This is a genomic window from Nocardioides faecalis (genome assembly GCF_018388425.1).
GTDB classification, from domain to species: Bacteria; Actinomycetota; Actinomycetes; order Propionibacteriales; family Nocardioidaceae; genus Nocardioides; species Nocardioides faecalis.
Genome location: NZ_CP074406.1, coordinates 1479114 through 1940486, shown reverse-complemented (window position 1 = coordinate 1940486; position 461373 = coordinate 1479114). Strand labels below are relative to the sequence as shown.

414 protein-coding genes, 4 tRNA genes and 4 pseudogenes (2 of these 422 running past the window's edge) are annotated in these 461373 nt (G+C 71.4%); 172 read left to right on the top strand and 250 right to left on the bottom strand.

Annotated features, from left to right (window positions below):
- Window positions 1–1397, bottom strand: the 5' portion of a protein-coding gene (locus KG111_RS08915; protein ID WP_205290287.1) for a glycerol-3-phosphate dehydrogenase/oxidase. The gene continues 400 nt to the left of window position 1, outside the view; the window shows 1397 of its 1797 coding nt (coding positions 1–1397); the start codon lies at window positions 1395–1397; its stop codon lies off the left edge, out of view.
- Window positions 1397–2914, bottom strand: coding sequence for a glycerol kinase GlpK (gene glpK / locus KG111_RS08910; protein WP_205290286.1), 1518 nt, complete (start codon window positions 2912–2914; stop codon window positions 1397–1399). Before glpK ends, KG111_RS08915 begins: the two co-directional genes overlap by 1 nt.
- A gap of 106 nt (window positions 2915–3020) precedes the next feature.
- On the opposite strand from glpK, the gene KG111_RS08905 reads away from it, so the two are divergent.
- The 5 genes from KG111_RS08905 to KG111_RS08885 all read left to right on the top strand — a co-directional run bounded on the left by KG111_RS08905 (window position 3021) and on the right by KG111_RS08885 (window position 9350).
- On the top strand, window positions 3021–3836 hold the full coding sequence (locus KG111_RS08905; protein ID WP_205290285.1) for an ABC transporter ATP-binding protein: 816 nt from the start codon (window positions 3021–3023) through the stop codon (window positions 3834–3836).
- Between the two features lies 1 nt (window position 3837).
- Window positions 3838–6381 carry an ABC transporter permease gene (locus KG111_RS08900; protein ID WP_205290284.1) on the top strand — a complete coding sequence of 848 codons (2544 nt, stop codon included), beginning with the start codon at window positions 3838–3840 and terminating at the stop codon, window positions 6379–6381.
- A 104-nt stretch (window positions 6382–6485) separates the two neighbouring features.
- The gene (locus KG111_RS08895; RefSeq protein ID WP_205290283.1) at window positions 6486–6923 is read left to right on the top strand and encodes an FMN-binding protein; all 438 of its coding nucleotides are present in this window, start codon (window positions 6486–6488) and stop codon (window positions 6921–6923) included.
- A gap of 10 nt (window positions 6924–6933) precedes the next feature.
- A complete protein-coding gene (locus KG111_RS08890; RefSeq protein ID WP_205290282.1) occupies window positions 6934–7803 on the top strand; it encodes an FAD:protein FMN transferase in 870 nt (289 codons plus the stop codon).
- A complete protein-coding gene (locus tag KG111_RS08885) occupies window positions 7800–9350 on the top strand; it encodes a ferredoxin--NADP reductase (RefSeq protein ID WP_205290281.1) in 1551 nt (516 codons plus the stop codon). The genes KG111_RS08890 and KG111_RS08885 overlap by 4 nt, the downstream gene beginning before the upstream one ends.
- A 71-nt stretch (window positions 9351–9421) precedes the next feature.
- Here the strand turns inward: KG111_RS08885 and KG111_RS08880 are convergent, their stop codons facing one another.
- The 4 genes from KG111_RS08880 to KG111_RS08865 are packed head-to-tail and all read right to left on the bottom strand — an operon-like array spanning window position 9422 to window position 14448.
- A complete protein-coding gene (locus KG111_RS08880; protein ID WP_205290280.1) occupies window positions 9422–11020 on the bottom strand; it encodes an ABC-F family ATP-binding cassette domain-containing protein in 1599 nt (532 codons plus the stop codon).
- Between the two features lie 60 nt (window positions 11021–11080).
- A complete protein-coding gene (locus KG111_RS08875; protein WP_205290279.1) occupies window positions 11081–11986 on the bottom strand; it encodes a phosphotransferase in 906 nt (301 codons plus the stop codon).
- Window positions 11987–11995: 9 nt separating this feature from the next.
- Window positions 11996–13552 (bottom strand): ABC transporter permease, encoded by a 1557-nt coding sequence (locus KG111_RS08870; protein ID WP_205290278.1) that lies wholly within the window; start codon window positions 13550–13552, stop codon window positions 11996–11998.
- The gene (locus tag KG111_RS08865) at window positions 13549–14448 is read right to left on the bottom strand and encodes an ABC transporter ATP-binding protein (RefSeq protein ID WP_249666378.1); all 900 of its coding nucleotides are present in this window, start codon (window positions 14446–14448) and stop codon (window positions 13549–13551) included. The genes KG111_RS08870 and KG111_RS08865 overlap by 4 nt, the downstream gene beginning before the upstream one ends.
- A 52-nt stretch (window positions 14449–14500) precedes the next feature.
- Here KG111_RS08865 and KG111_RS08860 point away from each other — a divergent pair, with 52 nt between their 5' ends.
- Window positions 14501–14974 (top strand): GNAT family N-acetyltransferase, encoded by a 474-nt coding sequence (locus KG111_RS08860; RefSeq protein ID WP_249666367.1) that lies wholly within the window; start codon window positions 14501–14503, stop codon window positions 14972–14974.
- A 29-nt stretch (window positions 14975–15003) separates the two neighbouring features.
- On the opposite strand, the gene KG111_RS08855 is transcribed toward KG111_RS08860, so the two are convergent.
- Window positions 15004–15612, bottom strand: a complete 609-nt coding sequence (locus KG111_RS08855) for an acVLRF1 family peptidyl-tRNA hydrolase (protein ID WP_205290276.1) — start codon at window positions 15610–15612, stop codon at window positions 15004–15006.
- A gap of 43 nt (window positions 15613–15655) precedes the next feature.
- Here KG111_RS08855 and KG111_RS08850 point away from each other — a divergent pair, with 43 nt between their 5' ends.
- Window positions 15656–16165: an SRPBCC family protein gene (locus KG111_RS08850; RefSeq protein ID WP_205290275.1), complete on the top strand. Its 510-nt coding sequence runs from the start codon at window positions 15656–15658 to the stop codon at window positions 16163–16165.
- Between the two features lie 19 nt (window positions 16166–16184).
- Here the strand turns inward: KG111_RS08850 and KG111_RS08845 are convergent, their stop codons facing one another.
- The 11 genes from KG111_RS08845 to KG111_RS08795 form a co-directional block, all read right to left on the bottom strand.
- Window positions 16185–16559: an ASCH domain-containing protein gene (locus KG111_RS08845; protein ID WP_205290274.1), complete on the bottom strand. Its 375-nt coding sequence runs from the start codon at window positions 16557–16559 to the stop codon at window positions 16185–16187.
- An 8-nt stretch (window positions 16560–16567) separates the two neighbouring features.
- Window positions 16568–16939 (bottom strand): metal-sulfur cluster assembly factor, encoded by a 372-nt coding sequence (locus KG111_RS08840; protein ID WP_205290273.1) that lies wholly within the window; start codon window positions 16937–16939, stop codon window positions 16568–16570.
- On the bottom strand, window positions 16936–17433 hold the full coding sequence (gene sufU / locus KG111_RS08835) for a Fe-S cluster assembly sulfur transfer protein SufU (RefSeq protein ID WP_205290272.1): 498 nt from the start codon (window positions 17431–17433) through the stop codon (window positions 16936–16938). Before sufU ends, KG111_RS08840 begins: the two co-directional genes overlap by 4 nt.
- Window positions 17434–17436: 3 nt before the next feature.
- Window positions 17437–18708, bottom strand: a complete 1272-nt coding sequence (locus KG111_RS08830; protein ID WP_205290271.1) for a cysteine desulfurase — start codon at window positions 18706–18708, stop codon at window positions 17437–17439.
- Window position 18709: 1 nt separating this feature from the next.
- Entirely contained in the window at window positions 18710–19468 is a 759-nt protein-coding gene (gene sufC, locus KG111_RS08825) for a Fe-S cluster assembly ATPase SufC (RefSeq protein ID WP_205290270.1), read from the bottom strand.
- Window positions 19465–19830, bottom strand: coding sequence for a non-heme iron oxygenase ferredoxin subunit (locus KG111_RS08820; RefSeq protein ID WP_205290269.1), 366 nt, complete (start codon window positions 19828–19830; stop codon window positions 19465–19467). Before KG111_RS08820 ends, sufC begins: the two co-directional genes overlap by 4 nt.
- On the bottom strand, window positions 19827–20990 hold the full coding sequence (sufD, locus tag KG111_RS08815) for a Fe-S cluster assembly protein SufD (RefSeq protein WP_249666366.1): 1164 nt from the start codon (window positions 20988–20990) through the stop codon (window positions 19827–19829). Before sufD ends, KG111_RS08820 begins: the two co-directional genes overlap by 4 nt.
- 97 nt (window positions 20991–21087) lie before the next feature.
- A complete protein-coding gene (gene sufB, locus KG111_RS08810) occupies window positions 21088–22506 on the bottom strand; it encodes a Fe-S cluster assembly protein SufB (RefSeq protein WP_205290267.1) in 1419 nt (472 codons plus the stop codon).
- Window positions 22503–23222 carry a helix-turn-helix transcriptional regulator gene (locus KG111_RS08805; RefSeq protein WP_283770611.1) on the bottom strand — a complete coding sequence of 240 codons (720 nt, stop codon included), beginning with the start codon at window positions 23220–23222 and terminating at the stop codon, window positions 22503–22505. Before KG111_RS08805 ends, sufB begins: the two co-directional genes overlap by 4 nt.
- 76 nt (window positions 23223–23298) lie before the next feature.
- The gene (locus KG111_RS08800) at window positions 23299–23733 is read right to left on the bottom strand and encodes a hypothetical protein (RefSeq protein ID WP_205290266.1); all 435 of its coding nucleotides are present in this window, start codon (window positions 23731–23733) and stop codon (window positions 23299–23301) included.
- Window positions 23726–24088: a hypothetical protein gene (locus tag KG111_RS08795; RefSeq protein WP_205290265.1), complete on the bottom strand. Its 363-nt coding sequence runs from the start codon at window positions 24086–24088 to the stop codon at window positions 23726–23728. Before KG111_RS08795 ends, KG111_RS08800 begins: the two co-directional genes overlap by 8 nt.
- An 82-nt stretch (window positions 24089–24170) precedes the next feature.
- Between KG111_RS08795 and KG111_RS08790 the strand changes: the two genes are divergently transcribed.
- From KG111_RS08790 to KG111_RS08775, 4 genes are all read left to right on the top strand, one after another.
- Complete coding sequence (locus tag KG111_RS08790) at window positions 24171–25067, top strand: ABC transporter ATP-binding protein (RefSeq protein ID WP_205290264.1); 897 nt, start codon at window positions 24171–24173, stop codon at window positions 25065–25067.
- On the top strand, window positions 25064–25834 hold the full coding sequence (locus tag KG111_RS08785; RefSeq protein ID WP_205290263.1) for an ABC transporter permease: 771 nt from the start codon (window positions 25064–25066) through the stop codon (window positions 25832–25834). The genes KG111_RS08790 and KG111_RS08785 overlap by 4 nt, the downstream gene beginning before the upstream one ends.
- A 2-nt stretch (window positions 25835–25836) precedes the next feature.
- Window positions 25837–26784, top strand: a complete 948-nt coding sequence (locus KG111_RS08780; RefSeq protein ID WP_249666365.1) for a COX15/CtaA family protein — start codon at window positions 25837–25839, stop codon at window positions 26782–26784.
- A 95-nt stretch (window positions 26785–26879) separates the two neighbouring features.
- Entirely contained in the window at window positions 26880–27113 is a 234-nt protein-coding gene (locus KG111_RS08775) for a hypothetical protein (RefSeq protein WP_205290262.1), read from the top strand.
- 48 nt (window positions 27114–27161) lie between these two features.
- Here the strand turns inward: KG111_RS08775 and KG111_RS08770 are convergent, their stop codons facing one another.
- Window positions 27162–28088, bottom strand: a complete 927-nt coding sequence (locus KG111_RS08770; protein ID WP_240195390.1) for a heme o synthase — start codon at window positions 28086–28088, stop codon at window positions 27162–27164.
- A 143-nt stretch (window positions 28089–28231) separates the two neighbouring features.
- Between KG111_RS08770 and tkt the strand changes: the two genes are divergently transcribed.
- The 6 genes from tkt to KG111_RS08740 are packed head-to-tail and all read left to right on the top strand — an operon-like array spanning window position 28232 to window position 35716.
- Complete coding sequence (tkt, locus tag KG111_RS08765) at window positions 28232–30343, top strand: transketolase (RefSeq protein WP_205290260.1); 2112 nt, start codon at window positions 28232–28234, stop codon at window positions 30341–30343.
- A 33-nt stretch (window positions 30344–30376) separates the two neighbouring features.
- Complete coding sequence (gene tal / locus KG111_RS08760; protein ID WP_205290259.1) at window positions 30377–31483, top strand: transaldolase; 1107 nt, start codon at window positions 30377–30379, stop codon at window positions 31481–31483.
- Window positions 31484–31485: 2 nt separating this feature from the next.
- Entirely contained in the window at window positions 31486–33213 is a 1728-nt protein-coding gene (gene pgi / locus KG111_RS08755; RefSeq protein WP_205290258.1) for a glucose-6-phosphate isomerase, read from the top strand.
- Complete coding sequence (gene pgl, locus KG111_RS08750) at window positions 33210–33977, top strand: 6-phosphogluconolactonase (protein WP_205290257.1); 768 nt, start codon at window positions 33210–33212, stop codon at window positions 33975–33977. The genes pgi and pgl overlap by 4 nt, the downstream gene beginning before the upstream one ends.
- A 48-nt stretch (window positions 33978–34025) precedes the next feature.
- Window positions 34026–35588, top strand: coding sequence for a sodium-dependent transporter (locus KG111_RS08745; RefSeq protein WP_205290256.1), 1563 nt, complete (start codon window positions 34026–34028; stop codon window positions 35586–35588).
- A complete protein-coding gene (locus tag KG111_RS08740) occupies window positions 35585–35716 on the top strand; it encodes a methionine/alanine import family NSS transporter small subunit (protein WP_205290255.1) in 132 nt (43 codons plus the stop codon). The genes KG111_RS08745 and KG111_RS08740 overlap by 4 nt, the downstream gene beginning before the upstream one ends.
- A 21-nt stretch (window positions 35717–35737) precedes the next feature.
- On the opposite strand, the gene KG111_RS08735 is transcribed toward KG111_RS08740, so the two are convergent.
- The 10 genes from KG111_RS08735 to uvrC all read right to left on the bottom strand — a co-directional run bounded on the left by KG111_RS08735 (window position 35738) and on the right by uvrC (window position 47177).
- A complete protein-coding gene (locus KG111_RS08735; RefSeq protein WP_205290254.1) occupies window positions 35738–38044 on the bottom strand; it encodes a PKD domain-containing protein in 2307 nt (768 codons plus the stop codon).
- A 240-nt stretch (window positions 38045–38284) separates the two neighbouring features.
- Window positions 38285–38644, bottom strand: a complete 360-nt coding sequence (locus tag KG111_RS08730; protein WP_205290253.1) for an RNA polymerase-binding protein RbpA — start codon at window positions 38642–38644, stop codon at window positions 38285–38287.
- A gap of 67 nt (window positions 38645–38711) precedes the next feature.
- Window positions 38712–38948 (bottom strand): preprotein translocase subunit SecG, encoded by a 237-nt coding sequence (gene secG / locus KG111_RS08725; RefSeq protein WP_205290446.1) that lies wholly within the window; start codon window positions 38946–38948, stop codon window positions 38712–38714.
- Window positions 38949–38978: 30 nt separating this feature from the next.
- The gene (gene tpiA / locus KG111_RS08720; protein ID WP_240195342.1) at window positions 38979–39797 is read right to left on the bottom strand and encodes a triose-phosphate isomerase; all 819 of its coding nucleotides are present in this window, start codon (window positions 39795–39797) and stop codon (window positions 38979–38981) included.
- Between the two features lies 1 nt (window position 39798).
- Window positions 39799–41022: a phosphoglycerate kinase gene (locus KG111_RS08715; RefSeq protein WP_249666364.1), complete on the bottom strand. Its 1224-nt coding sequence runs from the start codon at window positions 41020–41022 to the stop codon at window positions 39799–39801.
- Between the two features lie 5 nt (window positions 41023–41027).
- Window positions 41028–42023 carry a type I glyceraldehyde-3-phosphate dehydrogenase gene (gap, locus tag KG111_RS08710; RefSeq protein ID WP_205290252.1) on the bottom strand — a complete coding sequence of 332 codons (996 nt, stop codon included), beginning with the start codon at window positions 42021–42023 and terminating at the stop codon, window positions 41028–41030.
- A 139-nt stretch (window positions 42024–42162) separates the two neighbouring features.
- Window positions 42163–43149 (bottom strand): DNA-binding protein WhiA, encoded by a 987-nt coding sequence (gene whiA, locus KG111_RS08705; RefSeq protein WP_205290251.1) that lies wholly within the window; start codon window positions 43147–43149, stop codon window positions 42163–42165.
- A gap of 109 nt (window positions 43150–43258) precedes the next feature.
- Window positions 43259–44266, bottom strand: coding sequence for a gluconeogenesis factor YvcK family protein (locus tag KG111_RS08700; RefSeq protein WP_249666363.1), 1008 nt, complete (start codon window positions 44264–44266; stop codon window positions 43259–43261).
- 3 nt (window positions 44267–44269) lie between these two features.
- Entirely contained in the window at window positions 44270–45148 is an 879-nt protein-coding gene (rapZ, locus tag KG111_RS08695; RefSeq protein WP_205290250.1) for an RNase adapter RapZ, read from the bottom strand.
- On the bottom strand, window positions 45141–47177 hold the full coding sequence (gene uvrC / locus KG111_RS08690; RefSeq protein ID WP_372440123.1) for an excinuclease ABC subunit UvrC: 2037 nt from the start codon (window positions 47175–47177) through the stop codon (window positions 45141–45143). Before uvrC ends, rapZ begins: the two co-directional genes overlap by 8 nt.
- 58 nt (window positions 47178–47235) lie before the next feature.
- Between uvrC and KG111_RS08685 the strand changes: the two genes are divergently transcribed.
- Window positions 47236–48501 (top strand): tetratricopeptide repeat protein, encoded by a 1266-nt coding sequence (locus tag KG111_RS08685; protein ID WP_249666362.1) that lies wholly within the window; start codon window positions 47236–47238, stop codon window positions 48499–48501.
- A 16-nt stretch (window positions 48502–48517) separates the two neighbouring features.
- On the opposite strand, the gene KG111_RS08680 is transcribed toward KG111_RS08685, so the two are convergent.
- Together KG111_RS08680 and uvrA are read right to left on the bottom strand one after the other, a co-directional pair.
- Window positions 48518–49003 carry a Rieske (2Fe-2S) protein gene (locus tag KG111_RS08680; protein ID WP_205290247.1) on the bottom strand — a complete coding sequence of 162 codons (486 nt, stop codon included), beginning with the start codon at window positions 49001–49003 and terminating at the stop codon, window positions 48518–48520.
- A gap of 47 nt (window positions 49004–49050) precedes the next feature.
- Window positions 49051–52023 carry an excinuclease ABC subunit UvrA gene (gene uvrA, locus KG111_RS08675; protein WP_205290246.1) on the bottom strand — a complete coding sequence of 991 codons (2973 nt, stop codon included), beginning with the start codon at window positions 52021–52023 and terminating at the stop codon, window positions 49051–49053.
- A gap of 142 nt (window positions 52024–52165) precedes the next feature.
- Between uvrA and KG111_RS08670 the strand changes: the two genes are divergently transcribed.
- Window positions 52166–52912 (top strand): maleylpyruvate isomerase family mycothiol-dependent enzyme, encoded by a 747-nt coding sequence (locus KG111_RS08670; RefSeq protein WP_205290245.1) that lies wholly within the window; start codon window positions 52166–52168, stop codon window positions 52910–52912.
- 51 nt (window positions 52913–52963) lie between these two features.
- Entirely contained in the window at window positions 52964–53635 is a 672-nt protein-coding gene (locus KG111_RS08665) for an MBL fold metallo-hydrolase (RefSeq protein WP_205290244.1), read from the top strand.
- Window positions 53636–53656: 21 nt separating this feature from the next.
- On the opposite strand, the gene KG111_RS08660 is transcribed toward KG111_RS08665, so the two are convergent.
- The 4 genes from KG111_RS08660 to KG111_RS08645 all read right to left on the bottom strand — a co-directional run bounded on the left by KG111_RS08660 (window position 53657) and on the right by KG111_RS08645 (window position 56964).
- Entirely contained in the window at window positions 53657–54265 is a 609-nt protein-coding gene (locus tag KG111_RS08660) for a DNA-3-methyladenine glycosylase I (RefSeq protein WP_205290243.1), read from the bottom strand.
- A gap of 46 nt (window positions 54266–54311) precedes the next feature.
- Window positions 54312–55409 carry a ferredoxin--NADP reductase gene (locus tag KG111_RS08655; protein ID WP_205290242.1) on the bottom strand — a complete coding sequence of 366 codons (1098 nt, stop codon included), beginning with the start codon at window positions 55407–55409 and terminating at the stop codon, window positions 54312–54314.
- 78 nt (window positions 55410–55487) lie between these two features.
- A complete protein-coding gene (locus KG111_RS08650; protein WP_205290241.1) occupies window positions 55488–55790 on the bottom strand; it encodes a hypothetical protein in 303 nt (100 codons plus the stop codon).
- Between the two features lies 1 nt (window position 55791).
- The gene (locus KG111_RS08645; protein WP_205290240.1) at window positions 55792–56964 is read right to left on the bottom strand and encodes a 3-ketosteroid-9-alpha-monooxygenase, oxygenase component; all 1173 of its coding nucleotides are present in this window, start codon (window positions 56962–56964) and stop codon (window positions 55792–55794) included.
- Between the two features lie 62 nt (window positions 56965–57026).
- Between KG111_RS08645 and KG111_RS18475 the strand changes: the two genes are divergently transcribed.
- From KG111_RS18475 to KG111_RS08630, 3 genes are read left to right on the top strand one after another with little or no spacing between them, the layout of a single operon-like run.
- Window positions 57027–58238 carry an acyl-CoA dehydrogenase family protein gene (locus KG111_RS18475; RefSeq protein ID WP_205290239.1) on the top strand — a complete coding sequence of 404 codons (1212 nt, stop codon included), beginning with the start codon at window positions 57027–57029 and terminating at the stop codon, window positions 58236–58238.
- Between the two features lie 14 nt (window positions 58239–58252).
- Window positions 58253–59344 carry an acyl-CoA dehydrogenase family protein gene (locus tag KG111_RS08635; protein ID WP_205290238.1) on the top strand — a complete coding sequence of 364 codons (1092 nt, stop codon included), beginning with the start codon at window positions 58253–58255 and terminating at the stop codon, window positions 59342–59344.
- Window positions 59345–59357: 13 nt separating this feature from the next.
- Window positions 59358–60995, top strand: a complete 1638-nt coding sequence (locus KG111_RS08630) for an AMP-binding protein (RefSeq protein ID WP_205290237.1) — start codon at window positions 59358–59360, stop codon at window positions 60993–60995.
- On the opposite strand, the gene KG111_RS08625 is transcribed toward KG111_RS08630, so the two are convergent.
- Window positions 60973–62079, bottom strand: coding sequence for an NAD(P)H-dependent flavin oxidoreductase (locus KG111_RS08625; RefSeq protein ID WP_205290236.1), 1107 nt, complete (start codon window positions 62077–62079; stop codon window positions 60973–60975). The genes KG111_RS08630 and KG111_RS08625 overlap by 23 nt on opposite strands.
- Window positions 62079–63722: an acyl-CoA synthetase gene (locus KG111_RS08620; RefSeq protein WP_205290235.1), complete on the bottom strand. Its 1644-nt coding sequence runs from the start codon at window positions 63720–63722 to the stop codon at window positions 62079–62081. The genes KG111_RS08625 and KG111_RS08620 overlap by 1 nt, the downstream gene beginning before the upstream one ends.
- A gap of 47 nt (window positions 63723–63769) precedes the next feature.
- On the opposite strand from KG111_RS08620, the gene KG111_RS08615 reads away from it, so the two are divergent.
- The 6 genes from KG111_RS08615 (at window position 63770) to KG111_RS08590 (ending at window position 68838) form a co-directional block, all read left to right on the top strand.
- A complete protein-coding gene (locus KG111_RS08615; protein WP_205290234.1) occupies window positions 63770–64600 on the top strand; it encodes a crotonase/enoyl-CoA hydratase family protein in 831 nt (276 codons plus the stop codon).
- 183 nt (window positions 64601–64783) lie between these two features.
- Window positions 64784–65677 (top strand): phytoene/squalene synthase family protein, encoded by an 894-nt coding sequence (locus KG111_RS08610; protein ID WP_205290233.1) that lies wholly within the window; start codon window positions 64784–64786, stop codon window positions 65675–65677.
- Window positions 65674–67266, top strand: coding sequence for a phytoene desaturase family protein (gene crtI, locus KG111_RS08605; protein ID WP_205290232.1), 1593 nt, complete (start codon window positions 65674–65676; stop codon window positions 67264–67266). The genes KG111_RS08610 and crtI overlap by 4 nt, the downstream gene beginning before the upstream one ends.
- Entirely contained in the window at window positions 67263–67598 is a 336-nt protein-coding gene (locus KG111_RS08600; protein WP_205290231.1) for a lycopene cyclase domain-containing protein, read from the top strand. Before crtI ends, KG111_RS08600 begins: the two co-directional genes overlap by 4 nt.
- Window positions 67595–67948 carry a lycopene cyclase domain-containing protein gene (locus KG111_RS08595; protein WP_205290230.1) on the top strand — a complete coding sequence of 118 codons (354 nt, stop codon included), beginning with the start codon at window positions 67595–67597 and terminating at the stop codon, window positions 67946–67948. The genes KG111_RS08600 and KG111_RS08595 overlap by 4 nt, the downstream gene beginning before the upstream one ends.
- 5 nt (window positions 67949–67953) lie before the next feature.
- The gene (locus KG111_RS08590) at window positions 67954–68838 is read left to right on the top strand and encodes a prenyltransferase (RefSeq protein WP_205290229.1); all 885 of its coding nucleotides are present in this window, start codon (window positions 67954–67956) and stop codon (window positions 68836–68838) included.
- On the opposite strand, the gene KG111_RS08585 is transcribed toward KG111_RS08590, so the two are convergent.
- The 5 genes from KG111_RS08585 to KG111_RS08565 all read right to left on the bottom strand — a co-directional run bounded on the left by KG111_RS08585 (window position 68781) and on the right by KG111_RS08565 (window position 73892).
- A complete protein-coding gene (locus tag KG111_RS08585; protein ID WP_205290228.1) occupies window positions 68781–70109 on the bottom strand; it encodes a glycosyltransferase family 2 protein in 1329 nt (442 codons plus the stop codon). The genes KG111_RS08590 and KG111_RS08585 overlap by 58 nt on opposite strands.
- Window positions 70106–70687: an isopentenyl-diphosphate Delta-isomerase gene (gene idi / locus KG111_RS08580; protein ID WP_205290227.1), complete on the bottom strand. Its 582-nt coding sequence runs from the start codon at window positions 70685–70687 to the stop codon at window positions 70106–70108. The genes KG111_RS08585 and idi overlap by 4 nt, the downstream gene beginning before the upstream one ends.
- Before the next feature lie 71 nt (window positions 70688–70758).
- Complete coding sequence (gene fadD8 / locus KG111_RS08575) at window positions 70759–72357, bottom strand: fatty-acid--CoA ligase FadD8 (RefSeq protein ID WP_205290226.1); 1599 nt, start codon at window positions 72355–72357, stop codon at window positions 70759–70761.
- Between the two features lie 38 nt (window positions 72358–72395).
- A complete protein-coding gene (locus KG111_RS08570) occupies window positions 72396–72785 on the bottom strand; it encodes a hypothetical protein (RefSeq protein WP_205290225.1) in 390 nt (129 codons plus the stop codon).
- 63 nt (window positions 72786–72848) lie between these two features.
- Window positions 72849–73892, bottom strand: a complete 1044-nt coding sequence (locus tag KG111_RS08565) for an LLM class F420-dependent oxidoreductase (RefSeq protein WP_205290224.1) — start codon at window positions 73890–73892, stop codon at window positions 72849–72851.
- A gap of 80 nt (window positions 73893–73972) precedes the next feature.
- On the opposite strand from KG111_RS08565, the gene KG111_RS08560 reads away from it, so the two are divergent.
- The 8 genes from KG111_RS08560 (at window position 73973) to map (ending at window position 82952) form a co-directional block, all read left to right on the top strand.
- On the top strand, window positions 73973–74944 hold the full coding sequence (locus KG111_RS08560; protein ID WP_205290223.1) for a Zn-ribbon domain-containing OB-fold protein: 972 nt from the start codon (window positions 73973–73975) through the stop codon (window positions 74942–74944).
- Window positions 74945–74962: 18 nt separating this feature from the next.
- Entirely contained in the window at window positions 74963–76018 is a 1056-nt protein-coding gene (locus KG111_RS08555; RefSeq protein ID WP_205290222.1) for a thiolase family protein, read from the top strand.
- Entirely contained in the window at window positions 76018–77178 is a 1161-nt protein-coding gene (locus KG111_RS08550) for a thiolase family protein (RefSeq protein WP_205290221.1), read from the top strand. Before KG111_RS08555 ends, KG111_RS08550 begins: the two co-directional genes overlap by 1 nt.
- Window positions 77179–77249: 71 nt before the next feature.
- Entirely contained in the window at window positions 77250–78077 is an 828-nt protein-coding gene (locus tag KG111_RS08545; protein WP_205290220.1) for a hypothetical protein, read from the top strand.
- Window positions 78078–78287: 210 nt separating this feature from the next.
- On the top strand, window positions 78288–79247 hold the full coding sequence (locus tag KG111_RS08540; RefSeq protein WP_205290219.1) for a cyclase family protein: 960 nt from the start codon (window positions 78288–78290) through the stop codon (window positions 79245–79247).
- A gap of 10 nt (window positions 79248–79257) precedes the next feature.
- Complete coding sequence (locus tag KG111_RS08535) at window positions 79258–80916, top strand: AMP-binding protein (RefSeq protein WP_205290218.1); 1659 nt, start codon at window positions 79258–79260, stop codon at window positions 80914–80916.
- Complete coding sequence (locus KG111_RS08530) at window positions 80913–82175, top strand: acyl-CoA dehydrogenase family protein (RefSeq protein WP_249666361.1); 1263 nt, start codon at window positions 80913–80915, stop codon at window positions 82173–82175. Before KG111_RS08535 ends, KG111_RS08530 begins: the two co-directional genes overlap by 4 nt.
- A 9-nt stretch (window positions 82176–82184) precedes the next feature.
- Window positions 82185–82952, top strand: coding sequence for a type I methionyl aminopeptidase (map, locus tag KG111_RS08525; RefSeq protein WP_205290217.1), 768 nt, complete (start codon window positions 82185–82187; stop codon window positions 82950–82952).
- Between the two features lie 3 nt (window positions 82953–82955).
- On the opposite strand, the gene KG111_RS08520 is transcribed toward map, so the two are convergent.
- Genes KG111_RS08520 through KG111_RS08510 form a run of 3 tightly spaced genes read right to left on the bottom strand, consistent with a single transcriptional unit; the run spans window position 82956 to window position 85670 of the window.
- Window positions 82956–83315: a hypothetical protein gene (locus KG111_RS08520; RefSeq protein ID WP_205290216.1), complete on the bottom strand. Its 360-nt coding sequence runs from the start codon at window positions 83313–83315 to the stop codon at window positions 82956–82958.
- Complete coding sequence (locus tag KG111_RS08515; RefSeq protein ID WP_205290215.1) at window positions 83312–84529, bottom strand: fatty acid desaturase family protein; 1218 nt, start codon at window positions 84527–84529, stop codon at window positions 83312–83314. Before KG111_RS08515 ends, KG111_RS08520 begins: the two co-directional genes overlap by 4 nt.
- A gap of 58 nt (window positions 84530–84587) precedes the next feature.
- Window positions 84588–85670 (bottom strand): ferredoxin reductase, encoded by a 1083-nt coding sequence (locus KG111_RS08510; protein WP_240195339.1) that lies wholly within the window; start codon window positions 85668–85670, stop codon window positions 84588–84590.
- Window positions 85671–85760: 90 nt separating this feature from the next.
- On the opposite strand from KG111_RS08510, the gene KG111_RS08505 reads away from it, so the two are divergent.
- On the top strand, window positions 85761–86768 hold the full coding sequence (locus KG111_RS08505) for a phosphatase PAP2 family protein (protein ID WP_205290214.1): 1008 nt from the start codon (window positions 85761–85763) through the stop codon (window positions 86766–86768).
- Between the two features lie 7 nt (window positions 86769–86775).
- Here the strand turns inward: KG111_RS08505 and KG111_RS08500 are convergent, their stop codons facing one another.
- Together KG111_RS08500 and KG111_RS08495 are read right to left on the bottom strand one after the other, a co-directional pair.
- A complete protein-coding gene (locus tag KG111_RS08500) occupies window positions 86776–87558 on the bottom strand; it encodes a class I SAM-dependent methyltransferase (RefSeq protein ID WP_205290213.1) in 783 nt (260 codons plus the stop codon).
- Window positions 87555–88571 (bottom strand): methylenetetrahydrofolate reductase, encoded by a 1017-nt coding sequence (locus KG111_RS08495; RefSeq protein ID WP_205290212.1) that lies wholly within the window; start codon window positions 88569–88571, stop codon window positions 87555–87557. The genes KG111_RS08500 and KG111_RS08495 overlap by 4 nt, the downstream gene beginning before the upstream one ends.
- Window positions 88572–88632: 61 nt before the next feature.
- Here KG111_RS08495 and KG111_RS08490 point away from each other — a divergent pair, with 61 nt between their 5' ends.
- Together KG111_RS08490 and KG111_RS08485 are read left to right on the top strand one after the other, a co-directional pair.
- Window positions 88633–90276 carry an ABC-F family ATP-binding cassette domain-containing protein gene (locus KG111_RS08490; RefSeq protein ID WP_205290211.1) on the top strand — a complete coding sequence of 548 codons (1644 nt, stop codon included), beginning with the start codon at window positions 88633–88635 and terminating at the stop codon, window positions 90274–90276.
- Between the two features lie 90 nt (window positions 90277–90366).
- Window positions 90367–91503 carry a carboxylate-amine ligase gene (locus KG111_RS08485; RefSeq protein ID WP_205290210.1) on the top strand — a complete coding sequence of 379 codons (1137 nt, stop codon included), beginning with the start codon at window positions 90367–90369 and terminating at the stop codon, window positions 91501–91503.
- Window positions 91504–91537: 34 nt separating this feature from the next.
- On the opposite strand, the gene KG111_RS08480 is transcribed toward KG111_RS08485, so the two are convergent.
- The 6 genes from KG111_RS08480 to KG111_RS08455 all read right to left on the bottom strand — a co-directional run bounded on the left by KG111_RS08480 (window position 91538) and on the right by KG111_RS08455 (window position 97661).
- Window positions 91538–91783 (bottom strand): DivIVA domain-containing protein, encoded by a 246-nt coding sequence (locus KG111_RS08480; RefSeq protein ID WP_240195338.1) that lies wholly within the window; start codon window positions 91781–91783, stop codon window positions 91538–91540.
- A gap of 35 nt (window positions 91784–91818) precedes the next feature.
- Window positions 91819–93570: a DUF429 domain-containing protein gene (locus tag KG111_RS08475; protein ID WP_205290208.1), complete on the bottom strand. Its 1752-nt coding sequence runs from the start codon at window positions 93568–93570 to the stop codon at window positions 91819–91821.
- A 30-nt stretch (window positions 93571–93600) separates the two neighbouring features.
- On the bottom strand, window positions 93601–94185 hold the full coding sequence (locus KG111_RS08470; RefSeq protein WP_205290207.1) for a PepSY domain-containing protein: 585 nt from the start codon (window positions 94183–94185) through the stop codon (window positions 93601–93603).
- A gap of 87 nt (window positions 94186–94272) precedes the next feature.
- Window positions 94273–95103 (bottom strand): sensor histidine kinase, encoded by an 831-nt coding sequence (locus KG111_RS18565; RefSeq protein WP_432806879.1) that lies wholly within the window; start codon window positions 95101–95103, stop codon window positions 94273–94275.
- Window positions 95104–95647: 544 nt separating this feature from the next.
- A complete protein-coding gene (locus tag KG111_RS08460; protein ID WP_205290205.1) occupies window positions 95648–96325 on the bottom strand; it encodes a response regulator transcription factor in 678 nt (225 codons plus the stop codon).
- A 100-nt stretch (window positions 96326–96425) separates the two neighbouring features.
- Window positions 96426–97661 (bottom strand): cytochrome P450, encoded by a 1236-nt coding sequence (locus KG111_RS08455; protein ID WP_249666360.1) that lies wholly within the window; start codon window positions 97659–97661, stop codon window positions 96426–96428.
- A 145-nt stretch (window positions 97662–97806) separates the two neighbouring features.
- Between KG111_RS08455 and KG111_RS08450 the strand changes: the two genes are divergently transcribed.
- Window positions 97807–98970 carry a steroid 3-ketoacyl-CoA thiolase gene (locus KG111_RS08450; RefSeq protein WP_205290203.1) on the top strand — a complete coding sequence of 388 codons (1164 nt, stop codon included), beginning with the start codon at window positions 97807–97809 and terminating at the stop codon, window positions 98968–98970.
- Between the two features lie 73 nt (window positions 98971–99043).
- Here the strand turns inward: KG111_RS08450 and KG111_RS08445 are convergent, their stop codons facing one another.
- The 3 genes from KG111_RS08445 to KG111_RS08435 form a co-directional block, all read right to left on the bottom strand.
- Complete coding sequence (locus KG111_RS08445) at window positions 99044–100282, bottom strand: cytochrome P450 (protein ID WP_205290202.1); 1239 nt, start codon at window positions 100280–100282, stop codon at window positions 99044–99046.
- Between the two features lie 111 nt (window positions 100283–100393).
- Complete coding sequence (locus KG111_RS08440; RefSeq protein ID WP_205290201.1) at window positions 100394–101278, bottom strand: SDR family oxidoreductase; 885 nt, start codon at window positions 101276–101278, stop codon at window positions 100394–100396.
- Window positions 101275–102057 carry an SDR family oxidoreductase gene (locus KG111_RS08435; protein ID WP_205290200.1) on the bottom strand — a complete coding sequence of 261 codons (783 nt, stop codon included), beginning with the start codon at window positions 102055–102057 and terminating at the stop codon, window positions 101275–101277. The genes KG111_RS08440 and KG111_RS08435 overlap by 4 nt, the downstream gene beginning before the upstream one ends.
- Window positions 102058–102098: 41 nt before the next feature.
- Between KG111_RS08435 and KG111_RS08430 the strand changes: the two genes are divergently transcribed.
- From KG111_RS08430 to KG111_RS08410, 5 genes are all read left to right on the top strand, one after another.
- Window positions 102099–102860, top strand: coding sequence for an enoyl-CoA hydratase family protein (locus tag KG111_RS08430; RefSeq protein ID WP_205290199.1), 762 nt, complete (start codon window positions 102099–102101; stop codon window positions 102858–102860).
- A complete protein-coding gene (locus KG111_RS08425) occupies window positions 102857–103750 on the top strand; it encodes a CoA transferase subunit A (protein WP_213450035.1) in 894 nt (297 codons plus the stop codon). The genes KG111_RS08430 and KG111_RS08425 overlap by 4 nt, the downstream gene beginning before the upstream one ends.
- A complete protein-coding gene (locus tag KG111_RS08420) occupies window positions 103747–104547 on the top strand; it encodes a CoA-transferase subunit beta (protein WP_249666359.1) in 801 nt (266 codons plus the stop codon). Before KG111_RS08425 ends, KG111_RS08420 begins: the two co-directional genes overlap by 4 nt.
- Complete coding sequence (locus tag KG111_RS08415; protein WP_205290198.1) at window positions 104544–105611, top strand: NAD(P)H-dependent flavin oxidoreductase; 1068 nt, start codon at window positions 104544–104546, stop codon at window positions 105609–105611. Before KG111_RS08420 ends, KG111_RS08415 begins: the two co-directional genes overlap by 4 nt.
- A 61-nt stretch (window positions 105612–105672) precedes the next feature.
- Window positions 105673–106065, top strand: a complete 393-nt coding sequence (locus KG111_RS08410) for a hypothetical protein (RefSeq protein WP_205290197.1) — start codon at window positions 105673–105675, stop codon at window positions 106063–106065.
- A 35-nt stretch (window positions 106066–106100) separates the two neighbouring features.
- Here KG111_RS08410 and KG111_RS08405 read toward each other — a convergent pair whose 3' ends face one another.
- Window positions 106101–106412 carry a hypothetical protein gene (locus KG111_RS08405; protein WP_205290196.1) on the bottom strand — a complete coding sequence of 104 codons (312 nt, stop codon included), beginning with the start codon at window positions 106410–106412 and terminating at the stop codon, window positions 106101–106103.
- A gap of 121 nt (window positions 106413–106533) precedes the next feature.
- Between KG111_RS08405 and KG111_RS08400 the strand changes: the two genes are divergently transcribed.
- From KG111_RS08400 to KG111_RS08375, 6 genes are all read left to right on the top strand, one after another.
- On the top strand, window positions 106534–106842 hold the full coding sequence (locus tag KG111_RS08400; RefSeq protein ID WP_205290195.1) for a hypothetical protein: 309 nt from the start codon (window positions 106534–106536) through the stop codon (window positions 106840–106842).
- Between the two features lie 15 nt (window positions 106843–106857).
- Window positions 106858–107235: a hypothetical protein gene (locus tag KG111_RS08395; RefSeq protein WP_205290194.1), complete on the top strand. Its 378-nt coding sequence runs from the start codon at window positions 106858–106860 to the stop codon at window positions 107233–107235.
- A gap of 107 nt (window positions 107236–107342) precedes the next feature.
- On the top strand, window positions 107343–108314 hold the full coding sequence (locus KG111_RS08390; RefSeq protein WP_205290193.1) for an ABC transporter ATP-binding protein: 972 nt from the start codon (window positions 107343–107345) through the stop codon (window positions 108312–108314).
- Complete coding sequence (locus KG111_RS08385) at window positions 108311–109114, top strand: ABC transporter permease (RefSeq protein ID WP_205290192.1); 804 nt, start codon at window positions 108311–108313, stop codon at window positions 109112–109114. The genes KG111_RS08390 and KG111_RS08385 overlap by 4 nt, the downstream gene beginning before the upstream one ends.
- A gap of 32 nt (window positions 109115–109146) precedes the next feature.
- On the top strand, window positions 109147–110370 hold the full coding sequence (locus tag KG111_RS08380; RefSeq protein WP_205290191.1) for a sensor histidine kinase: 1224 nt from the start codon (window positions 109147–109149) through the stop codon (window positions 110368–110370).
- A complete protein-coding gene (locus KG111_RS08375; protein WP_205290190.1) occupies window positions 110367–110975 on the top strand; it encodes a response regulator transcription factor in 609 nt (202 codons plus the stop codon). The genes KG111_RS08380 and KG111_RS08375 overlap by 4 nt, the downstream gene beginning before the upstream one ends.
- Before the next feature lie 9 nt (window positions 110976–110984).
- On the opposite strand, the gene KG111_RS08370 is transcribed toward KG111_RS08375, so the two are convergent.
- The 4 genes from KG111_RS08370 to KG111_RS08355 are packed head-to-tail and all read right to left on the bottom strand — an operon-like array spanning window position 110985 to window position 114805.
- Complete coding sequence (locus tag KG111_RS08370; RefSeq protein ID WP_205290189.1) at window positions 110985–112148, bottom strand: acetyl-CoA C-acetyltransferase; 1164 nt, start codon at window positions 112146–112148, stop codon at window positions 110985–110987.
- 35 nt (window positions 112149–112183) lie between these two features.
- The gene (locus KG111_RS08365) at window positions 112184–112819 is read right to left on the bottom strand and encodes a TetR/AcrR family transcriptional regulator (RefSeq protein WP_205290188.1); all 636 of its coding nucleotides are present in this window, start codon (window positions 112817–112819) and stop codon (window positions 112184–112186) included.
- On the bottom strand, window positions 112797–113600 hold the full coding sequence (locus tag KG111_RS08360) for an SDR family oxidoreductase (protein WP_205290187.1): 804 nt from the start codon (window positions 113598–113600) through the stop codon (window positions 112797–112799). The genes KG111_RS08365 and KG111_RS08360 overlap by 23 nt, the downstream gene beginning before the upstream one ends.
- The gene (locus KG111_RS08355; protein WP_205290186.1) at window positions 113600–114805 is read right to left on the bottom strand and encodes an acyl-CoA dehydrogenase family protein; all 1206 of its coding nucleotides are present in this window, start codon (window positions 114803–114805) and stop codon (window positions 113600–113602) included. The genes KG111_RS08360 and KG111_RS08355 overlap by 1 nt, the downstream gene beginning before the upstream one ends.
- A 41-nt stretch (window positions 114806–114846) precedes the next feature.
- Between KG111_RS08355 and KG111_RS08350 the strand changes: the two genes are divergently transcribed.
- From KG111_RS08350 to KG111_RS08335, 4 genes are read left to right on the top strand one after another with little or no spacing between them, the layout of a single operon-like run.
- A complete protein-coding gene (locus KG111_RS08350) occupies window positions 114847–116379 on the top strand; it encodes a FadD3 family acyl-CoA ligase (protein WP_205290185.1) in 1533 nt (510 codons plus the stop codon).
- Between the two features lies 1 nt (window position 116380).
- Window positions 116381–117529 (top strand): acyl-CoA dehydrogenase family protein, encoded by a 1149-nt coding sequence (locus KG111_RS08345; RefSeq protein WP_205290184.1) that lies wholly within the window; start codon window positions 116381–116383, stop codon window positions 117527–117529.
- The gene (locus KG111_RS08340) at window positions 117526–118467 is read left to right on the top strand and encodes an acyl-CoA dehydrogenase family protein (protein ID WP_205290183.1); all 942 of its coding nucleotides are present in this window, start codon (window positions 117526–117528) and stop codon (window positions 118465–118467) included. Before KG111_RS08345 ends, KG111_RS08340 begins: the two co-directional genes overlap by 4 nt.
- Window positions 118467–119459 carry an acyl-CoA dehydrogenase family protein gene (locus KG111_RS08335; RefSeq protein ID WP_205290182.1) on the top strand — a complete coding sequence of 331 codons (993 nt, stop codon included), beginning with the start codon at window positions 118467–118469 and terminating at the stop codon, window positions 119457–119459. Before KG111_RS08340 ends, KG111_RS08335 begins: the two co-directional genes overlap by 1 nt.
- A 10-nt stretch (window positions 119460–119469) precedes the next feature.
- Here KG111_RS08335 and KG111_RS08330 read toward each other — a convergent pair whose 3' ends face one another.
- Genes KG111_RS08330 through hsaA form a run of 4 tightly spaced genes read right to left on the bottom strand, consistent with a single transcriptional unit; the run spans window position 119470 to window position 123146 of the window.
- On the bottom strand, window positions 119470–120114 hold the full coding sequence (locus tag KG111_RS08330; protein ID WP_249666358.1) for a flavin reductase family protein: 645 nt from the start codon (window positions 120112–120114) through the stop codon (window positions 119470–119472).
- Window positions 120115–120146: 32 nt separating this feature from the next.
- The gene (gene hsaC / locus KG111_RS08325; protein WP_240195337.1) at window positions 120147–121046 is read right to left on the bottom strand and encodes an iron-dependent extradiol dioxygenase HsaC; all 900 of its coding nucleotides are present in this window, start codon (window positions 121044–121046) and stop codon (window positions 120147–120149) included.
- Window positions 121046–121957, bottom strand: a complete 912-nt coding sequence (gene hsaD, locus KG111_RS08320; RefSeq protein WP_205290181.1) for a 4,5:9,10-diseco-3-hydroxy-5,9,17-trioxoandrosta-1(10),2-diene-4-oate hydrolase — start codon at window positions 121955–121957, stop codon at window positions 121046–121048. The genes hsaC and hsaD overlap by 1 nt, the downstream gene beginning before the upstream one ends.
- Before the next feature lies 1 nt (window position 121958).
- Complete coding sequence (hsaA, locus tag KG111_RS08315) at window positions 121959–123146, bottom strand: 3-hydroxy-9,10-secoandrosta-1,3,5(10)-triene-9,17-dione monooxygenase oxygenase subunit (RefSeq protein ID WP_205290180.1); 1188 nt, start codon at window positions 123144–123146, stop codon at window positions 121959–121961.
- A 165-nt stretch (window positions 123147–123311) separates the two neighbouring features.
- Between hsaA and KG111_RS08310 the strand changes: the two genes are divergently transcribed.
- A complete protein-coding gene (locus KG111_RS08310) occupies window positions 123312–124631 on the top strand; it encodes an HNH endonuclease signature motif containing protein (RefSeq protein ID WP_205290179.1) in 1320 nt (439 codons plus the stop codon).
- A gap of 807 nt (window positions 124632–125438) precedes the next feature.
- Here KG111_RS08310 and KG111_RS08305 read toward each other — a convergent pair.
- Window positions 125439–125924, bottom strand: coding sequence for an SHOCT domain-containing protein (locus KG111_RS08305; protein WP_205290178.1), 486 nt, complete (start codon window positions 125922–125924; stop codon window positions 125439–125441).
- Between the two features lie 233 nt (window positions 125925–126157).
- Between KG111_RS08305 and KG111_RS08300 the strand changes: the two genes are divergently transcribed.
- A complete protein-coding gene (locus KG111_RS08300; protein ID WP_205290177.1) occupies window positions 126158–126619 on the top strand; it encodes a hypothetical protein in 462 nt (153 codons plus the stop codon).
- A 127-nt stretch (window positions 126620–126746) separates the two neighbouring features.
- On the opposite strand, the gene KG111_RS08295 is transcribed toward KG111_RS08300, so the two are convergent.
- From KG111_RS08295 to KG111_RS08275, 5 genes are all read right to left on the bottom strand, one after another.
- Entirely contained in the window at window positions 126747–127850 is a 1104-nt protein-coding gene (locus KG111_RS08295; RefSeq protein WP_205290176.1) for a hypothetical protein, read from the bottom strand.
- 485 nt (window positions 127851–128335) lie between these two features.
- Window positions 128336–128659: a hypothetical protein gene (locus tag KG111_RS08290; protein ID WP_205290175.1), complete on the bottom strand. Its 324-nt coding sequence runs from the start codon at window positions 128657–128659 to the stop codon at window positions 128336–128338.
- Between the two features lie 77 nt (window positions 128660–128736).
- Window positions 128737–129825, bottom strand: coding sequence for a 4-hydroxy-2-oxovalerate aldolase (gene dmpG / locus KG111_RS08285; RefSeq protein ID WP_205290174.1), 1089 nt, complete (start codon window positions 129823–129825; stop codon window positions 128737–128739).
- Window positions 129826–129840: 15 nt separating this feature from the next.
- Window positions 129841–130743, bottom strand: a complete 903-nt coding sequence (locus KG111_RS08280; protein ID WP_205290173.1) for an acetaldehyde dehydrogenase (acetylating) — start codon at window positions 130741–130743, stop codon at window positions 129841–129843.
- The gene (locus KG111_RS08275; RefSeq protein WP_205290172.1) at window positions 130740–131555 is read right to left on the bottom strand and encodes a 2-keto-4-pentenoate hydratase; all 816 of its coding nucleotides are present in this window, start codon (window positions 131553–131555) and stop codon (window positions 130740–130742) included. Before KG111_RS08275 ends, KG111_RS08280 begins: the two co-directional genes overlap by 4 nt.
- 33 nt (window positions 131556–131588) lie before the next feature.
- Between KG111_RS08275 and kstD the strand changes: the two genes are divergently transcribed.
- From kstD to KG111_RS08260, 3 genes are all read left to right on the top strand, one after another.
- Entirely contained in the window at window positions 131589–133265 is a 1677-nt protein-coding gene (gene kstD, locus KG111_RS08270) for a 3-oxosteroid 1-dehydrogenase (protein WP_205290171.1), read from the top strand.
- A complete protein-coding gene (locus tag KG111_RS08265) occupies window positions 133265–134146 on the top strand; it encodes a MaoC/PaaZ C-terminal domain-containing protein (RefSeq protein ID WP_205290170.1) in 882 nt (293 codons plus the stop codon). Before kstD ends, KG111_RS08265 begins: the two co-directional genes overlap by 1 nt.
- A gap of 64 nt (window positions 134147–134210) precedes the next feature.
- Entirely contained in the window at window positions 134211–134654 is a 444-nt protein-coding gene (locus KG111_RS08260; RefSeq protein ID WP_205290169.1) for an OsmC family peroxiredoxin, read from the top strand.
- An 11-nt stretch (window positions 134655–134665) separates the two neighbouring features.
- Here KG111_RS08260 and KG111_RS08255 read toward each other — a convergent pair whose 3' ends face one another.
- From KG111_RS08255 to KG111_RS08245, 3 genes are all read right to left on the bottom strand, one after another.
- A complete protein-coding gene (locus tag KG111_RS08255) occupies window positions 134666–135115 on the bottom strand; it encodes an MOSC domain-containing protein (RefSeq protein WP_205290168.1) in 450 nt (149 codons plus the stop codon).
- 20 nt (window positions 135116–135135) lie between these two features.
- The gene (rpe, locus tag KG111_RS08250) at window positions 135136–135801 is read right to left on the bottom strand and encodes a ribulose-phosphate 3-epimerase (RefSeq protein WP_205290167.1); all 666 of its coding nucleotides are present in this window, start codon (window positions 135799–135801) and stop codon (window positions 135136–135138) included.
- An 85-nt stretch (window positions 135802–135886) separates the two neighbouring features.
- Window positions 135887–137086, bottom strand: coding sequence for a kynureninase (locus KG111_RS08245; protein WP_205290166.1), 1200 nt, complete (start codon window positions 137084–137086; stop codon window positions 135887–135889).
- A 60-nt stretch (window positions 137087–137146) separates the two neighbouring features.
- Between KG111_RS08245 and KG111_RS08240 the strand changes: the two genes are divergently transcribed.
- Together KG111_RS08240 and KG111_RS08235 are read left to right on the top strand one after the other, a co-directional pair.
- On the top strand, window positions 137147–138154 hold the full coding sequence (locus tag KG111_RS08240; protein ID WP_205290165.1) for a hypothetical protein: 1008 nt from the start codon (window positions 137147–137149) through the stop codon (window positions 138152–138154).
- A complete protein-coding gene (locus KG111_RS08235) occupies window positions 138147–139817 on the top strand; it encodes an SMP-30/gluconolactonase/LRE family protein (protein ID WP_205290164.1) in 1671 nt (556 codons plus the stop codon). The genes KG111_RS08240 and KG111_RS08235 overlap by 8 nt, the downstream gene beginning before the upstream one ends.
- On the opposite strand, the gene ligD (KG111_RS08230) is transcribed toward KG111_RS08235, so the two are convergent.
- From ligD (KG111_RS08230) to ligD (KG111_RS08220), 3 genes are read right to left on the bottom strand one after another with little or no spacing between them, the layout of a single operon-like run.
- Window positions 139814–140053, bottom strand: a complete 240-nt coding sequence (gene ligD / locus KG111_RS08230) for a non-homologous end-joining DNA ligase LigD (protein ID WP_240195336.1) — start codon at window positions 140051–140053, stop codon at window positions 139814–139816. The two genes, KG111_RS08235 and ligD (KG111_RS08230), sit on opposite strands and share 4 nt — an antisense overlap.
- A gap of 14 nt (window positions 140054–140067) precedes the next feature.
- Window positions 140068–140928 carry a DUF6414 family protein gene (locus KG111_RS08225; protein WP_205290163.1) on the bottom strand — a complete coding sequence of 287 codons (861 nt, stop codon included), beginning with the start codon at window positions 140926–140928 and terminating at the stop codon, window positions 140068–140070.
- A gap of 16 nt (window positions 140929–140944) precedes the next feature.
- Window positions 140945–141883, bottom strand: coding sequence for a non-homologous end-joining DNA ligase (ligD, locus tag KG111_RS08220; protein ID WP_205290162.1), 939 nt, complete (start codon window positions 141881–141883; stop codon window positions 140945–140947).
- 97 nt (window positions 141884–141980) lie between these two features.
- Between ligD (KG111_RS08220) and KG111_RS08215 the strand changes: the two genes are divergently transcribed.
- Both KG111_RS08215 and KG111_RS08210 read left to right on the top strand, forming a co-directional pair.
- Window positions 141981–142475, top strand: a complete 495-nt coding sequence (locus tag KG111_RS08215; protein WP_205290161.1) for a SigE family RNA polymerase sigma factor — start codon at window positions 141981–141983, stop codon at window positions 142473–142475.
- Entirely contained in the window at window positions 142475–143350 is an 876-nt protein-coding gene (locus KG111_RS08210) for a hypothetical protein (protein WP_205290160.1), read from the top strand. The genes KG111_RS08215 and KG111_RS08210 overlap by 1 nt, the downstream gene beginning before the upstream one ends.
- Before the next feature lie 4 nt (window positions 143351–143354).
- Here KG111_RS08210 and KG111_RS08205 read toward each other — a convergent pair whose 3' ends face one another.
- The 44 genes from KG111_RS08205 to KG111_RS07990 all read right to left on the bottom strand — a co-directional run bounded on the left by KG111_RS08205 (window position 143355) and on the right by KG111_RS07990 (window position 190636).
- Window positions 143355–144374 carry an LLM class flavin-dependent oxidoreductase gene (locus KG111_RS08205; protein ID WP_205290159.1) on the bottom strand — a complete coding sequence of 340 codons (1020 nt, stop codon included), beginning with the start codon at window positions 144372–144374 and terminating at the stop codon, window positions 143355–143357.
- Window positions 144375–144421: 47 nt separating this feature from the next.
- On the bottom strand, window positions 144422–145876 hold the full coding sequence (locus tag KG111_RS08200; RefSeq protein ID WP_205290158.1) for an RsmB/NOP family class I SAM-dependent RNA methyltransferase: 1455 nt from the start codon (window positions 145874–145876) through the stop codon (window positions 144422–144424).
- Entirely contained in the window at window positions 145873–146799 is a 927-nt protein-coding gene (fmt, locus tag KG111_RS08195; RefSeq protein WP_205290157.1) for a methionyl-tRNA formyltransferase, read from the bottom strand. The genes KG111_RS08200 and fmt overlap by 4 nt, the downstream gene beginning before the upstream one ends.
- The gene (def, locus tag KG111_RS08190) at window positions 146796–147341 is read right to left on the bottom strand and encodes a peptide deformylase (protein ID WP_205290156.1); all 546 of its coding nucleotides are present in this window, start codon (window positions 147339–147341) and stop codon (window positions 146796–146798) included. Before def ends, fmt begins: the two co-directional genes overlap by 4 nt.
- Before the next feature lie 4 nt (window positions 147342–147345).
- Complete coding sequence (locus KG111_RS08185) at window positions 147346–149400, bottom strand: primosomal protein N' (protein WP_205290155.1); 2055 nt, start codon at window positions 149398–149400, stop codon at window positions 147346–147348.
- 103 nt (window positions 149401–149503) lie between these two features.
- Window positions 149504–150703 (bottom strand): methionine adenosyltransferase, encoded by a 1200-nt coding sequence (gene metK / locus KG111_RS08180; protein WP_205290154.1) that lies wholly within the window; start codon window positions 150701–150703, stop codon window positions 149504–149506.
- Between the two features lie 157 nt (window positions 150704–150860).
- A complete protein-coding gene (locus KG111_RS08175) occupies window positions 150861–152135 on the bottom strand; it encodes a bifunctional phosphopantothenoylcysteine decarboxylase/phosphopantothenate synthase (RefSeq protein ID WP_205290153.1) in 1275 nt (424 codons plus the stop codon).
- Window positions 152136–152145: 10 nt separating this feature from the next.
- Window positions 152146–152478 (bottom strand): DNA-directed RNA polymerase subunit omega, encoded by a 333-nt coding sequence (rpoZ, locus tag KG111_RS08170; protein ID WP_205290152.1) that lies wholly within the window; start codon window positions 152476–152478, stop codon window positions 152146–152148.
- 68 nt (window positions 152479–152546) lie between these two features.
- Complete coding sequence (gene gmk / locus KG111_RS08165; protein ID WP_205290151.1) at window positions 152547–153113, bottom strand: guanylate kinase; 567 nt, start codon at window positions 153111–153113, stop codon at window positions 152547–152549.
- A gap of 1 nt (window position 153114) precedes the next feature.
- Window positions 153115–153438: an integration host factor, actinobacterial type gene (gene mihF / locus KG111_RS08160; protein WP_205290150.1), complete on the bottom strand. Its 324-nt coding sequence runs from the start codon at window positions 153436–153438 to the stop codon at window positions 153115–153117.
- Window positions 153439–153548: 110 nt separating this feature from the next.
- Window positions 153549–154046 carry a hypothetical protein gene (locus KG111_RS08155; RefSeq protein ID WP_205290149.1) on the bottom strand — a complete coding sequence of 166 codons (498 nt, stop codon included), beginning with the start codon at window positions 154044–154046 and terminating at the stop codon, window positions 153549–153551.
- Complete coding sequence (pyrF, locus tag KG111_RS08150) at window positions 154043–154912, bottom strand: orotidine-5'-phosphate decarboxylase (protein WP_205290148.1); 870 nt, start codon at window positions 154910–154912, stop codon at window positions 154043–154045. Before pyrF ends, KG111_RS08155 begins: the two co-directional genes overlap by 4 nt.
- Window positions 154909–155976 (bottom strand): quinone-dependent dihydroorotate dehydrogenase, encoded by a 1068-nt coding sequence (locus tag KG111_RS08145; RefSeq protein WP_249666356.1) that lies wholly within the window; start codon window positions 155974–155976, stop codon window positions 154909–154911. The genes pyrF and KG111_RS08145 overlap by 4 nt, the downstream gene beginning before the upstream one ends.
- The gene (gene carB / locus KG111_RS08140; RefSeq protein WP_205290147.1) at window positions 155952–159257 is read right to left on the bottom strand and encodes a carbamoyl-phosphate synthase large subunit; all 3306 of its coding nucleotides are present in this window, start codon (window positions 159255–159257) and stop codon (window positions 155952–155954) included. The genes KG111_RS08145 and carB overlap by 25 nt, the downstream gene beginning before the upstream one ends.
- Window position 159258: 1 nt before the next feature.
- Window positions 159259–160413 (bottom strand): glutamine-hydrolyzing carbamoyl-phosphate synthase small subunit, encoded by a 1155-nt coding sequence (gene carA, locus KG111_RS08135; protein WP_205290146.1) that lies wholly within the window; start codon window positions 160411–160413, stop codon window positions 159259–159261.
- On the bottom strand, window positions 160410–161729 hold the full coding sequence (locus KG111_RS08130; RefSeq protein ID WP_205290145.1) for a dihydroorotase: 1320 nt from the start codon (window positions 161727–161729) through the stop codon (window positions 160410–160412). The genes carA and KG111_RS08130 overlap by 4 nt, the downstream gene beginning before the upstream one ends.
- A complete protein-coding gene (locus KG111_RS08125; RefSeq protein ID WP_205290144.1) occupies window positions 161729–162676 on the bottom strand; it encodes an aspartate carbamoyltransferase catalytic subunit in 948 nt (315 codons plus the stop codon). The genes KG111_RS08130 and KG111_RS08125 overlap by 1 nt, the downstream gene beginning before the upstream one ends.
- Entirely contained in the window at window positions 162673–163260 is a 588-nt protein-coding gene (pyrR, locus tag KG111_RS08120; RefSeq protein WP_205290143.1) for a bifunctional pyr operon transcriptional regulator/uracil phosphoribosyltransferase PyrR, read from the bottom strand. Before pyrR ends, KG111_RS08125 begins: the two co-directional genes overlap by 4 nt.
- A gap of 127 nt (window positions 163261–163387) precedes the next feature.
- Window positions 163388–164374: a TIGR03557 family F420-dependent LLM class oxidoreductase gene (locus KG111_RS08115; protein WP_205290142.1), complete on the bottom strand. Its 987-nt coding sequence runs from the start codon at window positions 164372–164374 to the stop codon at window positions 163388–163390.
- A 93-nt stretch (window positions 164375–164467) separates the two neighbouring features.
- Window positions 164468–164638 carry a CsbD family protein gene (locus KG111_RS08110; RefSeq protein ID WP_205290141.1) on the bottom strand — a complete coding sequence of 57 codons (171 nt, stop codon included), beginning with the start codon at window positions 164636–164638 and terminating at the stop codon, window positions 164468–164470.
- A 112-nt stretch (window positions 164639–164750) separates the two neighbouring features.
- Window positions 164751–166157 carry a MinD/ParA family ATP-binding protein gene (locus KG111_RS08105; protein WP_205290140.1) on the bottom strand — a complete coding sequence of 469 codons (1407 nt, stop codon included), beginning with the start codon at window positions 166155–166157 and terminating at the stop codon, window positions 164751–164753.
- A gap of 42 nt (window positions 166158–166199) precedes the next feature.
- The gene (locus tag KG111_RS08100; RefSeq protein WP_205290139.1) at window positions 166200–167573 is read right to left on the bottom strand and encodes a dihydrolipoyl dehydrogenase family protein; all 1374 of its coding nucleotides are present in this window, start codon (window positions 167571–167573) and stop codon (window positions 166200–166202) included.
- Between the two features lie 67 nt (window positions 167574–167640).
- Complete coding sequence (nusB, locus tag KG111_RS08095) at window positions 167641–168057, bottom strand: transcription antitermination factor NusB (RefSeq protein ID WP_307820506.1); 417 nt, start codon at window positions 168055–168057, stop codon at window positions 167641–167643.
- An 8-nt stretch (window positions 168058–168065) separates the two neighbouring features.
- A complete protein-coding gene (efp, locus tag KG111_RS08090) occupies window positions 168066–168632 on the bottom strand; it encodes an elongation factor P (RefSeq protein WP_205290138.1) in 567 nt (188 codons plus the stop codon).
- 90 nt (window positions 168633–168722) lie between these two features.
- Complete coding sequence (locus KG111_RS08085) at window positions 168723–169190, bottom strand: type II 3-dehydroquinate dehydratase (protein WP_205290137.1); 468 nt, start codon at window positions 169188–169190, stop codon at window positions 168723–168725.
- Entirely contained in the window at window positions 169187–170299 is a 1113-nt protein-coding gene (gene aroB / locus KG111_RS08080) for a 3-dehydroquinate synthase (RefSeq protein ID WP_205290136.1), read from the bottom strand. The genes KG111_RS08085 and aroB overlap by 4 nt, the downstream gene beginning before the upstream one ends.
- A gap of 9 nt (window positions 170300–170308) precedes the next feature.
- Window positions 170309–170836: a shikimate kinase gene (locus KG111_RS08075; RefSeq protein ID WP_240195334.1), complete on the bottom strand. Its 528-nt coding sequence runs from the start codon at window positions 170834–170836 to the stop codon at window positions 170309–170311.
- A gap of 13 nt (window positions 170837–170849) precedes the next feature.
- Entirely contained in the window at window positions 170850–172028 is a 1179-nt protein-coding gene (gene aroC / locus KG111_RS08070; RefSeq protein ID WP_205290135.1) for a chorismate synthase, read from the bottom strand.
- A 61-nt stretch (window positions 172029–172089) separates the two neighbouring features.
- The gene (locus KG111_RS08065; RefSeq protein ID WP_205290134.1) at window positions 172090–172788 is read right to left on the bottom strand and encodes an A24 family peptidase; all 699 of its coding nucleotides are present in this window, start codon (window positions 172786–172788) and stop codon (window positions 172090–172092) included.
- A 9-nt stretch (window positions 172789–172797) separates the two neighbouring features.
- Complete coding sequence (locus tag KG111_RS08060; RefSeq protein WP_249666355.1) at window positions 172798–173631, bottom strand: shikimate dehydrogenase; 834 nt, start codon at window positions 173629–173631, stop codon at window positions 172798–172800.
- Entirely contained in the window at window positions 173625–174848 is a 1224-nt protein-coding gene (gene mltG / locus KG111_RS08055) for an endolytic transglycosylase MltG (protein ID WP_205290133.1), read from the bottom strand. Before mltG ends, KG111_RS08060 begins: the two co-directional genes overlap by 7 nt.
- Window positions 174845–175348: a Holliday junction resolvase RuvX gene (gene ruvX / locus KG111_RS08050; RefSeq protein WP_205290132.1), complete on the bottom strand. Its 504-nt coding sequence runs from the start codon at window positions 175346–175348 to the stop codon at window positions 174845–174847. The genes mltG and ruvX overlap by 4 nt, the downstream gene beginning before the upstream one ends.
- Window positions 175349–175357: 9 nt before the next feature.
- Window positions 175358–178063 carry an alanine--tRNA ligase gene (alaS, locus tag KG111_RS08045; protein WP_240195333.1) on the bottom strand — a complete coding sequence of 902 codons (2706 nt, stop codon included), beginning with the start codon at window positions 178061–178063 and terminating at the stop codon, window positions 175358–175360.
- Complete coding sequence (locus KG111_RS08040; RefSeq protein ID WP_249666354.1) at window positions 178060–178392, bottom strand: DUF6167 family protein; 333 nt, start codon at window positions 178390–178392, stop codon at window positions 178060–178062. Before KG111_RS08040 ends, alaS begins: the two co-directional genes overlap by 4 nt.
- Window positions 178389–178976 (bottom strand): hypothetical protein, encoded by a 588-nt coding sequence (locus tag KG111_RS08035; RefSeq protein WP_205290131.1) that lies wholly within the window; start codon window positions 178974–178976, stop codon window positions 178389–178391. The genes KG111_RS08040 and KG111_RS08035 overlap by 4 nt, the downstream gene beginning before the upstream one ends.
- 62 nt (window positions 178977–179038) lie before the next feature.
- Window positions 179039–180397 (bottom strand): replication-associated recombination protein A, encoded by a 1359-nt coding sequence (locus KG111_RS08030; protein WP_249666353.1) that lies wholly within the window; start codon window positions 180395–180397, stop codon window positions 179039–179041.
- A 44-nt stretch (window positions 180398–180441) separates the two neighbouring features.
- Window positions 180442–181620, bottom strand: a complete 1179-nt coding sequence (locus KG111_RS08025) for an ABC transporter ATP-binding protein (RefSeq protein WP_205290429.1) — start codon at window positions 181618–181620, stop codon at window positions 180442–180444.
- Window positions 181621–181652: 32 nt separating this feature from the next.
- Window positions 181653–182744: an ABC transporter ATP-binding protein gene (locus KG111_RS08020; RefSeq protein WP_205290130.1), complete on the bottom strand. Its 1092-nt coding sequence runs from the start codon at window positions 182742–182744 to the stop codon at window positions 181653–181655.
- 9 nt (window positions 182745–182753) lie between these two features.
- A complete protein-coding gene (locus KG111_RS08015) occupies window positions 182754–183770 on the bottom strand; it encodes an ABC transporter permease (RefSeq protein WP_205290129.1) in 1017 nt (338 codons plus the stop codon).
- A gap of 89 nt (window positions 183771–183859) precedes the next feature.
- On the bottom strand, window positions 183860–185593 hold the full coding sequence (locus KG111_RS08010) for an ABC transporter substrate-binding protein (protein WP_205290123.1): 1734 nt from the start codon (window positions 185591–185593) through the stop codon (window positions 183860–183862).
- Window positions 185594–185683: 90 nt separating this feature from the next.
- Window positions 185684–186709 (bottom strand): ABC transporter permease, encoded by a 1026-nt coding sequence (locus KG111_RS08005; RefSeq protein ID WP_205290122.1) that lies wholly within the window; start codon window positions 186707–186709, stop codon window positions 185684–185686.
- A gap of 153 nt (window positions 186710–186862) precedes the next feature.
- On the bottom strand, window positions 186863–188638 hold the full coding sequence (aspS, locus tag KG111_RS08000; RefSeq protein WP_205290121.1) for an aspartate--tRNA ligase: 1776 nt from the start codon (window positions 188636–188638) through the stop codon (window positions 186863–186865).
- Window positions 188635–189894 (bottom strand): histidine--tRNA ligase, encoded by a 1260-nt coding sequence (hisS, locus tag KG111_RS07995; RefSeq protein WP_205290120.1) that lies wholly within the window; start codon window positions 189892–189894, stop codon window positions 188635–188637. Before hisS ends, aspS begins: the two co-directional genes overlap by 4 nt.
- A 4-nt stretch (window positions 189895–189898) precedes the next feature.
- Complete coding sequence (locus KG111_RS07990; RefSeq protein ID WP_205290119.1) at window positions 189899–190636, bottom strand: MBL fold metallo-hydrolase; 738 nt, start codon at window positions 190634–190636, stop codon at window positions 189899–189901.
- A gap of 46 nt (window positions 190637–190682) precedes the next feature.
- Here KG111_RS07990 and KG111_RS07985 point away from each other — a divergent pair, with 46 nt between their 5' ends.
- Window positions 190683–191924 (top strand): DUF349 domain-containing protein, encoded by a 1242-nt coding sequence (locus KG111_RS07985; protein WP_249666352.1) that lies wholly within the window; start codon window positions 190683–190685, stop codon window positions 191922–191924.
- Window positions 191925–192037: 113 nt separating this feature from the next.
- Here the strand turns inward: KG111_RS07985 and KG111_RS07980 are convergent, their stop codons facing one another.
- From KG111_RS07980 to KG111_RS07900, 17 genes are all read right to left on the bottom strand, one after another.
- A complete protein-coding gene (locus tag KG111_RS07980) occupies window positions 192038–193009 on the bottom strand; it encodes a hypothetical protein (protein WP_205290118.1) in 972 nt (323 codons plus the stop codon).
- Between the two features lie 176 nt (window positions 193010–193185).
- Window positions 193186–195417 (bottom strand): RelA/SpoT family protein, encoded by a 2232-nt coding sequence (locus KG111_RS07975; RefSeq protein ID WP_205290127.1) that lies wholly within the window; start codon window positions 195415–195417, stop codon window positions 193186–193188.
- A 94-nt stretch (window positions 195418–195511) separates the two neighbouring features.
- Window positions 195512–196051 carry an adenine phosphoribosyltransferase gene (locus KG111_RS07970; RefSeq protein ID WP_372440119.1) on the bottom strand — a complete coding sequence of 180 codons (540 nt, stop codon included), beginning with the start codon at window positions 196049–196051 and terminating at the stop codon, window positions 195512–195514.
- Between the two features lie 26 nt (window positions 196052–196077).
- Complete coding sequence (gene secF / locus KG111_RS07965; protein WP_205290116.1) at window positions 196078–197343, bottom strand: protein translocase subunit SecF; 1266 nt, start codon at window positions 197341–197343, stop codon at window positions 196078–196080.
- Window positions 197343–199103, bottom strand: a complete 1761-nt coding sequence (gene secD / locus KG111_RS07960; RefSeq protein WP_205290115.1) for a protein translocase subunit SecD — start codon at window positions 199101–199103, stop codon at window positions 197343–197345. Before secD ends, secF begins: the two co-directional genes overlap by 1 nt.
- 2 nt (window positions 199104–199105) lie before the next feature.
- Entirely contained in the window at window positions 199106–199462 is a 357-nt protein-coding gene (gene yajC, locus KG111_RS07955; protein WP_205290114.1) for a preprotein translocase subunit YajC, read from the bottom strand.
- 132 nt (window positions 199463–199594) lie between these two features.
- Window positions 199595–200674: a Holliday junction branch migration DNA helicase RuvB gene (ruvB, locus tag KG111_RS07950; RefSeq protein ID WP_205290113.1), complete on the bottom strand. Its 1080-nt coding sequence runs from the start codon at window positions 200672–200674 to the stop codon at window positions 199595–199597.
- 8 nt (window positions 200675–200682) lie between these two features.
- Window positions 200683–201285 (bottom strand): Holliday junction branch migration protein RuvA, encoded by a 603-nt coding sequence (gene ruvA, locus KG111_RS07945; RefSeq protein ID WP_205290112.1) that lies wholly within the window; start codon window positions 201283–201285, stop codon window positions 200683–200685.
- Window positions 201282–201863 (bottom strand): crossover junction endodeoxyribonuclease RuvC, encoded by a 582-nt coding sequence (gene ruvC, locus KG111_RS07940; protein ID WP_205290126.1) that lies wholly within the window; start codon window positions 201861–201863, stop codon window positions 201282–201284. Before ruvC ends, ruvA begins: the two co-directional genes overlap by 4 nt.
- A gap of 88 nt (window positions 201864–201951) precedes the next feature.
- On the bottom strand, window positions 201952–202728 hold the full coding sequence (locus tag KG111_RS07935) for a YebC/PmpR family DNA-binding transcriptional regulator (protein ID WP_205290111.1): 777 nt from the start codon (window positions 202726–202728) through the stop codon (window positions 201952–201954).
- Window positions 202729–202795: 67 nt separating this feature from the next.
- A complete protein-coding gene (pdxT, locus tag KG111_RS07930) occupies window positions 202796–203383 on the bottom strand; it encodes a pyridoxal 5'-phosphate synthase glutaminase subunit PdxT (protein ID WP_205290110.1) in 588 nt (195 codons plus the stop codon).
- On the bottom strand, window positions 203373–204263 hold the full coding sequence (pdxS, locus tag KG111_RS07925; protein WP_205290109.1) for a pyridoxal 5'-phosphate synthase lyase subunit PdxS: 891 nt from the start codon (window positions 204261–204263) through the stop codon (window positions 203373–203375). Before pdxS ends, pdxT begins: the two co-directional genes overlap by 11 nt.
- A gap of 29 nt (window positions 204264–204292) precedes the next feature.
- Window positions 204293–204967 (bottom strand): phosphatidylinositol phosphate synthase, encoded by a 675-nt coding sequence (gene pgsA / locus KG111_RS07920; protein WP_205290108.1) that lies wholly within the window; start codon window positions 204965–204967, stop codon window positions 204293–204295.
- Between the two features lie 45 nt (window positions 204968–205012).
- Window positions 205013–205525: an HIT family protein gene (locus tag KG111_RS07915; protein ID WP_205290125.1), complete on the bottom strand. Its 513-nt coding sequence runs from the start codon at window positions 205523–205525 to the stop codon at window positions 205013–205015.
- 129 nt (window positions 205526–205654) lie between these two features.
- On the bottom strand, window positions 205655–206641 hold the full coding sequence (locus KG111_RS07910) for a glycoside hydrolase family 25 domain-containing protein (protein ID WP_205290107.1): 987 nt from the start codon (window positions 206639–206641) through the stop codon (window positions 205655–205657).
- A gap of 6 nt (window positions 206642–206647) precedes the next feature.
- The gene (gene thrS / locus KG111_RS07905; protein WP_205290106.1) at window positions 206648–208633 is read right to left on the bottom strand and encodes a threonine--tRNA ligase; all 1986 of its coding nucleotides are present in this window, start codon (window positions 208631–208633) and stop codon (window positions 206648–206650) included.
- Between the two features lie 89 nt (window positions 208634–208722).
- The gene (locus tag KG111_RS07900; RefSeq protein ID WP_205290105.1) at window positions 208723–209187 is read right to left on the bottom strand and encodes a MarR family winged helix-turn-helix transcriptional regulator; all 465 of its coding nucleotides are present in this window, start codon (window positions 209185–209187) and stop codon (window positions 208723–208725) included.
- 97 nt (window positions 209188–209284) lie between these two features.
- On the opposite strand from KG111_RS07900, the gene KG111_RS07895 reads away from it, so the two are divergent.
- From KG111_RS07895 to KG111_RS07880, 5 genes are all read left to right on the top strand, one after another.
- Window positions 209285–211372, top strand: a complete 2088-nt coding sequence (locus KG111_RS07895) for an MMPL family transporter (protein WP_205290104.1) — start codon at window positions 209285–209287, stop codon at window positions 211370–211372.
- 61 nt (window positions 211373–211433) lie between these two features.
- The gene (gene dps / locus KG111_RS07890; RefSeq protein WP_205290103.1) at window positions 211434–212051 is read left to right on the top strand and encodes a DNA starvation/stationary phase protection protein Dps; all 618 of its coding nucleotides are present in this window, start codon (window positions 211434–211436) and stop codon (window positions 212049–212051) included.
- A gap of 299 nt (window positions 212052–212350) precedes the next feature.
- Window positions 212351–213373, top strand: coding sequence for an alcohol dehydrogenase catalytic domain-containing protein (locus KG111_RS07885; RefSeq protein ID WP_205290102.1), 1023 nt, complete (start codon window positions 212351–212353; stop codon window positions 213371–213373).
- 27 nt (window positions 213374–213400) lie between these two features.
- On the top strand, window positions 213401–213763 hold the full coding sequence (locus KG111_RS18615) for a hypothetical protein (RefSeq protein ID WP_490707488.1): 363 nt from the start codon (window positions 213401–213403) through the stop codon (window positions 213761–213763).
- The gene (locus tag KG111_RS07880; protein WP_205290101.1) at window positions 213691–214521 is read left to right on the top strand and encodes a tyrosine-type recombinase/integrase; all 831 of its coding nucleotides are present in this window, start codon (window positions 213691–213693) and stop codon (window positions 214519–214521) included. The genes KG111_RS18615 and KG111_RS07880 overlap by 73 nt, the downstream gene beginning before the upstream one ends.
- A gap of 557 nt (window positions 214522–215078) precedes the next feature.
- Here the strand turns inward: KG111_RS07880 and KG111_RS07875 are convergent.
- The 7 genes from KG111_RS07875 to KG111_RS07845 all read right to left on the bottom strand — a co-directional run bounded on the left by KG111_RS07875 (window position 215079) and on the right by KG111_RS07845 (window position 224863).
- A complete protein-coding gene (locus tag KG111_RS07875; protein WP_205290100.1) occupies window positions 215079–216413 on the bottom strand; it encodes a hypothetical protein in 1335 nt (444 codons plus the stop codon).
- Between the two features lies 1 nt (window position 216414).
- Complete coding sequence (locus tag KG111_RS07870) at window positions 216415–218190, bottom strand: Hsp70 family protein (protein ID WP_205290099.1); 1776 nt, start codon at window positions 218188–218190, stop codon at window positions 216415–216417.
- On the bottom strand, window positions 218187–219413 hold the full coding sequence (locus tag KG111_RS07865; protein ID WP_205290098.1) for a hypothetical protein: 1227 nt from the start codon (window positions 219411–219413) through the stop codon (window positions 218187–218189). Before KG111_RS07865 ends, KG111_RS07870 begins: the two co-directional genes overlap by 4 nt.
- Window positions 219410–220534, bottom strand: coding sequence for a hypothetical protein (locus tag KG111_RS07860; RefSeq protein ID WP_205290097.1), 1125 nt, complete (start codon window positions 220532–220534; stop codon window positions 219410–219412). Before KG111_RS07860 ends, KG111_RS07865 begins: the two co-directional genes overlap by 4 nt.
- 110 nt (window positions 220535–220644) lie before the next feature.
- Window positions 220645–222021 carry an AAA domain-containing protein gene (locus tag KG111_RS07855; RefSeq protein WP_205290096.1) on the bottom strand — a complete coding sequence of 459 codons (1377 nt, stop codon included), beginning with the start codon at window positions 222019–222021 and terminating at the stop codon, window positions 220645–220647.
- On the bottom strand, window positions 222018–223571 hold the full coding sequence (locus KG111_RS07850) for a hypothetical protein (RefSeq protein WP_205290095.1): 1554 nt from the start codon (window positions 223569–223571) through the stop codon (window positions 222018–222020). The genes KG111_RS07855 and KG111_RS07850 overlap by 4 nt, the downstream gene beginning before the upstream one ends.
- Window positions 223568–224863, bottom strand: coding sequence for a hypothetical protein (locus KG111_RS07845; RefSeq protein ID WP_205290094.1), 1296 nt, complete (start codon window positions 224861–224863; stop codon window positions 223568–223570). The genes KG111_RS07850 and KG111_RS07845 overlap by 4 nt, the downstream gene beginning before the upstream one ends.
- Before the next feature lie 47 nt (window positions 224864–224910).
- Here KG111_RS07845 and KG111_RS07840 point away from each other — a divergent pair, with 47 nt between their 5' ends.
- The 3 genes from KG111_RS07840 to KG111_RS07830 are packed head-to-tail and all read left to right on the top strand — an operon-like array spanning window position 224911 to window position 232188.
- Window positions 224911–227046, top strand: coding sequence for a site-specific DNA-methyltransferase (locus KG111_RS07840; RefSeq protein ID WP_205290093.1), 2136 nt, complete (start codon window positions 224911–224913; stop codon window positions 227044–227046).
- Complete coding sequence (locus KG111_RS07835; protein ID WP_205290092.1) at window positions 227043–229640, top strand: DEAD/DEAH box helicase; 2598 nt, start codon at window positions 227043–227045, stop codon at window positions 229638–229640. The genes KG111_RS07840 and KG111_RS07835 overlap by 4 nt, the downstream gene beginning before the upstream one ends.
- 40 nt (window positions 229641–229680) lie before the next feature.
- Window positions 229681–232188, top strand: a complete 2508-nt coding sequence (locus tag KG111_RS07830; protein ID WP_205290091.1) for a UvrD-helicase domain-containing protein — start codon at window positions 229681–229683, stop codon at window positions 232186–232188.
- Between the two features lie 33 nt (window positions 232189–232221).
- Here the strand turns inward: KG111_RS07830 and KG111_RS07825 are convergent, their stop codons facing one another.
- The 3 genes from KG111_RS07825 to KG111_RS07815 all read right to left on the bottom strand — a co-directional run bounded on the left by KG111_RS07825 (window position 232222) and on the right by KG111_RS07815 (window position 234951).
- Complete coding sequence (locus KG111_RS07825) at window positions 232222–232539, bottom strand: hypothetical protein (protein WP_205290090.1); 318 nt, start codon at window positions 232537–232539, stop codon at window positions 232222–232224.
- Window positions 232540–232549: 10 nt separating this feature from the next.
- Window positions 232550–232900 (bottom strand): hypothetical protein, encoded by a 351-nt coding sequence (locus KG111_RS07820; RefSeq protein ID WP_205290089.1) that lies wholly within the window; start codon window positions 232898–232900, stop codon window positions 232550–232552.
- Window positions 232901–232998: 98 nt separating this feature from the next.
- On the bottom strand, window positions 232999–234951 hold the full coding sequence (locus KG111_RS07815; RefSeq protein ID WP_283770614.1) for an AAA family ATPase: 1953 nt from the start codon (window positions 234949–234951) through the stop codon (window positions 232999–233001).
- A 127-nt stretch (window positions 234952–235078) separates the two neighbouring features.
- On the opposite strand from KG111_RS07815, the gene KG111_RS07810 reads away from it, so the two are divergent.
- On the top strand, window positions 235079–235399 hold the full coding sequence (locus tag KG111_RS07810) for a hypothetical protein (RefSeq protein WP_205290087.1): 321 nt from the start codon (window positions 235079–235081) through the stop codon (window positions 235397–235399).
- A gap of 17 nt (window positions 235400–235416) precedes the next feature.
- Here the strand turns inward: KG111_RS07810 and KG111_RS07805 are convergent, their stop codons facing one another.
- A complete protein-coding gene (locus tag KG111_RS07805; RefSeq protein ID WP_205290086.1) occupies window positions 235417–236751 on the bottom strand; it encodes a hypothetical protein in 1335 nt (444 codons plus the stop codon).
- 330 nt (window positions 236752–237081) lie between these two features.
- Between KG111_RS07805 and KG111_RS07800 the strand changes: the two genes are divergently transcribed.
- Window positions 237082–237990 (top strand): bifunctional DNA primase/polymerase, encoded by a 909-nt coding sequence (locus KG111_RS07800; protein WP_205290085.1) that lies wholly within the window; start codon window positions 237082–237084, stop codon window positions 237988–237990.
- A 128-nt stretch (window positions 237991–238118) separates the two neighbouring features.
- Here KG111_RS07800 and KG111_RS07795 read toward each other — a convergent pair whose 3' ends face one another.
- The 4 genes from KG111_RS07795 to KG111_RS07780 form a co-directional block, all read right to left on the bottom strand.
- Window positions 238119–238703, bottom strand: coding sequence for a hypothetical protein (locus tag KG111_RS07795; protein ID WP_205290084.1), 585 nt, complete (start codon window positions 238701–238703; stop codon window positions 238119–238121).
- A 247-nt stretch (window positions 238704–238950) separates the two neighbouring features.
- Complete coding sequence (locus KG111_RS07790) at window positions 238951–240033, bottom strand: ADP-ribosylglycohydrolase family protein (protein ID WP_205290083.1); 1083 nt, start codon at window positions 240031–240033, stop codon at window positions 238951–238953.
- Between the two features lie 8 nt (window positions 240034–240041).
- Complete coding sequence (locus KG111_RS07785) at window positions 240042–241499, bottom strand: ADP-ribosylglycohydrolase family protein (RefSeq protein ID WP_205290082.1); 1458 nt, start codon at window positions 241497–241499, stop codon at window positions 240042–240044.
- The gene (locus KG111_RS07780) at window positions 241496–242047 is read right to left on the bottom strand and encodes a hypothetical protein (RefSeq protein WP_205290081.1); all 552 of its coding nucleotides are present in this window, start codon (window positions 242045–242047) and stop codon (window positions 241496–241498) included. The genes KG111_RS07785 and KG111_RS07780 overlap by 4 nt, the downstream gene beginning before the upstream one ends.
- Window positions 242048–242218: 171 nt before the next feature.
- Between KG111_RS07780 and KG111_RS07775 the strand changes: the two genes are divergently transcribed.
- From KG111_RS07775 to KG111_RS07750, 7 genes are all read left to right on the top strand, one after another.
- Complete coding sequence (locus KG111_RS07775; protein WP_213450034.1) at window positions 242219–242632, top strand: helix-turn-helix domain-containing protein; 414 nt, start codon at window positions 242219–242221, stop codon at window positions 242630–242632.
- A complete protein-coding gene (locus KG111_RS07770; protein ID WP_205290079.1) occupies window positions 242629–243582 on the top strand; it encodes an HNH endonuclease in 954 nt (317 codons plus the stop codon). The genes KG111_RS07775 and KG111_RS07770 overlap by 4 nt, the downstream gene beginning before the upstream one ends.
- Before the next feature lie 108 nt (window positions 243583–243690).
- Window positions 243691–243978, top strand: coding sequence for a DUF6112 family protein (locus KG111_RS07765; protein WP_205290078.1), 288 nt, complete (start codon window positions 243691–243693; stop codon window positions 243976–243978).
- A 154-nt stretch (window positions 243979–244132) separates the two neighbouring features.
- Window positions 244133–244324, top strand: coding sequence for a DUF6112 family protein (locus tag KG111_RS18560; protein ID WP_249666350.1), 192 nt, complete (start codon window positions 244133–244135; stop codon window positions 244322–244324).
- Between the two features lie 10 nt (window positions 244325–244334).
- Window positions 244335–244844 (top strand): hypothetical protein, encoded by a 510-nt coding sequence (locus tag KG111_RS18275; RefSeq protein ID WP_240195318.1) that lies wholly within the window; start codon window positions 244335–244337, stop codon window positions 244842–244844.
- A 282-nt stretch (window positions 244845–245126) separates the two neighbouring features.
- Window positions 245127–245639 (top strand): hypothetical protein, encoded by a 513-nt coding sequence (locus KG111_RS18265; protein ID WP_240195331.1) that lies wholly within the window; start codon window positions 245127–245129, stop codon window positions 245637–245639.
- A gap of 6 nt (window positions 245640–245645) precedes the next feature.
- Complete coding sequence (locus tag KG111_RS07750) at window positions 245646–247169, top strand: SCO6880 family protein (protein ID WP_240195317.1); 1524 nt, start codon at window positions 245646–245648, stop codon at window positions 247167–247169.
- Here KG111_RS07750 and KG111_RS07745 read toward each other — a convergent pair.
- Entirely contained in the window at window positions 247139–248719 is a 1581-nt protein-coding gene (locus tag KG111_RS07745) for a hypothetical protein (protein WP_205290077.1), read from the bottom strand. The genes KG111_RS07750 and KG111_RS07745 overlap by 31 nt on opposite strands.
- Window positions 248720–249252: 533 nt before the next feature.
- Here KG111_RS07745 and KG111_RS07740 point away from each other — a divergent pair.
- Genes KG111_RS07740 through KG111_RS07730 form a run of 3 tightly spaced genes read left to right on the top strand, consistent with a single transcriptional unit; the run spans window position 249253 to window position 252352 of the window.
- Entirely contained in the window at window positions 249253–249663 is a 411-nt protein-coding gene (locus KG111_RS07740; protein ID WP_205290076.1) for a hypothetical protein, read from the top strand.
- Window positions 249660–251156, top strand: coding sequence for an ATP-binding protein (locus tag KG111_RS07735; protein ID WP_205290075.1), 1497 nt, complete (start codon window positions 249660–249662; stop codon window positions 251154–251156). The genes KG111_RS07740 and KG111_RS07735 overlap by 4 nt, the downstream gene beginning before the upstream one ends.
- A complete protein-coding gene (locus tag KG111_RS07730; RefSeq protein WP_205290074.1) occupies window positions 251153–252352 on the top strand; it encodes an ArdC-like ssDNA-binding domain-containing protein in 1200 nt (399 codons plus the stop codon). Before KG111_RS07735 ends, KG111_RS07730 begins: the two co-directional genes overlap by 4 nt.
- A 271-nt stretch (window positions 252353–252623) precedes the next feature.
- Here the strand turns inward: KG111_RS07730 and KG111_RS07725 are convergent, their stop codons facing one another.
- Window positions 252624–253280: an IS110 family transposase gene (locus tag KG111_RS07725; protein ID WP_205290073.1), complete on the bottom strand. Its 657-nt coding sequence runs from the start codon at window positions 253278–253280 to the stop codon at window positions 252624–252626.
- 349 nt (window positions 253281–253629) lie between these two features.
- Here KG111_RS07725 and istA point away from each other — a divergent pair, with 349 nt between their 5' ends.
- The 3 genes from istA (at window position 253630) to KG111_RS07710 (ending at window position 256747) form a co-directional block, all read left to right on the top strand.
- Window positions 253630–254895: an IS21 family transposase gene (gene istA / locus KG111_RS07720; protein ID WP_205290072.1), complete on the top strand. Its 1266-nt coding sequence runs from the start codon at window positions 253630–253632 to the stop codon at window positions 254893–254895.
- Window positions 254895–255701, top strand: a complete 807-nt coding sequence (gene istB / locus KG111_RS07715; protein WP_205290071.1) for an IS21-like element helper ATPase IstB — start codon at window positions 254895–254897, stop codon at window positions 255699–255701. The genes istA and istB overlap by 1 nt, the downstream gene beginning before the upstream one ends.
- Window positions 255702–256483: 782 nt before the next feature.
- Entirely contained in the window at window positions 256484–256747 is a 264-nt protein-coding gene (locus tag KG111_RS07710) for a hypothetical protein (protein ID WP_205290070.1), read from the top strand.
- Window positions 256748–257083: 336 nt separating this feature from the next.
- Here KG111_RS07710 and KG111_RS07705 read toward each other — a convergent pair whose 3' ends face one another.
- From KG111_RS07705 to KG111_RS07695, 3 genes are all read right to left on the bottom strand, one after another.
- Complete coding sequence (locus KG111_RS07705) at window positions 257084–257173, bottom strand: Lsr2 family DNA-binding protein (protein WP_249666375.1); 90 nt, start codon at window positions 257171–257173, stop codon at window positions 257084–257086.
- A 187-nt stretch (window positions 257174–257360) separates the two neighbouring features.
- On the bottom strand, window positions 257361–258515 hold the full coding sequence (locus tag KG111_RS07700; protein WP_205290069.1) for a hypothetical protein: 1155 nt from the start codon (window positions 258513–258515) through the stop codon (window positions 257361–257363).
- Window positions 258516–258969: 454 nt separating this feature from the next.
- Complete coding sequence (locus KG111_RS07695) at window positions 258970–260217, bottom strand: IS256 family transposase (protein WP_205293124.1); 1248 nt, start codon at window positions 260215–260217, stop codon at window positions 258970–258972.
- A gap of 291 nt (window positions 260218–260508) precedes the next feature.
- Here KG111_RS07695 and KG111_RS07690 point away from each other — a divergent pair, with 291 nt between their 5' ends.
- From KG111_RS07690 to KG111_RS07655, 8 genes are all read left to right on the top strand, one after another.
- A complete protein-coding gene (locus KG111_RS07690; protein WP_205293106.1) occupies window positions 260509–260904 on the top strand; it encodes a helix-turn-helix domain-containing protein in 396 nt (131 codons plus the stop codon).
- A gap of 799 nt (window positions 260905–261703) precedes the next feature.
- Entirely contained in the window at window positions 261704–262165 is a 462-nt protein-coding gene (locus tag KG111_RS07685; protein WP_205293107.1) for a hypothetical protein, read from the top strand.
- A 656-nt stretch (window positions 262166–262821) separates the two neighbouring features.
- The gene (locus tag KG111_RS07680) at window positions 262822–263223 is read left to right on the top strand and encodes a single-stranded DNA-binding protein (protein ID WP_240196204.1); all 402 of its coding nucleotides are present in this window, start codon (window positions 262822–262824) and stop codon (window positions 263221–263223) included.
- Between the two features lie 13 nt (window positions 263224–263236).
- Window positions 263237–263761: a hypothetical protein gene (locus tag KG111_RS07675; protein ID WP_205293109.1), complete on the top strand. Its 525-nt coding sequence runs from the start codon at window positions 263237–263239 to the stop codon at window positions 263759–263761.
- A 117-nt stretch (window positions 263762–263878) separates the two neighbouring features.
- Complete coding sequence (locus KG111_RS07670) at window positions 263879–264178, top strand: hypothetical protein (RefSeq protein WP_205293110.1); 300 nt, start codon at window positions 263879–263881, stop codon at window positions 264176–264178.
- Window positions 264178–265494 (top strand): hypothetical protein, encoded by a 1317-nt coding sequence (locus tag KG111_RS07665; protein ID WP_205293111.1) that lies wholly within the window; start codon window positions 264178–264180, stop codon window positions 265492–265494. The genes KG111_RS07670 and KG111_RS07665 overlap by 1 nt, the downstream gene beginning before the upstream one ends.
- A 68-nt stretch (window positions 265495–265562) precedes the next feature.
- Complete coding sequence (locus tag KG111_RS07660; protein WP_205293112.1) at window positions 265563–265967, top strand: hypothetical protein; 405 nt, start codon at window positions 265563–265565, stop codon at window positions 265965–265967.
- The gene (locus KG111_RS07655) at window positions 265960–266157 is read left to right on the top strand and encodes a helix-turn-helix transcriptional regulator (protein ID WP_283770605.1); all 198 of its coding nucleotides are present in this window, start codon (window positions 265960–265962) and stop codon (window positions 266155–266157) included. Before KG111_RS07660 ends, KG111_RS07655 begins: the two co-directional genes overlap by 8 nt.
- A gap of 330 nt (window positions 266158–266487) precedes the next feature.
- On the opposite strand, the gene KG111_RS07650 is transcribed toward KG111_RS07655, so the two are convergent.
- The gene (locus KG111_RS07650; protein ID WP_205293126.1) at window positions 266488–267096 is read right to left on the bottom strand and encodes a class I SAM-dependent methyltransferase; all 609 of its coding nucleotides are present in this window, start codon (window positions 267094–267096) and stop codon (window positions 266488–266490) included.
- Between the two features lie 127 nt (window positions 267097–267223).
- Between KG111_RS07650 and KG111_RS07645 the strand changes: the two genes are divergently transcribed.
- Entirely contained in the window at window positions 267224–267760 is a 537-nt protein-coding gene (locus tag KG111_RS07645) for a putative immunity protein (protein WP_205293028.1), read from the top strand.
- Window positions 267761–268054: 294 nt separating this feature from the next.
- Here KG111_RS07645 and KG111_RS07640 read toward each other — a convergent pair.
- Window positions 268055–268126 (bottom strand) — tRNA-Val (locus KG111_RS07640).
- Window positions 268127–268369: 243 nt separating this feature from the next.
- Between KG111_RS07640 and KG111_RS18465 the strand changes: the two genes are divergently transcribed.
- On the top strand, window positions 268370–269902 hold the full coding sequence (locus KG111_RS18465) for a M28 family metallopeptidase (RefSeq protein ID WP_283770604.1): 1533 nt from the start codon (window positions 268370–268372) through the stop codon (window positions 269900–269902).
- 77 nt (window positions 269903–269979) lie between these two features.
- Here the strand turns inward: KG111_RS18465 and KG111_RS07630 are convergent, their stop codons facing one another.
- Window positions 269980–270807, bottom strand: coding sequence for an aminotransferase class IV (locus KG111_RS07630; protein ID WP_205293029.1), 828 nt, complete (start codon window positions 270805–270807; stop codon window positions 269980–269982).
- 182 nt (window positions 270808–270989) lie between these two features.
- Between KG111_RS07630 and KG111_RS07625 the strand changes: the two genes are divergently transcribed.
- The 3 genes from KG111_RS07625 (at window position 270990) to KG111_RS07615 (ending at window position 271287) form a co-directional block, all read left to right on the top strand.
- Window positions 270990–271062 (top strand) — tRNA-Gly (locus KG111_RS07625).
- A gap of 48 nt (window positions 271063–271110) precedes the next feature.
- Window positions 271111–271184 (top strand) — tRNA-Cys (locus tag KG111_RS07620).
- A 28-nt stretch (window positions 271185–271212) separates the two neighbouring features.
- Window positions 271213–271287, top strand: a tRNA-Val gene (locus KG111_RS07615).
- Between the two features lie 13 nt (window positions 271288–271300).
- Here the strand turns inward: KG111_RS07615 and KG111_RS07610 are convergent.
- The 14 genes and pseudogenes from KG111_RS07610 to KG111_RS07545 all read right to left on the bottom strand — a co-directional run.
- Window positions 271301–271591, bottom strand: a pseudogene (locus tag KG111_RS07610) (excisionase family DNA-binding protein); the annotation flags it as partial.
- 1111 nt (window positions 271592–272702) lie between these two features.
- Window positions 272703–273071, bottom strand: coding sequence for a cupin domain-containing protein (locus tag KG111_RS07605; RefSeq protein ID WP_205293030.1), 369 nt, complete (start codon window positions 273069–273071; stop codon window positions 272703–272705).
- Window positions 273072–273264: 193 nt separating this feature from the next.
- A complete protein-coding gene (locus KG111_RS07600; RefSeq protein WP_205293031.1) occupies window positions 273265–273747 on the bottom strand; it encodes a site-specific integrase in 483 nt (160 codons plus the stop codon).
- A gap of 211 nt (window positions 273748–273958) precedes the next feature.
- On the bottom strand, window positions 273959–274360 hold the full coding sequence (locus tag KG111_RS07595; RefSeq protein WP_205293032.1) for a hypothetical protein: 402 nt from the start codon (window positions 274358–274360) through the stop codon (window positions 273959–273961).
- 246 nt (window positions 274361–274606) lie between these two features.
- Window positions 274607–274819, bottom strand: coding sequence for a hypothetical protein (locus KG111_RS07590; protein WP_205293033.1), 213 nt, complete (start codon window positions 274817–274819; stop codon window positions 274607–274609).
- Between the two features lie 136 nt (window positions 274820–274955).
- Complete coding sequence (locus tag KG111_RS07585) at window positions 274956–277337, bottom strand: transglutaminase-like domain-containing protein (RefSeq protein ID WP_205293034.1); 2382 nt, start codon at window positions 277335–277337, stop codon at window positions 274956–274958.
- Window positions 277334–278641 (bottom strand): DUF58 domain-containing protein, encoded by a 1308-nt coding sequence (locus KG111_RS07580; protein WP_205293035.1) that lies wholly within the window; start codon window positions 278639–278641, stop codon window positions 277334–277336. The genes KG111_RS07585 and KG111_RS07580 overlap by 4 nt, the downstream gene beginning before the upstream one ends.
- On the bottom strand, window positions 278638–279609 hold the full coding sequence (locus KG111_RS07575; protein ID WP_205293036.1) for an AAA family ATPase: 972 nt from the start codon (window positions 279607–279609) through the stop codon (window positions 278638–278640). The genes KG111_RS07580 and KG111_RS07575 overlap by 4 nt, the downstream gene beginning before the upstream one ends.
- 68 nt (window positions 279610–279677) lie before the next feature.
- Window positions 279678–285974 (bottom strand): fibronectin type III domain-containing protein, encoded by a 6297-nt coding sequence (locus KG111_RS07570; protein WP_205293037.1) that lies wholly within the window; start codon window positions 285972–285974, stop codon window positions 279678–279680.
- 138 nt (window positions 285975–286112) lie between these two features.
- Window positions 286113–287744, bottom strand: a complete 1632-nt coding sequence (locus tag KG111_RS07565) for a serine/threonine-protein kinase (RefSeq protein ID WP_205293038.1) — start codon at window positions 287742–287744, stop codon at window positions 286113–286115.
- Entirely contained in the window at window positions 287741–288814 is a 1074-nt protein-coding gene (locus tag KG111_RS07560) for an FHA domain-containing protein (protein WP_213450033.1), read from the bottom strand. The genes KG111_RS07565 and KG111_RS07560 overlap by 4 nt, the downstream gene beginning before the upstream one ends.
- A 9-nt stretch (window positions 288815–288823) precedes the next feature.
- Window positions 288824–289930, bottom strand: coding sequence for a potassium channel family protein (locus tag KG111_RS07555; protein WP_205291565.1), 1107 nt, complete (start codon window positions 289928–289930; stop codon window positions 288824–288826).
- Between the two features lie 19 nt (window positions 289931–289949).
- Window positions 289950–290933, bottom strand: coding sequence for a YihY/virulence factor BrkB family protein (locus tag KG111_RS07550; RefSeq protein WP_205291374.1), 984 nt, complete (start codon window positions 290931–290933; stop codon window positions 289950–289952).
- 56 nt (window positions 290934–290989) lie between these two features.
- Complete coding sequence (locus tag KG111_RS07545) at window positions 290990–292450, bottom strand: glycine hydroxymethyltransferase (protein WP_205291375.1); 1461 nt, start codon at window positions 292448–292450, stop codon at window positions 290990–290992.
- A 425-nt stretch (window positions 292451–292875) separates the two neighbouring features.
- Between KG111_RS07545 and KG111_RS07540 the strand changes: the two genes are divergently transcribed.
- From KG111_RS07540 to KG111_RS07530, 3 genes are all read left to right on the top strand, one after another.
- Entirely contained in the window at window positions 292876–294609 is a 1734-nt protein-coding gene (locus tag KG111_RS07540; protein WP_205291376.1) for a nitrite/sulfite reductase, read from the top strand.
- A gap of 181 nt (window positions 294610–294790) precedes the next feature.
- The gene (locus KG111_RS07535; protein ID WP_205291377.1) at window positions 294791–295537 is read left to right on the top strand and encodes a phosphoadenylyl-sulfate reductase; all 747 of its coding nucleotides are present in this window, start codon (window positions 294791–294793) and stop codon (window positions 295535–295537) included.
- A gap of 19 nt (window positions 295538–295556) precedes the next feature.
- A complete protein-coding gene (locus tag KG111_RS07530; protein WP_205291378.1) occupies window positions 295557–296300 on the top strand; it encodes a sirohydrochlorin chelatase in 744 nt (247 codons plus the stop codon).
- Window positions 296301–296327: 27 nt separating this feature from the next.
- Here KG111_RS07530 and KG111_RS07525 read toward each other — a convergent pair whose 3' ends face one another.
- From KG111_RS07525 to KG111_RS07470, 12 genes are all read right to left on the bottom strand, one after another.
- Window positions 296328–296738, bottom strand: coding sequence for a DUF3037 domain-containing protein (locus tag KG111_RS07525; protein ID WP_205291379.1), 411 nt, complete (start codon window positions 296736–296738; stop codon window positions 296328–296330).
- The gene (locus tag KG111_RS07520; protein WP_249666349.1) at window positions 296735–297535 is read right to left on the bottom strand and encodes a HipA family kinase; all 801 of its coding nucleotides are present in this window, start codon (window positions 297533–297535) and stop codon (window positions 296735–296737) included. Before KG111_RS07520 ends, KG111_RS07525 begins: the two co-directional genes overlap by 4 nt.
- The gene (locus tag KG111_RS07515) at window positions 297532–298395 is read right to left on the bottom strand and encodes a PPK2 family polyphosphate kinase (RefSeq protein WP_205291380.1); all 864 of its coding nucleotides are present in this window, start codon (window positions 298393–298395) and stop codon (window positions 297532–297534) included. The genes KG111_RS07520 and KG111_RS07515 overlap by 4 nt, the downstream gene beginning before the upstream one ends.
- Before the next feature lie 2 nt (window positions 298396–298397).
- Window positions 298398–298904, bottom strand: a complete 507-nt coding sequence (locus KG111_RS07510) for a phosphoribosyltransferase (RefSeq protein ID WP_205291381.1) — start codon at window positions 298902–298904, stop codon at window positions 298398–298400.
- The gene (locus KG111_RS07505; protein ID WP_249666348.1) at window positions 298894–299424 is read right to left on the bottom strand and encodes a regulatory protein RecX; all 531 of its coding nucleotides are present in this window, start codon (window positions 299422–299424) and stop codon (window positions 298894–298896) included. The genes KG111_RS07510 and KG111_RS07505 overlap by 11 nt, the downstream gene beginning before the upstream one ends.
- 5 nt (window positions 299425–299429) lie before the next feature.
- Window positions 299430–300473 carry a recombinase RecA gene (recA, locus tag KG111_RS07500; RefSeq protein WP_205291382.1) on the bottom strand — a complete coding sequence of 348 codons (1044 nt, stop codon included), beginning with the start codon at window positions 300471–300473 and terminating at the stop codon, window positions 299430–299432.
- Between the two features lie 179 nt (window positions 300474–300652).
- Window positions 300653–302014: an MFS transporter gene (locus KG111_RS07495; RefSeq protein WP_249666347.1), complete on the bottom strand. Its 1362-nt coding sequence runs from the start codon at window positions 302012–302014 to the stop codon at window positions 300653–300655.
- The gene (locus tag KG111_RS07490; RefSeq protein ID WP_205291383.1) at window positions 302011–302205 is read right to left on the bottom strand and encodes a DUF3046 domain-containing protein; all 195 of its coding nucleotides are present in this window, start codon (window positions 302203–302205) and stop codon (window positions 302011–302013) included. Before KG111_RS07490 ends, KG111_RS07495 begins: the two co-directional genes overlap by 4 nt.
- Entirely contained in the window at window positions 302202–302432 is a 231-nt protein-coding gene (locus tag KG111_RS07485) for a hypothetical protein (RefSeq protein WP_205291384.1), read from the bottom strand. The genes KG111_RS07490 and KG111_RS07485 overlap by 4 nt, the downstream gene beginning before the upstream one ends.
- A 72-nt stretch (window positions 302433–302504) precedes the next feature.
- Window positions 302505–303809 carry a formimidoylglutamate deiminase gene (locus tag KG111_RS07480; RefSeq protein WP_205291385.1) on the bottom strand — a complete coding sequence of 435 codons (1305 nt, stop codon included), beginning with the start codon at window positions 303807–303809 and terminating at the stop codon, window positions 302505–302507.
- Entirely contained in the window at window positions 303806–305089 is a 1284-nt protein-coding gene (locus tag KG111_RS07475) for an allantoate amidohydrolase (RefSeq protein ID WP_205291386.1), read from the bottom strand. Before KG111_RS07475 ends, KG111_RS07480 begins: the two co-directional genes overlap by 4 nt.
- A gap of 89 nt (window positions 305090–305178) precedes the next feature.
- Entirely contained in the window at window positions 305179–306684 is a 1506-nt protein-coding gene (locus KG111_RS07470; RefSeq protein ID WP_205291387.1) for an N-6 DNA methylase, read from the bottom strand.
- Between the two features lie 68 nt (window positions 306685–306752).
- Here KG111_RS07470 and KG111_RS07465 point away from each other — a divergent pair.
- The 7 genes and pseudogenes from KG111_RS07465 to htpX form a co-directional block, all read left to right on the top strand.
- Window positions 306753–308054, top strand: a pseudogene (locus KG111_RS07465) (nicotinate phosphoribosyltransferase); the annotation flags it as partial.
- Entirely contained in the window at window positions 308046–308717 is a 672-nt protein-coding gene (locus KG111_RS07460; protein WP_205291569.1) for an isochorismatase family protein, read from the top strand. The pseudogene KG111_RS07465 and the gene KG111_RS07460, both read left to right, overlap by 9 nt.
- Window positions 308714–309415, top strand: coding sequence for an NUDIX hydrolase (locus tag KG111_RS07455; RefSeq protein ID WP_205291388.1), 702 nt, complete (start codon window positions 308714–308716; stop codon window positions 309413–309415). Before KG111_RS07460 ends, KG111_RS07455 begins: the two co-directional genes overlap by 4 nt.
- 243 nt (window positions 309416–309658) lie before the next feature.
- Window positions 309659–310918 (top strand): MFS transporter, encoded by a 1260-nt coding sequence (locus KG111_RS07450; RefSeq protein WP_240195702.1) that lies wholly within the window; start codon window positions 309659–309661, stop codon window positions 310916–310918.
- A gap of 72 nt (window positions 310919–310990) precedes the next feature.
- Complete coding sequence (locus tag KG111_RS07445) at window positions 310991–315685, top strand: ATP-dependent helicase (protein WP_249666346.1); 4695 nt, start codon at window positions 310991–310993, stop codon at window positions 315683–315685.
- A gap of 5 nt (window positions 315686–315690) precedes the next feature.
- Window positions 315691–316524 carry a DNA-formamidopyrimidine glycosylase family protein gene (locus tag KG111_RS07440; protein WP_205291390.1) on the top strand — a complete coding sequence of 278 codons (834 nt, stop codon included), beginning with the start codon at window positions 315691–315693 and terminating at the stop codon, window positions 316522–316524.
- A 55-nt stretch (window positions 316525–316579) separates the two neighbouring features.
- Window positions 316580–317449, top strand: a complete 870-nt coding sequence (htpX, locus tag KG111_RS07435; RefSeq protein ID WP_205291391.1) for a zinc metalloprotease HtpX — start codon at window positions 316580–316582, stop codon at window positions 317447–317449.
- 70 nt (window positions 317450–317519) lie between these two features.
- Here the strand turns inward: htpX and KG111_RS07430 are convergent, their stop codons facing one another.
- The 11 genes from KG111_RS07430 to KG111_RS07380 form a co-directional block, all read right to left on the bottom strand.
- Window positions 317520–318686 carry an alginate O-acetyltransferase AlgX-related protein gene (locus tag KG111_RS07430; protein ID WP_205291392.1) on the bottom strand — a complete coding sequence of 389 codons (1167 nt, stop codon included), beginning with the start codon at window positions 318684–318686 and terminating at the stop codon, window positions 317520–317522.
- Between the two features lie 10 nt (window positions 318687–318696).
- Window positions 318697–320148 carry an MBOAT family O-acyltransferase gene (locus KG111_RS07425; protein WP_205291393.1) on the bottom strand — a complete coding sequence of 484 codons (1452 nt, stop codon included), beginning with the start codon at window positions 320146–320148 and terminating at the stop codon, window positions 318697–318699.
- 139 nt (window positions 320149–320287) lie between these two features.
- A complete protein-coding gene (locus tag KG111_RS07420; protein WP_205291394.1) occupies window positions 320288–320596 on the bottom strand; it encodes a helix-turn-helix domain-containing protein in 309 nt (102 codons plus the stop codon).
- A 57-nt stretch (window positions 320597–320653) separates the two neighbouring features.
- Window positions 320654–321157: a CinA family protein gene (locus KG111_RS07415; protein WP_249666345.1), complete on the bottom strand. Its 504-nt coding sequence runs from the start codon at window positions 321155–321157 to the stop codon at window positions 320654–320656.
- Between the two features lie 111 nt (window positions 321158–321268).
- Entirely contained in the window at window positions 321269–326602 is a 5334-nt protein-coding gene (locus tag KG111_RS07410; RefSeq protein WP_205291395.1) for an ExeM/NucH family extracellular endonuclease, read from the bottom strand.
- 185 nt (window positions 326603–326787) lie between these two features.
- Window positions 326788–327498, bottom strand: a complete 711-nt coding sequence (gene pgsA, locus KG111_RS07405; protein WP_205291396.1) for a CDP-diacylglycerol--glycerol-3-phosphate 3-phosphatidyltransferase — start codon at window positions 327496–327498, stop codon at window positions 326788–326790.
- On the bottom strand, window positions 327495–328916 hold the full coding sequence (gene rimO / locus KG111_RS07400) for a 30S ribosomal protein S12 methylthiotransferase RimO (RefSeq protein ID WP_205291397.1): 1422 nt from the start codon (window positions 328914–328916) through the stop codon (window positions 327495–327497). Before rimO ends, pgsA (KG111_RS07405) begins: the two co-directional genes overlap by 4 nt.
- A gap of 93 nt (window positions 328917–329009) precedes the next feature.
- Window positions 329010–331058, bottom strand: coding sequence for a helix-turn-helix domain-containing protein (locus KG111_RS07395; RefSeq protein WP_205291398.1), 2049 nt, complete (start codon window positions 331056–331058; stop codon window positions 329010–329012).
- Window positions 331059–331063: 5 nt separating this feature from the next.
- Window positions 331064–333697, bottom strand: coding sequence for an FtsK/SpoIIIE family DNA translocase (locus tag KG111_RS07390; protein ID WP_205291399.1), 2634 nt, complete (start codon window positions 333695–333697; stop codon window positions 331064–331066).
- 114 nt (window positions 333698–333811) lie between these two features.
- The gene (locus KG111_RS07385; protein ID WP_205291400.1) at window positions 333812–334687 is read right to left on the bottom strand and encodes a M56 family metallopeptidase; all 876 of its coding nucleotides are present in this window, start codon (window positions 334685–334687) and stop codon (window positions 333812–333814) included.
- Window positions 334688–334697: 10 nt separating this feature from the next.
- Entirely contained in the window at window positions 334698–335081 is a 384-nt protein-coding gene (locus KG111_RS07380; protein WP_205291401.1) for a BlaI/MecI/CopY family transcriptional regulator, read from the bottom strand.
- A 107-nt stretch (window positions 335082–335188) separates the two neighbouring features.
- On the opposite strand from KG111_RS07380, the gene KG111_RS18460 reads away from it, so the two are divergent.
- Genes KG111_RS18460 through cydD form a run of 3 tightly spaced genes read left to right on the top strand, consistent with a single transcriptional unit; the run spans window position 335189 to window position 341479 of the window.
- On the top strand, window positions 335189–336802 hold the full coding sequence (locus KG111_RS18460; RefSeq protein WP_205291402.1) for a cytochrome ubiquinol oxidase subunit I: 1614 nt from the start codon (window positions 335189–335191) through the stop codon (window positions 336800–336802).
- 31 nt (window positions 336803–336833) lie between these two features.
- Window positions 336834–337859: a cytochrome d ubiquinol oxidase subunit II gene (gene cydB, locus KG111_RS07370; protein ID WP_205291403.1), complete on the top strand. Its 1026-nt coding sequence runs from the start codon at window positions 336834–336836 to the stop codon at window positions 337857–337859.
- Window positions 337856–341479: a thiol reductant ABC exporter subunit CydD gene (gene cydD / locus KG111_RS07365; RefSeq protein WP_240195688.1), complete on the top strand. Its 3624-nt coding sequence runs from the start codon at window positions 337856–337858 to the stop codon at window positions 341477–341479. The genes cydB and cydD overlap by 4 nt, the downstream gene beginning before the upstream one ends.
- Before the next feature lie 216 nt (window positions 341480–341695).
- Here the strand turns inward: cydD and KG111_RS07360 are convergent, their stop codons facing one another.
- The 8 genes from KG111_RS07360 to KG111_RS07325 all read right to left on the bottom strand — a co-directional run bounded on the left by KG111_RS07360 (window position 341696) and on the right by KG111_RS07325 (window position 349228).
- Window positions 341696–343381 (bottom strand): ribonuclease J, encoded by a 1686-nt coding sequence (locus KG111_RS07360; RefSeq protein WP_205291404.1) that lies wholly within the window; start codon window positions 343379–343381, stop codon window positions 341696–341698.
- A complete protein-coding gene (gene dapA / locus KG111_RS07355; protein WP_205291405.1) occupies window positions 343381–344268 on the bottom strand; it encodes a 4-hydroxy-tetrahydrodipicolinate synthase in 888 nt (295 codons plus the stop codon). Before dapA ends, KG111_RS07360 begins: the two co-directional genes overlap by 1 nt.
- Window positions 344269–344372: 104 nt before the next feature.
- Window positions 344373–345311 carry an LLM class F420-dependent oxidoreductase gene (locus tag KG111_RS07350; RefSeq protein ID WP_205291406.1) on the bottom strand — a complete coding sequence of 313 codons (939 nt, stop codon included), beginning with the start codon at window positions 345309–345311 and terminating at the stop codon, window positions 344373–344375.
- Between the two features lie 125 nt (window positions 345312–345436).
- Complete coding sequence (locus KG111_RS07345; RefSeq protein ID WP_205291407.1) at window positions 345437–345961, bottom strand: dihydrofolate reductase; 525 nt, start codon at window positions 345959–345961, stop codon at window positions 345437–345439.
- A gap of 20 nt (window positions 345962–345981) precedes the next feature.
- Window positions 345982–346794 (bottom strand): thymidylate synthase, encoded by an 813-nt coding sequence (locus KG111_RS07340; RefSeq protein WP_205291408.1) that lies wholly within the window; start codon window positions 346792–346794, stop codon window positions 345982–345984.
- A gap of 75 nt (window positions 346795–346869) precedes the next feature.
- Complete coding sequence (locus tag KG111_RS07335) at window positions 346870–347724, bottom strand: PhzF family phenazine biosynthesis protein (RefSeq protein ID WP_249666344.1); 855 nt, start codon at window positions 347722–347724, stop codon at window positions 346870–346872.
- Between the two features lie 2 nt (window positions 347725–347726).
- Complete coding sequence (locus tag KG111_RS07330) at window positions 347727–347996, bottom strand: hypothetical protein (protein WP_240195689.1); 270 nt, start codon at window positions 347994–347996, stop codon at window positions 347727–347729.
- On the bottom strand, window positions 347993–349228 hold the full coding sequence (locus tag KG111_RS07325; RefSeq protein ID WP_205291409.1) for a glycine cleavage system aminomethyltransferase GcvT: 1236 nt from the start codon (window positions 349226–349228) through the stop codon (window positions 347993–347995). Before KG111_RS07325 ends, KG111_RS07330 begins: the two co-directional genes overlap by 4 nt.
- Window positions 349229–349293: 65 nt before the next feature.
- Between KG111_RS07325 and KG111_RS07320 the strand changes: the two genes are divergently transcribed.
- Entirely contained in the window at window positions 349294–350844 is a 1551-nt protein-coding gene (locus KG111_RS07320) for a leucyl aminopeptidase (protein ID WP_205291410.1), read from the top strand.
- Here KG111_RS07320 and KG111_RS07315 read toward each other — a convergent pair.
- Window positions 350804–351148, bottom strand: a complete 345-nt coding sequence (locus tag KG111_RS07315; RefSeq protein WP_205291411.1) for a hypothetical protein — start codon at window positions 351146–351148, stop codon at window positions 350804–350806. The genes KG111_RS07320 and KG111_RS07315 overlap by 41 nt on opposite strands.
- Window positions 351149–351260: 112 nt before the next feature.
- Between KG111_RS07315 and sucB the strand changes: the two genes are divergently transcribed.
- The gene (sucB, locus tag KG111_RS07310) at window positions 351261–353021 is read left to right on the top strand and encodes a 2-oxoglutarate dehydrogenase, E2 component, dihydrolipoamide succinyltransferase (RefSeq protein WP_205291412.1); all 1761 of its coding nucleotides are present in this window, start codon (window positions 351261–351263) and stop codon (window positions 353019–353021) included.
- A gap of 93 nt (window positions 353022–353114) precedes the next feature.
- Here the strand turns inward: sucB and KG111_RS07305 are convergent, their stop codons facing one another.
- Entirely contained in the window at window positions 353115–354101 is a 987-nt protein-coding gene (locus tag KG111_RS07305) for a DUF6263 family protein (protein WP_205291413.1), read from the bottom strand.
- Between the two features lie 113 nt (window positions 354102–354214).
- Between KG111_RS07305 and KG111_RS07300 the strand changes: the two genes are divergently transcribed.
- Window positions 354215–355135 carry a TIGR01777 family oxidoreductase gene (locus KG111_RS07300; protein ID WP_205291414.1) on the top strand — a complete coding sequence of 307 codons (921 nt, stop codon included), beginning with the start codon at window positions 354215–354217 and terminating at the stop codon, window positions 355133–355135.
- A 6-nt stretch (window positions 355136–355141) separates the two neighbouring features.
- Here KG111_RS07300 and KG111_RS07295 read toward each other — a convergent pair whose 3' ends face one another.
- On the bottom strand, window positions 355142–355834 hold the full coding sequence (locus KG111_RS07295; protein ID WP_205291415.1) for a collagen-like triple helix repeat-containing protein: 693 nt from the start codon (window positions 355832–355834) through the stop codon (window positions 355142–355144).
- A 69-nt stretch (window positions 355835–355903) separates the two neighbouring features.
- Here KG111_RS07295 and lipB point away from each other — a divergent pair, with 69 nt between their 5' ends.
- The 5 genes from lipB (at window position 355904) to KG111_RS07270 (ending at window position 360475) form a co-directional block, all read left to right on the top strand.
- Window positions 355904–356665, top strand: a complete 762-nt coding sequence (gene lipB, locus KG111_RS07290) for a lipoyl(octanoyl) transferase LipB (protein ID WP_205291416.1) — start codon at window positions 355904–355906, stop codon at window positions 356663–356665.
- 57 nt (window positions 356666–356722) lie between these two features.
- The gene (locus KG111_RS07285) at window positions 356723–357724 is read left to right on the top strand and encodes an ABC transporter ATP-binding protein (RefSeq protein ID WP_205291417.1); all 1002 of its coding nucleotides are present in this window, start codon (window positions 356723–356725) and stop codon (window positions 357722–357724) included.
- Window positions 357721–358728, top strand: a complete 1008-nt coding sequence (locus tag KG111_RS07280; protein WP_205291418.1) for a hypothetical protein — start codon at window positions 357721–357723, stop codon at window positions 358726–358728. Before KG111_RS07285 ends, KG111_RS07280 begins: the two co-directional genes overlap by 4 nt.
- Before the next feature lie 74 nt (window positions 358729–358802).
- Window positions 358803–359744 (top strand): lipoyl synthase, encoded by a 942-nt coding sequence (gene lipA, locus KG111_RS07275; protein WP_205291419.1) that lies wholly within the window; start codon window positions 358803–358805, stop codon window positions 359742–359744.
- Window positions 359745–359761: 17 nt separating this feature from the next.
- The gene (locus tag KG111_RS07270) at window positions 359762–360475 is read left to right on the top strand and encodes a DUF4191 domain-containing protein (protein ID WP_205291420.1); all 714 of its coding nucleotides are present in this window, start codon (window positions 359762–359764) and stop codon (window positions 360473–360475) included.
- Window positions 360476–360570: 95 nt separating this feature from the next.
- On the opposite strand, the gene KG111_RS07265 is transcribed toward KG111_RS07270, so the two are convergent.
- Window positions 360571–360966: an RDD family protein gene (locus KG111_RS07265; RefSeq protein WP_205291421.1), complete on the bottom strand. Its 396-nt coding sequence runs from the start codon at window positions 360964–360966 to the stop codon at window positions 360571–360573.
- Window positions 360967–361120: 154 nt separating this feature from the next.
- Here KG111_RS07265 and KG111_RS07260 point away from each other — a divergent pair, with 154 nt between their 5' ends.
- Together KG111_RS07260 and glnA are read left to right on the top strand one after the other, a co-directional pair.
- Window positions 361121–363298, top strand: a complete 2178-nt coding sequence (locus KG111_RS07260) for a glutamine synthetase III family protein (protein ID WP_205291422.1) — start codon at window positions 361121–361123, stop codon at window positions 363296–363298.
- 229 nt (window positions 363299–363527) lie between these two features.
- Entirely contained in the window at window positions 363528–364949 is a 1422-nt protein-coding gene (gene glnA, locus KG111_RS07255; protein ID WP_205291423.1) for a type I glutamate--ammonia ligase, read from the top strand.
- A 240-nt stretch (window positions 364950–365189) separates the two neighbouring features.
- Here the strand turns inward: glnA and KG111_RS07250 are convergent, their stop codons facing one another.
- Window positions 365190–366245, bottom strand: coding sequence for a zinc-dependent alcohol dehydrogenase family protein (locus KG111_RS07250; protein WP_205291424.1), 1056 nt, complete (start codon window positions 366243–366245; stop codon window positions 365190–365192).
- A 403-nt stretch (window positions 366246–366648) separates the two neighbouring features.
- Window positions 366649–367410, bottom strand: coding sequence for a GNAT family N-acetyltransferase (locus KG111_RS07245; RefSeq protein ID WP_205291425.1), 762 nt, complete (start codon window positions 367408–367410; stop codon window positions 366649–366651).
- Between the two features lie 198 nt (window positions 367411–367608).
- Between KG111_RS07245 and KG111_RS07240 the strand changes: the two genes are divergently transcribed.
- Window positions 367609–369207 carry an ABC transporter substrate-binding protein gene (locus tag KG111_RS07240; RefSeq protein WP_205291426.1) on the top strand — a complete coding sequence of 533 codons (1599 nt, stop codon included), beginning with the start codon at window positions 367609–367611 and terminating at the stop codon, window positions 369205–369207.
- 75 nt (window positions 369208–369282) lie between these two features.
- Here KG111_RS07240 and KG111_RS07235 read toward each other — a convergent pair whose 3' ends face one another.
- From KG111_RS07235 to KG111_RS07190, 9 genes are all read right to left on the bottom strand, one after another.
- On the bottom strand, window positions 369283–370692 hold the full coding sequence (locus tag KG111_RS07235; RefSeq protein WP_205291427.1) for an amidase: 1410 nt from the start codon (window positions 370690–370692) through the stop codon (window positions 369283–369285).
- Window positions 370689–371675, bottom strand: coding sequence for an oligopeptide/dipeptide ABC transporter ATP-binding protein (locus KG111_RS07230; RefSeq protein ID WP_205291428.1), 987 nt, complete (start codon window positions 371673–371675; stop codon window positions 370689–370691). Before KG111_RS07230 ends, KG111_RS07235 begins: the two co-directional genes overlap by 4 nt.
- On the bottom strand, window positions 371665–372684 hold the full coding sequence (locus KG111_RS07225) for an ABC transporter ATP-binding protein (RefSeq protein WP_205291429.1): 1020 nt from the start codon (window positions 372682–372684) through the stop codon (window positions 371665–371667). The genes KG111_RS07230 and KG111_RS07225 overlap by 11 nt, the downstream gene beginning before the upstream one ends.
- Window positions 372681–373748 carry an ABC transporter permease gene (locus KG111_RS07220; protein ID WP_205291430.1) on the bottom strand — a complete coding sequence of 356 codons (1068 nt, stop codon included), beginning with the start codon at window positions 373746–373748 and terminating at the stop codon, window positions 372681–372683. The genes KG111_RS07225 and KG111_RS07220 overlap by 4 nt, the downstream gene beginning before the upstream one ends.
- Complete coding sequence (locus KG111_RS07215) at window positions 373735–374688, bottom strand: ABC transporter permease (RefSeq protein WP_205291431.1); 954 nt, start codon at window positions 374686–374688, stop codon at window positions 373735–373737. The genes KG111_RS07220 and KG111_RS07215 overlap by 14 nt, the downstream gene beginning before the upstream one ends.
- Window positions 374689–374708: 20 nt before the next feature.
- Entirely contained in the window at window positions 374709–375947 is a 1239-nt protein-coding gene (locus tag KG111_RS07210) for an NADH:flavin oxidoreductase (protein ID WP_249666343.1), read from the bottom strand.
- An 11-nt stretch (window positions 375948–375958) separates the two neighbouring features.
- Window positions 375959–377554 carry a steroid-24-oyl-CoA synthetase gene (gene casG, locus KG111_RS07205; protein WP_205291433.1) on the bottom strand — a complete coding sequence of 532 codons (1596 nt, stop codon included), beginning with the start codon at window positions 377552–377554 and terminating at the stop codon, window positions 375959–375961.
- 94 nt (window positions 377555–377648) lie between these two features.
- Entirely contained in the window at window positions 377649–378110 is a 462-nt protein-coding gene (locus KG111_RS07200; protein ID WP_249666342.1) for an SDR family oxidoreductase, read from the bottom strand.
- 307 nt (window positions 378111–378417) lie between these two features.
- Entirely contained in the window at window positions 378418–379047 is a 630-nt protein-coding gene (locus KG111_RS07190) for a TetR/AcrR family transcriptional regulator (RefSeq protein ID WP_205291434.1), read from the bottom strand.
- 144 nt (window positions 379048–379191) lie between these two features.
- Here KG111_RS07190 and KG111_RS07185 point away from each other — a divergent pair, with 144 nt between their 5' ends.
- Genes KG111_RS07185 through KG111_RS07175 form a run of 3 tightly spaced genes read left to right on the top strand, consistent with a single transcriptional unit; the run spans window position 379192 to window position 381434 of the window.
- Window positions 379192–380331: a 3-ketosteroid-9-alpha-monooxygenase, oxygenase component gene (locus tag KG111_RS07185; protein ID WP_205291435.1), complete on the top strand. Its 1140-nt coding sequence runs from the start codon at window positions 379192–379194 to the stop codon at window positions 380329–380331.
- Between the two features lie 38 nt (window positions 380332–380369).
- Window positions 380370–380639 carry a hypothetical protein gene (locus KG111_RS07180; RefSeq protein ID WP_205291436.1) on the top strand — a complete coding sequence of 90 codons (270 nt, stop codon included), beginning with the start codon at window positions 380370–380372 and terminating at the stop codon, window positions 380637–380639.
- A 3-nt stretch (window positions 380640–380642) separates the two neighbouring features.
- The gene (locus KG111_RS07175; RefSeq protein ID WP_205291437.1) at window positions 380643–381434 is read left to right on the top strand and encodes an SDR family NAD(P)-dependent oxidoreductase; all 792 of its coding nucleotides are present in this window, start codon (window positions 380643–380645) and stop codon (window positions 381432–381434) included.
- Between the two features lie 25 nt (window positions 381435–381459).
- Here KG111_RS07175 and KG111_RS07170 read toward each other — a convergent pair whose 3' ends face one another.
- Window positions 381460–382293, bottom strand: coding sequence for an IclR family transcriptional regulator (locus KG111_RS07170; protein WP_205291438.1), 834 nt, complete (start codon window positions 382291–382293; stop codon window positions 381460–381462).
- Between the two features lie 181 nt (window positions 382294–382474).
- Here KG111_RS07170 and KG111_RS07165 point away from each other — a divergent pair, with 181 nt between their 5' ends.
- Complete coding sequence (locus KG111_RS07165) at window positions 382475–383362, top strand: LLM class F420-dependent oxidoreductase (RefSeq protein WP_205291439.1); 888 nt, start codon at window positions 382475–382477, stop codon at window positions 383360–383362.
- Window positions 383359–383817 carry a nuclear transport factor 2 family protein gene (locus KG111_RS07160; protein ID WP_205291440.1) on the top strand — a complete coding sequence of 153 codons (459 nt, stop codon included), beginning with the start codon at window positions 383359–383361 and terminating at the stop codon, window positions 383815–383817. The genes KG111_RS07165 and KG111_RS07160 overlap by 4 nt, the downstream gene beginning before the upstream one ends.
- Before the next feature lie 4 nt (window positions 383818–383821).
- Here the strand turns inward: KG111_RS07160 and KG111_RS07155 are convergent, their stop codons facing one another.
- Window positions 383822–384289: a nuclear transport factor 2 family protein gene (locus KG111_RS07155; RefSeq protein WP_205291441.1), complete on the bottom strand. Its 468-nt coding sequence runs from the start codon at window positions 384287–384289 to the stop codon at window positions 383822–383824.
- 131 nt (window positions 384290–384420) lie between these two features.
- On the bottom strand, window positions 384421–387351 hold the full coding sequence (locus KG111_RS07150; RefSeq protein WP_205291442.1) for a DUF7507 domain-containing protein: 2931 nt from the start codon (window positions 387349–387351) through the stop codon (window positions 384421–384423).
- Between the two features lie 266 nt (window positions 387352–387617).
- On the opposite strand from KG111_RS07150, the gene KG111_RS07145 reads away from it, so the two are divergent.
- The 3 genes and pseudogenes from KG111_RS07145 to KG111_RS18550 all read left to right on the top strand — a co-directional run bounded on the left by KG111_RS07145 (window position 387618) and on the right by KG111_RS18550 (window position 388403).
- Complete coding sequence (locus tag KG111_RS07145; protein WP_205291443.1) at window positions 387618–387947, top strand: ATP-binding protein; 330 nt, start codon at window positions 387618–387620, stop codon at window positions 387945–387947.
- Window positions 387847–388164: pseudogene (locus tag KG111_RS18555) on the top strand (DUF2071 domain-containing protein); the annotation flags it as partial. The gene KG111_RS07145 and the pseudogene KG111_RS18555, both read left to right, overlap by 101 nt.
- 17 nt (window positions 388165–388181) lie before the next feature.
- Complete coding sequence (locus tag KG111_RS18550) at window positions 388182–388403, top strand: DUF2071 domain-containing protein (protein ID WP_213450030.1); 222 nt, start codon at window positions 388182–388184, stop codon at window positions 388401–388403.
- Window positions 388404–388471: 68 nt separating this feature from the next.
- On the opposite strand, the gene KG111_RS07130 is transcribed toward KG111_RS18550, so the two are convergent.
- Window positions 388472–389014, bottom strand: coding sequence for a TetR/AcrR family transcriptional regulator (locus tag KG111_RS07130; protein ID WP_205291445.1), 543 nt, complete (start codon window positions 389012–389014; stop codon window positions 388472–388474).
- A gap of 96 nt (window positions 389015–389110) precedes the next feature.
- On the opposite strand from KG111_RS07130, the gene KG111_RS07125 reads away from it, so the two are divergent.
- Window positions 389111–390049, top strand: coding sequence for an alpha/beta hydrolase (locus KG111_RS07125; protein ID WP_205291446.1), 939 nt, complete (start codon window positions 389111–389113; stop codon window positions 390047–390049).
- 108 nt (window positions 390050–390157) lie between these two features.
- Here KG111_RS07125 and KG111_RS07120 read toward each other — a convergent pair whose 3' ends face one another.
- Together KG111_RS07120 and KG111_RS07115 are read right to left on the bottom strand one after the other, a co-directional pair.
- Window positions 390158–390430: a hypothetical protein gene (locus KG111_RS07120; RefSeq protein ID WP_205291447.1), complete on the bottom strand. Its 273-nt coding sequence runs from the start codon at window positions 390428–390430 to the stop codon at window positions 390158–390160.
- A gap of 347 nt (window positions 390431–390777) precedes the next feature.
- Window positions 390778–391533 (bottom strand): hypothetical protein, encoded by a 756-nt coding sequence (locus tag KG111_RS07115; protein ID WP_205291448.1) that lies wholly within the window; start codon window positions 391531–391533, stop codon window positions 390778–390780.
- A 248-nt stretch (window positions 391534–391781) separates the two neighbouring features.
- Here KG111_RS07115 and KG111_RS07110 point away from each other — a divergent pair, with 248 nt between their 5' ends.
- The 4 genes from KG111_RS07110 (at window position 391782) to KG111_RS07095 (ending at window position 396956) form a co-directional block, all read left to right on the top strand.
- Window positions 391782–392381 carry a hypothetical protein gene (locus KG111_RS07110; RefSeq protein WP_205291449.1) on the top strand — a complete coding sequence of 200 codons (600 nt, stop codon included), beginning with the start codon at window positions 391782–391784 and terminating at the stop codon, window positions 392379–392381.
- Between the two features lie 66 nt (window positions 392382–392447).
- Window positions 392448–392996: a hypothetical protein gene (locus KG111_RS07105; protein ID WP_205291450.1), complete on the top strand. Its 549-nt coding sequence runs from the start codon at window positions 392448–392450 to the stop codon at window positions 392994–392996.
- Window positions 392993–396316 carry a PD-(D/E)XK nuclease family protein gene (locus KG111_RS07100; protein ID WP_205291451.1) on the top strand — a complete coding sequence of 1108 codons (3324 nt, stop codon included), beginning with the start codon at window positions 392993–392995 and terminating at the stop codon, window positions 396314–396316. The genes KG111_RS07105 and KG111_RS07100 overlap by 4 nt, the downstream gene beginning before the upstream one ends.
- Window positions 396317–396377: 61 nt before the next feature.
- Window positions 396378–396956, top strand: a complete 579-nt coding sequence (locus KG111_RS07095; RefSeq protein ID WP_205291452.1) for a GrpB family protein — start codon at window positions 396378–396380, stop codon at window positions 396954–396956.
- A gap of 39 nt (window positions 396957–396995) precedes the next feature.
- Here KG111_RS07095 and KG111_RS07090 read toward each other — a convergent pair whose 3' ends face one another.
- The 5 genes from KG111_RS07090 to KG111_RS07070 form a co-directional block, all read right to left on the bottom strand.
- A complete protein-coding gene (locus KG111_RS07090) occupies window positions 396996–398888 on the bottom strand; it encodes a heavy metal translocating P-type ATPase (RefSeq protein WP_205291453.1) in 1893 nt (630 codons plus the stop codon).
- 76 nt (window positions 398889–398964) lie between these two features.
- Window positions 398965–399342: a fluoride efflux transporter FluC gene (locus tag KG111_RS07085; protein ID WP_205291454.1), complete on the bottom strand. Its 378-nt coding sequence runs from the start codon at window positions 399340–399342 to the stop codon at window positions 398965–398967.
- The gene (locus KG111_RS07080) at window positions 399339–399761 is read right to left on the bottom strand and encodes a fluoride efflux transporter FluC (protein WP_205291455.1); all 423 of its coding nucleotides are present in this window, start codon (window positions 399759–399761) and stop codon (window positions 399339–399341) included. Before KG111_RS07080 ends, KG111_RS07085 begins: the two co-directional genes overlap by 4 nt.
- Window positions 399758–400003, bottom strand: coding sequence for a hypothetical protein (locus KG111_RS07075; RefSeq protein WP_205291456.1), 246 nt, complete (start codon window positions 400001–400003; stop codon window positions 399758–399760). Before KG111_RS07075 ends, KG111_RS07080 begins: the two co-directional genes overlap by 4 nt.
- A 225-nt stretch (window positions 400004–400228) precedes the next feature.
- Window positions 400229–401215, bottom strand: a complete 987-nt coding sequence (locus KG111_RS07070; RefSeq protein WP_205291457.1) for a helix-turn-helix transcriptional regulator — start codon at window positions 401213–401215, stop codon at window positions 400229–400231.
- Window positions 401216–401305: 90 nt separating this feature from the next.
- Between KG111_RS07070 and KG111_RS07065 the strand changes: the two genes are divergently transcribed.
- On the top strand, window positions 401306–402058 hold the full coding sequence (locus KG111_RS07065) for an alpha/beta fold hydrolase (protein ID WP_205291458.1): 753 nt from the start codon (window positions 401306–401308) through the stop codon (window positions 402056–402058).
- Between the two features lie 9 nt (window positions 402059–402067).
- Here the strand turns inward: KG111_RS07065 and KG111_RS07060 are convergent, their stop codons facing one another.
- Window positions 402068–403042, bottom strand: a complete 975-nt coding sequence (locus tag KG111_RS07060) for a patatin-like phospholipase family protein (RefSeq protein WP_249666341.1) — start codon at window positions 403040–403042, stop codon at window positions 402068–402070.
- A 306-nt stretch (window positions 403043–403348) separates the two neighbouring features.
- On the opposite strand from KG111_RS07060, the gene KG111_RS07055 reads away from it, so the two are divergent.
- Together KG111_RS07055 and KG111_RS07050 are read left to right on the top strand one after the other, a co-directional pair.
- Window positions 403349–404842, top strand: a complete 1494-nt coding sequence (locus KG111_RS07055; RefSeq protein ID WP_249666340.1) for a malate:quinone oxidoreductase — start codon at window positions 403349–403351, stop codon at window positions 404840–404842.
- A gap of 151 nt (window positions 404843–404993) precedes the next feature.
- A complete protein-coding gene (locus KG111_RS07050) occupies window positions 404994–407042 on the top strand; it encodes an alpha/beta hydrolase family protein (protein WP_213450029.1) in 2049 nt (682 codons plus the stop codon).
- Window positions 407043–407098: 56 nt separating this feature from the next.
- Here the strand turns inward: KG111_RS07050 and KG111_RS07045 are convergent, their stop codons facing one another.
- Complete coding sequence (locus KG111_RS07045; protein ID WP_205291462.1) at window positions 407099–408142, bottom strand: phosphotransferase family protein; 1044 nt, start codon at window positions 408140–408142, stop codon at window positions 407099–407101.
- Window positions 408139–409236 carry a TIGR03857 family LLM class F420-dependent oxidoreductase gene (locus KG111_RS07040; RefSeq protein ID WP_205291463.1) on the bottom strand — a complete coding sequence of 366 codons (1098 nt, stop codon included), beginning with the start codon at window positions 409234–409236 and terminating at the stop codon, window positions 408139–408141. Before KG111_RS07040 ends, KG111_RS07045 begins: the two co-directional genes overlap by 4 nt.
- A gap of 170 nt (window positions 409237–409406) precedes the next feature.
- Here KG111_RS07040 and KG111_RS07035 point away from each other — a divergent pair, with 170 nt between their 5' ends.
- Both KG111_RS07035 and bsh read left to right on the top strand, forming a co-directional pair.
- Window positions 409407–410069, top strand: a complete 663-nt coding sequence (locus tag KG111_RS07035; protein ID WP_205291464.1) for an enoyl-CoA hydratase/isomerase family protein — start codon at window positions 409407–409409, stop codon at window positions 410067–410069.
- A 139-nt stretch (window positions 410070–410208) separates the two neighbouring features.
- Complete coding sequence (gene bsh, locus KG111_RS07030; RefSeq protein ID WP_205291465.1) at window positions 410209–411186, top strand: choloylglycine hydrolase; 978 nt, start codon at window positions 410209–410211, stop codon at window positions 411184–411186.
- A gap of 22 nt (window positions 411187–411208) precedes the next feature.
- Here the strand turns inward: bsh and KG111_RS07025 are convergent, their stop codons facing one another.
- The 5 genes from KG111_RS07025 to KG111_RS07005 form a co-directional block, all read right to left on the bottom strand.
- Window positions 411209–412021 carry a class I SAM-dependent methyltransferase gene (locus KG111_RS07025; RefSeq protein WP_205291466.1) on the bottom strand — a complete coding sequence of 271 codons (813 nt, stop codon included), beginning with the start codon at window positions 412019–412021 and terminating at the stop codon, window positions 411209–411211.
- 92 nt (window positions 412022–412113) lie between these two features.
- Window positions 412114–412887, bottom strand: a complete 774-nt coding sequence (locus KG111_RS07020; protein ID WP_205291467.1) for an ABC transporter ATP-binding protein — start codon at window positions 412885–412887, stop codon at window positions 412114–412116.
- Entirely contained in the window at window positions 412881–414674 is a 1794-nt protein-coding gene (locus tag KG111_RS07015; protein ID WP_205291468.1) for a dipeptide/oligopeptide/nickel ABC transporter permease/ATP-binding protein, read from the bottom strand. Before KG111_RS07015 ends, KG111_RS07020 begins: the two co-directional genes overlap by 7 nt.
- Window positions 414671–415612, bottom strand: a complete 942-nt coding sequence (locus KG111_RS07010; protein ID WP_205291469.1) for an ABC transporter permease — start codon at window positions 415610–415612, stop codon at window positions 414671–414673. The genes KG111_RS07015 and KG111_RS07010 overlap by 4 nt, the downstream gene beginning before the upstream one ends.
- 73 nt (window positions 415613–415685) lie before the next feature.
- The gene (locus KG111_RS07005; protein ID WP_205291470.1) at window positions 415686–417299 is read right to left on the bottom strand and encodes an ABC transporter substrate-binding protein; all 1614 of its coding nucleotides are present in this window, start codon (window positions 417297–417299) and stop codon (window positions 415686–415688) included.
- A gap of 138 nt (window positions 417300–417437) precedes the next feature.
- Here KG111_RS07005 and KG111_RS07000 point away from each other — a divergent pair, with 138 nt between their 5' ends.
- From KG111_RS07000 to KG111_RS18455, 14 genes and pseudogenes are all read left to right on the top strand, one after another.
- A complete protein-coding gene (locus tag KG111_RS07000) occupies window positions 417438–418001 on the top strand; it encodes a TetR family transcriptional regulator (RefSeq protein WP_205291471.1) in 564 nt (187 codons plus the stop codon).
- Between the two features lie 9 nt (window positions 418002–418010).
- On the top strand, window positions 418011–418964 hold the full coding sequence (gene glsA / locus KG111_RS06995; RefSeq protein WP_205291472.1) for a glutaminase A: 954 nt from the start codon (window positions 418011–418013) through the stop codon (window positions 418962–418964).
- A gap of 208 nt (window positions 418965–419172) precedes the next feature.
- Window positions 419173–422082 carry a Na+/H+ antiporter subunit A gene (locus KG111_RS06990; RefSeq protein ID WP_205291473.1) on the top strand — a complete coding sequence of 970 codons (2910 nt, stop codon included), beginning with the start codon at window positions 419173–419175 and terminating at the stop codon, window positions 422080–422082.
- Window positions 422079–422516, top strand: coding sequence for a Na(+)/H(+) antiporter subunit C (locus tag KG111_RS06985; RefSeq protein WP_205291474.1), 438 nt, complete (start codon window positions 422079–422081; stop codon window positions 422514–422516). The genes KG111_RS06990 and KG111_RS06985 overlap by 4 nt, the downstream gene beginning before the upstream one ends.
- Window positions 422516–424219: a Na+/H+ antiporter subunit D gene (locus KG111_RS06980; protein ID WP_205291475.1), complete on the top strand. Its 1704-nt coding sequence runs from the start codon at window positions 422516–422518 to the stop codon at window positions 424217–424219. Before KG111_RS06985 ends, KG111_RS06980 begins: the two co-directional genes overlap by 1 nt.
- Window positions 424216–424863 carry a Na+/H+ antiporter subunit E gene (locus KG111_RS06975; RefSeq protein ID WP_205291476.1) on the top strand — a complete coding sequence of 216 codons (648 nt, stop codon included), beginning with the start codon at window positions 424216–424218 and terminating at the stop codon, window positions 424861–424863. Before KG111_RS06980 ends, KG111_RS06975 begins: the two co-directional genes overlap by 4 nt.
- Window positions 424860–425138: an MrpF/PhaF family protein gene (locus KG111_RS06970; RefSeq protein ID WP_205291477.1), complete on the top strand. Its 279-nt coding sequence runs from the start codon at window positions 424860–424862 to the stop codon at window positions 425136–425138. The genes KG111_RS06975 and KG111_RS06970 overlap by 4 nt, the downstream gene beginning before the upstream one ends.
- Window positions 425135–425503 (top strand): monovalent cation/H(+) antiporter subunit G, encoded by a 369-nt coding sequence (mnhG, locus tag KG111_RS06965; protein WP_205291478.1) that lies wholly within the window; start codon window positions 425135–425137, stop codon window positions 425501–425503. The genes KG111_RS06970 and mnhG overlap by 4 nt, the downstream gene beginning before the upstream one ends.
- A 72-nt stretch (window positions 425504–425575) precedes the next feature.
- Complete coding sequence (locus tag KG111_RS06960) at window positions 425576–426763, top strand: alcohol dehydrogenase catalytic domain-containing protein (protein ID WP_205291479.1); 1188 nt, start codon at window positions 425576–425578, stop codon at window positions 426761–426763.
- Window positions 426764–426813: 50 nt separating this feature from the next.
- Complete coding sequence (locus KG111_RS06955; RefSeq protein WP_205291480.1) at window positions 426814–427569, top strand: hypothetical protein; 756 nt, start codon at window positions 426814–426816, stop codon at window positions 427567–427569.
- Between the two features lie 78 nt (window positions 427570–427647).
- On the top strand, window positions 427648–429486 hold the full coding sequence (locus KG111_RS06950; protein ID WP_205291481.1) for a thiamine pyrophosphate-requiring protein: 1839 nt from the start codon (window positions 427648–427650) through the stop codon (window positions 429484–429486).
- A gap of 71 nt (window positions 429487–429557) precedes the next feature.
- Entirely contained in the window at window positions 429558–430904 is a 1347-nt protein-coding gene (locus KG111_RS06945; protein ID WP_205291482.1) for an HNH endonuclease signature motif containing protein, read from the top strand.
- An 8-nt stretch (window positions 430905–430912) separates the two neighbouring features.
- Window positions 430913–431092 (top strand): annotated as a pseudogene (locus KG111_RS18240) (NADPH-dependent oxidoreductase); the annotation flags it as partial.
- An 88-nt stretch (window positions 431093–431180) separates the two neighbouring features.
- Window positions 431181–431309: a hypothetical protein gene (locus KG111_RS18455; protein ID WP_275890146.1), complete on the top strand. Its 129-nt coding sequence runs from the start codon at window positions 431181–431183 to the stop codon at window positions 431307–431309.
- A gap of 47 nt (window positions 431310–431356) precedes the next feature.
- Here the strand turns inward: KG111_RS18455 and KG111_RS06935 are convergent, their stop codons facing one another.
- The gene (locus KG111_RS06935; protein ID WP_205291483.1) at window positions 431357–433063 is read right to left on the bottom strand and encodes an AMP-binding protein; all 1707 of its coding nucleotides are present in this window, start codon (window positions 433061–433063) and stop codon (window positions 431357–431359) included.
- 169 nt (window positions 433064–433232) lie between these two features.
- Between KG111_RS06935 and KG111_RS06930 the strand changes: the two genes are divergently transcribed.
- Window positions 433233–434918, top strand: coding sequence for a ribonuclease J (locus tag KG111_RS06930; protein WP_205291484.1), 1686 nt, complete (start codon window positions 433233–433235; stop codon window positions 434916–434918).
- Between the two features lie 97 nt (window positions 434919–435015).
- Here KG111_RS06930 and KG111_RS06925 read toward each other — a convergent pair whose 3' ends face one another.
- On the bottom strand, window positions 435016–437007 hold the full coding sequence (locus KG111_RS06925) for a fibronectin type III domain-containing protein (protein ID WP_240195730.1): 1992 nt from the start codon (window positions 437005–437007) through the stop codon (window positions 435016–435018).
- A 339-nt stretch (window positions 437008–437346) separates the two neighbouring features.
- On the opposite strand from KG111_RS06925, the gene KG111_RS06920 reads away from it, so the two are divergent.
- The 9 genes from KG111_RS06920 (at window position 437347) to KG111_RS06880 (ending at window position 445379) form a co-directional block, all read left to right on the top strand.
- Window positions 437347–437604 carry a hypothetical protein gene (locus KG111_RS06920; protein ID WP_205291486.1) on the top strand — a complete coding sequence of 86 codons (258 nt, stop codon included), beginning with the start codon at window positions 437347–437349 and terminating at the stop codon, window positions 437602–437604.
- A 94-nt stretch (window positions 437605–437698) separates the two neighbouring features.
- Complete coding sequence (locus KG111_RS06915) at window positions 437699–437962, top strand: hypothetical protein (RefSeq protein ID WP_205291487.1); 264 nt, start codon at window positions 437699–437701, stop codon at window positions 437960–437962.
- Window positions 437963–438019: 57 nt separating this feature from the next.
- Window positions 438020–438550, top strand: a complete 531-nt coding sequence (locus tag KG111_RS06910) for a 2Fe-2S iron-sulfur cluster-binding protein (protein WP_205291488.1) — start codon at window positions 438020–438022, stop codon at window positions 438548–438550.
- The gene (locus tag KG111_RS06905; RefSeq protein WP_205291489.1) at window positions 438547–439575 is read left to right on the top strand and encodes an FAD binding domain-containing protein; all 1029 of its coding nucleotides are present in this window, start codon (window positions 438547–438549) and stop codon (window positions 439573–439575) included. Before KG111_RS06910 ends, KG111_RS06905 begins: the two co-directional genes overlap by 4 nt.
- On the top strand, window positions 439572–441722 hold the full coding sequence (locus KG111_RS06900) for a xanthine dehydrogenase family protein molybdopterin-binding subunit (protein ID WP_205291490.1): 2151 nt from the start codon (window positions 439572–439574) through the stop codon (window positions 441720–441722). Before KG111_RS06905 ends, KG111_RS06900 begins: the two co-directional genes overlap by 4 nt.
- 12 nt (window positions 441723–441734) lie before the next feature.
- A complete protein-coding gene (locus tag KG111_RS06895) occupies window positions 441735–442220 on the top strand; it encodes a PPOX class F420-dependent oxidoreductase (RefSeq protein WP_205291491.1) in 486 nt (161 codons plus the stop codon).
- Between the two features lie 105 nt (window positions 442221–442325).
- Window positions 442326–442793, top strand: a complete 468-nt coding sequence (locus tag KG111_RS06890; protein WP_349772015.1) for a pyridoxamine 5'-phosphate oxidase family protein — start codon at window positions 442326–442328, stop codon at window positions 442791–442793.
- A 528-nt stretch (window positions 442794–443321) separates the two neighbouring features.
- On the top strand, window positions 443322–444503 hold the full coding sequence (locus KG111_RS06885; RefSeq protein ID WP_205291493.1) for an HNH endonuclease signature motif containing protein: 1182 nt from the start codon (window positions 443322–443324) through the stop codon (window positions 444501–444503).
- A 195-nt stretch (window positions 444504–444698) separates the two neighbouring features.
- Window positions 444699–445379, top strand: a complete 681-nt coding sequence (locus KG111_RS06880; protein ID WP_205291494.1) for a hypothetical protein — start codon at window positions 444699–444701, stop codon at window positions 445377–445379.
- Window positions 445380–445471: 92 nt separating this feature from the next.
- Here KG111_RS06880 and KG111_RS06875 read toward each other — a convergent pair whose 3' ends face one another.
- From KG111_RS06875 to KG111_RS06845, 7 genes are all read right to left on the bottom strand, one after another.
- Window positions 445472–446092 (bottom strand): fasciclin domain-containing protein, encoded by a 621-nt coding sequence (locus KG111_RS06875; RefSeq protein ID WP_205291495.1) that lies wholly within the window; start codon window positions 446090–446092, stop codon window positions 445472–445474.
- A gap of 158 nt (window positions 446093–446250) precedes the next feature.
- Complete coding sequence (gene treZ, locus KG111_RS06870) at window positions 446251–448029, bottom strand: malto-oligosyltrehalose trehalohydrolase (RefSeq protein WP_205291496.1); 1779 nt, start codon at window positions 448027–448029, stop codon at window positions 446251–446253.
- Window positions 448026–450347, bottom strand: coding sequence for a malto-oligosyltrehalose synthase (treY, locus tag KG111_RS06865; RefSeq protein WP_249666339.1), 2322 nt, complete (start codon window positions 450345–450347; stop codon window positions 448026–448028). Before treY ends, treZ begins: the two co-directional genes overlap by 4 nt.
- A gap of 47 nt (window positions 450348–450394) precedes the next feature.
- Complete coding sequence (gene glgX / locus KG111_RS06860; protein ID WP_205291497.1) at window positions 450395–452611, bottom strand: glycogen debranching protein GlgX; 2217 nt, start codon at window positions 452609–452611, stop codon at window positions 450395–450397.
- 69 nt (window positions 452612–452680) lie between these two features.
- On the bottom strand, window positions 452681–453982 hold the full coding sequence (locus KG111_RS06855; RefSeq protein WP_205291498.1) for a sensor histidine kinase: 1302 nt from the start codon (window positions 453980–453982) through the stop codon (window positions 452681–452683).
- Window positions 453958–455244 carry a sensor histidine kinase gene (locus KG111_RS06850; protein WP_205291499.1) on the bottom strand — a complete coding sequence of 429 codons (1287 nt, stop codon included), beginning with the start codon at window positions 455242–455244 and terminating at the stop codon, window positions 453958–453960. The genes KG111_RS06855 and KG111_RS06850 overlap by 25 nt, the downstream gene beginning before the upstream one ends.
- Window positions 455245–455413: 169 nt before the next feature.
- On the bottom strand, window positions 455414–455884 hold the full coding sequence (locus KG111_RS06845) for an Lrp/AsnC family transcriptional regulator (RefSeq protein ID WP_213450028.1): 471 nt from the start codon (window positions 455882–455884) through the stop codon (window positions 455414–455416).
- Window positions 455885–456047: 163 nt separating this feature from the next.
- On the opposite strand from KG111_RS06845, the gene KG111_RS06840 reads away from it, so the two are divergent.
- The 4 genes from KG111_RS06840 to KG111_RS06825 all read left to right on the top strand — a co-directional run bounded on the left by KG111_RS06840 (window position 456048) and on the right by KG111_RS06825 (window position 460042).
- Window positions 456048–457184 carry a polyamine ABC transporter substrate-binding protein gene (locus tag KG111_RS06840; RefSeq protein ID WP_249666337.1) on the top strand — a complete coding sequence of 379 codons (1137 nt, stop codon included), beginning with the start codon at window positions 456048–456050 and terminating at the stop codon, window positions 457182–457184.
- Window positions 457168–458304 (top strand): ABC transporter ATP-binding protein, encoded by a 1137-nt coding sequence (locus KG111_RS06835; RefSeq protein ID WP_205291502.1) that lies wholly within the window; start codon window positions 457168–457170, stop codon window positions 458302–458304. Before KG111_RS06840 ends, KG111_RS06835 begins: the two co-directional genes overlap by 17 nt.
- 77 nt (window positions 458305–458381) lie before the next feature.
- On the top strand, window positions 458382–459230 hold the full coding sequence (locus KG111_RS06830; RefSeq protein ID WP_249666336.1) for an ABC transporter permease: 849 nt from the start codon (window positions 458382–458384) through the stop codon (window positions 459228–459230).
- Window positions 459227–460042, top strand: coding sequence for an ABC transporter permease (locus tag KG111_RS06825; protein WP_249666335.1), 816 nt, complete (start codon window positions 459227–459229; stop codon window positions 460040–460042). The genes KG111_RS06830 and KG111_RS06825 overlap by 4 nt, the downstream gene beginning before the upstream one ends.
- A gap of 29 nt (window positions 460043–460071) precedes the next feature.
- On the opposite strand, the gene KG111_RS06820 is transcribed toward KG111_RS06825, so the two are convergent.
- Window positions 460072–461373, bottom strand: partial view of an aspartate aminotransferase family protein gene (locus KG111_RS06820; protein WP_205291504.1) — the 3' portion only. It continues 96 nt past the right edge of the window; only the last 1302 of its 1398 coding nucleotides appear in the window; its start codon lies beyond the right edge, outside the window; the stop codon is at window positions 460072–460074.

Sequence of the window (461373 nt, the reverse complement as noted above, 5' to 3'; positions counted from 1 at the left end):
AGCTCGGGCTCGGCCGCGACGAGGTCGAGCACCTCCAGCACCAGCGAGCCGTAGCGCTGCAAAAGGTGCTCGACACGGTTGACGGCCAGCCCGGACCGCGCGGCCAGCGTGCGGCGCTGGTTCCACAGCGCCTGGTAGCCGTCGGCGCCGACCAGCGGCACGGTCTCGGTCACGCAGGCGCCGACACGGCGCCCGAGCACGGTCTCCAGGCCGTGCACCGCCTCGTCGACGGCGTCGGCCGCCATCACCCGGTAGGTCGTGTACTTGCCGCCGGCGACCACGACCAGGCCGGGCACGCTGTGGGCCACCGCGTGCTCGCGGGAGAGCTTGGAGGTGGCCGCGTCCTCACCGGCCAGCAGGGGGCGCAGCCCGGCGAAGACGCCCTCGACGTCGTCGCGGGTCAGCGGCACCTCGAGGACCTCGTTCACCTCGCCGAGCACGTAGTCGATGTCGCGCGAGCTGGCGGCAGGGTGGTCCTTGGACAGCGCCCAGTCGGTGTCGGTGGTGCCGATGATCCAGTGCCGCTTCCACGGGATCACGAACAGCACCGACTTCTCGGTGCGCAGGATGAGCCCGGTCTCGCCGCGGATCCGGTCGCGGGGCACGACCAGGTGGATGCCCTTGCTGGCGCGGACGCGGAACTGGCCGCGCTCCCGGGCCATCGCCTGGGTCTCGTCGGTCCACACCCCGGTGGCGTTGATGACCTGCGCGGCGCGGATCGTGAACCGTCGGCCCGTCTCCAGGTCGACGACCTCGGCACCCACCACGCGCTCGCTCTCCTTGACCAGGCCGAGCACCCGGGTGCGGGAGGCGACCGCGGCGCCGTAGGTGGCGGCGGTGCGGGCCAGGAACATGGTGTGCCGGGCGTCGTCGACCTGCGCGTCGTAGTAGCGGATCGCACCGACGAGGGCGTCCTTGCGCAGCGAGGGGAACGCCCGCCGGGCCCCGCGGCGGGTCAGGTGCCGGTGGCGCGGCATGCCGTCGCCGTACCCGCTGGCCTTGGCCATGGCGTCGTACATCGCGACCCCGGTGCCGGCGTAGAACCGCTCCCAGGCCCGCCCGGTGAGCGGGTAGAGGAAGGGCACGGGCCGGACCAGGTGCGGGGCGAGGCGCTGCATGAGCAGCCCGCGCTCCTTAAGCGCCTCGGCGACGAGCCGGAAGTCCATCATCTCCAGGTAGCGCAGCCCGCCGTGGATCAGCTTCGAGCTGCGGCTGGAGGTGCCGGAGGCGAAGTCGCGGGCCTCGACCAGTCCCACGCTCAGGCCGCGGGTGGCGGCGTCCAGGGCGGCACCGCAGCCGACGACCCCGCCGCCGATGACCAGCACGTCGAGCTGCTGGGTCTCCATCCGGCGCAGCGCGGCCGAGCGGGCGCGGGGTGCGAGCGGCGCGGGGTTCATCAGGGCACCTCCACCCAGTCCAGGGTCCGTTGCACGGCCTTGTGCCACTGCGCATAGCCCTCGGCTCGCTGGTCCTCGCTCCACTGGGGCTCCCAGCGGGTGTCCTCGCGCCAGTTCTGCCGGAGCTCGTCGGTGCTGGACCAGTAGCCGGTGGACAGGCCCGCGGCGTAGGCCGCGCCCAGCGCGGTGGTCTCGGGCACCACCGGCCGGCTCACCGGTACGCCGAGGACGTCGGCCTGGATCTGCATGCACAGGCTGTTGGCGGTGACCCCGCCGTCCACGCGCAGCACCTCGAGGTGGACCCCGGAGTCGGCGGTCATCGCCTCCATCACGTCGCGGGACTGGTAGCAGATCGCCTCCAGCGTCGCCCGCGCCACGTGCGCGTTGGTGTTGTAGCGGGAGAGCCCGACGATCGCGCCGCGGGCGTCCGAGCGCCAGTGCGGGGCGAACAGCCCCGAGAAGGCCGGCACGAAGTAGACGCCGCCGTTGTCGGGCACCTGGGCGGCCAGCACTTCCGACTGCGAGGCCCCGCTGATGATGCCGAGCTGGTCGCGCAGCCACTGCACCGCGGAGCCGGTCACCGCGATCGAGCCCTCCAGCGCGTAGACGCACGGCTCGTCACCGAAGCGGTAGGCCGGGGTCGTGATCAGCCCGGAACCGGAGCGGACGATCTCGGTGCCGGTGTTGAGCAGCATGAAGTTGCCCGTGCCGTAGGTGTTCTTCGCCTCGCCGGGCGCGAAGCAGACCTGGCCGACGGTCGCGGCCTGCTGGTCGCCGAGCACCCCGGTGATCGGCACCTCGCCCGCGAACGGGCCGTGCCGGCGGGTCACGCCGTACGGCTCGAGCGCGGAGGACTCCCGGATCGTGGGCAGCATCTGGCGCGGCACCCCGAAGAAGCCCAGCAGCTCCTCGTCCCAGTCGAGGGTCTCCAGGTCCATCAGCATGGTGCGGGAGGCGTTGGTGACGTCGGTGAGGTGCACTCCCCCGTCGGTGCCGCCGGTGAGGTTCCACAGCAGCCAGGTGTCGGCGGTGCCGAAGAGCAGGTCGCCGCGCTCGGCGGCCTCCCGCGCGCCGGGCACCTGCTCGAGGATCCACTGCAGCTTGCCGCCGGAGAAGTACGTCGCCGGGGGCAGCCCGGCGCGGTGCCGGATCACGTCCCCGCGGCCGTCGCGGTCCAGCGCCGCCGCGATGTGGTCGGTGCGGGTGTCCTGCCACACGATCGCGTTGTGCACGGGACGCCCGGTGCGTCGGTCCCACACGAAGGTGGTCTCGCGCTGGTTGGTGATCCCCACGGCGCTCAGGTCGCCCGCGCACAGCCCGGCCTTGCCCAGGGCGGTCTGCACCACCGCCGAGGTCCGCTCCCAGATCTCGACCGGGTTGTGCTCCACCCAGCCGGCGCGGGGCAGGACCTGCTCGTGCTCGAGCTGGTGGCTGGCCACCGGCAGCCCGTCGCGGTCGAAGACCATGAACCGGGTGCTGGTGGTGCCTTGGTCGATCGCACCGACGTATCGCGCCATGCGGGCAACTCTTCCACGACCCCAGCGTGGGACCTGGGAGGTCTCAGGGTCCCGCTCAGGGCGATACCGGATGACCACCGACCGCCGGGTGGGGCAGGCTGGGACCATGAGCACCGACACCTCTCCGGACAGTCCTGCCTCGAAGCCCGCTGCCGGCCCGGGTCCGGGAACCGCCGGCGTCGCCGCGCGCACCGTCGACCTGCACAAGACCTACGGCCTGGGCAGCGCCGAGGTCCGTGCCCTCGACGGCGTGACCCTGGAGCTCGCCACCGGCCAGTTCACCGCGATCATGGGCCCCTCGGGATCCGGCAAGTCGACGCTGATGCACTGCCTGGCCGCCCTGGACACCCCCACCTCCGGCGAGGTGATGATCGGTGACACTGCTCTCTCGCACCTCAAGGACAAGGCGCTGACGACGCTACGCCGCGAGCAGGTCGGCTTCGTCTTCCAGGCCTTCAACCTGATCCCCACCCTGACGGCGAAGGAGAACATCCTCCTGCCGGTGAACCTCGCCGGTCGCAAGCCCGACCAGGACTGGTTCGACGCCGTCGTCGACGCCGTCGGCCTGCGCGACCGGCTCGGCCACCGTCCCGCGGAGATGTCCGGCGGCCAGCAGCAGCGCGTGGCCTGCGCCCGCGCCCTGGTCAGCAAGCCCTCGATCGTCTTCGCCGACGAGCCGACGGGCAACCTGGACAGCACCTCCGGCGCCGAGGTCCTCTCGTTCCTGCGGCGCAGCGTCGACGAGTTCGGCCAGACGGTCGTGATGGTCACCCACGACGCCGTCGCGGCGTCGTACTGCGACCGGGTGGTGTTCCTGGCCGACGGCCGGGTGGTCGACGAGATCACCGCGCCGGACCGGGAGACGATCCTGACCCACATGACCGCGCTGCAGGCGGCCGCGGCGAAGCCCGGGCAGGCGTGACGTGCTGCGACTGACCCTGCGCAACCTCCTCGCCCGCAAGGTGCGGCTGGTGATGAGCGGCCTGGCCATCGTCATCGGCGTGGCGTTCCTCTCCGGCGTGCTGGTCTTCAGCACCGGCCTGTCCACCACCTTCGACTCGATCATCAAGGGCTCCACCCCCGACGGCGTCGTGCGCGCCACCGGCAGCGAGGAGTTCGAGGGCGGCTACAGCGGCCAGACCCAGCAGTCACTGAGCCCCGAGGTCGTCGACGAGCTCGCCGCGCTCCCCGAGGTCGACCGGGCCGACGGCGACGTCAACGGGTTCGGGATGAGCCTGCTCGGCAAGGACGGCACACTGGTCGGCGGGACCGGTGCCCCCACACTGGCGTTCAACTACCACGACGGCCCGAACATGGCCGGCGACGAGATGCTGCTCCTCACCGGCGGCAGCTGGCCCCAGGGCACCGACGAGATCGTCGTCGACGACGCCGCCGCCGAGGCCGGCGACTACGAGATCGGCGACGAGGTCACCCTGCTGGCGCCCTTCGGCACGCTGGAGCGCACCGCGACGCTGGTCGGCACGGCCGAGTTCAACGGCGGCGGCACCGCCGGCGCCTCCCTGCTGATCTTCTCCACCGAGGGCGCCCAGGAGCTCTTCCTCGGCGGCAAGGACGCGTTCAACCGGGTGAGCCTCACGGCAGCCGACGGCGTCAGCCAGGAGGACCTGGCCAACGCGGCCTCCGCCGTGGTGCCCGAGGGGTACGAGGCGGTGACCGGTGACAAGGTGGCCAAGGAGTCCCAGGACGCGGTCGGGTCGTTCCTCGACGTGATCAACACGTTCCTGCTCGTGTTCGCGATCATCGCCGTCATCGTCGGCGGGTTCATCATCGTCAACACCTTCTCGATCCTCGTCGCCCAGCGCACCCGCGAGCTCGCGCTGCTGCGAGCCCTGGGCGCCAGCCGCGGCCAGGTCACCCGCTCGGTGCTGCTCGAGGCGTTCGTGCTCGCGCTGGTGACCTCGACCATCGGCATCGGGCTCGGCCTGATGCTGGCCCGCGGCCTCGCCGGGATCTTCCGGCTCGTCGGGCTCGACATCGCCGGCGAGACGCTCGACCTGGGCACCGGCAGCGTGCTCACCAGTTACGTCGTCGGGATCGGCGTGACGATGGTCGCCGCCTACCTGCCCGCCCGGCGCGGCGGCAAGGTCGCGCCGGTGGCGGCGATGCGCGCCGACCTCACCCCCGAGCGCGGCTCCCTGCGTCGTCGTACGGCGATCGGGGCGGTGGTGCTGGTCCTCGGCGCCGGTTGCGCCGTGGCCGGGCTGCAGGGTGCCCCGGGCGCCGACGCGGCCTGGATCGGTGTCGGTGCCGTGCTGTGGATCCTCACGATCGCCGCGCTGAGCCCGGTGGTGGGTCGGCCCGTGCTGGTGGCGTGCCGCACGCTGTTCGGCCGGGTGTTCGGCACCCCGGGCCAGCTGGCCGGGGAGAACGCGCTGCGCGACCCTCGGCGCACCGGAGCCACCGCCTCCGCGCTGATGATCGGCCTCGCGCTGGTCTCGACCATCGGGGTGCTGGCCGCCTCGATGAACTCCTCCGTCGACGACGTCGTCGACGAGCAGTTCACCGCCGACCTGCTGGTGCAGAACACGACGTTCATGCCGTTCTCCACCGAGGTCGGCGACGAGATCGCGGAGGTCGACGGCGTCGAGGTGCTCAGTCGTCAGCAGTGGGTCTCGGGCCTGCTCGACGACGAGCGGGTGAGCGTGGCCGGCAACGACGAGGCGTTCTCCCGGATCTACGACCTGAAGGCGCTGGAGGGCCGCGCCGTGCCGCAGGGCAAGGAGGCCGTCGTGTCCACCTCCGCCGCCAAGGACCTCGACCTGGCGGTGGGCGACGAGGTGGACCTGGAGTTCGCCGGCGGCGCCGAGCTGGCGGTGAAGGTGGCCGGGATCGTGGAGGACTCCGAGACCAGCGCGGGGATCGCCGTGCCGCTCTCCGAGCTCGCCTCGGCGGGCCTGCTGCGCCAGGACTCGACGTTGAGCATCCTGCTTTCGCCGGGCGCCGACGCGAAGCAGGTGCAGGACGCGGTGGAGGATGCCGCCGCGCAGGCACCCATCGTCGGGGTCTACGACAAGGAGGGCTTCGCCGAGCAGATCCGCGACCAGGTGAACCAGCTGCTCTTCATGATCTACGGCCTGCTCGCGCTGGCGATCGTGATCGCGGTGATCGGCATCGTGAACACCCTCGGCCTCAGCGTCATCGAGCGCACCCGCGAGATCGGCCTGCTCCGCGCGGTCGGCATGGCACGCCCGAAGCTGCGCCGCATGATCACCCTGGAGTCGGTCACGATCGCAGTCCTGGGCGCGGTGCTCGGGCTCGCGCTCGGGGTGCTGATCGGGTCCCTGCTGCGCTACTCCCTGCGTGAGGACCTGACCAGCCTCGCCCTGCCCTGGGGTCAGCTCGTGGCCTTCCTGGTGGTCGCCGTGGTCGTCGGCGTGCTGGCCGCGGTGGTGCCGGCGATCCGCGCTGCGCGGCTCAACGTGTTGCAGGCCATCGCCAGCGGCTGAGCGCCCCGGTCCGGGCCGAACCGGGTGGGAAGGTGCCACTAACCTCGGTCGTACCTTCCCACCCCGCGGCGCGCCCGCGGCCAGCCCACCTGGAGCAGAGAAGAATGAAGCACCCCTCCCTGCGCACGCTGAGCGCTCTCACCGCGACGTCCGCGGTGGCCCTGGTCGGCGCCGCCTGCACGAAGGCGGACGAGTCGGGAGAGGGATCAGCAGAGCCCACCCAGCGGGTCACCGACGGCGCCACGCTGAAGGCGGGCGACTACTCCGCCGAGGGCAGCTACACCACCCCCGGTGGTGAGGAGCGCCTCCGGGTGGACCTCAGCCTGGACTCCGACGGCACCGTCTCCGCCGTCAAGGTCACGCCCGAGGGGGTGCACCCGAACTCGAAGCGATTCCAGGCGAAGTTCGCCGGCGGCATCGCCGACGTCGTGGTCGGCAAGCCCATCGCCAGCCTGAACGTCGACAAGGTCGCCGGCTCCTCGCTGTCCTCGGGCGGGTTCAACGCCGCGCTCGACGACATCGTGGCGCAGGCGCAGGGCTGACCGGACGCCCATGGCGGGGTCCTGGACGTTCGAGGCGCTCGGCACCGGCTGGGAGGTCGACGCCGACCTCACCCCGGCCGAGCAGGCCACGGTCCGGGCGGCGCTCGAGGACTTCGACCGGACCTGGTCACGGTTCCGACCCGACTCGTGTGTCGCCGAGCTGGCCCGCGGCGGCGGCAGCATCCCGCTCACCGAGGACACCGAGCGGCTGCTCGACCTGTACGACGTCCTCGCGGAGCTGACCGGAGGCGCGGTCAGCCCGCTGGTCGGGGACAGCCTCGCCGCACTCGGGTACGACGCCGGCTACTCGCTGGTCGGCGGGAACCCGCGCCCCGCTCCCCCGGTCTCGGCGCTGCAGCGCTCGCCGGGGTCGCTGGCGTTGCGCGAGCCCGGCATGCTCGACATCGGCGCGGCCGGCAAGGGCCTGGCCGTCGACCTCGTCGCGCGGCTGCTGGACACCATGCTCGCCCACACCCCGGGCGCCGCCCGCAGCGTCGACGCCAGCGGGGACCTGTGGAACTGCGCCGGGCACCGGCCGCTACGGGTCGCGCTCGAGCACCCCGACGACCCGCGGCTGGCGGTGGGCACCGTCGAGCTGGCGCCCGGCACCGCGCTGTGCGCCTCCGCGGTCAACCGGCGCGCCTGGGGCACCGACCTGCACCACGTGCTCGACGCGCGCACCGGGCTGCCGGTGCGCGACGTGGTGGCCTCCTGGGCCATCGGGGACTCCGCGATGGTCGCCGACGGTGCGGCGACCGCCCTGTTCTTCGCCCCGCCCGGCGCCGTCGTCGAGGCGCTGGGGCTGACCGCGGCCGTCTGCATCACCGGCGAGCGCCGGGTGCTGGTGGCGGGCCGCCTGCCCGGAGAGGTCTTCGCATGATCGCGCGCCTGGACGCGGCCCTGCTGCGGCTGTCCATCTACCGCGTGGTGAGCATCGTGCTCGCCGCGCTGGCCGTGGTGGCGGTGGTGCTCACCGCCACCGGAACGCTGGGCGACGGAGTCTTCGGCCCGGACGCCATGCTGGTCTCGGCCGTGGTGCTCGTCGGCGGCACGGTCGCCGTGTCCACCGTGCTCGCCCGGCTCTTCGGCACCCGCGCGCAGTGGGAGTCCGGCGTGATCACGGGTCTGCTGCTGTGGTTCCTCTACTGGCCGACCACCGACGCCGCCGAGCTCGGTTGGCTGGCCGGCGCAGCCGTGCTCGCCGCCGCGTCGAAGTTCCTGCTCGCCCGGCACGGCCGGCACGTGTTCAACCCGGCCGCCGCGGGCGTGGTCCTGCTCGCCCTGATCGCCTGGGCGCTGGGCCAGCCGGCGTCCGCGCCGTACACGACCTGGTGGGTGGCCAGCGAGCCGCTCGTCGGCTGGGTGCTGGTGGGCGCTCTCGTGGTGCTGTGGCGGCTGCGCCGGTGGGCGCACTCGGTGGTCTTCGTGGTGCTGGGCGGCGCGCTCACCGTGCTCACCCAGCTCGACGCCGGGCTCAGTGGCGGCGAGGCGCTGCGCTTCGCGCTGATCTCCACTCCCCTGGTCTTCTTCGCCGGCTTCATGCTCACCGAGCCGCTGACCCTGGCACCGCGCCGGCGTCAGCAGGTGCTGGCGGCCGTGGTCGCCGCCGTGGTGTTCACGCTCCCGCTGACCGTGGCAGCGACCGGCTACGTGCTGCACCTGACCCCGGTGGGCGGGCCGTACGAGATCGCGCTGCTCGCCGCGAACCTGGTCGCCTTCCTCAGCGGTCAGCGTGGCTCCCGGCTCACCCTGGTGCAGCGCCGCGAGCTGGGCGACGACACCGTGGAGCTCGCCTTCCGTCCCGCGCGGGGGCTGCGGTTCACGCCGGGCCAGTACCTCGAGCTCGACCTCGCGCCCAGCGGCGCGCTCACCGACTCCCGCGGCCTGCGCCGGATGCTGAGCATCAGCAGCCCGCCGGGCGAGCTGGTCACGGTCGCGGTGCGGGTGCCCGCGCGCCCGAGCCGGTTCAAGCAGGTGCTGCAGGCGCTCGAGCCCGGCGCCGTGGTCCGCGCCTGCGCGGTGGGCGGCGACTTCGTGCTGCCGCACAGCACCGACCCGGTGGCGCTGGTGGCGGGCGGCATCGGCGTGACGCCGTACCTGAGCCAGCTGCGCACCCCCGGCGCGCTGGAGGACCGCGACGTGGTGCTGGTCTACGGCACCCGGGTGGGTGCGGTGGCCGAGCTGCCGTACGGCGCCGAGCTGATCGACCTCGGCGTGCCGGTCGTCGTGGTGAGCCCGCAGCGGCCCACGGACCTGCCGGCGCACTGGCGCCACGTGGCCAGCGAGCTGCTGGATGCCGCGGCACTGCACGCCGCCGTGCCCGACCTGGACGCACGGCGGGTGCACCTCAGCGGCCCACCGGCCATGGTCGACGCGCTGCGCGCCCGGCTGTCGCGGGCCCGTACGGACCACTTCGCCGGCTACTGAGCCCCGGCTGCTGACGGCTGCTGACGGCTGACGGCGGGTGACGGCGGGTGACGGCGGCTGACGGCCCAGCGTCAGGCGAGCTCGATCAGGTCGAGGTAGTCGGCGCTCCACAGGTCCTCGACGCCGTCGGGCAGGATCAGCACCTTGTCCGGCTCCAGGGCGTGCACCGCGCCCACGTCGTGGGTGACCAGCACGACCGCGCCCTCGTAGCGGCGGATCGCGTTGAGCACCTCCTCGCGGGAGGCGGGGTCGAGGTTGTTGGTGGGCTCATCGAGCATCAGCACGTTGGCGGCGGAGACCACCAGCGAGGCGAGCGCCAGCCGGGTCTTCTCGCCGCCGGAGAGCACGCCGGCGGGCTTGTGCACGTCGTCGCCGGTGAACAGGAACGAGCCCAGCACCGAGCGGGCCTCGGTGTCGGTGAGCTGCGGCGCGGCGGACTGCATGTTCTCCAGCACGGTGCGGCTCACGTCGAGCGTCTCGTGCTCCTGGGCGTAGTAGCCGACCTTGAGGCCGTGCCCGGCGATGACCTCGCCGGTGTCGGGCTTGTCGACGCCGGCCAGGATGCGCAGCATCGTGGTCTTGCCGGCGCCGTTGAGCCCGAGGATGACCACCCGGGTGCCGCGGTCGATGGCCAGGTCGACGGCGGTGAAGACCTCGAGCGCGCCGTAGGACTTGGACAGGTCCTTGGCGGTGAGCGGCGTCTTGCCGCACGGGGCCGGGGTCGGGAACTTGATCGCGGCGACCTTGTCGGACTGCCGCTCGCCCTCGACGCCGGCCATCAGCTTCTCGGCGCGCTTGAGCATCTGCTGCGCGGCGGAGGCCTTGGTCGCCTTGGCGCGCATCTTGTTGGCCTGGTCGGTGAGCGTCTTGGCCTTGTTCTGCGCGTTCATCATCTCGCGCTTGCGGCGGGCCTCGTCGGTCTCGCGCTGGATCAGGTAGTTCTTCCAGCCCATGTTGTAGATGTCGATGACGCCGCGGTTGGCGTCGAGGTGGAAGACCTTGTTGACCGTCTCTTCGAGCAGGTCGTTGTCGTGGGAGATGACGATGAAGCCGCCCTTGTAGGTCTTCATCCACTCGCGCAGCCAGTTGATCGAGTCCGCGTCGAGGTGGTTCGTCGGCTCGTCGAGGATCAGCACCTCGGCGCTGGAGAACAGGATCCGGGCCAGCTCGACACGGCGGCGCTGACCACCCGAGAGCGTGCCCAGCGGCTGCTCCATGAGCCGGTCCGCGATGCCGAGGCTCTGCGCGATCTGCAGCGCCTCGGTCTCCGCGGCGTAGCCGCCGCCGGCGTCCAGGTCGTCCTGCGCCCGCTGGAAGCGGCGCATCCCCTTGTCGCGGACCTTCGGGTCGTCGGAGCCCATGTCGTCCTCGGCGGCGCGCAGCCGTCGTACGGCGTCGTCGAGACCGCGCGCGGACAGGATCCGGTCGCGGACCATCACCTCGGGATCGCCGACCCGGGGGTCCTGCGGCAGGTAGCCGAGCTCGCCGCGGTTCGTGACGGTGCCGGAGGCCGGCAGCACGTCGCCGGCGAGGACCTTCGTGAGGGTCGTCTTTCCTGCGCCGTTGCGGCCGACGAGACCGATCTTGTCGCCGGGGCCGACGCGGAAGCTGACGTTCTCCATGAGGAGCCGGGCACCGACGCGGACCTCGACCTGGTGCACCGTGATCATGACCGGCCAAGTCTCCCATGCGCGCGACCCGCCACTGAAAACGCGGCCGGAGCCCGGCGCTCACCGGGCCAGCAGTGCCTCCATGTGCACGAAGGTGCGCTGCAGCGCGCGCAGGTACGGGGCCACGGCGGGGTGGCGGTACTTGCCGGCCAGCGCGCCCTCGCCGCCGGCGACCCGCGCCAGCGCCCACTCCGCCCGGCTCAGCGCGGTGTAGACCGCGACCACCCGGGCCCCCAGCAGCACCTGCTCGGTGTCGGCGAGGCCGTCGGGCAGGCCGAGGAGGTAGGCGTCCAGGAGTGGCTCGAACTCCTCGCGCGAGGACAGCGACAGGTAGCCGAGGTCGCCGCCGACCGGCCCGCGCCCGAGCGTCCCCCAGTCGATCGCGACCACGTCGTCACCGTCGCGGCCCGGCAGGTTCGCCGCCGTGGGGTCGCCGTGCTGCGGCACCTGCGGCAGGGTGTCGATCAGGCCGAGCAGCACCACGCGTCGCGACCACAGGTGGTCCGCGACGTCGGCGACGGCGGTGCGGGCCAGGGTCGGCCAGCCGCCGCGGCGGGCGGTCCGGGCGAGCCGGTCGGCCAGCAGGTGGTCGGCCAGGAACGGCGCACCGGGCAGGTCGGCCCCGGCGAACCGGCCGAGGGAGAGCGCGAGGAACAGCCCGCTGGAGGCCGACTCCTCCACCCAGTCGCGCACGATGGTGACGCCCTCGGCGTCCTCCTCGACCGCGGCCGTGGTGGCGCGCAACCCGGGGGTGGTGGCCGTCAGGCCGGCGAGCAGCACGTCCGCCTCGCGGCGCCAGTAGCCCACGTGGCCCGGGTCGGCCAGCCCTGGCGGGTCGTCCGGCTCCGGCGCGCGCAGCCGTTTGACCACGACCGGGCGTCCTCCCAGGGCGGTGCGCCACAGGCCTACGGTCACCGTCCCGGTGCCGCCGGGGAGAGCCACCCAGTCGGGCTCGGGCTGCCACATGGCGTGAAACTAGCCGATGTCGCGGGCGCGCAAGCGCCACCACGCCAGGGCCAGCACCGCCACCGCGCCCGCGGTGAGCGTGCCGCTGACGGTCCAGCTCCAGGGCTCGGCAGGCACGGACGGCACGTGGGCGTACGGCGACAGGTCCCCCACCCAGCCCGGCAGGCGCAGCGTGTCGGCGAGGACCGACACCGTCACGAACCCCGCGGGCCAGACCCAGGCCAGCCCCGCGACGCGCCTGCCGAGTGCCAGCGAGAGCACAGCCAGGGCCGTGACGAGCCACGTCGCCGGCAGCCAGGCGAGCGCGGCCACCACCAGGTTGCCGATCTCGGGACCGCCGGCGACGTCGTACCCGAGCCACATGCCGCAGCCCGTGACCAGCAGCAGCCAGGCGGTGCCGCCGAGCGCCAGCCCGGCCACGGACAGGAACCACCGGCCCCGGCTCACCCCGGTGGCCAGCACCAGCTCGGTGCGACCCTCGGCCTCGTCGTGCGCAGCGTGCACGACGACCACCACGGCGAAGTAGGTCAGCACCACCGAGAGCACCGAGAGCACGGCCGCCACCAGGGCACCACCCAGCGACTCCAGCACGCTGCGCGCCGCCTCGGAGTCCAGCAGGTCGCCCACGCCCGGAGTGATCATGCCGAAGAGCACGCCGAGGGCTCCCGCGGCAGCGGTCCACAGCGCCAGCGTCGTGGCGTGCAACCGCAGCGCGAGCCCGCCGGCACCAGCGAGCCGCGGCGAGGCCACCGGCGGGCCGGGACGTGCCGGCAGCACCCCCGAGCCGAGGTCGCGTCGCGAGCGCAGCGCGGCGGCGAGCACGCCCAGCAGCACCGCCAGCGCGGGATAGGCCGCCAGCAGCCACCACCGGGTCTCGCCGTAGGCCTGCACCTGGGTGTTCCAGCCGAACGGGGAGAGCCAGCTCAGCCACCTCGGGCCGGTGTCGCCGACCGCGCGCAGGACGAACGCGGCCCCCAGGGACCCCGCGGCCCAGCCGGCGCAGGTCCGGGCGCTGGCGGAGAGCTGGGCGGCCACCGCTGCCACGCCCGCCGCCCACAGCCCGGTGCCGGCCCACACCGCGCCGAACGCCACCGATCCGGTCGCGTCCAGGCCCGCCAGCGTGTTGCCGAGCGCGGTCGCCGCGCCCAGGAGCAGCGCGACGCCGAGGACCTGGACCACGAGCGCGAGCGTCGGCGCATACCGGCCGACGGCGCTGGCGCCGACCAGCTCGGCCCGCCCGGTCTCCTCCTCCACCCGGGTGTGCCGGCGCACGAGGGCGACGGCCAGGGCCGCGACCAGCACCGCGTACAGCACGGTCATCTTCGTCATCGCCAGCTCCCCGATGCTGTCGGTCTGGAGCACGGGTCCGTAGAGCGCGACGATCGCGGGGCTGGCGTTGAGGGCCTCGGCAGCGCGCACCGCCGCAGCGCGGTCCGGGTACAGGTTCGGGGTCGCGGCGGCGGAGGCCAGGCTCAGCAACGTCAGGAAGCCGACCCCGAGCAGCATCGGGAGCCGGTCGCGGTGCACGGCGAGGCGCAGCAGCAGCGGCCAGCCGCGCGTGCTCACCGCTTCTCGCCGGAGCGGTAGGCGTCGAGGAACAGCTCTTCGAGGGTCGGCGGGGAGCTGGTCAACGCGACCACGCCGGCCGCGGTGAGCGCCTCGAGCACCGCCGGCAGCGCCGTGGCCTGGGCGGTGCAGGACACCCGATCGCCGTCGGTGTGCAGGTCGTGCACGCCGGGCAGCCGGGACAGGTCCGGTGCCGGGCCGGTGAGGGTGGCGCTGATCCGGCTGCGGCTCAGGTGCCGCAGGTCGCTGATCCGCCCCGACTGCACCGTGCGACCGTCGCGGATGATCGTGACCCGGTCGGCGAGACGGTCGACCTCGCTGAGGATGTGGCTGGAGAGCAGCACCGTCGCGCCGCGGGCGACGTGCTCGGCCACGCAGTCGTTGAACACCTGCTCCATCAGCGGGTCGAGGCCGGAGGTGGGCTCGTCGAGCAACAGCAGCTCGGGCTCCGTGGCGAGCGCGGCGACCAGGGCGACCTTCTGCCGGTTGCCCTTGGAGTAGGCACGGGCCCGCTTGGTGACGTCGAGGCCGAAGCGCTCCACGAGCTCGTCGCGGCGCGAGCGCGCGGGGTCCGCGCCGCGCATCCGGATCAGCAGGTCCACGATCTGTCCGCCGCTGAGGTTGGGCCAGAGGTTCACGTCGCCGGGCACGTAGGCGAGCCGGCGGTGCAGCCCGGGACCGTCGCGCCAGGGGTCGCCGCCGAGCAGCCGGACCTCGCCGGCGTCCTTGTGGAGCAGGCCGAGCAGGATCCGCAGCGCGGTGGACTTGCCGGCGCCGTTCGGGCCCAGGAAGCCGTGCACCTCACCGGCGGCGACCTCGAGGTCGAGCCCGTCCAACGCCCGGGCCCGGCCGAAGGTCTTCACCAGGCCGCGCACCTCGACCACCGGTGTCTGGATCGTCACACCGGTCAAACTAGTGCGGCTGCGCGCGAGGCGGGAGACTTCGCCCGTGCAGATCCAGCCCCTGCAGATCCAGATCGACGATCCCCGCCGCGACGACGTGCTCGCGCTGCTCACCGAGCACCTCGCGGACATGTACGCCACCTCCCCGGCCGAGAGCGTGCACGCGCTCGACCCCGAGGCTCTGGCCGCGCCGGGCATCACGTTCTGGACCGCGCGCAGTGACGAGGAGACGCTGCTCGGTTGCGTCGCGCTCAAGCGGCTGGCCGCGGACCACGCGGAGCTGAAGTCGATGCGCACCGCCACCGCGGCCCGTCGCCGCGGCGTGGGCGCCGCGCTGCTGGACCACGTGCTCGCCCGCGCCCGGGAACGCGGGCACGTCCGGGTGAGCCTGGAGACCGGGGTCGAGGACTACTTCGCCCCGGCTCGCACGCTCTACCTCAGCCGCGGCTTCACCGAGTGCCCGCCGTTCGAGGGCTACGGGCTCGACCCGAACAGCGTGTTCCTGACCCTGGAGCTCTGAGCAGCGGAGCTCTGGGCAGCGCCGGCGGCTCACCCGGCGTTGACGACGTCGACCACCAGCGACTGGGCGTCGGCGATCGTCTGGTCGAGCTGGGCACGACGCGGGTCCGGCACCGCGAAGAACCGGCCGCACACCGACAGCCCGCGCAGCCGGGGGTCGTCGAGCACCTCCGCCACCGCGCTCCGGTCTCCCCCGGTCACCACCAGCGGCACCCCCTCCAGCAGCCGGGCCGCGTGCTCGGCCGCCGCCTCGTAGGCCTGGCGCGCCTGGTTCGCGCGGCGCCGGGCGAAGCGCTGCTGCGACTGCCCGCCCGCCTTGGTCCGGCCCTGCACGTGGCGCTGCCCGACCTTGGAGGCCGTCACCTCCGTGCCCGCGAGCCGCGCGATCGCGAACCCTCCCTTGCGCACGAGCAGCACGCCCCACTCCGGCGGCGGAGTCAGGTCGGCCAGCAGCGCGTCGGCGCGTGCCGGGCCGTCGTACGACGCGGAGAAGGGCAGGCGCGCCGCGAACCGGGAGCCGTCCGGCGCAGTGCCCACCAGGGCGCCGTCGACGACGGCCAGCGCCGCCGGGCCGTGCGCGGCCTCGAAGTTCTCCACCCAGCGCGGCCAGCGGGCGGCGGGGACGAGGACCTCGGGCACGAAGGCCACGCTAGCGAAGGAGAACGTGTCCTATGTTGGGCGCATGGGCTCCCTCTACCCGGCCGATCGCGTGGAGATCGACTTCTGCGACACCGCGCCGTTCCGCTACGCCAACAGCGTCGACCTCGCGATCACCCCCGAGGAGCTGTTCGAGGTGCTCGCCGACGCCGACGCGTGGCCGCGGTGGGCGAAGGTGATCACGCACGTCGAGTGGACCACGCCGGAGCCGCACGGCGTCGGCACCCGGCGCACCGTGACGATGCGGGGCGGGCTGGTCGGTGAGGAGGAGTTCCTGGCCTGGGACCCGCCGCGGATGATGTCGTTCCGCTTCAACGCCTGCTCTACGCGCACGGTGCGCGCGTTCGCCGAGCGCTACGACGTCGAGGCGACCCCGGGCGGGTGCCGGATGACCTGGACGCTGGCGCTGGACGTGCGCGGACCCTCGCGGCTGGGGATGCCGCTGGGCCGGCCGGTGATGGACGCGGTGTTCCGCGGCTTCCTGCACCGGCTGCGCCGCTACACCGACGCCCGGTTCGCCGGCGTCACGGACTGAGAAGTCGGCCGGTCGGACCTCAGGCCCGGTACACCACGCGCAGCGTCTCGCTGACGGTCTCGCCCGCCGCGGCGGTCGACACCTGCACCTCGTCGGTGACCACCAGCGCCACCGGGGCGCCGGCGCCGTCGAGCAGGATGCCCAGCGTCCCCGTCTCGGGCAGCGCCTCGTCCGCGTCGGTGTAGTCCGACAGCGGCACCTCGCTGGTCAGGCTCCCCGAGGCCAGCAGCTCGGTCAGCAGCGCCTCGCCGTCGGCGCTGTCACCGAACGACCACGCCGGCGGCGCCAGGGACTCCAGAGCGCTGGGGCCGAAGTAGCCGGGCAGCGACGACAGGCGGGCACGCCGCTTGGCGACCTCCCAGAACGCCGCGACGAGGGACTCGGTGTCGGACACCGGCGCGCTCAGACGTTGAACCCGAGGGCGCGCAGCTGCTCGCGGCCGTCGGGGGTGATCTTGTCGGGACCCCACGGCGGCATCCAGACCCAGTTGATCGCGACGTCGTTGGCCAGGCCCTCGAGCGCACCCTCGGTCTGGTCGGTGATCACGTCGGTGAGCGGGCAGGCTGCCGAGGTCAGCGTCATGTCGAGCACGACGTTGCTGCCCTCGTCGACGTGGATGCCGTAGACCAGGCCGAGGTCGACGACGTTGATGCCGAGCTCGGGGTCGACGACGTCCTTCATCGCCTCCTCGATGTCGGCGACGGCGACCGACGCCGAGGTGCTTCCGCTCACGGTCGCCTCCGGGACGTCGGGAAGGTCGGTGTGGTCACTCATGCGTTGTCTCCCTCTGTTGCCGCGACGACCTGCGTCGTCGCGTCCTTCCACGCCATCCAGGACAGCAGTGCACACTTGACTCGCGCCGGGAACTTTGCCACGCCGGCGAAGGCGATGCCGTCCTCCAGCACCTCCTCGTCGGGCTCCACGGTGCCCTTGCCCTGCATCAGGGCGAGGAACTCACCGTGGATCGTCATCGCCTCCTCGACGCTCTTGCCGACCACCAGGTCGTAGAGCACCGAGGCGGAGGCCTGCGAGATCGAGCAGCCGAGGGCGTCGTACGAGACGTCCTCGACGACCTGCCCGCCGGCGCCGTCGGCACCGTCGGCCAGGTGGACCCGCAGGGTCACCTCGTCGCCGCAGGTCGGGTTGACGTGGTGCACCTCGGCGGCCGAGGCGTCGCCGGCGTCGCCGCGCAACCCCTTGCCGTGCGGGTTCTTGTAGTGGTCGAGGATGATCTCCTGATAGAGGGCATCCAGGTCTTGCGCAGTCATCGCTCAGCCCAACTTGAAGTACGAACGGGTGTATTCCAGGCCCTCGACGAGCGCGTCGATCTCCGCCGGCGTCGTGTAGAGGTACGACGACATCCGCGTCGAGCTCTGCACCCCGAAGCGGGCGTGCGCCGGCTTCGCGCAGTGGTGCCCGGCCCGTACGGCGATGCCGCGGCTGTCGAGCACCTGCGCGATGTCGTGCGGGTGCACGCCCTCGAGCTCGAAGGAGATCGCGCCACCACGGGCTGCGGCCTCCAGCGGGCCGAGCACGGTGAGGCCGGGGATCGTCTGCAGTCCGCGCAGCGCGTAGTCGGTGAGCGCCTGCTCGTGGGCGTGCAGGGCCTCCATGCCCACGTGGCCGAGGTATTCCACCGCGGCGCCGAGACCGACGGCCTCGACGATCGGCGGGGTGCCGGCCTCGAACTTGTGCGGAAGGCCGGCGTAGGTCGAGCCCTCCATCCGCACGGTCTCGATCATCTCGCCGCCACCGAGGAACGGCGGCAGCGCCTCGAGCACGGCCCGGGCGCCCCAGAGGACGCCGATGCCGGTGGGGCCGACGACCTTGTGCCCGGTGAAGGCGAGCAGGTCGGGGCGCTCCTCGGTGGGCATCGCGGCCAGGTCGATCGGCAGCTGCGGGGCGGCCTGCGAGGCGTCGACGACGACGATCGCGCCGACGGCGTGCGCCTTGCGGGTGATCTCGGCGATCGGGTTGATCGTGCCGAGCATGTTCGAGACCCAGGTCAGGGACACGACCTTCGTGCGCTCGGTGATCAGCTCGTCGATGCGGGAGAGGTCGAGGCGGCCGTCGTCGGTGAGCCCGAACCAGCGCAGCGTGGCGCCGGTGCGCTGGGTGAGCAGCTGCCAGGGCACGATGTTCGAGTGGTGCTCCATCTCGGTGATCACCACCTCGTCGCCGGGACCGACCTGCAGGTCGGAGCCCCACACCAGGGTGTTGGCCACCAGGTTGAGCGCCTCGGAGGCGTTCTTGGTGAAGATCACCTCGTCGCGCTCCGGGGCGCCGATGAAGGCCGCCACCTTGTCGCGCGCCGACTCGAACGCCTCGGTGGACTCCGCCCCGAGCTGGTGCATCGCGCGGGCGATGTTCGCGTTGTGCCGCTCGAGGTGGTCGACCATCGTGTCGATCACCACCTGCGGCTTCTGCGAGGTGTTGGCGCTGTCGAGGTACACCAGCGGCATCCCGCCCGCGAGCGTGCGCTCGAGGATCGGGAAGTCCTTGCGGATGACCTCCAGCTCGGGGAGGAGTCCGTGCAGGGTCATCTCAGACCGACGCCTTGAGGAAGCGGTCGTAGCCGTTGGCCTCGAGCTCCTCGGCCAGCTCCGGGCCGCCGGACTCGGCGACGCGGCCGGCCACGAACACGTGCACCCGGTCGGGGCGGATGTAGCGCAGGATCCGGGTGTAGTGGGTGATCAGCAGGACGCCCTTGGCGTCGCGCTCGCGGAACCGGTTGACGCCGTCGGAGACGACCTTGAGGGCGTCGATGTCGAGACCGGAGTCGGTCTCGTCGAGGACCGCGACCTTCGGGTCGAGCAGGTCGAGCTGGGCGATCTCGTGGCGCTTCTTCTCACCGCCGGAGAAGCCCTCGTTGACCGAGCGCTGGGAGAACGTCGGGTCGAGGTTCATCTTCTCCAGGGCGCCGTTGACCTCCTTGATCCAGGTGCGCAGCTTCGGCGCCTCGCCGTCGACGGCGGTCTTGGCGGTGCGCAGGAAGTTCGCCACCGAGACGCCGGGCACCTCGACCGGGTACTGCATCGCGAGGAACAGGCCGGCGCGGGCCCGCTCGTCGACCGACATCTCCAGCACGTCCTCGCCGTCGAGGGTCACGGTGCCGCTGGTGACCTCGTAGCGCGGGTGGCCGGCGATCGAGTAGGCCAGCGTCGACTTGCCCGAGCCGTTGGGGCCCATGATCGCGTGCGTCTCACCGCCGTTGATGGTGAGCGTGACGCCCTTCAGGATCTCCTTGGGGCCGTCCTCGGTGCTGACCTGGACGTGCAGGTCCTTGATCTCCAGCTTGGTCATGCGGGGGTCACTCCGTTCAGGGTGGTCTGTACGTCGACGTACACGTCGATGGCGCCCGAGGGGTCGGGGCGCAGCTCGACAGGGAAGGTGGCAACCGGCTCGGTGGCCGGGAAGTTGGCGGGCTTGCCGGTGCGCAGGTCGAAGCAGGAGCCGTGCAGCCAGCACTCGACGGTGCCGTCGACGACCTCGCCCTCGCTGAGCGGCACGGCCGCGTGCGAGCAGAGGTCCTGCAGCGCGAAGACCTCGGCGCCGCCGTCGGCCTGCTCGACCTTGGCCAGGGCGAGCTCGACGCCGCCGACGGTGACCGCGCGGGCCTCGTCGGTGTCGATCTCGCTCAGCGCGCAGGCGCGTTCGAAGCTCACGCCTCCTCCTTGAGGACGTTGCGGGCGAGCTCGGCCTCGACGGTCTCCAGCAGCTTGACCTCGATCGAGGGGATCCCGACCTTGCGGATCAGGTCGTTGAAGAAGCCGTGCACCACCAGGCGCTGCGCCTCCTTCTCCGAGACCCCGCGCGAGCGCAGGTAGAACAGCTGCTCGTCGTCGAAGCGGGCGGTGGCCGAGGCGTGGCCCGCACCCGCGATCTCACCGGTCTCGATCTCCAGGTTGGGGACCGAGTCGCACTGGGTGCCGTCGGTGAGGATCAGGTTGCGGTTCTCCTCGTAGGTCTCGATGCCCTCGGCGACCTTGCGGATCAGCACGTTGCCGATCCACACGGTGTGCGCCTTCTGGCCCTGCAGCGCGCCCTTGTAGATCACGTTGCTCTTGGTCTTCGGGGCGTTGTGGTCGGCGAAGAGCCGGTGCTCGAGGTGCTGGCCGGCGTCGGCGAAGTAGAGGCCGAGCAGCTCGGCCTCGCCGCCGGGGCCGTCGTACTCGACGTTGGCGTGCATCCGCACGACGTCGCCGCCGAACGAGATCGAGGTGTGCTTGACGTAGGCGTCGCGGCCCACGCGGATCGCGTCGCGGCCCAGGTGCACCGCGTCGTCGGCCCAGTCCTGCAGCGTGAGGACGTTGACCTTCGCGCCGTCGCCGACCACGAAGGTCTGGATAGCGGAGTAGCGCGCCGACCCGGTGTGCACGAGCACGATGGTCACCTCGGCGTGGGCGCCGACCCGGACCACGAGGCGGCCCCAGAGCAGGTCCTCGACGCTCTTGCCGTCCAGGCGCAGGACGACCGGCTCGGCCACGACGGCCTCGGCCGGCACGTCGAGCAGCAGCGCCGTCTCGGCGCGGGCCGCGGCCAGGGCTGCGGGCCGCTCGTTGGGCGCGAGCTCACCGAGCGCGACGGCCTGCTCGGCCGGGATCTCGCTCAGCGTCACGCCGGCGGGCAGCTCGGTGCTCCACTGGGGAGCACTCGTGCCGGCCTCGCCGTCGAGGATGCCGCGCAACCGCTTGAGCGGGGTGAAGCGCCACACCTCCTCACGGCCGGTGGGCACGGGGTGGTCGGCCAGGTCGTAGGAGGCAGGCGGGTTCAGGTGGCTGTCCACCCGGTCCTGCTCCAGCGCCGCCTGGACGCTCTCAGTCACTGTCACTACGTGGTTCGCTTTCTGGTTGAGACCTGGCGGGGCCCGGCGTGCCTGCTCGAGGCACGCCGGTCCCCGGAACTCCGGTGGCGGGGGCCGGTCAGCCGACCGCGCCCTCCATCTGCAGCTCGATCAGGCGGTTGAGCTCGAGGGCGTACTCCATCGGCAGCTCCTTGGCGATCGGCTCGACGAAGCCGCGCACGATCATCGCCATCGCCTCGTCCTCCGCCATGCCGCGCGACATGAGGTAGAAGAGCTGGTCGTCGGAGACCTTCGAGACGCTCGCCTCGTGGCCCATGGACACGTCGTCCTCGCGGATGTCGACGTAGGGGTAGGTGTCCGAGCGGCTGATCTGGTCGACCAGCAGCGCGTCGCACAGCACGTTCGACTTCGAGCCGTGCGCGCCCTCGTTGATCTGGATCAGGCCGCGGTACGACGTACGACCGCCGCCGCGCGCGACCGACTTGCTCAGGATCGAGCTGGAGGTGTTCGGGGCGGCGTGCACCATCTTGGCGCCGGCGTCCTGGTGCTGGCCCTCGCCGGCGAACGCGATGGACAGCGTCTCGCCCTTGGCGTGCTCGCCCATCAGGTAGACGGCCGGGTACTTCATGGTGACCTTGGAGCCGATGTTGCCGTCGACCCACTCCATGGTGGCGCCGGCCTCGCAGACCGCGCGCTTGGTCACCAGGTTGTAGACGTTGTTCGACCAGTTCTGGATGGTCGTGTAGCGGCAGCGGCCGCCCTTCTTGACGATGATCTCCACGACCGCGGAGTGCAGCGAGTCCGAGGAGTAGATCGGCGCGGTGCAGCCCTCGACGTAGTGCACGTAGGCGTCCTCGTCGACGATGATCAGGGTCCGCTCGAACTGGCCCATGTTCTCGGTGTTGATCCGGAAGTAGGCCTGCAGCGGGATGTCGACGTGCACGCCCTTGGGGACGTAGATGAACGACCCGCCGGACCACACGGACGTGTTCAGCGCGGCGAACTTGTTGTCCCCGACCGGGATGACGGTGCCGAAGTACTCCCGGAACAGCTCCGGCTGCTCCTTGAGCGCGGTGTCGGTGTCCAGGAACAGCACACCCTGGGCCTCGAGGTCCTCACGGATGGAGTGGTAGACGACCTCGGACTCGTACTGCGCGGCGACGCCGGAGACCAGGCGCTGCTTCTCCGCCTCCGGGATGCCGAGCTTGTCGTAGGTGTTCTTGATGTCCTCGGGCAGGTCGTCCCAGGTGGCGGCCTGCTTCTCCGAGGAGCGCACGAAGTACTTGATGTTGTCGAAGTCGATGGCCGACAGGTCCGAGCCCCAGGTGGGCATCGGCTTGCGGTCGAAGAGCTTCAGGCCCTTCAGCCGGAGGTCGAGCATCCAGTCGGGCTCGGACTTCTTCGAGGAGATGTCGCGCACGACCTCCTCGCTGAGCCCGCGCTTGGCGTCGGCGCCGACATCGTTCTTGTCGGCCCAGCCGAACTCGTAGCGTCCGATGCCCTTGAGCTCGGGGTTCAGCTCCTCGATCGAAGTCATGAGCTGACCTCCTCCTTGTTCTTGATGTGCTGGTTGACGTCCGGGATGCAGGTGGTGCACACCCCGTCGCCGTGGGCGATGGTGGCCAGACGCTGCACGTGGGTGCCGAGCACGCGGCCGATGGCCTCGGTCTCGGCCTCGCACAGCTGGGGGAACTCGTGGGCGACGTGGGAGACGGGGCAGTGCTGCTGGCACAGCTGCTCCCCCTTCGCGGCACCGTTGATCGGCGCCAGCTGCCGCACGGTGGCGGCGTAGCCCTCGGCGGTGAAGACCTGGGCCAGCACCTCGGCGGGCGAGGCGTCCGGATGTGCCGCCTGCACCTCCGGGAAGCGGCGCTCGATGAAGCTCGCGCGCTGCTCCGCGAACGCCCGTACGGCGTCTGCGCCGGCCGTCTCGGAGAGGAAGCGCAGCGCCTCGGTGGCCAGGTCGTCGTACTGCTGGTCGAAGCCGTCGCGACCGCGCTCGGTGAGCGCGAACACCTTGGCCGGCCGGCCGCGTCCCCGCGAGCCCACCGGTCGGGCGTCGCGCGCCTCGACGGCGCCGTCCGCGAGCAGTGCCTCCAGGTGGCGCCGTACGGCCGCCGCCGTCAGCTCGAGGCGCTCGGCGAGCGCCGCGGCCGTGGACGGACCGTTGTCGAGGATCGACCGCATGACGCGCTGACGCGTCGGTTGGTCGCTCTGCTCGACGGCAGAATCGGGCTTGCCCACGATTTCCACAACGCAAGTGTGCCGTTATTGATTCCGGCGGTTCAAGGAAGGTCAGGCTTACTGAGGTCACCCTCAGCGACGCCCGTCACACCTGCGGCGGTCGCACCCGCTCGGGCCGGGTGTGCCGCAGCCAGGCGAGTCCCAGGATGGGCAGCGCCAGCGGGACGAAGCCGTAGCCCTGACCGAAGTGCGACCACACCGTCTTGTCGGGGAACAGGTCCGTGGCGAGGTAGCTCAGGACGCCGACGCCCAGCACGCCGGCGAGCTCGACCACCACGGCGACCGCGGCGATCCACCAGCCCCGCACGCCGCCGGCGAGCAGGCAGCCGGTCGCGACGAGGTAGAGCAGCGCCGCGAGCAGCGACAGCGAGTAGGCCAGCGGCGCTCGCCCGAAGTCCGTCCCGAGCTGGACGGCGGAGCGGCCCGTGGCCGCCACGGCGAAGAGGCCGTAGCCGAAGACCAGGGCGCGGCCCCAGCCCTCCGAGAGCGGGTGGCGCGGGGCGGGGGCGGACTCAGGCACGGGCGTTCCACAGGTCCCAGACCCGCACCTCGAGGCCGGCCACGGTCGCCACGCCGAGCAGCAGGATCGTGGTGCCCACGCGCGAGCGCTCGGAGAGGGCGAAGAAGGCCGCCACCACCGGCGCCAGCACGACGGTGACCAGGTAGCTGATCAGCACCGCGCCCTCGATCTCGCGGTCGGTGCGGGCCACGGCGATCGACCCGCCGACGAGCTGGGCGATCATCACCACCTCGAGCACGGCGAGCGCGATGAAGTGCGAGTCCTGCGCGGCGCGGTCGCGCACCAGGTCCACCACGAGCAGCACCGCGACGGCCGCGGCGAGGACGAGCACGAGGGTGAGCAGCCAGACGGTCACGGCCGCCAGCGTAGGCCCGGAGGGCGGCATCTAGACTCCCCGGGTGCCCGCCGGACCTGCTGTTCTCGTTGACGGGCTGGTGATGCGTTACGACGATCGCACGGCCGTCGACGGCCTCTCCTTCGAGGTCGAGTCCCACACCATCACCGCCGTCCTCGGCCCCAACGGGGCCGGCAAGACCACGACGCTGGAGACCTGCGAGGGCTACCGCCGTGCGCAGGCCGGCACGGTGCGGGTCCTCGGCCTCGACCCGGTGCGCGAGCGCCGCGAGCTGCTGCCCCGGATCGGCGTGATGCTGCAGTCCGGCGGCGCCTGGAGCGGGGCGCGAGCCGAGGAGATGCTCCGGCACTTCGCCCGGCTCTACGCCCACCCCCTCGAGGTGGGCCTGCTCATGGAGCGCCTCGCGCTGCACGAGTGCGGGCGCACGCCGTACCGCCGGCTCTCGGGCGGGCAGCAGCAGCGGCTCGGGCTGGCGCTGGCCCTGATCGGGCGCCCGGAGCTGGTCTTCGTCGACGAGCCGACGGCCGGGCTGGACCCGCAGATCCGCCGTGCGGTCTGGGAGCTGCTGGAGGAGCTGCGCGCCGACGGCGTGACCGTGGTGCTGACCACGCACTACCTGGAGGAGGCCGAGCGCCTCGCCGACAAGGTGCACATCCTCGACCACGGCCGTCTGGTGGCCAGCGGCACGCCGCTGGAGCTGACCCGTGGCGGCACGGTGGCGACCATCCGGCTGGTGGTCACCCAGCCGTTCCCTCCGGGCGCGCCGGAGGCGCTGGCGACCGCGCTGGGCCCGGCCACCGAGCTGGTGGTGCTGGACCCGCTGAGCCTGCAGGTCTCCGGCCCGGCCGACGGCACCACCCTGGCCACCGTCGCCGCCTGGTGCGCCGAGCACGACGTGCTGCCGGAGTCGCTGTCGCTGGGCCAGCGCAACCTCGAGGACGTCTTCCTAGAGCTGACCGGTCGGGAGGACTTCGCATGAACGGCACCTTCGCCCCCGCGCCCGGCGCCGCCCCGGCGCTGCGCCAGGTGGCGGCCCAGGCCGCGATGGAGGCTCGGCTGCTCCTGCGCAACGGCGAGCAGCTGCTCGTCGCCGTCGTGATCCCCGTCATCGTGCTCGTCGGCGCGGTCCAGGGCGCCGACCGGATCGGCATCGAGCTGGACGGTCGGCCGGTCGACGTGTTCACGCCCGGCGTGCTGGCGCTGGCGGTGATGTCGACCGCCTTCACCTCACTGGCGATCGCCACCGGCTTCGAGCGCCGCTACGGCCTGCTCAAGCGGCTCGGCACGGCGCCGCTGTCGCGCACCGCGCTGCTGGGCGGCAAGGTACTCGCACTGCTGGTGGTCGAGGTCGTGCAGCTCGTCGTGATCGGCGGGGTCGGCCTCGCGCTGGGCTGGTCCGGGCCCGAGGGCCCGGTGGGCTGGCTGGCGCTGGTGCTCGCCGCCCTGGGTGGCACCGCGGCCTTCGCGTCCCTGGGCATGCTGGTCGCCGGCGCGCTGCGCGCCGAGGCGACGCTGGCGGTGGCGAACCTCGTCTACCTGCTGCTGCTCGCCGGCGGTGCGGTGGTCCTGCCGATCGAGGCGTACGGTGGGCTCGGCGACGCGGTGCGGTGGCTGCCCTCCGGGGCGCTCGGCGAGGCCATGCGGGCCGCCTGCGACGGCAACGTGTCGCTACGCGACCTCGCGGTCCTGCTCGCCTGGGCGGGCCTGGGGTCGGTGCTGACCGCCCGGACCTTCAAGTGGGAGTGAACGTGAAGACCCGACTCGAGGCGCTGGCCGAGACGCTCGGCCGGCTGCTGGTGCCGCTGACGTGGGCGAACCTCGTGGCCAACATCGGCATCGTGGTGACCGGCGGCGCCGTCCGCCTGACCGACTCCGGCCTCGGCTGTCCCGACTGGCCCACGTGTGACGCCGACCGCTGGACCAACCACCCCGAGCTGGGCCTGCACGGCTACATCGAGTTCGGCAACCGGCTGCTCACCTACGTGCTGGCCGTGATCGCCATCGCCTGCTGGGTGGCCGCGCGCCGGCGCCGTGCCGAGCACCCGCACGCGGTGTGGCTCGCCACGGTGGTGGCGCTCGGCGTCCCCTTCCAGGCGGTCATCGGCGGCATCACCGTGCTCACCGACCTCAACCCGTGGGTCGTCTCGCTGCACCTGCTGCTGTCGATGGCGATGATCGCGGTCTGCGTGGCGCTGGTCGACCACGTCTCCGGCCCGCAGCGCCCCGCCGCAGGCCGTACGGCGTCCCGCACGACCCTGGCCGCGTTCGTGGTGGGCTGGGTGGTGCTCTACCTCGGCACCGTCGTCACCGGCTCCGGCCCGCACGCGGGTGACGCGGAGGCGCCGCGCAACGGGCTCGACTCCCAGTTCCTCTCCCACGTGCACGCCTGGTCGGTCTACGTCCTCATCGGGCTCACCGTGCTGCTGTGCTGGCTGGCCCGGCGCACCGCGCACGCCGTGCTGCTGCGCGCGGCACTGCTGCTGCTCGCGGTCGAGGCCGCCCAGGGCGTCATCGGCTTCTGGCAGTACTTCACCGACCTGCCCGAGCTCCTCGTCGGCGTGCACATGCTGGGCGCGGCCCTCACGTCCGCGGCCCTCGCCTGGGCCGTCGTAGCGGCGCGCGGCCGCGCCGCCTCCGCGCCCGAGGATGCCGCCGCCGGCCCGTCCGCCGAGCCGCTGGGGATGCTCAGCCGCTGAGCGGGTAAAGACCCTCCGGTCGTCCTGGGCCTACCCCGGACGGCTGCTGCCGGCTGCGTGTCGCCGGCAGCGCGACGAGAGGAACGAGGCAGGGCGTGACGATCTCCATCCCGCAGCAGCACGTGCACACGGTCGACGTGACCGAGGAGGCACTGACCTACGAGGCGGTCAAGGCCGTCCTCGGCGCCGACCCGGAGACCCTGCCCGTGCGCACCCACGCCGAGCACATGGCCCGCGTGGGCCAGGACGCCTGGCTCGCCGAGCGGCTCCGCGAGCTCACCACCCGGCACGACTCCCCCGTGGTCCCGGCCACGCCGGCCGCCAGCTGAGCCCGTCCCGGCGCAGCCCGGAGTGGGCGCGACCGGGCGGCGCCGGCCTCAGAACAGCAGCGGGTCGATCGCGACGGCGACGAACAGCAGGCTGAGGTACAGGTTCGAGGCGTGGAAGAGCTTCATCGGCTGCAGCACGCTGAGCTCCTCGGAGCTGCGGGCGCGCCGGTGCAGCGCGTGGGCCTGGACCAGGAAGACCGCACCGAGGACGGCGGCGACGACCGGGTAGACCGGGCCGGTGCCGGCGACCGGCCACAGCAGCAGCGAGGTCGCGACCATCACCCAGCTGTAGATGACGATCTGCAGCGCCACGGAGCGGGCGGGCTTGACCACCGGCAGCATCGGCACGTCGACCTGGGCGTAGTCCTCGCGGTAGCGCAGCGCCAGCGCCCAGGTGTGCGGCGGCGTCCAGAAGAAGACGACCGCGAACAGCACGACGGGCACCCAGGACAGCTCGCCGGTCACGGCGGTCCAACCGATCAGGGCCGGGAAGCAGCCCGCGATGCCGCCCCACACGATGTTCTGGGTGGTGCGCCGCTTGAGCAGCATCGTGTAGACGAAGACGTAGAAGGCGTTCGCGGTCACCGAGAGCACCGCGGACAGCGGGTTCACCCACGCCCACAGCACCACGGTGGACAGCACGCCCAGCACGACGCCGAAGACCAGCGCCGCGGCCGGAGAGACGATGTGACGCGGCAGCGCCCGGCGCCGGGTGCGGCGCATCTGCTCGTCGATGTCACGGTCGTAGACGCAGTTGAACACCGAGGCGGAGCCGGCGGACAGCGTCCCGCCGATCACGGTGGCCACCACCAGGCCCAGCGGAGGCACGCCGCGGGCGGCGAAGAACATCACCGGCACGGTGGTCAGCAGCAGGAGCTCGATGACCCGTGGCTTGGTGAGGCCGACGTAGGCCATCACGACGTCGGCCAGCGTCGCCCGCTGGTCGTCGTCGCGTCGCCCGTCGTCAGCGAGCAGCTCGGGGCTGGTCGGGTCGACGTACGTCACGGAAGTCCTCGCGGGCAGGGGTAGAAGCGCTCACACTCTAGCCCTTGGGTGCCGCGGTCCCGGCACCCAGCCGACTGTAGGCCACACCACGCGCACTGAGTAGGCTCGATCCCATGATCCCGGAGCTTGACTGGACCGATCTCGACCGCAAGGCCGTCGACACTGCGCGCGTGCTGGCCATGGACGCCGTGCAGCGCGTCGGCAATGGCCACCCCGGGACTGCGATGAGTCTCGCACCCGCCGCCTACCTGCTGTTCCAGAAGGTGATGCGGCACGACCCGGCCAACCCGGACTGGATGGCGCGCGACCGCTTCGTGCTCTCCTGCGGGCACTCCTCCATCACGCTCTACACCCAGCTGTTCCTCGGCGGCTTCGGCCTCGAGCTGGCCGACCTCGAGTCGCTGCGCACCTGGGACAGCAAGACCCCCGGCCACCCCGAGTTCGGCCACACCGCCGGCGTCGAGGTGACCACCGGCCCGCTGGGCCAGGGCATCGCGAACGCGGTCGGCATGGCGATGGCCGCCCGCCGCGAGCGCGGCCTCCTCGACCCGAACGCCGGCGACGGCCCCTCCCTGTTCGACCACCACATCTACGTGCTCGCCTCCGACGGCGACCTCGAGGAGGGCGTGAGCAGCGAGGCGTCCTCGATCGCCGGCACCCAGGAGCTCGGCAACCTCACCGTCGTCTACGACGCCAACCGGATCTCGATCGAGGGCGACACCCACATCGCGTTCAACGAGGACGTCGCCAAGCGCTACGAGGCCTACGGCTGGCACGTGCAGACCGTCGACTGGACCGGCAGTGACCACAACGACCTCAGCGGCTACGCCGAGGACGTGCCGGCGCTGCACGCGGCGCTGAAGGACGCCGAGACGGTCACCGACCGTCCCTCGCTGATCGTCCTCAAGACCGTCATCGCCTGGCCCGCCCCCAACGCCCAGCACACCGAGGCCGCGCACGGCTCGGCCCTGGGCGCGGACGAGGTCGCGGCGACCAAGAAGGTCCTCGGGTTCGACCCGGAGAAGAACTTCGAGGTCCCCGAGGAGGTCCTGGCCCACACCCGCGGGCTGGTCGCGCGCGGCAAGGCGCTGGCCGCCAAGTGGGACGAGGAGTTCTCCGCCTGGGCGGAGGCCAACCCCGAGGGCGCCGCGACGCTGGCCCGGATGCGCTCGCGGGCCCTGCCCGAGGGCATCGAGAAGGTCCTGCCCGTCTTCGACGCCGACGCCAAGGGGGTGGCCACCCGCGCCGCCTCCGGCAAGGTGATCAACGCCATCGCCGAGATCATGCCCGAGCTGTGGGGCGGCTCCGCCGACCTCGCCGGCTCCAACAACACCACGATCAAGGGCGCCCCGTCGTTCCTGCCCAAGGACCGCTCGGTCGAGGAGTGGCAGGGCGACCCCTACCAGGGGCGCGTGCTGCACTTCGGCATCCGTGAGCACGCCATGGGCGCGATCATGAACGGCATCGCCGTGCACGGCGGCACCCGCGTCTTCGGCGGCACGTTCCTCACGTTCTCCGACTACATGCGCGGCGCCGTCCGCGTCGGCGCCCTGATGAAGGCGCCGGTGGTCCACGTGTGGACGCACGACTCCATCGGCCTCGGCGAGGACGGCCCCACGCACCAGCCGATCGAGCACGTCGCCGCGCTGCGGGCGATGCCCGGCCTGGACGTCGTACGACCGGCGGACGCGAACGAGACCGCCGCCGCCTGGCTGCAGGTGCTGCGCAACAGCGACCGGCCCGCCGGCCTGATCCTCAGCCGGCAGGCCGTGCCCACCTTCCCCCGCGGCGTGGACGGCTTCGCCACCACCGACGACGTGGCCAAGGGCGGCTACGTGCTGCTCGACGCCGAGGGCGGCGAGCCGGACGTGGTGCTCATCGCGACCGGCTCCGAGGTCCAGCTGGCCGTCGCCGCCCGCGAGCAGCTGGCCGCCGAGGGCATCGCCGCCCGCGTCGTCTCGCTGCCCTGCCAGGAGTGGTTCGAGGCGCAGACCCAGGCCTACCGCGACATCGTCATCCCGCCCACCGTCAAGGCGCGGGTCTCGGTCGAGGCGGGCGTCAAGCAGGGCTGGCGGGAGTACGTCGGCGACGCCGGCCGCATCGTCAGCATCGACCACTACGGCGCCAGCGCCGACGCCGCCACGTTGTTCCGCGAGTTCGGCTTCACGCCCGAGGCCGTGGTGCACGCGGCCCACGAGTCGATCGCCGCCGCCGCTCGGGACTGACCTGATCCATCCCGCACGACGAGGAGGAGAACCATGAGTGACCGACTGAAGGCCCTTGCGGACGCAGGGGTGTCCATCTGGCTCGACGACCTCTCCCGGGAGCGGATCGAGACCGGGAACCTGGCCCAGCTCGTCGAGGAGAGCTCCGTGGTCGGTGTGACCACCAACCCGACGATCTTCGCCGGCGCCATCGCCGACGGCGAGCGGTACGACGCCCAGGTGCGCTCGCTGGTCGCCGACGGCGCCGACGTCGAGCGGGTGATCTTCGCCCTCACCACCGACGATGTGCGCAACGCCTGCGACGTGCTCGCGGAGGTGGCCAGCGCCCATCCCGCCGACGGCCGGGTCTCGATCGAGGTCGAGCCGCTCCTGGCCAACGACACCGAGGGCACCGTGGCCTCGGCGAAGGCGCTGTGGAAGTCGGTGGACCGGCCGAACGCGCTGATCAAGATCCCGGCGACGCTCGAGGGGCTGCCGGCGATCACCGAGGTGATCGCGGAGGGGATCAGCGTCAACGTCACGCTGATCTTCTCCACCGAGCGCTACCGCGCGGTGATGGACGCCTACATGAGCGGGCTCGAGCGGGCGAAGGAGGCCGGCATCGACCTCGGCACCATCGCGTCCGTCGCCTCGTTCTTCGTCTCCCGGGTGGACACCGAGATCGACGCCCGGCTCGACGCGATCGGCAGCGACGCAGCGCTCGCGCTGCGGGGCAAGGCCGCGGTGGCCAACGCCCGCCTGGCCTACGCCGCCTATCAGGAGGTCGTCGCCTCGGAGCGCTGGCAGGCGCTCGCCGCTGCCGGCGCCAAGGCGCAGCGGCCGCTGTGGGCCTCGACCGGCGTGAAGAACCCGGACTACCCCGACACGCTCTACGTCGCCGACCTCGTCGTCGCCGACACCGTCAACACGATGCCGGAGAAGACGCTGCGCGCCTTCGCCGACCACGGCGAGGTCACCGGAGACCAGGTCACGGGCAGAGGTGAGGAGGCTCAGGCCCTCTTCGACGAGCTGGCTGCCCTCGGCGTGGACCTGGACGACGTCTTCCTCACCCTGGAGAGCGAGGGCGTGGACAAGTTCAAGGCCTCGTGGACCGAGCTCGTCGAGACCGTGCAGGCACAGATGTCCCAGGTCGGAGCCTGACCGTGGGCCAGCCCCGCGCCGACGTCCCCGCACCGATCGATCCCACGACGACGGCAGCATGGGCCCGGCTCGGCGAGCTGGCCGCCCGCTACCGCTCCGACGACGGCACGTGGACGACCACGCTGACCGGGCTGTTCACCGAGCCCGACCGGGTCGAGGCGCACACCCACCCGGCCGGCGACCTGCACGTCGACCTGTCGAAGAACCTCGTCGACGCCGGCGTGCTGGCCGAGCTCGTGGCGCTGGCACGCGAGGTCGGCCTGGAGGGGCACCGCGACGCGATGTTCGCCGGCGAGCGGATCAATGTCACCGAGGACCGTGCGGTGCTGCACACGGCGCTGCGGCTGCCGCGCGACGCCGAGCTGCACGTCGACGGCCAGGACGTCGTCGCCGACGTGCACGAGGTCCTCGACCGGGTCTACGCGTTCGCCACCCAGGTGCGAACCGGGGCGTGGCGCGGCTTCTCCGGCGAGCGGATCCGCACCGTGGTCAACATCGGCATCGGTGGCTCGGACCTCGGGCCGGTGATGGCCTACGAGGCGCTCACGCCGTACGTCGACGACGCCCTGACGTGCCGGTTCATCTCGAACGTCGACCCGACCGACGCCGCGCAGACGCTGGCCGGTCTCGACCCGGCGAGCACGCTCTTCATCGTCTCCAGCAAGACCTTCACCACGCTGGAGACGCTGACGAACGCCCGGCTGAGCCGGACCTGGCTGCTCGACGGGCTGCGTGAGGCCGGCGTGCTCGGAGCAGACGACGGGGACGACTCCCCCGCCGCCCGCGAGGCCGTCGCCCGGCACTTCGTCGCCGTCTCCACCGCGCTGGACAAGGTCGCCGACTTCGGCATCGACCCGGCCAACGCCTTCGGGTTCTGGGACTGGGTCGGCGGGCGCTACTCGCTCGACTCCGCGATCGGCACGTCCCTGGCGATCGCAGTCGGACCCGAGCGGTTCGCCGAGCTCCTCGACGGCTTCCACACCATGGACGAGCACTTCCGCACCGCCCCGCTCCCCCAGAACGTGCCGGCCCTGATGGGGCTGCTCAACGTCTGGTACGTCAACTTCCTCGGCGCGCACACCCACGCCGTGCTGCCCTACGCCCAGTCCCTGCACCGGTTCCCCGCCTACCTGCAGCAGCTCACCATGGAGTCCAACGGCAAGGGCGTGCGATGGGACGGCGCGAGCGTGCGGACCGACACCGGTGAGGTGTTCTGGGGCGAGCCGGGCACCAACGGCCAGCACGCCTTCTACCAGCTGCTGCACCAGGGCACCCGGATCGTGCCCGCCGACTTCATCGCCTTCGTCAACCCTGCGCACCCGCTGCGCGACGGCGAGACCGACGTGCACGAGCTGCTGCTGGCCAACTTCCTGGCCCAGACCCGCGCGCTGGCGTTCGGCAAGAGCGCCGAGGAGGTCCGCGCCGAGGGCACCGCGGAGGCAGTCGTCGCGGCCCGGGTGTTCCCCGGCAACCGGCCGACCACGTCGATCCTCGCTCCGGCCCTGACGCCTGCCGTGCTGGGCCAGCTGATCGCGCTCTACGAGCACATCACCTTCACCCAGGGCGTGGTGTGGGGCATCGACAGCTTCGACCAGTGGGGGGTCGAGCTCGGCAAGCAGCTCGCCAAGCAGATCGCCCCTGCGCTCAGCGGCGACGACTCCGTGCTCGATGCCCAGGACCCCTCCACCCAGTCCCTCGTCCGCTACTACCGGGAGCACCGCGAACGATGACCCACCCGAACCCACCCGTCCCCACCGGCTCCGGCGACGAGCGCCCGGCCCCGCTCGTGGAGGTCCACGACGGGCCCGACGAGCTCGCCACCGCGATCGCCGGTGAGCTGCTCAACCGGATCAGCGACTCCCAGGCGGCCGGCAACATCCCCGACATCGGGCTCACCGGCGGCAGCATCGCCCGCGCCGTGCACCGCGAGGTGGCACGGCTGGCCGACGACTCCGGGGTCGACTGGGGCGCGGTCCGGTTCTTCTTCGGCGACGAGCGGTTCGTGCCGGCCGCGGACCCCGAGCGCAACGTCGGCCAGGCCCGCGACGACCTGCTCGACGTCGTCGGCGCCCGCCAGGTGTTCACCGCCCCCGCCTCCGACGAGGTCGCGGACCTCGAGGAGTCGGCGTCGCAGTACGCCGCCACGGTGCAGGAGCAGATCTCGGGTGAGCTGGAGGTGCTCATGCTGGGCATCGGCCCGGACGGGCACGTGGCCTCCCTGTTCCCCGACCACCCGGCGCTGGCGGTCATCGGCACGGAGGCGACCGGCGTGAGCGACTCCCCCAAGCCTCCGCCCGAGCGCGTCACGCTCACCTTCGACACACTGAACCGGGCACAGTGCGTGTGGTTCCTGGTCAGCGGCGAGGGCAAGGCGGAAGCCGTCGCCCGGGCCCTCGCCGAGACCGGCAGCATCGAGGAGACCCCGGCGCGCGGAGTGCACGGCCGTCTCGAGACCGTGTGGTTCCTCGACCGTGAGGCTGCCTCCCGACTCTGAGCCGGCACTCCTCCTGGCCCGCCGACCCCGATCCGAGAGCATGGAGCGATGAGCACCGCCGAACCCACGACCCGACGACGCCGCGGAGCGTTCAGCAGCCGCAAGGTCTTCATCTTCGCCGCCATCGGCTCGGCCGTGGGGCTGGGCAACATCTGGCGCTTCCCGTACGTCGCCTACGAGAACGGCGGCGGGGCGTTCATGATCCCGTACCTGGTGGCGCTGCTCGGCGCTGGCCTGCCGTTCCTGCTGCTCGACTACGCGCTCGGGCACAAGTACCGGGGGTCGGCGCCGCTGTCCTTCGCCCGGCTCCGTCGCGGTGCCGAGTCACTGGGTTGGTGGCAGGTCGGGATCTGCTTCCTGATCGCGATCTACTACGCCGCGATCATCGCCTGGGCCCTGCGCTACATGATCTTCTCGGTGGACGAGGCCTGGGGCGCCAAGCCTGAGGAGTTCCTGTTCGAGACCTTCCTGCAGGCCGGCGACCCCGGGATCGACACCACGATCGTCGTGGGGGTGCTGGTGCCGCTGGCGATCGTGTGGGGCGTCGTGGTCCTGGTGATGGCGCTCGGGGTGGAGAAGGGCATCGGGAAGCTCTCCTTGTACTTCATCCCGGTGCTGGTGGTGGCGTTCGCCGCGCTCGTCGTCCGGGCGCTGACCCTGGACGGAGCGGCGACCGGCCTGGACGCGCTCTTCACCCCCCACTGGGCGGCGCTGACCGAACCGGGCGTCTGGGGCGCCGCGTTCGGCCAGATCTTCTTCTCCCTGTCCATCGGCTTCGGCGTCATGATCACCTACGCCTCCTACGTCGACGAGGACAGCGACATGTCCGGGGCGGGCATGGTCGTCGGCTTCGCCAACTCCGGCTTCGAGCTCCTCGCCGGCATCGGGGTGTTCGCCGCGCTGGGCTTCATGGCCCAGGCGCAGGGCATGGCCGTCGACGAGGTCGCCGCCGACGGGCTCGGCCTCGCCTTCGTGGTCTTCCCGACCCTGATCAGCGAGGCGCCCGCCGGCGCGCTGATCGGCGTGCTGTTCTTCGGGTCCCTGGTGATCGCGGGCCTGACGTCGCTGGTCAGCGTGCTCGAGGTCGTCGTCTCCGCGGTGCGCGACAAGCTCGAGCTCGGCCGGGTCACGGCGGCGTTGGCCGTCAGCGTCCCCGCGGCCGTGGTGAGCCTGGTGCTGTTCAGCACGACCAGCGGCGTGCACGTCCTCGACATCATCGACCACTTCATCAACCAGTACGGCATCCTGCTGGTCGCCGTGGTCAGCATGCTGGTCGTCGCGTGGTCGCTCCGGGCGCTGCCCGACCTCGCCGACCACCTGAACCGGACCGGTTCCCTGAAGCTCGGCCGGACCTGGTTCCTCCTGGTCGGGATCCTGGTCCCGGCCGCGCTGACCTACATCCTCGTCGACGCGCTGGTCGCCGACATCAAGGAGCCCTACGCCGGCTACCCCGGCTGGATGCTGGGCTGGCTCGGGTGGGGCGCGGCCGGCGGCGTGATCGTCCTCGGCGTGGTCCTCTCCCGGCTGCCGTGGCGGCCGGAGACCCCCCTGACCGCGCCGTACGACCGCCCCGATGCCGACCAGGCCGTGAAGAAGGAGGAGATCCGATGAGTCCGGAGGCCGTGGTGCTGATGCTGGTCTCGATGGTGATCCTGTGGGGCGGGCTGGTGGTCGCTGTGATCCGGTTGAGCCGGCACGAGCCGCCCTCGTCGCTGGACGAGCTGCACCGGGACCTCTGAGCCGACGTCGCCCGAGGTCCCCTACGCCGTGGACGTGGGCGTGATCGAGCTCGCGACGAACCACTTCACCAGCAGGTCGCCGGCACGGACCGGCGCGGGGAGGGTGAGGTTGTGCGCGAGCAGGTCGCCGGTGGCGGACGCCACCAGGCTCCCCGGCCTCGCCGCCGCTGGCTGCACGACGCGGGTCGTGCTGCTGCTGGCCCCACGGTCGTCGGTGACGGTCAGCGTGACGGTGCGCTCGCCACCGCGGGGGTAGACGTGGCTGAGCGTGCTCGACGTCCCCGCAACGCTGGTCCGGCGGGCGACCTTCCACGCGTAGCGGGTGACGGTGCCGTCGGGGTCGCTGGAGGCACGGGCGTCCATCGTGCAGCTGAGCTGCGCGCACTGCGCGGTGAACGACGCGGTCGGCGCCCGGTTCGCCGGGACCGCGGCCGTGCCCTGGAAGGGGAACATCACCCGTGAGGTCCAGCCGCCGCCCGCGCCACTGATCACCGTCGAGGTGCCGGCGACCGGCCCCGCGCTCGGTCCCCACCCGCTCCACGTCGCGACGTTCAGCGTGCCGGAGCTGGTCGCGTAGTAGAGCCGGCCGCCGGCGACGAAGGCGCCCCGCATGGAGGAGAACCTCACGCCGCTGACGGCGCGGGTGGTGAACAGGTGCTGGCCGACCACGTCGGAGTCGCGCTCGAAGGCGCGACGGAACAGCTGGTTGGACCCGGACTTGGTGAAGTACATCCAACCCTGGTCGTAGAACAGGCTCGTGATCGCCGGGACGTCGCCGCGGTGCCAGTCGTCCTGGTACACGATCCGGTCCGCGGTCTGCACCGTCACCGCCGGGCCGTAGCTCTGCCCGTCGAAGGTGCGCCGCGTCAGCGAGCCGTCGCTGTAGGCGGTGTACAGCACGCCGTCCAGCATGAACGCACCGACGGCGCTGCCCCAGCCGGTGCCGATCGCCGTCCGCTGAGAGGTGCTGACACTCAGGGCGAGCGCGTTGGGCACGTCCTGCGCCGCCCCGGCGCTGGAGCCGGTGAAGGCGCGGCGCTGGAGCTGGCTCTGGCCGCGGGGCACGCGGTAGACGGTCGTCGGGAGGCCGTTGGCCCGCAGCGGCACCAGCCGGGTGCCGCCCGCCAGCGGCAGGAACGCGATCCGGCGCCGGGTCTGGTCGGCGAAGACCTCGGTGTCGGAGCCCACGAACAGCCCGTCGGGGGTGGCGATCATGTCCTTCACGCCCTCCCCCAGGCTGCGGGTCGGGTTCCAGGACAGCGGCAGTCCGTTCACCGCGCTCAGCGCCGCGATGCCGGGCCGGGAGACGGCGCCCTGCCCGGCGGCGTCGCCGCGCGTGGGGTTGTTCTGCCAGCGTGCGTGCCCGCCGACGTACACGACGTCTTGGGTCACCTCGACCGACCACGTGGTGTCGCCGCCGGTGTAGGCCGTCCAGGTCGGCCGGACGTCGGTGCCCGACGCCGAGGACTCGAAGCGGGCGACCACGTCACAGCCGCTGGTGCCGGCCATGGTCGCCGCGGCGCCCCCGTAGGCCCCGGTCGTGGAGACGGCGAAGAAGCGGCCGTCGGGTGAGTACTCGACGTCGGTGACGTAGCTGTAGAACTTCGCGCTGCACCGCGACTCGAACTGGCGGGTGGAGTAGCCGGCGAGCGCGTACGTCGGCCCGCCGATGTCGAACACCGCGAACTGGTGCCGGTCCGCTCCGTTCACCTGTGCGAAGTTGCCGACCACGACCAGCCGACTGTTGGCAGGGTTGATCGCGATCTGCAGCACGTAGGTCCCCGTGTCCGGCTGGTGGGAGCCGGTGAAGGTGCCGCTGAAGTACGGGTCGCGCACCCCGGTGGTCGCGTTCACGGTGACCAGCGCCCGCTGGGCGGTGCCCTGCACGTGGGTGAACTTGCCGGCCACCCAGAGCCGGTCGCCGGTCACCGCGATGTCGCGGACGTCGCCGTTGAAGGTGCCCGGCGAGAACGCGGCGACGCGGTTGCCGGTGGCGACCGCCACCCGGTAGAGCCGGCCCACCGCGGTCGCGACGCCGCCCGAGGTGACGCTGGTGAACGCGCCGCCCACGTACGCGGTGGCGCCGTCCGGCGAGGCCTGCACCTTCTGGACGGTGCCGTTGGGGTTCGGCGCGAACGTCGCGCTCACCTGGCCGGTGCGGACGTGGAACGCGAACAGGTTCCGTCGCGGGATGTCGGTGCTGCTGCCCGCTTGCCGGACGCGCGTGAACCGTCCCCCGACGAGGATCAGGTCGCCGACCCGGGTCATCGTGAGGACCTCGCCGTCCATCACGTGCGGCGTGAACGACGCCGGGGCGGCGCTGACCACCTGCCCCGGCTGCGGGGCCGCATGCCCGGTGTCCGAGGCGCTCGCCGATGGCGCAGCGAACAACCCCGACGCGAGAACCGTCGCCCCGAGCACTGCCACCCACACACGACGCATCGCCGTCACACCCCCTGAGCGACCCGCGTCGCCAGGTCCTGTTTCTACCGGCGAACCCAGGCGGGGGAATGCCCTGAATCGGGGATCCCGAAGGGCGTCTCGGGCGCCGTCCGGCGCCCGGAGGTGCTAGAAGATGACCTCGCCCGACTTGCGGCGCGAGCGCAGCAGCTTGATCGCCTCGTCGAGGATGACCTCGGCCTCCTTGTCGGAGCGGCGCTCCTTCACGTAGGCGAGGTGGGTCTTGTAGGGCTCGTTCTTCGGCGCCGGCGGCGCGTTCTCCGAGTCCAGCCCGGCGGGCAGCCCGCACTTGGGGCAGTCCCACGACTCCGGCGCGGTCGCCTCGACGGCGAACGTGATCACCGAGCGGTGCAGGTTCGCACAGAAGTAGGTGACCACCTGGCGCGGCGCGGCCTCGCCGCGCTCCGCCTCGCCCATCGGTCCTGCGCCGACGCGACTCCCGCGGATCGCGTTCCCACCACCAGCCAACGGTCTCTCCTCAAGCCTCAGGTCGGTCCGCGCCTGCGGCGGACCGGTCGTCGATCAGTACGGGTGGTCAGCTCTGGTAGGCCAGGAGGAGACCGAGCGCGATGACGCACGCGAACCAGATCACGCCCATGCCGACCGTGAACCGGTCGAGGTTGCGCTCCGCGATCGACGAACCCCCGAGCGAGCTCGAGACGCCACCGCCGAACATGTCGGACAGACCGCCGCCCCGACCCTTGTGCAGCAGCACGAGCAGGATCAGGATCAGGCTGGTCAGGACGAGCAGCACGGTGAGAGCGGTAGTCAACACGCGCGGAATCCTACGGCAGGGCCAGGGTCAGGACAGCACCGGCATGTCGTAGAACCGGCAGATTCCGCCGAACTCGTCCACGTCGAGGCTCGCGCCACCGACCAGGGCGCCGTCCACGTCCTCCTTGGCCATGATCCCAGCGACGTTGCCGGCCTTCACCGAACCGCCGTAGAGGACCCGGACGCCGGCCGCCGCCTCCGCCCCGAAGGACTCGGCGACGTGGGCACGGATCGCCGCGCAGACCTCCTGCGCGTCGTCCGGCGTGGCGACCTCGCCGGTGCCGATCGCCCAGACCGGCTCGTAGGCGATGACCAGCCCAGCGACCTGGTCGGCGTCGAGACCGGCCAGCGACCCCGCGACCTGGGCCGTGGTGTGGGCGACGTGCTCGCCGGACTGGCGGACCTCCAACCCCTCGCCGACGCACACGATCGGCGTCATGCCGGCGCCGAGCGCGGCCTTCGCCTTGGCGTTGACCACCGCGTCGGTCTCGCCGTGGTACTGCCGGCGCTCGGAGTGCCCGACCACCACGTAGCTGCAGCCCAGCTTGGTCAACATCGCGGCGGAGATCTCGCCGGTGTAGGCGCCGGACGCGTGCTGGGAGACGTCCTGGGCGCCGTACCGGATGGAGAGGCGGTCGCCGTCGACGAGCGTCTGCACCGAGCGGATGTCGGTGAACGGCGGGATAACCGCCACCTCGACCTTGCCGTAGTCGTGCCGCTTGTCCGAGAGCGTCCAGGCCAGCTTCTGCACCAGGACCACGGCCTCCGCGTGGTTCAGGTTCATCTTCCAGTTGCCCGCCATCAGCGGGGTCCGGCCGCTGCCGGACGCAGTGCGCTTGGCCGCCATCTCAGGCCTTCCCTTCCAGCACGGTGATCCCCGGGAGCTCCTTGCCCTCCAGGTACTCCAGGCTGGCGCCGCCGCCGGTGGAGATGTGGCCGAAGGCGGCCTCGTCGAAGCCGAGCGCGCGGACCGCGGCGGCGGAGTCGCCGCCACCGACCACCGAGAGGCCGTCGACCTCGGTCAGCGCCTGCGCGACCGCCCGGGTGCCCTCGGCGAAGGCCGGCTTCTCGAAGACGCCCATCGGGCCGTTCCAGAAGACGGTGCGGGCGTCGGCCAGAGCCGCGGCGAAGGCCGCGCCGGAGTCGGGCCCGATGTCGAGGCCCATCGTCTCGGCCGGGATGGCGTCGGCAGGCACGACCCGCGCGGAGGCCTCGTCGCCGAAGCTGTCTGCCACCACGATGTCGGTGGGCAGCACGATCTCGACGCCCAGCTCGGCGGCGCGCTGCTGGTAGGCCCGCACGGTGTCGAGCTGGTCGGCCTCGAGGAGGCTGTTGCCCACCTCGTGGCCGGCTGCCTTGAGGAAGGTGAAGACCATGCCGCCGCCGATCAGCAGCCGGTCGGCCTTGCCGAGCAGGTTGTCGATGACCCCCAGCTTGTCGGAGACCTTGGAGCCGCCCAGGACCACCACGTACGGACGCTCAGGGTCGACGGTCAGCCGGCGGAGCACGTCGATCTCGGTGGCCACGAGACCACCCATCGCGGACGGCAGTCGCTTCGCGACGTCGTACACGCTGGCCTGCTTGCGGTGGACCACGCCGAAGCCGTCGGAGACGAAGAAGTCGGCGAGGGAGGCGAGCTGGTCGGCGAAGGCGCCGCGCTCGTCGTCGTCCTTGCTGGTCTCGCCCGGGTTGAACCGCACGTTCTCCAGCAGCGCGACCTGGCCGTCGGCGAGGCCGGCGACGACCTCGTGGGCCGACTCGCCGACGGTGTCGGTGGCGAAGGCGACGTCGGAACCGAGCAGCTCGCCGAGCCGGACGGCGACCGGGGCCAGGGAGTAGGCCGGGTCGGGTGCGCCCTTGGGGCGGCCGAGGTGGGCCGTCACGATGACCTTCGCGCCGGCCCCCGCGAGGGCCTGGATCGTGGGCAGGCTGGCCCGGATCCGGCCGTCGTCGGTGATCCGCTTCTGCCCGTCCACCTCCTCCAGCGGGACGTTGAGGTCGGAGCGGACGAGGACCCGCTTGCCGCTGACGCCGTTCAGGAAGTCCGGGGAGAGCCCGTTGTCGGTGGTCACAATCGTCAGAGCGTAGCGCCGACGTGGACGATCAGGTCCGCGAGGCGGTTGGAGTAGCCCCACTCGTTGTCGTACCAGCCGGCCACCTTCACCTGGTTGCCCAGCACCTTGGTCAGGGGTGCGTCGAAGATGCAGGAGGCGGGGTCGGTGGTGATGTCGGTGGAGACGAGGGGTGCCGTCGAGTACCGCAGGATCCGGCCGTCGGCGGCGGCGCGGACGATCTCGTTGACCTCCTCCACGCTGGTCTCCCGCGACGCCTCGAAGCTGAGGTCGACCAGGGAGCCGGTGGGCACGGGCACCCGCAGCGCGTAGCCGTCGAGCCGGCCCTTGAGCTCGGGCAGCACCAGGCCGATGGCCTTCGCCGCACCGGTGGAGGTGGGCACGATGTTCAGCGCGGCGGCACGCGCGCGCCGCAGGTCGCGGTGGATGTTGTCCTGCAGGTTCTGGTCGGCGGTGTAGGCGTGCACGGTGGTCATCAGGCCGCGCTCGATCCCGAGGCCGTCGTTGAGCACCTTGGCCATCGGCGCCAGGCAGTTGGTCGTGCACGAGGCGTTGGAGATGACGGTGTGCTCGGCGGGGTCGTACGCGTCCTCGTTGACGCCCATCACGACGGTGAGCGCCTCGCCCTTGGCGGGTGCGGAGATGATCACCTTCTTCGCGCCGCCGTCGACGTGGGCGCGCGCCTTCGTCGGGTCGGTGAAGCGCCCGGTGGCCTCGAGCACGACGTCGACGCCCAGGTCCCCCCAGCCGATCGCAGCGGGGTCGCGCTCGGCGAAGGCGCGGATCTCCTTGCCGCCGACGATGATCGCGTCGTCGCTCGAGCCGACCTCGGCGTCGAGGATGCCGAGGATGGAGTCGTAGGCGAGCAGGTGCGCCAGCGTGGCACGGTCGGTGAGGTCGTTGACGGCCACGATCTCGATGTCCGCGCCGCTGGCGCGCACCGCCCGGAAGAAGTTGCGGCCGATCCGGCCGAATCCGTTGATTCCTACGCGAACAGTCACTGCGAGCCTCCTGGGAGTTCGGGACGGTGCCGGGCTTCCGACACTAGCCCGCAGACCTGCGAGGCGGGAGACTCGAAGTGACCTGGATCACGATTCCCGGGAGCGACCCGGGGCTCGCGGCGACGCGAGAGGCGGTGGCTCAGCCTTCCTCGGCGAGCATCTCCGGGGTCAGCGACGCCTCGGTGTCGGGGATGCCCAGCTCCTCGGCACGCTTGTCGGCCATGGCCAGCAGCCGGCGGATCCGACCGGCGATGGCGTCCTTGGTCAGGACGGGCTCGTGCAGCTGGCCGAGCTCCTCGAGCGAGGCCTGCTTGTGCTCGAGCCGGAGCTCGCCGGCCATCCGGAGGTGGTCGGGGACCTCCTCGCCGAGGATCTCCATGGCCCGTTCCACCCGCGCGCCGGCGGTCACCGCGGCGCGAGCGGAGCGTCGGAGGTTGGCGTCGTCGAAGTTGGCCAGCCGGTTGGCGGTCGCCCGGACCTCGCGCCGCATCCGGCGCTCCTCCCAGGCCATCAGGGTCTCGTGGGCGCCGAGCCGGGTGAGCAGCTGGCCGATGGCGTCGCCGTCGCGGATGACCACGCGGTCCACGCCGCGCACCTCGCGGGCCTTGGCGTGGATGCCGAGCCGGCGGGCGACACCGACCAGGGCGAGCGCCGCCTCCGAGCCGGGGCAGGTCACCTCGAGCGAGGAGGAGCGACCCGGCTCGGTCAGCGAGCCGTGGGCGAGGAAGGCGCCGCGCCAGGCCGCGACGGCGTCACAGGCACCACCGGAGACGACGGCAGGCGGCAGGCCGCGCACCGGGCGCCCGCGCTGGTCGAGCAGGCCGGTCTGTCGCGCCAGCGCCTCGCCGTCACGGGCGACCCGGACGATGTAGCGGCTGCCCTTGCGCAGCCCGGTGCCCTGCACCATGACCACGTCGGAGCTCTGGCCGTAGATCTCGGCGATGTCCTTGCGCAGCCGGCGGGCGGCCGCGCCGGTGTCGAGCTCGGCCTCCACGACGATCCGGCCGCTGACGATGTGCAGGCCGCCCGCGAAGCGCAGCGTCGAGGCGACCTCGGCCTTGCGGCAACAGGCCTTCGTGACCGAGGTATTGGCCAGCTCCGCCTTCACCTGTGCCGTCATCGCCATGGCGATGATCCTCCCACGGAGGTCAACAGCCCTCGCCAAGTGCCCGGACAGCCCAGGCGCAGGGTGTCTGACGGCTCACGCCGCGCCCCGGCAGGGCGCCCAGGAGGGCTCAGCCCGCGCGGAAGATCCGCTCGTAGGCGGCCGCCAGCTTCTCCGGGTCGTGCCGGGCAGTGCCGTCCTCGGCGGCCACCTCGTCGAGGACCAGGCGCGCACCGAGGGCGGCGACCATCTCCTCCAGCTCGGACAGGTCCGCACCCACCGACGCGCGGTCGGCGAGCACGGTGTCGATGGCCAGGGCGGGCGCGTGCTCGGCCAGCACCGCGAGGTGGTCGGCCGGCCCGAAGCCACCCGTCTCCCCCTCCTGCTCGGCGAGGTTGAGCACGACCACCACGCGCCCGCGGGTGCTCGCCAGCGCGGCGCTCAGGTCCGGCACGAGCAGGTGCGGCAGGACGGAGGTGAACCAGGAGCCCGGGCCCAGGACGACCCAGTCGGCCTCGTCGATGGCCGACACGACCGCGGGGCTCACCGGCGGGGAGTGCGGCTCCAGCGCGATGGAGCTGATCACGCCCTCAGTGGTGGCGATCTCGACCTGGCCCCGCACGCTGGTCAGCGCGTCAGGGTCGCCCGGCACCAGGCCGCGGACCTCGGCGGTGATGTCCATCGGCGTCAGTGCCATCGGCAGCACGCGCCCGCGGGCGCCCAGCAGACGACCGACCCAGTCGAGCGCGTCGACGTGGTCGCCGAGGAGGTCCCAGAGCCCGACGATGAGGAGGTTGCCGACCACGTGGCCGCGCATCTCGCCGTCGCCGGTGAAGCGGTGCTGCAGCACCCGAGCCCAGGTGTCTCCCCACTCGTCGTCACCGCACAGCGCGGCCAGCGCCATCCGCAGGTCGCCCGGCGGGAGGACGCCGAACTCTCCCCGCAACCGCCCGGACGAACCGCCGTTGTCGGCGACCGTCACGACCGCCGTGAGCTCGTCGACGGTGAGGTCGTCGAGCAGCCGGCGCAGCGCGCTCAGGGAGGCGTGCAGGCCGTGCCCGCCACCGAGCGCCACGATCGACTGTGCACGCGCGGTCGAGCTGGTGACAGGGGCGGTCGGGAGGGAGTCCTCACCCACCGCTCACTCCCGCCCCAGGTCGCGGTGGAAGACCCGTGCGGAGTAGCCCGCGTCCTGCAGCCGGCGGCAGATCTCCTCGCTCATGGCGACACTGCGGTGCTTGCCGCCGGTGCAGCCGATGGCGACGCGCATGAATCGCTTGCCCTCGCGCACGTAGCCCGCGGCGACGCCCTCGAGGAGCGGGACGTAGGCGTCGAGGAACTGTGCCGCGCCATCGCGGTGCAGCACGTAGTCGGCGACCTCGGGGTCCTGACCGGTGCGCGGGCGCAGCTCGGGGACCCAGTGCGGGTTGGGCAGGAAGCGCATGTCGGCCAGGTAGTCGGCGTCGACCGGGATGCCGTGCTTGAACCCGAAGCTGATCACGCTCACCCGCAGCCGGGTGCTCTCGGTGGAGCCGAACGCGTCCGCGATCCGGTCGGTCAGCTGGTGCACGTTGAGGTTGCTGGTGTCGATCACCAGGTCCGCATCGGCGCGCAGGTCCGCCAGCACGACCCGCTCCCGCTCCAACCCGTCGAGCAGCCGGCCGCCCCCTTGCAGCGGGTGCGGTCGCCGGGCCGCCTCCTGCCGTCGCACGAGCACCTGGTCGTCGGCGTCGAGGAAGACGAGCGTCACCTCGCGCCCGCCCACGCCGTGCGCCAGGGCGCTGCGCAGGCCCTGGAAGAAGGAGCCGGAGCGCACGTCGACGACGACGGCGATCGCCTGGGCGGGACCGTGGCTGTCGTCGACGAGCCGGACCACGTCGGCGAGCAGTCCTGGCGGCAGGTTGTCCACCACGTAGAAGCCGAGGTCCTCCAGCTCCTTCGCCGCCGTGCTGCGCCCGGCACCGGTCATCCCCGTGATCACGACCAGCGGGCCGGAGATGGGGTCGGCGTGCTTAGCCATCGGCGGCCACGTCCTGGTTCATGGTGCCCATTGTGGCCGAGGATGGCTTCGCGTGGGCGGCGTCCTCCCCGGCAAGGGCCTGCTTGATGGCCTCGGCCGTGCGCGGACCGATGCCCGGTGCCGCCGCGATCTCCTCCACGGACGCGGCGCGGAGCTTGCGCAGGGAGCCGAAGTGGCGCAGCAGCGTCTTGCGTCGTACCTCGCCGAGGCCCGGGACGCCGTCGAGCACGCTCTCCACCATCGACTTGGAGCGGCGGTTGCGGTGGTGGGCGATCGCGAAGCGGTGGGCCTCGTCGCGCACCCGCTGCAGCAGGTAGAGGCCCTCGGAGGTGCGCGGCAGGATGACCGGGTCCTCCTGCCCGGGCAGCCACACCTCCTCCAGGCGCTTGGCGAGGCCGCACACGGGGATGTCGTCGATGCCGAGCTCGTCCAGGGCGCGCTGCGCCGCGGCCACCTGCGGCGGGCCGCCGTCGACGACGACCAGGCCCGGCGCGTAGGCGAACTTCCGGGGTCGGCCGGTGTCCGGGTCGACGAGCATCGGGCCGCTGCCCTCGCCGTCGCCGGGACGCAGCTCGGACCGCGCCTGCTCGTCGAGGAGGCGGCGGAAGCGCCGGGTGATCACCTCGTGCATCGCCGCGACGTCGTCGGAGCCCTCCTGGTCGCGGATCACGAACCGGCGGTACTCCCCCTTGCGGGACAGGCCGTCCTCGAAGACCACCATCGAGGCGACGATCTCGGTGCCCTGGATGTGGGAGACGTCGTAGCACTCGATGCGCAGCGGGGCCTCGTCGAGCTCCAGCGCCTCGGCGATCTCGGCCAGCGCGCGGTTGCGGGTGGTGAGGTCGCTGGCCCGCTTGGTCTTGTGCAGCGCGAGCGACTCCGCGGCGTTGCGCTGGACCGTCTCCTGCAGGGTGCGCTTGTCGCCGCGCTGCGGCACCCGGATCTCGACGCGGGAGCCGCGCAGGTCGCTGAGCAGCCGCTCGAAGGTCTCCACCTCCGGCGGCAGCTCGGGCACGAGGATCTCCCGGGGGACGGCGTCGCGGGCGTCCTCGGCGGAGACCCCGGCGTAGAGCTGGAGCAGGAAGTCCTCGACCAGGGCCGAGGTGTCGCCCTCGTCGGTGCGGTCGGCGACCCAGCCGCGCTGACCGCGGATCCGCCCGCCGCGGACGTAGAAGACCTGTACGGCGACCTCGAGCGGGTCCTCGGCGAGCGCGATGACGTCGGCGTCGGAGCCGTCGCCGAGCACGACCGCCTGCTTCTCCAGCGCCTTCTTCATGGCGCCGAGGTCGTCGCGCAGACGGGCGGCCCGCTCGAAGTCGAGCTCCTCGGAGGCGGCGTACATCTGCGCCTCGATCCGCTTCATGAACGGCCGGGTGCGCCCCGCCATGAACTCGCAGAAGTCGTCGACGATCTCGCGGTGCTGCTCGGCGGAGACGTTGCCGACGCAGGGCGCGGCGCACTTGTCGATGTAGCCGAGCAGGCAGGGACGGCCGATCTGCGCGGAGCGCTTGAACACGCCGTTGCTGCACGAGCGCATCGGGAAGACCCGCAGCAGGATGTCGACGGTCTCGCGGATCGCCCACGCGTGGCTGTACGGGCCGAAGTAGCGGGTGCCCTTCCGCTTCGCGCCGCGGCCCACCATCACGCGCGGGAACTCCTCGGAGACCGTGACGGCGAGCCAGGGGTAGGACTTGTCGTCGCGGTACTTGACGTTGAAGCGAGGGTCGTACTCCTTGATCCAGGAGTACTCCAGCTGCAGCGCCTCGACCTCGGTGCCCACCACGGTCCACTCCACCGACGTCGCGGTGGTGACCATCGTGGCCGTGCGAGGGTGCAGCGTGGCGATGTCGGCGAAGTACGACGACAGGCGCGCGCGGAGGTTCTTCGCCTTGCCCACGTAGATCACCCGGTGGTTGCGGTCCCGGAACCGGTAGACCCCTGGCTGGGTGGGGATCGAGCCGGGCTTCGGCCGATAGCTCAGGGCGGGTGACACGCCTCCAACCCTACGGATCGGGACCGACAGAGCCATCCGAGACTAACCATAGTGGTTTACTGGACTTATGCGCTGTCGGGATCGGTACGGGTACGTGTTGACCACGAGCGTGGAGGCGGCCGAGGCCTACACCGCCGGGGTGCACGACCTGGTGCGCCTGCGGGCAGGTGCGGCGGAGCAGATCGCGATGGCGCTGGTCCTCGACCCGACCTTCGCCCTCGGGCATGCGGCACTCGCGCTCGTCGGGCACGAGATGTGCGTGCAGGTCGACACCCAGGGCCGGCTCGCCGACGCCCGGCTGCACGCCGCCCGCGCCAGCGAGCGCGAGCGCAGCCACGTGCACGCCGTGGACCGGCACCTGCAGGGCGACTCCACGGCGCTGCTCGCCCACCTGGCGGCGTACCCGCGTGACGCACTGCTGCTCACGGTGGCGATGCCGACCATCGCGTTCGCCGGCCTGGCCGACGCGCCCGACCGCGGCTGCGGCATCGTCGAGGCCGCCGCCCCCGCCTACGGCGACGACCCGTGGCTGGCCGGCCTGCTCGCCTTCGTCCGCTCCGAGCAGCGACGCTTCGGCGAGGCGATGGAGCTGTCGTGCCGCTCGCTGCAGGCCGACCCCGGCGGCGGCCACGCCGCGCACGCCCGGGCGCACGCCCACTACGAGACCGGTGACCACGAGAGCGGCCTGTCCTGGCTGGACGGCTGGATCAACGACGCCGGTGCGGGCGTGGACAGCCTGACCCACTTCTCCTGGCACGCCGCGTTGCACGAGCTCACGCTCGGCGACCTCGCTGCGGTCCGCGCACGCTACCTGCGCGAACTGCAGCCACACGACGCCGTCGGCTGTCGCGCGCTGGTGGACACCGGCTCCCTGCTGCTGCGCTGGTCGCTCACCCCTGGCGCCACCGACGTCCCGGGCCTCGACGAGGTGCTGGTGGCGGTCGGGGAACGGGTCGTCGAGCGACCCAGCACCGCCTTCCTCGCGATGCACGTCGCGGTCGCGCTGCTCGCCACCGGCGACCGCACCGGGCTGGAGCGCCTGGCCCGGTGGTGCACTACGCAGGCGTCCCCCGCACACCGGGAGGTCGCCGGCCCGCTGGCGCGCGCCCTCGCCCGGATGGTCGATGGTGACTGCGGCGGCACGGCGGACGCGCTGGCCGCGCTGGCGCCGCAGACCTGGCGCCTGGGCGGGTCGGACGCCCAGCGGGAGCTGGTCGAGGAGATCCGGATCGCGGCGCTGCTGCGGGCCGAGCGGCCGGTCGAGGCGGGCGCCCTGCTCGACGCCCGGTTGGCGCGGCGCCGTTCGCCGCGCGACGAGGCGTGGCGCGCCGCGGCCGGGCACGGCCTCCGGGTGTCCTAGCCCGCAGGCCATCCGCTCACCCGCGCACCACCTGGTCGCCGTCGACCTCGACGGCGACCTGGGGCAGCGGGCCGGCTGCCGGGCCACCGGTGTGCGCACCGTCGGCCACGGCGAACGTGCTGCGGTGGCAGGGGCACACGATCTCGCCGTCCTCCACCGAGCTCACCAGGCAGCGATTGTGGGTGCAGATCGCGGAGAACGCCTTGAACTCCCCCGGCCTCGGCTGCGTGACCACGATCTCGGCGTCCTTCAGCACGACGCCGCCGCCCACGGGCACGTCCGCGGCCGCGACCAGGGCATCCCCGGCGCCGGGCGAGGCGGGAACTGTCGTCGCCGGAGCGCTGGACGTCGGCTGCGGCGGGCTCGGTGGGGCCGGTGTGCGGCGCGGCGCGGGGTCGGTCGCGGTGGTGCTGCCCTCGGCGCAGGCGCTCAGCACGGGCAGCCCCAGGGCGACCGTGGTCACCCCCGCCAGGGTCTGCCTCCTGCTCAACCGTGCGCTCATGACACCCAGGCTAGGACCCGGGCCACCGGCCACACCGAGGCGAGGCCCTAGGAGGACTTCGCGACCCGGCGGGCCGCGGCGCTCTTGCGCGTCGCCGTCTTCTTCGCCGGCTTCCCGGTGTCCTCCGCGGGCGCCTTGCGCGGCTTGCCGGGCTGAGCCGCGGCACGTCCCTCCAGCAGCGGACGGAGGTAGTGGCCGGTGTGGCTCTCCTCGTGCGCCGCGACCTCCTCCGGCGTGCCCTCGACCACGACCATGCCGCCGCGGGAACCACCTTCGGGACCCATGTCGATGATCCAGTCGGCGGTCTTGATGACGTCGAGGTTGTGCTCGATCACCAGCACGGTGTTGCCCTTGTCGACCAGGCTCGACAGCACGCCCAGCAGCTTGCGGATGTCCTCGAAGTGCAGCCCGGTCGTGGGCTCGTCGAGGACGTAGACGGTGCGGCCGGTGGACCGCTTCTGCAGCTCCGCGGCGAGCTTGACCCGCTGCGCCTCGCCGCCGGACAGCGTGGTCGCGGGCTGGCCGAGGCGCACGTAGCCGAGCCCGACCTCGACCAGGGTCTGCATGTGCCGGGCGATCGCGGGGACCGCGGCGAAGAAGTCCAGCGCCTCCTCGATGGGCATGTCGAGGACCTCGGCGATGGTCTTGCCCTTGTAGTGCACCTCGAGCGTCTCGCGGTTGTAGCGGGCGCCGTGGCAGACCTCGCACGGCACGTAGACGTCGGGCAGGAAGTTCATCTCGATCTTGATCGTGCCGTCGCCGGCGCACGCCTCGCACCGGCCGCCCTTGACGTTGAACGAGAACCGCCCCTGCTGGTAGCCGCGCATCTTCGCCTCGGGCGTCTGCGCGAACAGCTTGCGCACGTGGTCGAAGACCCCGGTGTACGTCGCCGGGTTGGAGCGCGGCGTGCGGCCGATCGGGGACTGGTCGACGTGGATCACCTTGTCCACGTGCTCGAGTCCGGTGATCTTGCGGTGCCGCCCGGGGATGGTGCGGGCGTTGTAGATCTGCTTGGCCAGCGAGGTGTAGAGGATGTCGTTGACCAGCGTCGACTTCCCCGAGCCGGAGACACCGGTGACCGCGCAGAACACCCCCAGCGGGAAGTCGACGGTGACGTCCTTGAGGTTGTTCTCGTGGGCGCCGTGCACCGTGAGCGCACGCCCGACGGTGCGGGGGCGCCGGACGGCGGGTACCGGGATCTCCCGGCGACCGGACAGGTACTGCCCGGTCAGCGAGTCCGGGTGCTCCAGCAGGCCCTTGACGCTGCCGGAGTGCACCACCTGACCGCCGTGCTCGCCGGCTCCGGGACCGATGTCGACGATCCAGTCGGCGACCCTGATGGTGTCCTCGTCGTGCTCGACGACGATCAGGGTGTTGCCGAGGTCCTTGAGCCGGACCAGGGTCTCGATCAGCTTCTGGTTGTCGCGCTGGTGCAGGCCGATGGACGGCTCGTCCAGCACGTAGAGCACGCCGACGAGGCCGGCACCGATCTGGGTGGCGAGCCGGATCCGCTGCGCCTCACCACCGGAGAGCGAGCCGGAGGGGCGATCCAGGGACAGGTAGTCCAGGCCCACGTCGAGCAGGAACGCGAGCCGCTCCTGGATCTCCTTGAGCACGCGCTCACCGATCTGGCGCTCGCGCGGGCTCAGGTCGAGGTCGGCCAGGTAGGCGGCCGCCTCGTTGATCGGCAGCGCGCAGACCTCGGCGATGTTGAGCCCGCCGGTGCCGTTCGGGGAGTCCTTCGCGCCGAGGGTGACGGCCATGGACACCGGCTTGAGCCGGCTGCCGTGACAGACCGGGCAGGGCACCTCGCGCATGAAGCCCTCGAACCGCTCGCGGCTCGTGTCGCTCTCCGCCTCGCGGTGGCGGCGCTCGACGTACTTCTTCACGCCCTCGAACTCGGCGTAGTAGGAGCGCTGGCGGCCGTAGCGGTTCCGGGTGACGACGTGGACCTTCGTCGAGTGGCCCTCGAGCACCGCCTTGCGGGCCTTGGCGGGCAGCTGCTCCCACGGGGTGTCGACGTCGAAGCCGAGCTCCTCGCCCAGCGCGACGAGCAGCCGGCCGAAGTAGTCGGCGACGTGGGCGTGGCTCCACGGCTGCAGCGCGCCCTCGGCCAGGGTGGCGGTCGGGTCGGGCACCACGAGCTCGGGGTCGACCTCCATCCGGGTGCCCAGGCCGACACAGGCCGGGCACGCGCCGAACGGCGAGTTGAACGAGAACGAGCGGGGCTCCAGGTCGTCGGTCTCGATCGGGTGGTCGTTGGGGCACGCCATCCGCTCGGAGAACTTCAGCTCCTTGCCGGCGTCGACGAGGTCGAAGACGACGAGGCCCGAGGCCAGGCCGAGGGCGGTCTCCACCGAGTCCGTCAGCCGCCGCTTGGCGGTCTCCTTGACGGCGAGACGGTCGACGACGACCTCGATGTTGTGCTTGTACTTCTTGTCGAGCTTCGGCGGGTCGGCGAGCTGGTGCAGCTCACCGTCGACCCGGGCCCGGGAGAAGCCCTGGGCCTGCAGCTCGGCGAACAGGTCGACGAACTCGCCCTTGCGCCCGCGCACGACGGGGGCGAGCACCTGGAACCGGGTGCCCTCCTCCATCGCCATCACGCGGTCGACGATCTGCTGGGGGCTCTGCTGCTCGATCGGCGCACCGCAGGTCGGGCAGTGCGCGCGGCCGGCGCGCGCGTAGAGCAGTCGGAGGTAGTCGTAGACCTCGGTGATCGTGCCGACGGTCGAGCGCGGGTTCTTCGAGGTCGACTTCTGGTCGATCGAGACCGCGGGCGAGAGGCCCTCGATGAAGTCGACGTCGGGTTTGTCCATCTGCCCGAGGAACTGCCGGGCGTACGCCGAGAGCGACTCGACGTAGCGGCGCTGCCCCTCCGCGAAGATGGTGTCGAAGGCCAGGCTGGACTTGCCGGAGCCGGAGAGACCGGTGAAGACGATGAGCGAGTCTCGCGGCAGGTCGATCGAGACGTCCTTGAGATTGTGCTCGCGCGCGCCACGAATGATCAGCTGGTCGGTCACTTCCGGTCCTCGGTTCCTCTCGGGTGATCGACGTCTTCGAACAAGCGTTCGCCATTCTAGGGCGGGGGAACAAGCCACCGCGACCGTCTCCAAGCCTCTCACCCACCGCCGACAACGACGCGATCCCGGGCATGATGGGTGGGTGACGTCACACCACGAGGCACAGGGCGCCGGCGACTGCCTCGGCTCCGGGCGGCACGCGGAGCTGCACGCCGACCTGCGGGCCGCCACGCGGCGCCTGCTGCAGGCAGCCGACGTGCTGCGCGATGCCGACTGGGCAGCGCCGAGCGTCTGCGCCGGCTGGAGCCGGGCACACGTGCTGGCGCACCTCGCGCTGAACGCCGAGGGGCTCACCGGCGTGCTGCGCGGCCTCGTCGCCGGCGTCCCGGCCAACACCTACGCCTCCGTCGAGGCCCGGGACCGCGACATCGTCGACCTCGCCGCCGCTGCGCCGGACGTCGTACGACGACGGCTGCACGACTCCGCCGCCGAGCTCGACGCTGCGCTGGTGGCCGCCGGCGAGGTGCCGGTGGACGCGACGTTCGAGCGCACCCCCGGCGGGCCGGTGCTGCGCGCCGGCGTGATCCCCGGGATGCGGCTGCGCGAGGTGGAGATCCACCACGCCGACCTGCTCGTGGGCTACTCCCCCGCCGACTGGCCGGCGCGCACCGCCGAGCGGTTCCTGCGTCGCGACGCCCGGGTGCACGCCTCGGCGGGGCTGCGGGTCGAGGCCACCGACACCGGCGGCAGCTGGGCGTTCGGCGAGGTCGGCCCCGAGGCTCCCGTGGTCAGCGGTCCGCTGGCCGCCCTCGCGTGGTGGTCCAGCGGCCGCGACGCGGGCGGGGCGGTGACCTGCTCGGCCGGTGTGCTGCCCGCGTTGCCGGGCTGAGGCGGGCTGAGCCGACACGCCGCCCGGTGGGAGCGGTGCGAGGATGTGCCCATGACCTACCTCGGAGACGTCACCGTCGGCGGCGAGCCCCAGACCCGCGAGCTGCCCGGCCTGACCATCACCAAGGTCGCGGTCGACGAGAAGATGTCGAACAACTGCTACCTGCTGCGCTGCACGGCCACGGGCGAGCAGGCCCTGGTCGATGCCGCCGCCGACGCGCCCCTGCTGCTCGACCTCGTCGGCGAGGCGGGCCTGGGCACCGTGGTCACCACCCACCGACACTGGGACCACCACCGGGCGCTGGCCGAGGTCGTGGCCGCGACCGACGCGAGCGTGGTCGCCGGCGAGCCGGACGCCGACGCCATCACCGAGCAGACCGGCGTCGCCGTGGACCGGCGGGTCTCGGACGGTGACACGGTGCAGGTCGGCGACACGCGGCTCGAGGTCATCGCGATCGCCGGTCACACGCCGGGCTCGATCTGCCTGCTCTATCGCGACCCGCAGGGACCCGCGCACCTGTTCACCGGGGACTCGCTGTTCCCCGGCGGCGTGGGCAACACGTTCGGCGACGCCGCCGCGTTCGCCACGCTCATCGACCAGGTCGAGACGAAGATCTTCGCCCCACTGCCCGACGACACGTGGTTCTACCCCGGGCACGGCGACGACTCCACCCTCGGCGCGGAGCGGCCGCACCTGGCCGAGTGGCGCGAGCGCGGCTGGTAGTCCGCTCGCCGATGGTGGGGCTCAGGCCGGCCGCGGCAGCCGGGCGCGCGCCTGGGCGACCTGCTCCCGCGTCACGCAGCCCAGCGCGTGGTCGTTGACCAAGCCCATCGCCTGCATCAGCGCGAACATCGTGGTCGGCCCGACGAACTTCCACCCACGCCGCTTGAGGTCCTTCGACAGCGCGACGGAGGCCGGCGAGGTGGTCAACGACTGCGGCTCACCGAGCTCGGCCGCCGAGGGCTCGAACCCCCACAGGTACGACGCCAACGACCCCTGCTCCGCGACGAGCTCGAGCGCCCGGCCGGCGTTGTTGATGGCCGCCTCGATCTTGCCGCGGTGCCGGATGATCCGGGTGTCGGCGAGCAGCCGGTCGACGTCGCTGGCGTCGAACCGGGCCACGACCTCCATGTCGAAGTCGGCGAAGGCCTCGCGGAAGGCGGGGCGCTTGCGCAGGATGGTGAGCCAGCTCAGCCCGGACTGGAAGCCCTCCAGGCAGACCTTCTCGAAGAGCCGGCGGTCGTCGTGGACCGGGAAGCCCCACTCGTCGTCGTGGTAGGCGAGCATCTCCTCGCTGCCCAGCGCCCAGGCGCAGCGCGGCAGTCCGTCGGGTCCCGGCACGGCGGTGGTCATGGCCCTACCGTGACACGGCGACCCGACACCTGCCGGCGAAGACTCCTCAGCTGTAGCTGACCTTCACCCGGTCGGTCAGCGGCACGGCCTGGCAGCCGAGCCGGATGCCGTCGGCGAGGTCGTCGTCGTCGAGGACGTCGTTGTGCAGCATCCGCACGTCCCCCTCGACCATCCGGATCGCGCACGCCGAGCACTCGCCCTCGCGACACGAGTAGGGCGCCTTGACGCCCTTGGACTCCAAGAAGTCGAGCAGCTTGGTGCGCGGGTCCCAGTCGTCGAAGGTGTGCTCCTCCCCGTCGAGCTCGACCTCGAGCTTGACCGGCCCGACAGGGGCGTCGGCGAACACGTCGGCGGCCGCGGCGTCGTCGTCGGCCTCGGCCGCAGCGACCTCCTCCTCCGCTGCGCGCACCTCCGCGACGTCGCCGAACGGGTTGCCGCCCAGGGAGACGAACTTCTCCTGGTGGCGGCGCTCGCGGGGCACCCCGAGCTCCTTGAGCACGCCGGTGACCATCTTCATGAAGGGGGCCGGTCCACACACGAAAGTGTCGTGGTCGGGGTGCTGGGCGGCGAAGGCGCGCATCTGCTCCGCCGTCGGCAGGCCCTGGACGGACTCCAGCCAGTGGATGACCTGCAGGCGCTCCGGATGCTCGGCGGCGAGCCGGGACAGCTCGCCGGCGAAGATGACCGACTTCTCGTCCCGGTTGGCGTAGAGCACGACGATGCGTCCGGTGCCGTGGGCGAGCGCGGTGCGCACGATCGACATGATCGGGGTGACGCCGGAGCCGCCGGCGAAGAGCAGCAGGTCGGCGTCGAGGGAGGCCGGGGTGAAGATGCCTGAGGGCGGCAGCACCCGCAGGGTGTCGCCCACCGTGACGTTGTCGCACAGCCAGTTCGAGGCGTAGCCGTCGGCGGTGCGCTTGACGGTCACCGTCAACGGACCGTCGTCGTGGGGGCTGCTGGACAGCGAGTAGCAGCGCGCGGCGAGGCCGTCGCGGTCACTGGGCACCGCCACGGTCAGGAACTGACCGGGCTTGTAGGCGAACTTCTCCTCGGCGCCCGCGGGCACGGCGAAGCTGATCGACGTGGCGTCGGCGGTCTCGGCGACCACGTCGACGACGTCCAGAACGAAGGACTCGATGTCCACGGAACTTCCCACGACCTTCTCTGCACTCGGATGACGGGCGGCGGGCCGGTGGCCCGCTGCCGGAGGGGGACGAGCTGCTCAGTACCCGTCGAGCGCGCCGATGGGCACGTCCCCCGCGCGCACAGCATCCTCGATGCTGGCCGTCATGCGTGGGCAGGGGCGGTGCACGTCTCGCCTTGCGGACGAGCGGTCCCGCCGCGACAGATCGGGACAGGCGGCGAGCGCCTCGGTGCTCCACTGCACGGAGGTGTGGTGCTCGGAGTTCTTCTTCACCCGCACCCGGGCCAGGCAGTCCAGGCAGGCCACCTCGACCAGCCTCGCCTCCGTGTAGAGCCGCTGGTCCTCCAGCGTCTCCGGGTTGGTGGGGACGAAGGAGGCCACGTCAGGTCCCCGACATGATCGGCGGCTCGCCGCCGGCGCCGGCCTCGGCAGCCGCCTTCTCGTCGGCGGCCATCCGCGCGAGGTTCTCGGCGACCTCCTCCTGCCAGAACTCGTTGGCCTTGGTGGTGTCGACCTCGAACTCGAAGCGCTCCACCATCTCGGGGGCGATGTCGGCGACGTCGACGTAGAACTGCTCGTACCAGCGGCGCAGCTGGTAGACGGGCCCGTCCTCCTCGCACAGCAGCGGGTTCTGCACGGGCACCTTGTTCTTCCAGATGTGCACGTCCTGCAGGAACCCGGAGCCGAACATCTCGGCGTACTTGCGCGCGATGTAGTTCGCGGTGTCGTCGTCCATGCCCTCGGGCTTCTTCACCGTGATCCCGTACTGCAGCAGGAACGAGTCCGCGCCGGTCGGGATGTGGGTGTTGATCAGGATGACCTCGGTCTCGAAGCCCTTGTAGTCGACCTCGAGCCAGTTGATCATGTACGAGGGCCCGTAGTAGGTGGCCTCGGACTTGAGGAACAGCTCCGCCGAGCCGTAGCCGCCCGCCTTGTCGGGGCGGCCCTTGGACTCCATGAACTGGGTCGCGGTGTGGCCCTCGAAGACGTTGCGGAAGCTCGTCGGGAACGAGAAGTGCACGTAGTAGAAGTGCGCCATGTCCACGACGTTGTCGATCAGCTCACGGCAGTGCGAGCCCTCGATGTGCTCGGCGTTCCACACCCAGTCGGTGTAGAGACCCTCCTCCAGCCCCGGCAGCTGCGGGGGCAGGATGTCGTGGTCGGCCTTGGCGCCCTCGGGGTCGTGCCAGATGAAGAGCTGGTCGTTGCGCAGCGCGGTCTCGTAGCGCTGGGTGCGCGCGCGCAGCGGGACGCGGCGGGCGTAGGGGATCTGCTTGCACTTGCCGTCGCCGCCCCAGCGCCAGTCGTGGAACGGGCACGCGATCTCGTCCCCCTTGACCTCGCCCTGGGTCAGGTCGCCGCCCATGTGCCGGCAGTAGCCGTCGAGCACGTTGAGCTCGCCCTTGCCGTCCACCCAGACCACGAGCTTGGTGCCGAAACCCTCGACCGCGTGCGGCTTGCCGTCGCGGAAGTCCGAGGCGAGTCCGAGGCAGTGCCAACCGCGGGCATAGCGCAGCGGCGTGGCTCCCTGGTCGAGAAGGCGGGTGTCGGTCATGTAGAACACGTTATAGTTTTCCGGCCGGAACGGCAAACGAATCGCCCTCACAGGAGCCCGCATTGCACATCGATCTTGAGCCGCAGCAGGTCGCCCTGCGCGAGGAGCTTCGTGAGTACTTCGCGCAGCTGGTGACCCCCGAGATCCGCGCCGGTCTGGCGTCGGCCACCGGCGAGTTCGGCGAGGCGGGGGTCTACCGCGACGTCATCCGCCAGATCGGCAGCGACGGCTGGCTCGGGATCGGCTGGCCCAAGGAGTACGGCGGCCAGGCCCGGTCCATGATCGAGCAGCTGATCTTCACCGACGCCGCTGCCGTCGCCGGGGTGCCGATCCCCTACCTGACCCTCAACACCGTGGGTCCGACGATCATGCGGTTCGGCTCGGCGGCGCAGAAGGAGTACTTCCTGCCCCGCATCCTGGCCGGCGACCTGCACTTCTCCATCGGCTACTCCGAGCCGGGATCGGGCACCGACCTGGCCTCGTTGCAGACCAAGGCCGTGCTCGAGGCCGCCGAGTCCGGGGAGGCCGAGTCCGGGGAGTGGGTGATCAACGGGCAGAAGATGTGGACCTCGCTCATCCAGTACGCCGACTGGATCTGGCTGGCCTGCCGCACCGAGCCGGACGCGCCGCGGCACAAGGGGCTCTCGATGATCCTGGTCCCCGCCGACGCCGAGGGCTTCTCCTACACCCCGGTGCACACGGTCGCCGGCGTGCACACCTCCGCCACCTACTACTCCGACGTCCGGGTGCCGGCGGAGAACCTGGTCGGCGAGCGCGGCGGTGGCTGGTCGCTGATGACCAACCAGCTCAACCACGAGCGGGTCGCGCTGACCTCCGCGGCGCCGCTGACGCTGTCGCTGAAGCTGGTGCGGGAGTGGGCCACCGAGACCCGCAACCCCGACGGCCGCCGCGTCATCGACGCCGAGTGGGTGCAGATCGCCCTGGGCCGAGCCCACGCCCGGATCGAGGCGCTGAGCCTGATCAACTGGAAGCTCGCCGCGGACGCCGACCACGGCGTGGAGCTCTCCCCCGCCGAGGCGTCGGCGACCAAGATCTACGGCTCCGAGCTGGCCACCGAGATCTACCGGGTGCTGATGGAGGTCGTCGGCCCGCACGCCCACGTCACCGCCGAGTCGCCGGGCGCCGTGCTCGCCGGCCGGCTGGAGCGCTATTTCCGCTCCTCGCTGGTGATGACCTTCGGCGGCGGCACCAACGAGATCCAGCGCGACATCATCGGCTACGTCGGCCTCGGCCTGCCCGCCGCCAAGCGATAGGACGGACCCACGACATGGACTTCCTCTTCACCCCCGAGCAGGACGAGGCGGCCGACCTTGCCGCGAACATCCTCGGCGACCGCACCGGCAACGACCGGCTCAAGGCCGTCGAGGCCGCCGGCGACCGGTTCGACGCCGAGCTGTGGACCGAGCTGGGCGGCGCCGGGCTGCTGTCGCTGCACCTGCCCGAGACGTACGGCGGTGCCGGTCTCGGCCTGATCGAGCTGGCCCGCGTGCTGGTGGAGGTCGGGCGCCGGGTGGCGCCGGTCCCGCTGGCCGTGCACGGCCCCGCCGCGCTGCTGCTGGCCGAGCACGGCACGCCCGAGCAGCAGCAGGCGTGGCTGCCCGGCGCCGCGGACGGCTCCGTGCTGCTGGCGGCCGCCGTCGCCGAGGAGCGCGCGCACCTGCCGGCCGAGCCGACCGTCCGGGCCTCGGCCGACGGCACGCTGAGCGGCACCAAGACCCTGGTCCGGGCCGGCATGCGCGCGGACGCGTTCGTCGTCACCGCGACCGGCGCCGACGGTGCCGGGGTCTACCTCGTGCCCGCCGACGCCGACGGCCTGGAGCGGGTCGCGCAGCACACCAGCGACGGCGACGTCGCCGCGCTCGTCACGTTCGCCGACACCCCGGCCACCCGGATCGGCACGGCGGGCGAGAATGCCGAGACGGCGGAGCGGCTGGGCCAGCTGCTGGTCACCGCGGCCGCCGCCGAGCAGCTCGGCGTGAGTGAGGGCGCGCTGCGCCTCACCGCGGGCTACGCGCGCACCCGGGAGCAGTTCGGGCGCCCGATCGGCACCTTCCAGGCGGTCTCCCAGCGCCTGGCCGACGGATTCATCGACGTCCTCGGGCAGCGGCTGACCCTGTGGCAGGCCGTGTGGCGCCTCGCGGAGGGCCTGCCGGCCGCGACCGAGGTCGCCACCGCGAAGCTGTGGGCCGCGGACGCCGGGCACCGGATCGCGCACACCACCGTGCACGTGCACGGTGGTGTGGGCATCGACCTGGACGGCGAGGCGCACCGCTACTTCACCAGCGGCAAGCGGTTCGAGCAGCTCTTCGGTGGAGCCACGGAGCAGGCGCTCGCCATCGGACGCTCGTTCGCCTCCTGATGACGGCGCCCCGATGACGGATGCGGCGGCGCCGGTGCCCACGGTCCGCGACCTGCTGCTCGCCCGGTCCGCCGACGACCGGCCCGGCCTGCTCTGGGGGCCGCCGGGCGAGGAGCGGTCGTTGTCCTGGGCCGAGGTCGTCGCCGAGGCGTCCGTGCGCGCCGCCGCGCTGGACGACCTGCTCGCCCCGGCGCTCGCGGCCGGCGGCGAGCCGCATGTGGGCGTGCTGCTGGCCAACGACCCGGAGTTCCTGCTCACCCTGTCCGGCGCCGCGCTCGGCGGGCAGGTCGTCGTCGGCCTGAACAGCACCCGGCGGGGTGCGGCGCTGGCCGGGGACGTCGTACGCACGGACACCTCGGTGGTGCTGACCGACGCCGAGCACGCGGGCCTGCTGCCGGCCGACCTGGCCGCGTCGGGCGTGCAGGTGCTGGACGTGGCCGGGCCACGGTGGCAGCGGCTGCTGGCCGAGCACGCCGGGGCCGCGGTGCCCCACGTGGCGCTCGACCCGGACGACCTGCTGATGCTGATCTTCACCTCGGGCACCTCCGGGGACCCCAAGGCGGTCCGGGTGACGCACCGCAAGGTCGCGGGCCCGGGCGTCATGCTGGGCGAGCGGTTCGGACTCAGCGTCGAGGGCCAGGACGTCGCGTACGTCGCGATGCCGCTGTTCCACTCCAACGCCGTGATGGCGGGCTGGGCGCCGGCCTTGGCCACCGGCACCGCCGTGGCGCTGGCGCCACGGTTCAGCGCCTCCGGCTTCCTGCCCGACGTACGACGCTTCGGCGCCACCTACGCCAACTACGTCGGCAAGCCGCTGACCTACGTGCTGGCCACCCCCGAGCGGGCCGACGACGCGGAGAACCCGCTGCGGCTGGTGTTCGGCAACGAGGCGAACGAGGGCGACATCGCCGCCTTCGCCGACCGGTTCGGCTGCCAGGTCGTCGACTCCTACTCCTCCACCGAGAACGCCGTGGTCGTGCAGCGCCGCGAGGGCATGCCGGCGGGCAGCCTCGGCTGGCCGCGGGACGGAGTGAAGGTGCTCAACCCCGAGACCGGGCAGCCGACGCCGGACGCGGTGTTCGACGCCGAGGGCCGCCTCGTCAACGCCAGCGAGGCGATCGGCGAGCTCGCCAACACCGCCGGCGCGGGTGCGTTCGCGGGCTACTACAAGGACCCGGACGCGGAGGCGGAGCGGATGCGGGACGGCATCTACTGGTCCGGCGACCTGGCCTACCGCGACGCCGACGGCTGGATCTACTTCGCCGGCCGCACCGGCGACTGGCTGCGGGTGGACGGGGAGAACCTCGCCGCAGCACCGATCGAGCGGATCCTGCTGCGCCACCCCGCCGTCGCCGAGGCCGCCGTCTACGCGGTCCCCGACGCCAAGGTCGGCGACCAGGTCGCCGCGGCGCTGGTGCTGCGCGGCGAGCTCGACCCGGCCGGCCTGGAGGCCTTCCTCGCCGCGCAGGCCGACCTCTCCCCCAAGGCGTGGCCGCGCTACGTGCACCCGGCCGACTCGCTGCCCCGCACCGCCACCAACAAGGTGCTCAAGCGCGAGCTGTCCGCCGCCGGCGTGCCCACCGGCCCCGTCGTCTGGATGCGCGACGAGCGGGGCCGGACCTACCGGCTCAGAGGCCGGCCACCTGGTTGAGCTTCTTGACCGTCTCCTCGAACTCCGCGACCAGGTCGGCCATGACCTCGGCGACGGGACGGACCTCGTTCATCCGGCCGACGATCTGACCGATCGGCATCGAGATCACGTCGGGGTCGCCGGAGGCGTTGATCCGGTTGTGCGCGTCGGCCACGAGCAGGTTCTGCAGCGGCATCGGCAGCGGCGCCGGGGCACCGTCCTCGGCCCAGGCCTCGGTCCACTTCGTCTTGAGCAGCCGGGCCGGCTTGCCGGTGTAGATCCGGGTGCGGACGGTGTCGGAGGACGTCGCCCGCAGGAACGCGGTCTCCCAGCCCTGGTTCGAGGCGAGGTTGCGGTACTCCTCGGTACCGAGCCAGATCGACCCGGTCCACACGCCCTGCGCACCCAGCCCCAGCGAGGCGGCGATCTGCCGGCCCGAGCCGATGCCGCCGGCGCCGAGCACCGGGACGTTCGGGCCCACGGCGTCCACGATGTCCGGGGTGAGCACCATGGAGGCGATCTCTCCGGTGTGGCCGCCGGCCTCGTAGCCCTGCGCGATGATGATGTCGACGCCGTTGGAGACGTGGCTCTGGGCGTGCTTGGGGGCACCGGCCAGCGCGGCGACCTTGAGGCCGGCGGCGTGGCACTCCTCGATCACGTCGTTCGGCGGGGTGCCGAGCGCGTTCGCGATCAGCACCGGCCGGTGCTGCAGGGCGACGTCCACGTGGGAGCGCGCCATCGAGTGCAGCCAGCCCAGCACGCCCTCGCGGCCCTCGCCCTCGGGCAGCGGCGGCACGCCGAGCTTGAGCAGCGTCTCGTCGACGAACTTCTTGTGCTCCTCAGGGATGTACGTCGACAGGTCGGTCGAGGTGCCCTCGGTGGGGATCTTCATCGGCATCACCACGTCGACGCCGTACGGCTTGCCGTCGGTGTTCTCGTCCATCCAGGTGAGGACCCGGTCGAGCTCCTCGGCGTCGTTGAACCGCACGCAGCCCAGCACGCCGAGCCCGCCGGCGCGCGAGACCGCGGCCGCGACGTGCTCGGAGGGGGTGAAGGCGAAGATCGGGTACTCGATGCCGAAGGCATCGCACAGCGGGGTGCGCATCAGGCGTTCGCTCCTGCGTCGGTGGGGAGGGTGACGTGCTCGGCCAGGGCGAGCTCCTTGGCCTTGGGGTACTGCGCCTTGCCGGTGGCGTTGCGCGGGATCTCCGGGACGATGGTGAGCGCCCGGGGCAGCTTGTAGCCGGAGAGGTGGGCGCGCAGGAAGGTGCGCAGCTCCTCGAGCTCGACCTGCTCGCCGGGACGCGGCTCGACGACGGCGGTCACCGCCTGGCCGTACTTGGGGTCGGGCAGCCCGACCACGAGGACGTCGTACACGCCGGGGTGTGCCTTGATCGCCTGCTCGACCTCCTCGGGGTAGACCTTCTCCCCGCCGGTGTTGATGCAGTTCGAGCCGCGGCCGAGCAGCGTGATCCGGTTGCCCTCCTCGATCCGGGCGTTGTCGCCCGGGATGGAGTAGCGCACGCCGTCGACCTCGATGAACGTCTTGGCCGACTTCGCGGGGTCCTTGTAGTAGCCGATCGGCACGTGGCCGGCGCGTGCGGTGCGGCCGATCCTGCCGACGTCCTTGACCAGGTCCAGCGGCCGGTTGTCGTCGCCCAGGACCACGGTGGTGGCCGGGATCGACACGACGGGGCCGTCGGTGGACAGCGCGCTGGCGTCCTGCAGCCCGGTGCCCTGGAAGCCGGTCTCCGAGGAGCCGATCGAGTCGGTGAACACGGCGTTGGGGAACGCCTTCATCCAGCGCTCCTTGACCGACTTGGAGAAGATCGCGGCGCTGGAGGCGATGGCGAACAGGGTCTGGCCGTCGAAGCCGCCGGCCTCGTAGGCGTCGATGAGCGGGATGGCCATGGCGTCGCCGGTCATGAAGAGCATCTGCACGCCGTGCTTGTCCACCAGCTCCCAGGTGCGCACCGGGTCGAACTTGGGCTCGAGGATGGTGACCTGGCCGGCGAAGAGGTGCATGAGCAGCGACGCCTGCGCCCCGCCGTGCATGAGGGGGCTCAGCGGCAGCGTGACGAGGCTGCCGTCCTTGGCCTTCTTGGACTGGTCGTACTCCTCCAGCGGCTCGCCGGTCATGAAGTCGATGCCGCCACCGAGCACCCGCCAGAAGTCCTCGTGGCGCCACATCACGCCCTTGGGGAAGCCGGTGGTGCCGCCGGTGTAGATGATGTGGACGTCGTCGGGGCTGCGCTCGCCGAAGTCGCGGGCGTCCGACTGACCCTCCACCGCCTCCTCGAGGGTGACGCCGCCGAACGAGGACAGGTCGCTGGCGTCCTCGGGCTCGAGCGGGTTGGGCACCGCGACGAAGGTCTTCAGGCCGGGCACCTTCGGCGCGACCTCGGCGACCAGCGGCGCGTAGACCCGGTCGTGCACGAGGCCGACGAGGTCGGCGTTGTCGAAGAGGTACTCCAGCTCACCGGCGACGTAGCGGAAGTTCACGTTGATCGACACCGCACGCACCTTGAGGATCGCGATCAGGGCGATCACGTGCTCGATGCTGTTCTTGGCGTAGAGCCCGACGTGGTCCCCCTTCCCGATGCCTTGGGACTGCAGGTGGTGGGCGAGCTTGTTGGCCTCGGCCTCCAGCTCGGCGAAGGTGATGACGCGGTCCCCCACCTGCACGGCAGGCTTCTCGGGTACGGCGTCGACGGCGTGCTCGAAGAGATCGGCGATGTTGAGGGCCACGGCGCCGACAGTAGAACACGTTTCACTTTTTCGCTAGCGTTGTTCACATGTCCGCCACCGATGCCGCCACCTCCCCCTCCGCCGACACCACCGAGGCACCCGACTGCCTCGTGGAGCAGGACGGCCACAAGCTGATCGTCACCATGAACCGCCCGCACCGGCGCAACGCGCTGTCGAGCGAGATGCTGCGGATCATGGAGTCGGCCTGGGACCGGGTCAACTCCGACCCCGAGATCCGGGTCTGCATCCTGACCGGCGCCGGCGGCTACTTCTGCGCCGGCATGGACCTCAAGACCGCGGACGCCAAGCCGCCGTCGGAGAGCTTCGAGTCCGGGGAGTACGACCCCACCGTGATCAAGGGGCTGCTCAAGGGCTTCCGGCTGACCAAGCCGCTGATCGCCGCGGTGGAGGGGCCCGCCATCGCCGGCGGCACCGAGATCCTGCAGGGCACCGACATCCGGGTCGCCGGTGAGTCCGCCAAGTTCGGGGTCGCCGAGGCCCGGTGGTCGCTGTACCCGATGGGCGGCTCCGCCGTCCGGCTCCCCCGCCAGATCCCCTACACCGTGGCGGCCGAGCTGCTGCTCACCGGGCGCACCCTGCTCGCACCGGAGGCCAAGGAGCTGGGCCTGATCGGCCACGTCGTCCCCGACGGCGAGGCCCTGGCCAAGGCGCACGACATCGCCGACAAGATCGCCGCGAACGGACCGCTGGCGGTGCAGGCGATCCTCCAGACGATGCGGGACTCCGAGGGCAAGCACGAGGACGAGTGCTGGGCCGACGACGCCCGCGTCGGGGCCGCGGTCTTCTCCTCCGAGGACGCCAAGGAGGGCCCGCGCGCGTTCCTGGAGAAGCGCGCGCCGCAGTTCCAGGGACGCTGATCCACGCGGGCCCTGCCCACCATGTGAGATTCGGAGCGGATGACCAATCCGCTCCGCGCACGGCGACGAATGCTCACTGCCTGGAGCGGTAACGTCCGGGCTTCGTCGTCGGCAGGAGTCAAGCGTGTCCCTGGTCCACCCCCTGCTCGTGCTGCGAGCCGTCCCTTCCCGGGCCGCCGTCCGGTGAGCCTGCTGATGCGCGGCGGCGCCGCGCCGCTGGCCGGGGCCGCGGCGTACGACGCCCTGGCCGCGGAGAGCGCCGCGCTGGTGCTGCGCCGCTACTCCACGTCCTTCGGGCTCGCCTCCCGGCTGCTCCCGGAGCCCGTGCGGGGGCGGATCCAGGCGTTCTACGCGCTGGTCCGGGTCGCCGACGAGATCGTGGACGCGCCCCGGGCCGGCGCAGGCACCGACGCGCGCCGGGCGGTCCTCGACGCGCTCGAGGACGAGGTCACCGCGGCGCTGCGCCGCGGGCACAGCGCGAACCTGGTCGTGCACGCCTTCGTCCTGGCCGCCCGTGAGTGCGGCGTCGGCGCCGACCTGCTCACGCCGTTCTTCACCTCGATGCGGATGGACCTCGAGCGCACCGAGCACGACGAGGAGAGCTTCGCGGCCTACGTGCACGGCTCCGCGGAGGTCGTCGGGCTGATGTGCCTGCGGGCGTTCCTGGCCGACGAGCCCGGCACCGAGGAGCGCTACACCGAGCTGGCGCCGGGGGCGGCCCGGTTGGGGGCGGCGTTCCAGAAGGTCAACTTCCTGCGCGACCTGGGCGACGACCACGACCTGCTCGGACGCAGCTACTTCCCCGGCGTCGACCTCGCCCGTCTCGACGACGCCACCCGGGACCGGCTGCTCGCCGACGTCACCGAGGACCTGCGGGTCGCGGCTCTCGCCGTCGCCGGCCTGCCTCCGGGCTCCCGGCGTGCGGTGCGGGTCGCCCACACGCTGTACGGCGACCTGGTCCGCCGCATCGGCGAGACGCCGGCCGCCGAGCTGCGCCGTCGCCGGGTCCGGGTGCCGGGGCCCGCGAAGGCCCGGATCGTCGCCCGCTGCCTGGCTGCAGAGCGGGCCGCGCGGTGAGCGCTGCGACGTCCGGTGGGCGCCGGGTGGTGGTCGTCGGCGGCGGCGTCGCCGGCCTGGCGACCGCCGCGCTGCTCGGCCACGACGGCTGGCAGGTGACCCTGCTGGAGAAGCACGCGGACGTCGGCGGCCGCGCCGGGCTGTGGAGCCGCGACGGGTTCCGCTTCGACACCGGCCCCTCGTGGTACCTGATGCCGGAGGTCTTCGACCACTTCTTCGCGATGCTCGGCACCTCCAGCGCCGAGCAGCTCGACCTGGTCCGCCTCGACCCGGCCTACCGGGTCTTCTACGAGTCACACCCCGAGCCGCTGACCGTCCCCGGCGACGCCGAGCAGACGGTGGCGCTGTTCGAGTCGGTCGAGCCGGGAGCCGGGGCGGCACTGCGCCGCTACCTGGACTCCGGGCGACGCACCTACGAGCTCTCGGTGTCGCGGTTCCTGTACAGCAACTTCGAGACGCCGCGAGCCCTGCTCGGCGGCGAAGTGCTGCGCCGTACGCCCGAGCTGATGCGGCTGCTGTTCCGCTCCCTGCACGACCACATCGCCGCGCACGTCACCGACCCGCGGCTGCAGCAGGTGCTCGGCTACCCCGCGGTGTTCCTCGGCACCGCGCCACGGCGCGCCCCGAGCCTCTACCACCTGATGAGCTGGCTCGACCTGGTCGACGGCGTGCGCTACCCCCAGGGCGGGTTCACCACCTTCGTCGAGGCGCTGCACCGGCTGGCGAGAAAGGCCGGCGTCGAGGTCCGCACCGAGGCGGACGTGACCCGCATCCTCACCACGCCCGGTGGCCGGGGCCGACGCCGCGCCCAGGCGCGTGGGGTGGCGCTCACCCGTGCCGACGGCACCCAGGAGACCGTCGAGGCCGACCTCGTGGTCGCCGCCGCGGACCTGCACCACGTGGAGACCACGATGCTGCCGCGCGAGCTGCAGACCTTCCCCGAGTCGTGGTGGCGCTCGCGCGACCCCGGCCCGGGCGCGGTGCTGGTCTACCTCGGCGTGCGCGGCGAGCTGCCGCAGCTGCCGCACCACTCGCTGTTCTTCACCGAGGACTGGGACCGCAACTTCGGCGCGATCTTCGACTCCCCCAGCCAGGTGCCCGACCCGGCGTCGTCGTACGTGTGCCGGCCCTCGGCCACCGACCCCTCGGTGGCACCGGCGGGCCACGAGAACATCTTCATCCTGGTCCCGATTCCGGCCGACCCCGGCCTGGGCCGCGGCGGCGAGGACGGCGCCGGGGACCCGGTGGTGGAGAAGGTCGCCGACGCCGCCATCGCCCAGGTCGCGGCCTGGGCGGGCGTGCCGGACCTCGCTGGGCGGGTCGTCGTACGACGCACGGTGGGCCCGGGCGACTTCGCGACCGACCTCAACGCCTGGTCCGGCGGCGTGCTCGGCCCCGGCCACGTGCTGCGCCAGAGCGCGTTCTTCCGGGCCGGCAACGTCTCGCGCAAGGTGGCCGGCCTGCACTACGCCGGCTCCAGCACCGTGCCCGGGATCGGCCTGCCGATGTGCCTGATCAGCGCCGAGCTCGTGCTCAAGCGTCTGCGTGGGGACCGGTCGTCCGGACCCTCGCCGGAGGCGCCGCGGTGAGCTGGCTCTACCTGCTCTCGATCCTCGGCTCGACGCTCGGCGTCGGCCTGCTGGACCGGCGCTGGCGGCTGGCGGCGTTCGCCGACGGCGTGCTGGTGGCGAAGGTGATGCTGGCCGGGCTCGGCTTCTTCCTGTGCTGGGACCTGGTGGCGATCGCGCTCGGCATCTACGAGCGCGGTGACTCCCCCGGCATGACGGGCCTCGAGGTGCTGCCCGAGCTGCCGATCGAGGAGATCTTCTTCATCCTCTTCCTCTGCTACCTGACCCTGGTGCTGCACGGCGGGTGGCTGCGGCTGCTGGGTGCGGTGGCCCGCAAGGAGTCCGACGGATGACCTATCCGCTGCTCGCCCTGCCGTTCCTGGCCCTCGCCGCGACGGTCCTCGCCGTCGCCGCGCTGCGGCACCGTCCCGGTGTGCGGTGGTGGCGGGCCACGGGCCTGACCATGCTCTCCCTGCTGGTGCTGACGGTCGTGTTCGACAACGTGATGATCGCCGCCGACCTGTTCCGCTACTCGGAGGAGCACCTGCTCGGCCTGCACGTCGGGCTGGCCCCGATCGAGGACCTCGCCTGGCCGCTGGCGGCAGGTCTCGGCCTGCCCGCCGTGCAGCTGCTGCTCACCGGCGGCCGCGAGGACCGCCCCGTCGCGTCGCGCACGTCGCGGCCCACGGGTGCGCAAGGATGAGCGCCGTGGCGACCACGACGGACCGACCCCGGCTGCTCAGCCAGCTGATCGGGACCACCCGGCCGTTGAGCTGGGTCAACACCGCCTACCCGTTCGGCGCGGCCTACCTGCTCGCCGGTGGTGGCGTGGACCTGCGGTTCGTGCTGGGCACGCTGTTCTTCCTCGTGCCCTACAACCTGCTGATGTACGGCGTGAACGACGTCTTCGACTACGAGTCGGACCTGCGCAACCCGCGCAAGGGCGGTGTCGAGGGTGTCGTGCTGGACCGGTCCTTCCACCGGCTCGTGCTGTGGCTCTCCGGGGTGCTGACGGTGCCGTTCGTGGTGGCGCTGGTGCTGCTCGGCGACACGGCGTCGACGCTCGTGCTGGCGATCAGCATCGCTGCGGTGGTGGCCTACTCCGCCCCGGTGCTGCGGTTCAAGGAGCGTCCCGTCCTGGACTCGTTGACCTCGAGCACCCACTTCGTCAGCCCGGCGGTGTTCGGCCTGGTGCTGACCGGGGCGGAGGTCGACCGCACGGCGCTGGCGGCGCTGGCCGGGTTCTTCCTGTGGGGCGTCGCCTCGCACGCCTTCGGCGCCGTGCAGGACGTGCGCGCGGACCGGGAGGCGGGCCTCGGTTCGGTGGCCACCGTGCTCGGTGCGGCCGGCACCACCCGGATCGCGTTCGGCTGCTACCTCGTCGCCGGGGCGCTGCTGCTGCTCCTGGACGGTCCCGCGCGGCTCTCGGCGCTGCTGGTGGTGCCGTACCTGGTCAACGTGGCGCCGTACCTGTCGGTGAGCGACGCGGACTGCGAGCGCGCCCACGCGGGCTGGCAGCGGTTCTTGTGGTTGAACTACCTGACGGGCTTCCTGCTCACCCAGCTGCTGATCTGGATCGTCCTCGACCGGTAGTGGTCGCGCCAGCGCAGCCACGGCGGGCTGACCTGCCAGTTCAGCGTCAGGGTGCGCCGCGCCCGGTCGAGCCGGCGCTTGCGCTGGGCACGGCCGTGCAGCGCGCGGGCGGACACGCCGACCCAGACCCCGACCAGCCGGATCCGGCTGCGCGGACCGAGCGCGAACGCCAGGTCCATGTCGTCGTGGACCTCGGGGTCCTCGCGGTGCACCTGGTCGCGGACGGCGAGCCAGCTGCGGCGGCGCAGCGCCATGTTGGAGCCCCAGATCGCGGTGTGGCCGAGCGCGAGGTGGGTCAGCACGTAGTAGGCGCCCAGGTAGCCGACCGCGAGCGGTGCCCGCAGTCCGCGCGGCACGTCGTGGAAGTAGCCCAGGCCGGTGACCACGTCCAGGTCGGCGTCGTCGAGCTCGCGCACCAGCAGCTCCACCCAGCGCGGACCGGGCAGGGTGTCGGCGTCGCAGCGCAGGATGATGTCGCCGGTGGCTGCGTCGTACCCGGCCGCGGCGGCCGCACCGATGCCGACCACCGGCTCGGTGACCACCCGTGCCCCGTGGCGGCGCGCCACACCGGCGGAGTCGTCGCTGCTGGCGTTGTCGACGACCACGACCTCGGTGGGAGCCAGGCTCTGCTGCGAGAGCCGCTGCAGGCACACATCCAGGGCGGCGGCGTCGTCACGGACCGGGATCACCACCGAGACCGACGGTGCCCCTTGCCCACTGACCGCGTGCGCGCCGACGGTGTGCGCGGCCCGCACAGCCTGGCGGGCGAGCAGCATGCCGGCGACGAGGGAGCCGAGCACGCCGAGGAGCAGGTCGGACATCGTGTCGTCGTAGCCGACCTGGATCCGCTCGTCGACCACCGCGTGCCCGAACCACTCGCCGGCCTCCCACAGCACCGCTCCCAGCGCGCCGAGCCCGGTCACCACGAGCGCCAGCGGCCAGCCGGCGCCGGACCGGGCCGGGTCGGGCAGGGATCCGGAGCGGCCCAGCAGCTGTGCGGCGAGGACGGCGACCAGGGGGGTGGCGAGCCCGTGGGCGACCAGGTCGAGCCACGGCACGGCGACGTACCAGTCCAGCTGGGCGGCCCAGGCGGCGGCGAGCAGCACGCTGCAGGTCGCCAGGTCGACCCAGCGGCCGACGCCGAGGACCCGCGAGAGCACGCAGCCGCCGAGGACGAGGAAGAAGAGCGCGAAGCCCAGCGCGCCATGGGCGTACGACGCGATCGCGACGCTCAGCGCCGCGCCGACCCGGACCAGGTCGGCCGACCTCACCGGGGCGCCGCAGCGGGGACGACGGCGTCCGGGCGCGGGTCCGCGGGCAGCGCCTCGACCTGGAGCCGGCACCAGGGGCTCACGTCCCGGCTCCCGGCGAGCACGTCGGCGCGGAACGACGGCCAGTCCACCCACGCGTGCTCGGCGACCTCGGCCGGGTCGGGTGCGAGCGTGGCGGGGTCCGCGAGGACCGCGACGTGCACCGGGCAGACCTCGTGCTCGACCGTGCCGTCCTCCATCACCGCGCGGTAGCGGAAGTCCGGCAGCACCACGCTGAGGCGCTCCAGCTCGATGCCGAGCTCCTGGCGGGTGCGGCGGACCACCGCCTCCAGCGGCGACTCGCCGGGAGCCGGGTGTCCGCAGCAGCTGTTGGTCCACACCCCGGGCCAGGTCCGCTTGTCGTGGGCGCGGCGGGTGAGCAGCAGCCGGCCGGCGCGGTCGAAGACGTAGCAGGAGAACGCGAGGTGCAGCGGGGTGTCGCGGTGGTGCACGGCGGCCTTGTCGGCGGTCCCGATCGCTCGTCCCTCGTCGTCGAGCAGGACCACCTGCTCGACCGGTGCCGCGTTCGTCTCCTCCACGGTCCCGACCTTAGTCGGCCCGCGCCAACGCCTCCCGGTCAGGACGCGCGGTCGCCCGGCTGCAGGCGACGTCAGCCGACCGAGCGCTCGCCGGACCAGAACTGCGCGCGCAGCGCCTTCTTGTCGGGCTTGCCCAGCGCGGTCAGCGGCAGCGTGTCGGCGGCGATCACGTCCTTGGGGGTGTGCACCGAGCCCTTGCGCTCCTTCACGGCGGCCTTGATCTCCTCGACGACCTCGTCGGTGAGCTCGCGGCCCTCGCGCAGCACGACGACGGCGGTGACCGCCTCGCCGAACTTCTCGTGCGGGGTGCCGATGACGCCCACCTGGGCCACCGCCGGGTGCTCGGCGATGACGTCCTCGACCTCGCGCGGGAAGACGTTGAAGCCGCCGGTGACGATCATGTCCTTGGTGCGGTCGACGATGTACCAGAAGCCGTGCTCGTCCTCGCGGGCCACGTCGCCGGTGTGCATCCAGCCGTCGCGGAAGGTCTCCGCGGTGGCCTCGGGCAGCTCCCAGTAGCCGGCGGACAGCAGCGGGCCCGCCACGCAGATCTCCCCCGGCTCGCCTTGGGGGACCGGGTTGCCGTCCTCGTCGAGCAGCGCGGCGCGCAGGTACGCCGAGGGGCGACCGCAGGATGTGAGTCGGTGCTCGAGCGGCCGGCCGTCGGCGTCGACGTGCTCGCCCTTGGGGAAGTAGGTGATCACCATGGGCGCCTCGGACTGGCCGTAGTACTGCGCGAAGATCGGCCCGAAGCGCTCGATCGCCTCCTTCAGGCGCACCGGGTTGATCGCGGACGCGCCGTAGTAGACGGTCTCCAGGCTGGACAGGTCGCGGGTGCGGGAGTCGGGGTGGTCCAGCAGCGCGTAGAGCATGGTCGGCACCAGCATCAGCGAGTTGATCCGCTGCTCCTCGATGGTGCGCAGCACGTCGGCAGGGTCGAAGCGGGCCGAGACGAACAGGGTGCCACCGCGCAGCACGACGGGCACGAAGAACGCGGCGCCGGCGTGCGAGAGCGGCGTGCACATCAGGAACCGCGGCTCGGCGGGCCACTCCCACTCGGCCATCTGGATCTGCGCCATGGTGGCGAAGGCCCGGGCCGTGCCGATGACGCCCTTGGGCTTGCCGGTGGTGCCGCCGGTGTAGGTGATCGAGGTGATGTGGTCGGGTTCGAGCAGCGCGGCGCTCAGCGGCTGCGGCGCGAACGAGGCGGCGACCTCGGTGAGGTCGGTGCCCACGTCGGCGAGCTCGGGCGGGACGGGGCCGATGGTGAGCACCTGCTTGAGGCCGGGGCACTTGCCCAGCAGCTCCACCGCGCGGGCGGCGAAGTAGGGGTCGATCACCAGCGTGGTGATGCCGGCGTCGTTGATCACGTACGCGTGGTCGTCGGCGGAGCCGAGCGGGTGCAGCGAGGTCCGCTGGAACCCCTGGGTCTGGCCGGCGCCCAGGATGAACAGCACCTCGGGGCGGTTCAGCGCCAGCAGCGCCCCCGCCGTGCCGCGGCCCGCGCCGAGCGACTCAAAGGCCTGGACGTACTGCGAGATGCGCTCCGCCGTCTCCTTGCCGGTGAGGGTCACGTCGCCGAGGTGCACGATCGGGCGGTGCGCGTGGCGCTTGAGGGCGGCGACCATCAGGTTGCCGTTGTGGCTGGGCGTACGGAGCAGGTCGGTCACACCGCGAGGGTAGAACTTGTTCTAGTTCCGGGCAAGGCTCAGCCTGCGCGCCGCCGCTCCGAACGCACCGCCAGCGGCGGCACGCCGCCCAGTCGGCGCTGGTAGCGCACCTGCGCGGCGTGCCCGGCGAGCGCGTCCCACAGCGTGCGGTGCGCCGCCCACGGCAGCGGCTCGGCGCCGACATACCAGCTCTCGCCGAAGCTGATCCACACCGGCACCCAGCCGGCCGCGCAGTCCCACGCCCCTCGCTGCGCCTCGACCAGGCGCCGGCGCAGCTGGAAGGCCGCGCGGGGGCCGTCTACGCAGTTCGGGGCGGTGCGCACCGGCCAGACCCGCAGGTCCAGCTCCATCAGCTCCAGCTCGAGCTCGGGCAGCAGGGCAGGGTCCACCAGCACCGTGGCGACGTTCTCGTGGCGTGCCCGCTCCATCCGGGCACGCTAGTCCTGATCGCCGACACCGGCGACCCCCTCGGCCCGGTTCTGTACCCGTCCTCAGGCGAGCAGCTCGGCCACCTGGCGGATCTCCTCGGCGCTGCGCGAGGAGAGCAGCAGCGTCGTCACCCCGGTCTCCGCCCACTGCGCGACGCGCTCCTTGACCTCGCCCGCCGTGCCGACGATGTGCATCTCGTCGGCGAGCTCGGTGGGGATCAGCGCAGTGGCCTCCTCGCGCTTGCCGGCGAGGAAGAGCTCCTGCACCTGGTCGGTGATGGCCGCGTAGCCCATCCGCTCGAAGACGTTCTTGTGGAAGTTCTGCTCCTTGGCCCCCATGCCGCCCATGTACAGCGCGATCACCGGCTTCAGGGCGTCGAGCACCGCCTGCTTCTCGGCGGCGTCGGCGACCACCTGCAGGTGGCAGGTGGCAGCGATCTCGAAGTCCTCGCGGGTTCGCCGTGCGCCGGGGCGGGCGAAGCCCTCGTCCAGCCACGGCTGGTACATGCCGGCGGTCCTGGGGGTGTAGAAGATCGGGATCCAGCCATCCGCGATCTCCGCCGTCTGCGCGACGTTCTTCGGTCCCTCTGCGCCCAGCCAGATCGGCAGGTCGGCGCGCAGCGGGTGCACGATCGGCTTGAGCGGCTTGCCCAGCCCGACCGAGCCGGGGCCGGAGTAGGGCAGCGGGTAGTGCGGGCCGTCGTTGGTCACCGGGGCCTCGCGGGCGAGCACCTTGCGCACGATGTCGACCACCTCGCGGGTGCGCGCCAGCGGCTTGGCGAACGGCTGGCCGTACCAGCCCTCGACGACCTGCGGGCCGCTCACGCCCATGCCCAGGATGACCCGGCCGCCGGTGAGGTGGTCGAGCGTCAGCGCGTGCATCGCGATCGAGGTCGGCGTCCGGCCGGACATCTGCACGATCGAGGTGCCCAGCCGGACCCGGCTGGTCTCCCGTCCCCACCAGGCGAGCGGGGTGAAGGCGTCGCTGCCCCACGCCTCGGCGGTGAAGATCGCATCGAACCCCGCCTCCTCGGCCGCCGCGACCAGCTCACCGACACCCTGCGGCGGCTGCGCGCCCCAGTACCCCAGCTGCAATCCCAGTTTCATGGGGAGCATCATGCCGTGCGGCGTCCCCACCGTTCTAGAACGTGTTTCACTTTTGGGCAGAACATGTTTCACTTTGCGCCATGAGTCGCACCCTCTCGGCGCCGGTCACGGTCGCCTTCGACTACACCCGCTCCACCGGCCCGGTCCTGGGCCGCTTCCTGACGGGTCTGCGCGACGGTCACCTCGTCGGCGCCCGGCTCAGCGACGGACGCGTGGTCTGCCCCCCGCCCGAGTTCGACCCGGTCTCGCACACCGCCTGCGACGACTTCGTGACGCTCGCCGACACCGGCACCGTCACGTCGTGGACCTGGGTCTCCGAGCCCGTCGCCGGACAGCCGTTCGACCGGCCCTTCGCCTTCGCGCTGATCACCCTCGACGGCGCGACGACGCCGATGCTGCACGCGGTCGACGTGAGCTCGCCCGAGGAGATCAGCACCGGGCTGCGGGTCCGGGCCCGGTGGGCGGCCGAGCGCACCGGTGCGATCACCGACGTGGTCTTCGAGCCGGCCGGTGACGAGCGCCAGGTGCCGGCCTCCCCCATCGACAACGGCGAGCCCGGCGAGGTCACCGAGCCCGTCAGCGGCATCGTCACCCCGGTCAGCCTCGACTACACCTACGCCGCCTCGCCGGAGGAGTCCGCGTTCTTCCGAGGCCTCTCCGAGGGCCGGATCCTGGGCCAGCGCTGCCCGGCCTGCCGCAAGGTCTACGTCCCGCCGCGCCCGGCCTGCCCGACCGACGGCGTGCCCACGGTCGAGGAGGTCGAGCTCTCCGACACCGGCACCGTCACCACCTTCTGCATCGTCAACGTGCCGTTCCTCGGCCAGCGGATCACCCCGCCGTACGTGTCGGCCTACATCCTGCTCGACGGCGCGGACATCGCCCTGCAGCACCTCATCCTCGACATCCCCGTCGAGGAGGTCCGGATGGGCCTGCGGGTCAAGGCCGTGTGGAAGCCGCGCGAGGAGTGGGGCACCACGATCGAGAACATCAGCCACTTCTCCCCGACCGGCGATCCCGACGCCGAGTACGACACCTACAAGCACCACCTCTGAGCGGACAAAGGACAGACAATGCGTGACGTTGCCGTCGTCGGGTTCGCCCAGCGACAGATCAAGGACTACGACGGGTCGCCGCAGTGCGCCGAGCTGCTCGTCCCCCTCTTCGCCGAGTGCTACGAGCAGACCGGATGGACCCGCAAGGACATCGGCTTCTGGTGCTCCGGCTCCTCCGACTACCTCGCCGGCCGGTCGTTCTCGTTCGTGAGCGCGATCGACGCGATCGGCGTGCTGCCGCCGGTCAACGAGTCGCACGTCGAGATGGACGCCGCCTGGGCGCTCTACGAGGCGTGGCTGAAGATCCAGACCGGGGAGGTCGACACCGCGCTGGTGTTCGGCTTCGGCAAGGCCTCGGCCGGCGTGCTGCGCCGAACGCTGTCCCTGCAGCTCGACCCGTACACGATGACCCCGCTGTGGCCCGACACCGTGTCGCTGGCCGCGCTCCAGGCCCGCCTCGGCATCGACGCCGGCCTGTGGGACGAGGCCGCGATGGCCGAGGTCGTCAACCGCTCGCTGACCGACGCGGAGAAGAACGAGTTCGCGATCCGCTCCGGTGGCTCCTCGGTCGCCGAGCTGCTGTCGCGGCCGATGTTCGCCGACCCGCTGCGCAAGCACGACGCCGCTCCGGTCACCGACGGTGCCGCCGCGATCGTGCTCGCCGCCGGCGACCGGGCCCGTGAGGTCCGCGAGCGTCCGGCCTGGATCACCGGTCTGGCGCACTACACCGAGGGCCTGCACCTGGGCACCCGCGACCTGACCCGGTCGGACTCCGCCGAGCGCGCGGCTGCGGCCGTGGGCGGCACCGCCGGGGTCGAGGTCGCCGAGCTGCACGCGCCGTTCAGCCACCAGGAGCTCATCCTGCGCCGGGCGCTCGGGCTGGCCGGCGACGTGCAGGTCAACCCCTCGGGCGGCCCCCTGGCGGGCAACCCGATGTTCACCGGCGGCGCGATCCGGATCGGCGAGGCCGCTCGCCGGATCTGGGACGGCTCCGCCGACAAGACCCTGGCCACCGCGACCAGCGGACCGGCCCTGCAGCAGAACCTCGTCTGCGTCCTGGAGGGGAGCAACTGATGGCCAAGCAGCCAGCAGCCGTGATCGGGGTCGGCCAGACCCACCACCGGGCCAAGCGCTCCGACGTCTCCATGGCCGGGTTGTGCCGCGAGGCCATGGACCGCGCCCTGGCGGACGCGAACCTGACCCTGGACGAGATCGACGCGATCGTGGTCGGCAAGGCGCCCGACCTGTTCGAGGGCGTGATGATGCCCGAGCTCTACCTCGCCGAGGCACTCGGCGCGGCGGGCAAGCCGTTGCTGCGGGTGCACACCGCGGGCTCGGTGGGCGGCTCCACGGCGATCGTGGCGGCCTCCCTGGTGCAGTCGGGCGTGCACAAGAAGGTCCTCACCGTGGCCTTCGAGAAGCAGTCGGAGTCCAACGCGATGTGGGCGCTGTCGGTGCCGGTGCCGTTCGTGATGCCGGTGCACGCCGGCGCGGGCGGCTACTTCGCCCCGCACGTGCGCTCCTACATCCGCCGCTCGGGCGCGCCGACGCACGTCGGCGCGATCGTGGCGGCCAAGGACCGCACCAACGCACTGAAGAACCCGTTCGCGCACCTGCGCGAGGAGAAGACCGTCGAGCAGGTGCTGGCCTCGCAGATGCTGTGGGACCCGATCCGCTACGAGGAGACCTGCCCGTCCTCTGACGGCGCCTGCGCGCTGGTGATCGTGGACGAGGACGTCGCCAAGTCCTCGCCCAACCCCGCGTGGATCCACGGCACCGTGATGCGCTCGGAGCCGACCACGGCCGCCGAGCGCGACCAGGTCAACCCGCAGGCCGGGCGCGACGCTGCGGCGTACCTGTGGAAGCAGGCCGGCATCACCTCCCCGATCGACGAGATCGACGCGGCCGAGGTCTACGTGCCGTTCAGCTGGTTCGAGCCGATGTGGCTGGAGAACCTCGGCTTCGCCGCCGAGGGCGAGGGCTGGAAGCTCACCGAGGCCGGGGAGACCGCGATGGACGGGCGGATCCCGTTCAACGCCTCCGGCGGCGTGCTCTCCTCCAACCCGATCGGCGCCTCCGGCATGCTCCGCTTCGCCGAGGCGGCGCTCCAGGTCCGCGGTGCCGCGGGCGAGCACCAGATCGACGGTGCCCGGAAGACACTGGGCCACGCCTACGGCGGCGGGTCGCAGTTCTTCGCGATGTGGGTCGTCGGGGCAGACAAGCCGACGAGCTGACTCGGCCCGGTGGTCGGGCCCGGGTCGGCCCTCGGGTTTGCGCGGGACCGGCGGCGGCTAGGAAGGCGGGCGTGAGCTCGCCGTACCCGCCGCCGCCCGTCCCGCCGCCGCCCGGTGCGTCGCCCGCTGCGGCGACCACCCCGCAGAACAACGCCGCCCGCACCGCCCTGGTACTCGGGATCGTCGCGCTCTGCGTCTCCGTGGTGCCCGTGGTCAACCTGGTCGGCGCGGTGGCCGCCGTGGTCGGCATCGTGCTCGGGGTGCTCGGCATCCGCCGGGGCCGTCGTACGGGGGTGGGTACGAGCGCCGCGGTGTGGGGCGTGGCCACCTCGGTGGTGGCGATCCTCGTCTCGGTCGCGGTCATGGTCGCCGCCGTGCACCTGGGCCGCGCCTTCGTGCGCTACCTCGGCGACTGGTTCGACACCGCCGAGCCGGCCGCTCCCAGCGCCGTGATCGGCGAGGAGGTCGACGTCGACGACGGCGACCTCGTCGTCACCGTCACCGACGTCACCTGCGAGCCGCGCCCCTACGGCTCCTTCCAGTGCGCCTTCACCATCGACGCCACCAACAACACCGAGAAGGCCATCTTCATCAGCTCCCACACCGTCAAGGCGGTGGTCGACGGGGCGTGGAAGGACGGCGACGTGAACAGCGAGGTGCTGTCGGCGGGCGCCTCCGGCACCTTCACCGGCGCCGTGTACGGCGACTACGGCGAGCTCGACGGGCTCGCCTTCGACACCACCGACGCCTCCAGCCACGGCGCCACCATCGTCGACGTGACCTCGGCCTGGGACGGGGTGGATCCCGACGCCCAGCCCACGGAGCCGGCCGAGCCCACGGAGCCGACCCAGCCCACGGAGTCAGGCCAGCCCACGGAGTCAGGCCAGACCACCGGCTAGGCCGCAGCGCGGCAGCGGCCGGGCCGTGGGCGCGAGGCTGCGCATCTCCGGCTCGCTGAACAGAATGCCTGGCCTTTCCCGTCCATGGCGGTTGCTTCGGGCCACTCGGGGGCGCAGTGTGAGGTGCGTCATAGCGATCACCGAACGGCTGTTCGGTGCTCGGCCGGCCGCAGGCGGCAACGTCGCCGCCCGCGCATCCCTGGAGGCCCCATGTCCGAATCCGCCGTACCCGACCTGTCCGAGCTGCTCACCGACTCCCCCAGCAACTGGGGCAAGTGGGGACCCGACGACGAGGTCGGCAGCCTGAACTACCTCGGGCCCGAGCAGGTACTCGCAGCCGCCGGCCTGATCCGCAGCGGCAAGGTGTTCACGCTGCAGCGCCTGATCGGGGACCCGAAGGGCGACCCGGTCTGGCCCGGGCGGACCCCCGCCGAGCGCACGCAGATCCTCGACGAGTCCTCCTGGGACGGCGACGAGGCGCCCCAGTTCCCCGGCGGCCTGCACTACGCCGACGACAAGATCAACGCCTTCCTCCAGGGCTCCACGCAGTACGACGCCCTCGGCCACGTCTGGTACGGCGGTCACCTGTGGAACGGCTACGACGCCCGCAGCACCGTGGGCGGGCTGGACGTGGCGAGCATCGAGCCGATCGCCCAGCGGGGCGTGGTGGGCCGCGCGGTGCTGCTCGACATGGCGCGCTTCCGGGGCAAGAAGACGCTCGAGTCGGCGGAGACCTTCACCCACGAGGACCTGCTCGCGTGCGCGGCGAGCCAGGGCGTCGAGCTGCGCAAGCGCGACATCCTGCTGATCCGCACCAACTTCCTGCAGCTGTTCCACGACCTCGGCGAGAAGTTCTACGAGGGGTTCTGCGAACCGGGTCTGGTCTACAGCCCGGAGCTGGTGCAGTGGTTCGCCGACATGGAGGTCCCGAACCTGGTCACCGACACCATCGCCAACGAGGTCACCACGGACCCCCACAACGGGGTGGCCCTGGTGCTGCACAACGCGTTGATGCGCAACCTGGGCATCGCCTTCACCGAGATCACCGACCTCGAGGCGCTGGCGGACGACTGCGCGGAGGACGGGGTGTACGAGTTCTTCTACGCCGCCGCCCCGCTCAAGGTGGCCAAGGGCAGCGGGTCCCCGGTCAACCCGCTCGCCATCAAGTGAGGCCGGCCCGATGACCGTCTACGACGACCGTCCCTGGCTGCGGCTCTACGGTCGCCAGCCCGGCGAGATCCACCCGGCCCACCGCAACGCCCTCGACATGTTCCGTGCCGGGTTGGCCCAGGACCCCGAGGGTGACGCCGTGCGCTACTTCGACGGCGCCCTGAGCCGGCGCGAGCTCGACGAGCAGAGCGACGCGCTCGCCAGCGGCCTGCTGGCGAGCGGGTTCGCGCCCGGCGACCGGCTGGCGGTCTACCTGCAGAACGTGCCGCAGTTCGTCGTGGCCGTGATCGCGGCGTGGAAGGCCGGCGGGGTGCTCGTCTCGATCAACCCGATGAGCCGGGCGCGCGAGCTCACCTACCTCCTGCAGGACTCCGGCGCCACCGCGCTGATCGCGCTGGAGTCGCTGTACGACGAGGTGGCCCGCGACGTCGTACCGGACTCCTCGGTGCGGCTGGTGCTCACGACGAGCGGCCTGGAGCACCACTCCCACCCCGACCCCCGGCTGTTCGCCGACCTCACCCGGCAACGGCACGAGGGCACCACCGACCTCGCCGCCTTCATCGACGAGCACCGCGGCGAGGTGCCGCCGGCGGCCACCCTGGCGCCCACCGACGTGGCGTTCCTGACCTACACCTCCGGGACGACGGGGGTGCCCAAGGGCGCGATGAACACCCACGGCAACGTCGTCTTCACCGCCACGGCCTACCGTGACTGGGCCCGCTTCCAGCCCGGCGGCTCGGTCTTCGGCATCGCTCCGCTGTTCCACATCACCGGCCTGATCGGCCACGTCGCGGTCAGCCTGCTCGCCCCGATGCCGCTGGTGCTCGCCTACCGCTTCGAGCCCGGCGTGGTCCTCGACGCGCTGCGCCAGCACCGGCCGACGTACACGATCGGCGCCGTCACGGCGCTCAACGCACTGCTCAACCACCCCGACTTCACCCGGGACCACTTCTCGTCGTTCACCTCGGTCTACTCCGGGGGCGCGCCGATCTCCCCCACCGCGGAGAGGGCGTTCGCCGAGGCCACCGGGCTGCAGCTGCACAACGCCTACGGCCTGACCGAGACCACCAGCCCGATGACGCTGACTCCGTTCGGCACGCCCTCGCCGGTCGACCCGACCTCGGGCGCGCTGTCGGTCGGGGTGCCGGTGCCCTCGACGGTGGTGCGGATCCAGGGCGACGACGGCGCCGACGTGGCGCTGGGCGAGGTCGGCGAGATCGTCGCCGAGGGGCCGCAGGTGGTCGCCGGCTACTGGGGCAAGCCCGAGGAGACCGCGGCCGGCCTGCCCGGCGGCGCGCTCCGCTCGGGCGACGTCGGCTTCATGAACGACGACGGCTGGATCTTCATCGTCGACCGGAAGAAGGACATGATCAACGCCGCCGGCTACAAGGTGTGGCCGCGCGAGGTCGAGGACGTCCTGGCCGAGCACCCCGCGGTCCGCGAGGCCGCCGTGGTGGGGGTGCCGGACGAGAAGCGCGGCGAGACGGTGAAGGCGTTCGTGAGCCTCAAGGACGGCCGCAGCGCCACGGCGGAGGAGCTCATCGCGCACTGCAAGGAGCGGATGGCCGCCTACAAGTACCCGCGCCAGGTCGAGCTCGTCGACGAGCTGCCCAAGACGGTGACCGGCAAGATCCTGCGCCGCGAGCTGAGGGGCGGGAGGCAACCGTGACCCCACCCACGCCACTCCCCCTGGCCGCGCCCTCGGAGCGCGCCCGCGACCTGCTGCAGCGCATGCACGCCTTCATGCAGGAGCAGGTGCTGCCGGCCGAGCCGACCTACGCGGCGCAACGCGCCGCCGCCGGCCCGGACGACCACACCGTGCCCCCGGTCGTCGAGGACCTCAAGCACGCCGCCCGCGAGCGCGAGCTGTGGAACCTCTTCCTGCCCGCTGAGTCCGGGCTGACCCAGCTGGAGTACGCCCCCATCGCCGAGCTGTCCGGGTGGAGCCTGGACCTGGCGCCGGAGGCCACCAACTGCGCCGCGCCCGACACCGGCAACATGGAGCTGCTCCACCTCCTCGGCACCGACGAGCAGCGCAAGCAGTGGCTCGAGCCGCTGCTGGCCGGAGAGATCCGTTCGGCGTTCGCGATGACCGAGCCGGCTGTGGCCAGCAGCGACGCCACCAACATCGCCACCCGCATCGAGCGCGACGGCGACGAGTACGTCGTCACCGGGCGCAAGTGGTGGACCAGCGGTGTGTTGGACCCGCGTTGCGCGCTCCTGGTGCTGATGGGCAAGACCGACCCGGAGGCACCGGCCCACCGCCAGCAGTCGATGCTGCTCATCCCCCGGGACACCCCCGGCGTGCGCGTCGTACGGGACCTGCCGGTCTTCGGCCACCACGACCAGCACGGCCACGGCGTCGTGGAATTCCACGACGTGCGGGTGCCGGTGACCAACCTCCTCGGCGAGGAGGGTGGCGGCTTCGCCGCCGCGCAGGCCCGGCTCGGACCCGGCCGGATCCACCACTGCATGCGAGCCCTCGGCGCGGCCGAGCGCGCACTGGAGCTGATGGTCACCCGGGCCCAGGAGCGGGTCGCCTTCGGCGGGCCGCTGGCAGACCAGGGCGTCGTGCAGCACCAGGTCGCCGAGTCCCGCCTGGAGCTCGATCAGGCTCGCCTGCTGTGCCACCAGGCCTGCCAGGTCATCGACGCCGCGGGCAACCGCGAGGCCCGCACCCTGGTGGCGATGGCGAAGGTGGCCGTGCCGCGGGCGGCGATGTCGGTCATCGACCGGGCCATCCAGGTGCACGGCGGCGCCGGGGTCACCGACGTCACCCCGCTGGCGGCGATGTACGGCTGGCACCGCGCCATGCGGCTCTTCGACGGCCCCGACGAGGTCCACCTGCGCGCGATCGCCCGGGCCGAGCTCTCCCGGCACCGTCAGAGCGGCACCGGCGATGCCCCGAAGGCCGGTCCAGGTCAGTAGTCTGGACGGGTGATCGAGCTTCGTACCCCCACCCAGATCGAGCAGATGCGACCCGCCGGCCGGTTCGTCGCGTCGGTGATCAAGGCGCTGGCCGAGAAGGCCGACGTCGGGGTGAACCTGCTCGAGCTCGACGAGCTCGCGCACCGGATGATCAAGGACGCCGGCGCGGAGTCCTGCTACATCGACTACCACCCCTCCTTCGGGGCCAGCCCGTTCGGCAAGGTGCTGTGCACCTCGGTCAACGACGCGGTGCTGCACGGGCTGCCGTTCGACTACACCCTCGCCGACGGCGACCTGCTCTCGGTCGACTTCGCGGCGGCCGTGGACGGCTGGGTCGCCGACTCGGCGCTCTCGATGATCGTCGGCACGCCGAACGAGAAGGACCAGTGGCTCATCGACGTCACCCAGCGCGCCCTGGACGCCGGCATCGACGCGGCCCGGGCGGGCAACCGCCTCGGTGACATCTCCGCCGCGATCGGCGAGGTCGCCCGCGGCGAGGGCCTGAAGGTGAACCTGCAGTTCGGCGGCCACGGCGTCGGCCGGACCATGCACGGCGAGCCGCACGTGGCCAACGACGGCCGCGCCGGCCGCGGCCTGAAGCTGCGACCCGGACTGGTCATCGCGATCGAGCCGTGGTTCCTGCACACCACCGACGAGATCGTCTTCGACCCCGACGGCTGGACCATCCGCTCCGCCGACGGCTCCCGCGGCGCGCACGTCGAGCACACGGTCGCCATCACCGACGGCGACCCGATCGTGCTCACCGCGCGCGACTGACGCTCAGCCGGTCAGCGAGTTCGGCTCGAAACGAGCCCTGCGGTCGGCGTCCTCACGCGCGGGGCGCACGTACTCGAAGCCTGCCGTCGTCACGACCTGCCAGGTCGGCTCCGCGCCGGCGTGAGCCAGCAGCCGCTGCGCGCAGTCCACGTGCAGCGGCGGCGCGTGGAAGGCGTTGCGGCCGATCTCCTCGGGCGTGCCGACGAAGGCCACCGGCCTGCCCAGCGGCTCGGCGCACATGCCGCAGACCCGGCTCAGCGCGCACTGGGTGACCCGCCGCGTCACGAGGTCGCCCAGGGGCGCGCCCGGCTGGTCGAAGGCCTCCCACGCGAACGGCGTCGCGGTGCCCGTCATGCCGCTCATGCCCGCGCAGACGAGCCGGAGCGGGACCACCCACCCAGCTCGGAGCGTCGCGAGGGCCGCTCGGAGTCCGATCGGCGTTTGCGGTCGCGCGAGGGGCTCGGCGGTTCGGGCTGGTCGCTGCTGGTCCAGGAGTTGGGCAGCGACAGCTTGAGGATGGTGCGCAGCGCCTGGCCGTACTGCCGGTGCAGCGGGCCGGTGGTGTACGGGATGTCGTACTTCTCGCACAGCTGACGCACCCGCACCGAGATCTCGGCGTACCGGTTGCTGGGCAGGTCGGGGAACAGGTGGTGCTCGATCTGGAAGCCGAGGTTGCCCGAGAGGATGTGCAGCAGGTTGCCGCCCTCGAAGTTGGCGGCGCCGAGGATCTGACGCAGGTACCACTCGGAGCGGGTCTCGTCCTCGATCTCCTCCTCGGTGAAGTGCACCGCACCGTCGGGGAAGTGGCCGCAGAAGATGATCATGTAGGACCACAGGTTGCGGGTGATGTTGGCGGCCACGTCGGCGGTGAGCACGGTGCGCCACTGCGGCCCGGCCAGCGCCGGGTAGACGACGTAGTCCTTGATGATCTGGTTGCGGCCCTTGCGGAAGATCTGCAACGCCTGCCGCTTGAGCTCCTCGGGGTCCTTCTCCAGCTTCCGGATCCGCTCGATGTCGAGGTCGTGCAGTGCCACGCCCCACTCGAACAGCAGCGCCAGCAGCGCGTTGTAGACGGGCTGGCCGAGGTTGGCCGGGGACCACCTCTGCTCCCGGGCCATCCGCAGGACGCCGTAGCCGATGTCGTTGTCGTAGCCGAGCACGTTGGTGAACTGGTGGTGGATGTAGTTGTGCGAGTGCTTCCACTGCTCGGCCGGCTGCGCGGTGTCCCACTCCCAGTTCGAGGAGTGGATCTCGGGGTCGTTCATCCAGTCCCACTGGCCGTGCATCACGTTGTGGCCGATCTCCATGTTCTCCAGGATCTTGGCCACGCCGAGGAACGAGGCGCCCAGCACCCAGGCCGGCTTGCGGGTGCGCCGGAACTGGGTGCCCACCAGCAGCGTCACCCGGCCGGCCGCGGCCAGGCCGCGCTGCACCTTGATCATCCGGTTGATGTAGGCGGCGTCGGCCGGCCCCCGGGACTCCTCGACCTCCGCGCGCAGCGCGTCGAGCTCGCGGCCGATCTGGTCCACCTCGTCGGTGGTGAGGTGCACGTACTCCTTGACGTCCGAGATCGCCATGTGTGGTTCCTTCCGTGGATCGGTGTCGTGCGGACGGTGGTTCAGGTGATCAGGTGCCTCAGATGTCGAGGGTGCAGTCGCCGACGGCGGCGGTCACGCAGGTCTGCACCGGCTCGTTGGGGCTGTCGAACTCGTCGCCGCTGCGCAGGTCGCGGACCCGGCCGGAGACGAGCGTCAGGGTGCAGGTGTGGCAGATGCCCATCCGGCAGCCGTACGGCATGCCGACGCCGGCCTGCTCGCCGGCCTCGAGCACCGTGGTGGCGCCGTCGACCTCGATCTCCTTGCCGGAGTTGCGGAAGGTGATCGTGCCGCCCTCCCCGCCCTCGCCGCCCAGGTCGAGGGAGAACCGCTCGAGGTGCAGCCGCTCCTCGACGTCGTGGGCCTCGAAGTGTGCGGTGATCGCCTCCAGCATCGGCCCGGGCCCGCAGGCGTAGGTCTGGCGCTCGCGCCAGTCCGGGCACATCCGGTCCAGGCCCTCCGGCCCGTCGAGCTGCAGCATGCCGTCGCGGTCGGTCTCGAGGCGGTGCAGCGTCAGCGTCTCGTGCTTGGCGGCGAGCTCGTCGAGCTCGTCGCGGAAGATCATCCGCTCCGCGGTGGGCGAGGAGTAGTGCATGACCACGTCGGGCATCGAGCCGCGCCGGTCGAGGGTGCGCAGCATCGCCATCACCGGCGTCACCCCGCTGCCGCCGACGAGGAACAGCAGCTTGGCCGGCGGCGGGTCGGGCAGCACGAAGTCGCCGTCGGGCAGCGCGAGCCGGACGATGGTGCCGGGCTCGACACCGTTGACCAGGTGCGCCGACAGCAGTCCCTCGGGCATCGCGCGGACCGTGATCGAGATGGTCCTGCCCCGCCGCTTGGGCGGAGAGCTCACCGAGTAGGAGCGCCATTGGAACCGGCCGTCGACCTGCACACCGATGCCGACGTACTGGCCGGGGCGGTGGTCGTACTGCCACCCCCAGCCCGGCCGGATCACGATCGTAGCGGCGTCCTCGGTCTCGGGCACGACCCGCTCGATGCGCCCGCGCAGCTCGCGGGCGCTCCACAGCGGGTTCAGCAGTCGCAGGTAGTCGTCGGGGTGCAACGGGGTGGTGAGCTTGGCGCCTGCGCGCCGTACGCGCTCCCACGGGATGGTGCTCGCCATGGACACAGTGAACACTTGTACGCCGAATCAGGCAAGGGTGCCCGCGCAGACGATCCGGCGCGGCCGATAGCCTCCGCCGCGGAGGTGTCGATGACCACAGCGGATGAGTCGCAAGAGCCGCGTACGCGCGTGCCCACGACGTGGCTGGTCCGGTTCGCCGGGCTTGCGGTGTTCGTGGCCGCCCTGGGCGCCTACGTCGAGGTCAACGGGCTCCCCCGGCAGGGCTACCAGGTGGTGATCATCCTGTGGCTGGCCACCGTCGCCTGGGACGTACGACGTCCCGTGCGCGAGCACCTCGCGTTCCTGCGTGACTGGTGGCCGCCGTTCGCGGTGCTGCTGCTCTACCTCTACAGCCGCGGTGTCTCCGACGACCTGGGCATCTTCGGCGTCGAGTTCACCTGGCCGATCGAGGCCGACCGGTGGCTGTTCGGCGGCACCCTGCCGACCGAGTACCTGCAGGCCAAGCTCTGTGACGTGCCGTGCCGCCAGTCCCTGCCGCCGCGCTGGTACGACGTCGTGCTGACCACCGTCTACTACTCGCACTTCTTCGCCGCGCTCGCGATCGGGGCGGTGCTGTGGAAGCGGAACCGGCCCGAGTGGATCTACTACATGCGCCGCTACCTGGCGATCATCTCGCTCTCGGTGGTCTGCTACGTGCTCTACCCGATGGCACCGCCGTGGATGGCCGCCCGCGACGGCTACCTCACCGACGACGTCGCCCGGATCACCGGCCGCGGCTGGTTCGACCTGAGCACGTCCGGCTCGGCGTCCGCGGGGGCCGGCACGACGCAGCAGCACGTCTCCGCGATCGGCAACCAGGTCGCCGCGATGCCCTCGCTGCACTCCGCGCTGGCGATCTTCATCGCCTGGTGGGTGATCGCCCGCTTCACCGGTCTGTGGCGCTGGAGCGTGCTGCTCTACCCCGCGGCGATGCTGTTCTCGCTCGTCTACTACGCCGAGCACTACGTCGTCGACGAGATCGCCGGCGCGCTGCTGGTGGCCGTCGTCGTGGGCGGCTGGGCCTGGTGGGACCGGCGGCGCCGTGTCCCGCAGGAGGAGCAGCCGCGGGCCGAGGCCTCCGCTGCCAGGTCCGGCTAGGTCGCCACTAGGCCCGTCGGCAGGCCAGCAGCACGCCGGTGACCAGCCCGTCGGAGATCAGACCGGTGATGGTCTCCTGCTGCGCCTGCGCCCGGCTCCAGCGCTCGTCGTGGCGGTGGTCGCGAGCGATGACCTCCTCGACGCGCTCGGCGGCCTCGTCCCACTCGGCCGGCGTGCTCGCCACCTCGGTGAGCGGCTTCTCCTCCAGCACCGTGATCCCGACCGCAGCCAGGTCCTCGCGCAGCTCGGGCAGGCTCGGGAAGTGGTTGCCGTCGGGCTGGTCGGGCAGCTCGTCGACGCTACGGGCGTAGACGAGCAGGCCGAGCGCCCCGCCGGGGGCCACGACCCGGCGCAGCTCGGTGAGGTAGCCGCGCTTGTCCTGCAGCGTGCAGAGCACGCCGAGCGACCAGGCGGCGTCGAACGTCTCGTCGCCGAACGGCAGCGCCGCGCCGTTGGCGACGACCACCGGCCGGCCGAAGAGCCGCCCGGCGGCGCGGCAGGCGCCCTCCATCGGCTCGGCCAGCGTCGGTCGCACCCCGTGCTCGCGGGCGGCACGCTCGGCCGGGCCGCCGACACCGGCGCCGGAGTCGAGCAGGCTCATCCCCGACCTCAAGCCCATCCAGGTGGCCAGCCAGTCCAGCGCGGCGGGAGAACCGCTGCCCCGGCACGCCGCCGGCAGCGCGTGGTCCTCGCCCAGCTCGGCGACGGCCGCCGCGGTCCACCAGGCGACCGTGTCGAACTCGTCGGCCATCGCCTCGTCGGGCAGCCCCCCGCCCACAGTGTCCTTCATCGACCCTCCCTGATCCTCGTGCCGATCTCGGCCTTCACCTGCGCGCCGACGAGCTCGCCGTCCGCGGAGGCCAGCCCGGACAGGTTGACGCCGGCCACACCGTCGATGGCGAGCAGGGCCCGCGCCTCGCGGACCGCTGCCTCGATACCCGCCTCCCGCACGTCCGGTGCGGCCAACACCCGGGCCACCTCGTCGTCGTCGAGGTGCAGGCCTGGGAAGTTCTGCAGCACCCGCGCGGAGCGCTCGTCGGTGTAGACCGCCACGCCCGCGACCACCGGGATCCGCAGGCCGCGCGAGCGGGCGGCGGCCACGAAGGTGGCGACCTCGTCGGCGCTGCGGACATGGTTGAGCACGGCCAGGTGGGCGCCGGCGCGCTGCTTCTCCACCAACCGGTCGGGCCGCAGGTGCCTGGGCTGCGCCGCGGGCGCCTCCGGTACGGCGACCGCGTGCCCGCGCGCGCCGGCCAGCGCGGCGAGCTGGGTGCCGTCGAGGTCGAAGACCTGGGTGACGTCGGGGCGCACCCCCTGGGCGCGACCGTCGCCGGTCACGCACAGCACGCCGTCGACCCCGGCGACGGCGAGGCCGGCCAGCTCCTGCTCGAGCACCAGCCGGTTGCGGTCGCGGCACGCCAGGGTCACCCACGGCACCCCGCCGGCCTCGGCGACCAGCGCGCTCATCAGCGTCGGCGGGAAGTCCGGCCGGTTCTGGTGCTCGCCGACCAGCACGGCGTCGCAGGAGCCGGCCAGCGTGCGGGTCACCGCGGCGAGCCCCGCGGCGTCGTACGGCGGGATGGTCAGGTCGGTGAGCACCACCGGTCCGCGTGCGGCGGCCTCGAGCAGCCGGCTCGCCGGCGGTGCGGAGGCCCGGGGTGCGTCCGGCCACGCCACCGCGGCCGCGTCCGGTGCCGTGAACGGGCAGGGACGCTCGTCGAGCTCGCACGAGGCGTCGTCCCGGACCCCGCCACAGGGCCCGAACGTCATCCGCTTCGGGCAGTCCGGCTCCACGTCGCTCACCCTAGACAGCGCCTCCCAGCGCGCGTGCCGAGCGCGACCCGGGCGCCGATAGGATCCGGGGGTGTCAGCCACGCTCGTCGCCAAGGACCTCTCCGGCGGTCACGGACACCGGGTGCTGTTCGAGCACCTGGACCTCACGGTCGCCCCCGGCGACGTGGTCGGCGTCCTCGGAGCCAACGGGGCCGGCAAGTCGACGCTGCTGTCCCTGCTCGCCGGGGTCGCCGAGCCGATCGCCGGCACGGTGACGTGCGCGCCCGCCGACGCGTTCGTGGGGCTGTTGCCGCAGGAGCACGAGCGGGTGCCCGGCGAGACCGTGGCGCAGTACGTGGCACGTCGTACCGGCGCGGCCGCGGCGACCGAGGCCATGGAGGCCGCGGCCGCGGACCTCGGCACCGAGATCCCGGGCGCCGACGACGCCTACGCGCTGGCCTTCGACCGGTGGCTGGCCAGCGGGGCGCCGGACCTGGAGGACCGGGTGGAGCCGATGCTCGCCGAGCTCGGCCTGCCGTTGGCGCCCGAGACGCTGATGAGCGCGCTGTCCGGCGGCCAGGCCGCGCGGGTGGCGCTGGCCGCGCTGCTGCTGAGCCGCTTCGACGTCGTCCTGCTCGACGAGCCGACCAACGACCTGGACCTCGACGGCTTGGCCCGACTGGAGGAGTTCGTGCGCGGGCTGCGCGGCGGGGTCGTGCTGGTCTCCCACGACCGGGAGTTCCTGGCGCGCTGTGCGACCCGGATCGTCGAGCTCGACCAGGCCCAGCAGCAGATCCGCGTCTACGACGGCGGCTACGAGGCCTACCTGGAGGAGCGGGAGATCGCCCGACGGCACGCCCGGGAGGCCTACGACCAGTACGCCACGAACCGTGACGACCTCGTGCAGCGGGCGCGCACCACCCGGGAGTGGAGCTCCCAGGGGGTGCGCAACGCGATGCGCAAGAACCCCGACAACGACAAGATCCGGCGCCGTGCCGCCACGGAGTCGTCGGAGAAGCAGGCCCAGAAGGTGCGCCAGATGGAGTCGCGCATCGCCCGGCTCGAGGAGGTCGCCGAGCCCCGCAAGGAGTGGGTGCTGCAGTTCTCCGTCGCCGCCGCGCCGCGCTCCAGCTCCGTGGTGGCCACCTTGAACGAGGCGGGCTGCCGGCTCGGGGAGTTCACCTTCGGCCCCGTCTCGGTGCAGGTCAACGCCGGGGACCGGATCGGCATCACCGGTCCCAACGGCGCCGGCAAGACCACCCTGCTGCGGCTGCTGTTGGGCCAGCAGGCACCCGACACCGGCTCCGCGTCGCTCGGTGCGTCCGTGGCCGTGGGCCTCATCGACCAGGGCCGCACCATGCTGGCCGGCGCGCGGCCGCTGGGCGAGGCGTTCGAGGCGCAGGTGCCGGAGTGGACCCAGGCCGAGGTCCGCACCCTGCTCGCCAAGTTCGGTCTCAAGGCCGACCAGGTCGCCAGCGCCGTCGACCGCCTCTCCCCCGGCGAGCGGACCCGCGCGGCGATGGCGCTGCTGCAGGCCCGCGGGGTGAACCTGCTGGTCCTCGACGAGCCCACCAACCACCTCGACCTGCCCGCCATCGAGCAGCTCGAGGAGGCGCTGGCCGCCTACGAGGGCGCGCTGCTGCTGGTCTCCCACGACCGGCGGCTGCTCGCCAACGTCGACCTGCACCAGCACTGGGAGGTCGACGCCGGACAGGTCGTGGTCCGGCACGTCTGACGCCCTGAAGGCTGGACTCCCCCGCCGCCGGGTACTGGCGCAGGGACGACGAATCCGTCAGGGCCGACGCAGGGAGGGAGGGGCCGAGGCATGCAGCTGCGCAAGCTCGGCGTGGAGGAGGAGCTGTTGCTCGTGGACCCCGAGACCCGGGAGCCGGCGCCGCACGCGCCGACCGTGCTGCAGCACGCCGCCCAGCACGCAGCGCAGCAAGGCGTGGAGGCGGAGGTCGCCGACCTCGACGCGGAGCTGTACCGCCACCAGCTGGAGACGCGCACACCGCCGGTGACCGACCTCGGTGAGCTGCGCGCCCACCTGGTACGACGCCGCGAGGTCGCCGCACAGGCCGCCGAGGCCGTCGGGCTGCGGGTGATGGCCGCCGGCACCCTGCCGCTGCACGCCGGCACGCCGCAGCCCACCCGCGACGACCGCTACCTCGACATGCTCGGCCTCTACGGGGAGATCGCCCGGCCCGCGGGCACCTGCGGCATGCACGTGCACGTCGACATCGACTCCCCCGAGCAGGGCGTCGCCGTCATCGACGCGATCGCCCCCTGGCTGCCGCTGCTGCTGGCCGTCGGCGCGAACTCCCCGTTCCACCACGGCCGCGACACCAGCTATGCCTCGTGGCGCTCCCAGGTGTGGTCGCGCTGGCCCAGCGCCGGGCCGACCGAGCCGTTCGGCTCGCTGGCGGGCTACCGCGACGCCTGCGCCGCGCTGATCGCCTCCGGCGCCGCACGCGACGTGGGCATGCTCTACTTCGACGCCCGGCTCGCCAAGGCCGCGCCCACCGTCGAGATCCGGATCAGTGACGTGTGCACCGACCCCGACGACGCGATCCTCGTGGCTGCGCTCACCCGGGCGCTGGTCACCCACCTCGTCGAGGGCGGCGACCGGGGCACCAGCGACGAGGGCGCGCCCTGGCGCAGCGAGCAGCTGCGCGCGGCGCAGTGGCGGGCCGCCCGCTACGGCCTGTCCGAGCGGCTGCTGGATCCCCGCACCGGCGAGCAGGCCCCGGCGCGCGACGTGCTCGCCGGCCTCCTCGCCACCGTGCGCGAGGAGCTGACGGCGTACGACGACCTGGACCTGGTCACCGACGGCATCGAGCGGGTGCTGGCCGCCGGCGGCTCCGTGCGCCAGCGGGCCGCGTTCGAGCGCAACGGCGGCAGCCTGGCCGCGGTCGTGGACGACCTCGTGCTGCGCAGCGCAGCGGCCTCGACCCCCGCGTGAGGCGCCGCGCAGCGGCCGGGAGGTCAGCTGGCGGTCAGCTGTCGGCCAGCTCCACGACCCGGGCGAGCAGGTCGTCGACCTCGGCCATCTCGTAGCCCTCGCGGAACCGGACCTGGGTGAACCTGCGCCCCTCGATGAGTGGCCGCACTGCTCCGCCCTGCGCGGCCTCGCGGGACACCCGGTCGAGCAGGTCGTCGACCTCGCCCATGTCGTAGCCGTGCCGGAAGCGCACCGGGGTGAACCGTGCGGACTGGATCATCTCGGAGACGGCGTGCGACATGGGCACACCCTAGGGGCCACTCACCCCCACCGGGCTCAGGCCGCGCCGCGCATCTTCGCCAGCCTCGCCCGCAGCGCCGCCACCCGGTCGGCGTTGGCGTGCAGGTCGACGTACCGCTCGCCGTGGGCCCACAGCAGCGCGTCGTCGAGGCGGCGCACCGCTCCCGGCGGATAGCGGTAGTCCATCCGTTGGCGCAGCGTCTCCGCGTCGACCGCACGCAGGGTCTCGGCGAGCTCGCTCAGCGAGGTGATGCCGAGCTCGAGCACGATGTCGGCGATCCACGCGTAGTGCTCGGTGCGCGACCAGCCGGCGTCGGCGTACTGCCCGGCGAGGAAGGCGGCCAGCTCGCGAGGGCTGATCCGCGGGTCGTCGTCACCGACCTCCGCCGGGGACGACGGGGTGCTCTCGCGCAGCCGGTCGCGGATGGTGGAGAACTCCCGGTCGGCGAGCTCGAGGAGCCCCGCGGCGAGGGTGAAGCGCCGATCGAAGTCGCGGGCGTGCTGCTCGGGGATGGTGCCCTTGTAGCGGATGTCGTGCTCGAACTCGGCCCACGCGTGCTGCAGCACGGTGCGGATCTGGATCTGGGCGTGCCGTCCGCGCAGCACCGGGTCGGCGGCGTCCTCCAGCGACGGGTCCAAGGTGACCAGCAGGTGCCGGCTGGCGTAGCCGAACCGCCCCTCGCTGGCCGTCTCCTGCCCCATGTCGCGGTCGTCGTGCACGACCACCCGGTCCTCCAGCACGTCGGCGACGGCCTGGACGTCGCTCTGCACGTAGGTGATCACCCGGAGCCCGATCTGGTCGGTGATCTCCCCCAACGGGTCGGTGAACACCGGCCGGCCGCCGGCCACCCGGGCCGCCTTCCCCGCGAACGAGGTGACGGACTTGGTGCGGCCGGTGACCGTCAGGTAGTTGATGCCGGCCTCGTCGAGCGCCGCGGTGACGAGCGCGACGAAGGCCTCGGTGGCGCGGCGCAGCTCGGGGTGCCGCTCGGCGTAGACCCGGACGGCGGCACCGGCGTCGCGCACCGGCGCCGAGCGCGGCGCCCGCGGCGTGGGCACCAGATCGGCCGGCAGCGTCGGCGTGACGATGTAGCCCTCGGCGAGGTTGCCGTACGTCGTGGTGGCCTCGGGGCGGCGGCGGGAGAAGAGGGCGACGTAGGCGCACACCACCGCATCCACCTGGTCCTCGACCACCCGCAGCTCGCTCTTGCGTCCCGCGCGCTCGGCCGCGGTGCGCAACGCCCGCCAGGCCTCGTCGACCACCAGCGGCGGGTCGGCCTCCGCCAGCCCCTCGAGGAGGCCGATCAGCACCAGCAGCTCGGCGCGCAGCTGCTCCAGGTCCCGTCCGGGCTTGTTCTTGTACTTCAGCGTCCGGCCCAGCCGGAACAGAGCGACCGTCGCGGCGTGCGGGTAGACCTCGATCGCCCGGCGCGGCCGGCCCGAGCGGGGGTTGAGGTCGAGGCCCAGCGCCGAGGCGATCCGCGCCCCACGCGGCTGGGTGGCGAACTCGGGTCGGGCGGTGTTCACCGGGTGGGCGCCGGCATCGAACCGGGCGAAGTCCCGGTTCAGCGCGGCCTCGGCCGGACGGTTGCCCGTCGGGTTGGTCACCACCAGCGGCGCGTCGATGGCGACGAGGCAGTCGCCCTCGACATACGGCGCGAGGGCGGCCAGGATCTCCTCGTCGTCCCCGGCCGCCCTCACCATCACCAGCCGGCCGGCCTCGTCGAGCACGGCCAGGCCGGTGGGCTTGCGCTCGCCCCAGGCGAGGTCCACTCCCACGTAGTGCATGAGGCGAAGCCTGCCCTACGCGGCGCGGGCTCAGTCGTCGAGCGTCTTGGTCACCACGGCGAAGGAGGCGTCGAGGTCGACGTCCCACTCCGCGCCCTCGGCGTCGCGGACCTCGACGTCGTAGGCGACGCCGGGGTCGTCGCCGGCCTCGACGTCGAGCACGGTGCCGCCGCCGACCGCGGCGAGTGCGGCCTTCTCCGCCGAGGCCCGCTCGGTCGCGGGGACCGGCCGGTCGTCGGTGTCGGTGTCATCGGTGTCGTCGGTGTCGTCGGTGTCGGTGTCGTCGGTGTCGTCCTGCTTGGCGATGGGGGTCAGGTCGTCGTCCAGGGTGACGTCGACCTCGGTGCCGTCCTCGCGTCGTACCTCGACCTCGTAGGCCTCGCCGGCGTCGTCGCTGGTCTCCACCTCGACCGCAGTGCCCTCGCCGACGGTGGCCACCGCAGCGGTGGCCACCCGGTCGCGCTCACCGCCGCGGACGTCGTCGGTGCTGGCGCTGGCGCCCCAGAATGCGCCGCCGGCGCCCAGGATCGCGGCGGCGGCGACGGTGGGGACCAGGACGTGCTTGGTGCGCAGCCGGGCCAGGTTCAGGTTCTTGGCGGTGATCGGGTTCTTCACGGTGTTCTCCTAGGTGTCGTGCTGACTGGGTGTGCCCACCTTCGCCCGAGAGCGCTGAACCCTTCCTGAACGCTCCTGAAGCCGTCTTCAGGAAGCCCGCGCCGGCGCCGGCAGCCGTACGACGAACCGGGCCCCGCCGAGCGGAGCCTCCTCCACTGCGACCGTGCCGCCGTGCGCGGCGACGATCTCCCGGACGATGGCCAGCCCGAGGCCGCTGCCGCCGTCGTCGCGAGCGCGGGCCTCGTCGAGGCGCACGAACCGGTCGAAGACCCGCTCCCGGTCGGCGGGGGCGATGCCGTGGCCGTCGTCGTCGACGACCAGCTCGATGCCGCCGTCGTGGGCCCGCAGGCCGAGGGCGATGCGGGAGCGGGCGTGCCGGGCCGCGTTGTCCAGCAGGTTGCGCACGACCTGGCCCAGCGCCAGCTCGTCCCCGTGCACCCGGGCCGGGCCGACGCCGCTGGTGTCGACGTGCAGCTCCGGTCGTCGCAGGCGGCGGGCGTTGGTGAGCAGCAGGTCGTCCAGGTCGACGTCGCCCAGCGGGCGGCCCGAGGCGCCGGCCTCGGTCCGGGTGAGCACGAGCAGCTGCTCGACCAGGCGCTGCATCCGGATCGACTCCTCCAGCACGGCTTCGGCGAGCTCGCCGTCGTCGAGCGCGCCGGGGTGGGCCACCGCGACCTCGGCGGTCTGGCGCAGGGCGGCCAGCGGGGAGCGCAGCTCGTGGGAGGCGTCGGCCACGAACTGCTGCTGGCGGGCCCGGGAGTCTTCGAGGCGGCCGAGCATCCGGTTCATGGTGGTGGCCAGGCGGCGCACCTCGTCGCGGGTGGGCGGCTCGGGCACCCGGCGGTCCAGCCGGTCCCCGGTGATCTGGTCGACCTCGCGGCGGATCCGCTCCACCGGCGCCAGCGCGCGGCCGACCACCAGCCAGGTGGTGCCGGCCAGCAGGAGGAGCAGCAGCGGCACCCCGACCAGCAGCGGCGCCAGCAGTGCCCGGGTGGAGTCGGTGACCTCCTCCAGCGAGGCGGCCACGACGACGTCGTACTCGACCTCGGAGATCTCGGCGTCCTCCACGACGACCAGGTAGGGCTCGTCGGCGCCGGGCAGCGTGACCTCGGTGCCGGCGGTGGGCAGGCGCGGCAGTCCCGGCTGCGAGGCGGCGACGACGGTGCCGTCCTCGCCGCGGACCTGCCACACGAGCTCCTCGGGCTCGTCGGCGTCTCCCCCGTCCGTGTCGTCGTCCTCGTCGGCACGGCCGGGCAGCCCGTCGGTCTCCAGCTGCTGCACCAGTGCCGCGGCACGCTGCTCGGCGCTCGCCTCGACGCCGTCGCGCAGCGAGTCGCGAACCAGCAGCACCAGGGCGCCGGCGGCGAAGCCGAGGACGACGGCGACCACGAGGACCGCGGCCAGGGTGGTGCGCAGCCGGACCGAGAGCCGGGCCCACGGGCCGGGCCGGGGCGAGGCCACGTCAGCCGCCGTTGCTGGCGAGGCGGTAGCCCGCGCCGCGCAACGTCTCGATGGCGGCGCGGCCGAAGGGCCGGTCGATCTTGTTGCGCAGATGGCGCACGTAGACCTCGACGATGTTGGGGTCGCCGTCGAAGTCGACGTCCCAGACCGCCTCGAGGATCTGCCGCTTCGACACCACGTCGCCGCGGTGCCGGGCCAGGAAGGCCAACAGGGCGAACTCGCGTGCGGTGAGCGCGACCTCCTGCTCACCCCGCCAGACCCGTCGCGCCGCGGGGTCGACCTTCAGGTCGCCCATCTCCCAGGCGGTGGGGCGCTCGCGGGCACCGCGGCGGGCCACGGCGCGCAGCCGGGCCACCAGGACCGGGAAGGAGAACGGCTTGGTCAGGTAGTCGTCGGCCCCGGTGTCGAGGCCCTCGACCTGGTCCCACTCGCCGTCCTTGGCGGTGAGCATCAGCACCGGGGTCCAGTTCTGCTCCGCGCGCAGCGTCTCGCAGACCTTGTAGCCGTTGATGCCGGGCAGCATGAGGTCCAGCACGATGGCGTCATACGGGTTCTCGCGGGCCAGCCACAGCCCGTCGGTGCCGTCGTGGGCGACGTCCACGGCGAATCCCTCCGCCTCCAGCCCGATCCGCAGCGAGCGGGCGAGGCGCTTCTCGTCGTCGACGACGAGCACACGCATGGGCAGACCTCCGGAAGACGACAGGAGGCCATTGTCGCCGACCGGTGCTGAACGCCCGCTGAAGGAGCGTCCGGCACCGGCCGGTACGACGTCGGCTGCGTCAGCCGGTGTAGCTGACCTGCATCTCCTTGATCGCGTTCAGCCAGCCCGAGCGCAGCCGCTTGGGCTCCCCGGCCAGGGTGATGTTCGGCGCGAGATCCGCGAGCGCGTCAAAGATCAGCTTGATCTCCATGCGGGCCAGGTTGGCGCCGATGCAGTAGTGCGCACCGTGACCGCCGAACGCGACGTGCGGGTTCGGGTCGCGCAGGATGTTGAAGGTGAACGGGTCCTCGAAGACGGCCTCGTCGAAGTTCGCCGAGGCGTAGAACAGCGCCACCCGGTCGCCCTTGGCGATGGCCTGGCCGGCGAGCTCGGTGTCCTTCTTGGCGGTGCGCTGGAAGACCGTCACCGGCGTGGCCCAGCGGATGACCTCGTCGACCATCGTGTCGGGGCGCTCGCGCTTCCACAGGTCCCACTGGTCGGGGTTCTCGATGAACGCCTTCATGCCGTGGGTGATCGCGTTGCGCGTGGTCTCGTTGCCGGCCACGGCGAGCAGGATCACGAAGAACCCGAACTCGTCGTTGGTCAGCGACCCGTGGCCGTCCTCGCCGACGCTGATCAGCTTGGTCACGATGTCGTCCTGCGGGTTCTCCCGCCGGTCGTTCGCGAGCGCGTCGAAGTAGGCGATGATCTCCATCGAGGCGATCGCGGGATCGATGTCGAAGTCCGGGTCGTCGTACGCCATCATCTGGTTCGACCACTCGAACAGCTTCTTGCGGTCCTCCTGCGGCACGCCGAGGAAGTCGGCGATCGCCTGCAGCGGCAGCTCGGCGGCGAGGTCCTCGACGAAGTCGCCGGTGCCGCGGGCCACAGCCTCCTCCACGATCGCGTAGGCACGCTCGCGCAGGTTCTCCTTGAGCGAGGCGATCGCGCGCGGGGTGAAGCCGCGCGAGACGATGCCGCGCATCTTGGTGTGGTCCGGCGGGTCGTGGTGGATCAGCATCGCTCGCTGGACCTCGACCTGGTCCCGGGTCATGTCGGGGGCGAAGCGGATGATCACGCCGTTCTCGGCGGTCGACCAGGTGTCGTTGTCCTTGGAGACCTCGCGCACCTCCTGGTGGCGGGTCGCCGCCCAGTAGCCGGTGCCGAAGAACCCGGCACGCGCCTCCGGGGTCTGCTCCACCCAATGGATCGGGGCGGTGGCACGCAGGGCGCGGAACTCCTCGTGCGGCAGGGCGACGGCGTTGATGTCGGGATCCGTCGGATCCCACCCCTCGGGTAGGAGCAGCTCGGTCACAGGCGGGCCTCTCGTTGCTGGAACACGTTCTAGTTCGCGGCCCACACTACAAAGATGCGCGCGTTTACGAAAGGGTTTCGTCTTGCGCGTTTCGGCGGGATCCACAGAACAGGAACAGGTTCTAGTTCGGTGGTATCGTCGAGGCATGGGAACCCCCGTCATCGTCGAGGCCGTCCGCACCCCGCTGGGCAAGCGCAAGGGCTGGCTCGCCGGCCTCCACCCCGCCCAGGCCTTGGGTTTCGTGCAGGCAGAGGTGCTGCGCCGGGCCGGCGTGGACCCCGCCGAGGTCGAGCAGGTGCTGGGCGGCTGCGTCACCCAGGCTGGTGAGCAGTCCAACGACATGGTGCGCCGCGCCTGGCTGTACGCCGGCCTGCCGCAGGCGACGGCGGGCACCGCGCTGGACGCCCAGTGCGGCTCGGGCCAGCAGGCCGCGCACCTGGTCAACGACATGGTCGGCGCGGGCAGCATCGACGTCGGCATCGCCTGCGGCGTGGAGATGATGTCGCGCATCCCGCTCGGCGCGAACGTGCCCCCGGGCCTCGGCGACCCCCGCCCAGCCGACTGGGACATCGACATGCCCAACCAGTTCGAGGCGGCCGACCGCATCGCCCGGCACCGCGGCCTGACCCGGGCCGACCTCGAGGAGCTCGGCCTGGCCTCGCAGACCAAGGCCCGCGTCGCGGTCGACGAGGGACGGTTCAAGCGCGAGATCGCGCCGATCGAGGCCCCGGTGCTCGACGGCGAGGGCAACCCGACCGGCGAGACCCGTCTCGTCGAGCACGACCAGGGGCTGCGCGAGACCACCGCCGAGGGCCTGGCCGGGCTGCGCACCGTGCTGCCTGAGGGCCTGCACACCGCCGGCACCTCCTCGCAGATCTCCGACGGCGCCGCGGCGCTGCTGATCATGGACGAGGACAAGGCCCGCGCGCTCGGGCTGACCCCGCGCGCCCGGATCCGCACCCAGGTGCTGGTCGGCTCTGACCCCTACTTCCACCTCGACGGCCCCGTCGACGCCACCCGCCGGCTGCTGGAGCGCTCCGGGATGGCGATCAGCGACTTCGACCTGTTCGAGGTGAACGAGGCCTTCGCCTCCGTCGTACTGTCCTGGGCCGGCGTGCACGGCGTGGACATGGACAAGGTCAACGTCAACGGCGGCGCGATCGCCCTGGGCCATCCGGTCGGGGCGACCGGCGTCCGGCTGATCACCACCGCCCTGCACGAGCTCGAGCGCCGTGACGCCTCCACCGCGCTCATCTCGATGTGCGCCGGCGGTGCCATGGCCACCGGCACGATCCTCGAGCGGGTCTGAACCTGAACCGCCTCCCAAGCGGATTTGTCGAGATTTCCGAAGATCTCGACGAATTCGCTTGGGAGGCGGTGCGTCAGCGGTAGGAGACCGGCATCTCCTTGACGCCGTTGATCCACGAGCTGCGCAGCTTGACCGGCTCGCCGGCCAGGGAGATCCGGGCGTCGCGGTCGGCGAGGGCGTCGAAGATCAGCTTGATCTCCAGGCGGGCCAGGTTGGCGCCGATGCAGTAGTGCGCGCCGTGGCCGCCGAAGGCCTGGTGCGGGTTGTGCTCGCGGGTGATGTCGAAGGTGAACGGGTCGGTGAAGACGTCCTCGTCGAAGTTCGCGCTGGCGTAGAGCAGGCCGACCCGCTCACCGGCGCGGACCTGCCGCCCGCCGATCTCGAGGTCGCGCTTCGCGGTGCGCTGGAAGACGGTGACCGGCGTGGCCCAGCGGATGATCTCGTCGACCGCGGTGTCCGGGCGGGTGGCCTTGAACAGCTCCCACTGCTCGGGGTGGTCGATGAACGCCTTCATCCCGTGCGTGATCGCGTTGCGCGTGGTCTCGTTGCCGGCGACGGCGAGCAGGATCACGAAGAACCCGAACTCGTCGTCGGTCAGGCCGTTGCCGTCGACGTCGGCGGTGACCAGCTTGGTGACGATGTCGTCCTGCGGGTTGCGGCGGCGGTCGTCGGCGAGGGCCATCGAGTAGGCCAGGATCTCCATGAACGCCGTCATCTGGTCCCCCGGGATGTCCGGGTCGTCGTACGACAGCATCTGGTTGGACCACTCGAAGAGCTTGCCGCGGTCCTCCTGCGGTACGCCGAGGAGCTCGGCGATGGCCTGCAGCGGCAGCTCGGCGGCGATGTCGGTGACGAAGTCGCCGCAGTCCTTGGCCAGCGCCTCGTCGACGATCTTCTCCGCGCGGGCACGCAGCCAGTCGTGCAGGCCGCCGACCGCGCGCGGGGTGAAGGCGCGCGAGATGATCTGGCGCAGCTTGGTGTGCTCGGGCGAGTCGTGGTTGATCAGCAGGAAGCGGGTCTGCTCCAGCTCCTCGCGGGTCATCTCGGGTGCGAACCGGATGATCACGCCGTTCTCGTAGGTGGAGAAGTCGGCCTGGTTCTTCGAGACCGCGGCGACGTCGGCGTGCTTGCTCAACGCCCAGTAGCCGGTGTCGAGGAACCCGGCACGGGCACCCGGGTCGGGCTGCTCGACCCAGCTCACCGGGGCGGTACGACGCAGCTCGAGGAGCTCGGCGTGCGGCATCCGCTCACGCAGGATGTCGGGGTCGGTGGGGTCGAGCGGCGAGACGGGGCGGTGCTCGGCGACGGTCATGTGGCGGTGCCTCTCAGTGGGAGCGACGGGGAAGCGTCCCCCGTGACGCTACACACATTCCGCCCTAAACGAAAGCCTTTCGTTTAGGGCGGTTCCACCCCTGCCCCGGGCTCAGCCGCCCGTGCCGTAGACCGGCTCCGGCGCGGGCGCCTCGGCCAGCAGCTCGCGCAGCGCCGGGCCGACGGCGCCGGCCTCCCACCGCGTGCCGTTGTCGCGCGAGGGGCCGTGCGCCCAGCCGTTCTCGACCGTGATCACGCTGCCGTCGATCTCCACGACCCGCCCGGTCACGTCCCCGGCCTCCTCGGAGGCCAGCCACGCCACGATGGGCGAGTTGTCCTCGGGCAGCGCCATCTCGGAGGTGTCGAAGGCGCCGTCGGTCATCCGGGTCTTGGCGACCGGGGCGATGGCGTTGACCGTGACGCCGTAGCGGCCCATCTCGACGGCGGCGACCAGGGTCATCGCGGCGATCCCGGCCTTGGCGGCGGAGTAGGTGGTCTGGCCGAGCGAGCCCTGCAGCCCCGCGCCCGAGGAGGTGTTGATCACCCGGGCCGCGCGCTGGCGGCCCTCCTTGGCCTCGGCGCGCCAGTAGGCGCCGGCGTGGCGCAGCGGCGCGAAGTGACCCTTGAGGTGGACCCGGATGACGGCGTCCCACTCCTCCTCGGAGGTGTTGACCAGCATCCGGTCGCGCACGAAGCCGGCGTTGTTGACCAGGATGTCCAGCCCGCCGAAGGTGTCGATCGCCTGGCGCACCATCGCCTCGGCCTGCGCGAAGTCGGCGACGTCGGCACCGTTGACGACAGCCCGGCCGCCGAACGACTCGATCTCCGCGACGACGTCGTGCGCCGGGGAGTCCTCCTTCTCACCGGCCAGCGAGACGCCGAAGTCGTTCACGACGACGGCGGCACCGTGCCGGGCCAGCTCGAGCGCGTGCGCCCGTCCGATGCCTCGGCCGGCGCCGGTCACGATGGCCACGCGGCCCTCAAGAAGCTTGCTCACTGGTTCTCTCCTCGGTTCTGGCTGGCGTTCTGCGCGATGTGCAGGAAGACCGGTTGCTCTCCCCCGCCGTGGCAGGCGAGGCGAGCACCGGAGACGTAGGAGGCGAGGTCGCTGGCCAGGAAGGCGGCGACCCGGCCGATCTCGGCGACGTCGGCCATCCGGCCGGCGGGGATCGTGCGCTCGATCGCGGCGACGGTCTCATCGCCGCCGTAGTGGTCGGCGGTGTCGGCGGTGCGGACCAGGCCGACCTCGATCGCGTTCACCCGCACCTTCGGCCCCCACTCCTGGGCGAGCGAGGTGGTCAGCGAGTCGATCCCGGCCTTCGCGGCGCCGTACGCGGCGGTGCCGGGCGAGGGCCGGCTGCCGGAGACCGAGGAGATGTTGATGATCACGCCGCCGTCGGGCTGTTGCTGCATCGCCCGGTTCGCGGCCTGGCTGACCACCAGCGCCGCCATCAGGTTGAGGCCGACGACCTTGTCGTGAAAGCGGGGCGAGGCCTCCGCGGCCGGGGCGTACGGCGCCCCACCGGCGTTGTTCACCACGACGTCGAGGCTGCCGTGGTCGGTGACGATGCCGGCCACCAGCGCGGCGACGGCATCGGGGTCGCGCACGTCGCAGGTGCGGTGGCTCGCGCCGGCGGGCGGCTCGGCCTCGGAGCGCCCGCACGTGACGACGGTGGCGCCGGCGGCGACGAGCACCTCGGCGATGCCGCGGCCGATGCCCTTCGCGCCGCCGGTGACGAGGGCGACCCGGCCGGAGAGGTCGAGGGTGAGTGCCATGCCCGAACCATACCAAGCAAATGCTTGGTAGGGTGCCGGGCATGACGATCACCAGTGAGCTGCGCGACGACGGCATCCGCGTCGTCACGATGAGCGCTCCCCCGGTCAACGCCCTCACGGTCCAGGGCTGGTTCGACGTGGCCGCGGCCCTCGACGCCGCGAGCACCGACCTCGACACGAAGGTCGTGGTGCTGCGTGCCGAGGGCAAGGGCTTCAACGCCGGCGTGGACATCAAGGAGATGCAGAACACCACCGGGTTCGACGCCCTGCTCGGCGCGAACAAGGGGTGCTACGCGGCGTTCAAGGCCGTCTACGAGTGCGCCGTCCCGGTGATCGCCGCGGTCAACGGCTTCTGCGTCGGCGGCGGGGTCGGCCTGGTCGGCAACGCCGACTGCGTGGTGGCCAGCGACGACGCCTACTTCGGCGTGCCGGAGGTCAACCAGGGGGCGCTGGGCGCCGCCACGCACATGGCGCGGCTCGTGCCGCAGCACATGATGCGCACCCTCTACTTCACCGCGCGCACCATCAAGGCCGCCGACCTCGTGCAGTTCGGCTCCGTCCTCGAGGTCGTGCCGCGCGAGGAGCTGTTCGAGGCCGCGCTGCGCGTGGCCCGCGACATCGCCGCCAAGGACACCCGGGTCATCCGGGCCGCCAAGGAGGCGCTCAACGGGATCGACCCGATCAACGTCAACAAGTCCTACCGGTGGGAGCAGGGGTTCACCTTCGAGCTGAACCTCATGGGCGTGGCCGACGAGCTGCGCGACGACTTCGCCGGGACGGACAAGAGCAAGGAGAAGAAGTGAGCCGCAAGCCACGGGACAAGCAGATGACGATCGAGGAGGTCGTCGACTCGCTGGCCGACGGGATGACCATAGGCATCGGCGGCTGGGGCCCGCGGCGCAAGCCGATGGCCCTGGTCCGCGCGATCCTGCGCTCGGACCTGAAGGACCTGACCATCGTCAGCTGGGGCGGCGCCGACGTCGGGCTTCTCGCCCGCGCCGGCAAGATCCGCAAGCTCGTCTACGCGTTCGTCAGCCTGGACTCCGTCCCGCTCGAGCCCAACTTCCAGCGCGCCCGCCAGCAGGGCACGATCCCCGAGGTCGTCGAGCTCGACGAGGGCATGTTCCAGACCGGGCTCAAGGCGGCCGCCGAGAGGCTGCCGTTCCTGCCGATGCGGGCCGGGCTGGGCTCCGACGTGATGGTCAACAACCCCTGGCTCAAGACCGTCACCAGCCCGTACGACGAGGGCCACGGCCACGAGGAGCTCGTCGCCGTGCCGGCACTGAAGCTCGACGTCGCCCTGGTGCACCTCAACCGTGCCGACGTGCACGGCAACGCCACCTACCTGGGCCCCGACCCGTACTTCGACGACCTGTTCGCGATGGCCGCCGATCGGACCTACGTGAGCGTGGAGCAGGTCGTCGACACCGCCGGGCTGACCGTCGACACCCCGGTGCAGCGGGTGCTGCTGAACCGGATGATGGTCACCGGTGTCGTGGAGACGCCGAACGGTGCCCACTTCACCACCTGCACGCCCGACTACGAGCGCGACGAGCGCTTCCAGAAGGCGTACGCCGCCGCGGCCGGCGGCACCGACGAGGACTGGGCCGCGTTCTCCGAGCGGTTCCTGTCCGGTGACGAGGCGGCCTACCAGGCCGCAGTGAAGACCTTCAGCGAGGAGCAGGCCAAGTGAGCGACGTGACCGACACCGCGACCAACGACGTGACCCGCGCGGACGTCTGCGCCGCAGCCATCGCGGACGCGTTCGCCGAGGACGGCGAGATCTTCGGCAGCCCGATGGGGCTGCTGCCGATGCTCGGCGTGCGCCTGGCGAAGCTGACGTCCAACCCCGACCTGGTGATCTCCGACGGCGAGTCGCTGTTCCTCGCCGGCGTCCCGCCGCTGTTCGGCAAGAGCGACGTGATCGAGGGCTGGATCCCCTTCCGCAAGGTCTTCGACGTCGTCGCCTACGGCAAGCGGCACGTGATGATGGGCGCCACCCAGATCGACCGGCACGGCAACCAGAACATCTCCGCGATCGGCGACTTCGCCCAGCCCAAGCGTCAGCTGCTCGGCTCGCGCGGCGCACCGGGTAACACGGTGAACAACCGGACGTCGTACTGGGTGCCCAAGCACTCCACCCGCGTCTTCGTCGAGCACGTCGACATCGTCAGCGGCGTCGGCCCGAAGCGGGCCAAGGAGGCCGGCCCGGGCGCCGCGCGGTTCAACGACATCCACCGGATCGTCACCAACCTCGGGGTCTTCGACGTCAAGGGCGCCGACGACACGGTCCGGCTGCTCTCGGTGCACCCCGGCGTCACCGTCGACGAGGTCGTCGCCGCGACCGGCTTCACGCTCGACGTGCCGGCCGAGGTGCCCACCACGCGGGTGCCGAGCACCGAGGAGCTGGTGCTGATCCGCGAGGTGCTCGACCCCAAGGGCCTGCGCTTCCGCGAGGTGCCCGAGCCCGCCAAGGACGCGGCGTCGTGACCGCCCAGCAGCTGCGCACCGCGTTCACCGACCTGGTCGGCATCCCGCACCCGGTGGTGCAGACCGGGATGGGCTGGGTGTCGGGGCCCCGCCTGGTCTCCGGCACCGCCAACGCCGGCGGGCTGGGGATCCTGGCCTCGGCCACGATGACCTTCGCCGAGCTGGAGAAGGCGATCATCGAGGTCAAGGCGCGCACCGACGCGCCGTTCGGCGTCAACCTGCGTGCCGACGCGGGCGACGCCGCCGACCGCTGCCGGCTGCTGATCGACCACGGCGTGAAGGTGGCCTCGTTCGCGCTGGCGCCCAAGCCCGAGCTGATCGCCATGCTCAAGGAGCACGACATCGTGGTGATGCCGTCCATCGGGGCGGCCAAGCACGCGAAGAAGGTCGCCTCCTGGGGCGCCGACGCGGTGATGGTGCAGGGCGGGGAGGGCGGCGGCCACACCGGTCCGGTGCCGACCACGCTGCTGCTGCCGACCGTGCTGGACGCCGTCGACATCCCGGTGATCGCGGCCGGGGGCTTCTTCGACGGCCGTGGGCTCGCTGCGGCGCTGTCCTACGGCGCCGCGGGCATCGGCATGGGCACCCGCTTCCTGCTCACCCGCGACTCCGCGGTGCCGGACGCGGTCAAGGAGCTCTACCTGACCAAGGGGCTGACCGACACCGTCGTCACCGCCAAGGTCGACGGGATGCCGCACCGGATGCTGCGCACCGAGCTGGTCGAGGAGCTGGAGGAGACCAGCGCGGTACGCCGCCTCGGCCCCACGCTGCGCCGCACGCTGGAGTTCAAGTCGTCCTCGGGCATGAGCTGGGCCGAGCTGCTCAAGGACGGCCGGGCGATGAAGAAGACGCAGGGCCGCACGATGGCGCAGATGGCGCTGGCCGCCAACACGCCCACCATGCTCCGCGCGGGCCTGGTGGAGGGCGACACGTCGGCCGGCGTGCTGGCCAGCGGTCAGGTCGTCGGCGTCATCGACGACCTGCCCACCTGCGCCGAGCTCATCGAGCGGGTCGTCACCGAGGCGGCGGCGGCGCTGCGTCGTACGGCGTCGTACCTGGCCTGAGCACCGGCTTGAGCACCGGCCTGAGGGACGGCCTGGGCGGCGGTTGCGGCATGCTGGACCGATGCGATTCACCGAGCACGAGCTGACCGCCGCCCTGGCGGGCGCGGCCAAGGCCGTGATGGCCAGCGACCGGAAGTTCCGCAAGTCCGGTCAGGACGTCGACGCCGCCTGGGAGGCGATGGACAAGTTCGCCCGGTTCAAGCTGCTGGACACCCTCGGCGACCAGATCCTGCCGGTGCTGGTGGCGCTGCCCGACGTCGACGTCGCCCCGGGCACCCGGCCGCAGTACAGCGACGCGCAGGTCGCCGAGGTCGTCTCGGGCCTCCTCGGCGACGACCTCGGCCGGATGCGGCGCAGCGTCACGATCAAGGCCCGCACCGCCCTGGTGCAGCTGGCCCTGGCCGCCGTGCCGCCGAGGCTCGACCCGGACGCGCTGCTCAACGCCGAGGACTGACGTCCCCGCCAGACCGGACCGGGCCGGTCGCCTGGTCAGTCCGCGGAGGCCGCGTCGCGGCGCTCCTGGAGCCGCTGCTGCGCGGCGTCGAGGAACTCCAGGCACGGCGCCTCGGCGCCGGGGTGCCGCTCGACGAGGTGGAAGATCCAGCGGTCCATCGCGGCCATGAAGCCGTTGTCCTGACCGGGTCGGTAGGCCGACCACGGCCGGTCGTCACGGACCTTGCACTGCGTGCAGGTGATCTTGTAGACGAACTGGTCGGCGTCGTCCACCTCGATCCGCACCCGGGCCAGGTCGCCGGCCTGCGCTGCGGCCTTCCGCTCTCGAGCGGACCTGCTCGCCACCATCTCGCCTCCCGCGGTCGTCGACCACCTGTCGATCCCTCGAAGCCTAGCGACGGCGCCGCCGGACAACGCCGCCGGGCAGTGCGTCGGAGGGCCCAACTAAGGTCGGGGGCGTGAAGGACCGATGAGCAAGATGGACGGCCTCCGCGCGATGCGCGAGGCCAAGTACGCCCAGGCCCAGGCTCGTGCCCGCGCCGCGGGCCCGGCGACGACGCGCCCCAAGGCCGCCAGCACCGACCCCGACGCCGCACCGGCGAAGCCGGCTCGCAAGCGCGCCCCGGCCAAGCCCAAGCAGACCTCCGCCGAGGCGAGTCCCAGCACCGAGGCCAGCACCGAGGCCGGCACCGAGGAGCTGTGCGGGCACCGCAACATGAGCGGGCGCACCTGCACCCGCGAGCGCGGCCACGCCGCCAAGAGCCACCGCTACTCCTAGGTCTACCCTGGGGACATGCAGCAGGAGTCCAAGCGGGGCGGGGCCGGCACGGACGTCGCCGCTCGGCGGCGCCGTCACCTCATGGACCCGAACGCCCCGCGCAAGGCACCGGACCCCGAGGACCTGATCCGGCTGCAGACGGTGCAGCGGCGCGTGATCTCGGTGCTGGTGTTCACCACCGTCCTGCACCTGGCCGTGGGCTTCGTCGTCGCGGCGGACCACGTCTCGGCGGACCGTCCGGACGCCCGGATCGCACTGAACGTGATCGGCACCATCTTCATGATCGGCGGCATCGCCTCGACGCTGCTGATCAACGGCCGCTCCTGGCGTACGCCGTGGCTGCTGCTGGGCCTGCTCCCCGGCATCGTCGGCATCTGGTGGACGGTTCTCTGAGCCGGCTCCGACCCGCTGACGTGGTTGGTGTGGGCATGACAACTGTCACGCCCAACCGGTGACGGGGCGCCCTGCCGCGGCCGGTCGGGGGCGGGCAACCTTGTCCCATGAGCAACCCAACGATCCGGGTCCGCGGCCTGCGCCGCACCTACGGCACCGGTACGACGGCGTATGAGGCCGTCCGCGGCATCGACCTCGACGTCGTCGGCGGCACCATCACCGCCCTCCTCGGCACCAACGGCGCCGGCAAGACCTCCGCGATGGAGGTCATCGAGGGGCTGCACCGCCCGGACGCCGGCTCGGTGGAGGTGCTTGGCCTGGACCCCGTCGCCGACCGTGCCCAGGTGCGCCGCCGCGTCGGCGTGCTGCTGCAGGACAGCGGCTTCGCCGGCGACCTGAGCGTGGCGGAGACGCTGCGGATGTGGTCGGACCTGATCACCGCACCCCGCCCGGTCGCCGAGGCGCTGGAGCTGCTCGACCTCACCCACCGCGGTGACGTCACCGTCCGGGCGCTGTCCGGTGGCGAGCGCCGGCGCCTCGACCTGGCCTGCACGCTGCTGGCCCGCCCCGAGGTGCTGCTGCTCGACGAGCCCACGACCGCGCTGGACCCCGAGAGCCGGCACCGGGTCTGGCAGCTGGTGGAGCGGTTGCGCGACGAGGGCGCCACGGTGCTGCTCACCACGCACTACCTCGAGGAGGCCGAAGCGCTGGCCGACCGCCTCGAGATCATGCACGCGGGCCGCATCGTCCGCTCCGGCACGCCGGCGGAGATCGCCGAGGGCCACCCCTCGGTGATCCGGTTCCGGACCCCGGCACAAGCCCCGGCCCAGTGGCTGAGCGACCTGCCGCTGCGCCACGCCGCGAACCACGACACCACCACCTTGGAGGTCGACGACCTGCAGGGCGTGCTGGGCGCGGTCCTGGACCGGGCCGCCACGCACGGGCTGCGCCTGGAGCGGCTGGAGGCCCGTCCGGCCAGCCTGGAGGCGGTCTTCCTCTCCATCGCCGGCTCCCAGCCGCTGTCCGCAGACCAGCCCGCCACCCAGCCCGCAGCCCAGCCCGAGGGAGCAACCCGGTGAGCACCCCGACGATCCAGTCCCAAGCCACCCGCGACGGGTTCTCCCCCGGGCGCACCCTGCGCCTGGCCCGGTGGAACGCGGTGCTGATGCTCCGCAACCGCCTGGCGCTCACGTACGCCGTCGTCGTACCGGTCCTGCCGCTGGCCCTGCTGCTGGCCGGCGAGCGCGGCGAGGTCGGTGCCGGTGCCGCCGCGATCTGCTCCACCCTGCTGGCCGCCGCGCTGTTCCCGGTCTTCTACAACGTGCTCGCCCAGTTCGTGACCCGCCGCGACGAGCTGGTGCTCAAGCGGTTGCGGACCGGTGAGGTGCGGGACGCCGAGCTGCTGGTCGCGCTGGTGCTGCCCGGCGCCGTGATCACGCTGGGCCTGGCCGCGGTGGCGATCCCGCTGGCGATGCTCGCCGGGCAGTCGGCGCCGCTGAACCCGGTCATGTTCCTGCTCGGTGCCGCCGTGAGCGTGGTGGTCTTCGCTGCGTTCGCGCTGTGGACCGCCGGCTGGACGAAGAACGCCGAGGCCGCGCAGCTGACGAGCATGCCGGTGATCGTGCTGGCCGTCGCCGGCCAGCTCTCGGTGGGCCTGCCGGACTGGGCCCAGCGGTGGACCGACCTGACGCCCGGCGCCGCGATGACCGACCTGGTCCGCACCTCCTGGTTCGGCCTGCCCGAAGGCAGCACGGAGCGCTCGCTCGACCTCGCCGCGACCTGGGGCGCCGCTGCGGAGCCGGTGCTGGTGCTGGCCGCTTGGGCGGTGCTGGCGGGCTGGCTGGCGGCGCGGTCGATGCGCTGGGAGCCCCGGGTCTAGGCTCGAGCGCCAGCCGACGGAGGAGGGATCGGATGCGCCGGTGGTCGCAGCTCAGCCAGGTGGAGCGGGTGGACCGCTACACGCGACAGTCGCTGTACCTGTTCTTGTGGGGCTACGTCGCACTGATCTGGTTCAACGGCTACGAGCGCGCCGAGCAGCACCCGGTGGTGTACGGCGCCCTGTGCCTGCTCGCCGCCGTGCTCACGGCGTCCGCGGCGATGCTGATGCGCCGGGTGCTCGCGCTCTACCCGGCCACGGCGCCGCTGCCGTGGCGCAGCATCGGCGTCTTCGCGCTGCTGTGCGTGCTGCTGGTGGCCGCCGGTGCCAGCGTCTCGGGCGGGACCCGCGGCCTGGCGGTGCTCACCGTGGGTTCCGCCGCTGCCTGGACGCTGGGCGGGCTGAGCGACCGGCGGATCCTGGTGGCTCTGGTCCTCGGCATCGCAGCCCTGTTCGGGATCACCACCCAGGACGTCGTGATCGCGCTGGGCGTCACGGTGGTGGTCCTCTTCCTGGTGTTCACGGTCCAGGTGTCGCTGTGGCTGCTCGGCGTCGTCACCGAGCTCGACCAGGCCAGGGGCGCGCAGGCCGCCCTGGCGGTGGCCGAGGAGCGGCTGCGGTTCTCCCGCGACGTGCACGACGTCCTCGGCCGGCGGCTGGCGGCGATCGCCGTGCAGGCCGAGCTCGCCGCCACCCTCGCCGAGCGCGGGGACGCCTCCGTGGCCGAGCGGATGCTGGCGGTGCGCGAGACCGCGCACGAGGCGATGCGGGAGGCCCGCGAGCTCGCCCGCGGCTACCGGGCCACCGACCTGAGCCAGGAGCTCGACGGGGCACGCTCCCTGTTGTCGTCGGCCGGGATCGACGTCGACGTCGCCGTGGAGGACGTGCCGGCGCCCTGGCGGGAGCCGGTGGCCTGGGTGGTGCGGGAGTCGGTGACCAACGTGCTGCGGCACTCCTCCGCCACCCGGGTGCGCATCGGGTACGCCGACGGCGAGCTGACCGTGCACAACGACGGCCCCCTGGCCGCCCAGTCGTCCACGACCGCTGCACGCGGCACTGGGTCGGGCACTGGGCCGGGCACTGGGTCGGGCTCCGGGCTGCGGGGCCTGCGCGAACGGCTCGCGCCGCTCGGTGCCACGCTCACCGCCGAGCCGACCACCGGCGACCGGCCGGGCGAACCCGGCACCGGGTTCCGGGTCGTCGCCCGGTTCCCGGCCATGCCGCTGGAGCCGGCCGCCGCCACGGCGGTGTCGGCATGACGATCCGCCTCCTGCTCGCCGACGACGAGCACCTGATCCGCACCGCGCTGGCGCAGCTGCTCGACCTGGAGCCCGACCTGACCGTGGTGACGCAGGCGGCCAGCGGCGACGAGGCGATCGCGATGGCGCTCAAGCACGACGTCGACGTGGCGGTGCTCGACCTGCAGATGCCCGGCCCCGACGGGATCGCGGTCGCGGAGCGGCTCGCCGGCGCCGGGCGCGGCATCCCGGTGGTGATCGTGACCAGCCACGGCCGGCCCGGTCACCTCAAGCGGGCGCTGGCCGCCGGCGTACGCGGCTTCCTGCCGAAGACCACGTCGGCGCGCACCTTGGCCGAGGTGGTCCGCAAGGTGCACGCCGGTGGCCGGCACGTGGACCCGGAGCTGGCCGCGGAGGCGATCGCCGCCGGGGACAGCCCGCTGACCCCGCGCGAGGCCGACGTGCTCGAGCTCGCCGTGGACGGCGCGCCGGTCGACGAGATCGCCGAGCGGGCCTCGCTGTCGCCGGGCACGGTGCGCAACTACCTGTCCAGCGCGGTCACCAAGCTCGGCGCCGCCAACCGGCACGACGCCTGCGCGATCGCGCGCCGGATGGGCTGGATCTGACGGGCTGGACTAGAGCCGCTCGATGATGGTGACATTGGCCTGCCCGCCGCCCTCGCACATGGTCTGCAGGCCGTAGCGGCCGCCGGTGCGCTCGAGCTCGTTGAGCAGGGTGGTCATCAGCCGGGTGCCGGTGGCGCCGATCGGGTGGCCCAGCGCGATGCCGCCGCCGTTGACGTTGACCTTCTCGTGCGGCGCGCCGGTCTCCTTCATCCAGGCCAGCACGACGGAGGCGAACGCCTCGTTGCACTCGAACAGGTCGATGTCGTCGACCGAGAGACCGCTCTTGGCCAGGGCGTGCTGGGTGGCGGCGATGGGGCCGGTGAGCATCCACACCGGGTCGTCGCCGCGCACCGAGAGGTGCACGATCCGCGCCCGCGGGGTGAGGCCGTGGTCCTTGACCGCCTGCTCGGAGGCGATGAGCATCGCCGAGGAGCCGTCGCAGATCTGGGAGGCCACGGCGGCGGTGATCCGGCCACCCGGCGCCAGCGGGTCGAGCCCGGCCATCTTCTCCAGCGAGGTCTCGCGCGGGCACTGGTCGGTGTCGAAGACCGCGCCGTCGGCGAGCGGGAACGGCACGATCTCGCCGGTGAACCGGCCCTCGGCGATCGCGGTGCGGGCGCGCTCGTGGGAGGCCAGGGCGTAGGCCTCCATCTCCTCACGGCTGAGGTCCCACTTCTCGGCGATCATCTCGGCCGAGTTGAACTGGCTGACCTCGACGTCGCCGTACCGCTTCGCCCAGCCGGGCGACTCGGCGAACGGCGTGGAGAAGCCGTACTGCTGGCCGACCAGCATGGCCGCGGAGATCGGGATCGCGCTCATGTTCTGCACTCCCCCGGCCACCACCAGGTCCTGGGTGCCGGACATGACGCCCTGCGCGGCGAAGTGCACGGCCTGCTGGGAGGAGCCGCACTGCCGGTCGATGGTCACGCCGGGCACGTGGTCGGGCAGGCCCGCGACGAGCCAGGCGGTGCGGGCGACGTCCCCGGCCTGGGAGCCGATGGTGTCGCAGCAGCCCAGGATGACGTCGTCGACCGCGCCCGGATCCACGCCGGTGCGCTGCACGAGCGCGGAGATCGAGTGCGCCGCGAGGTCGGCGGAGTGCACCTGGGCGAGCGCGCCGCCGCGCTTGCCGACGGCCGTGCGGGCCGCGTCGACGATGTAGGCCTCAGCCATGGGAGTGTCCTTTCGAGAGGGTCGAGGCGCGCGCCTCAACCACCGGAGACGGCGATGCCGTCGAGCAGGATGCGGACGTACTGGTCGGCGATGTCGGTGTGGCTGAGCCCGCGCCCGGGCCGGTACCAGCGCACCGCGACCCAGATCGTGTCGCGGATGAACCGGTAGGTCAGCGTCACGTCGAGGTCGGCGCGCAGCACGCCGGTGCGCACGCCCTCCTCGATCAGGGTGATCCACACCTGGCGGGACTGCATGTTGCGGTCGGCGAGGTAGCCGAACCGCTCGAACGTGCCGAGGTAGTCGGCGTCGTTCTGGAAGATCGCCACCTCGCTGGGGTAGCGGTCGATGGCCTCGAAGGAGACCCGGACGGCGCGCTCCAGCTTGGTGCGGGCGTCGTCGCCGCTGGCCAGGATCTCGTCGTACTGGCCGAAGAGCTCCTCCTGGAAGGTGGACAGGATCTCGTCGACCATCGACTCCTTGGAGTCGAAGTGGTGGTAGAGGCTGCCCGAGAGGATGCCGGCCTCGTCGGCGATGTCGCGCACGGTGGTGTTGCGAAAACCCTTGTCCGCGAACAGGCGCGCGGCGATCGTGAGCAACTGCTCGCGCCGCGTCGGCGTCTCGCCGCCCTTGGTCGCCTTGGAGCCGCCGTCAGGCGTGTTGGCTGCTGGCACTGATCACCTCACCGGTCAGGTACGACGAGTAGTCGCTGGCGAGGAAAACCATCACATTGGCGACCTCCCAGGGAGCGGCCGCCCTGCCGAACGCCTCGCGCTGCTTGAGCTCGGCGAGCAGCTCCGGTGAGGTCACCTTCTCCAGGAACGGGTGCATCGCCAGGCTCGGGGAGACCGCGTTGACCCGGATCCCGTGCGGGGCGAGGTCGAGCGCGGAGCAGCGGGTCAGCGCCATCACGCCGGCCTTGGCGGCGGCGTAGTGCGCCTGGCCTTCCTGGGCGCGCCAGCCGATGACGGAGGCGTTGTTGACGATGACGCCCTTCTTGCCGGCGGCGACGAACCGGTTGCCGACGGCGCGGGTGGCGCGCATGGTGCCGGTCAGGGTGATGTCGAGGACCCGGTTCCAGGACTCGTCGGTCATCTCGAGGATGGTGTCGGTGCCGCCGAGGCCGGCGTTGTTGATCATCACGTCGACGCCGCCGAACTCCTCCGCGGCGTCCAGCAGGGCCGCGATGTCGTCCTCCTTGGTGACGTCGCAGACCAGCTGGCGCACCCGGTCGGCGCCGAACTCCTCGGCCAGCGCGGTCTCGGCCTCGGCGAGGCGACGGGCGTGGGTGTCGCTGAACACGACGGCCTTGGCGCCCTCCTCCAGCGCACGCCGTACGACGGCGGCACCGATGCCGGCGCCCGCGGCGGCGGTGACCACGACGACCTTGCCGGCCAGCAGGCCGTGTCCCGGCACGTAGTCGGGGGTGGGCTGCTCGGGACGGTGGACGGTCATCAGGACCCCTTCGGTTCGCGTGGCAGGCCGAGCACACGCTCGGCCAGGATGTTCTTCTGGACCTCGTCGCTGCCGCCGTAGAGGGTGTCGGCGCGGGAGAAGAGGAAGAGCCGCTGGTGCTCGTCGAGGTCGTACTCCCCGGTGCCGCGGGTGAGCAGGCCATCGCGGCCGGCCACGTCCATCGCGACCTCGCCGAGGGTGCGGTGCCAGTTGGCCCAGGCGAGCTTGAACACCGAGCCCGCGCCGTTGCCGGCCGCGGAGTCCTCGCCGCCCTGGACGAGGGCCAGCGAGCGCAGCGCGAAGCTGCGGATCACCGACAGCTCGGCCTTCATCGCCGCCAACCGGTCGCGCACGACCGGGTCGTCGATGGAGCCGTTGGCCTTCGCCCGCTCCACGACGCTGTCCAGCTCGCGGGCGAAGCCGACGGTCTGGCCCAGCGTGGAGACGCCGCGCTCGAAGCCGAGCAGGCCCATCGCGACGCCCCAGCCACGACCGGGCTCCCCGACGATCATGTCGGCGGCGGTCCGGGCGCCGGAGAAGAAGACCTCATTGAACTCCGAGCCGCTGGTCAGCTGCTCGATCGGGCGGACCTCGACGCCGTCCTGGCGCAGCGGGACGAGCAGGAAGCTCAGGCCCTGGTGGCGTGCGGAGCCGGGCTCGGTGCGGGCGACGACGAAGCACCAGTCGGAGAGGTGGGCGAGCGAGGTCCACACCTTCTGCCCGTCGATCACCCACTCGCCGCTGGCCTCGTCGAGGCGGGCGCGGGTCTGCACTCCTGCAAGGTCGGAGCCGGCGCCGGGCTCGGAGTAGCCCTGGGCCCACAGCTCGCGCACGCCCGCGATCTCGGGCAGGAACCGCTTGCGCTGCTCGTCGGTGCCGAAGGCGATGAGGGTGGGGCCGAGGAGCTGCTCCCCGAGGTGATTCACCCCGGCCGGCGCGTTCGCGCGGGCGTACTCCTCGTGGAAGATCACCTGCTGCCACAGCGACAGGCCGCGCCCGCCGTGCTCGACGGGCCAGCCCAGGGCGGTCCAGCCGTGCTCGGCCAGCAGTCGGTTCCAGGCCAGGCGCTCGGCGTGTGCCTCGTGCTCGCGGCCGGGGCCGCCCCGCCCACGCAGCTCGGCCCACTCGCCGACCAGGTTCTCATCAAGCCAGGTCCGCACCTCCTCGCGGAAGGTGCGGTCCTCGGCGCTCTCGGTCAGGTCCACACGTGCAGCATACCAAGCAAATGCTTGGTAGGGTGCTCGGCATGGACACGATCCCCGCCGTCCTGCGCGCCGCGGCTGCCGCGCACGGCAGCCACCCGGCCTACGTCGAGGACGGTCGGACCCTCGGCTACGACGACCTGCTGACCCACGTGCGCGACGTCGCGCGCGGCTACCTCGCCCACGGCGTCGAGCCGGGCGACCGGATTGTCATCTGGGCGCCCAACAGCATCGACTGGGCCGTCGCCGCGCTCGCGGTCACCTACGCCGGCGCCATCCTCGTGCCGGCCAACTCCCGCTACACCGCCCGCGAGGTCGCCGACCTCGTCGACCGGACCGCGGCCCGGGTCGTGGTGGTCGCCGACGGGTTCCTCGGCCGGACCCAGGTTGCCGACCTGCGCGCCGCCAGCGACCTGGCCTCGGTGCGCCTGGTGCAGGACATCGCCCGCCTCGACGAGCTCGTCGAGGCCGGCGAGACGGTGCCCGAGGAGACCGCGGAGGCCCGCGCCGACGCGGTGCGCCCCGACGACGTCGCCGACATCCTGTTCACCTCCGGCACCACCGGGCGCCCCAAGGGAGCGATGAGCGCGCACCGGCAGACGCTCGGCGTGGCCCGCGCCTGGGGTGAGCACGGCGGGGTCGGCGCCGAGGACCGCTACCTGGCGATCAACCCGTTCTTCCACTCCTTCGGCTACAAGGTCGGGATCATCACCGGGCTCGCCACCGGCGCCACGCTGTACCCGCTGGCGACCTTCGACCTCGACCGCACGATGGCGCTCATCGAGACCGAGCGGATCACCGTGCTGCCCGGCGCGCCGACGATCTACCAGTCGCTGCTCACCGCGCCCGGCCGCGAGCATCGCGACCTGTCCAGCCTGCGGGTGGCCGTCACCGGGGCCGCCGTGGTGCCGGTCGTGCTGATCGAGCGGATGCGCGCCGCGGCGCCGGCGGGCCTGGGCATCGACACCGTGGTCACCGCGTTCGGGATGACCGAGGCCGTGGTGGTCACCATGGCCCGCGCGGGCGACCCCGCCGAGCTGGTCGCCACCACCTGCGGGCGCGCGATCCAGGGCATGGAGACCCGGATCGGCGAGCACGGCGAGCTGCTGGTGCGCGGCGAGTACGTGATGCTCGGCTACCTCGACGACCCCGAGGCCACGGCCGCCGCCATCGACGCCGACGGCTGGCTGCACACCGGCGACGTCGGCGAGCTCGACGCCGACGGGAACCTGCGCATCACCGACCGGCTCAAGGACATGTACATCTGCGGCGGGTTCAACGTCTACCCGGCCGAGGTGGAGCAGGTGCTCTCCCGGATGGACGGCATCGCCGACGTCGCGGTGGTCGGCGTGCCCGACGAGCGGATGGGCGAGGTCGGCCGCGCGTACGTCGTACCGGCTCCGGGAGCGGCGGCGCCGACGCCCGAGGCGGTGGTCGCCTATGCCCGCGAGCACCTGGCGAACTTCAAGGTGCCCCGCGAGGTACGCACCATCGACGCCCTGCCCCGCAACCTCGGCGGCAAGGTGCTGAAGAACGAGCTGCGGGCCCCGGCCCGGAGCACCGAGAAGAAGGACTGAGATGGACCTGGAACTGTCCGACTCCGAGCTGGCCTTCCAGGCCGAGGCCCGGGAGTGGCTGGCTGCGAACGTGCCGGCCGAGCCGCTGCCGTCGATGGACACCCCCGAGGGGTGGGCGCTGCACCAGGAGTGGGAGGCACGGCTCGCCGAGGAGCGCTGGTCGGTCGTCTCCTGGCCGAAGGAGTACCACGGCCGTGAGGCCTCGCTGGTGGAGTGGGTGATCTTCGAGGAGGAGTACTACCGCGCCGGTGCGCCCGGCCGGGTCTCCCAGAACGGCATCTTCCTGCTCGCCCCGATCATCTTCGAGCACGGCACCCGCGAGCAGCAGGCTCGGTTCCTGCCCACGATGGCCACCGGTGAGCGGATCTGGGCGCAGTGCTGGTCCGAGCCGGAGTCCGGCTCCGACCTGGCCTCGCTGCGCTCGACCGCGCGCCGGGACGAGGACCGCGGCGGCTGGGTGCTCAACGGCCAGAAGATCTGGTGTTCGCGCGCGGCGCTGGCGCACTGGGGCTTCGGGCTGTTCCGCTCCGACCCCTCCGCCGAACGGCACCACGGCCTGACCTATTTCCTGTTCCCGCTCGACGCCGAGGGCGTCACGGTGCGCCCGATCGCCCAGCTCGACGGCGAAGCCGGCTTCGCCGAGGTCTTCTTCGACGACGTCTTCGTGCCCGACGCCGACGTGCTGGGTGCGCCCGGCGACGGCTGGCGCGTGGCGATGAGCACCGCGGGCAACGAGCGCGGCCTCTCGCTGCGCTCGCCCGGCCGGTTCACCGCGGCCGCCGACCGGCTCCTCGCGCTGTACGGCGAGCGCCCCGACCCCCGCGTCGCGGACCGGGTCGTCGACGCCTGGCTCAAGGCCGAGGCCTACCGGCTCTACACGTGGGGCACGGTGACCAGGCTGGCCGACGGCGGCGACGTCGGCGCCGCCGGGTCGGTGAACAAGGTGTGGTGGAGCGAGCTGGACGTGGCGCTGCACGAGACCGCGCTGGACCTGCTCGGCCCCGAGGGCGAGGTCGAGTCCCGCTGGCTCGACGGCTACACCTTCTCGCTGTCCGGGCCGATCTACGCCGGCACCAACGAGATCCAACGCAACATCGTGGCCGAGCGCATCCTCGGCCTGCCCCGTGAGCCGAAGGGAGCCGGACGATGAGGTTCGAGCCGACCGCGGACCAGAAGGACTTCGCGTCCTCGCTGGACGCCCTGATCTCCGGCGCCGACCCGGTCGCCGCCGCCCGCGCCTGGGCCGACGGCGACGCGGCCCCCGGCCTCGCGCTGTGGGGCCGGATCGCCGAGCAGGGCGTCAACGCACTGCTGGTGCCCGAGGAGAACGACGGCATGGGCGCCAGCCCGGTGGAGCTGGTGATCGCCTTCGAGGTGCTCGGCCGCCACGCCGTGCCCGGGCCCTGGGTGGAGTCCGTCGCCTACCTGGCCACCGAGCTGTCCGGTGAGGCGCAGGCGGCGATCGCCGCCGGCACCGTCGCCACCGGCGCGGTGCCGCCGCACACGCCGTACGCCCTGGACGCCGACGTGGCCGAGCAGGTCTACGTGGTGGGCTCCGACGGGGTCCGGGAGGCGAGCGTGGGTGAGCAGGTCGTCTCGGTGGACCGCACCCGCCGTCTCTTCACCGTCACCGCCGGCGCGGTGCGCGACTCCGTGGAGCACGCCGACGCCGCCTTCGACCTCGCCGCCCTGGCCTGCGCCGCGCAGCTGCTCGGTGCCGGGGAGCGGGTGCTGGCCGACTCGGTCGCCTACGTCAAGCAGCGCAAGCAGTTCGGCCGGGAGATCGGCTCCTACCAGGCGATCAAGCACGCCCTGGCCGACGTGCGGATCGCACTGGACTTCGCCCGCCCGCTGCTGCACGGCGCCGCGCTGGAGCCCACGCCGCGGGCGGTGTCCGCGGCCAAGGTCGCCTGCGCCGACGCCGCCTACCTGGCCTCACGCACCGGGCTGCAGGTGCACGGCGCGATCGGCTACACCGCGGAGTTCGACCTCAGCATCTGGCTGAACCGGATCCGCGCGCTCGTCGGTGCCTGGGGCACGCCGGCGTTCCACCGGGCACGGATCCTCGACTCGCTGGTGGGTGCCTGATGGACTTCGCACTCTCCGAGGAGCAGACCGAGCTCGCCGCCACGGTGCGGGGCCTGCTCGACAAGCGCGCCGACTCCGCCGCCGTGCGGACGGCCGCGGTGTCGGACACCGGCCACGACGAGGCGCTCTGGGCGACGCTGTGCGAGCAGATCGGCGTCGCCGCCCTCAACGTCCCCGAGTCCTACGACGGCGTCGGCGCGTCCTTCTTCGAGTCCGCCGTGGTGCTCGCCGAGCTCGGCCGCTCGCTGGCACCCTCTCCCCTGCTGGCCTCCGTGGTCGCGGTCGAGGCGCTGCTGGCCGGCGGCACCGAGGACGCCAAGGCCCGGCTGCTGCCGCGGATCGCCGCGGGCGAGATCGCGACCGTGGCGCTGCCCGGCTCCGACGTGGTGCTCGACGCCGACCGGGCCGCGATCGTGCTCGTCGTGGACGGTGACGACCTCGTCGAGGTCACCGGCGCCTGCGCGACCTGGGTCGAGGCGATGGACCAGTCGATCCGGCTGGCCCGGCTCGACCTGTCGGGCGCGGAGCGCACCGTGGTCGGCAACGGCCGGGCCGCCCTGGCGCGGGCCGAGCTCGTCGGCGCGGCCGCCGTGGCCGCGCTGGCCGTGGGGCTGAGCGACCGCGCGCTGGCGATGACGGTCGACTACAGCAAGGAGCGGGTGCAGTTCGGCCGGCCGATCGGCTCCTTCCAGGCGCTCAAGCACCGGATGGCCGACGTCTTCGCGCGCGCCGAGCTGGCCCGCTCGGCGAGCTGGGCGGCGTCGTACGCGCTGGCTGCGGGTGAGGACGCCGAGGACACCGCGTTCCGGGTGCGCGCCGCGGCGTCGTACTGCCTGGAGGCGGCGTCGCTGGCGGCGAGCGAGTGCGTGCAGCTGCACGGTGGCATCGCGATCACCTGGGAGCACGACGCGCAGCTGGTGTTCAAGCGCGCCCACGCGCTGGGCCGGCTCTTCGGCGCCCCGCACCAGCACCGCGCCGCGATCTCCCTCTGAGCAGGCTCAGTCAGGAGTCGGTGGTGCGGTACCGGCCGCGGTAGTACAGCAGCGGCTCGGTGACCGGGGCGTCGTCGGGGTGCGCGGCGAGGTGCTCGACCTTGCCCACCACGATGTAGTGGTCCCCGCCCTCGTAGACGGCGTGGATGGTGCAGTCCAGGTGGGCCAGGGTCCCGGTGATCACCGGCGCCCCGGTCACCTCGGCGGGCGTCCAGTCGATGCCGGCGAACTTGTCGACGCCCTTGGACGCCATCTGGGCCGACACGTGCTCCTGGTCGGCGGCCAGCACGTTGACGCAGAAGCGTCCCGAGCGCTGGATCTGCGACCACGCCCGCGAGGAGCGGGCCGGGATGAACGTGACCAGCGGCGGGTCGAGGGAGACACTGGAGAAGGACTGGCAGGTCATCCCCACCGGCTCCCCGCCGCTGGTCGAGGTGATCACGGTGATCCCGGAGGCGAAGCAGCCGAGCACGTCGCGGAACCGACGCGCCGCGGCCTGGGCCTCCGGGTCGTCCTGGACCGGGACCGCGTCGCCGGGGCGGATCTCGAAGTCGACCTCGGCGTCACCCAGCCACGACCGGATCAGGTCCGGGTGCGGCCACGTCTCGCGCGCATCCGGGCTGACCCCGTCGGGGACGCCGGGCACGTCGGGCACGTCGGGCACGTCTGGGGCCGGTCGCTGCGCGTTCAGCTGCCGCCGCCGAAGTCGTGGCCCCAGTAGGAGACCGCCGTGGACTCGCGCGCCACCCAGCGGGCGTCGTCGACCGTCATGCCGTCGGTGCCGAACTCGACGTCGAAGCCGCCGGGCGACTTGACGTAGAACGAGATCATCTCGTCGTTCATGTGCCGGCCCAGGGTCGCCGAGAGCGGCGCCTTGTGCTTGCGGACCCGCTCCAGCGCTCGGCCGACGTGGTCGAGCTGGTCGACCTCGAGCATCACGTGCACGCACTTGCTGGGGTTCGGCATGGGCAGGAACGCCAGCGAGTGGTGGCGCGGGTTGACCCCGAGGAAGCGCAGCCAGATCTTGCTGCCGGGCTCCTTGCCGACGAACTCCCCGGGCATGCTCATCGAGTCGCGCAGCCGGAAGCCGAGGACCTCGGTGTAGAACCGCAGCGCCTCGACGTCGTCGAGGACGGGCAGCACGATGTGGCCCATGCCCTGGTCGCCGGTGACGAACTTCGCGGCGTACGGCGTGACCAGCGGCCGCGACTCGTAGGTGATGCCGTGGTAGAGCTCGAAGACGTTGTCCCACGGGTCGCGGAACCGGACGAGCTCTTGCACGCGGCGCTCGTCGAGCTCCGCAGCTGTGCCCTCCTCGAACTCCACGCCGGCCTTGGCGAGGTGCTCGCGGGCCTCCTGCAGCGCCCGGGGGTCGGCGAGCTCCCAGCCGACGCAGTCGAGCTGGTCGACCTCGGCCGGGACCACCACGAGCCGGGCGGAGACCTCGTCGATGCGCCAGTACTGGTGGGCCGGGTTCGGGCCGCGGCCCTCGGCCAGGCCGAGCACCTTGCCGGCGAACAGCCTCCAGGCGTCCAGGTCGGTGCTGGCCACCCGGATGTAGCCCATGGACTTGATGTCGATGGTCATCAGCGGGTCCTCTCCACGTGTCGGGCCAGGAAGGCGGTGCAGATCTCCGCGAACTCGTCCGCGGCCTCGATCTGCGCCCAGTGGCCGCAGCTCGGGAAGACGTGCAGCTGTGCCTTGGGGATCTGCTTGAGCGCGACGAGCGCGCCGTCGAGCGGGTTGACCCGGTCCTCACGGCCCCAGGTGAGCAGGGTGTGCTTGCGCAGCCGGTGCGCCTCACGCCACAGCATGCCGTCCTCGGCCCACTCGGGGTTCCAGAAGGAGGCGCCCATGGAGCGCATCGCCTCCAGCGAGCCGGGCGCGGTGGCGTCGGCGAACCGCTCCTCGACAAGCTCGTCGGTGACCAGCGCCTGGTTGACGACCATGGTCGAGATGAACGCCCGCAGCGCCTCGCGGCTGGGGTTCATGGAGAAGTCCATGAGCCGCTGCACGCCCTCGGTGGGGTCGGCGTGGAACAGGTTGACCGACAGCCCGCCGGGGCCCATCAGCACCAGCCGGCCGACGCGGTCGGGGTGCTCGAGGGCCAGGCGCATCGCCGTACCGCCGCCGAGGGAGTTGCCGAGCAGGTGCACCCGGTCGATCTTCAGCTCGTCGAGCAGCTTGACGACGTACTCCGCGGAGTGGCGGAAGTAGTTGGCCTTCACCTCGGGCTTGTCGGACTGCCCGAAGCCGGGCTGGTCGACGAGCAGGGTGCGGAAGCTCTGCGCGAACCGCGGCAGCGCGGAGCCGAAGTTGCTCCACGCCGAGGCGCCGGGGCCGCCGCCATGGAGCAGCACGAACGGCAGGCCGCCGCCGACCGGCTCGCCGGTGGTCTGCTCCGGGCCGGCCTCGTAGTAGTTGAGGGTGATGTCGCCCGCCTTCGCGGAGCGGCGGGTGCCGTCCTTGGAGTAGTCAGGCTTGGAGTGGTCGCTCACCTCAGTACATCCCCGGGTCGATCTTGTGCCCGAACTGCTGGGCGCCGTACATCTGCAGGGCACGCTCGGGGTCGTTGGCGGCGTGCACCCGACCCGCGTGGGCGTCGCGCCAGGCCCGCTGCAGGTAGGTGCCCTCGGCCAGGGCGCGACCGCCGGAGGCCTCGAAGAGGGTGTCGATCGCCTCGATGGAGCGGGCCGTGCCGAGCACCTGGTCGCGGCGCACCCGCAGCCGCAGCTCCAGCGGGATCTGCTCGCCGCGGGCGACGTGGGCCTGCTGCTCGCGGATGTTGGCGACCAGCAGCGCCCAGGCGGCGTCGATCTCGGAGGAGGCGCGGGCGATCCGGACGGCGCCGAACGGGTCCAGCGACGCCTTCTCGCCGAGGTAGGCGGCGCGCACGCGCTTGGTCTGCATCGCCACGTGCTCGGCGTAGGCGCCCTTCGCCATGCCGATGATCGGGGTGGCGATGGTGGAGGTGAAGATCGAGTGGAAGGGCAGCTTGTAGAGGTCGCTGGTGTTGACCGCCTGGCCCGGGCCCTTGCACTGGCCGGTCTCGCCCATCGACAGCGTGAACTCGGTGGGGATGAAGGTCTCCTCCACCACGATGTCGTTGGAGCCGGTGCCGCGCAGGCCGACGGTGTTCCACACGTCGACGACCTGGTACTTCTCGCGGGGCACCAGGAAGGTGCGGAAGTCGACGACCTGGCCCTCGGCGTTGAACACCAGCCCGCCGAGCAGCACCCAGGCGCAGTGGTCGGAGCCGGAGGAGAAGCTCCACTTGCCCGAGAGCGTGAAGCCGCCCTCGGTGAGCACGGCCTTCCCGGTCGGGGCGTACGACGAGGACAGCCGCACGCTCTGGTCGTCGCCCCACACGGCCTGCTGGGCGACGTCGTCGAACAGCCCGACCTGCCACGGGTGCACACCCACGACGCTGGAGACCCAGCCGGTGGAACCGTCGGCGGAGGCGATGTCGCGCACGGCGGTGTAGAAGGCGATCGGGTCGGCCTCGAGGCCGCCGTACCGCTTGGGCTGGAGCAGCCGGAAGAACCCGGTCTCCTCCAGCTCCTTGATGGAGGCGTCCGGGATCACCCGGAGCCGGTCCCCCTCCTCCGCGCGCTCGCGGAAGGTCGGGAGCAGGTCACGCACGCCGTCGAGGACGGCGGTCACCTCGGGGGTGAATTCGCTGGTCATGGGAGCTCCTGGTTCGGCGCCGCGCGGCGCGAGAGGGGACGCGGGAGGTCGATGGCTTCAATACTAGAACACGTTCTTGTTTTGGTCCACGCACGGCGCTCTCGGGGGTGTCGGCTCGTGTCGATTCGCGTCGGTTCCGTCGGACCCCCTTGCTGGAATGGACCCATGACCACCTCCCAGCTCCCCGACGCCCAGGACGCGCTGCGCTCCCTGTCGGCAGCGGAGCTGCTCGAGTTCGTGGAGGACCAGCACGCCGCCAAGCTCGAGGCCGAGCGGATGCTGCTGCGCGCCGCGCGGCAGTGGGCCGTCCTGCACAGCCCGGACGCCCTGCCCGCCGGCGACCGCCGCGGCCGGTCCCGGGCCCGGTGCGCGGGTGCGGAGGGCACGCCGAAGATCACCGAGTACGCCGCCGCCGCGTTCGGCGCGCGGATGCAGACCTCTCCCTACGGCGCCAAGCGCCTGATCGCCGATGCCGTCGACCTCGAGCAGCGGCTGCCGCAGCTGCACGCCGGCATCGAGGCCGGTGTGGTGCGGGTGCGCAACGCCCGCCACGTGGCCGAGGCGACGCGGGAGCTGACGGCCGAGGAGGCGGCGTGGGTGGACGGCGAGGTCGCCGAGTCCGCCGACGGCCGGCTGTCCTGGGCGCGCTTCGAGGCACTGGTCGAGGGCAAGGTGGCGGCGGCCGCACCGCACCTGGCGAAGGCGCGCGAGGAGCTCGCGCAGACCGAGCGCTTCGTGCGGATGTCGCGGGTGAACCGGCACGGCGTCGCGACGCTGACGATCCGCGACCACGCCACGGTGATCATGACCGCCGAGGCGGCGGTGTCACAGGTGGCGAAGAAGCTCGAGGAGACGATGCCGACGGCGAGCCGCAACGAGCGCCGCCTCACCGCGTTCGCCGCGCTGGTCAACCCCGAGACGCACACGGACCCCGCGATCCGGGCGATCAAGCCGAAGGTGTCGGCCCTCCTGCACCTCTTCCCCGGCTCCCCCATCGCCCGCCTGGAGGGCCACGGCCCGGTCACCCTGAACTGGGTCCGGCACATGCTGGGCACGGTCGCCGGCAAGATCAAGGTCACCCCGGTCCTCGACCTCGCCGGTCAGGCCCCGGTCGACGCATACGAGATCCCGAAGCGCCTGCGCGAGGCCGTCCGCCTCATCCACCCGGCCGACGTCTTCCCGTACGCCGCCAACCTCGGCCGGACCGGCGACATCGACCACACCGTGCCGTACAGCGAGGGTGGCCCGACCGCGATCGGGAATCTCGGGCCGATGACCCGAACGCACCACCGGATCAAGACCCACGCCGGCTGGGAAGCCCGACAACCCTGGGCCGGGATCGTCGTCTGGCGAGATCCCTACGGGGCCTTCTACCTGGTGGATTCCAGCGGTACGCGGAGGGTGCGTGGCGCGGAGGATGGGCACGCGATGAGCGTGGATCACGTGCACACGGCTCGGATCGTGCTGGACGGGCTGGCGGCGTGACCACGGCGCCGCACCTCACCGTCCCTCGGCTCATTCCGCCCACATTGACGCAGCCCAACCCAGCATCGGATACGCAGTCCACGACCATAAATCAGGCGGCAGATCAGCGAGTTCTCTTCCGCTTCTTGGGTGGAGGTTCACTGCTCGACTTCCTGACGTTGCCGCCAACAACGCCTGCGGTGTCGAAGCACGAACAGGTCACGACGCGTGGCTCGGCGGGGTCAATCGCGACCGGGACTGGTCCGACAGCAAAGGCGCCACGCGGGATGAAAGAACAGAGCGGGTCCGCGTGCCAGTACGTAGTTGCAAGTGGGGGCCGGTTTCCTCTCGGCTTCATTGGAGTGAGCCGGTAGAAGTATCCGAGGGGCTCGGTCAATGTCTTTCCTTTCGGACGGCGTCGGGAGCCCCAGTCTGGGACATCACGTGCGATCACGCTGAAGTTCTGGTCCGGCCGGTCGAGACATTACAAGCGTTAGACGGGACCGGGCGGACCTCCCCTGGTGTGTTGAACCGAGCCGTCGACTTCGATTGTGTCAATCGATGCGCAACGCGCCTACCTGAGATTCTCTCGGTGCCGAATATATGAAGTAGCGTGGTTCAACCCTTCGTAATCCAGCCATAAAACGTTGCGTAGGTGAGGCGGGCCGGACGACCGCCGACGGAGTGCGTCGAATAGTGTGTCATTCCGCCGCGAGCGTGACACCCCATTGCCTCGCACCACTCCTCGACTGGGGCCTCGCAACCGCGAGCAAGTGGCCTGGCGAGCCCGAACGGCAAGAGGTGCGGAGCCTCATCTCCCGCGGGCAATCAGCTCAGAAGCTTCGCTTTCGCTGCATCGAACTCGGCGTCGCTCAACTTTCCTGCCTCGTGCAACGTCACAAGTTTCGTCAGTTGATCAGCAATTGCCAGCCCGCCAACCTGCTGTCCTTCGGCCTGATGGCTCGACGGGACTACGCCCGACGGGTCTTGCGCGAGCATCGCCTGCAACTCGCGGCTGGCCGCGTCGAGCAGACGACCTATGTTCTTTCGCTCAGCCCCTCCGGCCGTCACATTGGTCCTGAGCTTGGCGGCGCCACCTACCCGAACCAGGCCACCTTCGGGAGAGGGGATGACGCTCGCAGACATGCTCGCTCCCCAGGAGAACCCCGACATCGGGGTCGAGAAGGTCACCGATCGGGAGTATTGATCGGTTGACTTGATCGACCACCGTAGCCCCCTCAGAGCGCGCGTTAGTGCTTCGAAGACCCAGTCGGGTTGTGCCGAGAAGAAGCGTTCGTTCGCGAGGTTGGCCATAAGAGCATCCTCCTGGCAATCAGGCGCGGCGTCATGCGCTTGCACGTGATCATCGAGACACCGAACTGGACACGGAATGCAGGCTGGTGCTGTTCCCCGTGCCCGGCCCCCGCGTATGCCTCGGAGCCGCGACATTCCGCCGCGAATCTCCCGCCAGGCGAGGACGGAGCAGCGTGAATCCTGGCGATGTTGAAACGGCGCCCATCGAGCTTCGTCATCACTAACCTGTCCGTGTGAGCGACGCGGAAATTTGGGTAGCGCTCGGGGTCGCCGTGCTCAGCGCGTTCTGGACCTCTGGCGGTCGAGCAGCACTCCAGCGCCGCGTGATCCAGCACGAGTTGGAACTCGCCAGTCAGCTCTATGACGGCATGCTCAAGAAGAAGATGCGCCAGAGCGCTGAGGACCGAGCCGCGGTGTACCTGGCGCGAGGCTTGCCCTCCGATGATTCGCTGGGAGTACTCGGTCGAATCCTTGCGCCTGTGGCAGCCGGCGCGCTGCTGCTCAGCGGTCTGTCCGCCATCAACGAACCGCTCGTCATCAGTGCTGGCGTCGGGCTGTTGGCAGTGGCGCTCGTAGGTGGAGGATTCGGCGCGATGCTCGACGCCCTTTATCGCGACGGACGCGCATGGATGGGTAAGGTCCGCTCGAATCAGGCGTGGAAGCGGCTCCGGTCTGCAGATCAGTCGAGGCGCTAAGACCGGTGGGCGCTACGTCGTTCGTATGATGGACTTGTCCGCTCTGACTGCGTCAGTGCTGCTGCACCTACCGGTGCTAGCACTGACCTGTCCCGTTCCGCCGCATCTGGCGTGATCGTGCGCGGGGTCAAGAGGTCCAATGGTGGATCGCGTCGCCAAGCCGCTCTGCTGCCTTCACCGCCTCGTCGTTGAGCGAGTCAAAGGTGTCCTCAGGACTTTGTGCTTCGACGATTCCGAACATTGGCAGCGACGCGTCGAGGCCCAGGATCGGTTGGCGGATCTCGTAGTGGACGCATCGGTTGCGAACAAGGCGCAATGGCTTCTCGTTCAGCCATCGGCGCATGGCCGGGTCCGCCATCAAGGACCGCAGGTTCACTGAGCCGGCCGCGTTTGCCTCGGGAGTCTTGGTCAGGATCTCGTCGATAGCTCGTAGCGAGTGGAAGAGGCTGACGACTCGTGCCCGGAACGCAGACTCGCGATGTTCGTCCGTGGCTTCGGCTGTGAGCAGCCTATTGCTGTTCAGTTCGGCTTCGATCATCAGCAGGATCAGCTTGGTGGCGATGTCCATAGCCGGGTCGTATCGTTTGCTGAGGTACCGGTCGGCCCGACGGTCGATGTCGGTGACAGCACCTAGGGAGGAGAGGTTCATGCTCGCCCTGGGCTCTGCTTCGTCTCCTGCAAACCGGGCTAGGACTGCAAGAGTTGCCCCTTGTGACTTCGCGAGGTCGAACGAATCTTGGCTTGCGTCGGAGACGCGAATCTGGCTCTCGAGTCCCATGCGGAAATGGCCGGTGATGGACGAAGTCAGAACTCGTTTGCCCGGGCCAAGGCACATTCCGATGTCGCTCTCGAACCATCGCGCGAACCAGACGGAGTTGCCGAGGAACTCGCTCTGGTGAGCGGCATAGAAGGCAAGTATCTCGGTCTTCAGATCGGGGAGTGGACGCTGGCTATCGTCGAGAAACTTTCCGCCATGCCGCGACCGGGCGATTGTCCTGTCGTAGTCGCGATCCAGTTCGGCCGCTAGAGCAGGGGCGCCGACGTGTGGATTGTCTGACTTCACCGCGAGGCCGCCTTCGTAGACGATGCGCGAACTGACCCCAAGCGCGACCAGTGAAAGCCACCCAGAGCGCCCGGATTCCTGAAGCGACAAGACGAGGTCGGCAGTCCAGCGGGCGTCTTGGGCGACCATGTGGCGTGCCGCGTAGCCGGCAAGTTCCTCGCAGTCCACTCTGGCGCCCTCTCGTCGGCGGCATCACGCGATGTCACCAGCAACGGTCGAAAGTATGTCGGACCGCGTAACGCGGTGGGGTCGTTCTGGAGGGGCTGCCCCGCAGCGGCCTATTGCCGGAGCTGGTCGCGCGCCTGTGGACATCCCGCCTGGCGGTCGTGAGCCAGCACTACAGCCATCAAGGTGGCACCCAGCACACCCGGATAAGAGGCGTCGAACCTGCGTCATAGCGCCGCGAAGGACTCCGGATCAGAATGGCCCGCGCGTTCGATGCTGTCCCGCCGGCCGGCGCGACCAGCATTGCGCTTCGCAAACGGAACGCCGGCACCCATCAGCACGCGGAAGGGCCGGTGTGCACGCGAGCGCGGGGCGCTGGCGCGGGCCGGCGCCCGCAAGCCATCGTCGAGCTCATCGCTCCGCTTGGTCACCGACCGTGGTCCGGACCGTCATGATCTGTCCAGCCGGAGACCGAAGGTTCTACGCGATCAGCGACGAACCCTGCCCGCGACCTTCTTCACCCCACCCACACCGGCACCCAGGACCCGCGGCACCACGCGGTGCGGCTTGCCGTTCGCCAGGTCGAGGAGGGAATCGGCGATGCCCCAGGACAGCTTCCCCTCGGACATCTCGACGAGGGTCTCGAGCGGGAGGTTGACCGTAAGGTCCTCCAGCTCCTGACGCTCCTTCTCCGTAGCCGTCTCGGGGAGGCGGCTGACGATGACCTTCTTGAACGCGCGGCCGGGCCGGGTCACGGACAGCTCCTGCACGGTGGACTGGCGGGTGAAGGGGCGCGTGGGGGTGGTGGTCATGGGGTTCTCCTGTCGGTACGACGAGTACGACGAGACACGGGCGCTCGCCGGAAAAGCGGGTGTGGTTCGAGGCGGTGTCAGACCCCGGCGGGGGTCTCCTGCGCGGCACGCAGCTGCAGGGCGATGTCGATGAGCTGGTCCTCCTGGCCGCCGATGAGCTTGCGCCGACCGGCCTCCAGGAGGATCTGGGCGCCGGAGACGCCGTACCGCTCGGCGGCGTTGCCGGCGTGCTTGAGGAAGGAGGAGTAGACGCCGGCGTAGCCCATCATGAGCGTCATCCGGTCCAGGCGGCACTCCTCCGGCATGGCCGGGCGGATGACGTCCTCGGAGGCGTCGACGATCTGCAGGAAGTCCACGCCGGTGGTCCAGCCGAGCTTGTCGCACACCCCGATGAACGCCTCGAGGGGCGTGTTGCCGGCACCGGCACCGAAGCGGCGCACGGAGCCGTCGATCTGGGTGGCGCCGGCGCGGGCGGCGATGACGGTGTTGGCCACGCCGAGGCCGAGGTTCTCGTGGCCGTGGAAGCCGACGTCGGCGACGTCGCCGATCTCGGCGACGACGGCGGAGACGCGGTCCGCGGTCTGCTCCATGATGAGCGCGCCGGCGGAGTCGACGACGTAGACGCACTGGCAGCCGGCGTCGACCATGATCCGCGCCTGCTTGGCCAGCACCTCCGGCGGCTGGGTGTGGCTCATCATCAAGAACCCGACGGTCTCCAGGCCGAGCTCGCGGGCCAGGCCGAAGTGCTGGATGGAGGTGTCGGCCTCGGTGCAGTGGGTGGCGATGCGGCAGATCTGGCCGCCGTTGTCCTGCGCAGCGCGGATGTCATCCTTGGTGCCGACGCCGGGCAGCATCAAGAACGCGATCTTCGCGCGCTTCGCGGTCTCCGCGGCGATCCGGATCAGCTCCTGCTCGGGGGTGCGGGAGAAGCCGTAGTTGAACGACGAGCCGCCGAGGCCGTCGCCGTGCGTCACCTCGATCACCGGGATGCCGGAGTCGTCGAGCGCGCGCACGATGTCCTCCACCTCGGTCGCGGTGAACTGGTGCCGCTTGTGGTGCGAGCCGTCGCGCAGGCAGGTGTCGGTCAGGCGCAGGTCGAGCTTCCCGAACGGCTCGTCGCCGTGCGTGCCGGACCAGGTGCGGGACAGGGTGTTGAGGTCGGTCATCTCAGGCTCCGTCGGTCAGTTCTGGGCGAGGATCGAGCGGGCGATGTGCTCGCCGACCTGCGCGGCGGCGGCGGTCATGATGTCGAGGTTCCCCGAGTACGGCGGCAGGTAGTCGCCCGCGCCCTCGACCTCCACGAAGATCGAGACCCGCCGCATGCCGCGGGTGAAGTCCGACGGGCCGTCGAACTGCGGCTCCTGCAGCAACCGGTAGCCGGGCACGTAGCCCTGCACCGCCTCGACCATGCGGTGCACCGACTCGGTGATCGCGTCGGTGTCGGCGTCGGGATCCACGGCGCAGAAGATCGTGTCGCGCATGATCATCGGCGGCTCGGCGGGGTTGAGGATGATGATCGCCTTGCCCGTCTGCGCGCCGCCGATGGTCTCCACGCCCGCCGCGGTGGTGCGGGTGAACTCGTCGATGTTGGCGCGGGTGCCGGGGCCGGCGCTGACGCTGGAGACGGAGGCGACGATCTCGGCGTACGACACCGGGGTGACGCGGGAGACGGCGTTGACCATCGGGATGGTGGCCTGGCCACCGCAGGTGATCATGTTGACGTTGAGCGCGTCCACGTGCTCGGTGCCGTTGACCGGCGGGATGACCGCCGGGCCGACGGCGGCCGGAGTGAGGTCGATGGCGCGGATGCCGGCCTCGGCGTAGCGGGGCGCGTACTCGCGGTGCACGTAGGCGGAGGTGGCTTCGAAGAGCAGGTCGGGCAGCTCGTCGCGCTTGAGCAGCCAGTCGACGCCCTCGTGGCTGACCTCCAGCCCGTGGTCGGCGGCGATCCGCAGGCCCTCGCTGGCGGCGTCGACGCCGATCATCCAGCGCGGCTCGATCACCTCGCTGCGCTGGAGCTTGAAGAGCAGGTCGGTGCCGATGTTGCCCGGCCCGACGATCGCCGCGGTGAGCTTCTTTGTCATGAGTCTTCCTCTTCCTCGAAGCTGACGGACAGCGGCGCGAACCCGCTGATGGACGCCGTGACCCGGTCCCCCGGGGCGAACGGCACGAACGGGCCCAGGGCCCCGGAGAGCACGAGGTGGCCGGCGCGCAGCGGGTCGCCGAACGTGGCGGCCTGCACCGCCAGCCAGCGCAGCGCCTCCAGCGGGTCGCCGAGGCAGGCGGCACCGGTGCCGGCCGAGCGCTCCTCGTCGTTGACGGTCAGCGACATGACGACGTCGCGCGGCTCGAGCTCGTCGAGCCGGCGCCCGTCGGTGCCGACCACGAACAGCCCGCTGGAGGCGTTGTCGGCGACGGTGTCGGTGAAGGTGATGTCCCAGTCCGCGATCCGGGAGTCGACGATCTCCAGCGCGGGCAGCGCGACGTCGACGGCCTCACGCACCAGCTCCAGGGTGATGTCCTCGGGGGCGGCGTCGATGTCGGCGGCGAGCACGAACGCGACCTCCGCCTCCACCCGCGGCTGCACCAGGGTGCGCATCGAGATCGGGGTGCCGTCCACGCCGTGGCTGACGTCCATGTCGGAGAGCAGGTAGCCGAAGTCGGGTTGGTCCACGCCGAGCTGGCGCTGCACCGCCTCCGAGGTCGCCCCGATCTTGCGGCCCACCACCCGGGCCCCCGCCTCCGTACGACGCCGTACCAGCCCCTGCTGCACGGCGTACGCCGCGGGCAGGTCCTCGGTGCCGATCAGGTCGCGGACGGGTGCGCACGGCACCCGGGTCGCCAGCGCGGTGGCGAGCCGGTCGGCGGCCGCCGCGATCGCTTCGGGAGAGGTCACGGAGCCATACTAGAACCTGTTACAGTTTTTCGCATGAAGGAGTCCTACGACGTCGTCGTGGTCGGTGCCGGCGGCGCCGGCATGTCGGCCGCACTGGCCGCCGCCCACCAGGGTCTCGACACGGTGCTCATCGAGAAGAGCCCGTACTTCGGCGGCTCCACCGCCCGCTCCGGCGGCGGCGTGTGGGTCCCCGGCAACTACGCCCTGCGCGAGGCCGGCCAGGTCGCGGACGGCGACCTGGAGGAGGCCAAGGCCTACCTGGACGCGATCGTCGGCGACGTCGTGCCCAAGGTCCGCCGCGACACCTACCTCGACCGCGGCCCCGAGGTGCTGGACTTCATCCGCGCCCACACGCCGCTGGAGTTCACCTGGGTGCCGGAGTACGCCGACTACCTGCCCGAGAGCCCCGGCGGGCGTGCCCGGGGCCGCAGCGTGGAGCCCGAGCCGATGGACGCCCGCTTCCTCGGCGACGAGCTCGACCGGCTGCACCCCGCCTACACCAAGGCGCCGGCCAACCTGATCGTGATGCAGCGCGACTACCGCAAGATCAGCCTCGGGCTGCGCACCATCAAGGGCCCGCTCACCATGCTCAAGGTGATGCTCAAGCGGGTGCTCTCGCTGCTGCTGGGCAAGAAGATGTACGCGATGGGCAACGCCATCGCCATCGGGCTGCGCAAGGGCCTGATGGACGCCGGCGTCCCCGTGGAGTACGAGACCGAGCTCGTCGACCTGCTCGTCGAGGACGGCCGCGTGGCCGGCGTCGTCGTCACCCAGGGCGGCACCCGCCGCGAGATCCGCGCCCGCCGCGGCGTCGTCCTCGGCTCCGGCGGCTTCGAGCACAACCAGGAGCTGCGCGAGAAGTTCCTGCCGCAGCCGACATCAGCGACCTGGTCCACCGGCGCCCCGGCGAACACCGGTGGCGGCCTGCTCGCCGGCACCGCGGCCGGTGCGGCCACCGCGCTGCTCGACGACGCCTGGTGGGGCCCGACCATCCCGCTGCCGGGGCGCGCCTGGTTCTGCCTGGCCGAGCGCAACCTGCCCGGCTCGATCATGGTCAACGGCGAGGGCCGGCGCTTCATGAACGAGGCACTCCCCTACGTCGAGGCCACCCACGAGATCTACAAGGGCGAGGCCACCGGCGTCAGCCACGTGCCGTCGTACCTGGTCTTCGACCAGACCTACCGCAACCGCTACCTCTTCGCCGGCCTCGCGGGCCGCCAGCCCTTCCCCGGGCGCTGGTACAAGGAGGGCGTCGTGGTGCGCGCCGACACCCTCGAGGAGCTCGCCGCCAAGGTCGGCCTGCCTGAGGGCTCGCTGCCGGCGACCGTGGAGCGGTTCAACGGCTTCGCCCGCCACGGCGTGGACGAGGACTTCCACCGCGGCGAGTCGGCCTACGACAAGTACTACTCCGACCCGACCGTGAAGCCGAACTGCTCGCTCGCCCCCATCGAGAAGGGCCCCTTCTACGCCGTCAAGATCGTGCCGGGCGACCTCGGCACCAAGGGAGGGCTGCTCACCGACGAGCGCGCCCGAGTGCTGCGTGAGGACGGCTCGGTCATCGACGGTCTCTACGCCGCCGGGAACGTCTCGGCAGCCGTCATGGGCAACACCTACCCCGGTCCCGGTGGCACCATTGGCCCCGCCCTCGTGTTCGGCTACCTGGCCGTCGAGGACCTGACCTCTGCTGCCCCGGCGAAGGAGATTGCCTGATGCCCATCGACCCGTCCGTCGCGATCGGCGCCCAGACCGCGAACACCACGTTCTCCTGGACCGAGTCCGACGTGCTGCTCTATCACCTGGGCATCGGCGCGGGCTCGCGTCCCGGCGACAACCTGTCCGCCGACGCGCTGCGCTACACCCTCGACGGGCCGGGCCTGCAGGTGCTGCCCTCCTTCGGCGTGGTGGCGCCGACCTTCCACGCCACCGAGCCGCCGCCGCTGGACCTGCCCGGCTGCGACATCAACCTCGCCCAGGTCGTGCACGGCGCCCAGGAGATCTCGCTCTCCGGCCCCATCCCCACCGCCGGCACCGCGCGGCTGCGCACGACGATCACCGACATCTGGGACAAGGGCAAGGCCGCGGTGATCTGGCAGGAGGGCGTCGCCACCGCCGAGGACTCCGGCGAGGAGCTGTGGCGGGTGCGCTCGTCGATCTTCGTCAAGGGCGAGGGCGGCTTCGGCGGCGACCGCGGCTCGGCCACCCCGGTGGTCGTGCCCGAGCGGGCGGCCGACTTCGAGACGTCGTATGACGTGACGCCGCAGCAGGCGCTGCTCTACCGGCTGTGCGGGGACCGCAACCCGCTGCACGCCGACCCCGACTTCGCCAAGGGCGCCGGCTTCCCGGCCCCGATCCTGCACGGGCTGTGCTCCTACGGCATCGCGCTGCGCGAGCTGACCGACGGCCTGCTCGGCGGCGACGCCACCGCGGTCGGCGGGTTCACCGCACGCTTCGCCGGCGTGGTGTTCCCCGGGGAGACCATCCGGGTCTCCGGCTGGCGCGAGGACGGCCGGATCATCGGCTCGGCCGTCATCGCCGGCGGCGAGCGCGACGGCTCCCCCGTCCTGGCCGACTGCGTGGTCTCGCTGGCCTGAGCCGGCCTGTGGTGTGGCCTCCTACGGTGGAGGACGTCCCCGTCCTCCACCGAAAGGCCCTGCCATGCCTACTCGTACCGCACGCACCGCCTGGAACGGCGGCCTGACCGACGGCTCCGGCCAGGTCGAGCTCACCTCCTCGGGCGTGGGCACCTTCGAGGTGTCCTTCCCCAAGCGCGCCGCCGACGACGCCGGCGGCACCACCAGCCCTGAGGAGCTGGTCGCCGCCGCGCACTCCTCGTGCTACTCGATGGCGCTGTCGAAGATCGTCGCCGACGCCGGCGGCACGCCGGTGGCGCTCGACGTGACCGCCGAGGTCACCCTCGGCCCCGACCCGGCCGGCGGCAACCGGATCACCGGGATCAAGCTGACCGTGCGTGGTGAGGTCGAGGGCCTGGACGAGGCGGGCTTCAAGGATGCCGCGGAGAAGGCCAAGGCCGGCTGCCCGATCAGCAAGGCGCTCGCCGGCGTCGACGAGATCACGCTCGACGCCGCGCTCGAGGGCTAGACCAGACCTGCTTAGAGCAGCGTCTCCTCCAGCGTCATCGGGTCGCCGAGGCTGATCGAGCCGCCCTCGAGCACCCGGAAGACGGTGCCGGCCCGGCGGCGCAGCGCGTCCTGGGCACCCCGTCCGATCGTGTCGTCGAGCAGCTTGCACGGTGCGGCCACCCGCACCGCCTCCAGCAGCACGTCGCCGATCCGGATGCGGGTGCCCGGGTCGCGCGGCACCGCGCCGTGGGAGACGGTGATGTTGCGCCGGGTCAGGTGCGAGGGCACGGCGTCGCCGTAGACCTCGGCGGCCAGGTCGAGCGCCTCGCGGCTCTGCACGGTGACGTGCCGGTGCTTGGTGCCGTGGTAGCGGTCGCCGACGATGCCCTTGCCGGTCTCCACCTCGACCGAGGTCTTCGACTGCATCGGCAGCCGCCGGCCCTTGGCGACGTGGATCGCCTCGACCTTCGCCGTGTCCACGGGGGTGTCGTCGTGACCGGTCAGGCCTGCGCGGCCTGCGCCTTCTCCCGCAGCGCGGCGACCATCTTGTCGGGGTCCTCGGCGGAGTAGACCGCCGAGCCGGCGACGAACACGTCCGCTCCGGCCTCGGCACAGCGCTCGATCGTCTCCAGGGAGACGCCGCCGTCGACCTGCAGCCAGGTCTCGATGCCGTGCTTGTCCATCATCGCGCGGGCGCGGCGGATCTTGGGCAGGCACAGGTCGAGGAACTTCTGCCCGCCGAAGCCGGGCTCGACGGTCATGATCAGCAGCATGTCGAGCTCGGGCAGCAGGTCCTCGTAGGGCTCGATCGGCGTCGCCGGCTTGAGCGCCATCGAGGCACGGGCGCCGGCGGAGCGGATCTCGCGGGCCAGCCGCACCGGGGCCTTGGCGGCCTCGACGTGGAAGGTGACCGAGCCGCAGCCGGCCTCGACGTAGGCCGGGGCGTTGCGGTCGGCGTCCTCGATCATCAGGTGCGCGTCCAGCGGGACCGGGCTGACCCGGGCGAGCGCCTCCACCATCGTCGGCCCGAAGGTCAGGTTGGGCACGAAGTGGTTGTCCATGACGTCCACGTGCACCCAGTCCGCGCCCGGGATGCGGGCGACCTCCTCGCCCAGCCGGGCGAAGTCGGAGTTCAGGATGGACGGCGTGATCTGGATGTGGCCCACGAGGGCAAAGTCTAGGTCGTCGCTTCCTCGAGCAGCCCCTCGGCTTCGACGACGTCGATATCCGGTGGCGATCCGCCGCTGCCCCTCAGAGCGCGGCGCGGATGGCGGCGATGCCCCGCTCGACCTCGGTGAACGAGGTGGACAACGGCGAGAGCCCGATCCGCAGGCCGTCGGGCTGGCGGAAGTCGGGCAGCACGTCGCGCTGCCACAGCGCGGCGGTGACCGCACGCATCCTCGGGTGCGCCAGCGTGACGTGGCCGCCGCGGCGGTCGGGGTCGCGCGGGGAGGCGATGCGCACCTCGGGCAGCTCGCGCTCGGCGAGCGCCACGGCCAGCTCGGTCAGCGCCACCGACTTCTCCCGCACCGCGGGCACACCCACCTCGGCGATCAGCTCGACCATGTCAGCCAGGCCGAGCATGCCCACGATCGGCGGGGTGCCGCTGAGCAGCCGCCGGATGCCGGTCGCTGGCGCGTATTCGGGCCCCATGGTGAACGGCTCGGCCGCGCCCATCCAGCCCTGGATCGGCTGCACGAACGCGCCGCTCTCCAGGTGCCGGGCGGCGACGTAGCCGAAGGCCGGCGCCCCGGGCCCGCCGTTGAGGTACTTGTAGCTGCAGCCCACCGCCAGGTCCACGCCCCAGCTGTCCAGCTCCAGCGGTACGACGCCCGCGGAGTGGCACAGGTCGAGGAGGATCCAGGCGCCGGCGTCGTGCGCCAGGCGGGTCAGCTCGGCGACGTCGGCCAGCCACCCGGAGCGGTAGGCGACGTGGCTGAGGACGACCAGCGCCGTGCGCGGGCCGAGCACGGCGGCGAGGTCGTCGGCGCCCACCCCGCCCTCGGGGTCGGTCTCGATCCAGCGCACCGTCAGGCCGCACTCGGCGGCGACGCCCTCGACGACGTAGCGGTCGGTCGGGAAGTTGTCGCGGTCCACGACGATCTCGTCCCGGCCGGGCTGCGCGGCGACGGCGGCGCGGACGAGCTTGTAGAGCAGCACCGTGGTGGAGTCCCCGACGGCGGCCTGGCCGGGTGCCGCGCCGAGGACGACCTCGCCGATGCGGTCGCCGAGCGTCAGCGGCAGGTCGAACCAGCCCTCGTCCCAGCCGCGGATCAGGCGCCCGCCCCACTCCTCGGCGACGAAGGCACCGATCCGCTCCGCGGTGGCGCGCAGCGGGCGGCCGAGCGAGTTGCCGTCGAGGTAGACCAGCTCCGACTCGGCGCCGACGAAGCGGTCGCGGTGGCCGGCCAGCGGGTCACGGGCGTCGAGGGTGGCGGCGTCGAGGGTCACCGGCCGAACCTATAGCGGTCGGCGGGTTTCGGCAGCGCCCGGGTCGCTCACGATAGGGACGTGCGCGCTCCCCGCCTCCGCTCCGTCCTGCTGCTCGTGCTGCCGCTGTGCGCCGGCTGCCTGGGCGCCGGCTCCGACGGTGGCTCCGACGGTGGCGCCGACGGTCGTCCGCAGGGCGGCCCCGCGACCGCCGGCGCCGCGTCCTGGCAGCGCAGCGACGCCCCGCTCACCGCGGACGTGCTGCCGTTCGCGGTCGACGGCACGGTGCACGTCGGGGACGAGCGGATCGACACGGGTGCCACCCTCGCGACGTTCGTGGTGGCCGGCGACGGTGTCTACTTCGTCGCCGACGAGGACCCCGACGACGGCTTCCTGCCGCAGAGCGGCACGGGCGAGCTGCAGTTCGCCGACCGCGACGGCGAGGTCGTCGAGACCGGCGTCGAGATCCTCCTGACGTCGCTGCGCGCCTCCCCCGACGGCCATCACCTCGCCGCGCTGGACATGGCCTCCGGCGAGAAGGACGCCTTCGGCACGCCGCAGGCCGCGCTCGTGGTGTGGGACCTCGCCGCCGGTGAGGAGGTCGTTCGCGGCACCGAGGCGACCGGCGACCCCGACGAGGACGACCTCGCCGCCCTGTACTCGGAGCTGAACATGCACATCGCGAGCATCGACGACGACGGTCTCGTGCTCGAGACCTCCAGCACCTGGGTCTACGACTTCGCCACCGGTGGCGGGAAGCGCGTCAACGACCAGGTCGAGTTCTCCTCCGCGCTGGACGCACCGGCCGGCGAGTGGAGGCTCGACGGCCGTGGCCGCGAACAGACGATGCTGGGCCCCGGCGGAGCGCGCGTGAAGCCGGACCTCGACCCCGCGCGGTTGGAGCTGTTCGGATGGGTGGACGCGACGACGTCGTACGGCGTCCTGAACGGCGACCCGGAGGTGCTGGTCACCTGCGTGGTGCCGACGGGGGCGTGCACCGAGCTCGACGGCACCGCCGGGCAGCGAGTCGTGCTGCCCGCCGGGTTGAGCGAACCCGGGCTCGACCTGACGGGGCAGTCGGATGACTGACCCCGAGATCACCTACCGGCGTCTGCTCACCGGCAACCCCTCAGCGCTGGCCGGTGCGGTGGAGGTGCTGGTGACAGTCGCCTCCCGCCTCGACACGGTCCGCACCGACATCGACACCGCCGCCGGCGTGCCGGTATGGGTCGGCGGCGCGGCCAACGCCTACACCGCCCGGGTCGGCACCCTCACCTACGCGGTGTCGGTCAACCGCGCGACGCTGGCCCACCTGCACGGCACCGTCGCCGCCGCCGAGCAGGCCTACCGCACGATGGAGTCGTACGCCGACGAGGTGATCACGGCGTGGCGTCGGAGGGAGTCCTCGTTGCCACCGACGGTCCTGGAGATCTTCGCGCGCGTCGTCAACGGTGCCCTGCTCGGAGCCGGACGCAACTACGACGCCCAGCTCGCGGCACTGCGAGCAGCGCTGCGGGGCGAGGAGGTCGACACCGAGGACCTCGACGAGCACACCCGGGAGTGGATCGAGCGCGGTGAGGCCCGGACCGACGACTGGCGGGAGGAGGCCGGCAGCGGGTTGGGGCCGCTGATCCCCAACATCGCGGCGAACGGGGACCCACGCGGCCTGATCCCCCAAGGCCTCGGCTACGACCCGGCGACCCGCAGCCTGCTTCAGGCGTTGTACAAGGACGGCCAGCCGTCGGTCCTCGCGGTCGTCGACGAGGTGACCGGCACCGAGCTCACCGAGGTCGAGCTCGGCACCTACGCCCAGGGCGAGACCCGTCCCGGGCACGTGGGCGGGGTGACCGTCGACGGGGACAGCGTGTACGTCACCGACGGCGGGCGGGTCTACGAGTACTCCCTGCGCGACATCCGGTCCAGCGCTCCCGGCCGGACGGTGGAGCAGGTCCGACCGCCGACCGAGGTCGCGGCCAGCTCGTACGCGGCGTTCCACGACGGCACGCTGTACGTCGGCAGCCACGACCGCAACGTGCTCTACGCCTACGAGAAGGACGCCCGCGGCGAGTGGCGACCGGTGCGGGACGCCTACGGCGACCCGGTCGAGATCAAGACCCCGAACGACGCCCAGGGCGTGCTCGTCCGTGACGGCGAGCTGGTGTTCAGCACCTCCTACGGACGGCACAACGAGAGCGCCCTGGTCGTCCAGGACCGGGTGACCGGCGAGCGCAGCGAGGCGTACCCCTTCCCCAACATGTCCCAGGGACTGGTGGAGGTCGACGGCCAGATCTACGTCACCTACGAGTCGGGGGCCGAGAAGTTCGACAGCACCGGCACCGGCGCGGCGGGGTGGTTCTGGCTCGTGCCTGACGACGACGACCTGTGGGCCACCCGCAACTTCACCATCACACCGCTCGCCGAGCTCGGCCTCGATGCCGAGGTCGAGGTGCAGCCGGCGACCCTGCGCAGCGCGTCCGGGGAGCTCGAGGGCGCGGCCTTCGTCCTGGCCAAGCAGCACTCCGCCCTGGCCGAGGTCGACGTCGCCGCCGCCGACCTCGGCGCCTTCCCCTCCGCCTCGCCCCTCTCCACCGACCTCACCGACCTGCTCACCCGGTGCGCGCGCAGCCTCAAGCTCGGCGCGCGGGCAGTCACCGACCTCGCGGAGGGGCTGTGGAACAGCGGCGGCGACTATGACCGGACCGACACGGTCGTGCAGGCCGCGTTCGGGCAGCTTCGCACCCTGACCCGTTAGGCCCCGTCGGTGTCGTCTCGCTCGGCCCACTCCAGCAACGGGGCGATGTCGAAGACGTGGTCGTCGATGTCGTGGTGCAGGTCGCCGAGCTCGGCGAACCGCGCCGGCACGGTACGGATGGTGAAGTCGCGCGGGTCGGCGTCGTCGATCTCGTCCCAGCGGATCGGCGTGGAGACCCGGGCGTCGGGCAGGCCGCGCATCGAGTACGCCGCGGCGATCGTGTGGTCACACACCATCGAACAACGTTGCACTAACGATAGATGGCGATGGGCTCGATCCACAGAGCAGGACCCTTGATCGTTGCTTGGTTCCCCGAGATCTCGATGTTCAGAGTCGCAGCACTTTCTTCGAAGACCGCCAGCGCCGCCTTCATGCTCTCGATCTCCACACCGGAAGGCGCCACGTCCTGTGTAAGCCGCATCGCGGGGAACTCTTCATTATCACCGATTAGGCGGTCGACCTGGCCCACGACGGTGTACTCACCGCCGAGACGCCCGAGTGTCCCGATCAGCCACTCACGCTTGATCGACATGCCCACAGTCGGCCCTGGATCTCCAAGTGGACGGGCAAGTACGACGACTTGGTCTCCGTTCCCTTCCAACAGGGCCCGGATGTTTCGCTCCCCTTCCTTCGTCTCCTTCAACTCGTCGCCCTTCTGCGAAAAGAAGTGACCGCTCGACTTGGCCTTCTCTGCAAACCATAGAAACGTCCGAAGAAGTGTCTCGATCGGAGCGACCTCACAGTCAGCTCTAAACTCGATCGTGTCGCCCGATTCCACGCCGTCGAGCACTCCGGGCCCCCAGCCTTCAAAGGTTCCAAGCGCCTTGCCGTCCACGAGGCTCTGGTACCAGAGCTCGAAAACAGAGAACCTGGTGCGGGTGCGGACCATCTCTTCCTCGAACTCGCTAGTTCCCTTCTTGCCGCCATCCAGCTTCGCTGGACCAACCCCGAGCGTCGCAGCGACGCCACCCTCGCGAGCTAGGTTGACCTTCGCTACTACCTCATCGATCTTGCCTGCTTCGACCGCAGACAGGGAGTTGATGACAGTCTCATCATCGAGATAGATGAAGCCGCGGTGGATCTTCTTTGACGGTGCCTTGTACTTCGCCATGGCCCTCCTTAGGCGGTTAGCGATTCCTGTACCTGATGTCGTCACGTTCCGCCCACTCAAGCAGCGGAGCGATGTCAAACGAAGTGTCGTCGATCCTGCTGAACAGGTCCCCCACCTCCTCGTACCTACGCGGCATGGTCTGGATAGTGAAGTCATCCGGCTCGGCGACTGAAACCTCAGCCCACAGGAGCGGAGCGGAAACCCGAGCGTTCGGTGTGGCACACACACTGTATGGACTACGGATCGTGTGGTCGCGGGCGTTCTGGTTGTAGTCCACGAACACCGCAGCCGGATCGCGGTCCTTGGTCCACCAGGCGGTGGTGACCAGCTCGGGGGCCCGGCGTTCGACCTCGCGGGCGAAGGCGAGCGCGGCACGGCGTACGACCTTGTGCTCGGCCTCGGGGGCGATCCGGACGTAGACGTGCAGGCCCTTGCTGCCGCTGGTCTTCGGGTAGCCGACGGCACCGAGCTCCTCGAGCACCTCGTGGGCGACGTGGGCGACCTTCCGCACGGTGTCGTACGACGTCTCGGGGCCGGGGTCGAGATCGATGCGCCACTCGTCGGGCTGCTCCACCGCACCGCGGCGGCTGTTCCAGGGGTGGAACTCCACCGTGGACATCTGCACCGCCCAGATCACCGAGGCCAGCTCGGTGACGCACAGCTCGTCGGCGGTGCGCTTCCAGCGCGGGAAGAACAGCTCGACCGTCTCCACCCAGTCCGGGGCACCGGCGGGCAGCCGTTTCTGGTGCACCTTGTCGCCGGCCAGCCCCTTGGGGAAGCGGTGCAGCATGCACGGCCGCTCGAGCAGCGCGTTGACGATGCCGTCACCGACCGCGAGGTAGTACTCGACCAGGTCCAGCTTGGTGGCGCCGATCTCCGGGAAGTAGACGCGGTCCGGGTTGCTCACCCGCACGACCCGGCCCTCGACCTCGATCTCGACCGCGGGGGACGCCATGCCCGCGACCCTAACGCCCAGCGCCACCCGGCCGGTCCTGCAAGACTCCGGCGGTGCGGAGTGTCACGTGAGCGGGGTCCCGAGGCGTCAAAGGGGCATGAGAGCACAACGGGAGGCGGAATTCACCGCCTTCGTGCAGCAGAGCGGCACCCAGCTGTACCGGGCCGCGCTGCTGCTCACCGGCGACCACCACCTCGCCGAGGACCTGACGCAGACCACCTACGCCAAGGTCTTCGCGCAGTGGCGGCGTGTGCGGGCGACCGACAACCCGGTCGGCTACGCCCGGACCACCCTGCTGAACACCTTCCTGTCGCAACGGCGCCTGCGCCGCTCCGGCGAGCAGCCCACCGCGACGGTGAGCGACACGGCGTCGTACGACGTCGACGCGGGCACCCGGCTCGACCTGCTGACCGCGCTCGCCACGCTGTCGCCGCTGGACCGGGCGGTCGTCGTGCTGCGCTACTGGGAGGACCGCAGCGTCGCCGCTGTCGCGATCGACCTCGGGCTCACCGAGGACGTCGTCCGGACCCGTTCCCGGCGTGCTCTCCAGCGACTCCGCCCCCTCGTCAGCACCCCGGAGAGGACCCTGTGATGAACGACCTGAGGTACGACGCCCACGACCCGCACTCCCCCGACGACGACACCGTCGTCGCCTCCCGGCTCGGCACCGCTCTTTCCGAGCGGCTCCAGACCGAGCACCCGGACCTGCCCCGGCTCTCCGTGCACGCCGTCGCGCGCGGTACCCGGCTGCGCCGCCGGCGCCAGGCCGCGCTCGTGCTCGGCGGCGCCGCTGCGGTCGGCCTGATCGGCGGCGCGAGCGCCCTGCTCGGCGCGACGGGACCCGCCGTCGAGGAGGACCCGGTCTCCTTCGCTGCGGCACCCACGACCGCCCCGGCCGAGCCCGGTGCCTCCACCGCCCCCGGCCCCCTCACCGCCGGCCCGCTCACCGCCGGCCAGGTGCTCGACCTCGGCAACGGCCTGCAGGGCACCGTGATCCCGGCCGGTGAGGCCGAGCACCTCCTCGGCATGAACACCGACGCGGGCCGCGGAGCCGGATGGGCGCTGATGGTCGCCGGACCGTTGGACGTCCTCGAGCAGTGGTGGGCAGGGGGGTTCGGCACGTTGACCTCGGACCTGCCGGGCATCACCATCGCCGTGTCGGCCACCGACGCCGAGGCGTTGGGCCTGCTCGGACAGCTGGACGAGGCACCGGTCACCGTCGGCGCCGGCTGGACCTGCGAGTGGCACCTGCCCGACGACAAGGCGTCCTGCACCGCCGCCGACGGCGGTGTCGCCGCGCTGGTGGTCCGCGACGCAGCCGACCGCGACGAGTGGCTCGCCCAGAAGGATCCGGCCACCTACACGACCGAGGTCCACGACGGCATCTTCATCTCCGTGCAGGGCGGCCTCGGCACCACCGACGCCGAGCTGACCGAGCTGGGCGAGTCGCTGACCTGGGTCGACTGAGCGCTCAGCGCCAGCCGAGCGCCGGCGCCACGTGCTCCAGCACGGCCTCGATCACGTGGGCGTTGTAGTCCACGCCGAGCTGGTTGGGCACGGTGAGCAGCAGGGTGTCGGCCTCGGCGATCGCCTCGTCGCCGCGCAGCTGCTCGACGAGCGCGTCGGGCTCGGCGGCGTACGAACGACCGAAGATCGCACGCATGTTGTCGATGTTGCCGACCTGGTCGGACTCCTCCCGACTCTGCCCGAAGTAGGCGTGGTCCTTGTCGCTCACCAGCGGGAAGATCGACCGGCTGACCGAGACCCGCGGGGTGAAGTCGTGTCCGGCCTCGGCCCACGCGTCGCGGAAGACCCGGATCTGCTCGGCCTGCTGGACGTGGAACGGCTTGCCGCTCTCGTCCTCCTTCAGCGTGGAGCTCATCAGGTTCATCCCGAGCTCCGCGGCCCAGCGGGCGGTGCCGTTGGAGGCGGCACCCCACCAGATCCGCTCGCGCAGGCCGGGCGCGTGCGGCTCCAGGCGCAGCAGCCCGGGCGGGTTCGGGAACATCGGCCGCGGGTTCGGCTGCGCGAAGCCCTCGCCCTGCAGCACCTCGAGCGCGACCTGGGTGTGGCGGCGGGCCATGTCGGCCTCCGTCTCACCCTCGGCGGGGCCGTAGCCGAAGTACTTCCAGCCGTCGACGACCTGCTCCGGTGAACCGCGGGAGATGCCGAGCTGCAGCCTGCCGCCGGAGATCAGGTCGGCGGCGCCGGCGTCCTCGGCGAAGTACAGCGGGTTCTCGTAGCGCATGTCGATGACGCCGGTGCCGATCTCGATCCGGCTGGTCCGCGCCCCGATCGCGGCGAGCAGCGGGAACGGGCTGGCCAGCTGCCGGGCGAAGTGGTGCACCCGGAAGTAGGCGCCGTCCGCGCCGAGCTCCTCCGCGGCGACCGCGAGGTCGATGGACTGCAGCAGCGCGTCGGCGGCCGAGCGCGTCTTCGAGGACTCGTGCGGCGTCCAGTGCCCGAACGAGAGGAACCCGATCTTCTTCATGCTGGTTGAACCCTCAACCTTTGTGGTTCATTCCGGGTGGGCCCTGCTCAGTCCTTGCGCAGCAAGGCCAGGAACATCGCGTCGGTGCTGTGCCGATGCGGCCACAGCTGCACCGTGCCGGGCAGCGGACCGTCGGCGTCCGGCACCTCGCCCAGCACCGGCCGTACGTCGTCCAGCCGGACTCCCGGCGTGTCCGCGAGCGCAGCCGAGACGACCTGCGCGGTCTCCTCGAGCACCGGCGAGCAGGTGGCGTAGAGCAACGCTCCCCCCGGCCGCACGACCCGGACCGCCTCGGCGAGCAGGGCGCGCTGCAGCGCGACCAGGTCCTCCAGGTCGGCGACGGTACGGCGCCAGCGCGCCTCCGGCCTGCGGCGCAGGGCACCGAGGCCGGTGCAGGGTGCGTCCAGCAGCACCCGGTCGATGCTGTCGTCGGCGAACGGCGCGTGCGTGCTGTCGGTCTGCACCACACCCGCGAGACCCACGGCGCCCTTGGAGGCCCGGGCCGCGCGCGCCACGAGCTTGGCGCGGTGATCGTGCAGCTCGGCGCCGACGAGATGGGCGCCGCGTTCGGCGGCCAGCGCGGCGAGCAGCGCGGCCTTGCCGCCGGGCCCGGCGCACAGGTCCACCCAGCGCTCGTCGCGGCCGTCGACCGGCGCCTGCGCCAGCGCCACCGCGACCAGCTGCGAGCCCTCGTCCTGCACGCCGGCGCGGCCCTGCACCACGGCGGGCACGGCACCGGGGTCGCCGCCGGTGCCCAGCACGGTGCCGAAGGGCGAGTACGGCGTCGGCTCACCGGGCAGCTCGTCACGCTCGGCGAGCCCGGGGCGGGCCACCAGGGTGACCCGGGGCGCGCGGTTGTCGGCGGCCAGCAGGTCGCCGACCTCCTCCGCAGCGCCGACGCCGTCGAGCGCCTGCTCGAGGCGCTCCACGACCCAGCGGGGGTGGCTGTGCACCACGGCGAGGTGGCCGAGGTGGTCGGTGGCGTCCTCAGGTGCGACCTCGGCCAGCCAGCCGGTCAGGTCGCGCGCGGAGACCTTGCGCAGCACCGCGTTGGTGAAGCCGGCGGCGCCGGGGCTGACCTTGGCCCGCACCAGGTCGACGGTGGTGCTGATCGCGGCGTGCGCGGGCACCCGCATGCCGAGCAGCTGGTGGGTGCCCAGGCGCAGCGCGTCCAGCACCTTCGACTCGACCTTGCGCAGGGGCCGGTCGATGCAGGCGGCGAGGATGGCGTCGTACGTGCCCTGGCGGCGGATCGTGCCGGCGGCGAGCTCGGTGACGAACGCGGCGTCGCGTCCGCTCAGCTCGTGCTGGGCGAGGACCGCGGGCAGCACCAGGTTGGTGTAGCCGTCCTCGACCCGCACCGCGCGCAGCACCGACAGCGCCGCCAGCCGGACCGGGTCCCGGTCCCGTGGCGGGCGCGTGGACCGGCCTCGGCCACCTGCGCCACGGCCACCTGCGCCACGACCACCTGCACCGCGGCGACCGGGTCGCGGGCCGCTCACTCGAACGTCGCGGTCTCGGGCAGCCGGACGCCTCGGGCCCAGTCGGCGGCGCCCATCTGCTTCTTGCCGAAGGCCTTGACCTCGCCGAGACGCACCGCGGTGGTGGCGGTGCCGACCAGGACGTGGTTCTTGGCGACCCGGATCGCGCCGGGCGCGAGGTCCTCCACGCCCTCCTCGATGGAGACCGCGCCGAGCTTGACCCGGTCACCGTCCAGGGTGGTCCAGGCGCCGGGGCCCGGCGTGCAGGCCCGGATCCGGCGGTCCACGCCGACGGCGGGCTCGGTCCAGTCGACGCGGGCGTCCTCGACGGTGATCTTCGGGGCCAGGCTGATGCCCTCGGCGGGCTGCTCCCGGGCCTCCAGCGAGCCGTCGGCGATGCCGTCCAGGGTCGCGACGAGCAGGCTGGAGCCGCCCTCGGCGAGCCGGCCGAGCAGGTCGCCGGCGGTGTCGGTGGGCCGGATCCGCTCGGTCATCACGCCGAAGGTGGGCCCGGCGTCGAGGGCCTGGACGATGCGGAAGGTGGTGGCGCCGGTGAACTCGTCACCGGCCCAGATCGAGTGCTGCACGGGCGCGGCGCCGCGCCAGGCGGGCAGCAGCGAGAAGTGCAGGTTGATCCAGCCGTGCTCGGGGATGTCCAGGGCGCTCTGCGGCAGCAGGGCGCCGTAGGCGACCACGGGGCAGCAGTCGGGCTGCAGCGCGCGCAGCTCCTCCTGGAACGCGGGGTCCTTGGGGTGGCTGGGCTTGAGCACCGGCACCCCGAGCTCCTCGGCGCGCAGCGCGACCGGGCTGGGGGTGAGCTTGCGGCCGCGGCCGGCGGGCGCGTCGGGGCGGGTGACGACGCCGACGAGCTCGTGGCCCGACTTCGCGACGGCGTCCAGGGACGGAACGGCGACCTCGGGGGTGCCGGCGAAAACGACCTTCATCGGCCGAGACCTCCAGTTGCGTGGGGCGAGAACTTCACGACGGGCTTCTCCAGGCCGAACCACTCCGACTCCCGGATCTCGCGCATCGCGGCCTTGCGGGCCTCGGCGTCGAGCCGGTCGATGAACAAGATCCCGTCCAGGTGGTCGGTCTCGTGCTGGATCGCGCGGGCGAGCAGGTCGGAGCCCTCGATCCGCACGGGGTCGCCGTGCATGTTGAAGCCGGTGGCGACCACCGACAGCGCGCGGAGGCAGTCGTAGGTCAGCTCAGGCAGCGACAGGCAGCCCTCGGCGCCGTCCTGGGTCTCCTCGGACAGCTGCAGCGACGGGTTGACCAGGTGGCCGACCTCGCCGTCGACGTACCAGGTGAAGACGCGCAGGCCGACCCCGATCTGCGGCGCGGCCAGGCCGGCGCCGGGGGCGTCGAGCATGGTGTCGGTCAGGTCGGTGACGAGCTGGCGCAGCTCGGTGTCGAAGCTTGTGACCTCGATGGCGGGCTTGCGAAGGATGGGGTCGCCGAAGAGGCGGATGGGTCTGATGGCCACCGACTCATCCTAGGATCTCGCCCGGATCCACCTGCACGCGCACCGGCTCCAGCTTGCGTGAGGAGCGCAGCCGCTGGGCCTCGGCCAGGGCTGCGGAGAGCCGGGCGCCGTCGACGCGCGGCACCCGGACCACGAGCCGCTCCTCCTCGTCGTCGGTCGGCACCGGCCCCAGCACGTCGGCGTGCTCGGGCAGCTGCAGCAGCGCCCGGACATCGTCGAGGGCACCAGGATTGCCGGTCAGCGTGGCGATCCTGGCGGCGGGCGGCAGGTGCGCCTCGCGTCGTTCGTCGGCCTCGCGGGCGGCGAAGCCGGCGGGGTCCCAGCGGACCAGAGCCTGCAAGGCGGTCGAGGCCGGGTCGCCGACGGCCAGGGCCCGTCCCCCGACCCGCAGCAACCCGATCGCGTTGCACCAGCGGCGCACCGCCTCCTCGGCGGCGCGCATGCTGTCGCGGCTGAGCAGCCACCAGGTGTCCAGCAGCAGCACCACCGCGTACCCGCCGGAGGCGACCGGCTCGGCGCCCGGGGTGGCGACCACGATCCGCGGCGTGGCGTCCACGTGGGCTCGGATCCGCTCACCCGAGGAGGTGAGCACCGGCACCGCGGGGAACGACCGGCCGAGCTCGTCGGCGGTGCGGGCATCGCCCAGCACCGGCGCCCGCAGCCCGGCGGCGCCGCACTCGGGGCACGACCAGTCCAGGGCCTCGGTCGCGCACCAGCGACACCGCGGCGGCGCGGTCGGGCCGGCCAGGGTCAGCGGGCCGGTGCAGGCGCGGCACTGCGCGGGCGTGCGGCAGCGCTCGCAGGCCAGCCGCAACGCGTAGCCGGCGCGTGGGGTCTGCACCAGCACGGGGCCGCGCTCCAGGCCCCAGCGCAGCGCCTGGTGCGCCTCACGGGGGATCCGGGCGGTGGCGGCGTGCGGGTCGCGCTCCCGGGCGGTGTCGGTGGCCCCGCTGATCGCGACCAGGGCACGCTCGCGGACCACGGCGCGGGGCAGCGCGATCTCGCGGGCCCAGCCGGCGCGCAGCAGCTGGTCGGCCTCCACCGTGCGGGCGAACCCGCCGACCAGCGCCGCGGCGCCCTGCTGCTCGGAGCGCAGCAGCAGCACCTCCCGGGTGTGCGGGTACGGCGCCCGGGGCTCGGCGTGCAGGTCGTCACCGTCGTCCCAGATCACCACCAGGCCGAGGTCATGCACCGGGGCGAACGCCGCAGAGCGGGAGCCGACCACGATGCGCCGCGCCCCCCGGCGGACGGCGAGGAAGTCCCGGTAGCGGGCGGCGGGGCCCGACTCCGCACCCAGCGTGACGTGGTGACCCTCGCCGAGCACGGCGCTCAGCGCGGCGTCGAGGCGGGCCACGTCGCGATGGTCGGGCACGCACAGCACCGAGCCCCGGCCGGCGGCCAGCGCCGCGGCGGCGAGGTGGGCCAGCAGCAGCGGCCAGTCCTCCCCCGGGCCGGCGCCCCACACCGCGCGCGGCGCCTCGCCGCGGGCCAGGTGGCCCAGGAACGCGGCGGCTGCCGGATAGGCGGCCCAGGCCTCGTGCGCGGCCCGCACCGCCTCCGGGCCAGGCAGCGGCGGCGCCGGGGGCGTGGGCTCCTGCTCGGTGGTCGCATGCCGTGGGGGCACCGCGAGGCGTCGTACGTCGGCACCGACGCCGGCGTAGCGCTCCGCGACCCGGCGGCACAGCTCGGCGACCTCGGGGGCGAGCACCGGCTCGGGGCTGACCAGGCGGCGCAGCGGGGAGAGCACACCGTCGTGATCGGAGGTCGGGTGCCGGTCGATGATGAACCCGTCGACGTCCTTGCCCGCGAAGCGGACCTTGACCCGGGTGCCGGGCCGGGCGTCGTCGGCCATCGAGGCCGGCACGGTGTAGTCGAAGGCCCGGTCCAGGTGGGCCAGCGGCACCTCGAGCAGCACCCGCGCCACGGGGTCGACCTCGGCCAGCTCGGCGCTGGCGGCCTTGCGGGCCCGGGTCGCCGACGCCTTGCGCCGGCCCTCCGCGACCTTGTCGCGGACCAGCCCGGGCAGCTCGAGAGCCGGCTCGTCGGGCGTCGGGGTCATGGCCGCAGTTCTATCAGCGGCGCCCGACGTGAGAACGCCCGCGCCCACCGTCTCCGCAGACGGTGGGCGCGGGCGTCGAGCACGTCACACGTGATCGCGCGGCTCAGGCGTTGATGGCGGCCTTGAGTGCCTCGGCGCGGTCGGTGCGCTCCCAGGTGAACTCGGGCAGCTCGCGGCCGAAGTGGCCGTAGGCGGCCGTCTTGGCGTAGATCGGGCGGAGCAGGTCGAGGTCGCGCAGGATGGCGGCCGGGCGCAGGTCGAAGACCTCGAGCACGGCGGCCTGGATCTTCTCGTCGGGCACGATGCCGGTGCCGAAGGTCTCCACGAAGACGCCGACCGGGGCGGCCTTGCCGATCGCGTAGGCGACCTGGACCTCGGCGCGACGGGCGAGGCCGGCGGCGACGATGTTCTTGGCCACCCAGCGCATGGCATACGCCGCCGATCGGTCCACCTTCGAGGGGTCCTTGCCGGAGAAGGCGCCGCCGCCGTGGCGGGCCATGCCGCCGTAGGTGTCGACGATGATCTTGCGGCCGGTCAGGCCGGCGTCGCCCATCGGGCCGCCGACCACGAAGCGGCCGGTGGGGTTGATGTAGAGCTTGTGGTCCTCGGCGGGCACGGAGTCCTTGAACGACTCCAGCACCGGGTTGATCACGTGGGACTCGATGTCCTTGGCCAGCTGGTCCTGGGTGACGTCCTCGGAGTGCTGGGTGGACAGCACGACGGCGTCAACGCGCACGGGGCGGTTCTCGGCGTCGTACTCGATGGTGACCTGGGTCTTGCCGTCAGGACGCAGGTACGGCAGCGTGCCGTCCTTGCGGACCGCGGTGAGCCGCTCGGCGAGCGTCTGGGCGATCTTGATCGGCAGCGGGAACAGCTCGGGGGTGTCGTCGCAGGCGTAGCCGAACATCAGGCCCTGGTCGCCGGCGCCCTGCTTGTCCAGCTCGTCGGCGGAGGCGCCGACCCGCTCCTCGTAGGCGTCGTCGACGCCCTGGGCGATGTCGGCGGACTGCGCACCGATGGCGACCTGCACGCCGCACGAGTTGCCGTCGAAGCCCTTGTCGGAGGAGTCGTAGCCGATCTCCAGGATCTTCTGGCGCACCAGCTGCGCGACGGGGGCGTAGGCGTCGGTGGTGACCTCACCGGCGACCACCACGAGTCCGGTGGTCAGCAGCGTCTCGACCGCGACCCGGCTCTTGGGGTCGTGCTCCAGCAGGTAGTCGAGAACGGTGTCGCTGATCTGGTCGGCGATCTTGTCGGGGTGACCCTCGGTCACCGACTCCGACGTGAACAGACGTCCGGTCATGTGGTGTAGCTCCTGGGTGCTTGGACCGAGTCGGGGTTCCCCGAGCCCGTGCGGGTGGAAAGGTCGTGACGGATGGTGCCAGATGCTGCCAGGCACTCCCGGAAAGTCCCAGCGCCGCACCAACGATACGGACGCGTGCGCGTCGTGCGGTGGTATCTCAGGAACGCCCGGCGAGGCGGACGGCGACCAGGTCCCAGATCCGGTGGGCCAGGGCCGACTTCGAGCCGTGCGGCACCTCGGTGCTCGAGCCGTCGGCGCCGAGGATGAGTGCCTCGTTGTCGGTGCTGCCGAACACCGCTCCCCCGCTGACGTCGTTGACCACGAGCAGGTCGCAACCCTTGCGGGCCAGCTTGGCACGGGCCAGGTCGAGCACGCTGCCGGTGTGATCACCGGTCTCGGCGGCGAACCCCACGATCACCGCGTCCGGTCGCGACCGGTGCGTGGAGATCTCCTTGAGGATGTCGGGGTTCTGCTGCAGGACGATGGACGGCGCGGAGCCGTCGTCGGCCTTCTTGATCTTCGTCTCCGACGTGCTGAGCGGGCGGAAGTCGGCCGGCGCAGCGGCCATCACCACCGCGTCGGCGTCGACACTGGCGCTCAGCACGGCGTCGCGCAGCTCGGCGGTCGACTCGACAGCCACCACCTTCACCCCGGCCGGGTCGGGCAGGGTGACGTTCGCGGCGACGAGGGTGACCTCCGCGCCGCGTGCGGCCGCGGCCCGGGCCAGGGCGTAGCCCTGCCGGCCCGAGGACCGGTTGCCGAGGAAGCGGACCGGGTCGAGCCGCTCGCGGGTGCCGCCGGCGGAGACCACGACGCGGCGCCCTGCGAGGTCACCCAGCGGTGCCGCGCCACTCGTCCCACCGGTCGTGCCACCGGTCGTGCCACCGGTCGCCGCGCCGGTGCTGCGCTCCAGCACGTCGCGGGCGAGCTCGAAGATCTCGACGGGGTCGGGCAGGCGGCCCTTGCCGGTGTCCGCTCCGGTGAGCCGGCCCTCGGCGGGCTCGATCACCACCACGCCGCGCGAGCGCAGCGTGGCGACGTTGGCGACGGTGGCCGGGTGCTCCCACATCTCGGTGTGCATCGCGGGCGCGAGCACCACCGGGCAACGCGCGGTGAGCAGCGTGTTGGTCAGCAGGTCGTCGGCCAGGCCGTGCGCCGCCTTGGCGAGCAGGTCGGCGGTGGCCGGGGCCACCACGACCAGGTCGGCGCCCTGGCCGAGACGCACGTGAGGCACCTCGTGGACGCCGGTCCACACCTCGGCGGAGACCGGCTTGCCCGACAGCGCGGCCCAGGTGGGCGCGCCGACGAACTCCAGGGCCGCCGCGGTCGGGACGACCGTGACGTCGTGGCCGGACTCGGTGAACCGGCGGAGCAGCTCGCAGGCCTTGTAGGCCGCGATGCCGCCGGACACACCGAGCACCACGCGTGCCATGGGGGTCAGCTCACTCGGCGGCGGGGGCGGCCTGCTCGGCCGCTGCCGCGGCAGCCGCGGCCTGCTCGGCAGCGAGCTCGGCGGGGTCGATGTCCTCGCAGGTCAGCAGGTCCTGGCTGATCTCGCGCAGCGCGATCGAGAGCGGCTTCTCCTGCACGTGGGTCTCCACGAGGGGGCCGACGTACTCCAGCAGGCCCTCGCCGAGCTGGGAGTAGTAGGCGTTGATCTGCCGGGCGCGCTTGGCGCTGTAGAGAACCAGCTTGTACTTGCTGTCGGTCTTGGACAGCAGGTCGTCGATCGGAGGGTTGGTGACACCCTCGGCGGCGATGTTCGGGGCAGACACGTGGTTACAGCCTCACAGTTCTCGGTGGATTGCGGAGTCCGGGCGACAAGAGCGACGACGAGCGCCGGCTAGGGCGCAGAACTCCCAATCATCAAGGCTACCAACTCCTGCACCGCGGCGTTAACTTCGCGGTTGATGATCGTCACGTCGAACTCGGACTCGGCGGCCAGCTCGAGCTTGGCCGTGGCCAGCCGGCGCTCGCGCTCCTCCTCGGTCTCGGTGCCGCGGCCGACGAGGCGCCGGACGAGCTCCTCCCACGACGGCGGCTTGAGGAAGACGAAGACGGCGTCCGGCATGGTGCGGCGCACCTGCCGGGCGCCTTGCAGGTCGATCTCCAGCATCGCCGGGCGGCCGGCGGCCAGCGCCGCCTCGACGCCGGCGCGAGGGGTGCCGTAGCGGTGCACGCCGTGCACCGTGGCCCACTCCAGCAGCTCGTCGTCGGCGATCATCGCGTCGAAGGTGGCGTCGTCGACGAAGTGGTAGTGCACGCCGTCGACCTCGCCCGGGCGAGGCGGGCGGGTGGTCGCGGAGACCGACAGGTAGACCTCGGGGTGCTGCTCGCGCATGGCGGCGGCCACGGTGCCCTTGCCGACCGCGGTGGGTCCGGCGAGGACGAAGAGACGGCTACGGGTCACGTCAGTCGGAACCGGGGGCGAACTCGCGCTCGAGCGCGGCGATCTGCTTCGCACCGAGCCCACGCACACGTCGGGACTCGGCGATGCCGAGGCGCTCCATCATCTGCCGGGCGCGGACCTTGCCCATGCCGGGCACCGACTGCAGCAGGTCGATCACCTTCATCTTGCCGACGACCTCGTTGACCTGGCCGGCGGCGAGCACCTCGCTGATGGTGCCGCCCGCGTTCTTCAGCCGGTTCTTCACCTCGGCCCGCTCACGGCGCGCGGCCGCGGCCTTCTGCAGTGCGGCCTGTCGCTGTTCGGGAGTCAAGGGGGGCAAAGCCACAGGGGGCATCCTTCGGTGTGGGTCAGCGGTCTACGGGCGGATCCGAGCGCCGCCGGTCAATCTAGCCACACCTGATCAGGCGCGGCAACGTGGTGCCCGCGCAGACCTGGTCACAGGCTCAGCGGGGTCTTGCAGACGTCGCGCGCCTGCTGCGCGACCCCGGCGAAGGCGGCCCGCGACTCAGCGGCTGCCAGGCGCACCGCGGCGGTGCGGATCGCAGCCAGCTCGTCGTCGGACAAGTCCTGCGGCGGCTCCTCGGGGTCGTACGACGCGGGGTCGACGCCGGCGGCCTCGAGGGCGTCGCGCAGCGCGCTCACCCGCTCCACGACGATCGCCCACTCGTCGCGCAGGTCCTTGGGCGACTTCTCGGCCAGCCGCTCGAAGGACGGCAGCGCGCGCAGCAGTCCGGTCTCCTTGCCGGCACCGAGCGCTGCACCCAGGTCCTCGCGGCGCTCGACGACCTCCTCGCAGTAGGCAGCGAACGGGTCGTCGGCCTGCCCGGGGCGCAGCCACACGACGGCGGCGACGACCAGGGCCAGCGCCAGGACGGCGAGCAGCAGCCGGCCCGGGGTCGCCCAGGCCGGTCGGCGGCGCGCCGCCGGGCTCACCCGCGCAGCTCCTCGTTGGCGCGCAGCACGGCGTCGCGCAGCGCGACGGGGTCCGGGCCCAGCCGGAGCACACCGCGGGAGGACGTGGCGATCACGTGGCCGTCGCTGGCCCCGAAGAGGCGGCGCAGGTCCGCGGTGGTGCCGCCCTGCTCGCCGTAGCCCGGCGCCAGCACGGGACCGTTGAAGGCCAGGTCCGCGGGCTCCAGGCCGAGGGCGGCCAGGCCGCCCCGGTCGCCGAGCGTGGCGCCCACGACCGCGCCGAAGGAGCCGAGCGGCTCGGCGTCGCCGTTGAGCGCGCGCAGGTGCGCCAGCACGGTGGCCGCGACCCCGCGGCCGCCGAACGCGGCGCCGGTCCGGGCGCTCTGCACCTCCGGGCCCTCCGGGTTGGACGTCGCGGCCAGCACGAACAGCCCGGCGCCGTGGGTGCGGGCGGACTCGACGAACGGCGTCAGCGAGCCGAAGCCGAGGTAGGGGCTGAGCGTGACCGCATCGGAGGCCAGCGGCGAGGACGGGTCCAGGTAGGCGTCGGCGTAGGCCTGCGAGGTGGAGCCGATGTCGCCGCGCTTGACGTCGAGAAGCACCAGCGCGCCCGCGGCCCGGGCCGCCGCGATCACCCGCTCCAGCACCGCGACGCCGCGGCTGCCGAAGCGCTCGTAGAACGCCGACTGCGGCTTCACCGTGCTGACGTACGGCGCCACGGCCTCCACCGCGCGCAGCGCGAACTGCTCGAGGCCGGCCACGTCGTCGTCGTACCCCCAGGCGCGCAGCAGCACGGCGTGCGGGTCGATGCCCACGCAGAACGGTCCGCGCTCCGCGGCGAGCGCGTGCAGCCGGGCACCGAAAGGAGCTGGCTGGGTCGTGGTCATCGCAGTCCCTTCAGGACCTGGCGGGGCCAGGACGGCCCGCCGTAGATCAGGGCACTGTAGGCCTGCACCAGGTCGGCGCCGGCGGCGATCCGCTGGCGGGCGTCCTCCGCGCTCCCGATGCCGCCGACCCCGATCAGGGTGAGTCGGTCGCCCACCCGCCCGCGCAGCAGCGAGACGACCTCGGTCGCGCGCTCGCGCAACGGGGCGCCGGAGAGGCCGCCGGCACCGCACGCCTCGACGGTGGCGGCGTCCGTGCGCAGGTTCTCGCGGGCGATGGTGGTGTTGGTGGCGATGATCCCGGACAGCCCGAGGGCCAGCGCCATGTCGGCCACGGCCAGCACGTCGTCGTCGGAGAGGTCGGGGGCGATCTTGACCAGCAGCGGCACCGGCGTGCCGCGTCGTTGCGCGGTGGCGGCGTCGGCCACCCGGCGCACGTGCTCGAGCAGCGGGGCGAGCTTCTCCACCGCCTGCAGGTTGCGCAGCCCGGGCGTGTTGGGCGAGCTGACGTTGACCACCAGGTAGTCGGCGTGCGGGGCGAGCAGCCGGGTGGAGGTCTCGTAGTCGGCCTCGACGCCCGCCTGGTCGTCGTCCGGAACCACCTTGGACTTGCCGATGTTGACCCCCAGCACGGGTCCGCGGCCGTCGCGGCGGCGCTGGGCCAGCCGGGCGGCCACGGCGACCGCGCCGTCGTTGTTGAAGCCCATCCGGTTGACGATCGCACGGTCCTGCGGCAGCCGGAACAGCCGCGGCAGGGGGTTGCCGGGCTGGGCCAGGGCGGTGACCGTGCCGATCTCGACGTGGCCGAAGCCGAACGCGCCCATCCGGTCGTAGACCTGGGCGGTCTTGTCGAAGCCGGGGGCCAGGCCGAGACGGTTGGGGAAGCGCAGCCCCATCGCCGTCACCGGGTCCGTGGCCGGGGGCGGCACCCGGGTCAGGAGCGGACCGGCGGCCCGGAGCGCGGAGAAGGCGCGGTGGTGCGCCTCCTCCGCGTCCATCCGGACCAGGACCCCGTCGAAGACGCGGTCGTAGACGCGTCCCATCAGCCGGCGTTCCCGGCGTGCCACTCCTGCAGGGAGCGCACCCCGATCGTCCCGGAGCGGATCGCTGCGATGCCCTGCACCGCGGCGGCCAGCCCTTGGACCGTGGTGATGCACGGCGTTCCGGTGAGCACCGCGGCGGAGCGGATCTCGTAGCCGTCCACGCGCGAGTCGGCGCCGGCCGTGCCACCCTGCGGGGTGTTCACGATCAGGTCGACGTCACCGTCGTGGATCAGCTGCACCGTGGTCTTCTCCCCCGCCGGGCCGGGGCCCTGGGAGTGCTTGCGCACCACGGTGGCGCTGATGCCGTTGCGCCGCAGCACCTCGGCGGTGCCCTGGGTGGCGAGCAGCTCGAAGCCGTAGTCGACCAGCACCCGCGCCGGGAAGATCATCGCCCGCTTGTCGCGGTTGGCGATCGAGATGAACACCTTGCCCTCGGTGGGCAGCGAGCCGTAGGCGGCTGCCTGGGACTTGCTGAACGCGGTGCCGAAGTCGGCGTCGAAGCCCATCACCTCACCGGTCGACTTCATCTCCGGGCCCAGGATGGTGTCGACGAACTGACCCTCCTTGGTGCGGAACCGGTTGAACGGCAGCACTGCCTCCTTGACCGCGATCGGCGAGTCGGCGGGCAGCGTGCCGCCGTCGCCGGTGGCCGGCAGCGCCCCCTCGGCGCGCAGGTCGGCGATCGTCTCGCCGAGCATCACCCGGGCCGCCGCCTTCGCCAGCTGGGTGCCGGTCGCCTTCGACACGAACGGCACGGTCCGCGAGGCGCGCGGGTTGGCCTCGAGGACGTAGAGCACGTCGGAGCCGAGCGCGAACTGGATGTTGATCAGCCCGCACACGCCCACGCCCTTGGCGATCGCCTCGGTGGCGGTGCGGATGCGGGTGATCTCGGCGGCGCCGAGCGTGATCGGCGGCAGCGCGCACGAGGAGTCGCCGGAGTGGATGCCGGCCTCCTCGATGTGCTCCATCACGCCGCCGAGGAACAGCTCGTTGCCGTCGTACAGGGCGTCGACGTCGATCTCGACGGCGTCGTCGATGAACCGGTCGACCAGGACCGGGCGGTCCGGGCTGATCTCGGTCGCGGACTCGATGTAGGTCTTCAGCGCGTCGTCGCTGTAGACGATCTGCATGCCGCGCCCACCCAGGACGTACGACGGGCGCACCAGCACCGGGTAGCCGATGGAGTGCGCGATCGTCTGGGCGTCCTCGAAGGAGACCGCGGTGCCGTGCATCGGCGCGACCAGGCCGGCCTCGGCGAGCACCCGGCCGAACGCGCCGCGCTCCTCGGCGAGGTCGATCGCGGCGGGGCTGGTGCCGGCGATCGGCACGCCGGCGTCCTGCAGGCCCTGGGCCAGGCCGAGCGGCGTCTGGCCGCCGAGGGTGGCGATGACGCCGGCGATCGGGCCGGCCGCCTTCTCCGCCTCGTAGATCTCGAGCACGTCCTCCAGGGTGAGCGGCTCGAAGTAGAGCCGGTCGGAGGTGTCGTAGTCGGTGGAGACGGTCTCGGGGTTGCAGTTGACCATGATCGTCTCGTAGCCGGCCTCGGCCAGCGCGAGCGAGGCGTGCACGCACGAGTAGTCGAACTCGATGCCCTGGCCGATCCGGTTCGGGCCCGAGCCGAGGATGATCACCGCCTCCCGCTCCCGCGGCACGACCTCGGTCTCCTCGTCGTAGGAGGAGTAGTAGTACGGCGTCTTGGCCGCGAACTCCGCGGCGCAGGTGTCGACGGTCTTGTAGACCGGGCGCACGCCGAGCTCGTGGCGGCGGGCCCGGACGTCGGCCTCCGCGAGGCCGCGGATGCCGGCGACCTGGGCGTCGGAGAGCCCGTGGCGCTTGGCGTGGCGCAGCGTGGCGGCGTCCAGCTCCGGCGCGGCGGCCACGGCCTGGGCGACCTCGTCGATCAGGAACAGCTGGTCGACGTACCAGGGGTCGATCTTGGTGGCCTCGAAGATCTCCTCGGGCGTGGCTCCGGCGCGGATCGCCAGCATCAGCTTCTGGATCCGGCCGTCGTGCGGACGCTGCACGTCGGCGAGCAGCGCGTCCTTGTCGCCGGGCTCGCCGGCCCAGGTGAACGCCGATCCCTTCGACTCCATCGAGCGCAGCGCCTTGTTCAGCGCCTCGGAGAAGTTGCGGCCGATCGCCATCGCCTCGCCCACGGACTTCATGTGGGTGGTCAGGGTGGAGTCGGCGGTCGGGAACTTCTCGAACGCGAACCGGGGCACCTTGACCACGACGTAGTCGAGCGTGGGCTCGAACGAGGCGGCGGTGGAGCCCTGCGGGCCGGCGGTGATGTCGTTCTCGATCTCGTCCAGGGTGTAGCCGATGGCGACCTTCGCGGCGATCTTGGCGATCGGGTAGCCGGTGGCCTTCGAGGCCAGCGCCGAGGAGCGCGAGACCCGCGGGTTCATCTCGATCACGATGACGCGGCCGTCGGCCGGGTTCACGGCGTACTGGATGTTGCAGCCGCCGGTGTCGACGCCGACCTCGCGGATCACGCCGATGGCGAGGTCGCGCAGGTGCTGGTACTCGCGGTCGGTCAGCGTCATCGCCGGGGCGACGGTGATCGAGTCGCCGGTGTGCACGCCGACCGGGTCGAAGTTCTCGATGGAGCAGATGATGACGACGTTGTCGTTGCGGTCGCGCATCACCTCCAGCTCGTACTCCTTCCAGCCCAGGATCGACTCCTCGATCAGCACCTCGGTGGTCGGCGAGGCGGAGAGCCCGGCGCCGGCGATGCGGTGCAGGTCCTCTGCGTCGAAGGCGATGCCCGAGCCGAGGCCGCCCATGGTGAAGGAGGGGCGGATGACGACCGGGAAGCCGAGCTCCTCGGTGGCCTTCTCGACCTCGTCCATCGAGTGGCAGATGAAGGAGCGGCACACCTCGCCGCCGACCTTGCGCACGATGTCGTTGAACAGCTCGCGGTTCTCGCCGCGGTGGATGGCCTCGAAGGAGGCGCCGATCATCTCGACGCCGTACTTCTCGAGCACACCGTTCTCGTGCAGCGCGGTGGCGGTGTTGAGCGCGGTCTGGCCGCCCAGGGTGGGCAGGATCGCGTCGGGGCGCTCCTTGGCGATGACCTTCTCGACGAACTCCGGGGTGATCGGCTCGACGTAGGTGGCGTCGGCGAACTCCGGGTCGGTCATGATCGTCGCCGGGTTGGAGTTCACCAGGATGACCCGGATGCCCTCCTCCTTGAGCACGCGGCAGGCCTGGGTGCCGGAGTAGTCGAACTCGCAGGCCTGGCCGATGACGATCGGGCCGGAGCCGATGACGAGGATGGACTTGATGTCGTCGCGCTTCGGCACGTCAGTTCTCCTTGCTGGTCGAGCTGGTCGAGCTGGCGAGCAGGTCGACGAACCGGTCGAAGAGGTACGCCGCGTCGTGCGGCCCGGCCGCGGCCTCGGGGTGGTACTGCACCGAGAACGACTTGAGGTTGCCCTCGTCGTCGCGCAGCTCCAGTCCCTCCACCACGTCGTCGTTGAGGCAGACGTGGCTGACGCTGGCCTGGCCGTACGGCGTCTCGGTGGCCCGGTCGACGGGGGCGTCGACGGCGAAGCCGTGGTTGTGCGCGGTGACCTCGACCTTGCGGGTGGTCAGGTCCATCACCGGCTGGTTGATGCCGCGGTGGCCGTACTTCAGCTTGTAGGTGTCGAAGCCGAGCGCACGACCGAAGAGCTGGTTGCCGAAGCAGATGCCGAAGTAGGGCAGCTCGCGGCCCAGCGCCTCCTGCAGCAGCTCGATCTGGTTCGTGGTGGCGGCCGGGTCGCCGGGGCCGTTGGAGAAGAACAGCCCGTCCGGGCCGTCGTCCCCGACCGCGAGCACGTCGTCGATCGACGAGGTCGCGGGCAGCACGTGCACCTCGATGCCGCGCTCGGCCATCCGGTACGGCGTCATGTCCTTGATGCCGAGGTCGACCGCGGCCACGGTGAACCGCTTCTCCCCCTGGGCCGGGACGACGTACGCCTCGGCGGTGGTGACGGCCTCGGAGAGGTTGGAGCCGGCCATCTCGGCAGAGGCCTTGACCTTCTCCAGCAGGACGGCCGGGTCGGTCTCGACGGTGGAGATGCCGACCCGCATCGCACCGCGCTCACGCAGGTGGCGGGTCAGCGCGCGGGTGTCGACGCCGGAGATGCCGACGACGCCCTGGGCGCGCAGCTCGTCGTCGAGGGTGCGCCGCGAGCGCCAGCTGCTGGGCACCCGCGCAGGGTCGCGCACCACGTAGCCGGCCACCCAGATCTTCTTGGACTCCGGGTCCTCGTCGTTGATGCCGGTGTTGCCGATGTGCGGCGCGGTCATCACCACCACCTGGCGGTGGTAGGAGGGGTCCGTCAGCGTCTCCTGGTAGCCGGTCATGCCGGTGTTGAAGACCGCCTCGCCGAAGGTCTCCCCCTCGGCGCCGTATGACGTGCCGTGGAAGGTGCGGCCGTCCTCGAGGACGAGGAGGGCGGGGGTGGGGGTCATGCGAGTGCTCCTTCCAGCACCGTGGGCGTGCCACGCAGCAGCGTGGCGACGACCCGTCCGGACAGCTTGCGGTCGTGCCAAGGGTTGTTGCGGCTCAGTGAGACGCTGGCGTCGCGGTCGACGGTGACGTGCGCCGTGGGGTCGACGAGGGTCAGGTTCGCCGGCTCGCCGACCGCGACCGGGCGGCCCTGCGGCACCGGGGCGGTGTCCAGGCCCGCGATCCGGGCGGGGTTGGCGCTCATCACCCGCGCCACGCCGGCCCAGTCGAGCAGACCGGCCTCGACCATGACGGTGGTGACCACCGACAGGGCGGTCTCCAGGCCGAGCATGCCGAACGCGGCGTCGGCGAAGGCGTGCTCCTTGTCGTGGCGGGCGTGCGGGGCGTGGTCGGTGGCGACGGCGTCGATGGTGCCGTCGGCCAGTGCCTCGCGCAGCGCGGCGACGTCCTCGTCGGGGCGCAGCGGCGGGTTGACCTTGTAGGTGGGGTCGTAGCCGGCGAGCAGGTCGGTGGTCAGCATCAGGTGGTGCGGGGTGACCTCGGCGGTGACGTCCCAGCGCCCGTCCTTCTTCGCCTGCTCCTTGGCCCAGCGCAGCACCTCGACGCTGCCGGCGGTGGAGACGTGGGCGACGTGGACGCGGCTGCCGGTGTGCCGGGCGAGCATCACGTCGCGGGCGACGATGACCTCCTCGGCGACGCCGGGCCAGCCGGGCAGGCCCAGGCGGCCGGACAGCTCGCCCTCGTGGCAGCAGGCGCTCGGGCCGGCCAGGTCGGGGTCCTGGCTGTGCTGGCTGACGACGCCGCCGAACGCCTTGACGTACTCCAGCGCCCGGCGCATGACGCGAGCGTCGTGCACGCACTTGCCGTCGTCGGAGAAGACGCGCACCCGGGCCCGGGAGCGGGCCATCAGCCCGAGCTCGGCGAGCTCGGTGCCGGCGAGGCCCTTGGTGACGGCGCCGACCGGCTGCACGTCGACCAGGCCGGCGGCGCGGCCGAGGTCGAGGACGCGCTCGGCGGCCTCGGCGGTGTCGGTGACCGGGTTGGTGTTGGCCATGGCCAGCACGGCGGTGTAGCCGCCGACCGCGGCGGCGCGCGAGCCGGTGAGGACCGTCTCGGCGTCCTCGCGGCCGGGCTCGCGCAGGTGGGTGTGCAGGTCCACCAGGCCCGGCAGCAGCACCAGGCCGTCGGCGTCGATGGTGCGCGTGGCCTGCGTCGTGCTCGGGCGGGTGGAGACCTCGCGGATCTCGCCGCCGTCGACCAGCACGTCGCCCGTCGTACCGTCGGGCAGGGTGGCGCCCTTGATCAGAGTCGAGCTCATCAGCCGATGACCTCCGTCTTGTCGGGCTCGCCGGCGAGCAGGTGGTAGAGCACGGCCATCCGGATCGCGACGCCGGCGGAGACCTGGTCGAGCACCAGGCTGTCGGCGGCGTCGGCGGCGTCCGGGGAGATCTCCAGGCCGCGGTTCATCGGACCGGGGTGCAGGATCGGGGTGCCGGGGGCGAGCAGCGACAGACGGTCACGGGTCAGCCCGTAGCCGATGGTGTACTCCCGGGCGGTCGGGAAGAACCCGCCGCTCATCCGCTCCCGCTGCACCCGCAGCATCATCACGGCGTCGGCGGTGGGCAGCACCGCGTCCAGCTCGTACGACGTCGCGAAGCCCTCTGCCTGCGCCCACGCCGTGACACCGGCCGGCATCAGGGTGGGCGGCGCGACCACGGTGAGGGTGGCGCCGAGCTTGGTCAGGCTCTTGACGTTGCTGCGGAACACCCGGCTGTGGGTGACGTCGCCGACGATGACGACGTGCTTGCCCTCCAGGGTGCCCAGGCGGCGGGTGAGCGTGTAGCCGTCGAGCAGCGCCTGGGTGGGGTGCTCGTGGGTGCCGTCCCCGGCATTGACCACCGGCACCTCGACCCACTGGCTGATCTGCGCGGCGGACCCGCTGGCGGGGTGCCGCACGACGAGGCCGTCGACGCCCATCGCGGTGACCGTCTTGACGGTGTCGCGCAGCGACTCGCCCTTGCTGGCGCTGCTGCCCTTGGCGGACAGGTTGATCACGTCGGCGGAGAGCCACTTGCCGGCGATCTCGAAGCTCGACCGGGTGCGGGTGGAGTCCTCGAAGAACAGGTTGATCACGGTGCGTCCGCGCAGGGCGGGGAGCTTCTTGACCTCGCGGCGCTGCACGTCGTGCATCTCCGCGGCGGTGGTGAACAGCTCGTGGATCCCGGCGGCGTCGAGGTCGTCGATGCTGAGCAGGTGCCGGGTCATGCGGTGCCCTCCTGCGAGCCGACCGTGGTGCCACCGACGATGCGGACCTCGTCCTCGCCGTCGATCTCGGCCAGCCGCAGGCTGACCCGCTCGCTGCGGGCGGTGGGCAGGTTCTTGCCGACGTGGTCGGCGCGGATCGGCAGCTCGCGGTGGCCGCGGTCGACCAGCACGGCCAGCCGGACCGCGGCGGGCCGGCCGAGATCCGACAGTGCGTCGAGGGCGGCGCGAATGGTGCGCCCGGAGTAGAGCACGTCGTCGACCAGCACGACCGTCTTGCCGTCCAGGCCGGCCGCGGGCAGCTCCGTGCGGTGCGGCGCCCGGGTCGGGTGCGAGCGCAGGTCGTCGCGGTACATGGTCACGTCCAGCGAGCCGACCGGGACCTGGGTGCCCTCGACGGTCGCGATGCTGGCCGCGATCCGGTGGGCCAGCGGCACGCCGCGGGTGTGCAGCCCGAGAAGCAGGAGATCCTCGGCGCCCTTGTTGCGCTCGAGGATCTCGTGGGAGATGCGGGTCACGGCCCGCGAGATGTCGCCGGCGTCGAGGACGACGCGTCCCTCGGCGGGGACCTGGGCGTGGGTAGGCATCAGCGTGCCTGACCTCCTTCTCCGCCTCACAGGACGGCTCGTTAAAGGATGTCGAACTGCGCCTCACCCTAGCGGGCGCGCTCAACGGCCGACCAACCGGCCGGCCGCTGAGCAGCCCGTGAGCCGGTCAGCCTGCGCTGCGCAGCCTCTCCAGCAGCGGCTCGGCGACCTCGTCGAGGAACTGCTGCTGGTAGCGGTCACCGACCTGCACCAGCGCCACGTCGGTGAACCCGGCACGGGGGTAGGCCAGCACCGCCTCGGCGATGGCGTCCAGGTCCGGCCCGCAGGGGATGTTCTCGGCGACGTCGGAGGCCCGGACGAACTGGGTGGCGGAGGCGAAGCCGGCCGGGGTGGGCAGGTCGGCGTTGACGTCCCAGCCTCCGACGGACCAGCGGAACTGCTCGTGCGCCAGGGCACGGCCCTCCTCCTCGGTGGGCGCCCAGCAGATCGGCACCTGGCCGATCGCCCGGGCGCCGCCGTCGCCGATGCGGGGCGCGCCCTCGGCGTCGTTCCAGGTGCTCACGAGGTCGGCGTCCGGCTCCACGGCGATCATGTGGTCGGCCAGCGGGGCGAGCTGGTCGATGGCCCGGGGACCGCCGACGGCCACCCCGATCCGCACCGGCTCCTCGGGCAGGTCCCAGATCCGGGCAGAGGCGACGTCGAAGTACTGCCCGGCGTGGTCGACGAGCTCGCCGGTGTGCAGGGCCCGGATGACCTCGATCGCCTCGGCGAGCATCTCCTGGCGGGTGGCGACGGCGGGCCAGCCCTGGCCGATGACGTGCTCGTTGAGGTTCTCGCCGCTGCCGACGCCGAGGGTGAACCGGCCCTCGGAGAGCAGCCCCAGCGTCGCTGCCTTCTGGGCGACCACGGCCGGGTGGTAGCGCATCGTCGGGCAGGTCACGTACGTCATCAGCTCGGCCCGCTCCGTGGCCTGCGCGACGGCGCCGAGCACCGTCCAGGCGTACGGCGCGTGCCCCTGCTCGGTCAGCCACGGCGAGTAGTGGTCACTGGAGACCAGGAGGTCGAAGCCGCGCTGCTCCGCGGCGACGGCGTAGCGCACCAGCTCGCGGGGGCCGGACTGCTCGGTCATCAGGGTGTAGCCGAATCGGGTCATGGCGCGCCGGTACCCGTCCTCGCCCGGTGCTTACGTGCCCGGACATGCGAAAGGGGCCCCGATCGGGGCCCCTCACGCACGAAACGGTGCGGACTACTTGAACGCGTCCTTGACCTTCTCGCCGGCCTGCTTCAGGCTCCCCTTCATCTGGTCGCCCTTGCCCTCGGCCTCGAGGTCCTTGTCGTCGGTGGCCTTGCCCACGGCTTCCTTGCCGGCGCCCAGCTTCTCCTCGGCGCTGTTCTTCAGCTTGTCGTCGAGACCCATGTCTCCACGCTCCTCTCGGTCGAGCGGACGGTGGGAACAAGTCCCACTCGATGTCGAGCGTTCAGTACCCCTTGATCGCGATCTGATTCGCCTTCACCTCCCATCCGGCGCTTCAGAGCGCGGCCGCCATGCCGGCACACGCCCGCAGCCAGGAACGCTTGGTGGCGTCCGAGAGCTGGTGGTAGGGCACCACGGAGCCGGAGACCAGCGCCGGGTCGTAGGGCACCCGGTAGACGCCGCGGGTGCGCTGCTCGTAGACCGACACCAGGTCACGGGCCAGGTCCTCGTCCACCTTCGGGCTGGGGTCGGAGAGCACGGTGATCGTCTTGTACTTCAGGTTCTCGTAGCCGGCGTCGGCCAGCGCGTCCAGCATCCACAGCCCGGAGTAGCCGGTGTCCTCGCGCACCGTGCTGGTCACCACCAGCAGGTCCGCGGCGTCGGCGGCGGCCAGCCAGTTCTCCGCGCGCAGGTTGTTGCCGGTGTCGACCAGGATGATCCGGTAGAACCGCTCGAGCAGGGCATGGACCTCGCGGAAGTCACCGGCGTGGATCATGCCTGAGACGTCGGCGCGCTCGTCGGAGGCCAGGACGTCGAAGTGGGCGTCACCCTGGGAGCGGACGAAGGCGCCGAGGTCCCCGATCCGGGACTGGTAGACGTCCTTGAACCGGCCGAGGTCCTCCAGCAGCTCCCGCGTGGTGTTGCGGTGCGTGCTGCGGGTCCCCCGGATGCCGAGGGTGCCCCGGGTCTCGTTGTTGTCCCAGGCCACGACCCCACCACCGCGCACCGTGCCGAAGGTGAAGCCGGCCGCGAGCACCCCGGTCGTCTTCGCGGCACCGCCCTTGGGGTTCACGAACGCGATCGTGCGGGGACCGTCGAAGTCCTTCTGGATCGTGGACCGGTCGGCCTCGTAGGCACGCTCGGCCGAACCCATCGCCGGCTTGATCAGTCCCCCCGACCAGCGGCGCACCCGGCCGCGCCAACCCCAGGTGGCGGGGCCGACCTCCTGGTCGGCGTCGCGGCGATCGAGGAAGTCGGTGGCCGTCATGAACCGTCGTGGCTCGGCCGCGGCATCGGCACCGTCGGCGCCGGGAGCCCATGCCGGTGGACCCGCCGGTGGGCCCGCCGGTGGGCCCGCAGGTGGGCCCGCCGGCGGCGGGCCGAACGAGGGCGGGGGCACGGGAGCGCGGTGGGACGGCGCGGGACCCGGTGCGGCTGCCGGTGGGGCTGCCGGTGGGGGTCCGATCGGGACGGGCGGGAAGGGTGGTGCGGGCGGCGGGCCGGCGACGCCGGGCGCCGATGCCTGCGGCCGGATGATGGTGTGCTCCTCCACCGGCAGCGGGTCGGTCAACGGGTCGGCCAGTGGGTCAGCCAGTGGGTCGGCCAGCAGGTCCGCGGGCCGCTCCCCCGGAGCGGCGGCGGCGAGCTGGCGGCGAGCGTAGGCCTCGAGCTCCTCGGGCGTGTACAAGTGGTCCGAGGTGTCCCCCGGGCTGCGGCCGGTGCCGGCGGTGGGCTGGGTCACGCGTGTTCCTCCGAGTGGACGGTCGGATGGTTCGACGACGTGTTACCCCAGGTTGGCGAGGGCACTCCCGATCGCGCGGTGGAAGGTCGGATAGGCCAGGTGCATCGTGCGCAGGGTGGCCAGCGGCACCTCGGCGTGCACGGCGGTGACCAGCGCCCCGACCACCTCGCCGCCACAGGGCCCCACGGCGGTGGCCCCGACGAGGTTCCCGCGGTCGAGGTCGGCGACGAGCTTGATGAGGCCGGCGTTGCCCGCCTTGTGCAGCCAGCCGCGGCTGGAGGAGGCGAGGTCGGTGGTCGCGGTGGCGACCCGGATCCCGGCGTCGCGGGCCTGCTGCTCGCTCATCCCGACCCGGCCGACCTCGGGGTCGGTGAAGGTCACCCAGGACACGGCCCGGTAGTCGGCCCAGGGACCGTCGGCTCCGGTGAGGTCGCGCACCGCGACGTCGGCCTGGTACATCGAGACGTGGGTGAAGGCGCCCTTGCCGGTGATGTCGCCGATCGCCCAGATGCCGTCGGTGACCCGCATCCGCTCGTCGGTCGCCAGGCTGCGCGCCTTCGGGTCGAGGCCGACGCTGTCCAGGCCCAGGTCGGCGAGGTTGGGCCGGCGTCCGGTCGCCACGAGCAGGGCATCGGCGCCCACTGTGCTGCCGTCGGCCAGGTCCAGGGTGAAGGCGCCGTCGTGTCGCACGCCGTTCACGCCCGCGCCGGTGCGCAGGTCGATGCCGTCGGCGGCCAGGGCTTCCTCGACGACCGCGGCCGCCTCCGGCTCCTCGGGCCCGAGCAGCCGCGGCGCCGCCTCGATCAGGCTGACCCGCACCCCGAACCGGGCGAACGCCTGGGCCAGCTCGCAGCCGATCGCGCCGCCGCCGAGCACGGCGAGGCTGGCCGGCAGCGCACGCAGCCGCGCCACGTCGCGGTTGGTCCAGTACGGCGTGCCGGCCAGGCCCTCGATCGGCGGCACGGCCGGCGCGGTGCCGGTGTTCAGCACCACCCCACGTCGTACGACGAACACCTGCTCGCCGTCCGCGGAGGCCACGCGCACCCGACCGGGCCCGTCGAAGCGGCCGTGCCCGCGCACGAACGTCGCGCCGGCGTCGCGGAGCCGCTGCACGGCGACGGCGTCGTCCCAGTCGTCGGTGGCCTCGTCGCGGATCCGGTCTGCCACGACCGTCCAGTCGGGGACGACCTCCGCACTCCCGGCGAGCTCCGGCACCCGGCGGGCCTCGGCGAGCGCGCCGGCGGCGCGGATCATCATCTTCGACGGCACGCACCCGTAGTAGGGGCACTCGCCGCCCACGAGCCGTTCGTCCACCCCGACGACGCTCAGGCCGGCGCGGGCCAGCGACGCCGCGACGTGCTCGCCGCCGGGCCCGAGCCCGACGACCACGACGTCGACCTCGTGCTCCTCAGCCATGCTGGTCACCCTCGCACGCCGAGGGCCGGTGAGGAACCGGCTCAGGAGACCGGCTGGGAGACCGTTCTCAGAGCAGGGTGTCCTTGGCGCGCTGGATGGCACCGAGCACGCCGTTGACGAACGCGGGCGACTCGTCGGTGGACAGCTCGCGCACCAGGTTCATCGCCTCGGTCACCGCGACGGTGTCCGGCACGTCCTCGGCCCACAGCATCTCCCAGACGCCGATCCGCAGGACGTTGCGGTCCACGGCGGGCATCCGGGTCAGCGACCAGTCGGTGGAGAACTGGGTGAGGATCTCGTCGATGCGCTCCTGGCGCTCGGAGACCCCACGGACCAGGGTGGTCGTGTAGGGGTTGGTGACCGCCTCGCCGTCGGCGAGGACCCGGTCGAGCGCCTGGGCGCCGGACTCGCCGCGCATGTCGGCGGCGTACAGCACGTCGAGGGCCCGCTTGCGGGCCTTGGTCCGGGCTCCGATCTGTGCCACCTGCGCGATCAGCCCTTCACACGGCTCAGGTACGAGCCGCCGTCACGGGTGTCGACCTTGATCTTCTCGCCCTGCTCGATGAACAGCGGCACCTGGATCTCGGCGCCGGTCTCCAGCGTGGCGGGCTTGGTGCGGCCGGTGGCGGAGTCGCCCATGACACCGGGCTCGGTGTAGGACACGACGAGCTCGACCGAGGCGGGGAGCTCGATGAACAGCACGCGGCCCTCGTTGAGCGCCAGGATGACCTCCTGGTTCTCCAGCAGGAAGCCGGCGGCGGTGCCGACGATCTCCGGGGCGACCTCGATCTGGTCGTAGTCCTGGACGTCCATGAAGACGAAGTTCGTGCCGTCGTTGTACAGGTACTGGTACGAGCGGCGGTCGACCGTGGCGGTCTCGACCTTGGTGCCGGCGTTGAAGGTCTTGTCGACGTTCTTGCCCGACTCGACGTTCTTCAGCTTGGTCCGCACGAACGCCGGGCCCTTGCCGGGCTTGACGTGCTGGAACTCCACGACCTGCCAGAGCTGGCCCTCCAGCTTGAGAACCATGCCGTTCTTGAGGTCGTTCGTGGTTGCCATGCGCCAGCCTTCGTCTGCAGATGTACAAGGAACGGGCGGACCAGCGGTTTCGCGGTCCACATCAGGGCCCGAGCGGGCCGACGGACCAGTCTAGTGGGCGAGGCTGGCAGCGATGAATTCGAGTGCCTGCCGGTAGCCGTCGACGCCCTGACCGGAGATGGTCGTCGCGGCGTGCGGCTCGACGTAGGAGGTGTGCCGGAACGTCTCGGGACGCTGCTTGGGCTCGGAGATGTGCACCTCGACCAGCGGGGCCTCGAGCTGGGCGCAGGCGTCGTAGAGCGCCAGCGAGTAGTGCGTCCACGCCGCGGCGTTGAGCACCACCGGTACGGCGTCGTCGGCGGCGGCGTTGAGCCAGTCCAGCAGCTCGCCCTCGTGGTTGGTCTGGCGCACCTCGACCGCGAGGCCCAGCTCGGCGCCCCACCGCACGCAGGCGGCGGCGAGCTCGTCGTGGGTGGTGTGTCCGTAGATCTCGGGCTGGCGTCGGCCCAGGCGGCCCAGGTTGGGGCCGTTGAGGACCAGGACCGCGGTGGCTTCGGGCGTGCCCTCCGGCGTGCTCACGCCGCGCCTCCACTGATCGTGGCGTAGGCGGCGCGCAGGTCGTCCTCGGCGGGCCCGGCCAGCACCGTGGGGCGGGCGAGGTCGGCCAGCACGAGGAAGCGCAGCTGGTTGCCGCGGGCCTTCTTGTCCACCGCCATCGTGGCCAGCAGGGAGTCGAAGTCCGCGCCGACGCCCGAGCCGTCCCAGGTGGTCGGCAGGCCGACGCGGGCCAGCACGGCGCGGTGCCGCTCGACCAGGTCGCGGTCCAGCCCGCCGGTGCGCGCGGCCAGCTCGGCGACGAAGACGCAGCCGATCGCCACGGCCTCGCCGTGGCGGATCGAGTAGTCGGTGGCCTTCTCGATGGCGTGCGCCAGCGTGTGGCCGTAGTTCAGCGCCTCCCGGCCGGGGTGGCCGGCGGCTCCCCCGGTCTCCTTGAGGTCGGCGGCGACGACGTCGGCCTTGACCGCGATGGAGCGCTCGACGAGCTCGCGCAGCACCGGGGAGTCCGGGGTGAGCGCGGCCGGGTCGGTCTCCTCGACGAGCTCGAGGATCCGGGGGTCGGCGATGAAGCCGCACTTGATCACCTCGCCGAGCCCGGCGACGAGCTCGGCGCGGGGCAGGGTGTCGAGCAGCGCGAGGTCGCACAGCACGCCGACCGGCTCGTGGAAGGAGCCGATCAGGTTCTTGCCGGCGGGGCTGTTGATGCCGGTCTTGCCGCCGACGGCGGCATCGACCATCGCGAGCAGGCTGGTCGGCACGTGCACGACCGCGACGCCGCGCAGCCAGGTGGCGGCCACGAACCCACCGAGGTCGGTGGTGGCACCGCCGCCGAGGGTGATCACCGCGTCGGAGCGGGTGAAGCCCTCCTCACCGAGCGCCTCCCAGCACGCGGCGGCGACCTCCCAGTTCTTCGCCTCCTCGCCGTCGGGCACCTGCAGCACCATCGCGTCGAGGCCCTCGAGATGCTCGGCCAGCGGGTCGAGGAGGTCCTCCAACGACTCCGGGCACACGATCGCCACGCGCTGCACGCCGGCGGGCAGCAGCCCGCGCAGGCGGTCGAGCACGCCGCGGCCCACCACCACGTCGTACGGCGACGCGGTGGCCACCCGGATCACGGTCGGTTCGCTCACGACTCCTCCTTAAGGACTCTGCAGTGCGGCGAGGATCTCGTCGGCGACCTGCTCGGCAGTGCGCTCGTCGGTCTCGACGGTGAGACGGGCCAGGCCCTGGTAGACGGGGGTGCGCTCGTCGAGCAGCTGCTTGACGCGGGAGCGGACGTTGCCCAGCAGCAGCGGCCGACCGACCCCGAGGCCGACGCGCTTGACGGCCTCGGCCAGGCCCACCCGCAGGAACACCACCCGGTGCCCGGCGAGCAGCTCCCGGGTGGCGGGGTCGAGGACCGCTCCCCCGCCGAGCGAGAGCACGCCGTCGTGGTGCTCGAGCAGCCAGGCGACGGCGTCACGCTCGAGGCTCCGGAAGGCGGCCTCGCCGTCCTCGACGAAGATGTCCGCGACGGGCTTGCCGGCGCGCTCCTCCACGACGTGGTCGCTGTCGGCGAAGCCCACGCCGAGGCGCGCGGCCACCAGCCGGCCGACGGTGGTCTTGCCGGCACCCATGGTGCCGACCAGGACGCACACGGGGGCGCCCGGTGCCGCGCCGCTGCTCATCGCTGCTGCCGGCTCACCGGTAGCGCAGCGCGTCCAGGTAGCCCTGGACGTTGCGGCGCGTCTCGGCGACCGAGTCGCCGCCGAACTTCTCCAGCACGGCGTCGGCGATCACCAGGGCCACCATCGCCTCGGCGACGATGCCGGCCGCGGGCACGGCGCACACGTCGGAGCGCTGGTGGTGGGCGACGGCCTCCTCGCCGGTGGCGAGGTCGACGGTGCGCAGCGCGCGGGGGACGGTGGCGATGGGCTTCATCGCGGCCCGCACCCGCAGCACCTCACCGGTGCTCATCCCGCCCTCGGTGCCACCGGAGCGGTCCGTGACGCGGCGCAGGCCCTCATCGGTGCCGACGATCTCGTCGTGGGCGGCCGAGCCGGGCGTGGCGGCGAGCTCGAAGCCGTCACCGACCTCGACGCCCTTGATCGCCTGGATGCCCATCAGCGCACCGGCCAGGCGCGCGTCGAGGCGGCGGTCCCAGTGCACGTGCGAGCCCAGGCCCGGCGGCAGGCCGTGCACGACGACCTCGACCACACCGCCGAGGGTGTCGCCGTCCTTGTGGGCCTGGTCGATCCGCTCGACCATCTGCTTGGAGCCGTCCGGGTCCAGGCAGCGCACCGGGTCGGCGTCGAGACGCGCGACGTCGTCGGGGATGGGCAGATCGCGCGAGGGCGTGCGGACGCCGCCGATCTCCAGGACGTGGCTGACGATCCGGGCACCGGTGGCCTGCTCGATGAAGTTGCTGGCCACCCGGCCGAGCGCGACACGGGCCGCGGTCTCCCGGGCGGAGGCGCGCTCGAGGATCGGGCGGGCGTCGGCGAAGTCGTACTTCTGCATGCCGGCCAGGTCGGCGTGGCCGGGCCGGGGCCGGGTGAGCGGGGCGTTGCGGGCCTGCGAGTCCAGCACCTCCGGGTCGACCGGGTCCGCGGCCATCACGGTCTCCCACTTGGGCCACTCGGTGTTGCCGACCTGGATCGCGACCGGACCGCCCTGGGTGCGGCCGTGCCGCACGCCACCGGTGATGGTCACCTCGTCGGCCTCGAACTTCATCCGGGCGCCGCGGCCGTAGCCGAGTCGCCGCCGGGCGAGAGAGTCGGAGATGTCATCGGTCGTGACCTCGACGTGGGCCGGCAGGCCCTCGAGGATCGCGACCAGGGAGGGGCCGTGGGACTCCCCCGCGGTCAGCCAGCGCAACATGGCACCAGTCTCCCACGGGGCGGCGCCGCGGCCTGCGCCTGTCCGGGGTTGTGGGACCGGCTCAGCCGCCGAGCAGCGGGCCGACGGCGACCGCGACCAGGGCGCCGCCGAGCAGGAACGGCCCGAACGGCACCTTGCGCCGGATCATGTTGCCGCCGCGGCGCAGCGGCACCAGCGCCAGCACGGCCAGCACCGCCGCGGCGCCCACCGAGATCACCACCGTGAACAGGCCGAAGGGGCCCAGCGCAAGGCCGAGCAGTGCGCCGAGGCGGACGTCGCCGAAGGCCATCATCCGCGGACTGATGAACCACATCAGGCCGTAGTACAGCCCCAGGCCCACCCCGCCGATCGCGGCCAGCACCAGCACACCGGGCCGGCCCAGCGCGAGCGCCGCGACGACCTCGAGCAGCACCACCACGACGTACGACGGCCAGATGATGCGGCTGGGCAGGTACCAGGTGACGTAGTCGATCACGGCGAGCGCGATGCCGACCGGCACCAGGTACAGCAGCCACGGCAGGCCCCAGCCCCAGCCCACGGCGACACCGAGCAGCGCCCCGACAGCGGTGCCGGCCACGGCGCAGCGCAGGCCCAGGCCGGGGCGGGCCGCGAGCTCCGCGAACGGGGTGTGGTCGGGGAAGTCCTCGGGGTCCTCCTCAGGGTCCGGCGCCGGGTCCGGGCACCGGGCGACCAGCCAGGGCACCGTCGCCCCGCCGAGCAGGCCCACCAGGGCGCCCAGCATGATCGCGAGCAGGTGCATGGGCGGAACCTACCGGGCGGCGAGCGCCTGCTCGCCCGCTTCCCGCATCGTCGCCAGCGGGCCCGGGTGGCCGGTGAACTGCTGGAACTGCAGCACCGCCTGGTGCACCAGCAGGTCGAGGCCGGAGACCACGACGGCACCGGCCTGCTCCGCCGAGCGCACCAGCGGCGTCGGCCAGTCGTTGTAGGTGACCTCGAAGAGCACCGCCGCCTCGCCCAGCCGCACGCACAGCTCGGGGGTCTGTGCCGCGGCCGGGATGGTCGCGACGACGACGTCGGCGACCGGGGCCTCGGCGAGCGGCACCACGGCCACCTGCGGACCCGCAGCGTGGGCGCGGACCGCCGCCAGCGCCTCGGCGGCGTTGGCCTCGGTGCGCACCGCGAGGGTGATGGTGGCGACGCCGAGGTCGGCCAGCGCCAGCCCGACGCTGGCCGCGGTGGCGCCGCCACCGAGCACGGTGGCGGTGCGGTGCGTCGCGGAGGAGCGCTCCCGGATCGCCGCGACGGCACCGGGCACGTCGGTGTTGTCCGCCCGCCACCCGCGAGCGGTGCGGACCAGGGTGTTGGCGCCGCCGGCCGCGGTCGCGACGGCGGTGACCTCGTCGGCCAGCGCGAGCGCCTCCCGCTTCAGCGGCGCGGTCACCGACAGCCCGCCCCACTCCGGGCCGAGACCGGCCACGAAGCCGGCCAGCCCGCCCTTGGGCACCGCCACCGCGTCGTACGACGCGGTGAGGCCGAGCGCGGCGTAGCCGGCCCGGTGCAGTGCCGGTGAGAGCGAGTGGGCGACGGGGTCGCCGACGACCCCGAACCGAACGGCGCCGCGGTCTGCGGGCTCGCTCAGCACTCGTCCCCGTTCACGGCCTGGTACTGGTTGTGCTCGGCGAGGGTCTCGGAGAACTTCGTGGTGCCCTGGCAGTCGACGGTCACCCAGTAGATCCAGTCGCCCTCGGCCGGCTTGAGCGCCGCCTGGATGGCCTTCTCCCCGGGCGCACCGATCGGGCCCGGCGGCAGGCCGGGGAACCGGTAGGTGTTGTACGGCGAGTCGGTCAGGTCCGCGAGCGGGGCCCGCAGCTTCGAGGTGTCGCGGGTGCCGAGGGCGTAGAGCACCGCGGCGTCGATCTGCAGCAGCCCGTTGGTGCCGCCGCCGTTGGGCTTCTCGAGCCGGTTGTAGATCGCGCGGGCGATCTTCGGCATGTCGTCGCCGCGGCCCTCGGCCTCGACGAGGCTGGCCACGGTCATGATCTGCTCCGGGGTGTACCCGGGTCCGAGCGCGGCGCCGGTCTTCTCGATGTCGTTGTCGCCGAGCGCCCGCTCGTAGCGGGCGACCATCGCGGCGAGCATGTCGGCCGGCTCGTCGGCCGGGGTGAAGGCGTAGGTCGCCGGGAACAGGTAGCCCTCGGGGTTGCCCTGCGCGTAGTCCGGCAGGTCGTAGGCCGCGGGGTCCTCGAGCACCTGGCGGAACTCCTCGGCGGAGAACTCGGTGGCCTTCTCCAGCCGGGCGACGATCTGGTCGACGGTGAAGCCCTCGGGGATGGTGACCTGGGTGACGGCGACGTTGGCGGGGTCGATGAGGTACGCCACGGCGTCGGAGGCCTTCATCTTCAGCTTCAGCACGTAGCTGCCCGCCTGGATGCCGGTGGACTTCGGGTTGTCGGCGGCGGCGTCCACGAACGCCTCGCCGGAGGCGACGACGTCGAGCTCGGCGAGCTCGTTGCCGATCGAGGTCACGGACTGGCCGGGGTCGATCACGAGCACGACCTCGCCGCTGCCGGGACCGGGGTAGTCCTCGGGGCCCGAGAGCATGTCCTTGACGTCGGCCACCCAGCCGCGGCCGATCCAGCCGACGGCGACGATGAAGAGCACCGCCACGACGAGGACGGGCAGGCAGCCGGAGCGACGTCGGCGCGACGGCTTGGCACTGCGGTGGCGTGCCGCGTGGCGGGGTGCTGCGGCCGCTCCGGCACCGGCCGGGGCGTGCTCGTCGCGCGCGCCCGGCAGCACGCTGTCGTCGGCGGCGGGCACCAGCGGTTCGGCCGGGTGCGGCGCTTCGGCGTCTCTCATGCGTCTCCCTCTCGTGCGCTCTCCTGCTCGGGGCCGGCCGGCTCGCCCGGAACGGGCCCGACCACCTCCCCCGGCGGGTTCCCGGTGGCGCTCTCGGCCTCCAGGGCCTGTTGCAGGATCACGACGGCCGCGACCTGGTCGACCACGGCCCGTTGCTTGGCGCCCTTGCGCTGACCGCGCAGCATAGCCGTAGCGGTCACCGTGGTGAGTCTCTCGTCGACCAGCCGCACCGGCACCGGCGCGACCCGGCGGGCCAGGCGCGCCGCGAACTCGCGGGTCTTGACCGCCGCCGGGCCCTCCCCGCCGGACAGCGAGCGAGGCAGGCCGAGGACGACCTCCATCGCCTCGGTCTCCTCGACGATCCGCTGCAGGCGGCGCAGGTCGCCCTTGCCGCGGCGCACCGTCTCCACCGGGGTGGCGAGGACGCCCGAGGGGTCGCTACGGGCGACGCCGATGCGGGCGTCCCCTGGATCGATCCCGATGCGCACGCCTCGCCTCACGGCGGCCCCTCAGCCCTGCGCGACGGCTGCGGTGACCGCCGCGAGAGCGTCGTCGATGCGGGTGACGTCGGTGCCGCCGCCCTGGGCGAGGTCGGCCTTGCCGCCGCCCTTGCCGCCGAGGAGCGGCGCCGCCGCACGCACCAGGTCACCGGCCTTGAGACCGCGGGCCTGGGCGGCGTCGTTGAGCGCGGCCACGACTGCGGCCTTGCCGTCCGCGGCGCCGATCAGCACGACGACCGCAGGGGCGTCGCCCACCAGGCGGGCCCGCACGTCGGTAGCCAGGGTCCGCACGTCCCCGCCGGTGGCGCCGTCGACGCGCTGGGCGACGAGCCGGACACCGGCGACGTCCTTGGCGCCCTCGGCCAGGGCCGCGCCGCCGGACAGCAGCTGAGCGAGGCGGATCTTCTCCATCTCCTTCTCGCTCTGCCGCAGCCGCTCGACCATCTCGGCGACGCGGGCGACCATGTCGTCGGGCTTGGTCTTGAGCAGCGTGGACAGCTGGTGCACCACGTCGCGCTCGCGGGCGAGGTAGGCGAAACCCTCGACGCCGGTGAGCGCCTCGATCCGGCGGTTGCCGGAGCCGACGCTGGACTCACCGGTCACCACGACGGTGCCGACCTGGCTGGAGTGCTCCACGTGGGTGCCGCCGCACAGCTCGCGCGACCAGGGGCCGCCGATCTCCACGACGCGGACCTTGCTGTCGTCGTACGTCTCACCGAAGAGCGCGAGCGCGCCCCAGTCCTTGGCCTGGCTCAGCGTCATGTAGTCCCAGCTGACCGGCAGGTCGGCGCGCAGGGCGTTGTTGGCGACGAGCTCGACGTCCTTGACCTGCTCCGGGGAGAGCGCGTTGAGCCAGCCGAAGTCCAGGCGCAGGTAGCCGGGCCGGTTGTAGGAGCCGGACTGCAGGGCCGTGGGGCCGAGCACCTCGCGCAGCGCGGCGTGCACGATGTGCGTCCCGGAGTGCGCCTGACGGGCGCCGGTGCGCCACTCGGGGTCGACCTTGGCGTGCAGCGTGGTGCCGGCGCCGCCCAGCTCGCCCTCGAGGACACGGACCTGGTGCACGACCAGGCCGCGCACGGGGCGCTGCACGTCGAGCACCTCGAGCACGCCGCCGTCGAACTCGATGACGCCGGCGTCAGCGGCCTGGCCACCGGACTCGGCGTAGAACGGGGTGCGATCCAGGACGACCTCGCCGACCTCGCCGGCACCGAGCGCACCGACCGCAGCGCCCTCACGGAGCACGGCGAGCGCGCGGGACTCGGTCTCCAGCGTCTCGTAGGCCAGCCACTCGGTGGGGCCGTTGGCGTCGAGGATGCCGCGGTAGACGCCGGTGTCGGCGTGCTGGCCCTTCTTGGAGCGCGCGTCGGCCTTGGCCCGCTCACGCTGCTCGGCCATCAGCTGGCGGAAGCCGGTCTCGTCGACGGAGAGCCCCGCCTCGGCGGCCATCTCCAGCGTCAGGTCGATCGGGAACCCGTAGGTGTCGTGCAGCGCGAAGGCCTTCTCGCCGGGGATCGTGGAGGCCTTGGCCTGCTTCACCTCGCCCGCGGCGAGGTCGAAGATCTGGGTGCCGGCGGCCAGCGTCTTGCGGAACGCCTCCTCCTCGGCGAAGGCGACCTGGGCGATGCGGTCCCAGCCGCTGACCAGCTCGGGGTAGCTCTCCCCCATCTTGTCGCGCGAGATCGGCAGCAGCTCGGGCAGCGAGGGGTCCTGGTAGCCCAGCAACCGCATGTTGCGCACCGCGCGGCGCAGCAGGCGGCGCAGCACGTAGCCGCGGCCCTCGTTGCCCGGCGTGACGCCGTCGCCGATGAGCATCAGCGAGCTGCGGACGTGGTCGGCGACCACCCGGAAGCGGACGTCGTCGATGGCCGCCTCGGCGGTGCCGGCGCCGTACCGCTTGCCGGTGAGCTCCTGGGCGCGCTCGATCACCGGGAAGACGGTGTCGATCTCGTACATGTTGTTCTTGCCCTGCAGCAGGTAGGCGACCCGCTCCAGGCCCATGCCGGTGTCGATGTTCTTGCTCGGCAGCGGACCGGCGATGTCGAAGTCGTCCTTGGCGCGGACCGCGGAGAGCTCCTCCTGCATGAAGACCAGGTTCCAGATCTCCAGGAACCGGTCCTCGTCGGCCTCGGGACCACCGTCGGGGCCGAACTGGGGCCCGCGGTCGATGTAGATCTCGCTGCACGGGCCGCCGGGGCCCGGCACGCCCATGTTCCAGTAGTTGTCCTTCAGCCCGCGGGGCTGGATCCGCTCGTCGGGCAGGCCGGCGATGCGCTTCCAGGCGTCGCGCGCCTCGGCGTCCTCGGGCAGCACGGTGACCCAGATCCGCTCGGGGTCGAAGCCGAAGCCGCCGGACTCCTGCGCGCCGGTGATCAGCTCCCAGGCGAACTCGACGGCGCCTTCCTTGAAGTAGTCGCCGAAGGAGAAGTTGCCGTTCATCTGGAAGAACGTGCCGTGCCGGGTGGTCTTGCCGACCTCCTCGATGTCGAGGGTGCGCACGCACTTCTGCACGCTGGTGGCGCGCTGGTACGGCGGCGTCTCCTGGCCCAGGAAGTACGGCTTGAACGGCACCATCCCGGCGTTGACGAACAGCAGGTTGGGGTCGTCGAGCAGCAGCGAGGCGGACGGGACCACCGTGTGGCCGCGTGCCTCGAAGTGGGCGAGGAACCGGTTGCGGATCTCCGCGCTGCTCAGGTACGCCTGCGGCGTCGCCGTCATGAAGGGCCTTCCTCTTCTGAACTGGCCAGGGCGGCCGGACCGGCCGTCGTGGTGGTCTCGATGCTGGTGGTGCTGGTCGGGTCGGGTGTGGGGGCGTCGAGCGCGGTGCGGGACGCCTCGAGGCCGCGGTAGTGCTGGCGCAGGCGCACCTCGGCGTCGGCGTGGCCCTGCGCGACCTCGTCGCGGAACATCCGGGCGCCGAGGACTGCAGCGCCGATGCGGTCGCGCAGGCCGTCGGTGGTCAGCGCCTCAGCGACGCGACGCGCCTTCACGACGCCGTACACACCGGCGGCCGCGCCGGCGGTGAACCAGATGCCGCCACGGATCACGACGCCACCTCCACGGTGCTGTCCGGCTCCCCGCGACCGCGGCTCTCCCAATCCCGGCGGGCGGCCTTGAGCATGGCGCGGCGCTCCTTGCGGGAGCGCTTGACCTCACGCTTCATCTCGAAACGGATCCGGTTGCGGACCTCCGGCGAGAGCGCGCGGCGCAACCCGGCGGCCAGGGCCGCGGTCTTGATGACGCTCTCCCGCATCACGATGTCGGCGAAGACCGGCGCCGGTACGACGGGGGCAGGCACCTCCGGGCGCGGCTGGGTGCTCGGCTGGTCGGTCGGCTGGTACCCGAGCTCGGTGATCACGTACTCGCGCTCCTCGGGGACCGCGACGCCACTCCCCTGCGGCACCGGCGCGCTGTCCGCGGACGCGGATTCACCGCCCAGTCGCCGGCCGAGCGCCTCGAGCTCCGCACGCAGCGCCTCGGTCTGCCCGGCGGCCGCTGCGACGAGCTCCTCGGTACGGCGCCGGGTCCGGCGCACCGAGACCAGGAGCCACACGACACCGAGGACCAGCACCAGCAGTCCCGCCAGTGCGAGCAGCGCCAGCCAGGTCGGCACGGAGAGGTCCTCGGTCACGACCGACAAGCCTACTGTCCGCCGGACCGGGCCCGGACCGGCTCCCTCCACCACCGACGTCCTCACCGGCCGCGGATGATCCGGCGCACCCGCTCCCAGCGCTGCTTCACACCGGCCTCGGCGCCGAGCTCGGTGGGCCGGTAGTACTGCACGTCCGCGACCACGTCGGGTGCGTACTGCTGGGTCGCGACCCCGAACGGCGCGTCGTGGCTGTAGACGTAGCCGACCCCGTGGCCCAGCTTCTTCGCGCCGCCGTAGTGCGCGTCGCGCAGGTGCGGCGGCACCGCACCGATCTTGCCGGCGCGCACGTCGGCGACCGCCTCGAAGATCGCGGTGGTGACCGCGTTCGACTTCGGCGCCACCGCCAGCGCGATGGTGGCGTGGGCCAGCGTCAGCTGTGCCTCGGGCATGCCGATCAGCTGCACCGTCTGCGCCGCCGCCACCGCGATCGACAACGCGTTCGGGTCGGCCAGACCGATGTCCTCGCTGGCCAGGATCATCAGCCGCCGCGCGATGAAGCGGGGGTCCTCACCGGCCTCCAGCATCCGCGCCAGGTAGTGCACGGCGGCGTCGGCGTCGGAGCCGCGCACCGACTTGATGAACGCGCTGACCACGTCGTAGTGCTGGTCGCCGTCGCGGTCGTAGCGCACCGCGGCCTGGTCGGCGGCCGTCTCGGCGGTCTCCACGTCGATCGTGGTCGAGCCCTTGGAGCGCGCCGCGCCCGCGGCGGCCTCCAGGTAGGTCAGCGAGCGCCGGGCGTCCCCGCCGGCCAGGCGGACCAGGTGGCTGCGCGCCTCCTCCTCCAGCGTCAGCTCTCCGCCCAGGCCGCGCTCGTCGGCCACGGCCGCGTCGATCACCGCGCCGATGTCGTCGTCGGTCAGCGGTTGCAGCCGCAGCAGCAGGCTGCGCGAGAGCAGCGGCGAGATCACGCTGAACGACGGGTTCTCGGTGGTGGCCGCAACCAGCGTCACCCACCGGTTCTCCACCCCGGGCAGCAGCGCGTCCTGCTGCGCCTTGGAGAACCGGTGCACCTCGTCGACGAAGAGCACCGTCTCCTCACCGGTCGCCACCAGGTCGCGCCGCGCCTTGTCGATGGCCGCGCGGACCTCCTTGACCCCGGCGGAGACCGCCGAGATCTCCACGAACCGGCGCCCGGTCTGCTGGCTGATGATCGAGGCGATCGTCGTCTTGCCGGTGCCCGGCGGGCCCCACAGCAGCAGCGAGAGGGACTGGTCGCCCTCGACCAGCTGGCGCAGCGGCGAGCCCGGGGCACGCAGGTGCGCCTGACCGACGAGCTCGTCCAGCCCACGCGGCCGCATCCGCACCGCGAGCGGGGCGGCCGCGTGGACGGCGTCCGAGAGCGACCCGCCCGACGTCGTACGACGCGGGGCGGTGTCGAACAGCTGGGGTTCGTCGTCCACGACGTGACCCTAGGACATGCCCGGACGGGTCCAGCGGGGCGGGATCACGCCCTCCCGATGGACTTGGCGTCCAGGTCGAACCACGTGTCGGCGTAGCCGGGCTGCTCCACCAGGTCCGTGCTCGGGCTGGCGCCCGGGTTCGGCCGGCCCTCGCCGTCCACGCCCAGCAGGCCGGAGGTCAGCGGCTCCCGCGGCGCCTCGCCGAGGCGGCCGGGGAAGTGGCAGGCGACCTTGTGCTTGCGGCCGATCTGCAGCAGCGGCGGCTCGTGCCGCGCGCAGATCTCCTGGGCGATCGGGCAGCGGGTGCGGAAACGGCAGCCCGAGGGCGGGTCGATCGGGCTGGGCACGTCGCCCTGGAGCCGGATCCGCTCGATCCGCTTGCCGCTGGCGGCCTGGCGCACGTCGGGCACCGAGGACAGCAACGCCTGGGTGTAGGGGTGGTGAGCGTTGCCGTAGATCGAGTCGCGGTCACCGATCTCCACGATCTTGCCCAGGTACATCACCGCCACCTCGGGGCAGAAGTGCCGGACGATGGCGAGGTCGTGGGCGATGAACAGGAACGCCACGTTGAACTCGCGCTGGATGTCCTGGAGCAGGTTGATCACCTGCGCCTGGATGGACACGTCGAGCGCGGAGACCGGCTCGTCGGCGACCAGCAGCTTGGGCTGCAGCGTCAGCGCTCGGGCGATGCCGATGCGCTGGCGCTGGCCGCCGGAGAACTCGTGCGGGTAGCGGTTGTAGTGCTCCGGGTTGAGCCCGACGATCTCGAGCAGCTCCTGGACCCGGGACAGGACCTTGTCCTTGGGCACCATCTTGTGGATCTGCAGGGGCGCGCCGATGATCGAGCCGACCGTCTGCCGCGGGTTCAGCGAGGTGTAGGGGTCCTGGAAGATCATCTGGATCTCCCGGCGCAGCGGCTTGAGCTCGCGCGGGCTGGCCTTGGCGATGTCCTCGCCCTCGAACCGGATCGCCCCGCCGGTGGGCTCGTAGAGCCGCGTGATCAGCCGCCCGGTGGTGGACTTGCCGCAGCCGGACTCCCCGACCAGGCCGAGCGAGGTGCCCTCGGCGACCTGGAACGAAACGCCGTCGACGGCCTGGACGTGGCCGACGGTCCGCCGGATCAGGCCGGGCGACTTCACCGGGAAGTACATCCGGAGCTGGTCGACCTCGAGGATCGGCCGGGCGTTCTCCGGCGCCTTGGCCGCACTGTGGCCCTCGACCATCGGGACTTCCTCCGCTGCTGCGTCGTTGCTGGTCATCGCTGCGCCTCCGTCGCGTCCGGCGCGATCTCGGGCAGGATCTCGTTGGCATAGATGGCCTCGGAGTCCGCCAGGTGGCAGCGCTTGGTGTGGTGCGGTCCGCGCTGGCCGGGGATGAGGTCCGGCAGCACGGTGCGGCACAGGTCGCCGGGCACCTTGTCGCGGTGGGCGCACCGCGGGTGGAACGGGCAACCCGGCGGCGGGTTGAGCAGACTCGGCGGGTTGCCCGGGATCGGGATGAGCCGGGCGTCGGTGTCCCCGCTGACGTCGGGGACGCTGGAGAGCAGGCCCCAGGTGTAGGGCATCTCCGGATGGGTGAGCAGCTCCTTGCAGGGGCCGTGCTCGACCGCGCGGCCGGCGTACATCACCAGCACGTCGTCGGCCATCTCGGCGACCACGCCGAGGTCGTGGGTGATGATGATGACCGCGGAGTTGAACTCGCGCTGCAGGTCCTGGAGGAGGTCCAGGATCTGCGCCTGCACGGTCACGTCGAGGGCGGTGGTCGGCTCGTCGGCGATGAGCAGGCCCGGGTTGTTGATCAGACCCATCGCGATCATCGCGCGCTGACGCATGCCGCCGGAGAACTGGTGCGGGTAGTCGTTGATCCGCTTGTCCGGGTTGGGGATGCCGACCCGGTCGAGCATCTCGACGGCGCGCCTGCGGGCCTCGGCCTTGGAGACCTTGTTGTGCACCCGGTAGGCCTCGATGATCTGGTTGCCCACCGTGTAGTAGGGGTGCAGGGCCGAGAGCGGGTCCTGGAAGATCATCGCCACCTCGCTGCCACGCCGCCTGCGCATCTCGTCGCGGCTGAGCGAGAGCAGGTCGGTGCCCTCGAGCAGGATCTCGCCCGAGATCTTGGCGCCGGTGCCGTGGTGCAGGCCCATGATCGCCATGCTGGAGACCGACTTGCCGGAGCCCGACTCCCCCACGATCCCCAGCGTCTTGCCGGCGGCGAGGTCGAAGCTCAGGCCGTCGACGGCCTTGACCAGGCCGTCGCTGGTCGGGAAGTGCACCTGGAGGTCACGCACCGACAACATGGCGTCCGCGGCGGGTGTGCTCGTTTCCTGATGGCTGGTGTACGTCGACATGTGTTCCTCTCAGCCCAGTCGCACGCGCGGGTCGATCACGGCGTACAGCAGGTCCACGATGATGTTGGCGACGATCACGAACGTGGCCAGCAGGATGACCAGCCCGACGAGGGTCGGCAGGTCGAAGTCGCTGTTCGCGAGCACCGCGAGCTTGCCCAGCCCGGGGTAGTTGAAGACGGACTCGGTGATGATCGCGCCGCCCATCAGGCCCGCGAAGTCAAGGCCCGCCATGGTCACGATCGGGGTGAGCGCAGCGCGCAGCGCGTGCTTGAAGGTCACCCGCCGCTCCGAGAGCCCCTTGGCGCGCGCCGTGCGCACGTAGTCCTCGGAGAAGGACTCGATGACGTATGAGCGCGTCATGCGGACGTAGGCGGCCATGAAGAACACCGCCAGGGTGATCGCCGGCAGCACCAGGCTGCTCGCCCAGCCCCCGATCCCGCCCTCGGCGATCGAGGTGTAGCGGGGCACGTCGACCCAGCCCCACTTGACGGCGACGAACTTGTAGAGCAGGAGTCCGACGAAGAACGTCGGGAACGCGTAGACGATCAGGGAGAGACCCACGAGGCCGCGGTCGACGATGGTGCCGCGCCGCAACGCGGCGATGACACCGAAGAGCACGCCGAAGAAGATCCAGAGGACGAAGGCGGCGACGGCGATCGAGGCCGTCACCGGCAGCGTCTCCTTGACCAGGTCGGTGACCGTGGACCCGCGCTCGGTGGAGTAGCCCAGGCACGGGGCGTCGCAGCGCACGATCAGGTCCGGAGCGGTCTCGCGCAGGGCCGGGTCGTCGGGGAAGTCACGGCCCTTGACCACACCGACGGCGAACTTGCCCCACTGCTCGAGGAAGTTGTCGTCGTAGCCGAGAGCGGCGGCCGTCTCCTTCTTCTGCGCTGCGGAGCAGTTCTTGCCGCAGGCGAAGTCGGCGGGCTCGATCGGCGAGGCGAAGAAGAGCGCGAAGGTGGTGAGGCTCATGACGATGAGCAGGATCACGCCGATGAACAACCGGCGGATGGCGTAGGCAAGCACGAGAGGACCTCTGCGGACGAAGGGGGCCGGGACAACCGTCGGTCGGGGGCCTGCACGGCCCCCGACCGACGGGTGCTAGATGCGATCTGTCACTTCTCCACGCCGATGACGGCGAGGTCGGCGTAGCCGTTCACCGAGATGTTGTTGGCGTAGCCGGTGATCTTGCCACCGTGCACGAAGTTGAAGATCGTGATCTCCAGCGGGATGTAGGCGACGTCTTCACCGAGCTTGGCGTCGACCGCGGCCCACTTGTCGGCGGCCTTGTCCAGGTCGGACTCGGCGTAGGCGTCGTCGATCAGCTTGTCGACCTCCGGACCACCCTTGTAGTTGCCGTAGTCGTTGCCGTTGGAGTCGCCGGTCAGGTTGATCCGGCTGTCGAACAGCGGCGGGATGACGGTGCCGATGGACGGCCAGTCAGCACCCCAGCCACCCCAGGTGACGTCGAAGTCGGCGTCCGGCTTCTGGATCACGGAGTAGTAGGTGTCCTCCAGCGGGTCCAGCTCGGTGCTGAACCCAGCGGCGTCCCAGCTCTCCTTCAGGGCAGCGGCCTGGTTGTCGGAGGTCGGCGTGCCACCGGAGTAGGTGAACTTGATCTTCACCGGCTTCGGGGCCGAGCACTTCGCCAGGGCAGCCTTGGCGGCGTCCACGTCACCCTCGTCCGGCACGTCGGCGAACGCGGGGTTCTCCTTGTAGCCGGGGACGTTCGGGTTCACCACGGAGTAGGCGGGAGTGTAGGCCTTCTCGCCACCACCGGCCTTGATCCAGGCGGTCTTGTTGGTCGCCAGCTTCAGCGCCTCGCGGCAGTTGGCGTCCTTGAAGACCGGGGAGTTGAAGTTCGGCAGCACGTAGTCGACGTACGGCGACTCGACACGGCTGTAGCGGTCGCCGGCCTCCTTGATGCGGCTGTAGAACGACGGGGGCATACGACGCTCGGTCACGGCGTACTGCGCGTCCCCGGAGTCGGCGAGGAACTGCTCGTAGATCGCCTCGTCGGAGTCGCCCTCGCGGAACTCCCAGGTGTCCGGGTAGGCCTTGCGGATGGAGTCGGTGGAGGCGTCCCAGTTCTCGTTGCGGACGAACTTGCCACCGGTGCCCTCCTTCCACTGACCGTCCAGCTTGTAGGGGCCGTTGGAGATGATGGTGAAGTTGTTCGCGTCACCCTTGTCCAGGTCCTTGCGGTACGGGTCGAGGTAGCGCAGGGAGGCAGCCGACTGCGGGAAGTCCGGCCACGCCTTCTTCATCTTGTAGGTGATGGTCTGCCCGTCGCAGGAGACCGCCTTGTCGAAGAGCTCCTGGCCCTTGCCCGTGTAGGGGCCCTTGTACTGCGGCAGGCCGTCGTCACCGGACGGGATGTCGAGGTAGGTGAACAGGTAGTTCGCCGGGCCGCCGATGATCACGTCGGTGGCGAAGTTGCGGGACGCGCCGTAGGCGAAGTCCTCGCACGTGATCGGCTTGCCGTCCTCCCACTTCACGTCGTCGCGGATGGTGAACTTCCAGGTCTTGCCACCGTCCTCGGTGGTGCCGGTGTCCGTGGCGAGGTCCGGGACGGGCGTGGTGCCCTCGGTCGCGTCGTTCGAGGCCGGGAAGGCCACGAGGCTGCGGTAGAACAGCCGACCCGAGTTGTTCAGGTCGCGACCGATGTACATGCGCTGGGGGTCCCAGTGCTCGGTGTTGCGGGGACCGTTGAGGAAGATGGCGTTACCGCCAGCCTCGGCGGTACCGCCGCCGGGCTTGTCGTCGCTGTCCCCTCCGCCGCAAGCGGCGAGGGTCGCAGCGAGCGCCATGGCGGCCAAGGCAGCCAGTGGCTTCTTGCTGAAGGCCATTCACTTCTCCTATCTGGTGATCGACGCCTGCGGCGTCTCGGCATCTCGCGCGCCCGGATGTGTGCGGGAGGCCGGGTCTGGGTGGGCGCCTTAGCGGTGCGCCTTGGGGTCGAGCGCGTCTCGGGCGCCGTCACCGACGAGGTTGAACACCACGACGATGAGCGCGAGCAGGACACCGGGGAGGAAGAAGTACATCGGGTCCGCGCTGGTGTAGTCGACCGAGTTGCGCAGGATGTTGCCCAGCGTGGGGGTCGGCGGCTTGATGCCGACGCCGAGGAAGCTGAAGGCGGCCTCGGCCGAGATGAAGGCCGGCACCAGCAGGGTCACGTACACAAGGACCGGTGCCCACACGTTCGGCAGCACCTCCTTGAAGTACAGCCGGCGCCGCGACGCACCGAGCAGCTTCGCCGCGTCGATGAACTCCCGCTCCCGGATCGAGAGCACCTGGCCACGCACCACGCGAGCCACCGGCGGCCACCCGAAGACCGCGAGGATGATGATCACGAACAGCCCGTTGGCCAGGTCCCGGCTCTCCAGGACTCCGAGACCGGGCACGGACGAGAGGTCGTTGCGGATCACCAGCACCGTGGGGGCGGCCAGCGCCAGCAGCATCATGGTCTGCGGGAAGGAGAGCACCAGGTCGATGAACCGACCCACCAGGCTGTCCACCCAGCCACCGGAGAACCCGGCGATGATGCCGAGCACCGTGCCGATGACCACGGTGATCACGGTGGCGATGAGCGCGATGGCCAGAGAGGAGGTGATCGCAAGCATCAGGCGGGACAGCAGGTCACGGCCGGTGCCGGGCTCCACGCCGAACGGGTGGTCCCAGCTGATGCCGCCGAGCCTGCCGAGCGGCGTGACGCCGTCCTCGGTGAGCAGGTCCTGGTTGTACTTGTACGGGTTCAGCACATCGAGACTGACCAGGATCGGCGCCAGGATCGCGCAGAGCGCGACGAGGACGGTGAAGGTCAGCGAGATCATCGACAGCTTGTCCGCGCGGAACCGCGCGATCGCGAGCTGGGTCGGAGACCGACCTGCGACCTTGACGACCGAGTCATCCTCGACCGGAGCCGAAGGCACCTCGATCTCAGCCTCGCTTGCCGGAAGCGTCATCTCCACCTCTCACACATGCTGTCCCGGGACAGTGCCGACCGTCGATGACGGTCGGCACCGTCCGAGACCATAGGTGGAGAGGCTGCGCCAAAGCGATACCGGAGCGGTAACGGTTTGGTCTCAGCCTCCGGCAACCGTCCCGCCGGAGGTGGCTCAGGCCGTGGTTTCTTCCTCCGGAACGGCGTCCACACCGGCTTCCTTGCGCTGCTCGGGGGTGATCGGCGCGGGCGCGGCCGTGAGCGGGTCGTAGCCGCCGCCGGACTTGGGGAACGCGATCACCTCGCGGATCGAGTCGAGGCCCGCGAGCATCGCCACGATCCGGTCCATGCCGACCGCGATGCCGCCGTGCGGCGGCGCGCCGTACTTGAACGCATCGAGCAGGAAGCCGAACTTCTCGGCCGCCTCCTCCTCGCTGATCCCCATCACGGCGAAGACCCGCCTCTGCACGTCCTCGCGGTGGATCCGGATGGAGCCGCCGCCGAGCTCGCTGCCGTTGCAGACGATGTCGTAGGCGTAGGCCAGGGCGCTGCCAGGGTCGGTGTCGAAGGTGTCGAGGAACTCCGGCTTGGGCCCGGTGAAGGCGTGGTGCACCGCCGTCCAGGCGCCGGCACCGACCGCGACGTCGCCGGAGGCGACCGCGTCGGAGGCGGGCTCGAACATCGGGGCGTCGACCACCCAGGTGAAGGCGAAGGCGTCCTCGTCGATCAGCCCGCAGCGCCGGCCGATCTCCAGGCGGGCCGCGCCCAGCAGGGCGCGCATCGGCTTCGTCGCGCCGGCGGCGAAGAAGATGCAGTCCCCCGGCGCCGCGCCCACGTGGGCGGCCAGGCCGGCCTGCTCGGCCTCGGAGAGGTTCTTGGCGACCGGGCCGGACAGCGTGCCGTCCTCGCCGACGAGCACGTAGGCCAGGCCGCGCGCACCGCGCTGCTTGGCCCAGTCCTGCCAGGCGTCGAGCTGCTTGCGCGGCTGGCTGGCGCCGCCGGGCATCACCACGGCGCCGACGTACTCGGCCTGGAACACCCGGAAGGTGGTGTCCTTGAAGTACTCGGTGCACTCCACCAGCTCGTTGCCGAAGCGCAGGTCGGGCTTGTCCGAGCCGTACTTCTGCATGGCGTCGGCGTAGGTCATCCGCGGGATCGGGCGCGGCACGTCGTAGCCGACCTGCGCCCACATCGCGGCCAGGACGTCCTCCATGAGGGCGATCACGTCCTCCTGGTCCACGAAGCTCATCTCGATGTCGAGCTGGGTGAACTCGGGCTGCCGGTCGGCGCGGAAGTCCTCGTCGCGGTAGCAGCGCGCGATCTGGTAGTACCGCTCCAGGCCGCCGACCATCAGCAGCTGCTTGAACAGCTGCGGGCTCTGCGGCAGCGCGTACCAGCTGCCGGGCGCCAGGCGGGCCGGCACCAGGAAGTCGCGGGCACCCTCGGGGGTGGAGCGGGTCAGCGTCGGCGTCTCCACCTCGACGAAGCCGTGGGCGTCCAACACGTCGCGGGCGGCCTTGTTGACCTTGCTGCGCAGGCGCAGCGCCGCGGCCGGGCCGGAGCGGCGCAGGTCGAGGTAGCGGTGCTTGAGGCGCACCTCCTCGCCCACCTCGACGTGGTCGCTGATCGGGAACGGCAGCGGAGCGGAGGTGTTGAGCACCTCGACGTCGGCGGCCACGACCTCGTAGCGGCCCGTCGGCAGGTTCGGGTTGATGTTCGCCTCGGTGCGCTCGACGACCTCGCCGACCACCTTCAGGCAGAACTCCGAGCGCAGGCTGTGCGCGACGTCCTCGTCGCGGATGACCACCTGCACCACGCCGCTGGCGTCGCGCAGGTCGATGAAGGCAACTCCCCCGTGGTCGCGGCGGTTGGCCACCCACCCGGCGAGGGTGACGGTCTGGCCGACGAGCGAAGGCTGCGTCAGCGCGCCGGCGTCATGGGTGCGGATCACGAGAGTTGCTCCTTGAGATAGGGGGTGAGGTTGGCGAGCGGCACCGCGGCCTGCTCGCCGGAGTGCATGGACTTGACCTGGGCCACGCCGGCCGCGAGGTCGCGCTCGCCGAGGACGACGACGTACGGCGCCCCGGAGCGGTCGGCCTGCTTCATGGCGCCCTTGAGGCCACGCTCGCCGAAGATCTGGTCGGTGCGCAAACCGGCGGCGCGCAGCTCGGCGACGAGCAGCGGTGCCCGCTCGCGTCCGGCGCCCACCGGGACGACGTACACGTCGAGCGGGGAGGCGGGACCGACCTGCAGGCCCTCCGCCTGGCAGGCCAGGTAGGTGCGGTCCAGGCCGAGGCCGAAGCCGATGCCGGAGAGCTCCTGGCCGCCGAGCTCGGACATCAGGCCGTCGTAGCGACCGCCGCCGCCGATACCGGACTGTGCCCCCAGACCGTCGTGGACGAACTCGAAGGTGGTGCGGGTGTAGTAGTCCAGCCCGCGCACCATCCGGGGGTTCACCACGTAGGCGACCTGCTGGGCGTCCAGCAGGCCGCGGACGCGCGCGAAGTGCTCCGCACACGCCGAGCACAGGTGGTCGAGCATCAGCGGGGCGTCGGTGAGCTGGGCGATCACCTCGGGGCGCTTGTCGTCGAGGACGCGCAGCGGGTTGATCCGCGCCCGCTCCCGGGTGGGCTCGTCGAGGTCGAGGCCGTCGAGGAAGGCCACCAGGCGCTCCCGGTACGGCGGGCGGCACTCCGCACAGCCCAGGCTGGTCAGCTCCAGCCGGAAGCCGGTCAGCCCGAGGCTGCGGTAGCCGCTGTCGGCGATCGCGATCACCTCGGCGTCCAGGGCGGGGTCGTCGGAGCCGATCGCCTCCACGCCGAACTGCTGCAGCTGGCGGTAGCGGCCGTGCTGCGGGCGCTCGGCCCGGAAGAACGGGCCGGCGTACCAGACCTTCACCGGCAGCTGGCCGCGGTCGAGGCGGTGCTCGATCACGCTGCGCATCACGCCGGCGGTGCCCTCGGGGCGCAGCGTCAGCGACCGGTCACCGCGGTCGGAGAACGTGTACATCTCCTTGGAGACCACGTCCGTGGACTCCCCGACACCGCGCACGTACAGCGCGGTGTCCTCGAAGATCGGCAGCTCGATATAGCCGTAGCCGGCGAGCACGGCCGGTCGGGACAGGCCCTCACGGACGGCCAGCCAGGCGGCGGACTCGGGCGGCAGGTACTCAGGGACGCCCTTGGGGGCGGCCAGTGCGTCACTCATCGGGTCACAGGCCTCGGGTCGCACGGGTGGTGGAGTCGCCGGACTCACGGGGATCGATCAGGTCCAGCAGGAACGGGTTGGTCGCGCGCTCGCGACCGATCGAGGTCTGCTCGCCGTGCCCGGGCAGCACCACGACGTCGTCGGCCAGCGGCAGCACCTTGGCGGCCAGCGAGCGCAGCATCGTGTCGTGGTCACCGCCGGGCAGGTCGGTGCGTCCGATGGAGCCGGCGAACAGCAGGTCGCCGGAGAACATCACCTCGGAGATGTCCGGGCCCTGGCCCGCAGGCGCGGTCCACGGGGTGCGGAAGGTGACCGACCCCTCGGTGTGCCCGGGGGTGTGGTCGACCAGGAAGCTCAGCCCGGCCAGCTCCAAGGTGGCGCCGTCGGCGAGCTCCGCGACGGAGTCGGGCTCGGTGAACTCGTAGTCGCCGCCCAGCAGCATCCCCGCGCTCTCCCGGGAGATGCCCGCCATCGGGTCGGTCAGCAGGTGCCGGTCGCCCGGGTGGATCCAGGCCGTGGCGTCGTACGCCCCCGCGACGGGGGTAACCGACCACATGTGGTCGATGTGCCCGTGGGTGAGCAGCACCGCGACCGGCTTGAGCCGGTGCTCGCGAACGACGTCAGCGACTCCCCCGGCAGCGTCCTTGCCCGGGTCGATCACCACGCACTCGGAGCCGGGGCCGGTGGCCGCGACATAGCAATTGGTGCCCCACGGTCCAGCGGGGAAGGCGGCGATCAGCACCGACCCAGCCTATCGGCCGGAGCATTCGGCACTAGCATGGCCCACTGTGACTACCTCCGACTGGGGCCGCGTCGACGACGACGGCACCGTCTACGTGAAGACAGCCGACGGCGAGCGACCTGTCGGGCAGATGCCCGACGCCTCACCCGAGGAGGCGCTGGCGTTCTACACCAAGCGCTACGACAACCTCGCGCTCGAGGTGGACCTGCTGCACCGCAGGGTCATCTCCGGGGTGCTCTCCCCGGAGGAGGCGGTCTCGTCGGTGAAGCTCGTGCGCGAGCAGGTCACCGACGCGGCGGCGGTCGGCGACCTCTCCCTGCTCGCCCGCCGCCTCGACGAGCTCGGCCCCGTCATCGCCACCCAGCGCGAGGCGCGCCGTGCCGCGAAGGCCGCGAAGTCGGCGCAGGCGCGCGAGGAGAAGGAGAAGCTCGCCGAGGAGGCCGAGCGCATCGCCGCCGGTCGCGACTGGCGCAACGGCGCCAACCGGCTCCGCGAGCTGCTCGAGACGTGGAAGCAGCTCCCCCGCATCGACAAGGCCGCCGACGACGCGCTGTGGAAGCGGTTCTCCTCGGCCCGCTCCGCCTACACCAAGGCCCGCAAGGCGCACTTCGCCGAGCAGGACGAGAAGCGCGACTCCGCCCGGGTCGTCAAGGAGCGCCTCGTCGCCGAGGCCGAGGCACTGTCCGGCTCCACCGAGTGGGGCCCCACCTCAGGCCGCTACCGCGACCTGATGCGGGACTGGAAGGCCGCCGGTCCCGCACCCAAGACCGTCGACGACCAGCTCTGGCAGCGCTTCCGCGCCGCCCAGGACACCTTCTTCGGTGCCCGCGACGCCGCCAACGCCGCCCTCGACTCCGAGTTCGCCGCCAACGCCGAGGTCAAGGAGCAGCTCCTCGTCGAGGCCGAGGCGATCCTCGGCCCCCTCGCCGAGACCGGCGACGTCGCCGCCGCCAAGGCCGCCTTCCGCGAGGTCGCCGACAAGTGGGACGAGGCCGGCAAGGTCCCCCGCGACCGGATCAAGGACCTCGAGGGCCGCATGCGCGCCATCGAGCAGGCCATCCGCAAGGCCGAGGACGACCAGTGGAAGCGCTCGGACCCGGAGAAGTCCGCCCGCGCCGAGGACATGGTCGCCAAGCTCGAGGCCGCCATCGCCGACGCCGAGGCCAAGCTCGACGCCGCCCGCGGCCAGGGTGATGCGAAGAAGATCCGCGAGCTCGAGGAGAACCTCCAGGGGCGGCGGTCCTTCCTGGAGATGGCCCGGCGGGCGTCTGCGGAGTACGGCGCCTGAGGGCTCCGGTAACAAGACGCAGGAATCCCCGGTCGACCGGGGATTCCTGCGTTTTCCGGGCCAAGAGCGCCCTGAATCGCAGGAAACACCCGTCCTCTGTTGCAGATGGTGCGTCAGGCCTGGTCTCGCCGCACACCGCGCGTCCTGGCCACGTCATCGACCAACTGCAGGATGCGCCGTTCTAGCGCGGCGGGCCGCGCCAGGTCCGCCCACACGATCCGCAGGCAACGCCATCCCGTGATCTCCTCGATCCGATCCTGGCGCCGCTTCTCTCGGAGGACCACGTCCACGATCGCCTCCCCCGGGCGGCGGAAGCGTTCGTACTTCACCCTGCCATCGAACTCCAGCCAGATGCCGAGGTCGGGGAACGCGAAGTCCAGTCTCCCGACGAGGACATGACCGTCGAACACCTCGAACTGCGGCACTGGCTTCGGCAGGCAGCTGCGCCAGAGGAAGTACGCCGTACGGCTCTCCCCGACGGACTCGATCCTGGGGTCGGCCAGACGCAGCATGAGAGTCGTGCCCAACGAGGCCGGCCAGTGAAGCAGCGGCGACTCATAGCGGCCGTGCAGCTGCTCGATGGTGAGGGCGCCACGGTGGAGGAAGTGGTTGGCCACGGCGAGTGACGCCTCGACGGATACGAGCGTCGCGACCTCCAACGTCGCCCGCACAGGCGACGAGACGAGCAAGCCGTTCGCCTCGACGATGTCGCCGTCCACCAGCCGCCCTCGATGCTGCCGTATCCCTGCCTCGCGCCGCCCGGTGCGCCCGTCACGCCGGGTCAGGTGCACGTCGGCCAGGTCGTGACCCCACAGGGGTGCGTCCAGGAACGGGAGCGCCGACGCGTGGCTCAGTACGACATCGGTACCTGCCTGACGGTACGCCGCCCGGGCGCGGACGGCGTACCTCTCCTCGTCGGTGAGCCCTGCCCACATGTGGCCGTCGACGTAGGCGCCTCGTCGCGGCCTCGCAAGAGCGCCCGTGCGCAGCCCGCGGGCCAGGCTGCGATCCGTGTGTCCGGCAGCGATGAGCTCACGGCGCAGCGACAGCGGCAGGAGGCGGACGTCGTCCGCTGACAGGGTCATGCGAAGGCATTGCCCCGGGTGCCGTCCTGCCCAATCCTGCGGGGTCGTCCCCTGTGGACGACCGCTGGTACGACGGTGGCAGCGAGGCGGGCGGAGGTTTCTTCACGCTTTCGGACCCGCCGAGGCGCCACCAGCGCAGGAATCCCCGGTCGACCGGGGATTCCTGCACCCCACCGCTAACTCGTGACGCGGTACGCGTCGAAGACGCCGGGGACGCCGCGGACGGCGGTCAGGACGGTGTCGAGGTGCTTGGCGTCGCCCATCTCGAAGGTGAACCGGGACTTGGCGACCCGGTCGCGGGAGGTGGTCAGGTTCGCGGACAGGATGTTCACGTGCGCGTCGGAGAGCGCCATGGTGATGTCGGAGAGGAGCCGGGAGCGGTCGAGGGCCTCGACCTGGATGTTGACCAGGAACGTGGAGTGGCCGGTCGGCGCCCACTCGACGTCGACGAGCTTCTCGGGCTGGCTGAGGAGGCTCGCGGCGTTGGTGCAGTCCTTGCGGTGCACCGAGACGCCGCCGCCCTTGGTGACGAAGCCGAGGATCGGGTCGGGCGGCACCGGGGTGCAGCACTTGGCGAGCTTGACCCACACGTCGGGCGAGCCGGTGACCACGACGCCGGAGTCGCCGCTGGTGCTGCGTCCGGTACGACGTCCACGACCCGTGATCGTGACCGCCTCGGCCAGGTCCTCCTGTGCCCCGTCGTCGCCGCCGTGCAGCTCGATGACCTTGCGCACCACGGCCTGCGCGGAGAGGTTGGACTCCCCCACGGCGGCGTACAGCGCGGTGACGTCGGCGAGGCGGAACGCCTCGGCGACCAGCGACAGCGAGTCGTGGGTGAGCAGGCGCTTGAGGGGCAGGCCCTCCTTGCGCATCAGCTTGCCGATCTCGTCCTTGCCGCGCTCGATCGCTTCTTCGCGGCGTTCCTTGGTGAAGAACTGCCGGATCTTGGAGCGGGCGCGCGGGGACTTCACGAAGTTCAGCCAGTCGCGCGAGGGACCGGCGCCCTCGGCCTTGGAGGTGAACACCTCCACCACGTCGCCGTTCTCCAGCCTCGACTCCAACGGCACCAGGCGGCCGTTGACGCGGGCGCCGATCGTGCGGTTGCCGACCTCGGTGTGCACCGCGTAGGCGAAGTCGACCGGGGTGGAGCCGGAGGGCAGCGCGATCACGTCGCCGCGCGGGGTGAAGACGTAGGTCTCGGTCTGGTTGATCTCGAAGCGCAGCGACTCCAGGAACTCGCCCGGGTCCTCGACCTCGCTCTGCCAGTCCAGCAGCTGGCGGACCCAGCTCATGTCGTCGGGGTCGGCGCGCTTGTCGGTGTCGTGACCGGCGCGGCCGTCCTCCTTGTACTTCCAGTGCGCCGCGACGCCGTACTCGGCGCGGCGGTGCATCGCGAAGGTCCGGATCTGCATCTCCACCGGCTTGCCCTGCGGGCCGATCACGGTGGTGTGCAGCGACTGGTACATGTTGAACTTCGGCATCGCGACGTAGTCCTTGAACCGCCCGAGCACGGGGTTCCAGCGCGAGTGCAGCACACCGAGGACGCCGTAGCAGTCGCGGTCCTCCTCGACGAGGATGCGGATACCGACCAGGTCGTAGATGTCGGAGAACTCGCGGCCGCCGACGATCATCTTCTGGTAGATCGAGTAGTAGTGCTTGGGCCGGCCGGTGACGGTGGCCTTGATCTTGGCCTCGCGCAGGTCCTTCTCGACCTGGGTGATCACCTCGGCCAGGAACGAGTCGCGCGACGGCGCGCGCTCGGCCACCATCCGCACGATCTCGTCGTAGATCTTGGGGTGCAGCGCCGCGAACGCGAGGTCCTCGAGCTCCCACTTGATCGTGTTCATGCCCAGGCGGTGGGCCAGCGGAGCGTAGATGTCGAGCGTCTCGCGTGCCTTGCGCTCCTGGGTGGACTGCTTGACGAAGCGCAGGGTGCGCATGTTGTGCAGCCGGTCGGCGAGCTTGATCACCAGCACCCGGATGTCGCGCGACATCGCCACGATCATCTTGCGGATCGTCTCGGCGTCGGCGGAGTCGCCGTACTGCACCTTGTCGAGCTTGGTCACCCCGTCGACGAGCCGGGCGACCTCGTCACCGAAGTCGTTGCGGCACTCCTCGAGGGTGTACGGCGTGTCCTCGACGGTGTCGTGCAGCAGCGCCGCCACCAGGGTCGACTCGGTCATCCCGATGCCGGCCAGGATGGTGGTCACCGCCAGCGGGTGGGTGATGTACGGGTCGCCGCTCTTGCGCTTCTGGTCGGCGTGCAGCCGCTCGGCGAGCACGTAGGCGCGCTCCAGCAGCGCCAGGTCCGCCTTCGGGTGGTTGGCCCGTACGGCGCGGAAGAGCGGCTCCAGCACCGGGTTGACGGTCTGGGTGCGACCGCCCATCCGGGCGAGCCGGGCCCGCATGCTGCGGCCGGTGGCGGGCTCGACCGACGTCGGCACGGCTTCCCGCGACACGGGTGGGGTGCGCTCCTCGGTCATTCCATCAGTCTATTGGGACTCACACGGTGAGCAGCGCCGACACCGGCAGGTCGCCGACCGTGGCGCGTCCGGGCAGGAAGCCCAGCTCGATGAGCACGGCCAGCCCCACCGGTACGGCGCCGCAGCGGCCGACCAGGTCGGCGGCGGCACGGGCGGTGCCACCGGTCGCCAGCACGTCGTCGAGCAACAGCACCCGCTCCCCGGCCTGCAGGCTGTCGCGGTGCAGCTCGATGACGGCCGAGCCGTACTCCAGGTCGTAGGTGGCCTGGTGGGTGTCGTGCGGCAGCTTGCCCGCCTTGCGGACGGGCACGAAGCCGACGCCGAGCGCCAGCGCGACGGGGGCGGCGAGGATGAAGCCACGAGCCTCCATGCCGACGACCTTGTCCACCACGACCGCACCGTCGGCGTCCCGCCCGGCCTGCGCCAGCCCCTCCACGACGGCGGCGAAGCCGTCGGGGTCGGCGAGCAGCGGGGTGATGTCCTTGAACACCACCCCCGGCTCGGGGAAGTCGGGGATGTCGCGGACCAGGCGCTGCAGCGCCTCGCTGGCGCGGCTCAACGCGTCGACGCGAGACGACATGACGGTCACTTCTTGCCGCGCTTGGAGCGCGGCTGACGCACCGGCTGCGCCCGGCCCGAGCCGCGCTCGGCGACCGGACGGGAGCTGGCCGGCAGCACCCGCCCCTTGCCGAGCGCATCCGTGTTGGGCGTGCCGGCGCGACGCGACGGCACGTCTTCGTACTCGGCGTCGTCGTCGCCGTCCTCGAGCTCCTGCAGCTCCGCGGCGTCCTCGAAGTCCACCACCGGACCGACCGGGGACTCGTCCACGGCGGCCGGGACCATGGCGTACCGGTCGGCCAGAGCCCGCTTCTTGGCCCGCGCACGACGCGCCTGGAGCTGGGTCTCGGACTCGCGCATCTTCATCTGCACCAGGATCCGCGGCGCGAGCATGACCGAGGAGTACACGCCCACCGCCATGCCGACGAACTGCGCCAGGGCCAGGTCCTGCAGCGAGCTGGCGCCGAGCTGCACGGCGGTCACGTAGAGGATCGCGCCGAGCGGGATGAGCGCGACGATCGAGGTGTTGATCGAGCGCACCAGGGTCTGGTTCACCGCGAGGTTCGCCGCCTCGGCGTACGTCTGGGTGCTCTTGCGCAGGACCGTGGTGTTCTCCTTCACCTTGTCGAACACCACCACGGTGTCGTAGAGGGAGAACCCGAGGATCGCGAGCAGGCCGGTGACGGCCGCCGGGGTCACCTGGAACCCGGACAGGGCGTAGATGCCGACGGTGAGCGCGATGTCGTGGAACAGCGCCAGCAGCGCGGCCACCGACATCCGCCACTCGCGGAAGTAGGCCCAGATGAAGATCACGACGGCGACCAGGAACAGGGCGATGCCGAGCAGCGCCTTCTTGGCGACCTCCGCACCCCAGCTCGGGCCGATGTCGGTCTTGGAGATCTCGTTGTCGGTGACGTCGGGGAACTGCTCCTGGACGACCTGCGAGAGCTCGTTGCGCTGCTCCTCGGTGAGGTTCTCCACCTGCAGCGTGAGCGTCGCGTTGCCCTCGGTGGTGACCACCGGGTTCTCCGCGTTCTCGATGCCGGCCTCGCCGACCTTGTCACGCAGCTCGTCGGCCTTGTCCTGGGTCGCGTTGCCCTGGCCGACCGGGATGGAGTACGTCGTGCCGCCGACGAACTCCACACCCATGTTGAGCGGCTTGAGGTAGAGCGTGAGCATCGCCGCACCGACGAGGACCAGCGAGATCACGTACCAACGCCAGGTCTTGGAGACGAAGTCGAAGGACTTGTCGCCCTGGTACAGGTCGTTGCCCAGGCGGGACATCTTGCCCATCAGGCACCTCCTCCGACGGTGGCGGGGCGCTCGGTGCGCTTGGGGACGTCCATGCCCAGCGTCTCCTTGCTGAGGCCGGACAGCTTGTGCCCGGAGTTGAAGAAGCGGAACTGGGCCAGCCAGGACACCATCGGCTTGGTGAACCAGAACAGCACCGCGAGGTCGATGAGGGTGGTCAGGCCGAGCGCGAAGCCGAAGCCCTTCACCGCGCCGGTGGCGAAGAAGTACAGGATCACTGCGGAGAGGAGCTGCACGGTGTTCGCGGCGACCCGGGTGACCCGGGCACGGGCCCAGCCGGTCTCCACCGCGACCCGCATCGACTTGCCCTCACGCATCTCGTCCCGGATGCGTTCGAAGAAGATGATGAAGGAGTCGGCGGTGACACCCACCGCGATGATCAACCCGGCGATGCCGGGCAGGGTGAGCGTGAACCCGGCGGTCTCGCTGAGCAGCAGCACCATCGCGTAGGTCACGGCAGCGGCCACGGCCAGCGAGCTGACCACCACGAGGCCGAGCCCGCGGTAGTAGAGCAGGCAGTAGAGCATCACCAGGCCGAGGCCGATGCCGCCCGCGGTGAGGCCGGCGGTGAGCTGGTTGCCGGCCAGCGACGGGCCGATCTCCTCGACCGAGGTCTGCTCGTCGTCGAAGGCGATCGGCAGCGCACCGAACTTCAGGCTGTTGGCGAGGTCGAGGGCCGACTGCTCGGTGAAGTTGCCCTCGATCTGCGAGCGGCCGTCGGTGATGACGGCGTTCATCACCGGGGCGGTGAGCACCTGGCCGTCCAGGACGACGGCGAACTGCTCCTCGGTGCCGGCGAAGGCACGCGAGACGGCCTCGAAGTCGTCGGAGGCGCCGGGGGAACCCTTCGGCCGGGCCCTCTTCTTGTCGTTGCCCATCTCGATGGCCACGACCCAGCCGACGCTGTTCTGCGGGGTCGTCGCGCTGGCGTCGTCGAGCTCGGTGCCCTCGACGACCGAGGGGCTGAGCAGGTACTTGATGACCGGCTCGTCCTTCTCCGGCTTCGAGCAGGCCACCAGCGGCGCGTCCGGGTCGTCGGGCAGGTCGGCCGGCTGGCCGTTGGCGTCGAGCAGCACGCCGTCCTCGCCGCAGGTGTGCTCGTTGTACGACGCGATGGCGGCCGGGTCCGGGGCGCGCGTCCAGTCGATCGCCTCCTGGACGGTCCACGCCTTGCCCTTGCCCGCCGGGTTCTCAGCGGTCGGCGCACCGCTCTCGGCGGGCTGGTCCGTGGGCTGGTCGCTGGCCTCGCCAGCGGGGGCGCTGGCGTCGTCGCTGGGCTCGTCGCCGGGCGCAGCGAGGTTGAGCGGCGCCCGGCCGAGACCCTCGAGGCCGCCCGGCAGACCGCCGCCGGCGGTGGCGCAGGGGCCGTTGGGGTTGTTCTCGGAGCAGGCGACCAGGCGGAACCGGAGCTGCGCCTGCCGCTTGACGGTCTCCTCGAGCTCGGCCCGGTTGGTGTTCTTGCCGGGCACCTCCACGACGATGCTGCGACCGCCCTGGGTCGCCACGGCCGCCTCGGCGACACCGGAGCCGTTGACGCGCTGGTCGATGATCCGGCGCGCCTCCTCCAGGTTCTCCGAGCTCGGCGCCTTCTCGGCGGTCAGGGTGATCCGGGTGCCGCCCTGCAGGTCGAGACCCAGGGTCGGCTTCCACGTGCCGGTCAGCGCGACCAGGCCGTAGCAGATCGCCAGGCCGAGGAAGAAGATGATCAGGGTGCGCCCGGGGCGCGGACGGCGAGCCGCCATGCTCAGCGCTCCTCGTTGTCGGGGCGGGTACCGGGCTCGCCGGCCTCGTCGGCGACGTCCGCGTCGGCGGCGTCATCGACCTCGGCGGCCTCCACGTCCTCGTCGCGGCGCACCGAGCCGACGGCACCGCGGACCACGCGGATGACCACGCCGGGGGCGATCTCGACCTCGAGGTGGTCGTCGGTGGTGCCGACGATGGTGGCGAGGATGCCCGAGGTCAGCATGACGTCGTCACCGACGGCGAGGGCGTTCTGCAGCTCGAGCATCTGCTTCTGGCGTCGCGACGCAGGGCGGATGATCAACAGCCAGAAGACCAACGCGATCGCGACGATCCACAGCCAGGGGACGAGTTCCTCCACCGATCAACCTCTCAGCGCATGACGTATGACCCCGCCTCAGTTGGGTACGGCGGGCCGACGGGCAAGTGTAGCGACGCAACCCCACCAGACCGTGATCGGCGGCACCTTCGCCGCGGGTCGCGTGGGGTGGAGTCAGGCCTCGAAAAGGGTGACGTCTGTCGCTCCCGGCAGCTGCCGGGGCGGAGTCAGACCGAGGTGCGCCCACGCCGCGGGGGTGGCGATCCGGCCCCGCGGGGTGCGGGCCAGGAAGCCGTTGCGGACCAGGAACGGCTCGGCGACCTCCTCGACGGTCTCCCGCTCCTCGCCGACGGCCACCGCGAGGGTGGACACACCCACCGGTCCCCCGCCGAAGCGGCGGCACAGCACGTCGAGCACGGCGCGGTCCAGCCGGTCCAGGCCCAGCTCGTCGACCTCGTAGAGGTCGAGCGCGGCCTGCGCGACCGGGCGGGTCACCAGCCCGTCGGCGCGCACCTGGGCGTAGTCGCGCACCCGGCGCAGCAGCCGGTTGGCGATGCGCGGGGTGCCGCGCGAGCGGCCGGCGATCTCGGCGGCACCGCCCGGGCCGAGGTCCACGCCCAGCAGGCCGGCCGAGCGGCGCACGATCAGCTCGAGCTCGTCGGGCTCGTAGAACTCCAGGTGGGCGGTGAACCCGAACCTGTCCCGCAGCGGGCCGGGCAGCAGGCCGGCGCGGGTGGTGGCTCCGACAAGCGTGAAGGGAGGGATCTCCAGCGGGATCGCCGTGGCGCCGGGGCCCTTGCCGATGACGACGTCGACCCGGAAGTCCTCCATCGCCATGTAGAGCATCTCCTCGGCGGGCCGCGACATCCGGTGGATCTCGTCGACGAAGAGCACCTCGCCCTCGTTCATCCCCGACAGGATCGCGGCCAGGTCGCCGGCGTGCGTGATCGCGGGACCGCTGGTGATGCGCAGCGGGGCGTTCATCTCGTGCGAGATGATCATGGCCAGGGTGGTCTTGCCCAGGCCCGGCGGCCCCGACAGCAGCACGTGGTCGGGTGCCCGGCCGCGTTGGCGGGCCGCCTCCAGCACCAGGCCGAGCTGGTCGCGCACCCGGGACTGCCCGACCACCTCGTCCAGGCTGCGGGGGCGCAGCGCCGCCTCGACCGCCCGCTCGTCGCCGTCGGCCTCCGCCGCCGTCAGCGAACGGAAATGGGTGTCCTCGGCTGCGGCGAGCTCGTCCTCGTGGAACGCCACGTCCTGCCTCAGGCCTTCGACAGCGAGCGCAGGGCGGAGCGCAGCAGCGCGCCGACGTCGGGGCTGGTCGTCGTACCGGCCTCGTCGGCGACCGCCTCGACCGCCTTCTCCGCGTCCCGGGCGCTGTAGCCGAGACCGACGAGACCCTGGTGGACCTGCTCGCGCCAGGCGGCAGCGGCGGGCGTCGCGGCGGCGCCGCCGGTGCCGGTGGGGGCGCCGATGCGGTCCTTGAGCTCGAGGATGATCCGCTGCGCGCCCTTCTGCCCGATGCCGGGCACCTTGGTCAGCGTCTTGACGTCCTCGTTGAGGATCGCCGTGCGCACCCCGTCCGGGGAGAGCACCGCGATGATCGCCTGCGCCACCTTCGGGCCTACGCCGGAGGCGGTCTGCACGAGCTCGAAGACGACCTTCTCCTCCTCGTCGGCGAAGCCGTAGAGGGTCATCGAGTCCTCGCGCACCACCATCGAGGTCGGCAGCGTCGCCACCGTGCCGGTGCGCAGCCGGGCCAGGGTGCCCGGCGTGCACATCAGCTCGAAACCGATGCCGCCGACGTCGACGACCGCGCTGCTCAGGCTGGTCGCGGCGACGTTCCCACGCACGAACGCGATCATCGGGCTCCTCCTCGGCGGACGGGTGTGCGGACGGATGTCCGGGCTGATGTGGTGCGGGCGGGTGTGGTGCGGGACGCGGCGAGGGCGGCCTCGATCCGGGACTGGCTGCCGCCCCGCCAGATGTGGGTGATGGCCAGCGCCAGGGCGTCGGCGGCGTCAGCAGGCTTGGGCATGGCGTCCAGGCGCAGGATCCGGGTCACCATCGCCCCGACCTGGGCCTTGTCGGCGCGGCCGTTGCCCGAGACCGCCGCCTTCACCTCGCTCGGCGTGTGCAGGGCGACGGGGAGCCCGCGGCGAGCGGCGCACACCATCGCGATGCCGGCGGCCTGCGCGGTGCCCATGATCGTGCTGACGTCGGAGCGGGCGAAGATCCGCTCGATCGCGACCGCGTCCGGGGTGTGCTCGTCGAGCCAGGCGTCCACACCACGCTCGATGGTGACCAGACGCTCGGGCACCGGGATCCCGGCGGAGGTCCGGACCACGCCGACGTCGACCAGGCCGAGCGGACGGCCGATGCTGCCCTCGACCACGCCCATGCCGCAGCGGGTCAGCCCCGGGTCGATCCCGAGCACGCGCAAGGCCCTCACCTCTCGTCCGAACAGATGTTCGGACACACGCTATCGGGCGGCACCGGGCGTGGCGGTGAGGACACGCCCGGCTCCGCGATCAGGCGTCGAGCGCCTCGAGCGCCTCGAGGACCTCGTCGGCGATGTCGGCGTTGACGAAGACGTTCTGCACGTCGTCGAGGTCGTCCACGGCGTCGACGAGGCGGAACACCTTGCCGGCCGCCTCGGGGTCGGCGACCGGGATGTCGAGCGTGGCGACGAACTGGACCTCGGCGGAGTCGTAGTCGATGCCGGCGTCCTGCAGCGCGGTGCGCACGGCGACCACGTCGGAGGCCTCGGACTGCACCTCGAAGGTGTCACCGAGGTCCTTGACCTCCTCGGCGCCCGCGTCGAGCGTGGCCTCCAGGACGTCGTCCTCGGAGACCTCCTTGTCCTCCTGCGTCTTCGGCACCACCACGACGCCCTTGCGGTTGAACAGCCGGGAGACCGAGCCGGGGTCGGCCATGGTGCCGCCGTTGCGGGTGACCGCGGTGCGGACCTCCATCGCGGCCCGGTTGCGGTTGTCGGTGAGGCACTCCACCAGCAGGGCGACGCCCTGGGGGCCGTAGACCTCGTACATGATCGTCTCGTAGTCGACGCCGCCACCCTCGAGGCCACCGCCGCGCTTGACCGCGGAGTCGATGTTCTTGTTGGGCACCGACTGCTTCTTCGCCTTCTGGATGGCGTCGTACAGCGTGGGGTTGCCGGAAGGGTCGGGGCCGCCCATCTTCGCCGCGATCTCGATGTTCTTGATCAGCTTGGCGAAGAGCTTGCCGCGCTTGGCGTCGATCGCCGCCTTCTTGTGCTTCGTGGTTGCCCACTTGGAGTGGCCCGACATCAGTACCTCTTCCGTTCCCTTAGGCGATCATTCGGCGACGGCTCCGCAACGCGGACAACGAGGAAGTCTATCGCCCGAGCAGCTCGACGAAGATCCGGTGCACCCGCCCGTCCCCGTCGACCTCGGGATGGAACGACGTCGCCATCAGGTGCCCCTGTCGTACGGCGACCGGGTGGTCGTGCGCGGTGGCGAGCACCTCGACGCCCTCCCCCGCCCGCTCGACCCAGGGCGCCCGGATGAAGACGGCGTGCACCGGCTCCTCCAGACCCGCGAAGGGAAGGGCCGCCTCGAACGAGTCGACCTGGCGGCCGAAGGCGTTGCGGCGCACGGTGACGTCGAGCCCACCGATGGTCTCCTGGCCGGCGGCGCCGCCGCTGATCTCGTCGGCGAGCAGGATCATCCCGGCGCAGGTGCCGAAGGTCGGCATCCCGCCGGCGACGCGCTCGCGCAGCGGCTCGAGCAGGTCGAAGGTGCGGGCGAGCTTGGCCATGGTGGTCGACTCCCCGCCCGGCAGGACGAGGGCGTCGCAGTCCTCGAGCTCGGCGGGCCGTCGTACCGCGATCGCGGTCGCGCCGAGCGCGGCGAGAGTGTGCAGGTGCTCGCGGACGTCGCCCTGCAGCGCGAAGACGCCGACGGTGGGGCGGCTACCAGCCACGTTCGGCGAGACGGTGCGGCTGCGGGATCTCGTCGACGTTGATCCCGACCATCGCCTCACCCAGGCCGCGCGAGACCTTCGCGACCACGTCGGCGTCGTCGAAGAAGGTGGTCGCCTTGACGATCGCCTCGGCCCGCTGGGCGGGGTTGCCGGACTTGAAGATGCCCGAGCCCACGAAGACGCCCTCGGCGCCGAGCTGCATCATCATCGCGGCGTCCGCCGGGGTGGCGATGCCGCCGGCGGTGAACAGCACGACCGGCAGCTTGCCGCTGCGCGCCACCTCCACGACCAGGTCGTACGGCGCCTGGAGCTCCTTCGCGGCGACGTACAGCTCGTCGTCGGAGAGCACGCTGAGGCGGCGCAGCTCGGTGCGGATGGTGCGCATGTGGGTCACCGCGTTGGACACGTCGCCGGTGCCGGCCTCGCCCTTGGAGCGGATCATCGCCGCGCCCTCGGTGATCCGACGCAGCGCCTCGCCGAGGTTGGTGGCGCCACACACGAACGGCACGGTGAAGGACCACTTGTCGATGTGGTGGGCGTAGTCGGCCGGGGTGAGCACCTCGGACTCGTCGATGTAGTCCACGCCGAGGGCCTGCAGGACCTGCGCCTCGGCGAAGTGGCCGATCCGGGCCTTGGCCATCACCGGGATCGAGACGGCCTCGATGATGCCGTCGATCATGTCGGGGTCGCTCATCCGCGACACCCCGCCCTGGGCGCGGATGTCGGCGGGGACCCGCTCGAGCGCCATCACGGCGACGGCTCCGGCGTCCTCGGCGATCTTGGCCTGCTCGGGGGTGACCACGTCCATGATCACGCCGCCCTTCAGCATCTCGGCCATGCCGCGCTTGACCCGGGTGGTGCCGTGCTCCTGCTCGCTCATGAAGCGAGTCTAGGACTCCCGAACGCTGTTCACGAGTGCGTCTCGGGGGCGCTCTCCCCCGGCGCGGCAGCGGCGTCGGCGGCGTCCAGCTTGCGGGCCTGGCGGTAGACCTTCGCCACCCGGAACACCACGGTGTAGGCGGTGGCGGCGGCCAGCACCCACAGCGTCACGTACATCAGGACCGGCAGGTCGAAGATCGCGCTGAGACCGGTCATCACCAGGATCGACACGAGCCGATCGGAGCGCTCCGCGATGCCGCCCTTGGCGTCCATCCCCAGGGACTCGGCGCGGGCGCGGGCGTAGGAGGTCACCGATCCCATGACCAGGCACCACAGCGCGAGGCAGAGGTAGAGGTCGGAGGCACCGTCGTGGTCGGTGAGGCCGGCGAAGTACAGCGCCAGGCCGCCGAAGACCGCACCGTCGCCGATCCGGTCGAGCGTGGAGTCCCAGAACGCACCGAAGCGGGACTTCCGGCCGAGCTCGCGGGCCATCCGGCCGTCGATGAGGTCGCTGAACACGAACGCCGTGATCACCAGGACCCCGATGAGCAGGTGGCCCTGGGGGAAGAAGATCAGCGCGCCCGCGCACACACCGATCGTGCCGACCAGCGTCACCGCGTCCGGGCTGATGCCCAGCCGCAGGAACAGCCGCACGAACGGGAAGAGGACGGTCCCGCCCCAGAACTCCTTGAAGCGCTCCAACACGATCGACGAACCTACTGCACGGGCCCGGACGGGTCCCAGGCCACGTCAGTGCCAGGCGGCCGCGACGAGGTCGCGGGTGTCCTTGAGCAGCTGGGGCAGCGTCTTGGTGCCGCCGATGACGGTCATGAAGTTCGCGTCGCCGGACCAACGCGGAACGACGTGCTGGTGCAGGTGGCCCGAGAGCGAGCCGCCGGCCGCGCCGCCCAGGTTGAGCCCGACGTTGAAGGCGTGCGGTGCGGAGACCTCGCGGATCGTGCGCAGCGCCGCCTTGGTCAGCGCCGTCACCTCCGCGGTCTCCTCGTCGTCGAGGTCGAGGTAGTCGGCGACGTGTCGGTAGGGCAGCACCATGAGGTGGCCGGGGTTGTACGGGTAGAGGTTGAGCACGACGTACGCGCGCTCGCCGCGCACGACGACGAGGTCGTCGTCGGTGGAGGTCGCCGGGTCGCGTGTGATCCGGCAGAAGGGGCACGCCGGCCGATCCACGGCCTGCGCGTCACCGGGGGCGGCGTGCTCGGCGTCCGCGGAGGCGTCGCCCGCTTCTCCGCGCACGTACGACATCCGGTGCGGTGTCCACAGCCGCTCGAGGCCGTCGGGGTCTCCCACGGTCGCGTTCACACTCCTTCGCTGCACGTCGCTACGGGTCCCGGGTTCACCGGGCGCCGGTGCCCGAAGGGTAGACCAACGCACTCACCGCAGCCGATGGAACCACTGCCCCAGGTCGGCGGCGATGCCGGGGCAGGTGATGTTCTGGTCGCGTCGCTTCTCCACCCACTGCCCCATCACCGCGGTGCCGCCCTGGATGGACCAGTCCGGCCCGCACCGGTTGCGCGCCTCGGTCCGCGAGGTGTGTCCGGCGGCGCGCCACTCGGGAACGCCGTCGAGCGTCAGGTCGCCCACGACGCCGCGGTACAGCGCCGGCGTGGAGTAGACGCCGATCCGGTAGCCGGCGTCGACGTAGCCCCGGGCGACGCCCTCGATGACGGCCGCGTTGGCGCGCAGGTCGCTGCTCCACTCGAACAGCGGCACCGGCTCGATGTCGATCCAGATGATGGGGCTGAGCAGCCCGACCTTGCCCATCGTGCCGATGTTGTAGCGGGCCTGCTGGTAGCCGACGTTCTTCAACCGGCCGAGCTTGGTGGAGGCGTCGTGCGGTCCGTCGGCGCCGTACCGCTTCAAGGTGGCGGCGTCGGGATAGCTGGACACCGCGTACGCCGCCACCAGGACGTCGTGCGTCCGGGCCCACTCGACCTGGTCGGCCAGGCAGGGGTTCGGGGTGAACCCCGGCCCGTTGGTCAGCCCCAGGACGACGTACTCGGCCTCAGGCAGCGGCATCGGCATCGCCAGGCCCTGTTTCTGCGGGATCCCCATGCCGCGCGGGCACTGCGGCCAGCTGACGTCGCCGCCGAGGACCTCTCCGTCGCGCGGGGCGATGTCGCTGGTCGGCTTGTCGCCCTTGCGGGCCAGGCCCTCCGCCAGCGAGGCGAGGTCGCCGGCGTCGTCACCCGGGTCGCCGGCGTCGCCTCCGGGCGAGCCGCCCTCACTGGACTCCGCGCTCGGCGAGGCGGACTCGACCGGAGGGCGCGCCGGCGCGCCGTCGTCGGAGGTGGACCCGGTGCTGCACCCGGCGAGCAGGAGCAGCACCGCACCGAGCCCGGCGAGCGACGCGCGGCGCACGGCTGCTCAGACCTGCTCGCGGCTCGCGACGGCCTGCGCCACCCGCGCGATCGCCTCGTCGACCGGGACGCCGTTGTCCTGCCGACCGTCGCGGTAGCGGAAGGAGACCGCCCCCGCCTCGACGTCGTCGTCGCCGGCGATCAGCATGAACGGCACCTTCTGCAGCTGCGCGTTGCGGATCTTCTTCTGCATCCGGTCGTCGGACTCGTCGATCTCGACCCGGATCCCCTGCGTGCGCAGCCGGGCCGCGACCTCGTACAGGTAGTCCACGTGCCGCTCGGCGATCGGGATGCCCTGCACCTGCACCGGGGCGAGCCACGGAGGGAAGGCGCCGGCGTAGTGCTCGACCAGTACACCCATGAAGCGCTCGATGGAGCCGAACTTGGCCGAGTGGATCATCACCGGCTGCTTGCGGGTGCCGTCCGCGGCGACGTACTCCAGGTTGAAGCGCTCAGGCGAGGGCTGGTTGAAGTCGTACTGCACCGTGCCCATCTGCCAGGTGCGGCCGATGGCGTCCTTGGCCTGCACCGAGATCTTGGGCCCGTAGTACGCCGCGCCGCCCGGGTCGGGCACGAGCTCGAGACCGGTCGCCCGTGCGACGTCCTCGAGGACCTTGGTCGCCACGGCCCAGTCCTCGTCGGAGCCGATGAACTTGTCCTTGGCCTCGTCGCGGGTGGACAGCTCGAGGTAGAAGTCTTCGATGCCGAAGTCGCGCAGCAGGCTGAGCATGAAGTTCAGCAGGTGCTCGACCTCGGCCGGTGCCTGCTCGGGGGTGACGTAGGAGTGCGAGTCGTCCTGGGCGAAGCCGCGGACCCGGGTGAGGCCGTGGATGACGCCGGACTTCTCGTGGCGGTAGACGTGGCCGAACTCGAAGAGCCGCAGCGGCAGCTCGCGGTAGGAGCGCTGGCGCGAGCGGTAGATCAGGTTGTGCATCGGGCAGTTCATCGCCTTGAGGCGGTAGTCCATGCCGTCGACGTCGAAGGCCGGGTACATGCCCTCGCCGTAGTACGGCAGGTGCCCGGAGGTGTAGAAGAGCCCCTCCTTGGCGATGTGCGGGGTGCCGACGTACTCGAAGCCCTCGGCGATGTGGCGCTCGCGGACGTAGTCCTCCATCGCGCGCTTGATCACCCCGCCCTTGGGGTGGAAGACCGGCAGGCCCGACCCGATCTCGTCGGGGAAGCTGAACAGGTCCAGCTCGCGGCCAAGCTTGCGGTGGTCGCGTCGCTCGGCCTCCTCGAGGCGGTGCAGGTAGGCGTCCAGCTCCTCCTTGCTCGGCCAGGCGGTGCCGTAGATGCGCTGCAGCTGCTTGTTCTTCTCGTCGCCGCGCCAGTAGGCGGCGGCCGAGCGCATCAGCTTGAAGGCCGGGATCCGCTTGGTGGTCGGCAGGTGCGGACCGCGGCACAGGTCCTTCCAGGCGACCTCGCCCTTGCGGTTGATGTTGTCGTAGATGGTCAGCTCGCCGCCGCCGACCTCCGCCGAGGCGCCCTCGGCGGCGTCGGCCGCGGAGCCCTTGAGCCCGATCAGCTCGACCTTGTAGGGCTCGTCGGCGAGCTCGACCAGCGCGTCCTCGTCGGTGGTGACGCGACGGTCGAAGCGCTGGTTCTCCTTGATGATCTTGCGCATCGCGGACTCGAGCTTGACGAGGTCCTCGGGCACGAACGGCGTCGGCACGTCGAAGTCGTAGTAGAAGCCGTCGGTGATCGGCGGGCCGATGCCGAGCTTGGCCTCGGGCCACAGCTGCTGCACCGCCTGGGCCAGCACGTGCGCGGTGGAGTGGCGCAGGATGTCGAGCCCGTCGGGGCTGTCGATGCGCACGCCCTCGACCGCGTCGCCGTCGAGGAGCTCGTAGGAGAGGTCCTTGAGCTCGCCGTTGACGCGGGCGGCGATGACGTCGGCGTCGTCGCGGAACAGCTCCCAGGCCTTGGTGCCCGTCGTGAGGGTCGAGTCCTGACGCGCATCGGCGGTGAGGACGGCGACCTTGATGTCGGACACGGAGGAGCTCCTTGGGGGCTGGTGGTGGAGTGGCCGGCGTGTGGCCGGACACCGATCGTACCGAGCCCGTGCCCCGGCGGCGGAGCGGTCTAGACGACCGTGCGCAGGGCGCCGATGGCGCGACGCAGGTAGCGCTCGATCACCGCCCGCTCGTCCTCGTCCAGGTCGGCGTCGGTGGCGGCGAGGGCGCGGAACATCGGCATCAGCAGCTCGATGGCCTCGGTGCGGCCGGAGTCGGTGAGCTGCACGAGCGTGCGGCGCCGGTCGGTGGGGTGCGGCTCGCGGCGCACGTGGCCGCGCTGCTCGAGGCGGTCCACGATCTGGCTGGTCGCCGCCGAGGTCACCGACAGGCGGCGGCCCACCTCACCGGTGCCGAGCGGCTCGGTGAACAGGTGCTCCACGGCGACGAGCTCGTTGATGCTGAGCCCGGCCCGGGCGGCGACGCTGGGGCGGACCTGCTGGGCGACCTCCAGCAGCTGGCGCAGCAGGGTGAGCGTCTCGGTCTGCTTCCAGCCGTCGTACGGCGCCTGGCGCTCGGTCGACACCTCGCTCACTGCGACCACCCCCTCCTTCGCCTTGCTCGCCATAGTACATTTCACTAAGTTTCTTAGGTAGTCACTTACTCACCAACTTTGTCACTGGGAGCACGCCATGTCCAGCGCTCGCGACACCGACACCCACGGCCGTCTCGGCCGGCTGCTGCTCCCCCGCCGCGGCGTCGCCTGGGCGGTGGCGATCGTGCCACTGCTGGCCGCGATCGCCTTCATGGCACTGATCGGCTCGGCCGCCGTGCCGGGCGGTGCGACCGACGAGCTGCCCGACGACGCGGACAGCACGCTCGCGGTCCAGCTGCAGGAGCAGCTGCCGGACGAGGACACCAGCACCGCGATCGCCGTGTTCAGCGCCGGTGACCCGGGCGACTCGGCCGGCGACAAGCCGGTCGACGACGCCCTGGTCGGTGAGCTCCAGCAGCTCGTGGACGGCGTGCGCAGCGACCTCTCGCTGCCCAAGGGCCCGCCGGTGACGGCCAGCGAGGACGGCACCGCGGCCCTGGCCGTGCTTCCCGTCCCCGGGGGCACGTCGGGAGAGAACCGGGACCTGGTGACCGACCTGCGCTCGGCGCTCAAGGACGGCGTGCCCGAGGGCGTGAGCGTCGAGGTGACCGGTCCGGCCGCGGTGATGGCGGACCTCTCCGAGGTGTTCCAGGGCGCCGACGCCACGCTGCTCGCGACCACCGCCGGCGTGGTGGCGCTGCTGCTGCTGATCACCTACCGCAGCCCCATCCTGTGGATCATCCCGCTCACCGTGGTGGCCATCGCGGACCGGCTCACCGTGGCGGTGGCGACGCAGTCACTGGACGTGCTGGGCATGGTCTGGAACAACTCCACCACCGGGATCCTGTCCGTGCTCGTGTTCGGCGCCGGCACGGACTACGCACTGTTGTTGATCTCCCGCTACCGCGAGGAGCTCAAGACCAACGAGGACCGGTACGTCGCGATGCGCCGGGCCACCGCACGGACCGCGGAGGCGGTGCTGTCCAGCGCTGTCACCGTGTTCCTCGGCCTGCTCACCCTCGTGCTGTCGGTCTTCCCCAACACCCGTGGCCTCGGCGTGGCCTGCGCGATCGGCATCGTGATCGCGGCGGCGTTCGTGCTGCTCGTGCTGCCCTCCGCTCTGGTGCTGTTCGGCCGCTGGGTGTTCTGGCCGAAGGTGCCGCACGTCGGTGACCGCCAGCTCGTCGACGGTCGCGGCCTGTGGCGCCGCGTCGGCGACGGCGTGAACCGCCGCCCGGTGGCCCTGGTGGTCCTGGCCGGCATCTTCCTCGCCGCCCTCGCCTCCGGGACCTTGGGCATCCAGACCGGGCTGAGCGGCTCGGACAAGTTCCTCGACGAGCCGGAGGCCATCACCGCCGCCGAGCGGCTGGCCGAGTCCTTCCCCGCCGGCAACGCCGACCCGGTGGAGGTGCTGACCCGCGAGGACCCCAAGAAGGTGCTCGCCGCCGTGGAGGGCGTCGACGGCGTCGTCGCTGCCAACCCGTCGACCAGCGGCAACGGAGTCGCCCAGGTCGACGTGGTGATCGAGGCCAGCCCCGGCGAGGCCGAGGCAGAGAAGACGGTCGATGCGCTGCGGGACGCGGTCGCCGACCTCGACCAGACGTACGTCGGCGGCACCCACGCCGAGCTCATCGACAGCCGTGACGCCTCGGACGCCGACCTGCGCACGATCGTCCCGGTGCTCTCGGTGCTGGTGCTGCTGGCCCTGGTGGTGCTGCTGCGCTCCCTGGTGGCACCGGTCCTGCTGGTGGGGACCGTGCTGGCGACGTACCTGGCCAGCCTGGGGCTGTCCTGGTGGCTGTTCACCGGCGTCTTCGGCTTCGAGAGCCTGGACGTCAGCGTGCCGCTGCTCGCGTTCGTCTTCCTCGTCGCGCTCGGGGTCGACTACAACATCTTCCTGGTCACCCGCGGGCGAGAGGAGGCGCGCCAGCACGGCACCGCCGCCGGCATGCTCCGTGCGCTCACCGTCACCGGCGGCGTGATCACCAGCGCCGGCATCCTGCTCGCGGCCGTCTTCGCGGTCCTCGGCGTGCTGCCGCTGGTGGTGCTGGCGCAGTTCGGCGTGGTGATCTGCATCGGCGTGCTGCTCGACACGCTGCTCGTGCGCACCGTCGTGGTGCCTGCGCTCGCGGTGTGGCTCGGCGACCGCTTCTGGTGGCCGAAGCGGCCGCGCTCGCACGCCTGAGCGAGGCCGGTGAGCGCGCTGGGCGAGGTATGAAATCCGCCGTTCTGCCTACTGCTCAGGCATGACTTCAACGCCGAAGAAGAGCAAGAAGGCGTCCTCGAGCAAGAGCGGGAAGAACGCCAAGAGCGCCAAGAAGGCCACGCTGCACTACACGACCCCCGGGTTGGACACGAAGACCGCGGAGCGGGTCGTGGCGCTGCTGCAGGACCGTCTGCACGCCTGCAACGACCTGCACCTGACCCTCAAGCACGTGCACTGGAACGTGGTCGGCCCGCAGTTCATCGCGGTGCACGAGATGATCGACCCGCAGGTGGAGGCGGTGCGCGGATTCGCCGACGACCTGGCGGAGCGGATCGCCACCATGGGCGGTTCCCCGAAGGGCACGCCCGGCGCCATCGTCGCGGAGCGGACCTGGGACGACTACGAGATCGGGCGCGCCGGCACCCAGCAGCACCTGGGCGCCTTGGACGTCGTCTACCGGGGCGTGATCACCTCCTACCGCGAGGGCATCGAGGAGCTCGGTGACCTCGACCCGATCACCGAGGACATGTTCATCGCGCAGACGGAGCAGCTGGAGCTGTTCCACTGGTTCGTCCGCGCGCACCTGGAGGACACCGGCGGCCGGCTGAGCACCGAGGGTGCCGACAGCGAGGTCGCCGCCGCACGCGCCGCAGGCTGAGCACGAGACCGCGGCCGGCCCGGGCGCGTTGCCTTGCCCGGGCCCGATGCAGGACCCCCGGTGGACCCACGTGGACCCACCGGGGGTCCTGTCGTCCTGGGCGCCTCCCGGCGACGCCGAGCCGTGAGGTCCGGCACCTGCACTTCGGCATGGACCTGCCCAGACGTCCGGGACCTCCGACCCCGGACGGGGTGACGGGTGGCCCTACCTCCGCGCTGCCGCAAGGCGGAGTGTGGTCGGGAAGCAACCCCACGGGTCGCCCTCGACCCAGGGCCACCACCACAGCGAGGAGCCGCCCGATGAAAGCAGCAGTCGCCACTGATTTCGAGTCGCCGCTGGACGTGCGAGACGTTCCCGTCCCGGAGCCGGGTCCCGGCCAGGTCCTGGTCCGCATCGAGACCTGCGGTCTGTGCCACACCGACATCCACGCCGCCCGCGGGGAGTGGCCCGTCAAGCCGAAGATGCCGCTGATCCCGGGCCACGAAGGCGTCGGGACCGTCGAGCGACTGGGCGAGGGCGACCTGCCGCTGTCCGTCGGCGACCGGGTGGCCCTCCCCTGGCTCGGCTATGCCTGCGGCCACTGCCGCTACTGCGTGGCGGGCTGGGAGACCTACTGCACCTCACCGCAGTACATGGGCTACACCATGGACGGCAGCTACGCCGAGTACGCCGTCGCCTACGCCTCCCACGTGGTGCGGGTGCCCGACGGGGTCAGCTCCACGGACGCCGCGCCGCTCACCTGCGCAGGCGTGACGACGTACAAGGCGTTGAAGGTGGCGCAGCCGCAGCCGAACGAGACCGCGATGGTGGTCGGCATCGGGGGCCTCGGTCACCTCGGCCTGCAGTACGCCCGCGTCTTCGGCACCAACACCGTCGCCCTCGACGTGCAGGACGACAAGCTCCAGCTCGCTCAGGACCTCGGCGCCGACCACGTCGTCGACGGACGTGGGGACAGCGCCGGCGCACTGGCCGAGCTGGGCGGTGTGGACATCGCCCTGGTCACCGTCCCCTCGCCGGCGGTGATGCGCGCCGCCCACGCCGCGCTGAACCCCAACGGACGCCTGGTGCTGGTCGGGCTGCCGGCGGATGACTCCCTCGAGCTCCCCGTCTTCGACACCGTGCTGACGGGCAAGCGGGTGATCGGGTCGCTGGTCGGCACCCGCAACGACCTGGAGGACTGCTTCGCCCTGCACGCCAACGGCCGGACCCGGGTCATCACCGAACCGCGCAGCCTCGACGACGTCAACGAGTGCTTCGAGGAGGTCCTCGCCGGCCAGGTGCCCGCGCGGTTGGTCTTCGAGATCGGCAAGCCGCAGCGCTGACGGCCCGCCAGAAACGCCAGAGGCCGGATCCTCGATCGGATCGAGGAACGGGACAACGGGCGCTACCGTGCGGCCTACACCGGGCCCGACCGTCGGCTCTACCGGGCCCCGATGACGTTCGCTTCTCGGGACGACGCCGTGGCCTGGCTGTCGGCTCGTCGCGCCGAGATCGAGATGGAGGTGTGGGCCCCGGAGGAGGCGGCTCGCGGGGCGGCGAGCCGATCGGTGCCGACGCTGCAGGCGTATGCGGACATCTGGTTCGAGACGAGAAGACGCAGGGTCGCGCGCTGCGGCCGACGACCAGGCAGCAGTACCGGATGCTCCTCGACACGTTCATCCACCCGACATTCGGCGACGAGCGCATGGACCGGATCTCGTCCGAAGACGTGAACGCCTGGTACGACGCGCTCGCGCCCGGACGAGAAACCGCTCGCGCCCAGTCCTACAGCCTGCTCCGCACGGTCTTCACCAGCGCCGCGTCGGAGCGCCCGCATCCCCTCGTGCCCTACAACCCGGCTCAGATCCGCGGAGCCGGCAGCGCGAAGCGCGCCCACCACGTCCAGCCAGCCAGCCTCGAAGAACTCAGGACGATCGTCGAGGAGATGCCGGATCGCTACAAGCTCATGGCCCTCCTGGCCGCGTGGTGCGCCATGCGCTTCGGCGAGCTGACCGAGCTCCGGCGCGCCGACATCGACCTGCGCACCGGTCGGGTGAAGGTACGCCGTGGCGTCGTCCGGGTCGACGGCGAGTTCATCATCGGTCCACCCAAGACCGACGCCGGCGTCCGCGACATCGCCATCCCGCCCCACCTGCTGCCGCTGGTGAAAGACCACCTCTCCGACCACACCGCGCCCGGCAGAGAGTCGCTGCTCTTCCCGGCCGCCGGCGACAGCAACCGCCACATGGCTCCGGCGACGCTGTACAAGGTCTACTACCCGGCCCGCGAGGCCGCCGGCCGTCCAGATCTCCGTTGGCACGACCTCCGGCACACCGGCGCTGTGCTGGCCGCGCAGACCGGTGCCACGCTGGCGGAACTCATGGGTCGCCTCGGCCACTCGACCCCAGGGGCAGCGATGCGCTACCAGCACGCGGCTGCTGACCGGGACGCCGAGATCGCCCGGCGCCTGTCGGAGTTGGCTGGCTCATAAGCGGGGAGAAGACGCCCGCCGTGAGGTATCGCTGCTAGCGCTGGGAGCAGCCTGCACGGTGACCGCACAACCAGACCCCCCTCGCGCCCCGCAACGCCGACGCGCGCCTGTTCCCCCGCGCAGAATCGCGGGTGTGCTGCGCCCAAAGCGCGCCATAAGGGGGTTGCGGAGGTCTACGGCGTTACCGCGAATCGCGTCACCACAGGTCAGAGCCGGTCTTCTCCAGCAGCGCGATGCATTCGACGTGGTGCGTCATCGGGAACAGGCTTCGCCCCTGAGCGTGAACGCGATCCATTGCGATCATCTGCATCCGTAGCCCAGAAACCGCCCTGACCTGCAACGATGCCGCTTGCGACCTTGGTTGGCGTCGGCGCGGGGTTGCGTACATCTGCGAATCAAAGCGAGCCCAATCCGAGCCCTCCCGTCAAGCGACCTCTGGCAATCGCAATGGACCACAGCACCCGCGCCTGTCAGGGGCGGGAGAGGCACCTCACACTCTGGATTAATGAGCCGCGTACAACCGTCGGAGCCTCGGGCGCGGTCAAGTCGCCCCCGACTCAATAGGAGCGTAAACGCTCGATGTGCCGCCGTTGCTGCTTCTCGTCCTGCTTGATGTGGACATTCACGAGGACTCGATGTCCGTCGGGCTTGTAGTAGATGCGCCCGAGACCTTCGCTGCCGGCGATGCCGGTCGCGAGCTTAGTGACCGCGTACCAACCGCGCATGCCCTCGAGGTCCTTCCCCACGAGCCGCCCAGAATCGATGTCCATGAGCGCTCGCATCGTCGCCGCAGGCGACTCGAGGTTCGCGATCACGTCCACTGAGTCGAGCACGAACACGAGACGGCCGAACGCCTGAGGGAGGAACTCGACGACACCTCCGCGACGCGGCCGCTGGGCGGTCGCGGCGCGAAGGCGCTCGGTCTCCAACGCATCGAGTTCGGCAAGCCGCCCGAGGAGCGCGTCGACTTGGCCGGCCAGGTCGTCGGCTCGCGCCGCATTCTCGGAGGCATTGGCGTCGGCGGCGCGGACCCGCTCCAGGAGCAGGGAGTTCTCGGCGAGGGCAAGCTCGCGGAGCTCTTCCGCATCCGCCAGGCTCTTCACCAACTCGGCAGCGTCAGCCATGCCTCCCAGGCCCTGCCGAATCGACACCAACTGTTCCTGGAGGTCGGCGTGCCGGCGCTCCGCCAGGGCCAGCGACTCTCGGTAACGCTGCTCATTGGCCCGCGCGTTCGCGGGGTCCCTTCGAAGGAGCGAGAGTTCGCGCTCGGCAGCCTCTCCCTTGCGCGTCGCTATATACAGCTCGTTGAGGAGCTCCTCGATCCGCGCCTCGGCATCTGCCAGACGTGCCGCCGTCGGATCGATCGCAGGCACCGTGGGGGCAGGCACCGATGGCGGCGTGATGACGGCCCCGATCAGGGTAAGGGCCTCGGCCCGACTGCCCTTGAATCGAAGCCGGGCGAACCAGTCGTAGAAGTTGCCGTCCTCGGCCGGGCGGTGGCTGACGTCCCAGCGTTGGACGCTGAGGTCGGCCGCCTCCAGCGCCGTGACCACGCGACTCGCCGTGCGCTCCGACGCGTTGAACACGACGTAGTGCCCGTACCGGTTGGTTTCCAGGTGCCACTCGACGTCGAACCCGACCGCATCGAGCGGTTCGTCCGCACTTGGCGCATACGGAACGTCTGCGCCGGCGAATAGGAATCGGTCGCAGTCCGCGAGCTCCCAACTCGGTCCCGCCAGGTCGATGACGTCGTCCGACTGCAGCGGATAGACGGACCCGGCGTAGGCGACCCCCGCGTACCCGTCCGGGGTCAAGCGAATCGGACGGCGTACGCCAGTCTCGACCTCGGTTCCGTGGTCGAGTACCCGAACGACTGACTTCGCGCTGGCCATGTCACGCCGTGCCGCAACTGCATTCCGGGTGCCCCCACTGCCGCTTGCAAACAGCACATGGCTGGTAGTAGAGGTGCTCCAGCAGCTGGGTCTCGGTGGCGCCGTCGCGAACGTGTCTCGCGAACGCGCCCGAGTTGTGCGCGTACAGCACGTCTCCAGGGACCGCGGTCTGGTCCTTGTCCCGCACTACGTTCGCTCGGACGACGAGTCCGGTCTTTGGCAGGACGACGGACTCCTCACCTCCTTTTGGGTCCCCCGCGACACCCCCGGCGATGGCGGCCTCAGGAAGGCCGAGGCCGAACTCCAGGTCGTAGTAGGACGCCTCGACCCGATCGTGCTTCTGGCTCGATGATGCCTCGACTGTCAGCACCAGGTCGTCGTCGAGAACAACTCCGAGTTCAAGGCGCTCGTGCAGTGGAGGCGCTGACTCGTCCACGCTCAGCGTGATCATCCCGAGTGAGGTTCGGCGCTCACTCGCCTGCGGGTGGGCTGACAGCGCGGTGGGCGTGGCGATCGGGAACTTCGCCTTCCCGTCCGTCGGGTCCGCGCAGTACAGGTGGAGGGTCTCGTGCTTGACCTCGCCTCCGAGCGGCATCTCGGTTCCGGCCGCGAGGAGGGGCATCAAAGAACCACGGGCGAGCTCGAGTTCGATCGGTTTCGCCAGTCGCAGCCTCTGCCGGTCATGCGCGATCCACGCGGCGCCCTGCGAGATCAACGTTGCACTGTTCGGCGGCACTTCGACGCGGTCTGGCCCGAACAGCTCGTGTAAGCGGCTCCGGATGGCGGGCATGGCTGCCATGCCACCGACCACGACGACGAGCGAGACCTGGCCCGGGGCCATCGACAAGCTGTCCAACAGCGATTCGATCTCATCGATCCCCGCGGTCACGAGCGGTCGCGTGATCTCCTCCAGCTCCTGCCGCGTGAGCTGGTACTGCAACGTCGCGCCGGACTGGAAGTAGCTCGGGCGGTAGAACGTCACGTCGACGCGGTCCGCCGACAGTTCGATCTTGTTGCGCTCGGCGTCCTGGAACAGGCGGAGCTCGGCCTCCGGGATCGCGAGGTCGTCGTCGGCCACGCCGCCTCGTGCCCGGACGCGCTTCACGACCTCGTCCCGGATCACCTTGTCGAACTCGTCGCCGCCGACCTGCGCTGACCCGCCGTTGCGGAGCTGCCGCACCTGTTCCTCGTCGACTCGGCAGAGAGTCAGGTCGAGCGTGCCACCGCCCCAGTCCACGACGAGGACGTTTCGCCGCGCCAGGCGCCGCGCCATCTCCTCCGGGTCCTTCGCGCCCCGGATGAACCCATACAGCGCGGCCAGCGGTTCGTGGACGAACTGCGCCACGCGCATTCCTGCTCCGGCGAACGCCTCGCGCAAGGCGGCGCGGCGCTGCCCGTCCATCGTGACCGGGATGGTGACCACGGCGTTGTCGAGCGGACCGAGCACGTTGCGCTGTGGGCTTCGGAGGGACTCCGAACGGACGTGTCGGACGACGTCAGCGACGATGTCAACTGGGCTCCGATCGACGCCGCCGACGGCGACCGCTTCTTCGCCGAGGAGGAACTTCGGAGACTTCACCGTGTTCCCGTGCACCCCGATGCCAGCGGCACCCAGCGCATCCTTCGCTTCACGGCCGACGACGACCTGCTCGCCCTCGTAGCGGACGATCGACGGGTGGGGGCGGCCGGTTTCGACATCCATGACGTCGATGACGCGGTCACCGACTACCACCGATACGAGGCTGTTGGTGGTTCCGAAGTCGAAGCCGACGATCATGCGAGCCCTCCGGAGGAGTCCTTCAGCTGCTCGACCTCTCGCGTGAGTGCGAGGAGCGACCGGTCGAGGAACTCCTCAGCCACGTTGGGCGCCCCATTGCGGAGCGCGTGGAGACCGTCCGTCAGCAGATCGATCTCTCCACCGAGCCGTCGGATGATGCGTGTGCGCAGCGTTTCGTAGTCGTCAGCCATATGGCTCTTGTCGACCACGCGGTTGTCCCTCTCCGCCGCAAGCTCCTTCTGCAGCCGTACGACGTCTGCCGAGAGTGCTTCCGCGCGAGCCAGGGCCGCCTCCTCACGGTTCTTGGCCGACGCCAGCTCATCGCGGAGCCGCGTCTCTCGATTCCAAGCAGCAGCGGCGTCACGTTCAAGCTGCGAGATCTGGCGATCGAGTCGCTTGATGCGCGCGAGGTAGTTGGTGCCCACGATCCCGAGCACGGCGTGATCGCGGCTGGCGCCGATCTCGCTGGCCGCTCGCTGCAGCCCCACTGCCTCGGGCGCCTCGAACTTCCAGACAGCGCGGTAGGACGCATCGATGAACTCGTCCAGGGTCCATTCGCGCTGCAGCGCGCGGAGGAGCCCGAAACACGCGACCGCGTTCTTGACCAGGCGCTCGCTGTCTGCTGGCTTGAACCTCTCTGACGACACGCCTAGCTTCTCAGCGTCAACCTGGCGAGCTGCGTCGCGCAGATGCTCAGTGGTCGGCTGCGGATCCCGGCGGGGATCCAACAACTGGTCCGTCCAGACTCGGAAGACCGGGTGGTGACCCAACGCCACGAGGGCCAGGTCAACCAGCCGGTTGAGCGCCCGGCCGACATCGCCGTCCTCGGCTCGCTTGAGCTGAACGCCCTGGCGTGCGGCATATTGCAAGAGTTTGAACGGAACCGACATGGTGGGGTCGGTCGAGGCGAGCGTGGCGACCAGCGCGCTTTGCGATTCGATGCCCTCGTCAGTGATCGGCAGCTTCTTGAGTGCGTCCTTGGGGAACTCCAGGAGCCGGGCATTCGACTCGTAGGCGAAGGTCAACAGCTCCTCGACCGTCGTGACGACGGGTTTGGGCTTGCTCTTCGGCCGGGATCGCGGTGCGTCCTGGACACCACCGGACGCATCCGTGTCGTCGCCGGCCGGCCCCGTCGGTTCCGCCACCTCGTCAGGAGTCACCGGCTGCGCGGAGTCCTCCAGTCCGGACTTCGGTCCTGGCTCGGGGATGCTGTCGTCGCTCAACGTCCTACCTCTTGCAGTCGGGTTCGGAATCCTGCGTACCAAGCACCCGTCTCCTTCGAGTGCCTGAGAGCCTCGCCGTGTCGAGCGGCGCCATCGACGTCGCCTGCCGCGAGCATCGCCTCAGCCGCGATGAGCCGCACCTTGAATTGATCTTGCGGCCGCAACTCACTCAGCGAAGGCAGCACTTGCCCCACGACCGGGGACATCGTTCCATCGAGCGGCGCCGCGCCGACGTCGAGGAGATCTTCCGTCACCGAGTCGCTCAGCGCCTGGTCGAAGCTCCCGTGCGACCTGTCGGCCAGACTGGCCCTGCCGAACGCCCCACCGGTGAGCAGCGAACGGAAACGCGCGGCGACGTCGGACACGCGGTGGCTGTTGGTCTTTCGCACGGCGAGGTCGAACTGGTTGTAGTGCAGCGCGACCAAACCGCAGATCGCTTCAGCCGCCGGCCGATCGAACGTCGACAGCAGAGACACCGCACTGTTGTAGCGCTGCTCGTAGAGAGGCGCGCCCGTTGCATCAACTCGCCCGGGGTCGCCATCGCCCTCGCGCGCGAGGACGCCGTAGAGGTACGTCGCGAGTCCCTCTCGATAGCGGCGCGCGGTCACTCCCCTGCCCGCTCGCATGATGAACGCGTCGATCGCGTTGCGACTCAGTTCGCGACTAGAGATCAGCTTCTCGAGCGCTTGATCCACCAGCAGGAGGTCGTCCTCATCTGCGAGGCAGAAGTCGAACTCGAACGTGCGCTTAAGGGGACCGTTGGAGACTGTCACGATTTGAACGCCAGTCATCGCGCCGGCGAGGTACTTCGCAGCTTTGCCCGGCGAAGTCTCGCGGCCGTTCACCTTGATCTGCTCGACGTCCGAGGTCGTCCAGTCCGCAGGGCTGCTGGCACTCGTAACCATCAACCGGGTACGTCCGCACTCGCGGCCTCGGAAGACCAGCGCGGGCCGCTTCGTGGCATGGCCGTCGAACCTGTGCGCGCGCCTTGCGCGCTCGGACGAGAACACCAAGGCACAGTCGGGGCACGGGAACTCCGGCGGCTTGGGCGGACCTGGGGTGCCGAGAGGCTCGGAGTCGGGCTCATGGAACTCCATGTAGCCGGTGTGCCAGAACCCCACGGACCCCTCCTATCGCTTCCCGATGCCGCCATTTCCGCCTTCGGCAGGCTAGTCGGAGCGCCCGACACAAGGGCCCGAACCTGAGAGAATCAGCGCCGCGCTCGAGGGCGTCAGGCCTTGAACCCGGCCAGGTGCTCGAGGACCAAGGAGTTCGCCTCCCAGCCGTCAGGGAACTTCTCCGGCTCGTCAAGGAAGATCGGGTCCGAGTCGGGAAACTCGGCGAGGAGCCGGTCGGCACCGGCCCGGCCCACGACGATGCAGGCCTGACGGTGGCGCGACAGCATGACGCACATGCGGCCCGCCTCCAGGTGGAACGCGGTCGCGTCGCGCCGACCCGCGAGCGGGTGCCAGACGAGCACGACCTCGTACTCGCGACCCTGCACCTTGTTCGCCGTGGACACGACGAGCGAGTCGGGATCGACGCCGAGCTGACTCAGCGCGAACCGCACCGCGTGGACCTGGTCGTTGTGGGCGGCCACGACCGCGACGTCCTTCGCTTCGAGCTTCCGACCGGTGGCGTCCAGCTCGTCGACGACGTCGGCGCCGCGGGTAAGCAGTCGCTGCACGAGCTGAGCGAGCTGGGTCGCCACCTCGGCGTCGGTGCGGACGGCGAGCTTCTCGGGGAGCTCGACGTACGCCCATCCCTCGGTGGCCGCCCGGTCCAGAGCGTCGTCTTCGGGCGCGCCTCCTCCGGCGCCGATCGTGAGGGAGCGCTGGGCCGCGTCGGTGCCGGCCGAGAACCCCGTGTACGGGTAGAACGCCTGCGACACGATCCCGGCCGCGGACGGCGGCAGCCGCCACGACAACGGCAGCTGGTGGGGCGTCAGCTCCGGGTGGAACGCCGACAGCGTTCCCATCGCGGTGCGTGACGGCGCATACTCCAACCCCTTCCACAGTGCATCGTCGATCGTGGTGAACGGGTCGAGCTGGCCAGGGTCACCGACGCACATGAGTCGGTCGAACATCGTGGCGACGCCGAGCAGGGCGTCCGATCGCATCTGGTACGCCTCGTCGATCAGCGCCAGGTCGTACCCCTGGATCAACCCGTTCCGCTGCTGGCCGGACCTGACGAACTCCCACTTGCGAGCCGTCGCGACGACGACCTGCGTCCCCTTCACGGTCGGGTCGTCGTGCTTGCTGGAGATCACGAGGTCAGGATTGGCCGCGGCGAGGTTCTGCATCGCGCTCGAACCGCCGGCGCCGCCGACCAGCCGGGTAACGCGGAGGTCGGGGTGTCGCTTCAGCAGCGCCGCCACAAGGTCGTCGGCCTGCTCGTTAGTCTGAGTCACGATCGGGAGGCGGAGTTTCGAGTCGGCGTCGGCGAGCGCCTTCGACACCGACACGGTCAGCGAGCTCTTTCCCGCTCCCGGAGGGGCCTCGACCAGGACGGCGCCGCCCTTGTCGAGCGCCTCGATGTCGGCGACCACTCGCTTCGTGTAGTCGGTGTTCACCCACTGGAAGTCGACCTTCGGGTGGGACTGGCTCATACGACGACTCCCGGCTCAGCGTCCGGCGCCACGGCGCCGACGACGACGATCTCGGCCAACTCCGCCGGGGACATGTCCGGCGACCCATCCGTCGACCCGTCGCCCGGTTCGGCTTGCCCGGCGAGCTCGGTGGTCGTCGCCTCCTTGTGGGTCCACGGGATCTCGTCCGGCCCCCACGGGTTCGGACCCTCCCACGGGTCCAGACCCACGAAGATCACCTCGACGCCAGGCGGCCAGGCGTAAGTGTCGAACGCCTTCACCTGGTCGGTGACCGCGACGACGGCGGAACCGTCGTCGACCGACCGCACGACGCCGCGGATCTTCTTGTCGCCGACCCAGCGGACGACCTCGCCCGCGAGCAGGCGGGTCGGCCCCGTCAAGGACACCTCGACGAGCGGCACGCGGGTCGCGCGCTTGTTGCCGGGCTTGATCTCCTTGTTCTGCGCGTCGACGTTCGTGATGGCGCCGGTGACGCACCGGCCCTCGGCGTCGAGGCGAGCCATGATCATCGGGTCGTCGAACGCCTGGGCGGTCTCGAGCTCGTCCGCCGCCGAACTCCACCGTTGAAGCATCGCGGCCGCCCTCAACGCGTCGTGTCGACGGGCGAACCGCGGGATCCCCGTCTTGGCGCGCTTCGCGTGGGCGCCCCACTCGTACACGTCGTTCGCCCACCTCGCGGCAACGGTGGCCGCCGGGTCGATGCCGCGCAGGATGTCCACGGCGCGGTGCGTCGCCGCGTACGCGTCGGTGAGCGCGGCGCGGACCGCCGTCGTGACACTCGCTTCGGCCGTCGCCATCTTCGCCGCGTCGCCGTTCCGGAGTCCGTCACCCCACGCCTTGACTTGCGGTTCGAGTTTGGCCTCCCACTTCGGGTTCGGGACCGGACCGAACGCCTCCTCGAGCTCGATTCGTTCGAGCTCCGCCAGCAGGTCGCCGGCGACGCCGTCGATCCACGCGAGCAACGCGGCGAGGTTCTCGTCCTCGAGCGCCGACTGCCCGGTCACGAAGTGCTCGGACAACGTCTCGGTCATCGCGAGGAAGTTCGCTTGGCCCGGCAGGTTGGCGTGCTCGGTGAGCCACGACAGGTGGGAGCCCGCCCACTTGGTCGCCTCCGGCACGTCGTGCGTGCCGTCGAGGCCGAGATACCTCAGCGATCGACCGAGCCGCGCCCCGAGGTAGGACCGCGTGGCGCGGTTCGGGACGATCACCTGCGGCGCTCCGGAAGCGACCTGGCGGAACCCGCCCCCGCGCTTGGGTTCGGTCTTCAACGCCAGGAAGGGGCGGACGTACACGTCGAGGTCCTCGGCGAACTGGTTGATCGCGCCGAAGCGGCACTCGCGGTTGCGCGGTTCGGCGGCCACGACGAGCTTCGGCGCCGCCGGATCGGTCCCGTACATGATGCCCAGCGGCGCGGCGGCCTCGCCCGAGAGGTTGTAGGCGACCACGATCAACGGCCGATCGGCGAGGTGGACGTGTCGGTACGCCGTGCGACGGACCGCCCGGTGCGCGCGTGCGGCTTCGGCCGTAAGGAGCAGGTCGATCAGACTCATGCGGCGCCGCCCGCTGGGTTCACAGCCGGGACCGGGGTCAGCCCGGCGGTCGGGACGAGCGAGCGCGCCCGCGCGATCGCGGAGCGGGCCGCACCGAGCGCCTCGGCGACGTCCGCGAGCTCGTCCTCCCCTGCCGACGGACCGTCTTCGGCGAGCCTGAGCGCGTCAGCCAGCGTGTGGACGCCGGCGAGGTTGTCGCGAGCATCCCGTCCCAGCCTGGCTGGGTCGTCCTTGGCCCAGGCTTCTGCGCGGCAGAACGCAGCCATGTCGCACGTGGTGACGCAGTCCGGCACGAAGAGGGCGCCGACTTGCTGGACGGCCTTGGTCAACGCGGCCCGCAACGTCGCTTCGTCCATCGTGCCGCTCGGGTCGACGTCGAAGGTGAGGTCCGCGGGGAGGCCGGCGAGCACTTCCGCGGTCTTCGGGACGGCGGCCAGGACGCGCGACAACGACAGGCTCTTCTTCTTCAGCGGGACCCGGTGGGCGACCGGCTGCCGACCGAAGTTGCGCGGCGCCACCAGGATCACCGACCACACCAGCAGGTCGGGGTCGAACCCGAGCCGCTCGAGCGTCGACCGCAACGCCATGTGGTAGACGGCCGTCTGTCCGGCCGTCGCCGACAACTTCCCCGGGTCGGCCTGTCCATCGATGATCGGGTACGACTTGATCTCGACCAGCTCGAGCCGGTCGCCCACCCGAAACGCGAGCGCGTCGGGCTCGAGGTTGACCTCGGCGCCGGCGAGCTCGAACCGCAGCACCGGATGGTCGACGATGTGTGGGGCGGTCGAGTCTCCGCTCGCGATCTTCGCCAGAACCTCGTCGGTCTTCGCGACGCGCGCGTCCATCCAGGGCTTGCTGCCAATCTTCCCGCCCACATGGTTGATGTCCTCGACTGCGAGGTCGGGCGGCATCGGGAGCTCGACGTACGGTTCGAGGGCCTCGACCAACAGTCCGTAGCCGCTGCGCTCCTTCAGGCGGTCCTCGAAGCGGTTCCCGCCCTCGATCGCGAACGGCGACTGACCCCGCAGGGTCGGGTGTCCGAGCTTCGCCGCGAGTTCGTGCGCCGGGACGCCGGCAGAGTCGATGACGCGCCGCCGAGTGCATCCCGGGTTCTGAGTCAGCGCCGCGACCGAGCGCGCGTTCGCCCGGGCACGCGGCAGCGCCCCGCGGATGCCGTCGAGCGACGGCGACGTTGCTTGTCCTCCCACGCCGGACATGGTCGCAAGAACCTCCGACCGTTTGGGCAGATTCGTAAAGAAGACCCTCAGCATCGGCCCGAAGCGTCGGGCCACGACACTAGGCTTCGCTGCGCTCCACCAACCTGAGAGGAAACCCTGACTTGTCGCGTCTGAACGACCTGCTCCGCCAGCTCCGGATGGAGAACCCAGGCCTGGCAGACGACCTGCAACGGGAGTACGACGCCCTCGCCGACCGGCGCTCCTTCGGGCTGAACTTCGAGCGCCACGTACCTGAGGCCGTCGAGCTCCCGGGCCGGAAGGTACGCAAGGGCGACAAGGTCCGCATCCTGCCGCCGCGCGGGCAGGCACGGAAGAAGGAGAACGACCGCCTGTGGCGCGTCATCGCCTTCTCGACCCAGGACGGCGTCCGTCACGCCGACCTCATCGCCCTCGACAACGACGACGACGAGACGTCCGCACCCGTCGACGACCTCGTGGTCGTGGCCGAGTTCCGGGACCCGATCTACCCCGGCCTCGTGTCAACGGGAAAGGTCGAGCGAGGCGGCGACAAGCCGTTCCACACGGTCATCAACGCGGAGAACTACCACGCACTCCAGACGCTGCTGTTCACGCACCGCGGCAAGGTCGACTGCATCTACATCGACCCGCCGTACAACACGGGCGCGAAGGACTGGAAGTACAACAACGACTACGTCGAGGGGGAGGACCTTTATCGGCACTCGAAGTGGCTCGCGTTCATGGAGCGGCGCCTGCTCCTAGCTCGCGAACTACTCAATCCAGCCGACTCAGTGTTGATCGTGACGATCGACGAAAAGGAGGTTCACCGGCTTGCGCTGTTGCTCGAGCAAGTCTTCCCTGAGGCACGTGCTCAGATGGTCACCATCGTGATTCAGGCTGCAGGCAGCAATCGCAAGGGCGAGCTTGGTCGCGTCGAGGAATATGCCTTCTTTCTATTCATTGGGGACGCCGTTCCATTCCAGTCGGTAGACGACCTTCTGAACGAGGCGCCGTCCACCAGCTCGGACAAGGTCCGTTGGGAGTCGCTGCTTCGTAGCGGGACCGACAGTGCCCGCTCAGACTCTCCCAACCTTTTCTATCCCGTTTTTGTTAGCAAAGAGACCGGAAGAATTGTCGGTTGCGGCGACAGCAAGCCGCTGACAGCCAACCTTTCAGAGTGGACAGTTCCGGACGGTTCGATCGCCGTGTGGCCGACGAAGTCTGGAGGCCAACAGGGACGATGGCGCTGCTCACCCGCAGCCTTGCGCGAGCTCATCGCAGACGGCTTCGCAAGGGCTGGAAAGGTCGATGCCTCTGGCAAGGGCACGATCTGGTACCTCGGCAGGGCTGCGCGCAAGAAGGTTGAAACCGGCGAATTCGCTGTCACCGGTCTTGATGCCCAAGGCGCCAAGGTCGTTTCCGTCGTCTCAGCGGCAGCGAAGACCTTCCCTGCCAAGACAGTCTGGAACCGCGCCCGCCACCACGCCGGATGGCACGGCACAAACCTAGTCAGCGCCCTTCTTGGTGGCCGACAGTTCCCCTTCCCAAAGTCGCTCTATGCCGTCGAGGACGCCCTCAGGATCGCCGTTGGCGCGAAGAAGGGAGCCGTCGTCGTCGACTTTTTCAGCGGTTCAGGAACCACGGCGCACGCCGTGATGCGCCTCAACCGTCAGGATGCCGGATCACGTCAGGCCATTGTTGTCACCAACAACGAGGTAGCTGCTGCCGAGCAGAACTCCTTGACAAAGCGTGGATTGCGACCCGGCGACCCGAAGTGGGAATCCCACGGAATATGTGATTTCGTGACGAAACCACGGGTGGCCGCAGCCATCACGGGAATGACCCCCGATGGCGACCTGGTCAAGGGGGATTACAAGTTCACGGACGTGTTTCCGATTTCGGACGGGTTCCATGAGAATGCCGAATTCCTGACCCTGACGTACGAAGCACCGCTGCGAGTAGCATCGAATCGCGAATTCGAGAAGGTCGCCCCGCTCCTGTGGCTGCGCGCAGGTTCGAGGGGACGACGCATTGACGACGTCTCCAAGGGTTGGGACGTCGCGGACGTGTATGGAGTCATCGCGGACCTGGACCAGGCGGAGCCCTTCCTGAAGGCGGTCGCCGAGAACGACGACGTCGCAATGGCGTTTATCGTGACGGACGAGGATCGCTTGTTCGAGTCGATGGTCGCGGCCCTCCCCGACCACGTCGAGCCGGTTCGGCTGTACGAGGCGTATCTGCGGAACTTCGAGATCGAGGCAGGTCGAGGAACCCGATGAAGTTCACTCTCAAGTCGTACCAGTCTGAGGCTGTCGACGACGTTCTCAAGACACTCGAGCGGGCGCGGTCCGAGTACCGCTCCAAGGGCACGAGTTCGTCGGTCGCGCTCTCGGCGACGACCGGTGCCGGCAAGACCGTCATGGCGGCCGCGGTCATCGAGTCGCTGTTCTGGGGCAGCGACAAGTTCGGGACCGATCCTGACCCGGGTGCGGTCGTGATCTGGTTCTCCGACGACCCGAGCCTGAACGAGCAGACGAAGGACCGCCTGCGTCAGGCGAGCGAGAAGTTCACGTACGACCAGCTGGTGACGGTCCAGTTCCCGTTCCCGCGGTCGAAGCTGGAGCCGAGGAAGGTTTACTTCCTCAACACTGACAAGCTTGCGAAGAACTCCCGGCTGACGCGCACCGCGACCCTCGATGAGGACGGTGCGTTCGAGACTCTGCCGGGGACGGCTGCGCCTGACCAGCAGGCGTCGACGATCTGGGAGATCATCGGGAACACGATCGACGACCCAGAGTTGACGGTGTACCTGATCCTTGACGAGGCGCACCGCGGGTTCAAGAACAAGCGGACGAGCGCGGAGAAGCCGACGCTCGTGCGGCAGCTGATCAACGGCACGAATAGCCAGTCGGCGGTGCCGATCGTGTGGGGGATCTCGGCGACGCTGTCCGCGTTCACCGACGCGATGAAGGCGGCCGATGCGGATCAGTCGCGCCGCGCGTTCCCGGCCGTCCAAGTCGACCCGATCCGTGTGCAGGACTCGGGTCTCGTCAAGGACGTCGTCAACCTCGACATCCCCGACGAAGCGGGGAACTTCGACACGGTCCTCGTCCGTCGGGCCGCAAAGCTCCTCGCCGACTCGAGCGCGCGGTGGGAGCGGTACGCGAAGTCGGAGGGGTCTGCGGACGTCGTGAAGCCGCTTCTCGTGCTCCAGGTCCCGAACACGCCCGATCACGACCAGATCGGCCTCGCCCTCGACGAGATCCTGCGGGCGATGCCGGAACTGTCCGGGGACTCCGTTCGACACGTGTTCGGCGACCACACCGTCCAGAAGTTCGGCTCGTGGGAGGTTGACTGGATCGAGCCCCAGCGTGTCGAGTCGAAGACGAGCGTCAGGGTTCTTGTCGCGAAGGACGCGATCTCGACGGGTTGGGACTGCCCGCGGGCCGAGGTGATGGTTTCCTTCCGGCCGGCGAAGGACCAGGATCACATCACCCAGCTCCTCGGTCGTATGGTCCGTAACCCGCTCGCGCGTCCCGTTCCGGGCGACGAGCGCCTGAACTCCGTCGACTGCATCCTGCCGTTCTTCGACAAGACGACGGCGGGCAACGTCGCGAAGTTCCTGTCGGGGAGCATCGGCGAGCTGCCCGGCGGCAAGGGTCGCAAGGTCCTCATCGACGGCCGTGAGCTCCGGAAGAACCCGCGCGTGCCGGACTTCGTGTGGCCGGCGTGGGACGCGATGCCGACCGAGACCATGCCGCAGCGCGGGTCACGGCCCGTCAAGCGGCTCGTCGCGCTCGCTCAAGCCCTGTCGGCGGACGGCGTCCGGCCCGGCGCCCTCGCCGAGGTCGAGGCCATCATGGCGACTGTCCTCGACTCCCTCGCGGTGCGCCACCGGGCCGAGCTCGAGTCGGCGATCGAGGAGGTTTGGGCCGTGCGCGGCGTCACGATCTCCGGGCGCCGCAAGACCGGGAAACTGACCTACACCGAGTTCGTCGAGCGCGCCGACGACCGCGCGATCCGCGTCGCGTTCGAGGACGCGAAGAAGGCGTTCGGCGCGGACGTGGCCCAGGCGTACGTCGACCACCTCGCCGGCGACGACGACGGCGAGGACGACGGACTGCGCGAGGCGTACGTCAAGGCGTCGGCCCTCGCGATCGTGAAGGCCGTTCGCGAGAAGGTCGACCGCGAGGCCGACGAGTTGGCCGAGAAGTGGTTCGCCGAGCACCGCGTCCAGATCAAGGAGTTGTCGGACGAACGGCAGCAGGCGTTCGAGGACATCCGCGCCGAGGCGACCGAGCCGAAGCGCGGGGAGCTCAAGCGTCCGCGGACCCGCATGGAGGATTACGCGGTCGTCGACGAGGACGGCCAGATCGCCGTCGCGCCCCTCGCCGACCGCCACCTGATGTCCGACGAGAACGGCGAGTTCCCGCTCAGCTCGCTCAACGGGTGGGAGTTCGACGTCGTTCACGCGGAACTGGCCCGAAGCTCGTGCCGGGCGTGGTACCGGAACCCTGCTCGCGCGGCCGTCGACTCGCTCGGAGTCAGCTATCGCGACGACGTCGGCAACTGGCGCTCCATGCACCCCGACTTCATCTTCTTCAACGAGGTCGACGGTGCCATCCGACCGTCGATCGTCGACCCGCACGGCCACCATCTTCAGGACTCACTGCTGAAGCTTCAGGCACTCGTGCGGTTCGCGAAGGACTATGGCTCGGAGTTCCACCGGATCGAAGCGCTCGCCGAGATCGACGGGAAGATGCGCGTCCTCGACCTCCAGCTAGACCGAGTCCGCGCCGGAATCCTCGGGAGCGCCGACGCGCCCGAGGTTCTCTACCGCAGCGACTTGGCGGTCTTCTACGACGCGCTCTGAGGGTCGATAGGAAGCGGCAACGTGCCGGAGGGGGATCGCGATGGAACCGGTGGTGCTCGCTGCGGTCGGCGCGCTCGTGATGGCGGCGGTCGTCGTCGCGCTCGTGCGAACGCGCGCGGCACGACTGGCCGCTCTCGGCGACGACGCGGAACCGTCGCTACGTGAGCTGCGCGCGTGGAAGGCGACGGTCGAGCAGGGCCTGGCGACCGCCGTCGCAGACGGCCGCTGGGTAACCCGCGACGTGCGACACGACTGGGAGGCGCAACGGCCCACACCGTCGACGGTGGCGTCGAAGCTGGCGACGCGGAAGGAGGCCGGGGCGGAGGCCCGCGACCTGATCGCGTTCGTCGACCAGGACCTGCGTGACGTCGTCGACTCCACCAATGAGCGGATCCTGTGCGACGAGCTTCGGAGCCAGCGCGCTTTCTTCGACACGATCGAGACGAAGCCGCTGACCGACGAGCAGGCGACCGCCGTTGCGACGTTCGACAACCGGGTTCAGGTCATCGCAGCCGCCGGGTCGGGCAAGACGTCGGTGATGGTGGCGCGGGCGGCGTACGCGATCCGGCGCGAGATCGTGCCTGCCGACAGGATCCTCCTGCTCGCGTTCAACAAGGACGCCGCAGCGGAACTCCAACAACGCGTCGACGAGCGCCTCGACGCGGCGGGGATCGACCCGTCCGGACTGAGTGCCTCGACGTTCCACGCGTTCGGCCTGAACGTGATCGGGACGGCCACCGGCCGCAAGCCGCGGCTCGCGCCCTGGATCGACGGCGGGCAGGACGTCGCGATGGTCAGCCGGATCGTCGACGAGCTGCGCGACCGGTCCCCCGAGTTCCGGTTCAAGTGGGACATGTACCGGTTGTTGTTCGCGCGGATGGCGGAGGACCCCGCCGGCGGGGAGCCGGACGCCTACGACTACGCCACCCGCGCGACCGGGTTCCGCACCTTCAACGGGGAGACCGTGAAGAGCCAGGGCGAACGGATGATCGCCGATTTCCTGTTCCTGAACGGCGTGAAGTACGAGTACGAGCGGCCGTACGACCACGACGTCGCCGACACCGAGCACTCGCAGTACCGGCCGGACTTCTACTACCCCGACGTCGACGTCTGGCACGAGCACTGGGCGCTGGACCGCAACGGCGAACCCCCTCCCGAGTTCGACGGGTACGCGGCCGGGATGACCTGGAAGAAGAGCCTCCACGACCGCTTCGGAACCGCGTTGATCGAGACGACGTGGGCCTCCATCATCGATCAGAGCGGATTCCAGCCACTGGCAGCGGACCTGCGGGCACGAGGAATCACGCTCGACTGGAACCCCGACCGCCCCGTCCGTGGCGCGACCCCCGTCAAGCACGAAGACCTGGCGCGCCTGATGCGATCCTTCATGGCGCACGTGAAGTCGAACTCACTGACTCGTGAAGATCTCGATCGGCGTCTCGATGCGTCACCAGCGGGCATTCAGCGCTACCGGGCGCGCGTCTTCGTCGACCTGTACTGGACCATCCACGACGAGTGGCAGCGGCGACTCGACGAAGACGATGCGATCGACTTCGAGGACATGCTGGTGCGCGCTGCTGGGCATCTTGAGGCCGGTGACGTCGACATGGGCTTCGATCTGGTCCTCGTCGACGAGTTCCAGGACGCCAGCCAGGCACGCGCCCGACTGGCTCGCGCCCTCGTGGCCAAGCCGCATCGCTACTTGCTGGCGGTCGGGGATGACTGGCAGTCGATTAACCGATTCGCCGGCGCAGATCTGTCGGTCATGACGTCGTTCAGCGAGTGGTTCGGTGAGGGGCTGACGCTGCGGCTGCAGACGACGTTCCGCTCGCCCCAGTCCATCTGTGACACTGCTGGCGAGTTCGTCGCCAAGAACCCCCGACAGTTCCGCAAAGACGTCTCGTCGATTCACGCCGAATACGGTCCACCCGTCTCCCTCGTGCGCGTCGGGCAGCCGCACGAGGTTCCCTCCGCGGTCGAACGGGTGCTGGTCGACCTGGCGGCGCGTGTCCGTTCCGGCGAGATCCGACCAGGGCGGTCGGGTGTGGTCGAGGTCGACGTGCTGGGGCGATATCGGTTCGACCGGGACGTGATGCCGCGGTCCTTCCCACCCGAGCTGCGGGTGCGCTTCCGTACCGTGCACTCGTCGAAGGGACTCGAGGCCGATTTCGTCGTGCTCCCCAACGTCGGGTCCGGCACCTACGGGTTCCCCAGCGAGGTGGTCGACGACCCAGTTCTCGCGCTCGCCATGTCAGAAGCGGACCCGTTCCCCCACGCCGAGGAGCGCAGGCTCTTCTACGTCGCCCTGACCCGCGCTCGCCGACAACTCACGTTGGTCGGGGTCCAGGGCCACGAATCGGCGTTCGTAACGGAGCTGCTGAAGGATCAGCGGCTCGAACTCTCCCCGCTGAGCACCGTCGATCTCTCGGAGCCTTGTCCAGACTGCGAAGGCGGCGTTCTTGTGGTTCGAAAGCGACGTTCCGACGGACGGGAGTTCCTCGGCTGCAGCAGGTTCCCGTCCTGTCGGTTCACCCGGAACACCGCATGAGCGCCCACACGCGGACCGCTGAAAGACCGCAGTCTAAAGCCGGTCGATCCACGTATCGCCTTCGCGATCGTCCCACTGCGACGTCGAACTCCGGCTCGCAGCGCCCCGCTGACCAAGGCGCGACATCACCTGTAACCCCTCGTCGTGGGTGAGGGCGCGCAGAGACGTGACTGTGCGGCCGGCAGCGGACTCGATCGCCTGTTGGCGCTCCTCCATGGTCGTAAGACCACGTGCGTCGAGCGCCTTTCGCAGCAGGTCGACCTGCCAGTCGGCGATCGGCGTCGGGGCACGCGGCGGCTCGACGGGCGCGGACGTCGCGTCGTCACCGAACAAAGAGAGGTCGTCAGACACGGTTCCGATCCTACGAAGTTCGGCTGCGGGAGCTGCGGCGCGCCCCAAGGACCGGCGCCACACCGACGATCGCCCTGACGATGACGCTGACAGCGAGCCATCCAACCTTGAGTTCGTCCCAGGCTAGGACGAGTACCCCAAGGTTGAGCCACCCAGGTGCTCCGGCTGCGACGGCCTCGCTGAGCAGGTGCATCGCGACGAGCAGAACCGCCGCAAGGAAACCCAGCAGGGCAGCGGCTATGCACCGGGGTTCCTGAGCCCTAACGCGGCGTACAAGCACGTTGGAGGGCGCGTACAGCTGGATGTAGCGGTGCAACGCAGCGACGGCGATGATGACCGGCAACTCGAGCAAGGTCAGCATTGAGAACCTCCGGGCGGTCGGTATCCTCGATACGCCGGGCGGTCGGTCATTCGCCTTTTTGGCACCGCTCCCCTGTGGAGAACGCACCCAGCTGGCACCTATGGAGCCGAAATGGCATGGGCCTTCCTTGACGGCGACGCTACGGCGCGCTCGGTTGCACCAGCCGCGCCGGCGATTCGGATGGCGGAAAGGGCACGCTGGCGATCCGCCCGCTGAGCTTCGGTCTTTGCGGCGCCACCGACCAACAGGTCGGACATGACCTTGTAGCGGTCGCGGTATGCCGCGACCGTCGTCGGCGCGTCTACCCAGGCTTCGCCATGATCCCGTCTAGGTCGTCGAGTCCATGCCTCGCCGCTGGCAACGGCGTCCTCGACAAGGGCGCGAGCTCGCGACTCGATTAGCTCCTTCCGCTCGTCGATCGCCCGTCGATCCTCGGCTGACATCTGGCCGAGCGGTTCGGGGATCAGGCCGGCGACCAGTCGTGGCCTGATGCGGCAACCGCGCGGCGGCGTCGCTGCGACCTTGTCGACGCGATACCGGAGGACCGCGGCGATGTCGTCGGCGTCGTCGAGTCCGCGGCGGCTGACGACTCGCGGAACCAACTGCTCGAGGTCGTGGTGGTAGGCCTCGGCACGACGCAGCGCGGCTGTGAGCGGGCCGAACGCCGGCGGCTCGACCACCGCGGCATGCTGCTCGGCAGTCAGCCCAGAGCGCCGCAGCAGGTCGACGAACCGCTCGTGCTGAACGTCGGCCGCGATCGTCTCGAGTTCGGCCGCGAGCCGGTCGATGCCGCCGTGCAGTTCGTACTCGGCCTCGATCGTCTGCGTGGCGGAAAGGTCGGCGCCACTGTGTTGGAGGACCCCGTACAGAACCGTCCTGGCTGTGACGTCATCCTCCTCCGGCGTGGAGTGGCTGTCGTCGGGCTGGCCGAGGGCGACGTACGCGATGTTGGACTCGCGGCCGCGGGTCATCGAGACGTAGAGGTTCTCTCGGGTCGTCGATGAGGTCACGACGACGTGCGCCGTGTCGACGGTGACGCCCTGAGCGCGGTGCGCGGTGACGGCGTACCCGAGGTCGACGTGCTCGGCGACGTACTCCGGCGGCAGGACCGTTCGCACACCGCGGGCGTCGAGGCGCTTGACCATGACAGAGCCGTCCCGCCGGATGTCGGTGACCTGCCATCGGTCGCCGTTCTTCACCCACCCACCGCGCACGGTCCGGATCCGGCGGTCGTTCTGGCGCGTGATGACGACGTCTCCGAACGAGGCGCGGCAGCCGTCAGCCAGATGCGCCTCACGGTGATCGACGGCGCCATCCAGAAGTAGCCGCTCGGCCCGCGCGCGTTCGTTGAGCGCGCGGACATCACGAGCCGACTCCGTCACTAGGATGCTGGCGCGGCCGGCAGCGCAGTCGGCGCGCCAGGCGACGTACGCGGCGTCGACCATCTCGTCGGTGAGACCCTCGCGGATGCGCTTGTGACGGCCGTAGGCCGAAATGGCCTGGACGTCGCCGCGGCTCAGCGTGAGGGACGCGTCCTTCTCCCACTCGTTGGTGAAGCGGTGGATCTCGACCAGTTCCGGTACGTCCGCACGCCGGTCGACGAGGAGCGCGAATGCCCCACCGGCGTCGACGGACTGGAGTTGGTGGGGATCGCCGACGAGCAGCACCTTGGCGCCCGCGCCCGCGGCGATCCCGGTGAGACGATCGAGTGTCACCGTGTCGGCAAGGGTCGCCTCGTCGACGATCACCAACTGACCGCGCCGGAGTTCAGTGCGGTCGTGGTCGTACTCGTGGAGCCACTTCGCCGTGTTCTCGCACGCGACGCCGAGGTCGTCGGACAACGCTTGGGAAGCAGCGGCGGACGGCGCCAGACCGACCACGCTCCCCCGCCCGCGCTCCGCGGTCCAAGCTGCTCGGAGCGCTCGCATCGTGGTGGTCTTGCCTGCCCCGGCCGGCCCGACGAGTACGTCGACCTGGCGGCCCGACTGACAGATTCTCTCCACCGCACGGCGCTGTTGCGCGCTCAACTGAACCTTTCCAGTCGCAGCCACTCGGACCGCAACACTCGCAACTACCGTCGGCGCGGTCACCTTCTCGGCACGACTTAACAGCCGCGCCTCGGCATCGAGCACCGCGGTCGAGGAGTACTTCTGACCGTGCCGCGGACGGAACCGGGTCGTGCCGTCCTCACGTTGGAATCTCGCCGGGCTGAGTGCGAGCTCCGGCGGGGTCAGGACCGCTCTGGTCACCGGCGACCTCGAGTTGGCCGACTTCGCATCGAACGTCGCGCTCGCCGCGTCGCCCTACGACGAGGTCGCGAACCTCGACCGCGTCGCCGTCGACCGAGCCATGGGCAACGTCGACGACGCTGACGCGCGGGTGCGAAACGGAATCTCGAATCGAAGCGACGACAAATACGGACCGATTCAGACTCCGCCCCGAACCGAGAAGATCGTCAGCGGGGGTAATCCAACAGGCCCGGTGCGGCGCACAGGGTGAGCCCGAGAGCGAACCGATCAGTCCTCGAGGGCACCCTTGAACGACACCGAGTACGGATCAAGGATCTCCTTGTTCTCGCCGACCAACTGGCCGCCGATGAAGTACTTCACCATCCCACTAAACGCATCGTTGTCACCCACAGTGTCGACGAGTTGCTCGTTCATCGTTGTGACCGCCTGTTGTGCGACGTCCACGTCCACGGTGAGCAGACCGGCGTTCAGGTTGACGTAGACAACCCCCGGCGCGCTTCCCGGCTCGATGCCGGTGATCATCGGCGGGTCGCCGAACGCGGTGTTGAAGGAATCGGCGAACGCATCGAGGTCCTTGAACATCTGCGACGCGGTGTCAGTCTCGGGATTCGGCTTCGCGGCTTGCCCAAGGGTCTTGACGCTGACTGCTTGGAGAAAGCCGTTCAGCTTCTCACCGTCGATCGTGACCTCGACGAGTTCGACGACCATCTCGACCTTGGTGCCGTTGGCCCACTGGGACGCGTCCGACTCCTCGACCAGGACCTGGAGATCGTCGGCGCCGCCCTTGGCCTTGAACATCACCGCGTAGTGGCCGGAAGCGGTCGGCCCCCAGGCGTCGGACTCGAACAGCGGCCCGCTGATGCGGAAACGGTCACCGGTCTTCGGTCCAGAGCCCGGGCCGTCAATGGACTCGTTGTTCAACCTGTCAAGGAGGGCGTCGACGGTCGTGTCGACGATGGGCTTCTCCGCGGGCTTCGTCGGCGACGGGCTCGCGGAGGGCGCCTGCGTAGGCTCTTGACTCGGAGTCTCCGAAGCGGGGGACGAAGACGAGGGCTTCGTGTCCTTGTCGTCGCCCTCGGCGATGGCGCCAACGGTGATGCCGCCGATGCCAATGACGGCAAGGGCCGCAATCGCGCCGAGTGCCTTCTTGTTCCTCAACAGATCCGGGTCCTGTCGCCGAGTGGGGGCCTGTTCACGCAACTGACCCTTGAACTGGGTCCCCCTGTCCTTCGCGTCCTCGACGGACTTCCGCGCCTGCACGGTGGCTCGGGCGGCGGCGTCGGTCATCTTCGCCCTGAGTCCGGGCGCAGTGGACGGCGGAGGCGGCGGGGGCGGATAGGAAGCAGGCGGCGGCGTCGGCCCGCCCTCAGACGGTCGGGCGACCGGCGCGTCTGATTCTGAAGGATTGCCAAGGTTCGGAGCGCTCACGCCCGGAGTTGAAGTGCCGCTCGACTGCGCACCGCGTCGCTCCTGCTCCTCGCTCCACTTCTCGGACGCCTGGTCCTTGACGTCGGCGGCGATTTCCCTCGCCTGCTCTGCAGCCTTACGAGCCTGCGCCGCTGCTTGTGCAGCAGCATCCTTCATCTTGTCCTTGAACCCCACGGCCCACGACTCCTATCCATTGGCACCCGAATGGTTGGACACGGGGCTTCAACCTGCGGATACGACCTGCGCCGTCCGAAGACGAACCCTATGGAGCCGGAGTGGGCCCCGTACCGGTTTTCGACAGACACGTCGCTTGCTGCCGCCACTGCGCCCTGAACGCCAAAGCCCACGTGCCGTCCCATTTTCTCGAGCGCCATCGAGAGACAAGAGCAACCTTCCCGCATGACATGGGGATACCTCCTGACCTGCGCAAACGCAGGTATCCCCCTCTCGAATCAAGGCAGGTATCCCGAAATCGTGGATACCTGACCGCGCATCGTCGGGGGCATGTTCGACCCCAACAACCCGGTCCCGACGTGGTCGGTCTCGACGATGCAGCGAGTGGCCCAGGAACCCACGCTTGCGGCCGCCGCATTTCGTTACGCAAATCTCGGCATCCCGGTGTTCCCGTGCGCGCCCGACGGGAAGCAGCCGTTGACGCCGAACGGCTTTCACGACGCGACTTCGGTCGCTCGTGTCGTCCATGGCTGGTGGCAGCGCACCCCTGACGCGAACATCGGACTGCCCACTGGCGGGCCCACCGGAGTGCTCGTCGTCGACGTCGACGTCCACTCCTCGGCCAGCGGCTTCGCCGCCTTCGAGCGAGCACGCAGCGAGGGTTACGGCGACGCGTGGGCATGGCTCGTGCGTACGCCGTCTGGCGGTCTCCATGCGTACTACCCGAACGTCCGCAGCCAGGAGCAGCGAAGCTGGCAGGTGCCCACCGCGCACGTCGACTTCCGCGGCGACGGCGGCTACGTCGTCGCTCCCCCGTCACGGATCGCGGTCGATGGAGCAACACGGTCGTACGACGTCATCGCGGTCGCCACCCATGTCCCCAAGCCCGTCGATGCTGCCGAGCTCCGCCGATTTCTGGAGGCGCCCCGGCCAGCGCCGCAGCGGCCGCCCGCTGGCATGCCCGCAACCGGGTGCCGACCTGAGGCTCTGGCCCGAACCGTCGCACTGACTCCCGAGGGCGGCCGCAACCACGCGCTCTTCTGGGCGTCGTGCCGCATGGCCGAGAACGGGCTCAGCCACGCCGACGCGATGAGCTGGCTCATGCCGGCCGCGCAGTACGCCGGGCTCCCGGGCCGCGAGATCGAGGCCACCGTCAAGTCCGCGTTCCGCATCGCCTCTCGGCTCGGCCCCGGGAGCAGCCCGGGCCCTACCCCAGCGAATGAAGGGATCCACCTGTGAACACGCACGCCGAGTACCGCCGCCACAGCTACCGCCCGCCGCAGCAACCCGCCGTCCCGGAGGGCGGCGCGTCCGGCAGCGACGAGCTCGCACGGCATCGCGACCCCTCACTCCAGTCGACCCAGCCGTCACAGGCGCAGACGCAGAAGCAAGTCGCGTGGGTCCGCCCCACCGAGCTGGGTTCGTACCTGGGCCCGATGGTCGGCCGCGGGATCGACCTTGAGCCTGAATCCTTGTTCGTGGTCATAGCGCTCCATTGCACTGCGCTTCGCCTTCCCCTGCGATCGTGAGTACGTCTGGAAGTAGGGCGATGCGAGATCAAGCCACACGAGAACGGTGCCTAGGGAGTCGAGGTCACTGAAGTCGTCGGTGCCGATGATGAACCCCGTGGGCTCGACGGTGCTCGGCGCTCGGCCACAGGCCTCCAGCATCCGCCAGTAGTGGGCCAGTTGCAGGTAGTCGTCGATCTTCGCCGTCAGCTCGGCGGCGCACCCGCGGTGTTCCTCGACATCGCTCGGCGCGCTCATAGGCGAGAAGCGAAGCGGCCCCTTTGCCCGCCTCGCGATCTTGTGCTGTTTGACGTCCCCAGGCACATACGACGTCAGCGCACCAGCGCTGTCATGGCGGAGCAGGATGTCAGGCCGCCCGGTACGACCGCCATGGATGTCGTCCGGCAACCATCCGCCAAGGATTACCTCTATGCCCTGGTCCATTGCGTCAACGGTGGCTTCAATGCAAGTCCCCTTGCCCGAAGATCCGATAGGTCGATACAACGCTGCCCAAGGGATCCTTTGAGCTTGGCGAAGATCTCGGCTTCAAACGCTTGTCCGGAGTCGAGTCGCATCTGCAGTTCTGGCGGCACCTCCCAGGGGACCGACTCGATGGTCGGATCCCATTCGTTGTGCACGCGGCGGGCGCACTGCTTGGCCGCGTAACCGGTCAGAAGGATTTCCGTCAACGTCATACCCCCGGGTATTTGGTGTCCCACCACGGGTCGAGTGGGTCGTCGTATCCGTCGCCCTTCCATCCGTCGCCGGCCTGGTTCCCTGTGCTCTGACGGGCGAGGTCTCGGGCGAGAGCGTCCATGACCCAGCCGAGTTCGAGTCGCGAGCCCAGCGATGTGGGGATGGCCTCGAACCCGTGCACGGCCCCCAGGAAGGCGCCTGCCACTGCGGCGACGGAGTCGCCGTCAGGCGCCCAACCGGCGAACTCCAGAGCCTCGTCGACGGTGTCAAGATCTGGGAACGAGAGTGCGACGTAGATCCCGCCACTCAGGGCAGACGCGGCGGTCTTGTCGGGCGCCAGCCGTTCGAGGAGTTCGGGCACACAGGGCTGCGCCATGCCCTCGTCGATGAGGAGGTCGATCTGTCGGTCCAACCCACCGGGCACGCCGTGGCCGATCGCGGCATCGAAGGCGGTCTGGAAACTCTCGGATTGAAGGCAAGCAGCAGCCAGTTGGACGGCAAAACCGGTCGGGGCGTTTCGGGTGCCGTCGTCGTGGGTGAGACTGGCCGCCGCGGACGCGAAGGCGTAGATCCCATCCATCGAGGACTGGCGGTAAAGGGCAGCGATGGGGAGCGAACGCAGTAGTGCCTGACAGCCGGCGGATGCTGTCGGGGCCTCACTGGTAAGGGCCTTCATGGTCGCCGGGGAGCTGCCACGGACCTGTGACATCGCAGGCACATCGATGAGCCACCCACGGGTGGCGAGGTGGTCGCTCTCGATGAGCGGGTGCCAGTCCATGGCGGTTGGCTGCGCACCTCGGAGAAGCGCCCACCGCTGGTAGGCGTACTTGAGGACGTCGGTCGGGTTCGCGACGACATGCCCGCCGTAGCGAGTTGCCGTCCGCATCAGGCCCTCGGCCGTCCAGGCCGCGAGTTGGGTCGCTGCGCCGGCTTCAAGCATCCCCGAGCCGGGAATGTCGCTCCGGCGAGATCCGATGGCATCGCCGAGCGCGAGGCCAAGCATGAGTCCACGCACGCTGCTCTCCCAGGTTGCGGGCGCCCGGTTGCTGGCCTTGTTCCTGTTGTTCCCAGGCTGCATAGATCGATTCAATCGCGGATCTCCTTGTCGGCGAGTCGTTTCAGCGCGGTTCGAAAGGCCCGGTTCGGGTGCGCGCGGGGCAACGCGGAGCACACCTCGGCGAGCGCCCGGTCGTCGTCGACGCCGCGAAGCATCGAGTAGGCGGCCCCGACTGTGGGAGTGCGCGATTGTGCGGCTACGCAGTGGAGCAGCACCGTCTTGCCCTCGGCACGCAGCGCCGCGATTGTCTCTGCGGCATCTCGGATCGTGAAGTCCAAGTTCGGGTTCGCTGTGGGATCGACCATGTCGATCAGACGGAATCCAACGCTTTCGATGTGGTCAGGGATCTGTCTGCGCCCGACCAGGCACAGGCTCACGACCGCATCGACCTCCGCAGGAAGTTCGCTGAGCGCCGTCGCGTCAGACAGCCAGACGCCAGGGTCGTGCGGATGACGCACCAGAGTGGTCCCGCCTGCCTGCCAGCCTGTGTAGTCGATGTGATCAATCATTGGCCAGCCGTGGTGGCCCGGTTCGGCACGCGTCGCGGCCAAGTGGCCAACCTTCTCCAACCCCTTGGCCGTCGCTCCGGGCCAGCCGTGCAGGATTCGCCGCCAACGGGCGGGCACCGCGCTGGCTCCCCATCGAGCACCGATAAGGGCGCCTGCGATGGCAGCAACCGTGTCGGTGTCGTTCCCGATGCGTATAGCTGTCCCCAGCGCGTCGACCAAGTGAGCGCAGGAGTTGGGCGCTGGCACCGGGGTGTGATGAACAGCCGACCACGCCGCCTGCAGCGCTCCCACCGCCCAAGCGTTGTTGGTGAAGGCGCTCGGCGCCAGGGTCTCAGCCTGAGAGAGAACGTCACCCCAGTACGTCGGTTTCGGGCTCCACGGCTCGATGTCAGGCCAGGAAGGCAGGGTGCCGTGCAACACCGCGTGGCGGATCATCAGGCACCAGACGGCACACGCTTCCTGAGCGACGACCTCGTGGTGAGTGAGAGCGGAGACAGCCATCGCAGCCTCCACCAACGCGTCCGGATCATCCAGATGGGCCAGGGCGACCGGGCCGGTCCGCATCAACGACCCGTTGCCGGCGCTGCGACCTCGTCGCTCGTGTACTCGCCGGGCAGCGTGAGCCATCTCAGCACCAGTGGGCGTCCGGCCCGCCAGTCGAAGAACCTCAGCGGTCTGGAAACCGACATCGGCCGGGCCGTTGGCGTACCAATCGGCGAAACCCTGGGCGATCCGGTCCAGGGCCTCTGGCGTGCGCAGGTCGAGACCATCGGCCGCGACTGCAGCGATCGCCATGGCCTGGGCCGTGTCGTCAGTCCATTCTCCCGGCTCGAAGTTGCCCAGGCCGCCGCCGATCATCTCCGGGACCAACCCGTCCGGTATCGGAGCGAACTCATAGCCCGCACCGAGAGCGTCCCCCGCCGCCGAAGCGACGACCACCCCGATCGCACGGTCCAGTTGTGCCGAGGAGAGCTTCATCGACCCGCCAGGATCTGCTTGGCGGTCGTGATGACCCGAAAACGGTATCCCTTCGGCGGACCGCCCAGGCCGGACTCGGTCATGGGCAACTCCATTGCCGCGCGGATATACACCGAACTGATCGGCAGATTCCGCTGCTGCACAGCTCGCAGCGCGGACCAGCGGATCGATGCAAGCGGTGACGTCAGGCACCGGACGACGACTTCCTCCGGACAAGCCGGGTTCCGCAGCGCAGCCCGAAGCTCGACATCCTGACCGGCACTCATCTCGCGAAGCGTCTGGCCTGGCATGAAAGAGAGCTGGAGATACCGCGCCCGTGCGAGGCCCGGGCTGGTTGACCGGTACCCCTTCTTCGCCGCCTCTACCAGCATCTCCACGGGAACGTCGCCCCGCTTGGCCAAGCACTCGAGGTCCCATGCACTGGGCCGCGCCGCAAGGAAACGCATGGCGCACGCCTTCGGCCAGGTCGGGTCGCTGAGCACGCGCCGCTTGAAATCGGACGCCGCGATGAACTCCACCGGACAGTCCGGCCGGTAGAGCCGAGCCACCTCGTCAACCACACTCAGAGTCGCCAACTCGCCCCACCCTTCTATGCACACCGCTCACTTGGATTGAGCACACCGTATCACGCAATGTTGCACGGTGATCCGCTCATGCTATGCTGGCGGCATAACTCGTCTGGCTGGACGACCTCCCCACTCTCGAAGGAGTACCAGGTGGTGACCTCACCGAAGACAGGCGATATCGAGCTCGGTCGCACCATTGCGGCCCGCCGCGAGGAGCTCGGCATGTCCCGCAAGGAACTCGCTGAAGCAACCAACCTCTCCTACCCCTACATCGCCCAGATCGAGACCGGATACCGCCTGCCGTCGAGCCGTCATCAGGTCCCGATCGCCAAGGCTCTTGGGCTCTCGCTTGACGAGTTGTTCAGGACTGAGGGCGAACTCGCGCCAGCCAGGACGCGAAAGCCAGAGCGGAGGCGCCGATCCTCACTCGAAGAGGTTGTCGCCACCGCAACAGCGGAGATCGAATCGCTGCCACCGGCGGTGCGGCTCGAGGCGCTCTCACGAATCCAACTCAACGTCATGACTGGCGTCACCGAAGCCCAAGCACTGCGAAAGGAACAGCCATGACGCGAGAAATGAATCCCGCCCCGGAAGAACCCGACGCGGACTTCCCGCTCGAGGACGGGCCAGGATTCGAGGTGCCCAAGATTGGGAAGTTCGTCGAACAGCACGTGCTGGCCATCGCGGAGTACTGCGAACGTCACCCCGATGAGTTCCTGCGACTTCAGGACGACGCGTACTCGAAGTCGATGTTAAATCTGAACTATCCGCTATTCCGCAAGACCGAAGGCCTGAGCGGGAAGTACGCCGGCCGGTATCGAAAAAACCCACAGGTCGTGGTCAACGGGGAGACCGTTCATTTCACGAACGACTTGTTCCCGCGGCATTACAAGCCCTTCATCACGTACTTGACGGCAAAGCGCTTGCTCTCGACGGCCTCGGCCGAGCAACTCATCGCTGCGCTCCCGGCGGCGAGCATCGCTAAGAAAGCGTCGGGCCAGATCAAGAGCTACCCGATCGGCAATGCGCAGAACTATGCCACCAGAACCGTCCTCGACCGCACACACCCGGGACCGACCGCCGCCGAATGGCTCGCGACGATCGCCGAGTTTGGTCACGCATGCGCCTACTGCCGTCGCACTGAGTCAGAGCTGGAGAATGACTTCGTCTTCGAGCACATCGTGGGTATCAACATGAAGGATCTCGGGGAGAACGTGATCGGCAACGTCGTTCCTGCCTGCGCGCCCTGCAACGAGGCGAAGGGCAGCAAGAACTACCTGGAGTGGATCGCCACCTCACCGCGCATCACCGATGCCCCAGCGGTGCTCGCCTCCATCCAGGCTCACATGACAGCCCACGGCTACGTGCCGCTCACGGAGCTGTTCCCCGCAGAGGATCGTCAACGACTCGACATCGCCATCAACCAGCTCCGCGATGAACTGGATGCGGCTGCGACCCGATGCGCGAAGATCATCAAGAACCTCAAGGCGGAGCGAGGGGCGTCCCGCACAAGGTAGGGCGGTCGCCCAACGCCCTCGACGAGCGGCCGGACCGCGCCGCGGGTTTGCTGCGTTTGCCCATCGACGCTTGTTGCCGCCTGTGCGAGAAGGACGCACCTTACGGGCATGAGGCTGATCCAGTTTGCAAGCAGCATCGGTCCCGACTTCGGTGCGGTCGGCAGCGCCGGCGGCCTCCGATTGATCGTCGGCGCCCTACTGACCTACGGCCTTGTCGTCGCAGTGTTCATGCTCGTCATTTCTGTAACCACCTGGGCGATCGCCTCTAGCTCGGGCAGTTGGCACACCGCCCAGAAGGCGAAGGTCGGCTGCTTCGTCGCAATCGGCGGCGCGGCGTTTACGGGAGCCGCGCTCACGTGGGCCAACTGGTTGCCGGACATCGGCCCGCACCTCTAAGGCGTCCGCCCGTCCGACCTTAGGAGCCTCCGATGGACCTACTCACAGCAGCACTTCTGCTCCCCCTCGACATCTCGATCGATCCGAACTCCAACGGCCTGCCCGGATCGGTCAGCTCAAGAAGATCGTCGGCGCCTCGATGACGGTTGGCCTGGTGCTCGCCGTACTCGCCGTACTCGCGTTGATCATCGTGGCGATCGTGTGGGCGCTGGGTGCAAACTCGTCGAACCCCCACCTGGCCGGTCGGGGCAAGCTCGGCGTACTCGTCGCCCTCGGAGCTGCAATCGTGTGCGGCGCCTCGGTGACTCTCGTGAACTTCTTCTGGAACGTCGGCCAGCAGGTCTGAGGAATCGATCATGGCTGTTTGCGACGTACCGGTGATCCACGAAGTCTGCAACGCCGCCGGAGACGCGGCCGGGGCCGTCGTCACCGCGCCCTTCGATTGGCTCGCTCAGGGCATGGGCGGCGCGGCGGAGTGGATGTTCACATCTGTCTGGGAGGTCATCGACTCCACGACGTACGTCGACGTGACCGGCGGCGAGTACACCAAGGTCTACAACATCATGTTCGGCGTCGGCGTCGTCGTGATGCTCGGGTTCTTCATGCTCCAGGTCATCGGCGGCATGATTCGCCGCGAGCCCGCAGCGCTCTCCAGGGCCGCGCTGGGAATGGCGAAGTCGATCCTCGGCTCCTTCGTCGCCCTCGCCCTGCTGGCAACCGCGCTCGAGATCACCGACCAGCTGTGCATCGGCATCGTCAACGCCGCGGGCACGAAACATGAACGAGATGGGCGACAAGGTCGCCGTACTTGCCGCCGGACTCCGGGAGTATCAACATCGCCGCGCCCGGAGCAAGTGCGATCCTGACGATCTTCCTGGCCAGCCTCGCCATCGTTGGGGCGATGGTCGTCTGGATCAGCCTGCTGATCCGCAAGGCGCTGCTTCTGATCGCGATCGTGTTTGCACCGATCGCGCTCGCGGGTGCCAGCTGGGACCACACCCGCACGTGGGTGAGCCGGTGGGCGACGTTCGTGATCGCGATGATCCTGTCAAAGGTCGTCCTCGTGGTGATCTTCCTGCTGGCCACCGCGCAGGTCTCGGCGCCGATCGGCGCCGATCGACGCCGACCTCGAGTCCGTCAGCCAGCCGATGGCGGGCGTCGTACTGATGCTGATGGCCGGGTTCGCGCCGTACCTGACCTACAAGGCCATCGCCTTCATGGGCTTCGACATGTACCACGCGATGTCCGCCGAACAGGAGGCCAAAGCGTCGCTCAACCGGCCGATGCCGATCCCGCTCTCGCGCCGCATCGGCAGCGAGCCAGCCAAGGTCCTGGGCGGCGGTGGCGGAGGCGGTGGCGGCGGTACGACGTCCGGCGCCTCGCCTGCGGCCACGGGACCACCCACGGGCGGACCGTCTGGTGGAACCGGCGGCGGAGGCGCCGCAGCAGGTGGCGCCTCCGAAGGTGCTGCGGCGGCGGGCGGCGCAGTTGCCGCCGGAGTCGTGGTGGCGAAGGAGGCGGCAGCGGCCGGTCCTCGGGTCGGCAACTTCGTCGCCGCCCAGGCGACCGGACAGGCACAGGCGCATGAGTCCACCGCTCCTTCGACCGTCCCACCGCCAGTCGCGGACTCGACGGTGGTCGACACAGATGGGAAGAAGTGATCAGCTGTGGCCACGACGACCGGCGAACCAGGGCTGACCCCGATGAAGTTCTCGCGCCTGACCCGGCGCGGCGTTCTACTTGGCCTCTCGGGCCCGCAACTCGTGATGGCCAGCATGGCGTCGGGCACGTTGATCATCGGTCTGTACGTCGGCGCCGTGGTGATGACGTTCCCGATCATCCTGCTCTTCGTCACGCTGGCCTTCGTCGGCGTCGGCGGGCGCAAGCTCATCGAGTGGGCGCCGATCAGCGCGCGATGGCTCTGGCGATCAGCGGGCGGGCAACTGCTGTACCGCCGCCGAGTCGCGAAGCCCCGGCCGGCCGGAACGCTGGCGCTGCCCGGCGACGCGGCTCGGCTTCGTCAGTGGGTCGACCCCGAGACCGACGCCGTCATGGTCCACGACCCGCACGCGGGAACCCTGACCGCGGTCGTCGGTGTCTCCCACCCCGCGTTCGTGCTCCTCGACCCGGCCGAGCAGGAACGCCGTGTCGTCTCGTGGGGCCGAGTTCTCGCGACGGCATGTCGCTCCGGGCGAATCGCCTCTGTCCAGGTGATGGAGCGGACGCTCCCTGACTCCGGCAAGGGTCTGGCGGACTGGTGGGAGCAGCACGGCAACCGTTCAGGCTCGTGGGCGTCGACGACGTACGGCGAACTGGTCGACCGCGCCGGACCCGCGGGCGAGCGCCATGCCTCGACCGTTTCCATCTCGTTGGACATGAAGGTTGCCGGGCGAGCGATCCGGGCTGCCGGCGGAGGCATGCGAGGGGCGGCCGCCGCACTCCGGCACGAGATGGCGACCATGCTGGCCGCTCTCCGGTCTGCCGACCTCTCCCCCGGTGAATGGCTGACGACCGGCGACCTGGCGCTGATCCTGCGGTCGGCGTACGACCCGGCCGTCGCGGGCGCACTCGAGCGGCAGGGCGACATAGGCCGGGACCTCGCCACCGCTGGGCCCGTCGCGGTCACGGAAGCGTGGGGCTCCTTGCGCAGTGACTCCGCGCACCACTGTGTGCTCTGGATCAGCGAGTGGCCGCGGTCGCTGGTGTACCCCGGCTTCCTCGCGCCCCTCCTGCTGTCCTCGGGGATCCGGCGGACCTTCACGCTGCTCTACACGCCCATGCGTAGCGACCGCGCCGCCCGCGACATCCGCAAGAAGAAGACCGAGTACATCTCCGACGCTGCCCAACGGCAGAAGATCGGCCAGATCGAGGACGCCCAGCAGACCGCCGAATACCAGGACGTCCTCCAGCAAGAAGCCGACCTCACCGCCGGGCACGGCGTGCTTCGCGCGACCGGTTTCGTCGCCGTAAGCGCTAGCGATCCCGACGAGTTGGAGCGTGCTGTCGCGGCGATCGAACAGGCCACGATTCAGGCATCATGCGAGACACGGCGGCTGTGGGGGCAACAGGCTCGGCCTTCGCCGCAGGAGCGCTGCCGCTCTGTCGTCTCAGCCCGGGATAGTCGTCCTCCACCTGGGCAGGCTCTATCCCAGTCGCCGCCCTACACCCCGTACAGCTTCAGTCCGACGTGATCGACTATGAATCGCTGGCCCTCGGTATCAAGGGCGAAGTAGACACGACCAACTTCGTTCGGCTTGACGTGATCGTCCAACTTGAGGTGCGGCTCCCGCGAGTACTCGACGCCGTCGTACTCGAACTTGTCCCGCAGCGACTTGTTCTTCCTCAGCGGCTCATCCTCCGGCGAGTAGTTCAACTCGAACTTGGTCTTGAACCACGCCTTCATCGTCATTCCGGTGTCACACCCCGAGTTGCGCCAGTCTGCGGCCGCCTGAGCGAGCCGAACAAGCGCATCGCCCATAGCCTCGATATGCGGGTAGCCGCACTTGCGCCATGACCGCTGTGCCGCAGCGGTGAACACGATGGCACCAGCGCTAGCGCCTTCAAGGAACTTCGACAGCGCGCCGAGATCGTCCGCATCGAGCGACGGAGCCTCGGACCAGTTCGCGCCCGCGGCCGATCCGGCTGCCTCGAAAGCACGCTGAGCTTCAGCCTTCCAATATGCAATCTGGTTGTGAAGGCTGGGCACCGTTTCAGCGGTCACCGTGAGCCGATCAACTTCTTCGACCCATTGCTCGTTCTCGTCGCGGAGGCTGCGGAGCTCCGTGCGCAGTGCCTCGACCTCGGCGGACTTGTCGCCCGCAGCCGCCGCCTGCGCAATCGCGGCCTCAAATGCCTGCTCACGTACCTGCCGTTCCTTGGACGCAGCGAGCACCCGCCAGCGGTTTGTCCCGCGCGCGGCAACCGAGACGCCGGCAACCATCTTCATCAGGATGCTGACGATGCGCTCTGATCGGTCGAGATCCCAGAACTCAGGGTGTCGGGTGTTGAGCACTGGCCAGATTAGGCGCGCGCAGTTGTGTTGTAGTGGCGCGCCGATGGAGTCGAGGTACTCATTGATCTCGCTTTGAGCTCGACGATCGACGAGTAGCACCTGTGCCAGCCCTGAGAGCTGGCTAGCCGCATAGTGGCCGAGCGTCTTCGCTGCCGGGTCGCCGCCGTCGACAAGGAGAATCGGGAGCCGTTGCTCGACCGCAATGACCTCGGGGACGAGGGCAGCCTGCGGGCTGTTGATCCACTCATAGCGGCCGTCGACAATCTGGCCTTGGTACGTGAACTGAAGGTCCGGATCGCGGAGAGCGGCCCCAAGGAAACCGGGCCGACGGACGGCATCGACGGTGACGGGCGACATAAGCCCGTCAACTGATTCCCGGCCGAGTTCAACGCGAAGCGCTGCCCGGCCCACGTCCTGGAAGATCGTGAACTCACAAATGAACCGGGCTCCGCCGCCGTCCTCGATCGGCTGGCTCATCACTCCTTGGAGTGCCCGTAGCCCCCCGGCCTCCGTGACGGACCAACGAACAGCGCGAGTGAACTCGTAGGCGCCGCGGCGGGCAGGGAGTTCGACGCGGTCGGACTTCGCAAAGTCCACCGACACGCCTTCGACGCCCCGCTCAAGCCAATCAGCTGCGTGTCGCGTCAGCCTGTCGAAGACGTCCGCCGGTTCGAGATTCGAGCCGTCCGCAACCGCGACGCTCAACTCGACGATGTACAGCGGATCCACGACTCTCCTTCACTCCGGCCTGAGGCAAAGAACATCATGTAGGACCCTGCGGCGACACGCGCTGGATTCGGAGAACCCACTGGACGTTACTGACGACCGGCCGCCGATCACCGATCACAGCGAGATCCTGCCAGTCGACGCCGACAGACTGGACGAGCGGTTTCGGCGTCCGAGGTACGTCGTACCTTCAGGCAATGCGGCGACAACCGGTCCGGCGCGCGGCGCGCGAGCCCTGGGCGGTCCTCCGCAAGTCCGGCAAGAAGCGCCGCCCTTCGTCGCGGTGACCTCGGCGCCGCCGCCGACGAATAGGACTCAGTTGCAGGGGGCGCCCTCGCAGCATGGCCGGATGTAACCGCAGCCGTCGCAGCGCTCGTGAGAGGTCTCCCAGCGCATCAGGGTGTCGCAGTTCGGGCAAGGCTCCGTCAGATCGGCCACCGCAACAGGGTAGATCGGCCGCCGACGGCAGCACGGGGAGACACGGCGGACTCCCCCGCGTACCTCATCGATGAGAAGCCATCGACCGAGGAGCACCAATGCCTACCTTCAACGACCCGGTCGCCGACGCCGACGAACTCCGGGAAGCAGTCCGCGGCCTTGCTCACGCGACGCGCACGATCGACGATCCGACCGCGATCTACGCAGTCTTGGGTTCCATCAGCTCCGCCCTCGCATCCCTGAGCCAGTCGCTGCACCAGCTCGGCGAGTTCCACGACGGGCCGGCTCGCATGCAGGCGTGGATGAACGGCGACGCCAACGCCGGGCGGGCAGCGTCGTACAGGGAGGAGTCCTGGGAGCTTCATCGCGCGGCCGAGATGATCCACCAGGTCGCCGAATGCGTGGATCGGTCCCACGAGATCGAGGCGACTATCGCCGACGACATACGCGACTACCCGTCATTCGCTCCGGTTCAGCGCTCGACGCGCCGGCCAGGGATGTCACTGTGACGGGCTGGCAGGACGGGCGCCTCCACTCAGCCGTGCTCGTCTCACCGGGACGCGAACGGCGGCACGACCGCAGGATCCGCAAGGCCGCGGCGCGAGAGCTGCTGTCCGCCGACCGCGAAACTCGGCGCGCCGAAGCCAAGCGAAAGGCGGAGGAACTGTCTGCGGAGAAGCGGGCGGCCGTGACGCTCCCCCGGGCGGGGGAATCTGGCCCAGCCACACTGCGGACGCCAGGACGATTCCGCGTGCCACGCCACCAGGACACCTCGGCGACCTTGGCGGGCGCGTACCCCTTCCTCGCCGAAGGCGGCCTCGGAAGCGAAGGCGTCTTCGTCGGCCAGGACCTCTACTCCGGGAGCTCCTTCGTCTACGACCCGTGGATCCTCTACGCCCGCGGCCTCATCACCGCACCGAACCTCGTCCTCGCCGGCATCGTCGGCTCCGGCAAGTCCTGCCTCGCCAAGAGCCTCTACACCCGCTCCATCCCGTTCGGCCGCCGCGTCTACGTCCCCGGCGACCCCAAGGGCGAACACACCGCCGTCGCCGAATCGGTCGGCGGACGCGCCATCGCCCTGGGCCACGGCATGCCCAACCGGCTCAACCCGCTCGACGAGGGACACCGCCCCGCCGGATACGACGACGCGCAATGGGCCAGCCAGATCGCATCCCGCCGCCGCGACCTCGTCGGAGCACTCGCCGAGACCGTCCTCGAACGCCGCCTCACCCCGCTCGAGCACACCGCCGTCGACATCGCCATCGACCGAACCGTCCAAGCTGCCGACGTCCCCGTCCTCCCGATGGTCGTCGACCGACTCCTCGCCCCCGACCCGGCCGACGATCCCGACAGCCGGCTCACCGAGGACGGACGACTCGTCGGCCACGCCCTGCGACGCCTCGTCGCCGGCGATCTCGCCGGACTCTTCGACGGACCCTCCACAGTCACGTTCGACCCGAGCCTCCCGATGATTTCGCTCGATCTGTCCCGTGTCACCGAGAACGCCACCCTCATCTCGGTCCTGATGACCTGCGCCTCGGCGTGGATGGAGTCGGCTCTGCTCGACCCCAGTGGGGGCCAGCGCTGGGTCGTGTACGACGAGGCCTGGCGACTCATGTCCCACCCAGCACTTCTGCGGCGGATGGACGCCCACTGGCGCCTCGCGCGGCACTACGGCATCGCGAACATGCTGATCTTCCACAAGCTCACCGACCTCGACAACGTCGGTGACTCCGGCTCGGCCGTGCGCGCTCTCGCCTCGTCGCTCCTCGCGAACGCCGAGACACGGATCGTGTACCGCCAGGAAGCAGACCAACTCGGCGCGACGTCGGCAGCACTCGGCCTCACCGGCACCGAGCAGTCACTGATCCCCACCCTCGGCACCGGCCAGGGACTGTGGCGGATCAAGAACCGCTCCTTCGCCGTGCAGCACCAGATGCACCCCGCCGAACTCGAACTCTTCGACACCACCGGACGCATGACAGGAGGCACGGCGTCATGACCACTCAGGTTCGAGGACGGGCGGCCCGCGAAGCCAAACTCGAAGCCCTCCAGGAGCAACTGTCCGCGTCCGTCGCCGCGCTCGTCTCTGGCAAGGACTGGAATCGCGCCCTGACGTTCGCGGCACAGTTCCGCGGCCGAGGCTTCGGGAACTGCATGCTGATCGCAGTCCAGCACTTCGCGGCGTACAACGAAGGCAGGGTGCCCGAGACGACCCCGACGTACGTAGCCGGCTTCCACCAATGGCTCTCGCTCGGACGCAGCGTCGCGAAGGGCCAGCACGGCTACGGCATCCTCGCTCCGGTCACCGGCCGGTTCGCCTCGTTTACGCCCAACGACCCGAACTCCTGGCGGCGCCTGGCCCGCAACGAGAAGCCCATGTCCGGCGAGTACGCCCGCACCCGCGTGATTGGCGTCAAACCGACCTACGTCTGGGACATCTCCCAGACCACCGGCAACCCGGTGCCGGAGCTCCCCCGCCCGACACTGCTCCAGGGCCAGGCACCGGCCGGGCTGTGGGACGGACTGGCCGACCAGATCACGTCCGCGGGCTTCGAGCTCCGTCTCGTCTCTTCGGCTTCGGCGATCGGCGGCGCCAACGGCCTGACCGACTTCCTCTCCCGCGGGGTCTCGATCCGCGTGGACATGGACGAAGCTGCCCAGGTCAAGACCCTCGCCCACGAACTCGGCCATGTCCTTCTCCACGCGCCGCCGGAGAGCGCCCTGTCGACCGAGTCCGCCGCCGACGCGACCTTGCACCGTGGGATAGCCGAGGTGGAAGCCGAATCCGTCGCACTCATGGTCGGTGCCGCACATGGGCTCGACACCTCCTCCTACACGGTGCCGTACGTGTCGACCTGGGCGGCGAGCGTCCTGGGCAACAACCCGGTCGAGGTCGTCCAATCGACCGCCGAACGCGTCCGCGCGTCCGCGCGACCGCGCTCGGCATCCTCGACAAGGTCGACACCCAGCAGGTCGGCGACGGCAACCCGCCTGGGCTCGACCGCGAAGCCCTCAGCCACCGGACCGGGACGGCTCCTGTTGTCACTGACGCACGGCGCGACGGAGCGGTGCTCGGGCTATGAAGATCCCCATCGTCCTGAGCGTCGTCCACGTCGCCATCGACGCCGACGGCGTGCTGACGGTCGATGTCGACGGTGTCCCGCGCGAGTCCGAGCAGAGCAGAACTCGCGGTGACCTTCGAACTGTCATCGACGAGATCACCGCAGACCACGGCGCCCCCGTGCGAGTGGAGGTGCGCGAGGCCGACGGGTCGACGTACGCCGACATCGCGACACCCCCGGAATCACCGGCACCAGCGGCGGCCGAGCCTTCACCCACCACCTCAACTCCGTCGCTCGCTGGTGCCGGGTTCCAGCCGGGTGAGGAGGTCGCGCTGGCGTACGTCGTCGCACGCCAGAACGCCGACGCCGACGGCAACGCCTCACTCAACCTCCCGCCCGCCCTGCTAGCAGCAACCCGCGGTGGCCTTCTTGATCTTCGCGTCGACGGCGATCAGCTCGGCGAGCTCCTCGACCGCGATCCGACGACGGGTCTTCCCAGCGACGTCGCGTGGCCGCACGGTGGCCAGCATCGCCTTGGCCTGACCGGTGGTGATGTCGCGTTTGCCCTGGCCAGGGAGCAGTTCAGCCAGGAGGGCCTGGAGTCGACAGGCGGTCTGCACCCGGTGACGAGTCAGTGCCTCGCGTCGGTCTGTCAGCATCCGCAGCGCCTCGAGTTCGCCGTCGAGCTTCAACACCCGCAGGTTCGCGGTACGCACGGCTACGACCGCGACCGAGTGCGCGTCGAGGGCGTCGGTCTTGCGATTGTGGCCGGTGTCGAAGAGCCGCACCCGGGCCGCCAACTTCGCCGGCACGTCGACGACGTTCTCGCCGGCCGCCAGGAGCCGCTGCGCCAGGGGCCGGCCGGCGCCGTTGGCGCCTTCGACTGCCCAGACCCGCTCCGGCCAGGCGCTGGCGTAGGTGCGCATGGCTTTGTAGCCGGCCTGGTCGGTGGTGAAGCGGCCGGTGCCGAGCTTCTTCTCGTTCTGATCGATGACCTCGATGGTGGGCGACAACTTGTGGGGGTCGACGCCGATGACGACTCGATCGGTCGCGTTGTCCATGTAGTTCTCCCGCCTGATCGCTTCCTGATGGACGGCGAGGTGGGCATTGCTACTACGAGCTGGGCAGTCCCCTCTTGAGCCACGCCTCGTCAGCAGTGCTCAGCGGGCCGCATACCGGAAGAGGGCCACACCGTGCAGGACGGCGGGCAGCCCAAAAGAGAGCGAGCCCGCCGAGCACCTGAGCCGAGTCTGGCCAGACACCGGCCTTGGCGGGAGTCTCTAGTAGCCCACAAAGACGCACCTCGGTCTGCATGTCGGCGGCGCCTGAAAACTGACCCCCTATCGACGGTCGAAAACTGACCCCCTCCGAGACCCTGTCCTCACCAGTCGTGAGGCAGGGGGACGAGGAGTGTTGTCAGTGGAGGATTGGGCTGAGATCCGTCGGCTGCACAAGACCGAGGGGTTGCCGATAAAGATGATCGCCAGGACGTTGGGCGTCTCGCGGAACACGGTGCGTGCCGCGCTGGCGTCCGAGGGGCCACCGAGGTACGTGCGGAAGCCGGCGGGGTCGGCGGTGGATGCGTTCGAGCCCCGGATCCGGGAGCAACTGCAGGCGTTCCCGACGATGCCGGCCACGGTGATCGCCGAGCGGGTCGGCTGGGACCGCGGGATGACGGTCTTCAAGGAACGTGTCCGGGAGTTGCGGCCGGCCTACCTGCCGCCGGACCCGGCGTCGCGCACGACCTATGAGGCTGGGGAGCTGGCGCAGTTCGACTTCTGGTTCCCCGACATCGAGATCCCGGTCGGCTACGGCCAGACCAGGACCGCGAGGCGGCTGCCGGTGATGACCACGGTGACCGGCTACTCCCGCTGGTCCGGTGGTCTGTTGATCCCCTCACGCGACGCGCGGGACCTGTATGCAGGCTGGTGGCGGCTGCTGTCCGAGCAGCTGCTCGGTGTGCCCAAGACGCTGGTCTGGGACGGCGAAGCCGCGGTCGGCCGGTGGCGTGCCCGCCAACCTGAGCTCACCGTCGACTGCCAGGCGTTCCGCGGGGTGCTGGGTGCGAAGGTGGTGATCTGCAAGCCCGCCGACCCCGAAGCCAAGGGCATGCTCGAGCGGATCCACGACTACCTCGAGAAGTCCTTCCTGCCCGGCCGCACCTTCGAGTCCCCGGCCGACTTCAACACCCAGCTCGCCGGGTTCTTCGTGAAGGCCAACGCCCGGAAGATGCGGGTCCTCGGCTGCACGCCCGGTGACCGGGTCGCCGCGGACCGGGCCGCGATGCTGCCCCTTCCACCGGTGGTGCCCGAGGTCGGTTGGCGCCAGACGCTGCGGCTTCCACGCGACCACTACGTGCGCTTGGATTCTAACGACTACTCCGTCCACCCCGCGGTCGTCGGGCGGCGGATCGAGGTCCACGCCGACCTGGACCGGGTGTGGGTGACCTGCGAAGGCGCGATCGTTGCCGACCACACCCGGGTGTGGGCTCAGCACCAGACGATCACCGACTTCGAGCACACCATCGCGGCCAAGCATCTGCGCCACGGCCGTGCCGATCTGCTGCGCCCGGTCGCCGACGCCGCGACCGGTGAGGAGGTCGAGATCCGTTCACTCGGCTTCTACGACCGAGCACTCGGCCTGGTCGACGAGCCGGCTGAGCAGGAGGTGTCTTGATGGCCGCTAGGTCGACCACGAAGCCGAAGACCGGCCGCGACGTCACCAGCGAACTGGAGTACCTGACCCGGGCGTTGAAGGCACCCACCCTGCGCGAAGCGGTCGAGCGCCTCGCTGAACGAGCCCGGGAAGAGTCCTGGACCCATGAGGAGTTCCTCGCCGCATGCCTGCAACGCGAGGTCGCTGCACGCGAGACCCACGGCGGCGAGGGACGGATCCGCGCCGCCCGGTTCCCCGCCCGCAAGTCCCTGGAGGACTTCGACTACGACCATGCCCGCGGTCTGAAGCGAGAGACCATCGCCCACCTGGGCACCCTGGACTTCGTCGCCGGCAAGGAGAACGTGGTCCTGCTGGGCCCGCCCGGCACCGGTAAGACCCACCTGGCCACCGGGTTGGCGATCCGGGCCTGCCAGGCCGGGCACCGGGTCCTGTTCGCCACGGCGTCGCAGTGGGTCGACCGGCTGGCTGAGGCCCACCACGCCGGACGGCTGCAAGACGAGCTGCGCAAGCTGGTGCGCTACCCGGTGCTGGTGATCGACGAGGTCGGCTACATCCCGTTCGAGCCCGAGGCCGCCAACCTGTTCTTCCAGCTCGTCTCGTCCCGCTACGAACGAGCCAGCCTGATCGTCACGTCCAACAAGAACTTCGCCCGCTGGGGCGAAGTCTTCGGCGACGACACCGTCGCCGCAGCCATGATCGACCGGCTCGTCCACCACGCCGAGGTCATCGCCCTGAAAGGCGACTCCTACCGGCTGAAGAACCGAGAACTCGGCCGTGTCCCCGCGGCCACCAACGAAGAGAACTAGAGACCGAGGGGGTCAGTTTTCAACCGACGGAAAGGGGTCAGTTTTCGACCGCCGTTGACACTGCAACGTAACGCTGCAACCGGTGCCAACGCGCCAGAGTGCCGACACCATGAGCGTGACGGGACGCGGCCTATGACGAGTTAGCGGTCGAGCGATCGACGCAGTGCTGAGCCGCGCCCGATCGGCGGCTCTTCGATGTGCTCACCTCGTCGGGGGGGGCCGCCTCGGCATCGTCGTCTCCCTCCCTCATGGCATGCCACAGCGGGACAACAACGACTCGGAGAAGGAGCCACCACACATAGACGGAGCCGGGTGCTCCACTCGCCGCCGTCGGTCAGTTGTCCGTGTGCCGTCTCGTTGCGAAGCTTTAGGCCTTCCTGAACTACCAAGAACGCCCGCATTTCAAGGTGCAGATTGGCGCCGAGGAAGTCCCCGGGCTTCTGCAATGGCCAAGAGTGCTCCGAGACCTCGCTCCGACTCGACTCCAGTGAGGGGGTCCGTTGTCAGCGTATTGACGCCCCCTCTTCGAGACTATGCCGAACCAGCTTTCGGCCTGGGGCACCAGCAGCGCGACGGCTTCGGGGAAGTCACCGTTGAGGCCATGCTGCAGACCGCGGGGCCCACAGGTCGACATGGGCCGGCGTACGAGAGGCGCGTCGGCGAACAGGCGCCTGACGAAGCCGAGGTGCCAGCGCCGGGGCGCCGACCGTACGCCGCTGAACGATCCTTCGGACCTCGTGAACGCTGATCTGCGTCCACTCCGAGGGGTCTGGTGGGCCACCGTGACGTTCTACGCCGCCTTTGCTGCGGCGCTGGTCTCGGTCATCGCTATCGGCGTCGCCGTGCGGTACCTCTGGTACGGCGACAGCGCTCCAACGCCGACGAAGGTGGAGCTGGTCGTCAGTGACGAGTCGGGCGGTTCCACCACAGTGTGCGGTGCGGCGTCCATCGACGACACCGGGTCGATCACGATCAAGCCGGGCCTCCAGGGCGACCCCGCCAGCACCATCCCAGCAAACCTGATCGAGCAGATCGGGTTCTGCTGATCCCGACCGGCCGTCGGCCTCAGCGCAGGTGGCGCTTCCATCCATCCGGATCTGCGGCATGGCTGCGGGCAGCCTTACGCAGCTCACCGGGAGATGCCAGCGTCATGTAGCCACAGGAACAGCGCAGGCGGTCGGGGTGCCTCCCGCGCCCGGTCTCGTGGCGCATGAGGTTGCTGGTTGTCAGGGGACGAGTAGCTCGCAAGGGAGCGGTATATGGGCATGCCGCCGACCATGACATCCCGGAGTGCGTAGTGTCGCGTCCAGCTGAGACATCGCCTCAATCACGATGAAAAACTTCGCTACTCGCGCGGTCGACAGCGACGGCATGAGCGAGCGTTACCGCTTGTCGAACGCGTCCCGGATCTCCGGCGGGATGCGACCACGGTCCGGTACGTCGTAGCCGTTCGAGCGTGCCCAGTCGCGGATTTCGGACTGAGCCAGCCATCTGTGCGCGCTGACGCTCCGCCCTCTCCGACTCCCCCGCCAAGTACTCGAACACGTTCACGCCCGAATGGTATTCGCCGACCTCGCAGGCATGGCCAGATTGGCGACATCGTCCTCGGGGGCCGTGTCCTTGCACGGCAGCCTGAGTCTCGCAGGTAGCTCTAGCTCGTCAGCTGCAAACCGGGTCCGGCCAACCGTCCATGGGGACGTACCACACGGCACCGGATCCCGCGCTTGTCTGGCAGCCGCTGGAACTGGTGAGGGTTGTGTTGGTGCTGATGCCGCCTTCGCTGCCGAAGGTCGCGTAGATGCTCAACGGGGCATTCATCTCGGCCAGCGCATTGCTGTTCTCGTCGAGGCCGCCGATGGTGAGGTCGCCTGCGCCGATCTCCTCGTCCGTTTGGCTACCGGCCGAGACCGTGCCCGGTCGGTGGATGCCGATGCCGACTTGGCAGAAGCTGGGGTCCTGCCAGCTATCTCCTGCACGGCTCAAGTAGCCGTCGCCTCCGCAGAAGTCGGAGTTGATGTCGTAGATCGCGACGAGTGAGAACTCCGGGATGGGGGCGTCGCGGCCTTCCGTCGTGTTGGTGGCGAAACTGCTGGCTGAGGCGTAGCCGAGGGCCTCGAACTGACCTGGCTTGGAGTTGGCCAACTCGCTGGTGAATGGTGACAGTGACCCCGATACCTCGATATCGAGGGTGTAACCGTCCAGGTCCGTCACGTCGAACGACCCGGCGAACGTTGCGTCCAAGCCAGAGGCCATAGCTGTGACGGGGTCGTAGTCAGCGTCCTCATCGCCGGTCGATGCGAGCTCGACTGCGTCGACGTCCGACTCACCCAGAAGAAAGCTGACGACGGCGCCAGGGCGGTCGGTGTACTCGGGGATGGCGCTCTGCTGGTACGTCGCGTCGCCACGTTCTGTCTGCTCGAGCCAGCCGGGGGTCCAGCCGCTGAAGTCGGAGGGCAGGTTGAAGAACGTACCGTCAGGCTGAAGAGGGCCGCCCGCGTCCACGTCTTCGCCCAGGTCGCTTGCTCCGACAGTGCCAGCCCAGTCGCGCAGGTCGTCGAACGTCGGCTGGCCGTTCTCTCCGAGGTTGAAATAGGCGACGTTGACCCTGCGGCTCATGTTCTCGGAGGAGTCGGACTGGGATGCCTCAACCTCGGCGTATCCACACCCGCCGTCCGGCAGCGCGGCAGCCACGTACCCACTCAGCAGCGGTACGTCGACCGACACGTGGGACAGTTCGTCGCCGCCAACCCCAGTAGCGATGTCGTAGTCCTCGACGGAGGGACAGCCGAGCGCTGCGGCGACGACGGGCGTCACGGCCGCTTCGGTCTTAGACGAGGAGCCTTCACGGGAGTCCGAGTCCTCACCTCCGCAGGCCGCCAGGGCAACCACTGACAAGGCCAGCGCGACGATGGACGCGAGTCTTTGGGGTCGGGAACTAGTTCGCACTGGACGAGTCCTTGCGTGAGCCGGTCTGGTTGAAGGCGAAGTGCCGGGAACAGACTGGCACCGCACCCCGACCGTTCGTGAGGAAACGGCGGGACTGAGGCCGGGACCTTCCCGGTGCCACGGGTGTCTCCCGCAGGCCACGCGGACGGCAGGAGACGTCGCACGGCCCGGGCGACCACCTACACGGAGCAGGTGCGACGGACCGGGCGAAGCGGTCCTAGCGGCCCTGACGGACAGTGTCGTGCCTGGAATCTCCAGGACGAGTGACGCCCGGGTCAAGTCCCCGGTAGTGGTGTAGCGCTGCGTTCTCCTTCTTGATGGTTCAGGCGGTCAGGGCGGGCAGTTGATCAGCTCCGATCTCGGGTTCGGTGGTGGGAACGAGGTTGACGCGGCAGCGGGCGAGGAGGTCGAGTCCGAGGTAGCGGCGGCCTTCGGCCCACTCATCGGTCTGCTCGGCCAGGACAGCACCGACCAGGCGCACGATGGCCTCGCGGGTGGGGAAGATCCCCACGGCGTCGGTGCGGCGTCGGATCTCGCGGTTGAGGCGCTCGGCCGGGTTGTTGGACCAGATCTGGGTCCACACGTCCTTGGGGAACTCGGTGAACGCAAGGATGTCGGCACGCGCCACGTCGAGGTGGTCGTGGACTTCGGGCAGCTTGTCGTCGACGTAGTCCAGGAGCCGGTCGAACTGGGCGTGTACCGCCGGCCGATCTGGCTGGTCGTAGACGCTGTGCAGCATCGCCTTCACCGCCGGCCACATCGCTTTCGGGGTGGCGGACATGAGGTTGGCGGCGTAGTGGGTGCGGCAGCGTTGCCAGGCGGCGCCGGGCAGGTTGGCCGCGACCGCCTCGACCAGCCCTTGGTGGGCGTCTGAGGTGACCAGCCGGACCCCGGTCAGGCCGCGGGCGACGAGGTCGGCGAAGAACTCGTTCCACGCCGCCCCGGTCTCACTGGTAGCCACGCGCATGCCGAGAACCTCGCGGTGCCCATCACCATTGACGCCGGTCGCGAGCAGCACCACGGCGTTGATGACCCGGCCGCCCTCGCGGACCTTCATCGTCAGCGCGTCGGCGGCGACGAAGGTGAACGGGCCGGCGGTGTCGAGGGGTCGGTGGCGGAACTCCTCGACGTGCTCGTCGAGCTCGGCGGCCATCCGCGACACCTGGGACTTGCTCAACGAGTCGATGCCCAGGCTCTTGACCAGCTTGTCCATCCGCCGCGTGCTTACGCCGGCGAGGTAGCAGTCAGCCACCACGGTGATCAGCGCGGACTCCGAGCGCTTGCGGCGCTCGAGGAGCCACTCCGGGAAGTAGGTGCCCTTCCTGAGTTTGGGGATCGCGACGTCGATGGTGCCAACCCTGGTGTCCAGCGGGCGGCGGCGGTAGCCGTTGCGCTGCGCGACCCGACCCGGATCCGGGCGGCCATACTCGGCGCCGACCACCGCGTCGGCGTCGGCGGACAACAGTGCGTTGATGATCGTCTGCAGCAGGCTGCGCATCAGATCCGGACTCGCCTCAGCCAGGGCTTCACCAAGCAGGCCAGCAGGGTCGACAATGTGTGGTGCGGTCATCGTGATGACTCCGTTCGAGGGTGCTGTGAGAGGTTCACTCGAAGGATCACGCGGTGGCCGCATCTACGTCTTCCGTACACGCCGATGACGATCCCGGCGACCGCGCTACACCACTATCGGGGACTCAACTGACGCCCGAGAACGGCACGCTCAGCCGGCGCGACACTCCGACCAGAATCCGCAGCTCCACACCGCGAAGATCAGGGGGTTGGGCTCGTGCTTGTCGCGCGTGAGACTTCGTGGCAGAGGAGTTAGTTGATCCTCTGAGCATGGAAGCGAGACAAAAGCACGATGGGTAGACCACCTGTGATCCCGGCGGACAAGAAGCTGCGGATCGTGTTGAGCGTGCTGGCCGGCGAGATGACGATCGCCGAGGCAGCGCGTCGGGAGAAGATCTCCGAGCAGTCGATCGGCCGGTGGAAGGCGGAGTTCCTCGAGGCCGGCAAGCAGGGCCTGTTGGCCGGGAAGTCCGCGCCGACGACCGGGGAGCAGCAGCTCGAGGCCGAGGTCGCTGATCTGACACAAGCACTCGGTAAGGCCGCCCCCGGAGAACCAAGTCCGGTGGCCCCACAACTAGCACGGGGTGCAGCAGCACCTCGTGTCAAACAACGGACGGCCATCACCTCGTGGACCTCCCAGATCGTGGCGCTCCCGCGGTCACGCCAGTTCTTTCTGTGGACGCGCTGACCATCGATAGACGTCATCCAATGTTGCCGTCTCAGGGTTGCCTTCAATCGGACCTACCACCAGGAACGCCGGAGCATCTGACCTGCGGGCGCTCGACTCAGTCTTCGTCAGCCCGAGCAACCTGGATCTCAGCTCGATGATGCGCAAGACGGCCGTCACAGCGGTCGCGTCCCCGTCGAGGGCATCACTCCACAACGCAGACTGCAGTCGATCCAGACGCGCGACCTCGCGGACTCGGAACTCCTCAGCCCCGGCAGCCTCTCGCTCCTCCAGTGCCTTGAACACCGCCCGGTGGGCTGACCCCCGGTGCGAATACCCAACAGCGTCTGCGATCGAGTCGTACGAATACCCTTCTGACGCGAGCTCCAAAGCCCGCACCCTCTTGATCCGCGCCTGTGCAATCGACTTCATAGCGACACCTCCTGCGTCAAGAGAATCACGGGGCGCAATTCGTCAACTGCCGATGGTCACCAGCCCACTCCGAAATGCGTCAAGCCATCAGGACGTGAACTCGCACCGATCAGCGCGGCTGCGTGTCCACGACGGGGATGGTCACTGTCAAAGCCGTGCACAAACGGTTCCTCCTCACTGCAATAGACCGGGCCGAGGAACGAAACGTCGGACCACGATCGCAGTGTGCCCACAGCGAGGTGTAAGTGCGGCATGCGACGACACAGGCGATGACCCGATCCCGACAGAGATGTCGCCTTCATCAAGCGGGACCCGGGGACCCGTACCTTGGCCGAACTCGCAGCCCGTCGCGCGTCGAGGGAGTCGCTGGGCTGGCACACTGCGGGCCATGTCGACTGACGCCAGCGAGGGTCACATGCTGACTGTGACCGTGAAGAAGACTGCCGTTGGCAGCAGTGCCGCAAACGGTCACTGCTCCTGCGGCGGCTGGTTTCACGCAAGTTCGGGGTGGACAGTCGAGAGTGCGACAGAGAACGGCATAAAGCCCGCCCACGCGCGGCACCTACGCAAGATTGCCAATCAGAGCACGGGGGGCGACAAAGCATATGAGCGCGCCGAGGCCGGCTTCGGATTGGTCGTGATCCTGTTCCTCGTTGCGGCGGCCGTCGTTATAATCTTCGGTCTCGGCAGGGGTTACTTCGGACATCGGGGCGATGACTCCGATGACTCCAATCCTGACGTGCCGCTGGGACCGTGTCCCGCCCTAGCGGAGCGGCTTCAGGACCACGACGACCGAGACTCGCCTACTTGGCAGAAGGTGAACGAACGGTTCGACAGCGAGTGCTTGTAGCCGTTGGAGCCATATTTAACTTCGGCCCTGGGGAGGCGAGTCATCAGTCAAGCCCTACCCCGGCCCGTCTACTCACAATGGCTCCCCGCAACTCGCGCAGGTGTCTTCGCCATGCTCATAGATCCCACCACAGCAGTACTTCGGCCCCGAGTAGGGATCGTCACAGTCCTCACACCCGTAGTCAGCCGAGATGTCAATCGGGTCCTTCTCCGAACCACAGAACGGACATGTAGCCGTCTCCGTATCGCCGCCCGAGTTCCTGCTACCGGCGCCCTCTCCCCCACCGATACCGGCGACGGCACCCAGAGCCCTGTCGAAGAAACCCATCCTGCATCCTCCTAACTGAAACTTCGCGAATGCTCGACCGTACAACGGTCGCGCCGTCGCATCATGGCCCAGCGCGGCGGGTAGACGACAAGTCGATTCGACGGGCCGGCCCGCGCACCGCTAGCTCGCCCGAAAGCGCCGCTCACTGCATAGAGCGTCACTCAACTTCGGTTGCCGGAACCGCAGGTCGAAGCCACCGGGGGTGCGTCTTTCCCCCGCGAATGGGGCTACACACCGACGCCTTGTCCTCGCGCTCGCACCTAACTCCTGAACGCAGCTCGCAAGATGCGCTGCCCGACCCAGGAGTCAAAATGTCTATCCCGACCCAGATGAGCCTCGTCGGCTTCGTCGCGTCCGCGCCGGAGCTTCACTTCACCAAGCAGGGCGCCGAATGCTGCCGGTTACGGGTCGGCGTAGAGCAGTGGTGCCGCGAGGTCAACGGCGAGTTCACCAAACTCGACCCGACCTTCCACGACATGGTCGCGTTCGAGGGCACGGCCCGCGAGACCCACGCGCGGTTCCACAAGGGCGACTCGTTCGTGGCGAGCGGTTACATCCACGAGTACGAGGTCGAGAGCCGCACCGGCGTGGGCATCGTCAAGGAAGAGTTCGTCGCAAGGAAGATCGGCCACAACGCGAACAGGACCGACTACGTGGTCCAGCGCGGCCGGCACGCCGCGCCCGAGCGGCCGCTCTCGCCGGTCCCCGAGCCGCCGCCCATCGCGATCTGAGCCGCTGTCGATCATGGGCACGTACGAGGAGCCCAACGACTACCGTGGAGTGGCCGATCTCCTCGAGCGTCCGCCGGAGTCGATCAACTGGAATCTCCTCGGTTCCGAGGACGCTGACCGCGAGTGGCATGACCTGGACGCCTGGGTGACCTGGCTAAAAGTGACCTACGGGCTACCGCCGTCGATAGTTCCGCCGTACTGGCATCGCCACGACGAGCTCGTATGGGAACTCTCGGCGCTGCACACTCACTGGCTCAGCTGCTACCACGAATCCGCCAGCCCCTCGGCGCCGATCGCGTGGATGCGGGACTTCGCCGACGCCCGGCATCGGCTGCGGGACTGGGTCGCGACCTGCGGCACCCGCCTCGATCGTGACCGCCCGACCCGCCAGACCGTCTGGCCCGGCGAGAAGGGCGTCGAGCTCGGCGGCGAGGTTTCCATCGCCGACCGGCGTCAGGACTTCGAGGAGGCCGTTCGAGCCGACGTTCTCAGACGGAAGACCGCCGAGGCCATGGCCAACCGAGCCCTGCTCGGCTGAACCAGATCCGTCCCATGGACGCCGCTGCGCACCTGGATTCCACAGGCATTCCGATCACCGGCGACGTGGCTCGACAGCGGGGCAATGGTGGCGCTCCACCCAGGAAGGGAGTCGATCGTGCTTCTCCCCCACGCACTCACCTTGGCGCAAGCGCGCTCCTACCTCGCTGCGCTCGCCGATCAGGCATCGACCATCGACGCCTCATCGGCATACGAGCTCGTCCTCATCGAACTCGATCGTATCCACGGGGACGAGTGCCCATCGGCCGACGCCGTAGGGCTGACCGAGGACCGAGCCATCCTGCTCGCCATCGCGACGTCAGCGCTCGAGGAGCTGGAGCAGCACGGCGTCGACACGCTCACAGTGGAGCTCGTCCTCGCGATGCTCGATGACGCATACGCGTTGGACGGCACCTGATGTACGGGGAGACCGGCGCGGCGATGCGTGCCGAGTTCGCGGCACTTCTCCGGCAACATCGCGTCCAGCAGCGGCTCGTGGGGACGACGGCCGGGGAGCGTGAGGAACTCGGTGGTCTGATCCGGACCTACCGCCAGAGTGTCATCGCCTGGCTCAGCCAAGCCATGCGCGCCGCAAGCCCACTGGCCTTCTCCAACATGCCGCCGGCACAGCCGAATCCGTTCCGATCGGTCGGCACCAGCAGTTCGCATCTAACAGCAGCCGGCGAACTGGCGCGGACGATCGACCTCGCGAAGCACCAGTCGAGCGCGAGCCCGGCGTCGGCTGATGCCCTGGCCACGCCGAACGCCAACCCGATGGTGGACCGATGGCGTCTCGCTGCCCGTGCAGCGGCCCTCGCTGAACACGACACCAGCGAGCAGGTGTCCGCACAGATGACCGCTCCCCAGGCCCAGGCGCTCGTCGGCGACGTCGCCGCGTTGACCCAAGCACTGGTCGTCCTCGACCGACGGTACAAGAACACACCCGGTTGGGAGCCGCTCGCCCAGATCGCTCGTCTCGGCTGGGCCTCGCTGGCTGCTGCCCTCGACGTGAACCTCGCCCAGCCGGACTACGCCGTCGATCACCTCGGCTGGCGACCGAAGACGAAGGTCATCACCGGCCCGGAGCGTCCAGGGATCCTCGGCGTGCTGCAGGCCCAGCACAACCTCGTGATCCGGATGAATTCCGTGCCCAACGCGACCAACCTTCGCCTGGTCGTGGACTCCCAACGCCTCGTCTCCGCGCACCTCGCACCGTACGCCGCCCGGATCGACCAACGTCTCGCCGAGCGATGGACCACGCGCGCCGAGACCTACTCGGTCATGCAGAAGCAGCTACGCGAGGTCGGGGGCCTTCTCGGAACGGGCGGACTGGCCGTGGCCGAAGGTGCGAATGCCGTCACGCGACTGAAAGCCCTCCCCAAGGACACCATCCTTGAGCCACGTGTCCTCTCTGGATTCCAGTTGCTGTTCCACCGCCTCGACGACCGCATCGCCGACGTCATCGAGGACGGAGTCGAGCGTGGCGCCTTCTTCAAGCGCGTGACTCTTCCGCGAATTGTGGGCGGGGGCGGGCAGCTGGTCCACCCGGTTCGTGAGCGCTTCGTCCCGATCACGTCGGCGACCGATCTCGCAGTGGTGAAGACCGTGCGGGAGCGACTGCGCCCCAAGGACGAACCGCCCGAGGCCACCCCGGGACCGACGCGAGTTGACCTGCACTCCGCGCTGATCCATCGACCGACCAAAGGACGGGCTGTCGAAGTCCCGAACATCTGACCGCGGGCCACCGGCTCGCGCAGGCGAGGCCCGTGCACCTAGGCAGTGATGCCGGCCAAGGAGAACAGATGTCCACCAACATGAGCACGTCAGACACCGCCGTCTCGATGGCCCGAGACCCGTTCCTGAGCACTGACGACGCCTGCGGCTATCTCGGCGTGCCGAAAGCGACCCTGCTGACATGGCGCGTTCGCCTCCCCGGTTACGGCCCGCGCGCCGTGCCCATCCAGGTCCCCGACGACTGGGACGACGGAGGACTCATCACCGTCGAAGAGTTCTGCGACCTCATCCGCACCCCCCCCAACGCACCGTCCGCGACTGGCGCCGACGCGGCGTCGGCCCCCGGCTGGGCCCGCGTCAACGGCTGCGGCCGCCTCTACATCACCGTCGCCGAAACCCGCCGATTCCTTAGCTCCGCCACCACGACCAGCCGCTCGCACCACATGCCCAGCCAGGAGAAGCCCCGTGACTAGGAAGCGAGAACTCCCCGTCTACGTCAGCCTCGACGAAGCCGCCGAAATCATGTCCCTGTCCACCCGGACCATCCGCCGCCGCATCAGCGACGGCACTATCCCCGCCTACCAATGCGGGCGCCGCTCCATCCGGCTACGACTCGACGAACTCGAATCCGCACTGCGCCGAATCCCCTCAGCTCGGCAGTGACCGTGATGGACGAGGGCAATCCGCGCCTGCGCGCGGTAGGCCCGCCGACTCACCAGAACTACTCGCGCTGCTGTCCAGAGTCCGGATGAACGGAGAACTCATCGTCCTCGAGTGTCGACGACACTCGAGCCTGCCATGACGTGGTTCTTCGATCCGCCGAGCCGGACGATCTCGGCCGCCACCTCGACCAACGAGTCGCCTCTCCGTACCAGCGGCTTGGCCTTGGGGCCTCGAAGCGCGCGGAATGCGGCATGAGCGGGCGGGCCCGCAGGGTGGCATGGGCATCACTCCGTTGGCGAAGTAGCACTTCGCGGCGACGTTCGGCCGGTTTCAAACTGCCCGCGCGGCGACGGCGGCGTACTTCCGACCCGGGCGCTCCGCGAACTCCCGTTGTAGGCGCTCCACCTCGGCGAATCCAGCCTCGGTAACGCGTCGCACCATCAGGTCACACGGCCAGCGGTACGCGGTGTGGACAGCGTGGTCGAACGAGGCGACCTCGTCGTCACTGTCAAAGAACCCGAGGACCAGCGTGCCGGACGGGGCAAGGAGGCGGCGGAACTCGGCGAGCACGCCGTCCAGGTCTGCCGGGGGAACGTGGATCGTTGAGTACCAACTGAGGATGCCTGCTATGGAGTTGGCCGCTAGGTTCAGGTCGGTCATTGAGTCCAGTCGGAATTCCGGGCCGGGATGGTTGGCGCGAGCATGGCTGATGAACTCCGGCACCACGTCAATGCCGGTGACTTGGACGCCGCGCTGGTGCAGATCGGCAGTCCAGTGCCCGGGTCCGCAGCCGAGGTCGAGCACGGGGCCTTCGCTACCGGCGAGGTGCCGCCGGATGAACGTCGCGTCGGCCTTGTCCGCGTCCCAGTCCCCGTCGAACAGGTCGACGTACTGCTGCGATTTCGACGAGTAGGCGTCGCGCACCGAGCGGAGATCCACGACGGCAGGCTAACGGCCCGCCACCGAAAAGTTCCTCATGCCGTTACCCGACTCTCGGCAGGAGAGTGCATGCCCAGCGGCAGATCCGAGCGCTTCGCCCATTGCTCGGGTTTGAGAGGATGCCGTCGTGGCGGTCGACCCGAGTGAGTACTTCCAGCTCGGCACGGACGAACTGCGCGAGGTTGCGCGCTTCGCGGTCCAGGGCGCGCAGGAAGTCCTCGGAATCTTCGAGCGCGCACGTCCCGAGGATCTGCGTCCGAGGGCTGCGCTTGAGGCGGCGTGGGAGTTCGCGAACGGTGCTCCAAGGACCAACCTTCAGCGCGCCACGGCGCTCGACGCTCATCGTGCGGCCAAGCAGGCCCCTACCGGGGCCGCGAAGCACGCCGCGCATGCGGCTGGTGATGCCGCGGCAGCCGCCTACCTTCATCCCTTCGCGAGAGCGGACCAAGTCGGCCACATCCTTCGCGCCGATGCCCACGCGGCCTATGCCGAAGAGCTGAGAACAGGCGATTCCTCCCGTGCGGCACAGTGCATTGCCCGCGCCGCCGTACGGGCGACGCCAGTCCTGGTCGAGGTCCTCAGCCGGTACCCAAGCGCAATCGCTGGTCGCAGCCGCGTCAGCATCTTGATGAAGGTCCTAGACGATGAGCTCCGAACGCGCTGATCTCGCCAGATCCGTTAAACCGCCACGCTGCCTTGGACGGCAATAGGGTCACACCCAGTTGAGGGAGTGTGGCCGAGCAGGCTTTGGCCGCCTCGGCGTCGCACGCCTCGTCGATCTCGGTCGCGGCGCACGACTTCTGTGCGCGCACCAGCAGTGCGCTGTCAGAGGCGCTCATACGGCAGGCACAGCCCGACCCCTCGAAGTGGCGCTCGAACACGGATCGGCGCTGTTCCCTAGTTGTTCCCCGCGGAGAAGCGGATCTGAAAAACAGGCCTCTGACCTGCGGAAACGGGGTGGGCGATACTGGGTTCGAACCAGTGACCTCTTCGGTGTGAACGAAGCGCGCTACCACTGCGCCAATCGCCCGTTACGGTTCGCAAGGAGCCGCGGTCGGAGACTCTAGCGCACCCCCTCCCGGGAGTCCCACTCCGGGGGTCGGTTCGCGTCCTGCCAAGTCCTTGAGCCTTCACCATTGCCACCGGGGCCGAGCGCACCTAGGTTCGGTGCACCCGCAGCGTGGTGCCGCGGGCCATTCTCGGAAGGACAGTCTCGGTGAACAGAAGTCGCCACACTCGCGCGCGACGGGCAGTCGCGCTGACCGCGGGCCTCGTGCTCGCCTCCACTCTCCTGGCCCCTGGTTCGTCCCAGGCGGCGGACCCCGACCAGACGAAGAAGCTGCGCAACGCGGTCACCACCGAGGCGGTGATGAAGCGGCTGAGCACCCTGGAGAGCATCGCCAAGGCGAACGGCGGCACCCGTGCCTCCGGCACGCCGGGCTACAAGGCGTCGGTGGACTACGTCACCAAGACGCTGCGGAAGGCCGGCTACAAGCCGAAGGTGCAGGCCTTCAGCTTCCCGTTCTACCGCCAGCTGGCCCCCTCCACCCTCGCCCAGGTCTCCCCCACTGCGACGACGTACGTCGAGAACACCGACTACGCGCTGATGACCTACAGCGCCAGCGGCGAGGTGAGCGGCACCATCCAGGCCGTCGACCTCGCCCTCGACGACCTCGAGGGCTCCACCAGCGGTTGCGAGGCCGCTGACTTCACCGGCTTCACCGCGGGCAACATCGCCCTCATCCGGCGCGGCACCTGCGCGTTCGGCGAGAAGGTCGCCAACGCGCAGAAGGCCGGCGCCAAGGCCGTCATCGTGATGAACACCGGCACCCCCGGCAACACCGAGCTGCTGCAGGGCACCCTCGGGGAGCCGCTGGCCACCGTCCCGGCGATCGGCACCACGTTCGCCCTCGGCCAGGCGCTGGCGACCGGCACCCCGACGGTGTCGATCAAGACCTCCACCCAGTCCGACATCCGCACGACCTGGAACGTCACGGCGATGACCCGCAAGGGCACCTCCAGCAACGTGGTCATGGCGGGCGCCCACCTCGACGGCGTCGTGGAGGGAGCCGGGATCAACGACAACGGCTCGGGCAGCGCCGCGCTGCTGGAGATCGCGGTGAAGATGGCGAAGACGCCGGTGCGCAACAAGGTCCGCTTCGCCTGGTGGGGCGCGGAGGAGCTCGGCCTGCTCGGCTCGGAGCACTACGTGGCGAACCTGGCGAAGAAGAGCCCGGCCAGCCTGAAGAAGATCGCGCTCTACCTGAACTTCGACATGATCGGTTCGCCGAACTACGGCCTGTTCGTCTACGACGGCAACAACTCCCGGTTCACCGAGGACGACGGTGCCGCGACGGCTCCGAAGGGCTCCGCCGCGATCGAGCGCACCTTCCACTCCTACTTCGCCTCCCGCGGCGTCGCGTCCGAGGAGACCGCCTTCGACGGCCGTAGCGACTACGGGCCGTTCATCGACCAGGGCATCCCCGCCGGGGGCCTCTTCACGGGCGCCGAGGGCGTCAAGACCGCCGCCCAGGCCAAGAAGTGGGGCGGCACCGCCGGCGTCGCCTACGACAAGTGCTACCACCAGGCTTGCGACAACCTGGGCAACGTCAGCCGCCGCGCGATCGGCCTCAACTCCGACGCCATGGCGCACGCCATCCTCACCTACGCCCTGAGCACCAAGTCGGTCAACGGCAAGTCGACCCGCAAGGGCATGGAGTGGGAGCCCGCCCCGGGCATCGGCACCAGCGGCAGCCGCACGTCGGGCGGCTACGCCGGGCACGGCCACCACGGCGTGGAGCGCTAGCCGCTAACCGCACGCCGTACGACGAAGGGCCGGTCACCCCGCGGGGGTGGCCGGCCCTTCGCACGTGTTCGGGGGGCTCAGACGTCGAGGCTGAGCAGCTCCGGCTCCCGCTCACGCCACGCGTGGGCGGCGGCCTGGGTGACCGGCCCGGGGGCGGGGAGCTCGCGGTCGTCCCAGCGCCGCACGCCCTGGACGTCGCGGGTGGTGGAGACCAGGAAGACCTCGTCGGCACCGGCGGCGACCTCGATCGGCTCGTCCACCTCACGGCCGCCGAACCAGTCCAGCACCAGCGCCCGGGTGACCCCGGCCAGGCAACCGCTGGCCAGGGTCGGGGTGCGCAGCTCACCGTCGACGACGTAGAAGACGTTCGTGCCGGTGCCCTCGCACAGGTTGCCGGCGAGGTTGGCGAAGATCGCCTCCGAGGCGTCGCGCTCACGGGCGCCAGCGAGCGCCACCACGTTCTCGGCGTACGAGGTGGTCTTCAGCCCGGCCAGCGCGCCGCGCTCGTTGCGCGGCCACGGCGCGGTGACCACGGCGGTGGTCTCGGGGGCCGGCTCCATCGGGGCGGCGACCACGATGACGGTGAGTGGCGAGTCGCCGCGGCCCGAGCCCAGCGGGGCGTTGCCGCCGGTGACGGTGATCCGCAGCCGTCCCAGCGCCAGCTCCTCGCCCTCGAGGACGGCGGCCACGCCGCGTCGTACGTCGGCGACGTCGAGGCCGACCAGGCCCAGCCCGGCCGCGGAGCGCTCCAGGCGCTCCAGGTGCCGCTGCAGGGCGAAGGGCCGGCCACCGACCACCTTCACCGCCTCGAAGACCGCGTCGCCGACGGTCAGGCCGTGGTCGGTCACCGGCACCGCCGGGGCCCGGGGGTCGGAGAGGACGTCGCCGTTGATCCACACGCGCATGCCCCCAGCCTAGGAGGCCTGTCCACCGCGTTCCGGCAGGCGCGATCGGCCCTGCTCAGGGCACTCCCGACAACCCTCCCGACATGCCGAGGGACCCCCCGTTTTGTCGCCGATCATCCGATCCGCTAATGTTCTCAACCGCAGCGCAGAGCGGCCCGGAAGGGAAGCGAAACGGTGCGAGTGCGGACATAGCTCAGTTGGTAGAGCGCAACCTTGCCAAGGTTGAGGTCGCGAGTTCGAGTCTCGTTGTCCGCTCGAAAGGTCAGGCCCACTGGCTGGCCAGGTCAGTGTGCAGGCCTCCACGGTGGGTTGGCCGAGAGGCGAGGCAACGGACTGCAAATCCGTGTACACGGGTTCAAATCCCGTACCCACCTCCACGAAGAACAAGTCAACAAGCTCCACCTCGGGCGATTGGCGCAGCGGTAGCGCGCTTCCTTGACACGGAAGAGGTCACTGGTTCAAACCCAGTATCGCCCACCAGTAAACATGCAGGTCAGAGGCCCTTTTCCTTCCGGAAGAGGGCCTCTCGTGCACCCTGCGTGCAACAAGGCCGACGGCTAGCTCGGGCCATTGGGTGAACCAAGGAGCTAGCCGCCTCGGTCACGAAAGTCGGCGGCACGACATCCCTCAGCACCGCCGCAGGGATCTTCCGGGGCGCGGCTTCCAGGTCTTCGAGCTTGATCCGGATGGCCCGCTTGCCGCACCGGTAGGCCGGGAGGGTGCCGGCGGCGATCCAGCGTCGGATGGTCTTGCCCGAGACCGACCTGGCCTCGGCTGCTTCGTCGAGGCTGAGGTAGACCGGGACGGACGTCGCTCAGCCATCGGAACGCACCTCCACCCGCCTGACCGTGGCCGAGGCGAGGAAGCGCGCGCCTCGGCCACGGTGATGCAAAGCCGCCCGACGCCTTGGAAGCGGGTCCATCGCGGGCCGACGCCACAACGGCGCCAGTCGCGGACGGTGCGCTGGGGTGTGCGGATGACCGATCCCGCGGGGACCTCGGGCCACGGCACGCCGCTGGGAGGGCCGCTGACGACATCGACCGGTACGGACGCAGTGCGCCGTCAACGCGCGTCGTCGACGGACTCGGCGACGAGGTGGGCGACGTTCTGGTGACGGCCCCGCGTCATGCCGACGTACGCAGACGCGGCGCCAGTCGTCTCACCGTGCGGCCGATCACGAGCAGGCTGCCGTCCTCGCCCTCACCGGCCACGGTCCAAGTGTCACGGTTGGCGACGCCGAGGTCGCGATCATTGCGTCGAGTCGCGAAACCGGTCGCCGAGACCGATCCGCTCACCACGACGCGTGATGGGCCCCACCAGCCCGCTCACCAAGTCGTGAGTCGCAGCCGCGACGTCGGTCGCGGATGGCTGCCTTGAGGGCACTTGCCTGATCGCGGATGTCGGCGATGATCAGCTGCTCACCATCCTCTGCACCGTCATCAGCACTGTCGGCGCCGATGATGGCCAATGCGGCGGCGCGTTCCTCCGTGGTCCGCGTGGACGGGCGTGCTTCTTGTGAACCGCCTGGCGCGTCACCTGGAGCTCCACGGCGATGTCCGCCCAGGACATCCCTTGCTCCCGCGCCCGGGCAACGTGCAAGTCCTCCAACCTGTCCGCCAGTCGGTGCGAGCCAGGACCATCCGCAGCCCCTCCCTGGGGTCCTGGCGAAGACGCCGCCGCCCTCACCTGCCTAAGATCCATAGGCGTCAGCCTGGTCTGCCACATTGAATATCAACTCAATCTGACAACCGGCATGGGCACGGCGTTGCAAGTTGGGACGCACATCAGCGCGCCGAACCTCTATCCAGCCGCCACGACCGGACACAGCCGAGATCCCGGCGGGCTCCGCGTCGATCATCTGGCCGCAGCGGGATCGGTAATCGAAACGCTTCGACCTATACCAGTGAGTCGTCGTACGCGGCTGTGAGAGTGCCACCAGCGCTTCCGGTATTCACTACGCCGACGGGTTCGATGAGCACGGCGTGGACCTCGCCGTCAGCGATTGGGCAGTGCTCAACGCCGCGCGGAACGATGAACATCTGGCCAGGACGAAGAGTGACGTCGCCATCGCGCAGTTGGATGGTCAACTCGCCGTCGATCACGAGGAACAGCTCGTCAGTGTCGTCATGGGTGTGCCACACGAACTCGCCCTTGAGCTTTACGACCTTGACCTCGTAGTCGTTCAACCGCGCCACCACCTTTGGCGACCAATGCTCGGAGAACGACAAGAACTTCCCAGCGAGGTCTATGGGTACGTTGGTCATGGGCAAGTTTGACACACACCAGGTCGCTCAGGCTCGGTCCGTAAGCGGATGGTGAACTGGCTTCCTTGGCGCCAGGCCTAGAGGTCCTTCGTCGCCAGGTTCGACAGGGCTTCGGCTACGACCTTGTCGCGGTTCTTGGCCGCGTGTTGGTAGCGCAGTGCTGCGCCGGCGGTGGAGTGTCCGAGGCGGGCCATCAGTTCGGCCAGTGTGGCGCCGGTGCTGGCGGCCAGGACCGCTCCGGTGTGGCGAAGGTCGTGGAACCGGAGGTCGGGTCTACCGGCGGCCGGGAAGAGCAGTCCGTCGCGGCCCCGGTGATGGTGCTGGCCAGGTGGGTCTTCACCGCGGGGAGCAGGTGCGGCGGGATGGCTACATCTCGTGTGCCTGCGTCTGACTTTGGGGTGCCGGTGACGAACGTGCCGTCGACCCGCACGACTGCGCGGCGTATCTTCACCACGCCGTGGGCGAGGTCGACGTCGTGCCGGCGTAGCTCGGTGATCTCCCCGAACCGGCGGCCACACCAGGCGGCGAGCAGCACCCTCAGCCGGTAGCGCTCCGGCATGGCCGGAGCGAGTGCTTCGAGCTGGGGCAGCGACGCGGGCTCGATCTGCTTGGCACGCTTGACGTTCCCGGCGCCGCGGATGTGGCACGGGTTGTGAGTGATGAGGCGACGCTGCACGGCATCTCCGAGGATGGTCCCGAGCAGCCCTCGGCATCCTCAGCCGTCTCGCAGGTGACCGGCGCCTACTGACCACTTGCGTCCAGTATCGCCGCTCGCCCGGCAATGAAATTCAAACCCAGTATCGCCCACCAGCACAGAGAGGCCCCTCCCAGTCGGGACGGGGCCTCTCTGCTTTCCGCTGCCTTCTTCGGTCACCTTCTCGGCACGATCAGCGCATCACGATGGTGCGCGATGCCGACGCACCGCCGGTCTTCTTCACCCAGACCTTGAACCGGTCCTTGCCCTTGGTGTTGCGGCGAAGCTTGTTGATCTCGACCTCGCCCTCGGCGTCGGCCCGGTAGGTCCGCTTCAGGACGCGCTTGGCGTCGTGCTTGAGCACGACGATCCACCGGCTGCCCGGCCGCGCGTCGAGGTCGATGTCGATGTCGAAGCGGCCGCGCTCCTTCTCGACCTTGAAGTCGACCACCGCGCCCGCGACCCGGAACGTCCGTTCCTTCTCAGGGTCGGCGTGGGCGGGGTCGGCGACGACGCTCGTGGCGGCGGTCAGCAGGGCGGCGGCCCCGAGCGTCGCAGTGGCACGACGAGCAGTACGACGAGCAGTGGGTGACATGGTGGGCTCCTCCTCGAGAACGGATCCGTCCCCACCAGTGTGGACCCGGCGCGGTCAACCGTCACGCGGGGCAAGGCACTCCCCCAGCCGCCCGATCCTGAGTGCGTGCCAAGAATTCGCGGAGGTGCGTAAATGTTGCGCGATTCCCCGGCAGACGTGCCGGGCGAGCCGTTAGCGTCTGCGTCGGGATCCCAACAGGCGCCCGGCGATCCCCACACTCGCCGGGCGCATCGTGTCCCACTCGGCTCACGCCGAGTGGGACACCGGGGATCGCCCGCTGCGGCCCGCGGCAGCCACGTCCTGCGAGCACTCGTTGCAGCGGATGCGGTGCTCACCACGCTCCGGCGGCTCACCGAAGACGCGCCGGTGCCAACGCGTCTGCTCCGTCACCTTGACGCAGCTGGGGCACCACTCGTGGCGGACCCACGGCCCGTAGTCCCTGCCCATGCCCTTGCCCATGTCATCGATCGTGCGCCGGGCGGTGCCGCTGCGCGAGTGCCGCCGGCGCGAAAGGTCCTTCCGACCGCGAACTGTGGACGTTGGTCCCAGCCACACCCGGGCCTTGGGGACCAACCGGTCGTGCCGCACCGGCCGCTCAGGAGGCGCGAAGGTCCCCCGACGAGCTGCCACGTCGCCTCAGGAACCCCTTGCGGGACGCACGCCCGCCCGCGGCACCGATCCCGATCCGACGAGCCGCCCCGGCCAGGCGCCCGGACACGCGTCGTACGACGTCGCGCCACGGCAGCGAGGCCGGGGAGGCCCACGCCAGCGCACGCCGCCACCGGGGCGTCTGACGGCGCATCTGCCGCACCGCCGTGTCGACGTCGACCCAGAACGCCGTCACGTCGCTCCGGCTCGGCTGACCGACACCGAACACGTGGCGGTCGGCGGCGACGGCGAGGCCGACCGTGTCGGCGTCGGGGAACCGCTCGGCCAACCGGCGGCCGTGCTCGGCCCGGGTGGCACCGGCCGGCATCCGCACCCCGAGGTCGCGGGCGCGGTCGGTCAGCTCACGCCAGCCGCCGCTGACCCGGGTGACGGGGTCGCCCGCCCGCCGCCGGCGCCGTCGGCGCAGCCGCTTGAGCAGCCACACGCCCCAGATGGGCGCGAGCACCAGCAGCACCCTCAGCGCCAGCCACAACCAGCCGAGGATGCGCCAGAGCAGGTCCCAGATGCTGTCGTCGGCGTCGCGGCCCGAGCCCTCCGGGGGCACTCCCTGCACGTCCGCGGGCTCCTGCGGCAGCACCGGCGGCTGTACGACGTACGGCTGGGGCACCTCGTCGGGTGAGTCGTTCTGCGGGGGCGGGGTGCGGTCCTCCGGCGGCGTGGGGTCGAAGCGCATCCAGCCGTGGCCCTCGAACGGCACCTCGACCCAGGCGGCGATGTCGTCGCCGGTGACGGTGCCGTCGGCCCGGACCTTCTCGAAGCCGAGGACCACGCGCGCGGGGATGCCGAGGCGTTGCACCGAGTAGGCCAGGGCGGCGGCGTACTGCTCGTCGTTGCCGACCATCCGTGCCGGGTCGGCGGCGAGGTCGGCGAGCCGCTTCGCGCCGTGCCCGGAGCTGGAGTAGCCGAACTTGCGCGGGTCCAGCCCGTCGTTGAAGTAGCCGTCGGCGAACCCGGCGCTCAGCTCGACGACACGCTCGTAGTCGCTGGCCGCGGCGGCACCGGCCAGCCACTCGTCGGTCAGCTCGTCGAGCGGCTCGATGGTCAGCGGCGGCGCGGTGAACGGCACGGAGCGGTCCGCGCCGACGGCGCGGGCGTCGTTGGTGCACAGCGGCCCGGGCTCCCAGTCGACCCGGTAGGTGTCGCCGGTGCGCGAGCCGTGGTACTCCGCGAGGGCACCGGAGCCGGGGTTGAGCAGCAGCTCGCGCCGCTCCCCGGGCGCGGCGTCGTGCTCCCGGGTGGCGCCGGTGGCCCGGCCCACCGTCGGCACCCACAGGCCGCCGCGCGCCCCGACCTCGACGCCCACCGCGTCCCCGTGCTCGGCGGCCGGGGCGGGGCCGAAGGCGCTGGTGCCGGTGCGGGCGTCGGTGGCGGAGACGTTCCACACGATGCCGTCGAAGGTGTCCATCGTGGCCAGCCGCACGCACACGTCCCCGGCGGGCAGGTCGGTGAAGGTGAACAGGACGTCGTTCTTGTGGTCCTTGTAGAAGGAGCGGTAGGCCGCCAGTGGGCTCTTGAACTGCACCTCGGCCAGCGGCGGGTCGACGTGGTCGCGCAGCACCTCCCGGGTCCCGCGCTCCCCCACCAGCGTGGCGCCCGCCCAACCGACGGCCCCGGCCAGGAGCAGCACCACGGTGCCCAGCAGGACCCGCCGCGTCCACGAGGCCCGCAGGTGGCGCAGCGCCCGCCACCGGCTCCACACGAGGAGCACCACGAGCAGCAGGACACCGCGCAGCAGCGGCAGCTCGGCGTCCCGGGTGCCGAAGGCCGCGGCCGCGACGTACGTGCCGGCCACCGCGAGCCCCGCGGCCCCGGGCCAGCGGCTGCGCCAGGCGAGGCTCGCCGCGAGCGCGGCACCGAGCAGCGCCACCAGGAACGGCACCACCAGCTCCCCGCGCTCGGCGCCCAGCGGCACCGGCAGGGTGAGCGCGGTGCGCCACGACTCCACGACGCCGACCACCAGCGTCCGTTCGGCATCGACACCGGGCAGCACGCCGGCGATCGCCTGGTGGGGAGCGGCCACGGCGGGGCCCAGCACCAGGAACGCCACCGCGAGCAGCAGCACGGAGAGCACCGGGCCCCAGCGCAGCCGGGCGGCCAGCAGCGTCGCGCCTCCCCCGGCCAGCACGCCGACGCCGGCGGCCAGCGCCCACCGGCCGCCGGCGTAGGCATCGCCGAGCGGCCACAGCGCGATGCCCAGCGCCAGCGCCAGCAGGACCGCGTCCACCGCGACCGGCACGCCGGCCGGTCCCCCCGCCGGCGCAGCGTGCCGGGCGGTGGGCGGGGGTGCGGGCATCGTCGTGGCGCTCACGGCGCCGCCAGCCGGCGCATCACGGTGGGCAGCTCCTCCAGCACGCCCAGCGTCACCAGGTCGAGGTCGCCCATCGGCCGCAGCGCCAGGTCGGCGCCGACCTGGCTGCGTACGACGATCACGCGCACGTCGGGGGCGAGCTGGCGACGGGCGCGGCGCAGGTCGGCCGGCTCGGCCAGGGAACCGGTGAGCAGCACGGCGACGCTCGCGCCGTGCACGTCGCGGCCGAGCCGGCGCAGGGTCTCGGAGAGCCGAGGCGCGCCGGGGTCGTAGTCGACGCCGGAGAGCTGGTCGAGCAGCACGGTGGCGTGGTCGGAGCGCAGGTGCGCCACCGAGGTCAGCGCCGACAGGGTGTGGCCCTCGCGCAGAGTCTGCGCGCCCAGGGAGCCCGCGACGGAGACGGCGAGCTCGAGCTCGTCGTCGTCGGCGTAGTCGTCGAGCCGGGTGCTCAGCGCGACCAGCAGGTGGGAGCGCCGGGTCTCCTCGAACTGGCGCACCATCAACGTGCCGGTCCGGGCGGTGGACTTCCAGTGCACGAACCGGCGGTCGTCGCCGGGGACGTACTCGCGCAACGCGTGGAAGGAGACGTCGTTGTCGGCCAGCTTGCGGACGGTCAGGCCCTCCAGGTCGCGCAGGAAACCGGCCGCAGTGCCCTCGATCACCACGGTGCGGGGGTGGACGTGCAGCAGCCGGGCCTCGGTGAGGCGGTGCTCGCGGCGCAGCAGCAGGAACGGGTCGGCGCGCACGGCGCGGACCGGCCCGAGGTCGAGGATCGCGCGGCGCCGGGTCGGGATGGCGAAGAGCTCCTCGTGCACCGCCCCCGGCGCCAGGGACGGTACGTCGAACCCGGCGACCGTGCGCCCGACCGGCAGCTCCACGAGGGCGGAGGGGGCCCGTCGGGCACCGGCGTTGGTCAGCACCAGCCGGCCGTTGGCGCGCTCCCCCACCACGACGCGCTGGCGGCTGAGGTCGAGCTCGGCGGTGGCGCGGTGCGCGCCGAGGACGAAGGCGAGGCAGATCAGCAGCAGCGCGGTCAGGGCGAAGCCGACGAGCAGGAGCTCGACCCAGCCGAGCGCCCAGCCGGCCACGAGCGCCGGCACCAGCAGCACCAGCAGGGCCCACGCCGCCGGCGAGACCACGGCGGTGACCGGGTCGGTGAGCGGGGCGAGCGCGGCGCGGGGACGTGCGGTCGCAGCCGAGAGCCAGGCGCGCAGCGCGAACGTCCACGCACCGGCGCGCCGGCGCAGGCCGACGGCCCGCACCCGCAACGGCCCGCGTGCCGCGACGTCCCGGCCTCTGCTCATGCCAATGCCCGCTCCTGCGGTGCCGGCACGGAGCCGAGGATGCGCTGCACGACCTGCTCGCTGGTCAGGCCACGGAACTCCTCCTCCGGGTCGATCACCATGCGGTGCGCCAGCACCGGCACCGCCAGCGCCTTCACGTCGTCGGGCACGACGTAGTCGCGGCCCGAGCCGGCCGCCCACACCCGTGCCGCGCGGACCAGGCCGAGGCCGGCGCGCACCGAGCAGCCGAGCTGCACGTCGGGGGCGTTGCGGGTCTCCTCGCACAGCCGCGCGACGTAGCCGAGCAGGGCGGGATCGGTGTGCACCTGCTCGGCGAGCTCGATCATGCTGACCACGTGCTCGGCGCTGATGATGGCGTCCAGCCCGCTCCCGTGGCGACCGGCCTTCGGGTTGGCCAGGATCGCCACCGTGCTGGCGTGGTCGGGGTAGCCGAGCGAGGTCTTCATCAAGAACCGGTCCAGCTGCGCCTCGGGCAGCCGGTAGGTGCCGGCCTGCTCGATCGGGTTCTGCGTGGCGATCACCATGAACGGCCGGCCCACCGGGTGGGTGACGCCGTCGACGGTGACCTGGTTCTCCTCCATCACCTCCAGCAGCGCCGACTGCGTCTTGGGCGAGGCCCGGTTGATCTCGTCGGCGAGCACGATGTTGGCGAACACCGGGCCGCGGCGGAACTCGAAGCGCTGCGCGGCCTGGTCGTAGATGGTCACCCCGGTGACGTCGCTGGGCAGCAGGTCGGGGGTGAACTGGATGCGCTGCTGGGTGCCGCGCAGGGTCAGCGCCATCGCCCGGGCCAGCGAGGTCTTGCCGGTGCCGGGGTAGTCCTCGAGCAGCAGGTGGCCCTCGGCGAGCAGCGCGGTGAAGGCGAGGCGGACCACGTGCGTCTTCCCGACGACGGCGCGCTCCACGTTGGCCACCAGCTGGGCGAAGGTGCCGGCGAACCACTGGCTCTGCTCCGGGGTGAGGGTCACAGGTGCTCCTTGCGGGTGGGTCGGTGCGGGTGGGTCGGTGCGGGTGGGGCGGTGCGGTGGGCACGCGGTCAGGGGACGTTGCGGCGGTCGGTGAGGCCGTCGACGGTGGCGGAGTCGGCATCGCAGGTCGAGGAGATCCACCACTTGTTGGTCGCGCCGACATCGCCGCGTCCGTCGCTGCCGACCCGGATGTCCCAGCCGCCGCCCCCGGTGCCCGCACAGGGGCCGGGGCCGTAGGTGCGGCGCGAGGCCGTGTAGGTGCCGGCACGGAAGCCGGTGACCCGGAACTTGGTGTAGTAGCAGGGCCGGGCGCAGTCGGCGGCGGGGATGTCGGTGGTGCGCACGTAGTACACCTCGAGCGTGCGTGGCTCGGCGCTCGCGCACATCTCGCCGCTCCACTCCGACCAGCCGCCGTCGGCGGTGTGCGAGCGCACCTGGATGCAGCGGCGCTGACCGCCCTCCTCGGTGGCGATGGTGACCGAGCCGCCGGCGCGGCCGTTGCGGGTGCCCGAGGCGTCGCCGCGGTACTCGGTCTTGTCCACCGTGCGCCCGTTGCCGTCGCCGCCGTTCCAGCCGATGGTGACGCTCATGTAGCCCCGCCCGGCCTCGGTGTTGCTGGGGGTGCGCGGCTTGGCGAACGGGTCGAAGTCCCCGCCTTGGGCCGAGGCGCCCGAGGTCTCCGGCTGGCCGGTGGGCTGGGTGATCGGCGTCAGCCGCACCCACTGGTCGGCGGCGTTGGAGCGGAACGGCACGTCCAGGGTGGCCTCGGTGCCCTCGGCCTGCGTCGGTGCCGCCCGCCGACCGCTCCAGCCGTCCTTGGTCTCCACCTGGTAGGCCACGACCGGGAACCCGCCGTCGTCGGCGGGCGTGGTGAACGAGACCCGGCCCTGGTAGCTGGTCGGCGAGGCGGTGCAGCCCACGCAGTCGCTGGCCTTGCTGATCGCGGTCACCGCACGCGACCGGTCCCAGGCGACCTTGGCCTCCGACTGCGGCGACCAGGCCTCGGCGGTTCCCGCCCGGTTGCTGGCGCGCACCTGCGCGGTGTAGCCGTGCCCGTTCTCCACGTCGAAGGAGCGGGAGGTGCTCTGCCCGTCGACCTGGACGGTGGTGAGCTCGGCGCCGTCGACGAGCACCTTGACGTCGTACGACGCCACGGCGTCGTAGCCGTTGCCGGGCTCGCCCAGCGCGGGCCAGGAGACCGTCAGGTAGCCCTTGCCGTCGTCGTTGGGCGGCTCGACCTGCATCTCGGGAGCCGCCATCGTGGTGGGCGTGGTGAACGGCACCGCGGGCGCGGACGGCGGCGAGAGCACCCCGGCGCCGGCGTCGTTGACCGCCAGGATCTGGAAGGTGTACGACGTCCCGTTGCTGAGCCCGTCCCAGACCAGGGACGTCTCGCCGGCGCCGACCTCGCGGACCTTGCCGCCGGGGTTGACCGAGATCCGGTAGCCGGTGATGTCGGAGCCGTTGTTGGCCGGGGCGCTCCAGCGCAGGTGCAGCTTGGCGTCGCGGTCGGAGAACGCGTCGGTGACCACGGGCGCGGCCATCCGGCCGGGCACCTCGTCGGGGGTCACCGGTGCGGAGGCCGGGCTCGCCTCGCTCGTGCCGACGGCGTTGACCGCCTTGACGGTGAACCGGTAGGCGCGGCCGGGGTCGAGGTCGCCCACCACGCACTGGGTGGCCTGGCAGCGCTGCTCGCCGGCCTCGGAGCCGACCAGGTAGTGCGTGATCGGGCTGCCGTTGTCGTCGGGGGCCGACCAGGTCAGCTGCACCGAGTCGGGCCCGCCCTGCACCGCCCGCGGTGCGGCGGGGCGCTCCGGCGGGCCGGCGACGGTGATCAGCACGCGGGAGGAGACCTCGCGCTCGGCGAGCCCGGAGCCGTCGTCCATGCGGTAGCTGACCACGACCCGGCCGGCGTCGGTGGGCGTGATCCGCAGCACCGTGCCGGACACGACCGGCGCGCTCGCCGGGCCGGTGGCGGTGGCGGCGACGACCTCGTTCGCCTCGGGGACGTGGTCCTCGAGCACGGCGGCGGCCAGGTCGAGGACCACCTCGGTGCCGACCTCGGCGTCGCCGACCTCGAGCTCGCGCAGCCGCAGCGGGGGCTGGGAGCGCTCGACGTCCTCGGCGCCGATGACGGTGACCCGCACCGTGCCGGTGGCCGGGTCGGCCTCGCCGTCGTCGGCGGCGACGGTGAGCGCGACGTCGTCGCTGGAGGCCGACTCGTCCGCGCGGATGCGCAGCAGGTCGCCGCTGACCTCGGCGCTCAGCTCGTCCGTGGCACCGGTGACGGAGAAGTCGAGCCGGTCGTCCTCGTTGATGTCGGTGGCCAGGCGGGTCAGGTCGATCTCGACGGGGTCGTCGCCGGCACGGACCACGACGCTGGTGGAGCGGACCGTGGGCGCCACGTTGGCGGCGGGCAGCACGGTCACCGGGATCGTGATCTGCGACTGCAGGCCGTCCGGGTCGTTCTGGTCCTCACCGTCCAGCACGCCGAGGGTGATCGAGGCGGCGCCGTGGTAGCTGCGCGGTGCGAGGAACTCCAGGCGTCCGGCGTCGAGCGCCTCGGCGTCGCCGTGCGCCGCGGTGATCCGGTCGGTGCGCGCGATCTTGGGGGTGCGGCCGGCGCGGACCACCACGACGTCGTCGAGGGCGATGGTGGCGGCCTCGCCGGCGGTGACCTTGACCGGCACCGCGTCCACGTCGAGCACCGGCGGCATGGAGTCGGTGCCGGCGACGTACACGAAGCCGAAGGAGGTCTGCTCGGTGGCGTCGGTGACCCGGTAGGGCACGACCTGGGACTCCTTGCGCAAGGTGATCCGCAGCTTGCGGTCCACCACCGAGACGCCGTCGGGGCTGACCGGCTCCAGCCGCAGCGCGCTGCGCGGGCCGTCCAGGTCGCCGTCGTTGGCGAGCACGTCGACGTCGACGGTGTCCCCGGCGGCCTTGCCGTCCAGCGCGGCCGCCTCGGCGACGTCGTCCTGCGTCACCGGCGCGTGGTCGGGGGCGTCGTCGCGGGCCGTCACGGTCAGGAACGCCGAGGAGGAGGCGCCCAGGCCGTCGCTGACCCGGTACTGCGCGACGCCGCTGATCTCCTCGGCGCCGCCGAGCTCGGGCACGTCGACCTGCACCACGCTGTCCGCCAGCCGCATCCGGGGTGCCCGGTCGTCGCCGCGGCCGTCCTGGAGCTGGCGGAACCCGCTCTCCTCGACGATGAGCGGGTCGCCGTCGGGGTCGGAGTCGTTCTGGGTGACCGGGTAGTTGATCGTGAGCCCCGGCTTGACCAGGACGGTGTCGTCGAGCGCCGCCGGTGCCTGGTTCTCGCGGCTGCGCGGTGCGACGCCGATCCGCACGTCGGCGGTCGCCGAGAGCCCGTAGGGGTCGGTGAGCAGCACCTTGAACGAGTCGGTGCCGGTGCTGCCGTCGCCCTCGAAGGGCTCGTACTCGAACCAGTCGGCCCCCGAGCGCAGGATCCGGCCCAGCGTCGGCGGCTCCACCAGCGAGCTGTAGACGACCGGGTCCCCGTCGGGGTCGGCGCCGAAGGTCGAGACCGGCACCCGGATCGCGTGCCCGGTCACCGTCCGGTCCTCGATCGGCGGTGGCTGCGGCGCCTGGTTGTCCTCGGCGTCGTCCGGCTTGATGTTGAGGACGAGCCGGGCGTCGGCGCGGGCACCGTCGGGGTCGCGTACGCCGTACCCGACCTGGAGCTGGGTGGTGCCGTCGTCGGGCACGAGCACCCGGATGGAGGTGCCGTCGGCGATGATCGGCAGCGTCGCGTCGGCGATCACGGACTGCTCGTCGAGGTCGAAGAGGTCCTGCTGGCTGACGGTGAGCCGGTCCCCGTCGGGATCCTCGTCGTTGTCGGTGACCGGGATGTCCACGACGGTGCCGGCGCGCACCGTGACGACGTCCTCGACCGCGACGGGCCGCCGGTTGCGGCTCTCGTCGGCGAGGGTGACCGACACGATGCCGCGGACCTGGTCGCTGCGGCCATCCGAGAGCAGGTACGTGATCTCGGGGCGCTCGCCGGCCAGGTCGCCGATCACCTCCACCCGCACGAAGCGCTTGTTGATCAGCGACGCCTTGACCAGCGCCCGGTGGCGGGCGGCCACCTCGACGCCTTGGACGATCATCACGTCGCCGTCGGGGTCGGCGTCGTTGGCGAGCACGTCGACCAGGGCCGAGCCGTCGGGCCGTACGGCGGCGACGTCGCGGGTGGCCACCGGGGGTCGGTTCGTGCCCGAGGCGGGTTGGACGTCGACCCGCACCAGGGTCGGCTCGGAGGTCTGGCCGTTCGCCGAGCTGGCGGCGTACTCCAGGTAGTAGGCACCCGGCGAGTCGGCCCGGAACGTGGCGGTGCCGCGGGCGGAGTCCCGGGTCAGCCGAGCGGCGCCGCCGGCGACCGTCTTCATCGTGGGCAACGACAGCTGGCCGCCGAGCGGGTCCATGTCGTTCTTCAACGGCTCGAGCAGGATCGTGGAGCCGACCACGCCGGCGAAGTGGTCGGCCACGGCGACCGGTGCCGCCTCGTCGCGGTCCTCCACCGACACTGCGACGACGCCCTCGGCGGTGACGTCGCCGCCGCGGACGGTGAACTCGATGGTCTCCGGGCCGGTGCCGCCGGCGTCGTCGGTGAAGTCGATGGTGCCGTCGGGGCGGAACCCGACGTCGCCGCCCTCGCTGGTGGCCGCGACCAGGGCGAGCGAGTCGCCCTCGGGATCGATCCAGGCGGGCAGGACGTTGAGGGTCGCGGTGTGGCCCTCGGCGACCCGCAGCGTGTTGCGCTGGTCGGGCAGCAGCTCGGGGGCGGTGTCCTGGCCGTCGCCGTGCACGGTGAGGGTGACGGTCGCCTTCGACGGCGGGTTCTGCGGCCGGCCGTCGGTGATCTCGTACTCGAAGGTCAAGGTGCCCGAGGCGTCGGGAGCGAGCTTGGCCTGCACCTGGGTGCCCTCGCCGACCACGCTGTAGGTGGCCGCGTCGGTGCTGGCCGGCGGCTGCTTGAGGGTGAGGATATCACCGTCGGGGTCGACGTCGTTGAGGGTCACCGGCAACACCACCGTCGCCCCGGGCCGAGCACCGAACTCGTCGTCCTGCGCCTGCGGGGGCTCGTTGCGCTTGCGGTCGCGCAGCTCCTCGGAGACCTTCGCCTCCTGCGGGTCCTCGGCGTTGGGGTCGATCGTCTCCCAGTTGTCGACCCGGGTGAGACCGTCCTCCTGCACCATCCACGCGGTGCCGTTGGCGACGTCGTTGAGCACCACGACGTCGCGGTTGCTGCGGAACACCAGCAGCGAGGCGTCGGTGAGCGGGGTGATCTCGCCGGTGAAGACGTCGCCGTCGTCGCACAGCCGCAGGTAGTTGTCGCGCAGCGGGTGGTTCCAGGCGGCGTGCACGCACCCGTCGACCACCGCCGGCGGGGCCGGTACGCCGTCCACGTCGAGGTCGGAGAGCCGCTCGGCGTCGCCGCCGTCCAGCGGCACCGCCCACAGCGCCTCGCGGGTGGCGAGCAGCACCCGGTCGGCCTCGGGACCGACCTGCTGCAGCACGGGCTCGGCCCCGGTGCCGGTCCCTTCCCCTGCCCCGGGCACGGTGACCGGCTCGGTGTCGGGCAGGCGGACCTCGGAGCCCTGGAGCACGACCGGCACGTCACCGACCGCGCTCAGCGCGGGGTCGTCCTCGAACGGCTCGCCGAAGGCGTAGGTGGGGCCTGCGACCGGGCGGCCGGAGGCATCCAGCGACCAGGAGGCGACCTCACCGGTGGCGCGGTCGAGCACCAGCGCGGTCCCGGTCGCGCTCACCGTGACACTGCTGCGCGGCGAGACCTCCACGTCGGCGGGGGTGGTCTCGAACCCCTCGAGCCGGTCGGCGCGACGCAGCCACACCCGCCCGGACTCGTCGTCGAGGATCCCGACCGTCGCGCGGCCGGCGACGGCCTCGAAGGTCGGCGGCACGGGCACCGGCGCCGCGACGCCGGTGAGCACGTCGACCGCGGCCACGCTGCGGGTGGGTCCGCCGCCGCCGTCGTCGTACACCTGGACCGAGCCGGCCTCCTGGTAGACGGCGGTGGCCGTCGAGCTGGTGACCACGCCGAGCTCCAGCTCCGAGACCTGGGAGTTGAGCCGGGCCATCATCCCCAGCCCGGCGTTGGTGACCCACACGCCGCCGTCGTTGAGCTCGACATCGTGGATCGGGGCACCGTCGTGGCGCAGCGCGAGGACGACCAGAGTGCCGGCGACGAGACTGAGCGCGAGCGCCTGGACCACGCGGCGGCGAGGCGCACCGGAGCGCGCCGTACGGCGGACCCGCCGCACCCGTGACGGCAGCACCGAGAACACCCCCTCCCCGACGAGCGTCGTGCTCGCACGGCTCACCCGCGTGGATCACCTGGGCCCGCCCTGGCCCCTCCGGAGGGACAACGGTCCGGACCGGAGCTGGTGAACGCTCGGGATCATGTCAGCAGGCGCCCCGCCTCCGGAAGGCGGCGTCCAGAGGGCGACGCCCAGCGAGGGTCAGCGCGCCACCACGCACTCGGTGAGGGCGGTGGAGACCGCGGACGCACGCAGGGTGGAGACGGACACGCAGACCTGCTCGCCGGGGGCGGCAGGCAGGGTCGTGGTCTGCTCCGGGCCGCGGTACACCTCCTCGAGCGTGCCCAGGGAGGGCCCCGCCTGCACCAGGTAGGTGTCCCCCGCGGCGGCGGCGGGGTTGACCCACGCCACCCGCAGGCCCTCGCCGCTGCGCCGCGCCGTCAGCTCCGTCGGCTGGGCGGGTCCGCCCTGGATCCGCGGCGCCTCCCGGGACGGCGAGGGTGCGGTGCCGGGATCCGGTGCCGGCTCCTCGCCCCGGAACAGGGCCAGCGCCACGGCCCCGGCGACCAGGACCATCAGCACGAGCGCCACGAGCAGCCGCAGCGGGCTCCGCGCGGAACGGTGCGGCTCGGGACCGGTGCGGACGTCCGGGCCGACCAGCACCGGGCCGGACGGTGCGGCGGGCGGTGCGGCGGGCGGTGCGGCGGGCGGTGCGGCGGGCGGTGGCCCGGACGGTGGGCCGGACGGGGGCCAGGTGCCGTCGGCGAGGGTGATCGGCTTGCGGATCGTGTCGGGGCTGGGCGCCGGGGGCTTGGTGCGGTGCGCGATCCGGTCGTCGACGTCGGTGATCGATCGGGGCCGCAGCAACGTGCCGCGCTCGGCGATCTCGTCGGGCACGATGATCGAGATGGGCTTCACCTGGGTGCGGGCGTCGCCTTCCCCGGAGGCGTCGTGCGCCGCACCGGGAGAGGCGTCGAGCACCTCCAGCCGGGTCGGCGGCAGGTGCAGCTCGACCTGCACCTCCTGCAGGCCACGGGCGAAGGCCATCGCCGAGGCGGGGCGCTCGGCGAGGTCCGGTGACAGGGAGCGGGTGAGCAGGGCGTTCAGCGAGTCCGGTACGTCGGCCCGCAGGATGCGGGCGGGACGGCCACGCTCGATGCGGCTGATCAGCGTGGCGTTGTCGTTGGCCGCACCCGGCACCTCGAACGGAGAGCGCCCGGCGAGCAGCGAGTAGACGGTGGCGGCCAGCGAGTAGACGTCGCTGCGCACGTCGAGCAGCGTGGGCTGGGAGAACACCTCGGGCGGTGACCACGGCACCGACATCGCGGCGCTGCCGCCGCTGAGCTCGCCGGCGACCGTGGCGATCCCGAAGTCGGTGAGCAGTGGGGTGCCGTACACGCTGGTGAGGATGTTGTGCGGCTTGATGTCGCGGTGCAGGATCCCGACCCGGTGCGCGGTCTCCACCGCGCTGGCCACCTTGACGCCGAGGTCGAGGACCTCGGGCGCGGCCAGCTGCTGGGTGCGGAAGCGCTGGGCGAGGTGCGGCGGAGGGCAGTACTCCATCACCAGGTAGGCGTGTCCCTCCGGGCTGACGTCGGCCTGGAAGATCGGCACGATCGAGGGGTGCCCGGACAGCTGGGCCATCACGTTGGCCTCGGCGCGGAACTGGGCCACGCCGGCGGCGTCGGAGGACTCGCGCAGCACCTTGACCGCGACGGGTCGTGACGGGAACTCCTGGCGGTACAGGTAGACGTCGGCGAAGCCACCGGTGCCGATCGGCTGCAGGAAGGTCAGTCCCGCCAGCTGCGGTGGCCCCCCGGCCGGCCTGCTCACCACCGGGCTCCGCCGGGCCCGGGCGCCTCGATCCGGACCGTGGCGGTGACCCGGTCGGACAAGGTGAGCACGGTGCCGTCGACCACGGGGGTCGCGACGCCCTTGACCAGTCGCTCGGCGACCCGTCCGGGCAGCTTGACCAGGGTGCCGTTGCTGGAGCGGTCGATGACCAGCACCATCGCGTCGCGGCGGATCACCTCCAGGTGCGTGCCAGAGACGTAGGGGTCGTCGACCACCACCAAGGCGGGCAGCGCGGCGCTGCCGGAGCGGTGCGGCTGCGGGGCGCGGCCGATCAGCACGGTGCGGTGCACCACCAGGTCGGGCTTGCCGCTGACCTGCAGCACGGCGACCGGGCCGGGCGCCGAGGGCACCTGCGCCGACGGGTACGCCGACGGGTACGCCGACGGGGGCGCTGCCGGGGGCGCCGGTCGGGGTGCCGGCGGGACTGCGGGTGCAGGCGGGGGTGGCAGGACCGAGCCGAGCCGGGCTGCGGTGACGGTCAGGCCGTCGTGGTCACTCGGGAAGTCGTCGTCGGCGGGGGCCGGCTCGGCGGGGGCCGGCTCCGCGGGGACCGGCTGCGCGGGGGCCGGCTGCGCGGGGGCCGGCTCCGCGGGGACCGGCTCCGCGGGGGCCGGCGCCGCGGCCCGCCAGTCGACCTCGGCGGTGAGGACGACGCCGTGCTGCACCGGCAGCCGGCGCGGTGCGCCGGGACCGGGCTCCGCGGGGACCCGGCGGATCGTGACGACGCTGTCGGTGACGTCCGGGTCGGTGGGCACGACCTGCTCCGACCACGGGGCAGCGGCCGCGCCCTCCAGCGTCCACCGCTGCGTGCGGACCTCGAACCCGCCGCGCGCGACCGCACGCAGCCCGGCGCCGTCGTGCAGCACGCACGCGAAGTCGGGCAGCGCGGCCAGGTCGCCTCCCGACAGCACGCCGATGACCTCGAGCACCGACGGCGTGCCGCCGGAGCGGGCGAGGTCGACGACCCGGTCCAGCGCGTCGCCGGCGGCGACGACGAGCATCGTCGGGGCGACGTAGGCGGCACAGCCGCCCGGGACGTACGTCGTCATGCTGGCTGCCTAGTCGTCCTCGTCGGCGATCGGCTCGTGGTGGGTGCCGGGACGCGGCGCCCACGGCAGCTCCTTGGAGGGCCGTACGACGACCAGCCGGTCGCCGCGCGCGAGCAGGGTGACGACGGGGTCGAAGTAGCGGTAGACCTTCTCGTCGCGGACCACGGCGATGACCTGGTCCGGCAGCGACTGCGGCGGCCGGCCGACCTCGTTGACCAGCAGGTCGCGCTCGGCGACCTCGAGCCCGTCGCCGTACGTGAGCAGGTCCTCCATCACCTGGCCCAGCGTCGGGGACACGGTGGACAGGCCGAGGAGACGGCCGACGGCGTCGGAGGAGGTGATCACGGAGTCGGCGCCGGACTGCCGCATCAGCGGCCGGTTCTCCTGCTCGCTCACCGACGCCACGATCCACGCGTCGGGGTTGAGCTGGCGCACGGTGAGCGCGGCCAGCACGTTGGAGTCGTCGCGGCCGGTGGTGATGATGACCTGCTCGGCCTCGGCGACGCCGGCCCGGTGCAGCACGCCGCGCCGGGTTGCGTCACCGGTGACGACGGCGAGCTGGTCGGCGTGCGCGTCGGCCATGGCCACCGGGCTGGGATCGACCACGACGATGTGCTCGCGGTCCAACCCGTTGTTGACCAGGGTGTCGACGGCGCTGCGACCCTTCGTGCCGTAGCCGATCACCACGACGTGGTGTCCCATGTTCTTCCTCCATCGGGCGATCCGGAACATCTCGCGCCCGCGCTGGGCGAGCACCTCCAGGGTGGTGCCGATCAGCAGCACCAGGAAGGCGATGCGTGCCGGCGTGATCACCAGCGCGTTGATCAACCGGGCGGTGTCGGTGACCGGTGTGATGTCGCCGTACCCGGTCGTGCTCAGGGTGACGGTCGTGTAGTAGATGGCGTCGACCAGCGTGATCGAGCCGCCGGGGTCGGCCGCCGTCGCGTCGCCGGCGTCGCGATAGCCGTCCCGGTCGAGGTAGACCAGCAGCACGGTGCCGGCCAGGATCGCGAGCGCGGCGAGCACCCGGCGCCCCAGCTCCCACCAGGGCGAGCGGACCCGTTCGGGGAGTGCGACGGTGCCCGTCAGGGGGCTTCGCGACTCGCCGGCCGGCATCTGGCTCACGCCGCGGACCCTAGTGCACCTGGTCGGGGCGTCGACGCAGGAGCCGGGCTACGAGCTCCCGGCGCGCCTGCCGGGTGCTCTCCTGGCCGATCACCTCGTCGAAGGCTGCGTTGACCCCGGCACCGATGAGCACGGCGAGCGCGGCGATGTAGAGCCAGATCAGGATCGCGATCGGCGCGGCGAGCGGGCCGTAGATGGAGTGGGAGTCCTGGGCGGTGACGGTGAGCACCCAGCGCAGCACGTAGGAGCCGCCCACCCAGGCGGCCAGCGAGAACGTCGCCCCCGGCAGGTTGAACCGCCAGCGGGTCCGCACCGGCACCGAGACGTGGTAGAGCGTGGCCAGGAAGCAGATGCACACCACCACGATCGCCGGCCAGTAGAAGCCCATCAAGAAGTCGACCCGGTTCGGCAGCCAGCTGCGGACCAGCCGCGGCCCGGCCACCATCAGCGGCAGCGTGAGGGCCCCGGAGAGGACGGCGAGGACGTAGAGCACGAAGGACAGCGCCCGGGTGCGCAGGATCCCGCGGTGCCCACCGAGGCCGTGCATGATCGTGATGGTGTCGACGAAGACGTTGAGCGCCCGCGAGCCCGACCACAGCGCGAGCACGAAGCCGAGCGAGATGACGTCGAACCGGCCGCCGTCGAGCACGTCGTCCATGGTCGGGCGGATCACGTTGGTGACCGCGGTGTCGGTGAGGAACCGGGAGAACAGCTCCAGCACCGCGCGGCGCACCTCCTCGACCTGCGCGGCGGTGAAGTGGTCGGTGACGTAGCCGACCCCGCCGGCGAGCGCGAAGATCAGCGGCGGCACCGAGACCACCGCGAAGAACGCTCCCTCGGCCGCCAGCCCGGTGACGCGGTAGCGCAGGCAGGAGCGCACGGTGGCGGTGATCAGCCGCCACAGCACGTGCACGGCGCTGCGCAGCCAACCCGGCACCCAGGAGACGTCGCGGGACCACGACGTCTCCGCGCCGGTCCCGGGATCGTCGACCATGCGAGGAACGCTATCCGGCTCGGCTCGCCGGTCCGGGGACCGACGAGCCGACGGGCTCAGGACAGGTCCAGGCCGGGGTAGAGCGGGTGCTTGTCGAGCAGCTCGGCCGAGGCCTGGCGCACCTTGTCCGCCACCCCGTCGGCCAGGTGGTACGACGCCTTGGACGGCCCGCCGGCCTTCGTGGTGCCGGGCTGGGTGTTCTCCAGCACCTGCACGATGAGGTCGGCGACCACGTCGAACTCGTCGGCGCCGAAGCCGCGCGAGGTGAGCGCGGGGGTGCCGATCCGGATCCCGGAGGTGTACCAGGCGCCGTTGGGGTCGGAGGGCACCGAGTTGCGGTTGGTGACCACGCCGGCGTCGAGCAGCGCGGACTCGGCCTGCCGGCCGGTGAGGCCGAAGGAGGTGACGTCGAGCAGCACGATGTGGTTGTCGGTGCCGTCGGTGACGAGCTTGGTGCCGCGCTTCATCAGGCCCTCGGCCAACGACTTCGCGTTGTCCGCGACGGCCTGGGCGTAGGTGCGGAAGGTGTCGGTGCGGGCCTCGGCGAACGCGACGGCCTTGGCGGCCATCACGTGCGACAGGGGGCCGCCGAGGACCATCGGGCAGCCGCGGTCCACGCTCGGCGCGTACTCCTCGGTGGCCAGGATGAACCCGCCCCGCGGACCGCGCAGCGACTTGTGCGAGGTGCTGGTGACGACGTGGGCGTAGGGCACCGGGTCCTCCTCGCCGGTGAACACCTTGCCCGCGACCAGACCGGCGAAGTGCGCCATGTCGACCATCAGCGTGGCGCCGACCTCGTCGGCGATCTCGCGCATCTTCGCGAAGTTCACCCGGCGCGGGTAGGCGGAGTAGCCGGCGACCAGGATGAGCGGCTTGAACTCCTTGGCCTTCGCCCGCAGCGCGTCGTAGTCCAGCAGGCCCGTCTCGGGGTCGGTGCCGTACTGCTGCTGGTGGAACATCTTGCCGGAGATGTTGGGCCGGAAGCCGTGGGTGAGGTGGCCGCCGGCATCCAGGCTCATGCCGAGCAGGCGCTGGTTGCCGAGCGCGCCGCGCAGCTTCTCCCAGTCGGCCTCGGAGAGCTCGTTCATGTTCTTGACGCCGGCGTCGGCGAGCCAGGGGCCCTCGACGCGGTGGGCCAGGATCGCCCAGTAGGCGGTCAGGTTGGCGTCGATCCCGGAGTGCGGCTGGACGTAGGCGTACTCGGCGCCGAAGAGCTCCCGGGCGTGCTCGGCGGCCAGCGACTCGACGGTGTCGACGTTCTGGCAGCCGGCGTAGAAGCGGTGCCCGACGGTGCCCTCGGCGTACTTGTCGCTGAACCAGGTGCCCATGGTCAGCAGGACCGCGGGCGAGGCGTAGTTCTCGCTGGCGATCAGCTTGAGCGAGGAGCGCTGGTCCGCGAGTTCCTGACGGGTGGCCTCGGCGACCCGGGGCTCCACGGACGCGATCACCTCGAGCGCCTGGTTGTAGGCGCTGCTGACGAGGTCGCCGTTCACGGCGGGGATGGAGTGCTCGCTCATGAGGGCCAGCGTAGTGCTCGCCGCCGGCCCTCCTGCGCGAGCCTCGGCGTCCCGAGACCCGAAGCCCGGCGCGGCCGCGTGCCGTCGGCCCGAAGGCAGCGACCCGGAGCAGCCGAACGGTGTGACCTAGGTCGCAGCTGCCGCCGAAGTGGGCGGCGCCCGCTCGCAAAGCGTCCACATCGAGAGACGTCTGTCCACATAACGAGATCGCCGGTTGTGGTGCACCCGTCCGAAGGATGAGACTCGTTGACATGGTCACTGCTGAAACCCATGCGCACCTCGTGGTTCGACGCCACGTGGACTTCGGGCGCATCAGCAGCATGATGTGTTGGCCTCGCTGATCACACGCTGACCGCCCTCCCCCACAGCGGCGCCCCGACCCTGATCCCGGCGCGCCCATCTTCAGCGAAGGACCACCTCTCCGCATGCCCGACCTGCGTTTCCAGTCCCAGCCGCCCCGGTTCACCGAGGTGCCCCGCCCCCGCCGCGCGGAGGGCCAGTGGGCCTTCGGCTACACCGAGCCGCTGAACAAGAACGAGCAGTCCAAGAAGGACGACGACCCGCTCAACGTCCGGGACCGGATCCTCTACGTCTACTCCAAGCGGGGCTTCGACTCGATCGATCCTGCCGACCTGCGCGGTCGCTTCCGCTGGATGGGCCTCTACACCCAGCGCAAGCCCGGCATCGACGGCGGCCGCACCGGCTCCATGGCGGAGGAGGAGCTCGACGACCGCTACTTCATGCTGCGGGTGCGCTCTGACGGCAAGCTCCTCTCCGCCGATGCCGTGCGCGCGCTGGGCACGGTCGGCGTCGACTTCGCCCGCGACACCGCGGACGTCACCGACCGCGAGAACATCCAGTACCACTGGATCCGCATCGAGGACGTGCCCGCCATCTGGGAGCGGCTCGAGGCCGTCGGCCTGCACTCCCTCGAGGCGTGCGGCGACTCCCCCCGTCCCTTCCTCGGCTCGCCGGTGGCCGGGGTCGCCGCCGACGAGATCATCGACGGCACCACCGCGCTGGAGGAGATCGAGCGCCGCTACATCGGCAACAAGGAGTTCTCGAACTTCCCCCGCAAGTTCAAGACCGCGCTGACCGGCCACCCCAGCCACGACGTCTCCCCGGAGACCAACGACGTCTCGTTCGTCGGCACGGTGCACCCCGAGCACGGCCCCGGCTTCGACGTCTGGGTCGGTGGCGGCCTGTCCACCAACCCGATGCTCGCCCAGAAGCTCGGCGTGTGGATCCCGCTCGACGAGGTCGCCGACGTGTGGGCCGGCGTCGCCGGCATCTTCCGCGACTACGGCTACCGCCGCCTCCGTTCGCGCGCCCGGCTCAAGTTCCTCGTCGCCGACTGGGGCGTGGAGACGTTCCGCGAGGTGCTCGAGAACGAGTACCTGGAGAAGAAGCTCGTCTCCAACCCCTCACCCGAGGCGCCGGTCGGCCACCGCGACCACATCGGCGTGCACCCCCAGAAGGACGGCAAGTTCTACGTCGGTGTCGCGCCCACCGCGGGCCGCGTCTCCGGCACCGTGCTGGTCCAGCTCGCCGACGTGATCGAGGAGTTCGGCCTCGCCGGCGCCCGGCTCACGCCGTACCAGAAGATCGTGCTCATCGGCGCCGACGGCGACCGGATCGAGGCACTGCAGGACCGCCTCGACGCGATCGGGCTCAGCGCCCGGCCCTCGCCGTGGCGGCAGAACACGATGGCCTGCACCGGCATCGAGTTCTGCAAGCTCGCCATCGTCGACACCAAGGAGCGCGCCCGCCGCCTGGTCGGGGAGCTCGAGAAGCGCTTCCCCACGATCGACACTCCGATCACGATCAACGTCAACGGCTGCCCCAACGCCTGCGCCCGCACCCAGGTCGCCGACTTCGGCCTCAAGGGCCAGCTGGTCACCGACGAGAACGGCCAGCAGGTCGAGGGCTTCCAGGTCCACCTCGGCGGCGCCACCGGCCTGCGGGCGAACTTCGGCCGCAAGCTGCGCGCCCACAAGGTCACCAGCGCCGGGCTGGACGACTACATCACCGCGGTCGTCACCAACTACCTGGCCGACCGCACCGAGGGCGAGGCCTTCGACGCGTGGGTGCACCGCGCCGACGAGGCGCTGCTGCGCGGCGACAAGGTCCTCGAGGCCGACGCGCTGGGGACCGTCTGATGTCGGGCGAGGCCGGCACCTCGGGACGGGGCGCGACCCCGTTCCACTGCCCGTTCTGCGGGGAGAGCGACCTGTGGCCGCACGAGCCCTCCGGCTGGGAGTGCCGGGGCTGTCAGCGTGCGTTCTCGGTCCAGATGCACGGTCTCATCGCCCGCCCCGACAACCTCCGAGGAGGTGCCTCATGAGTGCTCCCGCCACCGCCCGCGCCCGCAGCTCGCGCGGCATCAGCACCGAGGGCCGCACCCCCGAGGAGCTGCGCGACCTCGTCTCGCACTGGGGCGCTGAGCTCGAGCTCGCCCCGGCCGAGGTGATCATCGAGTGGGCTGCCGCCACCTTCGGCGAGCGGTTCTGCATCACCTCCTCCATGGGGGACGCGGTGCTGGCCCACCTCGCCCAGAAGGTCGTGCCCGGCGTCGACGTGGTCTTCCTCGACACCGGCTACCACTTCGTGGAGACGATCGGCACCCGCGACGCCGTCGCCGCCACCATGGACGTCAACCTGATCACGATCAGCCCGGTGCAGACCGTGGCCGATCAGGACGCCGAGCACGGCCCCGAGCTGTACAAGCGGGACCCCGACCTGTGCTGCGCCCTGCGCAAGGTCAAGCCGCTCGCCGACGGCCTCGCCCGGTACGACGCCTGGGCCACCGGGCTGCGGCGTGCCGAGACCCACAACCGGGTGATCGCCCCGGTCATCGGCTGGGACGCCAAGAAGCAGAAGGTCAAGGTCTCCCCCATCGCGCGATGGAGCGACGAGCAGGTGGACCGCTACATCGCCGAGAACGGCGTCCTGGTCAACCCCCTGGTCTACGACGGCTACCCGTCGATCGGGTGCGCTCCCTGCACGCGCCGGGTCGCCCCCGGCGAGGACCCGCGCAGCGGACGCTGGGCCGGCACGAACAAGACCGAGTGCGGAATCCACTCATGAACCGGAAGGGAGCTCCCCGATGACGGCGCCAGCACTCATCGCCCTTGCCCACGGCAGCCGCGACCCGCGGTCCGCGGCCACCATCACCGCCCTGGTCGACGAGGCCAAGCGGCTGCGTCCCGACCTGCGCATCGAGCGCGCGTTCCTGGACCTGGCCAAGCCGAGCTTCCACACGGTCGTCGACCGTCTGGTCAAGGCCGGGTACGAGGAGATCGTCGTCGTCCCGCTGCTGCTGGTCGAGGCGTTCCACGCCCGCGTCGACGTGCCCGCCGCGATCGCCGAGGCCACCGCACGGCACGAGGGACTGAAGATCCGCGCCACCGAGGTGCTCGGCCTGGAGCCGCGCTTCCTCGAGGTGCTCGACGAGCGGCTGCGCGCCGCGCTCCGCGACGCCCGGGTGCGCGAGCTCGACGCCCTGGTGCTGGCCTCGGCCGGCTCCTCCGACCCGCTCGCCAACCAGGCCGTCGCCCGGCTCGCCCGGTTGTGGGGCGCCCACCACCGGCTCCCCGTCACCGCCGCCTATGCCGCCAGCGCACCGCCGGCGACCGGCGAGGCCGTGCGCGCGTTCCGCGCCGAGGGTCGCCGTCACATCGCCGTCGCATCGTTGTTCCTGGCGCCGGGGAACCTGGTGGACCGGGCCACCGAGCTCGCGCTCGAGGCCGGGGCCATCGTCGTCTCCGAGCCCCTGGGGGCGCACCCGGAGATCGCCCGCACCATCCTCGCCCGCTACGCCGTCGGCGCCGTCGAGCTCGTCCCGGTCTGAGCCCTCCCGGTCTGTGCACGGGAGGACTCAGAGCACCAGGCAGCCCAGCAGGTGTTCCAGGGTCGCAGCCGGGTCGTCGCTGACCCCGCCGTGCACCGGGCCCGGCTGGACGACGGTGCTGCGCGGCGCCTTGAGGAAGCCGAAGCGGGTGCTGTTGTCGTCGCGGGCCTCGCGCACGCCGTACGACGTGGCGCGCACGCCGATGCCGAAGCCATGGTGTGCCTCGCCGCGGCACACCCGCTCGGCCGCGGCGAGCGCCGCCCGGACCGCGTCGACGTCGACCTCGGCGTGCAGTGCGCGCACGCGCGCCTCGTCGACATGGGTGCGTGCACCGAGGAAGTCCTGCTCGGGGCAGTAGAGCACCACCCCGACGTTGACGAACTCCTCGCGCTCCACGCGGGGCACGCAGCGCAGGGTGACGTACTGGTAGGGGCTCATCGCGTCGACTCCCCCGCCCGCGCCGTCTCCGGCAGCCACGGCCGGGTGCCCCCGTCGCTGTCGCGACGCGCGACGAGGAAGGCGAGGTACCGCTCGCGCAGCGCCGCCGGGTCCTCGGCGCCGGGCACCGGGTCCAGCCAGGCGTCGGGGACGTCCGCCAGCACGGCGGTGAGGGCCTCGTCGTCCAGGATGCTCGCCAGTGCGGCGTCCTGGGCGCGGGCACGGTCGGCGTACTCCCCCAGGACGTGCTCGGAGGCGTCGTACGGCTGCCGGGCGAAACGAGCGGGGTCCCCGGGCCCGCCGGGCCACGAGTGGTGGAAGTACAGCGAGGCGCCGTGGTCGATGGCGTACAGCGTCCCGCGCCAGGAGAGCAGGTTGGGGTTGCGCCAGCTGCGGTCGACGTTGGCGGTGAACGCGTCCAGCCACAGGATGCGGCCGGCCAGGTCGCGGTCGAGGTCGGCGCCCGGGTCGTGCCCGAAGGAGCCGGGCAGGAAGTCGATGCCGAGGTTGAGCCCGGCGCTCGCGTTGATCAGGTCCTGCACCTCCTCGTCGGCCTCGTAGCGGGCGAGGTCGGGGTCCACGTCGAGGACGACCTGGTCGGGGGTGGGGATGTCGAGCAACCGGGCGAGCCCGGCGACGATGACCTCGGCGACCAGCACCCGCAGCCCCTGGCCGGCGCCGCGGAACTTGCACACGTAGGTGCCGAGGTCCTCGGCCTCGACGAGCCCGGGCAGGCTGCCGCCCTCGCGCAGCGGGGTGACGTAGCGGGTGACCCGGACGGTGGGCAGCCCACTCACAGTGGCCGCTCCTCGACCAGCCGCTGCCGCTCGGTGGCCACGTCGAAGACCGCGACCGGCCACTGCGGGTCCAGCCGGACCAGGGCGTCGTGCAGCAGCGCCCCGACGGCGAGGTTGCGGTACCACTTCCGGTCCGCCGGCACGACGTGCCAGGGCACCGCCTCGGTGCTGGTGCGCTCCAGCGCGATCTCGTAGGCCTCATGGTAGGCCGGCCACAGGGCCCGCTCGTCGAGGTCTGCGGGGTTGTACTTCCAGTGCTTCTCGGGGTTGTCCAGGCGCTTGAACAGCCGCTCGCGCTGCTTCTCGGGGCTGATGTGCAGCATGCACTTGATGATCGTGGTGCCGCTGGCGGCCTGCTCGGCCTCGAACGCGTTGATCGCCTCGTAGCGGCGCTCGATCTCGGCCTCGTCGGCCAGCTTGCGGACCCGGGCGATGAGCACGTCCTCGTAGTGGGAGCGGTCGAAGACGCCGATCAGGCCGACCGACGGCAGCGCGTTGGCGACGCGCCACAGGAAGTCGTGCTTGCGCTCCTCGGCGGTCGGTGCCTTGAACGAGGTGATCCGTAGGCCCTGGGGGTCGACGAGGCCGACGGTGGAGCGCAGTGTGCCGCCCTTGCCGGAGGTGTCCATGCCCTGGAGCACGAGCAGGATCGAGCGCTGCCCGCCGGAGATGCCCTCGGCGAAGAGCCGCTCCTGCCGGTCCGCGAGCGGACCGCCGAGGTCGGCCAGTGCCTTCCTGCCGTCTTCCTTGGAGCCGTCGAATCCGGGAGTGGTGTCGGTGGCCAGGTCCGCGAGTCGGACGGGTCCCGGTGCGAGTCGCAGCGCTGCTGCGACCTCGGCAGTGTCGACGCGGGCGGTCATGATCAGTGCGCCTTGCCGCCGCGGCGGTCGACCAGCGGTGGGGTGGAGGACCACGGGAAGTCGATCCAACCCTCGGTGCGCCGCCACACGTAGTCGGGACGGATGACCGTCCACGGCTTCTCGTAGATCACCGCGGTGCGGGTCTCGGCGACGTGGCCGGCGAAGAAGTCGTGGACGACCTCGAGCGTCTTGCCGGTGTCGGCCACGTCGTCGGCGATCAGCACCTTCATCCCGGTCAGGTCGATGGCGGCCGGCGTGGGCGGCAGCATCATCGGCACGTCGAGACGCTGGTTCACCCCGGTGTAGAACTCCACGTTGACCGCGGAGAGGTTCTTCACGTCCAGCGCGTAGCCCAGCCCCATGGCCAGCCCGAGACCGCCGCGCGCGATCGCCAGCACGATGTCCGGCTCGAAGCCGTCGTCGACGACCTGCTGGGCGAGGTCCCGCACCGCCGTGCCGAACAGCTCGTAGGTCAGGATCTCGCGTTCGGTGGCCTTCTCAGTCGTCACGAGCCCATTCTGCACCTAGCTCCTGACGGACCACGCCGTACGCCAGTCCAGCGGAGTAGCCCTTGCGTGCCAGCATGCCCACCAGCCGCCGGGCCGCGACCTGCTCGTCCAGGCCGCGCATGCTGCGCAGCTTCTTGCGGATCAGCAGCCGCGCCGCCTCCTCCTCGTCGGCGGGATCCACCTCGGCCAGCACCTCGCGGGCGGTCTCCTCGGCGATCCCCTTGCGGCGCAGCTCGACCGCGAGCGCGGGACGGGCCAGGCCGCGGGTGCGCTGCCGGCTGTCGACCCAGGCTCGGGCGAAGGCCTCGTCGTCGACGAGACCGACCTCCTCGAACCGGTCGAGCAGCCGGGCCGCGACCTCCTGCGGCACGTTCCGCTTGGCCAGCCGGTCCTCGAGCTCGCGCCGGCTGCGCGCCTTCATGCTCAGCTGGTCGAGCAGGATCTTGCGTGCCACCGACTCCGGGTCGGCGTCCTCGTTCCAGCCGCCGTCGTCGTCAGGTGGCTCCGGTGCGTTCCTCACGGCCCTCAGAAGGAGTCGACGCCGATCGGCTCGTCGGACAGGTCGTCCTCCAGCGTCGGGGTCACGCCGAGCTTCTCGAGGATCCGCTTCTCCAGCTCGTTGGCCAGGTCGGGGTTGTCCTTGAGGAACTTGCGGGCGTTCTCCTTGCCCTGGCCGAGCTGGTCGCCCTCGTAGGTGTACCAGGCGCCGGCCTTGCGGACGAGGCCCGCCTCGACGCCGACGTCGATCAGGCCGCCCTCGCGGCTGATGCCCTTGCCGTACATGATGTCGAACTCGGCCTGCTTGAACGGCGGGGCGACCTTGTTCTTGACGACCTTGACCCGGGTCCGGTTGCCGACCATGTCGGTGCCGTCCTTGAGGGTCTCGATCCGGCGCACGTCGAGGCGCACCGAGGAGTAGAACTTCAGCGCCCGGCCACCGGTGGTGGTCTCGGGCGAGCCGAACATCACGCCGATCTTCTCGCGCAGCTGGTTGATGAAGATGGCGGTCGTGCCGGAGTTGTTCAGCGCACCGGTCATCTTTCGCAGCGCCTGGCTCATCAGGCGTGCCTGGAGGCCGACGTGGCTGTCGCCCATCTCGCCCTCGATCTCGGCGCGGGGCACGAGCGCGGCCACGGAGTCGATGACGATCAGGTCGAGCGCGCCGGAGCGGATCAGCATGTCGGCGATCTCGAGGGCCTGCTCACCGGAGTCGGGCTGGGAGACCAGCAGCGCGTCGGTGTCCACCCCCAGCGCCTTGGCGTACTCCGGGTCGAGGGCGTGCTCGGCGTCGATGAAGGCCACGATGCCGCCGGCGGCCTGCGCGTTGGCCACGGCGTGGAGCGCGACGGTGGTCTTACCACTGGACTCGGGGCCGTAGACCTCCACCACCCGGCCACGCGGAAGGCCGCCGATGCCGAGGGCGACGTCGAGGGCGATCGCACCGGTCGGGATCACCTCCAGGGGCGCGCGGGTCTCGTCGCCCAGGCGCATCACCGAGCCCTTGCCGTACTGCTTCTCGATGGAGAGGAGCGCCGTGTCGAGCGCCTTCATCCGGTCGTCGCCAGCCATGTCGTGTCCTTCGTGTCGGGGTGGGGTCGGTACATCGGCGACGCTACGGCGGGGTCCCGACACAGCCTGCGAAGCCGCGTCGTGATGTGGAGGACCCGTCGGTACGTCGTACCTGTGGACAGTCGGCGGCACCGGCGTCCAGTACGGACAAACCTAGCCGAACACGTGTTCGAAGCGCATCACGCGGTGCGGCGTGTCGGCTCCTGGGGTCCCTGGGTCGCGCCGGCGCGCAGCGCCGCCCCGAGCACGCCGGCCACCAGGGCCAGGCTGAGCAGGGCGAGCGTGGGGTAGCCGGCCACGTCGACGACCAGCCCGGCGAGCGCCCCGGTGGCTGCCGCGGCGAGCCCCATGAGGAGGTCGGAGGCGCCCTGCACGTCGGTGCGCACCGCGAGCGGGGCGTGCTCGGCGACCAGGGTGGAGGCGGAGACCATCACCAGCGACCAGCCGAGCCCGAGCATGAAGAGGCCGGCGGTGACCTGCCACGACATGCCCGAGGGCGCCGCGGCACACAGCACCAGCGCGAGCAGCAGGGCGACTCCCCCGGCGCCGAGCACGGGGGCGCGACCGATCCGGTCGGCCAGCAGCCCGACCAGCGGCGAGAAGGCGAACATGCCCAGGACGTGCACGCTGATCACCACGCCGATCAGCTTCAGGCCGGCACCGCCGTGCTCCATGTGCAGCGGCGTCATCACCATCACGCCGATCATGGTGGCGTGGGCCAGCGCCAGGGCGGCGATGGCGTAGCCGAGGACGGGGTTCTCGCGGATCGCACGCCGGGCGCGCGCGGCCGACGAGGTGCGCCGACCGGACGCGCCTGCAGCGGCACCGGCGCCCGGAGTCTCGGTGTGGGCCCGCTGCGCCGCCTGGGCCAGCAGCAGCGGGTCGGGGCGCAGCAGCACCCCCACGACGAGCGCGGCGAGCAGCAGGCCGAGGGCACCGAGCGCGAAGGGCCCGGTGAGCTCGGGGATGCCGACCAGGTCGGCGAACGCACCCGAGGGGCCGCTCAGGTTCGGTCCGGCCACGGCGCCGATGGTGGTCGCCCAGACCACCAGCGACAGCGAACGGGCGCGGGTGGCGTCGGTGGCCAGGTCGGTGGCGGCGTAGCGGGCGGCGTTGTTGGCCGAGGTGCCGGCGCCGAGCAGCACGGCGCCGACCAGCAGCAGCGGCATCGAGCCGAGCACCCCGGCGAGGACGGCGAGCAGTCCCCCGGCGGCGGCGGTGAGGTAGCCCGTGGCCAGTCCGGTACGGCGTCCCCGGCGGGCCATCAGCGGGGCGAGCAGGAACGAGATCACCGCGGCGCCCAGCACCTGCGCGGTCTGCGCGAGACCGGACAGCGCCTCGGAGCCGGACAGGTCGCGCGCCAGCAGGGAGGCGGTGGCGATGCCGATCGTGATGCCCACGGCGCCCACCGCCTGGGTCAGCACCAGCACCCGCACGGTGCGCCGCTGCACCCGGTCGACCTCGGCCGGCCCGGGACCGGTCGGCACCCCGACGCCGGTGTGCTCGGCTGCGCCGGGCGTCTCGGCGCCCGGCAGGCTCACCGCTCGCTCGCAGGCAGCTCGAGCGCCTGCCACACCGCGCGCCAGACCTCCTTGGGCGACACGCCGGCGTCGAGGGCCTCCTGCGCGGTGCGCGAGCCGAGGGCGCCCATCACGTGCTGGCTCGCCCACACCCGGGCGTAGCCCTCGCCCAGGTGGTCCTCCATCCGCGACCAGAACTCGGTGTGCCTCACGCGCCCATCATCCATGGCCGCATCCACGGCGCTGTCCACGGCCGCGGTCCCCGGGCGCGGGGGTCGGCGAGGTCGGTGGTCCAGGCGGCGGCGTCGAGGCGCAGCAGCTCGCCGATGTGGGTGCGGTCGACCTCCTCGGCGGCGAACCCGCAGTCCGGGCAGGGGCGCGCGAGCACCCAGGTCCAGTCCTTGGTGTCCGGGGTGGGGGGCACCTGTGCTGCGGTCATAGGTCGATCCTGGCGGCCGTCGCGGGTCGCGGCAAGCGAGATCCGGTCAACCTCCGTCGATGCCCTGCAGCCTCAGCGCCACAGGGCGTCGACGGCGGCGGCCGCGTCGTGTTCCACGGCGGTGTGGTCGCCGTCGAAGACCACCCGGCCGTCGACGACGACGTGGGTGACGTCGGCAGCGGCGGCGGCGAGCACCGCGGCCTGCTCGTCACGGCCCGTCCTGACGGTGCGCGGGGAGTCGAGGGCGAGGGTGACCAGGTCGGCGCGCTCCCCGACGGTGAGCGCCCCGGCGTCGGGCACCCCGAGAGCGGCGTGACCGTGCGCGGTGGCCGCGGCCAGCAGCTCTGCGGGCCGCGCCGCCCGCTCCAGGGCGCGCATCTGGGCGAACGGGTCGATGACGGCGTGGCTGCCCGAGCCCAGGGTGAGCGTGGCGCCGGCCTCGGACAGTGCCCGGGCGGGACCGATGGCCTCGCCGAGGTCATGCTCGGTGGTCGGGCACAGCGCGATGCCGGTGCGCGTCGCACCGAGCAGGGCGATGTCCTCGGCGTCGAGGTGGGTGGCGTGCACGGCGGTGGTCGTGGCGCCCAGCAGGTCGTGCTCGGCGAGCAGCTCCGTGGGGCTGAGGCCGTACACCGCGCGGCACTCCTCGTTCTCGCGCGGGCTCGCCGAGAGGTGCACGTGCAGGGGGATGCCGTTGACCAGGAACGGTTGCAGCTCCTCCAGGGCGTCGGCGGGCACGGCCCGCACGGAGTGTGCGGCGACGCCGAGCCGGACATCGGGCTCCCCGCTCAGCTCGGTGACCAGGGCCGCGACCCGCTCCTGCCAGGTCTCGGCGCTGCCGTCGGCGAACCGGCACTGCACCCCCTGCGGGGGCGCACCGAACCCGGCGGACAGGTAGAGGGCGTCGAGCAGCGTGATCCGGATGCCGGCGTCGCGCGCCGCGGCGATCAGGGCGTGGCCCATCGCGTTCGGGTCGGCGTAGGGCCGCCCGTCGAGCTGGTGGTGCAGGTAGTGGAACTCCCCCACGCCGGTGTAGCCGGCGGCGAGCATCTCGGCGTAGGTGGCCCGCGCCAGCGGGTAGCAGGAGTCGGGGTCGAGACGGGCCGCGACGTCGTACACCTGCTCACGCCGGCGCCCGGTGCCGCCGCCCCGGCCGCGCAGCGCCCGGTGGAAGGCGTGGCTGTGCGTGTTCGCGGCGCCGGGCAGGGTGAGGCCGGGCAGCCGGGTGCTGCCGTTGGCCTGCGCTGGTGCGTCGGCCCCGCTCAGAAGGGTCACGGAGCGGAACCGGCCGTCGGCGACCTCGACGAGCACGTCGTCGTGCACGGCGCCGTCGACCCACGCCCGCTCGAGCAGGTACGACGTCGCCGGCGCCGTCATCGCTCGCCGCCCGCGGCCAGGTCGAGGGCGGTGGTCAGGTCGAGCGCGGTGGCCAGGGCGGCGACCCCGGCCAGGCAGTCGGCGGTGCTCGCCGTCTCGGCCGGAACGTGGGAGACGCCGGTCGGGTTGCGCACGAACAGCATGGCCGCCCGTGTGCCGGCGGCCTGCAGCACACCGGCGTCATGGCCGGCCTGGGCGTCGAGCACCGGCGCGACGAGCCGGCTGGCGAGCGCGTCGCGCAGTCCGGGCTCGAAGGAGACCGCGGCCGTGCGGGACTCGACGCTGACCTGCACGGCGGTGCCGTCGCGCCCGGCCCGCTGGGCGGCCTGCTTCTCGATCGCGGCGACGAGCAGCGCCAGGGCTTCCTCGGACTCGGCGCGGGCGTCGAGCCAGCCGCGCACCAGCGACGGCACGATGTCGCTCGCGCCGGGGTGGACCTCGACGCACCCGAAGGTGGCGCGCTGGCCGGAGAGCCGGGCCTGCTTGTTCGCGGCCAGCGCGGTCATCGCGTAGCCGAGCATCGGGTCGGCGCGGTCCTCCATCCGAGCGGTGCCGGCGTGGTCGGCGCGGCCGGTGAAGTCGTAGCGCCAGCGTCCGTGCGGCCAGGTACCGCGGGCCACGCCGATCGCGGCGTCGCGCTCGGCCAGGGCGCGGCCCTGCTCGACGTGCAGCTCCAGGAAGGTGCCCACGCCGGCGAGCAGTCCGACCTCGGCTCTCGCTGCATCGGGGCTCGCAGCATCGGGGCTCGCGGCGTCGGGGCCGGGCACCAGGTCGCCGAGCCGGACGCCGGCCGCGTCGCGCAGCGCACGGGCCGTGCTCCAGTCCACGGCGCCGGTGGCCAGGCCGGAGCCCAGGCAGGCCAGGCCGAACCGGGAGCCCTCCTTCTCGGCGAACGCCGCGACCCCGATCCGCCGCGTCGGCCGCACCCCACGCTCGTGCAGCAGGTCGATCGCGCCGAAGCCGGCCACGATGCCGAGCGCGCCGTCGAAGGCGCCACCGTCGGGGACGGAGTCGAGGTGGGAGCCGGTCAGCACGGCGTCGGCACCGGCGTCGGCACCGGCGTCGGCACCGGTGTCGGCGGGATCGGGCGGGTCCCACCAGGCGGCCAGGTTGCCGAAGCCGTCCTCGGCGAGGCGAAGGCCACGCACCTGCGCCGCCCGCCGGAACCACGCCCGCAGCTCGAGCTCGGCGCTGCTCCACGGCGTGCGGTCGTAGCCGCCGGTGCGTGCGGAACGCCCGATCGCGCTCACCTCACGCCACATCTCCTCGAAGCCCGGCATGCACCGAGCGTGCCATGCCGAGCACGACGGCACGGCTCGACGCTCGGTCGACCGCTCGACACGGGCTCGACATCCGGGCGAGGCAGCGCCTAGGACCGGCGAGGCACTCGCGCGCACCACCACTCGAGCACGTCCTCGCCGGCCCCGTAGGCGCGCGTCATCGCCGCGCCGGTCGCCCGCAGGTGCCGGGCCCGCTCCCCGGCGCTGCCGGCGTGCTGGGCGTCGCGGGCGTGGCCGGCCGCGACCTCCCAGGCAGCCTGGTCGGCGGGCAACGGCAGCGCCGCGAGCTGGCGGGCGCTGACCTTCACCGAGCCCGGCGCCAGCCCGGTGCCCAGGTAGCGCGCGGCGGCGTGCGCGACGAGCGGCGGCGCGAGGGTCAGGGCGAGCAGCCGCCACAGGTCGTCCGCGGTGTGCGGCACCACGCTGACCACCGGCACCGACGGCAGCCAGGCGCCGGCCTCGTCGGCGATGGCCTCGATGACCCGGCCCTGCCCGGCCACCAGCAGCTTGGGCACCAGCCGCGCCTGCGCCCACCCGGCGAGCGCCCCGCCGGCGCGCAGCGCGGCGAGGTCGACCGACGGGGCGTCGTACGACGTGCGCGCGAAGCGGGTGGGCACCTGGCCCCAGCGCGACTCGGCGGGGTCGATGAGGCCGGTGGTGACCAGCGGGGTGCCGTGCGGGTCGTCGCGAACGAAGGGGACGAGGCCGTAGTACTGGTCGCGGAAGTCGGCGGTGCAGGTCGCCAGGTCCCCCAGGGTGGCGAGGGGTCCGGTCGCGGTGGCGAGGGTGACCTGCGGGATGCCGAAGGCCGGTGCGGCGAGGGTGCCCCAGTCGTCGGCGTCGACGTGCCGGGCTCCCGGGCCGGCCTCGCCCACGCGGACCACGGGCACGCAGGTCAGCACCCCGGTGCCCTCGAAGACCGGCGTCGGGGAGCACCAGAAGTCGACGAGGCCGCCGCGCTCGGCGACCGCGGCGCGCACGGGTCCGGCGTCGCGGGTGGCGAGCACGGACAGCGGTTGCACGAGGGCGACCACACCGCCGTCGCGGACCAGGTCCAGGCAGCGGTGCAGGAAGACCGCGCTGGTGTCGGTGTAGGCGCCCAGGCCGCGGCGGTGGCTCTCCGCCTGTCCCCCGGTACGACGCCGCAGCTGGCCCAGGAACGGCGGGTTGCCGACCACGGCGTCGAACCGCTCGCCGCTCCAGGCGAGGAGGCCGTCGGCGACGACGACGCGGCGCTCGATCTCGGTGGCGGGCAGGTCGGGCTCCAGCTCCTGCAGCCGGGCGCGGGCCAGGCGCACCGCCTCCGGGTCCAGGTCGGAGCCGTGCACCGCGCGCACGCCGAGGCGCCTGGCCGCGGCGACGAGGAAGTGGCCGGTGCCGCAGGCCGGGTCGAGGACCCGCACCCGCTCCCCGGGCTGCTCCGGCAGGGCGCGGTCCAGCACCCACGCCACGAGCGTCTCGGGGGTGTAGAACGCACCGCTGCGGCGGCGCTGCTCGGCCAGCTCCGCACCGAGGCGGCGCTCGTAGGCGAGAGCGTCGCCCTCCGCGCTGGTCGGCTCCTGCCCGGACGCGAGATCGACACGGGCTTTCGGCACGGTGCGAGGCTAGGGCATTCCACCACCGCCTGTTATAGTCATCATGACTACAACATCGAGGAGCCGACATGGACCGCACGGGACTGCTCACCGACCGCTACGAGCTCACCATGCTGGACTCGTTCGTCCGCGACGGCAGCGCCGCGCGCCCGGCCGTGTTCGAGGCGTTCGCCCGCCGCCTGCCCGAGGGCCGGCGTTACGGCATGCTCGCCGGCCAGGGCCGGCTGCTGGCGGCCATCGAGTCGTTCACGTTCTCCGCCGAGGAGATCGACTGGCTGCTCGCCGAGGGCGTGATCGGCACCGAGACCGCGGCGTGGCTGGCGACGTTCCGGTTCTCCGGCGACATCGACGGCTACCGCGAGGGCGACCTGTACTTCCCCGGCAGCCCGGTCTTCACCGTGCGCGGCACCCTCGGCGAGTGCGTGGTGCTGGAGACGCTCGTGCTGAGCATCCTCAACCACGACACCGCCATCGCCAGCGCCGCGGCCCGGATGGTCGACGCCGCACAGGGCCGCCCGATCATCGAGATGGGCGGGCGTCGTACCCACGAGCAGGCGGCGGTCGCCACGGCGCGCGCCGCCTACGTCGCCGGGTTCGCCACCTCGAGCAACCTCGCCGCCGGCCGCCTGTTCGGGGTCCCGACCGCGGGCACGGCCGCGCACGCCTTCACGTTGGCCCACGCCAGCGAGGCCGACGCCTTCCGCAGCCAGGTCGAGGCGCTCGGTGTGGGCACCACCCTGCTCGTCGACACCTACGACATCGCCGAGGGCATCCGGACCGCGATCGAGGTCGCCGGCACCGACCTCGGCGCGATCCGGATCGACTCGGGCGACCTGGCCGAGGAGGCCTACAAGGCGCGGGCGCTGCTCGACTCCCTCGGCGCGCACGGGACCCGGATCGTGGTGACCAGCGACCTCGACGAGTACGTGATCGCCGCGCTGGCCGACGCCCCGATCGACGGCTACGGCGTGGGCACCCGCGTCGCCACCGGCTCGGGGCACCCCACCGCGAGCATGGTCTACAAGCTGGTGGCTATCGCCGACGACGTCGGCGCACCGCTGCGACCGGTGGCGAAGAAGTCCAAGGACAAGGCCTCCACCGGCGGGCGCAAGCACCCCTGGCGCACGTACGACGACGGGCAGCTGGTGGCCGAGTTCTTCACCCGCAGCGACGAACCCTCCCCTGTGGGCGCCGTACCGGCCCAGGTGCCGCTGGTGCGCGAGGGCCGCACCGTGCACGACCCCAGCCTCACCGAGGTCCGCGCCTTCGCCGCCGCCGCGCTGGCCGCCCTGCCGCGCGAGGCGCGCAGCGTCGCCGCCGGCGCCGCCTACCTGACGACCACCGAGAGACAGGACACCGTCATGACCGCTCCGCAGACCCCGAACCCCGCATCCGGCACCGAGGTCGGCGCCGAGACCGCCACCGAGACCGGGACGCCACCCACCCCGAGCAAGGCGCTCCTCGTCGTCGACGTGCAGAACGACTTCGTCGAGGGCGGCTCGCTCGGCGTGGAGGGCGGTCGCGACGTCGCCCGCCGGATCAGCGAGCACCTGGCCGCGCACGCCGACGAGTACGCCGTCATCGCCGCCTCGCGCGACTGGCACCTCGGCGAGGGCACCAACGGCGGGCACTTCCACGCCCCCGGCGAGGAGCCCGACTTCGTGCAGACCTGGCCGGTGCACTGCGTGCAGGGCCACGAGGGCTCGGAGTACGCACCCGAGCTGGTCACCGACGCGGTCACCCACCACGTCGTGAAGGGGATGGGTGAGCCGGCGTACTCGGCCTTCGAGGGCGTCACCGAGGACGGGGCGCGGCTCCTCGACGTGCTGAGCGAGGCCGGCGTGCGCGAGGTGGAGGTCGCCGGCATCGCCACCGACTACTGCGTGCGGGCCACCGCGCTGGACGCCGCCCGCGCCGGGCTGTTCGTCCGGCTGCTGCCCGGCCTGCACGCCGGCGTGGCCAAGGAGTCGTCGGAGGCCGCACTGGCCGAGCTGGCGCAGGCCGGCGTGGACGTGGCGGAGGTGGAGGCATGAGCGAGCACCCTCCGTTCGCGGTCGCCGTCGACCTGGCGATCTTCACCATCCGCGACGGCGCGCTGTCGGTGCTGCTCGTGGAGCGCGGGGAGGAGCCGTTCGCCGGGTCCTGGGCGCTGCCCGGCGGCTTCGTGGAGCCCGACGAGGACGCCGAGCAGGCGGCCTGGCGCGAGCTGCGCGAGGAGACCGGGGTGGCGCAGTTCGACGGCCACCTCGAGCAGCTGCGCACCTACTCCGCCCCCGACCGCGACCCCCGGATGCGGGTGGTGTCGGTGGCGCACGTGGCGCTCGCGCCCGACCTGCCCGAGCCGCAGGCCGGCACCGACGCCGCCGACGCCCGCTGGTGGGTGGTCGACGACCTGCTCGACGCCGCCGCCGACGCACCGGAGCTGGCGTTCGACCACCACCAGATCCTGCTCGACGCCCGGGAGCGGGTGCGGGCGAAGCTGGAGTACACGACCCTGGCCACCGAGTTCGTCTCCGAGCCGTTCACGCTGCCCGAGCTGCGCCGCGTCTACGCCGCCGTCTGGGGCGCTCCCCCGGACCTCGGCAATTTCCGCCGCAAGGTCCTCGGCACCGCCGGGTTCGTCATCCCCACCAACGCCCGCGGCGAGGCCACCGAGGCCGGCGGCCGCCGCGCGTTGCTCTACCGGCGCGGTCCGGCGAAGCTCGTGCAGCCGCCGATGGTGCGCGGCTGAGGGCTCGAGCGGCCTTGTAACTACGAGTTATGGCTACTGCCCGGGTGCTCTACCACCCTGGTAGTAGCCATAACTCGTAGTTACAAGGCCGGTTGCCACGCACGCCCGGTCACGGCCCGGCCACGCCGGGATAACGGTTGGTCGTCGGTCGGCGGCGCGCCCTAACCTCGCCCGCATGGCACAGCACGGACCAGGGCCGACCTGGCGGACGTCGTACGACGCACAGGTGGCCCTGTGATCTCGATGCGCTCCTTCTGGGCGTCCCTGCCCACCGAGGGCCGGTGGCTGTTGTCCACCGTCGCGATGCAGACGCTGGGCCGCGGGCTGACCCTGCCGTTCACGCTGATCTACCTGCACGAGGTCCGTGGCTTCGACCTCGGCCTGTCCGGAAGCCTGATGGCCCTGATCGCGGTCACGGGCCTGCTGGTGACGGCACCGGCGGGGATCCTCACCGACCGGTACGGCGCCCGTGTGGTGCTGCTGGCGGGCATCTCGTGCGCGATCGTCGGGCACTCGGTGCTGGCGGTGGCGACAACCCCGGGGGCGGCGGCGTTCGCCCTGGTGCTGATCGGTTTGAACTTCGGGATCTCCTGGCCGGCGTTCAACGCCCTCATCGCGGCGGTGGTCACCGGCGAGGTCCGCCAGCAGTACTTCGGGGTCAACTTCGCCCTGGTCAACCTGGGCATCGGTGTCGGCGGGGTCGTCGGCGGACTCGTCGTCGACGTGGACCGCCCGGCGACGTTCACCGGCATCTACCTCGCCGACGCGGTCTCCCAGCTGATCCCGATGGCGCTGCTGCTGTTCCCGCTGCGCCACGTGCACGGCCGGGCGCAGCACGCCGACGGTGCCGGGCCCGCGCCGCGGGAGGGCTACCTGCACATCCTGCGCCGGCGCGAGGTGCGCTGGCTGACCGCGCTGACGTTCGTGGTCACCTTCGTCGGCTACGGCCAGCTCGAGGCCGGGGTGCCCGGCTTCTCCCGGCAGGCCGCGGAGGTCTCGACCGGTGCGATCGGCGCGGCGTTCGCGGTGAACACCGCGGTGATCGTGCTGCTGCAGTTCACCGTGCTCTCCCGGATCCGCGGCCGACGGCGCACCCGGGTGATGCTGGTGATGTCCGCGACCTGGGTGCTGGCCTGGCTGCTGCTCGGCGCCGCCGGCCTGGTCGACAGCAGCGCGTTCGCGGTGGCCGGGCTGCTCGGGTTCATGCTGGTCTTCGGCATCGGCGAGACGATGATGCAGCCCACCGTGCCGGCGATGAACAACGACCTCGCCGCCGACCACACCCGCGGTCGGTACAACGCGATCAACGCCGCCGCCTTCCAGGGCGGCGCGATCGCGGGCCCGATCGTCGCGGGGTTCCTGCTCCAGCACCACCTCGCCGCCGGGTACGTCGCCCTGATGGTCCTCGGCTGCGCGGTGATCGCCGCGACCGCGCTCGTGCTGGAGCGGCTCGTGAGCCCGGCGGTCAACGGCGTGCTGGACCCCGAGCCCGTCCCCCGCTGACCCCGCGCACCCGTCTCCTCATCGGGCTCCTCACCCGGCGGGGCTGTCGGCACCGTGCGCAAAGATGGTGAGGTGTCCACCTCCGAGGGGTCCCGCACCCCGGCCGACGACCCGCTGGGCGCGTTCAGCGAGCCGACGCGGGCCTGGTTCCGGGCCGCGTTCGCCGAGCCGACGGCGGCCCAGGCCGGCGCGTGGGAGGCGATCGGCAAGGGACGCAACACCCTCGTGGTGGCGCCCACCGGGTCCGGCAAGACGCTGAGCGCGTTCCTGGCCGGCATCGACCGGCTGCTGAGCACACCGCCGCCCGAGGACCGGCTGCGCCGGACCCGGGTGCTGTACATCTCGCCGCTCAAGGCGCTCGCCGTCGACGTGGAGCGCAACCTGCGGGCGCCGCTGATCGGGATCCGGCAGACCGCGGCCCGCCTCGGCATCCCCGAGCCGCCCGAGGTCACCGTGGGCACCCGCTCCGGCGACACCGCACCGGCGGAGCGCCGGAGGCTGGCCACCCGGCCGCCGGACGTGCTGATCACCACCCCCGAGTCGCTGTTCCTGATCCTGACCAGCCAGGCCCGCGAGACCCTGCGCGGGGTGGAGACGGTCATCCTCGACGAGGTGCACGCGGTGGCCGGCACGAAGCGGGGTGCGCACCTCGCGCTCAGCCTGGAGCGCCTCGACGACCTGCTCCCCCGCCCCGCGCAGCGGATCGGCCTGTCGGCCACCGTGCGGCCCACCGAGGAGGTGGCCCGGTTCCTCGGCGGCGCGGCGCCCGTCGAGATCGTCGCGCCGCCCGCGCACAAGGAGTGGGAGCTGCGCGTGGAGGTCCCGGTCGAGGACATGACCGCGCTCGCCACCCGCGACGGCGACGAGCCTGCGGACCCCACCGCGCCGCCGCAGCGGGCCAGCATCTGGCCGCACGTCGAGCAGCGGGTCGCCGAGCTGATCCGCGAGCACCGCTCCACCATCGTGTTCACCAACGGCCGCCGCACTGCCGAGCGGCTCACCGCACGCCTCAACGAGATCGCCGCGGAGACCAGCGCCGACGACGTCGCACCGCCCGCGCAGGTGATGGCGCAGTCGGGTGCCGCAGCCGGGGCGCCGGCGCTGCTGGCCCGCACGCACCACGGCTCGGTGTCCAAGGAGCAGCGTGCCCAGGTCGAGGACGACCTCAAGGCCGGCCGGCTGCCCGCGGTGGTGGCCACCAGCAGCCTGGAGCTCGGCATCGACATGGGGGCGGTGGACCTGGTGCTGCAGATCGCCTCCCCGCCCAGCGTGGCCAGCGCGCTGCAGCGAGTCGGCCGCGCCGGCCACCAGGTCGGCGAGACCTCACGCGGCGTCTTCTTCCCCCAGCACCGCGGCGACCTGGCCCCGGCCGCCGTCACGGTGGCGCGGATGCGCACCGGCGGCATCGAGGCGCTGCGGATCCCGGCCAACCCGCTCGACGTGCTCGCCCAGCACGTGGTGGCCGCGACCGCCGTGCAGGAGTGGGACGTCGACGAGCTCTTCGCACTCGTACGACGCAGCGCGCCGTACACCGGCCTGCCCCGCTCCGCCTACGACGCCGTCCTGGACCTGCTGGCGGGCCGCTACCCCTCGGACGAGTTCGCCGAGCTGCGCCCGCGGATCACCTGGGACCGGCTGACCGGGCGGATCAGTGGCCGACCCGGTGCCCAGCGCCTCGCCGTCACCAGCGGCGGCACCATCCCCGACCGCGGCCTGTACGGCGTGTTCCTCGCCGGTGAGGGCACCGGTCGCCGGGTCGGCGAGCTCGACGAGGAGATGGTCTACGAGTCCCGGGTCGGCGACGTGTTCGCCCTGGGCGCCACCAGCTGGCGCATCGAGGACATCACCCACGACCGGGTGATCGTCACCCCCGCGCCCGGCGTCCCGGGCCGGCTGCCGTTCTGGAAGGGCGACACCGCTGGCCGCCCGCCGGAGCTCGGCGCCGCGATCGGTGCGTTCACCCGCGAGCTGGCGGCCCAGCCGGACGCCGAGGCGATCCGCGCCGCCCGTGAGGTCGGGCTGGACGACAACGCGGCCGGCAACCTGGTCACCTACCTGCGCGAGCAGGTGGAGGCCACCCAGGCGGTGCCCAGCGACACCACCGTGCTCGTGGAGCGCTTCCGCGACGAGCTGGGCGACTGGCGCCTGGCGGTGCACTCGCCGTACGGCACCGCGGTGCACGCGCCCTGGGCGCTGGCCATCAACGCCCGGCTGCGCGAGCGGTTCGGGATCGAGGGCCAGGCGCTGGCCTCCGACGACGGCATCGTGATCACCATCCCCGACACCGACGCGGAGCCGCCCGGCGCCGACCTCGTCGTGTTCGAGCCCGACGAGATCGCCGACCTGGTCACCCGCGAGGTCGGCGGCTCGGCGCTCTTCGCCGCCCGCTTCCGTGAGTGCGCCGCCCGGGCGCTGCTGCTGCCGCGGCGCGACCCCGGCCGGCGCTCCCCGCTGTGGCAGCAGCGTCAGCGGGCCGCGGCGCTGCTGGAGGTGGCCTCGCGCTACCCGTCGTTCCCGATCGTGCTGGAGACGGTGCGCGAGGTGCTCAACGACGTCTACGACCTGCCCGGCCTGACCGACCTGCTGCGCCGGGTGGAGCGCCGCGAGGTCGCGGTCACCGAGGTGGAGACCGCGCAGCCCTCGCCGTACGCGCGGACGCTGATGTTCGGCTACGTCGCGCAGTTCGTCTACGAGGGCGACTCGCCGTTGGCCGAGCGCCGCGCCGCGGCGCTCACCTTGGACCAGGGCCTGCTCGCCGAGCTGCTGGGCCGCGCCGAGCTGCGCGAGCTGCTCGACCCCGACGTGCTGGTCGAGGTCGAGGCGGAGCTGCAACGCACGCTGCCGGATCGGCGGGTGCGCGACGCCGAGGGCCTGGCCGACCTGCTGCGGCTGCTCGGCCCGCTGACCGTCGAGGAGATCACTGCCCGCGGCCGGGACGACGCCCCGGTCGGTGCGTGGCTGGAGGACCTCGTCGGTGCGCGGCGCGTGGTGGCGGTGCGGATGGGCTTCGGGGACGCCTGGGCGGCGGTGGAGGACGTGGCCCGGCTGCGCGACGGTCTCGGCGTGCCCGTGCCCCCGGGCACCCCGGCGGCGTTCACCGAGCCGGTGGACGACCCGCTGGCCGACCTGGTCGGCCGCTACGCCCGCACCCACGGACCGTTCCTGCCCGAGGAGGTCGCCACCCGGCTCGGGCTGGGCGTCGCGGTGGTGCGCCACACCCTGCAGCGGCTCGAGGCGCAGGGTCGGGTGCTCAGCGGCGAGTTCCGGCCGGTCGGGGCGGGTGAGGAGTGGTGCGACGCCGAGGTGCTGCGCCGGCTGCGCCGCCGCTCCCTGGCCCGGCTGCGACACGAGATCGAGCCGGTCGAGCCGGCCGCGCTGGCCCGGTTCACCGCCGCCTGGCACGGCATCGGCACGACCAGCCGGATGCGCGGCCTGGACGGTGTGCTGCGGGCGGTCGAGCAGCTGGCCGGGGCCGCGGTGCCGGCCAGTGCGCTGGAGCCGCTCGTGCTGGGCGCGCGGGTGCGCGACTACGAGCCCGCCTACCTGGACGAGCTGACCGCGACCGGCGAGGTCGTGTGGGCCGGGCACGGCACGCTGCCCGGATCCGACGGCTGGGTCTCGTTGCACCTGGCCGACCAGGCGCCGCTGACCCTGCCGGTGCCGGGCCCGGTGACCGACCCGCTGCAGCAGCGGGTGCTGGACGTCCTCGCCGGCGGCGGCGCCTGGTTCTTCCGTCAGGTCGCCGACCAGGTGGTCCGTTCGATCCTGGCCGAGCGCGCCCCCGACAACCCCGACGCCCCCGGCAGCACCGACGCCCCCGACGGCACAGGCGGCACAGGCGGCACGGGCGGCACGGGCGGCGCGCCGAGGCCCGAGCTGCCCTCGGACGACGCGTTGGCGGCGGCGCTGTGGGCGCTGGTGTGGAGCGGTCACCTCACCAACGACACGCTGGCCCCGCTGCGGGCGCTGACCCGCTCGGGACGCGCCGCGCACCGCAGCCGCCGTGCCCCGGCCCGTCCGGGCCGTGTCGCGCGCACCGGGCCGCCGACGACCGTGGGCCGGTGGTCGCTGCTGCCGGCGATCGACGCCGACCCGACGCGGCGCGCCCACGCCGCGGCCGAGCAGCTGTTGGAGCGGCACGGGGTGGTGACCCGCGGTGCGGTCGTCAACGAGCGCCTGCCCGGCGGCTTCGCTGCCGTGTACCGGGTGCTCAGCGCCTTCGAGGAGTCCGGGCGTTGCCGGCGCGGCTACTTCGTGGAGGGTCTCGGTGCCGCGCAGTTCGGCACGCCGGGCGCCGTGGACCGGCTGCGCAGCTTCGCGCCCGCCGGCGCCACGACCGACGGGGCCGCGACCGACGGTGCGAAGCACACAGCGATCGCGGTCGCGGCCACCGACCCCGTCAACCCGTACGGCGCCGCCCTGCCCTGGCCCAGCGCCGCCGACGACGGCGTGGACGGGGAGCAGACCGGCGCCGCCGGGCACCGGCCGGGCCGCAAGGCGGGCGCGATCGTGGTGCTCGTGGACGGTGAGCTGGTGCTCTACGTCGAGCGTGGTGGGCGGACCCTGCTCACCTGGAGCGAGGACCCCGAGGTGCTCGCCCCCGCCGCGGAGGCGCTCTCGGCCACCGTGCGGCACGGCGGCCTGGGCCAGCTCACCGTGGAGAAGGCCGACGGCACCGCGCTGCTGGGCAGCGGATCGGCGCTGCGGGACGCGCTGGCCGGGGCCGGGTTCGTGGCCACCCCCCGCGGCCTGCGGATCAGGAGCTGAGCCAGGTGCCCGAGGGCGACGCCGTACGACGCACCGCGGACCGGCTCGACCGGGCGCTGCGCGGCAGCGTGCTGACCGCGACCGACTTCCGGGTGCCGCAGCTGGCCGCCACCGACCTGCGCGGTGCGGAGGTGCTGCGCACCGACACCCACGGCAAGCACCTGCTCACCCGGCTGCGCACGGCGGACGGGCAGGAGCTGACGCTGCACACGCACCTGAAGATGGAGGGCAGCTGGCGCACCGCCCCGGCCGGTGCCCGGGCGCCGGGACCGGCCGCGGATGCCCGCGTGGTGCTGCGCAGCGCGAAGGCGGTCGCCGTGGGCCTGCGCCTGGGCCTGGTCGAGCTCTTCCCCACCGCCGAGGAGCAGGACGTGCTCGGCCACCTCGGCCCCGACCTGCTCGGGGCGTGGAGCGCCGACGACGCGGCGGAGGCGCTGGCCCGGCTCACCGCCGACCCGGACCGGGTGCTCGGCGAGGCGCTGTTGGACCAGCGGGTGGTGGCGGGCATCGGCACCATCTGGCTGGCCGAGTCCTGCTTCGTCGACGGCACCTGCCCGCTGGCGCCGGTCTCCGCGCTGCGGGACCCGGCGCGCTACCTCGCCCGGACCCGCCGGATGCTGCAGGCGGCGTTGCGCGCCGGTCGCCCGGTGACGACCGGGGACCGTCGCAGCCCGGTGTGGGTCTACCGGCGTCAGCGCGACGCGTGCCTGCGCTGCGGCACGATCATCGTCGCGGGCCAGGTGGGCGAGCCGGGCCGGGAGCGGACGACGTACTGGTGCCCGCACTGCCAGCCCCAGGCGCCGGCGGCCTCCGTCGAGGGGGTCCGGGGCGTTTCGTGACGGCGATCTCTCCCACGGCGGGAACGAGACTGCGGTCAAATTTCGTTTACCTGACATGCACCGCCACCACAACGGACTGAAGACCGCAGGTCTGTTCGGCGCGATCTTCGCGCTGCTGCTCGCCGTCGGAGGGCTGATCGCGGGTGCCACCGGCAGCGCCGCGTTCATCTGGATCTTCGCCCTCATCGGCGTCGCCACGACCGCGTACGGCTACTGGAACTCCGACAAGCTCGCCATCAAGGCGATGCGTGCCTACCCGGTCAGCGAGGCCCAGCAGCCGGCGATGTACCGGATCGTGCGCGAGCTGTCGCAGCGCGCGAACCAGCCGATGCCTCGGCTCTACGTCTCCCCCACCCAAGCGCCCAACGCGTTCGCCACCGGCCGCAACCCGCAGAACGCCGCCGTCTGCTGCACCGAGGGGATCCTCGGCCTGCTCGATGAGCGGGAGCTGCGCGGGGTGCTCGGCCACGAGCTGATGCACGTCTACAACCGCGACATCCTCACCGGCTCGGTCGCCGCGGCACTCGCCGGCGTGATCAGCTCGGTGGCGCAGTTCCTGGCGTTCACGTCGATCTTCGGCGGCAACAGCGAGAACCGCCCCAACCCGCTGGTGATGATCGGCACCGCGCTCCTCGCGCCGTTCGCGGCCGGCATCATCCAGATGGCGATCAGCCGCACCCGCGAGTACGACGCCGACGAGGACGGCGCCCGGCTCACCGGTGACCCGCTGGCGCTGGCCTCCGCGCTGGCGAAGCTGGAGCAGGGCACGGCCCGCGCTCCGCTGGCGCCGACCCCGCAGCTGCAGAACGCCAGCCACATGATGATCGCCAACCCGTTCCGCGCCGCGGACGTGCAGCGGATGTTCTCCACGCACCCGCCGATGGGCGACCGCATCGCCCGGCTCCAGGCGATGGCCGGCCGCTGATCAACAGCCGCTGACCAGCCGCTGATCGAGAACCGCTGAGGGCAGCGGGCGCATCCGTCGCCCGCTGCCCTCACTTCTCGGCGGCCAGCGCCCGCTTCAGCTGCCGGTGGAAGCTGCGCTCCCCGAGCACGGAGGTGGTGAGCGCCCGCTGCACCGTCTCCAGCACGACGGTGTCGGAGGCGAGGATGCGCTCGATGATCTGCGGCACGGTCGCCGGTCGCCCGACCCAGAGGAACTCGCCGGTGGCGAACAGCGGGCGCAGGTTGCCGAGGCCGAAGTAGACGAACGAGTCGCCGACGATGGTGGTGCGCCCGCGGACCAGACCGGTGCGCGGCACACTCGTCCAGCGGTGCTCGCCGTACACCGACTTGGTCTCGTCGAACGCCTCGCTGCCCGGCGCCTCCCGGACCTGCGCGCCGGTGGCGACATCGGCGGTCGGGGAGCGCTCCTCGAAGTCGAGCCCGGCGAGCAGCGTGAGGTCGCCGGTCCTGGCCCGGGTGCCCTTGACGAGGGTGAGCCGCGAGGCGAGCCGCGGCGAGAGCCGTTCGGCGAGACGCTCGGCGAGGACCGCGGACCCGACGGTGCTCCAGTGCGTGTCGGTGCGCCAGTAGGGCTGCTCCCCCGCAGCGGCGAGGTCGGCGAGCTCGCGGCGCACGGAGAGGTACCGCGGGTCCTCGAACGTGTCGAGGACCCGGTTCTGCTCGGCGAGCGCCTGGCGCGTGCACTCCGCCGAGGGCAGGAACCGGGGCAGGTGGGCGGCGTCGACCGCGGACTTGTTGGGACCGACGAAGAACACCACGCGCCGCCCGGAGCTCTCGATCAGGCGTGCGGTGCGTGCGAGCCGCTTGAGGCCGGCCCGGAACCGGCCGCGGTCGGCGCAGGCCTTGTCGAACTCCTCGCCGAGATAGAGGACGCCGTCGGAGCCGCGCAGCACCGTGGGGGTCGAGGGTCCCGCTCCGTCACCGGTGGGCCCGCCCCGCACGGTGCGCGGCAGGGTGCGCAGGACGTGGTAGTCCACCCACGCCTGCGCACGCACGGCCTGCTCACGTCCCGGAAGGTGGTCGGAGGCCCACGGCGCCAGCGCGTCGAGCGCCCGCCAGCCGGCCGCGGGGTCGGGGGCCGCGGCCAGCGGCCTGTTCTCGAACGCGGTCGGGCGCACGCCCGAGGCCAGCGCCAGCAGCGGACCGAAGACGAAGAGCAGCGCGACGACTCCGGCCACCGCTCGGTACAACCGCATGAGCACCCCGTCAGAACTGGAAGTAGAGGAAGGGACTGAAACCGCCGGCCACGGCCGCCAGGGCGGCGTACGGCGAGGAGCACAGCGCCACCAGGCGGGCCGTCAGCTGCCGGCGCGGGGAGGTGCCGTCGAGGCCGTCGATGACGCGGCCCATCACGAACGTCCCCGGCAGCAGCACGAGCATCGGCACCACGGCCAGCAGCACCCACTCGTGCGGCGCCGTGCTGGTCAGCAGCTCCGGGGCCAGGCCCAGCGCGGGCAGCGTCAGGCCGTCGGGCACGAGCATCGCGCCCGCCATCTTGGTGAACTCGTCGAGGTCGGCGGCGCGGAAGAGCACCCATCCGAACACCACGAGCACGAAGGTGACGGCCCGGCGCACCACGACGTAGCCCTCCACCTTCGCCAGGCCGGTGGCGCGCTCGAAGATCAGCAGGGCGCCGTGGTAGGCCCCCCACAGCACGAACGTCCAGGCCGCGCCGTGCCACAGGCCGGTCGCCAGGAACACGATGCTGAGGTTGCGGTAGGTCGCGGTCCGCCCGCCCCGGTTCCCGCCGAGCGGGATGTAGAGGTAGTCGCGGAACCAGCGCGACAGCGACATGTGCCAGCGCCGCCAGAAGTCGGTGACCGAGTCCGCGGAGTAGGGGCGCCGGAAGTTCTCGGGCAGCCGCAGGCCGAACATCATGCCCAGGCCGATGGCCATGTCGGAGTAGCCGGAGAAGTCGAAGTAGATCTGGCCGGTGTAGGCCAGCGCGCCCACCCAGGCGGTGGTGAAGGTCGGGTCGCTCGTCGCGAACGCGGTGTCGGCGACGGTGGCGAGGGAGTCGGCGATGACGACCTTCTTGAACAACCCCCAGGCGAACCGCGGGAACCCCTCGACGAAGTCGCCCCACCGGTCGTGGTGCTGGTTGCGCAGCTGGTCGGCGATCTCGTGGTAGCGCACGATCGGTCCGGCGATGAGCTGGGGGAACATCGCGATGTACGTCGCGAACGTGAGCGGGTTGCGCATCGGCGTCCGGGTCCCGCGGTAGACGTCGACGACGTAGGAGAGGTGGTGGAAGGTGAAGAAGCTGATCCCGATCGGCAGCGCCAGCTCGATGACGGGCGAGCCCGAGCCGCCGAGAGCACGGCCGAGCTGGTCGATCGCGACGCTGGCGAAGCCGAGGTACTTCCAGATCGCGAGCACCGCGAGGTCGCCGGCGACGGTGGCGACCAGGATCCCCTTCGGTGACGTCAGCCCTCGGGTGCGGTCAGCGGCGCGCGCCCGGCCGATGGCCAGGCCGGCGGCGTAGTTGACCACCATCATCGTCAGCAGGAGCAGCACGAACTCCTTGCCGCCGACCGCGTAGAACGCGATCGAGAAGACGGCGATGATCGCGTTGCGGAACCGGACCGGAAGGATCCAGTGGGCCAGCAGCACTGCGGGCAGGAAGTACCACAGGAAGAGGGGTGCTGCGAACGACAAGGGGACTCCTCAGCGCCCGCGCCTGTCCCGGGCGGTCAGCACCGTACCGGAGACGTGCGCCGGTGGACGCCGTCGACGCCACATTGCGGACGGGTCGCTCTGCTCACCCAGCGTCCGCCGGGGCGCCCGAGACTGGGCGTCAGGCGGCGGAGGCCACGACCTCGCCGGCGCGCCGCGGAGCGATCGGCGTGGGCACGGGGCCGAGCAGCGCGGCCTCCTCGAGGGCCACCGCGTCGGCGACCTCGCGCAGCACGTCGGACAGCGGCATCTCGAGCGCGTCGCACAGGGAGGACAGCAGCTCCGAGGAGGCTTCCTTCTGGCCGCGCTCGATCTCCGAGATGTAGCCGAGACTGACCCGGGCGGAGCCGGAGACCTCGCGCAGGGTGAGACCGAGCTCGGTGCGCCTGCTGCGCAGGATGTCACCGAGTGAGCGGCGGAAGAGCACCATCTCGATCTCCTCTCGTCGTGCGGTCAGCGGCGAGTCCACCGATGCCTGGGCCCAACGCTACCGGAGCGTCGAATCTTCCGGAGACCGACCGGCCGAGGAGATCATCTCCTGCAGTGCAGACAGGGCGGCCTCGACGCTGGCGCGCTGGATCTCGTCGCGGTCCCCGTCGAGCGCCAGCTCCTCCACCTTCGTGCCCTCCGGCCCTGCGGCGCCGACGAAGACGGTGCCCACCGCCTTGCCCTCCTGGGTGTCGGGACCGGCCACACCGGTGGTGCTGATGCCGTACGTCGTCCCGAGCACCCGCCGCACCCCGTCGGCCATCTGTCGCGCGCACGACTCCGACACGACGCCGTCGGTCTCGGTGGTCTCCTCGGCGACGCCGAGCACCTCCACCTTGACCCGGGTGTGGTAGCTGACCACGCCGCCGGCGAAGACCGCCGAGCTCCCGGGCGCCTGGGTGAGCGCCGCGGCGAGCCGGCCGCCGGTCAACGACTCGGCGGTGCCCACCGTCGCGTCGAGGTCGGTGAGCAGGTCGACGATCTTCTCAGCCTCTGTCTGCACGCCCCGATCCTTGCAACCCCGCTCAAGTCGGGTGGAGCAACGAGCGAAGCACGGGCCGGCGGGGTGGTCGTCCACCCCGCCGGCCCGGTTGTGTGCGCCGCCGCCGTCAGGTCAGCGACGGACGCGCACGGTGATGCGCTCCTTGGCCCGGTCCAGTGCGGCGCTGCCGTTGTAGGTCACCGTCACCTTCTTGCGGCCCGTGCTGCCGAACGCCTTGAGCCGGATCGTGGCCTTGCCGTTCTTGAGCTTGACCTTGCGGGCCTTCTGGCCGGCGGCCTTGATGGTCACCGTGCCCGTGACGGGCACGCCGTAGGCGTTGCGCACGGTGACGCGGACCGTCGCCTTGGTACGGCGGACCTTGAGCGCCTTCGGCGAGGCCTTGACCCTGACGCTGACCTTGCCCTTGGCCACCTTCGCGGTGGGCGCCGAGGTCGCCGTCCCGTTGGTGTGGCCGGCCAGGGTGGCCGTGACCGTCACCGTGATCCGCTTGCCTGCCTGCGCCGCGGTGGGGCGGAACAGGGTGCCGGTGGCGCCGGCGATCGGCTTGCCGTCGGCGTACCACTGCCGGGCCAGGGCCGTCGGCGCCGGGTTCCAGGTGCCGTCGACAGCCCGCAGGGTCCGGCCGACCTGGGCGGTGCCCACGATCGTCGGCGGCGCGGTGTTGACCACCTCGGGCTCCGCGGCGGCGGCGAGGGCGATGGGCACCTGGATCTCGGTACCGGTGGTGGCGCCCACCAGCCGCAGGGTGGCGTCGGCGGGCAGCGTGGCCGGCAGGGTGATGCTCACCGAGGCCTTGCCGTACTGGTCGTAGACGGCGGTGCCGATGGTGTTGTCGACCGCGACGGTGCCGAGCGTGGTGTCGCCGAGCCGGACCTGGATCTCGCTGTCCTTGGCGTCGTCGGCGGTCGACATCGTCCACGAGGAGACGTCGAACGCGACCACGTCGCCGGGGCCGTAGACCGACGGTGCACCGGCGGGAAGGTTGATCCCCACCGCCCGCTGGCTGGCGTCGACCGGCAGCGGGGCCGTCTCGGTCGTGGCCTTCATGTAGTCGACCATCGCCTGCAGGTCCGACTTGCCGGTGTCGGCGGGACCGGAGCCCTTGGCGAGCTCGTGGAAGTTGTCGCCACCGGAGGCCAGGAAGGAGTTCACCGTCACCGAGTACGTCGCCGCCGGGTCGATCGGCACGCCGTCGAGCCACATCCCGGTGATCTCACCCGTGAACGTCGCCGTGCCGCCGACGGTCTCCGGCGTCTCGGTGTAGGTGTAGGTGAAGCCCTCGGAGACCCCGAGCCGCAGGAACGGGCGCGACGGCACGGCACCGGCGGTGGTGCGCTGCCACTGCTGCTCGAGCACCGTCTCGATCTGGGCCCCGGTGAGGTCCATGTTCACCAGGGTGTTGGCGAACGGCTGGACCACGGCCGCCTGCTTGTAGGTGAGCGCGCGGGCGTCACCGTCGACGGTGCCGGTCATGTCCTGGCGCAGGCCGCCGGGGTTCATGAAGGCGATCTGCGCCGAGCCGGACTCCGGCTTCTCCGTCGCCCAACGCTGGACCTCGGCGACGAGGTTGCCCAGCGTGGACTCCCCGCCACGGTTCTCGGTGGTGCCGTTGGCCAGCTTCGCGCGGTTGAACGGGGCCTCGATCTCCCCGATCACGACCTTGCCGCGCTCCTCGGCCTCCACGACCGCGGCGTCGACGATCGGCGTGACCGCGCCGTCGACCTCGAAGCCGGTGCCCGCGATGCCCACGATGTCCTGCGAGACCGCGACCAGCTCGTCGTCGCCGGCGTAGGTGAAGACCAGCTTGTTGAGGTTCTGGCCGTACTGCCCGGCCGAGACCACCGGACGCTCGGTGACCGCGCGCCCGTCCTGCTGCCACTCGGTCACGGGGAACGAGCAGTTGTAGGCGAGGTGGGTGTGGCCCGACACGATGGCGTCGACGTCGGCGGAGGTGTTCTGGGTGATGTTGCCCCACACGGTGGCCGGGTCGGTGAAGCTCGCCGAGGTGCAGTCCGTGCTCGGCGAGCCCTCGTGGACCAGCAGCACCACCAGGTCGACGCCGGTCTCCTTGAGCGCGGCGGCCTCGGCGTTGGCCGCCTCGACGATGTCGGTGACCGTGACGCCCTCGATGCCCGAGGGACTGACCAGGGTCGGCAGGTCCTCGGTGACGGCCCCGACGAAACCGACCTCGATGCCGTCCATCGTCTTGGTCCAGCGCTCGACGAGCTCGTCGCGACCGTCGGGCTCGGTGACGTTGGTGGCGAGGTACTCCCAGTCCGCGCGGTCCTGGATGCGACCGACGAGGTCCTCGTAGCCGGCGTCGAACTCGTGGTTGCCGACCGCGGAGACCTCCAGGCCGGCCTCGTTGAGCGCGTCGATGGTGGGCGCGTCCTCCTGGATGAAGGACTCGAACGTCGAGGCCCCGACCAGATCGCCGGCGGCGACGAAGACGGTGTTCGGGTTGTCGGCGCGCAGCTCCTTCACGGCCCCGGACAGCACCGAGGCACCCGCGCTGTCACCGCCCGAGGGCAGGATCCGGCCGTGGAAGTCGTTGGTGCCGACGACCTGGACGCGCTTGTAGGGACCGCCCACCGCGGGCACGTCGATGCCGACGATCTCCGGGTTGTGGTCGGAGGCCGCGAACGGCTGGTTCGGCTGCCAGAAGTCGGTGACGTTGTAGTTGTGGCGGCTGTACTGGAAGGCCACCGACTCGCTGGCGTTGATGTCCCAGACGTCGGACCCGGTGACCATGGCGACCGCCGCCTGGTTGCCGAGCACGTGGTCGAGCGAGCCCGAGAGCCCGGAGAAGGAGTAGGTCTCCTCACCGGGTGAGTCGATCAGCGCGTAGCCGCTCGACTCCAGGACCTGGATCGGCTGCTCACGGGAGTAGGAGTTGAAGTCGCCGGCGAGGAAGACCGCCTCGATGCCGCGGGCCTCGGCGAACTCGTCGGCGAACGCCGCCAGCCGGGTGGCCTGGCGCACGCGGTCGCCGTTGAACGCGCCCACGTCGGGGTCGTTGGCGTTGTCGCCGGTGGCCACGGGGTCGCTGTCGCCCTTGGACTTGAAGTGGTTGAGGACGACGGCGAACGCGTCGCTGTCCAGCGCCCCCTTCGCCTTGAACGCCTGGGCGAGCGGCTCGCGGGCGTTGGCGAACTCGGTGGTGCCGAACAGGATGTCGGAGCTGCCGACCGGCTCGACCTTCGCGGCCCGGTAGAGGAAGGCGGGCCGGATGACGTCCTGCTCGCTCACCGAGGCCGTCAGCGTCGCCTCACCGGGGCTGTGCACGAAGCGCCAGGTGCCGGCGCCGGCCTCCGCGTTGAGCGCCGCGACCAGGTAGCGCAGCGCGTCGTCACGGTCGACCTCGCCGAGCAGCTTGACCGAGCTCTCGATCTCCTGCAGCCCGACGATGTCGGCGCCCATGGTGTTGATGGCGGTGACGATCTTGGCGGTCTGGCGGGCCAGGCTCGCCGACGTCGCGGCGCCGCGCGGGCCGTTGCCCGCGTTCTTGCCGTCGGAGCCCACGACACCGCAGGTGTTGTTGCCGATCCGGTTGTTCGCGCGGTCGGTGTAGTAGGTGCACTGCGCGTTCACCGGAGGCGACTGCGCGGCGCCGGCGGCGACGTACGCCTCGCCGGTGGTGTTGAAGTAGTTGAGGACGTTGAACGTCGCGAGCTTCAGGTCGCCGCCGACGTCGCGCGGGGTCGCGTTGGCCGCCCGGGTGTCCTCGAACGTGACGGTGGTGTCGCCATCGTCGTAGACGGGGGCGGGCGGCTGGAACTTCCAGGTGTTGTTGCGGTACTCCAGGATCACCGGTCCGGCCAGGGTGGCGCGGGCGCCGACCCGGATCGGGTTGTCCGGGGTGAGCCACGGCAGCGGCTGGTTCTTGGCCGCGGTGTTCGTCAGGTAGTTGACCGCGGTGCCGTCGTCGAGCACGACCCCGCGGGCGGCGTTGTCGTCCTTGATGGCCTGCAGAGCGGCGGCGTCGCCGGGGGCGGCGAACTCCGTGGGCTGGCGCAGCGGCGTGCCGCCGGACGCGAGACCGATCTCGGCGAACGTGTTGAGGTTGTAGACGTTGGTGACGGTGAACTCGTCGTCGGTGGGCGCGAGCAGCATGCCCTCCTGCGCCTCGCGGCCGGTCTCCGTCCGCGGGTAGGCGATCTGCAGCGGCGCGACGGCGGGCAGCGCCGCGTCGAGCTCGACGACGCCGCCGGTGAACGGCGCGATCTGCGTGGTGCCGGAGAACTCCGAGACCAGGCCGGTGACGCGCACGGAGTCGCCGGTCGCGATGCCGGCGGGGGCGCCGGCGTTGCCGTAGTAGACGAAGATCGCGTCCGAGCGACCAGGCGTGGTGTCGGTCGCACCGCCGGTGCCGCCGGTCTGGACGTAGAAGCCGTCGTAGCCGTTGTTGGCGAAGGTCGGGTCGGCGTAGGAGCCGGTCACGACACCTTCGACCGTGACGGCCCTACCCTCCTGCGGCGAGGTGGCGCCGTTGCCCTGCACCGCGGCGATGGAGAGCGCCGCGGGGGCGTCCTCGACGACGACGGCGAAGCGCACGGTGTCCGTCTTGGCGGGTGTGGAGGAGTCGGTGGCGGTGGCGACCACCTCGGTGCGACCGACACCCGTCGACGTGCCGCTCAACACCCCGGCCGAGGACAGGGAGAGGCCGGCCGGCAGCGCCGCCGCGCTCCAGGTGTACGGCGCCTTGCCGCCGCTCGCCTTCAGGGTCAGCGCCGGCATCGGGACACCGACGTACGCGGTGACGTCCGCCTGGTCGGCCGCCTCGAAGACGTTGTCCTTGCTGTTCGTCGGCGTCATCGCGGCGGCGGCGAGGACGGCGAAGTCAGCGCTGTTGGAGTCGGTGTCGGCCGCGCCGGACCGGCTGATCGAGGTCGTGTTGGACGGGGCCGGGGCGGACGCCGCGCCCTCGAACACCGCCGCGGTGCCGAAGCCGACGAAGTCGACCACCGCGTCGTGGAAGGCCCACGGCGCGGCGCCGTTGGTCTGCGCTGCGATCCCCGTGGTGGTCGAGGCGAGGAAGACCTGACCGGCCGTGCCCGACAGGTTCAGCGTGCAAGCCGTGGTGTCCGCCGTCGGCAGCGGCCCGCCGTTGGCGCCGCCGGCGCACTGCACCAGGTAGTGCTTGCCCGCCGGCACGCTCACGTCCGGCAGCGCGAAGGTGTTCGCGGCGGCGGCCGTGTTGGCCGCGGCACGGTACTGCAGGCTGCTGCCGCCGAGCGCGATCGGCGCAGCCGTCGGGTTGAACAGCTCGACGTAGTCAGCGCTGTAGGTGGCGCCGCTGTTGCCGCCGCCGCCGTACACCTCGGTGATCACCAGGCCGGTGCCGGCGGGGTTCGCACTGGCCGGCGCGAGCTGCAGGGCGCTCAGGCCACCGGCGGCGAGCACCACGCTGAGGGATCCGAACAGGAGCTTCTTCACGGAACGCATCGGTCTTCTTCCGGGGTCGACAACGCACGGGGTCGCAGCGCTGGAGCCCGAGGAAGGCCCGCGTCACGGGGGAAGAAGGCTGACCCTAAGCCCGAAACCCACGTTCCTGACAAGAACCTGAGTGAAACTCTCGGAACATCGACGTGACAGCAGGGTGACCAGCACCCGGAGTCGAACGCCAGGGCTCAGCGTGCGGTGCCCGGCTCCGTCGCACGGCCACGACGCAGCGAGTCCCGTTGGCGCCACACGTCGCGGAAGAACTCGTAGCCCGACCACAGGGTCAGCACGAAAGCGGCGAGGAGCACCACGATCGCCAGCCCGTAGGTGATCTCGCCGGGGACCTCGAGCCAGCCGACCTTGTCGCCGACCTCGAGCAGCGGCAGGGTGAGCAGGCCCAGCGCGAGCGCCTGGGTGGCCGTCTTCCACTTGCCGCTGGCGGCGGCCGCGATCACCACGGACTTCAGCACCGACAGACGGAGCAGGGTCACCGACCACTCCCGCAGCAGCACGATCACGGTGATCGTCCACATCCACCAGGTGTCGGTGATGATCGAGATGCCGATGAAGGCCATCCCCGTGATCGCCTTGTCGGCGATCGGGTCGGCGATCTTGCCGAAGTCGGTGACCAGGCCGTACTTGCGTGCCAGGTCGCCGTCGATCTTGTCGGTCACCATCGCCACGACGAAGATCGCCCAGGCGATGAGGCGCCACAGCACCGAGTCGCCGCCGTCGTGCAGCAGCGCCCAGCCGAAGAACGGCACCATGACGATGCGCAGCGTGGTGAGCGCGTTGGGCACGTTCCAGTTGCTGGGCTTGGCCGTCGCCGGCTGTCCGGGCACCGGCTGTCCGGGCACCGGCTGTCCGGGCACCTGCGGCTCACGCCTGGTCTCGCTCATGCTCGCGCTCCTACCGGCTCGGCGATCAGGTCCACGCCGTCGCTGGCCACGACGGTGGCGGCGATGATGTCACCCACCTGGGCGTGCGGGACGCCGAGCACCCGGGTGGTGCCGTCGACCTCGGGGCCCTGCTGGCCGGCGCGGCCCTCGACGGTGCCGTCCCCGGTGCCGTCGGGGTCGATCTCCTCGACCAGCACCTCCACCACGGTGCCGATCCGCTCCTCGGCGCGGTCGCTGGTCAGCTCGCCGACCAGGTCGGTCAGGTGCTGCACCCGGGCGCGGATCTCGTCCTCGTCGTGCTTGTCGTCGAAGGAGGCGGCCTCGGTGCCGTCCTCGTCGGAATAGCCGAAGACACCGGTGACGTCCATCCGGGCGGCGACCAGGAAGTCGCACAGCGTCTGGAAGTCCGCCTCGGTCTCACCGGGGAAGCCGACGATCACGTTGGAGCGCACGCCCGCCTCCGGGGAGAGCGCGCGGACCTGGTCCAGCAGGCCGAGGAAGCTCTCAGGGTCGCCGAAGCGGCGCATCCGGCGCAGCACGCTCGCGCTGGCGTGCTGGAACGACAGGTCGAAGTACGGCGCCACACCGGGCGTGGTCGCGATGGCGCGGACCAGGCCCGGCCGGGTCTCGGCGGGCTGCAGGTAGGAGACCCGCACCCGCTCGACGCCGTCGATGGCGACCAGCTCGGGCAGCAGGGTCTCGAGCAGGGCGAGGTCGCCCAGGTCCTTGCCGTACGACGTGGAGTTCTCCGAGACCAGGAACAGCTCCTTGACGCCCTGCTCGGCCAGCCAGGCGGCCTCGGTGAGCACGTCGGAGGGGCGGCGGCTGATGAAGGAGCCGCGGAACATCGGGATCGCGCAGAAGGTGCAGCGGCGGTCGCAGCCGCTGGCCAGCTTCAGCGGCGCCATCGGTCCGGAGTCCAGGCGGGCGCGGAAGCCGGTGGTCTGCGAGCCGGGCACCGCGACGTCGGCGGACTGCCGCTCGGCCGGGGTGATCGGCAGCAGCAGGCGGCGGTCGCGCGGCGTGTGCGGGTGCGGGCGCTCGCCGGCGAGGATGGCACGCAGCCGGCCGGAGATGTCGTCGTAGTCGTCGAAGCCGAGCACCGCGTCGGCCTCGGGCAACGAGTCGGCCAGCTCGGCGCCGTAGCGCTCGGCGAGGCAGCCGACCGCGACCACGGCCTGCGTGCGCCCCGACTGCTTGAGGTCGGAGGCGGCGAGCAGGGTGTCGATGGAGTCCTTCTTGGCCGCGTCGACGAAGCCGCAGGTGTTGACCACCACGGTGTCGGCGTCCTCGGGGTCCTCGACGAGGGTGAAGCCGTCGGCCGCGAGCCGGCCGGCGAGCTCCTCGGAGTCGACGTCGTTGCGGGCGCAGCCGAGGGTCAGCAGGGCTACCGAGACGGGGGCGGGCGTGGTCGTCATGTCCCTGCGAGGATACCGGGGGTCCGGCCGGTGACAGGATTCGTCACCGCCCGGACGGGCCCCGTGCCTCTGCTGGATCGAGGTGGACCAGGTTCAGCGAGCGACCAGCGTCTTGGAGACCTCGGCGCCGATCTCGCCCAGCGGCTTCGCCTCGTCCTTGCCCAGGGCGTAGGTCACCGAGCCGTCGGAGCTCCAGATCCGCACCGGCGGCACGATGCGCAGCTCGGTGGTCTGGCCGAACGCCAGGTTGCCGTCGAAGGCGATCTGGCCGGAGCCGTCGCGCACCACCAGCTGCGCTCCCCCGCCCTTCGCGGTCAGCCTCACCCGCACCGGGTCGCCCTTGGCCGCGGCGGCCTTCGTCACGCCGCCGCTCTGGTTGAGCACCGGGGCCTTCGCGGTCGGCGCCGGGTCGCCCATCACCAGCTGCGCCACGGACCACACCAGCACCGCACCCATCACCGCGGCGATGAGCACCGACCAGTTGCGCCCGCCCCGGGTGCTGCGGATCGCACCGCCCGCACCGGTGGCAAGCTCGGACTCGAAGACGCGGCGCGGGTCGACGGGGGCGTGGGCGTAGCGCTCGTCGTACGCCGCGACCATCGGTCCGGCGTCCACGCCGAGCACCCGCGCCAGCGTGCGCAGGTGGCCGCGGGCGTAGAAGTCGCCACCGCAGGGGCCGAAGTCGTCGACCTCCATCGCCTCGATGACGTGCGGGCGGATCCGGGTCCGCTCGGAGAGCTGGTCGATGCTCAGCCGCAGCCGCTGCCGGGCGGCGACCAGGTCGGGACCGATCACCGGGTCCGCGGCGGGCTGCACGGCGAGGCCGGTCAGCACCACGGTCTCGTCGCCGAGCGGGGCGTCCGCGGCGGACGCACCGACGGGGGCGCCGGCCGGGATCGGGGCCATCGGGCCCGCGGTGGGCACCGGGCGGGCCGGCGTCTCGTGGTCCAGCTCGACGCGGGCCGGCAGCACCGTGGCGCGGCCAGGTGCCGGCGGCTCCTCCAGCACGATCTCGTCGGTGGTCTCCACGTCCGCGACGTGGGCGTCGGCGTGCTGGGCGGCACGGGCGGCGTCCCGGTCGCTCTGCTCCAGCCACGCCGGGGCCGCGAGCCGAATCTCGTCGGTGTCCTCGAAGTCCGACCGCTCCTCGTCGCGCTCGGCGCGCTGGTCGGTGCGCTGGTCGGTGCGCTGGTCGGCGTGGTCGTCGGCCTGCTGCTCGGTGGCCCTGCGGGCAGCCGCGACGCCGCCGAGGCCGGCCATCAGGCGCGCCGCGATGCCGCGCCGGGGCGCCTCGGCCGTGGGCGCCTGCTCGTCGGAGGGCAGCGCGTCGGAGGGCGAGACGTCGGAGGGCAGGTCGTCGGGGTGCAGCTCACTCAGCGGCGCCACGTCGTCTCCGCGGGCCTCGCCCCGGCCGTCCCAGCCGGTCTCGTCCTGGGCGTCGTGGGTGTCGTGGGTGTCGTGGGTGTCCTCGGCAGCGGGCGCGGCAGCGGGAGCCGCACCGGCCTCGGAGGCGGGGGCGGGGTCGGCGCTGGGGTCCTCGGGCTGCGCGAGACCGGGGACGACCTCGACGACGTCGGAGCGGCCGTCGGCCAGCTCGGCCAGGACGTCGCTGAGCGAGTCGGCCTCCACACCACGCACGGTGGTGGCCAGCGTCAGCGGCACCACGAGCTGCTGGTCGTCGTACCCGTCGACGAGGACGTGGCCGTCGCGCAGCCCCCGCCGCGGCAGGTGCTCCAGGCAGTCGATGTCGTCCCAGGCGATGCCGCGCCACAGCGCGCCGTGACGCAGCCGCACGCCGTGGTCGTCCGCGACGAGCAGCGGCGCACGGCCGTCGACGAGCGCCAGGAGGTGCACGAACGTGACCAGGGCCAGGACGCCGAACAGCAGCCAGTCCAGCGCGCTTCCGTCGCCGAACGCACGGACCCCGAAGGCCACCGTGAGCACGGCCGCGAAGCCGCCGGTCAGCGCGGAGAGCCCGACGTTGCGGCGGACCTCGATCTGCCGCTCGCCCGCGTCCCGCTGCGCGGACTGGGTGGTTCCCTCGGCCGCGCCGGCCTCGTGCTCGCCCGCTGCGGCGAGAACGCCGGCTTGGTCGGTGGGCACGCCGGTCGGGTTGCCGGTGTTGTGGTTGTCGTGCGTCATCGGGCTCACGCCTCCCCCTGGATGGTCGCGATCACGGAGTCGATCTCGTCGGGCTTGACCAGGACGTCGCGGGCCTTGGAGCCCTCGCTCGGCCCGACCACTCCCCTGCTCTCGAGGATGTCCATCAGCCGGCCGGCCTTGGCGAAGCCGACCCGCAGCTTGCGCTGCAGCATCGACGTGGAGCCGAACTGGGTGGACACGACGAGCTCGACGGCCTGGATCACCAGGTCCATGTCGTCGCCGATGTCGTCGTCGAGCACCTTGTTCGACGCCGCAGGCGCGGTGACGTCCTCGCGGTAGCTCGGCTCGAGCTGGGTCTTGCAGTGCTTGACGACCTGCTGGATCTCCTTCTCGGTGACCCAGGAGCCCTGCACACGGACCGGCTTGGAGGCGCCCATCGGCAGGAACAGGCCGTCGCCCTGGCCGACCAGCTTCTCCGCCCCCGGGGTGTCGAGGATGACGCGGGAGTCGGCGAGGCTGGAGGTGGCGAACGCCAGCCGCGAGGGCACGTTCGCCTTGATCAGGCCGGTGACCACGTCCACCGAGGGGCGCTGGGTGGCCAGCACCAGGTGGATGCCCGCGGCACGGGCGAGCTGGGTGATGCGGACGATCGAGCTCTCCACGTCACGCGGCGCGACCATCATCAGGTCCGCGAGCTCGTCGACGATGACCAGCAGGTAGGGGTACGGCGTGAGCACGCGCTCGCTGCCCGGCGGCACCTCGACCCTGCCCTCGCGCACGGCCTTGTTGAAGTCGTTGATGTGGCGGAACCCGAAGTTGGCGAGGTCGTCGTAGCGCTGGTCCATCTCGCGGCAGACCCACTCCAGCGCCTCGGCGGCCTTCTTGGGGTTGGTGATGATCGGGGTGATCAGGTGCGGCACGCCCTCGTAGGCGTTCAGCTCGACCCGCTTGGGGTCGACCATGATCATCCGCACCTCGTCGGGGGTGGAGCGCATCAGCACCGAGGTGATCATCGAGTTGATGAAGCTCGACTTTCCCGAGCCGGTGGCACCGGCGACGAGCAGGTGCGGCATCTTCGCCAGGTTGGCGACCACGAAGCCGCCCTCGACGTCCTTGCCGAGCCCGGTGATCAGCGGGTGGTGGTCGTTGCGGGCCACCGGCGAGCGCAGCACGTCACCCAGCGACACGATCTCCTTGTCGGAGTTCGGGATCTCCACGCCTACCGCGGACTTGCCGGGGATCGGGCTGAGGATGCGCACGTCCTCGGAGCCGACCACGTAGGAGATGTTGCGCTGGACGCCGAGGATCTTCTCGACCTTGACGCCGGTGCCCAGCTCGATCTCGTAGCGGGTGACCGTCGGGCCGCGGGTGTAGCCGGTGACGTGGGCGTCGACGTTGAACTCGTCGAGCACGGTCTGCAGCCGGGTCACGATCTCGTCGGAGGCCTTGGACCGCGCCCGGTGCGGGTCGCCGGGCTTGAGCACCGCGGCGTCGGGCAGCGTGTAGACGATGTCGCCGGACAGCGCCAGCTGCTCCACGCGCTGGGGCAGGTCGGCGTGCGGCGGCGGCTCGATCTCGCCGGTCTCCCCGGCGTCGGCGGTGCGCGCGGCGGCCGCGGCCAGGCCGCGCCCGGCCAGCGGGTCCACGCCGTCGAGGTCGACCTCGAAGTCCGCGTCGTCGTCGGCGAGCGGGGCGTCGATCGGCTCGAGCAGCTGCATCGACTCCTCGACGGCCTCGGCGTCCTTCTTGCGGCGGCGCTTGCGCTTCGGCTCGTCGACGAGCAGCGGGGTGTCGTAGGCGGGGTCGCCGGTGCGCTCGAACGCCTCGTCGAGGCTGAGCGACTGCGTGGCGTCGGGGTCGTCGTAGGAGGCCGGGCGGCCGAACAGGACCTCGCCGACCTCGCGGAGGCGGTCGGGGACGCGGTAGAGCGGGGTGGCGGTGATGACCAGCACCCCGAAGCAGGAGAGCAGGGCGAGCAGGCCGACCACGACCGCCGGGGAGCGGAGCAGGTCGACGAGCAGCGCGGAGACGACGTAGCCGATCGCGCCGCCGCCCTCGCGCAGCGCGGAGGTGTCGCCGGAGACGGGCTCGGGGCTGCCGTTGGCGATGTGGACGATCCCGAGGATCCCGAAGGCGAACGCCGACCAGCCGATCACCTGGCGCCCGGCGGGGCCGTTGCCGATCGGGTCGCGCATGACCCGCCAGCCGGCCAGCAGCAGCAGGAGCGGGACGAACCAGCCGATCTTGCCGACCGTGCCGGACACGGTGGCCCGGCTGAAGTCCATCACGCCGCCGGGGACCTCGAACCACACCGCGGCGGCCACGACGAGGGCGACGCCGCACAACAGCAGGCCGAAGCCGTCGCGGCGCTGCTCGGGCTCGATCTCCCGGGCGCCGTGGCCGATGCCGCGCGCGACCGCGCCGATGCCGTGGGCCAGGGCGAGCCACAGCGCGACCGCCCCGCGCGCGAGCGCGGTGAACGTGCGCAGGACCGGGCCGGGCCCGCTGCGCACGGCGCGCGGAGCCGGCCGGCCGGCCGAGGACTTCTTGGCCGGCGGCTTCTTCTTGGTGGTCGTACTCCGGGCACGCGAGCTGGTTGTCTTCTTCGCGCCTGAGGAGCGGGAGGAAGAGGTGGTCCTGCTGCGCGACCCCGGCGGGGAAGACGTACGGGTCGCCATGCTGACAACCTACCCAGAAGTCTCACCCGCCACAGGGACCACAGGAGTGCGTGTCTCCCACTCCCGAGCGGGCCGGACCGAGGCCGGTGCGACCGGACGGTCGGCGGCGCCGACTCAGCCGAGCGAGGACAGCCAGGGCGCCACGACGAAGGCGGTCGGCAGCGCCAGCACGGCGACCGCCGCGCACAGCACGCCCACGCCCTGCACCCTGTGCGGCTCGGAGTCGGCGAGCAGCTCGACGCGCTCGACCAGCCCCGCTCCCCCGGCCCCCATCGCGGCCGCCGGAGCGCGGCCGGCCGCCAGCTCGACGAGCGCCCGGGCGAGCGGGCGCGGGTCGCGCCCGTGCACGGCGGCACGGTCGGCGAGCACCTCGACGAGCAGCTTGACCTCGCCGAGCACGGTGCTGGAGGAGACCCAGCGCGGGAAGGCGCGGTGCAGCACGGAGAAGGCCTCGAGCACCAGGTCGTGCCGGGCGGCGAGGTGGGCGCGCTCGTGGGCCAGGACGGCGCGGTACTCGTCCCGGTCGAGGCGACCCAACGCTCCCGCCGACACGACGACCCGGGAGCCGGCGAGACCCGGCACGCAGTAGGCGACCGGCACGTCGTGCTCGAGCACCTGCACGCCGTCGCGGCGCTCGGCCAGCAGGTCGAGCTGCCGGCGGTGCCGGCGGCGCAGGGTCCGCAGCTCGGTGCCGACCCGGTGGCCACTGAGCAGCAGGCGGCCCGCCACGACGAGCGTGAGCAGCAGCGCCGTACCGGCGACGGCGTAGCCGAACGGCCCGGCGTCCTCACGCCAGCCGTCGCCCCAGGTGTGCTGGGTGACCAGGGAGAGACCCGCACCGAGGGCAGCGAGCACCGCGGCAGCCGCGATCGCCTGCCACAGCACCACGGCCGCGGCCGGGGTACGCCGCAGCGCGGTCCAGCGCACCAGCACCGCCGGCACGGGGCCGGCGAGCGCCAGGGCCAGGACGGCCAGCACGAGGGTCGTCATCGGCCTGTGGTCACCGGCCCAGGCGTGCCAGGGCCTCGCGCAGGGCCGCCACCTCGGCTGCGGTCGCGTCCTCGACGAAGGCGACCAGGGCAGCGGGGCTGTCGCCGGAGCCGAAGTCGTCCAGGGTGGCCCGCATCATCTCCGCCGTCATCTCACCGCGCGTCGCCGCGGCGCGGTAGCTGTAGGCGCGACCGTCGCGGTGCTGGTCGACCAGGTCCTTGCGCGCCAGCCGCTCCAGCACGGTCATCACGGTCGTGTACGCGATGGCGCGGTCAGCCGACAGCGCTGTGTGGACATCCCGCACCGTGGCACGCTGGAGGGGAGACAGACCCCACAGCACCTCGAGGACCGCCCGCTCCAGATCACCTAGCTTCTGAGCCCGCTTCCTCACCATGACGCTGATTCAACCACGACAACGCGTCGTACTACACTCCGTAGTGGTTTACTACGACGCGTAGTAGTTCTGGCTCCTCAGATTCTCCCAGCCAAGGAAGGCTTGCCATGGAGGTCGTTGACATCGCGCGGTGGCAGTTCGGGATCATCACCGCGTACCACTTCCTGTTCGTGCCGATCACCATCGGCCTGTCCGCGCTCATCGCGGTCTTCGAGACCCTGTGGCTGGTCAAGAAGGACGAGGCCTGGCTGCGGCTCACGAAGTTCTTCGGAAAGCTCTTCCTGATCAACTTCGCCATCGGTGTCGTCACCGGCATCGTCCAGGAGTTCCAGTTCGGGATGAACTGGTCGGACTACAGCCGCTTCGTCGGCGACGTCTTCGGCGCGCCGCTCGCGATCGAGGGACTGCTGGCGTTCTTCCTGGAGTCGACGTTCCTCGGCCTGTGGATCTTCGGCTGGGACAAGCTCCCCCGCGCCCTGCACGCCGGGTGCATGTGGCTGGTGCACATCGGCACCCTCGCCTCGGCGTACTTCATCCTGGCTGCGAACTCGTGGATGCAGCACCCCGTCGGGCACACCTACAACGCCGAGACCGGGCGCGCCGAGCTCACCGACTTCGGCGCGGTGATGTTCAACAAGGTCCAGCTCGTGGCGTTCCCGCACGTGGTCACCGCCTGCTACATGACCGCGGGCGCGTTCGTGCTCGGTGTCTGCGCCTTCCTCTACCTGCGCAACCGCCGGGCGGCGGACGCCGCGGAGGCCGCGGCCGAGCGCGCCGGCGAGGCCGTCACCGTGACCGCGGCGGGGACGGTCGCCGGAGCCGGAACCGACACGCTGGACGGCACTGGTACCGGTGCCGACGAGGGCGCCAAGGGCGGCACGGCCGTCGGGGTCGCCGAGAGCCGCCGGCGCGACGCCGAGCTGTACCGCAAGGGCCTGCGCCTGGGTGCCGTGATCACGCTGATCGCCGGCCTCGCCGTCGCCATCACCGGCGACCTGCAGGGCAAGGTGATGACCGAGGTGCAGCCCATGAAGATGGCCGCGGCCGAGGGTCTCTACGAGACCTCGGACAAGTGCGCGCCGTTCTCGATCCTCACCCTCGGCACGCCCGACGGCAAGGAGGAGAAGTTCGCCATCACGGTCCCCTGCCTGCTCTCGTTCCTGGGCACCGGCAGCTTCGACGGCACCGTGGAGGGCATCAACCCGCTGCGCGAGAAGTACGAGAAGGAGTACGGCACCGACCCCGGTGCGGCGTACTACACCGTCGACGACTACGTGCCCGTGATCCCGATCGCCTACTGGTCGTTCCGGTTCATGATGGGCCTCGGCGTGGCGGCCGCCGTGCTCGCCGGCGCGCTGCTGTGGCTCACCCGCCGCGGTCGGGCGCCGACCTCGCGCTGGTGGAGCGTGCTGGCGCTGGGCACCCCGGTCATGGTGGTGTTCGCCAGCACCGCCGGCTGGATCTTCACCGAGATGGGCCGCCAGCCGTGGGTGGTCTACGGCCTGATGACCACCGAGAACGCGGTCTCGCCCGGCGTCTCGCTCACCGAGGCCTGGATCTCGCTGATCGCCCTGGTGAGCATCTACGCCGTGCTGGCCGTGGTCGAGATCGGGCTGCTCGTGCGCTACGTCAAGAAGGGCGCCGAGCCGTTCGCCGAGCCACCGAACCCCGGCAAGGACACCGACACCGACGACGACGCCCCGCTGGCGTTCGCGTACTGAGCCCGGCGCTGAATCGCAGAAGAGGAAGACCATGGAGCTCACCACCGTCTGGTTCATACTGATCGCCGTTCTCTGGGTCGGCTACTTCGTCCTCGAGGGCTTCGACTTCGGTGTCGGCATGCTGCTGCCCGTCCTCGGCCGCAACGAGACCGAGCGGCGCGTCATGATCAACACGATCGGTCCCGTCTGGGACGGCAACGAGGTCTGGCTGCTCGTCGCCGGCGGCGCCACGTTCGCCGCCTTCCCCGAGTGGTACGCCACGTTGTTCAGCGGGTTCTACCTGCCGCTGCTGCTCATCCTGCTCGCGCTGATCGTGCGCGGCGTCGCCTTCGAGTACCGCCACCAGCGTCCCGAAGCGTTCTGGAAGCGGCGCTGGGACATCGCGATCATCGTCGGCTCCTTCGTGCCCGCTGTGCTGTGGGGCGTGGCGTTCGCCAACATCGTCGCGGGGGTCCCGATCGACGCCGACAAGGAGTACGTCGGCGACCTGTTCACCCTGCTCAACCCGTTCGGCCTGCTCGGCGGCCTCACCACCCTGCTGCTCTTCGCCACCCACGGCGCGATGTTCGTGGCGCTGAAGACCGACGGCGAGATCCGCCACCGCGCCCGGGCGCTGGCCATCCGCCTGGGCCTGGCCTCGGCGCTGGCCGCGGTCGTGTTCCTGCTCTGGACACAGGCCAAGACGGGCTCGTTCGCCTCGGGCGTGGCGTTCACGCTCGCGGCGCTCGCCCTGCTCGGCGGGATCGCCGTCGCGCTGCGGGGCCGGGAGGGCTGGGCGTTCACCGGCACCTTCTTCGCGATCGGGCTCGCCGTCGCCGGCCTGTTCCTGGCGCTGTTCCCCGACGTGATGCCCTCGTCGCTCGACCCGGCGTGGTCGCTGACCACCACCTCGGCGGCCGCGACGACCTACACGCTCAAGATCATGACCTGGGTCGCGGCGATCTTCACCCCGGTCGTGCTCGGCTACCAGGCGTGGAGCTACTGGGTGTTCCGCAAGCGCATCTCCACCGACCACATCCCGGTCGACGACCACGCCGAGGTCGCAGGCACCGCATGAGGCCGTTGGACGCGCGGGTCCGACGCCACCTGGGAGTCGCCAAGGCTCCCCTGAGCGTGGTCCTGGCCGGCAACGTCGTGGTGGCCGTCCTGGTGATCGCGCAGGCCTACGCCGTGGCGGTGCTCATCGCCCGGCTGCTCGCCGGCGGCGCCTGGCAGGGCGCCGCCGGCTGGCTGCTGGCGATCACCGCCGGCCGGGCCGTGGCCGGGTGGGCGGTCGATGTGGCCGCCGCCCGCGCCTCGGCCAGGGTCGGCGAGCACCTGCGCGTCACCGCCACCCGGGCGGCGCTGACGTTGCCCCCGCACACGGCGGCCGCGCGCCGCACCGGCGAGCTGACCGCGCTCGTCACCCGCGGCGCGGGCGCCGTCGAGCCTTACCTCACCCGCTACCTGCCGACGCTGGTGCTGGCCGGTGTGCTGCCCGCGATGACCCTCGTCGCGATCGCGGTCACCGACCTGTGGGCGGCCCTCGTCGTGCTGCTCACCTTGCCGCTGGTCCCGGTCTTCGCCGTCCTCATCGGCCTCACCACCCGTGACCGTGCGGACCGGCAGTGGCGCCGCATGGCCGACCTCGCCGGGCACTTCCTCGACGTGGTCCGCGGACTGCCCACGCTGGTGGCGAACAACCGCGGCGAGGCACAGGTGGCCACCGTGCGCACCGTGACGCACCGCTACCGCAAGGCCACGCTGGAGACGCTGAAGCTGGCCTTCGCCTCCTCAGCCGTCCTCGAGCTCATCGCCACCATCTCGGTGGCCCTCGTCGCCGTGCTCGTCGGGCTCCGGCTCGCCGCCGGTGGCCTGGACCTGCAGACCGCACTCATCGTCCTGCTGCTGGCGCCCGAGGCGTACTGGCCCTTGCGTCGCGTCGGCGCCGAGTTCCACGCCGCCGCAGAGGGCACCGCCACCTTCGAGGCCATCCACGAGCTGACCGAGCTCGCCGCCGACGGCGGCGCCCCTTCCCAGACTGCCGCTGCCGGTGCCCGTGCTGCTGGGGCTGCGGCGTCCGCGGGGCTGCCGCAGCGGGGGGACCTCGTGCTGGAGGACCTCGACCTCGCCTGGCCCGACCGGGAGCCGGTGGTGCGTGGGCTCAGCGCCCGCATCGAGCCCACCGGCCTGACCGTGATCACCGGCCCCTCGGGCAGCGGGAAGTCGACGCTGCTGCAGGCCGTCCTCGGTGAGCTCTCCCCCGCCGCCGGCCGGATCCGGTACGGCGAGGAGGTCCTCGCCGGCGCGGACGTCCTCGCCGAGTGGCGCACCCGGGTCGCGCAGGTGCCGCAGCGGCCCTGGCTGACCCCGGGCACCGTCGCCGAGAACCTGCGGATCGCCGACCCCGAGGCCACAGACGCGGACCTGTGGCGCGCCCTCGAGGCGGTGCACCTGGCCGAGACGGTCACGGCGCTGCCCCAGGGCCTCGCCACCCCGCTGGGCGACGACGGTGCCGGACTCTCCGCCGGTCAGCGCGCCCGGCTGGCGCTGGCCCGGGTCGTGCTGGCGGACCGGCCCGTGGTGGTGCTCGACGAGCCCACCGCGCACCTCGACGCCGAGACCGAGCAGGTGCTCGTCGAGACCCTGCGCGACCTCGCCCGCACCCGCTGCGTCATCGCCGTCGCGCACCGTGCCGCGCTCGTCGACGCCGCCGACCACGTGCTGGCAGTGCCCGGCGCCGAGCCGGCCGCTACCGAGCAGGCCGGTGCTGAGCCGGCCGGTGCTGGTCTCCGGGCGGAGCCGGCGATCGACGCGGTCGCTGCGGTGGCGTCGGGTCGCACCGCGGGGTCTCTCGACCTGGCCGCTGCGGCCGGGGCCACCGCGCCCGCGCCGGCACCCGTGCCGCACCGTGTGCCGCAGTCGGTCGGCACCCGGCCGGCGGGCGCCCGGGACCAGACCGAGCGCGAGGCCGCGGCGGCGAAGGACGAGCAGGACGTCGTACGACGGGGGCGGTGGCCGCTGGCCGTGGTGCTCAGCGTGCTGGCCTCGGTCTCGGGCGTGGCGTTGACCGCGACCGCCGGCTGGCTGATCGCCCGCTCGGCCGAGCAGCCGCCGGTGATGATGCTGACGCTGGCGATCGTGGGCGTGCGCACGTTCGGCCTGGCGCGGCCGGTGCTGCGCTACGCCGAGCGGCTGGTCTCGCACGACGTCGCGCTCGGCGAGCTCGCCGAGCGCCGGGCCGGGCTGTACGGCGCCCTCGTCCCCCTGGTGCCCGCGCGCACCGGGCGGCGCGGCGAGGCGCTGTCCGGGCTGGTCGACGACGTGGACGCGCTGCTCGACGACCGGCTGCGGGTCCGGATCCCGCTGTGGACCTGGGTCGGCGTCGGGGTGATCGCGATCGGGTTCACCGCGTGGCTGCTGCCTGTGGCGGCCCTCGTGATCGGCGGGGTCGTCCTCGTCGGGGCACCGGTGTTCTGGCTGGCCCGGTTCGGGGCCGGGCGGGCCGAGCCCACGCTCGTCCGGGCGCGCGGGGAGCTCGGCCGCGACGTGCACGACGCGCTCGGCTCCGCGCGCCAGCTGGTGCTGTGGCAGGCGACCGGCAGCGTGCTGGCCCGGTTGACCCAACTCACCCACACCCTGTCCCGCGCCGCGACCGCTTCGGCGACCGCGGTCGCGAGCGCCCGGGCACTGGTCGTGCTCAGCGCCGGGCTCGGTGTGGTCGGGGCGGCCGCCGTGGGCGCCGGGCCGCTGGAGGCCGGCGAGATCTCGGCGCCGATGCTCGCGCTGCTGGTGCTGGTGCCGCTGGCAATGGCCGACGTCACCGGCCCGCTGGCCGACGCCGGCGCGCTGCAGGTGCGCACCCGCGCCGCCGGCGAGCGGCTCGCCGAGCTGACCGCACGCACCCCGGCGGTCACCGACCCCGCGCACCCGGTCCCGCTCGGCGCCGGACCAGTCCCCGTCCGGCTGCAGGACGCGGCCGCCGGCTGGGACGAGCGCACCGTGCTGCGCCACCTTGACCTGGACCTGGAGCCCGGCGTCCGGATCGGCGTCACCGGCCCCTCGGGCTCCGGCAAGTCGACGCTGGCGGCGGTGCTGATGCGCTTCTTGCCGGTGCAGGCCGGCCGGCACACGGTCGCCGGCATCGACGTCGACGAGCTGACGATGGCGGCGGTGCGCGAGCGGGTCGGGCTGATCGACGACGACCCCTACGTGTTCGCCTCGAGCGTGGTGGAGAACGTCCGCCTCGCCCGGCCCGACGCGGACGACGCCGCCGTCGCTGCCGCCCTGCGGGCCGCGCACCTCGGTGCCTGGCTGGACGCGCTGCCCCGCGGCATGGCCACCCGGATCGGTGAGGGTGGCGCCGCGGTCTCCGGCGGCGAGCGGGCCCGGCTCGGCCTGGCCCGGGCGCTGCTGGCCGACAAGCCCGTCCTGGTGCTCGACGAGCCGACCGCCCACCTGGACGCCGCGACCGCCCGTGCCGTCGCCGACGACCTGCTCGCCGCCTCGACCCAGGGCACCGCGCCCCGCAGCCTGCTGTGGATCACCCACGACGGTGTAGGCCTCGCTGCGATGGACCACGTCCTCGAGCTCACCGCCACCGGAGAGTCCGTCGGAGCCCCGGGGTCGGGGACAACACCTGGTGGGGCGTCGAATCACCCCTCGTGGTCCGTCGAATCACCAGTTGTGGTCCGCTGAGTCACCTCTGGTGGTCCGGCGAGAGGTCGACCGTGGCCGACCGTGCGTACGTCGTACCGGCGGCGCCGGTCGTCGTACGACGCCCACGACCGCAACGAGCGACTCGGTCAGCCCTCACGGGTGACTCGCTGGACCACAGGAGGCGATTCGACCCACCACAAGGGTCGATTCGCGGAGCCGTAAGAGTCGATTCGCCGAGCCACAAGGGCCGAGCGGTCAGGCCTCGATGACGACGGGGATGATCATGGGGCGGCGCTTGTGGGTGCCGGAGACCCAGCGGCCGATGGTGCGGCGCACGACCTGCTGCAGCTGGTAGGTGTCGGTGGTGCCCTCGTCCAGGGCGCGGTTCACCGCGTCCACGATCGGCTGGCGGATGGACTCGAAGTCCGAGGGACTCCAGGCGTGGCCGCGGGCGTTGATCTCGGGGCCGGCGGAGACCTTGCCGCTGACGGAGTCGACGACCACGATCACCGACACGAAGCCCTCCTCGCCGAGGATCCGGCGGTCCTTGAGCTCGGACTCGGTGACGTCGCCGACCGACTGGCCGTCGACGAACACGTAGCCGCAGTCGACCTTGCCGACGACCTTCGCGACCCCGTCGACGAGGTCGACCACGACCCCGTCCTCGGCGTACACGACGTTCTCCACGCCGGTCTGGCGGGCCAGCTCGCCGTTGGCGAGCATGTGCCGGACCTCGCCGTGCACGGGCAGCACGTTGCGGGGCTTGACGATGTTGTAGCAGTACAGCAGCTCGCCGGCGCTGGCGTGGCCGGAGACGTGCACGAGCGCGTTGCCCTTGTGCACGACACGGGCACCGAGCCGGGCGAGGCCGTTGATGACGCGGTAGACGGCGTTCTCGTTGCCCGGGATCAGGCTGGAGGCGAGGATGACGGTGTCGCCCTCCTCCAGGTGCACGAAGTGGTGGTTGCGCTGCGCGATCCGGGCCAGCGCGCTGAGCGGCTCGCCCTGGGAGCCGGTGGAGATCAGCACCTGCCGCTCCGGCGCCAGATCGGCCAGCTCCTTGGCCTCGACCATCACGCCGGGTGGCACGGTCAGGTACCCGAGATCGCGGGCGATCGCCATGTTGCGCACCATCGAGCGCCCGACGTAGGCGACCTTGCGGTCGTGCAGCACGGCGGCGTCGAGCACCTGCTGCACGCGGTGCACGTGGGAGGCGAAGCAGGCGACGATGATCCGCTGCTTGGACTCCGCGAACGCCTGGTTGAGCACCGGCGTGATCCGCTTCTCGGCGGTGGTGAAGCCGGGCACCTCGGCGTTGGTGGAGTCGGTGAGGAACAGGTCCACGCCCTCCTCCCCCAGCCGGGCGAAGGCGCGCAGGTCGGTGATCCGCCCGTCCAGCGGCAGCTGGTCCATCTTGAAGTCGCCGGTGTGCAGCACCATCCCGGCGCCGGTGCGGATCGCGACGGCGAGCGCGTCGGGGATGGAGTGGTTGACGGCCACGAACTCCAGCTCGAAGGGCCCGAAGGAGATCCGGTCACCTTCCTTGACCGTGTAGAACGGCGTCTGGCGCAGCCGGTGCTCACGCAGCTTGGAGTTGAGCAGCGCCAGCGTCAGCTTCGAGCCGACCAGCGGGATGTCCGGCCGCTCGCGCAGCAGGTACGGCGTCGCGCCGATGTGGTCCTCGTGGCCGTGGGTCAGCACGAGCGCCTCGACGGCGTCCAGCCGGTCCCGGATCGGGCCGAAGTCGGGCAGGATCAGGTCCACGCCGGGCTGGTGGTCGTCGGGGAACAGCACGCCGCAGTCGACGATGAGCAGCCGGCCGTCGTACTCGAAGACGGTCATGTTGCGCCCGACCTCGCCGAGGCCGCCGAGCGGGATCACCCGCAGCGCACCCTCCGGCAGCTCCGGCGGCGCTGCCAGCTCCGGGTGGGGGTGCGACATCAGAGCAGACCTGCGGCCTCGAGACCGGTGCGCAGGGCGGCGACCTCGGCCTCGTCGAGCTGCACGAGCGGCGAGCGGACGGCACGGTTGTCGAGCACGCCGAGCAGCTCCATGGCGCCCTTGGCGGTGGTGGCGCCGTAGTTCGCCACGCCCATCACGGCCTCGAACGCGGGCACCAGCGAGGTGTGGATCCGCAGCGCCTCGGCGTGGTCGCCGGCACCGAAGGCCTCGATCATCGCCCGGATCTGGTTGCCGGCCACGTGGGCGGCGACCGAGACGACACCGACGGCGCCGTAGGCGAGGTAGCCCAGGGTGTTGACGTCGTCGCCGGAGTAGACGGCGTAGCCGAGGTCGACCAGCTGGGCGGTGCGGGCGAGGTCGCCGGTGGCGTCCTTGACCGCGATCACCGTCTCCCACCCGGCCGTGGCCCGGTAGGTGTCGAGGGCGATCTTGGTGCCGGTGCGGCCGGGGACGTCGTACAGCATCACCGGCACGTCGGTGGCGTCGACGACCTGGCGGAAGTGGTTGAGCACGCCGGCCTGGCTGGGCTTGTTGTAGTACGGGGTGACGAGCAGCAGCCCGTCGGCGCCGACCTTGGCGGCCTGCTGGGCCAGCTCGACGGAGTGGCGGGTGTCGTTGGTGCCGACACCGGCGACGATCTTGGCGCGGTCGCCGACGGCGTCCTTGACCGCGGCGAGGGTCTCGCCGTCCTCCGCGCCGGTGGTGGTCGGCGACTCGCCGGTGGTGCCGGAGACGACGATGCCGTCGTTGCCGTTGTCCACCAGGTGCTTGGCCACCTTCTGCACGCCGTCCAGGTCGACGGAGCCGTCCGCGAGGAACGGCGTGACCATGGCGGTCAGCACGGTGCCGAAGGGTGCAGAAGTCATGCCAGGAAGCCTATCGCCCTGCCCGCTGCGATCCTGCCTCGCCGGGGTGTCGGCGCCGCCTCGCGCCGGGGCGGGCGAGGCCACCCCGGCGCGAGGCGGGTCGCTCACACGTGCGGCATGACCTCCGCGGCCACCAGGCGCAGGTGGTCGAGGTCGGCGAGGTCGAGCACCTGCAGGTAGATGCGCTGCGCGCCGAGCGCCTCGAAGCGCTTGATCTTCTCCACGACCTCCTCCGGCGTCCCGGCCAGGCCGTTGAGGCGCAGCTCGTCGGGCTCGCGGCCGATCGCGGCGGCGCGGCGGGCGATCTCGGCCTCGTCGGAGCCGACGCAGAGCACCAGCGCGTTGGACCAGGTGATCGTGGCGGGGTCGCGGTCGATCTCCTCGGCGGCGCGGCGCACCCGGCCGAACTGCAGCGCGGTGAACTCCTCGTCCACGAACGGCAGGTTGAACTCGTCGGCGTACGCCGCGGCCAGGGCCGGGGTACGACGCGCGCCCTTGCCGCCGATCAGGATCGGCGGGCCGCCGCGGCGCCCGGTGGTCTGGGTCGGCTTGGGCAGGGCGGGGCTGTCCGTGAGCTGGTAGTGCTCGCCGGCGAAGTCGTAGCGTTCCCCGACGGGGGTGGACCACAGGCCTGTGATGAGCTCGAGCTGCTCGGCGTAGCGGTCGAAGCGCTCCGCGGTGTCGGGGAACGGGATGCCGTAGGCGGTGTGCTCGGCATCGAACCAGCCGGCGCCGAGTCCGAGCTCGATCCGACCGCCGCTCATCTGGTCGACCTGGGCGACCTGGATGGCCAGCACGCCGGGGTGGCGGAACGTCGCCGACGTCATCAGCGTGCCCAGCCGGATCGTCGAGGTGTCGCGGGCCAGGCCGGCCAGGGTGGTCCAGGCGTCGGTGGAGCCGGGCAGCCCGTCGCCGCTCATGTGCAGGTAGTGGTCGCTGCGGAAGAAGGCGCCGAAGCCCAGCTCCTCGCTGGTCCGGGCGACGGCCAGGAGGTCGTCGTAGGTGGCACCCTGCTGCGGTTCGGTGAAGACGCGAAGCTCCATGGCTCCACCCTGCCAGTCCGCCGGTGAGTCGGGTCTCGGGACCGGTCCGGGGGCGCCGGTGGCGTGCGACCTGCGCCACCATCCCGGACCTGTCGCGCGGCCCGCCGGCCGACGGCCTTGCGGTCTCAGCCGACTCCGCCGCAGGCGAAGACCCGCTCCCACCACACGACGGTGAAGCCCTCACGTGGCTCCCGGCGCACCTCGCGCCAGCGCCGCCGGTTGATCTCGGGGTAGCGGGTCTGTCCCTCCGGCGACACCGGGATCTCCGAGATGACCTGCTCGTCGGTGTAGGGCATCAGGGCGGCGTACACGTGGCCGCCGCCGCCGACCATCACCTGCCGCTCGTCGGGCGACCCGGCCAGCAGCTCGTCGGCCAGCTTGAGCGCGGAGAGCACGTCGTGGGCCACGTGCACCCCCTCGGCGCTCCAGTCCGGGTCGCGGGTCAGCACGATGGTCTCCCGGCCCGGCAGCGGCCGGCCGATGCCCTCGTGGGTGGTGCGGCCCAGGATCAGCACGTGGCCCATCGTGGTGGCCTTGAAGTGCGCGAAGTCCGCGGGCAGGTGCCACGGGATGTTCTCGCCGTCGCCGATCACGCCGTTCTCGGCGACGGCGGCGACAGCGGTGACCATGCGGCCGGCAGGAGTGCTCATCGGTGTGCTCGAACCTGTCCTCAGACCGCGATCGGGGCCTTGATCACCGGGTGCGGGTCGTAGCCCTCCACGGCGATGTCCTCGAGCTCGAAGGCGTCGATCTCGGTCACGTCGGGGTTCAGCACGAGCTGCGGCAGCGGCCGCGGCTCGCGGGTCAGCTGCAGCCGGGCCTGCTCGAGGTGGTTGGAGTACAGGTGGGCATCGCCCAGGGTGTGCACGAAGTCGCCGACCCGCAGCCCACTCACCTGGGCGACCATGTGGGTGAGCAGCGCGTAGGAGGCGATGTTGAACGGCACGCCGAGGAAGACGTCGGCGGAGCGCTGGTAGAGCTGGCAGCTCAGCCGCCCGGGCCCGCCGTCGTCGGCCGGCGCCACGTAGAACTGGAAGAGGGTGTGGCACGGCGGCAGCGCCATGTCGTCGACCTGGCTGGGGTTCCACGCCGAGACGATGTGGCGGCGGCTGTCGGGGTTGGCCCGGATCTGCGCGATCACCTGGGCGAGCTGGTCGATGTGCCGCCCGTCCGGGGCGGGCCAGGAGCGCCACTGGGCGCCGTACACGGGTCCCAGGTCGCCGTTCGCGTCGGCCCACTCGTCCCAGATGCGGATGCCGCGCTCCTGCAGCCAACGCACGTTGGTCTCGCCGCGCAGGAACCAAAGCAGCTCGCCGAACACCGAGCGGGTGTGCACCTTCTTGGTGGTCACCAGCGGGAAGCCGGCGCTCAGGTCGAAGCGCATCTGGTGGCCGAACACGCTCAGCGTCCCGGTGCCGGTGCGGTCCTCCTTCGCGACGCCCTCGTCGAGGATTCGCTGGACCAGGTCGAGATACGTGCGCACGGCACTCAGGCTAGTGGGCGTCCGCGGCGTGGGGGCCGCGGCTCACGGTGTCTCACGGCGTGACCGGCAGACAGGTCACAGGGTGACCGTGCCCTGGATCGTGGTGAGCGTCTCCCCGCCGACCCAGATCGTGCCGTCGTCGTCCGTGGTGACGTGCACCCGGCCGCGGCGGCCGATCGCGGTGCCCTGCGCGGCGACGTACGACGCCGGCAGCACCTCGCCGGCCAGCCACTGCGCAACGGAGGCGTTCAGCGAGCCGGTGACCGGGTCCTCGGTGATCCCGTCGCTGGCCTGCAGGAACGCACGCACCTCGACGGCGCACTCCGCGCCGGCGGGGTGCGGTCCGACGACGCCGACCTTGCCCGGCATCGCGGCGAAGTCGGGCTCCAGCGCGAGCACGGCCTCCGCGGAGGCCAGCCGCACCGCGACCCAGCCCGGTCCGTTGTCGACCCAGGCCGCGTCGAGCAGCTCGGGGCGCGGCACGCCGAGCGCAGTCGCGATGTCGGCGACGAGGGCCTCCTCGACCGGTCCGGAGCGCAGCAGCTCGGGTGCGGCGAAGGAGAGCCGGCCGCCGGTGTTGCGCAGCTCGACGAGCCCGACGCCGCACTCCTGCACGATTCGCTCGCCGGCGGGCACGCCGCCGGCGCCGAGCCAGGCGTGCGCCGAGCCCAGGGTGGGATGGCCGGCGAAGGGCAGCTCGCCGCCGGGGGTGAAGATCCGCAGCCGGTAGTCGGCGGCCGGGTCGGTCGGGCTGAGCAGGAACGTGGTCTCGCTCAGGTTGGTCCAGCGGGCGAAGCGCTGCATCTGCTCGTCGGTGAGGTCGTCGGCGCCGTGCACCACCGCGACGGGGTTGCCGAGTGCCGGCTCGGCGCTGAACACGTCGACCTGGCGGAACTCCCGGGCACGCGGGGAGTCCGGGATGGGATCCACGCTCACACGCTCAGCGACATCGGTCCGTAGACCTCTCGGTCGACCTCGAACAGGGTCACCTGGGCGACGCCGAGCTCGGCGAGCTCGGCCCAGATCTCCCCGATCCACGACTCCGCGTCGCCCTGGTTGGCGAAGGCCTGCTCGCCGTACTCGCCTGCGGCCTCGCCGTCGAGGACGACCTCGGTGCCGGCGCCGTCCTCCAGGCGCCAGCGCCACGGGCGCTCGGGCTGGGGTGCGGGGCGGAAGGTTGCAGGCTGCTCGGGAAGGCTCATGACTCACGCACCGATGGCTCGACGAAGGGGGGCTTGGTGATCTGGAAGGTCTCGTTGCGGCCGCGTACGTCGAGCACCACCTCGGCGTCGTCGGCGACCGAGGCGGCCACCAGCGCCAGGCCGATGCCCTTCCTCAGCGTCGGGGAGAACGTGCCGGAGGTGACCTCGCCCAGCGGCTCGCCGGACGGCTGCCCGGACGACGGCTCGGCGGAGGGCAGCCGCACGCTCATGTGCGGGCGCGGGATGGCGCGGCCGGTGGACACGATGCCGACCAGCTTGCGCCGGGCGCCGCGCTCGCGCTCGGCGAGCAGCACGTCGCGGCCCCAGAACGCGGGCTTCTTCCAGCCCACGGCCCAGCCGAGCCGGGCCTCGACCGGGGTGACCGAGGCCGAGATGTCCTGGCCGTGCAGCGGGTAGCCCATCTCGGTGCGCAGCGTGTCACGGGCACCGAGGCCGCACGGGGTGAGGCCGTGCTCGGCGCCGGCGGCCAGCAGCGCGTCCCACAGGGCCGGCGCGAGCCCGCTGGGCGCGATCAGCTCGTAGCCGCGCTCACCGGTGTAGCCGGTGCGGCACACGATGACGTCGTCGCCTGGGGCGGCACCTGTGCCAGCACCTGTGCCGGCACCTGTGCCGGCACCGGGTGCCGTCGGCCACGCGGCGTCGACGAAGCTCAGGTAGTCGTGCCCCACCGGCAGGCCGACTGCGGCGAGCACCTCGTCGGAGCGGGGTCCTTGCACGGCGAGCACGGCGAGGTCGCGGTGGGCATCGGTCACGGTGACGCCCTCGGGGGCGGCCTGGGCCAGCCGGCGGTGGACCTCGGCGCTGTTCGCGGCGTTGGGGACGACGAGGACGCCGTCGTCGTCGCGGTAGTAGGTGAAGACGTCGTCGATGATCCCACCGGTCGCGTCGTCGCAGACCAGGCTGTACTGCGCCTGCCCGGGTCCGATCCGGCCCAGGTCGTTGCTCAGCGTGGCGTCGAGGAAGGCGGCGGCGCCGGGGCCGCGTACGACGAGCTTGCCGAGGTGGCTGACGTCGAAGATCCCCACCCCGGTGCGGACCCCGGTGTGCTCCTTGACCACGCCGGTCGGGTACTCCAGCGGCATCAGCCAGCCGCCGAACTCGGAGAACTTCGCCCCCAGCGCCTCGTGCCGTTCGTGCAGCGGGCTGCGCAGCGGTCCGGCGGGGGCTCCGTTCGCGCCGGTGGGCGCCGCGGTCGAGGTCGGATCGGCCATGACCCGGAATCTATGCCATCGCGCCACCCCGCGGCGCCTGCCCCGACCCGGCTACCCTGCGGAACGTGACGACCTACGTGCTCCGCTCCGCCAGCCCCGCCAAGACCCGCGCGGAGGCGGTGGTCGTCGGTGTGCTGGCCGACGGCAGCCTGGCGCCGGGTGGCGAGGCGGTGGCGGAGGCCTACGGCCGCAAGCTGCCCGGGTTGCTGTCCAGCATCGGCATCTCCGGCAAGGCCGGCGAGGTGGCGAAGGTGCCCACCGGCGGTGCCATCGCCTCCCCGCTGCTCGTGCTGGTCGGTCTCGGTGCCGAGGCGACGCCGGACGCGGTGCGCCGGGCGGCCGGCAACGTGGCTCGCGCCGTGACCAACGCGGCCTCGGTGGCGCTGGCGCTGCCCGCGGACTCCCCCGAGCTGGTGCGTGCGGTCCTCGAGGGCTACCGGCTCGGCGGCTACGCCTTCACCCGCTACAAGTCGGCCCCGCCGACGTCGACCGCGCCCGCCGATGTCGTGGTGCTCACCCCCGGGGCGCGCCGCGCCGAGGTGGCTGCGGTCCTCGAGCCCGCCCAGGTCCTCACCGACGCCGTGCTCGCCGCCCGGGACTGGGTGAACACTCCCCCGGCCGACCTCACCCCGCCCGCGTTCGCCGACGAGATCGTCGCCGCGGCCGAGGCCGCCAACAAGCTCCTCGCCCGGGCGCACGGCAGGTCCGCGGCCAAGGTCGAGGTCGAGGTGCTCGACGAGGCCCGCCTCGCCGAGCTCGGCTGCGGCGGGCTGCTCGGCGTGGGCGCCGGGTCCGCGGCGCCGCCGCGGCTGGTCGAGCTGACGTATGCGCCCAAGGATGCGGTCGCGCACGTCGCCCTGGTCGGCAAGGGCATCACCTTCGACTCCGGCGGCCTGTGGATCAAGCCGGCCGGGTCGATGGCGACGATGAAGGAGGACATGGCCGGCGCCGCGGCCGTCGTGCAGGCGACGCTCGCCGCCGCCCGGCTCGGTCTGCCGGTGCGGATCTCCACCTTCGCCGCCCTCGCCGAGAACATGGTCGGCGAGGCCTCCATGCGCCCCGGCGACGTGCAGACGATGTACGACGGCACCACCGTCGAGATCGGCAACACCGACGCCGAGGGCCGCCTGGTGCTGGCCGACGCGCTGGGCCGGGCCGTGGAGCGCGGGCCCGACACGATCGTCGACGTCGCCACCCTCACCGGCCACATGGTGATGGCGCTCGGCGAGAAGATGGCCGGCGTCCTCGGCACCGACGAGGTCGTCGCGCAGGTGCTGGCCGCGGGCGCCGGCGCCGGCGAGGACGCCTGGCCGATGCCGCTGCCGGAGTTCGTCATCGAGCGGGTGCGCAGCTCCAAGGTCGCCGACCTGGCGCAGTACGACGGCATCCGGTGGGGCGGCGGCCTGTTCGCCGCGGCGTTCCTGCGCGAGTTCACCGGCGGCCTGCCGTGGGCCCACGTCGACATCGCCGGCCCGACGTTCCTCAAGGGCGGCCCGAGCGGTCACTGGACCGCCGGTGCCACCGGCTACGGCGTGGCCACCCTGGTGGAGCTGCTGCGCAACGCCGCGGCGCCGGTCACAGACCCGGCGGACGCTGCTGCTTCTGCTGCTTCCTGACCCGGGAGTTGTAGTCGCGCATCCGCTGCGGCACCCCGACCACGGCGGCGTCGTACGACGGCACCTGGCTGCGGTTGCAGAAGTCGTGGGCCCACTTCACCGACGGCACCCGGCGCCGGGTCCACTCCCCGTCGTGCGCCACGAGCAGCAGGGTGACGTCGCTGACCGCGGTGCGCGGCTCCACGAAACCCTCGACACCGCGGCGCGTCGCGAGCCACTCGCTGAGGTGCTTCTCGTCGGTGCGATCGGAGGCCCGCACCCGGGTGGAGCCGGTCCGTGCCCCGTCGGCAGCAGGGTTACTCATCCGTAGCTTCGAGCCCCTGCGGAACCGGTCCATCCATGCCATGCCACAAGTTTGCCCGATGTCCGGCTGGGCCGTTGCGGGACGCTGCGACCCGAGTGCAAGGATGAGCCCTATGGCGACCGAAGTCACTCTCCCCGCGCTCGGTGAATCAGTCACCGAAGGCACTGTCACCCGCTGGCTGAAGCAGGTCGGCGACCAGATCTCGATCGACGAGCCGCTGCTCGAGGTCTCGACCGACAAGGTCGACACCGAGATCCCCTCCCCGGTTGCCGGAACGCTGCTCGAGATCAAGGCGGCCGAGGACGAGACCGTCGAGGTCGGCGCCGTCCTGGCGGTCGTCGGCGACAGCGACGAGGCATCCTCCGACGACTCCTCCGACGGCGCGTCCGAGGAGCCGGAGTCCGAGCCCGCCGACGAGCCGGCCGAGGCCCCCGCTGAGGAGGCCGCGCCCGCCGAGGAGCCGTCAGCTCCCGCGGCCCCGGCCTCCGGTGGCGGCGACAACACCTCCGTCACGCTGCCCGCGCTGGGCGAGTCCGTGACCGAGGGCACGGTCACCCGCTGGCTCAAGCAGGTCGGCGACGAGGTCGCCGTCGACGAGCCGCTGCTCGAGGTCTCCACCGACAAGGTCGACACCGAGATCCCCTCCCCGGTCGCCGGCACGCTGCTGGAGATCAAGGCGGCCGAGGACGAGACCGTCGAGGTCGGCGCGGAGCTGGCCGTGATCGGCTCCGGCAGCCCTGCTGCCGCCGAGAAGCCGGCCGAGCCCGAGCCCACCCCCGAGCCGGAGCCGGAGCCCGAGCCCGAGCCGGAGCCCCAGCCGAAGGCCGAGGAGCCCAAGGCCGAGGCCCCGAAGGAGCAGCCGAAGGCGGAGCAGCCCAAGGCCGAGGCCCCCAAGGAGCAGCCCAAGCCCGAGCAGCCCAAGGAGCAGCCGCAGGCCTCCTCGGAGGGCGCCGGCTACGTCACCCCGCTGGTGCGCAAGCTCGCCGCGCAGCACGGCGTCGACCTGGCGTCGGTGACCGGCTCCGGTGTCGGTGGCCGGATCCGCAAGCAGGACGTGCTCGACGCCGCCGCCGCGAAGAAGTCGGCGGAGTCGGCTCCCGCGCCGGCTGCAGCACCGGCCGCCAAGGCCTCGTCGTCCGCCGCGTCGTCGAGCCCGTCGCCGCTGCGCGGTCAGACCGTCAAGGTCAGCCGGCTGCGCAAGATCATCGCCGAGCGGATGACCGAGTCGCTGCACGTCTCCGCGCAGCTGACCCAGGTGGTCGAGGTCGACGTCACCAACATCGCGCGGCTGCGCGAGCGGGTGAAGGAGGAGTTCCTGGCGCGCGAGGGCGTGAAGCTGTCGTACCTGCCGTTCTTCACCAAGGCGGCCATCGACACCCTCAAGCACCACCCGGCGCTGAACGCGACGATCGACTTCGAGGCCGGGGAGATCACCTACTACGACCGCGAGAACGTCGCCTTCGCGGTGGACACCGAGAAGGGCCTGCTCACCCCGGTCGTCAAGGACGCCGGCGACCTGTCGGTCTCCGGCATCGCGAAGAAGATCGCCGACGTCGCGGAGCGGACCCGGACCAACAAGATCGGTCCGGACGAGCTCTCCGGCGGCACCTTCACGATCACCAACCTGGGCAGCTTCGGCGCCCTGTGGGACACCCCGATCATCAACCAGCCGCAGGTCGCCATCCTCGGCCCCGGTGCCGTGGTCAAGCGTCCCGTGGTGATCGACGACGCCGAGCTGGGCGAGACCATCGCAGTGCGCCACATGGTTTACCTCGCGCTGACCTACGACCACCGCGTGGTCGACGGCGCGGACGCCGGCCGCTTCCTGCGTGACCTGAAGAAGCGCCTGGAGTCCGGCCAGTTCGAGGTCTGATCCGCATCGACGAAGCCCCCGTCCCGCATGCTGCGGGGCGGGGGCTTCGTCGTGCTCGGGCTACCGAGTCCGGAGCGGCCGGCGGCGGACGGATCAGCGAGTGGTGCCGCGCACCTCGACCGTGACGGTGCTGTCACTCGTCGTACCGCCTTGGGCGCCGGCGCCGACCTGCGCGCCGAGCTCGCCCTTCGCCCTGGTCGACGCGGGCGCGAGAAGACCGGTGCGTCCGGTCAGGGTGCCGGTCGTGGTGCCCGACAGCGAGGACAGCATGCCCAGCGGCGTCTGCACCTCGTCCGCGGTCTGCGTCGCGGTGACCGCGACCGTGTAGCCGTCGGCGTCCAGCTCACGCAGCTCGTAGGTGGTCTCGGCGGTCGCGATGACGCCGCCGAGGTCGACCTCGCTGGTGGTGCGCCACCGCGCACCCACCCCGACCGCCTCGACGGGGAAGGGCACGGCGAGCGCGAGACTCTGCGCGCCGAGGCCGTCGAGCAGGCCGTCGAGCATCGGCGGGATGGCGGCGCCGAGGTCGACGTCGCTGGAGATGACCCCACCGGCCGGCGTGTAGGCGACCTGGGCGGTCGTGCCCTGCAGTGCCGCGAGCGTGTCGTCGAGCTGGTCCCCGAGGAGCTGGCGCAGCACCGGCACGTCGACGGTGCCACGGCCGTAACGGACCTCGACGTCGATCCGGTCGGCGCTGACCGCGGTGACCTTGCTGGTGTAGGGCAGCCGGACCGAGACCTCGATCGGGCCCGAGGACAGCATGGCGAGCTCGACCTCCGTGTCGATCCGCAGCGTGCTGGACTCGGTGTGGCCCACCTCGACGTCCAGCACGACCGCTCGCCGCGGTGCGGCGCCGGCGCTGAGGAGCTCGACGGGCGCGGCCGCACCGGCGGCGGGCGAGGACGGGGCGGCCGGCGGGCTGGCCGACGGGCTGGCCGTGGACGGAGTGGCCGAGGGCCCGGCGGCGTCGGCAGAGCGCTCGACACCCTGGATCTCGGTGGGCTCGTCAGTGCAGGCACTCAGCGCGGCGAGCGCGAGCGAGGCGACCGCTGCGGCGGCCAGCGTGCGGGAGCGGGTCATCGGAGTCCTCGGTGGAGCGGTGGGGTGCGAGGTCGGTTGTGCCGACCTCTCTGCGCAGACTTCTCTGGGCGGACAGGGTGCCATGCTCACCATGGAGGTGCGAAGGTCTGAGGATGGCTGACTCCCCCGCGCTCACCGTCGTCGTCGCCGGCGCCTCGGGCTTCCTCGGCACCCACCTGTGCACCCGGCTCAAGGGCCGGGGCCACCGGGTCCTCCGACTGGTCCGCCGCCCCGCGAACGGTCCGGAGGAGTCCACCTGGGACCCCGAGGCCGGGGTGGTGGACACCGCGCTGATCGGTGCCGCCGACGTGGTGGTCAACCTCGCCGGAGCGCCGCTGCTCGGCAACGTGCACTCCAAGCGCTGGGCGCACGAGGTGCTGCGCAGCAGGGTCGCGACCACCACCACGCTGGCGACCACCGTCGCCGCCGTGGCCACCCCGCCCGCGCTGCTCAACGCCTCCGGCGTCAGCTGGTACGGCGACCACGGCCCCGCGACGCTCACCGAGGCCTCCGACACCCGCGGTCACGCCCTGCTCACCCGGGTGGCGCGCGAGTGGGAGGCGGCCACCGCTCCGGCCGTGGCCGCTGGGGCGCGGGTGGTGCTGCTGCGCACCGCGCCGGTGCAGGACCGGCGCCACCCTCCGCTGCGCCAGCAACGGCTGCAGTTCGCCCTCGGCGCCGGTGGGCGACTGGGCAGCGGGCGCCAGCACATGCCGCTGATCTCGTTGCGCGACTGGGTGAGCGCGACGGTCTTCCTCGCCGAGCACGCCGAGGCGTCCGGTCCGGTGAACCTGTGCGCACCGCGCCCGCCGACCAATGCCGAGTTCACCCGCGCGCTGGCCGGACTCGTGCACCGGCCGGCCCTGTTCGCCGTACCGGCACCGGCGGTCCGGCTCGCCGCGGGCCCGATGGCCGACGAGGTGCTGGGGTCGATGGACCTGCGCCCCCAGGCGCTGCTCGACCTCGGCTACGAGTTCGCCGACCCCGACGTCACCGCCGTGCTGGCCTCCGGGCTCGCCGAGCGCGACGCCTGAGCCGGCTCACCGGTCCCCGGCCTGGCCCGATTCGCCCGGCTCGCCCGACTCCCCCGGCTCCCCCGACTCCCCCGGCTCACCCGACTCCCCCGGCGCCGCGACGTCACGCACCGACGCCACCCGCCACTGCCCGCCCTGGCGCCGGAACACCAACCGGCGGGTGCTGCGCCCGTCCTGCGGCAACGCACGCCGCTCACCGGCGCCGGACCGCGTCCCCGCTTGCGACCCCGCCCGGACCGCGACCGCGCCGTGCAGCCGGTCGGTGACCACCAGCACGATGCGCCGCGGCGTGCGCTCACGCAGCTCCACCGCGAGCACCTGCATGGTCATCTGCTCCACGCGCAGCCCGCGCGCCAGCCACGAGCGCAGCATCGCCACGTCGGCACGCCCGGCCTCCGAGCCGCGGACGTAGAGCCCGCGCAGCGCCGTCACGTCACCGGCCGCCCACGCCGCCGCCCGGGCGGCGTCGAAGTCCCGCAGCACCGCCAGGGAGCCGACGGCGTCGACGACCGCGACGTCCGCCGCACCCGGTGCCACGCTCGCCCGCGCGCTCGCCTCGCGGGCCGGCACCGTCGGATCCGGGGCCGCACGGAGCACGCTCCAGACGAGCGCGCCGGCGACCAGCAGCACCAGAGTCGCCGTCCCGAGGAGCACCGCGCGGCGGGGGCCGGCCGCGACATGGGTGCCCGAGATCGCCATGACCTGTTCCTACCGCTGATCGCGCCGGCCCGCACCTGCTCCTCCACAGGCCCGGAGTAACCTCGAGGCGTGAGCGCGGAGCTGGAGTTCGAGGTGGCCGGGCTGGGCGCCGACGCGGTGGAGTACCTGGCCGCCTGGGACCTGCAGCGCGAGGTGCACGCCGCGGTCGTGGCCGGCGAGCGACCCGACACCGTGCTGCTGCTCGAGCACCCGCCGGTGTTCACCGCGGGCAAGCGCACCCGCCCCGAGGACCGTCCGCTCGACCCCGGCGGCGCCCCGGTCGTCGACGTCGACCGTGGCGGCCAGATCACCTTCCACGGCCCCGGCCAGCTCGTCGGCTACCCGATCGTCCGGCTGCCTGAGCACGTGAAGGTCGTCGACTACGTGCGCCGGGTCGAGGAGGCGCTGATCGCGGTCTGCGCCGACTTCGGCGTCACCACGGCCCGGGTGCCGGGGCGCAGCGGCGTGTGGCTGCGCGCCGACCCGGAGACGGGTCGTTCGGAGCGCAAGATCGCCGCCATCGGGATCCGGGTGTCCAAGGGCGTCACCATGCACGGCTTCTCGCTGAACTGCGACGTCGACCTCGGCTGGTACGACCGGTTCGTGCCTTGCGGGATCAGCGACGCCGGCGTCACCACGCTGAGCGAGGAGCTCGGTCGCCGGGTCAGCGTGGGCGAGGTCCTCGACGTCGTACGACGTCACGTGGGCGACCTGCTCGCCTGGGGGCCCTACGAGCCGACCCCCGACTACGAGCCGCGGCCCGACCCGGCGAAGACGCCGCGCCCCGGTGCCGACGTCGGCGTGGCGGTGCTCAGCTACCCCGCTCGCTGACGACATACTGCGCTCCGAGGTCCCGTCTCACGCGGGCCCGGGAGGCAGGAGCCGCGGTTGAGCGAGCTGATCATCGAGACCACCGGCCTCCGCAAGGAGTTCCGCACCCGCCGCGGCGGCCATCGGGTCGCGGTGCAGGACCTCGACCTGGCCGTCCCGGCCGGTGGCGGCGTGCACGGCTTCCTCGGCCCCAACGGCTCGGGCAAGACCACGACGATCCGGATGCTGCTCGGCCTGGCCCGGCCCACCGCCGGCACGATGCGCCTCTTCGGCGAGCCGGTCCCGGACCGGCTGCCGCAGGTGATCGGGCGTGTCGGCGCGGTCGTGGAGTCACCGAAGTTCTCCCCCAGCTTCTCCGGGCGGCTGAACCTGCAGCTGCTCGCGGACTCCATCGGCGTGCCCCGCTCCCGGGTCGACGCCGCGATCGAGACGGTGCAGCTGACCGGCCGCGAGGGCGACCGGTACAAGTCCTACTCGCTGGGCATGAAGCAGCGTCTCGCGATCGCCGCGACGCTGCTGAAGGACCCGCAGCTGCTGATCCTCGACGAGCCCACCAACGGCCTCGACCCCGCCGGCATCCGGGAGATCCGCGAGACCATCCGCGGCCTCGGTGCGGCCGGGGTGACCGTGCTGCTCAGCTCCCACATCCTCGCCGAGGTGCAGCAGGTGTGCACCGCGGCCACGATCATCGGCAACGGTCGGCTGCTCGCCTCCGGGCAGGTCGAGGACCTGCTCGGCACCACCGGCGCCTTCCGGGTGGTGGTGCCCGAGCCGGAACGCGCCATGACGGTGCTCGCCGCGGCCGAGCTGGACGCCCGGGTCGAGGAGCACGGCGTCCGGGTGGAGACCGAGGACGCCGCGCGCATCACCCGGGTGCTGGGCGAGGCCGGGATCTGGCTCAGCGAGCTGACCCCGCTGCGTGCGGACCTGGAGACGTTCTTCCTGCAGCTGACCGGCGCCGAGCAGCTGGGCGCCCAGCAGCCGGGCACAGGGCAACCGGGCACAGGGCAACCGGGCACAGGCCGACCGGGCGCACAGCAGGTCGGAGCGGGCGCATGACGCGGCTGATGCGGGTCGAGCTGCGCCGCCTGCTGCACCGCCGGGCGGTGCTCGTGCTGCTCACGGTCAGTGTCGTCGTACCGGTGCTGGTCGGGGTGGCGACCGTCCTCGACACACGCCCGCCGTCGGCGAGCGAGGTCGCCATGGCGCAGGAGCAGGTGGAGCGCGACCTCGCCGACGGCTCCTACGCCGAGGAGCTGGCGATCTGTGTCGCCTCGCCCGAGGACTGGGGCCTGGGCTCCGGGCTGAGCGAGGCGGAGGTGGCGCAGGCGTGTGAGGAGAACACCCAGCCCCGTCTCGACTGGTACCTGTGGAGCAACACCCTCGACCTCTCCGACGAGCGCGACCAGGGCAGCGCCGTGGCCCTCACCCTGATCCTGGCCATCGCGATGATGGTGCTGGGCACCACGTTCACGGGTCACGACTGGGCCAGCGGCTCGGTCAGCAACCAGCTGCTCTTCGAGCCGCGACGCCTGCGGCTGTGGGGCGCCAAGGCGGTGGTGGTCACCGGGGTGGCGCTGCTGGTCGGCGCCGTCACGCTGACGTCGTACTGGCTGGCACTGGACGCCGTGGCCGGCTCCCGCGACCTGCCCTCGGGCGGGGCGCTGCTGCTCGACTGCCTGCAGATGGGCTGGCGCGCCACCGGCGTGCTGGGCGCGGCGGCGCTGGCCGGGTTCGCGCTGACCATGCTGTTCCGCAGCACCGTGGCCACCCTCGGCATCCTCTTCGGCGTCGCGCTGGCGGGCGGGCTCCTGCTCGGCGTGCTGGGTTTCGAGGGCCGCTGGAACCCCGCGCTCAACGCCTCCGCCGTGATCAGCGACGGGCTCGCCTACGACAAGCAGGTCGCCTGCTCCCCGGCCCAGGTGGCCGAGATGGGCGTGGGCGCCTGGTGCACCGAGCCCGAGCGGATCAGCGCCGCTCAGGGCACCGGCTACCTGGGCAGCATCCTGGTCGCCGGCTGTGCAGTCTCGGCGCTTTCGTTCCGCCGCCGCGACGTGCCCTGAGCGGCCGGCCGAGACGGCGTCCGAGCGCACGCTGCGATGCCGTCGGCGCCAGGGCTGCGGAGTAGGCTGGCGCAGTGACTGCTGCACCCGACGGCCGGAAGCTCCTGCGACTCGAAGTACGCAACGCGGAGACGCCGATCGAGCGCAAACCGTCGTGGATCAAGACCCGCGCGAAGATGGGCCCGGAGTACACCGCGCTGCAGAAGCTGGTGAAGTCCGAGGGCCTGCACACGGTCTGCCAGGAGGCGGGCTGCCCCAACATCTTCGAGTGCTGGGAGGACCGCGAGGCCACCTTCCTCATCGGCGGGGAGCAGTGCACCCGACGCTGCGACTTCTGCCAGATCGACACCGGCAAGCCGGCGCCCCTGGACCGTGACGAGCCGCGCCGCGTGGCCGAGTCGGTGCAGACGATGGGCCTGCGCTACGCCACCATCACCGGCGTCGCACGCGACGACCTGCCCGACGGCGGGGCGTGGCTCTACGCCGAGACCGTGCGCAAGATCCACGAGCTCAACCCCGACACCGGGGTGGAGAACCTGATCCCGGACTTCAACGGCCGCCCCGAGCTGCTCGCCGAGGTCTTCGAGTCGCGCCCCGAGGTGCTGGCGCACAACGTGGAGACGGTGCCGCGGATCTTCAAGCGTATCCGGCCGGCGTTCCGCTACGAGCGCTCCCTCGACGTGCTGACCCAGGCCCGCGCGTTCGGCCTGGTCACCAAGTCGAACCTCATCCTCGGCATGGGCGAGACCCGCGAGGAGGTCTCGCAGGCGCTGCGCGACCTGCACGAGGCCGGCTGTGAGCTGGTCACCATCACCCAGTACCTGCGGCCCTCGCCGCGTCACCACCCCGTCGAGCGGTGGGTCAAGCCCGAGGAGTTCGTCGAGCTGGCCGCCGAGGCGGAGGAGATCGGGTTCGCAGGTGTGCTGTCCGGACCCCTGGTCCGTTCGTCGTACCGCGCCGGTCGGTTGTACGGTCAGGCGATGTCCGCGCGCGGCGCGGTCGAAGCCACTGCCTGAGGAGACAGCAGCACCCCATGTCGAACACTCCCCTCGACCCCTCCAAGATGAGCCGACGTCGGCAGGTCATCGAGACCTACAAGATGTCCCGCAAGGCGGACCCGGCGATCCTGTGGTGGATGCTCGGCTCGTTCGCCGTGGCCGGCTTCGCCGGCTTCGCGCTGTTCCACTGGGTCCTGCCCGGCGAGGGCACCATCAAGCTGGTGCTGACCATCATCGGCACCATCCTGATCGGCCTGCTGGCGATGATGATCGTCTTCGGTCGCCGTGCCCAGCGTGCCGCGTTCAACCAGCTCGAGGGCCAGCTCGGCGCCGCCGCCCGGGCGCTGTCGATGCTGCGCCGCGGCTGGATCGTGGAGGAGGTCGTCGGGTTCACCAAGCAGCAGGACATGGTGCACCGCGTGATCGGCCCTCCGGGCGTCGTCCTGATCGGCGAGGGCAACCCCAGCCGGGTGCGGCCGCTGCTGGCCAGTGAGCGCCGCAAGCACGAGCGCGTGGTGGGCGACTACCCCGTGCACGAGGTCATCGTGGGCCGCGAGGAGGGCCAGGTCCCGCTGCCCAAGCTCGTCAAGCACGTGCGCAAGCTGGGCAAGCAGATCAAGCCCGCCGACGTCACCGAGCTGCGCCAGCGGCTGCGCGCCCTGGACGCCCAGCGGCCCAAGGTCCCGATCCCCCGCGGCCCGGTCCCCACGTCGATGAAGGGCCAGCGCGGCAACCTCCGCGGCCGCTGATCCTCTGACCTCCGCGCCCCAAGCGGATTTGTCGCTTTCCTGCCAGAAACCGACGAATCTGCTTGGGGCGCGGAGCGTTTTCAGGGGGCCGGAAACTACTTGGTCAGCTCGCGCAGCTTGGTGAAGGTGATCGTCGAGGTGCCGGCGACCTCGTCGTGCAGGCCGCGGCCGTCGGGGCGGAACACCAGCGGCGGGATCACGAGGACCACCATCACCTGACGCAGCAGCACCTTGAACGGGTTGAGCCGGCGCAGCGGCCCCCGCGCCGGTACGACGCACAGGCCGGTCAGGAGCTTGCCGATGGAGCCGCCGGCCAGCCAGGTCAGCAGGGTGGACTCCACGACGTACAGGCCGAGGACCACGAACGAGGCGGCCGAGCCCGGCTTGCTGTAGTCGTCGATGCCGTAGACGGCGATCACCGCCACGGTGCACAGCAGCCAGTCGACGATCAGGGCGAGGATCCGGCGACCCCACGGAGCGTTCTCGATCACCGGACAAGGCTAGTTGTCGCAGCCGGGACCACCACTTCGGGAACCTGTTACACCCCCGAAACATGAGAGCGGTCTCCCGAAACGTGGCGTGCTTAGGGTTTCCCGCAGAGTCGCTCGGGCGGCTGCCGTCCCCCTTCTCCAGGAGTGCCCTCCCATGACTGCCAACCCGACGCGTCTCGGCGCGATCCGCGCCATCGAGAACCACGAGACCCCCGACGCCTTCTTCGACGTCGATGCGAAAACGGGCGCCACCTTCGGCGACAACGTCTTCAGCCTCTCGGTGATGAAGCAGCGGTTGCCCAAGTCGGTGTTCAAGTCGGTGGCCGCCACGATCCAGAAGGGCGAGAAGCTCGACCCCGCCGTCGCCGACATCGTCGCCTCGGCGATGAAGGACTGGGCGATGGAGAAGGGCGTGACGCACTACGCCCACGTCTTCTACCCGCTGACGGGCCTGACCGCCGAGAAGCACGACTCCTTCATGGAGCCGGTCGGCGACGGCACCGCGGTGTGGGAGTTCTCCGGCAAGACCCTCGTGCAGGGCGAGCCCGACGCCTCCTCCTTCCCCAACGGCGGCATCCGCGCCACGTTCGAGGCGCGCGGCTACACCGGCTGGGACGTGCAGTCGCCGGCGTACATCCTCGAGAACCCCAACGGCAACACGCTGTGCATCCCGACGATCTTCGTCTCGATGACCGGCGAGGCGCTGGACCACAAGACCCCGCTGCTGCGCTCGCAGCACGCGATGTCGGAGCAGGCCAAGCGGGTGCTCGCGCTCTTCGGCCACAGCGACATCGACAACGTGGTCTCCTACTGCGGCCCCGAGCAGGAGTACTTCCTGGTCGACACCGCGTTCGTGAACTCCCGCCCCGACCTGCTCAACGCCGGACGCACCCTGTTCGGCGCCAAGCCGCCCAAGGGCCAGGAGTTCGACGACCACTACTTCGGCGCCATCCCCGAGCGGGTGCTCGGCTTCATGCACGACACCGAGCGGGCGCTGTTCAAGCTGGGCGTGCCGGCCAAGACCCGCCACAACGAGGTCGCCCCCGGCCAGTTCGAGATCGCCCCGGTCTTCGAGCGGGCGAACCTGGCCTCGGACCACCAGCAGCTGATCATGTCGACGTTCAAGTCGATCGCCAAGGCGCACGGCTTCGAGTGCCTGTTCCACGAGAAGCCGTTCGCCGGCGTCAACGGCTCCGGCAAGCACGTGAACTTCTCGTTCGGCAACGGCAACCAGGGCAACTTCCTCAACCCCGGCGACAACCCGCACGACAACGCGCAGTTCCTGGTGTTCTGCGCCGCGGTCATCCGTGCGGTGCACCTGTACGGCGGCCTGCTGCGCCTGTCGATCGCCTCCGCCGGCAACGACCACCGCCTGGGCGCCAACGAGGCGCCGCCGGCGATCATCTCGATCTTCCTCGGCGACCAGCTGCAAGACGTGTTCGAGCAGATCGCGGCCGGTGGGGCGACGTCGTCGAAGCAGAAGGGCGTCCTGTCCGTGGGTGTCGACACGCTGCCCGACCTGACCAAGGACGCCGGCGACCGCAACCGGACCTCGCCGATGGCCTTCACCGGCAACCGGTTCGAGTTCCGCGCGGCGGGGTCGAACCAGACCGTGGCCGCCCCCATGGTCGTGATCAACACGATCATGGCCGAGGCACTGGACTACCTGGCCACCGAGCTCGAGAGCGCCGTCGCCGGTGGCGCAACCTTCAACGAGGCGGTGCAGTCGGTGCTGGCCACGGTCATGGCGCAGCACGGTTCGGTCGTGTTCAACGGCAACGGCTACTCCGAGGAGTGGCACGCCGAGGCCGAGAAGCGCGGCCTGAAGAACCTGCGCACCACCGTCGACGCGCTGCCCGAGCACATCTCGCCTGAGTCGAAGAAGCTGTTCTCGACGTACGGCGTGTTCAGCGAGGCCGAGCTCGACTCCCGCTTCGAGATCGGCGTCGAGCAGTACGTGATGACCATCAACGTCGAGGCCAACCTGACCGAGGAGATCGCCCGTACGACGATCCTCCCGGCCTCGGTGCGCTACCAGACCGAGCTGGCCCAGAACGTCGTGACGCTCAAGGACGCCGGCCTCGAGCCGGACACCACCGACCTGGACGAGGTGAGCGCGCTCATCGGCGCGCTGCGCAACGGCATCTCCGACCTGGTCGCCGCCAAGGACGGCGCGCACGAGCACGAGGGTCTCGCGGAGGCGGCGTACTACCGCGACGCCGTGCTGCCGGCGATGCTCGCGGTCCGCGAGGCCGCGGACGCGCTCGAGGCCGTGGTGGCGGACGACCTGTGGTCGCTGCCGACCTACCAGGAGATGCTCTTCATCCGCTGAGCGCCTCGGGCTCGGGTGAGCTCCGTTCGACTGGCCGGCCGTCCTGCAGGGCGGTCGGCCAGTCGCAATTCAGAAACCTGTTACCTCACCGAAACAGTCCGGTGACGGTCGGGAAACCCCCTGTTCGATAGGTTGCTCGCAGGACCAACGCCGCACCGCTGCGACGTGTACCCGGACCGACACCGCCTGACCGATGGCTGTCTTCCCGAGGTCAGCCAAGGAGGAACGCATGTTCAACAACAGCGAAGAGCTGCTCAAGTTCATCAAGGACGAGGGCGTCGAGATGATCGACGTCCGCTTCTGCGACCTGCCCGGCATCATGCAGCACTTCACCGTGCCCGCATCGTCGTTCGACCAGACGGTCTTCGACGACGGGCTGGGCTTCGACGGCTCCTCGATCCGAGGCTTCCAGGCCATCAACGAGTCCGACATGCAGCTCTACCCGGACCCGACGACGGCGTACCTCGACCCGTTCCGCAAGGCGAAGACCCTCAACGTCAACTTCTTCATCCACGACCCGATCACGGGCGAGGCGTACTCCCGCGACCCGCGCAACATCGCCAAGAAGGCGCTGGCCTACCTGTCCAGCACCGGCATCGCGGACACCGCGTTCTTCGCCCCCGAGGCCGAGTTCTACATCTTCGACAACGTCCGGTACTCCACCGGCGTGAACGAGGGCTACTACCACATCGACTCCGTCGAGGGCTGGTGGAACTCGGGCAAGGAGGGCGAGGACAACCTCGGCTACAAGACCCGCCTCAAGGGCGGCTACTTCCCCGTCGAGCCCTACGACCACTACTCGGACCTGCGTGCCGACATGGTCAAGAACCTCGAGAACGTCGGCCTGCAGGTCGAGCGCGCCCACCACGAGGTCGGCACCGCGGGTCAGGCGGAGATCAACTACCGCTTCGACACCCTGCTCAAGGCTGCCGACGACGTCATGAAGTTCAAGTACGTCATCAAGAACACCGCCTGGGAGCAGGGCAAGTCGGTCACCTTCATGCCGAAGCCGATCTTCGGTGACAACGGCTCCGGCATGCACATCCACTCCTCGCTGTGGAAGGACGGCTCGCCGCTCTTCTACGACGAGACCGGGTACGGCGGCCTGTCCGACCTCGCCCGCTGGTACATCGGCGGCATCCTGAAGCACGCCCCGGCGCTGCTCGCGTTCACCAACCCGACCGTGAACTCCTTCCACCGCCTGGTGCCCGGCTACGAGGCCCCGATCTCGCTGGTCTACTCCTCGCGCAACCGCTCGGCCTCGATCCGGATCCCGATCACGGGCACCAACCCGAAGGCCAAGCGCGTCGAGGCTCGCTTCCCCGACCCGTCGGCGAACCCCTACCTCGCCTTCTCGGCGCTGATGCTCGCCGGCATCGACGGCATCCAGAACAAGATCGAGCCCCCGGCCCCGATCGACAAGGACATCTACGAGCTCCCGCCGGACGAGATGGCCGAGATCGACCAGGTGCCCACCTCGCTCGGTGCCGTGCTCGACGCCCTCGAGGCCGACCACGACTTCCTCACCGTCGGCGACGTGTTCACCCCGGACCTCATCGAGACCTGGGTCGACTACAAGCGCACCAACGAGATCGCGCCCGTGCAGCTGCGGCCGCACCCGCACGAGTTCGAGCTCTACTACGACATCTGATTCGCGGGTCTCGCTGACCTGCGCCGAGGTGCCTAAAACGGCGCCTGACCTGCGAAAACGTCTTTCAACGTCTTCCAGCGTCAGGCGCCGTTTTCCGTTCGTCTGCGGCCCCAGCGCGGCCCCACGAGCGCGCTGCGGTCCACGGCCCCGAAAGCGCAAGCTCCCCACCAACGTGGGCATGGTCCGGACGCCCGCGGCTGTTCAGTCCGAGACGCGGGGCCGGCAGTGCTGGGCTCGGCGCTATCGGGAGATCACCACCTTCAGCGCGTTGGTCTCCGCGGCGCGCCCGAAGGTGTCGTAGGCGTCCATCATCTCGTCGAGCTTGAAGTGGTGGGTCGCGAACTTCTCGGCCTCCAGCTTGTGCTGCGCGACCAGCTTCAGCAGCATCGGCGTGGTCGAGGTGCTGACCAGGCCCGTCGTGATCGTGAGGTCCATGATCCACAGGTCCTGCAGCTGCAGCTCGACCGGCCCTCCGTGCACGCCCACGTTGGCGATCGAGCCACCGGGCCGGACGATCTTGGTGCAGGCGTCGAACGTCGCCGGGATGCCGACGGCCTCGATCGCCACGTCGACGCCGAGCCCGTCTGTCATCGCGAGCACCTGGTCGCGCCAGTCCGCGTCGCCGCTGTTGACAGCGTCGGTCGCCCCGAAGCGCAGCGCCTGGTCAAGCCGGTTGGCGTCGAGGTCGAGGGCGATGATCCGGGCCGCGCCGTAGAGGCCGGCGGTCATCATCGCGGCCAGGCCGATCGGTCCGGAGCCGACCACGGCGACCACGTCGCCGGGCTTCACCCGGCCGTACCTGACGCCGATCTCGAAGGAGGTCGGGAGGATGTCGGACAGCATGATCGCGGAATCGTCGCCCACGCTCTCCGGCAGCTTGTAGACGGAGTTGTCTGCGAACGGCACCCGGACGAGCTCGGCCTGGGTGCCGTCGATCAGGTGACCGAAGATCCAGCCGATACCGCTCGCGCCCTCGTCGGCCAGGCAGTGCGCGTACAGGCCCTGATGGCAGTACGAGCACGCACCGCAGGCGCTGACGCACGAGAGCAGCACCCGGTCGCCGACGGCCACCGTCGAGACCGCGGAGCCCACTTCGGTGACGGTGCCGACGCCCTCGTGGCCGAGGATCCGACCGTCGGTCACCGCCGGCACGTCTCCCTTGAGGATGTGCAGGTCGGTGCCGCAGATCGTCGTCGTGTCGATCCGCACGACGATGTCGGTGGGTTGCTGGATCTGGGCATCGGGGACGTCCTCCCACGCCTTCTTGCCGGGGCCGTGGTACACCAGTGCCTTCATCTGTCCTCCTGTGCTGGTCGTCAGCCGCTCGGTGGGACGAGGAGCGGTGGGCCCCGCTTCCGGCTGTGGGCTCCCGAAGGGTTCGGAAGATCCTCGTGATCCATGCTGCGCCCATCTTCGTGCGGTGGCCACCCCCGGGGCCTTCGGAGCGCGGAGTCAGCGCCTGCGCGTCTTCGTCAGCTCGACGCTCGGCGAGATGGCCGCGGAGCGGTAGGCGGTCTCGCGCGCGCTGTCGGCGCTGCGGCTGACCCCCGTCATGTTCGAGGCGGGGCCCGCCCGCGGCCACCCGGCGAGCTCTACCGGGCCTGCCTCGCCCAGGGCGACGTCCTCATCCGAGCACCTGAGGCACGATGTCTCACCTCGCGAGCGATTCACTTCAGTGCGGCACATCGACGCTGAAGGATCAGTGCGCGAGCCGCATGCCGACCGACTTGGGGGCGGTCTCCACGAAGCCCATCGACTCATAGAGCTTGCGGCCCGGCGCGTCGGCCATGAGCGTCACGTAAGGCTCTGCTGGCGCGGCCTCGGCGATCTGGGCCAAGAGGTCGGCGAGCACGCGTCGTCCCAGTCCGCGTCCTTGCTGCTCTGGCAGCGTCGCCATGTCGGCGATGTGGAAGTACCAGCTGCCGTCGCCGATGACCCGCCCCATCGCAACGGCCCGTCCCTCGTGCTTCACAACGCTCCAGCACCAGCTGCCGCTCAGCGCGCCCTCGCCTTCCACGGCCAGCTTCGGCGTCAGCCCCGAGGCGGCCCTCAGGACCAGGTACTCCTCGAGGGTCGGGGGTGTCCGAACCAGGCCTGCTGCGGCATCTCCCACCCGGTCGAGGATAGGTGGCGCGAGTTCAGGCCGCCGAGCGAGCGGTCTACTCGCAGACGATCCCGTCCCCGTCACGGTCCTGGTACCAGTCGTACTCGGCGTCCACGCCGGAGACTCCGGCGCGACGACCTTCTCGGTCAGATCGTCGACCTTGGCCTCGAGGTTGCTGCGCTCCCCCGTCAGGGTGCGCACCTGGGCGGTGAGCTTCTCCTTCTCACCACCGTCGCCGCGGGTGGCGACCCTCGCCGATGCGGCTCGGACCGCCGCCTGCGAGAACGTGGAGTACGACGTACTGGTCGAGTCGGCGCACGCGAAGAAGTCCCCGACCCCGTCGACCAGCGTGATCACCCGCGGAAGGTGGAGCAGGTGCCGCCGGCCCCGCGCGGGGCTGGTTCCGTCGGGCGGGAGACGCGCTACGCATCCCGGTGAGCGGGATAGCACCGGAGCGGCGGACTCACGCACTCCTAGCGTGACGCGAGACACACTCGGCCGGTCTTCGACGGTCCCCGGCCCGACCTACTTGGAGGATCAGTGAGGAACCGCATCATGACACGGCACCGTGTCGCCGCCGCGCTTCTGGCAACCACGCTGCTGGCGGCTGGATGCGCCGGCTCGGACGGCTCCGGCGGCGAGAAGACCCCCTCGTCGCTGAGCAAGGAGGAGATCTACGCTGCCGGCCTGGTCGGCGAGCAGCAGGCCGGCGACCCCGTCGACGGTGGCACCCTCACCCTGGCCGACTACTCCGAGGCGCGCAGCCTCGACCCCACGAAGACCATCCCCAACGGTGCCGCCGGCGGCAACGCGCTCGCGGCGGTCTACGACGTGCTCGTCCGCTACGACCAGGAGTCGAACTCCTTCCAGCCTTGGCTCGCGGAGTCGCTGACGTCCGATGACGACACGACCTGGACGCTGAAGCTGCGCCAGGAGGCGGCCTTCTCCGACGGCACCCCGCTGGACGCCAACGCCGTCGTCGGCAGCGTCGGCTACTACATGGAGAACGCCGGCTACAACACGCTGCTCCTGGCGACCAACATCAAGGACATGAAGCCCCAGGGCGACGACACGGTCGTCTTCACCCTGCACAAGCCCTGGAGCACGTTCCCCAACATGCTCGCCAGCGGTCCCGGCATGATCATGGCACCGGCTGCCTACCGGGGCGGGCCGGACAAGTTCACGCCCATCGGCGCCGGCCCGTTCATCCTCGACGAGTACAAGCCGGCCGAGGAGCTCGTGCTCAAGGCGAACCCGGACTACTGGAACGGCAAGCCTCACCTCGACAGCGTCCGGTTCGTGTGGCTCGCCAGCGATGACGACCGGGTGAAGTCGCTCGCCGACGGGACCGTCGACGCCGCCAACATCCGTGCCCCGCAGGCGCTCGAGAAGGCACGCAAGGACGGATTCCGCGGCCTCATGTTCCCCAACGGCGTGGGCAGCATCTACTGGCTGAACAACCGTGAGGGCCGCGCTGCGTCCGACGTCCGGGTCCGGCAGGCGATCAACTACGCGATCGACCCCGAGGCCGTCGCGCAGCGCGTCAACGGCGGTGCCGGCCTTCCGGGACGCAACATCTACTCCCCCACCGCCCCGTACTTCGCGGAGGTCGAGACGGCGGACTTCGACCGTGAGAAGGCGACGGCCCTCCTGGAGGAGGCCCAGGCCGACGGGTACGACGGCAAGCTCACCTACATCGGGCAGTCGGACCAGGCGTCGCAGACGCAGGCCGTCACCATCGAGGCGATGCTGGAGGCCGTGGGCTTCGAGGTCGAGCTCGACCTGCTGCGCAACATCGCTGACCAGACCGAGCGGATCTACGTCACCCACGACTACGACATCGCGGTCGCCGGCATGAGCATCCCGGACGAGGACCCGTACTCGCGACTCGCGACGAACCTCAACAGCAAGTCGCCGCAGAACCCGTCTGGCTACGCGAACCCGGAGATGGACGCCCTGCTCGACAAGCTCCAGGCGGCCTCGGGCGAGGAGTCCACCGACCTGCTCAAGCAGATCAACGAGCTCTGGCAGGAGACCATCCCCGGTGTCGCGATGGGCGCCGGCGCGTTCTTCATCCCCTGGAACGACAACGTGGCCGGCGTACAGGCCACCTCCGAGACGCTCCTCCTCCTGGGCGACGCCTGGAAGAGCTGACCGCCAGGCACCACGAAGGAGCCCCCACCCGGTCTCGGGTGGGGGCTCCTTCGCGTTGGCCTGCAGGGCCGCGCGTCAGCGGTACGACGGCGCGAGCAGCTCCCACGGCCGGGCGGCCTCGAGCTGGGTGGCCAGCGCCAGGAGGGTGCCCTCGGCACCGAGGTCGCCGATGAAGTGCGCACCCACCGGCAGCCCTGCGGCGTCGATCCCGGCGGGCAGCGACATCGCCGGCATGCCGGTCGCGTTGGCGACGGCGGTGAAGGACGAGTAGTCCCCGCCCCGCTGCCACATCGCGACCGGATCGGACGTGTCGAGGTAGCCCAGCTCGGGAACGGGAAGCGGCAGCGTGGGAGTCAGCAGCAGGTCGAAGCGCCCGAACATCTCGCCGAGCTGCCAGCCCGCCCGCTGCACGGCCGCCAGTGCGTCGTACACGTGGACGGGGGTCATCGTCGCCGCGTAGTGGTCGTAGAGCATCCGGGTGAAGGGCTCCAGGTCGTCGTCGCGCAGCGTGCGCCCGAGCACAGCGAGACGGTGGGTGACGTCGGCGAGGAGCGAGACGCCCATCAGGTCGCCGAAGCCGCGCATCAGCAGCTCGTGGTCGTAGGCCAGCACGGTCTCCTCGACCTCGTGGCCGAGCTCCTCGCAGAGCGCGGCGGTACGGCGCACGGCCGCCACCACCTCGGGCGAGACCTCTCCCCCGTCGGCGCGACGGTCGACCACCCCGATCCGGAGCCGGGCCGGTGACAGGACCGCCTGCTCGGCGAAGGGCGTCGAGGGCCTGGGCGCGGCAAGCGCGTCCCCGCGAAGCGGGGCCGACGACAGGTCGAGGAGCAGCGCGCTGTCTCGCACGGACCGGGAGACGACGTGGTTGACCGGGAGTGGCGCCGCCAGGTTGGACGCCACGGGGTACGGGGTCACCCGGCCGCGGCTCGGCTTGAGCCCGAACAGGCCGCAGGCCGAGGCGGGGATCCGGAGCGAGCCGCCACCGTCGTTGCCGTGGGCGACCGGCACCATGCCGGACGCGACCGCGGCCGCGGCGCCTCCCGACGAACCACCCGCCGAGTGGGAGTACGACCAAGGATTCCGGGTCGGACCGTGCAGGACGGGCTCGGTGCTGGCGTTCTTGCCGAGCTCGGGGCTGTTGGTGGTGCCCAGCATGACCATCCCGGCCGCGCGATAGCGCCTGACCAATTCGCTGTCGACCGCCTGCACGTCGCCGGCCCACAGCCGGCTGCCGCGGGTGAGCGGCAGCCCGGCGACCTGAATGCCGAGGTCCTTCACCAGCGTGGGCACCCCGTGGAGCGGACCGTCCGGCAGGCCGGCGTCGACTTCGGCCAGGGCCTGCTCGAACCGCTCGGCGACCACCGCGTTGAGTGTGGCGCCGTGCTTGTCGATCCGGGCGATCGCATCCTCGACGACCTCGCGGGCCGACACCTCGCCCGACCTGATGGCCGCTGCGGTGGCGATCGCGTCGTCGTACGTCATCTGCTCAGCTCCTGCACGTGGTGGCAGGCCACGAACTGGGCGGCGGCGACCTCCCGGAGCTGGGGCTCTTCCAGCGCGCAGCGCTCGGTCGCCAGCGGACACCTGGTGCGGAACCGGCAGCCCGAGGGCGGGTCGAGCGGTGAGGGAAGGTCGACCGCGACCGGTGGCGCCTCCGCAGCGTCCCCGCCGGCCCCGGGCACGGAGGCGAGCAGGAGCTGTGTGTAGGGGTGGCGCGCGTCCTCCAGCGACGAGGACGGCAGCACCTCACAGGTCTTGCCGAGGTACATCACCAGGACGCGATCACTGATGTTCTTGACGACCGCGACGTCGTGGGCGATGAAGACCATGCTCAGCCCCACGCGCTCGCGCGCCTCCTCGAGCAGGTTCAGGATCTGGGCCTGGACCGACACGTCCAGGCTGGAGACCGGCTCGTCGCAGATCAGCACGTCGGGGTCCACCGCGATCGCGCGGGCGATGCACACGCGCTGGCACTGGCCGCCCGAGAGCTCGTGGGGGCGGCGCTCCCGGACGGTCTGGGGGTCGAGGCCGACCGACAACAGGAGCTCGTCGACGAAGGTCTCCTCGTCGCGGTCGCCCCAGCCCCAGATCCGGAGTCCCTCGGTGACGAGGTCCTTGACCTTGCGCCGGGGGTTGAGCGCGGACACGGGGTCCTGCAGCACCAGCTGCATGCGGGCGCGTGCCTTCCTCATGTCCCGCGGCCTCATCCCCGAGAGCTCCACGTCGCCCAGCCGCACCGACCCGGACGTCGGCGGCGGGAGCTGCATGATGGCCCGTCCAGCGCTCGACTTGCCGCACCCGGACTCGCCGAGGATGCCGAGGGTCTCCCCCAGCAGCAGGTCGACGTTGAGACCGGACACCGCGTGCACGGTCCCGGCGGAGACGGGGAACTCGACGACCAGGTCGTCGACGACGAGGGCCCGCTCCTGCGAGGGCCGCAGGTGTGCCGTACCGCTACCGGCCACGGGTCGCCCCCTCCAGCACGATCGGGTAGTGGCAGGCGACCTGTCGGCCGCCCGCCCCGGGTGTGTCCGCGGCGGGCAGGGACGCCAGCACCGGCGAGACATGGCCGCAGTGCTCCTCCGCGCGTGCGCAGCGCGGCCGGAACCGGCAGCCGGCGGGCGGCCGCGCCATGTCGGGCGGGGTGCCCTCGATGGTGCGCAGGCGCGTGTGCGGTGGGTCCTCCAGCCGCGGGATGGAGCCCAGCAGGGCGTCGGTGTAGGGGTGCCGTGCGTCGTCGAAGACCGACCCGGTGGCGCCGGACTCGACCGTGCGGCCGGCATACATGACCTGGACCCGGTCGGTGCGCCCGGCAACGGCGCCGAGGTCGTGGCTCACCAGGATCATCGCCATGTGACGATCAGCCACCAGCGAAGCGAGCAGGTCCAGGATCTGCTTCTGCACGGTGACGTCGAGCGCCGTGGTGGGCTCGTCGGCGATCAGCAACCTCGGTCGGCACGCCAGCGCGATGGCGATCACCACCCGCTGCCTCATGCCACCGGACAGCTCGTGGGGGTACTGGTCCATGCGACGGGCCGCCTCGGGGATGCCCACCTCGCGCAGCATCTCGACGCCCCGCTTCCGGGCCTCCGAACGTGAACAGCCGAGGTGGCGGCACAGGGTCTCGGTGAGATGCGTGCCGATCCGCTTGACGGGGTTGAGGGAGGTCATCGGGTCCTGGAAGACCATCCCGATCTCCGGCCCCCACAACCGGCGACGCTCGCTCGGCTTGAGCCCGTGGACGTCCACCCCGCCGACGCGGACCGAGCCGGTCACCGTCGCCGTACGGCTGTTGCTGACCAAGCCCATCACGGTGCGGCCGAGCACGGACTTGCCGCAGCCGGACTCACCGACGAGGCCGAGGGTCTCGCCGGCCGTCAGGCGGAACGACACGCCGTCGACGGCGCACACGTCACCGCGCGGCGTGTGGAAGACGGTACGGAGGTCCTCGACCTCCAGGAACGGCGACGTCACAGCTTGGCGCTCCTCGGGTCCCAGCGCTTCTGCGCCTTCTCCCCCAGCAGGTTGAAGGAGAACACGGTCAGGAACAGGCAGATGCCGGGCACGACCACGATGAAGGGGTGCTTCTCCATGACCCCGCCCTGCCCCTCGGCGATCATGTTGCCCCACGTCGGCTCCGGCTGCTCGATGCCGATCCCCAGGAAGGACAGCGACGCCTCCGCCACGACCAGCACCGAGATCATCACGATCGCCAGGGACAGCACCGGCAGCAGGACGTTGGGCAGGACCTCCCGCAGCATCAGCCGCACCTGGCCCGCGCCGATCGCGCGGGCCGCCAGGACGTACTCCCGCTGCGCGACGGTGATCGTGTTCGCCCGCGCGAGTCGGACCATGCTCGGGATGGTGAGCAACGACAGCGCGAACGCGATGGCGCGCACACTCGGCTCGAGGACGGTGCCGAGCGCGATGAGCAGGATCAGTGGCGGCACAGCGAGCAGAGTGTTGGCGAGGATGCCGACGACGCGGTCGGTGGCGCCCCGCACGAAGCCGGAGACCAGCCCGACCAGACCGCCGACGACGGTACCGATCAGAACGGCAAGGAGGGCGACGACCAGCGACGTCCGCGCACCGTGCACAGTCCGGGAGAGCACGTCGAGGCCGTAGTTGTTGGTCCCCAGCGGGTGCTCGGCGCCGAGGCCGCCGGGCTCGGCGAAGATCGGCGAGGACAGCCCGGCCACCGAGTCGGCGTGGTTGCCCAGCGGAAGCCACGGAGCGAGCGCCGCAGCGGCCAGCAGGAGCGTCAGCCAGGCCATGGCGAGCCAGAAGACGACGTCGACCGGCTTTCCGCACACGACCTGGGCGAGACGGCCGAGGCCGTTGATCGCGACCAACAGCCCGGCGACGAGCAACAGCACCCGCACGAGCGTCACCAGGGAGGTCATCTCCCACGCACACCACGCCAGGACCAGCCCACCGACCAGCAGTCCGGCGCCGACGAGGCCACCGGCCCTGCGGCGATCGCGGGTCGGGGCGGAGGCGGGCAGGGTCACCGGCAGGGCCGGGTCAGACGTGAGCACGGCGGGTCCTCGGGTCGAGCAGGCCATAGGAACGGTCGATCAGAGCGTTGCTGGCGACATAGATGACGGCGATGACAAGAACCGCCCCCTGCACCACCGGGTAGTTGCCCTGGTTGGCGGCATCGATCACCAGCTTGCCCATCCCGGGAAGCGAGAACAGGTACTCGACGATGACAGTGCTGCCGACGAGCCTGCCGATGCTCAGCCCCAGGACGGTCACCAGCGAGAACGACGAGGGTCGCAGCGCGTCGCTGAGCATGATCCGGATCGGCGACATCCCCCGGGCCCGGGCGGCAAGGATGAAGTCCTCCCGCAGCGTGGTGACCAGGTCGGCACGCAGGATCCGGGTGAACATGGCCGCCTCCATCAGCGCGATCGTCAGCGCCGGCAGGAACGCGTGGGCAAGGTTCTGGGCGATGCCGTCTCCGGGCCGGACCCACTCGTTGCGCGGGAAGAGCCCGAGCGCGTTCACCAGGACCGCGATCAGCAGCAGCCCGATCAGGAACGACGGCATCGACAGCAGCGCGAACGTGGCCACGCTGACGGCCCGGTCGACCCGGCCGCCCTGGTAGTAGGCCGACCACATCGCGAGCGGGACCGCGATCAGCAGCGCGAGTGCGAGGCCGAGGACCGCGAGCTCCAGGCTGACCGGCAGCGCGGAGACGATCCGGTCGAGGACGCTCGTCTGCGGCGGGACCAGCGACGTGCCGAGATCACCGGTCAGGACGCCCCCGAGCCAGTCGCCGTACCTGACGAGCATCGGATCGTTCAGGCCGAGCTGCTCGCGCAGCTGCTCGTACTCCTGCGGTGTCCGTCCCTCGCCGAGGACCGCGACCGCCGGGTCACCGGGGACGAGCGCGAGGAGCAGGAACACCCCGACGCTGACCAGGAACAGGACGGCCAGCAGCTCCAGCAGAGGAACGAGGATGCGTCGGGCCACGGCAGGAATCTCCCACCGCCTCATCCGGAATGGTGGGACGCGTCCCACTCACCGGGCGAGGAGGCGTAGCCCTCGGGCTTGCCCCAGCTCGCGGTCCGGGAGGTACGGCGTTCCACCAGCACGCAACGGGTGCCGGTGTAGTTGGTCGGCATGCACTTGTTGCAGTGGATGCACAGCGACCGGCGGGCGGCGTCGGCCTGGATCCGGTTGACCAGGTCGGGCTCGCGCAGCAGGGCACGCGCCATGGCGACGAACGCGAAGCCCCCGGCCATGGCGGTGTCCATGACGTCGCGGCTCGTGACGCCCCCGAGCAGGATCATCGGCAGGTCGACGGCGGCACGGACCTGCCGGGCGTCCTCCAGCAGGAACCCGTCGGTGTAGGGGTAGTGCTTGAGAAGGCGGTGGCCGATCATCTTCACGCCCGCCTTGATGGGCTGCGGCATGACGCCGGCGAACTCGTCGATCGGCACGTCGCCCTTGAAGAGGTACATCGGGTTGAGCAGCGAGCTGCCCGCAGTCAGCTCGAGGGCGTCCAGCGTGCCGTCCGCCTCCAGCCACTGCGCGACCGGAATCGCCTCGTCGAGCCAGAAGCCGCCAGGCGCTCCGTCGTCCATGTTCAACTTCGCGATGATCGCGATCCGGTCGCCGACGGCGTCGCGGACCGCCTGCATGACCTCGCGGGCGAGCCGCGCGCGGTTGCGCAGGCCGCCGCCGTACTCGTCGTCGCGGTGGTTGAGCTTCGGGCTCAGGAAGGAGCTGGCCAGATAGTTGTGGCCGAGGTGCACCTCGACGGCATCGAAGCCCGCCTCGACTGCCTTCCGGGCGGCGTGACCGTGCGCCGCGACGATACGTCGTAGGTCGGCGACGGTCGCCTCCCTCGACTTGTTCATCGCGATGACGTTGACCCGGGCGCTCGGGGCGAGGGCAGGTGAGCCGTTGCCGCGCGCCTCGGCGACCGGGCCACCGTGGCCGATCTGCGCGGAGATCGCGGCGCCCTCGGCGTGCACCGCATCGGTCAGCACGCGCAGCCCGGGCATGGCCTCGTCGGTCCACAGGATCTGGTGCCGGTCGGTCCGGCCGTCCTTGTCCACGGCGCAGTACGCGACCGTCGTCATCCCGACGCCGCCGCGGGCGTAGGCGACGTGGAAGTCGACCAGGTCCTGCGTGACCCGGCCTCGGTGGCTCAGGCCCTCGTACGTCGCCGCCTTGATGGTGCGGTTGCGCAGGGTCAGCGGGCCGATCCGTCCCGGGCTGAACACGTCCGGTGGGTTCACAGCGCGACCGCCGGCCGCACGACCTTGCCGGTCGCGTTGCGCGGCAGCGGCTCCGCGGTGACCCGCCAGCGCGTGGGCACCTTGTAGTGCGCGATCCCCTCGGCGGCGTACTCCTCCAGCGCAGCGACGAGGGCCGCCGCGTCCGTCCCGGCCGCGGCCGGAACGACGACGGCGGCGACCTCCTGACCGAGGTCACCGTGCGGGACACCGAGGACGACGACCTCCCGGACGTCCGGGTGCTCGGCCAGCAGCGCCTCGACCTCCGCCGGATAGATGTTCTCGCCGCCACGGATGATCAGGTCCGAGCGGCGTGCCGCGAGCCGGATGCGTCCCTTCTGGTCGAGCGACCCGATGTCACCGGTCCGCAGCCAGCGCTGGTGGTCGAACGCCGCGGCCGTCGCCTCGGGGTTCTCCCAGTAGCCGAGCATGTTGTAGGCGCTGCGGACGCAGATCTCGCCCTCCTCGCCCGCCGGCAGCGCGTTGCCCATCGGGTCGCGAACCTCCACCTCCACGCCCAGGATCGGCGAGCCCAGCGTGCCCGGCGACTCGGCGAGATCCATCGGGGTCGCGACGGCGACGGCCGTGCACGACTCTGTCAGGCCGTAGCTGTCGACGAGCGCCCCGGCGAACGGCAGGTGGGACCTCAGCCGGTCCTTGAAGGCGGGGCTCGACGGGGCGGACGCGAGCGAGAAGGCGTAGAGGGATGACGTGTCGTAGTCCCCCACGTGGTCGAACTCGAGGAGCCGGTTCGCCATCGTCGGTACGGCGCCCCAATGCGTGACCCGCGCGTCCTGCACGAGCTGGAGCACCCGCGTGGGGTCGAAGGCGCCGAGGTGCAGGGCGACCGTGGACCCGGTTGCCAGGCGCGGCACGGCGAGGTTGTGCAGGCTGCCGACGTGGAACAGCGGCATCGCCAGCAGGTAGACCTTGTCCTGCGGTGCCACGGGGTCGCCGTACTGCGCGGCCATCGCGTCCATGCTGCGGTGGAAGCCGACCACGGAGCACAGGTTGCGGTGACTGTGCGTCGCACCCTTGGGTCGGCCCGAGGTGCCCGAGGTGAAGAGGATGACCGCGGGGTCGTCCTCTACGACGTCGGCCTCGGGCAGCGGTGCGTCAGGGTAGGCGGCGGCGAGCCGCTCGTGGCCGTCCTCGATGCTGATGACGGGGACGTCGATCTCGCCGAGGTGCGCGCGGCGGCGCTCGTCTGCCACCACCAGCGCCGGCCTGGTGAGCTCGAGGGCGTGCCCCAGCTCCCGCGGCGACCACCAGGCGTTGCAGCCGACCGCGACCGCGCCGATCGAGACCGTCGCCCAGAAGGTCTCGATCCATTCCTGGGAGTTCGCCGCCGCGATCGCGATCCGGTCGCCCTTGCCGATGCCGTGCTCGGTGCGCAGGGCGTGGGCGAGGGAGGACACGCGGCGCAGGTGCTGAGCGAAGGTGACCGTGCCGTCCAGGGTGCGCAGGTAGGTCCGGTCGCCGTGCGCCACCGACGCGGCGAGCACCTCGTGCAGGGCGCGGTATCGATCCGCGAAGACCTGCACCGGCGCTCCCAGGACGTCCTCCACCACCAGCTCACTCACTGCCGTGCTCATGGCGCCGAGTATTCGCGGCGGGCGCGCGGCCGGAGCTGTCGTATCCCGGTCACCGGGACGTCGTGGCGGGCGTCGGCGGCCGCCGGGATCCGGGTCAGCAGGAGCGCGTCGTGAGCGCGGTGAGCGCCTGGGCGCCGCCGTCGACGAACACGACCTGGCCCGCCATGTGGGTGTTCTCCGGTGCCAGCAGCCACAGCAGCGCGTGGGCGATCGCCTCGGGCGGTGCGTAACCGTTGAGCGGCATCGGCACGGCGGCGTCCATGACCGACTTCCACTGTGGGTCGGAGACGAGCTCCTCCGTCATCGCCGTGAGTACGACGCCGGGCGCGACCGCGTTGACGGCGATCCCCGCACCGGCGAAGTCGGCGGAGACGGCCACACGACGAAGCCACTGGTTCAGCGCGGCCTTCGTCGAGGAGTAGATCTCGTGCAAACGGCCGCCGACGACTGCCGCCTCGGCGGCCTCGAGCGCGGCCTGCTCCGACCCCGACAGGCAGGCCTCGACGATCGCCGGGTCGGTGGGCTGGGTCGAGGAGATGGAGCTGACGAGGGCCACGCGTGGCGCCCGTGAGCGGGCCAGCAGGGGCGCACGAGGTCGACGGTGCCGAAGTAGTTCACGCTCACCTGCGGGGCGCCCGCGCGGCTGAGGCCCGCGCACGTCACGAGGCCGTCCAGCGCACCGTCACCCACCTGCGCGAACACCGCGGACGACGCGGCGTCCCGGCCTGCAGGTGACGACAGGTCCGCGCACACCTCTGCTTCGCGCAGGTCGACGCCGATCACGCGGTCGCCGCGCTCGCGCAGGAGGGCCGCCGTCGCTGCCCCGATGCCCGAGGCCGAGCCGGTCACCACGATGGTGCGGCTCATGCGTCGTGCTCCGCCTCGTCGTCGTACCGCGGGCCCAGCAGGAGCCGCGAGGCGAGCCGGACGTCCGCGTCGGCCTCGTCGACCGAGATGACGCCGTTGAGGACGGAGACGAGGACGCCGTACCAGGTCTGCTCGACGATCCGGACCATGCGGAGGTCCTCGTCGTCGGCCTCGTCGACCCGCAGTGCGTCGAGCAGCACGCGGTGGAACGCGGAGTTGGCCTCGGCGTACTCCCGGCCGCCCTGGAGCTGAGCCATGTTGTTCGCCTGGAGCATCGCGGTCGCCAGCTGGGGACGCTCGAGCATCCTGCGGCCCGCGGCGATGAGGACCTCCGCGACGGCCGCAGCCCGCGAGGTCTCCGGGGCCCCGCCGGCCGGCGCCGCCGTGCTCAGGTGCTGGATCTGGCTGTGCAGCACGCCGACGAAGAGGTCGGTCTTCGACGGGAAGTAGCGGTAGAGGGTCGCGATCGCGACGCCGGCCTCCTTGGCGACGTCGTTCATCTGCATGCGCTCGAGGCCGTGCTCGGCACCGAGCTTGCTGGCCGCGCGGAGGATGCGCTGGTGGCGGTCCCTCTGCTCGGCGGAGGTCGGCTCGGCGGGCTGCCGGGCCTCGGCGATTCGCGGCACGCGTCACTCCTGTGTCGTCCGGGACGCCCGCGGTCGCCGGGCGCTGCCCCATCCTGAGCCCGCCGGTCTCCGGTGTCCTCGCGAGCTACCGGTGAGTGGGACATGTCCCGGCTCTGATCGGACCACCCGCCGCACACTCCCCTCATGACACGCGCAGACGAGATCAGGCACATCGAGGTGGACGCAGGCCCGCGACGGTTCGCCCGGGGCTGGCACTGCCTCGGCCTGGCTCGCGACCTTGCCGACGGCAAGCCCCACCAGGTCAACGCGTTCGGCCAGAAGCTCGTGGTCTTCGCCGGCTCCGACGGCGAGATCAACGTGCTCGACGCCTACTGCCGCCACATGGGCGGCGACCTGTCGCAGGGCACGGTGAAGGGCGACGAGATCGCCTGCCCGTTCCACGACTGGCGCTGGGGCGGCGACGGCCGGTGCAAGCAGATCCCCTACGCCCGGCGGGTCCCGCTGCGGGCGCGGACGGCGGCGTGGCCGACGATGGTGCAGGACGGGATGGTCTCCGTCTGGAACGACCCTGAGCGGAACCCTCCACCGGCCGACGTGACGATCCCGGCGATCCCGCAGGTCGCCGACGACCGGTGGACCGACTGGCTCTGGTACGAGACGGTCATCGAGGGTGCGAACTGCCGCGAGATCGTCGACAACGTGGTGGACATGGCCCACTTCTTCTACATCCACTACTCGTTCCCGACGTACTTCAAGAACGTCTTCGAGGGCACGAAGGCCCACCAGTACATGGATGGCGCCGGCCGGGAGGACGTGCGTCCCGCGAAGCCGTCGAAACACAACCCGACGGTCCTGGGCACGACGAGCGTCGCGGCCTACCACGGGCCGAGCTTCATGATCGACGAGGTGACCTACCACTACGAGGACATGGACGTCGACACGATCCTGATCAACTGCCACTACCCGATCGACGAGAGCTCCTTCGTCCTGCAGTACGGGATCATCGTGGAGAAGAAGGAGGGCATCTCGGACGAGGACGCGGAGCTGATGGCCGCGAAGACGGGGGCGTTCATCAAGTACGGCTTCGAGCAGGACGTCGCGATCTGGAAGAACAAGGCCCGCATCGACAACCCGCTCCTGTGCGAGGAGGACGGCCCGGTCTACCAGCTGCGCCGGTGGTACCAGCAGTTCTACGTCGACGTCGCGGACGTGACGCCGGAGATGACGGAGCGCTTCGAGTTCGAGATCGACACGACTCGCCCGAACGAGGCCTGGCGGGGCGAGGTCGAGCAGAACCTCGCCGCCCGCACGGCCGGGCGATGACGGCGCCGCGCCCCGACGTCCGCCTCGAGACAGCGCCCATGCAGCCGGTCACCTGCGCGGCGTGCGGCGCCGGCGTCACGGCCCGGAAGAGCAGCTGGGACCAGACCACCCTGCAGTGGACGACCGAGGCGCTCGAGCAGTGCGCCGAGCGCCGCTCCACCGAGCTCACCTCCGACCGGCCCAACCGCAACGCCTTCCCCGGCTGCTCTGCGCTCCGCATGTCCATCCGGGAGGCCGCGGTGCGGGGCGAGCTGGACGTGCTGTCCTACGATCCGCTGAAGTCCAACCCCGACACCCCGGAGCAGTAGCTCATGAGCGACCTCGACCGGTACGGACCCTGGGCAGTGATCGCCGGTGGCTCCGAGGGCGTGGGCGCCGAGCTCGCCCGGCAGCTGGGGGCGGCCGGCATCGACGTCGTGCTGGTCGCCCGCAGGGCCGGCCCGCTCGAGGAGACCGCGGCGTCGGTGCGCGCCCTCGGTCGGAAGGTGCGCACCGTCACCGCCGACCTGACCGATCCGGCCGCGGTGGACGCGATCACCTCCGTGACGGATGACGTCGAGGTCGGCCTCCTGGTCTACAACGCCGGAGCCAACACCCATGGCCGGCCGTTCACTGCCGGTAACCTCGACGGGTTCCGAAGCGTCATCGACCTCAACATCACGGCGATGCTGGCGCTCACCCACCACTACGCCGCGCCGATGAGGAGTCGTGGTCGGGGCGGGATCCTGCTGGCCGGCTCCCTCGCCGGCTACGTCGGGACCTCCACCGAGGCAGTGTACGGCGGCGCCAAGGCGTTCTCGCGGATCTTCGCCGAGGGCCTGTGGGCCGAGCTACGAGAGCACGGCGTCGACGTGCTCGAGCTGGTGCTGGGCGTCACCCGCACCCCGGCCATGGAGCGCGCAGGGCTCAACTTCGACGTCCCCGGCATGCACGTTTCGGACCCGGCCGACGTCGCCCGTGAGGGCCTGGCTGCGCTCCCCCACGGCCCGGTGCACGTGATCAGCGGCAACGAGCAGCTTGTCGACATGCGGTCCACCGGCGACCGCGCCCGGCTCGTCGCGGGGACCGAGAAGGTCATGCGCCGGCTCGTCCCCCCGCGTTGAGGCCGGGGGCCCGCGGCGGGGCGGTTCAGTCGACGACGTTCAATCGCCGGCTGCGGGCGTCGACGTCGGGGAACAGGTCCGCGGCGATCCGGCGGGCGGCGCTGACCACCAAAGGCGCCATGCGCTCGAGCGTCGTGCTTGCCGCGGCAACGACCGAGATCGAGCCGACCGGTCCACGGGGGCCACGCACGGCGGCGGCCACGCACGCGATGTCGGGGTAGCACTCCCCCCGCTCGAGGGCGAGGCCTCCGCGCGCGCGGACCCGGGCGAGCTCGCCGTGCAGGACATCCAGGTCGGCGATCGTGGCGGCGGTGCGGGCGGGCAGCTCGCTTCCGACCAGCTCGTCGACCTGCTCGGGCTCGAGCCACGCCAGCATGGCCTTGCCGAGTCCGGTGCAGTGTGCGGGCGCCGAGCCGCCGACGCGCGACGGGACGGCAGCGGCGAAGCGACCCCCGAGCTTGTCGAGGTAGCGCACCCGGCCCTCCTCGAGGACGGCGAGGTGGATCACCGCGCCCGTCTTCAGCAGCAGATCGTGGAGGTACGGCGATGCGGCGGACCTGAGGTCCGCGTGGTCCCCTGCTCCCCCGCCGAGCACGAGCGAGCGGCGGCCCAGGCCGTAGCCGGCGTTGCCGTGCTCGATCCACTCCAGTCGGACGAGCTGCTCGAGGATGCGGTGCGTGGTCGACCGCGGCAGTCCGGTCGCCTGCACGATGTCCTCCAGGCCCAGCCAGGTCCGGCGGGTCGTGAAGAGATCGAGGATCAGCGTCATCCGCTCCACCATCGACGGCGGGAGCTCCCGCGCTGTGCGGGATGCCGTCGCGACAGCCTCGCCCATCTGCTCCATCGTCAAGACCGACATCACGGCCCCCGTCCCCAGGTCAGAACTGAAATGAATTCTAGTGACGAAGGTAACACCGACCGACCGATGCCCGGAAGAGCATTTCTGAAATTCGTTCTACTTCCGGTCACTGGGACCACAGGGCGTGCGCACTGCCGGCCGGCGGCTTGGATGGACGGCGAGCGAGGGAAGAGGAGCGAGCATGCGCGTGGGCATCACGAGCCCGGTGGTCACCGGCCTGCCCGGATTCTTCGGGGCCTGGGAGCAGGATGCCGGGATCGAGGAGCTGGCCACGATCGCCGACGCCGCCGATCGACTGGGGTTCGACCACCTCACGTGCTCCGAGCACGTCGCCGTGCCGACGGCCATCGCCGAGCAGCGCGGCGGGCGGTACTGGGACCCGCTCGCGACCCTGTCGTTCCTGGCGGCGCGGACCACCCGGATCCGCCTCGCGACGCAGGTCCTGGTGCTTGGCTACCACCACCCCGTGGCGATCGCCAAGCGCTACGGCACGCTCGACCTGCTCAGCGGAGGCCGACTGGTCCTCGGGCTCGGGATCGGCTCCATCGAGGAGGAGTTCGACCTCCTCGGCGCCGACTTCGCTGGACGTGGGGCGGTGGCCGACGACGCCCTCCCTGCGCTGCGAGCCGCCCTGTCCGGCCGCACGCCGACGTACGACGGTGCACGCTTCGCCTTCTCGGACGTCGTGGTCGAGCCGTGCGCCGTCCAGCCGCGGGTGCCGTTCTGGATCGGCGGCCACACCCCGCGCAGCCTGCGGCGGGCGGTGGAGCACGGTGACGGCTGGATCCCGTTCGGCCTTCCCCACGACCGGCTCCGCGAGATGCTCGACCGGGCCCCCCTGCCCGACGGCTTCGAGGTCGTCCTCGGAGCCGGACGTCCGGTCGACCCGGTCGGCGAGCCCGATCGCACCCGCCGCGCCCTCGAACGCACGGTCGCGGCCGGCGCCTCCGTCGTCAACGTCCACGTCTCCGCCACCTCGGCGGACCACTACGTCGACCAGCTCGCGCGCCTGGCCGAGCTGGCCGGGCTCGCCGAGCTCGCCCTGACCGCGCCGCAGGAGGGCACGTGACCATCGAGGAACGACTCCAGCGACTGGAGGACGTCGTCGCGATCACCCAGCTCGTGGCGTCGTACGGTCCGCTGGTCGACGCCGGTGAGGCCGAGCGAGTCGCTGAGCTGTGGACCGAGGACGGGATCTACGACGTCGATGAGTACTACATGGGCAGCCGTGCCGAGGTCGACGCGATGGTCCGCTCCGACGCCCACCAGGGCCTGATCGGCCAGGGCTGCAGCCACTTCCTGGGCCCTGCCCACGTCACGGTCGACGGCGACCGCGCCGTGGCTGTCTGCGAGTCGGTGCTGCTGGTCAGGCACGGCGACCGCGTCTTCCCTGCCCGAATCGGCGCCAACCACTTCGAGCTCGCCCGTACGACGACGGGCTGGCAGACCACGCGGCGCACGACGCGCGGCCTGGACGGGGGCACGGACGCCCGCGACCTGCTGTCCCGAACCGGCCGGATCTGATCGCTCAGAACCGGGAGCGGACCTCCGGGCCGCACACCTTCACGCCACCTGGCTCGTCGAGGTTCCAGGTCAGCTCGAACGTCCGGCGGTAACCGGTGCGGAGGATCCGCCACTCACCGTCGGAGCGCACGTAGGTGTCGGAGTAGATCGCGCCGCCCTCGAGCGCGAAACGGTGGGCATCGACGATGACCTTGTCGTGGAGATACCACGTTCCCGTCGCCCGGTCCGGGTCATCGCGGTCGAGGTCGATCTCGGGATGGTGCGCCTGGTGCATCGTCAGGACGCCCTGGCCCATGTTGCGTCGCATGTAGTCGACCAGCGACCCGGGGTCGTCGAAGGCGAGGCCGTTGTAGTCGGCGGTCGCGTCCACCGCGAAGCAGGTCGCGAAGCCCACCCACTCCTTGGTGTCGAGGGTGCGCAGGTATCGGTACTTCAGCCGGGTGATGGCGGCGACGTCGTCGGCTGCAGTCATGCCCTGAACCTAGGCAGCCGCGGATCTCCGCAGTTCGCGACATGCCACTCATCGGGACGGCACGGGCGGATCAGAAGTGGAGCCGGCCCGGCCTACGCCGTCAGGATCATCCGACAGATCGGCCGCGCCTCCTACCGACCCGACGACCGTTTCACCAGCTTGGCCACGACCACCCGCGACTTCGTGTAGTGGAAGCGCCCGTTGCGGTACACGGTCCGGTCACTGCAGCTGATCAGCACCAGCCGGTGGGCTCCGGTGGTCCTGAAGTACCGCTTGGGCAGCTTCCGGTTCCGGTCGTACGCCCGGTTCTTGATCACCTTGTACCGGTACGTCTTGCCGGCGCTGCGCACAGTCACGGACTGACCAGGCTTGGCCCGCCGCAGTCCCCACATGGCTCCGGGGCGGTCGGACCAGTCGGAGACGTGCCCGCCGACCACCGTGGCGCCGATCTTGTCGCCGAATCGTGCCGACTTCCGGAGCCATGCGGTCACGGCCACGTCGGAGGACAGCTTCATCCGACCACGGGAGGTCGTCGTCGGCATCACCCGGGCGCGCAAGCCGAACCCTGGCGCCTTGATCCTGTCCTGCACTGCCCGTCGGGCCAGGGCGTCACCCTGTCCACCGAGGAAGCCGGAGAATCCGCCGTCGATCACCGGCACGGCGTACCTCGGCTTGGCCACGGTCGTGGTCTCGGACGCGAGGCCGCACCGCGTCGAGGCCGCCTGGGCGGCGCCCGTCTCCCGGGTCGACACCTGCCAGGTGTAGATGCCCGGCCTGGAGAGCTTCACCGCCGGAGTCCTGGACCAGCCGTTCGTGGCACTCCACCTCACGGTGCGCGCCAGGTTCGACCGGCCGCAGGACGCGCGGGCGCGCGAGCTGAACGGCCCGTAGAGCCGCGCGGTGGCTGGCACCGAGGTTCCCGGAGCCAGGCCGCTGACCAGGACGCGGTCGTAGAAGGACTGCCCCGGCTTGACCCGCTCCTGCGAGGTGCGGGTGCGGATCCGCGGCTGGGTCCGCGGCGGGGTGACGGGCGGGTCCACCTCCACGACGGCGGAGTCGGGCGACGACGAAAGGTCTTCGCCGGTCGCGTACGTGCCGGTCCCCCGGGCGGTGTTGCGCAGCCCCGCACCGTCCAGGTCTGCCGCCGTCACCGTGTAGACACTGGTGCAGACCACGCTGTCGCCGGGTGCCAGCTCAGCCGGCTCAGCGGGGCACGTCGCGGCCGGCAACGTGCCGGACCCGGTGAAGCTGTCCTCGACGACCGCAATGTCCTCGACAGGGACGTTGCCGGTATTGGTGACCAGGAAGGAGTAGGTCACCTGTTGGCCGACCGCCGTGACGGTGGCTGGGCTCGCGGTCTTCTCCAGGCTCAGAGCCGGGGCGGCGCCGAGCGTGATCGTCGCCTGCGCCTCGGGCGACCGGACGTTCTGGCCGATCGGGCTCACGCCGGAGGCCACGGCGGTGTTGACGATCCGACCCGCCGCGTCCGCCTGCTCGGCGTCGACGACATAGGTGCCGGTGCAGGTGGTGGAGATCCCCGGGTCCAACAGGTTCTCCTCGCAGACCAGCGCCGCCGAACCGACGCGGTCATCGGTGACGTCGATGTTGGACACCGTGGATCCGCCGGTGTTCCTCACCGTGTACTGGTACTCGATCTCCTGCCCCGCCTCGTAGGGCCCGGGGGTCTGCACGGTCTTGGTGAGCGCGAGCGCCGAGACCAGTGGGACCCTGACGGACGCCTCCGGCGAAATGACGTTGTCGCCCCCGGGACTCACCGCCGTGGCGGTGGCCGTGTTCTGGACCGAACCGGCCGCCGCATCGGCCGCCGTGACGGTGTACGTACCGCGACAGACGGTGGTGGAGCCTGGAGCGGGGGCCGGCGGCAGCGTCGTGCTGTCACAAGTGATCGCTCCGGTAATCCGGTCGTCGGTGATGTCGAGGGTCGACAGGGTCTCCTGGCCGGCGTTGGTGACCGTGTACTGGTACGGGATCACGGTGCCGGGGGTGATCACCGCCGGCAGCGGCTCGCCGGACCTGTCCACCTGCTTCTCCAGCTGCAGCTGGGAGAGCGGTACGACTGACTGCACCACAGCGTTGCGGATCAGGTGCACGTCGTTCTGCCCTCCTGTGGCGGCGGAGAGGCCGAACTTGTAGGTGCTCGGCAGGCCCGCGGGAGCCGGCACGTCCAGCTCGGTGATCCACGGGTCGTCCGCGTCGGCCGGGTTGTACCGGACCTGGACGATCACCCGAGGCTCGGGCGCGGGCGTCACCTGGATGTTCACCTGGCGCCAGGAGCCGGCCAAGGTGCGGGCACGCAGCGTCCCGGTGCCCCCGTTCAGGGTCGTCCCGGGGTTGTCCGGGTCCGCCGGCGCCGCAGGCGTGGTCGAGGCCAGGTAGCAGTACCCGACGGTCCCCTGACCCGGGCCGCGCAGGGTGATCACGTTGGGCGCTACCGACCCATCGGCGGTGGACGGGGAACCCTGGTCGGCGGGGCAGCCATTGCCCCGGGCCTCGCCGTCGTCGTAGTAGTTGCCGTACGCGTCGAGCCCGACGCCGAGCAGTCCGCCGTCCACCCCGGGCTCGAACGCGCCCGACCCGACCCGCCGCTGGGCATATCCGAGGCTGCCTCCCGGTGCTCCGGTCGCCGTCAGGTCGGTGGCGCCGTCGACCAGGAAGAACCCGATGCCGTCGGCGCCGGTGCCGCCGTACTGGAACTGGTCGAACGTGATGGAGACACCGGCAGAGGCGGGGACCGGTCGGTTGTAGAGCACGCTCCCGGCGGTCTGGAGCCGTTCGTCGGTCAGCTGGAGGTATCCCGGAGTCCCGATCTCCGGCACGTCGCCAACCCGGGCGTCCGCACAGGTGGGGATGCTCGCTGCGCCGGCCGGGGGGTCGTCGGTGGCGCCGGTCAGGCAGGTCCGCCCCTGCACGGTCCAGGCCGGGTCGGCCACCGTCGCACCGGTGAAGGTCTCCGTGACGATGGTGCTGCCCCCCGTCGGGGGGGCGGCGGAGGAGGCCGGCGCGACCGCCAGTGCCGTCGCCGCGATCAGGAAGGCCGTCATTCCGCTGACCACTCGTCGTAGGTTCGCCATGGTGTCCCCCTTCGGAACGAGGGCCTCCGCCTCCGGGCATCCACCGACCGGCCGAGGCACGATGTTTCACCTTGCGATGGATCCGCCTGGGGGGAACAGGGCCCTATGACCTACCTCCAGCTATGACCATGTCCTCCTATCACCATTCCCTATGACCTTGTCCTCCTCTGCCCTTGATCCCGTCCGGCCCGTACGACGTGGTGCGCCGTACGTCCCACGCTGGCTAGCCTGACCCGATGGAGCGGTCGTGGCCGCTGACCGGCCGGGACGAGGAGCTGCGCAGGGTCGTGTCGGCGATCCGTCACGGCGCGGCGGGCATCGTGGTGGCGGGCCCGGCCGGAGTGGGCAAGACCCGGCTCGTCCGCGAGGCGCTGGCGGTCCCCAGCGGGCGCGGCGCGAGCGTGGTCTGGGCGCACGGCAGCACGGCCGCCCGGCCGTTCCCGCTCGGCGCCTTCGCCGGTCTCCTTGACGTGCCGACGGGGGACGCCGCCCAGACCATCGCCCGGGCGTTGGACCAGCTCGTCGTGGGACGCGCTGACCTTCGTCCACTGGCGAGTCGCGCCTGAGCGCGCCCAGGCACTGCTTCCCCCCGGGCTGGAGGTGGACGTGTATGACGGCTCGGCCTGGGTGGGCCTGACGCCGTTCGTGATGGGCAACATGCGTCCTTTGGGTGTGCCCGATCTCCCGGGCAGCCTCCGCGTCCCGGGATCGCAGAGACTTCCCCGCGTGGCCGACGTCTCGAGCACTCCGGAGACCAACCTCAGGACCTACGTGCGCGGACCCGACGGGCGTGACGGGTTGTGGTTCCTGACCATCGACGCCGGCAGTACGGCCCTCTCGGCCGTCTACTGGTCACACCGGTCGAGCACGAGCCTTGGCCACTGCGACGGGCGAGCCTGCGGTCACTGGACCAGAACCTCACCGACTCCGTCGGCCTGCCTGGCCTGGACGAGCCGGCCCTCGTGCACTACTCCGACGGGGTAAAGAAGGTCCGATTGGGTCGGCCTGCCGTGGTCGCCTGACTCCGAGGCGTGCTTGTCATGCCGCCCCGGCGGTTCCGCGATCGCGGCGCTGGGGACTCTCCCAGCCCTCACCCGCCAGGACTCAACACCAGCTCGAGGACCGACCTGGCGGTGGCCGGATCCGTGGGATGCGCGAGCATCCCCTCGACGGCGTACGTCGTCAGCCGGGCCCGGGCTTGCAGCTCCCGGTCCGGGACGCCCTGCCTGGCAAGCCCCTCCATGACGAACGAGTCCATCAGGGCATGGAACCCTTCGTGCCAGTTCGCCACGACCTCGGCCTGCTCGCTGCGGGCGTGGACGACGCCGATCAGGTTGCTCCGCCGTTGGAGATGGCCGAGGGTCCACAGCACCTGGTCCACCAGGTTCGCTGCCTCCGGAGCCTGGTCCAGCTGCCGCAGGGCGTCAGCGAGCAGGTGGTCCAGAGCGGCGACCAGGAGCGCGTCCTTGTCCTCGACGTACCAGTAGATCGTGTTCGGGGTGACGCCCGCAGCCCGGGCGATGCGGGTCATCGAGCTCTGCTCGAAACCGAGCTCGGTGAAGAGATCCGCGGCGGCCGCGACGATCTCGTGGAGCTTCTCGTCGCGGTCGCGACGACGTCGGTTCGGCGGCACGGCCCGATGCTACTTGAATGCCGTTCAAGAACCTGCCTACGTTCTTGCACGCCATCCCAGACTGCCTCAGCGCTCCCACCTGCACGGAGGAACGACATGCCCGGCTCGGCCGACCTCGGGTTCACCAGCGAGAACGTCACGTTTCTGTCCCACGGGGTTTCGTGCGCAGCGACCGTCTACCGACCCGTCGCGGCGACCGGTCCGACCGCCGCGATCGTGATGGGGCACGGCTTCGGTGCCGTGCGCGCCCTCCGGCTGCCCGCCTACGCCGAGCACTTCGCGGCTGCGGGCTACGCGGTCCTCACCTTCGACTACCGGGGGTTCGGTGACAGCGCCGGGGAGCCTCGGCAGGTTCTCGACATCAAGATGCAGCACGACGACTGGTCGGCAGCACTGGACTTCGCCCGCTGCCTCGACGGCGTCGACCCGAACCGGCTGGTGGCGTGGGGCACGTCGTTCGCCGGCGGTCACGTGCTGACCCTGGCCGGGCGAGGCGAGCCCCTGGCCGCGGTGATCGCGCAGGTTCCGCACGTCAGCGGCCCCGCAGCGGTGCGGTCAGCCGGTCTCCGTGCCGCGGTCGGGCTGGCGCCGCTGGCGCTGCGGGATCTAGTCCGCACCGTCCGCGGTGGGGAGCCCGTCTTCATCCCGTGCATCGGCACACCCGGCCAGGCGGCCGCGATGACCTCGTCCGACGCTGTCGCGGGGCTCGCACGTCTGGAGGCCGACTCGGGCTTCGCCCCCGGGCAGTTCCGGTCCGACGTCGCGGCCCGGATCGTCGCGAGGCTCGGGGCCTACTCCCCCGGCAGGTTCGCTGGGAGCATCACGTGCCCCGTGCTCGTCCAGATCGCAGAGCGCGACGCGATCACACCCGCCTCCGTGGCGCGCCGGACCGCAGGGCGGATCAAGCAGGCGACAGTCCGCAGCTACGACTGCGGCCACTTCGATCCCTACGTCGAACCCTTGTTCAGCACGGTGGTCTCCGACCAGCTCGCCTTCCTCACCACGCACGTGCCGCCGACCACAAGGACCGCCTGACAGGAGCTCGCCTCGGCGAGGAACTGGTCGCCATCGGCGCACAGGACTCCCCCCCCCGCACCGCAGTGCCGGGGAGCCCTGCGCGGTTCAAGAGGAGCTGGCATTCGGTCAGCGGCGCTTGATCGTGATGACGATGCTCTTGCGAGCGGTGCGGCCGTGGAGGTCGCGGCCAGCCAGGGTGATCTTGTGCTTGCCGGCCTTCGTCGGCTTCCCGGTGAAGGTGACCTTGGCACCGGTCGCATTCACCGTCGCGGTGTACCGCTTCTTGACCTTGCCGGAGGGGACGGACGTGCGGGTGATCAGCGGTGCCTTCGGAAGGATCCGGACGTGGACCGCGACCGTCGACGGTGTCGGGACCGGCAACCCTGCGATCGCTGGCAAGTACAGCGACTACGGGTCCCTGGGCCGGTACACCATTCGTGCGACAAGCGCGGATCGAGACGCGATCAGCCTGCTGAACGACGCGGGCGAGGACGCCTCCACCGGCACGATCACCGGCGAACCGTGGCGCCTCGGGGTCTTACGCCTTCACCCTGACCGTCACCGACGGCGCCGGCCATAGCGCCACCGGATGTTCAGGGTGTCTGGGCGCTCCATGCGGGTTTCCTCTTCTTGGGCTTACGGCTCGTGCACTCGCTGGCTGGGCACGCAGGACGCCCTCCCGCCCGGGAACGAAGCCCGCCAGGAGCCACGTGCGCAGCTGGGCAGGTGGCAGCCGTCGGTCACGGTCAGCGACGCACGATGGGGTACTGGTGCTTGTCCTTGAAGTACTCGATGACCGGCTTGTGGACCTCGACGCCGATGCGCGTGTTCTTGAACCCACAGGACCAGTCGACGCCGTACTCGACACCGTCGAGCACCAGAGCACCATCGGGTAGGTAGTCCTTCGCCGCCTTCTCGCTCAGCAACCCGTTGCGGTTGAGCTCGGCGGCCCGGCCGGGCACCGCGGCGCGCAGCTCTTCCTCGAAGCTGGCGAGGAACTCCTCCTTGCACGTGATGCCCTTGTCCGTGGCCCAGCGGCGCGCGATCCGGTTGACGACCACGATCTTGGGCAGCTTCGCGTCCGCACCGTCCCACGAGTACTTCGTGTGGTCGGTGACCTTGCCCAGCTTCGTGTCCACCGCGTCGGTGGAGGGGTCGCCCCCGTTCCTCTCCAAGAAGTCCTTGGCCGGTCTGAGGGAGGCCTCGATCGTGGCACCGATGCTCTTCTCCTTCGTGACGGAATCGGAGAGCAGCCCTGCGCTGGCGTCGACCAGCGCGAACCGCGCCTCGAGGAAGGAGAGCTCATCCTTCGTCGGGTCGTCCTTGGCCAGGATCGCATGCACCTCAGGGGTCGCCAACGGCTCACATATGGCGAGCGCGAACCTCTTGTCGTCTGCAAGACGCAGCCGGTCGGCAGCTTTCTGCGCCGTCCTGGCCTGCCACACCTGCGACGCGGTCACGACGACGCCGAGGAAGGCGAACAGGATCTCGATCTGGTTCACGGCGGGAGTCTGACACCGCAGACTGGCGAAGGTACCCAAAAACCGAGAAGCGCGGCGCCCGGCTGGCACCAGTCATGTCGCCGACGGCGCGGGATGTGTCGGACCCGCCAGACATGCTTCTCCCCTTCGCCTCGCGACTTCCGGCCAGCGCTTTCATGCGCAAAGCCGGTACGCGCGACACGAACTCAGGCACGCTGGGCGCAACAACGTCGGGCGTTCACCAACACGTTGAGAACTCCAGGAGCCTCATGACCGCCTCCCCTCGTACCTATGCCCTCGTGAAGGCCTTCGGCGCCAATGTCGTCGAAGTCCTCGCTTGGCCGCGTGAGCAGATCGGTGCGGTCGGGGTGGCGCTGACTGCCGCCGGCTACGAGTGGACGCCCGCCGGCATGAACGAGGACTCCGGGGTCGCCGCAGCGCTGCTGATCTTCAACGAGCAGGACTTCGGGCCCGGCGACCTGGCGCCGTACGTGGATGCGCTCGCGGAGGCCGGCATCCACACGTTCGGGTACGAGCTGTTCCACGACCACGAGTTCTCCGACTTCGACGCCTGGAGCAGGGTCGGTCGCATCCCATCTTCCGACCCGTCGGCGCCGGTGTTCGCGAAGGTGTTCCCCGGCGACGAGGAGTGGTCGACCGCGCACGTCGCGCTCCTCGGCGACGCCGCTGTGCTGGACAAGATGTGGGAGCACGTGAGTGCGGAGGCGGACACGGCCGACAAGGCGCAGGGGCCGGGTGGGACCTGCTCGGTGATGATGCACTACGAGCGCGACGACGTCGTCGAGCGGATCTGGCACATCGCCGACGTCGCCGTACGCGAGGGCGTCGACCTGCACCACCCCTGGTAGGCCCCGGCTGAAGCCTCTCGGACCGGTCCCGACCCCCGCCCCTTCTTCGCAGGAAGCAGCGTTCACATGCCTGGCATCACCCACATCCACCGTCATCAGCAGCGTTCGGGCCTGAGCGACTTCGAGGACTTCAACGACATGGGCGACCGGGGCCCGGACCACCTGAAGGTCGTCGTGGAGGCGAACATCGGTCTCCACGTCGCGGAGCAGCACGTCCAGGACATGGTCGACGGCTGCACGGGCGACAACCTGTCGCTGGGGGGCGAGTGGATGATCATCGAGCGCCGCTGGGCGGGCTTCGAGCTGTCCTACCTGTGCCTGTGCGACCAGCGGATCCCGCACAGCCCGTCGGGCCACGTCGAATGGAAGTCCTCCGGCGGCCGGGGACACCGGGCCACGGTCAAGGTCGACGCCGAGGCCGTCGCTCGCCACCTGCCCTGGGTAGGACCCGCCGGCGCCACCGACGCCGAGCTCCGTTTCGTCTACTCCGAGCTGCGCTCGGAGTTCCTCGAGGCCGTCGAGCGGTGGAACAAGCAGAACAAGCCCGGCACCCCCTGGGGAGAGGTGTTCTGCATCGACGCCCCGAGCCTGCCCGAGAGGGAGCCATCACTGTGACCCCCGCACCGCCGCTCGGCGGCTACCCCGCGAAGCGATGCCCCCGCGTCACCCACAACAAGTACTCCCCCGACGCTCCGCCGGAGCCGGAACAGAACGAGGCGGTCAAGGAGAAGCTCGCGAAGGGTCGCGAGCTCGAGGCCGTCGTGTTCTCGCGCCTCGACGCCGTGCCCGGGTGCGTGCGGGTCAGCTCCGAGCTGGAGTGGACGGCTGCGATCGAGGAGACGATGCAGCTGATCGCCGACGGCGCGGACCTGATCCTCGATGGCCGTCTGCCCGACGCCGGAGGTCGTTCCGGCGCACCTGATGTCCTGGTACGCGTTCCCGGCGGATACCTGCCCGTCGACGTCAAGAACCACCAGACCGTGGCGGCGAGCCGGAAGCAGACGGTGCTGCTGTCGACGGCTTCCGCCCCGGCCGCCCGGTTCGAGGTGGCGGGGTTGTCCAACAAGGGCGGCAGGTGGGAGGACGACGCCTTCCAGCTGGCCCACTACAACCGGATGCTCGAGGACCTCGGCCTGCACCCCGGCGACGGGCACTGGGGCGGCATCATCGGTACCTCGGACCTGGCGGCACAGACCGGTGGCGAGGTCGCCATCACCTGGTACGACCTCGACGAGCTCACGGTGCAGACCTACTCCGCGTCGGCGGCCGACAACCGGGCGAAGCGCAACCTCATGGAACGCTACGACCACGAGTTCGGGTTCCGCCGCAAGGTCGCCCGTGCGGCGCTCAACGGTGGCGAGCTCGTGCGCCCCCTGGGTACGGCGGAGTGTGGAGAGTGCCCGTGGCTCTCCTACTGCAAGGAGGTCGCCGGCGACGACGACCCGTCGTTCGCGATCACTGCCGGCCAGCTCAACACCCGCCAGTGGCTGTTCCTGCGCGAGCATGGCGGTGACACGCTCGACGGCCTGGCGTCCCTTGACGTCGATGCGGTCGCAGACGAGTTCGTCGCTCAGTCGGCGCGCTCCCAGAGCCCGAGGAAGCGGCTCGAGGACGTGGTGCGCCGAGCGCGCATGACCCTGGACGGCGTCCACTTCGAGCCGCTCACCTCGTGGGCCGACGTCGAGATCCCGACCGCTGACGTCGAGATCGACTTCGACATCGAGTGGGACAACGACCGCCACATCTATCAGTGGGGTGTCTACGTCCGTCACGACCAGGACGACGCCACCGGCCACTACTACGAAGAGCTGTTGACTCTCGACCCGCTCGACGCCGCCGGCGAGGAGGCGTTGGCGCGGCAGTTCGCCGGCCTCATCGACGGCCTGTTCGCGAAGGCCGACGCCGAAGGCAAGACCGCGAAGATCTACCACTGGTCCCACCCGGAGAAGTCGGAGACGCGGAAGTTCTCCTTCGTCGCCGACGCGCTCGAAGGTCGTACCTGTGACCTGCGGAAGTGGTACAGCGACAACTTCTTCGCGCTCGGCGGCGCAGGCCTCAAGAACGTCGCTCCGCTGTTCGACTTCGAATGGGACGTCGAGATGGCCGGGGGCGCGAACTCGCTCGCCATGATCGAGCAGGCCCGCAAGGACGGCCCCGGGTCCGCGGCCGCGGAGTGGGTGCTGAAGTACAACACCTCCGACGTCAAGGCCCAGGCCGCGATCCGCGACGGGCTGCGCGCGGCGCGAGCCGACGCGCTCGGGGAGCCGCTCCCGGTACGTCGACCGGCCGCCCCCATCACCTCTGCGGCGTCGTCGGCGGCTGGCCTGGACGAGAAGCCCTTCCCCGGGTTCGCCGCCGCCTCGGCCAAGCTCGCTGAGCTCGCCGTCCACCCCGGCATCAGGAGCGCGCTGACCAAGGTTCCCAACGTCTGGAAGATCGCCGCCTACAGGTCGACGAGCTACGAGACTCGCTACTCGCGGTTCTTCGCGTGGCTGCTCAACCCGCGCGAGACCCACAAGCTCGGCACGTGGCCGATGGAGCTGTTGCTGGACTACATGAAGGACCAGAGCTACGTCCCGATGGTGGTCGGCGCCGACGGCGAGCCCACCACGTTCGACGACGAGGGCGATCTTGCGCCTGACGAGCGCAGCGAGCACCCGGTCGCGGCGAGGACCCAGGTGAAGCCCGAGCACACCAACCGACACCTCGACGGCTTCATGGACATCTGGGCCATCGACCACGCCCACAGGTGGGCGCTGGCGATCGAGGCCAAGATGGGGGCGGTGCTCTCGCACAACCAGCTGGAGAAGTACGAGGCCGCCACGAACGGCGAGATCGCCGACAACGGCGGTGGCTACACCCGCTTCCTGATGACCTACAGCCCCCAGGACCTGCAGGGTGTGAAGGACGGCTGGCTGCAGGTCACATACGAGCAGCTCCACCCGCTGCTCGACCAGGTCATCGACCGCGCCAACAGGTCCGCCGAGGAGGCTCGGGGCGCCGGTGACGTCGATGCCGAGCACCACTGGCGCACGGTGGCGTTCCTCGTGCAGCAGTGGAAGGAGGACCAGAACACGCTCACCTTTCCGGTCGGCGACGTCCTCACCGAGCACGTGCTGACCAGCCCGGGCCTGCCTACCGCGCTGGCCTCCTACCTGGCCAACCGTGAGCTCGAGAGCGACCCGGAGGCCGCGTTCAAGCTGGAGCCGGGGACCAGTCCGGCGTTCATCGAGGCCGTTGCGGAGGCGCAGGCGATCGGGTTCGAGGAGAACGCCACGCGGGCCGCCGCCCTCGAGGAAGCAGTGCAGGCACTGGAGGTGACCCCGTCGGTGCTCGGCCAGCTCGTCGACCTGTGCTGGTCCGAGCGCCCCACCGGGAAGGTGGAGCGCACCAGCGCCGACGTCGCCAAGCAGCTCGTCGGTCCGCTGATCACGGCGATCGCCGCGAGGCTGAGTGTCGATCCAGAGCTCGCCGCTGGCGATCTCGCGGCCCCGACCGACGAGCTCAAGGCACTGGGGCTGACGCGAGTCGTGCGAACCGGTGGCCGCGGAATGGGTCTGCGTCTGTACCTGCGCGATGCCGAGAAACCGTCGGAGCAGACGAGCCAGCCGCAGCTGTACCTGTCGGCCGGAGGGGGCGAGCCCATGTTCCCCAACGACCTACTGCAGTACTACCACCCTGAGGGCTACGCCCGCGCCGGTCTGCTGCTGCCGCCTCGGAGGGTCCGCGACCTCTACAACGCCGACGACACGATCTCTCCAGCAACGATCGACGGAATCGTGGACGCCGTCCGCGCCCTCCTGTCCCACATCCGCGCCGTCCACTCCGACCCGCTCCCGGGCAGAACCGACGCCGAGCGGATCTGGCACGCCTGCTCGAACACGTGCCTGTTCGAGCACGGCTGGGCGAACCCGCCCCGCAGCCCCAAGGAGTAGCCACCCTGCTTCGCCCACGGCCCAGGGCACGTACGAGGGCCGGCGTGGCTAGCCTTCGCGGATGGACGATGGCCCGGTGACACGAAAGCGACAGCGCGCCGACGTGACCGACGTACTCCTGGTGGGTGGCGTGGAGAAGCGGGACCTCTTTCTCGTCGAGCACGCCCCGGCGTGGGTGGATCTGTACCGCACGCACGAGTCCCGCATCCGCAGCGTCCTAGGCGACGTCGCTGAGTCGGTCGAGCACATCGGGTCGACGTCGGTCCCCGGGCTTGCGGCCAAGCCCATCATCGACATCCTGGTCACGGTTCCCGACATCACCGCTGAAGAGGACTACCTCGATCCCTTGATCGCGGCGGGCTACGTCCTGCGCGTCCGTGAGCCCGGCCATCGGCTGGTGCGCACCGATCAGCGCGACGTGCACATCCACCTTCTTGAGCCCAACGCCCCAGCGGCCGCCGACTACCTGCTGCTGCGGGATCACCTTCGTTCCCATGCGGAGGATCGTCAGCTCTACGAGGCCACCAAGCGTGACCTCATCACGCGAGAATGGCCCGACATGAACGCCTACGCCGACGCGAAGACCACGGTGATCGAGGAGATCAAGAAGCGCGCGCGTTCCTCTCGATCCGCCAGCTGACACGGCGCTGATGCGCGCTCGCAGCACCGGCCCCGGCGCTCAGACGCCCGCCCTGCGGTGCTCGCCGGCTGGTTCGGCCACAGTCCTGGCGGTGATGCCCCGGTGGATGGCCAACGCACGCAACGCCCAGACGATGGCCACGAGGTCGACGACCTCCTGCAGCAGGGCGCCGACGACGGCGGGCAGGTAGCCGAAGGCTGCGACGAGCATCAGGACGATCGAGATGGCGATGCCGAGCCAGATCGCCTGCAACGCCACAGCGACGGTACGACGCGAGACCTCCATGGCGTCGGCGACGCGGGAGATGTCGTCGGAGGTGACGACGGCGGAGGCGGACTCGCTGGCCGCGGTCGCGCCGCGCCCTGCCATCGCGATGCCGGCGTCGGCCGCCGCCAGCACGGGGGCGTCGTTGATGCCGTCGCCCACCATCAGCGTGGGGCGGGGCGCCAGGGAGCCGACGATGTCGACCTTCATCTGCGGCGTGGTCTCGGCGTGGACCTCGGTGACGCCGAGCTCCCCGGCGATGGACCTCGCCGTGGAGGCGACGTCCCCGGTGACCATCACGACCTGCTCGACGCCGGCCGCCCGCATCCGGGCGACGGTCTCGGCGGCCTGGGGGCGCACCGGGTCGGAGAGCACGATGACGCCGGCGAACGTGTCGTCGGTCGAGACGTAGACGGCCGTCTCCCCGGGCGCGAGGTCCGCCCGGTGCAGGGCACCGACGGCATCCTCGATGAACGACGGCTTGCCCACCCGGACCCGGGAGCCGTCGCCGAGGAGCACCTCGACGCCGTGCGTCGCGACCTCCTCGGCCGAGGTGACCGGGCACAGGTCGACACCGTCGCGCAGCGCGACATCGACGATCGGCTGGGCGAACACGTGCACGGAGTGCTGCTCGGCGGAGGCAGCCAGCCGCAGGACCTCGTCGGGCGCTCGGCCTGCTGCGGGCCGGATCCCGACGACCGCGGGGCGGCCCTGGGTCAGCGTGCCGGTCTTGTCGAAGGCGACCGAGCGCACTCGGGCCAGCACCTCCAGGACGCCGCCGTCCTTGATGATCACGTTCAGCCTCGCCGCCGAGCTCATCCCTCCCATGAACGCCACCGGCGCGGCGATGAGCAGCGGGCACGGTGTGGCCACGACCAGCACCTCGGCGAAACGGACGGCGTCCCCACTGACGTACGCCGCCACCGCGGCGATGAGCAGCGAGACGACCGTGAACGGGATCGCGTAGCGGTCCGCGAGCCGCACGATGGGCGCCCGCGACTCGACGGCTGCCCGGACCAGCCCGACGATGGTGGCGTACTGCGAGTCCCCGGCCGACCTCTCGGCCCGCATGCGGAACGTCGTGGTGCCGTTGATCGTGCCGGAGAGCAGCGCGGCCCCTTCGGCGTAGGTGACCGGCAGCGGCTCGCCCGTCACCGACGACTCGTCGATCACCGCGCGCGGGGAGAGCAGGGTCCCGTCGACGGGCAGGATCTCCGAGGAGCGCACCAGCAGCTCGTCGCCGACCGCGACCTCCTCGACCGGCACCTGCTCGGTGTCACCGGTGCGCGGGTCGATGCGCTGGGCGAACACCGGCGCCCGGGTGAGCAGGGCGTCGAGCTCACGGCTCGCCCGACCCACCGCCCACGCCTCCAGCGTCTCCCCGCCGGTGAGCATCAGGGCGATGATCAACCCGGCGACGTACTCCCCCACCGCCAACGTCGCGATCATCGCGATCGCCGCAAGCACGTCGAGCCCCCAGCGCCCCGCCATCAGGTCGCGGACCATGTCGACGGCTGCGTCGACGATGACGGCCCCCACCACCACGAACGCGGTCACCGCCAACGCGGTCGAGGCGCCTGCGGCCCAGAGCACGACGCCCAGGGCGAGGCCGCCGACGACGAGGAGCAGCAGCGGACGTCGATGCAGGAACGCCAGCCCGTCGCTCACTCCTCCATTCTCCCACCCAGGCGCGGCGGCACCGTCCCACGCACGAGCGGGCTCCCGGTGCCTTCGCAGGCCACTCCTAGAGGTCGGAGCCGACGACGTACCCGAGCAGCGCCAGGAGCACGGCGCCCGCCAGCACCCCGATGCCGTACGCCGCGGCGAGGCCGTGGCGCTGGTCGCGGACGAGCTGCACCAGCTCGTAGCTGGCCGTGCTGAACGTCGTGTAGCCGCCGAGGAAACCGGTGCCCACGGTGCTCACGTCCGTCGAGGCGAGCCGGCCGACGACCAGACCGGTGAGGAAGCCCAGCACCAGCGACCCGGTGAGGTTGATGATCGCGGTGGACCAGGGGAACGCCGCCCCCTTGGCGCGTGCCTTGATCGCCCCGTCCACGACGTAGCGCACGCAGGCGCCCAGCCCGCCCGCGAGCACCATCATCACGAACAGCCCCGGCGTCATCGGCTGCCGCCTGCCGGCGCGTGTCGGCGACCGCCGAGGACGATGCCCAGCACCGTAGCCGCGCCGCCCACCACCACGGTGCTCAGCGCGTAGGCCAGGGCCACCCCGACCCGGGAGTCGTCCAGCAGCACCGCGGTATCGGTCGCCAGGGAGCTGTACGTGGTCAGGCCACCACAGAACCCGGTGCCCACGAGCAGCTTGATCCGCGAGACCGACTCGGAGCCGAACCGGGTGTGCGTCAGCGCCTCGTAGAGGTAGCCCAGCACGAACGCGCCGAGGACGTTGACCACCTGTACGACGATCGGGATGCCGTCGCGGTTGGGGATGGCGAGGACCAGCCCCTCCCGGGCCGCGACGCCGACGGCGCCGCCCAGCAGGACGAGGCCGATCGAGGCCCCCCGTAGGTACGCCGGCCTCATGTCCCCACCCTTGCCACCACTTCGTCGGAGGCGCTGACGGCGCCGGGCGAGACGTCGTCCAGCAGCGTCAGCAGCGTCTGGTTGATCCTGGCCACCTCATCGAGCACCGCCTCGATCGCGGCCGCGCTCTCCCGTCCCGCGTCCACCTCGCCGACGCCCACGCCCCGCCGGACCGCGCCGGGGACACGGTCGGACAGAGTAGCCATCAGCGCGGCCACGTTCTCGCTCGGGGCCGCGCTCACCTCAGCCCAGTCCGCGTCGTGGGCCGTCGGGGCGATGCCGGCTCGGATCGCCCGCTCGACGGCGCCGACGAATCACCTGGCCCCACATCCTCACGACATGGGTCCTGCTCGTGGTGGCGTCCTTCGTGCCGATGCTTCGGCGTGCCCCGCCGCTCCCGACCCCGCCGCCGCTGGCCGCACCCTGAGGTGACCTGCTACGTCGAATCCTGAAGGGGCTCGTCGCGGTCATGGTGCTGCTGGCCCTGTTCGTCGCGCGGCGCGGCCCGCGTTGGCCCGAAGCCGGTCGGCCAGGGACCGCACCTCCTCGCGCAGCGCGTCGGGGGTGAGGACGTCGAAGTCCCAGCCGAGGCCGGCGAGCATCCGGGCCATGCCGTCCAGCCGCTCCGCGCGGGTCTCCAGCAGCACCCCGTCAGGGTGCTCGCGCAACGCACCGGCGCTGCGCGGCAGCCGCTCGTTCGCCTCGACCAGGCTGGTGTGCAGCACGACGGCGACCTCGTGCGCCCACCCCACCGCGGCGATCCCGGAGACGACCTGGGTGGTGGCGTCGAAGTCGGCCGGTACGACGTACGTGCCCTCGCCGGGCTCCAGCGCCGCGATCCGATCAAGCCGGAAGGTGCGCACCGCGTCGCGGGCGTGGTCGTGCCCGCTGACGTACCAACGTCCGGAGTGGAAGACCAGGCCGTAGATGTCGAGGGCGCGCCGCGAGGTCCGCCCGTCCCAGGAGGTGTAGCCGATGACGACCTGGCGCCGATCCCGTGCCGCGGACGCGAGGCCGAGCAGCGTGTCGGCGTCGGCGGGCGCCGCGGCGCGCACCGGGGCGGTGAACTCGGCGGTGGTGAGCAGGCTCTCGAGCCGCTCCTTCAGGGGCCGCGGCAGCACGCGGGCCACCTTGCCCAGCGCGCTGGCGGTGGCAGCCGGGTCGGTGGTGGCGAGCCCGGCGCGCTCCGCGGCCTGCAGCCCCAGCACGACGGCGAGCGCCTCGTCGTCGGTGAGCATGAGGGGCGGCAGCTTGTAGCCGGGGGCGAGCCGGTAGCCGCCGTAGCGACCGCGCTGTGCCTGCACCGGGACGCCGAGGTCGGCGAGGTGCTCGGCGTAGCGCCGGACCGTCCGCTCGTCGACCCCGAGCCGGTCTGCGAGGTCGCCCACCGTGCGTTGCCCGCCTGATTGCAGCAGCTCGAGCATCGCCAGCACGCGAGCGGTCGGACGGGTCATGGCTCTCCTCGACGGAGCAGGAACGAGAACAGGGAATCTAGCCGAGATACCGGGCGGATCCTGCCCGGAAATGTGTCTACGGTCGATCCCATGACCCCCACCACCTACGTCCTGATCCCCGGGTTCTGGCTCGGCGCCGCTGTCTGGCAGCCCGTGGCGGAGTCCCTGCGGGAGCGCGGCCACGCCGTGCACGCCCTCGACCTGCCTGGGATGGGCGAGCGCGCCGACCTCGCCTCCCCCGCGACCGACCTGACGGCCCACGTCGAGGACGTCGTACGACTGCTCGAGGAGCACGACCTACGTGACGTCGTGCTCGTGGGCCACAGCTACGGCGCGCTCGTCGTGACCGGTGCGGCGGACCGCGCCGCCGACCGCGTCGCCCGCCTCGTCTACATCGACGCCGGTCCGCTGCCCGACGGCATGGCGCAGGCCGACTTCGAGGGACCCGAGGCGCGCGCCGCCAACGAGGAGCTGGTCCGCACGCAGGGCGACGGGTGGCAGCTGCCGCCGCCGCCCTGGGCCGCGCTGGCTGCCGACGTGCCTGAGGTGGACGACGCCGCCATGGCGGCCCTGAGCGCGGCCTCGCAGCCGCAGCCGTGGCGCACCGCGACGGAGGAGGTCGCGCTCACCGGCGCCTGGGAGCGGCTCCCTCGGACCGGCGTGCTGTGCAGCTTCGGGGTCGCCCAGCTGCAGCAGATGGCGCCGGTCGTGCCGGCGTTCGCGCACATGGTCGCCGGCGACTGGACCTACGTCGAGCTGCCGACCTGGCACTGGCCGATGGTCAGCCGACCGATCGACCTGGCCGACGTGCTGGCTGACGCGTCGACCGACGTGCCGGCCTGACGAACCTGCTCAGCCGAGGGCCTCGGCCATCGCCGCCGCACCGGCCCGGATCGCCTTCGCGATCAGGTCGGAGTCGCGGCTGAGGCGGGAGACCGCAGGGGTGCGGTGGCCGGGGCGGACCTGACGGACGGTGTCGCTCTCCGCGCAGGCCTGCTCCAACCAGCGCTCCTCCTCGAGCGCAGCGAGGTGCCGTACGGCGTGCGCCCGGCCGGCGCCGGCGCCGGCGCCGTGGCGCCGGTAGTAGCGCCGCAGCACGGCGCGCTCGACGCGGGAGGCCGCGCGGGTGAGGTCGTCGGCCCGCTTGGTGCGCAGCACCAACAGGTGCGTGGCGCCGCCCTGCGCGGCGAGACGGGCGGGCACGCCGTGGGTCAGGCCGCCGTCGAGGTAGGAGCGGCCGCCGAGCAGGACGGGCGGTCCGGCCAGCCAAGGCAGGCACCCGCTGGCCCGCAACCCGTCCCGCAGCGCTTCGGCGTCGGTGAGGTGGGGGTGCAGGTCCACGGCATCACCGGTCTGCGCGTCGGTGGCGATCGGGTGGAACGAGGTGGGGTGGGCCAGGATCGCGTCGAAGTCCATGGGCGTGACGTGGGCGTAGACGTGCTCGACCAGGCGCCGCATGTCGACGAGGGGACCGCCGCGTGCTGCCCGCCAGGGGTCGATGACCCGGGCGGCGAGCACGTCGGGGTAGGCCCAGGAGCGCAGGCCGCTGTCCGGGGTGCTGCTCAGCAGCCAGGCTCCGTTGAGCGCACCACCGGAGGTGGCGTAGACGGCATCGAAGGCGTCGACCAGTCCCTCGCGGACCAGCGTCAGCGCCATCCCGGCGGAGACCGCGGAGCGGCTCCCGCCGCCCTCGATGACCAGCGCGACGCGCCACGGGTCGCGGCGCTCGCCGGCGCGGGAGCCGTCCTCGCGGCGTCGCCGCAACACGGTGACGACCGACGCGTCCGCGTCGCCGGTCGCCGGGACGTGGCGGTCAGCCTGGGTCACGGTGCCTCCTGGTTCCTCGGTCATCGGGCGCGGGTCGGCGTCGCCGGGGTGCACCCGGATCCGATCCGGGCCCGAAGGCGTTCTACTACGGTTCACGGGAGATCCCGACTTCGCCGACAGGCCGCAGATCGGCTCCCACTCAGCGGGAACCACGACCGCGCGCGGGCCCGAGCCGGCTAGCGTCCGAGGCGATCGACCTCCGGGAGGCTGCGCACGCCGCTCACCGATGTGACCTACGTCAAACAATAAGGGGTCACTAGACCCCCCGGTGCTTGTGAAACGTTTCGCATGCGGCACAAAGGTACGGTGCACACCACCGCAGCGCAGCCGCCCGCGCAGCACACCACCGATGTGCTGCTGATCGGCGGCGGAATCATGAGCGCCACCCTCGCCGCCCTCGTCTCCGAGCTCGAGCCGACCTGGTCCATCCGGGTCCTCGAGCGGCTCGAGCGCTCCGCCCAGGAGAGCTCGAACCCCTGGAACAACGCCGGCACCGGCCATGCCGCGCTCTGCGAGCTGAACTACACGCCGCAGTCCGCCGACGGCCGGGTCGACGTCTCCAAGGCGATCACCGTCAACGAGCAGTTCGCGGTCACCCGCCAGTTCTGGTCGTTCCTGGTCGAGGCGGGCCGGATCCCGAACCCCGACGCGTTCATCCACGCCACCCCGCACATGAGCTTCGTGTGGGGCGCCGACAACGTGGCCTACCTGCGCGAGCGCCACGCGCTGCTCGCAGCACACCCCCTCTTCGAGGGGATGGAGTACTCCGAGGACCCCGCGAAGATCGCGCAGTGGGCGCCGCTGTTGATGGCCGGCCGCGCCGGTGACGAGCCGGTCGCGGCGACGTTCTCCGGCGAGGGCACCGACGTGGACTTCGGTGCGCTCACCAAGCTGATGCTCGACTCCGTGGCCGAGCGCGGCGCGACGATCGAGTACGACGCCGACGTCAAGCTGGTCCACCGCACCATGGACGGCGTGTGGCACGTCATGGGCAAGCAGGGCGGCGAGCGGTTCCACCACCGCGCCCGGTTCGTCTTCGTCGGTGCCGGCGGCCAGGCGCTCACGCTGCTGCAGAAGTCGCGGATCCCCGAGATCAAGGGCTTCGGCGGCTTCCCCGTCAGCGGCGAGTTCCTGCGCACCACCAGCCCTGAGGTCGCCGAGCGCCACCACGCCAAGGTCTACGGCAAGGCCGCGGTCGGCGCTCCCCCGATGTCGGTGCCGCACCTCGACTCCCGCGTCGTCGACGGCAAGCCGAGCATCATGTTCGGCCCCTACGCCGGCTTCAGCCCTCGCTTCCTCAAGCACGGGTCCTTGCTGGACCTGTTCAAGTCGCTGCGCCCGCACAACATCGTGCCGATGATCCGCGCCGGGCTGGCGAACATCCCGCTGACGGTCTACCTGATCAGCCAGCTGCTCGCCTCCCCGAAGAAGAAGTTCGCCGAGCTGCGCGCCTTCTACGCCGACGCCGACCCGAAGGACTGGGAGAAGATCACCGCCGGCCAGCGGGTCCAGGTGATCCGCCCCAACGGTGTCCTGCAGTTCGGCACCGAGGTCATCACCCACAAGGACGGCACGATCGCCGGCCTGCTCGGCGCCTCGCCCGGCGCATCGACGGCCGCGCCGATCATGCTCGAGATCCTCGAGCGTTGCTTCCCGGAGCGCTGGGAGGGCTGGCAGCCGCGCCTGCAGGAGATGGTGCCGAGCCACGGCACCAAGCTCTCCGACGACCCGGAGTTCGCCCGCGAGGTCCGCGACCGTACGGCGAAGACGCTCGGCCTCGACGTGCACGGCGTCGCCTGAGTACTTCGACAAGCGCCGAGACAGGCCCCGCTTCTCGCTGAGGAGCGGGGCCTGTCTTCGCGTCGACCTCAGCGGCGCTGTGCCCAAGAACCAGAGGCCCAAGCCCGCGGAATCCCCCACGTTGATCGCCCATGCTGACTACTTTGACATCGTGCGCGCTGCTGACGGGGCTCCCGTCTCTCCTGAACCGGTCCTGCTGTTCCTGCACGGCGTAGGCACGGGTGACCAGGACGATGCGTGGCGTGGCGCGCTGGACCGGTCACTGAGAGAGGTGGGATATCCAGGGCTGGATGGCATCCACGTGCTCGCACCGAAGTATCCGAACGCTCTCCGCGGCGTCGACGACAAGATGGACGTTCCCGAGCTCACCATCAGAGTGCCTACCGGCCAGGCGGCCAAGACGAACCGCCTCGAGTTCCAGCGCCGCCAGGGCGCAGTCGAGATCCGGATGGTGCGTCACGATGCAGGCACAGGATGGGCAGGGCCCGAAGGGGCCGCTGCGGCCGCTCTGAAGGCACCCGCCTTCGTCCAAGCGAAGAACTACCTCTCACACGCCCACATCCGAGCCTTCGTCCTGAACCGGATTCTCGAGAGGCTGCCGGAGGCCGGTCGACTGGTCATCGTCGGGCACAGCCTCGGATCGGTGATCGCCGCAGATCTCGTCAGGCGGTTGCCTCCGCGCCTCGAGGTGGTGGGCATGGTCACCATCGGCAGCCCGCTGCCGAGCACGTCGTTCGACATCGGCGGGATCAGGAAAGCTCTCAAGGAGCCACCCACCAACCTGGGGTGGTGGGTGAACTTCTGGAACATCGCTGACCCGGTCACCACCCATCGCGGCCTGTCCTCGGTTCTGCCCTGGATCGTGGACCACCGGGTGCGGACCCACGTCGGCTTGGGCGTCCACGCTGCGACGACCTATCTCTCGGATCGAAACGTGGCCACGGCGATCGGGTTCGGCCTCCACGGGTCGACGTCGAGGGAGCTCGTGGTTGCCGAGACCGGCCTCGAAATCCCACTGGACTATGCGGAGACCATCGCCCTGGTGGCCCTCCGTGCAGCCCACCTCACCTCGACCAAGTTGAGTGGCGAGAGGCAGGCTCGGTTCGCAACGGCGCTTCGACAGGTTCAAGCCACCACGGTCGACCGCATCGCACAGCGGAATGCTGACGAGGGCCGGACAATGCCCTCGGCAATCGCGGCGCTGAGGGTAGACCTCACCGATCCGGGGTCCGTGGCGCCGGAGCCGCGCAGAATCCACCACCTGTCGAAGGAGGACGCGGTGGTGATGTTGACCAGCCTCGTCGCGACGAACGTCATCCGGCCGTTCGAGATCGATGTTCCCGACGAAGTACGCAGAGAGGTCTTCGAGGACCTCACCGTCGAGATGGGCCTGGGCCGACAGTTCGGTCGTGACGTCGTCAGCGCTGCGGAAGAGGCGAGCAGGGCTCTCACTGGAAGCAACATCAATTGGGTCAAGTGGGTGGCGTTGGGAGTCGGTGCCGCCGCCGTGGCAGCCACCGGTGGACTCGCGGCAGCCGCCGCGCCGGCAGGACTTGCAGGTGCGGCCGCCATCACCAGCGCCCTGGCCGCCTTCGGGCCGGGCGGCATGGTGGGAGGGTTGCTCACCGCAGGAGCCCTGGTGAGCGCGGGGTCCGGTGGTCTGGCGATCGGTCTCGCCAATCCCACAACCTCTGCGGACACAGTCGAGGCCGTCGTTGCTGCGCAGCTCACGGCAGAGATCCTCCGGTTCCGACAAAAGCTGGATGCCGACCCCACCGTCTGGGCCGACCTGATCGAGACCTCGACGGAAGTGCGGCGTGAGCAGGCTCGACTCACGGTGATCTCAGATGAAGGGTCCCCGTTGCTCAAGGACCTCGATGTGAAGCTCGAGGTCACCGATCGGGCACTGCGCCACCTCAGCGCTCGCGGGCTGGACCCCAACGGTGATCCCGACCTGATCCCCACCGAAGATGCAAGCGGTAGCGGTCTCGCTCAGAGCGGTCTGCTTCACCGTGCAGCGGACGCCTTCCGGACCGTCGATATCGACGGCGATGGCATCCCCGACAGACCTCGAGCGGCCGTGGCAATCGACGAGGCACGCGCAGCCCTCAGGAGCAGGACCTACGACCTTCTTCGCCGTAGACGCGCGGAAGGTGGCCCGGAAGGTGGCACCGAGACGGACCGCCCTGACCAGACCTGACCCCGATGGGTTGGAGCTCCTCTCCAGCGAGAAGAAAGACGGTGGTCGGCGCCCGGTCAGTCGAGCAGGTCCAGCGTCCCCAGGTCGGCGATGGCGGCGACAGCGCGGTTCACCATGGCGGCGAACATCCGGTCGCCGCGCTCGGTGCGGGTGCCGTAGGCACAGCCCAGCACCGCGACCAGCGGTCCCTGGAGCATCGCGAACCGGTAGTCCTCCCAGCACTCCTCGAGCGGGTGGTCGGCGACCCCCTGGTCGAGGAGCGCGGCGTGGTAGCGCTCGACGATCTGGCGGTCCCACGCCCGGCGGTCCTCGACGGGCAGCGAGGTGCCGGTGAAGAACGCCAGGTCCCGCGCCGGCAGCGCCACGGTGAGGGTCTGCCAGTCCACGGCATAGACCCCGGGCCGGCCGTCGGGCGGGAACATGAGGTTGTCCAGCCGGTAGTCGCCGTGGACCAGCGAGAACCGTTCGCGGCGAGCCAGCTCCCAGTGCTCGATCACCTTGGCCACGTCCGGGAGCAGCGCGACGGTCTGCGGGGAGAGCAGGTCGCCGAGACCGTCGATGAACATGTCGACCGCCGGGGTGAAGAACTCGGCCAGCAGGGCCGCGTCGTCCGGGCCGTTGCGGGTCAGCCCGTCGATCTCCAGCAGGGTCTCGTCACACCAGCGCGGCGCGTGCAGCCCGGCCAGGTTCTCTGCGGCGTCCAGTGCCTGCGCCAGGGTGCAGCCGGCGATCTGGTCGCCCTGCGCACACGGGTCGAGGTCCTCCATCACCAGCGTGAAGGCGACGTCGTCGTCGTGCATCTGCGCCAGGTGCACCTTCGGCACCCGGATGCTGACCGTGTCGGCGATCTGCGCGTAGAACCGCACCTCGCTGCGGTAGGCGCCCGCGAGCAGTGCGCGTGAGGCGACGTCCGCGGTGGGCAGCTTCACCAGCACCGGGCGGGCCAGCTCCGGGGCCCGGACCCGGTAGACGGCACCGATCTGGCCGGTGCCCACCGTCGTCACCTCGACCTGCGACACCGCGCGGCCGAGCACCTCACCCACCCAGTCCGGGCTGATCTCGTCCACCGTGGTGATCAGCCGCGCGGCGTCCGCGGTCATCGGATCCTCCCCGGGTTGACCGGCAGTCGGTCCAGTCCCGCGGGCCGGATCGCCCGCCACTCCGGCAGGATCGGAGCGATCTCGTCCGGGGTCGCTCCGTGCAGCACGACGCTGTCCACGCCGGTGTCGAGCTGGCCGGCGATCCGGGCCGCGCACTGCGCCGGGCTGCCGGTCGCCATCGTCGCCAGCCACGAGGCCGGCAGCACGTCGTCGCGCAGGTGGATGAGCTCCTCGCTGGTGCCCACCGAGTCGAAGCCGCCCTGGTAGCCGGCGACGAGCTCGTCGGCGCGGAACCGCTCCAGGTCGTCGAGGTCCCAACCGTTGGCCCGGGCCAGGACCGGGCCGTAGCCCTGCAGGTAGGTGGCCAGGCGCCCGACGGTCTTGCGCAGCCGCAGCTCCTCGGGCACCAGGTCCGTCACGGTGCCCATCACCGACCATATCCGCACCGACGCCGGGTCGCGCCCGGCGTCGGCGGCCGCCTCGCGGACGATGCTGACGCTCTTGCGCGTCGCCTCGTCCGTCAGGCAGGTGTGCAGCACGACGCCGTCCGCGATGCGTCCGGCCAGGCGCAGCGTCCGCTCGCCGATCGCCACGAGCACGACCGGGATCGCCTCGTCGTACGACGGGTCCTGGACGAGATAGGGGAAGGTGCCTGCCGGCCCGTCGTGCCCGGCCACGGCGCCGCCGCCCCACAGCGTGCGGTAGATACCGACGGCATCCTCGATCTGGGCGCTGGTGACCCGGGGCAGGCCCATGATGTCGAAGAGGAAGTCGAAGCCGCGGCCCAGGCCGAGGGCGTAGCGGCCCTGCGACACGCGGTGCGCGGTGGCGGCCATGGTCGCGGTGACCAGCGGGTGCCGGGTGTTGTGGTTCGTGGCCGCCGTGGCGATGCCGATCCGGTCGGTGACGCCGGCGACCACGCCGGCCATCACGCCGGCGTCCTTGGCGTTGAAGCGCTCGGAGAGGAAGACGGCGCCCAGGCCGAGCTCCTCCGCGCGTCTGGCCTCCGCGACCAGGTCGCGTGGGCTGGTCGCATGTCCGGCCAGGCCGTAGCAGCCCAGCTCCGGGAACTCCTGGGTGGTCGCCGTGCTCATGGTGGACTCCCTCGTCTCGGCCGTCATTCGACCACACGGTCTCGCCGGACCGACCGCTTTCACCGGAAGCCACACGGCGCGGGTGGGTCCACGCCTCACGCTCGAGCAGCGCTCGGTAGTCTCCCTGCTCCCCGCCGGCCGCTTCCGGCCACGATCTCGAGGAGTCCGTCATGGTCACGCTCATCAAGAACGACCCGGTCTGGACGCTCGACCTCGGCGACGACGAGAACCGCTTCTCCCCCGCCTGGCTGGACGCCGTGGAGGACGCGCTGGAGGAGGTCGCGACGACCGATGTCCCGGTCGCCCTCGTCACCACCGGCGGCGGCAAGTTCTACTCCAACGGCCTGGACCTGGACTGGCTCGGTGCGCACCCCGACGAGTTCGCGTCGTACGTCGCCCGGGTGCACGAGCTGTTCGTCCGGGTGCTCACGCTGCCCGTGCCGACGGTGGCCGCCGTCAACGGCCATGCCTTCGGCGCCGGTGCGATGCTGGCCACCGCCCACGACTTCCGGGCGATGCGCACCGACCGCGGCTTCTTCTGCTTCCCCGAGGTCGACATCCACATCCCGTTCACCACCGGGATGAACGCCCTGATCATCAGCCGCTTCAGCCCTCGCACCGCGCTGACCGCGATGACCACCGGCCGACGCTACGGCGGCGCCGAGGCGCTCGCGGCGGGCCTCGTCGACGCCGACGCGCCGCTGGAGCAGCTCGCGGAGGTGGCCGCCGGTCTCGTGCGCGACCTGGCCGGCAAGGACCGGGCCACCCTCGCGACGATCAAGGCTCGGCTCAACGCCGACGTCGTCGCTGCGTTGCGCACCCCGGACGTCTGAGGCCGGTCCTCGCCGGGCCATCCTCGCCGACGAACACGCCCGTCGCCTCTGGACAGCGGGCGGCTGCCGTCGTTTGCTTGTGTGACCGACGCCACCCTCGATCGACGCTCGGGCCCTACGAGGAACCGGAGGCACCCCCATGTGCACGGCAACGAACTACACCACCAAGGACCACTACTTCGGCCGCAACCTCGACCTCGAGTTCTCCTACCACGAGGAGGTCACCGTGACGCCGCGGAACTTCCGGTTCGAGTTCCGCAAGGCGGAGCCGTTGGCCAGCCACCACGCCATCATCGGCATGGCCACGATCGTCGACGGCTACCCGCTCTACTACGACGCGACCAACGAGAAGGGCCTCAGCATGGCGGGGCTGAACTTCCCGGAGAACGCCGACTACAAGCCCGAGGCCCCCGACCGCACGAACATCGCGCCGTTCGAGTTCATCCCCTGGATCCTTGGCCAGTTCGAGACGGTCGCCGAGGTGCGCGACGCCCTCGCCGGGCTGAACCTGGTCAAGATCAACTTCAGCGACGCCTACCCGCTCTCGCCGCTGCACTGGATCATCTCCGACCGGGAAGCCTCGATCACGGTGGAGAGCGTCGCCGAGGGGCTGAAGGTCTACGAGAACCCGACCCAGGTGCTGACCAACAACCCCACGTTCGACATCCAGCTGTTCAACCTGAACAACTTCATGCACCTCTCGACCCGCACGCCGGAGAACACCTTCTCCAAGGAGCTGGACCTGGACGTCTACAGCCGCGGGATGGGCGGGATCGGGCTGCCGGGCGACCTCTCGTCGGCGTCGCGGTTCGTCAAGGCCGTCTTCACCCGGATGAACTCGCTCTCAGGTGACTCCGAGTCGGAGTCGATCAGCCAGTTCTTCCAGATCCTCGGCTCGGTCGCCCAGCAGCGCGGATGCGTGCAGGTCGGGGACAAGGACGACTTCGAGATCACGATCTACTCGTCGTGCTGCAACACCGACAAGGGCATCTACTACTACACGACCTACGAGAACAGCCAGGTCACCGGTGTGGACATGCACAAGGAGGACCTCGACGGGAGCACCCTGGCCCACTACCCGATGATCAAGGGCCAGTCGATCCGCATGGAGAACTGACCCCGCCAGCTCAGGCCAGGGCTCAGGCCAGGGCGCAGACCAGCCCCTCGGTGAGGTCGTGCCACACCAGGTCGACGTCGGAGAACCCGGCCTCGCGCAGCGCCTCGAGGTGGAAGGCGCGGCTCGGTGCCTGGTTCTCCCGGCGCTGCCCCAGTGCGGCGTCGTGGGCAGCGACCTCCGAGGCCAGCTCGGGTACGGCGCGCACCCGCTCCCACCACGTCTCCCACGCCTGGGCGCCCGCTGTGAGGGCCCGCTCCTCACGCATCCGGCCCACCTCGGTCGCCAGCTCGGCGACGCGGCCCGAGGGCCGGCGCGCCGGCAGGTAGTCACCGTTGAGGAACACCCCGCCCGGCGTGAGCAAGCCGTGCACCGTCGCGTACAGGTCGCTGAGCTCGGCCCCGGTCAGCCAGTGCAGCGCGGTGGTGGAGATGACGGCGTCGTACTCGGTGTGCGGCAGCTGCGTCACCCAGGCCGGGTCGCGCAGGTCGCCGACCAACCAGGTCGGTCCCGTCGTCGCCTCAGCCTGGTCGAGTCGACCGAGCTCGACCAGCAGCGGGTCGAGGTCGATCGCGACCACCTCCGCGTCGGGGAATCGGGCCAGCACCCGCTTGGTCGCCGAGCCCGGCCCGCAGGCCAGGTCGAGCACCCGCAGCGGCCGGCCGAGGTCGGCCGGGCGCGCGACCAGCTCGACCAGGTCGACCATGAGCGCGAACCGGTTCTCCCGGTACGCGATGTAGACCTCCTGCTGCCGCTCCCACTCAGCGACCAGGTCGCGCGCCAGCGCGGTGCGGTCGCCGGCCGGGGAAGGGTTCGGGGCGTCGGTGGGGGTGCTCATCGGGGTCGTGCTCCGCTCTGTGGGGTGGTGGGGCTGGTGCTGGGGGGCTGGTGGTGGGGGCTGGTGCTGAGGTCGGGGTGGGGTGGCTGCGGCTAGGGCTGCTGGGGGTGCTGGTGGAACCGGGGCACGGCCTCGAGCAGCCGCACGGTCGCCGGGTCGGCCGGCCGGGTCAGGACGTCCTCGGCCAGGCCGGACTCGACGATCCGCCCGGCGTGCATGACGGCGATGCGGTCGGCGATCCGGGCGAGCACGGACAGGTCGTGGGTGATGAACAGGCAGCCGGTGCCGAGCTCGTCGCGCAGCTCGACCAGCAGGTCGAGCACCCGGGCCTGCACCGACACGTCGAGCGCGGTGACGGGCTCGTCGCAGACCAGCAGCCTCGGGCCGACCGCGAGCGCCCGGGCGATCGCGACCCGCTGGCACTGGCCACCGCTGAGCTCGCGCGGCCGGCGGCGTCGTACAACGGGGTCGAGGTGGACGCGCTCGAGCAGCTCGACGACCCGGGCCTCCCGCTGCGGGCGGGGCACCCCCGCGACGGCCAGCGCCTCCGCGATCGTGGCGCCCACGGAGCGGTGCGGGTCGAGGGAGCCGTAGGGGTCCTGGAACACCAGCTGCGCCTGGCGCCGGTGGTCCCGGCGCTCGCGTCCGCGCAGCTCGTGCAGGGCGGTGCCGTCGAGCCGGACGGTGCCCGACGTCGGCCGGTCCAGGCCCACGACGACCCGGGCCAGGCTGGACTTGCCGCAGCCGGACTCCCCCACGAGGCCGACGATCTCGCCGGCGCCGACCTCGAGGCTCACGTCGTCGACCGCGAGGACGGAGCGGTCGCGGCCGTGGTGACGCACGGTCAACCGATCCACGCTCAGCACGGCGCCTCCCTCCCGTCGCCGGTCCGGGCGACCGGCCCCCCGGGGTGCCGCGCATGCCCCATGTCGAGGTGCGGGCCGCGGTGAGGGGCGAGGGCGGGCAGCATCGGCACGGCCGCCAGCAGGTCCCGGGTGCGCGGGTGCTCCGCGAGGTGCAGGGCGTCGGCGGGCAGCTCCTCGACGACCCGGCCGGCGTCCAGCACGAGGATCCGGTCGGCCACCGCGCCGACGACCGCGAGGTCGTGGCTGATCAGCACCAGGGCGAGGTCGCGCTGGTGCTGCAGCCTGCGCAGCAGGTCGAGCACCTCCGCCTGGGTGGTGACGTCCAGGGCGGTGGTCGGCTCGTCGGCCACGACCAGGCGGGGGTCACCGGCGAGGGCGGCCGCGACGAGCACCCGCTGCCGCATGCCGCCGGACAGCTCGTGTGGGTAGCAGTCGACCAGCCGCTCGGGATCGGGCAGCCCCACGTCACGCAGCAGGGCCACGACGCGGCGCCTGATCTCGCCGGCACGCTCCCGTCTCCGGCCGCGAACCGGGGGCCGCAGTCCCTCGGCGACGATCGACCCGATCCGGCGCAGCGGGTTGAGGGCGGTGGTGGGGTTCTGGAAGACGACCGCGACCTCGCCTCCGCGCACCGAGGAGAGCACGTCCTCGCCCGCGCCGACGAGCTCGGTGCCGCCGAGCCGCACGCTGCCGCTCACGCGGGCACGGTCGCCGGCCAACCCGAGCGGGGCCAGGCTGGAGGCGGTCTTGCCCGACCCGCTCTCGCCGACGATCGCGAGCACCTCGCCACGCCGTACCGAGTAGTCGACGCCGCGCACCGCGGGCACCGGGCCGTCGGCGGTGTCGAAGGTGACGTGCAGGTCGCGGACCACGAGCAGGTCGTGCTCCCCCACGGGAGCGGGCGTGCTCACCGGAGAGACCTCCGGCTCGGGGCTGCTCGGGACAGTCGGGGTCGGCGTCCGCCGCAGCCGCCAGCGTCGCAGCTCAGGCGGGATACCGAGGTGCTCGCTCAGCAGGTTGCCGGAGAACGCGACCGCCGTGATCGCCAATCCCGGCGGCAGCCAGAGCCACCAGGCCGAGGCCAGGTAGGGGCGCGACTCCACCAGCATCTGGCCCCACTCCGGGGTGGGCGGGGTGATCCCGAGGCCCAGGAAGCTCAGGCCTGCCGTGGCGAGCACGACCGCACCGACGTCGGTGCTGGCGAAGACGAGCGCGGGACGGGCCGCGGTCGGCACCACGTGGCGCACCAGGATCCGCAGCGGGTGCGCGCCGAGGCCGACCAGTGCGTCACAGACCGGCGAGGACCGGAACCCCAGCACCGCCCCCCGGGCGATGCGGGCGTACGGCGCCCAGGCGACCACGGACAGGGCGAGCACCAGGTTCGGCAGGCTGTTGCCGCGGATGCCGACGATCGCCAGGGCGAGCAACAGCGTCGGCACGGACAGGGCGACCTCCACGAGCCACGTGACGAGCCGGTCGACGAGGCCGCCGGCGAAGGCGCCCAGGGCGCCGATGCCGACCCCGATGACGAACGACAGGGTCATCACGACGGCGGCCATCGCGATGGATGTCCGAGCCGCCCAGAGCAGCCGGCTGAGCTGGTCGCGGCCGAGCTGGTCGGTGCCGAGCAGGTGTGCACCGCTGGGGCTCTCGAGGCTGGCCGACAGGTCGGTCGCGGTCGGCGCGGCGGGGGCGATCCAGGGGGCGAGCAGCCCGGCGAGCGCGATCAGGATCAGCGGCAGCGCCAGCAGCAGCGCCCGTGGCGCCAGCCGTCGACGGCCGGTCATCGCGCGGCGCTCCGGCGCAGACGGGGATCGATCAGCACCTGCACGAGGTCCGCGAGGCGGGTGAGCGCGATGAACCCGACCGCGAACACCAGCACACCGGCCAGGATCGCCCAGTTGTCGCGGAACTTGACCGCGTCGACGAACCAGGCCCCCAACCCGGGCCAGGCGAAGACGGTCTCCACCACGACCGTGCCGGTGAACACGATGCCCAGCTGCAGGGCGGTGACGTCCAGGGTGGAGCGCACCGCGTTCGGCAGGGCGTCGCGGAACAGGATGGAGCGGGTCGAGGCGCCCCGGGCGCGGGCCGCGGTGACGTAGGGCTGGGCGAGCGTCGCGGTGACCGCCACCGCGACCACCCGGCTGATCGTCGCGGCCGCCGGGATCGCGAGGACGATCCAGGGCATCAGCCAGGACCCGGCGCCGGCCTGCCCCGACGTCGGCAGCAAGCCCAGGCGCTCGGACAGCACGGCGATGAGCACGAAGGCGAGCCAGAACGGCGGCACCGACGCCGCCGCCAGCGCCCCGACCCGCAGCACGCCGGGCGCCGGGCCGCGCCGTACGACGGCTGCGGTCGTGCCCGCCGCCAGCCCGAGCAGCACGGCCAGCAGGCCCGCACCGCCCGCCAGGAACAGGGTGCGCGGCAGACGCAGCCCGACCTCCTCGGCCACCGGCCGACCACTGCGCTCGGAGCGTCCCAGGTCACCGGTGACCGCACGGGTGAGCCAGACGCCGTACTGCTCCACGAGGGAGTCGTCCAGCTTGAGCTCGGTGCGGATCCGCTCGATCTGCTCCGTGGACGCCGCCGCGCCGGCCTGGCGGAGGGCGATCGAGGTCGCAGTGTTGCCCGGTGTGGTGCGCACCAACGCGAACGTCGCGAAGGTGACCACCACGAGGACGACCAGGCCGGAGGCGACGTGCCGGACGACAGCCCGCGCCACCGACCGGTGCCGAGGCAGGCTCGGAGGCAGGGTCGGGGGCGGGGCCGGGGGCAGCGCCGCGGGTGCGAGGAGGTCAGCCAACCGTGACGCCGGTCAGGTCGAGGCGGTACTCGTGCGGCGGGACCTCGAACCCCTTCACCTCCGAGCGCACGGCGTAGTACCGCGGCGGGCTGGTGATCGGGACGAAGGCGACCTGCTCCTCGAGGTGCGCGTAGACCTTGCCGTAGGCGGTGTCGAGGTCGGCGGGCTCGCTCGCCGCCACGGCGGCGTCGACCAGGCGGTCCAGCTCCGGGGTGGCCCAGGTCGGGGTCTCCACGCCGGTTTTGAGGAACGACAGCGCGGTGTTGGGCGGGTCGTACGGCGCGCCGTACGTCGTCGCGAAGGTGAGGTCGAACTTCCCGGCTGCCTGCTCCTCGAAGTAGGCGGCGCCGTCGACCACCCGCAGCTCGATCGTCACGCCGATCTTGGCGAGCTCGTCCTGCAGCGCCTGGCCGGTGGTGCGGGCGTCCATCATCCCGTGCACGGGGTCGGAGACGAGGAGCAGCTCCAGCTCCAAGGCCTTGCCGTCCTTGGTGCGGCGCTTGCCGTCCATCGTCCAGCCGGCCTCGTCGAGCACCTTCGCGGCGGCGTCGCGGTCGTAGGTCCGCTCCACCCGGTCCCCTGCGTGCGGGACGCTCGGCGGGAAATACCCCTCGGCCACGTTCTCGGTGCCTCCGTAGAGCACCTCGTTGATGGACTCCACGTCCGTGGCGAGCGACAGGGCCTCGCGCACGGCGCGGTCACCGGCGACGCCCTCAGGGTTGAAGATCAGCGACATCGTGGTGTCGGCCTCACCACTCAGCAGCTCCAGCGAGGAGTCACCGTCGATCGCCTTGGCCTCGACGGCGTTGACCGGGGACAGGTATCCCCCGCCGATGAGGTCGACCTCGCCGGCGCGCAGCGCGGCGAGCCGGGTCTGGGAGTCGGGCAGCACCTTCAGCTCGACGCGGTCCAGCTCGGGCTTCTCGCCCCAGTACTCGTCGTTGCGCACGAACACGCCGCCGGTCTCGTCGGAGGACTCGAACACCCACGGCCCGGTGCCCACCGGCTCGGCGAAGTCACCGCCCGGCGCCGCTGCCGGGCTCGCGAACCGCACCGGCCGGACCAGGGTGAGCTCCTGGAGCAGCGGCGGGTACGGCTTGGACAGCTCCAGCACCAGCGTGTGCTGGTCGGGCGTCGCGACCTCCTCGATCACCGCCGCGGTGCCCAGCCAGGAGAACTGCTCCTTGCCGGCCCACTGCTCGAGGTTGAACTTCGCCGCCGCAGCATCGAAGGGCGTGCCGTCGTGGAACACCACGTCCTGGCGCAGGGCGAAAGTCACGCTGCGGCCGTCGGGAGCGACCTCCCACGACTCGGCGAGGGCCGGCTCGATCTCCCCCCCGTCGCCGTAGGCGACGAGCGGCTCGTAGATCAGGTCCATGGCGTGGAACTGGCCCAGGACGTCCCACGGGTTCAACACGCCGATCTCCTCGGCCACGGCGACGCGGATGGTGTCGCGCGGCCCGTCGGTGCTCATGGTTCCGCCGCAGGCGGCCAGCGGTACGAGCACGAGGGCCAACGTCGCCAGCCACAGCGGGCGGCGAGCACCCCGCCGGCGTCGTACGACGGCACCGGTGCGGCTCGCGGCGCTCGTGGCGGTCGTCCTCATCGGTGGTCCTCTCCGTGGCCCGAGCGCCTCGTGATCGTTGTTGCAATCTCATTGCAAGAAGACCGCACCCTAGCGGGGCGACCCGCGCGGCCCCGTCACCACCCCCGGCCCACCGGTACATTCTGTATCGTTTTCACTATGAGCACCGTCGGCCGCCCCGCAGGACCCGCGCGCGCCACCACCGAGGTCGTGCTCACCGCCGCGCTCGAGCTGCTGCTCTCCGAGGGCCTCGGCGCCCTGACCGCGCAGCGGCTGCACCAGGCCACCGGGGTCTCCCGCTCGACGATCTACCGGCACTGGGAGACGCCGACCCGGGTGCTGGAGGCGCTGATCGACGTCGCCCCTCCCCCGCCGCACCCGACCTCCGGCGACCCGGTCGCCGACGCCCACGCCGAGGTGGACCTGTTCTGCGACCGGCTCCGCGACAAGCCCGTCGCCGCGTTCCTGCAGGCGCTGCTGGCCGCCGACGACTCCGCGCTCAAGCTGCGCCAGCGCTACGTCGACGGCATCGCCGCACCGTTCCGGCGCCGCGCCGAGGAGGCCGGGCTGGACGGCGAGCAGGTCGACGACGCAGTCGCCGCGATCGTGGCGCCGCTCGTCCTGGACGCCCTGGTCGCCCGCGGCGACGCCGACCGGGCCCGCGCGCACCGCGCGGTGGACCGGCACCTGCACGCACCGGACGGCTCACCCACCGCTCCGTAGGGTGAGCGCGTGAGCACGCCGGGGTCGATGTCGCAGCTGTTGGACCGCGTGCGCGCCGACCTGCTCGCCGATACCTCCGGCGAGGTCAGCCCGGGCAACCCGCTGCTCGCCGACGCCGAGACCGACCGCTTCGCGCTGGCCGTGGTCGACCCGCACGACGGCACCGTGCACGCCACCGAGGACGCCGAGCACCACGTCACCATCCAGTCGGTGGCGAAGCCGTGGACGTACGCCGTCGCCCTGCTCGACCACGGCGAGCAGGTGCACGAACGGATCGGCGTGGAGCCCACCGGCGAGCCCTTCGACGCACTGGTGCTGGAGAGCCAGACCGGCCGCCCGCCCAACGCCATGGTCAACGCCGGAGCCCTCGTCGCCGCCTCGCTGGTGCGCGGCGGAGACGTCGACGAACGCGTGGAGCGGGTGCTGGACGTGTGCTCCCGCGCCGCCGGGCGCCCGCTGGCCGTGGACGAGGAGATGGCGCGCCACGAGCTCGAGCACGGCGACCGCAACCGCGCCCTGGGCTACCTGATGCACGACAGCGGCGCGCTGGCCTGCGACGTCGACGCCGCCGTCGAGGTGCTGGCCCGGGTCTGCTCCATCAGCGTCACCGCCACCGACCTGGCCACCATGGCGGCCACGCTGGCCGGCTGGGGCCGCCGCCCGGGCGCCACCGGCGACAGCGGTGAGGACCAGCGCGTGCTGCCGGAGGCGACCGTCATCGAAGTGCTCTCCGTGATGGCCACGTGCGGGATGTACGACGGCGCCGGCCGCTGGGCGCACCGGGTCGGCATACCGGCCAAGTCCGGGGTCTCCGGGGCACTGCTGGCGCTCGCCCCGGGTCGGCTCGGCATCGGCGCCTGGAGCGCCCCGCTCGACGACCACGGCAACAGCCTGCGCGGCGTGCGCGCCTGCGAGGCGCTCTCCACCGAGCTCGGCCTGCACCGGTTCGCCCCACCTCGGTGAGGCACGCCACAGGCCGGGCCGTGGGGAGCGGAGCGCCCCGCGGCCGCCGCGGACGACTCGATAGGTTGAGGCCGGGCGACGCGTCTGCTCCGCGCACCGCACCACCATCGACGTACCTCTAACCGGACCAGGAGGCGCCCGGCGTGAGATCCGTGACCACTCGATCCGTCCACGCCGCGCGGCGCGAGCCGCGAGCGGAGCTGCCCACGTGAGCGTCCTCCTGGTCGCGCACGCCGTCGCGGCCCTTCTCGCGCCGTGGCTGGTGCGTCTGCTGGGCCGGCGTGCCTTCGCCGCGCTCGCCCTGGTGCCGCTGGCCGGCTTCGCCTGGGTGCTCGCGCAGACCGGCGCGGTGCAGGACGGCGGCGTGGCCGAGAGCTGGGAGTGGGTGCCCACCCTGGGCATCGAGCTGGCGTTCCACATGGGGGCGCTGCAGTGGCTGCTGGCGCTGGTGGTCACCGGCATCGGGGCGCTGGTCCTTGCCTACTGCACCTGGTACTTCCACGACGACGACCCCGGTCTGAGCACCTTCGCCGGCGTCTTCGTCGCGTTCGCCGGCTCGATGCTCGGCCTGGTGCTGTGCGACGACCTGATGGTGCTCTACGTCTTCTGGGAGCTCACCACCGTCTTCTCGTTCCTGCTGATCGGCATCGACCCCGCTCGCCGGGCGAGCCGGCAGGCGGCGATGCAGGCGCTGCTGGTCACCACCCTCGGTGGCCTGGCGATGCTCGTGGGCATGCTGATGCTCGGCCACCAGGCCGGCACGCTGCGGATCAGCGAGCTGGTCGCCGACCCGCCCGCGGCCGGCACCGCCACGGCCGTCGCGGTGGCCCTGGTGCTGGTGGGCGCGCTGAGCAAGTCGGCGCTGGTCCCGTTCCACTTCTGGCTGCCCGGCGCGATGGCGGCGCCGACCCCGGTCAGCGCCTACCTGCATGCCGCCTCCATGGTGAAGGCCGGCGTCTACCTGGTCGCGCTGCTCGCCCCCGGCTTCGCCGGCGTGGCCGGGTGGCACGAGGTGATCCTGACCCTCGGCGTCGCGACGATGCTGCTCGGCGGCTGGCGCGCCCTGCGGCAGTACGACGCGAAGCTGCTGCTCGCCTACGGCACGGTGAGCCAGCTGGGCTTCCTGCTGGTGGTGCTCAGCATCGGCACCCGATCGGCCGCACTGGCCGGTGTCGCGATGCTGCTCGCGCACGCCCTGTTCAAGGCCACCCTCTTCCTCGTCGTGGGCATCGTCGACCACCAGGCCGGCACCCGCGACATCCGAGTGCTCTCCGGCGTCGGCCGCCAGGCCCCGGTGCTCGCCGCGGCGGCCGTGCTGGGCGGCGCGGCGATGGCGGGGGTGCCGCCGCTGCTGGGCTTCGTGGGCAAGGAGGGCATCTTCACGGCGCTGCTCGACGTCGCCGACGCCGGCGACCGACCGGACATCGCGCCGTGGGCCGGCTGGCTGGTGCTGGCCGGGGTCGTCCTCGGCTCGCTGCTGACGGTGGCCTACACGCTGCGGTTCCTGTGGGGCGTGCTCGGCACCAAGCGGGACGTGGCACTCATCGACTTCCCCGCCCCGGCGGCGGGCTTCCTGGCGGCGCCGGTCCTGTTGGCCGTGGCCAGCGCGGTGCTCGGCTTCGCCGGCGCGCCGCTGACCGAGCTGGTGGCGCCGTACGCCGAGCAGTTCCCGGCCGGGGTGCACGCCAGCGAGCTGGCGTTGTGGCACGGCTGGAAGCCGGCGCTCGCCCTGTCCGCGCTCGCGCTGGCCGGTGGCGCCGCACTGTTCGCCGCCCGCGCCCGGTTCGGGGCGCTGCAGACCCGGCTCGCGATGCCGTACTCCGCGGACGGCTCCTACCGCCTCGTGATGCGCAGCGTGGACCGGCTCGCGGTCGAGCTGACCAGCCTCACCCAGAGCGGCTCGGTGGCGGTCTACCTCGTGGTCATCTTGATGGTCGTCGTGCTGCTGCCCGGCACCGCGGCGCTGATGGCGCTCGACTCGCCCATCGACGCAGTGCTGTGGGACACCCCGACCCAGGCCGTGGTGGGCGTGGTGATCGCCCTGGCGGCGATCTTCGCGGTCCGCTCCCGGCGCCGCCTGCGGGCGGTGATCCTGACCGGCGTCACCGGCTACGGCACCGCGCTGCTGTTCCTGCTGCACGGGGCACCGGACCTGGCGCTGACCCAGGTGCTGGTGGAGACGACCAGCCTCGTCGTCTTCGTGCTCGTGCTGCGCCGACTTCCGGAGTACTTCACCGACCGGCCCCTGTCCGCGCGGCGCTACCTGCGGATGCTGCTGGGGGCTGCGGTCGGCGGCGTCGTCGCCGTGGTCATGCTGATCGCCACCGGCTCGCGCTCCGCGGACCCGGTCTCGACGGCCTACCCGGAGGAGGCGGTGGAGTTCGGCGGCGGCCACAACATCGTCAACGTGATCCTGGTCGACATCCGCGCCTGGGACACCCTCGGGGAGATCTCGGTCCTGGTGGCCGCGGCGACCGGCGTGGCGAGCCTGCTCTTCCTCGACACCCGGCTCTCCGGCATCCGCCGGGTGCACGACATCCCCTACCCGGCGACGGTGGAGAAGGTGCCCACCGGCCCCGGGCGCCGGGTCTGGCTGCCCGGCCCGCGCACCCTTCCCCCGGACCGGCGCTCGATCATCTTCGAGGTCGTCACCCGGCTGCTGTTCCCCGTGCTGATCGTGTTCGGCATCTACCTGCTGCTGGCCGGGCACAACCTGCCCGGCGGCGGGTTCGCCGCCGGCATGGTCACCGGCTTGGCGCTGATGGTGCGCTACCTCGCCGGCGGGCGCTACGAGCTCGACGAGGCCGCGCCTGTCGACGCCGGCATCCTGATGGGCGCCGGCCTGTTCGTCGCCGGCGTCGCGGGCCTGGCACCGCTGGCCTTCGGCGGTGCGGTGCTGCAGAGCGCGAAGATCGACCTGGCCCTGCCGCTGCTCGGCGAGCTGCACCTGGTCTCCTCCACGATCTTCGACATCGGCGTCTACCTGGTGGTGGTCGGCCTCGTGCTGGACCTGCTCCGCGCCCTCGGGGCACGCATCGACCGGCAGATCCTGCGCGAGGAGCGCGAGGCTGCTACTGCCGCGGCCGACGGCTCCGACAAGGAAGGGGCACTGGCGTGAGCGGCAACGTGACGCTGATCCTCATCGCCGCGGTGCTCATCGGCTGCGGCGTCTACCTGGTGCTGGAGCGCAGCCTGACCCGCGTGCTGGTCGGGCTGCTGATCCTGGGCAACGGCGTGAGCATCCTGTTCCTGGTCTCCAGCGGCCCGGCGGGCAAGGCCCCGATCGAGGGCCTCACCCCCACCGAGGACATGTCCGACCCGCTGCCGCAGGCGCTGGTGCTGACCGCCATCGTGATCGCCCTGGCGACGACCTCGTTCCTGCTCGCGATGGCGCACCGCAGCTGGCAGCTCAACGACAACGACGACGTCCAGGACGACATCGAGGACGCCACCATCCGGCGCCTGGCCGCGGCCGACGAGGCCTCGGACAGCCACGACCTGGTCACCGGCGGGGTCGTCGAGGACGACGAGCTCACCGAGGAGGGTGCGTGATGGACGCGACCACACTGCTGGTGCCCGCCCCCGTCATCGTGCCGCTGTGCGGTGCAGGCGCCGCACTGATGCTGTCCCACCGACCCCGAGCCCAGCGCTGGGTGAGCTTCCTGGTGCTGGCCGCGATCGTCGTGGTCGCGGTGGTGCTGGCCGTGCGCGCCGACCGCTACGGCCCTCAGGTCGCCTGGCTGGGCGCCTGGACCCCGCCGCTGGGGATCAGCCTGGTCGCCGACCGGCTCTCGGCCCTGATGCTGCTGGTCTCCGCGCTGGTCACGCTCGCGGTGCTGGCCTACTCGATCGGCCAGGGCATGACCGGCGACGAGCGCGAGGCGCCGGTGTCGATCTACCACCCGACGTTCCTGGTGCTGACCGCCGGCGTGGCCAACGCGTTCCTGGCCGGCGACCTGTTCAACCTGTTCGTCAGCTTCGAGATGCTGCTCTTCGCCAGCTACGTGCTGCTGACGCTGGGCGGCACCGCGCCACGGATCCTGGCCGGCACCATCTACGTGGTCGTGAACATGGTGTCCTCGGCGCTGTTCCTGATCTCGATCGCCGCCGTGTACGCCGCCACCGGCACCCTCAACCTCGCCCAGCTGGCGCAGCGGATCGAGGAGCTGCCCGACGGCGTCAGCCTGACCCTGCAGCTGATGCTGCTGGTGACCTTCTCGATCAAGGCGGCCGTCTTCCCGCTCTCCCTGTGGCTGCCGGACAGCTATCCGACCGCACCGGCGCCCGTCACCGCCGTGTTCGCCGGCCTGCTCACCAAGGTGGGCGTCTACGCGATCCTGCGCGTGCAGACGCTGCTGTTCCCACACAGCCCGCTGTCGGACCTGCTGCTGTGGGCCGCGCTGGTGACGATGGTCGTGGGCATCCTCGGCGCCGTGGCGCAGTCGGACATCAAGCGCATGCTGTCCTTCACCCTGGTCAGCCACATCGGCTACATGATCTTCGGCATCGCACTCGCCACCGAGGCCGGTGTCTCCGGCGCGATCTTCTACGTCGCGCACCACATCACGATCCAGACCGCGCTGTTCCTGGTGGTCGGGCTCATCGAGCGCCGCGCCGGCTCGACCTCGCTGGTGCGCCTCGGCGGGCTGGCCCGCCTGGCGCCGCTGCTAGGGCTGTTGTTCTTCGTGCCGGCGATGAACCTGGCCGGCATCCCACCGTTGTCCGGCTTCCTCGGCAAGGTCGGGTTGCTGCAGGCCGGCCTCGACGACGGCACCCCCCTCGCGCTGGTGCTGGTCGCCGGTGGCACGGTGACCAGCCTGCTCACCCTCTACGCGATCGCGAAGACGTGGGCGATCGCCTTCTGGCGCACCCCCGAGCAGGCCCACGAGACCGCGCAGGACCTGCCCAGCCCCGGGGACGCCCCCGACACCGACACCGGCGCGCTCGGGACGGTCCAGCACCGCGGCCACGTGCACGTCGGCGGCACCGCCTACGCGCCGCGCGACCTGGAGGAGGCCCGGCGGGTGCGGGACGACGAGGCACCCGAGCGTGACCTCTACCAGCTGCTGCGTGACGGTGCGCTGCCCGAACGGCTGCCCACCGGCATGGTGGTGCCCACCGCGGGCGTGGTGGCCGTCAGCCTCCTGTTCACCCTCGTCGCCGGGCCGCTGTTCGCGTTCACCGACGCCGCCGCCGCGGACCTGATCGAACGGACGCCGTACCTCGAAGCGGTGCTGGACGGGGGCGAGCGATGAGCGCCCCCACCCCCGTCGGCGGCGCCGAGACGCAGGCGCAGGACCAGACGACGGGCCGCCCTCCCCAGCGGTACGGCGCCCTGCAGTGGCCGATGCTGCTGTGGCTCACGGTGGTGTGGGTCGTGCTGTGGCGCGACATCTCGCCCCTCACCGTGCTCGGCGGGCTGGTCGTGGCGACCATCGCCTGCCTGGTGTTCCCGCTGCCGCCGCTGCACGTCGACGTCCGGGTCCGGCCGGTCGCGCTGCTGGTGCTCGTCGGGCGGTTCGTCTTCGACGTGGTCCGAGCCAGCGTGCAGGTGGCGTGGGTGGTGCTGCGACCCCAGCGGCCGCTGCGCAACGGCATCGTCGAGGTCAACCTGCGCACCCCCTCGGACTTCGTGCTCACCGTCGTCGCGGAGATGACCAGCCTGATCCCGGGCAGCATCGTGGTCGAGGCCCGGCGCTCCACGCACACCCTGTTCCTGCACGTCCTCGAGGTCGGCGACGAGGCCGGGGCCGAACGGTTCCGGCGCAGCGTGCTCGCCCAGGAGGCGCGGGTCGTGCGCGCCCTGGGCCGGCACACCGACCACCTCGACGACAGGCCCGGCGACCGGCCCGGCGACCCGACCGAGGCCCCCGAACCGACCGAAGGAGCGCACCGATGAGCATCGTGCTGGCGATCTCGGTGGCGATGCTGGCCGTCGCCGCCGTGGCGACGGTGGCCCGGATGACGATCGGCCCCACCATGTTGGACCGGGCGGTCGCGCTCGACGTGTTCGTCGCGATCGCGATCTGCGGGCTGGCGATCGAGGCCGCGATCAACCGGCACACCTTCACCGTGCCGATCCTGCTCGTGCTCACCCTGCTCGGGTTCGTCGGCTCGGTCAGCGTCGCCCGGTTCACCAAGGGCAGCGACGACATCGAGGCGGAGCGGTCGTGACCTGGGCCGGAGTGGCGGACACGCTCGCCGCCATCTGCTTCCTGCTCGGCGCGACGCTGGCGATGATCGCCGCGATCGGCGTGCTGCGCCTGCCCGACCTGCTCAGCCGGATGCACGCCGCGACCAAGCCGCAGTCCCTCGGGCTGGTCCTGGTGCTGATGGGGCTGGCGCTCCGGGCGCGCGAGGCCGACGTGATCGGGCTGTTGACGTTGGTCGGGGTGTTCCAGCTGCTCACCACGCCGGTGGCCAACCACATGCTCGGCCGGGCGTCCCTGCGCGCCGGCCAGGTGCGCGACGACCTCCTCGTCGTCGACGACCTCGCCGACGCCCCCGCCGGGCACGAGGAGCCGCGCGGCGCGCCGTGACCCCTGGTTGCCCGCCGGTGGCCCGGGTACCGCCGTCCCCGTCAGCAGAACTCAGACGAGGAGGCGACGTACGTGAAGGCAGTGACCTGGCAGGGCAACCACGACATGCAGGTGACCGACGTGCCGGACCCCGGGATCCAGGAGCCGACCGACGTCATCATCGAGGTCACCTCGACCGGTCTGTGCGGCTCCGACCTGCACCTGTACGAGACGCTCGGTGCGTTCATGGAGCCCGGCGACGTCGTCGGCCACGAGCCGATGGGCGTCGTGGTGGAGGTGGGCAGCGAGGTCACCGAGCTCGCCGTCGGCGACCGGGTGGTGGTGCCGTTCAACGTCTGTTGCGGCTCCTGCTGGATGTGCGACCAGAAGCTCTACAGCCAGTGCGAGACCACGCAGAACCACGAGCACGGCACGGGCGCCAGCTTCTTCGGCTACTCCAAGCTCTACGGCCAGGTGCCGGGTGGGCAGGCGGAGTACCTGCGGGTGCCCTTCGGCAACTTCCTGCCGATCAAGGTGCCCCACGAGCACGAAGACGACCGGTTCCTGTTCCTCTCCGACGTGCTGCCGACCGCGTGGCAGGGCCTGCAGTACGCCGACGTGCCCGACGGCGGCACCCTGCTCGTGCTCGGCGCCGGTCCCATCGGTGACATGGCCGCCCGGATGGGCGTGCGTGCCGGGCACCGGGTCATCTCGGTCGACCGGGTGCCTGAGCGGCTCGAGCGGGTCCGGGCCTTCGGCGCGGAGGTGCTGGACCTGAACGAGGTCGGTGTCGGTGAGGGCGTGGCCGCCGCCGTCCGCGAGCTCACCGGGGGCCGCGGCGCGGACTCCGTGATCGACGCCGTGGGCATGGAGGCACACGGATCGCCCGGGGCCCAGGCCGTGCAGAAGTTCGCCGGTCTGCTGCCCGACGCGATCGCCGAGCCCGTGATGAAGAAGGCCGGCATCGACCGGCTCGCCGCGCTGCACACCGCCTTCGACTCCGTACGACGCGGCGGGACCGTGTCGATCTCCGGGGTCTACGGCGGCGCGCTCGACCCGATCCCGATGTTCCAGCTCTTCGACAAGCAGGTGCAGATCCGGATGGGCCAGGCCAACGTGCGCGCCTGGACCGACGACCTCCTCGCCATGCTGGTCGAGGACGACCCGTTCGGCGTCGACTCCTTCGCCACCCACCACCTGCCGCTGAGCGAGGCGCCCGCCGCCTACGAGAAGTTCCAGAAGAAGCAGGACGGGATGGTCAAGGTCGTCTTCAAGCCCTGACGCACCTCCGCTGTCGGTGACCGGCGCGCGGGCCGCCTAGGGTGGCCCGCGTGTCGGTCCGTGTGCTCCGGGTGTTGGCGTGGTTCGCCTGCGTGGCGACCACGTCGACGGCGTTCTGGCTGCTGACCCGCTCCCGCGACGTCGACTTCGACGTGCCGATGCTGCTGGTGCTGGGCGCCCACGTGATGCTCGGCTGGGTGCTGCACCTGTCCGTCGAGGCCCTCGACGTACGACGCACGGCCATGGGCGGCGCCATGCTGGGCGGGTTCGGCGCGCTGCTGGCCGAGCTCGCGATCGGGTTCCTCATGTTCCCCGCGACGTTGCGCGACGGCGAGATCCCCGATCGGTCGTGGTTCCTCGTCGTCCCGTTCGTGCTGCTGCTCGGCTTCGCGGCCTTCCTGCTGGGGGTGCTGCTGGTCCGGTTGCTGCTGGCGCCGGCGGTGACCCTGGTTCGCCGTGGTCGCGCCGCGCTCGGCGGCGACGTCGACGCCCGGGACGCCGTGCTGTGGAGCCTGTTGTTGCTGGTCACGGTCGCGTGGGCCACCGCCACGGCGCTCGCCCTCCCCTCCGAGGAGGGTCGAGCCCGGCTCCTTCCCATCGTGCTGCTCCTGCTCGGGGTGCGCGGGCAGGAGGAGGCGCACCAGGGGGCGCTGTGGGCCGGTCGCGTGCTGAGCGTCCTGCTCGTCCTCGTCGGCGTGGCCCTCTTCCGGTTCCAGAGGCGGCTGCGGGCTGCGGCGGCCGAGCCGGACCCCTCGGACCCGCACCGCGGCCGCGGCGAGAGCGCCGGGAAACACGCCGACCGCTGACCGGGCGCCTCGCTGCTCGGATGCGCCCCGGATGCCCGGGTACCGCCAGGGCCGGCGCGATGCAGCAGAGGGGGAGCGATGGCGACGCACGAGCCCGGGACCGGTTCCGACGAGCAGGCCGCAGCGGCCGTCCCCGACGGGCAGCGGCTGGTGGCCGACCTCGTCGTCGAGCGGTTCCGGGCGTGGGGCGTGCCGCGGGTCTTCGGCTACTCCGGCGACGGCATCAACCCCGTGATGGGCGCCCTGCGCCGGGCCGCGGGCGACCCGGCCTTCGTGCAGGCACGGCACGAGGAGAGCGCCGCGTTGATGGCGACCGGCCACGCCAAGTACACCGGCGGCGTGGGCGTCATGCTCAGCACCCAGGGACCGGGCGCCGTGCACCTGCTCAACGGCCTGTACGACGCCAAGCTCGACCACCAGCCCGTGGTGGCCGTCGTGGGCCAGCAACCCACCACCGCCCTGGGCGCGGAGTACCAGCAGGAGCTCGACCTGACCGCGCTGTTCAGCGACGTGGCCGCGCAGTACGTGCAGGTTGTGCTCGCCCCCGAGCAGGCGGGGATGGTGCTGGACCGCGCGTTCCGCACCGCCCTCGCCACCCGGTCCCCCTGCGTCGTGGTGCTGCCGCACGACGTGCAGACGCAGCCGGCGCCGGCCGTGCCGCCGCACGAGCACGGCGTCGTGCCGACCGCACCGCAGTGGCGTCCGCCGCGTGTGCTGCCCGCCGACGACGACCTCGCCGACGCCGCGGAGGTCCTCAACGCCGGGGAGCGGGTGGCGCTGCTGGTCGGCCAGGGCGCCCGGGACGCCGGCGCGACGGTCCGGGCGGTCGCGGAGCGGCTGGGTGCGGGGGTGACCACCAGCCTGCTGGGCAAGCCGTGGTGGGACGAGACGCTGCCGACCAGCTGCGGGGTGATGGGTCACCTCGGCACGACCGCCTCAGCCTGGCTGATGCAGCACTGCGACACGCTGCTGATGGTCGGCACCAACGACCCCTGGACGGAGTTCTATCCCGCGCCCGGGCAGGCACGCGCGGTGCAGGTCGACCTCGACGGCCGCCACCTCGGCAACCGCTACCCCGTCGAGGTCGGTCTCGTCGGGGACGCCGACGAGACGCTCTCGGCGCTGCTGCCGCTGCTGACCGAGCGCACGGACACCGGTTGGCGCGACCAGGTCGCCGGCGAGGTCGAACGGTGGCAGCGGATCGCCGAGGAGCGGGCCGCGCTGGGCGCCGTACCGCTCAACCCGGAACGGGTGGTCCGGGCGCTCTCCGCGCACCTGCCCGAGACCGCGCAGGTGAGCGTGGACGTGGGGTCGGTCGTCTACTGGTACGCCCGGCACCTGCGGCTGCCGCCCGGCGTGCCGGCGCACCTGTCCTCCACGCTGGCGTCGATGGGCTCCGGGCTGCCCTACGGCCTGGCCGCCAAGCTCGCCGCCCCCGACCGGCCGGTGGTCGCGCTGGTCGGTGACGGCGCGATGCAGATGAACGGGATCGCCGAGCTCGTCACGCTCGCCTCCCGCTGGCAGGACTGGGCCGACCCCCACTTCGTCGTCCTGGTGCTGCACAACAACGACCTGGCCGAGGTCACCTGGGAGCAGCGCGAGACCGAGGGCGACCCGAGGTACGACGTGAGCCAGTCGCTGCCGGACTTCCCCTACGCGCGCTACGCCGAGCTGCTCGGGCTCGGCGGCATCCGCATCGACTCCCCCGCCGACGTCGACGACGCCTGGGCCCACGCCTTCACGGCCGGCCGACCCGTCGTGATCGAGGCGATCGTCGATCCCGACGTGCCGCTCCTGCCGCCCTTCCCCGCCGGGGCGGAGAAGATGGACAGCTTCCGCAGGGCACTGGACGCCGAGGACGGAAGCGAGCGCGCCCGGGACCTGCTCGAGCGGCAGGCGAAGCAGGAGTCCGACTGATTGCATCGGACCGCAGCCCGACCGGCTCGTCGGACCGAGGTTGTGTCGGACCCCTGGAGAAGAATCCAGTCATGGATCGCAAGAGCAGCACCGCAGCCGCGGAGCACGACGGCCGCCCGGTCGCCGAGCTGCTCAACGTCCTCGACGCCGGCGTTCGACGTCGCGCCGCCCTGATGATCGACGAGTGGGCAGCGATCGTCGCGTGGGCCGATCAGAACGTCGTCGATGCTCCCGAGCACGCCGCGACCGTGCGTGAGGGCTACCTGGACACGGGCGTGCCGATCGCCGGAGCTGGCGCACCGCTGGTCAGCGAGTTCAACCTGATGGAGCTCATCGCGGTCCTGCAGCGCTCGCCCGACGGTGGCCGCGCCTACGTGGGTCGAATCGTGGAGTGTGCCTGGCGGCTGCCTCTCCTCTACGCCCAGGTGATGGCCGGGAAGGTCGCCACGTGGCGTGCCGAGCGGGTCGCCGACCTGACCCACGGATTGAACGCAGAGGCTGCGGCGTTCGTGGACCGCCAGGTCGCATCGAGGGCAGGTCGCGTCGGCTGGGCGGAGCTCGAGCGGATCGTCGCGACCGCGATCCTCAGACATGACCCGGAGGCCGCTGAGGACCGTCGCAAGGAAGCCTCCGACCATCGGCACTTCGACGTCGGTGAGGCGAACGAGAATGGCCTCACCGTGATCGGCGGCCTCCTCGACGCCGCCGATGCCGCCGATCTCGACGATGCCGTCGCCCGCCGCGCGTCGCTCCTCGGTCGGCTGGGCTCCGAGGACTCCTTGGACGTCCGTCGCTCCATCGCCGTCGGCGAGCTCGCCCGGAATGACCTCGAGCTGGATCTGCTCACCACCGACACTGAGACCGGCGAGGTCACCGTCCGCTCGGCTGGCCGCAAGGCCGAGATCGCGGTCCACATCACCGACACGATGCTGGGCGAAACGAACCCCGTGGGCCGCTGGCACGACGGCAAGCGCCCGGTGCTGAAGGAGCAGATCCGCGAGTGGCTGCGCACCGCCACCTCGATCACCGTGCAGCCGGTGATCGACCTGGCCGACTGCGACCCCGTCGACCGGTACGAGATCCCCGCCCGGCACCGCAAGCAGGTCGAGCTCAGGGACACCACCTGCCGGTTCCCCGGCTGCACCACCCGCGCCGAGCGCTGCGACCTCGACCACCGCATCCCCCATTCCGAGGGCGGCCCGACCTGCCCCTGCAACGAGTTCCCATGCTGCAGGCGACACCACCGCGCCAAGACCCACTCCGGCTGGCACTACTTCGTCCTCATGCCAGGCCACCTGCTCTGGCGAAGTCCCCACGGGCACTTCTTCCACGTCGGCCCGAACGGCACCCAGGCCCTCGACCCACCCGGCCACTGGCCCGACGCGCTGGCTGACCCCGGCCTCGTCCCCGCCGCCTGACGCTGACGGTGCTGGTCCTGTCCTGCACGCTGAAGAAGTCGCCCGCGGCCTCGAGCGCGACGCTGATCGACCACGAGGTGCTCGACGCCCTCGGTGAGCATGGTGTGAGCGGCGAGGTGGTCCGGGTGGTCGACCACGACGTGCACTTCGGCGTCAGCACCGATGAGGGTGACGGCGACGAGTGGCCGGCGATCCGGGAGAAGGTGCTCGCCGCGGACATCCTGGTGATCGCCACCCCGATCTGGCAACGGCTCGACGTACTGGGTCGGCGAGGCGATGCAGGGCATCGACTACCAGGACCTGGACCCCAAGCCGGAGAAGACCACGGCGACCACCCGCACCGCCGCGGCCAACACCGCACACCTGGCGCGGCTGCTCCAGGGCGCGGGCTACCCGCCCGCCTGATTCCCGCCCGCCTGATTCCCGCCTGGCCGCTCCGAGCCGGGGTCAGCTCAGGGCAGGAAGCGCCGCTGCACCTCGCGGCGCAGCACCTTGCCGATCTGCGAACGCGGCAGGTCCTCGACCACCTCGATGCGGCGCGGCAGCGCATAGCGAGCGAGCAGCTGAGCGCCGTGCGAGCGGACCTCCTCCAAGGTGGGGACGTCGGCGTCGGGGTCCAGCACGAACGCCGCCAGCACCTCGTCGTCACCGGCGGCCCCGGGCACGCCGACCACGGCGACGTCGGCGACGCCGGTCAGGGTGCGCAGATGGTCCTCGACGGCGGAGGGATAGACCTTGAACCCGCCGACGATGATCATCTCCTTGACCCGGTCGACGAGCCGCGTCCAACCGGTCGCGTCGACCTCGACCACGTCGCCGGTGCGCAGCCACCCGCCCTCGAGCAGCTGGTGGGCGGTCTCGTCGGGACGGTTGAGGTAGCCGGAGAAGACCTGCGGGCCGCGCACGAGCAGCTCCCCGCGCAGGACGCCGTCGGCGTTGGGCTCCACGTCGCGGGTGTGGTCGTCGATGTCGACCACCCGCATCTCGGTGTTGGGGAACGGCACGCCCAGCGTGCCCGGGCGCCGGGTCGGGGCGCACGGGTTGCCCAGCGCGATCGGGGCGCACTCAGTCATGCCGTAGCCCTCGATCAGCAGGCCCCCGGTGAGCCGCTCCCAGCGCTCGACGACGCTCGGTGGGATAGGCATCGCACCGGCGAACCCGAGACGGACCTGGCGCAGCCCTTCGGTGGGCGGCTTCGCGGAGGCCTCCGCCGCCGCGGCGATCCGATCGAACATCGGTGCCACGCCCGCCATGAAGGTGGCGGGTCGGCGCCGGAACGCGGTGAGCACGGTCTCCGGCTCGAAGTTCGGGAACATCACCAGCGTCGCGCCGATGTGGCCGGGCAGGTTGAGACACAACGTCAGGCCGAAGGCGTGGAAGAACGGCAGCACGCCGTAGACGGTCTCCTCGCCTTCGCGGAAGCCGACCCACGCCTGCCCGTGCACCAGGTTCGCGACCAGGTTGCGGTGGCTCAGCATCGCGGCCTTGGGCGTCCCGGTGGTGCCGCCCGTGTACTGCAGCAGCGCCAGGTCGTCGCCATGGACCTCGGCCTCCGCGACGTCGGTGGCCGCACCGCGCAGCAGGGTGTGCCAGTCCGGCACGTCGGCGGGCACGGAGCCCAGCAGCGCGTGTCGCTTGGCTCGCGCCGCCTGCACCGGCATCCGGAGCAGCACCCGGGAGATGCGCGGCAGGTCGCGAGTGACGTCGACGCTGACCACGGCACGCAGCCCCGCCCCGCGCGCGGGCAGCACCCGCTCCACCGCCTTGTGCCACACCAGCGCGTGGGTGGCGGCGGAGTCGGCGAGCAGCTTGACCAGCTCCTCGCTCGAGTACGTCGGGTTGAGCTCCACCACGACGGCGCCCAGGCGCAGGGCCGCGTGGTAGGCGACCAGGTGGCTGGGGCAGTTGGGCAGCACCAGCGCCACCCGGTCCCCCGCCCGCACGCCGAGGTCGTGCAGCACGCCCATGGCGCGTCGTACGGCCTCCTCGGTCTGGGCGTAGGTGGCGGTGGCGCCGAGGAAGTCGGTCGCGACCCGGTCGGGCCAGCGCTGCGCGGCGCGGGCGAGACCGGCGGTGACGGGCTCGTCGGGGATGTCGATCTCGAGCGGGACGCCGGGTCCGTAGTGCACGGACCAGGGACGATCTCCGAGGTGCTGCATGGTTCCTGCCTGCTCTGGAGGGTGGGTCGCCCCGGGCTGGCGAGGCGTACGTCTCGAGTCTAGGAGCGCGGCTCGACCTGCCCGGTCGGGGCCGCAGCGACGACCCCACCGACGCCGGGTGCGTCACACCGACTGCACCCCGCCGGGGCCGGGCCACTAGCGTGGGGCCGTGAGCCATCCGCACCCCGAACTCAAGCCTCCCCCGAACCTCCCGCGCGACGGCCTGCGCGTGGTGGGACTCGGCGGCCTCGGTGAGGTCGGCCGGAACATGACCGTCTTCGAGCATCGCGGCAAGCTGCTGATCGTCGACTGCGGCGTGTTGTTCCCCGAGGAGCACCAGCCCGGCATCGACGTGATCCTGCCCGACTTCACCTGGATCCGGGACCGTCTCGACTCCATCGTGGCGATCGTGCTGACCCACGGCCACGAGGACCACATCGGCGGCGTGCCGTACCTGCTGCGCGAGCGGCCCGACATCCCCGTCGTCGGCTCCAAGCTGACGCTGGCGCTGATCGAGGCCAAGCTCAAGGAGCACCGGATCAAGCCGGTCCTCGACGAGGTCACCGAGGGCGACCGGGTGCCGTTCGGCCCCTTCGACCTGGAGTTCGTCGCGGTCAACCACTCCATCCCCGACGGTCTGGCGGTCGCGATCCGCACGTCGGCGGGCATGGTGCTGCACACCGGCGACTTCAAGATGGACCAGTTCCCCCTCGACGACCGGATCACCGACCTGCGCGCCTTCGCGCGCCTCGGCGAGGAGGGCGTGGACCTGTTCCTCACCGACTCCACCAACGCCGAGGTCCCCGGCTTCACCATGTCCGAGCGCGAGCTGTCGCCGGCGATCGAGACCGTCTTCCGCACCGCGCCGCGGCGCGTGATCGTCTCCAGCTTCGCCAGCCACGTGCACCGGATCCAGCAGGTGCTCGACGCCGCCCAGGCGCACGGGCGGAAGGTGGCCTTCGTCGGCCGGTCGATGGTGCGCAACATGGGGGTCGCCCGCGATCTGGGCTACCTGAAGTACCCCGAGGGCCTCGTCGTACCGCTCGAGGAGCTGGAGCGGATGAAGCCGGACCGGATGGCGATCGTGTGCACCGGCTCCCAGGGCGAGCCCCTGGCCGCGCTGTCGCGGATGGCCAACCGCGAGCACAAGATCCGCATCGGCGAGGGTGACACCGTGCTGATGGCCAGCTCGGTCATCCCCGGCAACGAGAACGCCATCTCCTCGGTCATCAACGGGCTCACCCGCTGGGGCGCCAAGGTCGTGCACAAGGGCAACGCCAAGGTGCACGTCTCCGGCCACGCCAGCGCCGGCGAGCTCGCCTACTGCTACAACATCGTCCGCCCGACGAACGTGATGCCGGTGCACGGCGAGTGGCGCCACCTCAAGGCCAACGCCGAGATCGCGATCCGTACCGGCGTGGACCCCGACCGGGTCGTCATCGCCGAGGACGGCGTCGTGGTCGACCTGGTCAAGGGACGGGCCAAGATCACTGGCAAGGTGCCCGCCGGCAACGTGTACGTCGACGGGCAGACCGTCGGCGGCGCGACCGAGACGACGCTGAAGGACCGGCGCACGCTGGCCAACGAGGGCGTGGTCACCGTGCTGGCGCTGGTCGACGCCGACACCGGCGCGCTGACCGAGCCGCCCGACTTCCTGGTGCGTGGCTTCGTGGCGAGCCCGGAGTCGTTCGAGCCGGCCGCCGGTGTGGTGGAGAAGGCGCTGGCCCGTGCCGCCGCCGAGGGGATCGGCGAGCCGCACCGCCTGGAGCAGATGATCACCCGCGAGCTGGGCCGCTGGGCACAGCGGAAGTTCCGCCGCAACCCGATGATCATCGCGATCGTCGTCGACGCCTGAGCGTCGTCGCCCACCGCGGCCCCGCCGCAGTCCTCGCCGCAGTCCTCGCGCGGTCCGTGCCCCTGACGGGGCACGGGCCGCGCGAGGCGTTTTCAGGTCATCTCACCCGGATGGTGACCCACGCGGTGTACGGCGCCTGGCCGAGCCGGTTGACTGCGGCGACGCGGACCTTGTAGCTGCCCTTCTTGAGCTTCAGCACGATCTTGCGGGCGGATGCCTTGGCGACCTTGTCCTTGCCCTTGTTCAGGTCGATCACGTAGCGCGTCACCGGCGCACCGCCGGTGGCCGGCGCGGCCCAGGTCAGCGTGACCTTGCGGCCCTTGACCTTCACCTTCGGGACGGCCATCCGCGCGGGCCGGGTCGCGGCGGGCACCGGCGCCCGCGGGGTGGCCGCCGCGGACGCGGCGGAGGCGGGGCCGGTACCGGCAGCGTTGGTCGCCGACACCGTGAACCGGTAGGCGGTGCCGTTGGTCAGGCCGGTGACCGTGCAGGTCAGCGCGGTCGTGGTGCAGCTCCGCCCGCCGGGAGCCGCACTCACCCGGTAGCCGGTGATCGCGGCCCCATTCGCCGACGGCGCGGTCCAGGAGACCCGAGCCGAGGTGTTGCCGGCAGTGGCGCTCACCGCGGCGGGGGCGCCGGGCACGCGGGCGGGCGGCGCGCTGCCGCAGCCACTGGTGACGGTGTAGGCGCCGAGGCTGCCGTAGTCGTCGTACCCGTTGGCCCAGGTGCCGCGGCCGACGCCGTCGACCCGCAGGACCCAGCCGTCCGCGGTCGCCGGCACGGTGAGGGTGGCGCCCATGTTGGAGGCGGTGATGCCGTCACCGGGACCGGAGGGCGGGTCCACGGCGAGCCGCTCGGTGCCGTCGGCGGTGTGCAGGCTGGCCCGCACGTCGAGGTTGGGCGCCACCACGCTCGGCGAGACCGTGACGGTGACGCCGGCCGCGCAGGCGCCCAGCGAGTAGACGTCGACGTCCTCCCTGCTGGTGATCACGGCCGTGCCCGAGGGCAGCGGCGAGGGCGAGGCGAGCACGTTCGAGGCCTCGTCGGCGCGCCGGCCGAGGTAGCCGGCGATGGCGGCGACGTCGTCCTGGGCCTCGGTGGCCCCGGCGTAGCTGCCGGCGCTCCACTGCACGACCGGTCGCACGTAGCCCGCGCCCATGACCGGCGCCCAGCTCCCGTGGCCCTCGTAGTAGTCCTCCTCGCCCTTGCCGTCGTGCTCGAGGCCGAGGTTGTGACCCGCCTCGTGGGAGGCCGCCTCGGCGACCGCCTTGGGGTCGTCGGACAGCGCCGGGGGGAACACCCAGGCCGGTTGGGCGTCGGGGCCGATCTCGTCGAAGGTGCCCAGGTAGGCCAGGCCGCCGCACACGGCGTCACAGAGGCCCTCATGGGCCGCGACGCTCGGGGTGATGAGCACCCGGGTGCCGTACTCGGTGTCGGCCGCGTCGCTGCGCAGCAGCGCCTCGACTCCCGGGTCCTCGGTGGTCACGTCGACGTCGAAGGGGGCGTAGTCCTCGGCCACGATCGCCCACACCTGCTGGATCGCCGACCGCTCGGCGTCGTTGAAGGTCGAGCCGTTGCCGGCGGGGTCCCAGGCAGGGTGGTCGCCGGCGGGGATGCCGGCGTCGTCGTTCCACGCCGTGCCGGCGACGGTCGCGCCGTCGAGGTCGAGGAAGATGGTCAGCCGCGCGGACGGATTGCTGTGCAGCGCGAAGGTGTCCGCCAGCGCCGCCAGCGGCTGGGGGGCCGCCCGCGGCACCGCGGCGAGCTCGGCCGGCGACGGCGCCGGGTCGGCGTAGTAGAGCGCCCCGCGACGGTCCACCCAGGCGTCGGGCTGCTCGCGCAACAGCGCGCGCAGCTCGGCCGGGGCCAGGCCGTTGCGTACGGCGGCCTGCGGCAGCTTGTCGCCCAGCGCCCGGATCGCGGCGCGGCCCGGTCGCGGATCGTCCAGCAGCGGCTCCTGGGCCGTCATGCTCACGTCGTCCGGCGCCCCAGCGCTCGCCGGGGCCGTGAGCGGGGCAAGCACGGCGGCGCCCGAGGCGAGCAGCACGCCCGCGACGGCGACACCCAGGGAGCGCCTCAGCGCAGGCATGGTCACCGCACGAGGCTAGAGACTCCAGGACGGACCGGAGGCCGTTCGGCACAAAGGTGGCCGATCGGAGGACGGCGGGACCCCGACCTGCCCATCCCGCCCCCTCACCGTGGGCCACCTGCACCGTCTGAACGTGAGTCGGATCACGTCCAGAGCGGCTCCGGTGCTCGCCCCGCGCCCACTCGGGCGCTCGGAGGCCGGGCCGTTTCGCGGCCCGGCAAGCCGGTGGCGCATGATGGTCGGCGCCGCGGCGAGCGTGCCGCGACCGCACGACGCACGCCCCGGTAGGCCGCCACCACGATCTCGGGTGGGTGGCACATCGACCGACCAGGAGGACCCGTGACCACGTCCCCCCAATCCGCCCGGCCCGACCCGTCGCGAGAGTCCGCTCCCACCTACGAGGCGGTCAAGAAGCAGCTCGGCGCCGACCCTGAGGCGCTGCCGCGCCGTTCCCACGCCGCCCACATGGAGCGCGTCCGGCAGGCGGAGTGGCTCGAGGGTCGCCTCGCCGCGTTCGCCGCCCACCGCGCCGGCACGCTGCCGCGCGGCACCGGTCGGCGCATCGCTCCCCCGCCGGGCCCCTCCGGCGAGCGCTGAGCGCACCCGCCCCCGCAAGGGGTTGACGCGCCCCGGTGCGGGCACCGAGAGGGTCACCCTCGGCGCCACGAACCGGGGTCGTCAGGAGGGCATCATGACCAAGCACTTCGAGGTCGACCCCGACCGCGTCACCGAGCTCGGCGCACCCGTGCTCGCCGTCGCACAGCAGGCGATCGACGCCGTCTCCACCGCCTACGCCCAGGACGCCGCCGCCGACGTCGAGGCCCGGCTCGTCGCGGAGCTGCACAGCCGCGGGCTGCGTGCCGACGAGGCCACCCTCGCCGAGACGGCCCACGAGATCCGCTCCGGGCACCACACCCACCCCGGCATGCCGGCCTGGAAGCTCACCGAGGAGTGAGGAGCGCGTCGCGGTCAGCCGGGCTGATCGGCGCACTCGCGGGGTACCGCGGCCTGCATGGAGACCGAGATCTCGCTGAGGGTCGACGGCACCGACCGGACCCTCACCGTCGACACCCGCACCACCCTGCTCGATGCACTGCGTGAGCGGCTGGGCAACACGTCTGCGAAGAAGGGCTGTGACCACGGCCAGTGTGGTTCGTGCACGGTGCTGCTCGACGGCCGTCGGCACCTGACCTGCCTGGCCCTGGCCGTGGCGTACGACGGCGCGGAGATCACCACCGCCGACGGGCTCTCGAACACCGCGAACGACGCCGAGGGACTGCACCCGGTGCAGCAGGCGTTCCTGCGCCACGACGGCCTGCAGTGCGGCTACTGCACCCCGGGCCAGGTGTGCTCGGCCGTCGGGGCGCTCGAGGAGCTGCGCCAGGGCCACCCCAGTCACGTCACCACCGACCTCACCGGCGCCCCGAGCGCCGACGACGACGAGCTGCGGGAGCGGATGAGCGGCAACCTGTGCCGCTGCGGCGCCTACGTCGGCATCCTCGACGCCGTCCGGGAGGCCGCGGCGCAGGAGGTGGGCGCGTGAGGGAGCTGACCTACCTGGCCGCCCCGGACCCCGCCGCCGCCGTGGCCGCGGTCGCCGGCGACCCGGAGGCGCGGTTCCTGGCCGGCGGTACCAACCTCGTGGACCACCTCAAGCTCGGGGTCGCGCGCCCGGCCGCCCTGGTCGACGTACGACGCCTGGGGCTGGACGCCGTCGCGGAGCTCGCCTCCCCCGCCGGTGCCGACGGCGACGGTGGCCCGGCCGGGCTGCGGGTCGGCGCGAACGTGCGCAACAGCGACCTGGCCGCCGACCCGCGGGTCCGCGAACGCTTCCCGGTCGTGGTGCGGGCGCTGCTGTCCGGCGCCTCGGGGCAGATCCGCAACCAGGCCACCACGGCGGGCAACCTGCTGCAGCGCACCCGCTGCGTCTACTTCACCGACGTCACGACGCCGTGCAACAAGCGGGAGCCGGGCTCCGGCTGCTCCGCGATCGGCGGCTACGGCCGCTACAACGCGATCCTCGGCGCGAGCCCGGACTGCGTCACGGTGCACCCCTCCGACCTGGCGGTCGCGCTCGCTGCCCTCGACGCCGAGGTCGTGATGCTGGGCGCCGACGGGGAGCACCGGGTGCCGTTCGCCGAGCTGCACCGACTGCCCGGGGACCGTCCGCAGGACGACACCACGCTGCGCCACGGTGAGCTCGTCACCGCCGTCGAGCTGACCGACTCCCCCGCCGCTCGGCGCTCGCACTACCTCAAGGTGCGCGACCGGGCGTCGTACGCCTTCGCGCTGGTCTCGGTCGCCGCCGGCCTGGAGCTGGCCGAGGACGGCACCGTCACCGACGTGCGGATCGCGTGGGGCGGGGCGGCGCACAAGCCGTGGCGGGCGAGCCGCGCCGAGGAGCTGCTGCGCGGCCGGGTGCCGGACGAGGAGACGGTGCGCGCCGCCGCGGACGTCGAGCTGGCCAGCGCCGAGGTGGACGAGCAGACGGCGTACAAGCCGGCGATGGTGCGCAACGCCACCGTGGCCGCCCTGCTCCACCTGGTGCGGGAAGGAGGGGCGCGATGAGCGAGCCCGTGGAGGTCCGGACCACCCCGGTGCACCAGCGTGCGATCGGCACGGCGAGCGTGCGGGCCGACGGCGTGGAGAAGGTGACAGGCCGGGCGCGCTACGCGGTCGAGCACGCACCGCCCGACGCGCTGCACGCCTGGCTGGTGCTCTCCCGGGTGGCGCGGGGCCGGATCACCAGCATCGACCCCGCCGCGGCGCTCGCCCACCCCGGCGTGGTGTCGGTCATCGACCACACCAACGCCCCGCGGTTGGCGCAGACCGACAACAAGGAGCTGGCGATCCTGCAGGACGCCTGGGTCGGCTACCGCGGCCAGGTGGTGGCGGTGGTGCTCGCCGAGACCTCCGAGGCCGCCCGCGAAGGCGCCGCGCTGGTGCACGTCGACTACGAGGTCGCCGAGCACGAGGCGGAGCTGCGCGAGGACAACGCGACCTACCGGCCCGAGCAGGTGAACCCGGCGATGCCGACCGACACCACCGAGGGCGACGTCGACGCCGCACTGTCCGCAGCCGACGTCCGCGTCGCCGAGACCTACCGGACCGCGTACGAGTCGAACAACCCGTTGGAGCCGCACGCCCTGGTCGCCCGGTGGGCCGACCCCGCTGAGAAGTCCGCCGAGGACTCCGCCGAGGGGGACGCTGATCCGGTGGTGCTGACGTTGCACGACTCCACCCAGGGCGTGCACGGCGTGGTCTCGACGCTGGCGCCGATGCTCGGGCTGACACCGGAGCAGGTGCGGGTAGTTGCGCCGTACGTCGGCGGCGGGTTCGGCAGCAAGGGCGAGGCGCACAGCCACGAGATGGCGGCGGCGCTCGCCGCGCGCACGGTGCCGGGCCGCGCCGTGAGGCTGGCGGTGACCCGGCAGCAGATGTTCGGCATGACCGGCTACCGCACGGCCACCATCTCGCACGTGACGCTGGGCGCGCGGGCCGACGGTGCGCTGACGGCGCTGGAGCACCGGGTGGCCGAACAGACGTCGCGGATCCGTGAGTTCGCCGAGCAGACCGCCTCACCGAGTCGGATGATGTACGCCGCCCCTGCGCGTCGTACCAGCCACCGGCTGGCGCAGCTCGACGTGACGGTGCCGTCCTGGATGCGCGCGCCCGGCGAGATGCCGGGCATGTACGCCCAGGAGGTCGCCATGGACGAGCTCGCCGTCGCCACCGGCATGGACCCGATCGAGGTACGACGCCGCAACGACACCGCGACCGACCCGGAGACCGGCCTGGCGTTCAACGAACGGCGGCTGATGGAGTGCTTCGACCGGGGCGCGGAGCGGTTCGGCTGGTCCGAGCGCGCCGAGGCGCCGCGGGCGACGCTGGACGGCGACTGGTGGGTCGGCCTGGGGGTGGCCTCGGCGACGTACCCGGCCATGCGCTCGCCCGGCAACCGGGCGCGGGTGCGCGCGCTGGAGGGCGGGCGATACGCGGTGGCGATCGGGGCCGTGGACATCGGCACCGGCGCCCGGACCGTGCTGGCGCAGATCGCCGCGGACGCGTTGGGCGTCGCGGTGGAGTCGGTGGAGCTGGAGATCGCGGACACGCTGCTGCCGAGCGCGAGCGTGGCCGGTGGCTCCTCGGGCACCAGCTCGTGGGGCTCGGCGATCGTGGCGGCGGCCCAGCTGTTCCGCGCCGACCACGGCGACGCTCCCTCGCCCGGCGTGGAGACGACCGCCGCGGCGGCGGACGCGCCGGGCGCGAAGACGCACGCCATGCACTCCTTCGGTGCGGTCTTCTGTGAGGCGCGGGTGCACCGGCTGACCGGGGAGATCCGGGTGCCGCGGATGCTGGGGGTCTACTCGGTGGGCCGGGTGATCAACCCGACGACGGCGCGCTCCCAGCTCCTCGGCGGGCTGGTGATGGGCCTGTCCGCTGCGCTGTTCGAGGAGTCCTGGCGTGATCCGCGGTTCGGTCACTTCGTCACCCAGGACCTCGCGACCTACCACGTGGCGACCAACGCCGACGTGCGTGAGCTGGAGGTGGAGTGGCTGGAGGAGGACGACACGCTGCTCACCCCGATGGGCTCGCGCGGCATCGGCGAGATCGGCATCGTGGGCACCGCCGCGGCGGTCGCGAACGCCACCTTCCACGCCACCGGCCGCCGGGTGCGGCAGATCCCGCTGACCCCCGACCTCTTCCTCGACTGAACGGACACCCCCATGGCCCGCAACATCGCCACCAACACCGACGTCGACCGCGACGCCCTGCTGGACTTCGTCCGCCCGCGGCACCGGTTCCTGCTGATCACCCGACGCGCCGACGGCAGCCCGCAAGCCTCGCCGGTCACCGGCGGCGTCGACGACAGCGGCCGGCTGGTGATCGCGACCTACCCCGAGCGCGCCAAGACCCGCAACGCACGCCGTGACCCCCAGGTGGACGTGGTCGTCGTCTCCGACGAGTGGGACGGCCCGTGGGTGCAGGTCTCCGGCACCTGCGAGGTGCTGGACGCCTCCGACGACGAGGGCAACCGGGACGAGGCGGCGCTGGACGCGTTCGTGGAGTACTTCCGCAACATCGCCGGCGAGCACTCCGACTGGGACGAGTACCGCGCCGCGATGGTCGAGCAGGGCAAGTCCCTGCTGCGGATCACCCCGACCGCCTGGGGCCCCGTCGCGACCGGCGGCTTCCCGCCGCGACTGGTCTGAGCGCGTCAACACCCACTGCGCACCACCGTGGGAGACTGCCGCATGCCACTGACCAACCCTTAGCTTGCGGGGCCGACGCCGCAGCAGGGACTCCCTCGCGACCAGCTGGAAGAGCGGATCCTGAACCTGCTGTCGGCGCAGAACATGGCCGTCATCGCCACGACCAACTCGGAGGGCTCGCCGGCCGCAACGCCGGTGCGGTACTACAGCCTCGGGTTCGAGATCTTCTACACCAGCTGGAATGCCTCGGTGAAGTCGCGCAACCTCCAGCGAGACCCCCGCGTGTCCGCAGGCATCTTCGCGCCGCTGGTCGGCCAAGCAAGCAGTCGAGGAGCGCAGCTGTTCGGCACCGCCAGCACCATCGAGCGCGAGGAGCCGGAAGCCGCCGCCTACTGGGAGGCATTCCGCTGGCAGTCGGACCACGTGGAGCGAGGACGCTCCCTCGACGACCCGCCGCAGGATCCGCTCACGGTCATCACTCCGCATCGAATCCTCTACACGGAGCACTGGCTGCGTCGCTCGGGCTTCGCACCGCGTCAGACATGGCGACCGACACACTCGCCGTCGACCTGAACGCGAAGGGCCACCTAGCGACGCGCGGAGGCTATCGACGTCGCGGCTCGCGGTGGCGGTACAGCGTCATCAGGTGCGCCACGAACTGGCCGAGCACACCCAAGCGTGAGGGGTTCAGCGCTCGGCCGTTGTCGCCCGCGCGCATCGTCGAGCCACGGTGAGATCGCGAGACGGACACGCGGATCGATGGGTTCCTGGGCAGCCGCCGCCGCAGCCTCGCGGCTGAAGTGTCACCACCAAGATGATTCAGAGCGTCACCGATGTCCCGATGCAGAACTGTCACCGATGCCCCTGAGACATCACACACCGCGAGCTCCAGTGAGAATCCGCCAGCTTCGCACTAGAACACTTGTTCGATTAATGGTAGGATCGACCGTAGGTCGAGCGCTCCCGCTCGACGCGTGACCCACCGTCTCGGGGAGGTCGATCGCAGTGACCGCTGGTGTTCTCACCCGCCATCCCGTGCTCCAGGCTGCCGGGCAGATGCGTCGGGTCCTGGGCGAGGTGGCGGACGTTGAGCCGTTGTTCATGGCGACCTCCGACAAGGAGACGGCGCTGGTCGAGCTGACGCACATCGAGGCCCAGGTCGCCGAGCTGAGGCTGCGGTTGCTCGCCTCGGCCGATGATGTCGCGGCGATGCACGGTGCCCGCGACGCCGGCGCCTGGATCGCCCACACCACCCACACCGACCCACAAACGGCACGGGCCGACTGGCGGCTCGCCAAGGCGCTCGAGACCCGGACCGTGGTCGCTGCCGGGATGCGGGACGGCCATGTGTCCGCGGCGCAGGCGAGGGTGATCACCCTCGGGCTCGACGAGCTGCCCACCGAGCTGGCCCCGGAGACCGTCGCCGGGGCAGAGGTGACCCTGGTCGGGTACTGCGACGAGTTCGGTCCCAAGGACCTCCGCCGGCTGGCACGCCGGATCCTCGACGTCGTCGCGCCCGAGGTCGCCGACGCCGAAGAGGGCAAGAAGCTTCAGGACGAGGAACGGCACGCCCGCGAGAGGGCGACGCTGAGCCTGCGGGACCTCGGCGACGGCCGCACCCGACTCTCCGGAGTGCTGCCGACGACCGTGGCGAACCGGCTGCGGACCTATCTCGACGCCTACACCTCACCCCGCAAGAACGGCGGGACCGGCGGGGTCTCGACAGGCTCGACCACCGCCATCCCCCGGCACCGAGCCAACGCCCACGCCTTCGAAGCACTGCTCGAGCTCCTCGACCCCGACCAGCTCCCCGAGCACGGCGGCGATGCCACCACGGTGATCGTGGCCCTGTCCCACGAGCAGCTGCTGACCGACCTCGCCACCGCGATCGCGATCACCGGCGGTGGCGCCGACCCGATCTCCGCCGGCGAAGCCCGGCGCCTCGCCTGCCAGGCGGCGATCATCCCGCAGGTGTACGGCGGGGACTCCGAGCTCCTCGACCAGGGCCGCGCGAAGCGGTTGTTCACCAAGCCCCAACGCAAGGCGATGAAGGTCCGCGATCGACGATGCCGGGCTGAGGGCTGCACCATCACCGCGGCGTGGACCGAGGCCCACCACCTCAGACCCTGGTCCCAAGGCGGTCGCACCGACCTCAAAGACGCCGTCTGTTTCTGCAAACAGGACCACCTCCGCGCCCACGATCCCAGCTACGAGATGACCCTCCTGCCCAACGGCGACTACCGGTTCACCAAGCGACAGTGTGCCCTGCCTCGGCCAGGTTGAGCGCGACAGCACCACCGCGCCCACGACCCGCGCCCACCCCACCTACGCGATGAACCTCCTGCCCACCGGTGACCTCAGGTTCCACCGACGGTTCTAGCCCGGCCGGGCCACGGTGCCAGGATCTCTGGTCCGACTGCCTGTGGTGACTCGGTAGCTGCACTGGCTGTGGAACCCCGAAGGCTGTGAGACCGTCTGATGACCATGCCGACGTTCACGATGAGCCCTGCCCCCACTGGCAGCATCCGACCGCGCGCCGTTCGCCGGGCAGGTCGCGGCGCCCTGCTGCTGAGCCTGGCCCCCGGAGCCGTCTTCCTCGCCGGATGCGGCAACGCCCCCACCACTGCCAGCCCCGTGGTGCCATCCAGTGAGCTCGCCGACGCCGGGAAGCGCCCCTGCCCAGAGGAGCTGCCCACGGGCGATGACCCTTCCGGGCACGGCTTCGGGGCCGATGAGCCGGCGGACGAGCGCCCGGACCTCCTCGCGCCCGAGGAGGCGTGGGTGTGTCAGTACTGGCCCTTCGACGCTGGCACGACCGCCGACGGCGGTGCTGTCTTCGGGTGGACGCGCAAGGGCGACCCCGAACCCGTTCCCGCCGGGGACCTACCCGCCCTCAAGACGGCCCTTGACGACCTGGCCCCTGCCGACCGCAACCGTGCCTGCACCGCTGACCTGGGCGCACGGTGGATGATCGTGTACAGCCACGGCGGCGACCAGACCGGGGTGGTCGTCGACGACTACGGCTGTCGAGACGTACGCCTGACCGACGACCCGCACGCAACAGCGCCGGGTTCGGAGGACCAGCGCGGCACGGTCGGTGGCGTGCTGGACGGCGGTCGTGCCGTCCTCGATGCCGTCGGCGTCGGGCGCTCGGACTGACCCGGACACCTCACCAACGCGACCGGCCCCCTCCGGTGCCTGACCTCGAGGGTCGAGCGCACGGAAGGGGCCGGGACGTGGTGCGGCCGACCTCAGAGGTCGATCGGACGCAGCACCCGGTTGATGGCGTGGGCGATCTGCTTGTTGCCCTTGTTGATGTCCACCGCCACCACGCGCGGGTTCTGGGCGTCGCGGTCCTTGTCGATCAGCTTGACCTTCTTGCCCTTGACCCGGACGGTGATGTTGAGGTTGGCGGCCGTCTTGAGCTTGGCGCCGTCGGACTTCAGCACCTTCTTGGCGTTCAGCCGCTGCGGCACCACGTGGTAGAGCAGCACCGCCTCGAGGGTGTCGACGTCGGCGACCTTCGCCACGGCGTTGAAGGTCGCGCGCTCGGTGCGCGGCTGCTTGCCGCTGAGGTCCTTCACCAGCCGGCGGAACGCGGCGTCGGTGGGCAGGAACGCGGTGAGGCGGGTGTCGCCGTCGGCGAGCACCGAGACCGGGCTGTTGGGCTTGGCCTTGAGGACGGTGGTCACCGCCTTCTCGAGGATGTCGAAGTCGTGCCAGTTGCGGTCGTACCCCTTGTCGGCCGCGAGGACCTCGGCGAGGCTGCGGTCGTCGAGGGCGGCCTGGGCGGGGGCCGGGGAGAAGGTGGCACCGGCGACGGCCGCGGTGACGAGGCCGACGAGTCCGATCTTGAGCTGACGCTGGTTCATCGTGCTGTCCTCCGAGTGGGTGGGGTCGCGCGGGACCGCGCGGGACTGTCACCAGTGCTTCGGCGCCGTCAGCGGGCCGGATTGCCCACCTTCTCCAGATTTCTCCGGCGATCGGCGTCGCCGTGGCGCTGCTGGGGATCCTCGCCGGGTGCCTCGCCTCAGCGGCGCACGAGGACGCCGTTGCCCCCGGGCACGACCACTGAGCCGCCCGGCACGCTGTCCTGCGCCGGCTCGGAGCCGGTGCTGAACAGCACCTCGGTGGCCGCCACCTGCCACGGCTCGGTGCCGAGGTTGACGTGGATCGCCAGCGCACCGCGCTCCAGCGTGAGCCGCCTGGCCTCCTCGTCGACGGTGGCCGACCCGAAGGAGGGGTCCGTGAGCTCGGGGCAGGTACGACGCAGCTGGGCCAGGCGCCGGTAGCCGGCCAGCACCCGGGCGTGCTCGCCGGTCTCGGCCTCCTCCCACCGCAGCCGGCTCGCGGCGAAGGTGGCCGGGTCCTGCGGGTCGAGGACCTCGTCGGGGTCCCACCCCATCCGCTCGAACTCCGCCAGCCGGCCCTCGGCGGTCGCGGTGGCCAGCTCGGGCTCGGGGTGGGAGGTGAAGAACGCGAACGGCGTGCTGGCCGCCCACTCCTCGCCCTGGAACAGCATCGGCGTGAACGGCGAGCCCAGGGTCAGCAGCGCACCGCACAGCAGCTGCTCGGTGCTCAGGTGCTCCGCGGTGCGGTCGCCCCGGGCCCGGTTGCCGATCTGGTCGTGGTTCTGCGCGCAGACCACCAGCCGCCACGCCGGCATCCGCTCGGTGTCGACCGGCCTGCCGTGCGGAGCGTCGCGGAAGCTGGAGAACGTGCCGTCGTGGAAGAAGCCGCAGTCGAGGACCTTGCCGAGCGCACCGAGCGGCTCGAAGTCGGCGTAGTAGCCGGTGGTCTCACCGGTCAGAGCGACGTGCACGCCGTGGTGGAAGTCGTCGCTCCACTGCGCGTCGAGACCGTAGCCGCCGGCCTCGCGCGGCGTGACCAGACGGGTGTCGTTGAGGTCGGACTCGGCGATCAACGTCAGCGGGCGGTTCAGGTGTGCCGACAGCGCCTGCACCTCGATCGCCATCTCCTCCAGCAGGTGGAGGTCGGAGTCGTCGTGCAGCGCGTGCACGGCGTCGAGCCGCAGCCCGTCGACGTGGTAGTCGCGCAGCCACATCAGTGCGCTGTCCAGGATGTAGCGCCGTACCTCGGCCGCGCCCTCGCCGTCGAGGTTGACCAGGTCACCCCACGTGTTGCGGCCCTGCTTCAGGTAGGGACCGAAGCGCGGCAGGTAGTTGCCCGAGGGCCCGAGGTGGTTGTAGACGACGTCCTGGATGACGCCGATCCCGGCGCGGTGGCAGGCGTCGACGAGCCGCTGGTAGCCGGCGGGACCGCCGTAGGGCTCGTGCACCGCCGACCACAGCACGCCGTCGTAGCCCCAGTTGTGCACGCCGTTGAACGCGTTGACCGGCATCAGCTCGACGAACCCGACGCCGAGCGAGACCAGGTGGTCGAGCCGCTCCACGACGCCGTCGAAGGTGCCGGCGGGGCTGAAGGTGCCCACGTGCAGCTCGTAGATGGTGGCGCCGGCGAGCTGGCGCCCCGTCCACCCGGCGTCGGTCCAGGTGTGCGCGCCTGCGTCGAAGGTCGCGGACCGCTCGTGCACGCCGCCGGGCTGGCGTCGCGAGCGCGGGTCGGGCAGCACCGTGGTGTCCTCGCCCAGCAGGAAGCCGTACGACGTCCCGTCCGGCACCCCCGCCGGCACCGAGGCGGGTGTCCACCAGCCGCCGTCGGCCGGGACCATGTCCACCACGTCCTCGGCCAGGCTCAGCCGCACCCGGTCACACCGGGGTGCCCACACGTCGAACGGTCCGCGGGCCGGTCGCTCCGCAGCGGGCTGTGCAGCGGACTGCGCGCTCATCGCTCCTCCTTCACCAGCAGGGCCACCGGCGTCTCGCCCAGCAGGACGGAGAGCCGCGGGTCGGCGGTGCGCCCGGTGACCAGGTCGCGCCAGTGCCCGCCGGGCAGGTCGAGGGTGGTCTCGCCCCAGCCGCCGGCGGCGGCCAGGCCAAGCGGGAGCCGGGTGACGACGGTGATCGCACCGCCCCGGTCGAAGGCGAGCACGTGCTCGGCCGCGGGTCCGGTCGCGGCGATCGGGGTGTAGCCGGTGAACGCCTCGGGCCGCTCGCGGCGCAACCGCAGCGCGGAGCGGACCACGTGCAGCTTCATGGTGCCCGGGTCGTCGGTGCCGGTGCCGAGACCGGGCACGACGCCGTCGTGGGTCTCCGCGAGGAGCCGGCGCCGCTGGGCGTGGTCGACGGGGCGGCGGTTGTCCGGGTCGACCAGGCTCTGCTCCCACAGCTCGCTGCCCTGGTAGACGTCCGGGACGCCGGGCACGGTCAGGCTGAGCAGCTTGGCGGACAGCGCGTTGCTCCATCCCGGCCCCGCCAGGCGGGCGGCGGCACGCTCCACGATCTCGGCCACGGCCGGGTCGTCGTACGCCGCGTCGACCAGGGCGTGCACCGCACTCTCGTAGGCGGTGTCGGGCTCGGTCCAGGTGGTGCGGTCCCCGGCCTCGCGCATGGCCTTCTCGGCGTAGGCGTGCAGGCGCTCCCGGCTCAGCGGCCAGGCGCCGAGCGCGGCCTGCCACAGCAGGTTCGCGAACCCGGGGTCGGGTGCGGGGGCGGCGTCGAGGAGCGCGGTGAGCGTCTCGGTCCACCACTGCGGGTCCTCGGCCAGCACGCTGATCCGGGCGCGCACGTCCTCGCCGCGCTTGGTGTCGTGGGTGCTGAGGGTGGTCATCGCGTCCGGGTGGCGCGTCTGGCGCTGCGTCATCGCGTCGTGGAACGCGGTGGGTGCGAGCGCGAAGTGGTCCGGGTCGGCGCCGACCTCGTTGAGCGTGGTGAGCCGGCTCCACCGGTAGAAGGCCCGGTCCTCCACGCCCTTGGCCATCACCATGCCGCTGGTCTGCTGGAACCGCCGCGCCGGTGCCAGCAGGGGGTCGCGCAGCAGCGGCAGCACCTCCTCGAGGGTCTCGCCCAGCTCGGGTCGCTCCGTGCGCACCCGGTCGGCGGCGTCCTCGAGGTGCTCGAGCCCCTCGGGCAGGTAGCTGCGGTAGACGCCGAAGCCGGCGAGCAGCTCGACCAGCACCTCCTCGACCGGTGCGCGCCACTCCTCGTCGGGGGTGACGTCCAGCTCCCGGGCGAGCTCGCGGGCCAGACGGCGGACCTCGGCGTTGAGGATGCTCCGCGCCACGTGCCGCTTGTTCTCGACCATGAGCGTCGACCAGTCGGGCACGCCGCCACGGAGCCGGTCGTCGAACGTGGTGAGCGGCTCCTCGCCGGCCGGGTCGACCAGCACGCGGTCGATCAGCGCGAGGACGTCGTAGCCGGTGGTGCCGGCGGTGGCCCAGTGCTCCGGCAGGGTCTCGCCGGGCTCCAGGATCTTCTCGACCACCACCCAGCCGCCGCCGGTGAGGTCGGCGAGGTCGTCCAGGTAGGCGCCGGGGTGACGCAGGCCGTCGGGGTGGTCCACCCGCAGCCCGTCGACCAGCCCCTCGCGGAACCAGCGGGCGATCTCGACGTGGCTGGTCTCGAAGACGTCGCGGTCCTCCACCCGCACCGCGGCGAGGGTGTTGACGGCGAAGAAGCGGCGGTAGTTCATCCGGGTGTCAGCGTCGCGCCAGCTGACGAGGCGGTAGTGCTGGCGGGCGTGCACCTGCGCCGGGTCCTCGCCTTGCGTGCCGGGCGCGATCGGGAACCGGTGGTCGTGGTAGCCGAGCATGCCGTCGACCAGGTGCAGGTTCGCGACCTCCTCGCCCGCCAGGTCGTCGTCACCGACGACCGGCAGCAGCACCTTGCCGCCGCCGGCGGCCCAGTCGATGTCGAAGAACCGGGCGAACCGGGACTCCCGGCCGGTGCGCAGCACGTCCCACCACCAGCCGTTGGTGGCCGGGCTCTCCACGCCGACGTGGTTGGGCACGATGTCGACCAGCACGCCCATCCCGCGCCGGTGCGCCTCCGCGCTGAGCCGGGCCAGCGCCACCTCGCCGCCGCGGGCCGGGTCGATGCGGGTGGGGTCGACGACGTCGTACCCGTGGCTGCTGCCGGGGTGTGACTCGAGCAGCGGCGACAGGTAGACCCAGTCGACGCCGAGGTCGTCGAGGTAGTCGAGCAGCTCCCGGGCGGCGTCGAGGTCGAAGTCGGCGGTGACCTGCAGCCGGTACGTGCTGGTCGGCACCCGGCCCACCTCCACCACCTGGCCCGCCTCAGTCCGCTCCCCCGCGCTCACTCGGTGCCGCCGGCCATCGAGGCGACCGACGCGGCCGGACCGAGGTCCACCTCGGGCTGCGGGTCGTGCCACTCGCGCAGCACCACCACGCTGCGGTGGGGCAGCGGCAGCATCTGGCCCGCCTCCAGCGGCTTCTCGACGTCGCAGGTGCCGGACGTGTCGAGCACGACCTGCCACCGCTCGCTGTACTCCGCCTCGGGCAGCATCGCCGGCACCTCGTCGCCGCCGTTGAAGAACACCAGGAAGTGGTCGTCGTGGATCGGATGGCCCTGCCGGTCACGACCGGCGATGCCGTCGCCGTTGAGGTACATGCCCAGCGTGCGCAGGCCGCTCGTCCAGTCGCCGTCGTCCATCGGCCTGCCCTCGGGGTGCAGCCAGACGATGTCGTTGAGCCGCTCCCCCTCCCCCGTGCGCACCGTGGTGCCGGTGAAGAACCGCTGCCGACGCAGGGACGGGTGCTCGCGGCGCAGCCGGGCGAGCTCGCTGACGAACTCGCAGAGCGGACGGTCCACCCGGTCCCAGTCGATCCAGCTCAGCTCGGAGTCCTGCGCATAGGTGTTGTTGTTGCCGTGCTGGGTGCGGCCGAGCTCGTCGCCGTGCAGGATCATCGGCACGCCCTGGCTGAGCAGCAGGGTGGCCAGCAGGTTGCGCTGGTCGCGGGCGCGTGCCTCGTTGATGGCCGGGTCGTCGGTGGGCCCCTCGACGCCGTGGTTCCACGACCGGTTGTCGTCGGCGCCGTCGCGGCCGTCCTCGCCGTTGGCCTCGTTGTGCTTGTTCTCATAAGAGACCAGGTCACGCAGCGTGAACCCGTCGTGGGCGGTGACGAAGTTGATGCTGGCCACCGGGCGCCGGCCGGAGTGCTCGTAGAGGTCGGCCGAGCCGGCCAGGCGGCTCGCGAGCTCGCCGACGTTCGGCTCGCCGCGCCAGAAGTCGCGCACCGTGTCGCGATAGGCGCCGTTCCACTCCGTCCACTGCGGCGGGAAGTTGCCGACCTGGTAGCCGCCGGGGCCGACGTCCCACGGCTCGGCGATCAGCTTCACCTGGCTGACCACCGGGTCCTGCTGCACGAGCTCGAAGAACGTCGCCAGCCGGTCGACGTCGTAGAACTCGCGCGCCAGCGCGGAGGCGAGGTCGAACCGGAAGCCGTCGACGTGCATCTCGGTGACCCAGTAGCGCAGCGAGTCCATGATCAGCTGCAGCGAGTGCGGGCTGCCGGCGTTGAGGGAGTTCCCGGTGCCGGTGTAGTCCATGTAGTACTGCTTGTCGTCGTCGACGAGCCGGTAGTACGCCGGGTTGTCGATGCCCTTCATGCTCAGCGTCGGGCCGAGGTGGTTGCCCTCCGCGGTGTGGTTGTAGACGACGTCGAGGATGACCTCGATGCCGGCCTCGTGCAGCGTCTTGACCATCGCCTTGAACTCCTGCACCTGGTAGCCGGGCACCGAGGTGGCGGAGGTGTAGCCGGCGTGCGGGGCGAAGAAGCCGATGGTGTTGTAGCCCCAGTAGTTGCGCAGCCCGCGCTGCAGCAGCACGTCGTCGTGGACGAACTGGTGCACCGGCATCAGCTCGACCGCGGTCACGCCGAGCTTGACCAGGTGCTCCACCACCGAGCGGTGCGCCAAGCCGGCGTACGTGCCGCGCAGCTCTTCCGGCACGTCCGGGTGGGTCATCGTCAGGCCCTTGACGTGCGCCTCGTAGACCACCGTCTCGGCGTACGGCGTGCGCGGGGACCGGTCGCCTTCCCAGTCGAAGAACGGGTTGATCACCACTGCGAGCATCATCCGCTCCGCGGAGTCCTCGTCGTTGCGGGTGTCCGGCTCGTCGAAGTCGTAGCCGAACAGCGACGGGTGCCAGTCGATCTCGCCGGACGTCGCCTTGGCGTAGGGGTCCAGCAGCAGCTTGTTCGGGTTGCAGCGCAGCCCGTTGGCGGGGTCCCAGGGTCCGTGCACCCGGTAGCCGTAGCGCTGGCCCGGCTGCACCTCCGGCAGGTAGGCGTGCCACACGTAGCCGTCCACCTCGGTCAGCTCCACCCGGGTCTCGCTGCGCCGTCCGTCCGCGTCCTCGTCGAACAGGCAGAGCTCGACCCGCTCGGCGACCTCACTGAACAGCGCGAAATTGGTGCCGCTGCCGTCGAAGGTCGCCCCGAGCGGATAGGCCGAGCCCGGCCACGTCTTGACGGTGTCTGACACGTCTCCCCCATTCGTGCGCCGGAGCATCCGGCTGGAACGACGGGTACCCCGATCCGACGGCTTCACCCTGCGCCGGGGACGTGATCTATCAGGCGTTCAGGCCGCGGGGTCTGGTCGGTCCAGGGGCAGCTCGACCACGAAGGTCGTGCCCCGGCCGACCTCGGAGTCGACCCGGATCTGCGCGCCGTGCTCGGTGGCGACCCGTCGTGCGATCGCCAGGCCCAGGCCCGTGCCCTGCCGGGCCCCGACCTCGGGCAGCGTGCCCCGGTAGAGCTCCTCGAACACCCGGCCGAGGTCCGCTTCGGGGATGCCGATGCCCTCGTCCTCGACGGTGAGCACCGCCGTGCGGGCGCCGTCCGCCGTGCCGTCCGGACCCTCGCGCACCGCGAGGCCCACGGTGACCCGGCCGTCGGCGTCGGAGTACTTGATCGCGTTCGACACCAGGTTGGACACCATCTGGTGCAGGTCCTCCGGGTCGCCCAGCAGCCACACCGGGCCCCGAAGGCGCGTGTGCACCCGCACCTGCTGGTGCTGAGCGACGGGCAGGAGCAGCGTGACGGCCTCGCGCACCACCGTCGCCAGGTCCACCCGGCTCAGGCGGCGCGCGCGCTGCGGCTCCTCGAGCCGGGCCAGCGTCGTCACGCTGTCGGCGACCCGTCGGACCCGGTCGACCGCGCGCCGCAGGAGGTCCAGCGCGGCGCCGCTGTCGTCGGTGGCGGGGACCAGGGCGCGGACGGCGTCGACGGAGTCGCCGATCGCGTCGCCCGCACCGCGCAGCACCCGCGCCAGCGCCGAGACCAGCTCGAGCCGGTCGGCCGCGACCACGTGGTCCCGCGCCACCTGGATCTCGATCACCCCCCGCTCGAGCTCGGTGACCAGGGCCCGCTCGGCGAGCCGGACGTAGGCCTCCAACGTCTGGAGCTGCGGGGCGCCGGGCCTGAGCCCGTCGACCGGGAGGTCCACCGACAACACCCCACGGAGCCGGCCACGGTCGTCGCGCAACAACCCGCGCAGCCGGTCGGCGGGCTGCCAGGCGTCGGCGACCCGCACCGGGACGAAGAGATCGAGGCGCTGGGGCCCGATCCGCGTGGCCGACGCCGCGTCGTCCCCGGCGGGAAGGAAGCGAAGCGAGCCCCAGCTCTCCGCGGCGTCGAGCTCGTCGTACAGCTCCGCGAGCGGGATGCGGATCCCCGACAGCCTCCGCACCGCCTCCTCCGGCCCCAGGATGGCGACCACCTGCAGGTGCTCGTCGTCGACCAGGCTGATCACCGCCACCCGGAAGCCGACAAACTCGACGACCCCCTCGGCGATGAGCCGGACGGTACGTCGTACCGCGGGGTTGAGCTGCAGGTCCGCACCCCCGACCCACCAGCTCATGAGGACGCCCGGCTCATCCATGGAGGGCCTTCGGGATCGTTCTCCTGACCGGCGGCGAGCGCCGCGGAGGGCAGCAGGACCTCCACGACGGTCCCCTGCCCCGGTAACGACTCGATGTCGATCAGGCCGCCGTGCTGACGGACCACCTTCTCGACGACGGCCAGGCCCAGGCCGGCGCCGGGGCGCGCCTGCACCTCGGGCGCGTCGCTGCGGAAGGACTCCTGGAACAGGTGACGGCGGTCCTGCGGCGCGATCCCGATCCCGGCGTCGGCGACGCGCAGCACCACCACGGCCGGTTCGATCCTGTCGGGCTCCCTCCGCGCGACGAGGTCGACGCGGACCTGACCCCCTCGGTGGCTGTACGTGATGGCGTTGCACACCAGGTTCGAGACCATCCGCGCGAGGTCCTCCTCGTCGCCGGCCACCACGACGCCGTCGTCGGCGGTGACGAGCACCCCGACGTCCGAGAGCCTCGCCGCGACCTCGTGCGCGGCCACCGCCCGGTGCACCACCGCCGCGAGCTCGACGGGGCGGCGCGTGAGTGGCCGGTCCTGCTGCGCGAGCCGCACCAGGGCGCTCATGTCCTCCACCACCGCACCGAGCCGCTGGGCGTCCAGGGTCAACCTGTCGACGACCTCGCCGGCCGCTCCGGTCGACGGCAGGCGCCGGCGCAGCAGGGCGACGGTGAACTCGATGGCTGCCGTCGAGCTGCGCAGCTCGTGCGAGAGGCCGTCCAGCAGGCGGCGTCGGTACTCGGCTATGGCGTGCTCGCGCTCCATGCGTTCCTCGGCGGCACCGCGCTCCAGCTCCACCGACATGGCTCGTTCGGCGAACCGGACGTAGCGCTGCAGGATGTGTCGCTGCTCGAGCCCGGGACGCAGGCCGTCACGGGGCATGTCCACCGTCAGCACCCCCCGCACCTGACCGTCGTCGTCCCGGAGCAGGCCGCACAACAGGTCGCCCGGGTCCCATGCCTCGGGGTCACGGCTGCGCGGCAGCGGCGGCGTCCGGCCGAACGGCTCCAGGTTGCCCCGGGACCGCTCGGCAGGCAGGAAGCACAGCGCCCCCCAGGTGCTCGCAGGCTCGAGCTCGCGGACGAGCAGGTCCCGCGGCACCCTGCTCCCCAACAGCCGGGCACGGGCGTCCTCAAGCCCGACGACGGCGACGGTGGTCAGGTCGGCACCGTCCACCAGGCTCACCGCTGCGACCTGGAAGCCGGAGAACTCCACGACGCCCTCGGCGATCAGGTGCAGTGTGCGGCTCAGTGCAGGCCGGATCTCCATGACACAACTTCCCCCCTGCTCCGGGCCGCTTGTCGCCAAGCGACCCGATCGAGCACCGCCGCCCCCCGCGAGGTGTCGGCTCAAAGTAGGACGGAAGTCCGGCTCCCGTGCGCGCTTTCCGCGAAACTTGACGGGCCGACAGTGGGCCGGCAGCGGGCAGGCGGCCGGTCTAGCGCACGCCCCAGGCGTAGGTCTGCTTGCGCAGCTTCAGGTAGACGTGGGTCTCGGTCGACACCACGCCCGGGATGGTGCGGATCTGCCGAGAGACGATGTCGAGCAGGTGGTCGTCGCTCTCGCACACGACCTCGGCGAGGAAGTCGTAGGAGCCGGCCGTGATCACGACGTAGGCGATCTCGGCGATGTCGGCGAGGGCGTCCGCGATCGGCTCGAGCTCCCCGGAGGCCTTGATCCCGATCATCGCCTGGCGGGCGAAGCCGACTTCCACGGGGTCGGTCACCGCGACCACCTGGACCACACCGGTGTCCACAAGACGCTGCACACGCTGGCGCACCGCAGCCTCGGAGAGGCCGACGGCCTTGCCGATCGCGGCGTACGAGCGGCGCCCGTCCTCCTGCAGCTCGGCGATGATCTGCTTGGAGACGTCATCGAGCTGGGGAGCCTTCGCCTTCACCTGGCTCATCCTTCCAGCCTGCTGTCCGCCCATGCAAAGCGCAGGTACGGATTCCGTTGCATTCACGTCAACTCTCGACGGAATCGCTTGTCGCTCCCCGGGTCTCATGCCACGATCACGAAAAGGAAGGGAGAGGCGCGTGGCGGGCAACCCTCGAATCAGCCGACGGACGGTGCTGCGTGGCAGCGCGGGCGTCGCGTTCGGCGCGGCCAGCCTGGGCGTGCTGCCGCTGTTCTCGACACCGGACCGGCAGCAGGACCCGAAGGAGTGCCGCTCCGAGGACCGCTCAGCCGACGACAAGCGCCTGCTCGTGTCCAACTGGCCCGGCTACATGGACGAGGACGACGGTGACTACGTCTCCACGCTGACCGAGTTCAGCCGGCGCACCGGGATCGACGTGCGCTACACCGCCGACGTCAACGACAACCTGGAGTTCTTCGCCAAGGTGGTCAACCAGCTGGGCTCCTGCCAGTCCTCGGAGCGGGACCTGTTCATGCTGACCGACTGGATGGCGGCCCGGATGATCCAGGTCGGCTGGATCCAGCCGCTCGATCCCGCCAAGGTGCCCAACCTGCACGCCAACCTGATCGACTCGCTGACCGGCGTCGGCTGGGACCCCGACCGCACCTACTCCGCGCCCTGGCAGACCGGTCTCACCGGGATCGCCTACAACAAGGCGAAGGTCAAGGAGGTGCGCTCGTTCTCCGAGCTGCTCAGCCGCCCCGACCTGCGCGGGCGCATCTCGCTGCTCACCGAGATGCGGGACACCATGGGGCTGGCCCTGCTCGCCGAGGGCGCCGACCCGGCCGACTTCACCGACGCCGAGTGGGAGCGGGCGATGGAGCGGCTGCGCAAGGCCCGGCGCGACGGACAGGTCCGCGCCTTCACCGGCAACGAGTACATCCAGGACCTCGCCGCCGGCAACATCGTCGCCTGCGAGGCCTGGTCCGGCGACGTCGCCGCAGCCGAGGACGAGAACCTCGTCTTCGTCACTCCCGAGGAGGGCCAGATGATCTGGTCGGACAACATGCTGGTGCCGAACCTCTCGCCCCACAAGGCCAACGCCGAGACCTGGATCAACTACTACTACGAGCCGGAGGTGGCGGCGAAGCTCGCGGCCTACGTCTGGTACATCTGCCCGGTCAAGGGCGCCCGTGAGGCCATGGAGAAGGTCGACCCGAGCCTGGTCGACAACCCCCTGATCTTCCCCACCGAGGAGTCGGCGGCCACCACGCACTCGTTCATGGCCCTCGAGGAGTTCCAGATCCGCGCCTACGAAGGAGATTTCGCCGATGTCGCTGGCGGCTGACAGCTCGCGGAGCCTCCGGCTCACCGCGCTCACCAAGGAGTTCTCCACCTTCACCGCGGTCGACTCCCTCGACCTCACCGTGCCTGCCGGCACCTTCTTCGCCCTCCTCGGCCCCTCAGGGTGCGGGAAGACCACCACGCTGCGGATGGTGGCAGGCCTGGAGGTGCCGACCTCGGGCGCCATCCACCTCGGCGACGACGACATCACCTACACCAAGCCCTACCGCCGGCCGGTCAACACCGTCTTCCAGAACTACGCGCTCTTCCCGCACCTCGACATCGCCGAGAACATCGCGTTCGGGCTGCGCCGGCGCAAGGTCCGCGAGGTCGACGCACAGGTGGCCGAGATGCTGGCGCTGGTCGAGCTGGAGTCGCAGGCCGACAAACGCCCGGCCATGCTCTCGGGTGGCCAGCAGCAGCGGGTGGCGCTGGCCCGGGCGCTCATCAACCGGCCCGAGGTCCTGCTGCTCGACGAGCCGCTCGGCGCCCTCGACCTCAAGCTGCGCCGCGCCATGCAGATCGAGATCAAGCGGATCCAGACCGAGGTCGGCCTCACCTTCGTGCACGTCACGCACGACCAGGAGGAGGCGATGACGATGGCCGACACCATCGCGGTGATGAACGCCGGCGTCATCGAGCAGATGGGCTCCCCCTCCGAGCTCTACGAGAACCCGCGCACCACCTTCGTGGCGAACTTCCTCGGTCAGTCCAACCTCATCCCCGGCACCGTCAGCAGCGCAGGCTCCGACGTGGTGAAGGTCGACATGCACGGCACCCAGGTGTCCATCCCCGCCGCGCGTGCCCACGTCACCAGCGGATCGGGCTGGGTCGGCATCCGCCCGGAGAAGGTGCTGCTGGCCCCCGAGGGCGAGCCGCTCGACGCGCCGGGCAATCACATGCACGGAGCGGTGATCACCGACGTCAGCTTCTTCGGGGTCAGCACCCAGTACGTCGTACGGATGCCGTGGGGCCAGCAGCTCGTCGCCTTCGAGCAGAACACCGGGATCCGCGGCGTGCTGCCGCAGGGCACCCGGGTCGACGTCTCCTGGCGGCCGGAGTTCGCGTTCCTGCTGCCCTCCAGCCAGGACGTGAACGCCGGCGCGGTCCAGGGCGCCCGATGACCACGGCCACCCCGGCCGCCCCGGCGACCCCGACACCTCCCTCCGCCCCGAAGGGCCCGAGAGGCAGGTCGGGCGGGGTGGGCAAGGGGCGCTTTACCGGTTACTGGCTGCTGCTGCCCGGGGCGCTGTGGCTGGCCGTGTTCTTCGTCGTCCCGCTCTACTCCCTGCTGGCCGCGAGCCTCTACGACCCCGAGGGCTCCGTCCTGACCGGGTACGACGTCTCCTACCGCTTCGCGAACTTCACCGACGCGCTGGCCGAGTTCTGGCAGCCGCTGGTCCGCTCGCTCATCTACGCCGGGATCGCCACCGTCATCTGCCTGGTCCTGGGCTACGTGCTGGCCTACGCGATCGCGTTCAAGGCGGGCCGGTGGCGCACCTTGTTGCTGGTGCTGGTGATCGCGCCGTTCTTCACCAGCTTCCTGGTCCGCACGCTGTCGTGGAAGCTGATCCTCGGCGACGACGGGTTCGTGGTGGGCACACTGCAGACGCTGCACCTGATGGGACCCGACGACCGGCTGCTGGCGACACCGGTGGCGGTCATCGCCGGGCTGACCTACAACTTCCTGCCGTTCATGGTGCTGCCGCTGTACGCCAGCCTGGAGAAGATCGACCCCCGCCTCATCGAGGCGGCCGGCGACCTCTACGCCTCCCCCACCCGGGGCTTCTTCAAGGTGACGGTCCCGCTGTCCATGCCCGGTGTCGTGGCCGGCACCCTGCTCACCTTCATCCCCGCCGCGGGGGACTACATCAACGCCGAGCTGCTGGGCAGCCCCAACGAACGCATGGTCGGCAACGTCATCCAGAACCTGTTCACCACCACCGGCGACTACGCCACCGCCGGCGCGCTGTCGGTGGTGCTGATGGTGCTGATCGTGGCGATGGTCGTGGCCTACATCCGCAAGTCCGGGACGGAGGACCTGGTGTGAGCGCCCTGCAGCGAGCCGGCCGATGGATCGGTGACCACCTGGTGATGGCGCTGGGCGCGCTGGTGCTGGTCTACATGTTCATCCCGATCGCGGTCGTGATGCTGATGAGCTTCAACGACAACAGCCGCTCACGCAACGTCTACGCGTTCCGCGACTTCACGCTGGCCAACTGGGCGGACCCGTGCAAGCCCGACGGCATGTGCTCGGCGGTGCTGCGCAGCGTCGAGATCAGCCTGCTCGCCACCCTGGTCGCCACGATCCTGGGCACCCTCGCCTCGTTCGCCCTGGTGCGCCACCGCTTCGCCGGCCGGTCGGTGATCAACTCGATGATCTTCCTGCCGATGGCGGCACCGGAGATCGTGATGGGCTCCTCCCTGCTCGCCCTCTTCGTCTCCGCCGGCTTCGGTGGGCGGCTGGGCTTCTGGACCATCCTCATCGCCCACGTCTCGTTCTGCCTGTCGTTCGTGGTGGTCACCGTCAAGGCGCGCCTCAACGGCCTCGACGAGAACCTCGAGCAGGCCGCGATGGACCTCTACGCCAACGAGGCGACGACGTTCTGGCGGGTCACCTTCCCGCTGGTCTTCCCCGGCATCCTGGCCGCCGCGCTGCTCAGCTTCTCGCTGTCGTTCGACGACTTCATCATCACCAACCTCAACGCCGGCCAGACCGTCACCTTCCCGATGTACGTCTGGGGCGTCTCCCAGCGCGGCGTGCCGATGCAGGTCAACGTCATCGGCACGGTGATGTTCCTGCTCTCGATGACCCTCGTCCTGGGCAACATGCTCGCCAGCCGCAGGCGCGCTCGCACCTGAGGCGGCGGCCCTGCCCCGAGCAAGCCCGCTCAGAGCAGGCTCTGGGCCTCGGTGAGCACGCTGCGCAGCACCTGCTCGATCTCGTCGAAGTGCTGCTGGTCGCAGATCAGCGGCGGCGAGAGCTGGATGACCGGGTCGCCGCGGTCGTCGGCGCGGCAGTAGAGCCCGGCGTCGAAGAGCGCCTTGGACAGGAACCCGCGCAGCAGCCGCTCGGACTCGTCGGCGTCGAAGGTCTGCTTGGTGCTCTTGTCCTTGACGAGCTCGATCCCGTAGAAGTACCCGTCGCCGCGCACGTCGCCGACGATCGGCAGGTCACCGAGCTTCTCCAGCGTCTTGCGGAAGGAGCCCTCCTGGGCGCGGACGTGCTCGAGCACGCCCTCGGTCTCGAAGATCTCCAGGTTCTTCACCGCGACCGCGGTGGCGACGGGGTGGCCGCCGAACGTGTAGCCGTGCGCGAACGTCTCGGCGCCGTGGGCGAAGGGCTCGTAGAGCCGCTCGGAGGCGATCATCGCGCCGAGCGGGGCGTAGCCGGACGTGATGCCCTTGGCGCAGGTGATGATGTCGGGCTGGTAGCCGTAGCGCTCGGCGCCGAACATGTGCCCGAGCCGGCCGAAGGCGCAGATGACCTCGTCGGAGACGAGCAGGACGTCGTAGGCGTCGCAGATCTCGCGGACCCGGGCGAAGTAGCCGGGCGGCGGCGGGAAGCACCCGCCGGCGTTCTGCACGGGCTCGAGGAAGACGGCGGCGACGGTGTCGGGGCCCTCCGCCTCGATGGCCACCGCGATCTGGTCGGCGGCCCAGCGTCCGAATACCTCCTCGTCGACGGTGCCGTCGGGACCGGCGAGGAACGACGGGGCCCGGTAGTGGTTGGTGTTGGGCACCCGGAAGGTGGAGGGCACCAGCGGCTCGAACTGCTGCTTGAGCCCGGGCAGGCCGGTGATGGACAACGCCCCCTGGGTGGTGCCGTGGTAGGCGATCGCGCGGGAGATCACCTTGTGCTTCATCGGCTTGCCGACGAGCTTGAAATAGTTCTTCGCCAGCTTCCAGGCCGACTCGACCGCCTCGCCGCCGCCGGAGGTGAAGAAGACCCGGTTCAGGTCGCCGGGCGCGTAGCCGGCCACCTTCTCGGCCAGCTCGATGGCGCTGGGATGGGCGTAGGACCACAACGGGAAGAACGCGAGCTCGCTCGCCTGCTTCGCGGCGACCTCGGCGAGCTCGGTGCGCCCGTGGCCGAGCTGGCTCACGAACAGCCCGCCGAGGGCGTCGAGGTAGCGGCGCCCCTTGGCGTCCCAGACGTAGGCACCCTCGCCGCGCACCATCACCGGCACGTC

Bases quoted from the DNA above. Each gene is read 5' to 3' on its own strand.
- glpK (WP_205290286.1), bottom strand. From the start codon at position 2,914: ATGGCGCGATACGTCGGTGCGATCGACCAAGGCACCACCAGCACCCGG.
- KG111_RS08905 (WP_205290285.1), top strand. From the start codon at position 3,021: ATGAGCACCGACACCTCTCCGGACAGTCCTGCCTCGAAGCCCGCTGCC.
- KG111_RS08895 (WP_205290283.1), top strand. From the start codon at position 6,486: ATGAAGCACCCCTCCCTGCGCACGCTGAGCGCTCTCACCGCGACGTCC.
- KG111_RS08890 (WP_205290282.1), top strand. From the start codon at position 6,934: ATGGCGGGGTCCTGGACGTTCGAGGCGCTCGGCACCGGCTGGGAGGTC.
- KG111_RS08885 (WP_205290281.1), top strand. From the start codon at position 7,800: ATGATCGCGCGCCTGGACGCGGCCCTGCTGCGGCTGTCCATCTACCGC.
- KG111_RS08880 (WP_205290280.1), bottom strand. From the start codon at position 11,020: ATGATCACGGTGCACCAGGTCGAGGTCCGCGTCGGTGCCCGGCTCCTC.
- KG111_RS08875 (WP_205290279.1), bottom strand. From the start codon at position 11,986: ATGTGGCAGCCCGAGCCCGACTGGGTGGCTCTCCCCGGCGGCACCGGG.
- KG111_RS08850 (WP_205290275.1), top strand. From the start codon at position 15,656: ATGGGCTCCCTCTACCCGGCCGATCGCGTGGAGATCGACTTCTGCGAC.
- KG111_RS08840 (WP_205290273.1), bottom strand. From the start codon at position 16,939: ATGAGTGACCACACCGACCTTCCCGACGTCCCGGAGGCGACCGTGAGC.
- sufU (WP_205290272.1), bottom strand. From the start codon at position 17,433: ATGACTGCGCAAGACCTGGATGCCCTCTATCAGGAGATCATCCTCGAC.
- KG111_RS08830 (WP_205290271.1), bottom strand. From the start codon at position 18,708: ATGACCCTGCACGGACTCCTCCCCGAGCTGGAGGTCATCCGCAAGGAC.
- sufC (WP_205290270.1), bottom strand. From the start codon at position 19,468: ATGACCAAGCTGGAGATCAAGGACCTGCACGTCCAGGTCAGCACCGAG.
- sufB (WP_205290267.1), bottom strand. From the start codon at position 22,506: ATGACTTCGATCGAGGAGCTGAACCCCGAGCTCAAGGGCATCGGACGC.
- KG111_RS08790 (WP_205290264.1), top strand. From the start codon at position 24,171: ATGCGTTACGACGATCGCACGGCCGTCGACGGCCTCTCCTTCGAGGTC.
- KG111_RS08785 (WP_205290263.1), top strand. From the start codon at position 25,064: ATGAACGGCACCTTCGCCCCCGCGCCCGGCGCCGCCCCGGCGCTGCGC.
- tkt (WP_205290260.1), top strand. From the start codon at position 28,232: ATGATCCCGGAGCTTGACTGGACCGATCTCGACCGCAAGGCCGTCGAC.
- tal (WP_205290259.1), top strand. From the start codon at position 30,377: ATGAGTGACCGACTGAAGGCCCTTGCGGACGCAGGGGTGTCCATCTGG.
- pgl (WP_205290257.1), top strand. From the start codon at position 33,210: ATGACCCACCCGAACCCACCCGTCCCCACCGGCTCCGGCGACGAGCGC.
- KG111_RS08745 (WP_205290256.1), top strand. From the start codon at position 34,026: ATGAGCACCGCCGAACCCACGACCCGACGACGCCGCGGAGCGTTCAGC.
- KG111_RS08740 (WP_205290255.1), top strand. From the start codon at position 35,585: ATGAGTCCGGAGGCCGTGGTGCTGATGCTGGTCTCGATGGTGATCCTG.
- tpiA (WP_240195342.1), bottom strand. From the start codon at position 39,797: ATGGCGGCCAAGCGCACTGCGTCCGGCAGCGGCCGGACCCCGCTGATG.
- whiA (WP_205290251.1), bottom strand. From the start codon at position 43,149: ATGGCGATGACGGCACAGGTGAAGGCGGAGCTGGCCAATACCTCGGTC.
- rapZ (WP_205290250.1), bottom strand. From the start codon at position 45,148: ATGGCTAAGCACGCCGACCCCATCTCCGGCCCGCTGGTCGTGATCACG.
- uvrC (WP_372440123.1), bottom strand. From the start codon at position 47,177: ATGGCTCTGTCGGTCCCGATCCGTAGGGTTGGAGGCGTGTCACCCGCC.
- KG111_RS08680 (WP_205290247.1), bottom strand. From the start codon at position 49,003: ATGAGCGCACGGTTGAGCAGGAGGCAGACCCTGGCGGGGGTGACCACG.
- KG111_RS08665 (WP_205290244.1), top strand. From the start codon at position 52,964: ATGACCTACCTCGGAGACGTCACCGTCGGCGGCGAGCCCCAGACCCGC.
- KG111_RS08660 (WP_205290243.1), bottom strand. From the start codon at position 54,265: ATGACCACCGCCGTGCCGGGACCCGACGGACTGCCGCGCTGCGCCTGG.
- KG111_RS08645 (WP_205290240.1), bottom strand. From the start codon at position 56,964: ATGACCGACACCCGCCTTCTCGACCAGGGAGCCACGCCGCTGCGCTAT.
- KG111_RS08635 (WP_205290238.1), top strand. From the start codon at position 58,253: ATGGACTTCCTCTTCACCCCCGAGCAGGACGAGGCGGCCGACCTTGCC.
- KG111_RS08630 (WP_205290237.1), top strand. From the start codon at position 59,358: ATGACGGATGCGGCGGCGCCGGTGCCCACGGTCCGCGACCTGCTGCTC.
- KG111_RS08625 (WP_205290236.1), bottom strand. From the start codon at position 62,079: ATGCGCACCCCGCTGTGCGATGCCTTCGGCATCGAGTACCCGATCTTC.
- KG111_RS08615 (WP_205290234.1), top strand. From the start codon at position 63,770: ATGTCCGCCACCGATGCCGCCACCTCCCCCTCCGCCGACACCACCGAG.
- KG111_RS08595 (WP_205290230.1), top strand. From the start codon at position 67,595: ATGACCTATCCGCTGCTCGCCCTGCCGTTCCTGGCCCTCGCCGCGACG.
- KG111_RS08570 (WP_205290225.1), bottom strand. From the start codon at position 72,785: ATGGAGCGGGCACGCCACGAGAACGTCGCCACGGTGCTGGTGGACCCT.
- KG111_RS08565 (WP_205290224.1), bottom strand. From the start codon at position 73,892: ATGAAACTGGGATTGCAGCTGGGGTACTGGGGCGCGCAGCCGCCGCAG.
- KG111_RS08560 (WP_205290223.1), top strand. From the start codon at position 73,973: ATGAGTCGCACCCTCTCGGCGCCGGTCACGGTCGCCTTCGACTACACC.
- KG111_RS08555 (WP_205290222.1), top strand. From the start codon at position 74,963: ATGCGTGACGTTGCCGTCGTCGGGTTCGCCCAGCGACAGATCAAGGAC.
- KG111_RS08550 (WP_205290221.1), top strand. From the start codon at position 76,018: ATGGCCAAGCAGCCAGCAGCCGTGATCGGGGTCGGCCAGACCCACCAC.
- KG111_RS08540 (WP_205290219.1), top strand. From the start codon at position 78,288: ATGTCCGAATCCGCCGTACCCGACCTGTCCGAGCTGCTCACCGACTCC.
- KG111_RS08535 (WP_205290218.1), top strand. From the start codon at position 79,258: ATGACCGTCTACGACGACCGTCCCTGGCTGCGGCTCTACGGTCGCCAG.
- KG111_RS08520 (WP_205290216.1), bottom strand. From the start codon at position 83,315: ATGAGCGGCATGACGGGCACCGCGACGCCGTTCGCGTGGGAGGCCTTC.
- KG111_RS08515 (WP_205290215.1), bottom strand. From the start codon at position 84,529: ATGGCGATCTCGGACGTCAAGGAGTACGTGCACCTCACCACCGACGAG.
- KG111_RS08510 (WP_240195339.1), bottom strand. From the start codon at position 85,670: ATGGCGAGCACCATCCCGTGGGAGCGCGTACGGCGCGCAGGCGCCAAG.
- KG111_RS08505 (WP_205290214.1), top strand. From the start codon at position 85,761: ATGACCACAGCGGATGAGTCGCAAGAGCCGCGTACGCGCGTGCCCACG.
- KG111_RS08500 (WP_205290213.1), bottom strand. From the start codon at position 87,558: ATGAAGGACACTGTGGGCGGGGGGCTGCCCGACGAGGCGATGGCCGAC.
- KG111_RS08485 (WP_205290210.1), top strand. From the start codon at position 90,367: ATGCAGCTGCGCAAGCTCGGCGTGGAGGAGGAGCTGTTGCTCGTGGAC.
- KG111_RS08480 (WP_240195338.1), bottom strand. From the start codon at position 91,783: ATGTCGCACGCCGTCTCCGAGATGATCCAGTCCGCACGGTTCACCCCG.
- KG111_RS08475 (WP_205290208.1), bottom strand. From the start codon at position 93,570: ATGCACTACGTGGGAGTGGACCTCGCCTGGGGCGAGCGCAAGCCCACC.
- KG111_RS08460 (WP_205290205.1), bottom strand. From the start codon at position 96,325: ATGCGTGTGCTCGTCGTCGACGACGAGAAGCGCCTCGCCCGCTCGCTG.
- KG111_RS08450 (WP_205290203.1), top strand. From the start codon at position 97,807: ATGGGAACCCCCGTCATCGTCGAGGCCGTCCGCACCCCGCTGGGCAAG.
- KG111_RS08445 (WP_205290202.1), bottom strand. From the start codon at position 100,282: ATGACCGTCGCCGAGCACCGCCCCGTCTCGCCGCTCGACCCCACCGAC.
- KG111_RS08435 (WP_205290200.1), bottom strand. From the start codon at position 102,057: ATGGCACTCACCCTCGACCTCTCCGGCCGGGTCGCCCTCGTCACCGGC.
- KG111_RS08430 (WP_205290199.1), top strand. From the start codon at position 102,099: ATGACGATCACCAGTGAGCTGCGCGACGACGGCATCCGCGTCGTCACG.
- KG111_RS08410 (WP_205290197.1), top strand. From the start codon at position 105,673: ATGCGATTCACCGAGCACGAGCTGACCGCCGCCCTGGCGGGCGCGGCC.
- KG111_RS08405 (WP_205290196.1), bottom strand. From the start codon at position 106,412: ATGGTGGCGAGCAGGTCCGCTCGAGAGCGGAAGGCCGCAGCGCAGGCC.
- KG111_RS08400 (WP_205290195.1), top strand. From the start codon at position 106,534: ATGAGCAAGATGGACGGCCTCCGCGCGATGCGCGAGGCCAAGTACGCC.
- KG111_RS08395 (WP_205290194.1), top strand. From the start codon at position 106,858: ATGCAGCAGGAGTCCAAGCGGGGCGGGGCCGGCACGGACGTCGCCGCT.
- KG111_RS08390 (WP_205290193.1), top strand. From the start codon at position 107,343: ATGAGCAACCCAACGATCCGGGTCCGCGGCCTGCGCCGCACCTACGGC.
- KG111_RS08380 (WP_205290191.1), top strand. From the start codon at position 109,147: ATGCGCCGGTGGTCGCAGCTCAGCCAGGTGGAGCGGGTGGACCGCTAC.
- KG111_RS08375 (WP_205290190.1), top strand. From the start codon at position 110,367: ATGACGATCCGCCTCCTGCTCGCCGACGACGAGCACCTGATCCGCACC.
- KG111_RS08370 (WP_205290189.1), bottom strand. From the start codon at position 112,148: ATGGCTGAGGCCTACATCGTCGACGCGGCCCGCACGGCCGTCGGCAAG.
- KG111_RS08360 (WP_205290187.1), bottom strand. From the start codon at position 113,600: ATGACCGTCCACCGTCCCGAGCAGCCCACCCCCGACTACGTGCCGGGA.
- KG111_RS08350 (WP_205290185.1), top strand. From the start codon at position 114,847: ATGGACACGATCCCCGCCGTCCTGCGCGCCGCGGCTGCCGCGCACGGC.
- KG111_RS08345 (WP_205290184.1), top strand. From the start codon at position 116,381: ATGGACCTGGAACTGTCCGACTCCGAGCTGGCCTTCCAGGCCGAGGCC.
- KG111_RS08340 (WP_205290183.1), top strand. From the start codon at position 117,526: ATGAGGTTCGAGCCGACCGCGGACCAGAAGGACTTCGCGTCCTCGCTG.
- KG111_RS08335 (WP_205290182.1), top strand. From the start codon at position 118,467: ATGGACTTCGCACTCTCCGAGGAGCAGACCGAGCTCGCCGCCACGGTG.
- hsaC (WP_240195337.1), bottom strand. From the start codon at position 121,046: ATGACCATCGACATCAAGTCCATGGGCTACATCCGGGTGGCCAGCACC.
- hsaA (WP_205290180.1), bottom strand. From the start codon at position 123,146: ATGACCAGCGAATTCACCCCCGAGGTGACCGCCGTCCTCGACGGCGTG.
- KG111_RS08310 (WP_205290179.1), top strand. From the start codon at position 123,312: ATGACCACCTCCCAGCTCCCCGACGCCCAGGACGCGCTGCGCTCCCTG.
- KG111_RS08305 (WP_205290178.1), bottom strand. From the start codon at position 125,924: ATGGCCAACCTCGCGAACGAACGCTTCTTCTCGGCACAACCCGACTGG.
- KG111_RS08290 (WP_205290175.1), bottom strand. From the start codon at position 128,659: ATGACCACCACCCCCACGCGCCCCTTCACCCGCCAGTCCACCGTGCAG.
- dmpG (WP_205290174.1), bottom strand. From the start codon at position 129,825: ATGACCGACCTCAACACCCTGTCCCGCACCTGGTCCGGCACGCACGGC.
- KG111_RS08280 (WP_205290173.1), bottom strand. From the start codon at position 130,743: ATGACAAAGAAGCTCACCGCGGCGATCGTCGGGCCGGGCAACATCGGC.
- kstD (WP_205290171.1), top strand. From the start codon at position 131,589: ATGAAGGAGTCCTACGACGTCGTCGTGGTCGGTGCCGGCGGCGCCGGC.
- KG111_RS08265 (WP_205290170.1), top strand. From the start codon at position 133,265: ATGCCCATCGACCCGTCCGTCGCGATCGGCGCCCAGACCGCGAACACC.
- KG111_RS08260 (WP_205290169.1), top strand. From the start codon at position 134,211: ATGCCTACTCGTACCGCACGCACCGCCTGGAACGGCGGCCTGACCGAC.
- KG111_RS08235 (WP_205290164.1), top strand. From the start codon at position 138,147: ATGACTGACCCCGAGATCACCTACCGGCGTCTGCTCACCGGCAACCCC.
- ligD (WP_240195336.1), bottom strand. From the start codon at position 140,053: ATGGTGTGTGACCACACGATCGCCGCGGCGTACTCGATGCGCGGCCTG.
- KG111_RS08225 (WP_205290163.1), bottom strand. From the start codon at position 140,928: ATGGCGAAGTACAAGGCACCGTCAAAGAAGATCCACCGCGGCTTCATC.
- ligD (WP_205290162.1), bottom strand. From the start codon at position 141,883: ATGGCGTCCCCCGCGGTCGAGATCGAGGTCGAGGGCCGGGTCGTGCGG.
- KG111_RS08215 (WP_205290161.1), top strand. From the start codon at position 141,981: ATGAGAGCACAACGGGAGGCGGAATTCACCGCCTTCGTGCAGCAGAGC.
- KG111_RS08210 (WP_205290160.1), top strand. From the start codon at position 142,475: ATGAACGACCTGAGGTACGACGCCCACGACCCGCACTCCCCCGACGAC.
- KG111_RS08205 (WP_205290159.1), bottom strand. From the start codon at position 144,374: ATGAAGAAGATCGGGTTCCTCTCGTTCGGGCACTGGACGCCGCACGAG.
- fmt (WP_205290157.1), bottom strand. From the start codon at position 146,799: ATGAAGGTCGTTTTCGCCGGCACCCCCGAGGTCGCCGTTCCGTCCCTG.
- KG111_RS08185 (WP_205290155.1), bottom strand. From the start codon at position 149,400: ATGACCCCGACGCCCGACGAGCCGGCTCTCGAGCTGCCCGGGCTGGTC.
- metK (WP_205290154.1), bottom strand. From the start codon at position 150,703: ATGACCGGACGTCTGTTCACGTCGGAGTCGGTGACCGAGGGTCACCCC.
- KG111_RS08175 (WP_205290153.1), bottom strand. From the start codon at position 152,135: ATGGCACGCGTGGTGCTCGGTGTGTCCGGCGGCATCGCGGCCTACAAG.
- pyrF (WP_205290148.1), bottom strand. From the start codon at position 154,912: ATGACCACGACCCAGCCAGCTCCTTTCGGTGCCCGGCTGCACGCGCTC.
- carA (WP_205290146.1), bottom strand. From the start codon at position 160,413: ATGACCCCCACCCCCGCCCTCCTCGTCCTCGAGGACGGCCGCACCTTC.
- KG111_RS08130 (WP_205290145.1), bottom strand. From the start codon at position 161,729: ATGAGCTCGACTCTGATCAAGGGCGCCACCCTGCCCGACGGTACGACG.
- KG111_RS08125 (WP_205290144.1), bottom strand. From the start codon at position 162,676: ATGACCCGGCACCTGCTCAGCATCGACGACCTCGACGCCGCCGGGATC.
- pyrR (WP_205290143.1), bottom strand. From the start codon at position 163,260: ATGCCTACCCACGCCCAGGTCCCCGCCGAGGGACGCGTCGTCCTCGAC.
- KG111_RS08115 (WP_205290142.1), bottom strand. From the start codon at position 164,374: ATGACCCGATTCGGCTACACCCTGATGACCGAGCAGTCCGGCCCCCGC.
- KG111_RS08110 (WP_205290141.1), bottom strand. From the start codon at position 164,638: ATGGGTCTCGACGACAAGCTGAAGAACAGCGCCGAGGAGAAGCTGGGC.
- KG111_RS08100 (WP_205290139.1), bottom strand. From the start codon at position 167,573: ATGGCTGAGGAGCACGAGGTCGACGTCGTGGTCGTCGGGCTCGGGCCC.
- efp (WP_205290138.1), bottom strand. From the start codon at position 168,632: ATGGCAACCACGAACGACCTCAAGAACGGCATGGTTCTCAAGCTGGAG.
- KG111_RS08075 (WP_240195334.1), bottom strand. From the start codon at position 170,836: ATGAGCAGCGGCGCGGCACCGGGCGCCCCCGTGTGCGTCCTGGTCGGC.
- aroC (WP_205290135.1), bottom strand. From the start codon at position 172,028: ATGTTGCGCTGGCTGACCGCGGGGGAGTCCCACGGCCCCTCCCTGGTC.
- KG111_RS08065 (WP_205290134.1), bottom strand. From the start codon at position 172,788: ATGCACCTGCTCGCGATCATGCTGGGCGCCCTGGTGGGCCTGCTCGGC.
- mltG (WP_205290133.1), bottom strand. From the start codon at position 174,848: ATGAGAGACGCCGAAGCGCCGCACCCGGCCGAACCGCTGGTGCCCGCC.
- alaS (WP_240195333.1), bottom strand. From the start codon at position 178,063: ATGACGGCGACGCCGCAGGCGTACCTGAGCAGCGCGGAGATCCGCAAC.
- KG111_RS08025 (WP_205290429.1), bottom strand. From the start codon at position 181,620: ATGGTCGAGGGCCACAGTGCGGCCAAGGCGCCGGAGAACGCCCGGCCG.
- KG111_RS08020 (WP_205290130.1), bottom strand. From the start codon at position 182,744: ATGTCGACGTACACCAGCCATCAGGAAACGAGCACACCCGCCGCGGAC.
- KG111_RS08010 (WP_205290123.1), bottom strand. From the start codon at position 185,593: ATGGCCTTCAGCAAGAAGCCACTGGCTGCCTTGGCCGCCATGGCGCTC.
- KG111_RS08005 (WP_205290122.1), bottom strand. From the start codon at position 186,709: ATGACGCTTCCGGCAAGCGAGGCTGAGATCGAGGTGCCTTCGGCTCCG.
- hisS (WP_205290120.1), bottom strand. From the start codon at position 189,894: ATGAGTGACGCACTGGCCGCCCCCAAGGGCGTCCCTGAGTACCTGCCG.
- KG111_RS07980 (WP_205290118.1), bottom strand. From the start codon at position 193,009: ATGACCCTGTCAGCGGACGACGTCCGCCTCCTGCCGCTGTCGCTGCGC.
- KG111_RS07975 (WP_205290127.1), bottom strand. From the start codon at position 195,417: ATGCGGGCCCGGCTCGCCCGGATGGGCGGTCGCACCCAGACCGTCAAC.
- secF (WP_205290116.1), bottom strand. From the start codon at position 197,343: ATGGGCAAGATGTCCCGCCTGGGCAACGACCTGTACCAGGGCGACAAG.
- secD (WP_205290115.1), bottom strand. From the start codon at position 199,103: ATGGCGGCTCGCCGTCCGCGCCCCGGGCGCACCCTGATCATCTTCTTC.
- ruvA (WP_205290112.1), bottom strand. From the start codon at position 201,285: ATGATCGCGTTCGTGCGTGGGAACGTCGCCGCGACCAGCCTGAGCAGC.
- KG111_RS07935 (WP_205290111.1), bottom strand. From the start codon at position 202,728: ATGTCGGGCCACTCCAAGTGGGCAACCACGAAGCACAAGAAGGCGGCG.
- pdxS (WP_205290109.1), bottom strand. From the start codon at position 204,263: ATGAGCGAGCAGGAGCACGGCACCACCCGGGTCAAGCGCGGCATGGCC.
- KG111_RS07915 (WP_205290125.1), bottom strand. From the start codon at position 205,525: ATGTCGTACGTGCGCGGAGAAGCGGGCGACGCCTCCGCGGACGCCGAG.
- KG111_RS07895 (WP_205290104.1), top strand. From the start codon at position 209,285: ATGTCCAGCGCTCGCGACACCGACACCCACGGCCGTCTCGGCCGGCTG.
- dps (WP_205290103.1), top strand. From the start codon at position 211,434: ATGACTTCAACGCCGAAGAAGAGCAAGAAGGCGTCCTCGAGCAAGAGC.
- KG111_RS07885 (WP_205290102.1), top strand. From the start codon at position 212,351: ATGAAAGCAGCAGTCGCCACTGATTTCGAGTCGCCGCTGGACGTGCGA.
- KG111_RS07880 (WP_205290101.1), top strand. From the start codon at position 213,691: ATGCTCCTCGACACGTTCATCCACCCGACATTCGGCGACGAGCGCATG.
- KG111_RS07875 (WP_205290100.1), bottom strand. From the start codon at position 216,413: ATGGCCAGCGCGAAGTCAGTCGTTCGGGTACTCGACCACGGAACCGAG.
- KG111_RS07870 (WP_205290099.1), bottom strand. From the start codon at position 218,190: ATGATCGTCGGCTTCGACTTCGGAACCACCAACAGCCTCGTATCGGTG.
- KG111_RS07855 (WP_205290096.1), bottom strand. From the start codon at position 222,021: ATGAGCCAGTCCCACCCGAAGGTCGACTTCCAGTGGGTGAACACCGAC.
- KG111_RS07850 (WP_205290095.1), bottom strand. From the start codon at position 223,571: ATGAGTCTGATCGACCTGCTCCTTACGGCCGAAGCCGCACGCGCGCAC.
- KG111_RS07835 (WP_205290092.1), top strand. From the start codon at position 227,043: ATGAAGTTCACTCTCAAGTCGTACCAGTCTGAGGCTGTCGACGACGTT.
- KG111_RS07830 (WP_205290091.1), top strand. From the start codon at position 229,681: ATGGAACCGGTGGTGCTCGCTGCGGTCGGCGCGCTCGTGATGGCGGCG.
- KG111_RS07820 (WP_205290089.1), bottom strand. From the start codon at position 232,900: ATGCTGACCTTGCTCGAGTTGCCGGTCATCATCGCCGTCGCTGCGTTG.
- KG111_RS07800 (WP_205290085.1), top strand. From the start codon at position 237,082: ATGTTCGACCCCAACAACCCGGTCCCGACGTGGTCGGTCTCGACGATG.
- KG111_RS07795 (WP_205290084.1), bottom strand. From the start codon at position 238,703: ATGGACCAGGGCATAGAGGTAATCCTTGGCGGATGGTTGCCGGACGAC.
- KG111_RS07790 (WP_205290083.1), bottom strand. From the start codon at position 240,033: ATGCAGCCTGGGAACAACAGGAACAAGGCCAGCAACCGGGCGCCCGCA.
- KG111_RS07785 (WP_205290082.1), bottom strand. From the start codon at position 241,499: ATGAAGCTCTCCTCGGCACAACTGGACCGTGCGATCGGGGTGGTCGTC.
- KG111_RS07770 (WP_205290079.1), top strand. From the start codon at position 242,629: ATGACGCGAGAAATGAATCCCGCCCCGGAAGAACCCGACGCGGACTTC.
- KG111_RS07765 (WP_205290078.1), top strand. From the start codon at position 243,691: ATGAGGCTGATCCAGTTTGCAAGCAGCATCGGTCCCGACTTCGGTGCG.
- KG111_RS18275 (WP_240195318.1), top strand. From the start codon at position 244,335: ATGGCTGTTTGCGACGTACCGGTGATCCACGAAGTCTGCAACGCCGCC.
- KG111_RS18265 (WP_240195331.1), top strand. From the start codon at position 245,127: ATGGCGGGCGTCGTACTGATGCTGATGGCCGGGTTCGCGCCGTACCTG.
- KG111_RS07740 (WP_205290076.1), top strand. From the start codon at position 249,253: ATGCCTACCTTCAACGACCCGGTCGCCGACGCCGACGAACTCCGGGAA.
- KG111_RS07730 (WP_205290074.1), top strand. From the start codon at position 251,153: ATGACCACTCAGGTTCGAGGACGGGCGGCCCGCGAAGCCAAACTCGAA.
- KG111_RS07725 (WP_205290073.1), bottom strand. From the start codon at position 253,280: ATGGACAACGCGACCGATCGAGTCGTCATCGGCGTCGACCCCCACAAG.
- istB (WP_205290071.1), top strand. From the start codon at position 254,895: ATGGCCGCTAGGTCGACCACGAAGCCGAAGACCGGCCGCGACGTCACC.
- KG111_RS07695 (WP_205293124.1), bottom strand. From the start codon at position 260,217: ATGACCGCACCACACATTGTCGACCCTGCTGGCCTGCTTGGTGAAGCC.
- KG111_RS07690 (WP_205293106.1), top strand. From the start codon at position 260,509: ATGGGTAGACCACCTGTGATCCCGGCGGACAAGAAGCTGCGGATCGTG.
- KG111_RS07685 (WP_205293107.1), top strand. From the start codon at position 261,704: ATGTCGACTGACGCCAGCGAGGGTCACATGCTGACTGTGACCGTGAAG.
- KG111_RS07680 (WP_240196204.1), top strand. From the start codon at position 262,822: ATGAGCCTCGTCGGCTTCGTCGCGTCCGCGCCGGAGCTTCACTTCACC.
- KG111_RS07675 (WP_205293109.1), top strand. From the start codon at position 263,237: ATGGGCACGTACGAGGAGCCCAACGACTACCGTGGAGTGGCCGATCTC.
- KG111_RS07665 (WP_205293111.1), top strand. From the start codon at position 264,178: ATGTACGGGGAGACCGGCGCGGCGATGCGTGCCGAGTTCGCGGCACTT.
- KG111_RS07660 (WP_205293112.1), top strand. From the start codon at position 265,563: ATGTCCACCAACATGAGCACGTCAGACACCGCCGTCTCGATGGCCCGA.
- KG111_RS07630 (WP_205293029.1), bottom strand. From the start codon at position 270,807: ATGCGCGTGTGGATCAACGGCGACGTCCTCTCCGACCCCCGGGCCCCG.
- KG111_RS07605 (WP_205293030.1), bottom strand. From the start codon at position 273,071: ATGACCAACGTACCCATAGACCTCGCTGGGAAGTTCTTGTCGTTCTCC.
- KG111_RS07595 (WP_205293032.1), bottom strand. From the start codon at position 274,360: ATGTCACCCACTGCTCGTCGTACTGCTCGTCGTGCCACTGCGACGCTC.
- KG111_RS07590 (WP_205293033.1), bottom strand. From the start codon at position 274,819: ATGGGCAAGGGCATGGGCAGGGACTACGGGCCGTGGGTCCGCCACGAG.
- KG111_RS07580 (WP_205293035.1), bottom strand. From the start codon at position 278,641: ATGAGCAGAGGCCGGGACGTCGCGGCACGCGGGCCGTTGCGGGTGCGG.
- KG111_RS07560 (WP_213450033.1), bottom strand. From the start codon at position 288,814: ATGACGACGTACGTCCCGGGCGGCTGTGCCGCCTACGTCGCCCCGACG.
- KG111_RS07555 (WP_205291565.1), bottom strand. From the start codon at position 289,930: ATGCCGGCCGGCGAGTCGCGAAGCCCCCTGACGGGCACCGTCGCACTC.
- KG111_RS07550 (WP_205291374.1), bottom strand. From the start codon at position 290,933: ATGGTCGACGATCCCGGGACCGGCGCGGAGACGTCGTGGTCCCGCGAC.
- KG111_RS07545 (WP_205291375.1), bottom strand. From the start codon at position 292,450: ATGAGCGAGCACTCCATCCCCGCCGTGAACGGCGACCTCGTCAGCAGC.
- KG111_RS07540 (WP_205291376.1), top strand. From the start codon at position 292,876: ATGCCCGACCTGCGTTTCCAGTCCCAGCCGCCCCGGTTCACCGAGGTG.
- KG111_RS07535 (WP_205291377.1), top strand. From the start codon at position 294,791: ATGAGTGCTCCCGCCACCGCCCGCGCCCGCAGCTCGCGCGGCATCAGC.
- KG111_RS07530 (WP_205291378.1), top strand. From the start codon at position 295,557: ATGACGGCGCCAGCACTCATCGCCCTTGCCCACGGCAGCCGCGACCCG.
- KG111_RS07525 (WP_205291379.1), bottom strand. From the start codon at position 296,738: ATGAGCCCCTACCAGTACGTCACCCTGCGCTGCGTGCCCCGCGTGGAG.
- KG111_RS07515 (WP_205291380.1), bottom strand. From the start codon at position 298,395: ATGACCGCCCGCGTCGACACTGCCGAGGTCGCAGCAGCGCTGCGACTC.
- recA (WP_205291382.1), bottom strand. From the start codon at position 300,473: ATGGCTGGCGACGACCGGATGAAGGCGCTCGACACGGCGCTCCTCTCC.
- KG111_RS07485 (WP_205291384.1), bottom strand. From the start codon at position 302,432: ATGACCGCAGCACAGGTGCCCCCCACCCCGGACACCAAGGACTGGACC.
- KG111_RS07480 (WP_205291385.1), bottom strand. From the start codon at position 303,809: ATGACGGCGCCGGCGACGTCGTACCTGCTCGAGCGGGCGTGGGTCGAC.
- KG111_RS07475 (WP_205291386.1), bottom strand. From the start codon at position 305,089: ATGCCGGGCTTCGAGGAGATGTGGCGTGAGGTGAGCGCGATCGGGCGT.
- KG111_RS07460 (WP_205291569.1), top strand. From the start codon at position 308,046: ATGACCGCTCCGCAGACCCCGAACCCCGCATCCGGCACCGAGGTCGGC.
- KG111_RS07455 (WP_205291388.1), top strand. From the start codon at position 308,714: ATGAGCGAGCACCCTCCGTTCGCGGTCGCCGTCGACCTGGCGATCTTC.
- KG111_RS07450 (WP_240195702.1), top strand. From the start codon at position 309,659: ATGCGCTCCTTCTGGGCGTCCCTGCCCACCGAGGGCCGGTGGCTGTTG.
- htpX (WP_205291391.1), top strand. From the start codon at position 316,580: ATGCACCGCCACCACAACGGACTGAAGACCGCAGGTCTGTTCGGCGCG.
- KG111_RS07430 (WP_205291392.1), bottom strand. From the start codon at position 318,686: ATGCGGTTGTACCGAGCGGTGGCCGGAGTCGTCGCGCTGCTCTTCGTC.
- KG111_RS07420 (WP_205291394.1), bottom strand. From the start codon at position 320,596: ATGGTGCTCTTCCGCCGCTCACTCGGTGACATCCTGCGCAGCAGGCGC.
- KG111_RS07410 (WP_205291395.1), bottom strand. From the start codon at position 326,602: ATGCGTTCCGTGAAGAAGCTCCTGTTCGGATCCCTCAGCGTGGTGCTC.
- pgsA (WP_205291396.1), bottom strand. From the start codon at position 327,498: ATGAGCGAGACCAGGCGTGAGCCGCAGGTGCCCGGACAGCCGGTGCCC.
- rimO (WP_205291397.1), bottom strand. From the start codon at position 328,916: ATGACGACCACGCCCGCCCCCGTCTCGGTAGCCCTGCTGACCCTCGGC.
- KG111_RS07395 (WP_205291398.1), bottom strand. From the start codon at position 331,058: ATGACGCACGACAACCACAACACCGGCAACCCGACCGGCGTGCCCACC.
- KG111_RS07390 (WP_205291399.1), bottom strand. From the start codon at position 333,697: ATGGCGACCCGTACGTCTTCCCCGCCGGGGTCGCGCAGCAGGACCACC.
- KG111_RS07385 (WP_205291400.1), bottom strand. From the start codon at position 334,687: ATGACGACCCTCGTGCTGGCCGTCCTGGCCCTGGCGCTCGCCGGCCCC.
- KG111_RS07380 (WP_205291401.1), bottom strand. From the start codon at position 335,081: ATGGTGAGGAAGCGGGCTCAGAAGCTAGGTGATCTGGAGCGGGCGGTC.
- KG111_RS18460 (WP_205291402.1), top strand. From the start codon at position 335,189: ATGGAGGTCGTTGACATCGCGCGGTGGCAGTTCGGGATCATCACCGCG.
- cydB (WP_205291403.1), top strand. From the start codon at position 336,834: ATGGAGCTCACCACCGTCTGGTTCATACTGATCGCCGTTCTCTGGGTC.
- cydD (WP_240195688.1), top strand. From the start codon at position 337,856: ATGAGGCCGTTGGACGCGCGGGTCCGACGCCACCTGGGAGTCGCCAAG.
- KG111_RS07360 (WP_205291404.1), bottom strand. From the start codon at position 343,381: ATGTCGCACCCCCACCCGGAGCTGGCAGCGCCGCCGGAGCTGCCGGAG.
- dapA (WP_205291405.1), bottom strand. From the start codon at position 344,268: ATGACTTCTGCACCCTTCGGCACCGTGCTGACCGCCATGGTCACGCCG.
- KG111_RS07350 (WP_205291406.1), bottom strand. From the start codon at position 345,311: ATGGAGCTTCGCGTCTTCACCGAACCGCAGCAGGGTGCCACCTACGAC.
- KG111_RS07345 (WP_205291407.1), bottom strand. From the start codon at position 345,961: ATGAGCACTCCTGCCGGCCGCATGGTCACCGCTGTCGCCGCCGTCGCC.
- KG111_RS07330 (WP_240195689.1), bottom strand. From the start codon at position 347,996: ATGAGCCTTCCCGAGCAGCCTGCAACCTTCCGCCCCGCACCCCAGCCC.
- KG111_RS07325 (WP_205291409.1), bottom strand. From the start codon at position 349,228: ATGGCCGATCCGACCTCGACCGCGGCGCCCACCGGCGCGAACGGAGCC.
- KG111_RS07315 (WP_205291411.1), bottom strand. From the start codon at position 351,148: ATGAGTAACCCTGCTGCCGACGGGGCACGGACCGGCTCCACCCGGGTG.
- sucB (WP_205291412.1), top strand. From the start codon at position 351,261: ATGGCGACCGAAGTCACTCTCCCCGCGCTCGGTGAATCAGTCACCGAA.
- KG111_RS07305 (WP_205291413.1), bottom strand. From the start codon at position 354,101: ATGACCCGCTCCCGCACGCTGGCCGCCGCAGCGGTCGCCTCGCTCGCG.
- KG111_RS07300 (WP_205291414.1), top strand. From the start codon at position 354,215: ATGGCTGACTCCCCCGCGCTCACCGTCGTCGTCGCCGGCGCCTCGGGC.
- KG111_RS07295 (WP_205291415.1), bottom strand. From the start codon at position 355,834: ATGGCGATCTCGGGCACCCATGTCGCGGCCGGCCCCCGCCGCGCGGTG.
- KG111_RS07280 (WP_205291418.1), top strand. From the start codon at position 357,721: ATGACGCGGCTGATGCGGGTCGAGCTGCGCCGCCTGCTGCACCGCCGG.
- KG111_RS07270 (WP_205291420.1), top strand. From the start codon at position 359,762: ATGTCGAACACTCCCCTCGACCCCTCCAAGATGAGCCGACGTCGGCAG.
- KG111_RS07260 (WP_205291422.1), top strand. From the start codon at position 361,121: ATGACTGCCAACCCGACGCGTCTCGGCGCGATCCGCGCCATCGAGAAC.
- glnA (WP_205291423.1), top strand. From the start codon at position 363,528: ATGTTCAACAACAGCGAAGAGCTGCTCAAGTTCATCAAGGACGAGGGC.
- KG111_RS07250 (WP_205291424.1), bottom strand. From the start codon at position 366,245: ATGAAGGCACTGGTGTACCACGGCCCCGGCAAGAAGGCGTGGGAGGAC.
- KG111_RS07240 (WP_205291426.1), top strand. From the start codon at position 367,609: ATGACACGGCACCGTGTCGCCGCCGCGCTTCTGGCAACCACGCTGCTG.
- KG111_RS07235 (WP_205291427.1), bottom strand. From the start codon at position 370,692: ATGACGTACGACGACGCGATCGCCACCGCAGCGGCCATCAGGTCGGGC.
- casG (WP_205291433.1), bottom strand. From the start codon at position 377,554: ATGAGCACGGCAGTGAGTGAGCTGGTGGTGGAGGACGTCCTGGGAGCG.
- KG111_RS07185 (WP_205291435.1), top strand. From the start codon at position 379,192: ATGACACGCGCAGACGAGATCAGGCACATCGAGGTGGACGCAGGCCCG.
- KG111_RS07180 (WP_205291436.1), top strand. From the start codon at position 380,370: ATGCAGCCGGTCACCTGCGCGGCGTGCGGCGCCGGCGTCACGGCCCGG.
- KG111_RS07175 (WP_205291437.1), top strand. From the start codon at position 380,643: ATGAGCGACCTCGACCGGTACGGACCCTGGGCAGTGATCGCCGGTGGC.
- KG111_RS07170 (WP_205291438.1), bottom strand. From the start codon at position 382,293: ATGTCGGTCTTGACGATGGAGCAGATGGGCGAGGCTGTCGCGACGGCA.
- KG111_RS07165 (WP_205291439.1), top strand. From the start codon at position 382,475: ATGCGCGTGGGCATCACGAGCCCGGTGGTCACCGGCCTGCCCGGATTC.
- KG111_RS07155 (WP_205291441.1), bottom strand. From the start codon at position 384,289: ATGACTGCAGCCGACGACGTCGCCGCCATCACCCGGCTGAAGTACCGA.
- KG111_RS07150 (WP_205291442.1), bottom strand. From the start codon at position 387,351: ATGACGGCCTTCCTGATCGCGGCGACGGCACTGGCGGTCGCGCCGGCC.
- KG111_RS07145 (WP_205291443.1), top strand. From the start codon at position 387,618: ATGGAGCGGTCGTGGCCGCTGACCGGCCGGGACGAGGAGCTGCGCAGG.
- KG111_RS07125 (WP_205291446.1), top strand. From the start codon at position 389,111: ATGCCCGGCTCGGCCGACCTCGGGTTCACCAGCGAGAACGTCACGTTT.
- KG111_RS07110 (WP_205291449.1), top strand. From the start codon at position 391,782: ATGACCGCCTCCCCTCGTACCTATGCCCTCGTGAAGGCCTTCGGCGCC.
- KG111_RS07105 (WP_205291450.1), top strand. From the start codon at position 392,448: ATGCCTGGCATCACCCACATCCACCGTCATCAGCAGCGTTCGGGCCTG.
- KG111_RS07095 (WP_205291452.1), top strand. From the start codon at position 396,378: ATGGACGATGGCCCGGTGACACGAAAGCGACAGCGCGCCGACGTGACC.
- KG111_RS07085 (WP_205291454.1), bottom strand. From the start codon at position 399,342: ATGACGCCGGGGCTGTTCGTGATGATGGTGCTCGCGGGCGGGCTGGGC.
- KG111_RS07080 (WP_205291455.1), bottom strand. From the start codon at position 399,761: ATGAGGCCGGCGTACCTACGGGGGGCCTCGATCGGCCTCGTCCTGCTG.
- KG111_RS07070 (WP_205291457.1), bottom strand. From the start codon at position 401,215: ATGACCCGTCCGACCGCTCGCGTGCTGGCGATGCTCGAGCTGCTGCAA.
- KG111_RS07065 (WP_205291458.1), top strand. From the start codon at position 401,306: ATGACCCCCACCACCTACGTCCTGATCCCCGGGTTCTGGCTCGGCGCC.
- KG111_RS07045 (WP_205291462.1), bottom strand. From the start codon at position 408,142: ATGACCGCGGACGCCGCGCGGCTGATCACCACGGTGGACGAGATCAGC.
- KG111_RS07040 (WP_205291463.1), bottom strand. From the start codon at position 409,236: ATGAGCACGGCGACCACCCAGGAGTTCCCGGAGCTGGGCTGCTACGGC.
- KG111_RS07035 (WP_205291464.1), top strand. From the start codon at position 409,407: ATGGTCACGCTCATCAAGAACGACCCGGTCTGGACGCTCGACCTCGGC.
- bsh (WP_205291465.1), top strand. From the start codon at position 410,209: ATGTGCACGGCAACGAACTACACCACCAAGGACCACTACTTCGGCCGC.
- KG111_RS07025 (WP_205291466.1), bottom strand. From the start codon at position 412,021: ATGAGCACCCCCACCGACGCCCCGAACCCTTCCCCGGCCGGCGACCGC.
- KG111_RS07015 (WP_205291468.1), bottom strand. From the start codon at position 414,674: ATGACCGGCCGTCGACGGCTGGCGCCACGGGCGCTGCTGCTGGCGCTG.
- KG111_RS07005 (WP_205291470.1), bottom strand. From the start codon at position 417,299: ATGAGGACGACCGCCACGAGCGCCGCGAGCCGCACCGGTGCCGTCGTA.
- KG111_RS07000 (WP_205291471.1), top strand. From the start codon at position 417,438: ATGAGCACCGTCGGCCGCCCCGCAGGACCCGCGCGCGCCACCACCGAG.
- KG111_RS06980 (WP_205291475.1), top strand. From the start codon at position 422,516: ATGGACGCGACCACACTGCTGGTGCCCGCCCCCGTCATCGTGCCGCTG.
- KG111_RS06975 (WP_205291476.1), top strand. From the start codon at position 424,216: ATGAGCGCCCCCACCCCCGTCGGCGGCGCCGAGACGCAGGCGCAGGAC.
- KG111_RS06970 (WP_205291477.1), top strand. From the start codon at position 424,860: ATGAGCATCGTGCTGGCGATCTCGGTGGCGATGCTGGCCGTCGCCGCC.
- KG111_RS06950 (WP_205291481.1), top strand. From the start codon at position 427,648: ATGGCGACGCACGAGCCCGGGACCGGTTCCGACGAGCAGGCCGCAGCG.
- KG111_RS06945 (WP_205291482.1), top strand. From the start codon at position 429,558: ATGGATCGCAAGAGCAGCACCGCAGCCGCGGAGCACGACGGCCGCCCG.
- KG111_RS18455 (WP_275890146.1), top strand. From the start codon at position 431,181: ATGCAGGGCATCGACTACCAGGACCTGGACCCCAAGCCGGAGAAGACC.
- KG111_RS06935 (WP_205291483.1), bottom strand. From the start codon at position 433,063: ATGCAGCACCTCGGAGATCGTCCCTGGTCCGTGCACTACGGACCCGGC.
- KG111_RS06925 (WP_240195730.1), bottom strand. From the start codon at position 437,007: ATGCCTGCGCTGAGGCGCTCCCTGGGTGTCGCCGTCGCGGGCGTGCTG.
- KG111_RS06915 (WP_205291487.1), top strand. From the start codon at position 437,699: ATGACCAAGCACTTCGAGGTCGACCCCGACCGCGTCACCGAGCTCGGC.
- KG111_RS06910 (WP_205291488.1), top strand. From the start codon at position 438,020: ATGGAGACCGAGATCTCGCTGAGGGTCGACGGCACCGACCGGACCCTC.
- KG111_RS06900 (WP_205291490.1), top strand. From the start codon at position 439,572: ATGAGCGAGCCCGTGGAGGTCCGGACCACCCCGGTGCACCAGCGTGCG.
- KG111_RS06895 (WP_205291491.1), top strand. From the start codon at position 441,735: ATGGCCCGCAACATCGCCACCAACACCGACGTCGACCGCGACGCCCTG.
- KG111_RS06885 (WP_205291493.1), top strand. From the start codon at position 443,322: ATGGCGACCTCCGACAAGGAGACGGCGCTGGTCGAGCTGACGCACATC.
- KG111_RS06880 (WP_205291494.1), top strand. From the start codon at position 444,699: ATGACCATGCCGACGTTCACGATGAGCCCTGCCCCCACTGGCAGCATC.
- KG111_RS06875 (WP_205291495.1), bottom strand. From the start codon at position 446,092: ATGAACCAGCGTCAGCTCAAGATCGGACTCGTCGGCCTCGTCACCGCG.
- treZ (WP_205291496.1), bottom strand. From the start codon at position 448,029: ATGAGCGCGCAGTCCGCTGCACAGCCCGCTGCGGAGCGACCGGCCCGC.
- glgX (WP_205291497.1), bottom strand. From the start codon at position 452,611: ATGCTCCGGCGCACGAATGGGGGAGACGTGTCAGACACCGTCAAGACG.
- KG111_RS06855 (WP_205291498.1), bottom strand. From the start codon at position 453,982: ATGGATGAGCCGGGCGTCCTCATGAGCTGGTGGGTCGGGGGTGCGGAC.
- KG111_RS06850 (WP_205291499.1), bottom strand. From the start codon at position 455,244: ATGGAGATCCGGCCTGCACTGAGCCGCACACTGCACCTGATCGCCGAG.
- KG111_RS06845 (WP_213450028.1), bottom strand. From the start codon at position 455,884: ATGAGCCAGGTGAAGGCGAAGGCTCCCCAGCTCGATGACGTCTCCAAG.
- KG111_RS06835 (WP_205291502.1), top strand. From the start codon at position 457,168: ATGTCGCTGGCGGCTGACAGCTCGCGGAGCCTCCGGCTCACCGCGCTC.